Genomic DNA, 351,277 nt, shown 5'->3' with positions numbered 1-351,277 from the left:
GTCGGCCACAGGGCTGACCGTCGGGGCCACGCGAGTCGCCGCGTGAGGCGCTGACTTTCCCGGGTCTTCAAAGTTGAGCGGTGCGGAGGTGTTCGCGGCCTCGGCAGGTGGTGACGCAGTGTGTCCGTGATCTCTAGAGAGAGCGGTGACGCCGTTGGCCAGCGACGGTGGTGACATCCAACGCCGTGTGGGCGATGCTGGCAGCCGAGCGGCGCGAACCGATCGTTGGTGGTGAGTACGTGGATGTGAGTCTGGAGGGGAAGTGGCAAACCCACTGCGAGTGCCACATGGCCTGTACTACATCAATCGCAACGGCCGAGGTCCGTACGACCTGAGTGAAGATGTGAAGTCAGCCCTGGATCCAGTTGAACTGGCTATCCTACGGAAGCTCATTGAAACCGCCGGGACCAGGATCAAGATTTCGCCGAACGATCCTGACATTTCTGGCGGCCCGCTAGATGATCACTCATCACCTGGGTTCGGCTTGTATTACGTGACTACCAGTGGTGATGACGTGTATTCGCTGTCGGGCCCGGATGCTCCTGCGCTGCGCCATCCAGAGTTGGCGGTGGCGAGTGTGCTGATCACGCGGGCCCAATCTGCTGCCGAGCCTTACAAGGCACCCACACCGCCCTCCCTCATCCCCTACCGTCGCCGTGATGACCCTTCGAGAAGCAAAGGAGGGTGATCATGAAGGCGGGCCTTGACCTTTGATCCTGGACACACTACGTAGCCACTGGATCCTGAGGATATGTCCTGCCACCGGTGAAAACCGGATCCTCAAAGTTGAGCAGTGCGGAGGTGTCCGCGGCCTCGGCGTGTGGTGACGCAGTGTGTCCGTAGTCGTTGGTTGTCTGCATTGCGGAAGCCGAACGCGTTGCGGGCGACGAGCTTGATCACGCGGTTGATGCCTTCGCTCTTGGCGTTGCTGTACCCGGTGTCGATGAACGCTTCGATCTCTGGCCACCAGCGGTCGATGGTGACGGCGAGCTGCCTGACCTCGGGGGTGTCGGAGTCCGCGCACCAGGTGAGGAACTTCCAGCGAGCGTGGCCGGCTTGGTGGCGGTCGGCCCCGGTGCGGGCCAGGGCGAGGAGGTTGCGGAGGTTCTCCTTGGCGATCCATGCGGTCAGCAGGGTCTGGCCGATCCTTCCCTCACCCAGCAGTGCGTTCCACATCGTGGCGAACTGCTCTTCGGTGAGGTCCTCTCGATTCCGCAGCAGGCGCCTCCTGGCCTTCCACTCCGGGTCACTGGCGCGTCCGCGCCGGCCGCGCATCTCGGCGGTGGTGCGGCGCCGGACCATGGACAGCATCTTGTTGGCGAGCTGGACGACGTGGAAGTGATCGACCACGACGGTGGCCTGCGGGAGAGCGGTGCGGACGGCGGCACGGTAAGTGGCCGACATGTCGATGGCCACGTACTCGATGCGCTTTCTCCAGGCCAGTGGGGTGGCGGCGAGCCAGACGAGCACATCGGCGACGGTGCGGCCCTCGACCTGGCCGAGCAGGCCGCCGATGCTGAGCGCGTCGGCGAACCCCGTGTGCCACCGATCGCGCGTCAGCCTCCACTTGCCCGTGGGGTCCTGTTCCCAGCGCGGCCGTCCGCGCCGGGTCTCGTCGATGCCCAGCACCTTCACCTTGGGCAGCGGCTTCTGGGTGACCTCGTGTGCCGCGGTGCGGAAGGCGTCCATCACGGTGGGCCAGGACAGGTGCAGGTCACGGGCGGCCTGGATGACGGTGGAGGCGGCGTCGCGTATCCGCCGCCCGGCAGCATCCCGCAGCCGCATGGTGATCCGCGCGCCGGCCGGCAGCTGCGGAATCTGCTCGGTGAAGGACCGGCGCTGGCAGCCGGGCTCGCGGCACCACCAGCGGCGTTTGTGCCAGTGGAACTCCAGCCCGCTCTCGCCGTACGGCAGATCGCGGGGCCGGGTCGTCGCGGAGCCCTTCACCCGGGTGGCGAACACCCCGCACTCGGGGCAGGCCCGTGCCTGCTCATCGGCGGTGACCAGGTGCACCCGGCGGGTGCCGTTCTCCAACCGCTCCACCCGCGCGACGGCCAGGCCGTCCAGGTCGAGCAGCAACGTCGTATCGTTGTCCAAGCCCGTGGTTTCTGAGTGATCGTTCTGCGTCGAGAACAGAAATGATCACTCATGGCCACGGGCATCCTGCTGTAGGGGCAACTTCCACCACCCGTGATCCTCACGCAACGTGACAGCCAGTCAGTCCACTCGGGACAGCGCACCGCTCAAGTTCGAAGACCCACTTTCCCGCCGGGCACACCAGTGACAGCCGTCGGGCGGCTTCAAGAGCCGTCAGAAAGGCCCTAGGTCCTGTCTGGAGTTCGGATCACGACTGCGGTGCGATGCTGCGGAGCCAGAGCATCGCACCGCACAGATGCAGTCCGGCCTCGTAGCTCTCCGGGGTCTTGTCGAAGCGGAACGCGATGCCTCGCCAGTTCCGCAGCCGGTTGATGCACCGCTCCACGGTGTTGCGCTCGGTGTACAAGGCCGCGTCGTGGCTGACCGGGCGACCGCCCTTCGAACCGCGCTTCTTCCGGTTGGCGGCCTGGTCCACCTTCTCCGGGATCACCGCCCGGATTCCACGACGCCGCAGGTAGCGGCGGTTACGGCGGCTGGAGTAAGCCTTGTCCGCGGCCACTGCGTCCGGTCGGGTCCGGGGACGCCCGACCGGCCCGCGCACCTTCACCCGCTCCAGGACCGGGACGAACTGCGGGCTGTCGCCGGCCTGTCCGGGGGTGAGCACAAACGCCAGCGGACGGCAGCGCCGGTCGGCCGCCAGGTGAATCTTGCTGGTCAGCCCTCCCCGGGAACGCCCCAGTTGTGCGGCCTTCAGACGGGCCCGGTGCCGTCGGCGGGCCCGTCGCCGCTCAGCGCCCGCGTCGTCCTCGCACTGTCCGTCCTGCGGCTGTTGTCCCTCCACGGCGCCCCCTTTTCGGACTCGGCGGCCGCTTCCAGGGCCGCCAACTGCTCGGGTTCCAGTGCCATCCCGGCGGCGTGGTGGTGCGCCCGTGCTGTCGCCGAGTCCACGCTGACCAGGCCCAGGTCCGCCTGACCCCGGTCAGCGGCCTCGGCGATCACCGCCTCCATCAGGTGCTGGAAGACGCCCTGCGTCGCCCAGATCCGGAAGCGGTCGTACGCGCTCTGCCAGGGCCCGAACTCGCTGGGCAGGTCGCGCCAGGGACTGCCCGTGCGGAACCGCCACATCACCGCGTTGAAGTGTTTCCGCAGGTCGGGGATGGGCCCGACTGCGGCGATCGGAAGGTGGGGCTCGATCAGGGCCCACTGCTCGTCGGTGAGATCGCCTCGCGCCATGGCCGATGGCCTATCAAGGAGGGACCCCATGACGCAGGCGATCTACCGAACTCGTGATCCGGACTCCAGACAGGACCTAGTCCAGACGCCCGAGGTCCAGGCCGCCAAGACCTGCTTTGACTACATCGCCGAAACCGTCGACGGTGACGCCGTGTCACGGCCTGGACGGACGCCCGGCTCGGGCTCCGCGAGGAGGTCCTCAAGCGCGGGGTGAAGATCCTCGACGAGGCCCGAGGCTGGGCGGAGGGCATGTCCTGGGACACCTACACGATCCAGGGCACCTACCAACGTTTCCTGGGCGAGATCGGCGTCCGCGAGGAAGACCTAACGGCCCAGGTCGGCCGCGAGCGCAGCGAGCCCGCCTTCTACAACCTGGGACGGTTCAGCACCGCCATCGGCGACTACGAGCGCATCCACTTCCTCAGCAGCCCGCCCGACCGGTTCGCCACCTTCGCCTAGTGGCTGGAGTACCAGGCCGGCGACTGCTACGAGGAGAGTGACGCCGACGCCGGATACGCCCGGCCCGATGCCGTCACGATCGCCACCGTCCACCAGGCCAAAGGCATGCAGTGGCCAGCGGCGTTCGTACCCTGTATGCGTCGCAACCGCTTCCCCAGCAAACGGCAGGGCGGACTTGGTGTCTTCCATATTGTCCCCGAGGCCGCCGTCAACGACGCCGACCGCTACCGCGGCAGCGAGGACGACGAGCGCCGGCTCTTCTACGTGGCCGCGACCCGCGCCCAGAAGTACCTCGCCCTCTCCTTCTCCCCCGGGCCGGGCAAGCTCTACCAGCGCGAGTCCCAGTTCTTCGCCGAGGCGACCCGTAACATCTACGTCCTGACCCGGGAGGCCGCCAGGCCCGACGAGTCCACGCTGAACCGGCTGCCCTCCCCCCTCGCCGACACGCCCGACATCGTCTTCAGCTTCAGCGAGCTGAAGTACCTGTTCGAGTGTCCGTACCAGTTCAAGCTGCGGTTCCTTTACGGCTTCGACTCGCCGCTGCGCATACGGACTGGCCAATGTCCCGACGCGCGGACTCTGCGTGAGTTGTCCGGTGAGGCGAGGAACGGCTTCCCGGATCCGTTCTGCACGGCTACTGCGTCCGATTCATTTGTCCAACGGGTCGAGCGCTCCGTCAACCAGGGCGCTGGTCAGGGCCCGAACGGCTTCATGTCCTGCCTCGGCAAGCCGGGACAGCGCCGCATCCCACTCGGTAAGACGACGCAGGGTTTCGCTCCGGCGTCGTTGTTCCTCGATTGCCAGCACGGGCAGACGCAGCCGTTTCACATCGATGCGGAGGGCTCCGCTTGTTCCGGTGGACGTTCGGGCTGCCTTCGTGGCGTTCTCGGAGCGCGTGAGGGCGCCGGCCGCGAACCACGGGTCGAGGTAGTCCAGATCCACGCGCACGGCGTGCACGCCCGGCCCGAGCCGGGCTCCGATCTGCTCATCCGTCGCGACCCGGGCGACCAAGGTTTGGGCGATTGCTGGGATGAGGATGTCATGGGCCCGTACCCGGGCCGCCGGGTCGTCGTCGGGGCTGACGGGAACTGAACCGCTGGCGCGTCGGCCGGCGATGACGTCCTGGCTCGTCAGCGCTGGTTCGTGCCGATCAGGGTCGGGGGCATCGCGGTGTGCGGCGCGGGCCGCATGGCGGTGCAGGCTCAGCGCCCCGGTCCGGGAGAGTTCGCCCAGCGTCGCAGTGGGAAGGCCAGACGCCGTAGGCGCCTGGGCGGGGGCAAATTCTGGCAACGTATCCCGGAGGGAATTGAGTTGAGCCTTCACGACCGCTTGCATCTTGAGCAGGTCGTCGGGCGGGCACGGAATGGAGTCCGGGTTCGGTACGCGATGCCGGGGGGTGAAGTCAACGTCCTCGTCGAGCAGTTCGGCCAGCGGCACATCCCTGGCGAGGTCTGCATCCGTGGGCAAGGGTCCGTGTCCCTTACGGTAGCGGTCCCACAACGGAGCGATGTGGCGGCGCAGCGCCTCGAGACGGTCCTTCGGGCGCACGTTCGCATCCAGGGGCACGTCGTCGCCGTTGACGAACAGCACACCTGTAGGTGGGGGGCTGTCCTCGTCGGGACGTCGGAGAAGCCATACATGCACGCCGTTGCCGCTGCCGACGGTCGCCGTCGGGGGGAGCCCGACGACGGCCTGCAGGGCGCCGCGCCGGACCAATTCGCTGCGGATGCGGCGTCCCGCGGGACGCGCAGCCACTGCGGGCGACAGTAGCAAGGCGGCCCTCCCACCGGGCTTCAGCTGAGCCAACACGTGTTGTACCCAAGCAAGTTCGGGTTCGGTTCGCGGGGGCAGACCTCCATAGGCCCACCGGGGATCGAAGGCGAGGCGGTCGTGGCCCCAGTCGCGGGGACTGTGGGGAGGACTGCCGACGACGGCATCTACGTGGTCGACGGGGAAGGCGCCCTCAAGGAGCGGATCGCCGACGCGCAGGCACAGTTCGTCGCCGGTGCCCGAAGCGGCCCTGGCCTGCTGCCGCAAGACCAGCAGGCGCAGCAGCGCGATACGCACGTGTTCGGGGCGGGCGTCCAGCCCCAGAAGCTGTGGCGTGCCGCCTGCCGCGTTCACCCTGTCGAAGGCGGCGCGCAAGAATGTGCCGGTGCCGCAGGCGACGTCGAGGACGGAGGCGGCGGGGCCGACGAGATCCAGCATCAGGCTGACGACAGGCACGGGCGTATAGGTGAGGCCAGCCGCGCCTCGGGCTGTCACGTATTGCGCGTGAAGGTGCTCCAGAATTCCAACACGGTCCTCTTGGTCGCTCAACGAGCACGAGACCTCGAGGATCTCTCGGTGCGTTGGTGACCATGCGACCGGGAGGTCCGTCAAGAGCACGTCGGCGTGACGGGGTGAAGTCAGCAGACGCACGGCGTCGGCAAGTTGGCGAGGGGTGGGCACTTCGGCAGGCGCCGTCAGGAGTGTCAGGCCGACCAGGACGAGGGCCTCTGCGGACTGCCCGGCCGTCCCGAGCGCTTCCAGACGCTGCTGGAGTCGGTCGAGCGGGCCGACAGTGCGGAGCTTGCCCTGCTGGTCGAGCCATAGCTCAACCTCGTCCAGGTCGAAGGCGGGGCTCGCGGCTGTGCCGGCGATCGGCCGAGGGAAATCCTGGTGGCGTCGGCGCCAGTTACTCACTGCGGCCCGGCCGACACCTGCGATCCTGGCGATGCCCGTGGCCGTCACGGTGGTCGGTTCTTCTGTCACGCCATGCTCCCTGCGTCCTACCCTGTTTCTGCAGACAGAGCGTGAAGCGTACCTTCGTTCTACCGTGCGTGTATGTTCTTCACGCGTCGAGGCAGCACCGCGCTTGGAACCGCGTGCAGTGCATCGAGGCACGGATCAGTTCCACGTTCCGTCCTCCACGCATCCCTCAATGCCTTCGTCGATCTCGCGCACTTCTGGACTCTCCTCTCCGAATGCGAGGACGGCGTCGGGGCGCACGTCGACGTAAGCGGCGTGCGCCTGCTTCGACAACCCCTGTTCACACAGCAGGCCGGCGTGGTCGATGCCCAAGCGGACCACACCCTTCTCGATGCGACCGAAGTGGCCGACGGCCGATGCCAGGCACTCCTCGATGCGCTGGACGGCGCCTCGCAGATCACCATTGGCCGCCTGTGCGGCAGCGTCGGCGCGAACCTGGGCCAGGTCGTCCCGTCTCAGGTCGGTTCGCCGCGTCCGGCTGCGGGCCAAGGCATCCATCCGGGTACCGGGAGAGCGCCGCGGAGGCGGCGTTGACGGTTGCGGCGGGGGCGGTGGTGAGCACGGGGCACGCCAGAGCAGGGCCGGATCGAAGCGGCCGAGCCGGGGGCCACCCGTTCCCCTGAGGTCGTCCAGATGCGGGTGGCAAGCCCCGTACAGGGCTCGCGCGTCGGGGAAGCGCAGTTCCGGGTTCTTGTGCAGCAGTCGATCGATGATGTGGGCCAGCCATGGTGGGGTTTCGGGGCGCACGTCCCGGGTCTTGCGGGGCGCCTGATCAATGTGGGCGCGCGCCATCGCGTGAGCGGTCGGTGCGTTGAAGAGGAGTTCTCCCGTGACGAGTTCGAATACGAGGCAGCCCGTGGAGTAGAGGTCACTGCGGGGCTCGGCGAGACCGTCGGCGGCCTGCTCGGGGGCCATGTACGCCGCGGTGCCCGGCACCTGGCCGGTGGCCGTCAGTCGCGTCGCGTGGGGGTCGGAGACGGCGACGATGCCGAGGTCCACCACCTTGATGACGCCGCCTGACGCGATCATGACGTTGGTTGGCTTGAGGTCGCGGTGGACGAATTCGGCGTCGTGCAAACAGGCCAGTGCGGTGGCGAGTTGAGCCAGGATCGCCGTGATCGTGGAGAAGGACAAGGGGTGATGATTGGCCGCCAGTTCCGCCAGGGTGGGCCCCTCGATGTACTCCATGACGAGATAGGGCTCGTCGGCGTGGTATCCGAAGTCGTACACCTGGGGGAAGTGCCGACAGCGGCTAAGCCCGGTGGTCGCCTTGGCCTCACGCTCCAGGCGATCCGCGTAACGCCCCTCTTCTCGTTCGACGTTGTGCGCGTGGAGCTGCTTGACGGCGACCTGCCGATCAAGGCTCAGGTCGTACGCCAGGCTCACCTCGCCCATCGCGCCGCCACCAAGCCGGCGCACGAGGCGGTACCGCCTGGCGATGATTTCGTTCTGTGAACCCACCTGAGGTCCGTTCTCTGCAATGAATTTGACGAATCATCCGTGCGTGAACCGTAGCAGCATGTAACCTCCGGTGAATGTTGTTCACAGACACGGGTGTGAGGAGTGCGCGTGACTGAGTGGCCGCTGCCCGCAGGAACCACGGGTGACCCGGGCCTGATCAGAGTGTTCACCGGAGGCGCGAAGGAGGGGGACGAGGACTGCCCCACGCTGCGGGCCGTCAAGGCCCGGCCACGCCTTCGCCCCACGCACCGCACCCCCTACAAGCCGGCGGACTACGAACCGTTCGCCCTCGCCGCAGTAATGCGCCGGCTCGACACCGTAGAGTTCGGCCGCCCCCGGGACGATCCGGCCCGAGTGCGCCCCTCGCACCCCGGGCTCGAGCGCTATGCCGAGCATGCCGCAGCTCAGTACCTGGACGCGGTCAAATCCCTCGATCCAAGAGGGGAGTTGCTGCCCGATCCGCAGTACTGGGTCAAGCAGTCGAAGACTGCAGCCAGGGGTCAAGGCACTCCCACCGTGTACGAGTTGAGGGTCTGGGGGCGCTGCTACGCCAGCCGTGACCGTGCGGTGTGCGAGCTGCGCCTGCTCCGGTTCGGATCGGTGCAGCCCGGGCGACGCGGGCCCGCTGAGCGGGATCCGGCGGAGGTCGCGATGGCGGCATACGTCGCTGCTCACGGCGGCCGTGCACCGGAACCCGCCCGATGGGGTGACGCGCACGACGTGCACAGCGCCGTCACCCCGCAGCGGGTACGGGTCGTGGAGATCGGCTGCCTGGACGGCTCGGTCCGTCCGCCGCTGTTCGACGGGACACCCCAGGAAGCCGAAGCCGCCTATCACCAGCTCGCCGCGCCCCGCCTGCGCGCCACGGTCGATGCCGTGGACAGGCGCCCGGGCCCCGGATGCGCGACCTGCAAGCTCGCCGCTTCCTGCCCTGACCTGGCGCGCACGCCGGGCATCTTGCAGATCGCGGACGGGGCACGGCCTCGCCGCACCCTGTCCGTGACCGATCTGCGCCGCCATGCGAACTGCCCCGCGCAGGAACATCTGCGGCGCATCCATCTGCCCTACGACAAGGACGTCGAGCACGACCATCACGTGGTGCGCGGGCACGCGGTGCACGCCTGGCTGCAGCATCTGCACGCGCGAACCCCACAACGCCCCTGCACGCCGGACGACGCCCCCGCCGACCGGTCCGACTGGGCGGTCGACGACTGGCACCTGACGGGGGACGATGCCGAACTCGGTGCCCGCCTGATCGCCCGTCATGCCGCCGTGTGCCCGCTGCGCCACGCCGATCCGGATGCCGCGCTGGTCGCGGAAAGGCTCCTCACCTTCCACGACGCGCAGGCCGATGTCGTGCTCGTGGCCAAGCCGGACCTCCTGTACCGCAGTGGCGGTTCGATGGTGTGGCGTGAGGTCAAGAGCACCAAGTACCGCACCCCGCGTGGGGACAAGGACATCCTGGAGCTGTATCCCCAGGCGGCCCTGGCCGTGGTGTTGCTGGCCGACGGTGCGCTCGGCGGTGACGTGCGCCGCTCCCGCGTCGAGGTGGAGATCCTGCGGCCCACCGGACCGGACCTGGAACTTGTCTCCCCCCGTCAGGCCGACCGTGTTGCCACAGCCCGGCAGGTGCTCCATGACCTCGCCGCCCCGTGGCATGCGGACCGCACATCCGCCCCGAACCCGGGAACCCAGTGCGCCCGCTGCGAGGTGTCCCGTTGGTGCCCCGCCGCGCCCTCCTCCTCTGTTTCGTCGTCCCTCCAGTGAAACGGACCACCGTGCCCCCCGATAACTCCGCGCTTGTCCCGTACCAGGGTCTGACTCTGCTGCGCACCGTGGCCTCCGCCGTCCTCGATCTGGATGCCCTGTCCGACCTCGGTACCTTCGCCCTCCCCTACCCGGCCGAGGCGCAACGCGCCCTGGACCGCACCGTGCTGGCCTGCCTGCTGCGCGGCGCCGACCCGCCCCTGAGCGTCAGCGACCTGCTCGTGTGGTGTCGCCAGCGGCCGGTGACCGAGTGGCCGCTGGACCTCCCCGACGGTCTGGCGAGCCCGGAGGACCGCCTCATCGACGAGGGCGCCTGCGTGCCCACGGACCTGTGCTACGAGTGGGCCGTCGACCGGCCCGACTCGGCGACCGAGCAGATCGACCGGGCCCTGATCGGCCTGGCGATGGACCGCTGCCGCAGCGCCAACGCACCGGCCAGCTATGTGGCCTTCCGGCGCCTGCTCATCGAACATCCCGTGCTCACCCGGGACAAGGCCGCCGAGATCGCGCTGGAGCCAGCCTTCACCCCACTCGACGGACTGCTCCAGCAGATCTACCTGCAGGCCCCCATCGGCTGGGCCCGCGGGGGCCGGTTCACGTCGTGCCGGCGCTGCCACACCCTGCTCGCCCCCATGCGGGAGGGCGGCTGGTGGTGCGAGAACGCGCGCTGCCGGCACCAGGGGGACGCCCCCGTCGGCCCCGCGTACGATGAGCTCGAGGGCGGCGGCGTGCTGCTGCTGACCCGGCCTTTGCGCCTGTTCGTCACCTCCCCCGGCGTCGCCGAACTGCGCCTGGAGCGGGCCTTGTTGCGTCTTCGCCTCACCCCTGAGCTGTGGCCGAACTACGACGCATACGACCTGCGGATCCCGCTGCCGGACGGGCGGGTATGGGCCGTCGATGTCAAGGACTGGGCCAACCCCGCGTTGCTCGGCCGCAATGCCAAGCCGCTGCCCAAAGATCCGCCCTACGACGAGGCGTTTCTCGTCGTCCCCGACCACCGGATCGCCTTGCGCCGCAACTACGTGTCCGTGGTCCGCAGGTACCTGAGGACCGAGGTACGCAAGTCGACGACCGTGCTCAGCCACCGGCAGTTCATGGCACGGATCCGAACCACCCTGACCAACGGCCCCGGCGGGCCGTTCGCCGACGACCAGGCGGAGGACGCCGATGCGTGACCAAAAGCAGTGGCGCGACGATCTCATCGCGAGCCTTCTTCCGTACTTCGCCGACGATCCCCAGCCGGAACTCGCGGCAGCCCGGTTGTGCGAAGTCGAGCTCGGGCTCTGCCTGGTGGAACAGCTGCTGCCCGGGCATCCCGCACAGGCCGGCTGGACCCTTTTCGGCGGATACCCCTTCGCCGCCGCACTCGGACACGCCCAAACGCCCGCACAGCAGCGCATGCTGCGCATCGGCCGCCACCTGCTGTGGCCGCTGCGCCGACGCCGCATGTGGACCCAGTCCCTCGACACCTATCTGACGCTCCCGCCCGAGCTGCCCGGCTTCCATCTCGCCAGCAAGGACGACGCCCCCCGGCGGCGGAGCGTGTCCATCGCCCACCACCGGTGGGCCATCTACGCCCAGGCCCTCGCCGCGGCCCCGCCCTACCAGACCCGGTCGCTGCCACTGGCCGAGCCCGGCGCATGGCGCTTTCTGGAAAGCCGCACCTGGACCTCGGTGGAGCTGCCCAAAGAACTGCCCGCCGAGGAAACGACGCCCCACGCTCTCGGATCATCGGCCGCCCCGGACGGCAAGCCACTGGAAGCCCCCTGGGAGGAACTCCTCGCAACCGCCACGTGGATGGAGGACCAGCTGCGCGGCCCCGACGACCCCGACGGCGGCGACTGGCGGCACAGACTGGAACGGGTCGAACTGTGCGTCCGCAAGCCCGAGTCGGGCGACTTCACGCCGGAGCACGAGGTGCTGCGGATCGACCGGATGCTGCATCTGCTCGGCATGGTCGGTGCCGGAAAGAGCACCCTGCGGGACATCCTCGCAGTCTGGGCAGCCACCCACGACAAACGCGTCACCTTGGTGGTGGGCGATGTCGCCGAGGCCCTGCACCTCGTGTCCCTGTTCACCGCGCTCGGCCTCAAGGCGGCTCCCGTCCTGGGGGTGACCACACGCGAGCAGCATCTGCAGCGCACCCACCGCCGCCTCGCCGCACAGGACGGCGGCACCTCCCTGCTCACCCACGACGCGCTGAGCCTCGACTACCTCAGCACGGCCTGCCCGCTCGATGCCCTGCGCGGAGTCGAGGCAGCGGAGCCACTCGCCTACCGGGCCGCTCCCTGCACGCAGCTCTTCCCGCCCAAACGGCGGCCAGCTCAACGCCCGCTCACCGCTCTGGCCACTGACGGATCGCAGGACATGCCAGCCCCGAACCTGCGCAAACGCCACGGCTGCCCTCTATGGCACCGATGCCCGCGTCATCACGGTGCCCGCGAGCTCGTCGCCGCGGACATCTGGGTCGCCACCCCCGCTGCCCTGGTCCACAGCGCCGTACCCGCCCACCAAAACGAGGAGCGCATTCGCTTCCTCGAACTCGCCTGCCGGCGCAGCGACTTGGTCGTCATCGACGAGGCCGACCGCGTGCAGATGCAGCTGGACACCATGTTCGCCCCCGCCGCCGTGCTCACTGGGCGCACGCCCAACTCCTGGCTCGACGAGATCCACCAGCACAAGATCGACGAACTGGCGCGCGGCGGACGCATCCAACTGTCCAACTCCACCGTCATGGAGTGGACGGCGGCCCTGCACACCGTCACGGTCGCCGCTGACCGCATTTACCACATGCTGCTGGGCCACCGGAGCTTGCGCGACTGGGTCGAGGCCGACTACTTCAGCTCGTGGACCCTCCAGTTCAAACTCATCTCGGACTGGTTCGGCAAGCCCTCCGACGCCGACACCGATCCGGCCGACACCCCCGACCAGCCCGCCCCCGAATGGGACGAGGACATCGGGCAGGCCGCCGACGGAGACGAGGAGACGCAACCTCCCGAAACCCGTCAGCCGGTCACACCAGACTCCTCAGGCGACGCGCGACGCGACGCCGTCGTGGCGGTCCTTGACGCGTTCCGCGACGACCCGCTCGGCGACCGCGAACCACGCGACCCTCAGGTCGACTCGCTTGTGCGACTTACCCGTCAGCTTCTGCACGCCATCCGCCCCCGCAACGCCCGCCGCCTGGTCGAGCGAGAACTGCTCTCGCTTGCAGGGGACGCCGTGCTGGAAAGCCCCGACAGCGTGAAAGAGCAGGTGCTGCGCTTCGAATTCACCCTCCTGCTGTCCGCCCTGCACACCCGGCTCGACCTGCTGACGGAGCTATGGCCGGGGGTCGAGGCCGCCTTGAACTTCGGGGCATCGAGCAACGTGCTGTCCCGCCGCCCGCCCGAGGACTACCGGCCGTTGGTCCCCGAATCACCCATGGGCAACATCCTCGGCTTCCAGTTCCTGTCCGAGGACGCAAGCCTGGGACAGCTGCGCAGCGGCGAACTGCGCTTCTTTCGCTGCGCCGGAAATGGTCGCGAACTCCTCCTCCAACTGCCGGAGTTGACCATCGCGGACGGTCTTCCCGGACCGAACGTGCTGCTCATGTCGGGCACCAGCTGGGCCGGCCGCTCCACCCGCTACCACGTGCTCACCGAGGTAGGAGCCCTCCTCAAGCCCCCGCCGGCGGAGCGCGCCGCCATCAACGAGACCGTATTCACCACCCGCTTCCTGACCGGTCCAGACGGCCGCCCCCTCAAGCTGTCCGGCACCAAACCCCACCTGCGCCCCCTCGTCCTCGAACACATGCTGGACCGGCTGGCCCGTCGCGGCACCGACGGCAAACCCAGCGTGTTCGAACAGGAACTCGCCGCCGTGAACAACGAACGGCGCGAACGGCTCCTCGTACTGACGGGCTCCTACGACGAGGCACGTCGCGCGGCGGACATCCTCAACCGCATCCCCCGGTGGGCCGGAAAGGTGTGCCGCCTGGTCGCCGACGACGCGGACGAGGAGCCCGCGTTCTATTCCAGCCCGGCCATGGGCCCCGACGGCGGCACGGTCGTAGCCCTGCGCCGCGGCGACGTGGCCAATTTCGCCTCAACCGGCATGGAGATTCTGGTGGCTCCCCTGCTCGCCGTCGAACGCGGCCACAACATCCTCGACCGAGGAGTCGCCGCGATCGGCTCGGTGTTCTTCCTGGCCCGCCCCCACCCCCGCCCCGACGACATCGGCCTCGCCGTGCAGGCCGTCAACGACTGGGCGGCACGCCTGCAACGCGACGGCACTTTCGATGAGTTCGTCCGCGCACAACCGAGCCTGGACAAGGCCGGCGCCCAGTTCCGCACCCTTGCCCGCGCACGGTGGCGACACCTGCTCAACCATCCTCTGGCCTGGAGCCGGCTGAACGAGGACGAGAAGGTCTCCTTCACCTGGGACCAGTTGGTCGTCATCTGGCAGGTCATCGGCCGTCTCGTGCGCGGCGGCGTCCCCGCCCGCGTCGTCTTCGTCGACGCTCCATTCGCCACCCGGGCCGCCGCAGGCAAGACGGTGCCAGATACCTGGCGGACGAGTCTCCTGCTCGCCATGCGGCACGTCCTGGACCCTTACCTCGCTCCGCCCCCGGCCGACGAGACGACCCCCGGCGCTGAACCGATCACTGCTCTGGACCGGGCCCTCGTCAAAGCCCTGTACGAACCCCTACACACCGCGCTCGCCGGCATCGTCCCTTCCGCCCCGGACCCGACCGACTGAACCGCACGGCCATTCCCTTACCCCTATACACGAAGGGACCTCCACACGTGCCCTCCTACCCCACCGTCAGATTCACCGCGTTCGAGCCCGCCCGCGGCACGGACTTCATCCGCCAGACCCACGGACTCGCCTTCCCCGCCTCGTGGCGGGCCGAGGTACTGGACTTCTACCGGATCGGCAAACGCGAACCGAAAAGGATCAACCAGGTACCTATCCGCAGGCTCAACGAGGTCATCCGTGCCGTGGCACCCGACCTGCTGTGTGTCGCGCGCGGCGCCACACTCGACGACAACACCCCATGGCTATACGCAGAAACGCCGCTTCCGCTCCCTGTCATGCGGCAGCTCATCCACGCCTGGATCCGTGACCTGCACTCCCCGCGCACCCGTAAGAAGTACCCGGACATCACCGAGCGGGCCACCAAGCTCAGCGCCTCACTGGACGTGGCCGGGCTGACCTGGCAGCCACACACCGTCGACCTCTTCGCGGGCACAACATCGCCCGGCGGCACCTTCGAGCCGGACCCGCTGATCCACCAGCTCCTGCCCGACGCCCTCGCACAGAGCATCGCGAAACTGGATCCCTACCGCTTCGAGGGCGTCGAGATGACGTTCAAAATCGCCGCCGCCGAACGCGGCGCCGAGCTCGTCTCCTGGCCGCCGCGTGACCACCAGGACGACGATGGAATGTGGTGGAAGTTCTCGTTCGTCATCACGCTCACCGTGCAGACGGTGCCCTTCGCCGGCGACTTCCGTCTCCATGTCCGCACGGGAGTTCGCCGCTGGCGCACCGGTGGGCCCGTGCCCGTGCCCTATCGGCGGGCCGTGTCGGCGTACCTGCTCGCGCAAACGCCCTGGCTAGGGCAGACGACAGGAACCGGACGGCTCTCGGTGAGCCGACTGGACATCGACCGCAACACGTCCCTGCCCCGGTGGACGCGCGGAGGCTCCCAAGGCATGCTCAGCAGCCTCCGGTTCTCTCGCGAACTCCCGAACGCGGCGGCAGTGCAGGAGAACCCCGACGCCTGGATCCCCGGGAAGGACGGCATCCAGATCGGCGTCGTGCATGCCACGTCGATGGGCGGCCATGGCGTCGGCACCGGTCTCATGCCGCGCGACCGTTCCCCCCTTACCGACTGGGCAGCCGGGGCGTTGCTGCCTCACCTCACCCAGCTCGGCGACTTCACCCGCAGCCGATATCCAGTCCTCCCACGCAATCTGCCCAAGACTCCGACAGCCAAGACGAAGGAGGAACGCGCCCTCCAGAAGGCCGAGTTGGAGCGGGAAGGCCGCAACGAACGACGCGCCGCCCTGGCACGAGTACTCGACGGTCGGCCCCTCCTCGTCGAAGCTCGCTGGCAGAACGACCACACCCGTGACGCCCTGATCGAGCAACTGGCAGTCTTGTTGGGCCTGGACGGCCCGGGCGGAACGGGCAAGGCCGTACGTACCTGGACGACACCAGAGCTGACGGTACGCCTGCACCTGGAAGACGCCGGTGTCGTCGCCGCCCGACTCGATTTCCCCGACGGCCAGCCGAAACGGAAGACCCTCACCACAGCGATCAGTGCCCGCCGGCGAGAGATCGCCGAACTGTGCGAGCGCGACGAACGACCCGACGTCCAGGCCGTCGTGGTCGAGATCGGCCACCCGAAGTCCTTCCGGCCCGACATCGTGGACCCAAAGTTCGCCGTACGCCTCGGGTATGCCGATGCCGGACGGTTGACAAAGTTCATCACCTTGCCGAGCTCGCGCTGGAACACCGCCACCAAGAAGAGCATCGCCCACCGAGCCCTGCAGGCGTGGAACGACGTCCTTCGGCAACTGGGCGTCTGCACGGCACCGGAACACAGTGTGGACGAACTGCCCAAGGATCTGGAGTACGTCGCACTGTGGATGGTCAAGCGCCGCGCCGACGGACCCACCCGCAAACGCCGCACCGCCCCTGTCGCCGTCAAAATGAGCGCAGCCGACAGCTCGGTCACGGGGTGGGACCCCGACCGTGGGGACTGGATTCCGTACCCGGAACTCCTGCTCTCTCTCGCCCGCCACGCCGAGATCCCGGGCGAGTATGAGGAGTTCGACGAGGAAGACCAAGACTGCGAGGACGGCGAAGTCACAGGAGCGACCGGGGAGGAGGACGCGCCGAGGCCGGAAGCCGAGGATGGGGAGACGCAACGCACCACGACCTGGGTTCCCGATCTGGACGATCAACGGGCCGAGACGGCCCAGTTCATCCGGGCGATGCTCTACAGCCTGCGCGACCACCACGTCCTGCTGCTCTCGCACGCGCAGAACTCCCGTCTGCACTGGCCATGGCTGACCAACGGCCGACTGCGCCCCGACGCCCTCCAGTTCGGCCCCAACCCGGCCCAGCACATCACCCTGTACGGCGAGAATCTGTGCCATGTGCGGGTACGCGACCACGCATCCGACGAAACCCCCCAGTGGTTCGCCCCGGACGACGACACCACCGATCACGGCTTCGCGAGCGGCCTGTGGGCCCACCCGGGCGCCGACGACGACCACCGCGTGTACTACAGCACCGGCGAAAAGCCCCACACAGCCAAGCACGCGGTGAAGACCGCCTCGAAGATTGCCACCCGGATCCCGCTGAAGAAGAAGCGCTCGGAGGATGCAGAGGACAATGAGCCGGAGCCCGTCATCGACACGGGCACCAACGCATGGAACCCGGCCGCACTGGAGATCGCGATTGTCGCCGTGCCAGAGAAATCCAGCGTGCCGGGACCTTGGGCCGCTATCACCCACCAGTTGCGCCGCGCGCCTGACTACAACGTGACCCTAGGGCTTCCACTCCCGCTCCACATGGCGGCAAAGACCGCACAATACGTCCTGCCACACGACGGCGACTCCGACGAGTCCTCCGGAGAGGAAGGTTCCCCACCGAGTCAGTGACTTGCAGGCGCATCTCGCACGGGCATGCGTGGCGGGCCGGCGTCGTCACCTCGCGGAACTCGACTCCGACCGCCCGGCGGCTGAGGTCTTGGTATTGCCCGCCGACCCACGGGCGGATCGGCACACCGTCCGCCTCGACGTAGTCGGACCATCGGTTTACCCAGCCGGGATACTGCTGGGGGAGCTTTTCCCGCAGTTGCTTCTCGAGGGGCGACAGCGTCGGGCGGACCCATACGCTGCTAGTGCTCTGACCGCATAGGTTCGCCGGGTTGGTGGTCGTGGCGGTTGGATGTGCGGTGACGTCCGATCCGACCGCTGGAGGTGCGGTGGCCGAGCCTGTCCGTGTGCGCAGACTGACCGATCAGGAGGGGCAGAAGCTGCAGCAGATCGTGCGCCGGGGCAGCACCAGCTCGGTGCGCTACCGGCGGGCGATGATGCTGCTGGCCTCGGCAGGCGGGAACCGTGTTCCGGTGATCGCCCAGCTGGTGCAGGCCGACGAGGACACCGTCCGGGACGGTGATCCACCGGTTCAACAAGATCGGCCTGGCCTGCCTGGACCCTCGATGGGCGGGAGGCCGTCCCCGCCTGCTCAGTCGTGACGACGAGGACTTCGTCGTCCGGACGGCCACCACCCGCCCCGCCAAGCTCGGCCAGCCGTTCACCCGCTGGTCACTGCGCAAGCTCGTCGCCTACCTGCGCAAAGTCCACGGCCGGGTGATCCGCATCGGCCGTGAGGCGTTACGCGGCCTGCTCGCCCGCCGCGGCGTGACCTTCCAGCGCACCAAGACCTGGAAGGAATCCCCCGACCCGGACCGCGAGGCGAAGCTGGACCGGATCGAGGAAGTCCTTCACCGCTTCCCCGACCGGGTGTTCGCCTTCGACGAGTTCCGACCGCTCGGAATCAGGCCCACCGCGGGGTCGGGCTGGGCTGCACGGAAACACCCCGACCGGTTGCCCGCCACTTACCACCGCACGCACGGGGTGCGGTACTTCCACGGCTGCTACTCGGTCGGCGACGACCGACTGTGGGGCGTCAACCGCCGCAGAAAGGGCGGCGCCAACACGCTGGCCGCGCTCAAATCGATCCGCGCCGCCCGGCCCGACGGCGCCCCGATCTACGTGATCCTGGACAACCTGTCCGCCCACAAGGGCGCAGACATCCGCCGCTGGGCGAAGAAGCACAAGGTCGAGCTGTGCTTCACCCCGACCTACGCCTCCTGGGCGAACCCGATCGAGGCGCACTTCGGACCGCTGAGGCAGTTCACCGTCGCCAACTCCAACCACCCCAACCACACCGTGCAGACCCGGGCCCTGCACTCCTACCTGCGCTGGCGCAACGCCAACGCCCGCCACCGCGACGTCCTGGCCGCCGAACGCAAGGAACGCGCCCGCATCCGCAGCGAGAAAGACATCCGCTGGGGCGGACGCCCCCTCGCCACCGCAGCCTGAACAACCCGGCGAACCTACGCGGTCAGAGCACTAGCTGTGGCCCGTCCGTTGAGGCGCACAGACCTGACATCCTCTCAGAACGAGCGTCAAATGAGCGTCACGAGCGTCATTTCGGCGTCAAGATATCGCCCGTAACGCCCACACCGCACATAACGCGCACCGTCAAAACCGCAGGTCAGGCACCCTTCTCGACGGGTTCAAGGATCGCCACGCACTCCACATGATGCGTCATCGGGAACATGTGGTCCAGATCGAGGCTGGAGAAAGCGCAGGTCAGACTCCTCTTCGGGACTCCATCTGGGGACACGAGGCGCGCCGAGCGTCAAATGAGCGTCACGGCAGAGAGGACGCGCAGTTGCATGTCGACTCGTTCATCAAGGCCAGGGTGATGAACACGAACGCCGGGCCACCTCCGCAACAGCATCGAGTACGCGTCCCAGCCCGATCTCAGCACAGTAGAGGTGAGCAGGGGTAATGACGGGTGTGGGCCTGGCGGTCGTCGGCGTGGTCGCCCGCCGCCGAGGACAGGACGGGTCGGGGCGGCACGACCGTGGGGCCCCTATCCGTCAGACGGTATAGACGAGCTGGCGGCCGTAAATGCGCCCGTTGACGAGGTACGCCGGTGCCACGAGGAAGGAGATCGGCGCATCAGGGTCGCACGATGCCCAGGCTTCCTGTCTGCCAGGGTCCAAGGGCACTCCCACGGTGTGGGTGTAGCTCCATTCATGTGCGAGCCCGACCTTGGCGATGCGCTCCGTCAGGGTGACGCAGTCGGTCCGCAGCCGGTTGATCGCGGCCTCGGTGTCGGCGTCTTCCGCTAGACGAAGGGACTGCTGGATGGACCAGCTGGATGCTGGCCTTTTGTCCAGGAGCTGTCGGATGAGCATGGACATGAGGTGCGCGGTACGTTCCCGGCGGGATCGGTCCGTGTCGAGCTCGGTTCTGTCGCTGTACCGGCGGGCGAAGTTCTGGAACTGCTGCTCAATCAGTGTCCGGGTCTGGCGAGAGAGCTCCTGGTGCTCGCAGTGCTGTGTTCCCGCGAGATCGTCGCGGCGATCGAGTTGGGCGGCAAGGAGGGTGCCGAGTTGCCGTTCGAGGCGGCTGATGTGCGCCCACATGCGTTGATGCTCGGTGGCCCCGCGTCGCACCTCGAACTCCAGCGCGTCGATCCGCTGAAGGGCGGTCTCCAGGGCTTCTTCGGTGCGTGGTACAGGGGCCGGGGGGATGCACATATCCCTGTCGGCCTCTGTCGGCCAGCTGGCACTCTGCCGCGGGGATTGCCCGGGCTCAAGGAAGATCACGGGTCTCGGATCAGTAGTTGGAGTGGAAGCGGACCTGTGTAGCGGCTTCGCCGCCTCCTTGCACTAGTTCGGAGCGGACCTTGATCTCGGTCTCGCCGAACTTCATGAAGGTGCGTACTCCGCGCTCTTTCCGTTCGAAGCGCATGACCGGGCCAAGGTCGATGGTGACCTCTGCCAACTCGTCGCAGCCGTCGTCGGTGACGTATCGGGGCTCGGTGTCCCGGGTGGCGAAGACGCCGAACGTGATCCTCTTCTGTTCGTTGAACAAAGGGAAGATCACGTGGCAGACCTCGGCGTCCGTCGGCACTGACTGTCCGGCTGCGGTGAAGACGTTGAACCGGTCCACGCACCTGTCCCCGTCCGGTGTGCTCAACCGGGACGATTCAGGGTCGATGCCCTCTTCAAAGCGCATCGAGGTGTCGATACCGTAGGTGAACCGGCTGCGGCGGGCGCGGGTCTGAGGGTCGTAGCAGAAGTGGACGGCACCGGCCAGGACGGCGATGTCGGGGTTCGGCGGCACAACGATGGTGGCCCGAGTCGCGAAGCGTTCCCTGTTGGCCTGCTGGAGGTACGGCGAGTTGCTGAAGCCGCCAGCAAGGACGATGACGTTGGGGACGTCGGGGTCGCTCTGAGCGGATTCCATCTCGTTCAGCTGCGCCTCGACGAGGTCGAGAGTTCCCGGCACGACGGTGTCGAAGAGCGCATGCAGCTGGGCAGGGACGAGGACGATGGCGTCGTCGACCTTGTTCTGGCGGCGGGCCAGCCGGCGTCGGCCCGCCGCCCCCATCCTCCGGTCGATCCCGGTGGGGATGAGGAGGTTGACGTTCTCCTCTTGGTCGAGCCGCACCGCGACCTTGGCGCGTTCCCACTGGTCGATCATGTGCAGCAGGGCATCGGGGCACGCCTCGCGGATGTCTTCCATGACGTCCTTGCCGAAGGCGTCGAGGAGGTATTCGTTCTCGACTCGGCGGTTTAGGAAGTCGGAGCCGAGGCGGTCGCCCAGGGACCGCCCGATCTCGATCATCTTGCCGTCCTGGTCGTTCTGGTAGGCGGTGATGTCGACCGTGCCGCCCCCGCAGTCAACGACCATGAAGCGAGCGCCTGGGGCCATCAGCACGGGACCGGCGGGGCCTTGGCGTGCTCCGGATACGCGGGCGTAGTGGGCGGCGGCTTCGGGTTCCAGAGAGAGAAGGACCCGGCCGTCTTCGCCGGGCAGCCCGGCGTTCTTGATCACATCACGGTAAATGGCCTTCTGGTAGTCGGTGAAGCAGGCGGGCACCGTCAGCACCCAGCGGACGTCGTCTTCGTCGTAGCCGCTGGCGATGATCTGCTGAAGCATCGTCTGCACGACCTGACGCAGCAGCAACGTGAGCAGGTTCGCGGTCAGAAGGTCGCGGGAACTCACGCCGCAGGCGTTGTCGGTGCGTTCGGGTTCGGATGTGCCGTCGACCAGGCTTGCGCTCTCCTCCGAGCTTTTGACCTTCTCCAGAGCACCGAGGTCCATCTTGAAGCCGTGGTAGTACTTGGCCCCCACGGTGCGCAGGGCCATGCCCTGGGTGAGCCACATGCGCCGGGCTTCGTAGCCCCACGCGATCATCTCGCCGCTGGCATTCAGGAGGAGCGCCGAGAGGTTCTTCACAGTGGGGCCCGGCTGCGATTCCCAGTTGTCGAAGAAGCGAATCTTTCGCGTTTCGGGAGACTCGTTGTCTGGTGAGGCCGTGGTCCAGCCTCCGCCGATCGCGTAGGTCCCGATGTCTACAGCGGCGAAGACGCGGGCATCGAACACTGCGCGTTGCTTACTCGGATGGCGCCGCGGGATGAGTTCCCTGGGCGGGTCCGCCAGCGGCGGAGCAGTCAAGGTGTCCCAGGGAGCGGCTGCGCCTATCAACTCACAGCCCTGGCACGAGCGCGATATTTACCCGAGCAGACCAATGCGACTGTGCAATTTTGAGCACGCTGTGCATTTCTGCACAGCGTGTTGATCTGCGGTTCGCCGCCGACGGTTCTACGCTGCCGCGCATGGAACTGGATAGGCGCAACATGTCGCACACGTGCGTGCCGGGGTCCCCGGCATGGATCGCACCGCCGCCGAAACCCGCGGCCGAAGCGGTGATCCGTGCGAAGCTCACGGAATACCGGCGCATGTGCCAGGAACGGGATCGCCTGATCCTGGAAGCGAAGAAGGGGGGCTTCTCCGAGGTGGCCATTGCCGAGCTCTCAGGACACTCCCGCAACACAGTGCGGAGTGTCTTGAAGAGCCACGGGATCTCCTAGCGAGCTCGCGCATGGTTGGCCGTGGCGCATCGCAGCCGTGATCAACGATCACGGCTGGCGTGGTGGGGACCAATGCGCCTGCAGCGATCATTCGAAGCCGGCGGATCACAGGGCTGGCGCCCGAGGTGATCTCTCAACTCGTTGCGGACTGGTCTTCGTCGATCGGCTGTTGTCAGCCCTCGTGCATCTGCGGCACGGTGCCACAAACGACGTACTCGCCTGCTGGTTCGGTGTCGACCGCTCCCCTATCATCCGTGCAATCGACGATGTGCGGCCTCCGCTCGCCGAGTGCGGCTGCACCATCGCGCCGGGCCTGCGGCTGTGCACGCTGGCAGAGGTCGTCGACCGCCTCGGTGCGACTGGGCAGACCGGGATCATGACGGCAATGAGGTCCGCGTGCGCTGGCCGGCGGCCGAGGACGCAAGGGCCGGGAGAGGTTCGTCTCTGGGAAGAACAAGCAAAAGGCCGTGAAGCCATGGTCGTCACGGACACCGACGGACGCCTGCTGTTCTGCAGCCCGGCCGAGCCGGCCAGCGTCGCGGACATCACCCACGCCCGCCAACCGGGTTTGGTCAAGCTGCTGGTCGACGGGCCTGCGGTGGAGATCCTCGCTCACGCCGGATACCAGGGCATGGGCGCGCAGACCGGCGGACGCGTGGTACGCCGCTGCACCGCAAGTTCAAGAAGAGACCGCCTGAGTGGTACGAGGACATGCACGAACGATGATGGTCGGGTCGCCCGGGGGAATCGCACCCCCGGGCTCCCACAGAACCGTGCATAACAGTCTCCCGTTACACGGCTCTTGTCCTCCTGATCACCGAAACGTCGGCGTCCATGCCCACTGGGCGAAGAGCCTCGGGTACTGGCGCGTGACGCGGTTCCAGCACGCGTGGGCCTTCTTGAACGACCGCAGCCGTCGATACTTCTTGCGGACCCACCGCATCAGGTAGGTGTTGATGCGGTGGAGGAGGGGATGCAGCTCGGAGCGGTAGAACGCCCCGTAGTACTGCATCCAGCCCCGCACGATCGGGTTGATGCGTCGTGCGAGGTCAAAGAAGGTGAGGTGGATCTGCCGGTGGAGCCGCCAGGAGCGGATCTCCGTGCTGATCTTCTTCTGGGCCTCCTTGCTGATCGCGGGCAGGAAGCCGGTGAAGCTCGTACCATTCCTGTTCCGCGCCCCGCGGGCTCGACAGCGAACGCGGCGGTGTCGTGGTCGGTGCCGACGCTGACCCAGCCGGTGTTCGCGGCCAGGTCATAGACGCCGTACGGGATCGCCTTGCCCAGCTCCGCGTCGGGGAAGTCGTGGGTCGAGACCGGCACCGGCTGCCCCACCCGTAGCCACTGCTGTCCGGCGTTCTTGTAGGCGCCGACCAGCTCCTTCTTCTTGGTGTCCACGCTGACCACCGGCTCTCCGGCATCGATGTGGGCCCTGGCCTGCTCGTTGATGTAGCGGAACTGCCCGTCCCGGTCCGGGTGTCGGCTACCCTCGATGGTCTTGGCGTTGCCCTGCAGACTGAAGCCCTCCGCGCGCAGTAGGTCCCCGACCGTGTCGGCCGAGATCCGATGGCCCTGCCGGGTCAGCTCGCCGCCAGGCTCCGCGTCGACTTCGTCGTCCAGCGCAGCGGCGACATCGGGTCCCCACGCACGTCCGGCTCCACCAGCGCCAGGAGCGCATCACGCAGACCGGGATCCAGATCCACGACCCGTTTGCGGCCGCCGCCCGGCCGCCGGATGCGTCCCAGCGGCGGCTCACCGGACTCCAGCTCGCGCACCCCCAGCGAGACGGTCGCCTCCCGCACACCGGCGGCCTGCGCGACCAGCCGGATCCCGCCGTGTCCGATCGATCGCGCCTCCGCTCCGAGCAGCAGACGACGCTGACGTTCATCGAGATGCGGCAGGACCGTCCCGAACTTCGCTGCCAGCACGTCTCGTTGCTCCGACCCAATGCCCGTAGCACATCAGAGAGCCACTGAGCAGGAAGCTACGGGTTAATGATCTGCAAGCCCTAACGCAACGGCGTTGGCACGGAGTGCACCGGATCCTTTGCGGTCCCGCTGCAATGTGATCACTCCCTGCCTCGCTCCTCAGGATTGAATGCGCGGCTCTGAACCGAAGTTGCCGGTCGGACACGCGCGCGGGATCGTTTCCAGTGGAGGGTTTGCCCAAGGAAGGAGACAGCCAATGGCCCTGTCTGACACCCTCACCACGCTGGCTGAGCGGGCCAAGTCCGCCGAAGATCACGTCTCCCAGGCCGCAGCCCAGAGCCGCGAGCAGTTGCAGGCCGAGGTTGAAAGGGCGCGCGAAGACGCCCAAGCCCAAGCCGCCAAACTCCAGGAGTCGGCACGCGGCGCCGAAGCGAAGATTTCGCAGTGGTGGGCCGAGATGCAGCAGAACTGGCGCGACCACACGGCCAAGGTGAGCAGAGACATCGAGACCCGCAAGCAGGAGCACGACGCGGCTCGTGCGGCGCGCGAGGCGGACCGGGCGGAGGCGGATGCTGTCGCCGCGGTCGAATTCGCGTTGGCCGCCATCGAAGAGGCCGAGTACACGGTCCTCGATGCCCGGCTGGCCCGCATGGAGGCTGAAGAGAAGGCAACCGGATAGCGCCCCGACGGCATCGCCAAGTGGGCCGGGCCGCTCCCGATGATCACCGGAAGCGGCCCGCTTCGTATGAGGGGGACGGGACGGGGACCGGAGCAGGCCATCCGGTTGTGTTGCGCGGCACGGGGCCCTCAGTGGCGCACTGGGTGCTCCGGCGGGAGCCCTGGCCGGTCCTTCGGCAGCAGCACGCGCAGGGCGCCCGGCCGGATTCCGCACCGGACGGGGAGAGGAAGCCGCACCGCTTCGCCGTCGATGCCCGCGTCCAGGTGCCGCACGTCGCCGTGCAGCGTGATGGCGGGAGCCGACCAGACGACAGCTCCTTCGCCCGGCGGGCCGGCACCGCGCTTGTGCTGTCGCAGTTCGCCGCGCAGGTGCCGCAGAAGGTCCGGGGGCGCCTGTGCCGGGTGCTTGAGGACGATGGCGCCCAGCTCTCCCGTGGTGAGTGAGAAGCGACGTCCCAGCCAACGCGGTGTGGCCAGGTGGTAGGGGTTGTTGGAGATCAGTACGACCTGCGGGTACTCGACGGTCCCCAAGGGGGTGTCCATGCGGGCCTCGACCCACTGCTTGCCCTTGAGATAGTCGGGGGCCACCGTGGCGAACGCGCGCGGCTTGTCCTCCCGGTATCCGGGCTCCAGCAGAGCGTCCGCGTACATGCCGAAAGAGACGTTGTTGACGAAGACCCGTGAGCCGAGCACCCCCAGGTCCACCTGTGTGGGCTCACCGTCGGCCAGGGCGTCCAGCGCCAGCCCCGGATCGCGGAGGTCGAGGCCGAGGTCCCGGGCGAAGTGGTTCCGGGTGCCCGCCGGGATGACGACCAGCGGGAGGCCCTCGTCGGCGGCCACCGCGGCGACGGCCGATACGGTGCCGTCACCGCCCGCCACCCCCAACACCTGCGCCCCCTCCTCGACGGCGTTCCGGGCGAGCGACGCCGCGTCCCGTTCCGCGCTGGTCATCCGGACCTGGGCTCCCATGTCCTCGGCCCGCTGCACCAGGCTGTAACGAGCAGTCTTGCCGCCGCCCGAGCGTGGGTTCGTCACGATCACCACCCGGGCACGCGTCCGAGCGTCGGTCATCACCGCACCCACTCTCGCCCTTCAGGCCGGCCTGCGGCGGCCGACCGGTTGACGTAGGACATCGCTGCCTCCTGACGGCGTGGCGGCGGTACTGAGCAGCGCCGGTTAGCGGCGCGTCCGTGCGCTGCGGGCAGCTGAGCAGCTGCTGTCTGCCGCAGACGCCCGGTACGGCGGACGCTGCAGCAGCGGGGCGGCCGGAGTCTGTGCCGCGCTCAGTGCTGAGGGTGCGGCTGGGAGCGGAACGCAGGCCGCCGCTTGGCGGTGGTCCCGGGAGCGAGACGGCCGACTTCGATGCGCATCCTGATGGCGTGGAACACCTCGATCACGCCGAGGACGATGGCCATGATGCCCGCCGCCAAGGTGAGCGCGCCGATTGAGGTGAAGGGCGAGACGATCAGCACGATGCCCGCCAGCATGCCGATGATCCCGGTGAAGAGCATCCAGCCGCGTGCCGGCGTGTCCGGGGCGGAGGCGGCCGTGGCCGTGACCATGGTCCCGCGCAGCAGCCAGCTGAAGCCGATCCACAGGGCGAGCAGCAGGATCGACTGCAGGGTGCTGCGGAAGCAGATCAGCCCGAGCAGGACGGATAGCGCGCCCGTGAGGAAATGCAGCGCCCGAAGATGCCCGGGAATATGCGTGCCGAAGGCGGCGGCCAGCTGGAAGACACCGATGACCAGCAGATAGATGCCGAAGAGCACGCCGACGACACGCAGTGTCTCCTCCGGCCAGGCAAGGACCACGACGCCGAGGGCGATGGCAGCCAGGCCCGTGGTGAGAAGGATCTGCCAGCCCATGTTCGCCAAGGCCGCCAGGCTTCCGCCGAGGAAGGCGTCTGGTGGCTCGGTGCCGTGCTGGGGTGCAGCGCCGGTGCCCGATGGGGAATCGGAGGGAGGTGTCATACCCGCTCACCCTTCCGAGGGGACGGATCGGTTCCCCTCCATCGTCACCCCGCCCGGCCTCCTATCGCCTGGCGAGGACGGAGATGGCCGAGTGAGATCCGGTGTGCGGGTGCCGTCGCCCGGGATGCCGCATCGCGCGATCACCGTACGTTGCTCGCAGTGCGCTCGCACAGCTTCGGCAGCGTCTTCGTGACTCGGTCAGGTGCACGGTGCCGGCGAATGGAAGCGGGCGAGCACGGACACTGGATCGCTCGTAGATTGACAGGGCAGGCGGTCGCGCTCGCAAGCCAAGGGGGAGCGCGTGATGACAGCGGATATCGATTTCACGGCGTTCTTCGACGCGACACCAAGCCCGTACCTGGTGCTGGACGCGGACCTGGTGATCCGCTACGTCAACCCTGCATGTCTGAGGACCGCCGGCCGGACCAAGGACGAGTTGATCGGGAAGTACTTCTTCGACGTCCTGCCGGAAAATCCCGGCATCCGCCTCGACGCAGTACGGAACCTGAGAGCGTCCCTGCACCGGCTTCTGGACACCGGGAAGCCGGAAACCGTGGTGCTGCAGCGGTACGACCTTCCCCGCCCCGACCAGCCGGGCGGGTTCGAGGAGCGATGGTGGTCCGTGATCCACACCCCGCTCTCCGGACCGGACGGCAAAGTGAAGTGGATCATCCAGCAGGTAGAGGACGTCACGGCCTTCGTCCGCTCACCCCAGGAACGTCAGCTCAGCGAGGAGTTGACCGACCGGTCGAAGGACATGGCAGCCGAGCTGTACGCGCGGGCCAGCGAGCTGGACCGGCTGAACCTGGAATTGCGTCAGGCCCATGCCCGCGAACGGCAGGTCGCCGTCACCCTGCAGGAAGCCATGCTCTCCGTCCCTGACCTGGACCGGCACGACAACATCACCGTGCGCTACCGGCCGGCGACCGCGTCACTGAACGTGTGCGGCGACTGGTACGACGTCGTCGACCTGCCACCCGACCGCTACGCCGTGGCGGTCGGAGACGTCGTCGGCCACGGTCTGCCCGCCGCGGCCGTCATGGGCATGCTCCGCAGCGCCCTGAGCGCCGTCATCCGCGCCATCCCCAGCCCCGCCCAGGCCCTGGAGATCGTCAGCCTGTATGCCCGCTCCGTCGACGGCGCGATGGCCGCAACCGCGGTCAAAGTCCTCATCGACACACGCAGCAAGCTGATCATCTACAGCGACGCCGGGCATCCCCCGCCGATCCTGCTCCACACCGACGGGACGTGCGAACTGCTCGACAAGGCCACGGATCCGCCACTGGGCGCACGCGAGCACCACGTTCCCCGCCCCCAGGCCGGCCTCGCCTACACCCCGGGAGACACCCTCGTGATGTACACCGACGGCCTCATCGAACGCCGCGACGAGGACATCGACACCGGCCTGCAACGCCTGAGCACAGCCCTGGCCCAAGACCCGACCCTCTCCCCCGACCTCCTGGCCGACGCACTCTTGGACCGCCTCGACGTCGCTGGTGGCGCACCCGACGACATCGCCTTTGTCATCATTCGCCTTTGACCAGTGGCACGACGGAGTGCAGGTCGCTGAAGTGAATGCGTCCTCGTCGACGGCCACGGTGCACGAGGGGTAGGGGTCCTCGGTGAGGACTGTCCCCTTGGCTTCTTTCCGGAACAGCGTGCAGATCTGGCCGCTGGGCACAGAGCAGGAGAAGAACAGGTGCGGTCAGGTACCACGGAGGGAGGTCCAACGCGGCAAGGCGTTCGAGAACGGCTCGCACCTTCGCGTTACGGAGCACGGTCACGGCGAACGCCTGCTCCTGCTCGGCACGGGGTGCAGTGCTCAGCACGGGAAGGTCGGCAGCGGTGAGAGCGGCGTACGGGGAATCCGACGTGCGCGCGGTCACGGCACCAGGGCCTCCTGCACCAGGCCCCGGCCCGCCGAGCGGTCGAGCGTGACGAGGAGGCCGTGGCGGGCTGGGTGAAGGAGACCTGGCCGCAGGTGGAATGTCCATGGGGTCTTCGGTCGTGTAGGTGAGGGTGTTGGGCACCTCGATGCCCTCGCAGGCGGCGGGCACGAGGAACGTCGCCCGCCCCCTGCGGAGTGGCTGATCGAGCACGGTTTTGAACCCCGCCAACGTCGTCGCCGTGCACAGAGGCGACTGCTGGGACCCCGGCAAGCGGCACATGGGGGCGACCCGGGCCCAGGCCCTCGATGCGCTGCGTCAGCAGGTGCCAGCGTGCTCGAAATGCAGACCGGACACGTCTCTCGGCTTCCTGGAATAGGTCGCTGGGCGCGGGCCGTGGCCTGGGCCCACACTGCGCCGTGGCGTTCCCGAACCGACACCACTACGAGGAGGTTGCGGCCGACGAGGTCGCGGAACACTGACGGGACCTGGCCCCGGCGCAGTTCCACTGCGCGAAGTATTCGGGTGTGTCCACCGTCGGTCGTCGCGGGCGTGGAACCTGCCCGCCCGTACGCTGTCAACCGGTGCACGTGGGCGGCGGTCGGGAGTGGGCATGGGCGGTGTGGCGAGAGGGCCCGGTGGTCCGGGGAACACGGGGGGCCCGGCTCTGCGGATGCGGCACGAGCAGGATGTGCTCGCGCGGATACGCGGGACCGAGGACCGGATCGCGGACGCGATCACCGCCTTCGCCGGCACCATGCTGTTCGTCTACATCCACGCGGCGTGGTTCACGGTCTGGATCGTCTGCAACGAAGGCGCGTTCGGCCAGGGGGCCATCTGGGATCCCTTCCCCTTCGGGCTGCTCACGATGATCGTCAGCCTGGAGGCGATCTTCCTGTCCACCTTCGTGATGGTGAGCCAGAACCGCCAGGCCGCTCGCGAGAACGTCCGCGCCGACCTCGACTTCGAGACCAACGTGCGCTCGGAGGTGTGGTCGATCCACATGGGCCGCGCCCTGGGCGTCGACCCGGCGGAGGTCGAGCACAAGGTGCAGGAAGTCCTCGCGGAGAACCGCGCCCGGATGACCGGCTCCGGCCAGGCCACCCAGTAGCCGGTCGACCCGGGTGCGGCCGGTACGTAGGCCCGGCGCGGCAGACACGGACGGAGTACACGCTCCCGCACCGGCGGCCGGAGTCTTCCCGCACAGGGTCTGGCGCGGGCCGGGGCCAGGAATCGCTGGGGTGTACCGGCAGCCGGCGCCGCCGAGGCATCTGGCCGCTGTGACGCTCCTGCCGGATGACCCAACACCACGCCCTCGGGCTGATCTTCGGAGAATGGCTGTGGTCGATCTCGGCTTCACGGGTCCCAGCAGGCCCGCCAAGGACTACCGGTTGCTGAGTGTCACCGACGGCGACACCCCCGACATCGCCATGCCGGTGCGCATGGTCGCCTGCCCCGACCGCCGCCGCACCACCGGCTTCGACTACGTCCACTCCGCAGTCGACGACCACAGCCGCCTGGCCTACAGCGAGGTCCACGCCGACGAGAAGGCCGCCACCTGCGCGGCCTTCCTGCGGCGGGCGGCAGCCTTCTTCGCCGCCTTCGGCATCAGCCGCATCGAACGCGTCCTGACCGACAACGCCTGGGCCTACCGCAAGAGCTCCGCCTGGCGCGAGGCGCTTGCCGACCTGGGCGCGGTCGGCAAGCTCACCCGCATCTACCGGCCACAACCAACGGCAAGGTCGAACGCTTCAACCGAACCCTGCTCGAGGAGTGGGCCTACCTGCGGCCCTACACCAGCAACGACGAATGCACCGCCGCCCTGACAGACTTCTTGCACACCTACAACCACCACCGCTGCCACACCGCACTCGAAGGCCAGCCACCGATCAGCCGTGTGAACAACCCTGCGGGTCAATACACCTAGCCCCGGACAACCCAGCCCGCCTGTGGGCCGTGTCCGAGGCCCTCGTCCGCTAGGGCTGGCCGCCGACGGCTTGCGCGGCCTTGGTGATGAGGGCGGCCACGACGGCCGGGTGGGAGACGTAGACGGCGTGGCTGCCGGGGGTCTCGCTGGCGGTGGCCCCGGCCCGTTCGGACATGACGCGCTGGGCGGGCGGCGGGATCATGCGGTCGTCGGTGGCGACCAGGTACCAGGACGGCTTGATCCGCCAGGCCGGTTTGGAGACGGCCCCTTCGAGGGCTTCAACGCCCCAGGGGACCTGCGAGTCGGCCATGAACTCCGCCAGTTTCTCGGGCACGTCGGCGGCGAAGGATGCCGCGAACTGGTCCCGGTCCAGGAACAGGAACCCGTTCTGGGGTGGCAGGATGGGCGGGACCGGTGCCCCGGGCGGCGGGTCGGCGATCAGGGAGCTGACCGATTCGCCCTTGTCCGGCGCGAAGGCGGCGATGTAGGCGAGCGCCGCGACGCGGGGGTGGTGGCCGGCCTCGGTGATGACGACACCGCCGTAGGAGTGGCCGACCAGCACGGCCGGGCCGTCCAGGCCGTCGAGAACCTGGTGAGTGGCGGTGACGTCGCCGGCCAGCGACAGGGTCGGGTTCTGCACGACGGCCACCTTGTACCCGTCGGCACTCAGGTGGTCGTAGACCCCCTGCCAGCCCGATCCGTCCACGAAGCCACCGTGCACGAGGACGATGTTCCTGATGGTTGCCATGGTCACTCCTGACATAGGGGGCAGGGCACGGACGTCTGTCCCGGCGCACGCCAGTCAAACCGTGCAGACGCGCCCGGACCACGCAGATGTACCCGATCCGCATACGGGTATGCGCGTACACAGCGGTGCCCTCGGCTCTTGACACGGCATGCGGCCTCCGCCACCGCCCGGCGAGCGCAGGAGGGCGCTGCTCGCCACGGCTGCGGGCCTGGGGCCCCATGCCGTCCAGGAGGGTGACGGCCGGCCCTGGACAGCGGCCGATCGCGGGCACAGGTTAAGGGGAGGAGAAGATCCGTCCAGTTGTGGAGCCGTAAGGCATCCCGGCACGTGGGGAGGCAGTCGTGGTCACGACCAAACAGGCCGCATCGGATTTCCTGGCCAACAAACGCATCGCGGTGACCGGCGTCTCCAGGAACCCGCAAGGACACGGCTCCAACGGCATGTACCAGCGTCTGCGGGAGCGCGGCTACGAGGTGTTCGCGATCAACCCCCATGCGGACCGGGTCGAAGGCGATCCGTGCTACCCGGACCTGGCGTCGGTCCCCGGCGGTGTCGAGGCGGTGCTGATCGGCACCAGACCGGAGACCGCGGAGCAGACCATGCGGGAGTGCGCCGAACTCGGCATCAAGCACGTGTGGATGCACCGCCTGTTCGGAACCGGCAGCGTCTCCGCCGCCGCCACCGAGTACGGCCGCAAGCACGGGATCACCGTGATCGACGGCGGCTGCCCGCTGATGTTCGACCCGACCGCCGACGGCATGCACAAGGCGCTGTGCCGGGTGGCCACCTGGACACGCAAGGTTCCCAGGAAGGTGTGAGAGGCGGCGGCCCCGCCGGGGATACACGCTCCGGGGAACAGCGCCGAATCCGCAGTCCGTAAGCCGCCCTCCCCGCGGCCGACAGTGCTGCTCCTGCGGGCGAGACCCCGGCCTCGATCAGGTCGCTCTCCTGTGGGGACGTTCTCGCCCGGTCAGGCCCAGCTGGGTCGCCGCGGCCGACGCCGCGCCGTTCCCGGGTGCCGACTGGCCGAAGCAGGTGCGGCGTCGGCCTGGCCGCTGTCCGGGCGGGCGGCACTAACTACGGAGCGTAGTGTTCCTTCTCTGAGGAAGCCTCGTTGAGGAGGGCCCGGGCCTTGCGTTCGACCAGCACGGGAACGAACTCTCGTACCGGCCGGCCGTCGAAGGAGGCGTGTGCCCTGGTCACGGCTTCCTCGACCTGGGCCGCGCTGCGCGTGGTGTGGAAAGTGTCCCTCAGACGGTCCGCGACCGCGCGGACGGCTTCTTCTTCGCGTTTCTGGTCGGCCACAGTGCCACCTGCCCGGAAGAGTGCTTCTCAGTCTGTGCCGAGATGCCCATGCGGGAGTACCCCGTTGCGGCGGTCATTGCACATGGTCGGCGGGTCCTGAGCGGGAACCGGCCACGCCTGATGAGCCTGCAGAGCAAGACTGACCAGAGTCATCAGCAGATCGACGTCCGTCGCGACCTCCAGGCGCACCGTCACCCACGGCGAGCCGGAAACCGTCCGGACGGCGGTGGTCGCCTCCAGATCCTCGCGGAACCGCCTCACGCCCCGCGCCGTGAGGTGCAGGTCGAAGTGCCGGCCGGAATGGAAGTGGGCGATCTCGCCCTGGGCGCAGCCGAGCGCCCGGCCCGTGCCGCAGCTCGGCTCGACTTCGGCGAGGTCGGGCCACGTCACCAGGAGCGCGAAGGCACGCGCGGCCAACGTCAACATATGCGGTGCCGAGCAGGCCAATCGCAAGAGTGTACGAAGATGACCTGCGGTGCCCGGCCCAGTCCTCTCAGGGATCACGGTGTCTGCGGTCCCGCTGCAGCGGCACGGTCCGGCAGCGGTCCATGCTGCGGTCCGGGCTGCAGGGGGCAGGCTCCATGACAGCCGGGTCCGTGAATTTCGTGCCGGTACTCGTCGGACGGTACGCACACGCTTACGAGAGAACGTTCAGCTGCTGCGGCCCGCATGGCCGGACGGCGGGGTCCGGGCCGTGGACGGTGATCAGGAGGGACGCCTGCGCGCCGGGCGCGAGATGCCATGTGGCCGCGCACGTGTAGACGTCACCGAGGCAATCCACCTCGAACAGCGCCGGGAGTTCGCCCGCCGCTCGGGGCTCCGGGGTGATGTCGAACCCGGTCCCCTGTCCGTACGCGTGGCAGCCGGCGGGCAGCGCGAACGACACCGCCCAGCGCCGCACCGGGGCGTTCGAGGTGTTCGTGACCGTCACACGGAACTCGTCCTGATGACGGGCCGGTTCTCCCGTGTGTACGCAGTCGACCCGGCATCGCTGCCGGGCCTGTGGTCGCAGCACCTCGACAGGATTGCTCACACCAGGCAGTCCCTCGGGGCTCATGCGTTTCAGGCTGCCACACCGGTCCGGCCCCGGCCAGGCGGCTTCCGGCCGGTACCAGGGAAGCAGTCGTCCATGACGCGGACAGGGGAGCCGCAACTCGCTGCGGATCTCCGAGCTGAACTCCTCAAGGGCCGCCAGGATGCGTGGTGTCCGCTGTCATCCAATCGAGGCGTTTGACAACGAACCCAGTCGTTCCGGCTTCCCGGCCGACGAACCTAGGGCGTATCTGACGGATCGTGGGCCTGGTGTGGACTGCGAGATGATCCGGCGCTCCGGGAGTCAGGCGTCCGGGTCCGTAACCGGTCTCTGGGGTGCTGCACCCCCCGTGTGCGAGGACTCGGAATGCCGGACGAAGCGGAAAGGGCAGTCGACGGTGAGCAATTCGTTGGGTGTGGCGATGTGCGGTGCGGTTGCCCTGCTGCTGCTCGGCTTAGCGGTACGGGAGGCGGTCGTGGTGCGGCGGCTGCAGAGGGCCGGTCTTCGCACCCAGGGCGTCGTGGTCGACAACACGCGGGACGACTATTCCGACGGCCACAACTGGGTACCGGTCATCGCCTTTGTCGACCAGCAGGGACACCGCGTGGAGTTCTCGCCCGCGATGCGCGGGACCGGGATGAACCTGGAGATGGGGCTTGAGGTTCAAGTGGTGTACGAGGACGGAAACCCCCAGACGGCACGGGTGCTCATGCGGAAGCACATGATGGGGCCAGCGATGTACCTGCTGCTGAACGCAGTGGCCTTCACCGGCGCTGGCGAACTGATCGCCCTGAAGAACTGACCGCGGCCTCGGAAGGTGTCGTTCCCATCCCATCCGGGACCGGATCGTCGCCTTCTCCTTCCGGAGTCTGCCGACCCGGCGGTCCTCGACGGAGGTGAACGCCTGCTCGGCGCCGGTACAGGTGAGCACATTCAGCAGTCCCACCGGCAGGTCGACTCTGGGCAGCAGCATCGCGTTGACCGCCGCCCGACGCCGAGGCAGCGAAGGGGGGCTCGGCCTCAGGCCCCCGCGCCGCAAGGTGCAGCCGGCCTCGTCCTCGACGGTGATCGACCTCGCCGACGGTCCTCGTCAGGACGGAGCGGAGCCTGCGCATCATGACCCATCCGCCCCCGCCCCCGCCCGGCGGTCCCCGTCGCGGCGTGTGCCTGGGCTGCCGCGCCGCCATCGCCCGGAGGTGAACCGGCCGGCACCGCCGGGCGGTTCGGACCCACCCACGCGCGGTTGCTCCTGCCGCATGAGGTCGAGCGGCTGATGCGCGTGCATCGCATCACGGGTATCACCCGGCGGCGGCGCCTGGGGCCGACCCGGCAAGCGACGCGGGCGGTGTTCGCGGCCGCCCGGCCCGACGTCTACCACTCGTACGTAACCGTGATAGCCGGGCACGTGGCCCTCTGGAAAGATCACCGGACTCCGGTGACGACCTTTCACCTGTCCGGCGGCGACTCTGGACACGGTCGCGGCAGTACCTCATTTCGGTCGGGCCGTACAAGCCCGAGGGAAGTGGTCCTGTTCTCGCCTGCGGAAGTCCGAGTGACGTCCGAGGTCATCCTGCGGCAGGTTCTCCCGCAGCTACGAAAACCCGGAACGGAGTCGACGTGAAGGTGGTTCTCTTCGGGGCATCAGGCATGGTCGGCCAAGGTGTCCTACGCGCGTGCCTGGAAGAACCGGAGGTGACCGAAGTCATCGCTGTCGTACGACGACCACTCGGCAAGAACGCGCCGAAGTTTCGCGAAGTACGGCACGCCGACCTCTCCGATCTCACCCCGGTCGCGGCGGAGCTGTCAGGGGCGGACGCGTGTTTCTACTGCCTCGGAGTGTCGTCGGCGGGGCACAGCCCCGAGGAGTACGAGAGGATCACGTACGACTACACCCTCGAGGCCGCGCGAGTAGTGGCCGCCGGCAATCCGCACGTGACATTCGTGTACGTGTCAGGGGAAGGCACCGACAGCACGGAGCGGGGGCGCGTCTTCTGGGCCCGGGTGAAGGGCCGGACGGAGAATGCGCTGATGGCCATGGACATGCGCGCCTACGCCTTCCGTCCCGGGTGGATCCAGCCCGTCCATGGGGAGACCTCCGGCACACGGTGGTACCGGCTGTTCTACCGGCTCACGTCCTGGCTCTATCCGCTCCTGCGCCGCGTGGCACCTCGCTATGTGACCAGCACCGAGCACCTGGGGCGGGCGATGATCGCTGTTGCCCGGCTCGATGGTTCCGGACCACGCATCCTGCGGACGGACCAGATCACCCGGCTCGGGGCGTAGTACGTACGGACAGCAAGGCCGGCCGACGGGAATCACCGGAATCCGGTGAGGACTTTTCACCTGCCCGGCGGCAACTATGAAGGGGGGCGCCCACTGTTGGCGCCAGAAGTTGCGAAGGAGATGTCGCCGTGAGTATCCACAGGTCAGTCACCGAGGCGGAGGCCGCCGACCGGCTCGCCCTGCGCGAACTGGTCGACGCCTACGCGCACTGCGCCGACCGACGGGATGCCAAGGGGCAGATGGCACTGTTCACCGAGGACACCCACTTTGTGGTGTACATGGACGCGAGGGACCCCGGTCCCACGCAGGAACTGCACGACCGCGAGTCGCTGGCGCCGGTCTTCGACGCGCTCAACGCCTACGCCGTCACCATGCACTTCAACGGCCAGAGCACGATCGATCTGGCAGGCGATCGTGCGACCGGGGAAACCTACTGCCTGGCCCACCATCTGACGGAAACCGACGACGGGTCGCGGACGATGCTGGTCGCCTCGATCCGCTACCTCGACACGATGGTCAAACGGAAGGGAGCATGGCTGTTCGCCGAGCGCCGCCTTCTGGTCAACTGGACCGATACACGGCCCCTTCAGATCTGATCCGTACCCACGCGCATCATGCCCGAGACACTCGAACGCTGGGCGCGGCTGCGCCGCCGGCTGTGGCAGCCGCCGCGCCCGCACGGCGAGCAGGCGCTCGAACGCGCCGTCAGCCCGCTGGAACTGTTCTACGACCTGGTCGTGGTCGTACTCGTCGGCCAGACCGCCCACCGCCTGTCGGGACGGCTGACCTGGCACGGGCTCACGGAGTTCGCAGGGGTGTTCACGCTGATCTGGATCGCCTGGCTCAACGGCAGCCTCTACCACGACCTGCACGGCCGCGAGGACGCCCGGAGCCGGACGGTGCTGCTCGTGCAGATTCTCGCCATGGTCCCGCTGGGCGCGTTCATCCCGAAGGCCGGCGGCTCGGGCGGCTTCGCCTTCTCGGTCAGCGCCGCGGTGCTGTTCGCGGTCCTCGCTCTGGTGTGGCGTCTCGCCGTGCGTGGCACGAGTGCGGAGTACCGCCGCTCCAGCCAGGCGTTCGTGGCCGGGACCGCCGCCTGTGCGGTCCTGCTGGCCTCGACAGCCCCGCTGCCGGCCGACGGCCGTCTCACCGTCTGGCTCCTGCTGGACCTCGTCTACCTCGCGGGCTTCAGCATCATGATCGGGACGGCGGCCCCCAGCCTCACCGTCACGCCCGCGCTCATCGAGCGGTTCGGCCTGTTCACCATCATCGTGCTCGGCGAGACGGTGGCCGGCGTGGTCGACGGGCTGGCCCACGAGCGCGCCGACGCCCTCGTGATCGCCGTCGGCCTCGTAGCCGTCGTGATCGGTTTCGGCGCGTGGTGGACATACTTCGACTTCGTCGGCCATCGCCCGCCGCGGCCGACCCGTGCGGCGACCGTCCACTGGGTCCTTGCCCACCTGCCGCTGACGGCCGCGATCGCCGCCATGGGCGCGAGCATGCCGGGCCTGGTCGAGCACGCCCACGACGGGCGCACCCCGGCCACCATCGCGTGGCCGCTGTGTGCCGCCACGGTCGTCGCACTCGGCGCGGCGATGGCCCTGGCGGCGAGCCTGCGGGCGTGGAGAGGCGACCGCGCATACTATCGCCCCGTTGCCCGCACCTGCGTCGCCGTGGGCGTCCTCTGCCTGGCGCTCGCCGTCGTACGCCCCGCTCCGCTGCCTCTCGGGCTGGCCCTCGTGGTCCTGCTCGGCATGCCCTGGGGCGTTGCCGTCGTCCGCCATACGGCGAGCGACGCGGTCAGGAAGTAGCAGCCGTCCCTGTCCGGGATCTCAGGTTCTGCCGACAGGCAGAAGGCGCAGCTCACCGGCGCGCTGCACGGCCGCCGAGCGATCGGTGACATTCAGCTTGGTGTAGATGTTGCGGATGTGCGTGCTGACGGTGTTCAGCGAGACCGTCATCTCGTCGGCGATCTCCTGCCGGGTGAGGTTGGTCGGCAGGTGTCGCAGCACACGCAGTTCGCTCGGACTGAGCGGCTCGGCCCGGTTCCGGTCGGCATCGACGGGCCGCCTGGCCGGCCTGGCACAGCCGTGCACGGCGTCGAGGATGTCGGTGATCTGTGAACGGTGCCTGCTCCCCCGCGTCGGCAGCGTTTCCAGCAGTCTCCAAGCACCGGTCATGGCGAACGGGAGGACCAGCCGGTCCCGCTCGGCGAGGGTGAGTGCCCGCTCGACGGCAGCTCCTGCCGCATGTCCCTCGCCCAGTTCGTGATGAGCGAGGGCGTCCAGGAGGTGGGCTTCGATCAGGGTGAGATGCGCGTTGACCGGCGCGGTTCCGTCCAGCACGGGTTCGAGTGCGCTTCGGGCGGCGACGGGGTCGTGCTCGGCGAGGCGGAGCGTCGCGATCGCGTTGCAGAGCTCGCCCCTGGCCAGCAGCCGGTCCGGGAGCATCGCGAGCCCCGCCCGGGCCTGTTCGAGCAACCCGAGCCGGGCCCGCGTGGCGATCGTCCAGGACGCCACCCGGGCCGCCAACGCGTGTTCCCCGACCATGAGGGCGTTCACCCGCGTGGCGGCGTCGAACTCCTCGAGCGCCTGATCGTTGCGGCCGCGCGCGGCGTGCAGTACCCCGGTGACGAGGTGCAGGAGCAGCCGGATCCCCGGTTCGACGCCCGACCGGCCGGCCCGCGTCGCGCGCTCCAGCCAGCGTTCGCCGTCGTCGAACTCTCCCATCCAGATCTTGGCCCCGGCGAGTGTCGCCAGCGCGGGGGCGATGACGGGATGGCCGTCCCAGCCGTGCCTGCTGGCCACCGTGATCGCCTCCTCGCAGCGTCGCCGGGCCAGGCCGAAGGAGTGGATGGTGGCGGCGAAACCGAGGTGTGCGAGGCAGGCGACCTCCAGGTAGGGCCGCTCGATGGCGCGGGCGAGGGTGGCGCCCTCCGTGAGGTGACGTTCGCTGTCGGCAAGCCGCAGCAACCACGCCTCCGTGACGCCCAGATTGAGCAGCGCGTCGGCGCGCAGATCGCTGCCGAGGGCGATGTCGGCGTTGGAGGGGCCGGTCGCGGGCGACGGCAGCGAGCCCATCAGCTCGAACACACCGTCGAAATGGCCGCGCAGTCGCGCCAGCAGCAGTTCAAGGGAGGCGATCGCCATCGTGAGACGGTTGCCGCGGTCCGGCGGCATCGTCCTGATAGAGCTTCGCGCGATCTCCAGATGGGCAGACGCCTCCTTCAGACGGAGCCGGTTGAGGTCGGTGGTCGCGTATGCCAGGGCCAGCTCGTTCTCGTACGTCCTGGCGGGGAAGGAACCCAGCAGCGCCTGGATGGTGTCCGCTTGGCCGTCGAGGGTCAGGCTCAGGGCATGGTCGGTGAGCAAACGTGCCGCCTCGGACCAGTCACCCGCGGCCTGGAGATGCTCGATGGCGTCGGCGATCCGGGTTCGCCCCACCAGCCAGCGTGCGGCCAGCCTGTGCAGGTCAGGCAGCTCCTCGGGCTGTGTCCGGCGCAGTTCCAGCCGCAGGAGGCCGCCGAACAGGTGGTGGTAGCGGAACCAGGTGCGGTCGGGGTCGAGCGACACGACGAACGCGTTCGCGTCCTCCAGCTCCAGAAGGATCCGCTCCGACCCGGTCGAACCGGTGAGCAGGTCCGCGAGCTCGCCATTGACCCGGTCCAGCACAGAGGTGCGCAGGAGCAGCCGCTGGACGTGCTCGGGCTGCCGCTCAAGCATCTCGGCCGTCAGATACTCGGCCACCGTGCGGTCGCTGCCTGAGAATTCGGCGACGAAGCGCTCGGGGTCGGGGTGGCCGACAAGGGAGAGCGCAGCGAGCCGCAGGCCGGCGGCCCAGCCTTCGGTCCGCTGCTGCAGCGTCGCGATGACGTGGTCGGGCAGCTCCAGGCCGGAGGCCGCCAGCAGAGTGCGGGTCTCGGCCTCGGCAAAGCGCAGCTGTGGTCCGCGGATCTCGGCCAGATCGCCCGTGAGACGCAGCCTGTGCAGCCGCAGGGGAAGATCGCGGCGGGTGGCGAGGACCGCGTGCGCGTGGTGGGGAAGGCGGGTCACAAGCGAGGTGAGCCGTTCGAGGGCCTCCGCCGAGTCGAGCTCGTGAAGATCGTCGATGACCAGTGTGATGGGGTCGTCGGTCTCGGCGAGTTCGGACAGTACGCGGTCCACCATGGCGCAGCCGTCGAAGCCGGGCGCCGCCTGTGGCGGCTCAGCCGCCTTCTTCAGAGCGCCGCGGACCGCGCCGACCAGGTCGAGCCAGAACAGCTGGGCATCGTGCTGGCCGGGCGTTACCGAGACGCAGGCGATGGGACGCTTCTGACCCGCCTGGTCAGCCCAGGACCGCAACAAGGAGGTCTTCCCGCTGCCCGCCGGCGCCGAGATGATCGTCACTCGCTGTCGTGCGGCAAGGTCCAGGGCGACGACCAGGTCATGCCGATCGATCAACCCGACTCTGCCCGGCCCATCAGCCATCGCTCATTCTCCTCCGGGCGCGCTGCCAGCGTAATCCGACGAGATCACGCGAATCCAGTGATGACGCCTCACCTGCGCGGTGCAGACCCTGACGCCCGACAGCAGAGATGAGCGGCATGGCGATCAGCCCTCCCCGGCCACGCAACCGTCGCCTCGAACAGCCGGTCGGCCGCGACTGCCGTCGACACGGACGCACGATGGCGGTCGCGGCCGGCTGATTCTGTGGCCCTTGCGACTACTGGATCGTGCCGCCGGTGACCAGCAGGGTCTGTCCGCTGACCCACGCTGCCAGATCGGATGCGAAGTACTCGGCGGCGTCCGCGACGTCGTCGACGGTGCCCATGCGGCGGCCGATGCGCCCGGGGCGGGCGACGAACTGCCGGATCGGGTGGTCGGGGTCGAAGTCGGTGAAGACGCCCGCGGCTTCGACGGCTGTCGGGAGGATCGTGTTGGCGGTCACACCCCGGTCCGCCAGTTCCTGTGCAAGAACCCCGACGGCGTAGCACGGGGCGGCCTTGCTCGAACCGTAGAGACCCTCGCGGGCAAACGGAACGGCTGTCGAGCTCGAACCGACGTAGATGATCCTGCCGTTGTCCGCGACGCGCCGGGCGGCAGCCCGAAGCGTGAAGAAGGCGCCCTTGGTGTTGATCGAGAACAGCCGGTCGAACTGCTCCTCCGTGATGTCGACGAAGTCGATGCCGATCTGTTCGACGCCCGCGTTGGCGACGGCGATGTCTATCTTCCCGAACCGTGCGGTGGCCTCGTCGAAGAGCCGCTCGATGTCGGCGACGGAGGACACGTCCGCCCGAACTGTGAGGGACTGCCGGCCCAGTCGCTCGATCTCGGCCGCGGTGGCCTTTGCCGAGTCCTTGTCGGAGGAGTAGTTGACCACGATGTCCGCGCCGAGGCTTGCGTAGCGCAGCGCGATCGCCCGGCCGAGGCCTCGTGCGGAGCCTGTGATCAGTGCGGTCTTTCCGGTCAGATCCGTCATCGGAATCGTGCCTTTCGGTTATGCATGTTGCTGAGGTTGTGGCTGTTTCGTTGGTCTGGGAGGGTCTGCAGGCTGTTGAGGGCAGGGCCTGCGATGGGGCTGGGTGTGGCTGGTGTGTGGCTGGTGTGTGCTGGGCGTCGCCGCTCAGCCCTGTGCGCTGCGGGACACGTGCCGCCAGTCGTCCCAGGTCTTGAGCCGCTGCGCGTAGAGCGGTTCGACGATCTCGATCGGCTCCGTTCCGAAGAACACCCGCAGCGGCGGGTTCTCGGCGTCGACGATCTGCAGTAGGGCGGCTGCCGCGTCGGAGGGGTCGCCGTAGCGGGCGTCGCCGAGGCGGGCCGCGATGGCCGCGCGGACGTGGTCGTAGGCGGGCAACTGCGCAGCGTGCGCCGCGGAGGAACCGCCCCAGTCGGTGGAGAAGCCGCCGGGCTCGACGATGGTCACGTTGATGCCGAGGCCGCCGACCTCTTGGGCGAGGGCCTCGCTGAAGCCTTCGAGCGCCCACTTGGACGCGTGGTAGGCACCCAGCGACGGGAACGCGGCAACGCCGCCGACCGACGAGATCTGCACGATGTGGCCGCTGCCCTGTTCGCGCATGGCCGGCAGCACGGCCTGGGTCACCCAGAACGCGCCGAACAGATTGGTCTCCATCTGGTCGCGCAACTGCTGCTCGGTGATCTCCTCGACCATGCCGAACATGCCGTAGCCCGCGTTGTTGACCACGACGTCGAGGCGGCCGAACTTTTCGCGTGCGGCCATCACCGCGGCGGTGACGGCGGCCTTGTCGGTGACGTCCAGTGCCAGCGGCAGCACCGCGTCGTCGCCGTACTCGGCGACCAGGTCGTCCAGCGAGCTGATGTTCCTGGCCGTGGCTACGACCTTGTCGCCGCGTTCCAGCGCGGACTCGGCGAAGGCGCGGCCGAAGCCGCGGGAGGTACCGGTGATGAACCAGACCTTGCTCATGATGTCTCAGTGCTCCATGGGAATGGTCCGGGCGAGTCGTGCCGCCCGGGTCGAATCGGCGCCGTTCCCCGCGCCTGCGGGGCTGAGGAACGGCTCTTCCTGTCGAGGGCGCGGCCGGTTGGGCCGCCGGCGCGCCGAGGGGCGGTGTGCGGTGGAGGTCACCGCTCCTGGAGGAGTTGCTCGGACACCGTCCACAGGCGTGCCGCGTTGTCCGGGTCCAGCGCGTACGGCGCGACGCCTGCGATGTTGCTGCCGCGCTCCGTGACGATCTCCGCCGGCGCGCAGTCCTCGTAGTACCGGCCGGTGACCCCGGTCACGGTCGGCGAGGCGGCCATCAGCACCGAGGTCGCGGCTCCCTGTTCCACGGTCTTGCCCGGCGGCAGGGCGAGAGCCCCGGCGGCGATCAGGCCGGCCACGGCCTCCATGTCGGTGTGCCGGGCAAGGCCGGTGTCGCCGACGTTGCCCGGCATCACCGCGTTGGCGGTGATGCCGTCGCCGGCCCACCGCTCGGCGGCGCCGACCGCGAACAGCGCCACGGCGGTCTTCGACTGTCCGTAGGAGGTCCAGGGGTCATAAGGGCGGAAGCGGTAGTCGAGGTCGTCGAAGACGACCGGCGAGAACTGGTGGCCGATGGAACTCACCGCGACGACCCGCGCGTCGCCCGCGGCGGCCAGCGCCCGGTGCAGGCCGGTGGTGAGCGCGAAGTGCCCCAGGTGGTTGACCCCGAACTGCCATTCCCGGCCGTCGGGAGTGTGGGCGATCTGCGGCGGGGCCATCACGCCCGCGTTGTTGACCAGGATGTGCAACGGGCCGCTCCACGCCGCGACGAACTGCGCGATCGAGCCGCGGTCGGACAGTTCGAGCCGGCCGACGGACAGCTTCCCCGCGCCTGCGGGCAGGTCTGCCGCGATCCGGGCCGCCACCGCGGCGCCGGTGTCGGCGTCCCGCACGGCCAGGGTGACGTCGGCGCCCGCCGCGGCCAGCGCGCGCACGGTCTCCACGCCGATGCCGGAACTGGCACCGGTCACGACGGCCCGGCGGCCGTGCAGATCGACACCGTCGACGACCTCGGCGGCTGTCGTGGTGGCTCCGAACGTTTGGGGTGTGGACATGGGAGTTCTCCGGGGTCGGTCGGTAAAGCCGGTCGGTGAGGCCGGTCGGTAACTATCTGGATAGTTACTTAGAACGTAGATCACGCCGGCGCTCTTGTCAATAACCAGATAGTTACTTGGTAGGGGTAGATGACACGGGACTCCAGCCTCACCAAGGCGCGCCTGCTCGACGCCGCCTTCTCGGAATTCGCCGCCCACGGCATCGCCGGTGCCCGTGTGGACCGGATCGCCGAGAGCGCCGGAGTGAACAAGCGGCTCATCTACGTCTACTTCGGCAACAAGGAGCAGCTCTTCGACGAGGTGCTGCAGCGGGCCATGGCCGCGGGGGCCGAGTCCGTGCCGTTCGACGCCGACGACCTGCCCGGCTACGCCGGCTCGATCTTCGACCACTTGGTCAAGCGGCCGGAGCTGGTACGCCTGCGCCTGTGGAAGCAACTGGAGCGGCCGTCCGCCACCTCACTGGAACCTGAGGCTTTCCGCCAGAAGAGTGCCGATGTGGGTGCCGCGCAGCAACGCGGTGACGTGGCCCGGGAGATGGCGCCCGACGACCTGCTCACCATGGTGCTCGCGGTCGCCCAGGCATGGTTCCTGGCCGCCGAGGATGACGGCGCCGACACGAGCGGCAGCCAGGCATGGCCGGCGGAACGGCTGGCCCTGCACCGTGCGGCGGTGGTCGAGGCCGCGCGCCGCATCAGCGAGCCGAAGGACACTGCGGCGTAATCGCACACCCGCGCCCGGAACGGCATCACTGCCCTGCGCGCGACCTCCTGCAAGAGACAAGCCAGGCTGGTGAGCACGCCGAGCAGCATCCGACCGGCCGTCGCCTCTGGATTGGCCCGCTCAGGGTGTGCCGGTGTCCGGCCACGGTCTGGCTCAGCAGATGCCTGTTCCGCCCAGCGGCTTCGGAAGTCGGCGTGTCGGTCGTGGATGTCCTGTCTTCCGGTCGTGAGAACGAACTCCCGTGATACTGCTCGGTGTGACCTGTGGGCGGCACGTGCACATACGACCGCACCGAGGAGCTGGAGCCGCCCTGACACCCCCTGACCGCTCCCCGCGCGCCGGACCCCGGGCACCTTTCGGGACCCGGGGTCTCATCCTCTCGGCTGGTAGGTGACCAACCGCGGTTACGCACTCCAGACCCGTGAGTCCGGAAGCGCGCCGACCGCACCGACAGCCTGACGACAGCGGGATTCCGGTGATCTGCGCGGCAGTTGCCGGGGAGAGGCATCACGGGGCCGTGTTGGAAGGCGCTCTCCCGACACGGCCGGGCGCACACGCGTGTCGTCGCCGTCGATGCAGCGGAGTGCTGCTGAGAGCATCAGTCACCCGCCTTGGCGGGCCTTCACTTGGTCTCGAGATCCTGGGAGAGCAATGCGACGAGGGAGTCCAAGGCAGCGACGGCACCCTCGCCTTCGGCGGTGAGCTCCACCTCGTCCAAGTGCTTCGCCCCGAGGGCCATCACCATGATGATGCTGCGGGCGTCAACCGGAACGCCGCCGGCCTTGGCGATCTTGACGGGCAGGCCCGTGGCGCTGGCAGCCTGGACGAAGACCGACGCGGGACGGGCGTGCAGCCCGACGGATGAGGCGATGGCGACGGTACGGGAAGCCATGTAAATCTCCTAAAACAGTTCTGCTCAAAACAACCGGTGGCGGGGGTGGTGCAGTCGGCCTTGTGCCGTACTGTGAGGTGCGGTGGACTACTCCAGGCTGGCGTGGCGGTGTGCCATGTCGGCGTTGCTGGATCCGCTTCCGGAGGTCAGCTGCAACACGAGGGCATCGAAGACGACAAGCAGCATCTGTTCGAACAGGCTGCCGAGTGGCTGAATGCTGGCCGCGGATTCCGCATACTTGGTCGGCGATTCGATGACGAGATCCGGAAGCTGAATGGCGCCGAGCGTCGACGAGGAGACGGAGGAGATGACGGCCAGATCGGCTCCCTGTCGCAGTGCGGACTCGGCGACGCGGCAGACGCTGTCGGTCTCGCCCGACGCCGACGCGACAACCAGCAGGTCACCGCGCTGGATTGCCGGTGTCGTGGTCTCTCCGACGACATAGGAGTTCAGGCCGATCTGCATCAGGCGCATCGCGAACGCCTTGAGCATGAGCCCGGAGCGTCCCGTCCCGTACACGAATATCCGGTCGTGCGACTGCAGTTTGCCGCGCACCGCGGCCACGCCTGAAGGATCGAGCCTGGAGACGGACTGGGCCAGCTCTTCGACGATGACGTCGGATTCCACGGGGCTCACCTGCTCTCTTCCGGGTAGAGCAGGACCTTCCCGAAGCCCTGGTGGCTCTGCACGATGCTCTTGAAGATCTCGGGGCCGTCGCTCAGGTTCACTCGGTGGGTGATCATCTCCTCGATGCTCACCTTCCGCTGGCCGATCAGGTCGACCGCGTTGAACCATTCCTTGCCCGGGTAGGGTCCGGAGACGCAGCTCCAGGATCCGTACACGGTGAGTTCGTTGCGGAGGATCTTCTCGAAGTAGAACCTGGGCGAGTTCACGTCGCCGTAGGGGATGCCCAGGTACAGCACTTCGCCGGCGCGCTTCGCCAGGCCCAGCACCCGAGCGGAGGTGTACGGCGTTCCGGCCGACTCGATCGCCAGATCGACGCCGTCGCAGTGCTTGTGGATCTCCTCGTGGAAGTCCTTGTCTGCCGTATTGATGGTCACGTCCGCGCCGAACCGGCGTGCGGCCTCGAGCTGGGCGTCGTCGATGTCGAACGCGTACACCCTCTTCGCTCCGAAGAGCTTCGCCCACGCGATCGACAGCAGCCCGATGTTCCCGCAGCCGATGACCCCGACCTCGTAGCCCATCTGCAGCCGTGTGCGGTACAGGCCGTGCAGGACCACCGTCGAGGGCTCCACCAGCGTGCCCTCCTCGAAGGACATCGTGTCGCCCATCCGGACCAGGTTGGCGGAGGGAACCTTGATGTATTCGGCGAAGCCGCCCGGGACGTAGGCGCCGATCGCGGAGAGGTCGACGCACTGCGACGGCATTCCGCTCCGGCACGGCTCGCATTCGTTGCAGACCATCGCGGGGCTTCCGACGACCCGGTCACCGACCTTCACATTGGTCACGGCGTCGCCTGCCTGGATCACCTCACCGGAGAACTCGTGCCCCCATACCGTGCCGGGCACGTACGGTCCGAGCTTCCGGTACCGTGAGATGTCCGACCCGCAGATCCCCACCGCCTTGACTTTCACGATCGCCTCGGTGGGCTTTTCGATGACCGGATCCGGAACCGTCTCGTACCGGAGGTCCTGGACGTCCCAGAACGTCAGCGCACGCATTGTGGTATATGACCTTTCCTTGTTCCTGTTACGCAGCTGGTGCTGTGGCCGGCAAGGTTTGCCGGAAGGCTCGCGGCGTCCGGTGCGGTGCATCGCCCGAGTACTGGATGTACTCCGTCGATGCGAGAACGCGGCGGAGGTGCCGTACCGGGCGTCGCGAGCCCGTAAGCCTTTCCGGTCGCAGCACCAGTGCGTATTACGCTGCTAGCCTCAATACCGGTAACTTAGGGGCAATCTGGTCGTTGTTGTTGGTGTGGCAAGAGCGGGTCAACTGAAGTCATCTGGTGAGCGGTTGTCGGATCGGGTCGCGATCGGGGTGCTGACACAGGCGTTTCCTCAGTCGCTTGTGGACGAGGTGTTGGCGCAGACGGGTCGGGTCCAGCAGCGGAACCGGCTGTTGCCGGCCCGGCTGGTGGTCTACTTCGTGTTGGCGCATACCGGGGCACGGTTGCTGGCGGATCTCGCTGATGCCACCGGGCTGACGGCCGCGTACTCGACCGCTCTCAGGCCGCTTCGGCCGCGCGGGACCGGACACGATCCGGGCCGGATCGCCACCGACCTGGCGGTGATGCTCGCCGACGGCGGCGAGGCCATCGCGGACCTGGCTGTACTACGGGACCAGGGCGAAGTGTTCGGCCCGGTCGCCTCGACACCGACGGCCTGGCGGCTGCTCGCCGACACCGGCGACAAGACACTGGCTTGTCTGCGCTCGGCCCGTGCCCAGGCCCGGGAAGTCGCCTGGCTGCAGGCCGCCGAGCAGGGTGAGGGCATACCCGCAGTCCACGCTGCGGGGCGCATGCTGCCCGGTCTGGTCCTGGACCTCGACGCCACGCTGATCACCTGCCACTCCGAGAAACAGCAGGCCGCACCCACCTATAAAGGCGGCTTCGGCTTCCACCCGCTGCTGTGCTTCCTGGCCAACACCGGCGAAGGACTGTCTGGCCGACTGCGGCCCGGAAACGCCGGTGCCAACACAGCCAGCGACCACATCACGGTGCTCGACCAGGCGCTCGCCCAGATCCCGGACGCACACCGGCACGGCACCGACATCCTCGTCCGCACCGACAGCGCCGGATCCGCGAAAGCCTTCCTCGCCCACATCCGAGCCCTGCGTGAGCGCGGCCTCAACCTGCGGTTCTCGGTCGGATACGCGGTCACCGAGCCGGTCCGCCGCGCCATTCGAACCGTGCCCAACCACCTCTGGCATCCCGCCCTGGACCAGGACGGAACGCTGCGTGATGGCGCCGAGGTCGCCGAGCTGACCGGCATGCTCGACCTGACCGGCTACCCCGCCGGCACTCGCATCATCGTGCGCCGGGAGCGGCCGCACCCCGGAGCCCAGCTGTCCCTGTTCGATCAGGACGAGGGTCTGCGGCATCAAGTGTTCCTCACCGACACCCCGTACTCCGGTGGCGGCTCCGCCCAATTCCTGGAGGTCCGCCACCGCGGGCACGCCACAGTCGAAGACCACATCCGGTGCGGCAAGGCCACCGGCTTCGGCCGCTTCCCCTCCCGCGACTTCAACGTCAACGCCGCCTGGCTCGAACTCAGCCTCGCGGCGATCGACCTGCTGGCCTGGATGCGCGTCCTGCTGTTGGACGGCGAACTCGCCACTGCCGAGCCGAAGAAACTCCGCTACCGGCTGCTGCACGTCGCCGCCCGCCTCACCCGCGGCGGCCGCCGCCTGCGCCTGCGGATATCGGCTACCTGGCCCTGGCGACACGAACTCGCTACCGCCTTCCACCGCCTCGCAACACTGCCCCGTCCCGCCGGCTGACCGGCAAACCCCTGACCGCCCGCGACCTGAAGGACCTTGGAGAACCCGACCACCGCGCCGGGACTCCGCCATGCCCACGGACCGAAATCGCATCGCCACGAGACAGTCAACCCCTCAGCCACGCCTCGTCACACCAACCGAAACGGCGAGGCTAGTGCGTCGCGAAGAGCGTCGATGTTGTCGGCGACGCTTCCCTTGAAGAGGTAGCCACCGGACACGAAGGCGTTCGCCCCTGCGGCGAAGCAGGTCGCGATCGTCTTCGCGTCGATGCTGCCGTCCACCTCGATGTCGATCTCTCGGTCCCCGATCAGGTCCCGGGTCCGCCGGATCTTCTCCACCACCGAGTCGAGGAAGTGCTGACCGCCCTCACCCGGATTCACCGTCATGAGCAGGATCTTGTCGAGATCGTCGAGGACGTACCGGAGCGTCTCCTCCGATGTGGCGGGGCTCAGTGCGATTCCGGCCTTCGCGCCGCCGGCCCGGATCTTGTGCAGGCAGCTCAGGACTCGCGTCGTCGACTCCTGGTGGATCACCACGGTGTCCGCGCCGGCGGCCACCATGCTGTCCAGGCAGCACTCCGGACGCTCGACCATCAGGTGAGCCTCGATCGGCAGCTTCGTCATCGCGCGCAGTGCCGAGAGATGGTCCGCCCCGAAGGCGACCCGTTCGACGAACTGTCCGTCCATCACGTCGAAGTGGAGCAGTTCGACGCCCTTCGCCTCCAGCTCGGCCACTTGCTCACGCAGTGTCCCCAGGTCCGCCGCGAACACCGACGGCGCGAGCATTGTCTTCCTAGCCATGTCGCCTAGCCCTTCATCTCATAACTGCGTTCCAGGAAGGCGGGAACATCACCGATCTCCATGCTCTCCAGCCGTTGCATCAATTCCGGGTCCGTGATGACCCGTATGGTCCGGGAAAGGAAGTCCACATGGTCGTTGCCGTCTTTCACCGCGAGGACGAAGACGCTCCTGGTCTCGATTGCCTTTTCGTCGTCGTCCATGCGTCGGAACGTCACTGCCGACCGCAGTCTCACGTAGCAGACTGCGTCTTTGAAAATGGCATCCGACCTGCAGTGGGGAATCGCGACGGGAATACTGGTCAGGAGACCGGTGGGGTAGTCCCGCTCTCGGTCGACGCACTCCTGCGCGAAGGACTCGCCCACGTCACCCTGCCGATGCAGGAATTCGCCGCCCAGTCGGATCGCTGCGTCGCCGGACTCGGCCTCGCCGGCCACCGCGAACATATCAATCCTCTGAAAAACCGTCTTCATCAGGCACATCCCAGGCTTACGCTTGCGTTCATGTGAGTTTGCTGATCAGTGCGACGAGGATGTTGCCGGGGTTCCAGCCGAACTGGCCGTCCGTGATCTGGCCGGACACGTGGACGCTGGTCGCGTTCATCATCGCCGTTGCCTCCGGGGCGAAGATGTTGGCGCAGAACACCACCACGGCCATGCACATGATCGTGAACAGCGCGCTCCGGAAGACATTGCCCTTGCTGGCGAGCACGACCATGGGCGTCAGATAGCAGACCTGTGCCAGCAGACCCAGCGGGAAGTAGCTCATGTCCGGGATGATGAAGGCGTAGAGAATCACGAACGGAATCGTGATCGCGGTGACGGTGATGCAGGCCGGGTCGCCCAGTCCGAGGGCGATGTCCATGCCGATCCAGATCTTCGAGTCCTTGCTCACCCGCTTCTTCATGTACTCCGCGGCGGCGGTGCTCAGCGGCCGGATGCCTTCCATCATCACGCCGACCATCCTGGGCAGAAGGATCATGACGGACGCGAACCCCATGCAGATGGTGAGGGTCGAGGGCAGGGACTGGCGGGTCAGCAGGCCGAGGAAGGCGCCGACGATGATGCCGATGAACGCCGGATCGCCGAAGAAGCCGAGACGCTTCTGAAGCTTGTCCATGTTCACGTCGATGCTGCGCAGGCCCGGAATCCGGTCGACCAGCTTGTTCAGTCCGACGGCGACGGGGTAGTAGAGCGCGACGAAGGACAGCGTCGTACAGGTCGTCCCGTCAAGTTCGAAGTATTCCTCCCACTTGGGGGCGGCCCACTGGGCGGCGTAGAGGGCGACGACCGACAGCACCACGGTCACGAGGAAGCCGATCACGACGCTGTGGAACAGCGCGTACGCCATGGCGCCGGGGATCATGAAGTGGATGAAGTTCCAGATGTCCACGTTCAGGACCTTGACGAGCCTGAGCTTGATCAGTATCAGGTTCAGCCCCACGATGACCGGGATCGCCAGCACTGCGAACGGCACCGTCCACGCGGCGCCCCCGACGGCGGCGAAACCGATGTCGATGGTCGTGTACCCGCCCCCGAGGTGCTTGTAGTAATTGATGACCGGCTGGATGGTCGTCACCAGCAGCGTGACCACCAGTCCCAGGCCGGTGAAGCCGATGCCCACCAGCAGGCCCGACTTGAGCGCCCGGCCGATCTTCATCCGGAAGAAGAGGGCCAGCAGCGCGATGACGACGGGCAGGAGGACCGAGGCCCCCAGGTCCGACACGGTTCTGAAGAACTCGCTGAAGAAGTCATCGATCGAATTCCACATGAGAGGCTCCTATTCTGAGTTGTCGTCAGTTCGCCTGGATTTCGCGGCACACCCGGAGAAGCTTCTCCTCCACCGCCTCGGAGTTGACGCCGGACATGAGCCCGAAGACGCTCATGTGCGGCACCGCCAGCTCCTTCTTGTAGTTCGCCGTGGTGAGGATGAGATCCACGTCGTTCTGCCGGCTCTCCAGCTCGCCGAGCGAACACTTGTAGATCTTCGCGGGGATCCCGGCCGTGTTCAGGATCTCCTCGACGAGTCCCACCGCGACCGTCGACGTGGCGACGCCACTGCCGCAGGCCACCAGAATCTGGATTTGCTTGGCCATGACTCATTTCCCTTCTCTGTGCAGCTTCTCGGTCCGTCGAAGGCACAGCTGTATCTTCGGCCGCCGGACTTGCCCGGGGTCGTTTTCGTCTGGATGACTTTGCGGCACTCGCCGCGATTACTCGTGCAGGGTGCGCCCGGAACGCGCTTCCCGCCCGGTGATTGGACCGCTGGGCCACTCGAACTCGAGGTAACCGCCACGGCCCAGGAGTGGAACGGCTGTCCCGCGCCCGGGACCGTCCGTCTCACATGTCTCTGTATACGCGCCATGTTCTCGCAAGAACTCGAACACGGCGTTGGCTGCTTCGCCCGCTGATGGAATACGTCGGGTCAGTTGGGCGATATCCCGGATCACCGCCGTTTGCCGTTCTTCCTGCGGCAGGCCGAGCTCGGGCAGCGTCACGAACAGCAGCAGCGTCACCCGATGAGCACCCCACTGGCACTCCTCACACTCGATCGCACCTACCGCGCTTTTCAGTGCGGCGCTTCCCACAACGTGCGGTACTGCGATGCCCTTTCCGACATAGGTGCTCCCCGCGCCCTCTCGGGCGACGACAGCGGACTCCGCAACACTCACCGAAGACACCAGTCCCCAGCGGAAAAGTCGCTGCATGCTCTCCGACAGCACCGCGGCACGCCGGTCACTGTTGAATGCCGCGTTCATTCGGACTCCACCGCCCGTGCCCGCGCGGTTTCCAGTATTATTTCGACGTCACGTTCGTTGAGCAGCGGACTGACAACCACCGCGGGAACCGGCCCACTGACGTTTTCTCAGCGAAATCATCTGCGCGAAGCGGTATGAACCCACTTCCTTCGTGGGCAGGCCGGACGAACTGATCTCGACTGGAGGCAGACGTAAAGCCCCTGGTAGGACAGGTCTCACCACAAGATCATGTCCGAACAGCCAGAGGCTTCACGTTGGTCACCTATGTTGCCACGCTCGACGTCCCGCGCCACGTCGTGGACCACCTGTCCCGGCTGCTGGCCGCGCACCGCCGACGCATCGGCACCCCGCGCGGCAGCCGGGCGCTCGGCCCGTTCCGTCAGGCGGTGCTGGTGCTGCGCTGGTTCCGCGAGCGCGGCTGTGTGCACTGCCTGGCCCGCGACGCGGGCGTCTCCCAGGCCACCGGCTACCGCTACCTGCACGAAGGCATCACCGTGCTCGCCCTCCGGGCACCAGACCTGCACGAGGTGCTGGACCGCTGCCGTCGCGAGGGCATGACCCACGTGATCCTGGACGGCACACTGATCGAGTCCGACCGCCTCGCCGGAGTCCGCGACAACGGCAACGATCTGTGGTTCAGCCAGAAGCACAAGGCCTTCGGCGGGAACGTGCAGTTCCTGTCCGCCCCCGACGGCACCCCGCTGTGGGTCTCCGAGGCCGAGCCCGGCTCCACCCCCGACATCACCGCCGCGCGTATCCTCGCACTTCCCGCGCTGTACAAGGCCGCGGCCGACGGCCTGCCCACCCTGGCCGACAAGGGCTACATCGGCGCCGGCATCAGCATCCTCGTCCCGGTACGGCGCCCGAAGGGCCGGTCCGAGCAAGCCCTGCACGCCGACACGCGCACCACGAACAACCTGATCAGAGGACTCCGCGCCCTCGGCGAACGCGCCGCAGCCGAACTCAAACAACGCTGGCGCACCCTGCAACACATCACCCTCAGCGCCAGCCGGATCGGCGACATCGCCCGAGCCGCCCTCGTCCTCAACGGAATCTGGAAATGATCACCGCTGAGAAAACGTCACTGGGAATCGGTACGGTCGAGACGAACAGGTCGACTCCATCGAGACACTCCTCGGAAACCATGCGCTCCTCGAGTTCGCGTGTGCCGAGAACACCCGCGATGTCCCACTGCGGAAACTTCTCCTCCAGCCAACTCTGCAGGAAGTATGCCGTGCTCCTTCCTGTCGAGCACACCACGACGACGCGCATCTTCCTGAAATTCCTCTGGCTTTCGACCGCACATTGCAGGTACAGCACCAGATAGGCGGACTCGGACTCGCTGATATGACGAACGTTGAACTCGTTCTCGCAGGTCACCAGTGCCGTGGCGGTCGCCTCGTGGACCTCGGGAAACTGAGACTTGATCTCGGCCAGCACCGGGTTGAGAATCTGCATCCCGTGCTCCGTCCGGAACAGCATGGGGCCTAGGTGCTGGAGGAGTTTTTCGCGGAGTGATTGGTCTGCCGTCAGGTCGACGCGAAGTTCATCGGACACCAACTGAATGAGCCGCTCCCCCATGGCCTGCGCCGACTTGGCTGGTGTGTCAGCGCTGGGTGCCGTGTCATCGCCCCAGGTCCGGAACAAGAACGCGCGCAGCGGTTCCGCCTCGGATTCAGGTACTTCGAGATCAAGACTGTGTGCGATTTCGTCGATCAGCGCACGCGGCACTCCGGCAAGACCCGTCCGCAATTCAGCATCTGCTGGCCGTGCCGTCCCCATTCCGCCGGCCTCTTCACGTGATTTCGCACAGCGAATCCGTTCGACAACGATGATCAGATAGGTCAGGAGATCCTGATACTCCGGATTCTCGATACGGAATCCAAACTGGTTCTCGACGGAATATATCGCTCTCGCGACGACGGAGAACTCCTCCGCCAGCAGCAGACCCTGGTCCTGCAGGATCTCGAGCTCGAGCCGATTGCCAGCGGCGTTGGCTTCCACAGCCAGACCAGGGGACAGCAACGGAGCAGCCTGTTCCATCAGTGCATTCCTGATTGCTCGCTCTCTACCTGCTACGGCGGTCCCGGTTTGCGCCGGCCGAAGTTCCAGTTCGTAGCGCCGCACCTCTCCGGCCAGATGTTTCATGTCTCGCCGGATCGAGGACTGGGCAATATAGAAGATCTCGGAGAGCCTATTGATCGAATACCCAGTCGGAGATGCGAACAGCAACAGGAGCAGGATGACACGACGCCGCTCTTGCACCGACAGACCCCCCGGACGCGACTCTCCTCTAAGGACCTGAGCCGCCGCAAGATATGCCTTGTAGTCGAGTCGAATGCCTTTGCTGGGCGTGTTATGAATGATGGGCGCAATCTTGTTGATTGCCGCAATGTCGCGATGGACAGTTCGCACGGACACGCCGAGCTGCTTTGCAATCTCCTCAGACGCAATGTAGCCGCTATGCGCGAGCAGGCAATTCAGGAGGCCACGCTGCCTATTACTGGGTTCCATTTTTCGTCACCATATAGGGGGTGCTACCGGTGTGTTACGGAGACTACCGGGTGCCGAACCAGCAGCGCCACGCCAAGAAGTGTCCACAAGTTCCTGCCAGCCTGAGTTGCGCGACCGCCAGGGATCCACCAGGTCTGAGCGCTGGCATCGACCGACACGACTGGCACGCAAAGCCGCATCGTCGTTACCGTGCGACGCTGATTGATTGTGTGTGTCGGGGGGAACTTGACCGACGGGCATCAACTCGATGATCTTGTGGTTGCCCTATAGGACTCCGTTACTGACCTTGAACGCGTGATGTCGTGATGGGGGATGCCGGAGAAGACCGGTGCCGACGAGGCAGCCGTCGAAACGTCGTGCTGGAGCCGCGTTCGGGATCCGAACCCGAGACCCACGCATCACGAGGGCCTGCAAGATCGTGACGGGTGGTGGTCCACGATCACGATCGGCCCGGTTTCCCTGGTCGGAGACTTGTAAAGCTCGACGGCGTGATACCCGGATCCAACTGGTGCCGGACCGCCCGCTCACGCATCGCTCACGCACGCTGGGCGGCGTCACTGGCGTCCGGCCAGCGGGTTCACATCACGTGATCATCAGTGCGTGCGTCATCCTGCCCTCGGTGATCACCGGCAGTCTGTCCGATGTGGTCCGGCGGCAGAAGCTGTTCGTGGGCTTCGCCGGGGTGACGGCCGCTGTCAGCCTCGTCATGATGTCGTGGACCTACGACATGGCTGTCGTCCACGCGGCCGTGGCAGTCATGGGCCTCAGCATGAGCACGTTCCTACCCGGACGGCTGCCCGAGTCGCCGGTTCCGTTCGCCGCCCTCGGGTTCCTGGCGCTCGGCGGCCACCCCGCGCTCTTCGTCACCCTTGCCGCCACCGGTCTGCTCTGCGCAATCGCGTGCCTCCAACTGCCCGATGTCGGGCACGAACACGACACCAGCCGCTGTCCTCACCGATCACTCGCTGCTGAACCCGTCGCCGAGACGCTGCTGGACGCGGCGTCGCGATCAGCGCGCGGTCCGCAACGCCGCGTCCAGCAGCGTCTCGGCCGCTCGCCGGGCGTCCGTGAAGGCCTCCGCGTCGTCGCAGGAGGCCGCGAGCGCGTTGGCGCCCTCGAAGAGCACCGCCAGTTGCCGGCCCAGGGTCTCCGGGTCGACTGCTCCGGCCTCGGCGGCGGTGGTCACGAGGAGGTCGCGGAAGGCATGCTTGTGCCGCCGCGCGAGATGGGCGATCTCGGGCAGTTCCCCGGCCCCCTCGACGACCGCGTTGTGGAACGGACAGCCACGGATGACCGCGGCCGGACCCCCGTCGATCGGGGCGAAAATCGCCAGCAGTCGCTGAACCGGCGTCAGATCGCCGCGCTCCAGCTCTGTTTCGGCAAGGAGCGGCGTCTCCTTTTCGAACCGGCGCAGATACTCCTCCACCAGCGCGTTCTTCGTCGGGAAGTGCACATAGAAGGTCCGCGGCGAGACATGCGCGGCCTCGATCAGCGCCGCCACGCCGGTGGCGTGGATACCGCGCGCATAGAAGAGCTCCCCCGCGGCGCGCAGGATGCGCTCCCGCGCGCCGCGTCCGCCGCTGCGGGCGGTCCCGGTGGTCGTTGCCCCAGTCTCCATGCACGTAAGTATAGCGACCGCTTTACATTCGCCGAGGGAGGGAGTAGTTTCGACACCATCAAAGTAAAGCGATCACTATACATCGATCCGTTCGCATGGATGGCGTTCAGCGGCCGGCCAGCGGTTTCTGTGCGCCGGAGCATCCATCCCGGCTCCTGTGAGGGCCGTGAGGGCCGAGCTGAAGGGAGAGTCCGATGACGGAGAGCTACGCACAGGCGCCCCTCAAGACCGTGTCCGCCGGCAACGGCATCGAGTACGCGTATCGCGAGCTCGGCGAGAGCGGCAAGGGCGGGGTGCCGCTTGTTCTGCTCATGCACTTCCGGGGCAACCTCGACTACTGGGATCCGGCCCTGGTCGACGCTCTGGCCGAGGACCGGCGCGTCATCGCCTTCGACAACGCCGGAGTCGGAGGATCCAGCGGCACCACGCCCAGCACGGTCGCGCAGATGGCACAGGACGCCATCGCCTTCCTCGACGCCCTGGACCTGGCGCAGGCCGACATCCTCGGCTTCTCCCTGGGCTCCTTCGTGGCCCAGGAGATCGCGCTGATCCGGCCGGCGCTGGTGCGGCGGCTCGTGCTCGCCTCGGCGGCGCCCCAGGGCGCGCCCGGCATGCACGGATGGGCGAAGTGGGTCATCGACTCGGTGGGCGAGCCGGAAGTCGTTCCCTCCCTCGTGCTCGACGTCTTCTACACCCGCTCGGCCGAGAGCCGGTCCGCCGGCGAGAAGGCCATGCAACGCATGTTCACCCGGACCGAGTTGGACACGCCCACCACCTGGCAGACGCGCCAGGCGCAGTACGACGCGGTCGTCGCCTGGGGTATCCCCAACGTCGCGCTCATGGAACGGGTGACCGCGATCCAGGCACCGGTGTTCGTCGCCAACGGCGACAGCGACCCGATGATCCTCCCCCGCTACTCCCACCTGCTGGCCGGGCTCATCCCCGAGGCGGAGATCAAGATCTACCCGGACTCGGCGCACGGCTTCCTCTTCCAGCACCACGAGGAGTTCGCCGCTGACGTCAGGAAGTTCCTCGACCGCGCGTGAACAGCCCGACGGCAACACCGACCACCAGCCCAGATGCAGTGACCGACAGGAGAAACCATGTCCACCCACAGCAACACCAGCACCAACTCCGGCCTCGGTTACGACGTGTTCGTAGCGGATCCGCTGCCTATGGCCGGCCCTGGACCGCTCCCCAACGGTGAGCCCCGCACCTTCCAGCCCATCGCGGTCACCCTGATCCACGGCACGAAGGACGCCGTTCTCGTCGACCCGCCACTCACCCTCGACCAGGCACAAGCGGTCGGTGACTGGGTCGCGCTGAGCGGGAAGAGGCTGACGCACATCGTCGTGACCCATGGGCACGGTGACCACTGGTTCACCGCCGGGCTGCTGGCCGAGCGCTTCGGCGCCCAGGTGGTCGCCACCTCGGGCTCCATCGCGCAGATGCACAACAACGTGTACGCCCGGGAGGTCCTCTGGGACGTCCTCTGGCCGGGCCAGATCCCCCCGTCGCCCATCACGGCCGTCGCGGCGCCCGGCAACCGCCTCACCCTCGAAGACCACGACGTCAACCTCGTGGAGGTGGGGCACGCGGACAGCGACGACAGCGCGGTGGTGCATGTGCCGGACCTCGACCTCGTGGTGGCCGGCGACGTCATCTACAACGGCGTCCACGTCTACCTCGCCGAGTCCGCCGACGGCGACTTCGGCCCCTGGCGCAAGGCGATCGACACCGTCGCCGCGCTGGCACCGCGCCACATCGTGGCGAGCCACCAGAACAAGACCCTCGACGACGACGCCGCGCGCCTCTTCGCCGAGACCCGCCGGTACCTCGACGACGCCGAGGCCGCACTGGCCGAGCACGACACCCCGGACGCGTTCTTCCAGGCGATGCTCGACCGCTACCCGGACCACGTCGGCCCGACCGTTCTCTGGGTCAGCTCACGCGCCCTCTACCTCGCACGCGAAGGCGGTGACCCAGTGCAGAACCTCGTCGCGGCCTGGCAGCAGTGAGCCGGGGCCTGGGCGGCCTGTCGACAGCACACCGACAGGCCACCCCCTCACAGAACGCCCGTAACACAACTCCCCACGAATGGACGGCGTCCCATGAGCGACCTGGCAAGAGGCACAGACCATCCGCCCCAAGGGCTCCCTGGGCGGGCTGCTGTGGCCCCTGCGCGGCCAGGAGGGGATCTTCGCCAAGGCCGACATGACCGTCGACGTACAGCGACAGCATCTGGTCTACGAGGGTTTTACCGGCCCGGAGTTGCGCGGGGTGTTCACGCCCGACCGCGTCGCGATCGCGGTCCTTCGGGGTTGCCCCGACCGGGACGCGGGGCGTCGCCGTCCCCCGGCCGGCTGTGGAGGGTGACGACGCATCCGCCCGGGGTGCAGCCGGGCAGACGGCCGGCCCCCTCGGATTTCCGAGGAGGCCGTCACCCGGAAGGCGCCGAGGTCGAGAGGGCGCCTACCGGGTCGTGCCGTGGAAGGGTCAGGGGACGAGTTTCAGCAGCTTGTTCGGGGAGCCCGTGCCGATACCGGTGAGGACGCCGCTGGTGGCCCCGTTGACCAGGGCGGAGGCGACGGCCGCCGGGGAGGAGCCGGGGTGGGCCGTCAGGTAGAGAGCCGCCGCGCCGGAGACGTGCGGGGCTGCGAAGGACGTCCCGTTGCCGGTGTAGGTGGCGGTGTCGGACGAGTTCCAGGCCGCCGTGATGGCGGAGCCGGGGGCGAAGAGGTCCACGGTCGAGCCGTAGTTGGAGTAGCCAGCCCGCGCGTCCGAGCTGGTGGTCGCGCCGACGGTGATCGCGGTGGCGACCCGGGCCGGGGAGTAGGCCGACGCCAGGGCACCGGAGTTGCCCGCGGCGATGGAGTAGGTGACCCCGGAGGCGATGGAGTTCTTCACCGCGGTGTCGAGCGTGGTGCTGGCGCTGCCGCCGAGGGAAACGTTGGCGACGGAGTCGGCGACATGGTTGGCGGTGATCCAGTCGACGCCGGCGATGACCCCGGAGGTCGTGCCCGAGCCGTCGTTTCCGAGCACCCGCACCGCGACGACCTTCGCCTTCTTGGCCACGCCGTAGGTGGTGCCGGCCGCGACGGTGGCGACGAAGGTGCCGTGCCCGTAGCCGTCCTGGGCGGTGGCGTCGTTGTCGACGAAGTCCCAGCCGTAGGAGGCGCGGCCGGCGATGTCCTGGTGGGTGATGCGCACGCCGGTGTCGAGGACGTAGATGGTCGCCCCGTTGCCGGCGGTGTCCGGGTAGGTGTAGGTGCCGCTCAGCGGGAGGCTGGTCTGGTCGATGCGGTCCAAGCCCCACGGCGCGGAGTTCTGGGTGCCGAGCGTGTGGACCACCTGGTCCTGCTCGACGGAGGCGACGTCGGGGTCGGCGGCCAGCCGGCGGGCCTGACCGGCGCTGAGGCTCACGGTGTAGCCGTTGAGCGCGGAGCGGAAGGTCTGCTTCACCTTGCCGCCGTACTCGGAGATCAGGTTCTTCCCCTCGGCGGCGCCCGCCTTGAAGCCGGCGTCACTGTTGAGGGTGACGATGTAGCTTCCGGGCACGGCGGTGGCGGAGTTCGCCTCCAGCACGACGCCCTCGGCCGGCGCCGCCTGCGCGGGTATCGCGGCGAGGGTGCCGACGACGGTCGCTGTGGCGGCCGTCACCGCGAGTAACGCGGCGATCCGCCCCTTCAGTCCGCGGGTTGCTGCCATCAGGAATGGTCCTCCTCGATCAGGCGCACGCCGCGGGGTACGGCGCGCGCTGAACCGGTGGCGGCACTCGGGTCGGTGCCGTGGAGTTGACCATCCGCCGACGGCGTGCGACGCGGCAAGGGAAACCCGGAAGTGTCATGCACAAGCCATGCTGGCACATTCAGCCGTTGCCCAGCGGCAACACAACGCGCCCCGCGTTGCGGGTTCGTGAAGTCCGCCGGGGCGAGGCGGTCGGCCGGGGCAGAGTCGTCGCCGAACTCGGCGACGGTCTTCACCTGCTCGGTTCCGGCATCGCGCACCAGCGCCCGAGCCGTGACACGCTGAAACACACGGTCGCCTGGCGAGAGGTGTGCAGACGTACCCCTCCGGCTATGCGCCCCGCCGTTCGAGCACGTCGTCCGCCGGGCAGCGGCCCCGGTCGACATAGCGGTCGGAGTAGGCGGCCACGGCGGCCACGACCCCGGTGCTCGCCCCGAGCCGGGGCAAGGCGTCCAACGCTGCGGCGAAGCAGGTCATGGCGGCACGCCGCAGATCCGGGTCGGACAGACCGTGGTGCGCCGCGTCCGACCACAGCGGGTTGTACGGCGCCGGGGCTCCGGCCGTCCGCCCGGTCAGCGGCTCCACGGCCCGGTATGCCAGCGTGGCGGCGGCCGGATCGTCGAACAGGGCTGTGACCACGGCGAGCGGCACGATCCATCCGTCGTCCCCGGGCTGTGCGTCGATCATGCGCAGCTCCAGGTGACCGTGCGGCCTGACCGGCGGGAACAGTGTGGTGACGTGATATTCGAGATCCGCGTGGGTCGGCGGGCGCATGGTGGCCGAGCGGGTCCAGTCCCGGAAGGTGACGCCGTCCGGCACCTCCCAGGGGCCGTCCCGGCGTACGCACATGACCGGTGCGTCGAGGACCCGCCGGACCCACGCCCGGCGCGGGTCATGGGCCAGGGAGGGCCCGCCGGCCCGTCCCGGGTCGAGTTCCATCCACATGAGCTGCCGTGTCGACAGCCAGCCCGTGGCCCGGCCCTCGATCAGGGGCGAGTTGGCGAACGCCGCGACCAGGACCGCGCCCAGCTGATGGGCCAGCCACCAGCGGCGCGCGAACCCCATGACTCCGGGATCCTCGTATCCGGCGTCGAGACACACCTGGACGGAGGCGGAGGCGCACATCAGGGTGCGACCGGCCGGACCCGTGCGGTCGAGGGAGACCTCCATGGCGTCGTACCGCGGTTCCCGCAGGAACCGGCGCGGCTGACGCCAGGGATCGATGCCCATGCCGACCAGTTTCAGGCCGTGCCCGCCCAGCACGGCACGGACCGTCTCCAGATCGGCGGAGACCTCCGAGACGCACCGGGTGAGCGACGGGGCGGGCCGGGAACTCAACTCCAGCTGCCCGCCGGGCTCAAGGCTGAACGCCGAGGTCAGCGGCAGCGTACGCAGTTCGGCGTAGGCCGCCTCCAGCCGCTCCGGGGCCACGGAACTGTGCGGGTCCTGCTGGTCGTGGACGAGCCATTCGACCTCCACGCCGACGGTGCCGGGCGGACCGGTCTTGAAGCAGATTCCCTCGACGAACACCTCCGCCTCGCGTTCGGTGACGACTGGGCGCCCATCGACACCGCACTGCGGTGAAATCGACATCCGGGAACCTCCTGAACCACCGTAGTACCTTCGGGATCCAACATCCGGTACGTGTAACGCTGTTATGTGTCCAGACCAAGGTTCCGCCGTTCCGCCCTGTCATGACAAGGGCGCACCTTCCGTACGAGGGACGATCAGCAGCTTCCGGGCCGCCCCAGCCAGGACCGGCGGAGGCGGACAGGGAGCAGCATGAACTACTGGAACACGCGCGAGCCGCCGCGCAGGAGAGCGCCGCACAAGCCGATCGCAGCCATGAAGTACTGCAGTCCGCCGAGCAGACGCGCCAAAAGTCATTGGCCGACGTCACGTACAGAAAGCGCAGCTCGAATCCGGACTGGTGAGGGAGGGGTCGTCATCGACCGGGTGGAAGTCAACGGTGCCGAAGCGGACATCGAAGACCTGAAGGTGCTCGCGCGGGCCAACTACTCGCACTTCTCCTCGATGCAGGTGCGGGGTCGAGCGGTCCGAGGACTGGATCTGCACCTGAAGCGGCTGGACGACAGTACGCGGGAGCTGTTCGGATCGGGCCTGGACGATGATCGGGTGCGGTCCTGTGTGCGGCACGCACTCCTGGCTTCCCCGGACGCGGTGACGGTCCGCGTGACCGTCTTCAGCCGCCACCAGGATGCCGTCCTGCGCGGCGAGGAGGTGGAGCCGGACGTGGCCGTGACGACGAGTCCTCCCGTCGCGACGCGGACCTCACCTGTGCGGTTGCGGACAGTGGAGTACGAGCGGGATCTACCTCACGTCAAGCACGCCGGGACATTCGGACTCAGCCTTCGTCGGCGCCAGGCGGTGCTCGCCGGGTACGACGACGTGCTGTTCACCGATCGCAACAGCCGGATCAGCGAGGCCTCGATTTCGAACATCGGTTTCTTCGACGGCAAGCGGGTCATCTGGCCTCAGGCCGCCGTACTGACGGGAATCACGATGCAGCTGCTGCAGCGAGGACTGGCGGCCAAGGGCGTCCCGTCCGAGCGGCGTGAGATCCACCTCCGAGACCTCGGAGCCTGGGCGTCCGGCTCCCCGACCCTCGCAGCCTTCCTATCGAACTCCATCTCGCCGGCCGTCCCGGTCGCGAGCATCGATGAGGCGGTGTTGACCGTCGATCCCGACGTGACGGACCTGCTCGTGAACTGCTACGAGACCAACCCCTGGCAAACCGTGTAAGCCTTGCTGGACCGTGCTGGTCAGAGGGCGGTATGAGAGTGCATAGGAGTTTTGTCGTCACCTGAACGTGTGGCGGTGTGGCATCCCGGCCGGTCGGCGGCCATGGGCATGTTGGGCTGGGTACCGTGAGCGAGCGCAAGCCGTACAAGACCGACGTGAGCGACGAGCAGTGGGCGCTGGTCGAGCCTGTGATCGCTGCGTGGAAGGCCGCGCATCCCTCGGTCAGCGGCCATCAGGGTCGGTATGCGATGCGGGAGATCGTCAACGCGCTGCTCTACCAGGGCCGGACCGGTTGCCAGTGGGAGTTGAGGTCGCCGACCCAGGACTCCACCGAGGCGTCGAGGGCGAGCTACAGCGCCAGCGCCCGCAGGGATGCGGTCTTGCCCTGGTTGGACAGGCCGGTGCACAGGACGTGTCGCTGGTGGAGGCTGATGGTGGTGGCGTCGCCGCGCAGGCGCTGCCCCCAGGGGCCCGCCCGGTGTAGTAGTCGGCAGTGATCGTCTCGTCGAGGACGAGCGGCGACGGACCGATCGGCTCGTCGCGGGCGCCGCTGTCTGCGATCCACAGCCGGACCGTCCGGGCCGCCTTGGTGATCGTGATGGACACCTCGTGCTCGTGCTGTTCGAGATTCTCGGCCAGCTTGCAGCGGCGCTTCTGGATCTCGTCCGTGGAGACGCCCGAGGGCAGCGTGACGTCCAGCTCGACGCCGCAGCCCGCCATGACGATCGGAGAGAGCATCGCCGCGCCCATGTCGCCTATCTCCTCGATGGCGCGGCGCAGTGCGGAGATGCCGAGGTCCCGGAACGCCACGACGACGATGCTGGGCGTGATGGGTCCGCCGTCGTCCCGCTGGTGCGGCGGGAGCGCCCACCGCGGCCCCGTCGAGCTCGGTGCGGTTCTTGCCGGAGTCGTAGCCGGAGTCCAGGTGCACGGTGATGTCGGCGGGCAGCGGGCCGAGATCATCGAGTTTGTCCAGGGTGGGAGCCAACAGTGGCGAGTCGTGCCGGTTGGCGCCAGCCAGCACGCGCCCCAGCGGGATGCCGTGGCCCTCGACCATCAACGACCGTTTCATGCCCTGCTTGCGCCGGTCGACCGGGGACGGACCAGCGCACTGGCCACCGCCGGGGGCCTTGGTAATACAGCCGTCCACGGCGATCTGGTCCAGTATCAGGCCGACGATGCGGTCGTAGGCGTCCAGCGCGATCCGCTTGAGGGCGGCGAACAGCCCGGCCTTGATCCACTCGTCGCGGCGGTTGCGGATCGTGGACGCCGAGCACGTGGTGTCGGCGATCGCCTCGTAGGAGCAGCCGAACCGCAACACCTGGATGAGCTTGTCGAACACGGTCCGATCACTGATCCGCCGCCGATGACACCCCAGTGGGTGCGCGGGATCGACCACTGGTCGGGCGGCGATCAGCGCAGCGAACTGGTCCCACAGCGGGGTGGTCAGCCATGATGGCAACGCGGGCACAGGTACTCCTGATGATCACCCATGCGTGCGGCCTCTAGGCCGTCTCGAGCAGCAGCGCGGTGAGCTCGACGGGCATGGTGATCATGCAGTCGTGGCCGGTCGGCAGCTCGCGTACTCGTTCGCCTGCCGGGACGGGACACCGGGTGATGTCTGCCGGCTGGCCCTTGAGGCAGTGGATGTGTGTGCGCGGGATCGTGCGCGCGGCCGGGTCGTCCAGCAGGACTGGCTCCCGCAGGCACCGCACCGGCTGGTCCGACAGCATCGAGCGCAACCAGGCGAGGTCGTCGGGATCGGTGACGCCGAACAAGCCAAGCGGCGGCGGCTGCTCGGGCATCGGCGGAACCCGCCAGCCGTCCACGGCGAGGTCTATGAGCTGCTTGGTGACAGGGAGGACGTCGACAGCGGTGTCGCCGTCTTCGGGGACCATCGCGTCGAGGAACACCAGATGCGCGATCCGCTTCGGGACCCGGTTGGCGACTCCGGAGATGACCATCCCGGCGTAGCTGTGCCCGACGAGCACGACGTCGTCGAGGTGCTCGTCTTCGATCAGGCCGGCGACGTCGTCGATGTGGGTGCCGAGCCCGATCTTGGGGCTCAGCAGGTGTGCCTTGTCGCCGTAGCCGGTCAGCGACGGCGCGAGCGCCCGGTGCCCGGCCGCCTCCAGCAGCGGGACCACCCGGTCCCAGCTTCGCCCGTTGTGCCAGGCGCCGTGTACCAGTAGAAATGTGGCCATGGTCGTGTGGTTCCTCCTCGCGCCTCGGTACTCTTTGGTAACCGCGAACATCGTGATCCCCATGACACTCCCCGGGCAATACGGCACTTTTCGGTGCCCCGGTTCTCAGGAGGTAACCGTGCAGGACCCGTGCCAGGCCCGTGAAGTCCTCGGGATCGTCGGGGACAAGTGGGCGCTGCTGATCGTGCGCATACTCAAGGACGAGCCGTTGCGCTTCACCGAGCTCAAGCGGGCCATCGACGGCATCAGCCAGCGCATGCTCACCGTGACGCTGCGCGACCTCGAACGCGACGGGATCCTGACGCGCACGGTCCGAAACGTCATGCCGCCGCACGTCAGCTACGAACTGACCGCGATGGGCCGGAGCCTGCGCGAGGCCACCGCGCCGCTGCTCGAATGGAGCATCACGCACCTGTCACACATCGACGCCGCTCGCACGGCCTACGACAACCGCTAAACGAGTAAGAGGCCGCGCACATGGGTGGTCATCAGGGGCGGCGTGTGGGTCGGGTGCCCCACCGGTAGAGGGCCCAGGCTTTGCGGATCAGGCTACGGACGGGAATCAACGCGGCGAATTGGTCCCACAGCGGGGGTAGTCAGCCATGATGGCAGGGTGCCCCGGCCACCGCTCGCGCGCGGACCGGAGCCTGTTGGCCTCGTTTGAACAGGTCAGATAAACCTTGACGTCCTCGATCCGCGTCGTCAGCTCACCCTCCGGCACGAGGCTGAAGACCTTGCCCTGGAAGAAGTCGACGGCCCCCAGGTGGGTCTCCAGCAGGCACGCGTCCAAGAACGCCGTGCCTGCCTTGGAGCGCGGCTGGTAGCCGCCGTCCTGGAGGTGCCAGGGCGCGTCCTTCAGCCGCTTCATCGCCACCCAGACGAACAGCTGCCGCGGTCGTTGGTGAGCGCGATCACCAGCAGACCGTGGCATTTACGCTTGCCGGAGTAGTTCTTCCGGTTCGCCGTGCCGGTGCGACGCCGGGTCCGTATCAGGGAGCCGTCCAGCAGGACCACGCCGCCACCCTTTCGGGTGATCTTCTTCAGGGCCCGGTCCAGGCGCGGGGCGCGGGCGGCCAGCAGGCCGACGACCTCGCGCGTCCACCGGCTCACGGTGGTGCGGTGCACCCCGTTCCCGCCGGCCAGGTCGCCGGGCCGCTGGTCACAGCGCAGCACCGCCAGCACGATGGTGGCGATCTTCCCGGCGGGCAGCGCCCGCCACCGGGAACCGGTCTTCTTCAGGTGGCCGCGTATCAGGTCGGCGAGGTAGTTCAGGCTAGTGCTCGACAGAGGCAGGCGGGCGGTGTAGACAAGGCCGTCAGGGCCCTCGGTGAGACCGTCTCGGTGAGACCGTTGGGACCGCCCGCCCGGCCACCTGCGCCGCTACCGGAGCGACAGCCGCGGCATCGGCCTGGACCTGCCCGGCCAGGCGGTTCAACGCCCGCTCCGCGACCGCCAGTTCGTCCCGCTCGACCTGGATCTCCTGAAGCTTTTGGTCAACTGCTCTGCGAGGGTGTCCAGTTCGCTCCGGCGAGCGGTGATCCACTGCCGCTCCTGCATCCTGCAGCCTCCCGCGCTCTCGTGGCGTGCAGACCTGCTGACGGATCGTAGGCGGGGCAGATCGCGGGCGCAGCCGAACCCGGCATCCCGCCGGAACCGGACCTGCCCGATGATCTACGCCATGGTCATCGGCCGCCGACCGGCGCGAGTACCCCACTCGCCACTCACACCAGACCCGTGACCTGCGACTTCACGATGCACACCACTCAATGCAGTGGCGAGTGGCGCCATACGTCTGCTCATCCTGTGGTGGCAGACCCGGACGCGCGTCCGGCCGCGTTCTGAAGCGGCTGACGACCGGCTGACCGCCACTGCATGCCTATCGGTCACCGCGGCGGGCTGGTGTCGCCGGTGACCGGGTGCCACTCGGCCAGGACGATGGTGGCGTCGTCCTGCAACTGGCCGTGGTGGTGGTCGAGGATGGCGTGGATGAGGCGGCGCGGGGCTTCGGGGGCGGGTTCGCCTGCGGCGAGTGCGCGGGTGATGAAGTCGACGAGTTGGTCCTCGCCGAAGTGCTGGCCGGTGGCCGAGCGGGCTTCGGTGACGCCGTCGGTGTGGAGCAGGACGCGGTCGCCCGGTTGCAGCTGGACCTGGTGCACGGTCCGGGAGTGCTGGTAGCCGGGGCCGAGGCCGAGCGGCAGTTCGCTGTGGGCTTCCAGCGCCCCCGGGACGACGTGGTGGGCGCGGATCAGGAGCGGCGGAGGGTGGCCGGCGTTGACCCAGGAGAGTTGCCCGGTGTCGAGGTCCAGGTGCGCGAAGACGCCGGTGAGCAGGCCGCCGGGCTGCCACCGGTGCAGGTCTTCGTCGATCCGGTCGGTGATGTCGGTCAGGGTGCCTTTCGCGCGGCGGGCATCGGCAGCTGGCCAGGGCGACGGCGGAGGCCAGCCCCGCCGCCAGGTCGTGGCCCATCGCGTCGACCACGGTCATGTGCAGGCGTCCGTCGTCTAGGCCGTGGTCGAAGGCGTCCCCGCCGATTTCGTAGGCGGGCTCCAGCGCGGCGGTGGAGGTGACCTTGTCGGTGCCCAGGGTGCGCGGGGGAAGGAACGCCCAGACCATTTCCGCAGCGGTGGTCACTGGTGGACCCTGCATAGCGCCGGTCCGCGGGCGCTCCCGTGCGGGCTGCCGCACGGTTCATTGCGGCGGCATGGCAGTCACATTGCAGCACACGTGCAGGATGAGCAACTGGACTTGATGATTTCGCATCGCGCTTTACGCTCCACTCAATCCACCGGAACGCCAGGCCCCTCAGGAGTCCCCCTTGTCCGCTCTGCGCCCGCTCGTACTTCTCGGCTCCGCGACGCTGCTTCTGGCGGGCTGCGCCGACCCCTCCGGGCCGTCCGCCCACTCGACCGGCGCGCGGTCCGCCTCCCCGACCGCCACCGCCGCGATCGCGGCGGACCCCTCACTCGCCGCCAAGGTCCCGGCCGCGCTGAAGTCGAGCGGCATCACGGTCGCCAGCGACGTCAGCTACCCGCCCATGGACTTCTTCGACACCGACAACAAGACGGTGATCGGCGCCGAGGCCGACCTCGGCAAGGCGCTCGGCACCGTCCTCGGCGTCAAGGTCACCTTCGTCAACGTGCCCTTCGACTCGATCATCCCGGGACTGCAGGCGGGCAAGTACCAGCTCGGCATCTCCTCGTTCACGGACACCGCCGAGCGGGAGAAGGTGGTCGACTTCGTCACCTACTTCGACGCCGGCACCTCCCTGCTGGTCCCGGCGGGCAACCCCGACGCGCTCAAGCCCGTGGGCGACGCGTTGTGCGGCCGGACCGTGGCCGTCGCGAAGGGATCCACCCAGGCGCTGGTGGACCTGCCGACCCGGCAGAAGAGCTGCAGGACGCCGATCAAGGTCAGCACCTTCCCGGACGGCACCGGTGTGAACCTCGCCGTCACCAGTGGCCGTGCCGCCGCCGCCCTCGCCGACTCCCCGGTCGCCGCGTACGCCGCCAAGCAGTCCGGCGGCAAACTGGAGGTCGCCGGCTCCTCCTACGACGACGCGCCCTTCGGCATCGCGGTCCCCAAGAAGAGCGCGCTGACCGGCCTGCTGAAGTCGGCCCTGGAGCAGCTCCGGACGACCGGCGGCTACCAGCGCGTACTCGCCAAGTGGGGCCTGGAGTCCGGGGCGCTCGACACCTTCGAGATCAACGCGGCCTCGTGATGGAGGAGCTGCCGATACTCCGCCGCCGCAGACCGGGGCACTGGGTACTGACCGTCGTGGTCGTGCTCCTGGCCGCGGCCCTGGCGCGGTCCCTGCTGACCAACCCGCGCTTCGACTGGAGCACGGTCGGCGCGTGGCTGTTCAGCCGGACCGTGCTGAGCGGACTGCTGGCCACCCTCGAACTCACCGCAGCGGCCATGGCGATCGGGCTCGTGCTGGGCGTCGGGCTGGCACTCATGCGCCTGTCGGACAACACCGTGGCCCGCGCGGTCAGTTGGCTGTACATCTGGCTCTTCCGGGGCACACCGCTGCTGGTCCAGCTGCTGTTCTGGGGTTTCATCTCCGCGCTGTACCCGACGCTGTCGCTGCACCTGCCGTTCCTGCCGGCGATCGGCGACGTCCCGGCGAACTCCGTCATCACCACCTACGCGGCGGGCCTGCTCGGCCTCGGCCTCAACGAGGCCGCCTACCTCGCCGAGATCATCCGGGCCGGCATCGTCTCCGTCGACCACGGGCAGACCGAGGCCGCTCAGTCGCTGGGCCTGTCCCGGGCCAGGACGCTGCGCCGGATCATCCTGCCGCAGGCGATGCGGGTGATCATCCCGCCGGTCGGCAACGAGACCATCTCCATGCTCAAGACGACGTCACTGGTGAGCGTGCTGGCCTACGCGGAACTGCTGTACTCCGTCCAGATCGTGTACGCCCGCACCTACCAGACGATCCCGCTCCTGATCGTCGCCAGCATCTGGTACCTGGCCGTCACCACCCTCCTCAACATCGGCCAGCACTACCTCGAACGTCACTTCGCGAAGGGCAGCCGCCGATGATGGTCCAGGCCACCGGGGTCCGCAAGTCGTTCGCCGGACACGAAGTGCTACGCGGTGTCGGCCTGTCCGTGCCGCGCGCCTCGGTCACCTGCGTGATCGGCCCGTCCGGGTCCGGGAAGTCCACCTTCCTGCGGTGCGTCAACCACCTGGAGCGGCCCGACGGCGGCCGGATCCTGGTGGACGGTTCGCCGATCGGGTACGAGCCGCACGGACGCGGGCTGCGCGAGCTGCGCCGACGCGACCTCGCCCGGCAGCGCCGCCAGATCGGCATGGTCTTCCAGCGCTTCCACCTGTTCCCGCACCTGACGGCACTCGGCAACATCGTCGAGGGACCGGTCGGCGCCGGACGATCCCGGGCCGAGGCCACCGGCGAGGCGATGGCACTGCTGGACCGGGTCGGCCTCGCCGACCGGCGTGATGCCTACCCCGCCCAGTTGTCCGGCGGCCAGCAGCAGCGGGTCGCCATCGCCCGCGCCCTGGCGATGCAGCCGAAGCTGATGCTGTTCGACGAGCCGACCTCGGCGCTCGACCCGGAACTCGTCGGCGAGGTCCTGGACGTCATGCGCGCCCTCGCCGCCGACGGCATGACGATGCTCGTGGTCACCCACGAACTGGCCTTCGCCCGCGAGGTCGCCGACGAGGTCGTCTTCTTCGACGACGGCCGCGTGCTGGAAGCCGGGCCGCCGGATCGGATCCTCACCGCCCCGGACCATCCGCGAACCCGCGACTTCGTCACGAGAGTGCTGTGACCGGGAGTGCTGAGACAGGAGGCGCTGTGAAGACCTTCCGTGACGCCTTGGCCGCCGGACCGCTCGTCCTGGACGGCGGCATGTCCAACGAACTCGAGGCCCAGGGCCATGACCTCGGCGGCGCGCTGTGGTCCGCCCGCCTGCTGCGCGACGCCCCCGAGGCGATCACGGCCGTCCACCGCGCCTACTTCGAGGCGGGCGCGCAGGTCGCCATCACCGCGAGCTACCAGGCCACCTACGAGGGCTTCGCTCAACTGGGCATCTCCCGGGCCGAGACCACGACGCTGCTGCGACGCAGTGTGGCCCTGGCCCGCGAGGCCGCCGACGGGAGAGGCTGGGTGGCGGCCTCGGTGGGCCCCTACGGCGCGATGCTGGCCGACGGCTCGGAGTACCGCGGCGACTACGGCCTCACCGTGGCCGAGCTGACGCGCTTTCACCGCCCCCGGTTGGAGGCGCTGGCCGAGGCGGGCCCCGACGTCTTCGCCGTCGAGACCATCCCCGACATACGGGAGGCCGAGGCCGTGCTGACCGCCCTTGACGGCCTCGGCCTCCCGGCCTGGCTCTCCTACAGCATCCGTGGGACGACCACGAGTGCGGGTCAGCCCCTGACCGAGGCCTTCGCCCTGGCCCGGAGCAGCGCCGCGGTCGTCGCCACAGGCGTCAACTGCGCCCCGCCCGCCGAGGCCGCCCCGGCCCTCGCCCAGGTCACCGGCCTGCCCGGCGTCGCCTACCCGAACGGTGGCGGCGTCTGGGATCCGCAGGCCCGGAGCTGGCAGGGCGCGGAGGACGAGATCGCGGACCTGGCCCCCTCCTGGGCCGCCGCCGGCGCGGCGCTCGTCGGCGGCTGCTGCCGGGTGGGCCCCGCCGGGATCAAGGAACTGGCCGTACGCCTGGGCCCTTTGAACGAAGTCCGCTGAAGGCCGAGCCGAGCCACGCCCGTGCTGCCCATAGGCGCCTTGCCCACGGGACGGCGGCCCACGACCTACCGCGCGCCCTCGCTCCTCCGCCGCCGCCACGTGGGCCTGCTCCGCGTCACCACGCTGGCCTGTCGCACCAACGACCCCTGATCCGCCCACCCCCGGTACCCGCCGCGCACCAAGGAACGCCATCCATGCCGCAGCCCACCTCCCTCCCGGTGATCGACCTCTCCGCCCCCGACCACGACGCCCTCCACCGGGCCGCCCGCGACGTCGGCTTCTTCCAGCTCGTCGGCCACGGCGTCACCCCTGCTGAGCGGACCCGGCTGCTGGACACGGCGCGCGTTTTTCGCCCTGCCCGATGCCGAACGGCACGCCGTCGACAACCTCAACTCCCCGCACTTTCGCGGCTACACGCGGATCGGCAACGAACAGACCCAGGGCCGCCGCGACTGGCGCGACCAACTCGACATCAGCAACGAGCTGCCCGCCCACGTGCCCGGCCCCGGCGAGCCGCCGTACTGGTGGTTGGAGGGCCCGAACCAATGGCCTGACGCCCTGCCCGCGCTGCGCGAGGTCGCGCTCGCCTGGATGGACCGCCTCAGCGGAGCCGCTCACCGGCTGCTGCACGAACTGCTCGCCGCGATCGGCGGCCCCGCGGACTTCTACGACGACGCCTTCTCGGGCAACCCGCGCAACCACCTGAAACTCGTCCGCTACCCGGGGCGAGCCCCCGAAGGGGACGCACAAGGAGTGGGCATGCACAAGGACTACGGCTTCCTCACTCTGCTGCTCACCGACGAAGTCCCCGGCCTGCAGGTGGAGTCGCCCGACGGAGCCGGGTTCATCGACGTGCCCTACCTGGCGGGCGCGTTCGTGGTGAACCTGGGCGAACTGCTGGAGGTGGCGACCAACGGCTACCTCAGGGCGACCAACCACCGCGTGGTCTCCCCGCCCGGCGCGCGCGAACGCTTCTCCGCCCCATTCTTCTACAACCCACGGCTGGACGCCCGCATCGCCCCGCTCCCCTTCCCCCACGCGGCAGACGCGAGAGGCGTCACCCAGGACCCCGCCAACCCGTTGTTCGCAGAGTTCGGTTGGAACGAACTCAAGGGATGGGCCCGCGCCCACCCCGAGATCGTGAGGAAACACCACCCAGCCCTGAGGATCACGACAGTCGCTGCCGACCCGTCATCGAGGCGGCGGGCGAGCGGCCATCAGAAGCGGCCGTCGTAGTGCGAGCAGACACGGTCTCCCGACGCGGTGATCAAGGACTCGACACCTCATGATCATCCAAAACGCCACCGCCCGGCGGCCGGCTCGTACGGCAGGTCCAGCCCCTTGCTCGTGGCTTCGGACCGGGACCGGAAACATCCGGCGCGGCGAGTCGGCCGCTGGTGTCCCGCTCCGATTCGGGGGCGACGGCCTGCCGCGTTCTCGCTCGGCGCGACCAGAGCCACCGCCAGTTCCAGCAGCATCCCTCCGGAGAAGATGAGCTGCTTCAGGGGGCGGCCCGGCCGGACTCGTCGGCGTAGGAGAGGGGAGGTGCGGCCGGCAGGAAGAACACCGGCCAGAAGCCGTGGCCGGTGTGCAGTCGACCCTCGCCGCCGGTCGGCGCTCGCAGCTCACCAGCACACAGCTCGCTGTGAACTACGAGGCGAACCTCCGGCTGCCCGGCGCGGCCTTGTCGCCGTCCGCGAGGAACCGCCGCCCTTGGCGCTTCGCAGCCCCAGGCCACCAGGCAGACGGCACGTACCGTCATACCGGCCCGGCGCCCGATCCAGCCGCGGTGGGGCATGTAATGCGCGCGGTAGGCAGCGAGGCCCGCGAAGAGCACGACGGCGAGGCTGACCAGGGCTGTGAAGCTGGCCCAGTAGATCATCGCCGCAGCTCCGAGGAAACCGGCCGGACACCAGAGCCCGGAGCCGCGCAGGCGGAACGGGCGGGGCAAGGCGGGGGCGTGCTTGCGCGGGACTGGGAGACGGACGGCCGCCAGCAGGGCACTCAGCACCATGGCCGCGTTGATGAAGCCCGTCGGCCGGGCTCAGCTGGGAGCCGATGGGAAGAACCCACACCCACCACGAAGGAGACCGTGGCCGACACCCAGGGGATGCCGTGCTCGTCGGTCTTCTGGAAGGCACCCGGAAAGCAGCCGTGCATGCTGAGCTGCGTCTGAGCCCGCATGACAGGTCTTCATGGCCGTGTCAGAGGCCACTGGCATGATCGCCTGCATGGACATCACCACCGGGCGGTAAGGGAAATGCTGGTCGGCAAGGGCAAGAGCGGTCCCCGCGGGCCGTGGGCCGAGAACCCGATCGGCTGGTTCTGCGCCGGCTACGGGCCCTTCCGACGGCTGACCGGCGGGTCGAGCGAGGCGCAGCGCCTGATGGTGAACCAGGGGCCGAGCGGTCGTCTGGCCACGCTCTTCCACGAGGATGCGTCACTGGCCGAGGGCGTGGCGTGGCTGATTGATCTGCGGCTGCGGGCGTACGAGGAGGATTCGGGGCAGGGTGTTGCAGGTTCGCTGCTTGGGAAGGTTCTGGAGTTGTTGCGGGACGGGCTGCTGCCTGACCGGTATCAGATCCAGAGGGTGACGGCGGACGGTCTGTGGGTGGTCGAGGGCGGCCGCAGGGGGCCGGGGTTTCCTTTGAAGGAGATGAGCGACGGCTACCGGACGGTGGCGGCATTGATGCTGGACATCGTCCGGCAGCTTCATGGGGTCTACGGATATCTGCATACCAGTCCGACTGCCAGCGGGGGTATTTCGGTCATTCAGCCGGGTGTGGTGCTGATCGACGAGGTGGACGCGCACCTGCACGTGACCTGGCAGCGCAAGATAGGCGACTGGCTGCAGGAGCACTTCCCCAATATCCAGTTCATCGTCTCCAGTCACAGTCCCTACATCTGCCAGGCCGCCGACGAGGGCGGGCTGATTCGGCTTCCCGCGGTTGACGAGCAGCGGGCGGCCACCCGCCCGTACGGGGACGTCGATGACGGGCTGATGCGGCTGTGGGCCTCCGGGGACCTTGCCGTCGTGCTGCTGATCGCGACCAGACCCGCACCATCACCGTTCTGAGCATCGCCTATGCAGGACTGGAATACCCCCCAGGTGCCGGCCGGGGCCGTGAGCGGGCGGGCGTGCCCGGCCCGGGGAGCCCCGTGACCGGGAGGCGAGGCTGTTCGCGGTGCCCGGCGTTTCCGCCGGGCGGCCTGGTCCCGTCGGCATGCGTGGGCCCGGGGCGGCGCCGGTGTCACCCGGCCGGTGGTGCCGGCTCGTCGTCGCGGGCCACCAGGGCCAGGCCGTAGAGCTGGTCGGGGTCGGTGAACCAGTGGCTCACCTGAAGGCCGGCTTGCGACATTTCCTCGGCGAGCCGACGCGGCCGGAACTTCGCCGATATCTCGGTGCGCAGGTCCTCGCCGGGAGCGAAGGACACCTGCAGACCGAGGCCGTGCAGGGCGACGGTTTGTTCTCGGCGGGATCTCAGCCGCGTCTCGATCCACTCGTTGGCCGCGTCCCACAGCGCCACATGCTCGAAGGCGCTGAGGTCGAAATCGGCCTGGAGCTCCCGGTTGATCATCGTGAGGACGTTGAGGTTGAACGCGGCGGTGACCCCGGCCGCGTCGTCGTAGGCGGCGCGGATGCGGTCGGGATCCTTCACCAGGCCGACGCCGATCAGGAGATGGTCGCCGGGGTCGAGGCGGGAGCGCAGGGAACGCAGGAAGACGGCGCGTTCACCGGGCAGGAGGTTGCCGAACGTGCCGCCCAGGAAAGCCAGCAGCCGGGGACCGGGAAGGGGCGGCAGTGCCAGGCCGGTGGTGAAATCCGCGACGAGCGGCTCCAGGGCCAGGCCCGGGTAGTCGGCGCTGAGCGCCGCGACGGCCTGCGTCAGAGCGCTGGTGCTGACGTCGACGGGCGCGTAGGTGAGCCGCGTGTGGTGCTCCCCCAGCGCGTCCAGCAGGATCCGCGTCTTCTCCGAGGAGCCGGACCCGAGCTCGATGAGGGTGTGCGCGCCGGTGAGGTCGGCGACGGCCGAGCCGCACTGGGTGAGGATCGCCCGCTCGGCGCGCGTGTAGGGGTACTCCGGCAACCGCGTGATCTGCTCGAACAGTTCGCTGCCGAGAGGGTCGTACAGCCATCGGGGCGGCAGCCGTTTCGGTGACACGGTCAGTCCGCGCGTGACGTCGGCGCGCAGCTCGGCGTGGAACCGGGCGGGCAGCAGGGCGGTGTCGGCGGGTGTGGGCATGGGGCGTCATCTCCCGGCATGGTGGTGAGCGGACATCAGCGTGCCGGCGGGGCCGCCTCGGCGAGCTGCCGCCGGGCGCCGGTCTGTGCGGGCGGCCAGGAGGACCAGGCAGGCGGCGGCCGGCCCGGCGGGCAGCAGGACGGGCATCAGCGCGAACCCGGCGGCCGCGGTGCCCGCGGCGCAGCCGATGTCGAGGGCCGCGACCAGCAGGGCGGCGGCCTCCGTGGAATGGGCCGGGGCGAGGGCGGAGGTGTACTGGTAGGCCGCGCTGAGCAGGGGGGCCATGAGCAGGCCGGACAGGACGCATGCCGCCAGGGCCGTGGCCGGTGTGCGGGCGGTGAGCAGCGGCAGCCAGCCGGCCTCCGGGTCGAGCGCCGAGGTCGGCTCGTCGAACAGCATCAGCTTCGGCTGCATCGCCAGGGCGCGGGCGATGGCGACCCGCTGCTGCTGGCCGCCGGACAACTGGGCGGGGTAGGCATCACGCCGGTCGGCGAGGCCGACCCGGTCCAGCAGTGCCATCGCCTCGCCGGTGGCCTCGGCCCGGGATCGTCCGGCGCCGACCGGTCCCTCGACGATGTTGCCGAGTGCCGTCAGGTGCGGGAACAGGTGGAAGCGCTGGAAGACCATGCCGATCTGGCGGCGCTGCCGGGCGAGGTCGCGTCGGCGCAGCTCGCGCAGCCCGCGTCCGTGCGGCTCGTACCCGATCGGCGAACCGTCCACCAGGATCCGGCCGCCGTCGGGCCGCTCCAGGTGGTTGACGCACCGCAGGAAGGTGGACTTCCCGGACCCGGACGGGCCGATCACGCAGGTGACCGAGGCGCGCGGCACGGACAGGCCGACACCGCGTAGCACTTCGTGTCCGGCGAACGACTTGCGGACCCCGGTGGCCTGGACCATCATCGGCGGCTGCCCTTCGCGAAGTGACGTTCGAGGTAGTGCTGGCCGATGTTGAGGAGGGTGGTGACGGCCAGGTACGAGCGGGCGCAGAGCGGACAACGGGGACTCCTGAGGGGCCTGACGTTCCGGTGGATTGAGTGGAGCGTAAACGCGATGCGAAATCATCAAGTCCAGTTGCTCATCCTGCACGCGTGCTGCAATGTGACTGCCATGCCGCCGCAATGAACCGTGCGGCAGACCGCACGGGAGCGCCCGCGGACCGGCGCTATGCTCGGCCCGCGATGACCACCGACAGCAGCCTGAAACGCGGCCTGGCCGTACTCCGCCTCTTCGCCGAACACCCGCCGCAGGACCCGCGCGGACATACCGCCGCCGAGGTCGCCGCCCTGCTGGGCCGGGAGCGCAGTCATGTCTCCCGCGTCCTGCACAGCCTGGAAGCCGCCCGGTTCCTGCGCCGCGACCCCGCCTCGCTCCGCTATTCCGTCGCCTGGGAGCTGTACGCGCGGGCCCAGCAGGTCACGGAGGCACGGCTGCGGCGGGATGGCCGCACCGCACTGGAGGGCGTCGCCGCCGACACCGGGGAGTGCGCCTACCTGGGAGTCCTGCGGGGCGCCAGCTCCGTCACGATCCTGGAGGCGATGCCGCCGGCCCTGTCCTCGTTCGTGTCCTGGGTGGGCCGCGGCTATCCCGCCTACTGCAGTGACGCCGGGCAGGCCCTGCTGTTCGACGCCGATCGCGCCGAGATAGAGGCCGTCTTCGCCCGCACGGCCTTCGTCCGGCACGGCCCCAACACCCCGGCCGACCTGGCCGACTTCCTGGCCCGCCTCGACGCGGCCCGGCAGCGCGGGTACACGATCGTCGACCAGGAGGCCGAGCCCGGCCTGTACTCACTCGCCGCCCCGGTCAGGGACTTCCGGGGCGAAATCGTCGCCGCCGTCCAGGTCGTCGGCCCCCGCCGCCGGCTGGAACCCGCCACGACGGCCTGCGCCGAGTCGGTCGTCCGCTGGAGCGCGTGGCTGACCGCCGCTCTGCGCTCGGCGGACTCGGACGCAGGCCAGGGCTCCGGAGACTGAGACTCAGCCGAGCAGGGACGCCAACTGCGCGGCCGCGTCGCCGACCGCCGCGACGAGCTCGTCCCGGTCGTCCCTGGCCGCCGCATGCGGTACCACCGCGCTGACCGCCGCCACGACGGCTCCGCGCGGGTCCCGCACCGGCGCCGCGACCTCCAGTACGTCCTCGTCGTACTCGCTCTCGCACACCGCGACCCCGTGCGTGGCATCGGCGGTGACCCGCGCCAGCAGATCGTCCACCGACCGGGGTGCGTACGGACCGCCGGCCCCGATGAAGTCCTCGTCGCCCAGCAACTCGGCGACCCCCTCCCGGGAGTGGCCGAACAGCAGCGCCCGCCCGGCCCCGGTGCACCAGACCGGCGTCAGCCGCCCCGCCCGCGCCCAGGCGAACTCGGCCCAGGCGGCCAGCTCTGCCCGTACCGAGAGCACCATCGCCCCACAGAGCACGTCCACGTACGCGCACGCCCCGAACCGGACCACCAACTCCCGCAGCAGCGCCCTGCTTTGCACTCCCCACGGACCGCCCTGGGCCGCGACGGCCAGCATTTCCGCCCCGGCACGGAACTCGTGGTCCTCCCGGGCGAGCACACCGGAGTCGACGAGATCCCTCAGCAGTCGCGACGTCTGGCCCTTGTCCAGACCGCTCTCCTCGGCAAGGCGGACCACACCGGGCCCCCCGCGCGGGTCGAGCTCCCCGCGGACCACACGCTCCACCAGTGCGAGCCCTCGGGGCAGCGCCCCCATCACCACGTCCATCCGCCGGATGCTACCGGCCGGGGCTGACCACAGCGGGCGGCCCACACCCCGGTCCCGGCCGACCAGGATCATCGCCTCGACGGCGAACGCTTCCCGCCCGAACGGTCCGGTGCGCCCGCGGTGGTGGCATGACAGACACAGCCGCGCCCGTAGCCCGCCCAGATCCACCCCGTACCGGAAAACGCCCGGCCGGGAACCGGCATCCCGTGCGACAACGAGCACGAGCTGCACATGGCCTGCAGCAGACGGGCCGGTTCCGAACCGACGCTCCAGTACAAGGGTCGTCCGGGAGTTGGCCTTGCCACGGAGGCGCCTGGTCGGCGTCTGGAATCCGGCCGCTCGGCCCAGCCGCGCAGACCAGCAACGGGGCCGAGTCCTCATCGACCACGAGCGCGGCCGCGCCTGTGGTGGGGTCCTGACGGTGGGCGAAGCGATGGCCGCGCAGGGCCTGGCCGAGGCCGACGCGGGTGGTGGTGCCGGCGTGGCTCGCGCCCGGCGACAGCCGACACCGACGACACGGCCGGGGCAGCGTGCGGAGCAACCGCCCGGTGCTGACCGTGAAGGCCGCCGCGTCTCATGAGCTGCACCCGGCCCGGTCCGCGCCCGGCACGTCGATGACAGTCGGAGTCAACGGTAGCGACGCGCGCCGTTTTGCCGCACGCTTACGCCTTTGGGATTCGGCCGGCTCGGGCGGGGCTGCGGCGCCTTCGGCGCCGCCGTTGGTCGAGGTCCAGGGCGCGGTCAAGGAGTTCCGCCTCCCCCGCTCCGCGGGCTCGGCGCGCAGCGTGCGCGCGGTCGACGGCGTCAGTTTCGCCCTCCACCGGGGCCGCACGCTGGCTCTGGTGGGCGAGTCCGGCTCCGGGAAGTCCACCACCGCCCGTCTGGTGCTCCGCCTGACCGACCCCACCGCGGGGCGCATCCTGTTCGACGGCACCGACGTCACGACCGCTCGCGGGCCGCAGGCGAGGCAGTTGCGCCGACGGGCCCAGCTCGTCTACCAGAACCCCTACGCCTCGCTGGACCCGAGGTTCTCCATCGGCGAGGTGATCACCGAGCCGCTGCGTGCCTTCAAGGTCGGCGACCGCGCCTCCCGGCTCGCCCGGGCCCGGGAACTGCTCGAGCGGGTGGCACTGCCCACGTCGACGCTGGAGCGCCGCCCGGCGGAACTGTCCGGCGGCCAGCGGCAGCGCGTCGCGATCGCCCGCGCCCTGGCGCTCTCCCCCGACCTGGTGGTCTGCGACGAGCCGGTGTCCGCGCTCGACGTCTCCGTCCAGGCCCAGGTCCTCGACCTGCTCGCCGAACTCCAGGCCGACACCGAGGTGGCCTACCTGTTCATCTCGCACGACCTGGCCGTCGTACGCCAGATCGCGCACGAGGTCGCCGTCATGCGGGCCGGCCGCATCGTCGAGACGGGTACCACCGACAAGCGGCGAGGCCCATGCACCACCCGCCGAAGCGAGTTACCGGTTCGCCTGGCACTGCAACGAATTCCGCTTCCGAGTGCCTGAAGCACTGCGAGCGTTTCTTCATCAGCAGGCCGGGGCCAACCTCGCCGGTCACGGACAGAATGCTCGGTTCATCGCCGCCGCTCGCGAGGCCATCCCCCGCCTGGTCGCGGAGATTCGGCGGCTTCGACGGGATCTCTAAGACGCATGAGCGCGATCGGTGTCTGGCCCGACCAGGCGCGTTGTCCACGGCAGAAGGGATTCGCATCCATGCTCGAAGAACCTGATCGGCCGCTCAGCCAGCTCCGCCCTGGTGAGCGTGTTCGAGCAACGATCACCAGCCACCACCCATGGGGCTTCACTGCGAAGATCCACGGATACGAGCCGGTCGGCGCGTCACTCGACGTCATCCGCCGCGGCAGCGAACCCGGAGTACGCCAACTTGCCCAGAACCCCCCGGCGGCGGGCAGCACCATCGAGCTGGTCGTCGGCGAAGTGCGCTCATGGCACCATGCACCCTGGCTTTGGGTCGACCTCACCAGCGCTCCTCGGTGAGGGGCCATCAAGACCGAGGCGCCGCCTTCCCGTTCGGCGAGGAACTTGTCGAGCAGATCGAAGAGCACCTTGAGGACGCGCTGTTCCTGCTCCGTTGAGCACGACAGCAGTGCTGAGCTGCCGAAACTGGCGGCGGTGTTCGTATTCGTCGCGTCGGCGTCCGCGCCCGAACAACAGGGCCGACCGACAAGGGTGCGCGGCCGCTCAGCAGCCGCACACTTCTCTGCGCTCTTCTCCTCGGTGGTGACGACGCGTCGGCTAGCAGAGTCGGCAGGGACGGACTGCCGCGGCGAGGGCGGCCAGGTCTTCCTGCTGCTGCACGGTCACGGGCGGTTGTGCCACAGGCTGCGAGACCGCGGGCTGCGGCGCCGTCTCCGGCGGCGCGGGCACGGCACCGGACAGTTCCTGGCGCGGGACCCGGATGGTGGCGATCGCGATGAGCAGGCCGATCAGCCCGATCCCCGCGGCAACCGCGAACGCACGGGAAAAGCCGACCGTCAGGGCGTGGTCGTAGATGGACGCAGGCGGGGGCGTGCCCGGCTTCGGCAACGGCCGGCCCGCCTGTGCGGCGGCCGTCGCCGCGTGCGCGACCTGGGTCCGGACGCTGTTGGCGACGGTCGTCCAGGCGACTGTGCCGAGAAGGGCGAGCCCGATTGCGCCGCCGACCTGCTGAGCGGCGTTGAGCAGGCTGGAGGCGACACCGGAGTCCTGCTCGGCCACGTCGTGCAGGGCGACCAGGGCCAGCGGGACGAACACCAGGCCGAGGCCGAGCGAGCTGACGAGCATCGGGCCGAGCAGTTGGCCGGTGTAGCCGGCGTGCTCGGTCAGCAGGGAGAACCAGAACATCCCGCCCGCGACCGCGGCGGTACCGGCCACGATCAGCGGCCGTGAGCCGAACCGCGGCACCAGCTGCGAGGCCAGCGCGGAGGCGACCACGACCCCGATGGCGAACGCCAGGTACGCGATACCCGTCCGGATCGCGCTGTAACCGAGGACGTTCTGGATGAACAGGGTGAGGAAGAAGAACAAGCCGAAGAGCCCGGTGGCGACGCACAGCATGATCAGGTAGGCACCCGACCTGTTGCGGTCGGCGAGTACCCGCATCGGCAGCAGCGGGTGCGAGCTGCGCCTCTCCACCAGCACGAACGACACGAGAAGCAGCACGGACGCGACCAGCGACGCCAGCACCTGCGCGTCACCCCAATGCGATACCCCGTCGGGACCCGTGGCGGCCTTGGACAGGCCGTAGACCAGCAGCGCGATGCCGCCGGTGCCGGTGATCGCGCCGGCCACGTCGATGCGGCCCGGCCGACGGGGCGATTCGGATAGTACGCGCGGCGCCAGAGCCGCCACCAGGATCCCGATCGGGACATTGACGAACAGCACCCACCGCCACGACGCGTAGGTCGTCAGGATGCCGCCCAGCAGCAGGCCCACCGCGCTGCCGGCGCCGGCCATCGCCGCGTAGACGCCGAACGCCCTGTTGCGTTCCCCGCCTTCGGGGAAGTTGGTGGTGATCAGCGCCAGCGCGGTCGGTGCGATCACCGCGCCGCCGACTCCCTGGACCGCCCTCGCGGTGAGCAGCCAGGGCTGGCTGGTGGCGAACCCGCCGAACAGCGACGCCGCGGAGAACAGGAGCAGCCCGAAGACGAACACGCGCCGTCGGCCGAGGATGTCGCCGGCGCGGCCGCCGAGCAGGAGCAGGCCGCCGAAGGTGACCGCGTAGGCGTTCACCACCCACTCCAGGCTGCTGCCGGAAAAGCCGAGCGCGTGCTGGATGTGCGGGAGGGCAACGTTCACGATGGTCGCGTCGAGCACGACCATGAGCTGGGCGGTGGCGATGACCAGCAGCGCCAGGCCGAGGCGGTGGCCCCCTGCACCGGGCAGGGCGGAAGGTGAGGCCGCACGCCTGATCTGGGGACGTGCCGACCGGGTGGTGGGCGGGTCGGAGGCGCTGCCCGCGCCGGAGGCTGGCGAGGTCACGGTATCTCCCCTGGCTCTCGGAGCACGTCCCTGGCGGCCGTGCGTGCTTTCGCCTACGGGCCCAGCCTCGCCGCCGGTCGGGTGAGCTGCCGTCACCCGATCCCAGTGATTGCGAGGACGCGTCAGCGTGGCGTGGGCTGATCCGGGCTTCGCGCGCAGTCGTCAGTGGCGCGCTAGCCTGGTCCCGACGGGAAAGGTGCCGGGGCTGGGTGACCGGCGCCAGGGTGTCGGGCGTGGATAGCAAGGCGGGCCTTCAACGGTGCCTCCAGCAGCTCCCCGGCTGATCGACCGGGATGATCTCGTCGCTGCGCTGGATCGCGCAGCGGCGGGCAAGGTGACGGTGATCTCGGCTCCGGCCGGCAGCGGGAAGACATCGCTGCTGCGCGCCTGGGCCAACCGGCGGGGTGAGCCACGTCGGCTTGCCATCGTGCAGGTGCCGCGCAGCCAGCAGGACGCCCAGCAGTTCTGGCTGGCCCTGCTCGGCGCGGTCCGTCACGCCACCGGCGCGGACGGTGACACAGCACTGCCGGCAGCGACACCCGACTTCAACGCGTCTGCGATGGTCGACCGAATGCTGTCGGATCTCGCCGACGCCCCGGGTGGCGTCACGCTCGTCATCGACGATCTCCATGAGTTGGTCGCGCCAGAGGCCCCTGCTCAGCTCACCCGGCTGCTGACCAGCCTTCCCCCGCGGGCGCACGCGATACTGACCATGCGCCATGATGTCCGGCTGCGGCTGCACCGGCTGCGCCTGACGGGCGAGCTCTCCGAGATCCGCGCGGCGGACCTGCGTTTCTCCGAGCGCGAGACCCGCGAACTGCTCGACGCCTCGGGCATCGCGCTCTCCGACTCCGGAGCGGCGCTGCTGTACCAACGGACCGAAGGATGGGCCGCGGGCCTGCGGCTGGCGGCGATCTCCCTGGCCGGCCATCCCGACCCCGAGCGGTTCGTCGCGGAGTTCTCCGGCAGCGACCGCACGGTGGCCGAGTACCTGATCGCCGAGATGCTCGAACGCCGACCGCCCGACGTCCAGGATCTGCTGCTGCGCACCTCCCTGCTGGACCGGGTCAACGGCGAGCTGGCCGACCTGCTGACCGGCCGCGCGGGCTCGGAACAGATGCTGCTGAGTCTCGAGGACGCGAACGCGTTCGTCGAGTCGCTCGACCCCGAGCGCACCTGGTTCCGCTACCACCACCTGTTCGCGGATCTTCTGCGGCTGGAGTTGCGCCGGACGCTGCCCCAAGAGGTACCCGTGCTTCACCGGCGTGCCGCCGGATGGTTCACCTTGCGGGGCCAGGTGGCCGAGGCCGTCCGGCACACCCAGGCGGCCGGCGACTGGGCTGACGCGGCCCGGCTGCTGGCCGACCACGCTTTCAGCCTGACGCTCGACGGGCAGGCGCAGACCATGCAGGCGCTGGTGCGGGCCTTTCCGCCGGGCGAGGACCGCCCCGAGCTGGCCCTGGTGCGCGCGACGGGTGACCTGGTCCAGGGGCGCCTGGACGAGGCGGCCGCGCATCTGGCGGTCGCCGAGTCGTACGCCGCGACGACGACGCCGGAGCGCCGACGCCGCCTCGGGGTGGCGATCGCGTCGCTGCAGCTGTCGCTGGCCAGACGCCGAGGTCACCTGGCCGGAGTCGTCGAGCACGTCCGGTTCCTCGACTCCCCGTATCCGGGCAGTCCGACCAGGACATCGCCCTGGACAGCGACCTGCGCGCGGTGGCGCTGATGAATCTGGGGACGGCCGAGGCGTGGTCGCTGGGGCTGCCGGACGCCGTACGCCACCTCGAGGAGGGCGCCGTACTGGCCCGGGAGATCGGCCGGCCGTACCTGGAGGTCGGCTGCCTCGCGCAGGTCGCCTTCGCGTACATCTTCCTTGGTGCCGCCATGCCGGAGATCGATTCGTTCGCCACCACCCAGCGCCGGTGCCGCGAGGCGATAGAACTCGCCGAACGGTACGGCTGGGGCACGGAACCGGTGATCGTACCCGCGCTGATGACGCTCGCCGGCACGATGGTGTTCCTTGGTGAGTTCGACCATGGCGAGCGATGGTTGCGGCGCACCGAACGGGCTCTGCGAACAGACACCGGGCCGGACATCAGGCTGCTGCTGCACCAGACGGCCGGGATCCTGCACGCCGCTCGCGGCCGCCACCACGAGGCACTCAAGGAGTTCGGCGCGGCCGAACATCTGGCATCGCGCCTGCAGGGATCGCAGGCGCTGGCGAGCCAGATGACCGGCTGGCAGCTCGCCACGCAAGCCCGCCTCGGGCTGACCGGCGAAGCCCGCGCCCGCCTCGCGGCGCTCGACGACGAGCGCGCCGGCTCCGGTGAGATCCGTAACGCCCGCGCGGTGATCTGCCTCGCGGAAGGCGATCCGACCGGGGCCCTGGACGCGTTGCACGAGGTTCTCAATGACACGGCGCCAGTCCTCGGTTACGTCACGGTCGTCGAGGCGCACCTGCTCGCCGGGCTCGCCCATCGTGAGCTCGGTGACCAGCGCGCGGCGAACCAGGCGGCGGAACGCGCGCTGGCCCTGGCGGAGTCCGACCGGCTGGTCCTGCCATTCGCCATGACGGGCTCCCGAGAGTTGCTGGAGGAACTGCCCCGGCACCAGACAGCGCATGGCGCGCTGCTCGCCGACATCCTGGATGTCCTGCACGGCTCATCCCCGGCGGCCACCGAGCAGTCCGCGTTGCCGCCGGCTGAGGAGCTCAGCCCGGGCGAGCTCAGGGTACTGCGATATCTGCCGACGAACCTGTCCCGGCCTGAGATCGCCGGCGAACTGTCCGTCTCGCTGAACACCGTCAGCACGCACCTGCGCAGCATCTACGCCAAGCTCCAGGTCCGTGACCGGTCCTCGGCCGTGCAGCGCGCCCGGGAACTCCGACTGCTGGCCCCTCGCCATACGCGCTAGCCAGCCCCGGTGCAGGTCACCGGATCCCGGTGATGCGGGGTCACCTTCCCGCCCGTGACCATGACGTCATGGACTCGGCACCCGTCCCGTACCTGATCCGGATCAAGGGACACCTCGGCGCCACCGTGCTGTCGGCGTTCCCAGCCCTGGCGCCGCAGCAGCACGGCGGACACACCGTGCTCACCGGCCTGCTGGACCGATCGGCGCTGTACGGCGTGCTGGCCGAGATCGAGGCGCTCGGCCTGGACCTCCTCGAGATCCGAAAGCTCACCCAGAACGCACCTCATCAGAACCAGGTCACCGCGGCTCACGCTGACGGCCCTCCCGACGCAGCGCCCGGGACCGGCGCCAGCTGACCCAGGCGTGATCGGCCCGGCGCACTGCCTGCGGAAGACCGGTTCCGCGGAGCTGGCTGGCCCCTGCCCACGGCGCGGGTGCCGCGCCCCGACGTGCCAGCCGACCGTGTCCGGCAGCACCGCCGTCTCCAGTCGTCGACCCGAAATGACGTGTCGAGCGCTGCGGTCCGGGCGGTGGTGACGCTGCGTCAGCCGAGCGCACGGTCGAGGTTGAAGGCGGCGCTGATCAGCGAGAGGTGGGTGAACGCCTGGGGGAAGTTGCCGAGCCGTTCGCCGGTTGGGCCGATCTCCTCGGCGAAGAGACCGAGGTGGTTGGCGTAGGTGAGCATCTTCTCGAAGGCGAGCCGGGCCTCCTCCAGTCGGCCCGCACGGGTCAGTGCCTCCACATACCAGAAGGAGCAGATCGAGAAGGTGCCCTCCGAGCCGTGCAGGCCGTCCGGAGTGGTGGTCGGGTCGTAGCGGTAGACCAGCGAGTCGGAGACCAGGTCCGCGGTGAGCGCGTCCAGGGTGGAGAGCCACCTGGGGTCGGTGGGCGAGACGAACTTGGCCATCGGCATCATCAGCAGCGAGGAGTCCAGCTCACTGCCGTTCAGTGACTGGACGAACGCCTCCCGCTCGGTCGACCAGCCGCGGGTCATGACCTGCCGGTAGATCGCGTCGCGGGACTGCCGCCAGCGGGGCAGATCTGCGGGGAGGCCGCGCCGGTTCGCCATCCGCATCGCCCGTTCCAGCGCCACCCAGCACATCAGCCGCGAGTACACGAAGTCCCTGCGGCCCGCGCGGGTCTCCCAGATTCCCTCGTCAGGCTGGCCCCAGTGCTCGCAGAGCCAGTCCGCCACCGCGCCGACCTCCTCCCAGTCGGCGCTGCTGATCGGCTGCCCCCACTTGTCGGACAGGTAGACGGAGTCGATCATGGCGCCGTAGATGTCCAGCTGGAGCTGACCGGTGGCGGCGTTGCCAACCCGGACCGGTGCGGAGCCCAGGTGGCCCTCCAGATGGGGCAGTTCGAACTCGGGCAGCTCACTGCGCCCGTCGATGCCGTACATCATCTGCAACGGGCCGGTCGCAGCGCCGCCTCTCATGCGTTCGCAGAGGAACCCGATGAACGCCTCAGCCTCCGAAGTGAACCCAAGGCGCAGCAGGGCGTATACGCAGAAGGCGGCGTCGCGGACCCACACGTACCGGTAGTCCCAGTTGCGTTCGCCGCCGACCTGCTCGGGCAGGCTCGTGGTCGGCGCGGCCACGATCGCGCCGGTCGGCACGTAGGTGAGCAGCTTCAGCACCAGCGTCGAGCGGTGCACCATCTCCCGCCACCGCCCGTGGTAGCGCGACCCGGCCAGCCAGTGGCGCCAGAACCGCACGGTCGCCTCGGCCTGCTCCTGCGCCTCGGCGCGCGGGCACGAACGGGCCGGGACGTCGTCGCCGATCTGGTCGAGGGCGAAGACGTGGGACTCGCCCTCGAGGAGCTTTAAGTGCGACCACGCGTCCACCCCGTCGCTCTCCAGCCGTGCGGTGGCGGTCAGCGCGAGGGTCAGCGACGGAGAGCGGAACACCGCGACCGGGCCTTCCAGGTGCGCGGTGTGCTCTTCGGCGCCGTAGCCGAAGCGCGGGGCCGATGCGCGCCCGGAACGGGAGGGCTCCCCGGACGCAGACCACCCGCCGGATCAGCCGGTGCCGGGCCGCCTCGGGCGACTTGGATGAGAACGACGGGGACGACTCGTCGGCCACGGGCATGAAGTCCTGGATCTCCGCCACCCCGTCGGCGGAGAAGAACCGCGTGATCAGCACGTTCGTGTCGGGGAAGTAGAACTGCCGGGTGCGGGTCGGGACATCGGCGGCCAACTCGAACGCCCCGCCCCGGTCGGCGTCGAGGATGGCCCCGAACACACTGGGCGAATCGAAGCGCGGACAGCAGTACCAGTCGATGGTGCCGTTCGTGCCGACCAGGGCGGCGGTACGAAGATCGCCGATCAGACCGTGCTCGGAGATCGGTATGTAGCGGGAGTCGTCTGCCGGCTCGAAACCAGTCGTGTCGAACGCCATGTCGGCCTCCCCCGCCGCTGCGGCGCTGGCCCGGAAATGAAGCCTTGCTTCTCAATGCTAGATCGCCACTCAAGGACAGCCACCGGCCCTTCAACCACGGAGCTGGCCGTCGGCCGAACAGGCGGCCCAAGGCCACCACCCAGGACGCCCGTAGACCAAGGACGGCAGTGCCCGGTGGCGACCATGGTGCGGGCCCTGGAGGGCGGCGCGGCCGATGTGCGGGTCATGCCGGGTCGGGTGCTGTCCCTGGGGTATCGTCGGGCCGACCGGACGGCCGCATAGCCGGTGAGCAGGGCGCCGCCGGGGCGACCCCGACCGCGCCGGCGAGATCCTGGTCCGCCTGGTCAAGCGGCCCCGCTCTGCCCTCCCACTTCGTCATCGGCGCCGGAGCCGTCCAGATGGCCCAGGACTACTCCCGCCGCCAGCTCTCCGAGGCTGCCGCTTGGGAACCGGTGGGCCGCTGCGCCGACTTCGGTCAGGACTAGCCGATCGACTTCCCCGACTACCCCTGGGAAACCGCCGAGCGGTGATAGGCCAGGTCACCAGCAAGACCGCACTCGTCACCGGCCGCCGCCGCAAGAGGTACCTTCGCGAACCTCTGGACAGTGACCTTCGACGAGAACGCCAAGTGCGCCATGGTTCCGCATGTGCAGCCACCAGGTCGTCCCGATCGACGAGCCGCCACCGGCCAGGTCTCCCTTTCAGCTCATAGCGGGGCGTTCGCGCTCGCTTGCCGGTGGTCGGCGGCACCATCCACTCGGTCTCAGCCGCTTGGGTGGCATGTCAACGACGACGAATCACCAGGTTCCGGTGATGAGCGCTCACCTGCCTCGGCGCGAGTCTGACACCGCGGCCTCCTCCGAGCTGGACCGCCGGGGACGAACGGAGCAGACGATGAGTGATCGAGTGGCGTTGGTGGCCGGAACGGGCGGTGTCCTCGGCCGGGCGGTCGCGCTGAGGCTGGCCGACGCCTGGTTCACCGTGGTGGAGGTCGACCACAACGCGGACGGGTCTCGAGGAACTGCCGGAGGGCATCCCCAGGGTGCCCGGCGACGTCGTCGACCCCGCCGTCCCGAAGGCACTCGCCTGGGCCTCGGCGCGGGCAGTTCCCGCTCGCGAGGTCATCAACCGGTACTTCGACGAGGTGCCGAGGCTGACGGACCAGGTGGGCGTCGCGGAGGCGGAGCAGCTCACCGCGGCGGCTGCCAAGGAAGAAGGGTCACTGAGATGACGGGTCGTCTGGCAGGAAAGGTCTGCGTCGTCACCGGCACGGGCGGCAGCATGGGACGCGCCACCGCGCTGGTCTTCGCCCGGGAGGGCGCGCTCGTCGTCGGTTGCGACGTGGCGGTCGAACGGGCGCAGGAGACGGCCGAGCTGGTCCGGGCGGCGGGCGGCTCGATGGTGTCGCTGCAGCCGTGCCCTCTGTCCGATCCCGCCGAGTGCGCACGGCTCGTCGATTTCGCGGTGGGTGAGTACGGCCGGATCGACGTGCTGTTCAACCTCGCCGCCCGCAGCCGCTTCGCCTGGATCGAGGAGGTCACCGACGAGGACTGGGACAGCACCCGCCGGAACGAGGTCGACCTGGTCTTCTACCTCACCCGCGCGGCCTGGCCGCTCTTGAAGGCCAGTCGCGGCGTGGTGGTGAACATGGCCTCCCTGAACGGCTCCCTCAGCTTCAAACTACTGCCGTCGCTGTCCCACACGACGAACAAGGCCGCGGTCATCGGCATGACTCGTCAACTAGCCCTGGAGGGAAGCCAGCACGGAATCCGCGTCAACTCGATCTCGCCGGGCCTGATCGAGAGCAACGCCACCCGAGGAGACCTGGCCGACGGCGAGTGGGCCCGCCAGATGACCAGCCGCACACTCCTCGGCCGGTTCGGCCGCCCCGAGGAGGTGGCCGACGTCGCGCTGTTCCTCGCGTCCGACGAGAGCTCCTACATCACCGGCATCGACCTGGTCGTCGACGGCGGCATGAAGGTCTGGTGACCGGTGCCGTACCGAAGTCCCCGCAGCCATGAAGGATCAACCACAGGAGACCATGATGACCATCAAAGCCCCGACGCCGGGCCGGTATGACATCGACGTCCCGCGCTCGCAGATCACCTTCACCACCAAGCACATGTTCGGGCTCGGCACGGTCCGCGGCAGCTTCCAGCTACGCGGCGGCACCGTCGCCCTCGCCGAACCGCTGACCGCGACCCGCGTGGACGCCGTCGCGGACGCGGCCAGTTTCGACACCGGCAACGAGAAGCGGGACCGCCAGGTGCTGTCCAAGACGCTGCTGGACACCGCCACCTACCCGGACATCGCCTTCACCTCGACCGCTGCCGAACAGGACGCGACCGGCGCCTGGACGCTTCAGGGACACCTGACCGCGCACGGCGTCCGCGCACCGGTCACCTTCACGGTCGCGAAGGCCGAAGTCGACGGGGAGGAGATCGCGGTGGAGGCCACCGCGACCGTCGACCGCTACGCCCACGGCGTCACCAAACTCAAGGGCATGGCCGCGCGACGCCTGCGGCTGACCGCGAGCATCCGGGCCCGTCGCGTCGACGGCGGCCGCGCGTAACGGGACCGCCGCGGAAGGACTGAACCTCATGAGCACCCTCAAGATCGCCGTCATCCTCGGCTCCACCCGTCCCGGCCGCAACGGCAAGCAGGTGGCCGACTGGGTCGTCGACCGTGCGGGGGCGCGCACCGGCGCCGAGTACGAGCTGATCGACCTCGCCGACTGGCCGCTGCCCTTCATGGACGAGCCGCTGCCGCCGTCCATGGGCCAGTACCAGGGCGAGCACACCAAGGCGTGGGCTGCCAAGGTCGCCGCGTTCGACGGCTACGTCTTCGTCACCCCCGAATACAACCACTCGATCCCCGCCGTGCTGAAGAACGCCATCGACTTCGCCTACGCGGAGTGGAACAACAAAGCCGCCGCCTTCGTCTCCTACGGCACCGTCGGCGGCGTCCGCGCGGCCGAGCACCTGCGCACCATTGCCAGCGAGGTCCAGCTCGCCCACGTCCGCCAGCAGCTGTGCTTCTCGCTGTTCACCGACTTCGAGGAGTTCTCCCTGTTCAAGCCCGCCGCACACCACGACGCCGGGGCCACCAAACTGTTCGAGGAGATCGAGGCCTGGTCCACGGCCATGAAGACCTTGCGTGGCTGAGCAGACCCGCCACCGGCGCACCACGGGTCAGACCCCGCAGACACTCCGGCTGGAGCGGCCATGTCCGAACACAGGCCTCCCATCGCCTCCGCCGGGTCGTTCGCCCTCGGCCCGTGGCACGTGCGCCGCATCGGATAGCCCCCGGCCGTGCGAATCACCTCAATCCGGCGATGCTTCCTCACCTTCCTGGTGGTAACGCTCGCAGTAGCCCACCTCCCAGATAGGAGTCCGACATGACAGAGGCGCTCGACTGGAACGCGAAGACCATCGCGGAGTTCCGAGCGAACGAGGGCAGGGTCGGCGGGGTCTTCGAGGGCGCTCCGCTGGTCCTGGCGCATCACCGCGGCCGCAAGAGCGGGCGGGAGTACGTCACCCCGATGATGTACCTCCCGCACGAGACCGAGTCGGACATCATCTACGTCTTCGCAACCAAGGGCGGAGCGCCCACCAACCCGGACTGGTACCGCAACTTGATCGCCGTCGGTGTCGGTAGCGTCGAACGCGGAACTGAGACATACCAGGTGACCGTCCGCGAATTGACCGGCGCCGAACGCGACCGCATCTACGCCGAGCAAGCGCGGCGCTACCCAGGCTTTGCCGGTTACGCACACCAAACTGCTGGAGTCCGCACCATTCCTGTGCTCGAACTTCGACGAGCGTAGCCCACACCCCTAACCCCGCCCGTTCACCGAGGCCAAGGCCCCAACGAGTCGAAGGAGAGAGAACATGCCAAAGGCGGTCAGGTACGACGAGTTCGGCGGGATCGACGTCCTTCGGGTCGACGAAGTGGAACGCCCGACGCCCGGGGACGTACAGGTCCTCGTCCGTGTGAAGGCGGCCGGCATCAACATCAGTGAGGCGGTCATCCGCACGGGGGCGTTGGCGCAGATGTTCCCGTCGACGTTCCCGTCCGGGCAGGGCAGCGACCTCGCCGGGGTCATCGAGGAGGTCGGCGCCGGGGTCGCCGGATTCTCGCCCGGCGACGAGGTGATCGGGTTCAGCAACAAGCGGGCCTCCCACGCCGAGCTGGTCCTGGTCGAGGCCGGTGACCTCACGCGCAAGCCGGAGAAGATCTCCTGGGAGGTGGCAGGCGGGCTGTATGTCGTCGGCGTAACCGCGTGGGGTGCGGTACACGCCGTCGACCCCAAGGAGGGCGAGACCGTCGTCATCTCCGGTGCCGCCGGCGGGGTCGGCTCGCTCGCCGTCCAGCTCGCGCGCCGGACCGGGGCCACGGTCATTGGTCTGGCGAGCGAAAGCAACCACGAGTGGCTGAAGAGCCGCGGCGTAATCCCGGTCGCGTACGGTGACGGCGTCGCGGAGCGGATCAGGGCCGCCGCGCCCAGCGGCGTGGACGCGTTCATCGACACCTACGGCGACGGGTACGTCGAGCTGGCCCTCGGCCTCGGCGTCACGACCGAGCGGATCGACACCATCGCCGACTTCGCGGCCGCCGAGAGGTACGGGGTGAAGACTGACGGGGGGACAGCGGCCGGTGCGGGCGCGAAGGTGCTCGCCGTGCTTGCCGACCTGACCGCCGAGGGACACCTCGAGGTGCCGATCGCGAACATCTACCCCCTGTCGCAAGTCCGCGAGGCCTACAGCGAGCTCGAACGCCGCCATACCCACGGCAAGATCGTCCTCAAGCCCTAGGTGTGCTGACCGGACAGGAGGCGACGTTCCGCGAAGTACCAGTTGCCGTCGCGCTTGACGAACTGGTCGAGGTAACGGATGGCAGCGATCATGATCGTGCGCTGCGGGGGCTCGTCGCGGGAGATGTGGTGGGCGAGGCAGTAGCCTTCGCCGGTGGCCCGGTCGCCGTCGAGGGCGATGGTGCTCTGGCCGTTGAAATGGGTGGTGGCCTGGTAGGAGTTCAGGTTGTCGAACACCGGGGCAAGGGAGTCGCGGCCATGGAGTTCCTGTGTGGGCTCGGCCGCGGTGGCGTCCATGAAGACGAGGAAGCGGGTGTCTTCGGTGAACAGCGCGATCTGGCCCTTCGCGTCGCGGCGGTCGGCGCAGTGCGCGTAGGCGTCGACCAGCTCTCGGATGGCCAGGCGATCAGCGGCTTCCTGCGGTGAGATCTGCGGGTGGGCGGACATAGCGGCTCCGTTCGAAGTTCGAAATGACGGCGAGCGCGGCGGCGGGCACGACGCCACAGCTGCCCCGCCGCACCAGCAACATCACTATTCCCGGCCACGTAACCCCACTCACCGCCAGGCGGTCATGTACCGTCACATGTCGTTCGCCGGGAACCGGCCCGTTGCCTGTCCTGCACGTACTTCGACCGGCTCTCTCGGGCGCCTTCAGGAAGCCGAGAGCCTGGGGGACGGCAGCCTCGGTGGGGTCACTGCCCTTACGGGCGATGGCCCTGGGGCCATCCCTGGGCGTCGAAGACGGCGATGGGGTCCAGGTAGTCGCGCCAGTGTGTCACCTTGCGGTCCTGAATGGTCACGACGGAGACGAAGCGGTTGTCGTAGGGCCGCCCCGTCAGGACGGACGTACCGTGGACTTCGTACTCCAGGACGACCACCGAGGTCTCACGGTCCCGGTGCACGCGGATGTTGTCCGCACCGTCCAGCTGCATGTAGTCGCCGTAGTCGCGGTACAGGTCAATGATCCCTTCGCGTCCCTCGATCCGCCGGGGGTACCCGGGCACGGTGATCACGTACTCGAAGACCACGTCCTCGGTCAGCAGGTCGTAGAAGTCCTCACCGTCGACCAGGCCGTCCAGCCCTTCCTTGATGATGCGGAAGAAGGGGCTGTTCGCCCCGACCAGTGGCGTGTCGTCGCTGACGGTCTTGCTCACTTCGCCTCCGGGGTCCACGTGTGGGCGTCGCGCTCGGCGAACGCGCGGAAGGGGGTGGCCTGCTGGCCGGTGACCTTCTCGATGTCGCCGGTGGGCGTGGAGCCGTTGCCGGTGACGATGGCGTCGGTGAGCCAGCGCATCATCGCCGCGTAGTCGGCGGGGACGCCCGCGGCGACCGCGCCGTTGATCCACGTCTCCTGGTCGATGTCGCGGTAGGCGACGGGGCGGCCGCTCACAGCGGCAAGGACGTCCGCGACGTCACCGAAGGTGAGGGCCTGCGGGCCGGTGAGCGAATAGGTGGCGCCGGCGTGGGTTTCGGGGTCCAGCAGTGTTTCGGCCGCGACCGCTGCGATGTCGGCCGCGTCGACGAAGGCTTCCGTGTTGCTGGCGCTCGGGACGGTGATCACTCCGTCGATGACCGGGATGTGGCCGTCGGCGAAGTTCTGCATCACCCACGCAGGGCGCAGGACCGAGTACGTGATGGTGCTGCGGGAAGCCAGATCGGCCTCGACGGCCGCGATGTCGATCTGGGGCGGGGCCTGGTCGGCGTTGTAGACGCTGAGGTAGGTGACGTGCAGCACGCCGGCCGCCTCGGCGAGGTCCAGGAACGCGCCGACCTGGTCTGCGTAGCTCACGCGCATCGTGGGTGTGACCAGGTAGAGGCGGTCGGCGCCGGCCAGGGCCGCCGCGTGGGTGGCCGGGTCGTCCCAGTCGAACCGGACGTCCGCTCCGCTTCGCGCCGCGGTACGGGTGGCGCTTCCCCGCCGGACGAGCGCGTCGGCCAGCAGCGAACCGGTCCGGCCGGTGCCGCCCAGGATGAGCGTGGTGGAGGCTTCATTGTTCATGACTCCATGCTTGCGGCCCTGGGCGAGACAAACCATGCGTGATTCGCTCGTCTTTTTACGCGATGCTCTCGTGTCTTGACCCTGGCTGCTCGTGCTGGTCAAGCTGGTCCCGTGGACTTGCTGACCGACCACCTGGTGCGGGCGCGCGCCGTCGGCGCGGTGTTCGCACGGACGGTCGCCGAACCACCGTGGGGACTGCGGCTGGGCGGTTCGATACAGCTGTCGGTGCACACAGTGGTCCGCGGCCGGGGCTATCTCTGGCTGGACACCCCCGGCAGCACTGTGGAGCTGATACCGGGAACCGTCACGCTGGTGCGCGGCGGACCGGACCACTACATCGGGCACGAGCCGGGCACCGCATGCCTGGAGCCGGAGGAGTTCCGGGCACGCCACGCCCAGATGGCCCCCGGGGACAACCCTCAGGCCACCGTGTTCCTGTGCGGCGCCTACCAGTTCTCCGGAGATGTCGGCGCCGGGCTGCTCAACGCCCTGCCCCAGGTGATGACCCTCTCGGCAGCCGACGACGACCCGCTGCGGGACGTGATCACGTTGCTGTCCCGGGAGCTGGTCCGCAGCGAACTCGCCCAGCAGATCGTCCTGGACCGCCTCCTGGACTTGCTGCTCGTCCTGGCTATCCGCAGCGACTTCCGCCGCAGCGCGACCGCACCGCGCTGGTACCGGGCATCCGCGGACCCTCGGCTGGGCGCCGCGCTGCAAGCCATGCACGAGAACGCGGCCCACCCGTGGACAGTCCCTGAACTCGCCGCGATCAGCGGCCTGTCCCGCGCCGCATTCGCGCGGGCGTTCCGGGACGCACTCGGCCAAGCCCCCGTGCAGTATCTGACCGAATGGCGCATGACCCTCGCCCGCGACCACCTGCGCGCCGACGACCTCAGCCTGGCCCAGATCGCCGACACCATCGGCTACGGCTCGCCCTTCGCATTCGCCGCAGCCTTCCGCCGACACCACGGAGAACCACCCGGAACCTGGCGACAGAGGGAACGAACAACACACACGACTGCTGACCACCCATCCCGGCTCGTGAACGGCGATCGGCCGCGCACGCCGCCCAGCAGGACCGCGGCCTCCGACCGCAGCAGCACGATGACACAGCCGCCCCCGCGGGCTCCCCGTGCCGGACCGGCAAGGGCAAGGTGGCGATCCAGTACCACACCGCCCGCTTCCGACTCGTGCCCCAGCTCGCCAAGACGCTCAGCGTGCCGACCCCCGCCGTACGCAAGCCGGGCGCGGTGTGGACGGAGCTGCCCCGGCCGGCCAGCGCCGGCGTCGAACCGGTCGGGCACGTCCGCATCGGCTAACGCCCGCGCGTCGACCGCCCGCCAGTCCCTCGACTCCCAGCTCGACTCCCTCACGGCGGTGGGGGCAACCCGGGTCTTCTCGGAGAAGATCTCCACCCGCGCCACCCGCCGCCCCGAACTGGGGGCCGCCGTGAAGCTCGCCAGGGAGATTCGCTCCTCCGGCGTCGCCGTGACCCTCGTCGTCCACGAGCACAACCGGCTCGGCCGCGGCATCGAGCTCGCCATACTAGGAACTGAAGGCGAGCGACGTCGGCCTGGAGTTCCTGACCGGGGAGCTGAAGGGCTCGCACGACCCCTCCGGAATCGTGTTCACCGCGCCCGCGGCCATGTCCGGGATGGAGCGCGAGTACATCCGCGACCGCACCCTCGAAGGGCATGAGTCCGCCTGCAAGCGAGGCAAGACCATCGGCGGGGCGGGCGTGACCGACGAGGACATGCTGTCTATGGCCCTGCACCTACGTGACCAGCAGATGAGCCTGCGCGACATCGCCAAGCGGCTCGTCATCACCACCGGCGCGAAGAAGGGCCAGCACCCCTCGCCCGCTACCGTCATGCGGATGCTCCGCGAACACGACGGGCAGGCCGCCACGGCGGTGAGCACGTGATCCCCCGGCTACTTTGCGGCTGGTGTCTGGGCTAGCCACGGTGCGGCACCTGGAGACCTCCTGAGCCCTCGTCTCGGCCACCAGCCGGTGCTGGCCACCTCCGGCACCGTATCGTCGTCGGCGATGTCCAGGCCCGGTTACTCCCCCAGCAGCCGGTTGTCGCGTGCAGGGCGGGCAGGCTCGGCATTCCGGGGACCGGTGGATACGCCGGGCGCTCGTCGTCCGGCGCGCGCCGCATGACGTTCCATCCGGCTCCGGTCGGCCACCTGCCGTTGCTTGCGAGCGCCGACTGAGTGGGGCGGTGCTTCGGTGGATCCTGCGGGACCGGGGCTACTCCGAACGGATCTCCGTGATGATCGTGTAGAGCTCGATGATGACGCCGTCGCTGGTGCGGGCGATGTCCATGCCGCTGACCACCGGTAGCGGGCCGTCGGAGGGGCCCCACTGGAAGCCGAGGTGGCCGATGTCGTCGAGTTCCGACGCGGTGCCGGCGGGCCGAAAGACCCAGTCCGGGTTTTCGGCGAGCAACTCCGTGGCGCGGCGCACGAAGTCCGTGCGCCCGTGGTTGACGCGGTCCGGTTCGTGCCACACCACGTCTTCGGCGTAGTTCTCGGCGATGACCGCGGCCCTGCGGTCCGGGTCGGGTTCGTTGAACACCTCGAGCAGGTTGACTCGCATCAGCTCGGCGGGGGATCCGGTCATGGTGAGTCCCGTCGTGTGGATCGGTCGGTCGCTGTGCGCAGGTCTGCGGCTCCACGCGGCCGGGTGGGTCAGGGCGCGCCGACCGGAGCCGTTCGCAGCGGGGCGAGCGCCGTGGTCCAGGCGATGACCTGGTCGAGCATCGCGTCCAGCGAAGGCAGGTGGTGGCCGCCGGGCTTGAAGACGCTGAAGTTCTCGAAGTCGGTGTGCAGCGAGAGCGTGACCTGTTGGCGTACGTCGGCCATCTGGAGTTCCGCGGCGACCAGGCGCAGCTGCTCGGCGGAGCGTACGCCGCCCGCGACGCCGTAGGAGACCAGGCCGAGGACCTTGTTGTTCCACTCGGCGTAGAGGTGGTCCAGGGCGTTCTTCAGGACGCCGGGGATACCGTGGTTGTACTCGGGGGTGACGATGACGAATCCGTCGTACGCGGCGATCGTCGCGGCCCAGCGCCGGGTGGGTTCGTGCTGGTACTGGCCGAGGGACGGTGGCATCGGTTCGTCGAGGTGGGGGAGGGGGTGCTCGCGCAGGTCGAGCAGCTCGAAGCTCGCGTCGGTCCGACGCGAGGCGTGTTCCAGGACCCAGCGGGCCACCTGGTCGCCGACGCGGTTGGGCCGGGTGCTGCCGAGGATGATGCCGATGGTGGGCATGGTGGGCCTGCCTCTTCGTGGTTGCTTGTGGTGCCCGGAGCCGGTTCGGTCAGCCCGGGACGGTGGCCGAAGCGGTGACGGCGGCGGCGAAGTCGGGCTGCACGCCGAGCTGGGCGAGCATGACGCTGAGGCCGACGTAGCAGTTGAACTCCTTGATCCTGCCGTTCTCGACGTACCAGAAGTCGGCCGTGGGGATGTAGAGCGTGGCGCCGGTGGGGCGGATGGTGCCAGCGGGTGTCTCGAAGGGGCCGGTGAAGGTGCCCCGGATCGTCAGCTCGACGGCGACGACATCACCCGTGACGTGGAACCGGTGCAGTTCGCGGTGCACGTCGGGGGCGAGCGCCCCCATGAAGGCGACGAGGTCGCCGAGGTGCTCACCGCGGTAGCTCTCGCCGGCGACGATGTTGTTGAAGACGCCGTCCTCGGCGAACAGGTCCATGAAGCCCTGCACATCCAGGACGCTGCCCTCGGCTGCTCGGTACGCCGCTCGAACCACGGCTTCCGCGTCGGTGCTCATGGTGCCCTCCCGTACGAGAGAATCCATTCAAACCTTTGATTGAAATTGTAGGGCGCGACTCGGCCGTCCTGTCAAGCAGGCGACCGAATCCAGTCGCAAGTAGGGTCGGCGCGGCGCATTCGCGCACGTCAGGTGCTTATCGGGCCCCTCGGAAGGCGCCGGCGACCACCGGGATGAGCATGCGCTCGATGCGGTCAGCAGGCTCTGTGGCCAACTCGGCCCCGACGGGTGCCAGCGCGAGCCAGTTCAGCATCCCGGCCGCGCAGCGGATCCGGAAGTCGAGCTCGTGCCTGTCGATGTCGGGAAGGTTCACCGCCAGCACCCGCACCGCCTGCCGTCGGGCCAGCTCGAACTTCCCGGCCAGCCGCTCCCACCCCTCGGGCGGCTCGATCCCCACCCGCGCCACGATCCGTATCACCGCCAGATCCCGCCCACCGGCCGCGAGCGCACTCACCATCGGCCGCGCGAACGCCTCGGCCAGCTCGCTCAGCGTCGCGGCGCCGCCCAGGGCATCGAGTTCCCGGATCTGAGCGTCCAGGTACCGCTCCAACGCGTGCTCGATCGTCACCTCGCACAGAGCCTTCAGTGATCCGAAGTGGTAACTCACCGCGGCGACGTTGGCTCCGGCGTTCTGGGTGATCTCGCGGAGGGTCACGCCCTCCTGTCCGCGTTGTGCGAGTAGCTCAAGGGCGGCCGCCAGCAGATCGTCGCGCGTTCGCCGCCCGGCCTCACGGCGAAGGTCCGTCTTCTCTGGGCTCACAAGAGAACTCAAACGACTGTTTGACTTCAATGTCAAGCAGTCGGCAGCGACGGCAGTGCCGCGGGCATCAGCCGGACCCGTCCACGATGGGTGGCCATCGACCTGGTTCTCCTACTCGCGCCGGGCCTTGCGCTGAGCCGGGACCGTCGGGACGCTGGGCGCCGTCGAGCGGCTGGCAGTGGGCAAGGAGCTGGCGGTGCACCGCGGGGACGGCGGTCACACACAGGGTGTGGCCCCTGGCCGCGCCGTACGGTCACTCCCTGGTCGAGCGCGGCGCGCTCGACGGGTTCCAGCCAACCGCCGTGATGCCGATCATGTCGCCGCTCCCTCCGCCGGTCCGGCCGGCGCGGACAGGCCGGGCCTCCACCAGCTCCTTCTGCGCTGGTCTCGCCAGCTGCGCAGCCGGTTGTCCACCGAGATCGTGTACGGATGGCCGGGGCCGAACGTAGCCCGGTAGCCGGCGAGAGCACGCTCCAGCACACCGATGGTTCCAGGCGCTCCAGCCGAAACCCGGCCGCGGCGAAGGTGGCTGGGACGGGCGGGTCGGCAGGGCCAGACTGAACGGGGATCACTGCGTCTTCTCCTGAACGATGTGGGAGGCCGCGTACTGGGCCAGGTTGATCTCGAAATCGGCGAGCCACTGTCCGTCGACGAAGGCTTTGATGATCCGCTGTACCTCGAACAGCTGCTCCTGTCCGCGGGCGCGGCGCAGGAACTGCAGATCCACCGCCTTGTTGATGTGGCCGTCGATCTGGTCGACCAGGCGTGCCTCGTTACTGCCGGCCGGGAGGAACGTGCGGATCATCTCGACGATCTCGTCCCGGGTGATCATGAGGCGGGTGCCGTCGGCGCCGGCGTCGAACTCCGCGAGCCGCTTGCGCAGCAGCACGATCAGCAGGCTGACGGGGTAGGACAGTGAACGGCGCGGAATGAACCGCGGCGGCGCCATGCGCGGGTCCCGGACAGCGTCCTCGTCGTCGGGCATCGACTGCAGGAAGGCGTAGCCCTCCATTTCGTCGACCACCACGCGCAGCCCCATGACCTCGAGGTAGTCCTTCACCCGAGCACTCAGGTACCCCAGCGCGTCCCAAGCCCGCTCGTGGTGGTCACGGAAGACCGGACCCTTGAGCAGCTGGTTGACCGGCAGGGAGAGGGTGTACAGCTGGGGGGCGGGAGTGGAAGGCGTCGTCATCGCCCCTCCTCCTTCTGGTCAATGGCCCAGGCGATGCCGGGGTTGATGCGGGCGAAGGTAACGACGGGCACGGTGGCGACCTGCTGGACGTCGTCCTCGCCGATCCACGTGATCTCTTCTTGGCGGTGGTCGTCGAAGACCGTGGCGAACCCGTCGTCGGGCAGCGCGAAGTAGGCGACCAGCTCGGCGAGCCCCTGCTCCAGGGGATGCTCACGCAGCGTCTCGGCCAAGGACACCTGCGTGCGGGCGCCGAGGGCGTCGTGGACCGCGGCCGTGAGCCGGGCGGGATCGACGTAGACCGTCTCGAACAGCGCGTCGGCGGCGAACTCCTCGTCCCCCGCTTCGATGCCGGTGCTGTCGATCGGTGTCTTGACCAGTGGCGTATACAGCGGCCGTTCCATCGGCAGCGCGATGGCCGGGGCCGCTGCGCCGATCTCGGCGACCAGATCCACGGCCGGCACGTCTCGCAGCGCCAGTGCGTGGGTCTCGATCGCGCGTACCAGCTCCAGGACACGGCGGTCTTCCGAGCGCACCTGGTCATCGAGGAATCGGCGTAGCTGGTCCGGGCTTCCTCAAGAGCAAACAGAGCGCGGTCAACACACTCGGCAACTACACCGTCTCAGCCTGGGTCAAGATCAACTCAGCACTCGGCACCACCGCCGTCTGCCAGGGCACCACCCAACACCAAGCCTTCTACCTCTCCTACGACAGACCCAGCGGCGCCTGGATGTTCCAGACCAGCACCACCAACGACGAGAATTCCGACTTCCCCACCGCGGAAGGAGACGCCAACACCGGCCCGATCGGCACCTGGACCCACTTGGTCGCCACTTTCCGGGCACCGGTCGCCGGGGACTCCAGCACCGGCAGCATGGCCCTCTACCAGAACGGCACACTGGTGGGGACCGCCACCAACCTCAGCCCCCAGTACGACTCCTCCATGCCCCTGACCATCGGCGGCTGCGTCAACAGCGCCTCCGCCACAACCCCCTATCTGGCCTTCCCCGGCTCCGTCGCCGACGTCCACGTCTACCCGCGCACACTGTCGGCAACCGAGGTCAGCGCACTGCACTGACCGCGCAATGCACCTCCGGCCCCGCCGCTCCCGTGCGAGAGCGGCGGGCCCTCCCCAGGTCTCGGACGCGCCAGGCACACCAGAGCCACAGTCGCAGGCCCCACGCCTCGTGAGCCGGAAGCTTCATCAGCACCACCGTCAAAACCGTCTACCAGCTCTCCCTCCGCCCCGACCTCCGGCCTGCTCCGACTCACGACCAAGATCCGGACCATAGGCGGACCAGACTCTGCCACCCCCTGGATAACCCGCGCATTCACACAGGTCATGAGCGCGGAAATCCTGTACCACCAGCAGACGAAGAACCTGCTGGCACTTGACCGCGGAGTTACGAACGCAGCGGGGGAAGTGACCTACGGCAGTTGCCAGTCCACCGGCTGCGCGCCCTGCCGCAGCAGCAGGTCGTTAGCCCTGCTGAACGGACGGGAACCGAAGAACCCCCGGTCCGCCGACATCGGAGACGGATGAGCCGACTCGATCGCCGGAAGATCCCCCAGCAACGGCCGCAGATTGCGCGCGTCACGCCCCCACAGGATCGACACCAGCGGCTTCCCCCGCCCGGCCAGCGCCCGGATCGCCTGCTCGGTGACCTCCTCCCAGCCCTTGCCCCGATGCGCCGCCGGCTTACGAGGAGCCGTCGTCAACGCCCTGTTCAGCAACAGCACACCCTGCTGTGTCCACGGCGTCAGATCACCGTTCGACGGCCTCGGCAGCCCCAGATCGGTGTTCAGCTCCCGGAAGATGTTCTCCAGGCTCCCCGGCAGCGACCGCACCTCGGGAGACACCGCGAAACTCAGCCCGATCGCCATCCCCGGTGTCGGATAGGGATCCTGACCGACGATCAGGATACGGACGTCGTCGAAGGGCTGCTGAAACGCCCTCAGGACGTTCGCGCCGGACGGCAGATACGTACGGCCCGCCGCTATCTCCGCCCGCAGGAAGTCCCCCATCGCCGCGATACGTCCGGCCACCGGCTCAAGGGCCTTCGCCCAGCCCGGCTCAACAAGTTCATGCAAAGGTCGTGGCGCCACGCCGCGTCACTCTACTGCCACACACAGACGCCCCGAACACACGGGGACTCCCCGCACCAAGACCGTCCCACAGGCGCTACTCTTCCTCCCCATCGAGATCTTCCAACCGGTCCAGCAGATCACGCAGCCGGTCACCAAGGAGGAGGGGAGCTTGTTCCGCCCAGTGCTCAAGCCACTCCGCCACCGTCATCATCCTCGGCCCGCCCTTCGCACCCGATACACAGATCCCGAAACTCCCGCACACGCGGTAGGGCTGTCGTTCTCGGTGGCGCCGGAGGTGCGTCCGCTGCCCGGCAGTCTGATCAACATCTTCCGGGAGCTGAACACCGATCTGGGGCTGGGCCAGCCCTCGAACGGCGACCTCACGCCCTGGACCCGGCAGGGGGTGCTGCTGCTCAACAGGGCGCTGACCACCGCGCCGCGCAAGCCGGGCGCGCACCGGGGCAAGGGCTGGGAGGAGGTCACCGAGCAGGCGATACGGGCGCTGGCGGCGCGCGGGAAGCCGCTGGTGTCGATCCTGTGGGGCAATGACGCGCGCAATCTGCGTCCGCTGCTCGGCGATCTGCCGTCGGTGGAGTCCGCGCATCCGTCGCCGTACTCGGCCGACCGCGGGTTCTTCGGTTCCCGGCCGTTCAGCAGGGCCAACGACCTGCTGGTCCGGCAGGGCGGACAGCCGGTGGACTGGCGCCTGCCATGACCGCCGCGCCGGGCGACCGCAGCTTCCTCGCCGTCGACTCGGGCGGCTCGGGACTGCGGGTCGCCGTCGGCGACGGCACGGGGAGCGGGCCGCTGGGCCTGCGTGAGTCGGCGGTGCCGGTGCGCACCGGGGAGCGGGGCATCGACGCCGGGCATCTGATGCGACAACTGGTGCCCATGGTGCGGGAGTTGGCCGCCGAGAACGGGGTCACCCGGGTGGCCGCGGCCGTTGTCGGCGCCGCCGGGCTCGCGAGCCTGGGCGACGCCCTGCGAGCCGAGCTGCCCGGCGCCCTGGCGCGGGAGTTCGGGGTGCGGACGCTGGCGCTCGCTGCCGACGCCGTGACGGCGTACGCGGGCGCCCTCGGGCCGCGGCCGGGTGCCGTGGTCGCGGCGGGCACAGGGCTGATCGCGGTCGGCACCGACATGACGCGCTGGCGGCGTGCGGACGGCTGGGGTCATCTGCTGGGCGACTGCGGCGGCGGGGCGTGGATCGGCCGGGCCGGTCTCGAGGCGGCGCTGCGCGCCCACGACGGGCGGGACGGCGGCTCCGCCGTGCTGCTGGCGCGCGCCGAGGAGCGGTTCGGGCCGGTGTCGGGGCTGCCCGGGAAGCTGTATCCGCGCCCCGACCGTGCCGCCGTACTGGCGTCGTTCGCGCCCGAGGTGGCCGGGGCCGCCCCGGGCGACCCGGTCGCGGCCGGCATCCTGCGCATGGCGGCCCGTCACATCGCCGACTCGGCCGCCGCGGTGTGCCCTGACGACGGCACGCCCCGACTGGCCGTCACCGGCGGTCTGGTCAAGCTGGGCGAGGCTCTCCTCGTGCCGCTGGGGGAGGCACTGGCCCTGCGGCTGCCGCACGCGCGGCGGGTCGCGGCGGAGGGCGACGCGCTGCACGGCGCGGTGCGTATCGCGGGCGACCTGGCGTCCGGCACGCTCGCGCTGCCGATGGACGAGAACATGCTGAACGTCATCACCACGCAGGAAATCACCGTAAAGAGGGATTGACCGGGCAGTGGTGTCGCGACCCGGCAGACCGGAATCGTATGCCGATCAGTTCCTGATCCGTGCGTAACTCATCAGACAAAACAGGACGGATACCGCTCACCTGACCCCTCCCCGAACAGAGAAGCCCAGGAAACCAGTAACATGCGGCGCCATGAGCTCCCCCACTGGGCCCGCGTCCGGCCTGCCAGTACGAATGCCGCGACCCCGCCAGCCCGGACGGCACCGCCGCCCCGAACCGCTGGTGGCTCCCGAGGGCGCGCCCGCGCTCGTCCTCGCGGTGCCAGGCGCGCCCAGCGCCACCACACGTGGCCTCGCCGAGGAGGTCGTGAGCATCGCCCGCTCCGAGCTGCCCGGCCTGGACGCGCGCATCGCCTACCTCGACGGTGACGATGCGGAGTACCCCACGCTCCAGGCCATCCTGACGCACGCCGCCGAGGAGCGCACCGCCCGCTACGAGCGTGCCGTCGCCGCCGGTGTGGCCGTGAAGGAGCCCGAGGGCCCCGTCGCCGTGGTCGTGCCGCTGCTCGCCGGACCGGACAACGCGCTGCTGCGCCGGGTCCGACAGGCCGTCATGGACAGCCGTATCGCGGCCGAGCTGACCGATGTCCTCGGGCCGCACCCGCTGCTCGCCGAGGCGCTGCACGTCCGGCTGTCCGAGGCCGGTCTGGCCCGCGCCGACCGCGCCCGTCTGTTCACCGTGGCGACCGCCGCGGACGGCATCATCCTGGCGTCCGTCGGCGGCGACGAGGCGGTGCAGGCCGCCGGGATCACCGGCATGTTGCTCGCCGCGCGCCTGGCCGTGCCGGTGATGGCGGCGGCCCTGGACGAGGACGGTTCGATCTCCTCCGTCGCCGAGCAACTGCGCAACTCGGGCTCGCAGCAGCTGGCCCTGGCGCCGTACCTGATCGGCCCCGAGATCGAGCCGGGTCTGCTGGAGGCGGCGGCCGCGGAGGTGGACTGCGCCACGGCCGAGCCCCTCGGCCCGTACCCGGCGATCGGCAAGCTCGCCCTGGCCAAGTACACGTCGGCCCTGGGCATCGCCCAGCCCCAGGGCACGCCGACCCACTGACGGCGGCCACACCGGACCTGGCAGGACGACAGGACGGAACCCTGCGAAGGGCCCGCCCCCACGGTTGGGGGACGGGCCCTTCGCAGTGCCTGGCGTGCCCGACCGCACGGCCCCACGGGGACCACCGTAGGGGCGGCCGTGCGGAGGCCGCCCAGGGACCGCCCGGGGTCGGCATATGGACCCGTCCGACGCAATCCCGCAGACCGCTCCCGCGGGCCATTCAAGACGCCGACCGGCACGGAAGACTGGCACGACCGTGTGGCGAAGCGCTGGTGCACCTCGCCGACCCGTGCACCCGCTGTACCCGAGCCGCCCGCAGGCGGCGCCCGGACGGGCCGTGGGCCGCGTCAGCGCGAGCGGTGGGCCCCGCTCAGCGCGAGCCATGGCACGGGCCGTAGCGCGGAGCGCAAGGCTCCGGTGTGTTTCAGCCGAAGTTCAGCCGAAGACCACGCACGACGCCGCGGTCACGCGGACCGAACCGCCGCGGCGGGGAATCCCGGTGTGCGGGTCGACCGCGAACCAGGTCACGTCGCCGGAGCGCTCGTTGGCGGCGTACAGGAAGCCGCCCGACGCGGCGAGCGCACGCGGCCAGCGGCCCCCGCAGGGCTCCGTGGCGACCAGCCGCAGGTCCTCTCCCCGGGCCTCCCCCTCCCCCGCCACGTCGAACACCGACAGCACGTCCGCGCCGCGCGTGGCGGTCCACACGAAGCGGCCGTCGGACGAGACGACGATGCCCGACGGATAGGCGTCACCGACCGGAGCCCCCGGCAGCACCGATGTCTCGGTCAGGGGCTGCAGCGCGCCGCTCACGGCGTCCCAGCGGCACACGGTGACGGTCGGGGTCAGCTCGTTGACCACGTACGCATACCGGCCGTTCGGGTGAAAGGCCAGATGGCGGGGTCCGGAGCCGGGGCGCAGGGCGAACTCCCGGTGCAGGGCGAGGGCCCCGCTCGCCAGCGTGCACACCCGTACGGAATCGGTGCCGAGATCGACGCTGACGACCCAGCGGCCACTGGGATCGGGCTGCACGTGGTGGGCGTGCGGACCGCGCTGCCGCGGGGTGTGCAGCCCCGAGCCGGTGTGGCGCAGCCGTCCGGACGGGACGGGCGCGAGGGTGCCGTCGGCGCCGACGGGCACGGCGGTGACGCTGCCGCAGCCGTAGTTGGCGGTCAGTACGTGCCCGTCGAAGAGGCTGAGGTGGGTGGGCCCGCCGCCGACGGGCACCGGGCGCCCGGTGAGCCGGGGTGCGCCACCGGTGACGCGGTACGCGGCCACCGTGCCCTCGGACGTCTCGCTCACCGCGTAGAGCATGTCCCCGCCCGGGGCGAGGGCCAGATACGACGGATCGGGCACACCGTCCGCACTGCCCAGCAGGCGCAGCGCACCGCTGTCCGGATCGACGGCGGCCGCGACGACACCCGGGCCGCCCGCCGCCGTGAACGACCCGATGAACGCCCGCCCCGTACCGCCGCCCGCCAATGCCGTCCCCTTTCGGTCCGCAAGGGGTGCGGACAAAGCCCTCGTCGGACCGGACACGGCACGCGTCCGGTCCGGAGCCCGCACCGTCGGGGTGACGCTAGCAGCCACCCCACGGAGGTCTAGACCAAGCCGGGAAACTCGCCGACACTGCCGTCGATCTCTGTCGAACGGCCGCTCGGGCAGGGCGCCCGGCCCGACGAGAGCAGTGTTCCGGGCGCGCTGAACGGAAAGGCGCCGTAAAGTTCGCGGGCGCCATCGACCGGGCCACGACCGGGTCGCCGGGCTCAGTGGCCCAGACAGCGCCCGATTGGCGGAGCCACTGGCGTGGCAAAGTCCGGGCACAGTCCTGGGTGGCCCTGTCGGCGGCTCCCGGAGGGCATTTCGTACGGTCGGCGCGGCGCGTGGCCGTTGGTAGAGTCGGTGAAGATCATCCAGCCAGGAAGGCACCGGATCGTCATGGCCGTGGACGAGTTCGACACCCGCATTCTGCGTCTGCTGCTGGAGCAGCCGCGCACCAGCGTGCGGGAGTACGCCCGGGTCCTCGGCGTCGCCAGGGGCACCCTCCAGGCCCGGCTCGACCGTCTGGAGCGGGACGGTGTGATCACCGGCACGGCGCCGACGCTGGCCCCCGCCGCGCTCGGCCACCCGGTGCTGGCGTTCGTGCACGTCGAGGTCGCCCAGGGCCATCTGGACGACGTAGGCGACGCTCTGGCGGCCGTACCGGAGATCGTGGAGGCGCACTCGATCACGGGTGGCGGCGATCTGCTCACCCGGGTCGTGGCACGCGACAACGCGCACCTGGAGGATGTGCTCCAGAAACTGATCAACGTGCCCGGAGTGGTCCGCACCCGCACCCAGGTGGCCCTGCGCGAGCGCGTCCCGTACCGGATGCTGCCGCTGGTGAAGTCGCTGGCCCGCACGGTCCGCAACTGACCCGCGGCGGCGCCGCGCCGCCACGGGCGGAGTACACCTACGACGCCCCTTTCGACGCCTACGAACCGCGGCGTGGCCTGCCCCGCTTGGCCCCCGACGGCTTCCGCCCCCCGGACCTCGGCTGGTGCGCCTGCTTCGACTTTCCGGCGGGCTTCGCGGCAGCGGGCTTCTCACGCCCCCCGGTGGCCTGGGCGGCAGCCGCCCGCCCCCGGGTGCTGTTGACGGTGCGGCCACGGACCACGCCGATGAAGTCGTCCACCAGGTCGGTCGTCGCGGCCTCGGGCCAGGACAGGGCGACGCCCGACTGGGGGGCGTCGGTCACCGGCCGGTAGGTGAGATCGCGGCGGTGGTGGAGCCGGGCCAGCGACTGGGGAACGACCAGCAGGCCCACCCCGGCCGCGACCAGTTCGACGGCGTCGGCGGTGGTGGCGGGGCGCTCGAAGGCGGGCAGGCCGGGCGGGCGCTCCCAGTCGAACACGTCGTCCAGGGGGTGGAGGACCACGTCGTCGGCCAGGTCGGCCACGGTGACCTCGTCCGCGGCGGTCACCACATGGTCCTTGGGGACCACGACCACGGTGGTCTCGGTGTAGAGGGGGATCGCGCTGAAGACCGTACGGTCGACCGGCAGCCTCACGATCGCTGCGTCCGCCCCGCCGCCGCGCAGCACGTCGCACGCCTCGGCGGCCGGCACGGCGACCAGGTCGAGGGGGACGTCGGGGAAACGCTCGGTCCAGATCCGCACCCACTTGCCGGGGGTCGTACCGGGGACGTACGCGAGCCGGAAGAAGGGGGAGGCCGCCGAACTGGTCATCCCGCCAGGTTACCCGGCGTGTTCACGACCCCGGTCAGTTGCCCGGCCCGGGCGGGCTCACTGCCGTGGTCGGCCGGCATGCAGGCGGCCGGTGGTGCGGACGGCCCGTGGGCGACCGGTGGTGCGAAGGGCCCGGACGGCGTTGCGGATAGTCTGGACACCATGAAGTCGCACCAGACCGCCCAGACGATGAAGCCCGCCACGGCGGCGAAGAAGCTGGGCGTGTACCTCCCCGCCACCCCCGCCGAGTTCCAGGAGGGCGTGGTCTCGCGCACCGAACTGAACGGGCTCCAGACCGATCCCCCGGAGTGGCTGCGCGAACTGCGACGCACCGGACCGCACCCCCGCCCGGTCGTGGCGGCCAGGCTGGGCGTGTCCATCGCCGGTCTCGCCCGCGGCGGGATCACGGAGGCACTGACCACCGAGCAGATCGAGGCCCTCAGGAACGAGCGCCCGGAGTGGCTGGAGAAGGAGCAGGCCACACAGGCCGAGGTGCGTAAGGAGACCGCACGCGTCAAGCAGAAGAACGCAGAAGAAGCCGAGAAGGCTGCAAAGGCCGAGAGGGCTGTGAAGGCGGAGAAGGACGCGAAGGGCGGCAGGGCGCGAGCCTGACCGTTCGCCTCTGTCGTCCGCACGCGCGTGGTCATCGGCCGCACGCGCGCGCAGTGCTCGATCCGGTCGGTCCGGCCGCACGCGCGCGTGGTCGTGGCGCCGTGCGGGCCGCCGCTCCCCCGTGTCGGCGGCCCGCGCGGAACCCGACGGTCCAGGGCATGTCCGAGCACGCCCCCGGGCCTGATTGCAGTCTGGGTCAGGGACAAGGGCACGCGATATGCGTACAACTGCGTACGCGGGCGCGCTGTGGGCAGCACGAACACGGACGGGCTGTCGGCGCCCGGGCACGGCGTGTGCAGGGACGGACGGTGACAGGACGTGGGTGACCCCTACGAACGGATGCTGTCAGTGGCCGTCGCAGCGCTGCACGAACGGGACCCGGAGCACCTGTGGCCGCTGGTCGCCGAGGTCCTGCCGGGTGTGTGCGGGGGCGGCAGCCTGGTCTACAAACTGGACGACTGGGACGAGCGCCAGGGCACCGTCGGCGCGTCACCCGGCGTCGCCGCGGAGGTCGAACGGCTCGGCGGCGAGGGGATGGGGGTCCTGCGCGCGGGTTACCCCTTCGCCGGGCACTACGCGGCGCGCCGCGACCGGGCACCGGTGACAGCACGCCAGGTGGCCGGCCGCGCTTGGTCCGGCAGCCGTACCGCACGTCTGCTGGGCGAGGCCCTCGACGCCGATCACATCCTCGGCATCCCCGTGCCCGGCTCGCGCGCGCCCGTCACCGGCTGCATGGTCCACCGCTCGGGGGTTGACTTCACCGAGGACCACATCAGGATCGCCGGACGCCTTCAGCCGCTGCTCGCCGCGGTCGAGGAACAGCGGCAGTTGCTGCGGCGGCTGCGGACGGGCCGGAGCCCCGCCGGGGCGGCCCCGGAGGCGGTGGCCGCGGACTGCGCCCTGACGCCCCGGGAGACCGCCGTTCTGCTCCTGCTCACCGACGCCCTGACCGCCACCGCGATGGGCCGCCGCCTGGGGATCTCGGACCGTACTGTGCACAAGCACGTCGAGAACATCTACCGCAAGCTCGGCACCCGCGACCGCATCAGCACGGTGCTGCGTGCCCAGCAGCTCGGGCTGGTGCCCACGCCCGTCCACGCCGTAGCACTCGTAACTCCCCAGGGCGCACCGTGACGCCCGGTGGCATCCAGTGACGCCCGGTGGCACCCGGAAAAACCACATGCGTCGATCCACCCGTTGTCGGGATCATGCCGGAATGAGCAACCGCCTCGAACCGCTGATCGTCCGTCACACCCGCCGTGTTCCCGCGCCCTCCGGGCCGTCGGGGCAAGGCGATGTCGCGGCACGGCAGTTCGACGCCGCGCTGATGTCGGTGGGCTTCAAACTCTCGGCCGAACTGCTGGCCCGGCTGTCCGGGCTGTCCGAGGGCACGGTCGTCGACACCGCGGTACGCACCCTGCGCACCGTCCGTGAAATGGCCGGCGACCATGTGCGGCACAACGTGTACTTCGTCGATTTCCCCGCCAATGTGCCTGCTACGTTCGACTTCTGGACGAGCTGCCTCGCCGAGGCCCTGGCCGACGCGTCGTCCCGCGACACCGTCCTGGCCGGGCTGCGAGCCGGCGTGCTCGACCTGCTCACGCTGCCGTCCTACGGCACCTATCAGCACACGTACGACGAGCTGATCGCTGCGGCGGGCGACCGTATGACCGTGCTGCATCTCGGCGCCGACCTGGACACCGAGGTCACCGCGCTCTATCTGGCCCTCGCAGGAAGCACCACTCCGCTCGGCGAGGACGGACTGCGCGATCTGCTCTCCCTCGCCGAGCACTGCGCCGAGGGCCCGCAGCCCGAGTCGGTCCCGGTGCGGGAGAACCTCGCCGTCGTCAACCTGGCCCGGCTGTATCTGGAGAAGGACCTGCTGCTGGACACCGTCACCGACGTACTGCGGCTGGCGTGCGCGGTCTCGGGCGGCGATGTGACCCTCCAGGAGCCGACCCGGTTCGGCACACTGCCCCGCCCGGTGCGGCGCGCCCTGCTGGCGGGCCTCGACGCGGTGGTCGCCGCGGCACCGGCCAAGCTCGCCGACGTCCATGCCCACCGGGAGCCGTGGAAGCGGCTCGGGGAGCGCCTGCACCCGCACGAGTACCCGCGATGGCCGCATGCCGCCGAGGTGTTCGCCGTGGCCCGCGGCGAGAAGACCGCCCGGTCGTTGGAGAGCCGGGTGGAGGAACTGCTCGCGGCGCGCGATGTGTCCGGGGCGGCGGAACTCCTGAGGTCCGCTCCCGGCAGACTGCTGCGCGCCCTGGACCGGCTGCTGCGCACGGCGCGCACGCAGGAGGATCGGGACGCCGTGGTGGCCGCCGTCGAGGCGGTCGCCCCCTCCGTGTCCGGCCGGGTCGTGCTGTCGGTGCGCGAGCACCTCCACAACCGGGGCGGGACGGCCGTGCACGGCCACGGTGCTGCCGCCTTCCGTGGCCGGACGTCCGTCCGCCACCTGAAGCCGGCTCGCCGGGCCGGGCACCCTTCCGTGCCCCGCCGGGTGTTCGTCAATCGCCTCGGCCGCGCCTGGGTCACCCCCGACGTGCGCCCCCGGATACCGGGGGCGGAGCGGGAGCGGCTGATCGGCGCACTCGACGCCGAGGTGCTCCGCCGGCTCCCCGTCACCGGGCGCCTGCTGGTGGACCCGGACGTCCTGGACGTGGCGCTTCCGCTCTCCGGCAAGGCGGTCTCGGCCGGGCTCGGGGTGCTGCCGCGCGGCTCCGTCACCCCGGTGGACGGCGAACTGCTGCGGTTCTTCGTGTACTGGCGGCAGACGAGCGAACGGACCGACTTCGACCTGTCCGCACTGATGCTGGACGCCGGGTACCGGACGGTGTCGTGGCTGTCGTACACCAGCCTCTCCGATGTCGGCGGTGTGCACTCCGGCGACATCACCGACGCGCCGGACGGGGCTTCGGAGTTCATCGAGCTGCGGCTCGGCAAGGTGCGCGGCGCGTTCATCGTGCCGCAGGTCGACATCTACTCGGGTGAGGGCTTCGAGGAGGTCGCGGAGTCCTTCTTCGGGTTCATGCTGCGCGAGACCGAGCAGCGAGGCCGTCCGTTCGAGCCGCGTACCGTGCGCATGAAATCGGAGCTGCGCGGTCCGGGCCGGGTGGCGCTGCCGCTGGCGTTCCGGCGCGGGGCGGGCGGGCGGTGGCAGGCCGAGTGGCTGCATCTGTATCTGAAGGGGCACCCGACGGCCAATCAGGTCGAGGGGAACCGGGTGTCGGTGGCGACGCTGCTGCGGGGTATCACCGAGCGGGATCATCTGACGGTCCGCTATCTCGTCGGTCTGATGACCGGGGGCGCTGTCGAGTCCGCGCTCTGGGACGGCGCGTCGGTGCCCGAGGAGCCGGTCACGTACATCGGTCTGGAGCGTCCCGAGGGGCTGCACCCGCAGTCCAGGGTCTTCACCCCGGAAAATCTGCGCGACCTGATCCCCGCCTGACTGCTAACGTCGGATCAACAGCGAGGCCATGAGGGGGCTTCCTTCTCCAACCTCCTTGAATCTAGTCCTCACGCTCTCCTCGCCGCCGACTCGAGGCCCGGGACGCCGTACGGTGTCCCGGGCCTCTTCATGTCTCCGACCTGGGATTTCGAGAGTCCCCCGGCGCCTGTACGTCCTTGTGGGGACGACGTGTTCACCCTTCCGAGGACCCGTTGTCAGTGGGGTCCTCTACAGTTCCCGTCACTTGATCAAAGCAATGCGTCAAAGCAGTGCGGGGAGGCACAAATGGGGTGGGTGTCGGCCGGCGACTACGAGGTCGCCCTCGACGACGGCAAGGTGGTGTGCCGCAACGGCGCGGGCAGGCTGCTGAAGTCCGTACCGAAGAAACTGGCGGACGATCCCGCGGTGGTGGGACTGCGTCAGCTCACCCAGTGGCTCGAGCGGCACGAACGCGAGTGCCTGGCCGATGTGGAGCGGTGGATGGTGCGCTCGCTGCCGGTGCCGCTCGCGGTCGTCACCCGGGTGTGGCCGGACCCCGCATGGCAGTCCGCGCTGCGTGACCTGGTCGTCACCGGGGAGGACGGAGAGGTCGCCGGGTTCCTTCGGGACGCCGATCCCGAGCGCGGGCTCGGTCTCGTCGACCTGGACGGCGACACCGTACGCATCAGCCCCGGCCTGGTCCGGCTGCCGCACCCCGTGCTCCTCGACGACCTGGAGGAACTGCGGGAGTTCGCCGTGGAGCTCGGCGTCGAGCAGAACGCGCGGCAGTTGTTCCGCGAGGTGTGGCACCGGCCCGCCACGCTCGACGCGGAGGCCACCGAGGTCGCCGAGTACGCGGGCGGTTCGTTCAAGCAGCTGCGCTTCCTGCACGGCAGGGCGAGCCAGCTCGGCTACCGGGTGCGCGGCGGACACGCCGTCTGCCCGGTGGTGGAGGACGGCCGCACGGTCGAGGCCCGCGTCTGGGTCGGCGACTACGACGGCTACGAGGAGACCGAGACCGGCGCGCTGATGTGGGCGGACGTCAGGGGCCGGGCACTGACGCTCGGCACGATCGGGCCGGTGGCCTGGTCTGAGGGGATGCGCATGGCGGCCGCGCTGTACGCCGGGCGCGACATCGAGGACGAGGAGCGGGCGGCATGACCACGTACGACGACACCACGGCCGCCGCGCTGCTCGACGCGGGCGCGGTTCTGCCCCCGGGCTCGACCGACCGCGAGGACGCGGACACCGTCACCGCCCGCACGTACACGCACCCGGCCCTGGACGGCCGGCGGGTGGTCCGGCTGGTGCCGGGCACTCTCGGCGAGGCCGAGGACCTCGCCCTGGGCTACCTCGGGCTGGCCCGCGAACCGGAGGCGCCCGAGGTGGGGCAGATCCGCAAGGAGACCCTCGGATTCCCGGCCTGGGCGCTGGTCAACGACCCGGCGAACGGCCACCACGCACTGGCCCTCGTCCAGGACGTCGAACGGCTCGCCCGAATGGCCTGGTCCCGGCCGGGAGCCGCCAAGGACGGCTTCGAGGAGCTCGGCGAACGCCTGGGCCGTGCCGTGCCGCACTTCCTGCCCACCTTCTACGAGGAGGCCGCCCGGATCTTCCTCCAGCAGAAGAACACGACGTACGCGGCGGCGTTCTTCGGCAAGGCCCGTGCGGCCGAACGGGTGCACGCCCTCACCGTGGACGAGGAACGTCAGAGGGCGGTGTTCCTGGAGTTCGCCTTCGCCGGGGCGCTCACCGTCAAGGCGCTGAAGGAGTATGTGAAGGACCTGGCGCTGAGGCTCGAACCCGCCGCGGCGTGGGCGCAGTTCCGGCAGCTGACCGTGGAGCGCTGCGCGGCCGGGATGGCGCCGTACGCCTCACTGCCGCAGGACGCGCGGGCGCTGCTCAAGGCCGCCGGTCTGGACCGGGTGACCGAGGAGTGCGCACTGCTGGCCGAACTGATCGCCTCGCCCGCCGTCGTCCGGGCCCCGGGGTCGTTCTGGACGGCCTACCGTGCCACGCTCACCGTCCTCGCCGAGCGTGAACCGGCAGTCCGGGCGCGGCTGCTGGAGATCATGCCGTCCGGGCTGGGCCATCGCGTCGAGGACGACGAGTTCTGGCTGGCCCTGCTGGCGGAGACCGGCGCCGACCGGCTGCTGACCGGCGATGATCTGCCGGCCGGGCAGGAGGTCGACGCGGCGAACTGGCTGAGCTGCTGGTCCGTCCACCGCAAGTACGGCAGTGCGCTGTCCGCGCGCTCGGAGGCGACGCTCGCCCTCGTGGCGCGGATGGCCCCGAAGCTGCGGGCGGACGGCCACCCCGTGGACCTCTTCTCCGGCCGCTGGTACACGGGCGCCGAGCTCGACCTGCTGGACCTCACCGCCGCCGAGGGCGTGCCGCTCACGGTGCCGGAGGGCGGCGGCGACCTGCCCCTCGAACGGTGGCTGAACGACACCCGCCCCGGGCGGCGCGACCTGGCCGGCGTGGCCGCCGATCCCCGGCTGCGGCCCCTGCTGCACCGGGCCCTGGACGACCTGGGCCACCGCACGAATCCGAAGCTGCTGACCGCCCTGACCGCGCTGCCCGCGCTCGGTGACGTCCTGCGCGAGTGGCTGGACGAGCGGGCCGGGGATTTCACCCGAGCGGCGGGGCTCCCCGGGGCACGCACGGCGCTCTCCCGGATGAAGGCGTTCCGTGCGGTGGCGGCGCAGGTCAACCCGGCGGCGGTGGCCCGGGTCGCCGAGCACGAGCTCGCGCCGCTGCTGGGCCGTACGCTGCGCTCCGGCATCGCCGACGAGCTGGGCTGGCCCGCGCTCGACGAGGCGCTGCGGCTGCTCGACACGGAGACGAAGCCGGGCGAGGACGCCTCGGTGACCGTCACCGAGGCATGGCCCGCGCTGATCGTCTCGCGGCGGCACAAGGCGGTCGTGGTCGGTCCGGACGCTGTGCTGCTCGTGCACGACCTGCGGCTGCCCGGCGGTCCGGGTGACCACCCGCACGCACACTTCCGTTACGTCGACGGGGACCTGCTGGTGGTGTGGCGCGACGGCAGACAGCAGTCCGGTTACTGGTCCAGCCGGCCCGCGCAGGTGTTCACCGTAGGGGGCGAGCAGTTGCCGTACTGGTACGGCGGCGGTGTCACCACCCCCTCGATCCCGCTGCCCGGCGGCGGCCGTGCCACCGGCGGGCGCACCCTGCACGCCGGGGACACGGTGCTGCCGCCCAGCCGGACCGTCCTCGGTGACGGCACCGGCTACTGGCGCCAGGGCAAGCAGGGCCGGCGGCAGGTGTGGCTCGAGTACGACCCGGCCACCGGCACGCACGGCCGGGCCTCACTGCCCGCGTTCCTGGGATCGGCGGTCCGCGAGGACGCGGCCCTGGTCCAGGACCACTGCGAGGTGCTGCCCCTTCAGCCGGGTCTGGAGAACAGCCCGTTCGGCACCGACGGGACGGTCCTGGGCCGCTGGGTGCGCAGGGAGGGCGAGGAGTTCCACGGGGCGACGACCTGCGGTACCCCGGACGGCCGCACGGTCGTGCTGGCGCGGGACCGGGACCACCGGCACGGCGTTCCGCTCGGCGCGCTGCGGCTGCCCGGGGGCGCCGAGCCCGTCACCGTCCGGTTCGGCCGGCAGGTCGCGCTGTTCACGCCCGACGACACCTCCGCCGCCGGTGAACTCGGCCGGGTGACACCGGGCGAGGCGGGGGGCGGCTTCGCCGCGGGCACCCGGCTGGTGCCGCCGCTCGCCTTCTGGCACGCGCTGCGGCCGCGCGACGAGCGGATCTCCGCCGTCCTGCGCGGGCTGACGGACGAGCGGGTGACCGAGGTCCTGGAGGCCACGGCCGCCGCCCTGGCCGAACATCAGGCGAAGCTCGCCGATGCCGGTGGCGACGGCTCCGCCGAGGACACGGACGAGCCGGGCGTCCCGCCCGCGGAGGAGGTCGTCCGGCTCGCCGTGTCCGGGGCGATGCCGGAGCTCACCGACGAGCGGATCCGCGCGGGGGTCGCCGCCCTCGTGCGGGAGGCGCTGCGTCTTCTCGCGTCGGCCGCCGAGTTCGTGGCGCCGCCCGCCGGGCCCGCCGAGACGGAGCGAACCGACCGCCGCCGCACCCACGGCATGTTCGCCGACTACAGCCCCGAGCACGGTGACGACGCCACGCTGCGGCAGGCCACCACCGGTCTCGCCCACCACGCGGGCTGGTGGGGCGGCGGCCGGCAGTGGAACGCGCTGCGCCAGATCCGCGCCGTCAACCACGTGCTGTCCGGGCAGCCCGCGGATGGCAGGCCGCTGCCCGGCGCGGGGAGGCTTGCCGCGCTCGGCGACGCCTGGGTCAGCGACGAGTACACCGTCCCCGCCATCAGCATGCGGTGGCCGCCCACACTGTCCGTGCTCAGGCCGCTTGCCTACCGGGCCACCGCACCCGACGTCCCGGAAGCCGAACGGGAGGCGCTGCTCCTGCTGTTCGAGGCGATCGCCGAGGGACCGCTGGCCGCGCCGGAGGGCGCGCTGCGCGAGATCGTGCTCAGCGAGCCGCACATCAAGCAGGACCGGGCCGGTCAGGTGCTGCGCCGCGGCGGGCGCACGATGATCGTGCTGGGCCGCCAGACGTACGTCGCAGCGCAGGAGCGCATCCACTGGCTCGCTCTGGACCACGATCCGTCGGGCGGGTTCGGCGCGATAGCCCACTTCACCCTGGAGTCCGAGACCCGGCGCACGGCCGCGTTCCCTGCGGGCGGGCTCGCCGCCGTCACCCGGCTGATCCGGGACAAGGGCGCCGCCCCCTGGCGGCCCGACGCGCCCGCCGCGCTCACCGCCGCCACGAACGGCGGGGTGGGCCCGGCGCAGGCGGCGCTGCTGCTCATCGGCCGTCCGCACCAGCCGGGCGCCGCGGAACTCGCGACGATCGGGCTGAAGCCCCGTCAGCGGGAGCTGGCGGAAGGGATGCTGGCGGCGCTCGACCCTGAGGACCGGGCCGCGCTCGTCGGGGCGCTGCTGCCCGCGGACGCCGCCGACCTGTGGACGGCCGGTGCGGACACGGCGGCCGCGGGACGGGTGTGGGCCGAGCGGCTCGGCTCCCTGGTGCGGCTGCCCGAGGACATGGCCGCCTCACTCACCGGGGCGTCCGTCGCCGCCGCCGAGGCCGTGCTCAACCCGGCGCGCACCCCGTGGCTGAGCCGCACCACGGTCCAACGCCCCGACAAGGACGGCAACCTGGTCGCGGAGGACCCCGCCGCCGTGCCCTCCCGGTCCGATCTGACCGGCGCCGTCGAGGCACTGGCCGCGCTCGCCTACACCCTGCCCCACGGGCACTCCCTGCGCACCGCGCTGCCGGCCGGTCTGGAGGCGCTGCGGCGCCGCATGGCCGACCCGGAGCTGCTGCTCGATCTCGACATCGAGTGGTCCGACCGGAGCCGCTCGACGGCCTCCGAACTGCGCACGGCGTACGGGCTGCCCGCCACGGGCGGCGCCGACACGCAGGGCAACACGCACGCCGGTGACGCCCTCGTGCTGCGCCACTGGTACTCCGACATGGAGACCGTGCTGCTCCGTCCGGCCGCGCTCACCGGGCCGGACGACGCGGTGTTCGGGCTCCTCGAAGGCATCGTCGGCCCCGCCCGCAGCGGCGGACTGCGGGCGCTGCGGGCAGTCCTCGGGAAGGACCTGGAAGGCGCCCTCGCGGCCGAGGACGGCACCTTCACCGGGCACGCCCAGGACCCGGCCCTCAGTGTCCCCGGCCTGGTCACCGAGGTCGCCGCCGCTCAGGGACTGAGCGAGGACGCGGCGGCGCTCTATCTGATGCTGCTGGCGCTTCCCGACCCCACGGACCGCAACTGCGCCCAATGGACGGGCTGGAAGCCCACCCGCATGAAAAAGGCGCGCGCCGCACTCGCCGCGTCCGGACTGGTCGTCGAGGCCAAGCGGGCACGTGCCGGGCGCAGCCTCTTCCTGCCCTGCGGCTGGCTCGACCTCAAGGCGCCCGCGCTGCCGGTGGAGCTGTGGAAACAGGGGCTCTACCCGGTCCACGACCGGACGCGCACGGTGCCGCCGGTCGCGGTGCCCGACCTGTTCGCCCGCGCCTGGGACCGGGTGCGCTCGGGCGACGCGCCCGCCTACGAAGAACTCACCACCGGCGCCACCCGGAAGGGCCGCAGCAAGCGATGACCAGCACTCTCTCCAACCCCCCGGCCCGTCAGATCGTCCCGCCCGAGGAGCGGTTCGCCGCTGAACTGGCCTTTCTCGCCGCGTACGACGACGGGCCGCGGCCGCCCGCCTGGCGGCTCACTCCGCGCGCGGTCGTCACCTTCGTGATGGGCAGCGGCGGCCGCGCGCTGCGGCTGCCCGACGGCGCCGAGGTGCCCGACGGGGTGCCGCGCCGGCTGACGGTCGAGGGCAAGTTCGTCGGCGACCGCGCCCTGGTCGAGCGGTGTGTCGTCACGCTCGCCGGTGAGCGCGGCCTGCTGCTCGTCGGTGAGCCCGGCACCGCCAAGTCCATGCTCTCCGAGCTTCTGTCCGCCGCGGTGTGCGGCACCAGCGGGCTGGTCGTGCAGGGCACCGCGGGCACCACGGAGGACCAGCTCAAGTACGGCTGGAACTACGCGCTGCTGCTGGCGCAGGGCCCGAGTACCACGGCGCTGGTGCCCTCGCCGGTGCTGACCGCCATGCGGCGGGGCGGTATCGCCCGTGTCGAGGAGGTCACCCGCTGTCTGCCCGAGGTGCAGGACTCGCTGGTGTCGTTGCTGTCCGAGCGGCGTATCGCCGTGCCCGAACTGGCCGGCACCGACGACGCCCTCGCGCACTCCGCACCCGGTTTCAACCTCATCGCCACGGCCAACCTGCGCGACAAGGGCGTCTCGGAGATGTCCGCCGCGCTCAAGCGGCGCTTCAACTTCGAGACGGTCGGCCCGATCCCGGACCTGGAGGCGGAGACCGCGCTGGTGCGCAGCCAGGCGCGGGCCGCTGTGGAGCGTGCCGGGGCGGCCTTCCGGGTCGACGACGCCGTCCTGGAGGCCCTGGTCACCGCGTTCCGTGATCTGCGGGAGGGCCGGTCGGCGGAGGGCTGGGAGGTGGAGCGGCCGTCCACCGTGATGTCCACCGCGGAGGCGGTGTCGGTCGCGGGCGCGCTGGGGCTCGCCGCGGCGTACTTCCCCGGAGACCGGGATGTCCTGGGTCTTCTGCCCGGCCATCTGCTGGGTGTGGTCCGCAAGGACGACCCGGCGGACGCGGCCCGGCTGCGCGGCTACTGGGACGGTCCCGTGCGGCGCCGTGCCGAGGAGGGCTCCGCCACCTGGCGCACCTTGTGGGACCTGCGCACGGTCCTGGAGGGCTGACCACCATGACCGCTGCCAACGGCGCCGGCGTCCCGCCCGGCGCCACCCCCGCTCCGCCCGCTTCCCTGGGCACCCCCGAGGCGGCCGTCGCCGCGCTCACCGATCCGGCGGGGCCGTATCTGATCGGCGTACGGCATCACGCCCCGTCGCTGGCCGCCGCCGTACCGGCGCTGCTGGACGAGGCGAAGCCGGACGTCCTGCTCGTGGAGCTTCCCGCCGAGCTGGAGGAGTGGCTGCCGTGGCTCGCCCACGAGGAGACCCGGGCCCCGGTCGCCCTTGCGGCCGCCCCGGCCGACGCGGGCGAGGGTTCCTTCGGCCCGGCGTTCTACCCGTTCGCCGATTTCTCCCCGGAACTGGCGGCGATCCGCTGGGCGGCCGGGCACGGCGTACCGGTCCACACCTGCGATCTGCCGCTCGCCGACCGCGCCTGGAGTGGGGGTCGGCGGGGGTCGGCGGGGGCCGGGGAGGAGGGTGAGCGCGGGTCCGGGGCACGGTTGCCGGGCGCACGCGTGCCCGGTTCCGGGGCGCAGCAACCCGATGGGGGTGCATCCGGCTCCGGCCCGCACGAGCCGACTGGCCGTGCGGTCGGCGTCACGGCACAGGAATCAGCCGACACCCCGGCACAGGAGATGGACCCGCGCGAATGCGGCACCCGGCCGCAGGAGTCGGACGGCCGGGAGCACCGCTCCGAAGGGCACGAACCCGGCGAGCACGCGCCCGCCCACACGGCGCCGGGGCCGGACGGGGACGATGCCGATGCCGGTGCGCAGGAATCCGGCGGGTGTGAAGTCGGCGTCGTGGCACGGGAGTCGGGGGATGCCGCCGGGGGCGGGCCGTGGCTGGCTGCGGCGTTGCGGGAGCGGGTCACCGGGCGTCCGGGGGACGATCTGTGGGACCGGCTGGTCGAGGCCGCGGCACCGGGGTCGCCGCCCGAGGCACTGAGACGGGCCGCGCTGCTCACCGGGTGGGCGCTGCGCACGGACACGGTGGCCTCCGGCGGGGTGCCGGAGCTGGATCTGCGGCGTGAGCGGTGGATGCGGGCGCGGCTCGCCGAGGCCACCTCGAACGGCGAGCGGGCCGCTGTGGTCGTGGGGGCCTTCCATGCCCCGGCGCTGACCGGAGCGCTCGGCGACACGTACGACAGCGGGGCGGAGCCCGGAGCTGTGGAGACCCCGGGCGAGCCTGCCGTGTGGACGACGTCGCTGATCCCGTACGCCTACGCGCTTCTGGACGAGCGGTCCGGGTATCCCGCCGGTATCCGGGACCCGGAGTGGCAGCACATGGTGCTCGACGCGGCGGGCGACCCGGCCGCGCTGGAGACGGCGCTGACCCGCGCCGCGGTGCGAGTGTGCGCGGAGCTGCGGGCCCTGGGCCATCCGTCGGGACCGGCCGACGCCCGGGAGATCACCCGGCTCGCGGGAGACCTAGCGCGGCTGCGCGGGCTGCCCGCGGCGGGCCGGGGCGAACTGGTCGAGGCGGTCCAGACGGTGCTGGCGCAGGGCGAGCCGTACGGCCGCGGCCGGGCCGTGGCGCGGGCGATGGAGCGGGTGCTCGTCGGCACACGCGCCGGTCGTCCCGCGCCCGGCACCCCGCGCAGCGGTCTCGCCCCGGCCGTGGAGGCGGAGCTGGCCGAGCTGGGCCTGCCGGGTCCGGAGGCGGGCGCCCCCGGCACGGCCAGGGAGCTGCGGCTCGACCCGTTGCGCTCCCCCCTCGACCGGCGCCGCGAGCTGCTGATGCGCCGGCTGACGGTGTGCGGGGTGCCGTACGCGGAGGCCAGGGAGGTCACCGGGACGGGCGGCGCCGAGGCGCTGACCTCGCGCTGGGAGGTGCGCTGGACGCCCGCCACCGCGGCCATGCTCACCGCGGCCGGGATCCGTGGGGTCACCCCCGCCCAGGCCGCCGAGGGCGTGCTGCGGGAGCGGTGGCGCACGGAGCGGGACGAGGGCGGGCCCACCGCCGCGCAGACCCTCCAGGGCCTCGGGCAGGCGGCGCGGTGCGGTCTGCCCGCACTGGCCGACGAGCGGCTCACGGAGACCGCCGAGGTGCTGCCGTCCTGCGGCACTCTGCCGGAACTCCTCGCGTGCCTGGCCCTGCTGGACCGGGTGCGGGCCGGGCACATCGCCGGTCTCGGCGCCGACGACGGCCGTACGGCCCGGGCGGCGGCGGTGGCCGAGTTGCTGACGTCGGCGGTGGTGCGGCAGGTGGACGGGCTGACGGGCTCGGAGGAGCCGGCCGACGCCCACGCCCTGCTCGAACTCGCCCACCGGGCCGACCTGCTGGGCGGTGTCCGGCTCACGGACGCACTCGCCCGGCTGGCGTACGACGGCTCCCCGCTGATGCGCGGCGCCGCGGGAGCGGTACGGGTGCTGCTCGGGCACGAGGACGCCGAGGCGCTGGGCCGCAGGGCCGCCGCGTGGCTCGACTCGGCCACCGGACCCGAGTCCCGCATCGCGCTCACCGCCCGGCTCACCGGGCTGCTGACCGCCGCGGGCCCGCTCCTGGAGGCGGCGGCGCCCGCGCTGGAACCGCTGCTGGAGCGGGTGTCGGAGCTGCCGGACCGTGACTTCCTGGACCGGCTGCCCGCGTTGCGCGGCGGTTTCGACACGCTGAGCCCGGCGGCCCGCGACCGGCTGCTCGGCACCGTGGAGGAACGCCTCGGCGCCGACCGTGTCGGCGACACCGGAGGCCTCGACCCCGTCGCGCTCGCCGTGTGGACCGGCGCGGACCTCGCGGCCCGGGCCGCACTGGAGACACTGGGGCTGCTGCCGCCGTCGCAGGGCACTGCGCAGGAGGGCGCAGAAGCCGCCGTCGAAAAGCCGGTGCCCGGCCCGTCCGAGGACCGGCTGCTGGCGCCCGCCGACCGCTGGCGTCTGGTGCTGGGCCGCCGGACCGACCGGCTGCCCAGGTCGGCGGCCGCCCTGGCCACCGCCCTGGACGAGCTGTACGGCAGCGGCCGGGGCGAGGGCAGCAGGGGCGACCTGAGCGGTGGTGGCGCGGGGCGGGAGGCGCCGTATCCCGGGGTGCGGGAGTGGTCGCAGGAGCTGGCGGCTCTGTTCGGGCCGGGTATCCGCGAGGAGGTGCTGGCGGCCGCCGCGGCATCGGGCCGTACGGATGTCCTCGCCGAGCTGGACCCCGGCAGCGTACGGCCCTCCGTGGACCTGCTGCGGACCGTGCTCCGGCACGCGGGCGGACTGCCCGAGGCCAGGCTGACCGTGCTGCGCCCGCTGGTCCGCCGGCTGGTCGAAGCGCTCACCCGGCAGCTGGCCACCCGGCTGCGGCCCGCACTGCACGGCACGGTCCTGCCGCGCCCCAGCCGCCGTCCGGGCGGTGGTCTCGACCTGGCGCGCACCCTGCGGGCCAATCTGGCCACCGCGCGGCGCGACGCCGATGGAACGGTCCGGGTGATCCCGGAACGGCCGGTCTTCCGCAGCCGCGCCACGCGCACCGCGGAGTGGCGGCTGGTGCTGGTCACCGATGTGTCGGGGTCCATGGAAGCGTCCACCATCTGGGCGGCTCTCACAGCCTCGGTGCTGGCCGGGGTGCCGACCCTGTCGACGCACTTCCTGGCCTTCTCCACCGAGGTCATCGACCTCACGGACCAGGTCGAGGACCCGTTGTCCCTGCTGCTGGAGGTCAGAGTGGGCGGTGGCACGCACATCGCGGCGGGCCTGCGGCACGCCCGGGAGCTGGTCACCGTGCCGTCGCGCACGCTCGTCGTGGTGATCAGCGACTTCGAGGAGGGCTACCCGCTCGGCGGGCTGCTCACCGAGGTCCGCGCGCTGGTCGGGGCGGGCTGCCATGTCCTGGGCTGCGCCAGTCTCGACGACGCGGGGCGCCCCCGCTACTCCACGGGTGTGGCCGGACAGCTCGTCGCCGCGGGTATGCCGGTCGCCGCCCTCAGTCCGCTCGAACTCGCCCGCTGGGTAGGGGAGAAGATCGCATGAGCACGGATCTGCCTCCGGTCGCGCCGTCCGTCACCGCGGCCCTGGTGGCGGCGCTGTCCCCACGGCTGCGCAAGCGGCTCGACGGGGGCGTGGCCAAACTGGCGGCCCGTCCGGTCGTCCGGGACGGCGAGACCGTACGCATCGCCGTGGACGACACGACCGGCCTCGAACTGCACGCGCCCGGCGGCGTCGTGACGAGCGCGGACGCGATCCGCTGCGGCTGTCTGCTCGCCCCCGACTGTCTGCACCGGGCGGCGGCGGCCTCGGCGGCACCGGTCGCGGACGCTCTGGCCGACGCTCCCGGGGAGCCGACCCACAGTGCAGAGGACCCGGCCCCTGTGCCCGTCGAGGCGCCTCGATCGGTCACAGCCGAGCAGCGCATCGCCGCGCAGGCGGTGTACGACGCCACGGCAGCCGTGCTGGAGGCGGGTGTGGACGGCGCCGGGGCCGTGCTCCAGGCGGAGCTGCTGCGCGCCGCGCACACCGCGCGCCTCGCCAGCCTGCCCCGGGCCGCCGCGTCCGCCGTCTCGGTGGTCACCGGGCTGCGCGCGGCCCGCTCGGCCGACCCGGCGCACCGTCTGGACGACCTGGTGGCCTCGGTCGGCGACACCCTGCGCACCGCCCACCGCCTGCCACACGCCACCGGCCCGGAACTGGCCGGCCTGCGGGGCTCCGCACGGCAGCCGTACACCCCGGACGGCTCGCTGCGGCTGTACGGCCTGTTCTCCGAACCCGTCCTGACGGCCACCGGTCACGCGGGCGCCGTCACCTGGACCGCCGACGCGGAGGGCCGCCTCTATACGGTCTCCGACGTGGCTCCGGGCGGCGCCGCCCGTGCCGTGGGCGCGGTGGACCGCACCGTGCGGATGGGAGACACGGCGCTGACCCATCGTGAGCTGTCCCGGGCGGGACTGGCCGTGTCCGGTGCCACGGTGTCGCCGTCGGGACGGCTCGGTGCGGGGGCGGGCGTACGGGCGGTCCGGGCGTCCGGCACCGTCTGGAGCGCCGCGCCGCTGGAGGGTCTGTGGGCGGTGCCGGTCGCCGACCAGGTGGCCCGCGCCCTCGACGGGGAAGGACACGACCTGCTGTTCCTCACCGTCACCCTCACCGGAACGGTGCGGGAGGCGGCGGGCGAGTGTCTGCTCGCGGACTGCGGTGGTGTGGCCGTGCGGCTCGCGGCCGCGCACGACGACCCCGCGCTGCCGTTCCGCGACAACCTCCGTCTCCTCGCGGCCACCCCCGGGACCCGGCTGCGTGTCGTCGCCCGGCTCACCCGGGCGCCGCTCCCCCGGGCCCTGCTGCTGGCCACCACCCGCCCCGATGCCCCCGACACGCCGGTCGACCTGGGCTTCGACCGGCTGCTGCGCGCCGACCTGCCCGTGCCGACGGCGGCGCCTGCCGTGCCGACGGGCCCGCTGGACGAGGCCCCGCTGCATCTGCTGCGCCGCCGTGTCCGGCAGGCCGTCTCCGGAGGGCGCCGTGTGCTGGCCTTCCCGGGCGCCGGGTCAGGGGACGGCCGACGGCTGCGCGCGGTCGGGCTGGCCACCGCAGGGGACCTGCTCGACGAGCTCCTGGCCGCCGCCGCGGACCGCTCGCGGGACGTCTTCGGACGGCTCCTCGCGGCCGACACCGCCCGGTTCACGCGGGCCTGGCTGGCCGCCGCGTGCTACACCGCCGAGGTCGAACGGGCGCTGTGCGCGGCGGCGTGGGGCGGGACCGCTCCGGGTGCGATGGCCCCCGGTTCCATGGGGAGGCGGTGATAATCCGTCGACATCGGGCGGCCCGGCCGGGCAGAGTGGCCGCCCATGACGAGCAGCGACCTGTGGGACCGTGAGACCGCCGAGCGCTACGACGCCGAGGAGACCGAGCACTCCCCGCCCGCCGTGCTCGGGCCGACCCTCGATTTCCTCGCCGGACTGGCCGGGGACGGCCGGGCGCTGGAGTTAGCCATCGGCACCGGGCGGGTGGGCGTTCCGCTGCGGGAACGCGGGGTGCCCGTGGCGGGCATCGAGTTGTCGGAGCACATGGTGGCCGTCCTGCGGCGGAAGGCCGACGAGGACACCCTGCCGGTCGTCATCGGAGACATGGCGACGGCCGTCGTCCCCGGCGAGTTCGCCCTGGTCTATGTCGTCTACAACACGATCTCGAACCTGCTCACCCAGGACGAGCAGGTCGAGTGCTTCCGTAACGCGGCGCGTCATCTCGCGCCGGGCGGCAAGTTCGTGATCGAGCTGGGCGTGCCGCCCCTGCGGTTCCTGCCGCCCGGTCAGGTCGCGGTGCCGTTCGACGTGTCGGAGCGGCATCTCGGCTTCGACACCCTCGACATGGTCGGGCAACTGCTCGTCTCGCACCACTTCACCCGCGACGGCGAGGACGGCCGCTACCGCCGCGACAGTTGCCGGCAGCGGTACACGTGGCCTTCCGAACTCGACCTGATGGCGCGGATCGCGGGACTCGAACCGGAACGGCGCGTCGCGGACTGGGACGGATCACCCTTCACCCAGGACTCCACGAAACACATCTCGGTGTGGCGCAAGCCGCTCTGAACCGGCCCCGCCTTCCCCACCGCAGCGAACGGGCGGCCTTGAGCGGGCCTATCCGAGGAACGACAGGCGCACCTGGCGACGGGGGTTGTCCCTGTTGGTGTCCACCAGGCACACCGACTGCCATGTCCCCAGCTCCAGCCGCCCGCCCACGACCGGGAGTGTCGCGTGCGGCGGGACGATGGCGGGCAGGACGTGGTCGCGGCCGTGGCCGGGGCTGCCGTGGCGGTGCTGCCAGCGGTCGTCGGCGGGCAGCAGGGTGTGCAGGGCGGCGAGGAGGTCGTCGTCGCTGCCCGCGCCGGTCTCGATGACGGCGACGCCCGCGGTGGCGTGCGGGACGAAGATGTTGAGCAGTCCGTCGCGGCCCCCGGCCGCCTCACGCAGGAACGCCTCGCAGTCGTGGGTGAGGTCGACGACGGCCTCCCGCGAGCCGGAGGCGATGTTCAGGACTCGGGTGGTGAACACATCTGGCATGTCCTCATCCTCACTCATCGGCGCCCTGATCCATCGGCCCGGCCGCGCGCGGTGCGGCCGACCGGCGGCGCCCCGCGGCCACCGGGCCGTCGCGTGGCGCGGGAAGATCCCCGGCTTCGGCACGGTTGGTTGATGCGTGAACAACACTCGTGAGGTCGACGTGGCCGTCATCGGTGCCGGGCAGGCTGGACTGTCCGCCGCCTATCACCTGCGGCGCACCGGCTTCGTGCCGGACCGCGACTTCGTGGTGCTGGACCACTCCCCCGGCCCCGGCGGCGCATGGCAGTTCCGGTGGCCGTCGCTGACGTACGGCAAGGTGCACGGGATGCACTCGCTGCCGGGCATGGAACTCACCGGCCCCGACACTCGGCGGCCGTCGTCCGAGGTCGTCTCCCGGTACTTCGACGCCTACGAGCGCGCCTTCGGGCTGCGGGTACGGCGCCCCGTGGACGTGCGGGCGGTGCGGGACGGTGAGGACGGGCGGTTGTCGGTGGAGACCTCAGGGGGTACCTGGTCGGCGCGGGCGGTGATCAACGCCACCGGTACCTGGGACCGGCCGTTCTGGCCGCGCTACCCGGGCCAGGAGACCTTCCGCGGACGCCATGTGCACACCGCGCAGTACCCGGGGCCGCAGGCGTTCGCCGGGCTGCGGGTGGTCGTGGTGGGCGGGGGCGCCTCCGGGACCCAGCATCTGCTGGAGATCGCCCCGTACGCGGCCGCCACCACCTGGGTCACCCGGCGGCCACCGGTCTTCCGGGAAGGGCCCTTCGACGAGAACGTGGGGCGCGCCGCGGTGGCCCTGGTCGAGGAGCGGGTGCGCCACGGGCTGCCGCCCAGGAGCGTGGTCTCGGTCACCGGCCTGCCGCTCAACGACGCGGTCCGGCAGGGGCTGGCCGACGGGGTGCTGGACCGGCTGCCGATGTTCGACCGGATCACGCCCACCGGTGTCGAGTGGGACGACGGTCGGCGCGTCGACGCCGACGTCATCCTGTGGGCGACCGGTTTCCGCGCCGCGATCGACCATCTGAAGCCGCTGCGACTGCGCGAGCCGGGCGGCGGTATCAGGGTCGAGGGGACGCGGGCGGTGGCCGACCCGCGTATCCATCTCGTCGGCTACGGGCCGTCGGCCAGCACGATCGGCGCCAACCGCGCGGGCCGCGCGGCCGTACGGGACATCAGGAAGCTGCTGGCCGATCAGCCCGTCGCCGCCTGATGCCCCGTCCCGTCATCCGGTCGGTGTCGGACTCGTGTTGCGCTGCGCGGCGTTGAACTCGGCGACATTGCGCTGGTGCTGAGTGAAATCTGCGGTGAAGCGGGTGTCGCCCGGTCTGACCGTGACGAAGTACAGCCAGTTGCCCGGCGGCGGGTTGATCGCGGCGCGCATCGCGTCCTCGCCCGGGTTGTCGATGGGTGTGGGCGGCAGCCCCATGCGCTGGTAGGAGTTGTAGGGGCTGTCGAGCTTGGTGTCGCGTGTCGTGGTCTTCAGCGTGCTGCGGTCGAGGGCGTAGTTGAGGGTGGAGTCCATCTGGAGCGGCATCCCCCTGGCGAGCCGGTTGAAGACGACCCGGGCGACCTTCCCCATGTCGGCCTGGGTCGCGGCCTCGGCCTGCACAATGCTGGCGATGGTGACGGCCTGGTAGACGTTCAGGGCGTTGCGCTGTGCGCCCGCGGCGACCGGGGCTCCGTTGAACCTGCGGTTCGCCGTGCCGACCATGGCCGACAGCACTGCTTCCGGGGTCGTCATCCGGACGTCCTTCGGGAGGCGGTACGTCGCCGGGAAGAGGTAGCCCTCGGGGTTGCCCTCGGCATCGTCCGGCAGCTTGAGGCGGACCTTGGCGAGCGACTTCCGTGTGCTGCCCGGCGGCAGGGCGAGGGCCGTGTCGACGGCCTGGTAGATGCGGCTCGCGCGCCAGCCCTCCGGGATCACCAGAGTGGTGGGCCGGGTGTCGCCGTCGCCGCCGGACGTCAGCAGCGGCACCGCCACGGCGGTGCCGGCCATGACGGCCCCGGTCGCGACGAGGACGAGACGGCCCCGGCGCGTCAGTCGGATCGTGCTCCGTGGCGGAGTGTTCATCTGCATGCGGGCACGTTAACCCGCATATCGCCACAAACCTGGCATATCGTCAGCTTGTCGGTTCCAGTCGCGCATCCCTGCGGACCAGCGCCGCGTATCGCCCGTCGAGGTCGAGCAGATCCTCGTGGGTGCCCCGTTCGACCGTGTGCCCGGAGTCGAGGACCACGATCTGGTCGGCGCCGCGGATCGTGGACAGCCGGTGCGCGATGGTGAGTGTGGTCCGGTTGGCGGACAGTGCGTCGATGGCCTCCTGCACGGCGAGCTCGGTGCGGGTGTCCAGGGCGCTGGTCGCCTCGTCGAGGATGAGGACGGGCGGGTCGCGCAGGATGGTGCGGGCGATCGCCAGGCGCTGCTTCTCGCCGCCGGAGAAGCGGTGGCCGCGCTCACCGACGACCGTGTCGTAGCCGTCGGGCAGCGAGGCTATGTGGTCGTGGATCTGGGCTGCCTTCGCCGCCGCGTGCAGTTCGTCGTCGGTGGCGTCGGGCTTGGCGAAGCGGAGGTTGTCGGCGACGGAGGCGTGGAAGAGGTACGTCTCCTGGGAGACGACGCCCACCGCACGCGCGAGCGTGTCGAAGTCGAGGTCGCGCACATCGACTCCGTCGAGGGTGACCCGGCCGCCCGTCACGTCGTAGAGCCGGGGCACGAGATAGCCGAGGGTCGACTTCCCGGCGCCGGTCGGGCCGACGACCGCAAGGCTGCCGCCCGCCGGAACGGTGATGTCGACGCCGTCGAGAATCGGCCCGCTCTTGCCGTCGTAGCGGAAGTCGACGTTCTCGAAGCGCACCTCGCCCTTGATCCGGTCGAGGTGGACCGGGTTCTCTCGCTCGGTGATGTCGACCGGCAGGTCGAGGTACTCGAAGATGCGCTGGAAGAGCGCGAGCGAGGTCTGTATCTGGACGCCGGTCGCCAGCAGGCTGACGGTGGGCCGGAACAGGCCCTGCTGGAGCGAGACGAAGGCGACGATCGTGCCGATGGACGCCTGGGGGCCGCCGAACTGGAGGGCCATCCCGGCGGTCCAGTAGATGACGGCGGGCATGGCGGCCATGACGATCGTGATGACGGCCATGCGCCAGCGGCCGGCCATGTTCGACCTGACCTCCAGGTCGACCAGGCGCTCCGACTCGTCGGCGAAGGCCGTCGTCAGCGACTCGGCGCGGCCCATCGTGCGGCCGAGCAGGATTCCGCTGACCGAGAGGGACTCGGTGACCGTGGCGGCCATGGCGGCCATCTGCTTCTGGCGCTGGGTGGTGATCCGCTTGCGCTCGTTGCCCACGCGGCGGCTGATCCACACGAAGACGGGCAGCAGGAGCAGAGAGACCACGGTCAGCCGCCAGTCCAGAGCGATCATGGCGATGATCGTGGCGACCACACTGGTGAGGTTGGAGACCAGCGAGGTGGCGGTGGAGGTGACGGTGGCCTGCATGCCGCCGATGTCGTTGGCGATGCGGGACTGGACCTCGCCGGTGCGGGTGCGGGTGAAGAACGCGAGCGACATCCGCTGGAGGCGGCCGTAGACCGCGGTGCGCAGGTCGTGCATGACGCGCTGGCCGACGGTCGTGGAGATCAGCGTCTGCAGCACGCCGAAGATGCTGTTCAGCACGGCGCTGAGGATCATGCCGAGCGCGAGCAGGCTCAGCAGCCCGGTGCGCCGCTCGGGGATGGCGGTGTCGAGGGTGGCCTTCAGCAGGAAGGGCGTGGCGACCGAGACCAGCGAGGCGGCGCCCACGAGGACGCCGACCAGCGCGAGCCGGCCGCGGTAGGGACGGAAGAGTCTGAGGATGCGCCGCACCTGCCGGGGTTGTTCCTTGGCATCGGCGGGCGGGGTCCAGGAGAGCTGGTGGTCGGGGTGCATGGGCTCCTACGGAGGTGAGTGGGCGCCGGCCCCGGACCTGGGCCGGACCGGCTCCTGGCCGGCGTCGGCGGTCCGGCCGGCGGTGACTGGCGGTGACTGGCGGATCGTAGCTCATTGTTACCTATACTCACAATGAACGGCATCCTGTTATTGTTCCCGCATGACCTCCCCGGATCCCGACGCCCTGCTCGCGGAGCAACTGCTGCGGCTCACCCGCCGGGTGCACCGCATCCAGAAGCGCCATCTGGAACAGCGCGACCTGGGCATCACCCCGGCCCAGTCACGGCTGCTGCGCACCCTCGCGCACTACGGTTCGCCGCCCCGCATGGCAGACCTCGCCGAGCGCCTGGAGGTGGTGCCCCGGGCGGTGACCACGCTGGTCGACGGCCTGGAGGCCAACGGCAAGGTCCGCCGGGTCCCCGACCCGACCAACCGCCGGGTCATCCGGATCGAGATCACCGACGACGGCCGCAAGGCGCTGCGCGAACTGCGCGGGGCGCGCCGGTCCGCGGTGGAGGAGATCCTGGCACCGCTGACCGACGAGCAGCGCGAGGTATTGGGCGGCCTGCTCAACACGCTGATGGACGGGGACGTCGCCCGCATCTGCTGAACCGCGCACCACGCACGCGCCGGGCGCACGGGCCGTTCCGGGTCCCCGGATCGGCTCCTGCCCCGTCCTCCCGGCCCTCCGACGCGCCCGCCGCACGCCACTGTTCACCGCGCCGCCCCGGTCCGCGGCGCCCTCTCACTCCGGATGATGGGGTGATCCGGAGGTCCCGGCCCGTGCGCGGCCTGCCGGATCCGTGCGCCGCCGCGGAAAACCGTTTGATTTCGACGCCGCCACAGCGCCAACCTGTCAGCTTGCCGACGCCCGCCTGGTGGCGTCGATCCTCCGTTCCCTCCCGCCTCCTCCCCGCTCCCGCCTGCCTGCCTTCCGCCCCTGACACGACGAGCCGTTGGGACGTCATGCAGATCCAAGACCTACCGTTTCCCGACCCGGGTGTGCCGGACGCACGCTCGGGTCCCCGGTTCCTGTGGTGGCTGGGCCGGAGCCAGCTGGGCGGCCAGTTCAAGTCGCTGGCCTGGGGGCTGCTGCACTTCGTCGCCGTCTCCGGCCTCCCGTTCTGCGTGGGCCTGGCCGTCCAGGCCGTGGTGGACCGTTCGGGCACCCGGCTCGCCCTGACCGGCGGCCTCATGGTGCTGTGCGGCGCGGCGATCGCGCTGGGCGACACCTTTCTGCACCGGGCCGCGGTCACCAACTGGATCACGGCCGCCGCCCGCGTCCAGCAGTTGCTGGCCCGCAAGGCCGCCCACCTCGGCTCCACGCTGACCCGGCGGGTCGCGGCCGGTGAGGTGGTGGCCGTCTCCACCGGTGACGTCGAGAAGATCGGCTGGTTCGTGGAGGCCGTCTCCCGCTTCACCGCCGCCGCCCTGACCGTCGTGGTGGTCTGTGTCGCACTGCTCTTCTACCAGCCCGCCCTCGGCGTGGTCGTCGCCGCTGGCCTGCCCCTGATGGCCCTCGCGGTGCTGCCGCTGCTGCCCCGCGCGACCCGGCGGGCCGACTTCCAGCGCGAGAAGGCGGGCCGCGCCACCGAACTGGCCTCGGACACCGTGGCCGGGCTGCGGGTGCTGCGCGGCATCGGCGGCGAGGAACTCTTCCTCGACCGCTACCGCCGCGCCTCCCAGGAGGTCCGCCACGCCGCGGTGCGCAGCGCCCGGATGTGGTCGCTGATCTCCGCGATCCAGGTGCTGATGCCGGGACTGCTGCTGATCGCCGTCGTCTGGTACGGCGTCCGGCTGGCCCGCGAGGGCCGGATCACCGTCGGCGAACTGGTCACCGTCTACAGCTCCGTCATGGTCCTCACCTATCCGCTGAGACATTTCGAAGAGATTGCGATGGCCTATTCCTTCTCCCGCCCCTCGGCCCGGCGTGCCGCACGCGTCCTGTCGCTCGAACGCACCACGGACAACGGGGGCGCGCGGGAGACGGAGGTGCCGTCCGGCGACCTGTACGACCCCCTCACCGGTCTCCTGGCACCTGCCGGACGGCTGACCGCGGTGGTGTGCGGCGACCCGGACGCGGCGGGACGGCTCGCGGAGCGGCTGGGCGGGCATCCGGCCGAGAACGGCCCGTCGGTCATGCTGGGCGGTGTCCCGCTGGACGGGCTTCCGCTGGACATCGCCCGCACGGCGGTCCTGGTCCAGGACAAGGACCCGGTGCTGCTCTCGGGTTCGCTGCGCGAGCTCCTCGACGTGCCCGCCTCGGGCGACGTCAGCACCGGCAACGCACTGGCGGCCGCACAGTGCGAGGACGTCCTGACGGCTCTCGTCGAGGGGTCGCTGGACGCCGCGGACCCGTTGGGCACCCGGATCACCGAGCGCGGGCGGTCCCTGTCGGGCGGCCAGCGCCAGCGGCTCGCGCTGGCCCGCTCCCTGCTCACGGACCCGGAGGTCCTCGTCCTCGACGAGCCGACCTCCGCCGTGGACTCCCACACCGAGGCCCGCGTGGCCGAAGGCGTACGGCGGCTGCGGTCGGGGCGTACGACGGTGGTGTTCACCTCCTCGCCGCTCCTCCTGGACCGCGCCGACCGTGTGGTGCTGGTGCACGCGGGTGAGGTCAGGGCGGTCGGGGTGCACCGCGAGCTGATCCGCACCGAGCCCTGGTACCGGGCGGTGGTGACCCGGGAGACCGAGACCGCCGACGGGACGGCTGCGGGTGCGCTGAAGGCGCTGGACGAGTTGGAGAAGCTGGAGAAGCTCGACAGGTCGGAACAGCTGGACGAGCTCGAAGAGATCGAACGGCTCGAAGAGATCGAGGAGAGCGCATGATCGGCGTCGCGCCACCGGCGTACGACCCCGCTGCCCCGACGACCGCGACCACGCTGCCCGTCGGCGCCCCCACGACCGTGCGCGCCTATGTGGCCGAGCTGCTGCGCAGGCACCGCCGTGCCTTCCTGATCCTCATCGCGGTCAACACCGCCGCGGTGCTCGCCTCGATGGTCGGCCCGTGGCTGCTCGGCGACCTCGTCGAGCGGGTGTCGGACCACGGGCGCGAGCTGCGGCTGGGGCCGACGGTGACGCTGTTCGCGGCTGCCCTGGCCGTCCAGGCCGTGTTCGTACGGCAGATGCGGCTGCGGGGCGCGATGCTCGGCGAGCGCATGCTGGCGGACCTGCGCGAGGACTTCCTGGTGCGCTCGGTCGGGCTGCCGCCGGGTGTCCTGGAACGCGCGGGCACCGGTGACCTGCTCTCCCGCATCACCACGGACATCGACCGGCTGGCCAACGCCATGCGCGAGGCCGTGCCCCAGCTGACGATCGGCGTGATGTGGGCCGCCCTGCTGCTGGGCGGGCTGGTGGTCACGGCCCCGCCGCTGGGCGCCGCGGTACTGCTGGCGGCACCGCTGCTGGCGATCGGCTGCCGCTGGTACTTCCGGCGCGCCCCGTCCGCCTACCGCTCCGAGGCCGCCGGGTACGCGGCGGTGGCCGCCGCACTCGCCGAGACCGTGGACGCCGGGCGCACCGTCGAGGCCCACCGCCTCGGGCGCCGTCGTGTCGAGCTGTCGGAGCGGCGGGTCAAGGAGTGGACCGCCTGGGAGCGCTACACCCTGTGGCTGCGGTCGGTCCTCTTCCCCGTCGTCAATCTCACCCATACGACGGTCCTCCTGTCCGTCCTCATGCTCGGTGGGGTGTTCGTGCTTCAGGGCTGGATCGGGGTCGGCCAGCTGACGACGGGCGCGCTGATCGCGCAGATGCTTGTCGACCCGGTGAACCTGATCCTGCGCTGGTACGACGAACTGCAGGTCGCGCAGGTGTCGCTGGCCCGTCTGGTCGGTGTCCGGGACATCGAGCCGGAGCCCGGTGACGCCGGGCTGGCGCCGGAAGGACGGCGGGTGCACGCGGACAGGGTGCACTTCGGCTACCGCGAGGGCGTGGATGTGCTGCGCAGGGTGACCCTCGAGGTGGCACCCGGCACCCGGCTGGCCCTCGTCGGCCCGTCGGGCGCCGGCAAGTCCACCCTCGGGCGGCTGCTCGCCGGGATCTACGCGCCCCGGGACGGCCGGGTCACCCTCGGCGGCGCCGAGTTGTCCCGGATGCCCGCGGAACGCGTCCGCTCGCACGTCGCCCTGGTCAATCAGGAGCATCACGTCTTCGTGGGATCCCTGCGCGACAACCTGCTGCTGGCCCGCGCGGACGCCACCGACGCCGAGCTGTGGGCGGCGCTGGGCGCGGTCGACGCTGACGGCTGGGCGCGGGCGCTGGACGACGGCCTCGACACCGAGGTGGGCTCGGGCGGCCGCACACTCACGCCGGCCCAGGCCCAGCAGATCGCGCTGGCCCGCCTGGTGCTGGCGGACCCGCACACGCTGGTCCTGGACGAGGCGACCTCGCTGCTCGACCCGCGCGCGGCCCGCCATCTGGAGCGGTCCCTCGCCCGCGTCCTCGACGGCCGCACCGTGGTCGCCATCGCCCACCGTCTGCACACCGCGCACGACGCCGATGTCATCGCCGTGGTCGAGAACGGCCGTATCAGCGAACTGGGCAGCCACCAGGAACTGGTCGACGCGGACGGCGCGTACGCGGCGCTGTGGCGGTCCTGGCACGGGTGAGCGGGGGCGTCCGCCGGGTGACGGGACGGGGTGCACCGCGTCGGCCCGTCGGCCCGCCCGACCCGCCCGACCGGCAGGCGGTGGCTCGGGGCTCCGGTGGGCCGGGGTGCCGCAGCGGGTGGCCGACCGATCGCGGCGCGGTGCCGCGGGGCCGGGCGGCGGGTCCGGCGGTCACGAACCGTCGCAGGCCTTGCGCCGTGGCGTTGCGCCGGGGTGAACCGGGGTGGAAGGCTGGAGAGCGGCACCGGCTCGGGAAGTGCCTGCGGGCCGGGTGGTCCGGCGAAGCGGGCGGCCGGTGCCCCGGGAACCGGCGGGCCCGCCGCGGGCCGCGGTGACGGCGGCCCCGTCTCCACCACCTGGAGGTACCCGTGAACAGCGTCGACGGATGGGGAGACGACGTATACCAGCCCGACGGAACCGAGATCCGGGAGGACTCGGGACTGCTCGACGTGGAGGACACCCTGGAGAACGACGGGGTCGGTGATCCTCTCGACCGCGGCTGGTCCCCGCCCGAGCGCCCGTGGGCCGTGGAGCACCGCGGAGTGACGGCTGCCGAGCGGTACCGGGGCGAGAGTCTCGACCAGCGTCTCGCCGAGGAGTTGCCGGATCCGGCCGCGCCCGACGGCGACGGCATCGGCGACTGCGCGGGCACCGACGGCGAGGCCCTGGACAACGAGGTGGGCGCGGCGCGCTCCGGCCGCCTGGTGGCCCCCGACGAGGGGGCCCACGAGGACGAGGAGAGCGCGCTGATCGCGACGGACGTGGGCATCGACGGCGCGGCCGCTTCCGCCGAGGAGGCCGCGATGCACATCGTGGACGACGACTCCCTCTATGGCTGACCGCGTCCCGCCCGTACCGGGATCCGCGGCGGCGGTGGGCAGGCGGGAGGCCAGGACGGGCATGTGGCCGCCCGCACCGGGCGCCGGCACCACGGCGGATTGCGTCCGAAGGGCCCTGGCAGACCCGTCCGGGGTGCGGTTGCCCGTGTGCCGCGGAGCGTGAGCCGCCCCGGTCAGATCACGTTGAGCGCGGCCACACAGCCCAGGCCGCCGAGCACCATGAACACCGGCATCAGTACCTTGATCTCGACCCAGCTTCCGGCCCGGAACCGCATCCCCTTGGGCGGTCCGATCGGGTACCAGCGCCTGCGGCCCAGCGGTATCGGCCACAGGATCGGGCAGCCGGAGACGGTCAGCGCGTCCCCGATGCAGTGCACCAGCGCGCCCAGGCACACCGGCAGGCCCAGCCACAGGTACTCCTGGCCGGGCTGGGAGAACAGCCAGTCCGAGCCGTTCCCCGGCTTGTCCAGGACGCCCGCGAGGATCCATGCGCTGGTCGCGGCCAGCAGCCACACCAGCACGTCGCTGCTGGAGCCGCGGGCCGCCCGCCACAGCAGGCCCTCGATGGCGAGCACCATGTGCACGAAGAGGATCGCCAGCACCGCCCACCGGCCACCGGCGATCGCCGCTCCTGAGCAGATCGCTCCGGTCGCTGCCGCCCACACCCAGGTGTGTGTGAGGGTGCGGTGGCCGCCCGAGCGGCGCGGGTCGCCCGGCTTGCGGGTCGACTTGTAGACGGCGTAGGACAGTTTGTCCACGACCTCGCACATCCAGTTCGACACGGGTCCGAAAGCACGGGAGATCGTGGCGGCCTTGTGGTCGAGGTCCGGGGCGAGGGCGGCACCGGCGCATATCAGCGCGCCGACCAGGAGGACCGGCCAGGGCATCGTGTGACCGGCTGCTGCGGCCGCCGCTCCGACCCCGAGCCAGGCCGCGGCCCCCGACAGTGAGTGTGCTGGTCCCATCATGGCCGTTGCCCGCCCTATTCCTCGTGTACCGCTGTCCAGTTGACCAGGTGCGCCGATGCTGTGTCGGCGGCACAGCGTACCCGCCATGATCGTCGTACGGACATCCGATTCCCCTCCGGGGGAGGACGGCAGGCAAGATGGGGGCGTGACCCTCATCGATCAGTTGCCGCCGACCGCCGACCCCGACGCCCTCTACGAAGCCTTCGAGTCGTGGGCACAGGAGCGGGGGCTCACGCTCTACCCCCATCAGGAGGAGGCGCTGATCGAGGCGGTCTCGGGCGCGAACGTGATCGTGTCGACGCCCACCGGCTCGGGCAAGAGCCTGATCGCCGCGGGGGCACACTTCGCGGCGCTGGCCCGCGACGAGGTCACCTTCTACACGGCTCCGATCAAGGCGCTGGTGTCGGAGAAGTTCTTCGAACTGTGCAAGCTGTTCGGCACCGAGAACGTCGGCATGCTCACCGGCGACGCGTCCGTGAACGCCGACGCCCCCGTCATCTGCTGCACCGCCGAGGTGCTGGCGTCGATCGCGCTGCGTGACGGCAAGGACGCGGACGTCGGCCAGGTCGTGATGGACGAGTTCCATTTCTACGCCGAGCCCGACCGCGGCTGGGCCTGGCAGATCCCGCTGCTCGAACTGCCGCAGGCGCAGTTCGTCCTGATGTCGGCCACCCTCGGCGACGTCTCCTTCTTCGAGAAGGACCTCGCCCGCCGCACCGGCCGCCCCACCTCGGTCGTCCGCTCGGCGACCCGCCCTGTGCCGCTGTCCTACGAGTACCGGCTCACCCCGCTGACGGAGACGCTCACCGATCTGCTGGAGACGCGGCAGGCCCCCGTCTACATCGTGCACTTCACCCAGGCGCAAGCCGTGGAGCGGGCACAGGCCCTGATGAGCATCAACATGTGCTCGCGTGAGGAGAAGGACCAGATCGCCGAACTGATCGGCAACTTCCGCTTCACCACCAAGTTCGGCCGCAATCTGTCCCGTTACGTACGGCACGGCATCGGTGTGCACCACGCCGGGATGCTGCCGAAGTACCGGCGGCTGGTGGAGAAGCTCGCGCAGGCCGGTCTGCTGAAGGTGATCTGCGGGACGGACACGCTCGGCGTGGGCGTCAACGTGCCCATCCGGACGGTGCTGTTCACCGCGCTGACCAAGTACGACGGCAGCCGTGTCCGCACGCTGCGGGCCCGTGAGTTCCACCAGATCGCAGGGCGGGCCGGACGGGCCGGTTTCGACACGGCCGGCTTCGTCGTCGCGCAGGGGCCCGAGCACGTCATCGAGAACGAGAAGGCGCTCGCCAAGGCGGGCGACGACCCGAAGAAGCGCCGCAAGGTGGTCCGCAAGAAGGCCCCCGAGGGTTTCGTCGGGTGGACGGAGAACTCCTTCGAGAAGCTGATCGCCTCCGACCCGGAGCCGCTGACCTCCCGGTTCCGGGTGACACACATGATGCTCCTGTCGGTCATCGCCCGCCCCGGCAACGCCTTCGAGGCGATGCGCCGGCTGCTGGAGGACAACCACGAACCCCGGAAGCAGCAACTGCGGCACATCCGGCGGGCCATCGCGATCTACCGCTCGCTGCTGGACGGCGGCATCGTCGAGAAGCTCGACGAGCCCGACGCCGAGGGACGTATCGTCCGTCTCACCGTCGACCTCCAGCAGGACTTCGCGCTCAACCAGCCGCTCTCCACGTTCGCGCTCGCCGCCTTCGAGCTGCTGGACCCCGAATCGCCGTCGTACGCCCTGGACATGGTGTCGGTCGTGGAGTCGACGCTCGACGATCCGCGGCAGATCCTCGTCGCCCAGCAGAACAAGGCGCGCGGCGAGGCGGTGGCCGCGATGAAGGCGGACGGCGTCGAGTACGAGGAGCGCATGGCGCGTCTTCAGGACGTCACCTACCCGAAGCCGCTGGAGGAACTGCTCTTCCACGCGTACCACACCTACCGCAGGAGCCACCCGTGGGTCGGTGACCACCCGCTCTCGCCGAAGTCCGTCATCCGCGACATGTACGAACGGGCGCTGTCGTTCACGGAGCTGGTGTCGTTGTACGAGCTGGCCCGTACCGAGGGCATCGTGCTGCGCTACCTCGCCAGTGCCTACAAGGCGCTCGACCACACCGTCCCCGACGACCTCAAGTCCGAGGACCTCCAGGACCTGATCGAGTGGCTCGGTGAGACGGTGCGCCAGGTCGACTCGAGCCTGCTGGACGAATGGGAACAACTGGCCAACCCGGAGGAGATGACGGCCGAGGAGGCACAGGAGAGGGCCGACCAGGTCAAGCCGGTGACCGCCAACGCCCGCGCCTTCCGCGTCCTGGTGCGCAACGCCATGTTCCGCCGCGTCGAGCTCGCCGCTCTCGACCAGCTGGACGAACTGGGCGAGATGGATGGCGAGTCCGGCTGGGACACGGCGGCCTGGGAGGAGGCGATGGACAAGTACTGGGAGGAGTACGAGGACCTGGGTACCGGCCCCGACGCCCGCGGCCCGAAGCTGCTCGTGATCCAGGAGGAGCCGCAGAACGCTCTGTGGCGCGTCCGTCAGATCTTCGACGACCCGAACGACGATCATGACTGGGGCATCAGCGCGGAGATCGACCTCACGGCGTCCGACGCCGAGGGCCGCGCCGTCGTCCGCATCACCGATGTCGGCCAGCTGTGAGCCGAGGAGACCCCCTCCCATGACGAACCCGGCCGAGAGACTTGTCGACCTCCTCGACCTCGAGCGGATCGAGGTCGACATCTTCCGTGGCCGCAGCCCGCACGAATCTCTGCAACGGGTCTTCGGCGGGCAGGTGGCCGGACAGGCGCTGGTCGCCGCCGGGCGCACCACGGACGGCGAACGCCCGGTGCACTCCCTGCACGCGTACTTCCTGCGTCCCGGCCGCCCTGGTGTGCCGATCGTGTACCAGGTCGAACGGGTGCGGGACGGCCGGTCTTTCACGACTCGCCGGGTCGCCGCGGTGCAGCAGGGCCGCACGATCTTCAATCTCACCGCCTCCTTTCACAAGCCCGAGGAAGGGCCGTTCGAACACCAGTTGCCGCCGGCCCGTCAGGTGCCGGCCCCGGAGTCCCTGCCGACGGTCACGGAGGAGATCCGGGAGCATCTGGGCGAGCTCCCGGAGCAGTTGGAGCGCATGGCGCGCCGTCAGCCCTTCGACATCCGGTACGTGGACGGGCTGCGCTGGAGCGCTGAGGACGTCAAGGGCGCCGAGCCGCGCAGCGCGGTGTGGCTGCGCGCGGTCGGCCCGCTGGGCGACGACCCGCTCGTGCACACCTGCGCGCTGACCTACGCCAGCGACATGACCCTTCTCGACGCGGTCCGCATCCCGGTCGAACCGCTGTGGGGCCCGAGGAACTTCGACATGGCGTCGCTGGACCACGCCATGTGGTTCCACCGCCCGTTCCGCGCGGACGAGTGGCTGCTGTACGACCAGGAGTCGCCGATCGCGACGGGCGGCCGGGGGCTGGCCCGTGGCCGGATCTACGATCTGCGGGGGCGGCTGCTGGTGTCGGTGGTCCAGGAAGGCCTGTTCAGAAGGGTGTAAGGGCACCCGGCCGGGCTGGTCACACCTTGCTCCTCCTGCCCTCCGGTCCGGGTCACGGCCTCGCGTGGCGGGGGCTTCTGCGACGCAGCCGACCCAGCAGTCCCCGTGCGCACCGCGGACGCCGCTCCGACCGCTGCTGCGGCCCCTTGGCCGTCTCCTGTCGCCGTCCCGGTCCGGTCGGCGCGGGCGTGGCAGCCGGCGGCATCGACGGGACCGGCCGGAATACGGGCCGTTGTGCGAGCCGGTGCGCGCGGGCCTCGTGCAGGGCCTGGGCCAGGTCGGCCCGCAGCCATTCGATCTCGTCCGGGGCGTCCGCCGTCATGAGCCGCTCGGAGAGCTGCGCGGCGGGCGATCCGGGTGCGCCATGGGCGGGCGGTTCCGGGCGCAGCCGGTGCAACCGGGCGAGTTCACCCGGATCCTGGACGAACTCCGAGAGCTGCACCGGGTCGAGGAGGGCCGCCAGAGCACCGGCACGCTGCCAGGGACCGTCCGCCTGCCGCAGCAGAAATCCGAGGTGGCGTGCCCGCCAGTTGCGTGGCCGCAGGTCGACGCCCCCGGTCAGCTGGTCCCGCAGCCGTCCAGGCAGCCGACCAGTGAGCAGCGGTCCGGCCTCTTGACGGTCGGTGAACTGCCTCAGTTCGTCGGCGAGATACAGCCAGACCACGGCACGGTAGCGGTTCGGATAGAACGTCACCGGCGCCACCATGCCCAGGCGAGCCAGGCGGGTGAAGCGCCCCGGCGTCACCTCCATGACGGCCGCGGCCTGCGCGGTGCCCATGGCCCGGACGCTGTCACGCAGTTCCCCCGGGAAGCCGTCCGCCGAAAGCAGGCGGTCGATCTCGGCTCGGGGCACGCGGCGGCCCCCGCCTCCTTCGTCGGGCACCGTGCGGATCCGCCCGAGGTGGACCCCGAGATCGAACTCGCTGCGCTTGAGCCCGAGTTCCCGGGCCGCACGGCCCGGTGGGTACGCGTGATGAGGACGTGCTGCGACAGTCTCGCCGATCATGGTCGGTCTCCCCCGTGGAGTGAGTGGCCCGCGCTGTACGCGCCGGCCTCGGGAAAAACCGTAGCCGCATTCGCGAGATCCGTGGCGAGCCTGTGGACAACTCCGCCGTGACAGATGAACCCGCAGGTCAGTCAGAAGTCCGCTGAGGGGACGTTCTCCGGCTGGCGCGCGTCCACGTCGAGGTGTTCGCCGACGCGGTTGACGAGCAGTGTCATCTCGTAGGCGATCTGCCCGATGTCGACCTCCGCGCCGCTGAGCACACACAGGCAGCTGGCGGTGCCCGCGGCGGTGACGAACAGGACGGCGTCGTCATACTCGATCATCGTCTGGCGTACCCGGCCCGCGCCGAAGTGGCGGCCGGAGCCTTTGGCCAGGCTGTGCAGTCCCGACGCGACGGCAGCGAGGTGTTCGGCGTCGTCGCGGCGCAGCCCCGTGCTCGCACCCGTGACGAGTCCGTCGTTGGACAGCACCAGCGCATGCCGTACATGTTCGACGCGTGCGGTCAGATCGTCCAGCAGCCAGCCGAGTTTCTGGTTCTGTGCCATGGTCCGCTCTCCCCGTGAGATGTCTCCCCCCGGCACGGGGGAGCTCCTGGCCAGCCTTCCCCACCTCGGGCGCCCGGACAAGGAGGATGGGCATATGGCACAGAAGATGACCGACGACGAGTGGCGGGCTTTCGTCTCGTACGGCACCCGCACCGGCAAGCTCTCGACCGTCCGGGCCGACGGGAGCCCGCATGTGACGCCGATCTGGTTCGTGCTGGACGGCGACGAGGTCGTGTTCAACACGGCCGAAAACAGCGTGAAGGGGCGCAATCTCGCCCTGGACGGCCGGGTCGCGCTGTGCGTGGACGACGACCGGCCGCCGTACGGCTTCGTGCTGCTGGAGGGCCGGGCCCGGATCTCGGCGGACCTGGACGAACTGCGCCGCTGGGCCACCCGTATCGGGGCCCGGTACATGGGTGCGGAGCGCGCCGAGGAGTTCGGCGCCCGCAACGGCGTCCCGGGCGAACTCCTGGTCCGCGTCACCGTGGGCAAAGTGACGGCGCTGAAGAACATCTCGGACTGAGGGGCAGTCACGCCGGACACCGCGTCAGCCGATGTGTGCGGGACGTTCCGTCAGCTCACCGACGCGAGCAGCCGGGCGGTGTGCACCCGCCCGGCGTACTCGACGAGGCGGATCAGCACCTCCTTCCCCGAGGCCCGGTCACGGGCGTCGCACTGGACCACGGGGATGTCCCGGTCGAGACCGAGCGCCTGGGAGACTTCGTCCGGCGAATAGCCACGGGTCCCGGTGAAGCGGTTGACGGCCACCACGAACGGGACACACCGGTCCTCGAAGTAGTCGACCGCCGCGAAGCAGTCCTGGAGGCGGCGGGTGTCTGCGAGGACCACGGCGCCGAGGGCACCACGCGACAGTTCGTCCCACAGGAACCAGAAGCGCTCCTGGCCGGGAGTACCGAACAGGTAGAGGGAGAGCCCGGTCCGGATGGTGATGCGCCCGAAGTCGAGCGCGACGGTCGTGGTGAGCTTCTGGCCGACGCCGTCGGTGACGTCCACCGACCGGCCCGCCACGCTCAGCGCTTCCTCGGTCCGCAGCGGCCTGATCTCGCTGACCGTGCCCACCAGCGTGGTCTTGCCCACGCCGAATCCACCGGCGACCAATATCTTCAGGGCCAGCGGGGACTCGTCGCCCGCGGTGCCGGAGTGCTCGACGAAGATCATGGCCACTTCTCCCAGGTGTGCGTGCGGGCGAAGCCAGCAGCATGGCAAGGCGGGTCCGTCACCGGGGGATTCGACCGGTCTTTGCCCGGTCCGGCCGACTTGAGCCGCCCGGCTGTCCGAAGCGGTGCACAACCGGCACGATCACGTCCGTCTGGTATGCGGGACGGGAGCGTCCTCGGCCCTGGTGCGGAATCATGCGTCGTATGAGCGAGGACCACACGAAAGTGCAGGAGTTCTTCGGCGCCCGCGCGGCCCACTGGGACAGCCGTTTCCCCGACGACGGCCCGGCCTACGCCGCCGCGGTCGCAGATCTCGGGCTGCGCGAGGGCGACCGCGTGCTCGACGCGGGCTGCGGTACCGGGCGTGCTCTGCCGCCGCTGCGGGCCGCTGTGGGGAGCACGGGAGTGGTCGTCGGAGCGGATCTGACACCGGCCATGCTCGAGGCCGCCGTAGGGGCCGGGCGGGATCGCGAGGGGTGGCTGGTACTGGCCGATGTCGCCGCGCTGCCGCTGCGCTCCGGCTCGCTGGACGCCGTGTTCGCGGCGGGCCTCATCGCGCATCTGGCGCATCCCGCCGAGAACCTGGGGGAACTGTGCCGAGTGGTACGTCCCGGCGGCAGGCTGGCGCTGTTCCACCCCGTCGGCCGGGCCGCGCTCGCCGCCCGCCAGGGGCGCCGTCTCACCCCGGACGACCTCCGCGCCGAGGCGAATCTGCGTCCGCTGCTCACCGGTTCGGGGTGGCGCATGACGTCGTACACCGACGAGGACGACCGGTTTCTGGCGCTCGCCGTCCGCGAGGGCTGAGCCCGGGGGACAGCGGCGCGGGGCTCATACGGCGGCCGACCGGCCCGCCACCGCAGGGTCATTTCGCCCACGGCGGGCAAAAAGCCGAGGACCGCAGTTCCGGGTGTGCCGAGGAGTCGTGACAACCGCGTCGGCCCCGCATTAGGGTGCGCGCGGTTGGACGAAACCAGTGGGGAGGCTGGGATGGCCGGGACGGACGAGGACGCCGCCGTGGCCGCCGCCGACGACGCGCTCTATGTGCTCACGGCGGTGCTGCTGACGCCCGCGCAGTTCCCGAGCGTGCTCGGTGACGACTATCCGGAGGCATGCACGGCACTCGGGCTGGCGCCGCTGGCGGACGGGTACGGCCTGGTGATCGGCCAGGACGGCGACGGTGCGCGCTGGACGGTGGTCGTCGACGACGTGTCGCTGGTCGCCGTCGCCATCGCGTCATGGGACTGCGGCATGGAGTACGACCTGTCCCCCGGCGAACGCACGGTCGTCACCGCCCTGCCCGGCTGGCCCCTCGCCGTGGCCGTCGCGGCCCCCGGTGTCCCGGCCCCGCACGATCCCGGCCCCGAGCTCACGGACGGGCCCGTGCTGTCCCCGCCGGACACCGGCACCTGGGGCCCCGCACAGCGTCGGCTGGGTGCCGACGAGATCGCGCTCCAGTGGGCGGTGTGGCGGGAGCAGATCGACGACGACCTGTTCCGACAGCCGGAGCCCGAACCCGCGTCCACGACGCCGGAAGATCCGTCCGGGGCGCCGGACACCGGCCCGCAGGACGGTGATGGCCAAGACAGCGACACCGGTACCGACAGCGACAGCGACAGCGACAGCGACAGCCAGGGTGGTGTGCCGCACGGCCACATAGGTGTCCGACGTGTCCTGGCCGAGGCACGAGCCTATGTGGACTCCCCTCCGCCTCTGGGCAGGGTCCGCTCGTCCTTCGCCCCGGGGGACGCCCGGACGCTGCGGGCCGACGGTCCCGGCTGGTCGATGGTGGCCAGGACCGACGACATCGCGTTCGTCCTCCTCGACGACGAGCCAGGCGAGGTGCTGCCGGTGGGCCGGGGCCCGCAGCTGCCAGGGCTTCTGGAGGCTCTTGACAAGCTGGCCGTGCGCCCCAGTTGACCCCGGCACGGGCGGGCACCGCACCATGTGTCCCGTCGCCCGTGTACCGGGGCCGTGCCGGGGCCGCGTGGCTCAGCGGCCGAGTTCCTTGCGGGCGGCGCGGCGCAGCCTGCGGCGCTGGGAGGGGTCCAGGGTGAGGTACGCGACTGCCGGGACTCCCAGGACGATCAGCAGCGCGGCCCACCAGGGCAGCCAGATGAGCAGGATCAGACCGACCGCCACACCCCCTGCGGCGATCTTCGCGTTCTTCGACATGAGTGTCGCCTCCTTCGCGGCCACTGCCGCTCTCTGATGTGAGAACGGCCCCGTGCCCCCAGCGGTTCCGGGTCGCGCCCCTGATTGAACCCTGAGGTCCGTCCCCTACTGGTAGAGACGGGCCACTGTTACTGGTAGAGACGGGCCACCGGCGGACGGGACGACCCGACGAGCGGGTGACGCCAGGTGTTCACCCGACTGTCGCACGGCGTTCCGGACGGGAGCCAACTCTGGCCGCTGTCAGCGAATTTGAGCACAGGAGGCCAGATGTCCCCGCACGCCACCGGCTGGCGCCGCGTCCACCGTACCGTCGCGGCGGGCGTTCCCCTCGCAGTGCTGGCAGCCCTGGTGGCCGCCGCTCCGGCGTCCGGCGCCGGGAAGGGCAGCACCGGCGAGAGCGCTTCCGTCACCCGCCGGGCGACACTCGGCGACATCCCGCTGGGCACGTTCAGCAATGCGCTGCTCCCCGGGACCGTGGCCGACGACCGGGGGGTCGACCTCGGCGGGATCGGCAGCGACATCTACCCGGCGGGACGCAAGGGCGAGTTCTGGACGGTCACCGACCGCGGGCCCAACGGCCAGATCAAGGTGGACGGCAAGAAGCGCCGCACGTTCCCGGTGCCGGGCTTCGACCCGGCGATCGTGAAGATCCGGGTGTCCGGCGACACCGTGCGGGTGATCGACGCCATTCCGATCACCACCGCGTCCGGCAAGGCCGTCACCGGACTGCCGAACCAGGCGGGCCGCGACGAGGCGCCGTACTCCTACGACGCCAAGACGCCGCTGTCGTACGACCCGGACGGGCTGGACACCGAGGGCATCGTGCGGGCCGCGGACGGGAGCTTCTGGCTGGTCGACGAGTACGGTCCCTCGCTGATCCACGTCTCTGCGCACGGGAAGGTGCTCACGCGTTTTGTGCCCAAGGGGCTGAACCTCACCGGCACCGGCTACCCGGTGGTGGAGGCGCTGCCGTCCGTCTTCCTGCACCGGAAGATCAACCGCGGGTTCGAGGGCCTGGCTCAGCTGCCCTCCGGGGATCTGGTGATCGCGCTGCAGAGCCCGCTGTCGCTGCCGGACGGGAACGCCGGGGACGCCTCGCGCACCACCCGGCTGATGCGCTTCTCGCCGTGCAAGCAGGCCGTCACGGCCGAGTACGTCTACCGCTTCGACCCGGTGGATGTGGTCGACCCCGGCGAGGACGACACCTCCGAGCTCAAGATGTCGTCGGTGGTCGCCGTGGGCGGTGACCGGCTGCTGGTGGAGGAGCGCACGGACAAGGCGGCCCGGCTCCAGCTGGTGCGTCTGGACCGCAGGGCGAACATTCTCGGTGGTCCCTGGGACGACGACACCACGTCCCCGTCCCTGGAGCAGCTCGCCGACCCGGCGGCAGCGGGTGTGCCGGTGCTCGGCAAGCGGCTGGTCGTCGATCTGGGCACGGTCACCGGCGTGCCGGGGAAGATCGAGGGCGTCGCGCGCGTGGATCACGACACGCTCGCTGTGATCAACGACAACGACTTCGGCATGACGGACGGCGCGGGCGCGTTCGACGCGCAGGGCAGGCTGGTCGACAGCGGGATCGAGACGACGGTGACGTACGTGCGGCTGCCGCACGGCATCTGACCGCCTGCCCGCGCGGGCGCCCTTCAGGGGCGCCCTCCGCCCAGCACGAACGGGACCAGCGACTCCAGATCGCTGGGCAGTGCGCTGGGGAGCGCAGTCGGCAGCTTGCTCGGCAGCCTGGAGGGCAGTGCGGTGGGGAGCTCGGTCGGCAGCGTCGACGGCAGGCCCAGGGAGGGCGCCGACGACGAGCCGGTGCCGCCGTCGCTCTCGGCGGGCGGCTTGCGGTCCGAGGATCCGCCACCCGCCGACGCCATGAGCAACACGGCGGCGACGGCCGCCACGGCGACCAGTACCGCCAGCGCGAGGAACAGCGGACTCGGACGCCGCCTGGCACCTGGTGGCCCGGGCGGCTGAGGCGGTACGGGCGGCAGGGTCATACCGTCAAGGATCTCCGCACGGCAGCCAACACGCGACCCCCACAGGGAGGTTGATACCCGCTCGTGCCAGGGTCGGCACGGTTTCGGGGCAATCGGAGAACGCCGGGACCGGCCCCGCGCGGGGCCGGTCCGATGATGTGGTGATTCCGGGTACGCGCGCGTGACGGTCGTCGACAGCCACGCGCGCGCACGCGCATGCGTCAGCCCCGGGCGCCGAGCAGGTGGTCCATGGCCAGCTGATCGAGACGCTCGAAGGCCATACCGCGCACGGCAGCGGCCTCGATGTCGAACTCCTCGAACGCCGCGCGGTCGGCGAGCAGCGCCTCCAGGCCGTCCGCGGCCGTCGGCTGGGCCAGCTGGTCCAGGCGCGAGGCGTGCAGCGCCTCCTGGACCTCCGGGTCGGCGCGGAAGGCGGCGGCGCGCTCCTTCAGCATCAGGTAGTTGCGCATGCAGCCCGCGGCGGACGCCCAGACGCCGTCGAAGTCCTCGGTCCGCGGCGGCTTGAAGTCGAAGTGCCGCGGGCCGCTGTAGCCGGCGCTCTCCAGCAGGTCGACGAGCCAGAAGGCGGCACGCAGGTCGCCGGCGCCGAAACGCAGGTCCTGGTCGTACTTGATGCCGGACTGGCCGTTGAGGTCGATGTGGAAGAGCTTGCCCGCCCACAGCGCCTGGGCGATGCCGTGCGGGAAGTTGAGACCTGCCATCTGCTCGTGGCCGACCTCGGGGTTGACGCCGTACAGCTCGGGCCGCTCGAGGCGCTCGATGAACGCCAGGGCGTGGCCGACGGTGGGCAGCAGGATGTCGCCGCGCGGCTCGTTCGGCTTGGGCTCGATGGCGAAGCGCAGGTCGTAGCCCTGGGAGGTGACGTATTCGCCGAGAAGGTCGAAGGCCTCCTTCATACGGTCCAGCGCCACGCGCACGTCCTTGGCGGCACCGGACTCAGCGCCCTCACGGCCGCCCCAGGCGACATAGATCTTGGCGCCGAGCTCCGCGGCGAGGTCGATGTTGCGGATCGTCTTGCGCAGCGCGTAGCGGCGCACGTCGCGGTCGTTGGCGGTGAACGCGCCGTCCTTGAAGACGGGGTGGGTGAAGAGGTTGGTGGTGGCCATCGGCACGGTCATGCCGGTGGTCTCGAGGGCCTGGCGGAAGCGCTTGATGTGCGCCTCGCGCTCGGTGTCGGAGGACCCGAAGGGGATCAGATCGTCGTCGTGGAAGGTCACGCCGTAGGCGCCGAGTTCGGCCAGGCGCTGCACCGACTCGACCGGGTCGAGGGCGGGGCGGGTGGCGTCGCCGAAGGGGTCCCTTCCCTGCCAGCCGACGGTCCACAGGCCGAAGGTGAACCTGTCCTCGGGGGTGGGCTGGTAGTTCATGCCGCGGCTCCTTGCTTGCGACTATTTCGTCAGGGCGGTTTACAAATTAGTATGCCGACGCATCTCTGTGAAGGGACCCTGGTCCCGAAGAGATGAGGTGTCCGAGCCTGTGGCGTCCGGGCATCCTGGAAAACAGCAGGTAGATGCCACAGAGCCGCGGAAAAGAACGAAGAAACGAAGAAGCAGGGAGAGCCCGATGTCAGCAGCCGAGGGTCCGCTCGTCGTCGGCGTGGACACATCCACCCAGTCCACCAAGGCGCTGGTCGTCGACGCGGCCACCGGGCAGGTCGTGGCCGGCGGCCAGGCGCCGCACACCGTCACCTCCGGGGCGGGCCGCGAGAGCGATCCCCGCCAGTGGTGGGACGCCCTGTGCGAGGCACTGGGCCAGTGCGGTGACGCGGCACGCGAGGCGGCCGCCGTGTCGATCGGCGGCCAGCAGCACGGCCTGGTGACGCTGGACGAGCAGGGCGAGCCGGTCCGGCCCGCCCTGCTGTGGAACGACGTGCGCTCCGCCCCGCAGGCCCGCCGTCTGATCGAGGAACTGGGCGGGCCCAAGGCATGGGCGGACCGTACGGGCAGCGTGCCCGGCGCGTCGTTCACGGTCACGAAGTGGGCCTGGCTGGCGGAGCACGAGCCGGACGCGGTCCGGGCGACCGCGGCGGTACGGCTGCCGCACGACTACCTCACCGAGCGGCTCACCGGCCTGGGCACCACGGACCGCGGCGACGCCTCCGGCACCGGCTGGTGGGCGTCCGGGACCGAGGAGTACGCCGAGGAGATCCTGCGGCACGTCGGCCTCGACCCGGCGCTGCTGCCCCGGGTGGTGCGGCCCGGCGAGGTCGCCGGGACCGTCCGCGACAGCCACGATCTGCCGTTCGCCAAGGGCACCCTGGTCGCCCCCGGCACCGGCGACAACGCCGCTGCCGCGCTGGGCCTGGGGCTGCGCCCGGGCACCCCGGTGCTGAGCCTCGGCACCTCGGGCACGGTCTACGCGGTGACGAAGCACCGCCCCGCCGATCCGACGGGCACGGTCGCGGGCTTCGCCGACGCACACGGCGACTGGCTGCCGCTGGCCTGCACCCTGAACTGCACGCTCGCCGTCGACAGGCTCGCGGCCCTGCTCGGGCTGGACCGCGAAGCCGTCGAGCCCGGCACCTCGGTCACCCTGCTGCCCTACCTGGACGGCGAGCGCACCCCGAACCTGCCGCACGCCTCAGGACTGCTGCACGGCCTGCGCCACGACACGACGGCCGGGCAGCTCCTCCAGGCGGCCTACGACGGCGCCGTCCACTCGCTGCTCGGCGCCCTCGACCTGGTCCTGGACGAGGACGCGGACCGCTCCGAGCCGCTGCTGCTGATCGGCGGGGGCGCCCGGGGCACCGCCTGGCAGCAGACCGTACGGCGGCTGTCGGGCCGCCCGGTCCAGGTGCCCGAGGTGAAGGAACTGGTCGCCCTCGGTGCGGCGGCGCAGGCGGCAGGACTGCTGACCGGCGAGGACCCGGCGGCGGTCGCCCGCCGCTGGAACACCACCGCGGGCCCGGTCCTGGACGCCGTGGAACGGGACGACGAGACGCTGGCCCGGATCTCCGGGGTACTCTCCGACGCGGCCCCGCTCCTGGACCGCGGCCCGGAGCCCCGCTGACGAGGCAGCCGCCGGGGCGGACCGGACCGCACGAAGACCATCGACGAGGACTGACGGAGGCATGACCGCACCGCTGCACGAGACCCACCCGGCCGGGCCCGGCCGCGCGCTGCCCGACACCCAGCAGGGCATGCGCCGCCGCAATCTCGCCCGGGTGATGCACACCGTCAGCGCCGAGGGACCGCTGTCCCGGGCCGCCGTGGCCTCGCACATCGGTCTGACGCGGGCGGCGGTCTCGACGCTGGTGGACGAGCTGATCCGCTCGGGGCTGCTGGAGGAACTGGGCCCCGAGCGGCCCGGCCGGGTGGGCCGTCCGGGGTCCGCGCTCGCCGTCAGCGGGCACGGCCCGGCCGGGATCGGCGCGGAGGTCGGGGTGGACCACCTGGCGGTGTACGCGGTCGACCTGCGCGGCGAGGTACGGGCTCGGGCGGTGCGGCGCGTCGTCAACCGCGGACGCGCTCCCGAACCGGTCATCGGCGAACTCGACACGCTGATACGACGCGTCGTCGCCGACGCCGAACGCGAGGGCCTGTGGCCCGCAGGCCTCGCGGTGGCCGTGCCGGGTCTGGTGGCCGGTGACGCCCGTACGGTCGTGCGTGCCCCGAACCTCGAATGGCACCACACCGATCTGAGCGCCCTGCTGCCCGCCGAATATCCGCTCGTCGTGGACAACGAGGCCAACTTCGGCGCCCTCGCCGAACTCTGGCTGGGCGAGAGCACTCCGCACGACTTCCTGCATGTGTCGGCGGAGATCGGCATCGGCGGCGCAGTCGTGGTGGACGGCCGGCTGCTGCGCGGGACGCGCGGCTTCGCGGGCGAGCTGGGACATGTGCCCGTCTGGCCGGAGGGCCCGGTGTGCGCCTGCGGCGGGCGCGGCTGCCTGGAGCAGTACGCCGGTGAGGAGGCCGTGCTGCGCGCCGCCGGTCTCGAACCGGGCGACGACCGGGTCGGGTTGCTCGCCGGCCGTGCCACCGAGGGCGACGAGGCCGTACGGCGGGCCCTGCGCGACGCCGGTACGGCGCTCGGGATCGCGCTGACCGGGGCGGTCAACCTGCTCGACCCGGAGATCGTGGTGCTCGGTGGTGAACTGGCCGGGGTCGCACCGTGGCTGCTTCCGTCGCTGGAGGCCGAACTCGCGCGGCGGACGGCGGGACCCGCATGCCCGGTGTCGGTGTCGCGCCTGGGGCCCGAGGGACCGCTGCTGGGCGCTGCCCACTCCGTGGTGCGTGGCGTGCTGGACGATCCGGCGGTGGTGGCGGAACGAGGCTGAGGCCCCTGGGAAAGCGAGCCGACGGCGGTGGGAGCCGAGGGGATCTCAGGTTCTCACCTGGCCCACCGCGCAGCCGGGGTATCCGCGGGTGCCGAGGCACGTACCGGCCGGACCCGATGCGGGGAGCGTGAATCACGGCCGAACACGCTTGAAACATAGCCGAGTTCACTCGTTCCGGTGATGGAGTTTTCCACACATCCCCAGCCGTCCACCGGGCCACGCCATGCCCTTCTGCCCGGCCCGCGGGCGTCGTACCGTGATGCGCATGAGGCCCCGCCACATCGCGAGGTGACGGACTCACCTCCGGCCGGACGGCTCCCGCGGGTCCCAGGAAGACGGGCCAGGGCCGGTACCCGCTCCACGGATTCACCGGATCGGACGTACACCCGTTCGCAACTTCTGCCCGGGCATGAGCGTTTTCCCTATGTGCGACGACATCCCCGAACCCCCCACCCCAGAAAGGTCATCGATCGACAATGGACAGGCCACGCCCGTTGCCGAGCAGGCGACGGCTCCTGAAGGCGGCCGCCCTCGCCGCCGTCCCGTACGCGCTGCTTCCGGACGCGCGGGCCGACGCGCAGTCCCAGGCCGTCGACTATCCGCTCGCCGAGTGGCAGCCGGCGAGCACGTCCAACTACACCGAATCCAGCCGTCCCGGCTCCTATCCCCTCGACTATGTGATCATCCACGTCACCCAGGAGACCTATTCGAGCACTCTGTCGATCTTCCAGAACCCGCAGAAGCAGGTCTCCGCCCACTACCTGGTGCGGTCGGCCGACGGACATGTCGCCCAGTGCGTCCGTGAGAACGACGTGGCCTGGCACGCCGGGAACTGGGACTACAACACGCGCAGCATCGGCATCGAGCACGAGGGCTGGGTCGATCAGCCCTCCTATTTCACCGACGCGTTGTACGAGCAGTCCGCACTGCTCACCGCCACGATCTGCGACACCTACGGCATCCCGAAGGACCGGGCGCACATCCTCGGCCACTACGAGGTGCCGGGCACCGACCACACGGATCCGGGTCCCAACTGGGACTGGGTGCGCTATATAAGGCTGGTCAACTTCGCCTGAGCGGGCGCCGGCATCGGACGGGGCGGCAATCCGTCAGACGTTCTCCGAAGCACCCGAAGGAGTGCGATTCCTGAGCCGTTGGCGCGTGATTGGCGCACTGTCTTCCCTGCACGCAACCGCACCCTGGTGCACTTCCCCTGAGTCCTGTGACAGTTGACGAAATCTCAGGGAGATTCTGTGACGCGTCATCAGAAGTGCTCTGCGGCAGGCAGAACGATGCTGGCGGTCCTCACGGTGTTCGGTGTGGTGACCGGCGCGGCCCTGACTGGGGCGGCACCGGCCGGAGCCGTCACGGCGGGCACCGAGATCGCGCCGGGGGTGACGTACGAGCAGTTCGACATCCCGGCGGCCAAGGGCACGGCACACGCCCATGTGCTGAGCGTGGACCTGCGCAACCGGCATGTGCGGCTCGATCTGCTCCACCCCGGAGCGGTGGCCGCCCGCGCCACCGTCTCCGCGCTGGCCGACTCGGCGGGCGCCGTCGCGGGGATCAACGGTGACTTCTTCGACATCACCGAGACCCAGCATCCCGGTGTGGAGGCCACGGGCGCGAGCGACGGCCCAGCGATCGCGGGCGGGCGGGTGCTCAAGGCGGCAGTTCCGGACGGCCAGCGCTTCGGTCCCGCGCTGCCGCCGGGCACCGGCACCGAGGACGTGCTCGGCGTCGGCACGGACCGCCGGGGCCGGCTGGACAGCCTGTCGCTGGAGGGCTGGATCAGTGCTCCGGGGGGCCGGCTGCGCCTGGGCGGGCTCAACCAGTTCGCCCTGCCGGTCGGTTCGGTCGGAGCGTTCACCTCGCGCTGGGGCAGAGTCTCCCGGGTTCGCGCCACCTGCGGCACGGACACGAACCGGGCGGCGCCCTGCAGCACCGACACCTACGAGGTGACGGTCCGCCGGGACCGCGTGGTGTCGGCGTCGGACACCCCGGGCAGCGGCGCCATCGCATCCGGCACCACGGTCCTGGTGGGGCGTGAGGCGGGGGCGCAGTGGCTGCGGAAGCTGTCCACCGGCGAGCATGTGACGGTACGGCACCGTCTGGTGGCATCGGCGTCCAGGATCGCGTACCGCTTCGCCATCGGCGGCTACCCGGTTCTCAGGCACGGGAAGCCGTTGCCCGGCCTCGACGGTGTCTCCTCGGCGGTGCGCACGGCGGTGGGCATCGCGAACGGCGGACGACGGCTGCTGCTGCTCGCGCTGGACGGTCGGCCGGAGTACCGCGCCGGTCTGACCGTCGCCGAGGTCGCCGCCGCCCTGAAGTCGCTGGGCTCGGCCGACGGCTTCAGCCTGGACGGCGGCGGGTCGTCGACGCTGGTCGCCCGGGAGCCGGGGGCAGCGGCCGTGTCGGTGCGCAACCATCCGTCGGGCGGCGCGCAGCGGCCGGTGCCCAACGGGATCGGGGTGTTCTCCGCGCGCTGACGGCGGCCGGACCGGCGGGGCTCACGGCCGCAGGCTGCTCACCAGGTCGGCAGTCGTGGTGAGTCCCTGGCCGATGGTCGGCGCCATGCTGGATCCGGCCAGGAGAAAGCCGAGCAGCATGCAGACCAGGGCGTGGGAGGGCTTCAGCCCGCCGTTGCGCAGAAAGATCACCGCCAGGAGCAGCAGCAGGAGCACCAGAGAGATCGAAATCGCCATCGCGAACCTCCTCCGCCACGCCACGTCCGCTTCGCGGCGTTCGGCCGCAAGTGTGGCGTAGCGGAGGGTTCGTCCGGGCAGCTGACGTGTCCGCCGAACGAGTGGTGTCCTCGTCGGCCGGACCTGGCGGGTGCTATCCGGCGGCGTGGTGGAAGTCGAGGAAGGCCTCCAGGCCGTCGAGGTCGTCGGTGTTGAAGTAGTCGAGTCCGGCGGCGAGCAGTTCGCTCCACAGGGCGTCCCGGGCAGGACCCGGGATGTCCGGGGTGGCCCAGAAGCGGACCTTCTGGCTGTGGGCGTGGGCGGTGCGGATGATGCCGTGCAGCTTCTGCCGTTCGGCGTCGGGGAAGGCGCCCTCGCCCAGCCAGCTGAAGGCGAGCGTCCAGTTGTCGGAGATCAGCGGGACGAAGGAGGCGGGTGCCGCGGTGCCGAGGTCGGCGAGGCGCCCGTCGTAGAAGGCACGGCGGAAGGTCTGGGCCTCCATTGGGGCACGGGCGGCGCGGTCGCCGGAGATGACGGCGGTGACGGGACCGGGGTGCACCCGGCCGTGGGAGAGGGAGGTGAACAGGTGCGGGTAGCGGGCGAGATGACGGTCGAGTTCGAGATACGTCGAGGACCCCTCGGTCTTGATGTCGATCAGGAGTTGCAGGGGCCGGTGCCGACCGCGGTAGACGGAGCCGTGGTTGGCCTCGACCCGGGCGGCCAGCGGGTCGAGATAGAGCGACTCGAGGGTGCGGGACGGGTCCAGCTCACTCACGTCGTGCCCGATGAGGAGCTGATCGCCGACGAGGAAGATGTCGGCCTCGACGCTGCCGAAGCGGTGGTCGAGGGCGTCGAGGAGAGGACGGGGGTGCTCGTAGTCGTTGTGGGCGTGGGCGCGCCAGAGCGGTTTCCTGCCGTGGTGCATGACGCCCGCGGAGGCGCGTACCGCGGGCAGGAAGACCGTGCCCGAGAGGGCGGCGCCGAAGGCGGTGAGGGCTCTGCGACGGGTGGTGAGGGCCATGCTCTGCCTCCCTGTAGGCCGTGGGGACCGAAGGGAGTATGCGTACGATGCGGGCCCAAGTAGTCCGAGTGAGAGGGGAGTTGGCCGGACTGCCGTTCCTTGTTCACTTCATCGGAGCACGTCCTGGACCCTACGACGGTGCGAAACAGCCAAGGAGGACGAGGGGTGCGAGGGGCATGGGCGTGCGGAAGCCCGCCCCCGGTGGGGCGGGCTTCCGCGGGAGAGCTCGGCCGGCCGGGTCAGGGTGCCTGGAGGTCGACCAGGGCGGCCAGCGCCGTGCGGTGGGCGCCTGCCGTGCCGTAGGCGATCGAGTCGGCCTTGGCGCGCTTGAGATACAGATGGGCGGGGTGTTCCCAGGTCATGCCGATGCCGCCGTGGAGTTGCAGGGCCTCCTCGGCGGCGTGCACGGCGACGGGGGCCGCGTACGCCTGGGCCACGGCGACGGTCACGTCGGTGTCCTGGCCGGTGGCCAGCGCGTCGGCTGCGGCCCGGGCGGCTGCGCGGAGGTTGACGACCTCGAGCCAGAGCTGGGCGAGCCGGTGCTTGAGCGCCTGGAAGCCTCCGACGGGACGGTTGAACTGCTTGCGCTCCTTCAGATACCGGACGGTCTCGGTCAGCGACCGGTCGGCGAGGCCGAGTTGCTCGGAGGCGAGCAGGCCGGCAGCGGCGCGCAGGGCCTGCCGTACGGCGGGTCCGGCGGCGCCGAGGCGGCGGCCCGGGGCCGAGTCGAGGACCACGCGGGCCAGGGGCCGGGTCAGGTCGAGGGAGACCTGTGGGGTCACATCGGCGTCGGCTCTGTCGACGGCGTACAGCGCGCCGTCCGTGGCGGGCACCAGCAGGACGTCGGCGGCAGCCGCGTCCGCGATGCCGGACAGTTCGCCGTGCAGGCGCCCGTCCTCGACCCGTACAGCGGGGAAGGGAGCACCCGGGGCGAGGTGGAGTCCGACGGCGAGCGCGCCGATGGTGCGGCCGGAGGCGAGAGCGCCGAGCAGTTCGTCGCCACCGCAGGCCAGCAGGGCCTCGGTGGCCACGACGGCACTGGTCAGATAGGGCACCGGCGCGACGGCCCGGCCCAGTTCCTCCAGGACGACGGCGGCTTCCCGGTGTGTGGCGCCCTGGCCGCCCTTGTCCTCGGGCACCAGGAGTCCGGCGAGGCCCATGCCCTCGGTGAGGGCCTTCCAGAGGGCGGGGTCGTACGGGGTGTCCGACTCGGTGCGGGCGATGACATCGTGCGGGTCGCAGTGGTCCGTGAGGAGGTCACGGACGGCGGCGCGCAGCGCCTCTTCCTCCTCGGAGTACAGCAGATCCGTCATCGGGCGAGGTCCTTCCAGGCGACGTCCTTGTCCGTGCGCGGCTCGGCGGGCAGACCGAGGACCCGCTCGGCGACGATGTTCAGCAGGATCTCGCTGGTGCCGCCCTCGATGCTGTTGCCCTTGGAGCGGAGGTAGCGGTATCCGGCGTCGCGGCCGGTGAAGTCCACGAGTTCCGGGCGGCGCATGGTCCAGTCGTCGTACAGGAGGCCCTCGGCGCCGAGGAGTTCGACCTCCAGGCCGCTGATCTCCTGGTTGAGGCGGGCGAAGCCGAGTTTCATGGCGGAGCCCTCGTGGCCGGGCTGGCCCGCGGCGAGCTGCTGGCGCAGCCGTTCGGCAGAGAGGCGGGCGACCTCGGACTCGGCCCACAGCCGCAGGAGGCGCTGGTGGAGGTCGTGGGTGCGCAGTTCGGGGCGTTCGCGCCAGGTCTTCGTGACCGGGCCGATCATGCCGCCCTCGCGGGGCAGCCGCATACCGCCGATGGATACGCGTTCGTTCATGAGGGTGGTCTGGGCGACCCGCCAGCCGTCGCCGACATCGCCGAGGCGGCGGTCGTCGGGGATGCGGACGCCGGTGAGGAACACCTCGTTGAACTCGGCCTCGCCGGTGATCTGGCGCAGCGGCCGGACCTCGACGCCGGGGTCGGTCATGTCGCAGACGAAGTAGGTGATGCCGGCGTGCTTGGGGACGTCCGGGTCGGTGCGGGCGATGAGGATGGCCCAGCGGGCGACGTGGGCGCTGGAGGTCCACACCTTCTGTCCGTCGACCGCCCAGTCCCCCGCGTCGTCGCGGACGGCTCGGGTGCCGAGGGCGGCCAGGTCGGATCCGGCGCCGGGCTCGCTGAAGAGCTGGCACCAGACCTCCTCACCGGTCCACAGGGGCCGCAGAAAGCGGCGCTTCTGTTCCTCGGTGCCGTAGCGCAGAAGGGTCGGCGCGGCCATGCCGAGGCCGATGCCGATGCGGCGCGGGTCGTTGTCGGGGGCGCCGGCGGCGGCCAGTTCGGCGTCCACGACGGCCTGGAGGGAGCGGGGGGCGCCGAGGCCTCCGAGGCCCTCCGGGTAGTGCACCCAGGCGAGTCCGGCGTCGAAGCGTGCCCTGAGGAAGTCGAGGCGGCCGGTCGTGGCGGGCGGATGGGCGGCCAGCAGCTCGGCGGTGCGGCGGCGCAGTTCGGGGGCGTCGGTCATGCTGCGGCTCCGTTCTCCGCGGCGGGCAGGACGGCGATCCGGCCGGTGCTGGCACCGTCGGCGACGCGCTGCACGGCCGCCGCGGCCCCGGCCAGCGGCACGCGCTCGCTGACCAGCGGCTTGATCACACCTCGGGCGGCCAGGTCGGTGAGCTGTTCGTGGCAGTGCTGGACCAGCTTGGGATTCTTGGTGTTGTAGAGGCCCCAGTGCAGACCGAGGATCGAGTAGTTCTTCACCAGGGCGTGGTTGAGGGCGGGCGCGGGGATGGTGCCACTGGCGAAGCCGACGACCACGATGCGGCCCTCGAACGCGACGGCCTTGGCGGACTGGGTGTAGGCCTCGCCGCCGACCGGGTCGTAGACCACGTCGGCGCCCCGGCCGCCGGTGGCCTGCTTCACGGCGGCGACGACGTCCTCGGTGCGCCGGTCGATCACCACGTCGCAGCCCAGTTCCCGGGCCGCGGCCGCCTTGTCGGCGCCGCCGACCACGCCGATGACATTGGCTCCGGCCTCCTTGCCGAGCTGCACGGCGGCGCTGCCGACCCCGCCCGCGGCGGCGTGAACGAGGAGGGTCTCGCCGGCCTCCAGCCCGGCCCGGCGGTGCAGGCCGAACCAGCCCGTCTGGTAGCCGATGTGAAGGGCGGCAGCCTCGGCGTCGTCCAGTGCGTCGGGCGCGGACAGCAGGGCGGCGGCGTCCGCGACGGCGTACTCGGCGAGACCGCCGTACGGCAGGGCCGGGGTGGCGATGACACGGCGGCCGTCCTCGGTCTCGCCGCAGATCTCCACGCCCGGGGTGAAGGGCAGCGGCGGGCGCACCTGGTACTGGCCGCGGCACATCAGCACATCGGGGAAGTTGATGTTCGCGGCGCGCACCTTCAGCAGGACCTGGCCGTCGCCGGGCGTGGGCACCGGCGTGGCCTCAAGCCGCATCACCTCGCTCGGCTCACCGTTCTCGTGCACTTGCCATGCCTGCATGCGGTGCCTCCACGGGACTGCTTCGTCTGACCGGGTTCCCTCGCATACTAAGCGGTCGCTTGCTAGCAGGGAACAGCCTACCGGGGAAGAGTCCACCGGGTCCTGGGCAGCGGGCGACGGTCCCGCGGCCGGTCGGAGGTCATGAGCGGCCCGGCGGAGGTCATGAGCGGCCCGTCGGAGGTTATGACCGGCTGGGCCGCGCCCGTACATGCATCCGCTCCCCCTGCGGCCCGAACAGGCTCAGGAACTCCACCGGCCCCTCCCCCGTCGACCCGAACCAGTGCGGCACCCGGGTGTCGAACTCGGCCGCCTCCCCCGGCATCAGCACCACGTCGTGCTCGCCGAGGACCAGCCGCAGCCGCCCGGCGAGGACGTACAGCCATTCGTAGCCCTCGTGGGCACGCGGGTCGGGGTCGGTCTGGCCGCGCGGTACAAGGATCTTGAACGCTTGGAGGCCGCCGGGCTGCCGGGTCAGCGGCACATAGGTGCGCCCGTGCCGCACGACCGGCTTGGCCCGCACCCGCGGGTCGCCGACCGGGGGCGCGCCGACCAGTTCGTCGAGCGGCACCTGATGGGCCTGGGCGATCGGCAGCAGCAGCTCCAGGCTGGGCCTGCGCAGCCCGGACTCCAGGCGCGAGAGGGTGCTGACGGAGATACCGGTCGCCTCAGACAGCGCGGCCAGGGTCACCTCACGCTCCTTGCGGATACGGCGCAGCCGGGGACCCACGTCGGCGAGGACATCTTCGGTGGTACTCATCCTCGTATTGCAGGATCGGCAAACCCATTTGTCAATCCGGCAGCACCTGGGCGACCGGCACCCCGACCACCGGACCGGACCCGCACGCCCCCGCGCGGGTGTGCTCCGGCCGCCGCCGTTGCACCATGGCTGCATGCTGCTGGCCCGGCTCGCCCGCGTCTCCCAGGAGGTCGCCGCCACCTCGGCGCGGTCCCGCAAGACCGCCCTGCTCGCGGAGCTGTTCCGGGACGCGGAGCCGGACGACGTGCCGATCGTCATCCCCTATCTGGCCGGACGGCTGCCGCAGGGACGGCTCGGCATCGGCTGGAAGGTGCTCGCCCGGCGCGTCGCGCCCGCGGCCGACGCGACCCTGACCGTGCGCGAGACGGACGCCCGGCTCACCGCGCTCGGCAAGGTCTCCGGACCCGGTTCGCAAGCAGAACGGGCCCGGCTGGTCGGTGAGTTGATGGGCGCCGCCACCGAAGGGGAGCAGCGGTTCCTGTTCGGGCTGATCACCGGCGAGGTGCGGCAGGGCGCGCTGGACGCGGTCGCCGTGGAGGGCCTGGCCGAGGCCACCGGAGCGCCGTCCGCGGACGTACGGCGGGCGGTGATGCTGGCCGGGTCGCCGGCGCCGGTGGCGCAGGCCCTGCTGGCGGAGGGCCCCGCGACGCTGGCCCGTTTCCGGCTGACCGTGGGCCGCCCGGTCCTGCCGATGCTGGCGCACACCGCCTCCTCGGTGGCCGAGGCGGTGGAGAAACTGGGCGCGTGCGCGGTCGAGGAGAAGCTGGACGGCATCCGCGTCCAACTGCACCGGGACGGCGACACGGTCCGCGTCTACACCCGCACACTCGACGACATCACCGGCCGGCTGCCCGAACTGACCTCCGTCGCGCTGGAGTTGCCGGGTGAGCGGTTCGTGCTGGACGGCGAGGTGCTGTCCTTCGGGCCGGACGGGCGGCCCCGGTCCTTCCAGGAGACGGCGGCGCGGGTCGGCTCCCGGGTGGACGTGGCGACGGCCGCCGAGGCGGTCCCGGTCGCCCCGGTGTTCTTCGACGCCCTGTCCGTCGGCGACCGCGATCTGCTCGACCTGCCGCTGACCGAGCGGCACGCGCGGCTGGCCCTGCTGGTGCCCGAGCCGATGCGGGTGCGTCGGGCGCTGGTGGCGGGGCCGCAGGACATCGCGGCGGCGGAGGCGTTCCTCGCCGAGACACTGGAGCGAGGGCACGAGGGCGTCGTGGTCAAGGCGCTCGACGCGGCCTACAGCGCGGGCCGGCGCGGCGCCTCCTGGCTGAAGGTCAAACCCGTGCACACCCTCGACCTGGTCGTCCTGGCCGCCGAATGGGGCCACGGCCGCCGCACCGGCAGGCTCTCCAACCTGCACCTCGGCGCGCGCGGACCGGACGGCTCCTTCGCGATGCTCGGCAAGACCTTCAAGGGGCTGACCGACGCGACACTGGCCTGGCAGACCGAGCGGCTGCTGGCGCTGGCCGTCGAGGACGACGGCCATGTGGTCACCGTACGGCCCGAACTCGTCGTGGAGATCGCCTACGACGGTCTCCAGCGCTCCACGCGCTATCCGGCGGGCGTCACGCTGCGCTTCGCGCGTGTGGTCCGCTACCGCGAGGACAAACGCCCCGAGGAGGCGGACACCGTGCAGACCCTGCTGGCCGCGCACCCGGAGGTACGGCCGTGACGGAACCGGAACAGCCGGGTGCCGCGTCCGGCCCGACCCCGCCCCGGGAGCCGCACAAGCGCAGCGCCGGGCTGCTCCTGTTCCGGCGCACACGCGACGGACGCACCCGCGATGGACAGACCGGCGACGGACACACCGGCCCCGAGGTCCTCCTCGGCCATATGGGCGGCCCCTACTTCGCGAAGAAGGACGCCGGGGCGTGGAGCGTCCCGAAGGGCGAGTACGAGCACGGTGAGACCGCCTGGGACGCCGCCCGCCGTGAGTTCCGCGAGGAACTCGGCCTGCCGCCGCCCGACGGGGACGCCGTACCGCTGGGCGAGGTCAGGCAGACGGGCGGCAAGGTCGTCACGGTGTGGGCGGTCGAGGCGGACCTGGACCCCGCGTCGGCCGTGCCCGGCACCTTCAGCATGGAGTGGCCGCCGCGATCGGGGCGGATCCAGGAGTTCCCCGAGCTGGACCGGGTGGCGTGGTTCGGTCTCGACGACGCCCGTGAGGTGATCGTGAAGGCCCAGACCGCGTTTCTGGACCGCCTGGCGGAACACATGGGGAAGCAGACATAGCCGAGACGAAGCCGAGACACAGCCCAGTGGGACGGTTCGTGCCGTTGCGGTCGTCACGTCCGCGCGGGAAGGTCGGATCAGGTCCGCTCTCAGGGAGGTCGGTCATGCCCATCGCAACGGTGAACCCGGCGAACGGCGAGACGCTGAAGACGTACGAGCCCATGGGCGAGGAGGAGATCGAGCGCAGGCTCCAGCTCGCCGAGGCCACGTTCCGTACATACCGGACGTCGTCATTCGCCGAGCGCGCACGTCTCCTCGGCAGGGCCGCCGACCTGCTGGACGAGGACGGGGAGGACATCGGGCGGACCATGACCACCGAAATGGGCAAGCCCGTGAAGCAGGCCCGGGCGGAGGCGGCGAAGTGCGCGAAGGCGATGCGCTGGTACGCCGCCCACTCCGAGGAACTGCTGGCCGACGAGGAGCCCGCCGAGTCCGATGTGCGGGACTCGGGCGCCTCCAGGGTCCGGGTGCGCTACCGGCCGCTCGGCCCGGTGCTCGCGGTGATGCCGTGGAACTTCCCGCTGTGGCAGGTGATCCGTTTCGCCGCCCCGGCGCTGATGGCGGGCAATGTCGGTCTGCTCAAGCACGCGTCCAACGTCCCGCAGACCGCGCTGTATCTGGAGGACCTGTTCCACCGCGCGGGCTTCACGGAGGGCTGTTTCCAGACGCTGCTGATCGATGCGGGCGCCGTCGACGGCATTCTGCGCGACGAGCGTGTCAGGGCGGCGACCCTGACGGGCAGCGAGCCCGCAGGCCGTGCGGTGGCGGCCACCGCCGGGGCGATGGTCAAGAAGACGGTGCTGGAACTGGGCGGCAGCGACCCGTTCGTCGTGATGCCGTCCGCCGATCTCGACCGGGCCGCCGCGACCGCGGTGACCGCGCGGGTGCAGAACAACGGTCAGTCGTGCATCGCCGCCAAGCGGTTCATCGTGCACACCGACGTCTACGACGCCTTCGCCGAGCGGTTCACCGCGAGGATGCGGGAGCTGAGGACCGGTGACCCGATGGCCGAGGACACCGAGGTCGGGCCGCTCTCCACCGAGCAGGGGCGGGCCGATCTGGAGGAGCTGGTCGACGACGCGAGGCGCAGCGGCGCGAAGGTGCTGTGCGGCGGTGAACGGCCGGACGGACAGGGCTGGTTCTATCCGCCGACTGTCCTCGCCGGCATCACCCGCGAGATGCGCATCCACCGCGAGGAGGCGTTCGGTCCGGTGGCCACGCTGTACCGGGCGGGCGATCTCGACGAGGCGGTGCTGATCGCCAACGACTCGCCGTTCGGGCTGAGTTCGAACGTCTGGACCCGGGACGAGGCCGAAGTGGACCGGTTCGTACGCGACCTGGAGGCGGGCGGGGTGTTCGTCAACGGGATGACCGCGTCGCATCCGGCGTTCCCGTTCGGCGGGGTCAAGCGGTCCGGGTACGGGCGTGAGCTGTCCGGGCACGGAATCCGCGAGTTCTGCAACATCACGACGGTTTGGCACGGTGCGTAGGGGTTGCGCGGCTACGATCCCCTTCGTGAACCGCGAAGTGACTCTGCCTCTGATCGTCGACGACCGCGGTGCCCTGCGGGTGGCCGCCGCCGATGTGAGCAAGCTGCTCCGCACGGTCGGCGGACGCTGGCTGCGGCTGGTGGAGGACGGCGAGCGGGGGCTCGACGAGGACACGGTGGCCGCGCTCACCATCGAGCTCGCCAAGCTGGCCGACCGGATCGACGTGGCGTGCATCGCGCACAGCAGCGGGGCGCCCTGAGCCGCAGCCCTGTTCAGGCAGCAGCCCGGTTCAAGCAGCAGCCCTGCTCGGGCTGCCCGGCCTCGCTCAGGCACCCTGGGCCAACGCCGCCCAGAAACCGGCCTCGTAGCTCTGGAGCAGCCGGCCGTACGTCGTCGCGAGGCGTTCGTCCAGGACTCCGGTGTCCAGTCCCTCCCGGACGGCGGCCTCGGCGCGGCGGTCCAGTTCCGGGGCGGGCTCGGCGAAGAAGTCGAAGAAGGCGCACGCCTCGTCGGGGAAGCCGTAGCGGGCGCGCAGCGCTTCGGCGATCGTCGCGCAGTAGCCGCCCCATGCCGAGAAGTTGGCCGTCAGGGCGAGTACGGCGTCGGCGGGAGCGGCGTTGAGGGCGAGCCAGGCGACACCGCCGGGGTACGCCTGGCAGCCGGGCCGGGGTTCGTAAGCGGCGGCCTGCCGTTCGTCGGCGCCGCAGGCCGCCGCGTAGGCCGCGAGCCGGTCCAGGGCCAGCGCCTCGCCCTCGGCCAGCAGTGTGAAGAACCCGGCGGCTTCCGGCAGGGCGGCGGCACGCTGGGCCAGGTGGAGGAAGGCGCGGCGGTCGGCCGGGATCACCCAGCCCTGTTCGAGGCCGAGCGCGGCGAGTGTCGCGCGGTCCGCCTCGCCCCGTGCGATCAGCGGGACGAGGGGGTTGGCGTGCGGGTCGGGGGCGAGGCCGCGCGTGAAGCCGTCGAGCAGTTCCCTGGCCGTGCGCGCCATGGGGTCCTCCGTGGGTGTGCGCGGGTCGCTGCCCGGGTCGCACTGACGTGTCGTACGGCCCCGGCGCGTCCTTCGCCAGCCGTGCACGGGGCCTGCTCCGACCCTCGCACGAGCCCCGGGGACCCGCACGGCGACGGACCGGCGCAGTGAGGCCCGGGGCAGCCGGATGGCGACGGACCGGCGCGCTGCTGCCTCCGTCCTACGGTGCTCCCCCAGCCCGGAGGGCATGCAAGGGCCCGGCGCCGGACACCGCGCAGCGGTCCGGCACCGATCACCGGGCCCACCCCTACCGGATAGGCATCCCCGACAGGGTGCGGGCGATGACCAGGCGCTGGATCTCGCTGGTGCCCTCGAAGATGGTGTAGATGGCCGAGTCGCGGTGCATCCGCTCCACCGGGTACTCGCGGGTGTAGCCGTTGCCGCCGAGGATCTGGACGGCCTGCGCGGTGACCTCCTTGGCGGTCTCGCTGGCGAACAGCTTGGACATCGAGCCCTCGGCCGCGGTGAACGGCCTGCCGTTGACGGCCATCCAGGAGGCGCGCCACACCAGGAGGCGGGCGGCGTCGATCCGGGTGCGCATGTCGGCGAGCTGGAAGGCGACGCCCTGGTTGTCGATGATCGGGCGGCCGAACTGCTCGCGTGTCATTGCGTAGTCGAGGGCGACCTCGTACGCGGCGCGCGCGGTGCCGACGGCCATGGCGCCGACGGCCGGACGGGACGCCTCGAAGGTGGCCATCGCCGCGTTCTTCACGCGGTCACCACCGGACTTGGCCCGTTCGCGGGCCCGGGCCAGCCGCTCGTCCAGCTTCGCCTTGCCGCCGAGCAGGCAGGAGCCGGGCACGCGGACGCCGTCGAGGACCACCTCGGCGGTGTGCGAGGCGCGGATGCCGTGCTTCTTGAACTTCTGGCCCTGGGTCAGGCCCGGGGTGCCGGGCGGGACGATGAAGGAGGCGTGGCCTTTGGAGCCGAGCTCCGGGTCGACGACGGCGACGACCACATGGACGCCTGCGATGCCGCCGTTGGTCGCCCAGGTCTTGGTGCCGTTGATCACCCACTCGTCCTTGGCCTCGTCGTAGACGGCACGGGTGCGCATGGCGGCCACGTCGGAGCCGGCGTCGGGCTCGGAGGAGCAGAACGCGGCGACCTTGACGTCGTCGGCGTCGCCGTACATCTGCGGGATCCAGGTGCCGATCTGCTCCTCGGTGCCGTTGGCGAGGACGCCGACCGCGGCGAGGCCCGTGCCGACGATGGACAGGGCGATGCCGGCGTCGCCCCAGAACAGCTCCTCCATGGCCATGGGGATGCCGAGGCCGGTGGGGTCGAAGTACTGCTGGGCGTAGAAGTCGAGGGAGTAGATGCCGACCTTCGCGGCTTCCTGGATGACCGGCCAGGGAGTCTCCTCACGCTCGTCCCATTCGGCGGCCGCGGGACGGATGACATCGGCGGCGAAGCCGTGCAGCCAGTCCCGGACCTCCTTCTGTTCGTCGTTGAGCTCCATGGTGAACTCGGCCATGTCCCCTCCAGCGGCGGCAGCGCCTGTTACTTGCGGTAACACGAGTCTGTTACCGGTCGGTAGGAAAAGTCAACTCCTGACGTCGCATCGGCATCCAGTTCGATGCGGGACCCCCGGTCAGTGTTAGTTTTCGCAGGCGTCACCGAATCAGCACGGGTGGGGAGAGAACATGGACACCACGCAGCGGACCGAGCAACAGCGGTCCGCCGACCGCCGACGGCGCGAACTGCTGGAGGCCGCCGACAGAGTGGTGCTGCGCGAGGGTCCGCAGGCGTCGATGAACGCCATCGCCGCGGAGGCGGGCATCACCAAGCCGATCCTCTACCGGCACTTCGGCGACAAGGGCGGGCTCTACGCCGCGCTCGCCAAGCGGCACACGGACGCACTCCTCGATTCGCTGAGGGAGGCGCTGGACGCCCCGGCGGAACGGCGTGAGCGCGTGGAGGCCACCCTCGACGCCTACCTGTCCGCGATCGAGGCCCGGCCCCAGGTCTACCGCTTCCTGATGCATCCGGCGGAGGGCTCCCAGAACGACCAGGGCTTCGACGTCGGCAAACACAGCGCGCCCCTGCTGCGCAGGATGGGCGAGGACCTGGCGCAGGTGATCGAGGAGCGGGTGGACCTCGGACCGGACAGCGAGCGGGTGGCACGGGTGTGGGGGCACGGGATCGTCGGCATGATGCAGGCGGCCGGTGACTGGTGGCTCGGCGAACGCCCCTGCTCCCGCGCGGAGCTGGTGAGGAGCCTCGCGGACCTGCTGTGGGGCCGTCTCGCGGCGGCCGGTGACCGGATCGGCGGCCCGGGATTCTGACACAGCCGCAGCTCAGCGCCCGTGGCGCGGACTCACCGGTGCCAGGAGGCGCGCGCCGCCTGGCGCATCAGGCGGTGCCGCCGCCAGCCCGTGACACGGTCGGCGTAGACCCGGCCCTCCAGATGGTCGCACTCGTGCTGGAGACAGCGGGCGAAGAAGCCCGTGCCGTGCACGGTGACCGGCTCGCCGGTCGCCCTGAATCCTTCGACGAGGGCGTGGTCGTAGCGCTCCGTCCCCGCTTCCAGGCCCGGCAGGGACAGACAGCCCTCCGGCCCCCTGATGACCACGCCGTCGGCCTCGACGAACCGCGGGTTGACCAGGTGGCCGAGGTGACGCACGTCATCGTCGTCCGGGCAGTCGAACACGAACACCCTGAGCGGGACACCGATCTGGTTCGCGGCCAGGCCCACGCCCTCCGAGGCGTACATCGTGGCGAACAGGTCCTCCACAAGGGCCGCGAGGTCGGGACCGAAGTCCGTGACGTCCTCGCAGGGGGCGCGCAGGGCGTCGTCGCCGAGCAGGGTGAGGGGCCGTACGCGCCCGCGGGCGCCCGGGATCGAGCCGTGTCGCATGGCGCAAGGGTACGGTCCTGTATGACACGCACATGTCGCACGGGCGTCGCGGCCCTGCGCGTTTCGGGCGTGCGAATGTATCTCGATAGGCTGACCACCAACGTTGCCGTCAGGCAGAGGCACGGCGCGTACGCAAGGAGGATCGAGAACTGATGTCAGGCAACTCGGACCCGCTCACGCCGCGGGCCAAGCTGGCAGTGACCGCGGGCAAGGCGGTCGCAGCGGCGTCGCGTGCCGCCGGACGCGGCAGCGGATCGGTGATCGGCGGCCGGGTGGCACTGAAACTCGACCCCGATCTCCTCGGACGGCTCGCCCAGCACCTGGACTGTGTGCTGGTCTCCGCCACCAACGGCAAGACCACCACCACCCGGCTGATCGCGGAGGCGCTGCGCGCCGCGGGCCAGGTCGTGTCCAACGCCCTCGGCGCCAACATGCCGGCCGGCATCACCTCGGCCCTGGCGGGCGGTTCGGACGCCAAGTTCGCCGTCATCGAGGTCGACGAGAAGTACCTCGCCGGAGTCGCCCGGGACACCGACCCCAAGTGCATCGCGCTGCTCAACCTCTCGCGCGACCAGCTCGACCGGGCCGCCGAGACCCGCATGCTCGCCGAGAACTGGCGCGAGGGCCTGGCCGGCACCAAGGCCGTCGTCGTCGCCAACTGCGACGACCCGCTGGTGGTGTGGGCCGCCTCGTCCTCGCCGAGCGTGGTCTGGGTGGCCGCCGGGCAGATGTGGAAGGACGACGCCTGGTCCTGCCCGTCCTGCGGCGGTGTGATGCAGCGTCCGGGCGACGACTGGTTCTGCGGCGAGTGCGGCTTCCGCCGCCCCACGCCGAGCTGGGCGCTCTCCGGCGACCATGTCCTCGATCCGCACGGCTCGGCCTGGCCGATCCACCTCCAGCTGCCCGGCCGCGCCAACAAGGCCAACGCAGCCAGCTCCGCGGCCGTCGCCGCCGTCTTCGGTGTGCCGCCGCAGGTCGCCCTGGAGCGGATGTACCAGGTGCAGGCCGTCGCCGGACGCTACGACGTCGTCCGCTTCATGGACCGCGATCTGCGGCTGCTGCTGGCGAAGAACCCGGCGGGCTGGCTGGAGACGTTCTCCCTGATCGACCCGCCGCCCACCCCGGTGATCCTCTCGGTCAACGCCCGCGGCGCGGACGGCACCGACACCTCCTGGCTCTGGGACGTCGACTACACGCGTCTGACCGGCCACCCGATCTTCGTGGTCGGCGACCGCAGGCTGGACCTCGCGGTCCGGCTGGAGGTGGCGAACCAGCACTTCCAGGTCTGCGACACCCTCGACCAGGCGGTGCAGCAGGCCCCGCCGGGCCGGATCGAGGTCATCGCCAACTACACCGCGTTCCAGGACCTGCGCCGTCGCGTCGGCAACTGACCCCGAAGGAACATCACTTGATGAGCGACAATCAACTTCGGCTGGTGTGGATCTACCCTGATCTGCTCAGCACCTACGGCGATCAGGGCAATGCCCTCGTCGTGGAACGCCGTGCGCGGCAGCGAGGTCTGGACGTGGCGCGGCTCGACGTGCGCAGCGACCAGCCGATCCCGACGTCCGGAGACATCTACCTGATCGGCGGCGGCGAGGACCGGCCGCAGCGGCTCGCGGCGGAGCGGCTGCGCCGTGACGGGCATCTGTACCGGGCCGTGGAGAACGGCGCGATCGTGTTCTCCGTCTGCGCGGGCTACCAGATCCTCGGCCACGAGTTCATCAACGACCTCGGACAGCGCGAGCCCGGCCTCGGGCTGCTCGACGTCAAGACGGTGCGCGGCGAGGGCGAGCGGTGCGTCGGCGACGTCCTCGGGGACATCGACCCGCGCCTCGGGCTGCCCCAGCTCACCGGCTTCGAGAACCACCAGGGCGTCACCCAGCTCGGCCCCACGGCCCGCCCCCTCGCCACGGTCAAGCTGGGCCGCGGCAACGGCACGGGGGACGGTACGGAGGGCGCGTACAACGAGACCGTGTTCGGCACCTACATGCACGGTCCCGTCCTCGCCCGCAACCCGCTGATCGCCGACCTGCTGCTGAAGCTGGCACTCGATGTGAACGCGCTGCCGCCGATCGACGACCGCTGGTACGAGGCGCTGCGCAACGAGCGCATCACGGCCGCCCAGCAGCCTGCCTGAGCCTGAGCGCTCCGCTGGGAGTGCCGCGATGTTCCTGTCTGTCGTCTGTTTTCTGCGGCTCGATCGTGGCTGGTCGCTCCCCCAAGCTCTCAACTTCGTTCGAGCAGGGAGGTACCCCCGTCGCGGCGGAGCCGCATATCGATACAGGCCCCGCGCCCCTTCGGGCGCTGCCGGACCGCAGCGGACTTCGCCCGGCCTGCTCAGCCGCGCCCGAGGGGGTGACGTCCGTCCGCTGCCCGCCTGGGCGCGGACAGGCTCGAGAACCCCTGCAGGAACCTTCTGGCAGCCTGCGGCACCGTCCTCCCCGGGCCCGTCTGATGGTCCGTCCGCTCACCTGAGTGGGCGCGTCCAACAGGCGGACGCCCGGTGTGGAGGGCCCCCCGCCCGCCGCTAGGCTAGCCGGGACAGAACCGGACGAAGCGGTCCGGTTCCCGGCCCACGTCGAGAAGGTGTTTCGGGCTATGCGCATCGGTGTCCTCACCTCCGGCGGCGACTGCCCCGGCCTCAACGCCGTCATCCGGTCTGTGGTACATCGTGCCGTCGTGGACCACGGCGACGAAGTCATCGGCTTCCGGGACGGCTGGAAGGGCCTCCTGGAGTGCGACTATCTCAAGCTCGACCTCGACGCGGTCAGCGGCATCCTCGCCCGCGGCGGCACCGTCCTCGGCTCGTCCCGGGTCCAGCCCTCCCATCTGCGGGACGGTGTGGAGCGGGCCCGGGGGCATGTCGAGGAACTCGGACTGGACGCGATCATCCCCATCGGCGGCGAGGGCACGCTCAAGGCGGCCCGGCTGATGTCCGACAGCGGGCTGCCCGTCGTGGGCGTACCCAAGACCATCGACAACGACATCGCGGTCACCGACGTGACCTTCGGCTTCGACACCGCCGTCGGGGTCGCCACGGAAGCGCTGGACCGGCTGAAGACCACCGCCGAGTCGCATCAGCGGGTGCTGGTCGTGGAGGTCATGGGCCGCCACACCGGCTGGATCGCGCTGCACTCCGGCATGGCGGCCGGCGCCCACGCCGTCGTCGTACCGGAACGCCCCTTCGACATCGAGGAGCTGACCCGCAGGGTCGGCGAGCGGTTCGAGGCGGGCAAGCGGTTCGCCATCGTCGTCGCCGCCGAGGGTGCCAAGCCGCGGCCCGGCACCATGGCCTTCGAGGAGGGCGGCACGGACATCTACGGCCATGAGCGCTTCGCCGGGATAGCGCGCCAGCTCTCCGTCGAGCTGGAGACGCGCCTGGGCAAGGAGGCACGGCCGGTCATCCTCGGGCATGTCCAGCGGGGCGGCACCCCGACCGCGTACGACCGGGTGCTCGCCACCCGCTTCGGCTGGCACGCCGTCCAGGCGGTGCACCGCCGCGAGTTCGGCAAGATGACGGCGCTGCAGGCCAACCGCATCGTGATGGTGCCGCTCGCGCAGGCCGTGGAGACACTGAAGACCGTTCCGATGGAGCGCTACGAGGAGGCGGAGTGGGTGCTGTGACGGCCCGCTGAGCCTCGCACCGCCCCCGGTCACGATGCCGACCGGGGGCGGTTCTAGTCTGGTGCGGACCGAACACGTACGACCCCATGGAGCAGGAGCCGGTGGATGGACCACAGCGGGCACGGGATGACCATGGATCTGCCGCCGTTCACGCTGGGGCGCGGGCTCCAGTGGTCGGCGGACCCGTTCTTCCTGGTGGCCTGTGTGCTGGCACTCGTCCTGTACGGCTGGGGCGTGGTGCGGCTGCGGCGCCGCGGTGACACGTGGTCGGCGGCCCGTACGGTGTCCTTCTTCACCGGGGTGCTGACCGTCGGGCTGATGATGTGCACCGCGCTGAACGACTACGGGATGGTCATGTTCAGCGTGCACATGGTGCAGCACATGATCATCAGCATGCTGTCGCCGATCCTGGTGCTGCTCGGCGCCCCGATGACCCTGGCGCTGCGTGCGCTGCCGGTCGCCCCCAGGGGCCGCAAGGGGCCGCGCGAGCTGCTGCTGATGCTGCTGCACAGCCACTACATGCGGTTCATCACGCATCCGCTGTTCACGATCCCGATGTTCATCGCGAGCCTGTACGCGCTGTACTTCACCCCGCTGTTCGACTTCCTGATGGGGTCGCGGGCCGGGCACATCGCGATGATGGTGCACTTCTTCGCGGTGGGCACGGTCTTCTTCTGGCCGATCATCGGCGTCGACCCGGGACCGAACCGGCCCGGGTATCTGATGCGGATGCTGGAGCTGTTCGCGGGGATGCCGTTCCACGCGTTCTTCGGGATCGCGCTGATGATGGCGACGACCCCGATGGTCGAGACGTTCCAGCACCCGGCCGCCTCGCTCGGTGTCGACGCGCTCTCCGACCAGACCTCGGCCGGCGGTATCGCGTGGGCGTTCAGCGAGATCCCGACGGTGGTGGTGCTGATCGCGCTGCTGTTCCAGTGGCACGGCTCCGAGCAGCGCCAGGCCAAGCGCAAGGACCGGGCCGCGGACCGGGACGGCGACAAGGAACTCGAGGCGTACAACGCCTACTTGGCGTCGCTGAACGCGCAGGGCCGCTGAGCGGTTTCCGGCCGTCCTCAGCCGTCACTGGCCGGGACAGCACGATACGAAGGGCTCTGTTCCGGGGCACCATGGAAGGGAACCGACCAGGAGGAGGGTGTCGCGATGCCCGGTTCCACGGACAGTTCCACAAAGACCATGGGGGTGCTCACCGTCGGCGGACTCGTCGTGGTGACGGCCTACACGGTGGCGCTCGGCAGCAACGGCTGGCTGTGGTTCGGCTGGGTCGTGCTGGGTCTGATCACCCTCGGTATGATCGCCATGCGCTCCCTGTGAGGGCCGGGCCGGGGGCCAGCACTACCGGTCCGGGACCCCCTCACTGCCCGGCTCACCGGCTCACTGTCCGGCGATCCGGCCCGCGGAGTGCACCCCGGGCTGGTATTTCGGCAGCCTGATGGTGATCTTCATCCCGGCCCCGAGCGCGGTCTCGATGACGAGGCCGTGGCCGTCGCCGTAGACCTGCCGCAACCGGTCGTCGACATTGGAGAGGCCGATGCCGCCGGAGGGGCTGCCGCCGCCCGCGAGGATACGGCGCAGCAGCTCGGGGTCCATGCCCGCACCGTCGTCCTCGATCACGACGAGGGCCTCGGCACCGGCGTCCTGGGCGGTGATGGTGATGTGGCACTTGTCGGACTTGCCCTCCAGGCCGTGCTTGACGGCGTTCTCGACGAGCGGCTGGAGACACAGGAACGGCAGCGCGACGGGGAGCACCTCGGGTGCTATCTGGAGGATGACGGAGAGGCGGTCGCCGAAGCGTGCCCGCACGAGGGCCAGATAGTGGTCGATGGCGTGGAGTTCGTCGGCGAGGGTGGTGAAGTCGCCGTGCCTGCGGAACGAGTAGCGGGTGAAGTCGGCGAACTCCAGGAGCAGTTCGCGGGCACGCTCGGGATCGGTGCGCACGAACGAGGCGATCACGGCGAGCGAGTTGAAGATGAAGTGCGGGGAGATCTGCGCGCGCAGCGCCCTGATCTCGGCCTCGATGAGCCGGGTGCGGGAGCGGTCGAGGTCGGCGAGTTCCAGCTGTACCGAGACCCAGCGGGCCACCTCGCCCGCCGCCCGTACCAGGACGGCGGACTCGCGCGGCGCGCAGGCGACGAGGGCGCCGTGCACCCGCTCGTCGACGGTGAGCGGGGCCACGACGGCCCAGCGGACGGGGCAGTCCGGGAGGTCGCAGTGCAGCCGGAACGCCTCGCCGCGGCCGCTCTCCAGGGGTCCGGCGAGCCGTTGCATGATCTCGGCGCGGTGATGGCCGCCGACGCCGTCCCAGGCCAGGACCTCCCTGTCGTCGGTCAGGCACAGCGCGTCGGTGCCCAGCAGGGTGCGCAGCCGGCGGGCCGATTTGCGGGCGGTCTCCTCGGTGAGCCCGGCCCGCAGCGCGGGCGCGGCGAGGGAGGCGGTGTGCAGGGTCTGGAAGGTGGCGTGCTCGACGGGTGTCCCGAGCCCGCCGAGACTCTCCGGCCGCGCGGTGTGCCGCCCCAGCCAGAACCCGGCGGCGAGCAACGGCAGCACGGCCACGAGCAGCCCCGCCAGAAACCCGCTCACGTCGTCATCACCTCCGCCCGCAACTGCGTCCGGGCCCGAACGGCCGCAGCCACCGGCCCGCTCACACTCTCACCTCCGCCCGCTGTTCCTCCCCCAGCAGCTCCTCCGGCAGATGGAACCGCGCCAGGATCGCAGCCGTGCCCGCGGGGACGCGGCCCGGGGTGGAGAGGGAGACGAGGATCATGGTGAGGAAGGCCAGCGGGACGGACCAGAGGGCGGGCCAGGCCAGCAGGGCGTGCAGGGTGCCGGTGCCCGGGAAGCCCGCCATGGTGGCGGTGACGGCGGCGAACGCGGAGCCGCCGCCCACCAGCATCCCGGCGGCCGCGCCGGGCGGGGTGAGCCGACGCCACCAGATGCCGAGGACGAGCAGCGGGCAGAAGGAGGACGCCGAGACGGCGAACGCGAGCCCGACGGAGTCCGCGACGGGCAGGGCGCCCACCAGGACCGCGGCGGCGAGCGGGACGGCCATGGCGAGGACGGTGCCGAGCCGGAAGTGCCGTACGCCGCGGGACGGGAGGACGTCCTGGGTGAGGACCCCGGCGACCGCCATGGTCAACCCGGAGGCGGTGGAGAGGAACGCGGCGAAGGCTCCTCCGGCGATCAGCGCGCCCAGCAGATCGCCGCCCACCCCGCCGATCATCCGGTCGGGCAGCAGCAGTACGGCGGCGTCCGCGTCGCCGGTGAGGGTCAGTTCGGGGGTGTAGAGCCTGCCGAGGGCGCCGTAGACCGGGGGCAGCAGATAGAAGCCGCCGATCAGGGCGAGCACGGCGACGGTGGTGCGGCGCGCGGCGACGCCGTGCGGGCTGGTGTAGAAGCGGACGACGACGTGCGGCAGGCCCATGGTGCCGAGGAAGGTGGCGAGGATCAGCCCGTACGTCGCGTACAGCGGGCGTTCCTGGCGGCTCTCGGCGAGCGAGGGCGACATGCCGCCGCTGCCGCCGCGGTCGGCGGCGGGGACGGGGTCGCCCGCGGCAAAGGTCAGCCGGGTCCCGGCGGCGATGCGGTGGGTGCCGACGGGGAGGCGGACCGGGGCTGCGGTGCGCGGGCGGCCGTCGACGGTGCCGCTCACGGTGACCGTCAGCGGGCGGTCGAGCCGCAGGTCGAGGGTGTCGGCGACCCGGACGGTGCGCGGCTCGCGGAAGGCGGCCGGTTCCTCGAAGACGTGGCGGGGGGCTGAGTCGCTCTGCCAGGCGAGGACGAGGAAGAGGGCGGGCACGAGGAGCGCGGTGAGCTTGAGCCAGTACTGGAAGGCCTGCACGAAGGTGATGCTGCGCATACCGCCCGCGGCCACCGTGGCGACCACCACGACGGCGACGATGACCCCGCCGAGCCAGTCGGGGGCGCCGGTGAGCACGGTGAGGGTCAGCCCGGCGCCCTGGAGCTGGGGCAGCAGATAGAGCCAGCCGATGCCGACGACGAGGGCACCGGCGAGCCGCCGCACCGTCTGCGAGGCGAGCCGGGCCTCGGCGAAGTCGGGCAGGGTGTAGGCGCCGGAGCGGCGCAGCGGGGCGGCGACGAACAGGAGCAGTACCAGATAGCCGGCGGTGTAGCCGACCGGGTACCAGAGCATGTCGGGGCCCTGGACCAGGACGAGTCCCGCTATGCCGAGGAAGGACGCCGCGGAGAGGTACTCGCCGCTGATGGCGGCGGCGTTGAGGCGGGGGCCGACCGTGCGGGAGGCGACGTAGAAGTCGGAGGTGGTACGGGATATGCGCAGCCCGAAGGCGCCGACGAGCACGGTGGCGACGACGACGAGGGCGACGGCGGGGACGGCGTAGCTGGAGTTCACGGGCGTCAGCGGTCTTCCACGAGCCGCACGAAGTCCCGCTCGTTGCGTTCGGCGCGGCGTACGTACCAGCGGGCGAGCAGCACCATCGGCGCGTACAGGGCGAAGCCCAGGACGGCCCATTCGAGGCGGGCGGAGTGCGGGGTGACCGCGAACACCAGCGGGAGCGGGCCGACGAGCAGCGCGAGGACCGCGACACCGGTGAGGGCGGCGCGCAGCTGGCTGCGCATGAGGGAGCGGACGTAGGTGTGGCCGAGGGTGGTCTGCTCGTCGATCTCGGTGCGCGGCCGGTAGCCGGAGGCCCGGCGGGCTCGGCGGGGCGGTCCGGTGACGACGACGCGGCGCTCCGTGGGGTCCACTGGGGCCTCCTCCCTATCCGGTGGTCCGGCGCATCAGCAGGTCCCTGAGGTGGCGTGCGTGGCGGCGGCTGACCTGGAGTTCCTCGGTGCCGACGACGACGCTGACAGTGCCCGCGTCGAGGCGGAGCTCGCCGATGTGGCGCAGGGCGACCAGATGGCGGCGGTGGATGCGGACGAAGCCGCGGGGGCGCCAGCGCTCCTCCAGGGCGGAGAGCGGGATGCGGACGAGATGGCTGCCCTTGTCGGTGTGGAGGCGGGCGTAGTCGCCGCGGGCCTCGACATGGGTGATGTCGTCGACGGCGACGAAGCGGGTGACGCCGCCGAGCTCGACCGGTATGTGGTCGGGGTCGGGTTCGTGGACGGGTATCCGCGGTGCGGCGCCGCGCAGTTCGTCGGCGCGGCGGACGGCTTCGGCGAGGCGTTCCTTGCGGACCGGTTTGAGGACGTAGTCGACGGCCTCCAGGTCGAAAGCGCGTACGGCGAAGTCCTCGTGGGCGGTGACGAAGACGACCAGCGGCGGGCGGGCGAAGCCGGTGAGCAGCCGGGCCATCTCCAGGCCGTCCAGGCCGGGCATCTGGACGTCGAGGAAGACCACGTCGATGGCCTCGGGTCCGTCGGGTCCCGACTCCAGGGCGCGGGTGATGCGGCGCAGCGCCTCCGTGGCGTCGCTCGCGCCCTCGGCGCTGCTGACGCGCGGGTCCGCGTTCAGCAGGAACAGCAGCTCCTCCAGGGAGGGGCATTCGTCGTCGACGGCGAGGGCGCGCAGCATGAACGTGGAGTCTAGGGGCGATCCGGACGGCTGCACATGTATCCGGCGTGACCATTCCGGCCGGACGGCATGTACGGCGCGGCGCACTGCGCGGCGGACCGCACGGTTGACCGCGCGCACTGCGCGGCGGACCGCTGGGTTGGCCGCGCGCTTGACCGTGCTGGATAAAGTGCGCCCATGAACAGCAGGAACACCCCGTTCGACGAGCTCGACAGAAAGATCGTCACCGCGCTGATGGCGAATGCGAGGAGCAGTTTCGCCGAGATCGGCACGGAGATCGGGCTGTCGGCGACCGCGGTCAAGCGGCGGGTGGACCGGCTGCGCGAGACCGGCGTGATCACCGGGTTCACGGCGACGGTGCGGCCGTCCGCGCTGGGCTGGCGGACCGAGGCGTACGTCGAGGTGTACTGCGAGGGCGCGGCCCCGCCGCGGCGGCTGGCGGAGGTGGTCCGCAACCATCCGGAGATCACCGCCGCGATGACGGTGACCGGCGGCGCGGACGCGCTGCTGCATGTACGGGCGCGGGACGTGGAGCATTTCGAGGAGGTGCTGGAGCGGATCCGCAGAGAACCGTTCATCCGGAAGACGATCAGCGTGATGGTCCTGTCCCATCTGCTCCCGGAGAGTCTGGAGGCCGGCACCAGCCAGCCCGCACCAGACGTGCGTCAAATGGGCTGAACAAGCAGCGTTCCTGCGTCGGTGCGCATGATTCTTTGCTTGTCGCGCGGCTAGGTCATTTCCTACCTTGGTGTCAACCCTCGCCCGACATCCGCAGGAAAGCGGAGGAATCCCTCTGTGCCCGACACCCGTGTGCCGCGCCCCAGGCGCTTCCTCGTCTGTGAACCCAGACACTTCGCCGTCCACTATGCGATCAATCCCTGGATGCATCCCGACGTGCGCGTCGACGTCGATCTGGCCCAGGAGCAGTGGCAGTCGCTGATCCGCGCCTACCGCACCCACGGCCACAGCGTCGACGCCGTCGAGCCGGTCCCGGGGCTGCCGGACATGGTCTTCGCCGCGAACTCCGCGGTCGTCGTCGGCGGCCGGGTCTTCGGCTCCCTCTTCCACGCGCCCGAGCGGCGCGCCGAGTCCGACCACTACGACTCCTGGTTCCGCGGCGCCGGCTACGACGTGCACCGGCCGGGGGCGGTGTCCGAGGGCGAGGGCGACCTCGTCTGGACGGGCCGCTATCTGCTGGGGGGCCACGGCTTCCGTACGACCCGTGAGGCCCACCGCGAGGCGCAGGAGTTCTTCGGGCACCCGGTGATCAGCCTGACGCTGGTCGACCCGTACTTCTACCATCTCGACACGGCGCTGTTCGTCCTCGACGACGGCGAGGAGACTGGTCACGACAACAACATCGTGTACTACCCCGAGGCGTTCTCGTCCGGCAGCCGTGACGTGTTACGGCGGCTGTACCCGGACGCCGTGGAGGCCACCCGCGACGACGCGCTGGCGTGGGGCCTGAACTCCGTCTCCGACGGCCGCCACGTGTTCATCGCGCCGCAGGCCGAGGCGCTCGCCGCCCGTCTCACCGACCACGGCTACGTCCCAGTCCCCGTCGACCTGTCCGAATTCCACAAGGCAGGCGGCGGTATCAAGTGCTGCACCCAGGAGATCCGCTGATGACCGCACCCGCCGTTACCCGTACGTCCGCCGAGCTGATCCGTGCCGAGGAGCCGGTCCTCGCGCACAACTACCATCCGCTCCCGGTGGTCGTCGCCCGTGCCGAGGGCGCCTGGGTGGAGGACGTCGAGGGCCGCCGCTACCTCGACATGCTGGCCGGTTACTCGGCCCTCAACTTCGGTCACCGCCACCCGGCGCTGATCGACGCCGCGCACCGCCAGCTCGACCGGCTCACCCTCACCTCGCGGGCCTTCTACAACGACCAGCTGGCCGTCTTCGCGGAGCGCCTGGTGGCGCTGACCGGCCAGGACGTGATGCTGCCGATGAACACCGGCGCTGAGGCGGTGGAGAGCGGCATCAAGATCGCCCGCAAGTGGGCCTACGAGGTGAAGGGCGTCCCCGCCGACCGGGCCACCATCGTGGTCGCGGCGGACAACTTCCACGGCCGTACGACGACGATCGTCAGCTTCTCCACCGACGAGACCGCCCGTACCGGCTTCGGGCCCTTCACTCCCGGCTTCAAGGTCGTCCCCTACAACGACCTGGCCGCGATGGAGGCCGCCGTCGACGAGACGACGGCGGCGGTGCTGATCGAGCCCATCCAGGGCGAGGCCGGCGTGATCGTCCCGGACGAGGGCTATCTGGCCGGGGTGCGCGAGCTGACCCGGCGGGCCGGGTGCCTGTTCGTCGCCGACGAGATCCAGTCGGGGCTCGGGCGGACCGGGCGCACGCTCGCCGTGGAGCACGAGGACGTGGTGCCGGATCTGGTGCTGCTCGGCAAGGCGCTGGGCGGCGGCATCGTGCCGGTGTCGGCGGTTGTCGGGCGCCGGGACGTCATGGGTGTGCTGCGGCCGGGCGAGCACGGCTCGACGTTCGGCGGCAACCCGCTGGCGGCGGCGGTCGGCACGGCGGTCGTCGAGCTGCTGGAGACCGGCGAGTTCCAGCACCGGGCGGCCGAGCTGGGCACGGTCCTGCGGGACGGGCTGACCGAGCTGGCCGGCAAGGGCGTCGGCGTCATCGGATTCCGCTCGCGGGGCCTGTGGGCGGGCGTGGACATCGACCCGGCGATCGGCACCGGGCGTGAGATCAGCGAGCGGCTGATGGCGGCGGGCGTCCTGGTCAAGGACACCCATGGCTCGACGATCCGGCTGGCCCCGCCGCTGACCGTCACCGCCGAGGAACTGCAGTCCGCGCTGGGAACGCTGGAGGGGGTGCTCACACAGGGGGCGTGAGCGACACTCTGGACGGGCCGCCGACGGAAGTCGGCGGCCCGTTTCATGTTGAGGCCTCGGCACAGCCCGAGCCGGTCGACGTGAGGGCGCCCGGGGTTCGCGGCCCGTTCGCGGGGATGGCCAGCTCAGGCCCGTTCGCGAGGGCCCGGGCCGGCTCGCGGGCGAGGATGGCTCGGACCCGCGCATGCACCGCGAACGAACGTTCACTCGCATGAAGATTCGCTCGGCCTGTGTCAGCATCTGCCTGATGGGACCGGCAGCCCGAGCAGCGCACGCCACCGGCCCTCGACCGGCACCTCCACCGGTTCCGGCGGCTCGCACCTGCGCCTACACTGCACCCCACCGCGCGCCGGGTGACCTGCTAGAACGCGGCGGTTGAGCCGATCCGGCCAGAGTGAGGAGCGACCCCTTGTTCTACTACGTACTCAAATATGTGCTCTTGGGGCCCCTGTTGAGGCTGCTGTTCCGCCCCCGGATCGAGGGCCTGGAGCATGTGCCGTCGGACGGTCCGGCCATCATCGCCGGCAACCATCTGTCCTTCTCGGACCACTTCCTGATGCCCGCGATCCTCAAACGGCGCATCACGTTCCTCGCGAAGGCCGAGTACTTCACGGGCCGGGGCGTCAAGGGGCGCCTCACGGCGGCCTTCTTCCGCAGCGTGGGGCAGATACCGGTCGACCGCTCCGGCAAGGAGGCGGGCCAGGCGGCGATCTGGGAGGGGCTCGGGGTACTGCGCAAGGGTGAACTGCTCGGCATCTACCCCGAGGGCACCCGTTCGCACGACGGCCGGCTCTACAAGGGCAAGGTCGGCGTCGCCGTCATGGCGCTGAGGGCCCAGGTGCCGGTCATTCCGTGCGCGATGATCGGCACCTTCGAGGCACAGCCGCCCGGCCAGGTCGTCCCGAGCCTGCGTCCGGTGCTGATCCGCTTCGGCAAGCCGCTCGACTTCTCCCGTTACGCGGGCATGGAGCACGAGAAGGCGGTGCTGCGCGCCATCGTCGACGAGATCATGTACGCGATCCTCACGCTCTCGGACCAGGAGTACGTCGACCGGTACGCGGCCGTCGTCAAGGCCGAGGAGACGGCGTCGAAGGGCGAGAAGGAGCGCAGGTTCCCGCGGGCGCCGCTCAGTTGACGCCGGCCCCGGAGGGAAAGTCGACCCCGGCGGGAAGTCGACCCCGGCGGGAAAGGGGTGGCCGGAGAATCCCCCGGCCACCCCTCGCCGTGCACCGGTGCCGCGCAGGGCCGCACCGGTCACCGTGAAGACGGCGGTTACGGCTTCGGCGTGGCGTGCGGCGTGCAGGTCACGTCGGCGGAGTCGAGCTGCCCGGTGAGCAGGTAGCTGTCGACACGGCTGTTGATGCAGGGGTTGACCAGCCCGGTCACACCGTGGGAACCGGCGTCCTTCTCGGTGATGAGGCGCGAGCCCTTGAACCGCTTGTGCAGTTCGACGGCGCCGTCGTACGGGGTGGCGGCGTCACGGGTGGACTGGACGATCAGGACGGGCGGCAGGCCCTTGCCTGTCTTGACCTCCACCGGCGTCTGCTGCTTGACCGGCCAGGTGGCGCACGGCAGGTTGAGCCATGCGTTGGCCCATGTCATGAACGGGTAGTCCTTGTTGAGCCGCGTGTTGTCGCGGTCCCACTTCCGCCAGTTGGTGGGCCACTTGGCGTCGGTGCACTCGACGGCCGTGTAGACCGCGTTGCCGTTCTCCGTGGTGATGTTGCCCGCGGTGTCCGACAGATCGGGACCGGCCGCGTCCACCAGGGCCTGGGTGTTCCCGGCGAAGTACTGGCCGAACACCGTGGCGACCGGCACCCACGAGGAGTCGTAGTACGGGGCGCTCTGGAAGAAGCCGATCAGCTCGTTCGGGCCGACGACCCCGCCGATGGGGTTCTTCTTGGCCGTGGCACGCAGCTCGAGCCACTTGGCCTGCACGGCGGCGCGGGTGGTGCCGAGGTGGAAGGCGGCGTCGTTGGCGGCGACCCAGTCCTCCCAGTCCTTCCAGCGGCCCTCGAAGGCGACGTCCTGGTCCAGGTTGGCCTGGTACCAGATCTTCTCCCGGGACGGGTTGACGACGCTGTCCACGATCATCCGGCGCAGATGGCCGGGGAACATCGTGCCGTAGACGGCGCCGATGTAGGTGCCGTAGGAGACGCCGAGGTAGTTGAGCTTCTTCTCACCGAGCGCGGCACGGATGACGTCGAGGTCGCGCACCGTGTTCGGCGTGGTCATCTGCGCCAGCACCGCCTTGCCGCTGCGCTCGGCGCAGCCCTTGGCGTACTCGCGGGCGAGCTTGCGCTGGGCGAGCTTGTCGGCCTCGGTGTCGGGCACCGGGTCCGCCTTGGGCGCCTTCACGAACTCCTGCGGGTCGATGCAGGAGATGGCGGCCGAGTGGCCGACACCGCGCGGGTCGAAGCCCACGAAGTCGTACGCCTTCGAGGTATTGACCCACAGCGGGTTCTTGGTGGTGACACGGCGCGGGAAACGCAGGCCCGAACCGCCGGGGCCGCCGGGGTTGTAGACGAGCGCGCCCTGGCGCTCCTCCTTGGTGCCCGTGCTGGCGATGTGGTCGACGGCGAGCTTGATCTGCTTGCCGTCCGGCTTGGCGTAGTCGAGCGGGACGGTGACCCAGCCGCACTGGATCGGCTTCTCGAGCCCCCAGTCGGCGGGGCAGTCCTGCCAGTCGATCCCGGCCTTCTCGGCGCGGGTGGCGGCGACGGCGGCGCCGCGGGCCTCGCGGTCCTGTCCGTGTCCGGCGCTCGCGCTCGCGGTGGGCGCCGCGACGGCGCCGGCGATCAGGGTCGCGGTCACCAGTGTTCCGGCCGAACCGAGCGCGAATATCCGGCTCTTCGGTCTGTAGTCCCTCAAGTGGGTTCCTCCCCCAACATGGTGACGAATGGTCACGGGGGATCCTCGCTGTTGCAAGGCGCCCGAGAACAGGGGCAGTTGACCTTCTTTACCAATCCGATAACCGGAATTCACGGTCCCGCTGAGCGGTGGCTCAGCCGAGCAGTGCCAGTGCCTCGTCCAGCACCCTGCGCAGCCGCAGCCCGTCCGGTGCGACGGCACCGACCAGCGCGGCGGGCCCGGCGAGCGGCATGACCGCGGCCCGGTCCCCGAGCACCCGCGCCTCCACCGGCGTGTTTCCGAACTCCGGTCGTACGACGACAAGTTGCCCGACGGCGCGGCATCCGCCGAGTACGGCGGGCCCAGCCCAGCCGCCCGGCGCGCCGGTCCCGCAGTCCAGCTCTTGATCCAGCACCGTACGACTTCCCACCCGCACCGTGACCCGGCTGCTGAGCCGCCCCGGTTCCTCCCCCACCCGCCCGAGCACCTGCTCCTCCCGCAGCACCAGCCGCGCCGAGGCGCCGAGTTCGACCCGCATCCGCACCCGCAGCTCGCTCCCGCCCGCGGAGATCAACGGCTCGGGCAGCCAGCGCAGTTCGCAGCCGTCGGCGACCCGGAGCCGTACGTCGTACTCGGCCGCGTCCTTGTCCTGGCCGGGCAGCGCGATGGTGGCGGCGGCCGACCCGACCCGCAGCCGCCCGCCACCGTCGACCTCGGCGGCCACGCTGAACCGGTCGCCGCCGTGCGGCCCGCTCATCGCGCCGACGAGCATGACCCGGGCCTCGTCACCGCTCCCCCGCGTCCGCCGCACCGCGAGCGGCCCCCCGCCCTCCAGCACGGGCAGCACGGTCCGGCCCCGCCCGTCCCCCCGGGCGACGATCCGTGCCACACCCAGGACCCCGCCGCGTCCCGCCCCTCCCGTCATACGGTCGTCCACGCGGCCACCCGTGCCCGCACCCACTCGGCGACGTCCGCCACCCCCGCCTCACTCCTGAGCGACTGGAAGACGACGGGCAGTTCACCCCGCGCCGTCCTGGCGTCGGCCGCCATCCGCCCGAGATCGGAGCCGACGTACGGCGCGAGGTCGGTCTTGTTGACCACGAGCAGATCGGCGGTGGTGACCCCGGGCCCGCCCTTGCGCGGGATGTCGTCCCCGCCGGCCACGTCGATCACAAAGATCTGCGCGTCGACGAGCCCCTTGGAGAAGGTCGCGGTGAGATTGTCCCCACCGGACTCGACCAGCACGAGGTCCAGCGGGCCGACCTCGTCCTCCAACTCCTCCACAGCTTCGAGGTTGGCGGAGATGTCGTCCCGGATCGCGGTGTGCGGACAGGCCCCGGTCTCGACGGCGACGATCCGCTCCGGCGGCAACACGGCCTCCCGCAGCAGGAATTCGGCGTCCTCACGCGTGTAGATGTCATTGGTGACGACACCGAGGGACAACTCGTCCCGCAACACCCGGCACAGCGCAGCCACGGTAGCGGTCTTCCCGGACCCCACAGGCCCCCCGACCCCCACCCGCAACCCCCGCAACCCCCCACCGGGCCGCCGAGCATCAGCACCGACCGCAGCCCCGGAAGGAGCCGAATGAGAATGCCCAAGATGCATGAACAACTCCTGACGACTTGACGGGATATAGGGGCGAAGCCCCTGGGGACGGGAACGGGTAGGGGCGGAGCCCCTCGGGGCCCACGGAAGAGGCCCCCACTTCTCAACCCCCCGGGGTCCCGGGGCAGAGCCCCTGGTGGGGTCGAAGGGGCGAGGCCCCTGGGGACGGGAACGGGTGGGGGCGGCGGGGGCGAAATCCCCCTAGGGCGTGTTTCGAAAGTCCCGCCTGCCCTGCGACGCCTGGCACGCACGCTCGCTGTGTTGTCGGGATCGCCCACGTACGCCCAGTACGAGGGCGACCCTCCGCCTTGCGATCGCACGCACCAGACGCCGCAGGGCCCGCCCTTCGGGCGGCCGGCGCTACTTTCGAAACACGCCCTAGGACGCAAACAACCGCACCTCCCACCCCGCATGCACCTCCGCCCCGATCTCCAGCAGCGGCGCCCCCAGAGCCGGAAGCACATCCACCCCCTCCCCCACCACGGCCCCCGCCACCCCAACGGCCTGATCCACCACCCGGTCCACCTCCACCGCCAGCCGAGCCAACACCCCCGTCCCCTCGAACGGATCAAGACTCAGCAGCCGCACAACCGCCGACACAGCCCCGCTCACACACTCGTACGCAGCGCAGTACGCCGCATCTCCCGCCCCCAACCCCGCCGCCCGGGCGACGAGCCCCCACACCACACACTGGTGCGCCCCCTTGGGAAACTCCCGCGCCACGGCATCGAGTTCACCCGACGGCCACGTCGCCCTACCAGCCCGCATCAACTGCCGCCCCAGCCGCCGCGAAACCCCCCGCAGCACCGGAGACGGCGTCCGTGCATCCACCGCCGCATCCAGCTCCCGCACGGACACCTCAAGCGCAGCCCCCGCGGCCACCGCCGCAGCAACAAGCCCCGCCGTATGCAACCGCCCCCGGCAGAAGTCCTCCAGACTCGCCGCCCCCGTGATCCGCCCGGCGCGCACAGCGGCCTCCGCCCCGCAGGAGTGCGCATGCCCTCCGGCGGGGAAACGACCGTCCGCGAGGACGAGCAACGCCGCCCGAGTCATCGCGCCATCACCCGAACCCCTGCCCTATCGCTGCCATACCGCTGCCCCCACCGCCCGCTCAGAAGAGGAAGTACCGCTGAGCCATGGGCAGTTCCACCGCAGGCGTGGCCTCCACCAGCTCCCCGTCGATATGCACGGCAAAACTGTCGGGATCCACCCGCACCGACGGCCGCGCGTCGTTCTCCCGCATGTCCGCCTTGGTCACGCCCCGTGTCGACTCGATGGCCACGAACCGTTTCCCGAGCTCCAGCCGCTCCGGCAGCCCGTCCTCGATTGCGAGCGGGGCGACGAAGTTGACTGAATTGTCGGCGGGCGCACGCCCGATCGCGCCGTACATCGGACGCGGCAGGATCGGCTGCGGCGTCGGGATCGAGGCGTTGGCGTCGCCCATCTGGGCGTACGCGATCTGCCCGCCTTTGATGACAAGGTGCGGTCTGACGCCGAAGAACGCCGGTTCCCACAGCACGAGGTCGGCGAGTTTGCCGGTCTCCACGGAGCCGACCTCGTGGGCAAGGCCCTGCGCGAGCGCCGGGTTGATCGTGTACTTGGCGACGTAGCGCCGCACCCGGTGATTGTCCGCGGGGCCGTCGCCCGGCAGGGCACCGCGGCGGAGCTTCATCACATGGGCCGACTGCCAGGTCCGCAGGACGACCTCGCCGACCCTGCCCATGGCCTGGGAGTCGGACGAGATGATCGAGATGGCGCCGAGGTCGTGGAGGATGTCCTCCGCGCCGATGGTGGACGGCCGGATACGGGACTCGGCGAACGCCAGATCCTCCGGGACGGCCGGGTTGAGGTGGTGGCACACCATCAGCATGTCGAGGTGTTCCTCGGCGGTGTTGACGGTGAACGGCCTGGTCGGGTTGGTCGAACTGGGCAGCACATACGGCTCGGAGACGACGGTCATGATGTCCGGCGCGTGCCCGCCGCCCGCCCCCTCGGTGTGGTAGGCGTGGATTCCGCGCCCGGCGATCGCGGCGAGCGTGTCGCCCACGAACCCCGCCTCGTTGAGGGTGTCCGTGTGGATGGCGACCTGGATGCCGGTGCGGTCGGCGACGGTCAGCGAGGCATCGATCACGGCGGGGGTGGAGCCCCAGTCCTCGTGCAGCTTGAGGCCGACGGCGCCGCCACGGATCTGGGAGAGCATCGCCTGGTGGGAGACGGTGTTGCCCTTGCCGAGGAACCCGACATTCAGCGGGTACTGCTCCATCGCCGCCAGCATCCGGGCCAGATGCCAGGGGCCGGGGGTGACGGTGGTGGCCTTGGAACCCTCGGCCGGTCCGGTGCCGCCGCCGACGAGGGTCGTGATGCCCGCCGACAGGGCCTCGTCGGCGATCTGCGGGCAGATGAAGTGGACGTGCGCGTCGATCGCGCCCGCCGTGAGGATGCGCCCGTTGCCCGCGATGACCTCGGTCTCCGGGCCGATCACCAGGTCGGGGTGGACACCGTCCATGGTGTCGGGGTTGCCGGCCTTGCCGATACCGGTGATCCGGCCGTCGCGGATGCCGACATCGGCCTTGACGACGCCCCAGTGGTCGACGATCACCGCACCGGTGACAACGGTGTCCGGGGTGCCTTCAGCACGTGTGGCGCGCGCCTGGCCCATGGACTCGCGGATGACCTTGCCGCCGCCGAACACCGCCTCGTCACCGGCGAGTCCGGGGCCGCCGCAGCGGTCCTCCTCGATCTCGATCAGCAGATCGGTGTCGGCGAGCCGGATCCGGTCCCCGGTGGTGGGGCCGAACAGATCGGCGTACGCGGCACGCGAGATCTCAGCCATCGAGAGCACCTCCGGTCTCCCCGCGCAGCCCCGGCACCACACGGGCGCCGCCGAGCGGTACGAGTTCCACCTCGACGGGGATACCGGGCTCGAAGCGCACGGCGGTGCCCGCGGCGACGTTCAGCCGCTTGCCGCGCGCCGCGGCGCGGTCGAACTCCAGGCCGGGGTTGGCCTCGGCGAAGTGGTAGTGGGAGCCGACCTGGACCGGCCGGTCGGCGGCGTTGAGCACGGTGAGCCGGGTGACCTCGCGGCCCTCGTTGTAGACGATCGGGCCGTCGGCGAAAAGAACCTCTCCGGGAATCATGGCGGCCTCCCGTCAGACGATCGGGTCGTGGACGGTGACGAGCTTGGTGCCGTCCGGGAAGGTCGCCTCGACCTGGACATCGTGGATCATCTCGGGCACACCCGCCATGACGTCGTCACGGGTCAGCAGTTTGCGCCCGGAGGCCATGAGTTCCGCGACGCTGCGGCCGTCCCGGGCGCCTTCGAGGATGTGCGAGGTGATCAGCGCGACCGCCTCGGGATGGTTCAGCCTCAGTCCGCGGGCCCTGCGCCTCTCGGCCACGTCGGCCGCGACGTGGATCAGCAGCCGCTCCTGCTCGTGCGGGGTCAGTTGCACGTCCCACCTCACCGTCCTCGCCCGGACCGTGCGGGGTCCGGTTCCGCAGCCCCGGGGCGACGTCCCTGATGGCGTGGATCGGCAGGCTAGTTGGACCGGATTTCCGGCGCGTTAAGGCAGCGATCACGCCTCGGCGGAGTCAGGAACTCGGGTCCCGCATGCTCATCAGCGCCCGCAGCCCGTTCACCAGCGTCTCGTCGGACATGTCCGCCAGCACGGCACTCTGCGCCACGTACCCCTGGGCCAGCGCGATCATCACCCGCGCCATGGCGTCGGCGTCGGCCGTCCGGGGGATCAGACCGGCCGCTTTGTAGCTCATCACAACGCGCTCCCAGGAGGCCCGCACCGCGTCGTAGCCGACGTGCACCTGCGCGGCCAGATCCGCGTTGCGCTGCACCTCGGTCCACACCTGGATGACCAGCCGGGGGAAAGCCCACGTCCCGCCGTCCAGCACCCCCGGCCTGACCTCCCGCATAGTGGCCAGGGCGCGGGAGAGCAGGACGTCGGGCAGCGGCGGCGGAGTCTCCACGGCCGCCTCCCCGTAGACCTTCCGCAGCACTTCCAGCACCTCGTCGACGATCGCCCTGATCAGCTCGTCCTTGCCGCTGAAGTAGCGGTAGACGGCCCCGGCGGAGAGGTCGACCTCCTTGAGCACGTCCTGCATGGACGAGGCGTGGAAGCCGTTGCGGGCGAAGCAGAGGGCGGCGCCGTCGAGGATCTGACGGCGGCGGGCGTCCAGGTGTGCCTGGGATACACGGGCCATGCCCTGAAACGTAAAACGAACATTCCTTCTTGACAAGCCGCCGCGCCGAGGCGCACGGTGGCGAGCGGCAAACAAAAACGAACGATCCTTCTTTTATGGGCGCACCCTTCACCGTATGCAGCACGACGCACCGCACCAAGGGGGAACCATGTCCACCACATCCACCCCGAGCACCGGCCCCGGCAGCGGCACCGACATCAGCCCCGGTCCCGACGCCGCCACTGGCCATGGCCCCGCAGCCACCGCCCCCACCCCGGCGGCCGGCCCTCCCACGGCTCCCGCCACCCCGACCGTCACACCCACCCGGGCCACCGCCCGGGGCACCACCCGCCGTCTGCTTGCCGTCGTGGTCCTCGTCCCGGTGCTCGCGGCCGTCGCCCTCTGGGCCTTCGCCTGGCCCGCCGCCCGCACCGCACCCCGCGATCTGCCGCTCGGCGTGGCCGGTCCCGCCGCCGCGACGGCCCAGCTGGAGAAGCGACTGGCGCACAACCCGGGTGCCTTCGAGATCCACCGTTACACCGACGAGGCAGCCGCCCGGAGCGCCATCGAGGACCGGACCGTGTACGGCGCGCTGGTCGTCACCCCGCAGGGTCCGAAGCTGCTGACCGCGTCCGCCGCGAGCCCCGTGGTCGCCCAGTTGCTGCGGCAGGCCGTGGCCGAGCCGACCACGGCATCGACATCGGCGAGCGCCGCCCCGGTCACCACCGTCACCACCGTCGATGTGGTCGCCGCCCCCGCGGCCGACCCCCGGGGTGCCGCGCTCACGGCGAGCGTGCTGCCACTGGCCCTGGCCGGTATCGCGACGGGCTCGGCCGTGACCCTGCTCGGTCTGCGCGGTGTCCGTGCCACGGCGGCGCTGCTCGGCGCGTCCGCCCTGGTCGGCGTGGCGGCGGCGACGCTCGCGGACAGCTGGCTCGGTGTCGTCACGGGCGGCTGGTGGGCCGAGGCCGGGGTGTTCGCCCTCGCCACACTGGCGGTGGGAGCGGCCGTCGCCGGTCTCGCGGCGCTGCTGGGCCGGGCCGGGATGGGGATCGTCGCGGGCCTGGTGATGCTGGTGGGCAACCCGTTCTCCGGGGCGTCCTCGGCGCCGGAGATGCTGCCGAAGCCCGCCGGTGTGATCGGCCAGTGGCTGCCGCCGGGCGCGGGGGCGAGCTTGCTGCGCTCGGTGTCCTACTTCGACGGCGCCGCGGCCACCGGCCCGCTGCTGACCCTCATCTGGTGGGCGGCGCTCGGTCTGGGCGCGGTCCTGCTCGGGCCCGCGCTGCGGACGCAGCGGCAGACGGGCGACCCGGTGACCGAAGGCGAGCTCGGCACGGCGGCGGCCTGACCCACCGACGAGCTCGGCACGGCGGCCTGACCCACCGGCGACCTCGGAACCGGCCGTGCGCCCCCGCTGTAGGGACGGGAGCGCACGGCCTTACGCTGTCCGCGCGCACGCCCGTCCGCGCGCGTCCGAGCCGCCGCCTACGACGACGCGGAACCCCGATGCTCCGCGGTGATCCCGAACCGGTGCTGTTCACGGGGAGCGGAGGCGACCTCGCGGACCCGGGAGACCGAGCTGATCACCTGCTCCTCCGCCCGCTCCCGCGCCTCGTCGATCCCCTCGATCTCCTCGATCTCCTCAAGCTGCTCGAGCCGCTCCAGGTCGGCGGCGGAGACGAGGGCGACGAGGGGCTTGCCGTGCCGTGTCACGACGACGCGCTCGCCGCCGTACACCACCCGGTTGATCAGGTCGGCGAGCTCAGCCCTGGCTTGCGTCACCGGAATCTCGTAGGCCATGGCTCCAGCTTACGGAGGCCGTGTCGCCGCCGTCCTGGCCGAACGTCGCCAAAACCCCTCCCTCCAATCCGTACGTCCTGTACATTTTTTACCGAGACCACCCCAGGAGGGGCCATGCTCGTACCGTCCGCGCGCCATGTACTGCCCGAGTTCACCGAACACACGGGTTTCGGCCGCAGAACGCTGGATCCGTACGCCAAACTGCTGGAGGAGCGGATCGTCCTCCTCGGGGCACCCGTCGACGACACGTCGGCGAACGATGTGATGGCACAGCTCATCCACCTCGAGTACCAGAACCCCGACCGGGAGATCGAGCTCTACATCAACTCCCCCGGAGGCTCGTTCAGCGCGATGGCTGCGATCTACGACACCATGCGGTACCTCGGCTGCGACGTGGCGACCACCTGCCTGGGACAGGCCGGTTCGGCCGCCGCGGTACTGCTGGCCGCCGGCACACCGGGCAAGCGTGCCGTGCTGCCGGGGGCGCGTGTGGTGCTCCGTCAGCCGGAGCTGCCCGAGCCCGTGGAGGGGCGGACGAGTGATCTCCTGGTCCGGGCCGAGGAGCTGATGCGCACCCGCGAACTCCTGGAGGAGATGCTCGTACGGCACACCGGGCGTGGCCGGGAACAGGTGAGCGAGGACATCGAACGCGACAGGATCCTGGACGCCCGCGCCGCGGTGGAGTACGGCTTGGTGGACCGGATCGTCTCCGGCCGCGGCACGGCACGGACCGCCCCCGGCATCACAGGTGGCTCCGGCGGTTCCGGCGGTTCCGGCACGCCCGGCGCTCCCGGGGCGAGGTGAGGTGCCGGTGCTGCCTCCCGAGCTGCCGCCGCTGCCCGCGCTGACACGCGCCGAGGGCGAGCTGATCGACCGTTATCTGGAGGTGGTCGACCTGCTGGGCCGGATCAACCCGGCTCACCACGGAGACACCTACCGGGGGCTGCGCGCCGCCCAGGCTCTGGTGGCGAAGGCGGCCGCGCTGCGGGACGCGCTGGAGCTGATGCACCGTCGCGGCGAGACGGAGCTGCACGCGCCGACCCTGGCGCGGGCGCTGCGGGTACTGGACGGCGAGCGACGCGCCATGCGCGTCACGGTGCCGCCCGACTGCGCGAGTTGACGTACCGCCGGGAGGACGGACGGGCGGCCGGATCACTCACCTCCGCCGGGAGCGTCCGGGCGAGGGCGGCAACGGACCAGATGAGTTACCGCTGATCGGTGTAGCTTCATCCCCCTTTCCGGGCCCACTCCGGTTGCGCAACGCGCGTGGACCAAAGCCGGAATGGCGCCTTCCGGCGCAGGTCCGGGACTCGTCACACCCCCTCGATGTCTACTCGAACACCCCGCTGTCCACCCGAACGGGTGAGTGGTGAGTAACAACACAAATCCCCGATTCCATTGGGATTTTCAGACATCCGTGGGTGAAGATCCCTGTCTGACGACAAGCCCCCGCCACAGCGGCGGGGCGGTCCGGGCGGACGCCGAGTCCTGCCGCCGCCTGGATGACCGGTCGACAGGAGTGGATCGGCAGGAGTGGAGGACCCGAGCAAGCCGGGTCGCCGGGACGGTCACGCCATGACCGGTCCGAGCAGCCCTTGGGGTGAAGCCGCGGCAACGCGGCCGGGCAACTTCGCCAGCCCGAATCCGACAGGTCATCCTTCACAGGCGGCTGACGAAGGGTTGCGCATGACTGCGCTCAATCGTGTCCCGTCGCTCATGGCCAGGGCCGGTACGGCCTCGGCCTTCGCCATTGCCGCCGTGGGCGGTTCGGTCGTGGTCCCGGGGGTCGCCCCGGACGCCTCGGCCGCGACGCTCGCGTCGAAGGCACTCCAGATCGCGGCCTCCAAGAAGGGCTCCCCGTACCAGTGGGGCGCCACGGGGCCGAGGCGGTTCGACTGCTCCGGGCTGACGCTGTACTCGTTCAAGAAGGCGGGCAAGAAACTGCCCCGTACGGCGGCCGCGCAGTACAACAAGTCGCATCACATCTCCGCCAGGAGCCGCAAGGCCGGGGACCTGGTGTTCTTCCACTCCGGCTCCAGCGTGTACCACGTCGGCATCTACGCCGGGAAGGGGAAGATCTGGCACGCCCCGAAGACCGGGGACGTGGTGAAGCTCCAGAAGATCTGGACGAAGAGCGTCTGGTACGGCCGGATCAGCTGACCCGGCGCCGGGGCGGTGCCGGCGTCCTGACCCGCCGTCACCGCCCCGGGAACCCGGCTGCGCCCTCCTGGCGCCTCACGCGACGTCCTGGGGCTTCCATCGAGCCCCCGGGCCCTTTCCGCTGCCCCTGGGCCGTCCCACGGGCTCCTACGGCTCTCAGCGCCCGCTCGCGCGGCCACCCCGTCACCGGGCCACCCGGCCGCCAGCCGGCTGCTACGACTCCTGCCGTCCTGCCCGCCCCGCCCCGCCCCGCCGCGCCGCTACGGCTCCTGGCGCCCCGCCCACGCCCCGCTACGGCTCCTGCTGCCCCGCCGCCGACACAGGACGGCCCGGAACCGCACGTCCCTCGGCAGGCCGCGTCGGCCCCGTCCAGGGCAGCTCGACGAACACCGTCTTCCCGCCCTCCCCGGTCGGCCGGAAGCGCAGTCTGCCGCCGCACTCGGCGGTCAGCCAGCGGATGATGACCATGCCGCGGCCGTTGTCCTGCTGGACGGCGGCCGGCAGCCGTTTCGGAAAGCGCGGGTGACTGTCAGTGACGCCGACCCGCAGCGTTTCGTCCCGGTCGAGCTCGATCTCCACCGTGAAGGTGGGCGACTGCCCGAAAGTGTGCTGCACGGCGTTGGTGGCGAGTTCGGAGACGATGAGACGGATGGTGTCCGCGTCGTCCGTGTCCGCGGGCATACCCCATTCGGCGAGGGTACTGAGCACAAAGGTGCGGGCCGCGGAGACCGAGGCGGGATCGCTCGGCAGAGTGACGGATGCTTCCTGATGGTCTGCCATGGCGACGCCGTCCCTTTCCCACGGGACCGCAGTCCGACATCCGGCAAGGCGCGGACGGTTCGAGTACGGTCCCGGACTGGTGCTTCATCGCCAGACTGCCATTTCCGCGTCTCTCGCGGGTGGCGATCCACCAAGATCTGCATATATCTGTCGCTCGATGCGGTGAACTCTGCGACGGCAGAGCGTATTCGGGCGGCTCGTAAGGAGTAGGGAGTAGCCCATGCAGCACGGTCCCGCGGTGCGCCGCCGGAAACTGGGCGCGGAACTGCGCGCACTGCGCAGCGACGCGCGTCTCACGAGCGGTGAGGCGGCCCGGCTGGTGGGCTGGCACCAGTCGAAAGTGAGCCGTATCGAGACCGGCGCGAGCGGCGTGAAACCGGACGATGTGAGATTACTGCTGGACGCCTACCGGGTGGAGGATCCGCAACTGCGGGAGCTGCTGCTGGTGCTGGCGGGCTCCGACCACATAGGCGAGAGACACCGCTGGTGGCACGCCTACCGGGAGGTGCTGCCGCCCGCGTACCGGGATTTCATCAGCCTGGAGTCGCAGGCGAGCCGGATGCGGACGCTGGAGACCTCGGTCGTGCCCGGTCTGCTCCAGACTCCGGAGTACGCGCGTGAGGTGACCCGGGCCTCCGTGGGCGGCGGGCCCGACGAACTCGACGAACGGCTGGAGACCCTGGTCCAGGTGCGGCTGGCCAGGCAGGACGTGCTGCGGTCGCAGCCGCCGCTGGAGCTGAGCGCGGTCCTGGACGAGGCGGTGCTGCACCGGGAGGTCGGCGCTCCCGGGGTGATGGAACGTCAGCTGGAAAGGCTGCTCGCGGCGGCCCGGCTGCCCCAAGTCCGGCTCCAGGTACTGCCGTTCGCGGCGGGGGCGCATATCGGCATCACCGGGCCTTTCGTTATTTTCTCATTTCCGAGCACATCCGATCTGGACGTGGTTGTTCTCGACCATTTGACGAGTAGCCTCTATCTCGAGGGGAAGGAAGACCTCCGGGCCTACTCAGAGGCCTTCAACACCCTCCAGATCCACGCCCTTTCCCCCGAGGACTCGTTGGATTACATCGCCGCGATCCATGACGGCGCGTAGGGAGGCACCATGACCGCACTGCCTCGGAACGTACCCTCCAGCACCACCCTGACCGGCGTGCGATGGCTGCGCAGCAGTCACAGCACGGGAGCGAACAACTGCGTCGAGACGGCCGCACCGCGCTCCGGCCCACGGGCCGGGCTGCTCGCCGTCCGTGACTCCAAGGACCCGGCCGGACCCGCCCTGCTCTTCTCCCCCGAGAGCTGGACGGGCTTCCTCACCGCGATCCGCTAGTTCACAGGGTCAGCAGCCAGTCGCAGGTCAGTAGCCAGTTCACTGCTCAGCAGCCAGTTCGCAGGTCAGCACCCGCTCGGACACCGCACGGCCGTGTCACGCCGACTCATGGTCGTGTTCCGGCCGTGCGGCCACGATCACCCGTACGGCGTGATCGAGCTGAGCCTCGGAAAGGTCCGCGCGGGCGGTCAGCCTGAGCCGTGAGATGCCGTCGGGAACGGAAGGAGGCCGGAAGCACCCCACGCTCAGGCCCGCCGTACGGCATGCGGCCGCCCATCGCACGGCCCCCTCCGGGGACGGCGCGCGCACGGAGACCACCGCGGCGTCGGGACGTACCGCTTCCAGGCCCGCGGCGGTCAGCCGTGCGTGCAGCCCACCCGCCACGGCGCGGACGCGTGCCGCGCGCTCCGGTTCACGGCCGAGCAGCCGCAGGGCGGCGAGGGCGGCACCGGCCGCCGCGGGGGCGAGTCCGGTGTCGAAGATGAACGTTCGTGCGGCATTGACCAGATGGTCGACCACCCGGGCCGGGCCGAGCACGGCACCGCCCTGGCTGCCGAGCGACTTGGACAGCGTCACCGTGGTGACGACGTCGTCGGCGCCCGCGAGCCCCGCCGCGTGCGGCGCGCCCCGTCCGCCGTCGCCCAGGACTCCCAGGCCGTGCGCGTCGTCGACGACCAAACCGGCGCCGTACGCCCGGCAGGCCGCGGCATAGGCGGCGAGCGGGGCGGCGTCCCCGTCGACGGAGAACACCGTGTCGGACACCACGACCGCGTCGCCGTCGTGCCCGGCCAGCGCCTTGCGTACGGCCTGCGCGTCGCCGTGCGGGACGACCTGGGTGGTGCCCCTGGCCAGCCGGCAGCCGTCGATCAGCGAGGCGTGGTTGCCCGCGTCGGAGACGATGAGCGAGCCGTGCGGGGCGAGCGTGGCGACGGCGGCGAGGTTGGCCGCGTATCCGGAGGAGAACACCAGGGCCGCCTCGAAGCCGCAGAAGCCGGCCAGTTCGCGTTCCAGCTCGGTGTGCAGCTCGGTCGTCCCGGTGACCAGCCGGGACCCGGTGGAGCCGCCGCCCCAGGTGCGGGCCGCCGCCGCGGCCCCCTCGGCGACCTCCGGATGGTGCGCCAGGCCCAGATAGTCGTTGCCCGCGAGATCGAGCAGCGGGGAGTCGGCGGGGCGGGGCTGCAGGGTCCGTACCAGCCCGGCGCGACGGCGCAGCAGCGCCTGCTCGTCGATCCAGCCGAACGCCATGGGTGCCTCCGGGGATTTTGTAGGTAGCGGACAGACACTAGCCGGACGACCCGCCGCCCAGGATGTGGCAATACCCACACGTCGAACGCCGACTGTTGTCCGAACTCTCCTTGGCCCGGGGCGGTCGGGTAGGACAGGATCGGACCTCATGGACCTGCTGAACACGCTGGTGGACAAGGGGCTTCGGCGCGAGCCGCCGACCCGCGGGGAAGCACTTGCCGTCCTCGCCACTTCCGACGACGACCTGCTCGATGTGGTGACCGCGGCGGGCAAGGTGCGCCGTCACTGGTTCGGCCGACGGGTGAAACTCAACTACCTCGTCAACCTCAAGTCCGGCCTGTGCCCGGAGGACTGCTCCTACTGCTCGCAGCGGCTCGGTTCCACCGCGGGCATCCTGAAGTACGGCTGGCTCAAGCCCGGGGAGGCGTCCGAGGCCGCCGCCGCGGGGCTCGCCGGGGGCGCCAAGCGGGTGTGCCTGGTGGCGAGCGGACGGGGTCCGACGGACCGGGACGTGGACCGGGTCTCCGAGACCATCAGGGCGATCAAGGACCAGAACGAGGGCGTCGAGGTCTGCGCCTGTCTGGGTCTGCTGTCCGACGGCCAGGCCGAGCGGCTGCGCGAGGCCGGTGCGGACGCCTACAACCACAACCTCAACACGTCCGAGGCGACGTACGGCGACATCACCACGACGCACACCTACGCCGACCGGGTGGACACCGTGCGCAAGGCGCACTCCGCGGGTCTCTCCGCCTGCTCGGGGCTGATCGCGGGGATGGGCGAGAGCGACGAGGACCTGGTCGACGTGGTCCTCGCGCTGCGCGAGCTGGATCCGGACTCGGTGCCGGTGAACTTCCTGATCCCGTTCGAGGGCACCCCGCTGGCGAAGGAGTGGAGCCTCACCCCGCAGCGCTGTCTGCGGATCCTGGCGATGGTGCGGTTCGTGTGCCCGGACATCGAGGTGCGCATCGCGGGCGGCCGTGAGGTCCATCTGCGCACCCTGCAGCCGCTGGCGCTGCATCTGGCGAACTCGATCTTCCTGGGCGACTACCTCACCAGCGAGGGCCAGGCGGGCCTCGCCGACCTGGAGATGATCGCGGACGCCGGGTTCGAGGTGGAGGGCGCCGACCAGGTGACACTGCCTCAGCACCGGGCCGGTGGCGGGAGCGGCGGCTGCGGGGCCCATGAGGGCGAGGGGGCCGGGTGCGGGTCGCACGAGGGCGAGGAGGCCGGGTGCGGGTCCCATGACAGCGGTGGCTGCGGGTCTCACGAGGGCGGCGGGTGCGGGTCGCACGAGGGTGGCGGGGTGTGCGGTACGGCCGCCGCTACGGGCGTGCCCGCACCGGCACACGCGGCGGACGAGCCGCGCCCCGACCTGGTCGCCGTACGCCGCCGCGGTGCCGGAACGGATCTCGCGCCCAATGCCTGACCTGGGCGTACTGGGCGTTCCCGAACTGCTCTCGCTCGACCGACGGCATGTGTGGCATCCGTACGGCCCGATGCCTGGCCGGGTGGAGCCGCTGGTCGTCGAGTCGGCGAGCGGGGTGCGGCTGAGGCTCGCGGACGGCTCGGGCGAGCTGGTCGACGGCATGTCGTCGTGGTGGTCGGCGATCCACGGCTACAACCACCCCGTACTGAACGACGCCGTCCGCGAGCAGTTGGGGCGGATGAGCCATGTGATGTTCGGCGGGCTCACCCATGAGCCCGCCGTCCGGCTGGCGAAACTCCTTGTCGATATGTCACCCGAGGGGCTGGAGCATGTGTTCCTGGCCGACTCGGGTTCGGTGTCGGTCGAGGTCGCCGTCAAGATGTGTCTCCAGTACTGGCGTTCGCTGGGCCGCCCGGCCAAGCGGCGGCTGCTGACCTGGCGCGGCGGGTATCACGGCGACACCTGGCATCCGATGTCGGTGTGCGATCCCGAGGGCGGGATGCACGAGCTGTGGAGCGGGCTACTGCCGCGTCAGCTGTTCGCCGACGCACCGCCCGCCGATTACCAGGAGTCGTACGCCGACCAGCTGCGCGAGCTGATCGCGCGGCACGCCGGCGAGCTGGCCGCGGTGATCGTGGAGCCGGTGGTGCAGGGCGCGGGCGGGATGCGGTTCCACTCCCCGGAGTATCTGCGGGTGCTGCGGGAGGCGTGCGACGCGCACGACGTGCTGCTGGTGTTCGACGAGATCGCGACCGGGTTCGGCCGCACGGGCGCGCTGTTCGCGGCCGACCACGCGGCGGTGACACCGGATGTGATGTGTGTCGGCAAGGCGCTGACCGGCGGCTATCTGACCATGGCGGCGGCGCTGTGCACCGCGCGGGTGGCCGACGGGATCTCCCGCGGCGAGGTGCCCGTACTGGCGCACGGGCCGACGTTCATGGGCAATCCGCTGGCGGCGGCCGTGGCCTGCGCCTCGGTCGGGCTGCTGCTCGGCCAGGACTGGCGGGCCGAGGTCCGGCGCGTGGAGGCGGGGCTGCGGGCGGGGCTGGCCGGGGCGGACGCGCTCGACGGGGTGAAGGACGTACGGGTTCTCGGTGCGATCGGGGTGGTCCAGCTGGACCATGACGTCGACGTGGCGGCGGCGACGCGGGCCGCGGTGCGCGAGGGTGTGTGGCTGCGGCCGTTCCGCGATCTGGTCTACACGATGCCGCCGTACGTCACGGGTGACGAGGACGTGGCGCGGATCGCCCGCGCGGTGTGCGCGGCGGCGCGGGAGGGATGACATGCCGGTCCTGGTGATCACGGGTACGGGCACGGAGATCGGCAAGACGGTCACCACGGCCGCGGTCGCCGCCGTGGCCCTGGCGGCGGGCCGTTCCGTGGCCGTGCTGAAGGCGGCCCAGACGGGGGTACGGCCCGGGGAGCGCGGGGACGCCGAGGAGGTCGCCCGGCTCGCGGGAGCCGTGACACCGGCCGAACTGGCCCGCTATCCGGAGCCGTTGGCGCCCGGTACGGCAGCGCGCCGGGCGGGGCTGGCACCGGTGCGGCCTTACCAGGTGGCCGAGGCGGCGCAGAAGCTGGCGGCCGAGCACGATCTGGTCCTGGTGGAGGGCGCGGGCGGACTGCTGGTGCGGTTCGACGCGGCGGGCGGCACGCTGGCCGACGCGGCCCGGCTGCTGGGTGCTCCGGTGCTGGTGGTGGCCCCGGCAGGGCTGGGCACGCTGAACACGACGGAGCTGACGGCGCGGGAGCTGCGGTCCCGGGAGATCGAGCTGCTGGGCGTCGTGATCGGGAGCTGGCCGACCGCCCCCGACCTGGCGGCCCGCTGCAACGTCCTGGACCTCCCGGAGGTGGCGGGAGCCCCCCTCCTCGGCGCTCTCCCCGCCTCCGCCGGCACCCTCCCCCCGGCGGCGTTCCGCACGGCGGCACCGACCTGGCTGGCCCCCCGCCTGCACGGCTCGTGGGACGCGGAGAGGTTCCGCGCCCGGGAGGCGCCGTCGGCGTTCGGGTGACGGACGCCGACACGCGTCGCAGGGCATCGGCCGACAGGATCCCGGCGGGCGCCTCTTCCGCGGAACCGGCCGCCGTGCGCAGGCTCCCGTCGCGACGCAGACGTTCCACCCCCGGACGCGCCGCCGACGTTCGGGGGGCAGGCGCCCGCACGCGTCGCAGGACATCGGCTGGCCGGATGCGGGCGCGTGTCCGTTCCGCGGAACCGGTCGCGCCGTGCAGGCTCCCGTCGCCGTGCGCAGGCTCGCGTCGCCGGGCGACGGGCCCATGCCGTCCTTGGGACAATCTCGGTAGCAGTCAGCGCTCAGGAGGTCCGTCATGCCGTCGCCAGTGCACCAAGACGCCGTCCATCATCCTGTCTTCGCCCGTTTCTACGCCCGGTTCAGTGTGGCCGGGGAGCCGAAGGTCGCACCGTATCGCCGACGGCTGCTGGCGGGGCTCTCCGGGCGGGTCGTCGAGATCGGTGCGGGGAACGGGCTGAACTTCGCGCACTTCCCGGGCACCGTGTCCGAGGTGGTGGCCATCGAACCCGAGCGCACACTGCGGCAGTTGGCGATGGACGCGGCCGCTCGGGCCGGGGTTCCGGTGGACGTGGTGCCGGGGGTGGCGGAGGCACTGCCGGTCAAGAGCGAGGCCTTCGACGCGGCGGTGCTGTCGTTGGTGCTGTGCAGCGTGCGGGACGTGGAACGGGCGCTCCGTGAGGTACGGCGGGTACTGCGGCCGGGTGGTGAGCTGCGGTTCCTGGAGCACGGGCTCGGTGGCGGGCCGGTGATGCGGCGGACCCAGCGGACGCTGGACCTGGCGGGGTGGCCGCTGCTGTTCGGCGGCTGCCATGTCAGCCGGGACACCGTGGCCGCGGTCCGTGACGCCGGTTTCGAGCTGGGCCCGTACCGGCGGTTGCTGCTGCCGGAGCGGGGGCCCCGGCTGCCCTCGTCGTACTGCGTGCAGGGCACGGCGTGGCGGCCCGCGGACCGGAAGCCCGCCGACGGCGGCTGATCATCCCTGGCCCGTCACGGCGCCCAGTGGCGCAGCCGTCCCGCGATGTCGTGCACCGATGCCTCACCGCTCTTGACCAGCCGGGCGAGATCGCGCACCTGCTCGGGCGAGGCGGCGACCTTGATGCCGCTGGCCACCAGGTAGGCGTGGGCGACGGCGCAGGCGAACAGGGCGTTGGACCGCTCGAGCGCCGGGACATGGATGAGCAGTTGGAGCAGCGAGGCGGCCCGGGCGTACGGGGTGTCGTAGACGGGGACGTCGAATATCTCGGCGCGGTGGCGGGCGACGGCGGCGACGAGCGCGCCCCAGTCGGTGACCTGCGGGTCGCCGGGGGTGCGCTGCTCGGCGAGCATCAGGAGCCAGGCGAGGTCGATGCTGAGGTCGTTCAAGGGATCAGCGGTGGCCTTCTCGGTCGTCCCGGGCGGCACCGGGGGCCGGGTCCGTCCCGAACTCCTCGGCGAACACGGACTCGTACCGCTTCATGAAGTCGGCGGCCGCCTCCACGAAGGTGTGGCCCGCCTCGCCGGTGTCCTGTCTGACGAGTTCCTCGATATAGCGGTTGACGCTCATGCCGCGGGCCAGGGCGCGTTCGCGGGCCGCGCGGGCGGTGTCCTCGTCCACGCGCACGTTCAGCTGGGTCTTCGCCATGACTCGAAGCTAGCGCCGAAGCGCTAGCACCGGCAAGGTCCGGCATCGCTCCGTACCCCGGCTCCGCCCCGGCCTCCACCCCTGGATGGAGCATGCCCCTTACACCGGCGTCAGGGGCCCGACCTGCGGGTGGAGACGATCTCGACCACAGGGGGGATACCGGCCGAGGACCGGGTCACACTAGGCTCGGCCGGGACAAAGGAGTCATGACGCCGGTAACTGCCGTGGCTCCCGGGATAGCGCTAGGAGGCGGTCTTGTCCACAACTGCTGCGGAGCACGTCCCCGGCCGGTCCGCGGCCGACGGGACGGCAGCCCGCGCCCGCAGTCTGACCAAGGCGTACGGCACGGGCGAGACGACGGTGCTCGCCCTGGACTCGGTGGACGTGGACATCGTGCGCGGCCGCTTCACCGCCGTGATGGGGCCGTCGGGTTCGGGGAAGTCCACGCTGATGCACTGCCTGGCGGGACTCGACACGGTGTCCGCCGGTCAGGTGTGGCTCGGCGACACCGAGATCACCGGCCTCAAGGACCGTGAGCTGACCCGGCTGCGCCGGGACCGTATCGGTTTCGTCTTCCAGTCGTTCAATCTGATCCCGACCCTCAACGCGCTCGAGAACATCACCCTTCCGATGGACATCGCGGGCCAGAAGCCCGACGAGAAGTGGCTCGACCAGGTCATCGACACCCTGGGGCTTCGCGACCGGCTCAAGCACCGTCCCGCGCAGCTGTCCGGCGGCCAGCAGCAGCGTGTCGCGTGCGCGCGGGCACTGGCCTCCCGGCCCGAGCTGATCTTCGCCGACGAGCCGACCGGCAACCTCGACTCGCGCGCCGGTCTGGAGGTGCTGAGCTTCCTGCGCGAGTCGGTCGACAGCCTCGGGCAGACCGTCGTCATGGTGACGCACGACCCGGGCGCGGCGGCCCACTCCGATCTGGTGCTGTTCCTCGCGGACGGACGGATCGTGGACGAGATGGAGCACCCCACGGCCGACGCCGTCCTGGAGCGCCTGAAGCGGTTCGACGCGATCCGCGGCGACCGCCAGTCCGAGACCGGCCGTCCGGCATGGACCGTGCCACAGGGCGAGCGTGCCGTGCCGTCCTCGCCCGACAGCGACGGTGACGGCGACGGCGGCACGAGGACCGGGCGGGACGGCGAGGCCGCCGCCGAGGTCTCCGAGCCAGTCGCCGCCCCGGAAGGGGAGTGACCCTGTGCTCAGGGCGACGCTGCGCAGCTTCCTGGCACACAAGGGGCGGCTGCTGCTGTCCGCGCTGGCCGTCGTCCTGTCCGTGGCGTTCGTCGCGGGCAGTCTGATCTTCTCCGACACGGTCACCCGCACCTTCGACCGGCTCTTCGCCTCCACCTCGGCCGATGTGACGATCGAGCCGAAGCAGGACCTCAAGTCGTCCGTGCCGACCGGCGCGACCCCGACCATTCCCGCCTCCCTCGCCGCGAAGGTGCGGAACATCGACGGCGTCGCCGCGGCACACATCGACGCGGCCACCCAGCAGATCGCGGTCGTCGACAGCGACCACCAGCCGGTCGGCCCGACCACCGGCGCCCCCACCATCGTCACCAACTGGTACGTCACCGATCGCAGCCCGGTGAAGCTGACCTCCGGGCACGCCCCGCACGGCCCCGCCGAGGCGCTCCTCGACTCGGAAACCGCCGACCGCAAGCATCTGAAGATCGGTGACAACCTGTCGGTGCAGGCACAGCCCGGCACCTTCGACGTGAAGATCGTCGGCATCGCCACCTTCACCACCACCAACCCCGGCGCCGCCCTGATCTTCCTGGACACCCCGACCGCGCAGACCGGACTGCTCGGCTCGGCGGCCAAGGCCACCGGCATCTCGGTGGACGCCGCGAAGGGTGTGGACGACACCGTCCTCAAGCGCCGTGTCACCGACGTGATCGGCACGAACACCTACGACGTCAAGACCGCGCACGAGCAGGCCAAGTCCTCGGCGGCACAGCTCGGCGGCTTCCTCGACGTCATCAAGTACGTGATGCTCGGCTTCGCCGGGATCGCGGTCCTGGTCGGCATCTTCCTGATCGTCAACACGTTCTCCATGCTGATCGCGCAGCGCACCCGCGAACTGGGGCTGCTGCGCGCCCTGGGCGCCGACCGGCGGCAGGTGCGCCGCTCCGTGCTCACCGAGGCGATCCTGCTGGGCCTGGTCGGCTCGACGCTGGGCCTCGCGGCCGGGATCGGGCTGGCGGCCGGGCTGATCAGGCTGATGAGCGCGTTCGGCATGAACCTGAAGACCACCGAGATGGTGGTCGGCTGGGGGACGCCCGTCGTGGCGTACGTCGTCGGTGTGGGCGTCACCTTCGTCGCGGCCTATCTCCCCGCGCGCCGCGCGGCCGTAGTGTCCCCGATGGCAGCCCTCGCGGACGCCGATGTGGCCGGTGTGGGGCGGCCGCTGCGGGTGCGCGCGATCGCCGGAGGGATCGTCGGGGCGCTCGGCGTCGCCGCGCTCGCCGGGTGCGCCGCCTCCTCGAAGGCCGCCTCCTCGGCGTCTCTGCTGGGCCTGGGCGTGGTCCTGACCCTGATCGCGACCGTCATCGCGGGACCGCTGCTGGTGCGCCCGGTGATCCGGGTACTGGGCGGTGCCTTCCCCGCCCTGTTCGGCTCGGTCGGCCGGATGAGCCAGCGCAACGCCCTGCGCAATCCGCGCCGTACGGGCGCCACCGCGTCGGCGCTGATGGTCGGACTCGCCCTGGTCGGCGGGATGTCGGTGGCCAGCGCCTCCATGACACGGTCGTTCGACGAGCAGATCGACAAGACGCTCGGCGCGGACTTCGTCGTGCAGAACGGCAACTTCCTGCCGTTCTCGCCGGAGGTCACCGGCAAGGTGAGGGCCACGCCGGGCGTCGGTCTCGTCGTACGGCAGCGGTTCGCGCCGCTCGCGGTCCGGCTGCCGGACGGCAAGCGGGTGGAGACCACGACGTCCGGATACGGCAACGGGGTGGACGACGTCGCCCATGTGAAGTACGCGGCGGGCAACACCGCGGCCGCGCTGACGCCCGGGAACCTCGCCATGGACGTCGGCTTCGCGAAGAGGCACGACGTGCGGATCGGCAGCGTGCTCCCCGTCGAGTTCCAGGGCAACCGCACCACGACGCTGAAGGTCGGCGCACTCACCGACCAGGGCAACTCCGACGGATTCGGCATGCAGGGCGGGCTGTTCTTCGGCATCGCCACGGTCGAGAAGTACGTCCCCGGCGGCCAGGACTCCGCGCTGTACGTCAACCGCTCCCCCGGCACCAGTGCCGACCAGTTGCGCGGCCGGCTGAAGCACACACTGGACGCGTATCCGCAGGTCCAGGTGCGTGACCAGGCCGACTACAAGAAGCTGGTGCACGACCAGATCGCGGTGCTGCTGTATCTGGTGTACGCGCTGCTCGGCCTGGCGATCGTCATCGCGGTGCTCGGTGTCGTCAACACCCTGGCGCTGTCGGTGGTGGAGCGCACCCGGGAGATCGGGCTGCTGCGCGCCATCGGGCTCGCCCGGCGGCAGCTGCGGCGGATGATCCGGCTGGAGTCGGTGGTGATCGCGGTGTTCGGCGCGGTGCTGGGGCTCGGGCTCGGTCTGGTGTGGGGGGTGTGCATCCAGCAGGTGCTGGCCCTCAAGGGCATGAAGGCCCTGGCGATCCCGTGGGGCACGATCGTGGCTGTCGTGGTCGGCTCGGCGGTCGTGGGCGTGGTCGCGGCCCTGCTGCCCGCGCTGCGGGCGTCCCGGATGAACGTGCTGGCGGCGATCGCGCACGAGTGAGGCGGTCCGACGGGGGCTGTACGGCCTGGGCTGCGACCCGGCGGTACAGCCCGCCCGGCCGCCCGTCGGCTAGTGCCGCGACAGGCAACGTTCGCCCCGTCGCGACGCCCGGCACGCTCCCCCAAGCTCTTCGAGCAGGGGGGACCCCCGCTCGCCGCACCGGCCGAAGACCCAAGTACGTCCAGTACGAGGGCCTCCGGCCGGCACGCCGAGAGCACGCACCGGACGCCGCTCCTTCACGGGCAAACGCTGCCTGCCACGGCACTAGCGGTGTCCGTCTGGTGAAATCCGCTGGCCCGGTGGGGTGTTCCGCTGGTTGCCTCGTCCCATGGCCGAACTGCGCATCCGCCCTGCCGCCCCCTCCGACATCGACGCCGTGCTGAAGTTCTGGCGTGAAGCCGCGGAAGGAACGAGCATCAGCGACGACCACGACGGAGTCGCCCGGCTCATCGCACGAGACCCCGAAGCCCTGCTCCTCGCAGAGCGCGACGGCCTCCTCACCGGAACCGTCATAGCCGGCTTCGACGGATGGCGATGCTCCGCCTACCGACTGGCCGTACACCCCGACCACCGACGGCAGGGCATCGCCACCGCCCTGCTCGGAGCCGCGGAACAACGCTTCGCCGCCCTGGGCGGACGACGGGTCGACGCCATGGTCCTGGAAGCAAACGAACGAGCCCACCAGGCCTGGGCCGCCACCGGCTACCACCGCGAGGGCCACTGGCGACGCTGGATCAAACCGCTGTAGGCGATGTTTGTGAGCAGCCGGGATTCGACGGGTCGGTCCGTTTCTTGGCCAGGGGCGCGGTCATCGGGGCTGCGGTTCGAATGTCGAACTTCCCCCTCATGCCGCCCGGGCATACGTTCGGATCAAGCTGGGGGTGTCGTCGGCGAACACACACCTGCCGACGCCTCCGCCGCCGTGTGAGGCCCCGTCGAGGAAGGAGAAAGCGATGACATGGCATCTTGAAGGCAGGTACTTCGAGGCGTGCCCGTGCGATGTGGTGTGCCCGTGCACCGTCTCGGCAATGGCGCTTCCGGCCGACACGGAGCGCTGCCAGGTGACGCTGGTGTTCCACGTCGACCGCGGAGAGGTGGAAGGCGTCGACGTGAACGGTCTCACCGTGGCGTTGGTGGCCGACGCGCCGGGGCAGATGTCGCTGGGCAACTGGCGGGCCGGCTTGATCGTCGATCAGGCCGCGTCGGCGCAGCAGGCCGAGAAGCTGCAAGCGGTATTCGGTGGGTCGCTCGGCGGGCCGCCGTCGGCGCTGGCCCCTTTGGTGGGAGAGATCGTCGGAGTGGAGAGCGCCCCGATCACATTCTCGTCGGAGGACCGCGTCCACCGCGTGACGATCGGCGACTCGGTGGAGATCGAGGTGGAGGACTTCCTGCTGGACGGCGCGAGCGAAGTGGCCACGCTGCACGGGATGACGATCACACCTGATCCGGTGGTCACGATCGCGAAGTCCAATGTGGCCCGCATCCGTGCGTTCGGCCTCGATCTCGACCTGGCCGGGCACAACGGGCACGCGGCGGCGTTCACGTGGGCGGCATGAGCAGCGCACCCGCTGTGCGGGCCGGTTTCGCCCGCCTGACGTGGGCCGCCGTTCTCGGCGTTGACGGCGATTCCTGAAAACTCCGAACAGCCCCATGCTCGGTGCTGACGACCGTCGCTCACACATGAGCCCCGGCGTGCGGTCGTCCTCCGGTGTCGGGTGCCCGCACCGCGGAAGCAAACCTCGACCAGGCGAACCAGTTCGGGAACGCCCGTAGCAGCGGCCGCGTGCCGGCGAGCTGCAGATCGTCTGCGCGCATCGCCGCGCCGAGCGAGATCTTGCCGAGGTAGATCCGGTACAGCACCTCGGTGCTGCACGTGACCCGCACGTCGACATCGAAGCCGGGCTCCTCCAAGCAGATCGACGGGGCCTGCGGTTCCAGCACCAGCCAAAAGCGGCACTGCCGCGGAGCTGTGAAGTCGAACTGGATCACGACGCGGGATGCCGGCAGCGCCTCCGCGTTGAGGTGCCGGCTGATCCACCGCATGAGCAGGTCCGCGTCCGGTTCCTCCGGACGCGGATCGGCGGACGCGTACGCCGCCGCCCACTCCCCGATCGCATGGACCACCGGCCGCAGTGCCCACCCCGCCGCAGTGAGCCGGTACTCGACCGACCGCCCCGATGCGCCGACGTGTCGCGTCAGGAGCCCGGCACGTTCCAGGTGGCGAAGCCGCTGCGCGAGCACCGAGCGGGAAATACCGGGCAGGCAACGTTCCAGGTCATTGAACCGGCAGACATCGAACAGCATCTCCCGCACGATGAGCAGGGTCCACCGATCCCCGAGGATCTCCACACCCTTCGCGACAGGGCAATACCGCCCATAGCTGTGCACAACCCCCAGTGTCGGCCACTGCAGTGCACCGGACCAGCTCGACGCCGGGTCGAACCGCCGGCCGGCCGAGGCCCACGACGCGCCAAGCGGAGGCCCACCACAGCCCCCTGCAGGCGACTTTGCTCACCCTTTACCATTGGGGGGTCCCCGGCCTCTTGATGAAAGGTGTGAACGTCCACCCATGGGCGAACCTCCGAATACCCGACATCGCGCGCTGCGTCCCGCCCTGCCCGACCATGGGACAGGGGTGAACCCATGACCGAGGTGCTCCTGCTCTTCGTGGCGGTGCTGCTGTCCCTGGCCTGCGGCGCCTTCGTCGCCGCGGAGTTCTCGCTGACGACGGTCGAGCGCGGCGCGCTCGAACGGGCCGTGGAGCGGGGTGAACGCGGCGCGGCCGGCGCTCTGAAGGCCGTTCGGAACCTCACGTTCCAGCTGTCCGGGGCGCAGCTCGGCATCACGGTCACCAACCTGGTCGTCGGTATGCTCGCCGAGCCGTCGATCGCGGCGCTGCTCGCCGGACCCCTGGAGTCGCTCGGCATATCCGGATCGGCCGCGACCTCGGTCGGTCTGGTCGTGGGGACGGCACTGTCCACGGTGTTCCTGATGGTGGTCGGCGAGCTGGTGCCCAAGAACTGGGCGATCTCCTCCCCGCTGGCGGTGGCCAGGACGGTCGGCAACGCCCAGCGCTGGTTCACCGCCGCGTTCCGGCCCTTCATCAGCCATCTCAACAGGTCGGCCAACCGTGTCGTACGGCGCTTCGGCGTGGAGCCCTCCGAGGAGCTGGCGTCCGCGCGCGGGCCGCAGGAACTGGCGGCGCTGGCCCGGCACTCAGCGTTGGCGGGCGCCCTGGAGGCCGACACCGCCGAGCGGTTCGTGCGGACGCTGAACCTGGCCGATCTGACAGCGGAGAACGTGATGACACCGCGTGTCCAGGTCATCGCCCTCGACGCCCAGGCCACCTGCGAGGACGTGGCGAACGTGACCCGGGCGACCGGTCTGTCACGGTTCCCGGTCTACCGGGGCAACCTGGACTCGGTCGTCGGCACCGCGCACATCAAGGACGTCCTCGCGGTACCCGCGTCGCGGCGCGCCCGGGTACCGGTCGCCGAGCTGATGCGTGAGCCGCTGCTGGTCCCGGAGTCGCTCACCGTCGACCGGCTGCTCGACCGGCTCTCCGGCAAGCGCACCATGGCTGTCGTCATCGACGAGTACGGCGGCACCGCGGGGGTCGCCACCCTGGAGGACATCGTCGAGGAGGTCGTCGGCGAGGTGCACGACGAGCACGACCCGCACGAGACACCCGACCTGGTGCTCGCCGGGGTCGACGACGAAGGGCGCGCGCTCTACTCGGCCGACGGCGCCGCCCGCACCGACCAGCTCGCCCGCGTCGGGCTCAGGGCGCCGCACGGGCCGTACGAGACGCTCGCCGGGCTCGTCGCGACCCTGCTCGGACGCATACCCGTGGTCGGCGACAGCGTCGAGGTCACCGGGTGGCATCTCGACGTCATGGACGCCACAGGGCGCCGGGCCGCCCGCGTCCTGATGCACGCGCCGCTCACCGCGGACACCGGGCCGGAGGAGAAGCGATGACTCTCGTCCAGCTCCTGATCGGTCTTGCTTCGCTGGTCGTCAACGCCTTCTTCGTGGGCGCCGAGTTCGCCCTGATCTCCGTACGGCGCGCGCAGATCGAGCAGTACGCCGAGGACGCGCCGGACGGCGGACGCCGGGCGCGCAGCGTGCTGTGGGGCCTGGAGCACGTGTCCGCGCTGCTGGCCGCCGCCCAGCTCGGCATCACCCTGTGCACACTGGTCCTCGGCGTGGTCGCGGAACCGGCGATCGAGCATCTGCTGGAGCCGGTGTTCCACGCGGCCGGTGTGTCCACGGGCGCCGGGCACGCGGTGTCCTTCGTGATCGCGCTGACCCTGGCGACGTATCTGCACATGCTGCTGGGCGAGATGGTGCCGAAGAACGTCGTGCTCGCCGAACCGGTGCGCAGCGCCCTGCTGGTCGGCCCGCCGCTGGTCACCCTGGCCCGTGCGCTGCGCCCGGTGATCTTCACGGTGAACGCCTTCGCGAACGCCCTGCTCAGGATGGTGCGTGTCGAGGTCAAGGGCGAGGTCACGGCGACGTTCTCGGACGACGAGCTGGCCCGGCTGGTGAGGGACTCCGGGGAGGCGGGGCTGATCGACGAGCGGGCCCGGGAGCGGCTGCACGACGCCCTGGAACTGGGGCGGCGGCCCGTGCGCGAGGTGATGCTGCCACGGGAGCGTGTCTCGAGCGTGGACATCGGCATCACGCCGGAGCAGTTGGAGGCATTGTCGGCCGAGACCGGTTTCTCCCGCTTCCCCGTGGTCGACGCGGAGCGGCGCATCGTCGGGTATCTGCACGTCAAGGACGCGCTGGACCAGGTGCTGCGGGACACGCCGTTCCCGATGAGCGACATACGGCCCATCGCTCGGGTGCGCGAGTCCGCGCCGCTCGACGATGTGCTCACCGCGATGCGCGGCTCCCGCACGCATCTGGCGGCCGTGCAGAACGAGGACGGACGGCTGGCGGGTCTGGTGACCATGGCCGATGTGCTGCGGGAGCTGTTCGGGCAGCCGGTGTGAGGGCGGGGTGGGCTTGCGGGGCGTACGGCGTGCGGCGCGTACGGGGCGTACGGCGTGGGCGGCCGCCGGGCCCTGCCCTGCCCTGCCCGGGCCGGGGGCGGAGCCGGGGACGGGAGACAGACCGACCGGCGGGTATGGAATCGGGATACCATCGCTGACGCCATGCAGACGAATTCCATGCACTCCAGCCTCGTCGCGGTCGGCGACTCCTTCACCGAGGGCATGTCGGACCGGTTGCCGGACGGTTCCTACCGCGGCTGGGCCGATCTCCTCGCGGCGCGGATGGCCGCCCGCACACCCGGTTTCCGCTACGCCAACCTGGCGGTGCGCGGCAAGCTGATCAGGCAGATCGTCGACGAGCAGGTCGAGGTCGCGGCGGCCATGCGGCCCGATGTGATCACGCTGGTCGGCGGTCTCAACGACACGCTGCGTCCCAAGTGCGACATGGGGCAGGTCAAGGGCCTGCTCACCGAGGCGGTGGAGCGGCTGGCCCCGGCCTGCGGTCAGCTGGTGCTGATGCGCAGCCCCGGGCGCCAGGGGCCGGTCCTGGAACGGTTCCGGCCGCGTATGGAGGAACTGTTCGACTGCGTCGACGAGCTGGCCGGGCGGCACGGGGCGGTCGTGGTCGATCTGTACGGGGCGCCGTCGCTGGCCGACCCGCGCATGTGGGACGTGGACCGGCTGCACCTCACGGCGGACGGGCACCGGAGGGTGGCGGAGGCAGTGTGGCAGGCCCTGGGCCACGAGCCGGAGGACCCCGACTGGCGGACCCCTGTGCCGGCGACGGCGCCTCCCGGCTGGGTCGCGCGTCGTCTGGCCGATGCCAGCTTCACGCGGCAGTATCTGCTGCCGTGGATCGGCCGCCGTCTCACCGGCCGCTCGTCGGGGGACGGGCGCCCGGCGAAGCGGCCGGAGTTGGTGCCGTACGAGGCGCCGGCGGGGTAGGGAGGGGGGCGGCGGCTGTACATGGCTGGCCTTGCCCGTTCGCGTGGGGGCGGTTTGTTCGCGTTCCGGGGTGGCCGCCCCGGGGAGGATTTCGCCCCCGCCACCCCTACCCTTTCCCGTCCCCAGGGGCTCCGCCCCTGGACCCCGGCGAACCGGGGCTGGGGGTGTGGCTGGATCTCCTGCTCGGCGGCATCGATCGATGCGGGCTGGACGGGGGGCTGGAGGTGTGGTGTGGGTCTCGTAGGATTTGATGAGACTTCCCGGCGCGTTGGGCTGCAGGAATCGCCAGTAGAATCCGTACACGTGACTTCTGCGCCCGCCAAGCCCCGTATTCCGAACGTCCTCGCCGGACGCTACGCCTCGACCGAGCTGGCCGTGCTCTGGTCGCCCGAGCACAAGGTGCGGCTGGAGCGGCAGCTCTGGCTCGCTGTGCTGCGGGCCCAGAAGGACCTCGGGATCGAGGTGCCGGACGCGGCGATCGCCGATTACGAGCGCGTCCTCGACACCGTCGACCTGGCCTCCATCGCCGAGCGCGAGAAGGTCACCCGGCACGATGTGAAGGCCCGTATCGAGGAGTTCAACGACCTCGCGGGGCACGAGCACGTGCACAAGGGGATGACCTCGCGCGATCTGACCGAGAACGTGGAGCAGCTCCAGATCCGGCTGTCGCTGGAGCTGATGCGCGACCGGACGGTGGCGGTGCTCGCCCGGCTCGGGAAGCTGGCCGGGGAGTACGCCGAGCTGGTGATGGCCGGCCGGTCGCACAACGTGGCCGCGCAGGCCACCACCCTCGGCAAGCGCTTCGCGACCGCCGCCGACGAACTGCTCGTGGGCTTCGGCCGGGTCGAGGAGCTGCTGGGCCGCTATCCGCTGCGCGGCATCAAGGGCCCGGTCGGCACGGCGCAGGACATGCTGGACCTGCTCGGTGGTGACGCGGTCCGGCTGGCCGAGCTGGAGCAGCGCATCGCCAGGCATCTGGGCTTCTCGCAGGCGTTCACCTCGGTCGGGCAGGTGTACCCGCGTTCGCTGGACTACGAGGTCGTCACCGCGCTGGTGCAGCTGGCGGCGGCGCCGTCCTCGCTGGCGAAGACGATCCGGCTGATGGCGGGGCACGAGCTGGTGACGGAAGGATTCAAGCCCGGTCAGGTCGGCTCGTCCGCGATGCCGCACAAGATGAACACCCGCTCCTGCGAGCGCGTCAACGGGCTCATGGTGATCCTGCGCGGCTACGCCTCCATGACCGGCGAGCTGGCGGGCGACCAGTGGAACGAGGGCGACGTGTCCTGCTCCGTGGTGCGCCGGGTGGCCCTGCCCGACGCGTTCTTCGCGCTGGACGGCCTGCTGGAGACGTTCCTGACGGTGCTCGACGAGTTCGGCGCGTTCCCGGCGGTCGTCGCCCGTGAGCTGGACCGCTATCTGCCGTTCCTCGCCACCACCAAGGTGCTGATGGGCGCCGTACGGGCCGGGGTCGGCCGGGAGGTGGCCCACGAGGCCATCAAGGAGAACGCCGTCGCCACCGCCCTGGCCATGCGCGAGCAGGGCGCCGAGCGCAACGACCTGCTCGACAAGCTGGCCGCCGACGAGCGCCTCCCGCTCGACCGCGGCAACCTCGACGCGCTGATGGCCGACAAGCTGTCCTTCACCGGCGCCGCGGCCGGCCAGGTCGGTGCCGTCGTCGCCCGCGTCGAGGAGATCGTGAAGCACCACCCGGCCGCCGCCGGCTACACACCAGGGGCGATCCTCTGAGTCTGGTCCGGCGTTTCACCCCTGCCGAACTGGAGGCCGCCCGGGACCTGCTCGTCCCGGACCTGGTCGCGGACGGTTTCGATGTGCTGTTCAGCGGCATCAACCCCGGCCTGATGACCGCCGCGACGGGCCACCACTTCGCCCGCCCCGGCAACCGCTTCTGGCCGGTGCTGCACCTGTCCGGTTTCACTCCCCGGCTGCTGAAGCCCGCCGAGCAGCGGGAGTTGCTGTCGTACGGGCTCGGCATCACCAATGTCGTGGCGCGGGCGACGGCCAGGGCGGCGAGCTGACCGCCGAGGAGTACCGGGAGGGCGGGCGCCTGCTGGCGCTGAAGACGGCCCGGCTCAGGCCGCGCTGGCTGGCGGTGGTGGGTGTCACCGCCTACCGGGCCGCCTTCGGTGAGCGGTTGGCCCAGGTGGGGCCGCAGGAGCGGATGTTCGGGGACACGCGGGTGTGGGTGCTGCCGAATCCGAGCGGGCTGAACGCCCACTGGACGGCCGCGACCATGGCGGAGGAGTTCGGTCGGCTGCGGACGGTCGCGAGGGGGACGGAGAGCGGTTCCGTCTGAGTCTGACCCGTCACGGACCAGTCGGCCGGTCTGTGACGGGTCAGACCGGCGCCGTCTCCGTGATCACGGCGAGGAGCTGGAAGGGCAGCTCGCGGTCCCACTGGGATATGCCCAGGGCGATCCAGCGGTCCGTGCCCGTCAGGTGCCAGACGTGGACGTCCCGTACGTGCGCGCTGAGCGAGGCCCAGGGCTCGTCGACGCCCTCGCTGAGCGTGGTCCGTTCGAACGCGCTGTACAAGCTGATCACATGGGGCGGCCCCCAGCGTGCCGCGAGACGCTCGCTGAGGCCGTCCCGTTCCGCCTCGAACTGTGCCTCCGCCTCCTCCCGTGCGCTCCCGCCGTCCTCCCGAAAGTCGCCGCTCGTCGTCAACTCTGCTATCAGATAGCCGGGTCCTCCCCTGCCCGTCTCCGTCCTGCCCGGCTCCGCCGGAAAGTGCCGCCCGCACAGCAGGTCGATGGTGGCGAGCTGCTTCGCGATGTCCATGTGATCCAGTAAAGCGGCCACCACTGACAATTGGTGAGGCGTCAGCCCCGCCCGCCCGCACCCCCCGTGGCGTCCGGCCCGCGCCGCCCCCGTGCCACGGCTGTGTGCGCCCTGCACTCGCCGGTGCCCCACCGCGCCGAGTACGATCCGGCCAACACGCGCACGAGCTGGGAGGACGGACCTTGGGGCGGCTGACCGGCGGGGATCCCTCGCTGCTGCGAAGGATCAATTCCGCGGTGGTGCTGCACGCGCTGCGTGCCGCGGACCGCGCGACGCTGACGGAGATCACCAGGGTGACCGGGCTGTCCCGGCCGACCGTCGAGGGAGTGGTCGAGGGACTGATCGAGGCCGGCCTGGTGGTCGAGCAGGCGGCCGACGAGAGCGCCGTACGGCGGCAGGGGCGGCCCGCGCGGCGGTTCCGGTTCCGTGCCGAGGCAGGTCATCTGCTGGGCCTGGAGATCGGCCCGCACCGGGTCGCCGCGCTCCTCGCCGACCTCGACGGGCGGGTGCTCGGCTCCCAGGCGAGGGAGGTCGACGAGACGGCCGAGGCCGACGAGCGGCTGGAGCGGCTGCGCGGCGCCGTCGCCGAGCTGCTGCGGCGGGCGGGGGTCGCGCGCGGATCGCTGCGCGCGGTGGGCGTCGGCACGCCCGGGATCATCGAGGCGGACGGGACCGTACGCCTGAGCACCGCGCTGCCGCAGTGGACCGGGCTGCACCTCGGCGAGCGGCTGAGCCGTTCCTTCCGCTGCCCGGTGCTGGTCGAGAACGACGCCAACGCGGCCGCCCTCGCCGAGCACTGGAAGGGCTCCGCCACCGACTCCGACGACGTGGTGATGGTGCTGGCCGGGCTGAGCCCGGGCGCCGGTTCGCTGATCGGCGGACGGCTGCACCGCGGCTTCGGCGGGGCCGCCGGCGAGATCGGGGCTCTGCATCTGCTGGGCCGGGAGGTCACACCGGAGACGCTGCTGTCCACCACCGACGAGCCGCTGCACCCGCTGGACGAGCAGGCGGTCGCCGAGGTGTTCGCCCTGGCGAAGAAGGGCGACCAGCGGGCCCGGGCGGCCGTCGACCGGTTCATCCTGCGGCTCGTGCACGACGTGGCCGCGCTGGTGCTCGCCCTCGACCCCGAACTGGTCGTCATCGGCGGCTGGGCGGCGGGCCTGGACGGTGTCCTGGAGCCGCTGCGCCGCGAACTCGCGCGCTACTGCCTGCGCCCGCCGAAGGTCACCCTCTCCCTGCTGGGCGAGGCGGCAGTGGCGACCGGCGCGCTGCGGCTCGCCCTCGACCATGTGGAGGAGCAGCTGTTCGCGGTGGAGGGCACGGCGGTGACGGCCCGCCAGTGAGGCGCGCGGCCCTGCGTCTGTCATGAGAACGCGCCGCGCCCCGGAGGAGTTCCGGGGCGCGGTACGCGGGCGCGATCGATGCGCGACGAGCCGGACCCGTCAGGACGCCTGACGCTCCGGGCTCTCGTGGATCTCCACGCCGCCCGAAGCGCCGAAGGTGAGCCGGCAGGTGTCCGCGCGGTAGGTCGCGAGCGAGAGCGCGGCGGTGCGGCCCCGGGCGAAGAACCGGGTCGTGACGACGAGGACGGGCGACCCGGGGAGCCGGTCGAGCTCCCTGGCGTCGTCCGCGCGGGCCGAGCCCAGTTCCACGGCGCGGTCCTGGCCCTCCAGCGGCAGGTGCTGGAGTTCGCGCAGCACGGCACGCGCGCGGGCCGCCCCGGACGGCGCGTCGATCCCGGAGAGGTCGGGGACGGACGCCGCGGGGATGTACAGCAGTTCGGCGGCGACCGGCTGACCGTGCGTCGTACGGGAGCGGCGCACCGTGTGAACGGCCTCGTCCGCGGCCGTTTCCAGCGCGGCGGTCACGGCGGCGGGCGGTACGGCGGTGACGCAGTCCACGGGCTGCCAGGCGTCGCCCGCGGCGCCGGGCCAGGCATGCAGATCGGTGCCGACCGCCACGCCGACGCGCGGCGGGGCGACGGTCGTGCCGACGCCTCTGCGGCGCTGGAGCCGGCCCTCCAGTTCCAACTGCTCGAGCGCCTGGCGGAGCGTGGCCCGGGCGACGCCGAAACGGGCGGCCAGGTCGCGCTCGTTGGGCAGGATCTCGCCCACGGCGAACTCGGTCTCCAGTGCCTGGCTGAGCACGGTCTTCAGATGCCAGTATTTCGGCTCCGGCACCGGTTCCAGTTGCGTGGTCCCCACCCTGTCCTCCGCAATAGCCGTGTTCCGGCGGCGTTTAAGCGCCCTTGTTTATTAAAGGTTGTTGCACTTCTCTGCGACCATAAGACGGCGCCCAAACTTGGTCAATACCAATCCTCGTTCCCACAGGGGGCCCACAGGCGCCGGGCAACAGAGCGTTCATGAGGCGTTCGTAACAGCACGTCCTGGACAGCAGGTACCGGACAGTGCGCTCGTCGGCGTGTCACGGCATGTCGTACGGCGTGTCACGGCATGCCACGGTGCGTCGGCGGCGTGTCGGGCGGCCGGGGCGCACGGCGTCGGGCACCATCAGGGGGCTACCCGTCGGTAGTAATTGCTGACAAGCTGTCTATCCGGCGTGCGCACCGCGCCGCTGTCCGTCGCCGCGTCGGCGCCCGTCCGCGAGTCCCAGACGAGGAGCAGCCCCCATGTCCTTGGCCACCGTGTCCTCCGCCACCGTGTCCTACGAGGTCCCCTCCCCGCTCGGCCCGCAGCCCGTGACGATGTCGTACACGCGCGTGGGCCGCGGCGAGCCGCTGCTCCTGCTGCACGGGATCGGTCATCACCGGCAGGCGTGGGACCCGGTGGTCGACATCCTCGCCACCGAGCGCGACGTGATCGCCGTGGACCTGCCGGGCTTCGGCGACTCCCCCGCGCTGCCGGAGGCACTGGCCCACGATCTGCCGACGGTGAACGCCGCGCTGGCGGGGCTGTGCGGGGAACTGGGTGTCGCGCGGCCCCATGTGGCGGGCAACTCGCTCGGCGGGCTGCTGGCCCTGGAGCTCGGCCGCGAGAAGCTCGTACGGTCCGTCACGGCGCTGTCGCCCGCCGGGTTCTGGTCCGAGGCCGAGCGGCGCTACGCCTTCGGTGTGCTGCTCGCGATGCGCCACATCTCGCGGCGGCTGCCACTGCCGCTGGTGGAACAGCTCTCGCGCTCGGCGGCCGGCCGTACGCTGCTCACCAGCACCATCTACGCCCGCCCGGGCCGCCGCGCACCGGAGGCGGTGGTCGCCGAGACGCTGGCGCTGGCGAACGCCACCGGGTTCGAGCGGACGCTGCGCGCGGGCGCGACCGTGCAGTGGACCGACGACATCCCCGGCATCCCCGTCACCGTGGCCTGGGGGACCCGGGATCTGCTGCTGGTGCGCCGCCAGGGTGTGCGCGCCAAGCACATCATCCCGCGGGCCCGTCTGGTGCGGCTGCCCGGCTGCGGCCACTGCCCGATGAACGACGACCCCGCGCTCGTCGCCCGCGTCATCCTCGACGGCAGCCGCTGAACCGGCGGCGCGCTCCTGCCGACCGCGACGCCCGCCGACCGGCGCGGGGCGGTCCGAACGCCGTACGCCCCGCACGCCGCGGGCACGGCATGCCGTAAGCCCTGCACGCGTAGGCACGACACGCCGTAGGTCCTGCGCGCCATCGAGCACGGCGCACCGTACGACGCCACGGACCGCACGGCCGCAGCCGTACCCCGGCAGCCCCTTGTTCCGGAACCCCGACTCCCACTCCGTGCGCCGAGTTGTTCACTCCGGGTTTCCGTGTGCGCTGCGGCGCCCCAGTAGGTGTGGCTGTGCACACCGGCCGGAACCCGTTCCTGGAGGCGCATCCATGACTCACCGTCCGTTCCCAGGGCGTCGCGGCGTCCTGCGTGGCTCCCTCGCCGCCTCTGCGGCCCTGACCCTGCCCGGCGCGCTCGGCGCGGCACCGGCGTTCGCCCGTTCCGGGCGCCCCTCGGCCGACTGGGGTGTGCAGGCGGGCGACATCACCGCCGGCTCCGGTCTGGTGTGGGTGCGTTCGGACCGCCCGGCGCGGATGATCGTGGAGACCGCGGCCACGGAGTCGTTCCGAGGTGCCCGCAGATGGCACGGCCCGCTGCTCGGCGCGGGCACGGACTTCACCGGCACCACCCGGCTGCACGGTCTGCCGTCCGGCGAGCAGATCCACTACCGGGTGCTGCTCGCCGACCCGGACGACCCGCGCCGTACCGGCGAGCCGGTCACCGGCACCTTCCGCACCGTCCCCGCCCAGCGCCGCAAGGGTGTGCGCTTCCTGTGGTCGGGTGATCTGGCCGGCCAGGGCTGGGGCATCAACCCGGACTTCGGCGGCTACACCATCTACCGGGCGATGGAGAAGCTGGACCCGGACTTCTTCCTGTGCAGCGGCGACAACATCTACGCCGACGGCCCGATCTCGGCCACCCAGGCGCTGCCCGACGGCAGCCTCTGGCGCAACATCACCACCGAGGAGAAGTCCAAGGTGGCCGAGACCATGGCCGAATTCCGCGGCGCCTTCCGCTACAACCTGCTCGACGCCAACCTGCGCCGGTTCAACGCCCAGGTCCCGTCGGTGATCCAGTGGGACGACCACGAGGTGCGCAACAACTGGTACCCCGGTGAGGTGATCGCGAGCACCGACACCAGGTACACGGAGAAGAGCGTCGACGTGCTGGCGGCCCGGGCACGGCGGGCGTTCGGCGAGTATGTCCCCCTCTCCACGCTGCGGCCGGGCGCCAAGGAGGGGCGGGTGCAGCGGGTGCTGCGGCACGGGCCGCTGCTCGACCTGTTCGTCCTGGACATGCGCACCTACCGCAACGCCAACTCCCCAGACGACCAGACCACCGACCCGCAGGGCATCCTGGGTGCCGAGCAACTGGAGTGGCTCAAGCGTGAGCTGTCTCGCTCGCGAGCGGTGTGGAAGGTGATCGCCGCCGACATGCCGCTCGGTCTCGTGGTGCCCGACACGACCGAGGGCAAGCCCGACTTCGAGGCCGTGTCGCAGGGCGACCCGGGTGCGCCGCTCGGCCGTGAGCTCCAGATCGCCGAGCTGCTGCGGTACATCAAGCACGGGCGGATCACCGGCACCGTGTGGCTGACGGCCGATGTGCATCACACCTCGGCACAGCACTACCAGCCCTCACACGCGGCGTTCACGGACTTCGAGCCGTTCTGGGAGTTCGTCTCGGGTCCGCTGAACGCCGGGGCCTTCCCCGCCAACGCCCTGGACGGCACGTTCGGTCCTGAACGGGTGTTCGTGAAGGCGCCGACCGCCTCCAACGTCTCGCCGGCCGGGGGCTATCAGTTCTTCGGCGAGGTCGACATCGACGGCGACAGCGGCGAACTGACGGTACGGCTGCGGGAGCAGGACGGCACGGTGCTGTTCACCAAGGTGCTCCAGCCCGGTCTGATCGGGCAGTAAACCGCCAAACAAGTGCAGGAAAGAACAACAAATCAGCCATAAGCATGCTTAACCCATCAGTCACAATGCGTTTGTGATCACGCAACACCCTTCGTTCACAGTGGCTGCATGAATCGAGACATGTCTGATGTGACACACGCGGACAACGGCCGCCGCGAGCCCGGCCACCGGACCGGACCGGCCGGGCTCGCCGGCCTCTTCACAGGCCTGCGCACACGGTGGACACGGCGCCACGGTCATGCGCCGCCCATGAACGACACCCGCACCACCGGCGCAGGCACGGGCACTGCCGACACCACTCCCGGTCCGGCGACGCTCTGGCGGATGCGGACCACGGTCGAGGACCGGCCGGGCTCGCTGGCCGCCCTGTGCGCCGCGCTCGCCGACCGCGAGGTCGACATCCTGAGCCTCCAGACGCATCCGCTGACCGTCGGCACCGTCGACGAGTTCCTGCTGCGGGCCCCCGCCGTACTCGACACGGCGGAGATCACCCGCACGGTATCCTCGGCCGGTGGCGCGGACACCTGGATCGAGCGGGCCGACGCCCACGATCTGGTGGACGCCCCTACCCGGATCCTCGGTCTCGCCACCCGCACCGCCCTCGACGCCGCGGAACTGCCGCTCGCGTTGCGGCAGTTGCTGGGACGCTGCACCATCCGTTCGCTGCCCGCGCGACCGGTGTCCGGTGTCCCGGGTGCCGCCGAGGCACCCCCCGAGGGCGTGCTCGAAGACACCGTGATGCGACTGCGGGCACCGGAAGGCGGAGTGATCACCGTGGAGCGGCCTCATCTGCCGTTCACCCCGGCCGAGTTCGCGCGCGCCCGCGCGCTGGTGGAACTGGACGCCAGGCTCGGCATGCGTATCCCGCGCGGCCAGGACGTGCTGACGTTGCCGCAGGGCGACGACATCACCGTGCGCCGCGCCGGCCTGGACGACCTGGCCGCGGCGAAGGCCATGCACGAGCGGTGCTCGGCGCGCACGCTCGGCCTGCGCTACCACGGCCCGGTCGCCGACGCGGACCGCTATCTCAACCACCTGCTCAGCCCCCGCTTCGGCCGTACCCTCGCCGCGCGAACGGCCTCAGGGCGCATCGTCGGCCTCGGCCATCTGCTGTGGGACGGCGACGAGACGGAGGCCGCTCTCCTCGTCGAGGACGAGTGGCAGCGGCGCGGCATCGGCGGCGAACTGCTGGACCGTCTGGTGGCCATGGCGGTCGAGGCGGACTGCGAGAGCGTGTACGCCGTGACCCAGGCGTCGAACACCGGCATGGTCGCCGCGATGCGCGGCCTGGGGCTCCCGCTCGACTACCAGGTCGAGGAGGGCACCCTGGTCGTCACCGCCCGGCTCGACGCGATTCCGGTCGCGGCGCGGGCGGAGCGGTTCGGCCGGTACGCCCTGCGGGACTGACGCCCTGCGAGAGTGGCGCCCTCGGACTGACGACGTACAAGGATCGGACTGACGACCTACAGGGACATAGGGACCGGACGGTCCGACGGTGGCCTGGCGGACCGCCCGGTCGTCTCAGACCCTGGGCATCGGCAGCACCGCGGCACGGGCCGGTTCGGCGACCAGCGCCGTGTCCAGGTCCGCCCACAGGTCGTCCACGTCCTCCAGCCCCACCGACAGCCGCAGCAGCCGGTCGTCGACGCCCGCGCCGCGGCGGTCCGCCGCGTCGACGATGCGATGGCTGATGGACGCCGGGTGCTGGATGAGGGTGTCGACGCTGCCCAGGCTGACCGCCGGGGTGATCAGCCGGACCCGGGAGATCACCTCATGGGGATCACCGTGTACCTCGAAGGCGATCATCGCGCCGCCGATGCGCGGATAGCGGACACGGGCGACGCGCGGGTCGGAGGCGAGACGGCGGGCGAGTTCCGCGGCGGTCGCGGACGCGCCGCGCACCCGGACGGGGAGCGTGGCCAGGCCGCGCAGCAGCAGATAGCCGGCCAGCGGGTGCAGCACAGCGCCGGTGGCGAAGCGGATCCGCCGCAGGGCGCGGGCGGACTGCTCGTCACAGGCCACCACGCCCGCCATCACGTCGCCGTGCCCGCCGAGGTACTTGGTGGCGCTGTGCAGCACCAGCCGCGCCCCCTGCTCCGCCGGGCGTTGCAGCACCGGTGTGGCGAAGGTGTTGTCGGCGAGCAGCGGCACCGAGCCGCAGTCGTGGGCGATCGCCCGCAGGTCGACCTCGGCGAGGGTCGGATTGGCCGGTGTCTCGACGATCACCAGACCGGTGCCCGGGCGCAGCACATCCGCGATCCCGGCCGGGTCGGTCCAGGTCACCTCGGTGCCGAGCAGTCCGGCGGTCAGCAGATGGTTGCTGCACCCGTACAGCGGCCGTACGGCGACCACGTGCCGCAGCCCGGCCGCGCCGCGGGCCAGGAGGACGGCGGTCAGGGCGGCCATTCCGCTGGCGAAGGCGACGGCGGCCTCGGTGCCCTCCAGCCGGGCAAGGGCGGTCTCGAAGCGGGCGACGGTGGGATTGCCGAGCCGCCCGTAGACCGGCGGGCCCTCGGGTTCGGCGCCGTCGGCCGCGAAGGCGTCGATCCGGGCGGCCTCGTGGCGGCTGTCGTAGGAGGGGTAGGTCGTGGACAGGTCGATCGGCGGGGCGTGCAGGCCCTGCCGTGCGAGGTCGTCACGGCCGGCGTGGACGGCCTCGGTCTCCAGTGCCCTGTGCACGGCATGCTGCGCTGTGTCCATGCACGGAAGGGTGAACAGACGTCGGGCTGTTGTACGAGAACACCGTGCTACGTTCGGCTCATGACCGAGTCTGTCGTACTGGATCCGGTGGATCTGCATCTGCTGCGGCTGCTGCAGAACGACGCCCGGACCACCTACCGCGATCTCGCGGCGCAGGTCGGGGTGGCACCGTCGACCTGTCTGGACCGGGTGGCCCGGCTGCGCCGGTCGGGGGTGATCCTCGGTCATCAGCTGCGCCTCGATCCGGCGAAGCTGGGCCGGGGACTTCAGGCACTGCTGTCGGTGCAGGTCAGGCCGCACCGGCGGGAGTTGGTGGGGCCGTTCGTGGAGCGGATCCGGGCGCTGCCGGAGTCGCGGACGGTGTTCCATCTGACCGGCCCCGACGACCATCTCGTCCATGTGGCCGTGGCCGACATGGCGGATCTCCAGCGGCTGGTGCTGGACGAGTTCACGGCGCGGCGCGAGGTGGCACGGGTCGAGACCCGGCTGATCTTCCAGCAGTGGGACTGCGGGCCGCTCCTCCCGCCGGGCGCGAACGCCGGCGGCGGCCCGGGCACGCCCACAGCGGAATCCGGGTGACGCGGGCATCACGGCCGTACGAGGATGGCCGCATGTCTGATGCCACGAGCCCGATGCCCCGTCAGGTCGCCGACGCCTACGTCGACGCGCTCATCGCCCTCGATCCGGTCACCGGTACGTTTCTGGGCGTGCCGGAGAGTTCCAGCCGACTGCCCGACACCTCGCCCGCGGGTCAGGAGGCCGTGGCGGAACTGGCGCGCACCACACTCGCACGGCTCGACGAGGCGGAGCGGCTGCCCGGCGCGGACAGCGGCATCGAACGGCGCTGCGGCCGTCTGCTGCGCGAGCGGCTGACCGCCAAACTGGCGGTGCACGACGCGGACGAGGGTCTGCGCTCGGTCGGCAATCTGGACACCCCGCCCCACCATGTGCGCGACGTGTTCACGTTGACGCCGAACCGGACCGAGGAGGACTGGGCGGCGATCGCCGAACGGCTGCGCGCCGTGCCCGCCACGTTCGCCGGGTACCGGGAGTCGCTGAGCCTGGGACTCGACCGCAAGCTGTACGCCGGTCCGCGCCCGACCGCCACGTTCGTCGGCCAGCTCACCGAGTGGTCGGACACGGACGGCAACGGGCGCGGCTGGTTCGAGGACTTCGCGTCGGCGTGCCCGGACGCGCTGCGCGGCGAGCTCGACGAGGCGTCCCGGGCAGCCACGGCATCCGTGGTGGAGCTGCGGGACTGGATGCGCGACGTGTACGCGCCGGCGATCGAGGGCGCCCCGGACACGGTGGGCCGGGAGCGGTACGCGCGCTGGTCGCGCTACTACAACGGCACCGATCTCGACCTGGACGAGGCGTACGCGTACGGCTGGGACGAGTATCACCGTCTCCTCGGCGAGATGAAGCGGGAGGCCGAGAAGATCCTGCCGGGCGCCGCCACGCCGTGGGTGGCGCTGGCTCATCTCGACGAGTACGGGCGGCACATCGAGGGCGTCGACGAGGTCCGCGACTGGCTCCAGGGCCTGATGGACAGGGCGATCGAGGAACTGGACGGCACGCACTTCGAACTCGCCGAGCGGGTGCGGCGCGTGGAGTCCCGCATCGCTCCGCCCGGCGGCGCGGCGGCGCCGTACTACACCGCGCCGTCGGAGGACTTCTCCCGTCCCGGCCGTACGTGGCTGCCGACGATGGGCCTGACCCGGTTCCCGGTGTACGACCTGGTGTCGACCTGGTACCACGAGGGTGTCCCCGGCCACCATCTCCAGCTGGCCCAGTGGACGCATGTCGCGCAGGACCTGTCCCGTTACCAGGCCACAGTCGGCGAGGTGAGCGCCAACGCGGAGGGCTGGGCGCTGTACGCGGAGCGGCTGATGGACGAGTTGGGCTTCCTCACGGACCCGGAGCAGCGGCTCGGCTATCTCGACGCGCAGATGATGCGGGCGGCACGGGTCATCGTGGACATCGGCATGCATCTGGAGCTGGAGATCCCGGCGCACTCGCCGTTCCACCCCGGTGAGCGCTGGACGCCGGGGCTGGCGCAGGAGTTCTTCGGCGCGCACAGCAGCCGTCCGGCGGACTTCGTGGAGAGCGAGCTGACCCGCTATCTGACGATCCCGGGCCAGGCCATCGGCTACAAGCTGGGCGAGCGGGCCTGGCTGCTGGGCCGTGAGAAGGCCCGCGCGCGGCACGGCGACGCCTTCGACCTCAAGGCGTGGCACATGGCGGCGCTGTCCCAGGGCTCCCTCGGACTCGACGACCTCGTGGACGAGCTGTCCCGGTTGTAGGGCCTGACTCTGTCGGGGATCTTGGCGGTCTGCTCAGTCTCTGGCGGACCGCCAAGACCTCGGCCGGGGGATCCCGTGCTGGTCCAGGTAGTTCTGGAAGGCGGTCGGCCGTCGGGACGGAGGCGCTTCTCCGGTCGGCGGCCGTCGGCTGAGGCGCTCGATGTTTGCAGCGATGGCTGTGAACACGTGCTGTAAGTGGGCTTTGTGCTGTCCCCGGTAGCGGCAGTGGCGCATGCCGTGTCCGTGGGCGAGCTCGTTGATGGTGCCTTCCACTCCGGAGCGGACCGCGTAGCGAGCCTGCCATTCGGGTGTCTGCTGCTCGGCACGGACTCGGAGTTGCAGGTCACGGAGTTCTCGCGGGGGGAAGCCCACGCTCCGGGCGCTGTCGGCGGTGGTCGTGCAGCGGGTGCGGACCGGGCAGGGCCGGCACTGGCTCTTGGTGAACCGGGCCACGATCAGAGGTGCCGCCGTGGGCGAGGAAGTCGGGTAGGGGCCGTGCCAGCCCGCGCTGGTCTCGCCCTGCGGGCAGGTGACCTGCCGACGGTCGAAGTCGATGTGGAAGTCGTCGCGGCCGAACCCGTTGTTCCTGCGGTTCTGGCGGGTGGTGTTGACCGGCAGTGGTCCGGTGACCGTGACCTGGTGTTCGCGGGCTGCCTGTTCCAGATGGACCAGGGAGGTGTAGCCGCCGTCGACCAGATGCTCGGCGGGCAGCAGCCCGCGGCGCTTGAGCCGGGTGTGGATGCCGGGCAGAGCCTTCGCGTCGTAGCCGGTGGCATCGGTGGTGGCCACATCCGTGATCACGTTGACGCCGTCGGGATCGCAGGTCTCGGTGAGATGCGCGACGAACCCCTTCCAACGGGTGACGTGTCCGCGGCGCGCGTAGCGGGCCGTCGGATCGTAGGGCGAGACGACCGCGACGGACGAGGGCGGCAGCCCGCCGTCCTCCACGGTGCGCCAGCGCAGGCGCCCGGCCCCGTCACGGTAGTAGTTCTGCACCATGATCTGCCGCAGGGCCTGGACGCGGGGCCCTGACAGGCGTTCCGGCCCGTGCTGCCCGAGGTGCTCGATCAGCCGGACGGCGTCGCCTCCGGTGGCGAGGATTCTGGTCTTGGGGCGGGTGGGGTTCTTGCCCAGACGGACCGGACGGCCGTAGCGGCGCCCCCACTCCTCGTCCACCAGGCCGGCCAGCAGGTGATCAGCGGTGCCGGCCAGCTCTTCCAGCGCGGCGCGGACGGCCTCGGTGACCAGTTCCAGCCGGGTCAGGTCGCGCACCGCGGCCAGGACGTGGGTGGAGTCCGTGCGCTGGGTGGTGCGTTCGCGAACGAGACCGGCCTCCTTCAGGCGTTCGAGCGCGAGGTCGAGGAGACGGTCGGCTCGGCCGTCCTCGGTGAGACGGTCGCGGAAGTCGGCCAGCACGCTGTGGTGGAAGCCGGGATCGTCCAGTTCCATGGCCAGCGCGTATTTGAAATCGATGCGGCAGCGAACCGCTTCGGCCGCCTGCCGGTCCGACAGACCGAGCAGGAACTGGAGCACACAGACGGTGGCCAGCTGGGCGGGCGAGAGCCCTGGGCGGCCGTCGCGGGGGTACCAGTCGGCGAAGTCCTCGTCACGCCACAGCCCGCCCAGGCGGTCTCTCACCCACATCGCCGTTGTACCGCTCGGGTTGCTCGCCCGCGCCATCTGCATGGTCAGAGAAGGGACTTGCTCACCAGAACGGGCGTGAAGCGACAACGGGCACCTCGACAACTGCATCGGTCCTTGAACAGAGCCGAGCATGCCCGTTGATCATGCTGCCCCGCCGGGGATCCTCAAGATCCCCGACAGAGTCAGGCCCTAGCCGCCGCGCCCGGCCGCGGCACCGGTCACTGGCCGGTGCCGCGCCGGCGCAGTGTCGAGCCGGATCTGCCCTTGACCACCTCCAGCTGGGCGTGGATACGGCGCCGCAGGTCCGGCACATGGCTGACGATGCCGACGCTGCGGTCGCGCTCCCGCAGGGAGTCGAGGACGTCCAGGACCTCGTCCAGGGTCTCGTCGTCGAGGCTGCCGAAGCCCTCGTCGATGAAGAGGGTGTCGAGCCGGACCCCGCCCGCCTCGTCGGTGACCACGTCCGCGAGGCCGAGGGCGAGGGCGAGGGAGGCGAAGAAGGTCTCGCCGCCGGAGAGGGTCGCGGTGTCGCGCTCGCGGCCCGTCCAGGCGTCCACGACATGCAGTCCCAGCCCGCTGCGGCCACGTCCTGAGCGGCCGTCGGAGTGCACGAGGGTGTAGCGGCCGGACGACATACGGCTCAGCCGCGCGGTGGCGGCGGCGGCCACCTGTTCCAGACGGGCGGCCAGCACATACGACTCCAGGCGCATCTTGCGCTCGTTGTCGGCGGCGGTGCCCGCGGTGAGCGCCGCGAGGCGGGCCACCCGGTCGTACTCGGCGCGCAGCGGTGCCAGGGTCCGTACGCCGGCGGCGGCGCGCGCGGCGAGCCGGTCGAGTTCGGTGCAGCGGCGGGCGGCGGCGTCGCGCGCGGAGGCGGCGTCCCGCAGCCGTCGGACCGCGGCAGCGGCCACCGCCTCGGCTCCGGTGAGGTCGGCGGGCGGCTGCCGGGCGGCGGTGGCCGTGCCGTCCTCGGCGAGTACGGCGCGTACGGCGGCCTCCTCGTCCTGCCAGGCGTCCAGGCGCCGTTGGAGGTCGCGGTGGGCGGTGTCGTCGAGGAGGGCGGCGGCCGCGGCCTGCGGGGTGTCGAACCCGGCGCGGAACGCGGCGTCCGCGAGCCGGGCGTCGGCGTCCTTGAGGTGCTGGGCGGTGTCGTCGGCGGCGCGGGCGGCGTCGGCCGCCTCGATGAGCAACGCCGCCTGGCGCTCCAGCTCGACGGCTCGGGCGGCCACGCTGTCGGCGGTGCCCCGGGCCTGCGCCAGTTCCTCCTCCAGCTCGGTCTTCTCGCGGTCGAGTCCGTCGCGGCGGGCCAGGCGGGAGGCGGCCCGGACGGCCGCCTGCTGACGGTCGGCGAGGCGCTGCTCACGCTCCTGTTCGGCGCGGCGCAGGTCCTCGTGGGCGGCGTGCAGGACGGAGGCGTCGCGTCGGGCTCGCGCGTACTGCCGTTCCAGGTCTTCGGCCTCGGCGGCGAGCCGGTCGGTGGGGGTGTCGCCCGCCTCGGCGGTGGCGGCGGCCAGGGCCTCGCGTACGTCGCTGAGGCGGCGTTCGTCCTCCGCCCGCCGTTCCTCGAAGCGCCGGTGGGCGGCGAGGGCCTGTTCCTCGGCCTCGCGGTCGACGTGTCCGTCGACCTTGCGGGCGGGCGCGGGGTGTTCGGTGCCACCGCACACCGCGCAGGGTTCACCCGGGACAAGGCCTGCGGCGAGTTCGGCGGCGATGCCGCCCAGGCGCTGTTCCCTGAGGTCCAGCCAGTGGGCGTGCGCGCGCAGGGCCCGGTCTGCGGAGGCGCGGGCGCAGTCCTGCGCGGCCTCGGTGTCCCTGCCGAGCTGGTCGCGCAGCCGGGCGGCGGCGAGCCGCTGCCGTACCGGGTCGCGGCGCACTGCGAGTTGTTCGGCGCGGGTGGCGGCCTCCTGGGCGGAGTCCACGCGGGCCTGGAGGGCCGTACGGGCCGTGTCCCACCCGGCGAGCCAGGCGTCGGCCTCCTGGAGGACGTCCTCGTCGGCGCGTTCCTGCCGGTCGAGTCCGGCGCGCTCGGCGAGCAGCGCGGTCAGCCGCTGCTCTGCGCGGCGGGCGGATTCCAGGCCGCCGAGTTCCTTGGCGACCCGTCCTGCGGCGGTGGCCAGGCCCGCGGCGCCGGAGTCGGCGGCCGACGGCGGGAGTTGGGCACGCGCGCGTGTGTCGGCGTCGGCGGCGTGCCGGTGCCGGGCTTCCGCGTCCAGGCGCAGCTCCAGGGCGGGGGCCACCGCCTCGGCCTTGCGCGCCCGCTCCATCCGGGCGCGGTCCTGCAGGTGGGCGTCGGCCCGGTCCTCCAGCCGGGCGGCCCGCTCCCGGGCCTCGGCGAACCGGGCCTGGAGGCGCGCCAGTTCGCGTACGTCGTGCAGGGCATGGTCGGCGGCGGCCTGGGCGGACTCGGCCGCGGCGAGACGGCAGTGGGCGACCGTCAGCTGTTCACGGGCGGTGCTGCGGGCGACGGCGGCCGCGGTCAGGACGGCTTCGGTGAGGCCGGGGTCGCCGGGCGCGAGGTCCGGCAGGACCATGGAGTCGCCCGCCTCCTGCTGCATGCGGTGCGCGTCGGCGAGCAGGGCGGCGTCCCCGTCACGCACCTTGGCCTCGGCGGTGCGGCGCCGTTCGGCGAGGCGCTTCTCGACGTCGGCGAAGCGCTGGGTGTCGAAGAGGCGGCCGAGCAGTCTGCCGCGGGCCTCGGCGTCGGCGCGCAGGAAGCGCGCGAAGTCGCCCTGGGGCAGCAGCACGACCTGGCAGAACTGCTCGCGGCTCATGCCGAGCAGCTGGGTGATCTCCTCGCCGATCTCCTGGTGGGAGCGGCTGCGGTCCTTCCAGGTGCCGGATCCGGCGTCGTACTCGCGCAGCCCGCTCTGCGCCTTCTCGACGATGGTGCCGGGACGGCCCCTCTTCCTGGGGCGCTCCCAGGGCGGCTGCCGGGTCACCTCCAGGCGTCGTCCGGCGACGGTGAACTCCAGACGGGCCTCGGTGCGGGTGGTGCCGTCGGCGTGGTCGCTGCGCAGGTTGACGCCCTGGCCGCTCTGCCGGGCGCCGGGCACGGCGCCGTAGAGCGCGTAGCACACGGCGTCCAGCACGGAGGTCTTTCCGGCGCCGGTCGGGCCGTGCAGCAGGAACAGGCCCTCGGCGGCGAGTGCGTCGAAGTCGACCGACTGGGAGCCGCCGAACGGGCCGAAGGCCGTGAGGTCGAGACGGTGCAGCCTCACCGGGCGACCTCCCGTACCGCATCGTCGGCGCGCACGGCGTCGAACGCGTCGCGCAGGACGCCCCGTTCGGCGCCGTCCGGGCCCGCGCCGCGGACATGGGCGACGAAGTCCTCGGCGATCTCCTGGTCGCTGCGTCCCGAGAGGCGGCGCGCGTACGACATGCCCGGCTCGTCGTCGGCGCGCTCGGGGGCGAAGACCAGGCTGAGGGCGTGCGGGAACCGCTCGGTGAGGCGGGCCATGGGCTCGCTGGGCCGGACCGGGTCGGTGAGCGTGGCCTCCACCCAGGACTCCCGGTGCCGGGCCAGCGCCGGGTCGGCCAGCAGGTCCTCCAGCATGCCGCGGATCCTGGCGAGCGGCCTCGGCACGGGGCAGTCGACGCGCTCGGCGCCGACCTGCCCGTCCGCGCCGAGGTCGACCAGCCACATGCTCTTGCGGTGCCCGGCCTCCGAGAAGGAGTACGGCAGCGGTGAACCCGAGTAGCGCACCCGCTCGGTGATGGTCTGGCAGCCGTGCAGATGCCCCAGCGCCGCGTAGTCCACTCCGTCGAACACGCCCGCCGGTACGGCGGCCACCCCGCCGACGGTGATGTCCCGCTCGCTGTCGCTGGGTTCGCCACCGGTGACGAAGGCGTGCGCCAGCACCACGGAACGTGTCCCGCGCGCGCGTGCCGCGAGGTCCGCGCGGACCCGTTCCATCGCGGCCGCCAGCACCGCCTCGTGGCCCGGCTTGTCCACGCCGAACCCGTCCCTCACGAGCGCCGGTTCGAGATAGGGCAGGCCGTACAGGGCGACGTCCCCGAACGTGTCGCGGAGCACGACGGGCGTCCCGCAGGCGGCCGGGTCGGTGCGCAGATGGATGCCCGCGCGCCCCATGAGTCCGGCGCCGACACCGAGACGGCGGGCCGAGTCGTGGTTGCCGGAGATCATCACCGTGGGCACACCGAGCGCGGCGAGCCGGTGCAGGGCGTCGTCGAACAGCTCGACCGCGGCGAGCGAGGGCACTGCGCGGTCGTACACGTCTCCCGACACGAGCACCGCGTCCACCTCACGCTCGCGCACGATGCGCACGAGATGGCCGATGAACTCGGCCTGGGCGCCGAGCATGTCCACCCTGTGGAACGCCCGGCCCAGATGCCAGTCGGAAGTGTGCAGCAATTTCATGAAACCGCCCTGAACTGCACATACACCCCAACTGCGCCTCGAGAATCACCGCGAACCATCACGAACCAGCACGGGGCCCGCTGTCAACATCCGCCACGCTAACGCATATCACCCCCTGATCCGCCCATCTCCTCGGATCACCCCTGGCGGTGGCATGGCGATGGCCTGACGAGGCCTGACGGTGGCCTGTCGATGGAAGGTCCTCTCTCCCGCTGCCCCCTCCCTCCCACCACCCGGCCTCATGGCGGGCGGCCGACGCGCGACGGCCATCGCCCGGTGCCACGCTGGATGGGTACGGGATCCGCAGAAGGGAATCATCGCCATGATCACCACGGACTTCGTCACCGGCTCCCCCTGTTGGCTCGACCTCGGCGCTCCCGACGTCCCCGCCGCCGCGTCCTTCTACAGCGCGGTGCTCGGATGGGACTACGAGCCCATGGGTGCGGGAGAGGGCGGGGAGGACATGGAAGGCGGGATGTTCCGGAAGGACGGCAAGGTCGTCGCCGGGCTCGGGAAGCTCACCGAGGAGGGCGCACGCTCGGCCTGGATGATCTATTACAGCGTCGCCGACGCGGACGCCACCACCCAGGCGGTGGAGCGCGCGGGCGGCACCGTGCGGGTGGCACCGATGGACCTCGACGAGTGGGGCCGGATGGCGCAGTACAGCGACCCGCTGGGCGGCCAGTTCGCGGTCTGGCAGCCGGGCACGAACAAGGGCGTCGACCTGGTGGACCAGCCGGGCTCACTGTCCTGGACCGAGCTGTACACCAGCGACGCCACGGCCGCGAAGGAGTTCTACGGCGGAGTCCTCGGCTGGCAGTTCAGCGACATGCCGATGCCCGGCGGCGGCACCTACTCCCTCATCACCCCCGCCGGGCTTCCCGAGGAACGCATGCACGGCGGTCTCATGGAGCTCCCCGCGGAGAACCTCGCCCTGACGAACGGACGGCCGTACTGGCACCCGGTCTTCAATGTCACCGACTGCGACGCCGCGGTCGCCAAGGTCACCGAGACCGGCGGCAGCGTGCAGATGGGACCGCAGGACATGGAGGGGGTCGGCCGACTCGCCGTCTGTCTCGACCCGTCGAACGCCGACTTCGTGGTACTCGCCCCGGCCGAGAGCTGAGCTTCCTTCGTCGACGACGTCGACGAACGGCTCAGCCACCGCCCTGCATGGACTGCATGGCCTCCTTGGCCCGCTTCTCCATTTCCTCCGGCGGGACGTCCTCCACATGTGTGGCGACGTTCCACCGGTGGCCGAAGGGGTCCTCGAACCGTCCGGTCCGGTCGCCGTAGAACTGGGTCTTGACCGCCTCCAGCTCTGCGGCGCCCTTGGCGAGGGCCTCGGTGAAGACCGCGTCCGCATCGTGCACGTACACGTACAGAGTCACCGGTGTACCGCCCACCGACTTCGGCCCACGGAATCCCATGTCCGGGAACTCGTCCGACAGCATGACAACCGAATCGCCCAGTTCCAGCTCGGCGTGGCCGATCTTGCCGCCGGGCGCCTCCATCCTCATCCGCTCGCGTGCGCCGAGCACGGAGACATAGAAGTCGATCGCGGCCGCCGCTCCGTCCACACAGATGTACGGCGTGACACGCGGATAACCCTCGGGAACAGGCTTGACGCTCATCGTGCACCGCCCTTCCGATCATTGACGGCGTTCGCCTCGGCGACGGTCATGGCCGATGAGCAGACAAGCCGCCACCTCGGACAACGACAACAGGGACTTACAGCACAAGCCTGACACGCATCACCACACCGGGCAGCAGGACCCACCGGGCCGCGCGGATGCTCGGCCACGCCCTGTCAGGCGTCCCCGTATGCCTCTCCGCCCAGCTCGAACCCCGCCGTGCCCGCGGTCGCGTCGGCCAGCCAGGCGCGGAAGGCGTCCACCTCCGCGTCCGGCAGCCCGATCTCGATGGTGACGGCCTCCCCGTACCGCACGTCGCGCACCGTGCGCCCGGTGGCGCGCAGGTCGTTCTGCACCTTGCCCGCACGCATGTGGTCGACGGTGACGGTGGCCAGCCGGAACCGCTGGCGGGTGAGAGTGCCAAGATGGTCTACGGCCTCGCCGACCGCGCCGCCGTAGGCCCTGATGAGACCGCCCGCGCCGAGCTTGACACCGCCGAAGTAGCGGGTGACGACGGCGACGGTGTAGCGCATGTTCCGGCGCAGCAGCATCTGGAGCATCGGAACACCGGCCGTGCCGCCGGGTTCGCCGTCGTCGCTCGCCTTCTGGACTCCGGCGTCGGCACCGATGACGTAGGCCCAGCAGTTGTGCGTGGCGTCGGCGTGCTCCTTGCGGACGGCTGCGATGAAGTCCTGGGCCTCACGTTCGGTGGCCGCGGGGGCGAGCGCGCACAGGAAGCGGGAGCGGTTCACCTCGGTCTCGTGGACACCGGCCCGGGCGACGGTGCGGTACTCGTCCTGCATCGGGCCAGACTAGTCCGTGGTCGGGGGCGTCCCGGCGGTGATGGCCCGGCGGTGATGGCCCGGTCCTGGGCAGGGGCCACAGCTGGCGGGCGGGGGGTACGAAAGCACCTGGTCACGGGTACGAGGGGACGATGTGAGGGATACTCGCTCTTTGTGCCCGGACGCCGGGCTCGTTCTTTCGAAGGCAGAAGTGTCCGCGAGGCACAGGAAATACAGGGAGAAAGCGGCATGACCGGCACTCAGGTCGACGGGAAAGACACCGGCGGACCCGGTGATCCGGAGCCCTCCGGCACCCCGCCCCGCTGGCGGGCATGGCTGCTGGAGGGCCTCAGCGAGCAGTCGGCGCACCACCCCGGTCCGCACGGCACGCCGAAGACCGAGCACGAGGGCCACTCGTGGTGGCGTGTGATGTGTCTCACCGGTGTCGACTACTTCTCGACCCTCGGCTACCAGCCGGGCATCGCGGCGCTCGCGGCCGGGCTGCTGTCCCCGCTCGCAACCCTGGTGCTGATCGCGCTCACCCTGCTCGGCGCACTGCCGGTCTACCGCCGTGTGGCGCACGAGAGCCCGCACGGCGAGGGCTCGATCGCCATGCTGGAGCGGCTGCTGCCGTGGTGGGCGGGGAAGATCCTGGTCCTGGTGCTGCTGGGCTTCGCGGCCACCGACTTCATGATCACGATCACCCTGTCGGCGGCGGACGCGGCCGCGCACGTCGTGGAGAATCCATTCGCCCCGCACTGGCTGCACGGCGAGAACCTCTGGATCACCCTGGTGCTGGTCGCCCTGCTCGGCGCGGTCTTCCTCAAGGGTTTCCGGGAGGCCATGGGCATCGCGGTGGCACTCGTAGGCGCCTACCTCACCCTCAACCTGGTCGTGCTGGCCGTGTCCCTGTGGGACGTGCTGGGTCACCCGGTGAAGATCGGCGACTGGACGGATGCGCTGACCGCCGAGCACTCCTCACCGCTCGCGATGATCGCGGTCGCTCTGCTGGTGTTCCCGAAGCTGGCGCTCGGCATGTCCGGATTCGAGACGGGCGTGGCGGTGATGCCGCAGGTCAAGGGCGATCCGTCGGACACGTACGGCAATCCGGCGGGCCGTGTCCGCGAGACCCGCAGACTGCTGACCACCGCCGCCGTGATCATGAGCGGCTTCCTGCTGCTGTCCAGCCTGGCGACGACGATCCTGATCCCGCAGGACGCGTTCAAGAGCGGCGGCCCCGCCAACGGCCGCGCCCTCGCCTATCTGGCACACCAGCATCTGGGCGAGGTGTTCGGCACGGTCTACGACATCTCGACCATCGCGATCCTCTGGTTCGCGGGCGCCTCCGCGCTCGCCGGTCTGCTCAACCTAGTCCCGCGCTATCTGCCCCGCTACGGAATGGCCCCGGAGTGGACACGGGCGGTACGGCCGCTGGTACTCGTCTTCATGGTGGCCGCCGTGTTCATCACCGTGTGGTTCGACGCGAACGTCGACGCGCAGAGCGGCGCCTATGCGACCGGGGTGCTGGTGCTGATGCTGTCCGCGGCGTTCGCCTCCGCGGTCGCCGTGCACCGGCGCGGACGGCGGGGCGCGGCGATCGGCTTCGGTGTCATCACGGCCGTGTTCGCCTACACGCTCGTCGCCAACGTCGTGGAGCGGCCCGACGGCATCAAGATCGCGACGATCTTCATCGTGGCGATCATGGCCACGTCGCTCGGTTCACGGGTGCGCCGCGCGTTCGAACTGCGGGCGGGGCAGGTGGTCTTCGACGAGGCGGCGACGGGGTATGTGGCGGAGGCCGCCGCTCACGGCCCGCTGCGGCTGATCGCGAACGAGCCCCAGGAGCACAGCACCGTGGAGTACCGCGCCAAGGAGTACAGCCAGCGCGAGCACACCCACATCCCCGACGGCGGGCCCGTGCTGTTCCTCGAGGTGTTCGTGCGGGACTCCTCCGACTTCACCGCCGATGTCACCGTGCACGGCGACGAGAAGCACGGCGTGCGGCGGCTGCGGGTGGAGGGGCCGACCGTGCCGAACACCATCGCGGCGGTGCTGCTCGCCCTGCGCGAGCGCACCGGCGAGGTGCCGCACGCCTACTTCAACTGGACGGAGGGCGCCCCCGTCAGCCATCTGATCCGCTTCCTGGTGTTCGGGGACGGCGAGGTCGCCCCGGTCACCCGGGAGGTGCTGCGCCGCGCGGAGCCGGATGTGGAACGGCGGCCTCGGGTGCACGTGGGGTGAGCCGGGCGGCGCGGCCGGCGCGGGCGGCGCGGTCCGGCAGGCACAGGGGGACGGGGTGCGGCCGTGTGGTCGCGGGCGGGAGCAGTCGAGCCGGAGGGGGTCGGCCCCAGGGTTCGGCCACACGGGTTCGGCCGGAAGCGGCTCAGCCGCGCTTCTTCCTCCCCCGCGGCACCGCCACATCCGTGAGCAGGGCGGTGCCAGTGGCAAGGGCCCGCCAGCCGGAGGCGCGCGGCCGGGAGCAGTCGAACCCGAGGGGTTCGGCCGGGAGAGGTTAGGCCGGAGAGGTCCGGCCCCAGGGATTCGGCTGGGCGGATCCAGCCGCACGGGTTCGGCTGGAAGCGGCTCAGCCGCGCTTCTTCCTCCCCCGCGGCACCGCCACATCCGTGAGCAGGGCGGTGCCCGGGGCAAGGGCCCGCCAGCCGGTGCCGTGCCAGGCCAGGACGGCGATCGCCGAGGTCGGGAACTTCGTGTGCACCTGGTCCAGGGCGTCGTCGAGACCGTCCCCGGCCAGTTCGAGGATCAGTTCCTCCAGCCCGGGGTTGTGCCCGACCAGCAGCAGGGTCTCCACCTCCGGTGGTGTCTCCCGCACCACCGCCAGCAGTTCCTGGACCCCGGCGGCGTAGAGCCGCGGGTCGTGGCGCACCGGGGGCGGGGTGCCCCACTGGGCGGACACCAGTTGCCAGGTCTCGCGGGCCCGTTCGGCCGTGGAGCACAGGACGAGGTCGGGCAGGCAGTCGCCCTCGGCCAGGACGCGGCCCGCGGCGGGCGCGTCCCGTCGGCCGCGCGGCGCGAGCGGGCGGCGGTGGTCGGGGACGCCCACCGGCCAGGCCGACTTGGCGTGCCGCAGGACGACCAGACGGCGCAGCGGTCCCGCTCCGGCGCGCGCGGTCATGCCGGGGATCCCAGGTCACGGGTGAGGTCGAGACCGAGGAGCCGGTCGGCGTAGGCGTACGTCTCGAAACGGGCGCCGTCCGCCAGATCGGGCCGGTCCGCCACGGCTCGCAGGACCTCCAGGACGGCCGGGATGTCCAGGTCGTCCTCCCAGGCCCGTCTCAGCTGGGCGCGCACCTCCTCGGGGACCGGCCGCGAGGGCCGCCGCGCCCAGTCGGCGACCGCACGGCGCCGGTGGGCGAGGGCGTCACGGGCCGCGTCGAGGGCCGCCTTGCCGACGTGCAGGGAGTCGGCGTGGCGCCGGGAGAGCAGGGCGAGGCGGAGTACGGCGGGGTCGGCGTCGCCCGCCGGGTTCACGGGCGCCGGACCGGCGGGCGTGACCGGGGCCACGGCGATCACCACGCCGTCCGCGTCCGGAAGGCGTCCGGTGTCATCGGCGGCGGTCACATGGACGACCTGTGCCTCGCCGAGGCCCGCGCCGAGGTCACGGCTGTCCTCCAGGGGGCGGATGCCCAGGGCGGCGCCCGCGGCACGCAGCTCGGCCTGGTTCCGGTCGCCGCTGAGCAGCGCCCAGACGGGGGTACCGCCGATCTCCAGGGCACGCAGCAGGAGGTCGGCGACGAGGAACACTCGCAGGGCCGTGGTGGTGAAGTCCTCGGTGTGGACCTCGATCCGCGTGAGACCGCGGCGGGCCGGGACGGGATCGACGGTGTCGCCCGTGCGGGCGTCGGTGATGCGCAGCACGGGGCGAGCGTAGGCGCGCGGCGGGCCGGACGCAGGCAACTCGCGACGATTCGGGACACCATGTCCTGGATCACGCCGAAGAGCCTCGGACCCGGGCATCGGACACCCCTTTCCCGCACCGGGGAATCACCGTATACCCTGCGCTGTTGCCCCCACGAGGAGCCCCTGCGCGAATCCTTGCGGGAACTTCTCCGAGAACTCTTTTCCAGGCCAAGGAGGCCGGCGGTGCACGGCGAAGCAGCGACGATCCGCAAGATCCTTACCGAGCTCGGTGACACCTGGGCGGTCGTGGGTCTGTCGAACAACGAGCGGCGTGCGGCGCACGGCGTCGCCGACGTCCTCCAGCGCTACGGCAAGCGCATCGTGCCCGTGCACCCCAAGGCGGAGACGGTGCACGGCGAGCAGGGGTACGCCTCGCTCGCGGACATCCCCTTCGACGTCGACGTGGTCGATGTGTTCGTCAACAGCGACCTGGCCGGTGCGATCGCCGACGAGGCCGTCGCCAAGGGCGCGAAAGCAGTGTGGTTCCAGCTCGGGGTCGTCGACGAGGCGGCGTACGAGCGCACCCGAGCGGCGGGGCTGGACATGGTCATGGACCGCTGCCCGGCGATCGAGATTCCCCGCCTGGGCTGAGCCCACCCGCCGTCCGCGGTCCCTGGAGGGGCGCCGTCCGCGATCTTGGAGGGGCTCAGGCCACCCCGAGGCCCTCCAGGACGACCGCGCCCGGCAGTTCGGCGAACGCCTTGCCGGGGACGAGGAGCTTGCCGGTGCGGCGGCCGCTGCCCACGAGGACCCAGGGCAGATCCACGACGGCGGAGTCCACCAGCAGGGGCCAGTGGGCGGGCAGTCCGACCGGTGTGATGCCGCCGTACTCCATGCCGGTCTCCCCCGTCGCCGTGTCCATCGGGGCGAACGACGCCTTGCGGACCCCCAGTTGGCGACGCACCGTGCCGTTGACGTCGACCCGGGTGGTGGACAGCACGACGCACGCCGCGAGGGTGATCTCGCCGCCCCGCTTGCCCGCGACAACCACACAGTTGGCCGACTGCTCCAGCAGCTCGCGGCCGTAGTGACCCACGAAGACGGCGGTGTCGGCCCAGCGCGGGTCGGTCTCGACATAGATGATCTGGTCGGCTGCCACGCTGCCGGACCAACCGCGCACGGCGTCGGCGACCGGCGCGACGAGCTCGTCGAGGCAGTCGGGGGCGGGGCGGACGATGTCGAAGTCTCCGATGGGTGCGCGCATGACCGCACGCTAACAGCCGTGCGCCGCCGCCCGGTCGGGCATCTCGGCGACCGGACAGGCCTGCGGGGAGGGAGGCCGGCTCAGCGGATCGGCGGCACCGAGACGGCCATGACCATCTCCATCGGCTCGTCACCGCCGTTGGCGTAGGTGTGCGGCGTGTCGGCTTCGAAGGAGGCGCTGGCACCCGTCGGGACGCGGTACTCGATGCCGTCGACCGTGAGGGTCAGCTCCCCCGCCGTGACATGCACCATCTCGACCGTCCCGGTGGGGTGCGGGTCGGAGGGGCTGCGGTCGCCCGGCATCAGCCGCCAGTCCCACATCTCCAGCGGGCCGGGGGCCTCGGTGCCGGCGAGCAGGCGGTTGTAGCTGCCCGCGTCGGTGTGCCACAGCCGCACGGCCTGGTCGGCGGGGACCACGCGGACCGACGGGCCCTGTTCGTAGTCCAGCAGGGTGGTGATGCTGACGCCGAGCGCGTCACCGATCTTGACGACGGTGCCGATGCTGGGGTTGGTGCGGGCCTGCTCGATCTGGATGAGCATGCCGCGGCTGACCCCGGCGCGTCCGGCGAGCGCGTCGAGCGTGAAGCCCCGTTCGGCGCGCCAGCGTTTCACGTTGCGCGCCAGGGACTGGGTCAGCAGATCGAGGTCCGACACGTTCCGTCCGTGGTCTCGGTGGGCCAGGCGGTGGGCCTGATGGTCTTGGCGGGGGAGCTTGGCGGGGGGGCTTGGTGGGTGTCTTGGCTGGACAGACGGTCCCAGCGGTTCTGGAGTTCCCGGAGGGGACGTCGCCCATCCCGGTAGTGCAATATTCTGGATGACAGAGTCCACTTCATCGCACTACGGTGGGGTGGACCCGATCGTTCACCAAACTGTACTGCGAGGCGAGCCGTGACCGTGTTCTTCGCCCTGGCCACCAGTCTCCTCTGGGGCCTGGCCGACTTCGGCGGCGGGCTGCTGACCCGTCGTGTCCCGGCGCTGACGGTGGTCGTCGTCTCCCAGACGATCGCCATGGCCGTCCTGGGCGCGATCGTGGTAGCAACCGGCGGCTGGAGCGAGGCGGGCCCGCGGCTGTGGTTCGCGGTGGCGGCCGGGCTGATCGGGCCGCTGGCGATGATCTGCTTCTACGAGGCACTGGCACTCGGCCCGATGGGCGTGGTCTCGCCGCTGGCCACCCTCAGCGTCGCCGTTCCGATCGGTGTGGGCCTGCTGATGGGCGAGCGGCCGGGGCCCTGGCAGGTCGCGGGTATCACGGTCGCCGTCACCGGGGTGGTGCTGGCGGGCGGCCCGCAACTGAGGGGCGCCCCGGTGCAGCGCCGGGCCATCGCCCTGACGCTGGTCGCGGCGCTGTGTTTCGGCTCGGTGTTCCTGCTGATCGCGTCGGCGTCGACGAACGTCACGGGCCTGTTCCTGGCGTTGTTCGTACAGCGCGTGGTGAACGTGCTGGCGGGCGGCGCCGCCCTCGGCGTCTCCGCCGCGCGCGGCGGGGCGGCACTTCCGGCGGACGGCTTCCCGTGGGGCTCACTCCCGGCGCTGGCGTTCGTGGGACTGGCCGATGTAGCGGCGAACGGCACCTACGCCCTCGCGGCGCAGCACGGCCCGGTCACCGTGGCGGCGGTGCTGGCCTCGCTGTACCCGGTGGTGACGGCGCTGGCGGCCCGGGGCTTCCTCAGCGAACGGCTGCGCATGATCCAGGCGGCGGGCGCGGGGCTGGCGCTGGTGGGGACGGTGCTGCTCGCGACGGGGTGAGGCCCCGGGTGACGGGCGGCGGAAGCCCTGTTCGACGGGCGGGGGTCAGCGGCGTGCGACGGGCGGGGTCAGCGGCGTGCGACGGGCGGGGTCAGCGGCGTGCGACGGGCGGGGTCAGCCGTCGGTGAGACTCTGGGCGTCCAGTCCGTCCAGTCCGTCCAGTCCGTCCAGTCCGTTCAGTTCGTCCAGACGCGCGACCGCGGCCTCGTCCAGTTCGTCCAAACGGGCGACCGCCGCCTCGTCCAGGCCGTCCAGACGGGCAACCGCCGCCTCGTCCAGGCCAGCGAGAGCCCTCAGCTGACCGGGAGTGGTGCCCTCGGGGATGGGCACCGGCGCGGGGGTGCGCAGCGGGGGCTGCCAGCCCTCGACGGGCGTCCAGCGGCGTACGATGCGGGCGGGCGCCCCGGCCACCACCGCATGGTCGGGGACCGTGCCCCGGACCACGGCGCCGGCGGCCACCACCACGTTCCGGCCGATCCGCGCCCCCGGCAGGATCACCGCTCCGGTGCCGATCCAGCAGCCCGGGCCGATGACCACCGGCTCCATCCGCGGCCACTGCTTGCCGATGGGCTGGTCGGGGTCGTCGTAGGAGTGGTTGGTGGAGGTGACGTAGACGTACGGCCCGAAGTAGCAGTCGTTGCCGATGGTGACGGTCGTGTCCGCGATGACATGGCTGCCGCGGCCGAGGACCACGCCGTCGCCGATGCGCAGGATGGGGTCGGGGCCCAGGTCGAGGTCGGGCATCAGGCCCGCGGTGAGGGTGACCTGCTCGCCGATGATGCAGTGCGAGCCGACATGGATCCACGGCTCGCCGAAGACCGTGCCCAGCGGAAAGGCCAGCCGGGTGGCGGGGCCGAGCGCGCCGAAGCGGAACCGCCCGGGGTGCTCGGCGGTGACGGAGCCGGTGCGCTGCGCCCAGGCCCAGCCCGCGTGGACGACGCGCTGCGCGAGGCGGCGCCGCCACGACGAGAACGTGTTCCTGCTTCTGGGCACCCGCACACCGTACTCAGCGGGCGGCGGGAGCCAGGAGGCCGGACACCTGTGATCTTCGCCCCACCGGACGGGTACGGTGCGGGAGTGGCCGGAGCCGGCCACCGACGGCCGACGGTAGGGAGACGTAGATGACGACGCACCGCGCGCTGATCACGGGGGTCGGCGGCCGAGAGCCGCGCATCGACGGCACGGCCTTCGTGGCGCCGACCGCCTCGGTGATCGGCGAGGTGACCCTCGGGGCAGGGGCGAGCGTCTGGTACGGCGCGGTGCTGCGCGGCGACGTCGAGCGGATAGCCGTCGGGGCGGACAGCAACATCCAGGACAACTGCACTCTGCACGCCGACCCCGGTTTCCCGGTGACGATCGGCGAGCGGGTCTCGGTGGGCCACAACGCGGTGGTGCACGGCGCGACCGTCGAGGACGACTGCCTGGTCGGCATGGGCGCGACGGTGCTCAACGGGGCGGTGATCGGAGCGGGTTCCCTGGTCGCCGCCCAGGCGCTGGTCCCGCAGGGGATGACGGTGCCGCCGGGGTCGCTGGTCGCGGGGGTCCCCGCGAAGGTGAAGCGGCAACTGACGCCGGAGGAGCGCGAGGGCATCACGCTGAACGGCACGATGTACGCGCACCTGGGCAAGGCGCACCGGGAGGTGCACGAACAGCGGCGGTAGCAGCCGCGGGCCGCCGGACCGGTGGGCCCGCGCCACGGCCTCCGGAATCACTCCGCGGCCGTCGCCTGCGGAGTCATTTCACGGCCATCGCCTGCGGAATCACTTCACGGCCATCGCCTGCGGAATCACTCCGCGGCGGTCACCGGCTCGGGCTCGGCGTCCAGGACGCCCGGCTGCGCCGCCTGCTCCTTCTGCGTCTTCTTCGCCTTGCGCCGTACGACCAAGAAGGACCCGAGCCCGAACAGCACCGCCGCCACCAGGCCCAGCCACGAGAAGCGCTTGAGCCAGGACTCGGCGACGACACCGACGTAGTAGATGACGGCCGTGGTGCCGCCCGCCCAGATGACACCGCCGAGGACGTTGGCGATCAGGAACTTCCAGTACGGCATGCGCAGCACGCCCGCGAGCGGACCGGCGAAGATGCGCAGCAGGGCGATGAAGCGGCCGAAGAAGACGGCCCACATGCCCCACTTCTCGAAGGACCGCTCGGCGGTGGCGACATGCGCCTCTCCGAAGTGGCGCGGGAATTTAGCGCCGAGCCAGGCGAGCAGAGGTCTGCCGCCCTTGCGGCCGATCGCGTAGCCGATGGAGTCGCCGACCACGGCGCCGAGGGTGGCGCAAGCGCCGAGCACGATGGGGTTGATGCCCGCGTGCTGCGAGGACATCAGGGCCGCCGAGACGAGGATGATCTCACCGGGCAGCGGAATGCCGAGGCTCTCCATGCCGATGACCAGGGCCACGACGGCGTAGACGGCGGCCGGGGGCACAGTGTCGAGCCACTCCTGGACGTGCAACGCCGGTTCCTCCCGTTCGCGACCCAGCTTTCCGGGTGTGCGCCGCACAGGGCACCGGACGGTGCGACGAGGCGGCAGGGCGCACACAGGAAGGGTACCTGTTCGCTCACCGGCTTCCCGGCTCCCCGAGCCCGGCGAACGGCCCGCGGGCCCTTCCCGACACGGCCCGATCCCGATCCGACGCTGACCGCGACCTCGACCTCAGCTTCGACCTCGACCCCGACCTCAACCTCGGCCTCGGTCTCGCCCCCCGACCCCGCCCCCGACCCACAGGAACCTGACACGTTCTCCTCGGCCCGCTCCAAGCCGGGAGCACGATCATGTCCCGCATGAACGCCCCCCACTCTTCCCCCACAGGCCCCACCGCGCACCGGTCGGTCCGCAAGGCGGTCATCCCCGCCGCGGGCCTGGGCACCCGGTTCCTGCCCGCGACGAAGGCGACCCCGAAGGAGATGCTGCCGGTGGTCGACAAACCGGCGATCCAGTACGTCGTGGAGGAGGCGGCCGCCGCCGGACTCGACGATGTGCTGATGGTCACCGGGCGCCACAAGCGGGCGATCGAGGATCACTTCGACCACGCGCTGGAACTGGAGCAGGTGCTGGCGGCCAAGGGCGACACGGTACGGCTGGACGCGGTGCGCGACCCGGCCCGGCTGGCCGACATCCACCACATAAGGCAGGGCGATCCGCTGGGCCTGGGACACGCGGTGCTGTGCGCCCGCCACCACGTCGGCGACCAGCCCTTCGCGGTGCTGCTGGGCGACGATCTGATCGACCCGCGCGAGAGCCTGCTCACCGAGATGCTGGACGTGCGGGACCGGTACGCGGGCAGCGTGATCGCGTTGATGGAGGTGGACCCGGACCAGATCCACCTCTACGGCTGCGCGGCGGTGGAACCGACGGACGAGGACGGTCTGCTCCGGGTGACGGGCCTGGTGGAGAAGCCCTCGCGGGAGACGGCCCCCAGCCGTTACGCCGTGATCGGCCGCTATGTCCTCGACCCGGCCGTCTTCGACGTCCTGGAGCGCACCCCACCCGGCCGCGGCGGCGAGATCCAGCTGACCGACGCCCTCCAGCAACTGGCCGCGTCCGGCACCGTCCACGGGGTGGTCTTCCGGGGCCGCCGCTACGACACCGGCGACAAGGCCGAATACCTCCGCACGGTGGTCCGCCTCGCCTGCGAACGCCCGGACCTGGGCCCGGAGTTCGTGACGTGGCTGAAGCAGTTCGTGGCGGGTCTGGACGACGCCGGTACGGGCGGACGGTGGCTGGTGGCCTAGGGTCTGTCGTTTGGATCAAGTCGCAGGATGCCGACGGTGGCTGTCCAGTCCCGGGCAGCGGGGTCTGGTGCGTACGGCTGCAAGGCGGAGGAGGGAGTCGACGCGACGGGGGTCCCCCCTGTTCGAGCGCAGCCGAGAACTCGGGGGAGTCGGCGACCGACGACAACGCCGCAGACGTGCGTGCCAGACCCCGCGTCTGCGGCATGATCCAAACGACAGGCCCTAGGAGGGCGCGGGCGCCGGGTCCGCCGCACCGGGGCCGACTGCTGTCAGCTGTTGGGGCGCAGGGTCCAGACCACCGTCATCTCGCCCGTGACCGCGCCGTCCTCGCGCTGGATGGCGACCGTGACCGGGAACTCGGGCCGCCGGCCCGCGTCGAGTTCGGCGACGACCTCGGGGGCCGGGCGGCCCAGGGTCGCCGTCGCCGTGACCGGGCCGAGGGCGATCTTCTTGAACGCGATCTCGGCGGTGACGGGCAGCGGGACGGCGCGGGAGAGCTGGTCTCCGAAGGCCGCGAGCACGATGGCGCCGCTCGCCGACTCGCCCAGCGTGAACATGGCCCCGGCGTGCGGTCCGCCGACGTGGTTGCGGTACTCGCTCTGGTCCGGCAGGGCCAGTACGGCCTTCTCCGGAGTGGTCTCCAGGTACGCGAGGTTCAGGGTGCGGACCATCGGCACCGTGGCGGCGAGAAGCTCGCCGATCGACATCTGATCTGCGCTCATGGACGGTGATGTTACTAGCGAGTAGCCACATCTGACCAGAGCTGCCCCGCCATCGGACTCGGTACGTCCCTGACAAGGGACGGTGACCCAACCGTGTCACAGCGGGCACTAGGGTTACTGGCCATGTGGCCAGGACAGCAGCCGCCCGGGGGCGAGCAGAACCCGCAGAACAATCCGCAGCAGAACCCGTATCAGCAGCCGGGTTACCAGCAGCCGAATCCCTATCAGCAGCCCGGCTACCAGCAGCCCAACCCCTATGCGCAGCAGCCTCAGCAGCCGCAGTGGGGTGCTCCGACGCCGGTCGGAACGCCTGCGGCGGGCGGTCCGCCGCAGAGCGGTGGGGGCGGTGGCCGTACCAAGTGGATCGCGATCGGGGCGGCCTTGGCCGTGGTCGTGGCGGCGGGCGTGACCGGCTTCCTGGTGCTGGGCGGCAAGGGCGACGACAAGGCCGACGGCAGCAGTTCCGGCAACGCGAGCGGGTCGTCCACGGCGTCGTCGTCCGCGAACCCCACTGTGTCCGCTTCCGGACCGTCCGGTTCGGACGACAATCCGCGCGGGACCGAGACCCTGAAGCCGACGGTCGCGGGCTGGAAGGTCGCCGTCAACCCGAAGTGGGGCATCGCCTTCGACGTGCCTGCCGAGTGGGAGGTGCTGTCCCCCGGCACATCCATCGGTTTCGAGGACGAGAAGTCGGACGACCTGAAGCCCCTGGTCATCATGTCGGGCGCGGCGCAGTACCAGTCCAAGTGGTGCACCTCCGACGACGACAAGGACGGCCGCTCGGAGAACACGGCACTGGCCGCGGCCGGTTCCAAGGGTGCCAACGGCGCCAAGAACACCGACGAGGTCGCGGTGAACACGGTGGCCTGGTGGGTCTACGGCGGTTACACCCAGCCGGACAAGAAGAGCATCACGGTCGACAAGAAGGCCCAGCCCTACACCACCGCGTCGGGCATCAAGGGCAGCATCGCGTGGGCCGAGTCCAAGGGCACGCCCGCCAAGGGCAAGTGCGCGAGCGACGGCAAGGCCGTCACGTTCGGCTTCAAGAACTCGGCCGACGACTTCGTGTCGTGGAACTTCTACGGCGCCAAGGGTGTCTCCAAGGAGGTCCCGAGGGCGACCATCATGAAGATTCTCAGCACGGTGCGCCTCAACGGCGAGCCCACGGGCGGGTGACAGACGTCCGCCCCCGGTGGGTCAGCCGATGCCGAAGGCTCCCTCCGGGGGCTCCGGCGACGGTACGGCGTCCTCGTCCGTGACCGGTCGCGCCCCGGCGATGAACTCCTGCAGCCGGTCGCCGTGTTCGACCCGCGCGGGGAAGGCGTCGGCGGCGGTGCGCCGGGCCAGGACACCGAGGTCCAGCGGACGGTGGGCGGCGACGAGCACCGCGTTGCCGAACCGCCGCCCGCGCAGCACCCCCGGCTCGGCTATCAGCGCCAACTCCCCGAACACGGCGCCGAACGTGGCGAGTTGGGAACGCAGAAAGGCGAACGGCGCGCCGTCCGCCAGATTGGCGAGATAGACGCCGTCGGCCCGCAGGACGCGTTCGGCCTCGCGGGCGTAGGAGAGCGTCGTGAGGTGGGCGGGAACCCGGGAGCCGCCGAAGACGTCGGCGACGACCACGTCGGCGCAGTCGTCCGGAGCGGCCTCCAGCCAGGCGCGGGCATCGGCAGGGTGCAGGGCGATCCCGGCGCCGTCGGGCAGCGGCAGATGCTCGGCCACCAGTTCCAGCAGCCCCCGGTCGGCGTCGACGACGTCCTGCCGGGAACCGGGCCGGGTCACCGCGACATAGCGCGGCAGAGTGAGCGCACCCCCGCCGAGATGCAGCACGTCCAGCGCCCGCCCCGGCTCCGCCAGTCCGTCCAGCACATGCCCGAGCCGCCGCGCGTACTCGAACTCCAGATGCTCGGGCGCGTCCAGATCGACATACGACTGCGGCGCCCCGTCGACAGTGAGCAACCAGGCCCGCTCCCGATCGATGTCGGGCATCAACTTCACAACCCCGAACTCGGTGTCCCGGACAACAGGCAAGGCATCACTCACACCACCATTGTGCCGGTGCGAGCGGACGCAGGGTGCGGCGAACAGACAGCAACGGCGCCTTGCGAACGCCGAGCAGGCCAACTCCCCAGGGAGCGCGGGGCCGTATCGACATGCGGCTCCGCGCCGAGGGCGCGACCACCAGAGGCCCGCGCCTCCCAGCACCGGACCGGACACCCCCAGGGGCGCGGGGAACTGCGCGACCAGCCCCGGACGGCAGCAAGCCGCCGCACAACACCAGCCACGCAGTTCCCCCGGCGAACCCAGCCCAGCCGTCAGCCGTCAGCCGTCAGCACACGGTGGTGACCGTTCCCGCACCCACCGTCCGTCCCCCCTCCCGAATGGCAAACCCGAGCCCCGGCTCCAACGGCACCGCCCGCCCGAGCTCCACGCTCATACTCACCGTCTCCCCCGGCCGGGCCACGGCCACCTCACCGAGGTCGACATCCCCGACGACATCCGCCGTACGGATGTAGAACTGCGGCCGGTACCCGCTCGACAGCGGCGTCGTACGCCCGCCCTCGCGCCCGGACAGCACATACACCCTGGCCGTGAACCGACTGCTGGGCACCACGCTCCCCGGCGCGGCCACGACATGCCCGCGGCGCACCGCGTCGCGCGGGACACCGCGCAGCAGCAGCGCGACGTTGTCCCCCGCCTGGGCCTCGTCCATCGGCTTGCCGAAGGTCTCGAGACCGGTGACGACGGTGTCGATGTCGGCGCCGAGCACCTCCACCCGGTCCCCGACCCGCACGGTGCCCCGCTCGACGGCGCCCGTGACGACCGTGCCGCGGCCGGTGATGGTGAGCACGTTCTCCACCGGCAGCAGGAACGGCGCGTCCACGTACCGCTCGGGCAGGGGCACATAGGTGTCAACGGCGTCGAGGAGCGCCTCGACGGACGCCGTCCAACGCGGGTCCCCTTCGAGGGCCTTGAGCCCGGACACCCGTACGACGGGCGCGGCGTCGCCGCCGTAGCCGTTCGCGGTGAGCAGTTCGCGGACCTCCAGCTCGACGAGGTCGGTCAGCTCCTCGTCACCGGCGTCGGCCTTGTTGAGGGCGACGACGATGTGGTCCACGCCCACCTGCCGGGCGAGCAGGACGTGCTCGGCGGTCTGCGGCATGATCCCGTCGAGCGCGGAGACGACGAGGATCGCCCCGTCGAGCTGCGCGGCGCCGGTGACCATGTTCTTGATGTAGTCGGCGTGGCCCGGCATGTCCACGTGCGCGTAGTGCCGGGTGTCTGTCTCGTACTCGACGTGCGCGATGTTGATGGTGATGCCGCGCGCCGCCTCCTCCGGGGCGCGGTCGATGCGGTCGAACGGGACGTAGCGGGTGCTCGCGCCGCTGCCGCGCTCGGCGAGGACCTTCGTGATGGCGGCGGTGAGCGTGGTCTTGCCGTGGTCGACGTGGCCCATGGTGCCGATGTTCAGATGCGGCTTGGTGCGCACGTAGGCGGTCTTGGGCATGGCTGTACCTCGAAGCCTCTTCGATGGTGCTCGGTGACGGCCCCGGCGGCGTCACAGTCGCGGCCGGGACGGGGACCCCAAGGACTTGCCGACCCTCCCCTTGCGGGGTCCGCCGGACGATCCGGGGAGGGTCAGCTTCGGACGCCGTCGACTGCGGCGAGGTTCAAGAGAGCGGCAGCCTTCGGGGCATCCGCGGTGAGCGCGGATGCTGCGAGGAGGAAGGCGAGCCGGAACATGCCCCGATCATGACGGACGGCCGGAGAACCGTCGAATGGTTTTCCGCCCGCGGGGCCTTGGGCCGACGTCCCGTCAACTCCCGATGTTCTTCAGCGCCTCCCGCACCGTCAGCGGGGCGAACCGCCCGCGCTCCCGGTTGAGAAAGGCGCGTACCGAGTCCGGGTCGGTCTTGGCGTACTCCCGCAGGCACCACCCGATCGCCTTGCGGATGAAGAAGTCGGTGTGCCCCGACTGCCGTACGCAGTAAGTGAACAGGCGCTCGGAGTCGGTCTGTTCCTTGTACCGGAGCTGATGCAGCAGCGCCGCACGGGCCAGCCACAGATCGTCGTCGACGATCCACCGGTCCATGTCCGCGACCAGCCGCGGATCGGCGGCGACCAGCGGCCCGACCACATGCGCGGCAAGCGGATCGACCGTGTCCCACCAGGGCACGGTGGTGACGAGACGCCGTACGACCGGCAGGAACGCGGAGGAGCAGCGCGCGGCGTGGCGGCGCAGCAGATCGACGGCGAAGTACTGGTACTCGCGCTCGGGCAGCGCCCAGCAGCGCAGGGCGAGTGCTGTGCAATCCGTCTCACCGGGCCGCGGCATTCCGGCCAGCACGGTACGGGACAGCATCCGCCGCACCGGAGTGGTGAGCCCGAGAAAGGGCGCCACGTCCTTCATGTACGACCGCATGGCCACGGCCCTGCCGGGATCGGCGGCCGCCTCGAACACCGCCACCAGCCGTTCCATCACCTCGTCGGCGAGCCCGCTGACCGGCACATCGGTCCCGCTCCCCGGCCCTGCAACCGTCATGGCACGAACCTTACGGCGATCTCCGCGGGCTCCCGCACACCCGCGCAGCCGCTCCGCCGGCCGCCGGGACCGCCGGGGCCGCAGGCCCGTGTCTGTGACGCCGATGAGACGTACCGTACGGCGATCACACACATCCGTGGGCTACTGTCGCGGAATGCTCGATGCACCCACCCGCTCTGGGGGCACCGGCACGGCCTCTCCCCATGCCGTCGCCACGGAACTCTTCGTCGCTTCGCCTGTGCCCGTACCGTCCGTCGTTCCGGCAGGTCTCGCGGCCCGGTGGGCGAGAGCGCTGCTCTCGCCGTGGGCCCGGTTGTCACTGCTCGTCGTGCTGCTCGGCGCGGCCGCCTCGCTCGTAGTGCTGTTCCAGCCGCAGAGAATGCTGGCCGAGGGGTGGCCACCGCAGCTCGGCGGGTTCGCCGCGGCGCTGGTGTTCGCGGGGGCGTACGGGCTGTGCACCGTGGCGTTCGTGCCGCGTCCGCTGCTGAACCTCGCCGCCGGTGCCCTGTTCGGCTCCCAGCTCGGGCTCGGTACGGCGCTGGCGGGCACGGTCCTCGGCGCCGGGCTGGCCTTCGGGCTGGGGCGGATACTCGGGCAGGACGCGCTGCGGCCGCTGCTGCGCGGGCGGTGGCTGAAGGCGGCCGACGGGCAGCTCAGCCGGCACGGCTTCCGGTCCATGCTGGCCGCCCGGCTGTTTCCCGGGGTGCCGTTCTGGGCCGCCAACTACTGCGCCGCCGTCTCCCGGATGGGCTGGGTCCCCTTCGTACTGGCCACCGCGCTCGGGTCGGTGCCCAACACCGCCGCCTACGCCGTCGCCGGTGCCCGCGCCTCCGCGCCCACGTCTCCGGCGTTCCTGATCGCCATGGCCTGCATCGCCCTGCCGGCCCTCGCGGGGGTTCTGGTGGCCTGGCGCAAGCGGCATCATCTGCGGGCGGCCGTCCGGTAGGGGGCGGTGTGGCGGCAGGCGGCGCCGACGGGAGTGAGCTGGAGATTCGCACAGTGACCACAGCAACCACCCATGCATTGGAAAATCAAACCCTGTTTACACTGAGCCCATGGCCGCCCGCAAAGACGCACGCCCCTGTTCGATCGCCGATGCCCTGGCGCTCGTCGGTGAGAAGTACTCGCTGCTGATCCTGCGGGAGGTGTGCCTGGGCAACGGCCGTTTCGATCAGCTGGTGCGCAACACCGGCGCCCCCCGCGACATCCTCGCCACCCGGCTGCGCCGGCTGGTCGACGCCGGGATCCTGGCCAAGCGGGCCTACAGCGAGCGCCCGCAGCGCTTCGAGTACGGGCCGACACAGGCCGGGCTCGAACTGGAGCCGGTGCTGATGACCTTGATGGAGTGGGGCGACCGGCATCTGCGCGAGGACGGCGACCGTCCCATGGTGGTCGTGCACACCTGCGGGAACGAGCTGGTCCCGGTCGTCACCTGCACCGCCTGCGGTGCGGCGGTGCGGCACGACGACCTCACCGCCCACCCGCAGACCCCGGGCTGGACGGTCGCGGGGCCCACGGCCGCGTGACGCGTGCGCCGGCCCGAACGCACGAGCGGGCGGTGCCAGCCCGGCCCCGTCCGGCCCGTTCGGATGAGCGTCCCGGTCAGGTGAGTGCTTCCTGCCACTCCACCACACGCCAGGACTTCACCACTCCGTGCGCCACGAACGGGTCGCCCGCCACGAACGCCTCGGCGGCCTCCCGGGTGGTGAACACCGACATCGCGCCGTCCTTCTGCGCGTCGGTGAACGGGCCGATGAGAAGCAGTTCGCCCCGCTCGGCGAAGCCCCGGTAGTAGGCCTGGTGGGCCGCGAAGTGGGCGGCCGCCTTCTCGGACACGCCCTCGGCCGACTCGTAGAACACGACGTACTTCATCGGACGGCCTCCAGCGGAGCGCGCGGAGCAGGCAGAGCGGGCGGGTGAGCCCTGACTCAGGCTAACCGCCGGCCTCTCCCCCGCCACCCGTACGCGCCCCCGGACGCACCCTCGGATACACGTCGAGCCACCCGCACATCCCGAATCGGCCGTGCTCCAGCGGCTGTTCGGCGTGTACGGCGGCGTCGGCGAGATGGGAGACGTCGTCCCACGCCAGATGGGCGAGTTGGTCGCCGGTCGCCTCGGCGGCGGCCACCACGCCGGTCCGCCAGCGCTCGCGCCAGTCGGCCAGCCTCGGCCGGACCAGTGCGGCGGCGGCCCGGTGGAAGGCGGCCAGCGGTTCCGGGCCGTCCGCGTCGCACAGGGCGCGGTAGCCCTCCAGCGCCAGATCGCGCCGGGCGCGGGCGGCGCGTTCCTGTTCCGCCTCGGGCGCGTCGGGCGGGATCGTGGTGGCCGCGGCGTAGGTCGCCGGGTCGGTCAGATGCTCCGGCGGCAGGGTGAGTACGGCGTCCCCGGCCTCCGGGAGTCCGCCGTTCTGCATCAGCACGGTGATGCGCAGGCCACCCTGGTTGACGAGCCGGTGGATCGTGCCCGGCGTGAACCAGGCGACCGTACCGGGTTCGAGAGTCGTCACGCCGTACCCGGACGCGGTGAGGGTCTGTACCGCGCCCCGGCCGCCCGTGACGACGTACGCCTCCGAGCACACCAGATGCACATGGGGCGTTCCGCCGCGCAGGCCGTCGGCGGCGGGCCAGTCGTAGACCCGCAGATGGGAGACGGCCACCGCGCCCGGCAGCCCGTACGGTGGTCTGGGTCTGATCACCATGGGTGTTCCTCCAGATACTTGGTGATCTCCTCGCGCCCCCATGCCCCGTCCGCCACCGCCACCCGGTAGCGGCGGGTGAGGGTGGCGCCGGGGGCGAGGGCCAGTTCGGTGTGGAAGGACCAGGACGGGGCCACCCCCGCGAACGGGTCGCTGCGCACGAACCAGTGCGCGGGATGGGTGCCGTCCGCGCCGGAATGGTCGTTCTCGGGGGCGTGCGCGAAGATCAGCGTCGCATGGCCGTCGGTGCCGTCGTGCTCGCCGCAGTAGGCGAGCCACGGGGCCTGGGTGCCCATCATGCCGGGGCCCTCGCTGTCGGGGCCGATGACGCGGCCGTCCCGGAAGGCGCGCGGGCCGCGCCAGAACAGGCCGGTGTAGCCGGCCAGTTCACGCCCCGCGGTGGTCGGGCTGCCGAACCGCAGGGGAACGTCACGGAGGTTGGTGACGGCGCTCGTCCAGGTCAGCGCCCAGGAACCGGCGTCCGGGTCGACGTCGTGCACCTCGATGCGCCGCAGCTCGTCGGCCCACAGGTCCCCGTCGTGCGGGTGCCAGGTCAACCGCTCGGCGATCAGCGCCCGTTCCCCGTCGGAGCCGACCTCGTCGAAGGAGACGTGTGCCATGCAGCCGACCCGCTCGGGAAGTGCGAGGTACCCCTTGCCGTGCACATAGGTGTTGCCGCCCCACAGGTTCGCCCCCGACAGATGCGAGGCGGTGAGCGACAGGCCCTTGTGCCAGCGGTGGTCGTTGGGCCGGTAGCCGGTGACGATGCCGCCGGACAGGGTGCGCATCGGGTGGATGTACGGCTTCGGCGCCTCCCACGCTGCCTCGGGGGCGTAGACGTAGCTGAGCAGTTCGATGCCGGAGGCCCGGTCGATCAGCGTGACCCGGTCGCCGTGGGCGTGGACGATGCGCGGACCGGTCATGCGGAGACCTCCCGTGCGGCGTCCCACTCGGTACCGGCCTGGCCGGTCCGCTCGGTACCGGCCCGGCCGGCCCGGCCGGCGGGATCCGGCTCCGCCCCGCCGGGCGCCCAGCCCGGCGCCCCACCGTGCAGCGCCGTGTGGTACGGGTCCCCGGGACCGATCTCGCCCGCCCGCACCGTGGTGTCCGTGAACGCCGACTTGTAGAGCGCGCTGATCAGTTCCAGGCTGGTGCGCCCGTCGGCGCCGCTGGCACGGGGCCGCCGTCCCGCGCGCATGCTCGCGACCAGCTCACGCAGCTGCGCCAGATGAGAGCTGGGCACGTCCGGCCCGAAGTGCACCCACTCCGCGGCGTGTTCGCCGGGCACGTCGGGCGCCGGGGTGATGCGCCAGTCGGCGTTGGCATGGCCGTACAGGTGCGTGAGTTCCACGGTGGCCTGCTCGCAGTCGATGCGGATGCGACTGACCTCGGCGGGGCTGAGCACGCTGTTGACCACCGTCGCGAGCGCGCCGTTCTCGAAGCGCACCAGGGCGGTGGAGACGTCCTCGGTCTCCACGTCGTGGACCAGCCGCCCGGCCATGGCGCGCACCTCGTGCCACGGGCCGAGCAGATCCAGCAGCAGATCCATCTGGTGGATGCCGTGGCCCATGGCGGGCCCCCCGCCCTCGGTGTCCCAGCGGCCCCGCCAGGGCACGGCGTAATACGCGCTGTCCCGGTACCAGGTGGTCTGGCAGTGCGCGACCAGCGGCCGTCCCATGGCCCGCTCGGCGAGCAGCCGCCGGATGTGCCGGGCGCCCGAGCCGAAGCGGTGCTGGAAGACGATCGAGGCGTAGGGGCCGCCGTCGGTGCCCTCGGCGGCCTCCACGGCGGCGTAGTCGGCGAGCGAGGGCACCGGTGGTTTCTCGCACCACACCCACGCCCCGGCGTGCAGCGCGGCGAGGGTCTGTTCGCGGTGCAGGGTGGGCGGGGTGCAGATGGTGACCAGGTCGGGCCGCTGTTCGCGGAGCATCCGGTCGAGGTCGGTATAGCCGTGCGGAACGCCGCCCTCCGCGCAGAACGCCTCGACGGAGCCGGCGTCCACGTCGACGGCGGCGACCACCTCGGCCTCGCCCTCCTCGGCCAGCCGGGCGAACGCGGGCAGATGGGAGCCGCGCGCGATGGCGCCGGTGCCGACGACGGCCGCCCGGATGCGGCGGCCGGCGAACGGAGCCGACGGGGGCCGGGAGTTGCCCGGCGGGACGGTGGACGGCGACATGAGGTGATCAACCCCCCAGCGGGTTAGCAAGCGCTTTCTCCTGCGCCGCAACGTACGAGCCGGTACGACGGCCGGTCAACACCCAATCACCCCCGCTCCCGACCGGCCAGAGCCAGGTGGCCCAGATGGTCAAGGAACGGTCAATGAGCGGCCAAGAAAGGCCCGTGACACGCATGTCACAGCGGGGCGCTAGGCTGGCGCTTCGCACACCTGATCACCGCGAACCGCGGTGCGGGTGTGCCCGTTTGGCCTTGCCCTCCCACCATCAGCGCTTGGACGCCGCCACTCCATGTCTTGGTTCGAATCCCTCATCCTCGGGCTGGTCCAGGGGCTGACCGAGTTCCTGCCTGTCTCCTCCAGTGCCCATCTGCGGCTGACCGCCGCGTTCTCCGGCTGGAAGGACCCGGGCGCGGCCTTCACGGCGATCACCCAGATCGGCACGGAGACCGCCACACTGATCTACTTCCGCAAGGACATCGGCCGGATCGTGTCAGCCTGGGCCCGTTCCCTGGTGAACAAGACGATGCGGGGCGACCACGACGCCCGGATGGGCTGGCTGGTGATCGCAGGCTCGATACCCATCGGCCTGCTCGGCGTGACCCTCAAGGACCAGATCGAGGGGCCGTTCCGCGATCTGCGGGTCACCGCGACCACGCTGATCGTGATCGGCGTGGTGATCGGCGTCGCCGACCGGCTGGCGGCGCGGGACGAGAAGGGCGGCCGGCACCGCGCGCCCAAGCAGCGCAAATCGCTGGAGGACATGAGCGTCAAGGAGGGCCTGATCTACGGCCTCTGCCAGGCCTGCGCCCTCGTCCCGGGCGTCTCCCGTTCCGGCGCCACCATCAGCGGCGGTCTGTTCATGGGCTACCGGCGCGAGGCCGCGGCCCGCTACTCCTTCCTCCTGGCCATCCCGGCGGTGCTGGGCTCCGGGGTGTTCGAGGTCAAGGACGCGCTGGAGACCGACCACGTGGACTGGGGGCCGACACTGTTCGCGACGGGGATCGCGTTCGCGTCGGGATTCGCGGTGATCACCTGGTTCATGAAGTGGATCTCCAGCAAGAGTTTCATGCCGTTCGTCTGGTACCGCGTCGCCCTCGGCATCGCGATCATCGGACTGGTGGCGACGGGCGTGCTCAGCCCGCACGCGGCCGAGTCGGCGGGCTGACCCGGCACCGCGTCCGACACTCCGCCAAATCGGCTGTTCGGCACGGCAGTTGCGCCCGTGTCCAGCCGTACCCGTGACCAACTCCATACGGGTTGCGTAGCTGCCCGGTAGCGCAGCGTCAGTGCCCTCGCCTACGCTTGGCGGCATGTCCCCCGATTCCGTGGCCCCTGGTTCCGTGCGCTCTGCTGCCGAGTTGAACGAGCAGATCCGCGCGCTGTGGCTGCGCGCGGGCGGCAGGCTGTCCGCGCAGGAGCGCGCCGAGTACGAGCTGCTGGTCGTGAGGTGGGCCGCGGCCATTCGCGGCGAGATCATCGAGGCGGCCTGACGCGGCGCGCGGCGACAACCCGTCGGCGACGACGTACCGGGGTCCGCCCGTCCCGCCGTGCCCCGCATGACGTCTCGTTCGTCCTGCTGTCTCGGTCGTCCGGCCGCCCTGTCGTCTTCTTCCAGCCGTCAGGTCGTCGCACGGCTCTTGGCTCCGCGCGCCCCGTGCCCAACACTGACCCGATGACACAGCGTGTGGAACTCGCCACCGTGCTGGACCGGCTGGCCGTGGACGGGCTGATCACCGAGTACGCGGTGGCGGTGGACGACGGCGACTGGACGGCGTACCGCGCGCTGTTCGCCCCGGACGGCCGGGCCGACTACCGCTCGGCGGGCGGTATCGAGGGGGACGCCGGCCGGGTCGCCGACTGGCTCGCCGAGAGCCTGCGGATCTTCCCCATGCGGCAGCATCTGATCGTCAACCGGCGGCTGCGGTTCGGGGTCCTGGCACAGGACACCGGCGACATGGCTCAGGTGCAGGCCGACTACCTCAACCCCATGCGTTTCAGCAGCGGCGGCCGGGAGACGCCCGGCGCCTCCACCGCCCCGGACTTCGTCTGCGGCGGGCGCTACTCGTTCGGGCTGGTGCGGACCGCGGAGGGCTGGCGGCTGACGGACGTCGTCGTCCAGGAGAAGTGGCGGCAGTTGCCCGGCCCGTCCACCGGCGGGTGAGCACGGGCGGGGATGATCACCGGGGCCGATGGCCCCCTGTCGGAGATCGGCTCCGGGCGCGCACACTGGAGCCACCCGCTGGGTAGGGAGCCGCCGTATGAAGACCTTGGATCACTGGCTCACCTCCCCCTGGCGCCGCTGCGTCGTCGCCGCGCTCGCCGGTGCGCTGCCCGTGCTCGCCTTCCCGGCGCCGTCCCTGTGGTGGTTCGCCTATGTCGCCCTGGTGCCGTGGATGCTGCTCGCGCGCTCCGCGCCGACCGGGAAGCGGGCGGCCTACGACGGCTGGTGCGGAGGGCTCGGCTACATGGTGGCCGTGCACCACTGGCTGCTGCCGAGCCTGCATGTGTTCATCTTCCTGATCGCCGGAATCCTCGGTGCGCTGTGGGTGCCCTGGGGCTGGCTGGTGCGGCGGCTGCTGAGCGGAGTGCCGTCCCGGGCCCGGGCCGCGGCCGCGTTCCTGGTGCTGCCGTCGGGCTGGCTGGCGGTCGAGCTGGTGCGGTCCTGGCAGGGGCTCGGCGGGCCGTGGGGCATGCTCGGCGCCAGTCAGTGGCAGGTGGAACCGGCGCTGCGGCTCGCGTCGATCGGCGGAGTGTGGCTGCTGAGCTTCCTGGTGGTCGCCGTCAATGTGGCCGTCACCCTGCTGATATCGGTGCGGGCGGCCCGTGTGCCCGCCCTGGCCTCACTGCTCGCCACGGCCGCCGCGACCTCGGTGGCCTGGGTGTGGGCACCGCGCCCCGACGTGGACGGCAGGGTCCGCATAGCCGTCGTCCAGCCCGGCCTGATCGGAGGCACCGACGGCCCCGACCGGCGTTTCGACCGCGAGGAGCAGCTCACCCGGCAACTCGTCGGGCAGCACATCGACCTGATCGTCTGGGGCGAGAGCAGCGTCGGCTTCGACCTGGGCCAGCGACCCGACCTGGCCAGGCGGATCACCGCGCTGTCGCGCGACACGAAGGCAGACATCCTGGTCAACGTGGACGCCCGGCGCTCCGACCGGCCCGGCATCTACAAGAGCGCGATCCTGGTCGGCCCCCACGGGCTGACCGGCGACCGGTACGACAAGATGCGGCTCGTCCCGTTCGGCGAGTACATACCGGCGCGCTCCCTGCTCGGCTGGGCGACCTCGGTGGGCAAGGCGGCGGGCGAGAACCGGCAGCGCGGCACCGAGCAGGTGGTGATGAACGTCGGGCACGGGCTGCGCATCGGTCCGCTGATCTGCTTCGAGACCGCGTTCCCCGACATGAGCCGCCACCTCGCCGCGGACGGCGCCGATGTACTGGTCGGCCAGTCCGCGACATCGACCTTCCAGCACAGCTGGGCCCCCGAGCAGCACGCCTCGCTCGGCGCGCTGCGGGCCGCGGAGACCGGCCGCCCGATGGTGCACGCCACTCTGACCGGCGTCTCCGCCGTCTACGGCCCGCGCGGCGAGCGCATCGGCCCCTGGCTCGGCACCGGCGCGAGCACGGCCCAGGTGTACGAGGTGCCGCTCGCGCACGGGATCACACCGTACGTCCGCTTCGGCGACTGGCCGGTGCACGGCGCGCTGCTGGTGCTGCTGGCGATGTGCGCCACGGAGGGCTTCCGGGCGGTCAGGCCGCGCCGGACCGCTCCTGAACCGCACGTACCACCCGCTCGCACAGTTCGTGAGTCGCCAGCGCATCCCGGGCGCTGAGCACCTTCCCGTCCCGTACGGCGCCGAGGAAGGCGAGGACCGCCTGCTCGATGCCGCGCTGCCGGGCCACCGGCACCCAGTCGCCGCGCCGCCGCACGGTGGGCTGGCCCTTGTGGTCGATCACCTCGGCGAGGTTGAGGACCTGGCGCTTGGTGTCCTGCCCGGAGACCTCCAGGATCTCCTCGGTCGAGCCGTTGAGCCGGTTCATCACGCCGAGCGCGGTGAAGCCGTCGCCGGCGAGCTGGAGGACGACATGGTGCAGCAGGCCGTCCTGGACGCGGGCGCGCACGGTGACGTCGTCGACCGGGCCGGGCACCAGGAAGCGCAGGGTGTCCACGACATGGATGAAGTCGTCGAGGATCATCAGGCGGGGCTCCTCGGGCAGCCCGACGCGGTTCTTCTGCATGAGGATCAGCTCACGCGGATGGTCGGCGCACTGTGCGTACCCGGGGGCGTAGCGCCGGTTGAAGCCGACCGCGAGGGACACGCCCTGCTGTTCGGCGAGGGCGACGAGCCGTTCGGACTCGTCGAGGCGGTAGGCGAGCGGCTTGTCGACGTAGGTGGGGACACCCGCCTCCAGCAGCCTGGCGACGATCTCGGGGTGCACCGGCGTGGGCGCGTGCACGAAGGCGGCGTCCAGGTCCTGGGCGATCAGGTGGTCGAGGTCGGCGTGCCGCTGCCCGGACGGGAGGTGCAGACCGTCGGCGACCCGGGTGAGGGTCGCCGCGGTGCGGGTCTGCACATGGAGTTCGACGCCGGGCTGGACTGCCAGAACCGGCAGATATGCCTTCTGCGCGATGTCGCCGAGTCCGATGCAGCCGACCTTCACGGGCGCTCCTTGCGGTTGCCTGACATTGCCTTCCGGCAGCATACGGGGGCCGGCGGACCCGCCCCCTGGCGGATGTCGGCACCCCGGGAGAGGATTCCGGGCATGACAACCGACCGCAACGAACCCGCCCAGGACGCCGGCGAGCGCGCCATGCTGGAGGGCTGGCTGGAGTACCACCGCCGGACGCTGGCCTGGAAATGCGAGGGGCTGACCGACGAACAGCTCAGGACCGCCTCCGTCCCGCCGTCCGAACTGTCGCTGTTGGGACTGGTGCGGCACATGGCGGACGTGGAGAGGAACTGGTTCCGCAAGGTGCTCGTGGCCGACGACCCCGGCCCGATCTACTGGAGCAAGGAGGACCCGGACGGTGAGTTCCACCTCACCGAGGCCGACACCTGGGCGGAGGCGAACGCCACGTGGCAGGCGGAGATACAGGTCGCCCGGAGCAACGCGGCCGGCTTAGCGCTCGACGAGCTCTCCAAGGGCCGCAGCAGGTTCTCCGACGAGCCGTTCAGCCTGCGCTGGATCCTCACCCACATGATCGAGGAGTACGCCCGCCACAACGGGCACGCCGATCTGCTCCGTGAGCGGATCGACGGGTCCACCGGGGACTGACGCGGCGTCAACCCTGGGCCGCCTCTTCGCTCGAAGAGGTTACGACGTCCCCGGCATGGAGCACGTCGGAGCGGCCGGGTGTTCCCTGCCGGGCCGCCGAACCAGCAGAGTGACGCGGGTGCATCGAACGACGACCACCGCAGCGCTCCTGGTCACCGTGGCCGCAGCGGCTCTCTCCGGCTGTATGACCGTCCAGCGCCCTGCCGTGCCCGGGCCGTCGGCGGCCCCCTCCCCGCTCTCGGCGCCGGGGCCGGACGGCTCCACCCGGCCCCGGGCCGTGCAGGCCCCGGCCCGGGAGGCTCTGGAGGTGACCGGACCCTCACGGCGGGCCAGCCCCGGCGAAGGGCACCCGGACGGGGCCACCGCGGCTCCCGCACCCGTCCACCGCCACACACTCCCGGACTCACGGCCACACCCTGCGCCGCGGCCCCCGGTGGACGTCCCCACGGTTCCCGACGCGTCCGGGATCTCCCGCACCGTGCGCAGGAACACCGATGTGTGCGCGCTGGGCAGGAAGTACGGCGGATGGCGCCCGGACAGCCCCGAGTCGACCGTCTGCGAGCGGGCGTACAAGCCGTGAGGACGCCGTGCCGTGAACCGGCACCTCGCCGGTCCGGTGCCTCCTCGGTCCGTTGCTACGGCCCCTCCCCCAGCGTCAGCTCCAGTCGGCTGATCTCCGCCCGGACCCCGTCGCCGTAGCCGTAGCCGTCGTGGGCGAGGGCGTCGGCGGCGCGGCGGGCCCTGCGCAGATGGCTGCGCGCTGCCTCGGGGCGGCCCAGCCTCGCATAGTCCGCCGCGAGGTCGAGGTGGAGGGCCGGGGTGAGGGCGCGCACGGCGCGCACGGCGAGCAGGGCCGGGAGGTCGGCGGCGGAGGCCTCGGTGAGTTCCTCCGCCGCCGACAACGCCCGCAGGTCCCACGCCAGTTCGTCGGCCGGGTCGTCGTGGGTGTCGGCCAGGTAGTGGGCCAGGGTGCACCGGTGCAGGGCGTCCCCGTGCTCGCCGAGTTCGCCCCACAGGGCCAGCAGCCGGTCCCGTGCCTCCTCGCGGTCCCCGGCGTGGTGCAGCATGACGACCTGCCCGATCCGCGTGAGCACGGCGTCCGGCGCCGCATGCCCCTGTCGCTCCGCCACCGCACCCTCCGCGCCCTCGTCCGCTGTGCCCTCCGACAGTAGGGCGTGTCCGACACTTCGCGTCGGATCAGCGCGCGGCGTCCGGTGCGGTGCAGGAAGTACTCCCGGCCGCATTGCCGCCGGCGCCGGTCAGCCCAGGTCGGGGATGGTCCAGTCGATCGGGTCGTGACCCTGCTCGGCCACCGCCGCGCTGATCTGGGTGAAGGGGCGGGAGCCGAAGAACTTCTTGGCGGACAGCGGCGAAGGGTGGGCGCCCTTCACCACGACGTGCCGGGTCTCGTCGATCAGCGGGAGCTTCTTCTGGGCGTAGTTGCCCCACAGCACGAACACCGCGGGGTCGGGGCGGCCTGCCACCGCGCGGATCACCGCGTCGGTGAACTTCTCCCAGCCGCGGCCCTTGTGCGAGTTGGCCTCGCCGGAGCGGACCGTGAGCACCGCGTTGAGCAGCAGGACGCCCTGCTCGGCCCACGGCATCAGATAGCCGTTGTCCGGGATCGGCGTGCCCAGTTCCTCCTTCATCTCCTTGTAGATGTTGCGCAGCGACGGCGGGACCTTGACGCCGGGGCGGACCGAGAAGCACAGGCCGTGACCCTGGCCCTCGCCGTGATAGGGGTCCTGGCCGAGGACCAGGACCTTCACCTTGTCGTACGGCGTGGCCTCCAGCGCGGCGAAGACCTCCTCGCGCGGCGGATAGACGGGGCCGTTCGCCCGCTCCTCCTCGACGAACTCGGTGAGCTCCTTGAAGTAGGGCTGCTGCAGTTCGTCGCCCAGCACGGAGCGCCAGGACTCGGGCAGCATGGCGAGGTCGGTCACGTCAACGTCCTTACGATGTTCGGTCACTTCGAAGGTCCGGCGCAGGTCCGGTCCGGGGTCCGTCGCGGCGAGGTCCCCATGGATCCAGAACCTACAGGCGCCCACTGACAATCGGCCCCCGGACGGGTGAAGCCGTGCGCTGCCGACGGCCTCGGCCTACCAGCTCGTCTTGCGGTGCAGGACCCACATCATCATGATCGTCGACGGGTCGAGAGCCTGTTCGCCGCCCGAGATGTCGTCGCTGGCGCCGACGTACTGTCTGCCCTGCCACAGCGGCAGCAGCCGCACGTCGTCGGCCAGGATCTGCTGGGCCCGCTGGAACTGCTTGACCACGGCGGCCCGGTCGCCCTCCCGCCGGGACTTCGGCAGCAGCACGTCGGTGATCTCCCGCGCCGGGTACGGCGTACCGAGGGCGTTGCGCGCGCCGACGAACGGGGCGATGAAGTTGTCCGCGTCGGGGAAGTCGGGGGACCAGCCGCGCCCGAACACCGGATACTCGCCCTTCTCGTACCCGGCCACGTACGTCTTCCAGGGACGGCTCCGGAGGGTGACGGTGAACAGCCCGGAGCCGTCGAGCTGCCGTTTGAGCTCGGCGAACTCCGCCGCGGTCGCGGAGCCGTAGCGGTCGGTGGTGAACCAGAGGGTGAGCGGGACCCGCTTGTGGATGCCCGCCGCGGCGAGGAGGGTGCGGGCCTTATCGGTGCTGGGGTCGCCGAAGGCGTCGCCGAACACGGCGGTGTGGCCGGTGAGGCCCGAGGGGACCATGGAGTACAGGGGGTCCACGGTGTCCTTGTAGACCTTGTGGGCGATCGCCGAACGGTCCACGATCTGGGCGACGGCCTTGCGGACGGCGGGCTTCGCGGCCCAGGGGTCCTTGGGGTTGAACACCAGGTAGCTGATGTCGGTGCCGCTGCCCTCGACGAGTTGGAGCCCGGAGCCGGGGCCCTCGTCCTGGAGGGCGACGATGCCGTCGGCGGCGAGGCCGCGGTAGGTGACGTCGATGTGCCCGTCGCGCAGGGCCTTGACCATGGCGGCCGAGTCCTGGAAGTAGCGGATGGTGACGGCGTCGTTCTGTCTGCGGGCGAACCCCTTGTAGTGCTCGTTGCGGATGAGCCGGGCCTGCTTGCCCTCCTCGTACGACTGAAGCTTGTAGGGCCCGGAGCCGCGCGCGCCGCCGTCCTTGCGGAGGGAGTGCGCCGGGTAGTCGTCGGGGTCGACGATCGACATGGCCGGGGTGGCGAGCACGAACGGGAAGGTGGCGTCGGGCCTGCCGAGACGGAAGACCACCTCGCGCTCGCCCAGGGCCTGCACCCGGTCGAGGCTGCCGAGCAGCCCGGCGGGTCCGGTGGGGGCGTTGACGGCGCGTATGCGCTCGATCGATCGCTTGACGGCCTGCGCGTCGAGCGGGTCGCCGTCGGAGAAGGTCAGGCCGACGCGCAGTACACAGCGGTACGTGGTGTCGGAGCTGTCGGTGAACCTGCAGCTGTCGGCGGCGTCGGGCCGGGGCGTGGTCGCACCGACGGGATAGGCGAGCAGCGTCTGGTAGATGTTGCGGAACAGCTCCCAGGAGCCGTCCCAGGAGGCGGCGGGGTCCAGTGTGCTGGGCGCGCTGGTGGTGCCCACCACGATGGGCCCGGAGCTGCCGGACCTCTGCGTGGAGAACACCCCGCATCCGGCCACCAGGAGCGACATGGACGCGATGAGCGCCGCTCGCCGGAGGCCTCGGTTCCGTCTGTACACGCGCACGCTCCTCGATCCGCCGTCACCAAGGGTCGGCAGACCCTACCGCAGCGTGACGGATGGTGAACCTGGTTCGCGAGGGTTTGTGAACCGGCCTTGATCAGGTGGTTCATGACGACGTTGTCATCCGGCCGTGTGTCTCGTGGACCCCTCCCGTACGACGACGAGGGCGCCGTCCCCGTCAGGGGAGCGGCACCCTCGTGAACCCGTAGGTCACGTTCGCAATGTCCGGAACTCCGGGTCGGACAGGGTCCGGAATCAGCCCACGCCGGCGTTGAGGAAGATGCCGCCGTCGACGACCAGCGTCTGCCCGGTGATCCAGTCGGACTGCGTGGAGGTGAGGAACGCGGCGGCGCCGCCGATGTCGGCGGGCACCCCGAGCCTGCCCAGCGGGTAGGAGGCGGCCGCCTCCTCCTCGCGCCCTTCGTACAGGGCCTGGGCGAACTTCGTCTTGACGACGGCCGGGGCGATCGCGTTGACCCGCACCCGGGGCGCGAACTCGTGCGCCAGCTGCTGGGTCAGGTTGATCATCGCGGCCTTGCTGACGCCGTAGGCGCCGATGAAGGGCGAGGGCGAGAGACCGGCGATGGAGGCTATGTTGACGATGGCGCCGCCGTTGTCCTTCTGCCAGGCGTGCCAGGTCTTCTGGGCGAAGCCGAGCGCGGAGATCACATTGGTCTCGAACACCTTGCGGGCCACGTTCAGGTCGAGGTCGGCCATCGGCCCGAACACCGGGTTGGTCCCGGCGTTGTTGACCAGGAAGTCGACGCGCCCGAACGCCTCCATGGCGCGCCCGACGGCCTCAGTCTGGTGCTCCAGATCGTGCGCCTTGCCGGCGACGCCGATGACCCGCTCGGAGCCCAGCCTTTCGACGGCCTCCTTGAGAGCCTCCTCGTTGCGCCCGGTGATGCACACCCGGTCACCCCGGGCCACCAGCGCCTCGGCGACGCCGTAGCCGATACCGCGACTGGCGCCGGTGACCAGAGCGGCCTTGCCGGAGAGCTCGGGGAGTTGCGAAGTCATGTTCCGGTTTCCTTGATCGGTCTGTGGGACGGTGTGTGGATCGGTGGCAGGTGCCGGCCGATACGGCCAGCCGATCCGAACGGTCGACCGGCAGTCCGACCGGATCGGCCGGATCGGCCGCACGTCGCCTGGCCGGTCGGCAGTCAGCCCGGCCGGTCGGCAGCCGGCCCGGCCGGTCGGCAGTCAGCCCGGCCGGCCGGGCCGCCCGCCGGCCCGATCGACCGGCGGTCCGGCCGTCTGCGGCATGATCCGCCGGACAGGCCCTAGTTGAGGGGCCCGCCCGCAACGTACAGCACCTGGCCGGAGACGAATCCGGCGCTCTCGCCGGTGAAGAAGGCGATCGCGTCGGCGATGTCGTCGGGCTCGCCCACGCGCTGCACCGGGATCTGGGTGGCGGCCGCGGCCTTGAACTCCTCGAAGCCCATGCCGACGCGCGCGGCGGTCGCGGCGGTCATGTCGGTGGCGATGAAGCCGGGGGCGACGGCGTTGGCGGTGATGCCGAACTTGCCCAGCTCGATGGCGAGGGTCTTGGTGAAGCCCTGGAGGCCGGACTTGGCGGCCGAGTAGTTGGCCTGGCCGCGGTTGCCGAGCGCCGAGGACGACGAGAGGTTCACGATCCGGCCGAAGCCCGCGTCGACCATGTGCTTCTGGACGGCCTTGGTCATCAGGAACGAGCCGCGCAGATGCACGTTCAGGACCGTGTCCCAGTCCGCGGCGCTCATCTTGAACAGCAGGTTGTCGCGCAGCACGCCCGCGTTGTTGACGAGGATCGTCGGCGCGCCGAGTTCCTCGGCGACCCGGGCGATCGCCGCCTCCACCTGCGCCTCGTCGGAGACGTCGGCACCGATCGCGAGGGCCCGGCCACCGGCCGCGGTGATCTTCTCCACCGTGTCCTTGCAGGCGGCCTCGTCGAGATCGATCACCGCGACCGCCCTGCCCTCGGCGGCCAGTCGTACGGCGGTGGCTGCACCGATACCGCGCGCAGCGCCGGTGACTACGGCGACCCGCTGCTCAGTGGTGGTCATCGCTGAATTCTCCTCGCCCTCGAGAAAGCCTTGTCGGCAGATCTGGTCCGCGGCTCCCACGGTACGCCCGACAGTGAGCGACCGCTTAGTACCTTCGGCACACGAGACGCTAGAAGTCCTGGCACTCGGTGTCAACGGGGTGCACGGCGGGTGTGATTCATCACCTGACGAGGAGAGCGAGCAGCCGTTCGGTCTCGGCGGCCGGGTCGGTGGTGAGCCCGGTGTGCACGGGACCCGGCTGCACGATCGTGGAGCGGGGCGCGATCAGCCAGCGGAACCGCCGCCCGGCGTCGTCGAGTCCGGCCTGGCCCGCCATGTCGCCGCCGGTGCACACGCTCTCCACACCGGCCAGGGCGGCCCGGACGCCCGCGGTGTCCGCGTCCGGGTCGAGGGCCAGCAGCCTGGCCTCGTCGAGATGGGTGCGGGCGCCGAGGTAGGAGCGGGCACGGCAGTAGACCAGCACTCCGGCGTTGATGCACTCCCCGCGCTCCACACGGGGCACGACGCGCAGCAGGGCGTACTCGAACACGTCCCGGTCGCCGCCCTGGCCCGCCCGGGTGATGTGGCGCTCGGCCACATGTCCGGCGATGTGGAGGTGGTGCTCGGTCATGTCTTCCCTCCGGTGGTGGACCGGTGACCTGCGTCCGCGGTGGATGCGATGCCGGTGATGCGTTCGTGGACGAGGGCGGCGCGGGCGAGCAGGGGCCGGGCGTAGGCATGCCGGAGCTCGTCGGGGGTGTCGAACCCGGGCTCGCCGTGCAGCCAGACGTCGGGGATCTCCGCCGTGACCTCCGCCAGGAGCTGCGCTGTGACCAGGGGCGCGAGGTCCGCGGCGGCGGAGGCGACATCCGGGGCGAAGCGGGCGAGGGCGTGGTCGGAGGCGTCGTAGGGGCGGGCGGCGGAGGTCTCGGCGCCGGGCCAGTTGTGGTGCCAGATCATGGTGGCGCCGTGGTCGATGAGCCAGAGTTCACCGCGCCGCACCAGCAGGTTGGGATTGCGCCAGGACCGGTCGACGTTGTTGATCAGCGCGTCGAACCAGACGATCCGCCCGGCCTCCGCGCGGCTCACCGGGAAGGCGAGGGGGTCGAAGCCGAGGGCTCCGGAGAGGAAGTCCATGCCGAGATTGGTGCCGCCGCTGGAGCGCAGCAGTTCCTGCACCTCCGGGTCGGGCTCACCGAGTCCCAGCACCGGATCGAGGCCCACGGTCACCAGGCGCGGCACCCGGAACCCGAGCCGTCTGGCCAGCTCCCCGCACAGCACTTCGGCGACCAGTGTCTTGCGGCCCTGTCCCGCACCGGTGAACTTCATGACGTAGACACCGAGGTCGTCCGCCTCGACGAGCCCCGGCAGCGAACCGCCCTCACGCAGCGGCGTGATGTAGCGGGTCGCGATCACCTCTTTCAACATCTTCCAAGGCTAACGAAGGGTGATCGCGGGCGAGGAACGCCCGAGCCGACGTGCCGATGTCACCACGCACTTTCCTGAGTCCGGAACGGGACGTCGCCGCCGACACCCTGCCGCCCAGGGCATCGGCCGCAGGCGGTCTCGCTCTGCGTCCCGGTCTCACGCGGCGGTGCCGTCGGCCTCCATGGTCATGCGGGCCACGTGGAGCGCGAGGTAAGAGACCTCGTCCTCGGTCAGATGCTCTCCCAGACGCAGCTCGATAACTGTCGCCAGCTGCTGCGCGGTGTGGGTCGCCTCCGGGTAGTGGTCGCGGATGCCCTTGCCGAGCGTGGACTCCTGGCCCTTGAGCTGCTGATGCTGCTGGACCCGTACGAAGAGGTAGCGCACGTGGGTGATGAACCTCGCCGCGCTCATGGACTCGTGGGAGACGTCCAGCCCGTACCGCTCCCGTACGACGGCGAGCATCTGCTGGATGACCCCGGTCATCGTGTAGGTGAACGACAGGTCGCCCGAGACGAAGCCTGCGTTGACCAGGTGCAACGCGAGCGCGGTCGCCTCGGAGGGGTCCAGTTTCGGGTTCACGCGTTCGTTGATCGCCTGCAGCAGGAGCTGCGCCTGGGCGTACTCGGTGGCGTAGAGGGTCTGTACCTCGGCGCGCAGCGGATACTCGATGGTGATGCCTCGCGCGGCCCGGTCCAGCGCGCCGGCGACGTGGTCGGCGACGGCGATGGCGAGGGTGGGGCGAGTGGAGTCGCGTCGCTCGATGCCGACCTCGCTGAGGGCGATCACGACGGCCCGCAGGACCTCCTCGCTGATGAGGGCGAGGGCCTCGGCCAGATGGTCGGGGTCGCGGCCGTCGGCCGGGACGAAGACGCGCTCGATCAGCGCGTCGTCGACGCGCTTGCCCTGGCGAGCGCCGAAGCCGATGCCGAGCCCGGTGAGGATGACCTCTTGGCCCTTCTCGTCGCGCGCGAGGACCACGTTGTTGTTGAGGACGCGCAGCGCCTTCACTGCCGGCCCTCCTTTCTGTCCATGTCCCATCCTCTCTTGAACCGACACGGCGCGCGCACGCCTCCCTCAAGGGGCCGCGTGCGCGCGCCGCGTCAATGGCGGGTCATCACCGCCGCACGGTCACCACCGGGGCGCCGACGGCGACGTCCTGCCCCGCGTGCGGCTCGACCGAGGCGACGTTCGCGGTGTTGAGGACGGTCATGAGCGTGACGGTCGGGTGCCCCGCGGCGCGCACGGCGTCGAGGTCGACCTCGGCGAGGTGGTCGCCGACAGCGACCTGCTGGCCGACCGCGACGCGCACCTCGAAGCCGTCGCCCTTCATCTGCACCGTGTCGATACCGATGTGGATGAGCACCTCGATACCGTCCGCGGTGCGGATTCCGAAGGCGTGGCCGGTGTTGGCGACGGTGATCAGCTCACCGGCGACCGGGGCGACGACGTGGCCGTCGGCGGGCTCGATGCCGACGCCCTCACCGAGCGCACGGGAGGAGAAGACCGGGTCCTCGATCTCGCCGAGGCCGACCACACGACCCGCGACCGGCGCCGCGAGCTCAGTGCTCTTCCCGGCACCGGCGGACACACCGGCCGCGCCGGCGGACACCGCGGCGGAGCCGACGGTGGCAGCGGCAGCCGCGGTGGCGCCGACTGCGACGAGCTCGCGCTCAGCGACCTCGGCGCGGGCGGCGGGCACTGCCGCCTCGCCGCGGGCCGCGGCCTCGGCGGCGTCGCGCTCGGCGTTGGCCTCGGCGCGCTCCTCCTTGGTGCGGTAGTCGGAGAAGACCACGAGCGCCATCGAGGTGATGAAGGCCGCCGAGATCGCGATGATGTACTTGATCATCGGGTTGAAGACCGGGATGGTCAGCACGGAGGTGAAGGCGAAGGCATTGGTGTTCACGCCGCCCAGGAGGCCGATGACCACACCACCGACGAGGCAGCCCACGAGCATGCGCGGGTAGATCCGCTTGAAGCGCAGGTGGATGCCGTACAGCGACGGCTCGGAGATACCGCCGAGCAGACCCGCGGCGAGAGCACCGGTGGCGGTCTGGCGCATGTCCTTCTCACGGTGCCGGATCGACAGCAGCAGGACACCGGCGGTCGCGCCGAAGCAGGCGAAGTTCCACGTGCCCATGGGGCCCTGGATGAAGTCGTACCCGAGGGTGTTGATGTTCACGAGCATGAGCGCGTTCAGCGGCCAGTGCAGACCCAGCGGCACCAGGAACGGGTACAGCATCGGGATGACGATCGCGAAGACGATCGGGGCGTTGCTGTTCAGCCAGGACAGACCCGTGCCGAGGCCGTTGCCGGCCCAGATGCCCAGCGGGCCGATGAGGAAGGCGGTGAGCGGGATCATGATCAGCATGCTGAAGAACGGCACGAAGACCATCTGCACGTTCTCGGGGAAGATCCGCTTCAGGCCCTTGTAGACCACGGCGAGCAGGGCGACCATCAGCAGCGGCACGAACACCTGGCCGCCGTAGTCGTTGAGCTGCATCGGCAGCCCGAAGACGTGCGCCACGGACTCCGTGGTGCCCAGCGTGTGGTTGATGTGGGTCTCGACGCCGGGGGTCTTGGACCCGATCATGCCGCTGAAGTTCGGGGTCATGATCGCGGCCATCACCGTGGCGCCGAGCCACGGGTCGACCTTCAGCTTCTTGGCTGCGTTGTACGCGACCATGATCGGCAGGAAGTACAGCACCGAGCGCCACATCGCGTCGACGAACACCCAGGTGGCGGACTTGTTCGCGGCACGGAAGTCGACCAGGCCGAAGGCGTCGAGCATCGAGGCGATCGCGATGATCAGCGAGGCCCCGAGCAGCACGCCCAGGAGCGGGCGGAACGAGTCGGAGAGGTACTCGAAGAAGTTGTCGAGCCAGGCGAAGCGACCGCGGCCCTTGGCCCGGATCGCGGCCTTGACGTCGGCGTCGGACTGCGGGCGGGGCGTGCCGCCGCCGCGCATCGACGGCAGATTCATGATGTCGGAGTAGACGCCCGCAACGGCTCCGCCGATCACGATCTGGAAGCGGTCGCCGGACTGCGGCACGGTGCCCATGACGCCGCTGAGGGCGTCGAGGGCGGCCTGGTCGACCTTCTTCCCGTCATGGAGCTGGAAGCGCAGCCGCGTCGCGCAGTGCGTGAGGCTCTCGATGTTCTCGGGTCCGCCTACGCCGCGGAGGATCTGCTCCGCCAGCGCCTCGGGCCCCTGTGCCGGTGTGTTCATGATGCGTCCCTGCATCCCTGTTCTGCCGTCTTGCATCGGTCTGCGATCTCTCACGCCCGGATCCGGGCAACAAAAAAGGCCCGGGTCGCGCCAACGGGCGCTTCCCAGGCCTTGCCTCCCCTCAAACGGACGCCGCCGTGGCATCGCATGCAGCGATGACGGTGACGTCCTCGGAGAGTAACAATCCTGCGATCGAGATCGATCAGGTGTCACCTTAGCACCGGGCACGGCGGGTGCAGGTCGCTACGGAGGTGCGACATAGGACACATCTTCCGCATGATCACAGGGCTGATCGGCATGGTCCCCGCAATTTAAGTCAGTCGGTTGAATTAATAGAGGGGATGCGGTTCAGTAGCGAGTGAGCCGAGGAGGCGGGATGAGGGCACGCAGTACCGCGACGCGGGCCGCGATCATGGCCGCTGCGGAACGGCTCTACGCCGAACACGGGCTGGCCATGGTCTCCAACCGGCAGATCGGCGAGGCAGCCGGGCAGGGCAACACCACGGTGGTCAGCTATCACTTCGGCAGCAGAACGGCGCTGATGCGCGCCATCATGGCCCAGCACGGACAGCGGATCGACAAGATCCGCCGGCGCCACGTCGAGGCCGTCGGGCACAGTGACGACGTGCGGGACTGGGTGCGCTGTCTGGTCCGGCCCGTGACCGAACATCTCGGCTCACTCGACCAGCCCTCCTGGCAGGCACGATTCGCCGTCCAGGTACTGACAGATCCACTCATGCGGGCTCTGGTCACCGACGAGTCCCTCACCCGCGAGAGCTTGCGGCACACGCTGCAGGAACTGGGGAGGTGCCTGGAGGAGACCACCCCCGCGCACGTACGCCGCGTGCGGGGCGACATGGCACGGGATCTGATCACGCATACCTGTGCGGAGCGGGAGCGCACGCTGGCAGCCGGAACTGCCGAGCCGAACACGTCATGGCAGAGCACGGCGCAGGCCCTGGAGGATGCGCTGGTGGGGCTGCTGACCGCTCCCACCACACCGGAGAAATGAGCTCTGCCGCCCTCACCGGCAAGGCCGCGGCACCGGCACCGGCACCGGCAGCACCCGCAGCACCCACAACGCTCCTGGCACAGTCCGGCCTTTACGACCCGAGCGCACGCTGACCGAGCTCCGTCCCGCGCGTACCCGCACCCGTCCGGCGGGACCGCGAGCACACCCCTGCCCGTGTCCGGCAACCGCGCCCCACCTCCTCACCTCCTCACCTCCTCACCTCCTCACCTCCTCACCTCCTCACCTCCTCACCGTCCCTCTGCCCATCCCCCACTCAGCAGGAGAACGCCATGAAGATCACAGTCGAGGAAGACAAATGCTGCGGCGCGGGGCAGTGCGTCCTGATCGCGCCGGAGGTCTTCGACCAGCGCGACGATGACGGCATCGTCATCCTGCTCGACGAGGACCCTGCCGCCGACCGGCACGAGCAGGTCCGCGAAGCGGCCGCCGTATGCCCGGCGTCCTGCATTCACCTGGACGAGTCGTGAGCGAGGTCAGCAGCGTGCTCGTCGTCGGAGCTTCGGCCGGCGGTCTGGCCACCGCGGAAGCTCTCCGCCGCAAGGGCTACACCGGAGCCATCACCCTCCTGGGCGCCGAACCCGAACTCCCCTACGACCGGCCTCCGCTGTCGAAGCAGGTGCTGAGCGGCGCCTGGGAGCCCGAGCGTGCACAGTTGCGTTCCGCAGAACAACTCACGTCTCTCCACGCCCGGTTCGACCTCGGCGATCCGGCCGTCGCCCTCGACTGCGAGCCGCGTCAGGTGACCACGGCGGCCGGCCGCACCCTCACCGCGGACGCGATCGTCATCGCGACGGGCGCCGACGCAGGCGAGTTGCCCATCCAGCAGGGTGTGGGCGGCACCCACGTCTTACGCGACCTGGGCGATGCCCTCGCCCTGCGCGCGGAACTGCTCCGCGCGCGCCGCGTGGCCGTGATCGGAGACGGGGTCCTGGGAGCGGAGACCGCGGCAACCGCGCGAGCGATGAGCCTCCACGTGACCCTGGTCGGCCCCCAGCCCGCGCCCCTCACCGGGCAACTCGGCCCTCTGGTGGCCTCACACCTTGCCCGACTGCACGCCCGCAACGGTGTCGAGCTGCGCAGCAACGTGACACCGGACAGCCTCTGTACCCGGGCGGGCAGGGTGACCGGAGTGCGGTTGAGCGACGGATCGGAGCTGGAAGCGGACGTCGTGGTGACCGCGGTCGGCTGCCGGCCGGCCACCCGCTGGCTCGAGGACAGCACCCTGGACCTGGACGACGGAGTGGTGTGCGACGCCTGCTGCCGTGCGGCTCCGGGAGTCTGGGCCGTGGGAGATGTGGCGCGCTGGTACCACGAAGGGCTGGGGCGCCATATCCGGCTGGAGAACAGGACCAACGCCTCCGAGCAGGCGCTCGCCGTCGCCGCGGACATTCTCGGCACCGGCCGCCCGTACAGGCCGGTGCCGTACTTCTGGACCGACCAGTTCGATGCCAAGCTCCAGGTCTACGGCCTCATCACGGCCGACGCCCGGGCCGAGATCGTCGAGGGCGATGCGGACAACGGGCGGTTCGTCGCCCGCTACAGCACCAGCACCGGGCCGCAAGGCGTGGTCGGCTGGAACATGCCGAAGCAGACCCGCCTCCACCGTGCATCGGTGGCAGCCCGATACACGCATGCTCCCCAGCCCGTCACCCCGTAGCCACCCCACCCCCCACCCCAGGAGTTCTCGGTGACCATCTCCGACGAAGCAGGCCAGAGCATTCCCGACTTCCCCCCGGTACGGTCCGCGGACTGCCCCTTCGCTCCCTCACCGCAACTGCGGGCGCTGGCCGGCCACGGGCCCCTCACGAAGGTGCGTTCCTGGGGAGGCTCGACGCCCTGGGCCGTGACCGGGCACGCCGAGCAGAAGGCGCTGCTGGCGGATCCGCGGCTGAGCGTGAATTTCGCCGCACCGAACTTCCCCAGCCCCATCGACCCGCAGCACAGCCATGGCGGCAGCCTCGACCTCAGCTTCGTCGGCATGGACGATCCCGAACACCTCCGGCTGCGCCGCATGATCAGCGGCACCTTCACCATCAAGCGCGTCGAGGCCATGCGGCCTGCCGTCCAGCAGATGACCGACGAATTCATCGACCGGATACTGACCGGCCCCAAGCCCGCTGACCTCGTCCAGGCACTCGCCCTGCCCCTGCCGTCCCTGGTGATCTCCCAGATGCTCGGAGTCCCTTATGCAGACCACGAGTTCTTCCAGACCAACAGCAAGGTCCTGGTCTCCGCCACGGCCACCGGAGCCGAGCGCGGAGCAGCACACACGGCTCTGACGGAGTATCTGGATGACCTGGTGTCCCAGAAGATCGCCCAGCCGTCCGAGGACCTGATCTCCCGTCTCGGTGAGCAGGTCACCAACGGCGAGCTCACGGCCCGGGAGGCCGCGACGATGGGAGTGCTGCTTCTGCTCGGCGGACACGAGACGACCGCCAACATGATCAGCCTCGGCACACTGACGCTGCTTCAGCACCCCGTGCAGCTTGCGGCGATCCGGGATGCCGAAGACCCGCAGGTCGTCGTCGACGCGGTGGAGGAACTGCTGCGATACCTCTCGATCGTGCACCTGGGACGCCGCCGCACGGCGCTGGAGGACATCGAGGTCGCCGGACAGACCATCTCGGCCGGTGAAGGCGTCATCCTGCTGGGCGAGTTGGCCAACCGCGACCCCAAGGTGTTCCCCGACCCCGGGCGGCTCGACATCACCCGCAACGCACGCCGGCACCAGGCATTCGGCGGCGGCACCCACCACTGCGTGGGCCAGCCACTGGCCCGCATGGAACTGCAGGTGATCTATCCGACTCTCTTCCGCCGCATCCCCACGCTTCGAGCAGCCGTCCCGGTGCAGGACGCCAAGTTCAAATACGACGCCGTGATCTACGGCCTGCACGAGTTGCCCGTCACCTGGTAGCGACGGCAGCGCGAGTGCATTCTGCTCATGGCGGAGCATGCTGGTGGACACACGGACGGGCCGGGAGGTACGGCTATGCGGTGGTGGGCCGAAGCATGCGCGATCACCGCGGTACTTGTCCTGTCCGCGTGCAGCACCTCAGGCGGAGGCGGATCGGCGGCGAACCGTCCGTCGTCCGAGTCGGCGGTCACCCCCTCCCCCTCGGCAGGCCGCTGTGCCGCGGGGCGGACGGAGGTCACCGTCGCACCGGGTGACCCTGTCCGGCGGCAGCTGTGCATACGACCGGGGACGGTGGTCTCCCTCACCTTGAAGCCGCGGGCCGACGACAAACGATGGACGGCCGTGCGGAGTTCCGCGCCGGTCTTCGTCCTGGTGTCCGGCCGGCGACTGGACGCGGACGGCACCGCCCACGCCACGCTGCGCTCCGCGGGCACCCGGGGCGGCAGCGCCTACGTCACCGCACTGGCGAAGGCGCCGGATGTGGCGGGTGCGGCGCGGGTCGCATTCACGCTGGACGTCAAAGTGACCTGGTACACGCAGGAGGGGTGACCCCGGAGAGCGGGGGCCACCCCTCTGGCCGACACGCGGTGCGGGTCAGCCCCAGTCGCGCACCTTGATGGTTCAACCGCAGTCGCGCACCTTGATGGTGTAGATGCCACGGCCGTGGGTCGCCGCGTACAGGGTGCTGCCGTCGGGGCTCAGCTTCAGCTGGAGCACGGCGACGGCCGGGAGGTCCCCGACGCGCCGCCAGTCGGTGTGGCCCGGGGCGCGGTAGACGACACCCAGGTCGGTGGCGACGGCGAGGCCGCCGTTCGGCGTGACGACCGCGGAGTCGGTCGGCACGTCGGGCAGGTTCGCCGAGATGTCCTTCCAGGTCGTGCCGCTGTCGGTGGACTCGAAGACGTGGCCGACGCCGGCGCCGGGGCCCTCGGTCCAGTGCCGTGAGAAGCCGTTGACCTGGAGGAAGACGTGGTCGGCGTTCTTCGGGTCGACGGCGAAGCCGCTGAGGTACCGGTTGGGCACCGTCCCGTCGACAGGCAGGGAGATGTCGTGCCAGCCGGTGCCGTCCGCGTTGCCGACCGAGATGCCGCGGGTGAAGCCCTGGTTGTTGCAGGGGCCGCACCAGCCGACGTAGACCTTCCCGCCCGAGGCCGCGACAGCGGTCGCCGTGTGGCCGGTGCCGAGGTCGTACACGCTCTTCCACTCGTCGCCGCTGCGGATGGCGTAGCCGTGGGTCTGCACCCACACGTGCCGGCCGCCCGCGATCCATGTCGACGCGCTCTTCATGTCGGCCGCGAGCGGCGCGATGAAGCGTGCCTCGCCGGTGGCGTTGTCGGCCGGGGCGACGTTGTACGACGTGGCCTTGGTGGCGTCGGTGACCCAACTGCCGTCGTTCACAGCGCAGTTCTGGGTCACCTGGATCGCAAGGTAGACGTACTCCTCCGCGATGTTGCAGCCGTTGGCGGGGTCGGTGAGGGTATCGCCGCCGTCACCGCCGAAGTTGGAGCCCATCACGGTGTCGTTGCCGCGCCGGACGGACTGGCCGTTGTCCTGCAGGCCGCCGGTGACCGAGACACCGCCGTAGGTCAGGTCCTTGCCGATGCCCACCGAGTAGTACTGGAGGGTATCGATGGTGCCGTCATTGAGGGAGGTCCAGTCGGTGGCATGGCCGGAGGCGTCCTGGGAGCCGGCGACCGGGCGCTTGTAGACGCCGCCGTCGTTGCCGATGTACACGAAGCTCTTGCCGTGGTAGCGGCCGATCGCCACGCCGTGCTGGTCGGAGTGGGTGGTCTGGTTGCAGTCACCGGTCTGCTTGGCCGGGTCGATGGACCAGCAGGAGAAGCCGAAGTTCCAGTACGGCCCGACGGTCGACCAGGTGGAGCCGGAGTCCTTGGTCTCGAAGACCTCCTCAAGCCCGGCGTACACATGCTTCGGGTCGCTCGGGTCCACGGTCAGGAACTGGTTGTACCAGGCCTGCACGCCGGGCATGTAGCCGCTGGAGGTCAGTGCCGAGCCGTCGGCGGCCAGTTGCTTGTAGTCGGCGGTCTTCGTCCAGGGGCCGAACGGCGACGTGGCGCTGTAGATGCCTTCCAGGCCGCTGTCCGGATTGGTGTTCAGCTGCTCCGGCGACTGGTCGATGGCGTAGTAGCGCGAACCGTCGGTGGAGCGGGCGAAGGTGACGTTGCCGACGTTGTCCGCGTCGGTCGGCAGGTCGCCGAAGCCGCTGCTGATCCGGGTCCAGGCGCCGCCGGCGTCCTTGGTGTAGAAGCCGTTGTAGTCGTCACCGCTGCGCCAGCCGACCGCCAGGATCACCTTGGACGGGTCTTTCGGGTCGATCGCGATGTCGTTGGCGATGTTCTTGTACGCGGCCGACGGGTCGCTCGCGAGTGAACCCCCCGGCAGATAGTCCGGGTTGGGCGCGAACTCCAGCTTCCAGGCGCCCTTCAGCGTCTTCGTGGCGTGACTCCACACGCCCTCGCTGGTCGCCGCCCACACCTTGCCGCCGCCGAAGCGCAGCTGGTGGACGGTGGTGGACTCCAGCTCGGCGCCGCCGACCCGGCTGCGGGAGGAGAAGGTGCCGTGGTGCGGGTGGGACAGGACGTAGATGCCGCTGCCGAGATACGCGTCCGCGTTGGTGGTCGCCTCGCCGGTGCCGAGCCACAGCCGCCCGCCGGCGTCCAGCGCGAGCGCGCCGGTGGACTGCGAGGGCAGCTTGTCGCTGATCGGCTGCCAGTGCCCGCCCCCTCGCCCGGACCGCCATACGCCGCCGCCCGCGCTGCCCGCGTACACATAACCGTCGTCGTCGGCGGCGATCGCGGCCATGCGACCGGTGACATTGCCGGAGCCGCCGCTGGAGTTGGAGTCGATGTCCCGGTAGCGGGAGTCGTCGGAGTTGTACGGCAGGTCGGTGACCTTGCGCCAACTTCCCTTGGTCCTAGGCAGGTCGGTCAGGCTCGTCCAGGCGGCGCCGTACGCGCCGGGGGCGACGATGCCGGGCGAGGTGCGCGCCTCGGCGTACTGGTCCGCGCCCTCGGCGATCTCGTCCGCCTCATTGCCGTCGTCCTCGCCCTGCCCGTTCAGGCTGGGGCTCATGGCCCCCACGGACCGCGTGCGTTCGGCGGCGAGTTGCGCGAGGGTGCGCGCTCCGAAAGGGCTCTTCGTCTTGCCGGACGCGGCGCCCGCGGGCATCGCGACGAGTGCGGCCGAGGCGGTGATGGCGCAGATCGTGAACCATCGTCTCTTACGGGTTGGTGCTGACACCGTACCTCCGATAACGGGTGGTCATACAGCCGTCGCAGGAGACCCGATCATGAGCAGGCGAGGACGTCCAGCATTTGGACAAGTCTTTGACCAGAACCTGTCACAGACACGCCAGCCACTGCGCGTAGGCGATCACGGCCAGGCGTGCCGAGAAGGCGTTGTCACGTGCCGTGGCGGTGGTGACGGCGGTGGCGCCGGCGGCCAGGTGATGCCGTTGGTGGTCGTCGCCATCACGAGGTCGTCGGAGGTGCAGGAGCCCCCGCTCGCGCGGAAGCGGCAGTCCCGCCAGACGACGTACACCTTCCCGGACGGCATCGATCTCGGCGGAGGGCCAACGTGCGTGAGAACGCCGACAGCCTCCTGTCCCCGCATAGCCATGTCAACGGTTTCCGGTGCAACACCGCTCGAACCATAGGGAATTGACGCCCTCTTGACCCGAAGTCGTCGGCCTCGACGAGCCCGGCAGCGAGCCGCCCTCACGCAGCGGCGCGAGCCGGCGGGTCGCGGCGGCTTCCTTGGCCATCACCCCAGGTCACCGGGGACGATCACAGGCGAGCGGGACGGCCTGCGCGACGGGGCGGGTCCAGCCCGGATGGGCCCTGCCCTGCCGGTCGGGGGCGGCGACAGGGAAACGACAGCGTGGTTTTACGCCTGCCTGAACAAGAAGCCGTCAAGCTCTCGACATTGTCCGGACTGCGACCGGCCGGTGAACAGGTGAAGCCCACCGGCCGTATCTCCTGGCAGAACCACGAGCCATGCCATCCGAAGGGAACGTCAGCATGACCAGCGAATCGCTCAGCCCCGCGGGAGCACCGACCCGCCGCACCGTCGTGGCGGCGGTCGGCGCGGCGGGAGTCGCCGTCGCGCTGACCGCGTGCTCCTCCAACGACGACAGCTCCTCCAGCAGCTCGGACACCCAGGCCGGGTCCGACGCGAGCAGCGGCGGCTCGGGCGACACGGGCAGCGCCGCGGCGGGCGGTGGCACCGCCCTGGCGAAGACCGCCGACATTCCCCAAGGGGGCGGCAAGATCTTCAAGGACCAGGGGGTGGTGGTCACCCAGCCGACCGCGGGCACGTTCAAGGCGTTCTCCTCCAAGTGCCCGCACCGGGGCTGCGCGGTGGGCAGCGTCGCCGACGGCGTGATCGTCTGCCCGTGCCACAACAGCCAGTTCTCAGCGACCGACGGCAGCGTCAAGAAGGGTCCGGCCACTCAGGGGCTGGCCGAGGAGAAGATCACGGTGAGCGGGGACTCGATCACCCTCGCCTGATCCGACGTACCGTCAGGAAGGCGCTCCACGCGCCTTGCCGAGGCAGGCCAGCACCTCGTCGGTGGTCGCGACCGTGGCGACCAGGGCGAGGGTGTGGCTGATCACCGCGGGGGTGTACTCCGAGGGCACTCCCGCGATGGCGTCCCGGGGGACCACGGCGGTGTAGCCGAGGTTCACGGCGTCGAACACGGCGTTGGGGACGGCCACGTTGGCCGAGACGCCGGTGACGATCAGGGTCCGGCAGCCGAGGTTGCGCAGCAGGGCATCGACGTCGGTGCCGTGCAGCGGCGACAGCCCGTGCAGCCGTCGTACGACGATGTCCTCGCCGGCGACCTCGATCGGGGCCGCGACCCGCACCGCCGCCGTCCCGGTCAACTGGCGTACGGGCAGGCGTTCGGCTGCGCGGAACAGGCGCGCGTTGCGGCTCGCGCCCCGGCCGTCCGGGCGGCGTTCGGCAACCGCATGGATCACCTGGACCCCGCCCGTGTGCGCGGCGGCGACCAGCCGGGCCACGTTGCCGAGCGCCCCGGACCTGCGGGCTTCCTCGGCGAGTTCGGGCAGCGCGCTGTCCTGGCCGACGACTCCTTCCTGGCACTCCACGGTGAGCAGGACGGTGCTCACGGGGTCGAGCAGTTCCCCCAGCTGATCGCGCGACGTCACAGGCGCCCCTTCCGCCGACGGTGCGGGGCGGTGAGACTAGCCACCATTGCGTAGAGACGGAAGACGCTCCATTCTTTTCTGACGTGATGTCAGAGGATCACGAGGATCACACGGACGGGCGGGAGGCCGCACCGCCGGTGTCGCCTCTGGCACGACGTGGGAGAAGAAGGGGGCCGTATGACCGTCACTCAGCGCCGGGGCCGGAAGATCATGATGACGCCCGGTGAGCTGGACGAGTTCCTCACCGCACAGCGCACCTGCCGTGTCGCCACCGTGTCCGCGAGCGGCGCTCCGCATGTGAGCGCGCTGTGGTTCGCCTGGGACGGCACGTCGCTGTGGCTGTACTCGGTGGTGCGCAGCAAGCGGTGGGCGGACCTGTGCCGGGACCCGCGGGTCGCGGTCGTGGTGGACTCGGGCGAGGAGTACGACCAGCTGCGCGGCGTGGAGCTGTCGGGCGCCGTCGAGTTCGTGGGCGAGAGTCCGCGCACCGGGGAGCTGTGCGCCGAACTCGACGTCCCGGAGACGCTGTTCGCCCGCAAGAACTTCGGCCTCGAGGAGATGCCGCACGACGGCAGGCACGCCTGGGTGCGGCTGAAGCCGGAGAAGACCGTCTCCTGGGACTTCCGCAAGCTGGGCGCGCTGTAGGGCGGTTCACCGGTCCGGCCGGTCAGCCGACGGCGGCCACCGCCTTGCCCAGTGCCTCGACCGCCGCGCGGATGGACGGGCGGCGGTCGGCGTCGGCACGCCAGACGGCGTAGATCCTGCGGTGGGCCCGGTGCCGTACGGGTACCGCGCGTACCCCCGCCGGCATCGGGTCCCGGCCCAGCCGTGGCGCCACGCAGACGCCCAGTCCGTGGGCGACGAAGGCGAGCTGGGTGTGGTGCTCGCCCGCGCAGTGGGAGATGCGGGGCGCTATGCCCTTGGCGCGCAGCGTGTAGAGCAGCCACTCGTGGCAGAACTCGCCCTCCGGCCAGGCGATCCACTCGTCGCCCGCGAAGTCCTCCAGGTCCACCTCGCTCCGGTCGGCGAGCGGATGTCCTTCGGGCATCGCGACATCCACGGGATCTTCGAGCAGCGCGGCGTGGGCGAGCCCGCCCGGCACGGGCAGCGGTTTGTTGTACCAGTCCATGACGACGGCCAGATCGATGTCGCCCCGCACCACCGCGTCCACGCCGGACGACGGTTCCAGCTCCCGCGACCGCACCCGCAGCGCGGGATGCGCGGCCCGCAGCGCGCCGAGCGCCACCGGCAGCAGCCCGCGCGCGGCCGTGGGGAACGCCGCGAGACGCAGCTCGCCCGCGACCCGTCCCTGCTGCGCCTCCAGATCGGCCTGGGCCACCTCCACCTGGGACAGGATCCGCGCCGCGTGCTCAGCGAGCAGCCGCCCGGCGTCGGTGAGCCGCACTCCGCGGCCGTTCCTGGCGAGCAGCTGCTGCCCGACCTCGCGCTCCAGCTTGGCCATCTGCTGGGACACGGCCGACGTGGTGACATGCAGTCCTTCGGCGGCCCCGCTGACCGAGCCGTGCCGGGCGAGGGCGTCGAGGGTGCGCAGGCGCTCCAGGTTCAACATGTAAGCGATACTACGAGATATCCGGTGGGAATTCTCGATTGTGCTACGAGGTCGTGTACCGCATGGTTGCTCTCATGACCACCGTCGCCGACAACCGCTCCTCCGCGCCGCCCGCCCGCCGGAACCGCTCCCGTCCTCCGCTCCGCGCCCGTCTGGGCTGGCGTCTCCGTTTCGGCGCACTGTCGCTGATCTGGGGCTTCAGCTTCCTCCTCATCAAGGTCGGCACGACGGGCTACGCACCCTTCCAGATCACCCTCGGGCGGCTGGCGTTCGGTACGGCGGTGCTGGCGGGCGTGATGGCGGTGAAGCGGGAACGGCTGCCGCGCGGCGCCCGCACCTGGGGGCATCTGACGGTCGCCGCGTTCCTGCTCAACGCGCTCCCCTTCTCGCTGTTCGCCTACGCGGAGCTGACGGTCCCCTCGACCCTGGCCGGGATCTGCAACGCGACCTCGCCTCTGTGGGGCATGGCACTGTCCCTGGTCGCGCTCTCCGAGGACCGGCCGACCCGGGTCCGGGTGGCCGGTCTGGGCCTGGGCTTCCTCGGCGTCCTGACGGTCCTGGGCGCCTGGCAGGGCTTCAGCGGGCTGGATGCCAGGGGCACCGCGATGGCCCTGACCGCCTCGCTCAGCTACCCGGTCGGCTGGATCTACGTCCGCCGCACCCTGGCCGGCTCGTCCGACTCCCATGTCTCCCTCACCGGCGCCCAGTTGCTGCTGGCCACACTCCAGCTCGCCGTCGTGACACCGCTGTTCACCACGCTCCCGGCCCACTTCGCCGTGCTGCCCCTGCTGGCGATCGCCACCCTGGGCGCGCTCGGTACGGGCCTGGCGTTCCTCCTCCAGTACGGTCTGGTCGCCGAGGTCGGCCCGACGACCGCGCAGATGGTCACCTACTTCGTCCCGGTCATCGCCACGGCCGCGGGCGTCGTGGTCCTCGGCGAGTCCCTGACCTGGTCGACTCCGGTCGGCGCGCTGATCATCCTCGCGGGGGCGGCTCTGACCCAGGCGCGCCCGAGGACGTCGTGAGGACGTCGTGAGGACGTCGTAGGGACGTGCTGAGGACGTCCTGAGAGCGTCGGTGGCGCGCCCGATGAGGGGTTTCACACGTAACTCCGTGCCGGGGCCGGGCCCAGGGCGGCGGCGACCGCGTCCGCCAGGGGTCCGGCCTCCTCCGCACCCAGCGTGGAGACGGTGATCCGGATGCCGGGCGGCGCGCTCATCCGGAAACAGGCGCCGGGAGCGACGGCCCAGCCCGCGTGCAGCAGCCGTGCGACGACGCCGGTCTCGTCGGGGACGGGCACCCATACGTTCATGCCGCTGACGCCGTGCGCCTCGATGCCGTGCCCGGCGAGCGCGCCGATCATCAGTTCGCGCCGCGCCCGGTAGGCGGCGGCGACCTGCGCCCCGTCCACCGTGCCGTCCGCCCACAGCCGGACGACGGCCCGCTGGAGCAGCAGGCTCACCCAGCCGGGCCCGAGCCGATGCCGTCCGCGCACCCGGTCGACGGTGACGGTGTCACCGGTGAGCAGGGCCAGCCGGAGATCGGGGCCGTACGCCTTGGCCACCGAGCGGACGAACGCCCAGTGCCGGGTGACGCCGGCCAGCGGATGCAGCGGCAGATCGACGATCCCGTGGCCGTGGTCGTCCTCGATCAGCACGGTCTGCGGATGTTCCCGGAGCACGGCGCGCAGGGCTTGCGCGCGCTCGGCGCTCACCGACGCGCCGACCGGGTTCTGCGCCCTGTCCGTGACGATCAGTGCGCGCGCCCCGGCGGCCAGGACCCGGCGTACGTCGTCGGCGAGCGGTCCCGCGTCGTCGACGCCGACGGGCGTGGTGCGCAGTCCGAGCGCGGGCATGAGGTCCAGGGTCCGGCCCCAGCCGGGGTCCTCGACGGCGACCGTGTCACCCTGCTTGAGATGGGCGGCGAGAACACGCTCCACGGCGTCCAGCGCGCCGGAGACCACGGTGACGGGGCCGTCCGGCACACCGTCGGCATCGAACCCGGCCCGTGCGAGGCGGGCCAGCTCGGGCTCCACCGGCTCATCGCCGTAGAGCACCTTGCGCCGGTCGCCCTGTCCGGCCGCCGCGGCCAGGGCGGGTGCGAGGTCCGGCAGCAGCTCGGGGTCGGGATTGCCGTCGGAGAGATCGCGCACCCCGGGCGGCACATCGAGATGCGCCTGCTCACGGCCCGTCGTCGCCGGTCTGGGCCGTACCCGGCTGCCGCGACGCCCCGCGGTCTCGATGACCCCGCGCTCACGAAGGGTGCGATAGGCGGCGGCAACGGTGTTGGGATTCACCCCGAGCTGTTCGGCCAACTCTCGCATCGGGGGCAGCAGTTGCCCGGGCGACAGCTCCCCGTCCCCCACGGCGCGCTCGATACCGGCCGCAATGTCTGCTGCGCGACGGCCTTGGATCCGATACTCTCCTAGCACAAAACACATTATGCACTAGTACAATGATCCTCGCCACCGGAGATACCAGATGCCGCCTGCCTCGCAGCCGCCCTCCTACGCCCCGACCGACCGCACCGTCCCCACCCGCTCCGCGGACCGGGCGTCGTACGACAGGGAGTTGGTGCACTCGATACTCGACGAGGGCTATGTCTGCCACCTCGGCTTCGTCCGCGACGGCGCGCCGGTGGTGCTGCCGACGCTGTACACCCGGGTCGGCGAGCGGCTCTACCTCCACGGTTCGACCGGCTCACGCCCGCTGCGGATGACCGGCCGGACCGACCCGGGGCTCCCGGTGTGCCTGACGGTGACCCATGTGGACGGCCTGGTACTGGCCCGCTCCGCCTTCCACCACTCGATCAACTACCGCTCCGTGGTGGTCCACGGCACCGCCCGCCAGGTCACCGACCCGGAGGAGAAGCGGCTGGCCCTGGACGCCCTGGTCGACCAAGTCGTCCCGGGCCGCGCGGCGGACTCCCGCCCCGCCGACAAGAAGGAACTGGCGGCCACCGCGGTCATCACCCTGGACCTCACCGAGGTCTCCGCCAAACTCCGCACAGGTGGCGCCAACGACGACCCCGAGGACCTCGCCCTGCCGCACTGGGCCGGCGTGATCCCTGTGACACGGACCTACGGCACCCCGCTTGCGGAGGCGAACCTGAAGCCGGGTACGGAAGTGCCGGGCTACTTGTCAGCGCTGTGACGCCGAGCCGTCTCGGAACGGAGGGTGGCTGAGACGCCCTGAAGGGGCGCGAGGCTCTGTCGATATGCGGCTCCGCCGCGTGGGCGCGACCGGCCCAAACGCACCCGCACCCGCACTACTACCCCAACTCCCCCAGGGGCGCTGGGCTCTGTCAATATGCGGCTCCGCCGCGTGGGCGCGACCGGCCCAAACGCACCCGCACCCGCACTACTACCCCAACTCCCCCAGGGGCGCTGGGCTCTGTCAATATGCGGCTCCGCCGCGTGGGCGCGAACAACCACGACGGACCCGCACCCGGCACCGGCCCCGCACCCCGCACCCCGCAGGGAGACGCGGGGCTCTGCCGATATGCGGCTCCGCCGCGTGGGCGCGACACCCCCTCAAACCACCCCCGGCCGACTGAGCTCCCGCTCCACCTCACCGCCGGCCAAGACCTCCCCCGCTCCCCTCCCCGGTGTAGCCGACTGGGCGATGAACGCCCCCAGAAGAACCACCGCACCCCCGACCACCTGCGGAGCAGAAAGATGCTCCCCCAGCAGCACCCACGCCAGCACCGTGGCGACCACGGCCTCCAGACACGCCACCACCCCCGCCACCGGCGGCGAGAGCCGCCGTACGGACACCACCCCGGTGACATACGCCAGCACGGTGGCGACCAGCACGATCCACCCCAGCAGCACCACCGCCGGCACCGGGCTCCCGTTCATCCGCACCGTCCCCCCGAGCACCGCCCAGTCCATCTCCCAGGGCCGGGCCACGGCGGTGAGCACGACGGCGCCGACCAGCAGGCCGTAGGCGATCACACCGAGCGGGTCCGGGGCCTCGGCTCCGGCCTCGCTGCCCTGGTCGGACAGGACGAAGTAGCCGACCTGGCAGCAGGCCGCGCAGAGCGCGAACAGCAGCCCGAGCGCGTCGAAGCCGAGGCCGGACCACACCTCGACAACACAGGCCAGACCGCCCGCGGCCAGGACGACACCGAGCGCCGCGGCCCGCGAGACCGGCCGCCGCTGCACGAACCGCACCCAGCCCAGCACCAGGGCCGGAGCAAGGTACTCCACCAGCAGCGCGACGCCCACCGGCACCCGGGATATCGCGGCGAAGTAGCAGGCCTGGACGCCCGCGACCGCGAGCAGTCCGAAGCCGGCGATCAGTGCGGGACGCCGCCGCGGAAGCGCACGGTGCCGCACGGCCACCGGCAGCATCACCAGCGCGGCACCCGCGACCCGCAGCCACACCACGTGCAGCGGATCGAGACCCGCCTCGATCAGCGGCTTGGCCGCGACGCCCGACCCGCCGAAGGCGAGGGCGGATCCCAACGCGAGCCCGAGCCCGACACCCTTGCCGCGCCCGCCGTGACCGCTCCCTGACGTGCTCCCTGTCGTATGCACCGGCTCATGATGGCAGGCGACGACAGGAGCGTCACCCCCAATGACACCTGTCTCAGCGGCTGGACCCCTCCACCCGTCCCCCGATGCCACCGAGTCGATCACCGTCGCCCCATGCACCCAGGCTCTCGTCCTGCCCGTCCGGACTCCCGACGCGCACCTCCGCGCGCAGGCGTACGACGAGCTCGCCCGCGTCGATCCCGGCCCGCGCCAGCACCTCCACGGCACGCGCCAGCGGATCCGCGACGATCGCCGCGAGCAGATCGGTGCCGCGGACCAGATCGCCGCCCCGGCGCGCAGCGAGCGCACAGGCGTGTTCCAGCGCCCCCGAGGCCAGCGGCGAGAGCCCGTCCAGCTCCTTGCCGAGGCTCACACCGCCCCTTCCGACCATGCCCGGGACGTCCCCCGGCGCCGGTTCGGGCAGCGGACCGGAGTCCTCGACGACTCCCTGCCACCGCAGGCCGTAGCCGATGGAGCGCTGGACCAGATATCCGAGGAGCCGGACGGTCCGCGGACCGTCGCCGAACACGGCGCGCACCTCGGGGTCGGACTCCAGCAAGGTGTGCAGCAGATGGGCCGTGTCGATGTGCCGGTCCCCGTCCCGCAAAGCTCTGCGACGCGCACCGGCCACCACCGCCGCCAGCCCGGCGCTGAGCCTGGCATCGTCTTCCGGACGTCGTACGGCCGGGACGTCGGCCGACTGCCGGGGATTACGGGGTTGCACGCCACTCACCTCATCAGCTTCTCCGGCCCGCGTCATCCACGGGGGGAAGCATCTTCGCGTCCCACGGAGAGTGGACTCCGTCGGCCGAAATCTCCTCCTTGCGGAGGACATCAGACCCTGTTACCCCCGGACACATGCACCGCCTCGCAGCACCGCCCGACACCGTGCCCATATCTGACAGTTCATCAGTATTGAACATTGCAGGCCCTGCAGCTACTTTCCGCAACACGTCAGCCCGACACGAAGAGGTGGTCGCATGGCCGAAGTCAGTGCGGAGTCACGTCTGGCGGCTCCGCCGGAGAAGGTCTGGGCGAAGCTCACGGACTGGTCCGTGTACGGGGAGTGGAACGCCACGCACACCAGCTTCCCCAAGGGCGCCCCGGAGACCCTCGAAGTGGGCGGGACGTTCCAGGAGAACATGAAGCTCATGGGCTTCCCGGCGGAGGTCGACTGGACCGTCGAGGAACTGGAGCCCGCCCGCGTGCTGGCGATCCGCGGCAAGGGCCCAATGGCCGTGAATGTGGCCACGCGTTACACCCTCACACCCGACGGTGACGCGGCCACGACCGTCCGCATCGACGGCGAGTTCACGGGCGCGGCCGTGTCGCTGATGGCGGGCAAGCTCAAGGACTCCGCGACGGCCGCACTGAACGAGTCACTCCGCAAACTGGCCGGCTTGGTGACCTGAAGCCGGCACCGGGAGCGAGTGAGAAAGACGGAGGCGCCCCGCGGAAACCTCCGCAGGGGCGCCCCACACGCCGCAGAACAGTCAAAACGCCGAAACCCTGGGCCTCGTCGGCCTCTCGGCCGTCAGTCCTCCGGCTCCTCGTCCGCCACATCGTCGTCCGCGAGGATCAGGTACAGCTTCTTGCGGGCCTCGTTGATCACAGCGACCGCCTTCGCGCGCTGCTCCTTGCTGCCGGTCTTCCAGACCTGCCCGAAGGCCTCCATCAGACCGAAACCGGCCTGGCGGATGTCGTTCAGCGCCTCCCAGTCGACCCCGCGCGAGGCCTCTTCCCAGGGCGCCTCGGGACCCTCGTCGGCCACGGCGCGGCCCGCCTCGGTGAGCGCGAACAGCTTCTTGCCGCCATCCGTCTCACTGGCGATCAGGCCCTCGTCCTCCAGCAGTTGGAGCGTCGGGTAGACCGAGCCGGGGCTCGGCTTCCACGCGCCGCCGCTGCGTTCGGCGATCTCCTGAATCATCTCGTAGCCGTGCATCGGCCGGTCCTTCAGGAGGGCCAGGATCGATGCCCGTACGTCACCGCGCCGGGCCCTGCCCCTGGGGCCGCCACGGCCCCGGGGACCCCAGGGGCCCGGTCCGCCGCCGAAACCCGGTCCACCGAAGCCGGGACCGCCCGGTCCGAAGGGACCGAAGGCCGCGCGCCGTCCCTCGAAGCCGCCCTGGTCACGCCCGCAGGGGCCCTCGTGCCGATGCCCGTGCTCGAATCCGTGGTTGTGCATCGCCATCACTCCATTCCATCGTTGATCTGTCGCGATGCGTCAACGATATATCGGAAACCTTTCGATGACAACCCCCTTCCGACATGCCGCTCTGTCCTGTCTCATCGGACCCGGACGGGTCCGATACGGGTCTCACCGAAGCTTGGCGAGATCCTGTTCGTCTCGTCGAAGTCCGGGTCACCGCCAGGGACTTGTGGATGAGACCGCGTACCCTCGACTCCGTGCCCCGCCATCCCAAGAAGCCCCGTCGGCTGATCGCCGACGGGCGCGCATATCTGTGGACGCTCCGTCACAGCCACAGCGTGGCGGACAGCGGCAACCGGTCATGCCGCGAGACCCTCACGCTGCACCCGCAGCCGGCCGGCACCGGCGGCCCCCTGCGCATCGTCTTCACCGCGGGCCCGGGCCGGTACGTCCCGGGCGGGGCTCCCCTGGGCTCTGGAGACGTGGGGTACGTCCGGGGTGCCTCCCTGAACCTGCACGAACCAGGCGCCGTCCGAGCCCTGCTCGATGCGGCGTCGACCCGCGGGTGGCAGCCGGAGGGGCGGCGGGTGGTGGAGATCGACGGCTGGTCCCTGCTGGAGGCGGCAGCCGCCGCGCAGGCCGGGGCCACCGGCCCCGGGTGTCCGAAAGAGTGACTCCGTCGACACAGGACGCTCGTTCCGCGTGCGTTCTTCCGCACCAGGGGCCCGACCGCCGCCCCACCAGCCCGCCCGCCCGGGCGAATTGATGCCAACACCCCCCGATTGGCCTTGGTCGGCCCCTCCGCGGCCCCGCTAGCGTCTCCGGCATGCGGATTCGAATCGTCGACGCCTTCACCGACCGCCCGTTCAGCGGCAACCCGGCGGGAGTGCTGCTCCTGGACGCCTTCCCTGCCGACTCATGGCTCCAGGACGTGGCCCGCGAGGTCAACCACGCCGAGACGGCGTTCGCGCACCCGCTGCCGGAGGGCGGCGAGGCCGATTGGGCGCTGCGCTGGTTCACCCCGGTCGAGGAGGTCAGGATGTGCGGCCACGCCACACTGGCCACGGCGCACGTCCTGCGGACCACCGAAGCTCACCAGGGCCCGGTGCGGTTCGCCACGCTCAGCGGAGTGCTCGGTGCCGTGCCGGGCGAGGACGGGTCGATCACCCTGGACTTCCCCACCGCCCGGCTGACCCCGGTGGAGGTCCCGGCCGGGGTCGCCGACGCACTCGGCGCCGAGCCGGTCGCGGCCTTCGACACCGGCCCCGATGTGGGCGACCTGCTGCTGGAGCTCGCCGACGAGACGGCCGTGCTCGCGCTCGCCCCGGACCACAGGGCGCTCGGCGCCTACTCCTCGCGCGGACTCATCACCACCGCCCGCGCCGCACACCCGGAGCGCGGCCACGACTTCGTCTCCCGGTGCTTCTTCCCGAACGTCGGCATCGACGAGGACCCGGTCACCGGCAGCGCGCACACCGCGCTCGCCCCGTACTGGTCCGAGCGCCTCGGCTGCCCCGATCTCACCGGCCTTCAGGCGTCCGCGCGCGGCGGCCTGGTGCGCACCGGGCTGCGCGGCGAACGCACCCTGCTCACCGGCAGCGCGGTCACCGTCATCGACGGCGAGTTGCTCACGCCGTAGGCAGCCAGCCCACCCTGCCCGCGAGCAGCGCATATCCGACGAACGCCCCGATGTCGAGCAGGGAGTGCGCCACCACCAGCGGGCCGACCCGGCCCCAGCGCCGGTAGAGATACACGAACACCACGCCCATCGCCATATTGCCGAGGAAGCCGCCGATGCCCTGGTAGAGGTGGTACGAGCCGCGCAGCACGGCACTGGCCACGAGCGCGGTGCCCGGTGTCCACCCCAGTTGGTTCAGCCGGCGCAGCAGATAGCCGACCACGATGACCTCTTCGAGGATCGCGTTCTGCATCGCAGACATGATCAGCACCGGGTACTTCCACCAGACGGAGGGCAGCGCCTCGGGGACCACCGTGAGGTTGAAGCCGAGGCCGCGGGCGGCCAGGTAGAAGGCGATTCCGGTGCTGCCGATCACGGCCGCGACAGCGGCTCCGCGGCCGAGGTCGGACCAGGGCCGGGTGCGGTCGAAGCCCAGGGTGCGCAGGCTCTTCCCCTCGCGCAGCAGAAAGTGCGCGACGAGCGCGACGGGGACCAGCGCCGTGGTGATCCCGAACAACTGCCAGGCGAGGTCCAGCCAGGGGCGGCCAGGAGCCGCAGAGGCATTGAGGGTGGCCGCCTGCTCCTTGAGCCCGCCCGGTTTGGTGACGGAACCGATAAAGCTGATCAGGGCCGATACTCCGCTGGCCCCGAGGGAGACCCCCAGGACCAGGAGTGTCTCGTCGCGGAAGATCCGCCGAGAGGGCCGCTCCAGCGGAGAGTGATCGGCCACCGGCCCCGGCTCCACCTGCACACCTGCCTCCAGTTGACTAGTCCCGCCCGCACCCCCATCTTCACCCCGGAAGGTCTCCCGGAAGCAGTCACGGAGATCATGGGCGGGGCCGCCGGGAGGCGGGCGCCGGTGGCTCAGCCGAGCGGCACGGGCTCCGGCAGGCCCACCGGCCAGGTGTGCACCGGTTCCCCGAGGTGCATCAGCTCACTGTAGCGGCGGGTGGTGGCAGCCAGGGCGGTGGGGCGGTCGAGGCCCTGTTCCAGGGCGCGGTGGAAGGTCGCAACCTGCCAGCTCGCGCCGTTTGAGCGGCGGCGGCAGCGCTCCTCGATCACGCCCAGATACAGGTCCCGGTCGGTGGGTTCGACGCCCCAGGCGTCCAGGCCCGCCTCGGCGAGCGGCAGCAGTTCGTCCCGCACCAGGGTCACGGCCTCCACCTCGGCCGTACCGCCGTAGCGGCCGCGGCGCGGCCACTGGAAACGGGCGTCGATGCCGTACCGGCACGCCGCGTCGAAGTTGTCGGCGGCCGTCTCGAAGGGCATCCGGGTCCACACCGGCCGTGACTCCTCGGCGAGGGAGCGGACCAGACCGTAGTAGAAGGCCGCGTTGGCGATCACGTCGGTGACCGTGGGGCCGGCCGGCAGGACACGGTTCTCCACCCGCAGGTGGGGGACACCGTCGGCGATGCCGTAGACCGGGCGGTTCCAGCGGTACACCGTGCCGTTGTGCAGGACCAGTTCGGCGAGCTTGGGGACACCGCCCGACTCCAGTACCTTCAGCGGGTCCTCGTCGTCGCAGATCGGCAGCAGGGCCGGGAAGAAGCGCAGGTTCTCCTCGAACAATTCGTACGCCGAGGAGATCCACCGCTCGCCGAACCAGGTGCGCGGCCGCACGCCCTGGGCCTGGAGCTCGGGCGGGCGGGTGTCCGTGGACTGCTGGAACAGCGGCGGGCGGGACTCGCGCCACAGCTCACGGCCGAACAGGAACGGCGAGTTGGCGCCGACGGCGATCTGTGCCGCGGCGGCCACCTGCGCGGCGTTCCACACATCGGCGAAACGGGCCGGGGTGACCTGGAGGTGGAGCTGCACAGAGGTGCAGGCGGCCTCCGGGACGATGGACTTCGAGGTGCAGCTCAGCCGTTCCACCCCGTCGATGTCGAGGGTGAAGTCCTCGCCGCGGGCCGCCACGATCTGGTTGTTGAGAAGGGTGTAGCGGTCCACGTCGGAGAGGTTCGACGACACCAGATCGTCCGGGCCGAGGGTGGGCAGAATGCCGATCATCACGATTCCGGCATCCACTTCCCCCGCTTTGCGGTGCGCATATGCCAGGGACGTACGGAGTTCTTCGGCAAGCCGGTCGAATACCCTGCCACCCAATCGGTGTGGAGCTATGTTCACTTCGAGATTGAACATGGCGAGTTCTGTTTGGAAATCGCGGCTGGCGATTCGCTTGAGAACTTCCCCATTCAGCATCTTCGGCATGCCGTCGGAGCCCGCGAGATTGAGTTCGATCTCCAGGCCCATGAAGTTCTTGGGGCGGTCGAACCGCTGCTGCTCCAGCAGCCGCTCCAGTCCCGTCAGGCACCGCCGCAGTTTGACGCGGTAGCGCTGGCGGTCGGAAAGGTCGAACTGCCCCGCCACGACCTTCTCCCCCATCGAAGCTTCCCTCCTCGGATGGGCGGGCCGACGCTTCGGCCGCCGGTGTCCCGGGTCAGATGTGATGATGCCCCGCTGGGCCGATGCATAACGCCTCCAACCGGGCCCGCGCACCGCTACTCTGGTCGGTGTGGCCCGCGGCACATTCATACGGCATGGGGCGCGGGCGTCTTCGGATGCCGGTGGGAACTCGTGAAAAACACCGACGAGAACGGGCCGACCGACGCAGCGGCGTAATCCGAGGTCAGCGCGACGGGGCGGGCGCGAAATCGGGATGAATACCCGCGATTGAACGGCCGAATGGATCCTTGTTCTTCACATGGAAAACAGCTAGCCGAAACACTGTCTGAGCAACGCTCATATAAACTTCCGAACAAGGCAGAAGGTTGGCGCCCAAGGTCCTGGACCTGCCGTCGAGATGATGTGCGGCAGGTCTGTCGTGTACCCACGTTCCTTGCCCCCGTTCACCGGCCCCTGGCCCACCTTGCCGACCCCCCATGAGCTGACAGCGCCGTCCGCCCCCGCCCTCGCGCCACCGCGCCTGTCTCCTGAGAGGCGACCACCATGCCGCTGCATGTCCCTCCGGCTCCCGCACCCGCCCTGCGCACCGTCCTCACGGCCCTCGGTTCCCCCACCGCCGTCCATGAGGCCCGTACCCCCGCCCTGCGCACCGCGCAGGACACTGCCACTCCCGAACTCCCGCTGCCCGTCCATGTGCTGGACCAGATCACCCCGGCGGGAGTGTCCGCCACGCGGCTGGCCGGGTGGCGCTTCGTGATCCGCTCCGGCGACCGCGCGGTGGCCGCGGCGGAAACCCGGCTGACCCCCGACGGATGGGCCTTCTCCCATTTCTTCGAGGGTCCCTACATCGCCTCCACCGAGCGTGCGCTGAGCCAGGCCGAGACCATGCAGCAGTCCTACCAGCCCCGCCTGCTGTCCGTGCCCGGCCTCTACATGCTCACGCTGTGGCTGCACGGCGACTTCACCGCCGACGGCGCCGAGGGTCACCCCGCCGCCACCGACCTTCTCGTCCCTCTTGCCCCGGCACCGCCCGGTATCGCGGCGCACCGTCCACACCGGGTCGCCGAGTTGCTTCCCGTTCTCACCCTTCGGGTGACCCCCGCGCCGCTCCTCGGTTCACCGGCCTGACGTACTCTTTCCTGTGCCCCGTCGTCCCGTTTTTCGGGCGGCGGGGCACAACGGCATTTTCCGGAAGCATTCCGCTCGTCCGAGCAATTGACCGCTCCTCCGAGCCCCGAAGACACGACCGCCCGCAAGGACTAGCCCCATCCGACCACGGTGAACCACCCGAAGTGACAGCGTGGTTGTGATGAACCGACCGCACGGGTGACGCGTCCTCAACCTGTGAGAAGCGGTGCCGCGAAATCGCTGCGGAATACCGCTCGGAGGGCAACACTGGATTGCGACCGACTTATCGCAACGGGGGGACTGAGATGACCACAACAGAGCGAGAGATCCCGCCAATGTGCCAGCACCAGCCACCGTGTCCGACAGCAGACTCCGCCGACCGGGAAGGCGCCCGTCTCGTGGCGCACCACCCGGAGCAGGGCTGGAGCCTGCTGTGCAACGGCGTCGTGCTCTTCGAGGACACCGGTGAGCTTCTGCCCGACGGCCAGATCATCGCCCCGCACCGCCCGCTCGGTGCGGGACAGGTGATGACAGCCGCCTGAGCACCACCCGGGCGGGTGCACCGGACCGCCCGGCGACCATCTGGGGCCGGACCGCGCCGCCGCGCGAACCGGCCCCGACAGGTGTCCGGGGGCGGCTACTCCTCGTAGCCGGACGAGAACTCGATCACTCCGCGCGGATATGTCACGACGGAATGCGCGCGGCACGACCGGAGCCTGTCCGGCGGATCAAGTGGGAGGAAACCGACGGCACCTGTCAACCCGGTGAGCGGGGGCGGGCAGGTCAGGCGGAGTCCGCTGCGGTTCGGCAGCGCCCTGAGGGGGCGCGGGGAACTGCGCGACCAGCCACACTTGTGCCGCAGACCACAGACGGCACATCGCGGCACTTCCAGCGGAGCGCTTCGCGCCCAGGATTACGACTCCGCAGCCATCCACCCCTTCTCGCTCCTTCCTCACCCCTCTTCTCGCTGATCTCCTCGCTGCTCCGAAAGTTTCGGCTCATAGGCGTACCAGTCGAACGCCGCGCTGCCCTCGGTGACGTACATGCCGATCACCCGCCCGGTGAAGCCCCCTGCGACCTGGGTGGACAGATACCGCCCGTCCAGCTCGGCCAGCGGCACCTGTCCTTCCGGGCCCCCGACCGAGAACGCGAGCGTGTCGGGGCCGCCCGCCCTGATACCAGGCGCCTGCTGCCCGCCCGCGGTCACCGTGGGCGGGACCACGCCGTCGGTGCGGATGTCCACGGCGAGGGTCAGGGGGCCGGGTGGCACGAGGTGCTCCGCGACGCGCTGCCGCAGCGGGCCGATCCGTGCCACGACGCTCACCGTGCCGCCGCCGACCTCCAGGTCGTAGTGATGGGCCTCGTCGAGACGGACGGACAGCCCCGCCCGGCCGGCACCGGGTTCCAGCAGGGCCGTGATCCGGCAGTCGGCGTGCTGCTGCCGACGGCCGACGAAGGTGTGACCGGGGCGGTCCAGACTGTCCCCGGTCGCCCGCAGGGTCAGCCGCCCCGGCCGTTCCGCCAGTGACCAGGAACCGTTCGGCCGGGAACGCGGCGATATCCAGTGCGGCGCGAGGAGGGGGGCGTCGAAGTCGTCCCGGGCCGGTTCGGGCGCGAAGGGGTGCCATACCGCCGGCGCCGGGTGCCGCAGCTCGACCGGCCCCGCGACCGGCCAGCCGTCCACCCACTCCACCGGGACCAGGAACGTCTCCCGGCCCAGCACGTGGTACTCGGGGAAGTAGCCGCCCGGACGCGTCCCGAGCAGCACCATCCACCAGCTGCCGTCGGCCGCCTGGACCAGGTCCGCGTGGCCGGTGCACTGGACGGGCCGGGATGTGCCGCCATGGGTGAGAATCGGGTTGGCCGGAGCCGGCTCATAGGGCCCGCGCGGCGAACGAGCCCGGGCGATCGACACGCCGTGGCCAAGAGCCGTGCCGCCCTCGGCCACCACCAGGTACCACCACTCACCGATCCGGTAGAGGTGCGGCGCCTCGGGATCCCGCAGCCCGCTCCCCGACCACACAGGCAACGGTCCCTCCAGCACCTTCCCGGTCCCGGGATCGATGCGCGCCAGACCCACCCCGGCCATGGCACACCAGCAGGTGCCGTCCTCGTCCCAGGCGAGGTCGGGGTCGATTCCGGGCAGGTCGATCAGGATCGGGTCCGACCAGGGGCCCTCGGGACGTTCCGCCGTGACCAGGAAGGTGCCCATCCCGCCCACATCGGTCGTGATCACATGGAAGCGGCCGTCGTGATGACGGATCGTCGGCGCGTAGATCCCGCCGGAGGCCGGGACGTCGTCACCGATCTCCAGTTGCCCGGACCGGTCGAGCACATGGCCGAGCTGCCGCCAGTGCACCAGGTCACGGCTGTGGAACAGGGGCACACCGGGGACGTACTCGAAGCTCGAACAGACCAAGTAGTAGTCCTCCCCGACCCGGCACACACTGGGATCTGGGTGGAAACCCGGGATCACCGGGTTGTCATAGGTCCTCATACGCAGCAGCCACCCTCCAAACCGAAAGTTTCGCCAGTCATGGCGAATATTACGGAACAGCCACCATGCACCGTTCACAATCTGATGCTTTGGCAGTCGTTGGCGGCCGCCCGCCAGAGCCCACGCGTCACCGACCGCCCCGGCGGGCACGGTGCAGACGGCGGTCCGGCATACCGACATCGCAGGCCAGGCGAGTCTTAACGGAAGATTGACGCCCACCACCCCCCACATCCATGGGCCCATGCGTCACTCTCTGCATACGCTGAGTTCGCCGTCCGGTGATGGCCGAATCCCCACGCTCAGCCGCACTTCAGGAGCACATCCATGGCCACGTCCGAACTCCCCCACAGTCGTCTGAGGGACTGGCTGCTGGAGGGCCTGTCCGACATGGGCAAGGGAGTGCAGCAGGCGCCGGAGGCCGAGCCGGAGCCCCCGCACCGGGGCCAGCGGTGGTGGCGGGTGATGTGCCTGACCGGCGTCGACTACTTCTCCACCCTCGGCTATCAGCCCGGTATCGCCGCCCTGGCGGCCGGTCTGCTCTCCCCCATCGCGACCGTCGTCCTGGTCGTCGTCACACTCGCAGGTGCCCTGCCCGTGTACCGGCGCGTGGCCGAGGAGAGCCCGCACGGCGAGGGCTCGATCGCGATGCTGGAGCGGCTGCTCTCCTTCTGGAAGGGCAAGCTGTTCGTCCTGACCCTGCTGGGCTTCGCCGCCACCGACTTCCTCATCACCATCACCCTCTCCGCCGCCGACGCCTCCACCCACCTCGTGGAGAACCCTCATCTGACCAGTACGCTGCACGGCCATCAGCTGATCATCACGCTGTTCCTGATCGCGCTGCTCGGGGCCGTGTTCCTCAAGGGTTTCCTGGAGGCGATCGGCGTCGCGGTCGTTCTGGTCGGCGTCTATCTGGCCCTGAACGCCGTGGTCGTGGTCACCGGTCTGTGGCATGTGCTCACCGCAGGCCATCTGGTCACCGACTGGACCAGCGCCCTCACCGCGGAGCACGGCAACATTTTCGTCATGATCGGACTGTCCCTGCTCGTCTTCCCGAAGCTGGCCCTGGGCCTGTCCGGTTTCGAGACGGGCGTAGCGGTGATGCCGCACGTCCAGGGGGACCCGGCCGACACCGAGGAGCAGCCGAAGGGCCGTATCCGGGACACCAGGAAGCTGCTGACGACCGCCGCGCTGATCATGAGCGTGTTCCTGATCGCGACGAGCTTCATCACCACCGTGCTGATCCCGGAGAACGAGTTCAAGGCCGGCGGTCGGGCCAACGGCCGTGCGCTGGCGTATCTCGCGCACGAGTACCTCGGCAACGCCTTCGGCACGGTCTACGACGCGTCGACCATCGCCATCCTGTGGTTCGCCGGCGCCTCCGCCATGGCCGGACTGCTCAACCTCATGCCGCGCTACCTGCCCCGCTACGGCATGGCCCCCCACTGGGCCCGCGCCGTACGCCCGATGGTCATCGTCTTCACCCTGGTCGCCTTCCTGGTCACCTGGATCTTCGACGCCAGCGTGGACGCCCAGGGCGGCGCCTACGCCACCGGCGTCCTGGTCCTGATGTCCTCCGCGGCCATCGCCGTGACCATCGCCGCCCGCAAGTCCCGCCAGCACCACGCGGTCATCGGCTTCTCGGTGATCTCTGTGATCCTCCTCTATGTCACCGTCGCGAACGTCATCGAGCGCCCCGACGGTGTGAAGATCGGCGCCTGTTTCATCGCCGGCATCATCCTGCTCTCCCTGATGTCCAGGCTGGCCCGGTCCTTCGAACTGCGCGTGACCAGTGTGACCCTGGACGAGCTGGCGGAGCGGTACGTCCGGGACATCGCCAGCCGCAAGATCCGTTTCATCGCCAACGAGCCCGACAAACGGAACATGGCCGAATATCGCGACAAGATCGAGCAGATCCGGGCCGACAACGAGTTCACGGCATACGACGACTTCATCTTTGTCGAGGTGACGGTCGCAGACCCGTCCGAGTTCGAAGCGGGCCTGAATGTGCACGGCAAGGTGCTGCACGACCGCTACCGGGTACTGACGATGGAGTCGTCCTCGATCCCCAACGCCCTCGCCGCCTTGCTGCTGCACGTGCGTGAGCTGACCGGCGGCACCCCGCACATCTACTTCGAGTGGACCGAGGGCAACCCCTTCGCCAACTTCCTGCGCTTCTTCCTCTTCGGCCAGGGCGAGGTCGCCCCGGTCACCCGCGAGGTCCTGCGCGAAGCCGAACGCAACCGGCGCCTCCGCCCGCGCGTGCACGTCGGCTGACCGGAGGCCCGGGGCACGGCGCCCGCGGGAACAGCAGCCGACCGTGCCCGCCGCCCGCGCTCAGCTCCGCCTGGACCGCCCGAGGAACCCGCGCCGCGCGGGACGCGTCACCACTCTGCCGAAACGGATCTCACCGGATATCCGCACCCGGAGGTCCACGGGTGTCCCGTGATCACCAACCGGACGTGCCTTGACCTTGGCATAGCCGAGCTCCAGATCGTCGGTGTCGAACACGATCCCCGGCCGGGTGACCAGTGTCAGGGTGCCGCCCCGCATGTCCAGGTCGACGACCAGCGCATCGTGACTGATCATCGCCCGGGTGAAGTCGAGCGTGACATCGCCCCACTCCGACTCGATCTCCAGCCGCCTCGGCACCACCCAGCCGTCACCGCGCAGCACCGAGGCGCCCTGCTGGCAGATGCGCACCACATCCTTGGCCTCCGCCGCGCCCTCGGCCGACGGCAGATCAGCCGTGAGAACGGCCAGATCCCCGAGCGTCCGCGCGGTCATGGCGGCCTCCAGGCGCTCGTCCAGTTCGTCCGCCGTCAGCCGGCCATCACCCGCGGCGACGCGCAGCACCTCCACCACACCGTCCCGATCCGCGTGCGAGGCCCGCACCCCCTCAGCCTCGGCCGTGCCCACCAGGTCACCCGACATGCCGTCACCCCCGACTCGCTCCACGGGATAAAGCTATATCGCGATACACCCGGCAGCCAATCCCCCGTTCGGGTTGCACGCTCTTTTGCGCCTATGGTGACCGGCATGCACTCCTACACGATCGGTCAGGCGGCACGGCTGCTCGGCGTCAGCCCCGACACCGCGCGCCGCTGGGCGGACGCCGGCCGGGTCGAGACCCATCGCGACGAGTCGGGGCGTCGCCTGATCGAAGGGCGCGACCTCGCCTCGTTCTCCGTGGAGCTGGCCCGGTCGGGAACCGGCGAGGAGGAGACCTCGTACACCTCGGTCCGCAACGCCTTTCCCGGGATCGTCACCGCGATCAAGCTGGGCGATGTCGCAGCGCAGGTCGAGATCCAGGCGGGCCCGCACCGTCTCGTCTCCCTGCTGACCCGCGAGGCGGTGGAGGAGCTGGGCCTGGAGGTGGGCATGGAGGCCACGGCCCGGGTGAAGTCGACCAACGTGCACATCGACCGGATCTGAAGCCGGGCTTCCCTGCGGCAGACGGCAACCGGCCCACGCACTGCCGTCACTCCCGGCACTCCCGGCACTCCCGGCACTCCCGGCACTCCCGGCACTCCCGGCACTCTCGGCACCCCCACACCCGCTCCCGCGTCCGCGGCGGCAGAGGCTCACACCGGGACGCCGTACCCGCCGTCGACCCGGATCGCATTGACCCTGCTGACGTACCGCGCCCCGCAGCGGTCCTGCGGCAGCACCAGCTGAGGTCCGTCCTGGTCGAGCGGTGTGTCGTCGATGCCGACGGCGAGCAGCACCGGTGCATGGGCGAAATCGGGGTCGATCTCGGCCCATGACAGCAGGGCGCGATGCCCGTCGGCACCTGTCACGGCGATCAGGAAGCGGGCCCGGTCCTTGCGGCGGGCGGGGTCGAAACCGGGTCCGGCGTCGCACAGCACATCGTGCAGCAGGGGTCCGGCGAAGCCGTGGTGCTGCACACCGCTGGTCAGACAGTCGAAGGCGACCTTCACCCGCTGCTGGGGCCAGGCCAGCAGATCGGAGACCACCAGCCGGACCGGACGGGCGACGTCCCCGGTCAGGGCGAACTCGACCTGCGTCACGTGCCACCACCTCCCGCGGCTCTCCTTACCCGGGCGCTGCACTCACCCAAACGCACATGCGAACCTTTGACGCCAAGATCCACCGCGAATGCGACCCCCCGGGGGGATCACAGCTGGTAGATGCGTGAGTATCATCAGCGCACGGCTGCCATTCGGCCGTAGATGGGCTTGACAGCCTTCATTCGAAGACTTAGAGGAGTACATCCCGTGATCACCCGCTCCGCGCGTCGCCCCCGCCGGTCCCTCCACGTGGCCGGCGTGAGCGCCGTAGCGCTCCTGGCTCTCACCGCCTGCTCCTCGTCCAACTCCGACTCCTCCTCCGAAACCAAGTCCGACTCCTCCTCGTCCGCCTTCCCGAAGCTGTCCGGCACGGTGACCGTCTTCGCCGCGGCCTCCCTCAAGGAGAGCTTCACCACGCTGGGCAAGGAGTTCGAGAACGCGCATCCCGGCACCAAGGTCACCTTCAGCTTCGGCGGCAGCGACACCCTTGCCGCGAGCATCACCGGAGGCGCCCCGGCGGACGTGTTCGCCGCCGCCAGCCCCAAGACGATGGCGATCGTGACGGACAAGAAGGACACGGCCACCACCCCCGCCACGTTCGTCCGCAACCAGCTGGAGATCGCCACCCTGCCGGGCAACCCCGACAAGGTGAGCTCCCTGAAGGACCTCACCAAGTCCGGCCTGAAGGTCGTCCTGTGCGACAAGACGGTGCCGTGCGGCGCCGCCGCCCAGAAGGCCCTCGACGCCAGCGGTCTCAAGCTGACCCCGGCGTCGTACGAACAGGACGTCAAGAGCGCCCTGACCAAGGTGGAGCTGAAGGAAGCAGACGCCGCGATCGTCTACAAGACCGATGTGAAGGCGGCGGGTGACAAGGTGGAGGGCGTGGAGTTCCCCGAATCGGCCAAGGCCGTCAACGCCTACCCCATCGCCCTGCTCAAGAACGCCCCCAACGCCGCGGCGGCCAAGGCGTTCATCGCCCTCGTCCAGTCCGCCGAGGGCCAGAAGGTGCTCGTCGACGCCGGGTTCCTCAAGCCGTGACCCGGCTCGACACCTCCGCCGCCGCAGCCGACACCCTCGATGGTGGGCCGCGGCGGCGGCGCGGCGGCGCGGGCCGACGGGGGGTGCCGGTGGCGCTGCTGCTTCCCGCGCTGGCGGGTCTCGCATTCCTCCTGCTGCCGCTGGTCGCTCTGCTGGTGCGGGCCCCGTGGAGCACGTTGCCCGGTCAGTTGAGCAGCACCGAGGTGTGGCAGGCGCTGCGGCTGTCCCTGGTCAGCGCCACCGCAGCGACCGCCGTCAGCCTGGTGCTCGGTGTGCCGCTGGCCTGGCTGCTGGCCAGGGTCGACTTCCCGGGGCGCGGTCTCGTCCGGGCCCTGGTGACGCTGCCGCTCGTGCTGCCCCCGGTGGTGGGCGGTGTGGCGCTGCTGATGGCGCTCGGCCGCAACGGGGTCGTCGGACGGTGGCTGGACACCTGGTTCGGGATCACGCTGCCGTTCACCACGGCGGGCGTGGTGGTCGCGGAGGCGTTCGTGGCGATGCCGTTCCTCGTCATCAGCGTCGAGGGCACCCTGCGCGCCTCCGACCCCCGCTACGAGGAGGCGGCCACGACGCTGGGCGCCTCCCGCTTCACCGCGTTCCGCCGGGTCACCCTGCCGCTGATCGCGCCGGGCGTGGCGGCGGGCGCGGTGCTGGCCTGGGCGCGGGCGCTGGGCGAGTTCGGCGCGACGATCACCTTCGCCGGGAACTTCCCCGGCCGTACGCAGACGATGCCGCTGGCCGTCTATCTGGCACTCCAGAACGATCCGGAGGCCGCGATCTCGCTCAGCCTGGTCCTGCTGGCCGTGTCGATCACTGTGCTGGCGGGGCTGAGGGACCGCTGGATCACGGCGTCATGACGGCCGCGTACCGGCCGGCCCGGACAACGACGGACGCGGTCCGTTACGGTCGTAGGACCGCCGGATCGATATGACGTCACGCCCAGGGCCACGCCCGGGCCAGTCCCCTCCAGTTGGACCGGCGTGTACCGCGTCGGCCCCCGCGATCAACACTTCGACGATGCTGGACGATGCCTTCATGACCGAACTCGACGACACCATGTCCGCCAAGGCACCCCACGGTGCCAGTGCCGCGGGCTCCGCCGGTACGGCGCACGGCGAGGGACTGGACGCCCGCCTCGTCGTCGACCGCGGTTCCTTCCGTCTCGACGTCGCGCTGACCGCGGCGCCCGGCGATGTCGTAGCCCTGCTGGGCCCGAACGGCGCGGGCAAGACCACCGCGCTGCGCGCCCTGGCCGGTCTGGTCCCGCTCACCGGAGGCCACCTGCGCCTGGACGGCGCCGGGCTGGAGCGGACGCCGCCCGAGTTCCGCCCGGTCGGTGTGGTCTTCCAGGACTATCTGCTCTTCCCGCATCTCTCGGCCCTCGACAACGTGGCGTTCGGACCGCGCTGCCACGGCGCGACCAGGGCCGAGGCGCGTGCCGTGGCCGCCGAGTGGCTGGAGCGCATGGGTCTCGCCGACCACGCGGCTGCCAAGCCGCGCGGGCTGTCCGGTGGCCAGGCCCAGCGGGTCGCCCTGGCCCGGGCGCTGGCCGTACAGCCCCGGCTGCTGCTCCTGGACGAGCCCCTCGCCGCCCTGGACGCCCGGACCCGGCTGGAGGTCCGCTCGCAGCTGCGGCATCATCTCGCCGAGTTCGAGGCCGTGGCCGTGCTGGTCACCCACGATCCGCTCGACGCCATGGTGCTGGCCGACCGGCTCGTGGTGATCGAGAACGGCCAGGTGGTGCAGGAGGGCTCCCCCACCCATATCGCGCGCCATCCGCGTACGGACTACGTCGCCCAGTTGGTCGGGCTGAACCTGTACCGGGGCCGGGCCGAGAGCGGCCACTCGGTCCGGCTCGACGCGGGTCCTGCGATCACCACCACCGAGGAACTCTCCGGCGAGGTCTTCGTGGCGTTCCCGCCGGGCGCCGTCACCCTCTACCGGGACCGGCCCTCCGGCTCCAGCGCCCGCAATCTGTGGCGCTGCGAGGTGACGACCCTGGAGAAGCACGGCGACCAGATCCGCGCCAACCTGACCGGTGAACTCCCGCTCGCCGCCGACCTCACCACCGTCGCCACCGCCGAGCTCGGTCTTCACCCGGGGGTGGCCCTCTGGGCGACGGTCAAGGCGACCCAGACGCACGCATACCCGGCATGACGCCCTGTCCGGGCTACGGTGGGCATTCCCCCCACCGACTCACCCAGTGAGGCACCGCATGAGCCTGAGCATCCGCAACCAGCTGCCCGGCACCGTCACCGCCGTCACCCCCGGCGAGGCCATGGCCACAGTCAGCGTCCGGCTGGACAGCGGCCGGGATCTCACCGCGGCGATCACGCTGGACGCAGCGGAGGACCTGGGTCTCGGCGCGGGCTCGGCCGTGCGCGCTCTGGTGAAGTCGACAGAGGTGTCTCTCGCGACCGCGCCGGTCCAGGGTCTGTCGATCCGCAACCAGTTGCCCGGCAGGATCACCGGCGTCGCCGCCGGTTCCGCCATGGCCGCCGTCAAGGTGGATGTCGGCGGCGCGGAACTCACCGCCGCGATCACCAAGGAGGCCGCCGACGAACTCGGCCTCGCTGCCGGGATGCCCGTCGTAGCCCTGATCAAGTCGACCGAGGTGGCACTGGCGACGGCGTGACACACAGCACGGGAGGACCCTCGCCCGGCCCTCAGGCCGGCAGAGGGCCCTCCCGTTTCGTAGCCCGGCTCAGTCCTGGTACGCCTCCGGGGGCGGGCACGAGCAGACCAGGTTCCGGTCGCCGAACGCCTGGTCTATGCGGCGCACCGGCGGCCAGTACTTGTCCGCGGCCGAGACGCCGGCCGGGAAGACTGCCTCCCCACGGCTGTAGGCATGCTCCCACTCCCCGCTCAGGGCGGCCGCGGTGTGCGGGGCGCCGCGCAGCGGGTTGTCGTCGGCGGGCCACGCGCCGGAGGCGGTCTTCTCGATCTCCCGTCGAATGGCGATCATCGCCTCGCAGAACCGGTCGAGCTCGCCAAGGTCCTCGGACTCGGTCGGCTCGATCATCAGCGTGCCGGCCACCGGGAACGACATCGTCGGCGCGTGGAAGCCGTAGTCGATCAGGCGCTTGGCCACGTCGTCCACGGTCACCCCGGTCGCCTTGGTGAGCGGCCGCAGGTCGATGATGCACTCGTGGGCGACCAGGCCGCCGGGGCCGGTGTAGAGCACCGGGTAGTGCGGTTCGAGGCGCTTGGCGATGTAGTTGGCGGAGAGCACCGCCATCTGGGTGGCACGCCTGAGGCCCTCGCCCCCCATGAGACGGATGTACGCCCAGGAGATCGGCAGGATGCCCGCGGAGCCCCACGGGGCCGCCGAGACCGGTCCGACACCCGTCTCCGGGCCCGCGGCGGGCTGCAGCGGGTGGTTGGGCAGGTACGGCGCGAGGTGTGCGCGCACACCGATCGGGCCGACGCCGGGACCGCCGCCGCCGTGCGGGATGCAGAAGGTCTTGTGCAGGTTGAGGTGGGAGACGTCGCCGCCGAAGTGGCCGGGCCTGGCCAGGCCCACCAGGGCGTTGAGGTTGGCGCCGTCGACGTACACCTGGCCGCCCGCCTCGTGGACCTGCGCGCAGATGTCGGCGACGTGTTCCTCGAACACACCGTGCGTCGACGGATAGGTGATCATGAGTACGGCGAGTTCGTCGCGGTGCTGCTCGATCTTGGCGCGGAGGTCCGCGACGTCGATCCCGCCGTCCTCGGCGGTCTTCACCACGACGACCTTCATGCCCGCCATCACGGCGCTGGCGGCGTTGGTGCCGTGCGCGGAGGACGGGATGAGGCAGACGGTGCGCCGCTCGTCGCCGTTGGCGCGGTGGTAGCCGCGTACGGCGAGCAGGCCGGACAGCTCGCCCTGCGACCCTGCGTTGGGCTGAAGGGACACCTTGTCGTAGCCCGTGACCTCGGCGAGGCGTTCCTCCAGCTCCTGGATGAGCGTGAGGTAACCGCCGGCCTGCTCGGCTGGGGCGAACGGATGCAGAGCGCCGAACTCGGGCCAGGTGACGGGCTCCATCTCGGTGGTCGCGTTGAGCTTCATGGTGCAGGAGCCGAGCGGGATCATGCCGCGGTCGAGCGCGTAGTCGCGGTCGGCGAGCCTGCGCAGGTAGCGCAGCATGGCGGTCTCGGACCGGTACTGATGGAAGACGGGGTGGGAGAGGAAGGCGTCGGTGCGCAGCAGCGCCTGCGGAAGCGTGTCCTGCGCGGTCGTGTCCAGTGCCTCGATGTCGTCCGTGACGCCGAACGCCGCCCATACGGCGCCCAGCTGGGCGCGGGTGGTGGTCTCGTCGCAGGACAGGGAGACGTGGTCGGCGTCGACGAGGTGCAGGTTGACCCCGCGTTCCCGTGCGGCGGCGACGATCTCGGCCGCGCGGCCCTCGGTCCGGGCGGTGAGGGTGTCGAAGTAGGCGCCGTGGACGATCTCGATCCCGGCCGCCTCGAGTCCGGCCGCGAGGATCGTGGCGTAGCGATGAGTGCGCCGGGCGATGCCCGTCAGTCCTTCCGGCCCGTGGTAGACGGCGTACATGCCGGCCATCACGGCGAGCAGCACCTGGGCGGTGCAGATGTTGCTGGTCGCCTTCTCGCGGCGGATGTGCTGCTCGCGGGTCTGGAGGGCGAGTCGGTAGGCCTTGTGACCGTCGGCGTCCACGGAGACGCCGACCAGGCGGCCGGGCAGGCTGCGTGCGTAGGTCTCACGCACCGCCATGTAGCCGGCATGCGGCCCGCCGAAGCCCATCGGCACGCCGAAACGCTGGGTCGTGCCGACGGCGATGTCCGCGCCGAGTTCGCCGGGCGGCTTCAGCAGCGTCAGGGCGAGCAGGTCGGCGGCGACCGTCACCACGGCGCCCAGCTCGTGCGCCTGCTCGACGACGGGCCTGATGTCGCGTACGGCCCCGGAGGCGCCGGGGTACTGGATCAGCACGCCGTTGATCTCACGTCCGGCGACGGCGGCCGGGATGCCGTCGGTGAGGTCCGCGACGACGACGTCGACGCCCGTCGGCTCCGCGCGCGTCTCGATCACGGCGATGGTCTGCGGAAGGGCGTCCGCGTCGACCAGGAAGAGGCCCTTCTTGTTCTTGCCCATGCGGCGCGACAGCGCCATGGCCTCGGCGGCGGCGGTGCCCTCGTCGAGGAGGGAGGCACCGGAGGTCGGCAGTCCGGTGAGATCGGCGACCATGGTCTGGAAGTTCAGCAGCGCCTCCAGGCGGCCCTGCGAGATCTCCGGCTGGTAGGGCGTGTACGCGGTGTACCAGGCCGGGTTTTCCATGACGTTGCGCAGGATCACCGGCGGGGTGAATGTGCCGTAGTACCCGAGTCCGATCATCGAGTCGAGGACCTGGTTGCGGTCGGCCAGCGCGCGCAGCTCGGCCAGCACCTCGGCCTCGGTGCGGGCGGACGGCAGATCGAGCACGGCGGTGCTCTTGATCACGTCGGGTACGGCGGCGGCGGTGAGCTCGTCCAGCGAGGCGTAGCCGACCTGCGCGAGCATCTTGGCCCGTGCCTCGTGGCCGGGACCGATGTGGCGCTGTTCGAAGGGGATGCCCTGTTCGAGCTCGGAGAGCGGGATGCGGTGGGCGGTCATTGCGGAGGCCTCCTGGTCTGACGCGACCTTCGGGGGGTACCACAGGCATGGGTCCCCGGACGGCCTCCCCCTCTGTCATCTCAACCTGAGAGCTTCACCGGGCCGCCCGAGCGCTCCCGGTTTTCACCGTCGGTGAGAGCGGAGGCCCGTCGGCACCCGCCCTGCTTTCCAGAGTGACCTCGTCCGCACGGTACGTGGGCCTGAGAGATTCCGGGGAGGATTTGCTCCTTCGGCGCCCCCGGTGACTCCGGAGGACTCTCCCGCACGGGGTCAGCAGCCGCTGTCAGCGTACCAGCGGGGCCCGCGGAGGGTACTTCGAGTGGCCGCCGCCCCGGATGTGGCCTTTTGTAGTGATGTAGTGACCGCGAATGAGTTGCTGCCCATGCGACCCATGCGACCAAGTGGAGGGACCGTGCGAACCGACATCGATCCGCGCAGCCTGATCGGCCGCAGGGCGTTCGACCGCAGCGGCACCAAGATCGGCACTGTGGACGAGGTGTACCTCGACGACGCGACGGGCGTGCCGGAATGGGCCGCCATACGCACCGGCCTGTTCTCCCGGGACGCTTTCGTCCCTCTGGAGCCCAGCGAACTGGTCGAAGGCACCCTCCACGTCCCCTTCGACCGCAGCCTGATCAAGGACGCGCCCGATTTCGGCGTCGGCCGTCATCTCTCCCCGGAACAGGAACTCCAGCTCTACCACCACTACGGCCTCGATGTGACCCCTGCTCCACCGGTCCCCGACCACGACTTCGGCAGACTCGCGGGGCAGGAGGACGCGTAGGGCCTGTCCGGCGGATCATGCCGGAGACACGGGGGGCGATGGGTACCGTCGGTTTCTTCCGACTCGATCCGCCGGACAGGCCCTACTAGGGCGTGTTTCGAAAGTAGCGCCGGCCGCCCGAAGGGCGGGCCCTGCGGCGTCTGGTGCGTGCGATCGCAAGGCGGAGGGTCGCCCTCGTACTGGGCGTACGTGGGCGATCCCGACAACACAGCGAGCGTGCGTGCCAGGCGTCGCAGGGCAGGCGGGACTTTCGAAACACGCCCTAGGGCGTGTCTGACCATTCCCGCCGGGCGCGCGACGCCTGGCACGGCACCTCGCCGCGTTGTCGGATCACCCGAGTACGTCCAGTACGCGGGCGATCCTCCTCCTTGCGATGCACCGCACCAGACGCCACGCGCTGATCCGACGCGAATTGTCAGACACACCCTAGGAGCGGGAGCCTGTGGCCGGGTGTGCCGTACCGGAGCCGTTCCCTCGATGAGCGGTGGGCCTCGCTCCCGAAAGTGCATGGGTTTCCCCGGAATCGGCGGGGCTGTCGTCCGCCGCGGCAGGACCCCGCACCGATGCCGTGGGGTCCTGCCCGGGTCTTCGTGTCACCAGCGGCAGCGGATCCGCCGGCTCCAGGTCCGGGTCCTCGACCCGGAAAGTCCGTACCCTGCCGGGTTCCGAGGCGGGGGTCTCGAACCGTACGGTGACCCGTCCGAGGCCGCTGCCCTGTACCCATCCGTGCCCGTACTCGGTGTGGCGCACGTCGTGTCCCGCGGGCCAGCGCCGCTCCCCCGGCTCTGGCGAGGGCCGTGCCTCCGCCGCCCGGTCGGTGGTCTCCTCCTCCGCAGCGGTGTCCTCCGCCGCCTCGGCGGCCTGGGCGAAGAGGTCCTCCTGGGTGTAGTCGGCGAGCCCGCTGACGCCCACCCCGAGCAGCCGGACCCCGCCCGTCGTGTCCACGGAGTCCAGCAGCCGTGCGGCGGCCTCGCGCACGACCGCCGGGTCGTCGGTGGGCCCGCGCAGTGTCTCGGAGCGGGTCAGGGTGGAAAAGTCGTATCGCCTCACCTTCAGTACGATCGTGCGCCCGGACAGGCCGGAGGCGCGCAGTCTCCGAACACAGCGGTCGGCCAGCCTCCGCACCTCCGTGCCGACCCGTACGCGGTCGTGGATGTCCACGTCGTACGTGTCCTCCACCGACACCGACTTGGTCTCCCGCTCGGCCACCACGGGCCGCTCGTCGTGCGCCAGCGCCATGGCATGCAGTGCGTGCCCGTGGGCCTTGCCCAGCAGCCGTACCAGCTCGTCCTCGCCCGCCTCGGCGATCTCCTCGACGGTGGTGATCCCGGCCCGCCGCAGGTGGTCGCCCGTGGCCGGGCCGACCCCCGGCAGGGTCCGCACCGGCATGGGACCGAGCAGGGCGCGCTCGGTGCCCGGCTCGATCAGTACGAGGCCGTCGGGCTTGGCCTGCTCGGAGGCGATCTTGGCGAGCATCTTGGAGGCGGCGAGGCCGACCGACCCCGTCAGGCCCGTGACCGCCCGGATGTCGGCGCGCAGCCTCGCCCCGGTCAGGTGGGCCGACTCGGCGTCCCAGGCCACTCCCCCGGCCTCCAGGTCCACGAACGCCTCGTCCAGGCTCAGCGGCTCCACCAGCGGCGACAGGGAGTGCAGCAGCTCCATCACCTGGCCGCTGATGGCCCGGTAGAGGCCGAAGCGGGGCACCAGATAGGCGGCGTTCGGGGCGAGCCGGCGCGCCTGGGCCATGGGCATCGCCGAGTGCACCCCGAAGACCCGTGCCTCGTACGAGGCTGTGGCGACCACGCCACGGGGCCCGAGCCCGCCCACGACGACGGCCTTCCCGCGCAGGCTCGGCTTGGACGCCTGCTCCGCGGAGGCGAAGAAGGCATCCATGTCGAGATGCAGGATGGTGGGCGCGGCTCTCACATCTCCGATGCTGCCCTACGCCACTGACAATGCCCCGCCGAGCCCCTCCCGTCGGCCACGAGAACGCCGTCAGCCGGGTCAGTGACCGGGCCGGACGCTCCTGTCGGCGACGCGCTGAGGGCCGTGTGACGACCGCTGCCGCGTGCTCAGACCGCCCGGTTGCGGCGCCGCGCCAGTTCGTCCGCCGGGTTCGGCCCGATCAGGGTCTCGCCCGTGTCGATGCGCTCGCCGTGCAGCTGAGAGAGAGCGTTCTCCACGTCCCGCCACACCACTCCGACGGCGATCCCGAAAATGCCCTGGCCGCCCTGGAGCAGGGCGTGCACCTCGTCGGGCGAGGTGCACTCGTACACGGTGGCACCGTCGCACATCAGCGTCATGCACTCCAGGTCACGCGCATCGCATTCTCTGAGGTGCCGCACGGCCGCACGGATGTTCTGCAACGAGACGCCCGTGTCCAGAAAACGCTTCACGATCTTCAGGACGACGACGTCCCGGAAGCTGTACAGGCGCTGGGTGCCCGAGCCGTAGGCGGGACGCACGCTCGGCTCGACGAGCCCGGTGCGCGCCCAGTAGTCCAGTTGCCGGTAGGTGATCCCCGCGGCGGCGCACGCCGTAGGACCGCGGTAGCCGATCTGCTCGGACGCCATGGCCGTCGCCCCTCCGCCGTTCGGCACGGCTGCCGGCCGCTGCTGGACGTGACCGGCCGCGCCGCCCGGCTGGGCGTATCCCACGCCCGGTCGGAGCTGCGAGCTGGGGGAAGGGCACGGACCGCTCCCCCCGTAACTGGCTCCGGGGACGCCCCCAGCCGCACCGCCGCCGCTGCTTCTCACGCCGACCTCCGTCCTCGACCTGCCTTCTCGACGGTAGGCAGTCACCAGGGGTGCGTCAACGATCGCCACACTCGGCACGCCGAGTGATAATCACCCTACGAGTGGTTTCCCGCACCCCGCCGCGGGGAAAGGCTAGCCGAATGTGCTCGCGGTCAGTCGCACGAGTATCTCATCCGACATCGGCACAGGCCGCAAACCCCGTGGTGACCAAGCGTCTGCCGAGCCGACACGGACCGCAAGTCAGGCCGGGTACCGGTGGCTCACTGGCTGCTGGTGCCGAAGTCCTCAGGCGAGATCTGGTCGAGGAACTCGCGGAACTTCTCGACCTCGTCCTCCTGCTCGTCGGGAATCGCGATCCCGGCGTCGTCGAGCACCGTGTCGCTGCCGTAGATCGGCGTCCCGGTGCGCAGGGCCAGCGCTATGGCGTCCGACGGACGCGCGCTCACCTCCACCCCGCTCGCGAAAACCAGCTCGGCGTAGAAGACGCCCTCACGCAGGTCGGTGATGCGAACCTCGGTGAGCTCCTGGCCCACGGCCTCCAGCACGTCCTTGAACAGGTCGTGGGTCAGCGGCCGGGCGGGCGCCATGCCCTGCTGGGCGAAGGCGATCGCGGTCGCCTCCCCCGGACCGATCCAGATGGGGAGGTAGCGGTCGCCTCCCACTTCGCGCAGGAGCACGATCGGTTGGTTGGAGGGCATTTCGACCCGGACACCTACGACATCGAGCTCGTTCACACAGCAACCCTAGGCCGTGCCCGGGACGTTTGGGTAGTCGGGCCGGGAACAGGTGGCCGATCCGCTCCCCTCCCGGGTGACGGCCCGCCTCAGGGCAGCCGGACGCCCAGCGCGGTCTGCACCAGGGCCGTATGCAGCTTCACGGTGAGCGAGGCCAGTTCCTTCGCACGGGCCTCGGCATGGGCCCTGGTCTGGGGATTGCGGTGGCGCCTGAGCGGGGCCACCACCTGGTCGACCAGGCCCGCCTCACGGTCGGCGGCCGCCTTCATCACCCTCAGATGACGCGGCTCGATCCCGAACCGGCCCAGCTCGGCCACCAGCGAGGCGACGGTGACCGCCTCGGCGTCGTACACCCCGTCCGGCAGCGGGGCGATGAGGCCGTACGACTCCCACTCCTTCAGGACGTGCTCGTCGATCCCGGCGGCGGCGAGCAGTGCGTCCCGCCCGATCCGCACCGCCGTCGGCTCCTCCACGGTCGGCGGGCCGGACCCGCCGTCGCGCTGTCTGCCCACCAACGGCAGCTGTACGGCCTCGCCGCGCTCCATGGCGTCCAGGTGCTCGCGGATCACCTTGAGCGGGAGATAGTGGTCCCGCTGCATCCTCAGCACATGCCCGAGCCGTTCGACGTCCTGTGCGCTGAACTTGCGGTAGCCGGACGGAGTACGGCGCGGCTCGATGAGCCCTTCGGACTCCAGGAACCGGATCTTGGAGATGGTGACTTCGGGAAACTCGGCGCGCAGCGCGGTCAGCACCGCGCCGATGCTCATCAGCCCATTGTCCGTGGCGGCGGTACCGTGCCCGGCACCGCCGCTCGGTGTTTGAAGCATGGACCTTCCCTGGGGGTACTCCGGAGGGCGTCCGGAGGAGGTCAGAAGCCCGGCCGGCTCGCGTAGAAGACCAGCCGGTACTTGCCGATCTGCACCTCGTCACCGTTCGACAGAGCGACCTCGTCGATCCGCTCGCGGTTGACGTAGGTGCCGTTGAGACTGCCCACGTCGGCCACCGAGAACGCGCCGTCGGGACTGCGCCGGAACTCCACATGCCGACGCGAGACCGTCACGTCGTCCAGGAAGATGTCGCTCTGCGGGTGACGCCCCGCCGTGGTCAGCTCGCCATCCAGCAGGAAGCGGCTGCCCGAGTTGGGGCCGCGGCGCACCACCAGCAGGGCCGAGCCGAACGGCAGCGCGTCGACGGCCGCCTGGGCCTCGGGCGACAGCGTCGGCATCTGCGTCTGACCGGTGGTCTCGGCGTCGTACGCCTCGATGCCGGAGATGGAGATCGTCGAGGTCGTCTCGGACGCGCGCTCCGCCACTGCGCCGGGGCGCAGCGGGGCACCGCAGTTGGAGCAGAAGCGGGCATGGTCCGCATTGCGGTTGCCGCACCTCGTACACACCAACGACATGGACGGATCCTCCTGCCCCGCCGGGGCATTGGACGCGTACGGGCCGGCTGCAAACCCTCCACCCGTACTTGAGGTTGACGGTTGCCCGAAACCTATGCCGCCGGACTGGGCAGGGTCAACAGACGACGCGCCCTGACCTCGGGAAATGTCATCACCCGGACCAGCCACCTGGTCCCGGAACAGCGGACGCTGGCCCTCCGCCTGGGGCTGGGCACGATGACGAGCAGTCGCGTTGTCGCTGCCTTCTCGCGCGCTCTTGCCGAACAACTTCGCAAACAACTTCACGGGCGATTCCCCTTGACCGAAACAGACCCGCCCGTGGGGCAGGACGAACCCTGATTGCATACACCGGCCGACCCGGACACTCTTACAACGTCCATGTCCACCAGACAGTTTCCACCACGCGGCCCCTCTTCGGTGCGCCGACCCCGGGCAACCTCATGCCCCGGCACGACGCCCCTCATGCACCCCCGGTTCACCGGGAGGACGACCGAGCGTAGTCAGGCTGCTTCGCAGCCCGCAAGGCATCAACGACGATCTTGCCCGACCTCTCGACGGTCACGGTGGCCTGCTCCTTCTCAAGAGTCTGCACCACGCCTCCGGGGATGTTGAGCGCCGGCTCCAGGTCCTGCGGCTTGCCGATGACCTTGAAACGATAGGGCGCGTTGATCTTGTTCCCGTCGACGTCGACACTCTTGCCGGAATCCGTGACATAGGTGTTCGCGACGACGCGGACGCCGTTCACTTGGATCGCCTCCGCGCCGGCCGCGCGCAACTCCTGGATCGCGTCGAGCAACATGTCCGCCTCGACCGTCCCCTTCGTGTCGTCGATGGTCATCGTGATGCCGGGCCCCTGCGCGGCCACGGTGCCCGCGAGGATGCCGAGTTGTCTCTCTTTCTCAACCGTCTGTCTGCGGGCCTCCTCGGCCTGGTCCGAGCTGTTCGCCAGCTCGTCCCGCTGCTTCTCGAGACCCTGCTTCTCGTCCTCAAGACGCTGAGTGCGGTCGTCGAGTTCATCGAGGATGCGAACAAGATCCTCCTGGCGTGCGCCGCGCAGGGCGCTGTCGCTGTCGCTGTTCGAGGCGACCTGGACGGCCAGGCCGAAGCCGAGGCCGAACAGCAGGAGGGCGACGATGAGTTGGGCCCGGGTGACCCGGGGCGGCCACAGCCCCTGCACCAGCCGCTGACGGCCGGTCAGCGCCGGGGCGGCGGCAGGTATGAACGACTCTCCGGCCGCGGGCCGGTCGGCCGGCTGCGGCCCGGGTGCCGTCACGGGCACCTCTTCGGGCAGTTCCTTGCTCAGCCTGTTCTCAGGCATCTCCTGGCGTTCAGTCATCGTCTCACGCCCGGAACACGTGCCGCCGGATCGCCGCGGCATTGGAGAAGATCCGTATACCGAGCACGACCACGACTCCGGTGGACAACTGGGCGCCGACCCCCAGCTTGTCGCCCAGGAACACGATCAGCGCTGCCACCACCACGTTCGACAGGAACGACACCACGAAGACCTTGTCGTCGAAGATGCCGTCGAGCATGGCCCGCAGACCTCCGAAGACGGCGTCCAGCGCCGCCACGACGGCGATCGGCAGATAAGGCTCGACCACCGCCGGAATTTCGGGCCGGACCAAGAGGCCGGCCACGACTCCCACGACGAGGCCCAGTACGGCGATCACGTTGTGCCCTTCTCAGTGCTCGGCTGTGCGGTACGTACGATCACACTCGGTGCGGCGGGCAGCCGGAGGGCGCTCTCGGTGGAGATGGTGGCCCGGATGCCGTAGGTCTGTTCCAGCGTGTGCAGATACACCCCGTCGCTGCTGTTCTGGAAGCCGGTGCTCAGCTTGTCCCCGTCCCCCACCGCCAGGACCGTGTAGGGCGGCACCAGCGGCTTGTTGTCGACGAGTATCGCGTCGCCGGCGGCTCTGATCGCGGACAGGGCGGTCAGCCGCTGCCCGTTGATGGAGACGGCCTCGGCCCCCGACTGCCACAGCCCGTTGACGACGCGCTGCATGTCACGGTCGCGCACCCGCCCCGTGTCGGAGAAGTCGGAGGTCTCGCGCGGATCGCCGTTGCCCCCCGAGGAGGCTTCCTTGGCGTCGTCGACGACCAGCTTCACACCCGGCCCGTGCACGGCTGTGGCGCCCGACAGGACGCCCACGAGATCGGCCCGGTCGCTGCCCCCGGTCTGCCGCAGCGCGGCCCGCTGGCGGGCGCTCACGTCGTCGCGCAGGTCGTCCACGCCGGACTCCAGCTTGTCCGCGGCCTTGGTCTCCCGGTCGATGCGGTCGATGAGCTCCTGGCGCTCCTTGGCGACGACCGGTGCCGCCACCCGCGCCTGCGCCGCCCCCACGGTGACCACCATCGCCGCGAGGACCAGGCCTCCGGCGAGGCCGAGTTTCGCCCTGAGCGTCTTCGGCATACCGCTCGTGCCCGCCATACGCCTGCGGGCGGCAGCCTCGGCGTACCCCTCGTCGAGGCTGTGGTCCATGACGTTGGTGAGCAACGACATGGAGGCGTCCGGACGCGACGGCCGCCGCGGGACTGTGCTCCGAACGGGCGGTTGCTGCGGCATGCCGCACATCGTCGCACGTCGCGAGCAATACCTCCGAATGGCCCTGCCCGCATGCCGGACAGGCCCCCTTGGGGAGACTTGTCCGGCACGCGCGTGTGGTACCCGTTTCAGCGCCCGGCGCTGTCCACGATCGCCGCCCACTCGTCCAGCAGGGCCTGCGCGGAGGCGTCGTCGGGCCCCTCCGCCCACAGATGCGTGACCGCCTCGGCCGGGTCGGGCAGCACCATGATCCAGCGCCCGTCGCTCTCCACGACCCGTACCCCGTCCGTGGTGTCCACGAAGCGGTCTCCGGCCTCTTCGACGACGCGCCGCATCACCAGGCCCTTGACCGCCCACGGGGTCGCGAGATCGCGTTTCAGGACGTGTGCGCGCGGGATGCGGGCATCGATCTGGCTCAGCGTCAGCTGTGTGCGCGCCACCAGGCCGATGAGGCGTACGAACGCCGCCGTGCCGTCGTAGACGCTGCTGAACTCGGGGACGATGAAACCGCCCTTGCCGTCGCCCCCGAAGATGGTCCCTTCCTCACCGCCGACCCGGGTGAGGTCGTCCGGCGACGTGGTCGTCCATTCGACCTGGGTCCCGTGATAGGCGGCCACCTGCTCGGCGATACGCGTCGTGGTGACCGGCAGCGCCACACGCCCGCTGCGCCGCTCCGCCGCGACGAGGTCGAGCATCACGAGCAGCGCCCGGTCGTCCTCGATGATGCGGCCCTTCTCGTCCACCAGGGACAGCCGCTCGCCCACCGGGTCGAACCGCACACCGAACGCGGCACCGGAGGACGCCACGATCTCGCCGAGCCGCACCAGCCCGGAGCGCCGCATGTCGACCGTCTCCGTGGGCCGGGACTCGTCGAGACCGGGGTTGATGGTCAGCGAGTCCACACCCAGCTTGCCCAGCAGGCTGGGCAGTACGAGTCCCGCCGAACCGTTGGAGGCGTCCACGACCACTTTGAGGCCGGATTCCGCGATCCCGGTCGTGTCGACGTTCCGCAGCAGCGAGCCGGTGTACGAGTCGAAGACACTGGCCGGGAAGTGCAGGTCGCCTATCTCACCGGGGAACGCGCGCCGGTACTCCTGACGGGCGAACACACGGTCCAGCTTGCGCTGGCTGCCCTGCGAGAGATCGGCGCCCTGTCCGTCGAAGAACATGATGTCCACGGAGTCCGGCACACCGGGAGTGGTCCGGATCATGATGCCGCCGGCGCTGCCCCGCGCGGTCTGCTGCCGTGCCACGGGCAGCGGTACGTTCTCCAGGTCGCGTACGTCGATGGCGCTGGCCTGGAGCGCGGAGATGACGGCCCGCTTGAGCGCACGGGCACCACGGGAGTGGTCACGGGCCGTGGTGACCGTCGTGCCCTTCTTCAAGGTGGTCGCATAGGCGCCTGCGAGGCGCACGGCGAGTTCGGGCGTGATCTCCACATTCAGGATTCCGGACACGCCCCGGGCGCCGAACAGATGCGCCTGACCCCGTGATTCCCAGATGACCGAGGTGTTGACGAAGGCACCGGCCTCGATCGTCTTGAAGGGATACACCCGGACATTTCCCTGAACGATCGATTCTTCACCGATGAGGCACTCGTCGCCGATGACCGCGCCGTCCTCGATACGCGCCGCCCGCATGATGTCGGTGTTCTTCCCCACCACGCAGCCGCGCAGATTGCTGTGCTGCCCGACATATACGTTGTCGTGCACGACGGCCCGGTGCAGGAAGGCGCCGCTCTTCACGACGACGTTGGAGCCGACCACAGTGTGCTCACGGATTTCGGCGCCGGCTTCCACCTTGGCGTAGTCGCCGATATAGAGCGGTCCGCGCAGAACGGCGTCGGGATGTACCTCGGCACCCTCCGCGACCCAGACCCCGGGGGAGATCTCGAATCCGTCGAGTTCGACGTCGACCTTTCCCTCGAGTACGTCGGCCTGGGCCTTCACATAGCTCTCGTGCGTGCCGACGTCCTCCCAGTAGCCTTCGGCGATGTAGCCGTAGATGGGCTTGCCTTCCTTCATCAGCTGCGGGAAGACGTCGCCGGACCAGTCGACGGGCACATCGGCCTCGACGTAGTCGAAGACCTCGGGCTCCATGACATAGATGCCCGTGTTCACCGTGTCGGAGAAGACCTGACCCCATGTGGGTTTCTCGAGGAACCGCTCGACACGGCCCTCTTCGTCCACGATGGTGATGCCGAATTCCAGCGGATTGGGCACCCGGGTCAGACAGACCGTGACCAGCGCGCCCTTCTCCTTGTGGAAATTGATCAGCTCGGTGAGGTCGAAGTCGGTCAGAGCATCACCGGAAATGACGAGGAAGGCATCGTCCTTCAACGCCTCTTCCGCGTTCTTGACGCTACCGGCGGTACCGAGTGGCTTCTCCTCGTTGGCATAGGTGAGCTCCATACCGAGCTCCTCGCCGTCACCGAAGTAGTTCTTCACCAGTGAGGCGAGGAACTGGACGGTGACGACCGTCTCGTTGAGCCCATGCCTTTTGAGCAGCCTCAGCACATGCTCCATGATCGGCCGGTTGGCAACCGGTAGGAGTGGCTTGGGCATGCTCGAGGTCATAGGGCGAAGGCGTGTGCCTTCGCCACCGGCCATCACGACGGCCTTCATGTCGGAAGCGTCCTCCTCTAAGAGACGACGGTCTAGCCGACTTCACCCGTCCAGATTGTCCCGCACTTTTCCGCGGCGGGCCATCGAGCCACTACGCCCGGACAATCAGCGAGCTCAATCGGCCATGGCGTCCGCACGGACCAGGCGGCGGACCTGCACTACATAGAGGACTCCTGCCCACCAGTAGAGCGTTGTACCCCAACCTGCGAACGCCCATCCGAAAATCGCAGCGAGTGACGCGATCCAGCGGCTGCCGTCACTGAGCAGAAGCAGCGGGAAGGCGTACATCAGGTTGAACGTAGCCGCCTTCCCGAGGAAGTTCACCTGCGGCGGGGGATACCCATGGCGTCTGAGGATGCCCACCATCACCAGCAGGACCAGTTCGCGCGCCAGCAGTACAGCGGTCAACCACAGCGGCAGAATCCCCCGCCAGGTCAGGCCGAGCAGAGTCGAGAGAACATAGAGCCGGTCTGCCGCGGGGTCCAAGAGCCTGCCGAGGCTGCTGATCTGGTTCCAGCGACGCGCGAGCTTGCCGTCCAGGTAGTCGCTGACTCCGCTCAGGGCCAGCACCAGCAGCGCCCAGCCGTCGCTCTGCGGGCCCCCGAACTCCGGCCTCAGGATCAGCCACAGGAAGAGCGGCACGCCGGCCAGGCGAGCCATGCTGAGGATATTCGGGATGGTGAGGACCCGGTCCGTCTGGACACGGGTCTCCTGGACCTCCACCCGGGGGCCTCCTGAGGGAAACGAACCAACGATGCTCCCCGACCCTACCTCAACACAAAAAAGCTCTGGCTCCCGGGCGAGGCGCCCGAGAGCCAGAGCTGTAAAAGGAGTTCGGCGGTGTCCTACTCTCCCACAGGGTCCCCCCTGCAGTACCATCGGCGCTGTGAGGCTTAGCTTCCGGGTTCGGAATGTAACCGGGCGTTTCCCTCACGCTATGACCACCGAAACACTATGAAACTGTCCAGCCGCACCACGCAATAAAGCACGTGGGGCTGTTCGTGGTTTCAGAACCAACACAGTGGACGCGAGCAACTGAGGACAAGCCCTCGGCCTATTAGTACCGGTCACCTCCACCAGTTACCTGGCTTCCAGATCCGGCCTATCAACCCAGTCGTCTACTGGGAGCCTTACCCCATCAAGTGGGTGGGAGTCCTCATCTCGAAGCAGGCTTCCCGCTTAGATGCTTTCAGCGGTTATCCCTCCCGAACGTAGCCAACCAGCCATGCCCTTGGCAGAACAACTGGCACACCAGAGGTTCGTCCGTCCCGGTCCTCTCGTACTAGGGACAGCCCTTCTCAAGACTCCTGCGCGCGCAGCGGATAGGGACCGAACTGTCTCACGACGTTCTAAACCCAGCTCGCGTACCGCTTTAATGGGCGAACAGCCCAACCCTTGGGACCGACTCCAGCCCCAGGATGCGACGAGCCGACATCGAGGTGCCAAACCATCCCGTCGATATGGACTCTTGGGGAAGATCAGCCTGTTATCCCCGGGGTACCTTTTATCCGTTGAGCGACGGCGCTTCCACAAGCCACCGCCGGATCACTAGTCCCGACTTTCGTCCCTGCTCGACCCGTCGGTCTCACAGTCAAGCTCCCTTGTGCACTTACACTCAACACCTGATTGCCAACCAGGCTGAGGGAACCTTTGGGCGCCTCCGTTACTCTTTAGGAGGCAACCGCCCCAGTTAAACTACCCATCAGACACTGTCCCTGATCCGGATCACGGACCCAGGTTAGACATCCAGCACGACCAGACTGGTATTTCAACGACGACTCCACCACCACTGGCGTGGCAGTTTCACAGTCTCCCAGCTATCCTACACAAGCCGAACCGAACACCAATATCAAACTGTAGTAAAGGTCCCGGGGTCTTTCCGTCCTGCTGCGCGAAACGAGCATCTTTACTCGTAGTGCAATTTCACCGGGCCTATGGTTGAGACAGTCGAGAAGTCGTTACGCCATTCGTGCAGGTCGGAACTTACCCGACAAGGAATTTCGCTACCTTAGGATGGTTATAGTTACCACCGCCGTTTACTGGCGCTTAAGTTCTCAGCTTCGCCCCACCGAAATGGAGCTAACCGGTCCCCTTAACGTTCCAGCACCGGGCAGGCGTCAGTCCGTATACATCGCCTTACGGCTTCGCACGGACCTGTGTTTTTAGTAAACAGTCGCTTCTCGCTGGTCTCTGCGGCCACCCCCAGCTCAGGGAGAAAATCCCCTCACCAGGCGTGGCCCCCCTTCTCCCGAAGTTACGGGGGCATTTTGCCGAGTTCCTTAACCATAGTTCACCCGAACGCCTCGGTATTCTCTACCAGACCACCTGAGTCGGTTTAGGGTACGGGCCGCCATGAAACTCGCTAGAGGCTTTTCTCGACAGCATAGGATCATCCACTTCACCACAATCGGCTCGGCATCAGGTCTCAGACACATGAGCGGCGGATTTACCTACCACTCGTCCTACACCCTTACCCCGGGACAACCACCGCCCGGGATGGACTACCTTCCTGCGTCACCCCATCGCTCACCTACTACCAGCTCGGATCACCGGCTCCACCACTTTCCCCAACGGTAAACCGAAAGGGAACGGCTTCACGGGCTTAGCATCACCGGATTCGATGCTTTTCGCGTCACAGCGGGTACCGGAATATCAACCGGTTATCCATCGACTACGCCTGTCGGCCTCGCCTTAGGTCCCGACTTACCCTGGGCAGATCAGCTTGACCCAGGAACCCTTGGTCAATCGGCGCACACGTTTCTCACGTGTGAATCGCTACTCATGCCTGCATTCTCACTCGTCAACCGTCCACAACTCGCTTCCGCGGCTGCTTCACCCGGCAGACGACGCTCCCCTACCCATCACAGTCTCCGTTGGGAGTATGTACTGCAATGACACGACTTCGGCGGTACGCTTGAGCCCCGCTACATTGTCGGCGCGGAATCACTAGACCAGTGAGCTATTACGCACTCTTTCAAGGGTGGCTGCTTCTAAGCCAACCTCCTGGTTGTCTCTGCGACTCCACATCCTTTCCCACTTAGCGTACGCTTAGGGGCCTTAGTCGATGCTCTGGGCTGTTTCCCTCTCGACCATGGAGCTTATCCCCCACAGTCTCACTGCCGTGCTCTCACTTACCGGCATTCGGAGTTTGGCTAAGGTCAGTAACCCGGTAGGGCCCATCGCCTATCCAGTGCTCTACCTCCGGCAAGAAACACACGACGCTGCACCTAAATGCATTTCGGGGAGAACCAGCTATCACGGAGTTTGATTGGCCTTTCACCCCTAACCACAGGTCATCCCCCAGGTTTTCAACCCTGGTGGGTTCGGTCCTCCACGAAGTCTTACCTCCGCTTCAACCTGCCCATGGCTAGATCACTCCGCTTCGGGTCTTGAGCATGCTACTGAACGCCCTGTTCGGACTCGCTTTCGCTACGGCTACCCCACCCGGGTTAACCTCGCAACACACCGCAAACTCGCAGGCTCATTCTTCAAAAGGCACGCAGTCACGAGAGTGTGCAAGCACACTCCGACGCTCCCACGGCTTGTAGGCACACGGTTTCAGGTACTATTTCACTCCCCTCCCGGGGTACTTTTCACCATTCCCTCACGGTACTATCCGCTATCGGTCACCAGGGAATATTTAGGCTTAGCGGGTGGTCCCGCCAGATTCACACGGGATTTCTCGGGCCCCGTGCTACTTGGGTGTCTCTCAAACGAGCCGCTGACGTTTCAGCTACGGGGGTCTTACCCTCTACGCCGGACCTTTCGCATGTCCTTCGCCTACATCAACGGTTTCTGACTCGTCCTGCTGCCGGCAGGCAGCAGAAGAGAGATCCCACAACCCCGCATGCGCAACCCCTGCCGGGTCTCACACGCATACGGTTTGGCCTCATCCGGTTTCGCTCGCCACTACTCCCGGAATCACGGTTGTTTTCTCTTCCTGAGGGTACTGAGATGTTTCACTTCCCCTCGTTCCCTCCACACTGCCTATGTGTTCAGCAGCGGGTGACAGCCCATGACGACTGCCGGGTTTCCCCATTCGGAAACCCCCGGATCAAAGCCTGGTTGACGACTCCCCGGGGACTATCGTGGCCTCCCACGTCCTTCATCGGTTCCTGGTGCCAAGGCATCCACCGTGCGCCCTTAAAAACTTGGCCACAGATGCTCGCGTCCACTGTGCAGTTCTCAAACAACGACCAGCCACCCATCACCCCGCACCGAAGCACGAGTTCACTGGGGCCGGCATCGAGGGAGTTCATTCCCTCAGACACCCAACAGCGTGCCCGACACCCCCGCCCTCTCATCGTTCCGTTCCACGCCGAAGCAGTACTGGGAAGACACTGAGGTCCAGGTGTGCCGAGTAGTCAACGTTCCACCCATGAGCTGACCACCGCCGGACATTCGCCGGCGTAGTGGCTCTGGCTGCCTTGCGGCAGCTAGATGCTCCTTAGAAAGGAGGTGATCCAGCCGCACCTTCCGGTACGGCTACCTTGTTACGACTTCGTCCCAATCGCCAGTCCCACCTTCGACAGCTCCCTCCCACAAGGGGTTGGGCCACCGGCTTCGGGTGTTACCGACTTTCGTGACGTGACGGGCGGTGTGTACAAGGCCCGGGAACGTATTCACCGCAGCAATGCTGATCTGCGATTACTAGCAACTCCGACTTCATGGGGTCGAGTTGCAGACCCCAATCCGAACTGAGACAGGCTTTTTGAGATTCGCTCAGCCTCACGGCATCGCAGCTCATTGTACCTGCCATTGTAGCACGTGTGCAGCCCAAGACATAAGGGGCATGATGACTTGACGTCGTCCCCACCTTCCTCCGAGTTGACCCCGGCAGTCTCCTGTGAGTCCCCATCACCCCGAAGGGCATGCTGGCAACACAGAACAAGGGTTGCGCTCGTTGCGGGACTTAACCCAACATCTCACGACACGAGCTGACGACAGCCATGCACCACCTGTACACCGACCACAAGGGGGACCCTGTCTCCAGGGTTTTCCGGCGTATGTCAAGCCTTGGTAAGGTTCTTCGCGTTGCGTCGAATTAAGCCACATGCTCCGCTGCTTGTGCGGGCCCCCGTCAATTCCTTTGAGTTTTAGCCTTGCGGCCGTACTCCCCAGGCGGGGAACTTAATGCGTTAGCTGCGGCACCGACGACGTGGAATGTCGCCAACACCTAGTTCCCACCGTTTACGGCGTGGACTACCAGGGTATCTAATCCTGTTCGCTCCCCACGCTTTCGCTCCTCAGCGTCAGTAATGGCCCAGAGATCCGCCTTCGCCACCGGTGTTCCTCCTGATATCTGCGCATTTCACCGCTACACCAGGAATTCCGATCTCCCCTACCACACTCTAGCCTGCCCGTATCGACTGCAGACCCGGGGTTGAGCCCCGGGCTTTCACAACCGACGCGACAAGCCGCCTACGAGCTCTTTACGCCCAATAATTCCGGACAACGCTTGCGCCCTACGTATTACCGCGGCTGCTGGCACGTAGTTAGCCGGCGCTTCTTCTGCAGGTACCGTCACTTTCGCTTCTTCCCTGCTGAAAGAGGTTTACAACCCGAAGGCCGTCATCCCTCACGCGGCGTCGCTGCATCAGGCTTTCGCCCATTGTGCAATATTCCCCACTGCTGCCTCCCGTAGGAGTCTGGGCCGTGTCTCAGTCCCAGTGTGGCCGGTCGCCCTCTCAGGCCGGCTACCCGTCGTCGCCTTGGTGAGCCACTACCTCACCAACAAGCTGATAGGCCGCGGGCTCATCCTGCACCGCCGGAGCTTTCCACCCGCCGAGATGCCTCGGCAGGTCGTATCCGGTATTAGACCCCGTTTCCAGGGCTTGTCCCAGAGTGCAGGGCAGATTGCCCACGTGTTACTCACCCGTTCGCCACTAATCCCCACCGAAGTGGTTCATCGTTCGACTTGCATGTGTTAAGCACGCCGCCAGCGTTCGTCCTGAGCCAGGATCAAACTCTCCGTGAATGCTTTTCACGGGAGCGGTACGAGAGGAGGAATAGTCCCCTCGTACACAGCGTCCTCGCTGTATTTTTCTTCAAAGGAACCACGTCCCGACCGGAGATCCGGCCGGAGACGGGGTATCAACATATCTGGCGTTGACTTTTGGCACGCTGTTGAGTTCTCAAGGAACGGACGCTTCCTTTGTACTCACCCTCTCGGGCTTTCCTCCGGGCTTCCCTTCGGTGTTTCCAACACTATCAGTGTTTTTCCGGCCCTCCGACCACCGTTCTGCGGACACGCAGAAGGCGATATGGAGATTAGGATCTGACAAGTTGGATGCCGCTCGATTGAACACGCTGATCGCGCTGCCCACCCCCGAGCGGAGGTACGACTCTACACGTGGCGCCAGAGCCCTTGCAAATCGATTAGGCTAGTGGTCTAGACCACGGATGGGGCTCTGTGTGCTCGTATGACTTACGCTGCTGCACAGCGCGCCGTCCGGGACAAGCAGTGATGGCCCAAGATTCAACCCCATACCGGGAGGCTTCCCATGACCACCGTGACGTCCCCGCTCGCAGGTCGCGCCGTCGGACTGGCCGGCGTGCCGGACCCCGTGTTCTCCGGCGCCATGGTCGGCCCGGGCACGGCGATCGACCCCGTGCGTGAGCCCTCCGAGGCTGTCGCACCCGTGGACGGCATCATCGTCTCCCTTCACCCGCACGCCTTCGTCGTCGTCGACTCCGAAGGCCACGGCGTGCTCACCCACCTCGGCATCGACACCGTGCAGCTGAATGGCGAGGGTTTCGAACTACTGGTGAGCAAGGGCGACACCGTCACCCGCGGACAGAGCGTGGTGCGCTGGAACCCGGCCGCCGTCGAGGCCGCCGGCAAGTCCCCGGTGTGCCCGGTCGTGGCGCTCGAGGCAACCGCCGACTCGCTCGGCGAACTCCGTGAGGAGGGCGACGTGAAGGCGGGCGACTCCCTCTTCACCTGGCAGTGACCGCAGCCTGCTGATCTTTACCTGCATTGATCTGGCTCACAGGCCAACGCCGTCTCATCGACGGCCAGTAAGAGAACCACCGCGGCGGCGGGACCCGCCGCACCTATTCGGAGACAGGTGAGATGGACACAACGCTGCGAGGCGTCGGCGTGAGCCACGGTGTGGCGATCGGCGAGGTTCGCCACATGGGAACTGCGGTGCTGGAACCGCCCACCACGCAGATCCCTACGGAGGAAGCGGAGCGTGAGCAGGGGCGCGCCCGTCAGGCCGTGGAGGCTGTGGCCGCCGACCTGATGGCGCGCGGCAACCTGGCGGGCGGCGAGGCCCAGGCAGTGCTCGAGGCGCAGGCCATGATGGCCCAGGACCCCGAGCTGATCGCGGACGTGGACCGGCGGATCGCCGTCGGCAGCACGGCCGAGCGCGCCGTCTACGACGCGTTCGCCGCATACCGGGACCTGCTGGCGAGCGCCGGTGAGTATCTCGCCGGTCGGGTCGCCGACCTCGACGATGTGCGCAACCGCATCGTCGCGCGGCTGCTCGGTGTGCCGATGCCCGGTGTGCCGGACAGCGACGAGCCGTACGTGCTGGTCGCACGTGACCTCGCGCCCGCCGACACCGCGCTGCTGGACCCGACGCTCGTCCTCGGTTTTGTCACCGAGGAGGGCGGGCCCACGAGCCACAGCGCCATCCTGGCGCGGGCGCTCGGCGTGCCGGCCGTGGTCGCGCTGCCGGGCGTCGGTGAGCTCGCCGAGGGTACGGTGATTGCTGTGGACGGCAGCACCGGCGAGATCTTCGTGGAGCCCAGCGAGGAGAAGAAGGCCGCGCTGGAGGCCGCCGCTGCCGAGCGCAAGGCGGCGCTCGCCTCGTCGACGGGCCCTGGTGTCACGTCCGACGGTCACAAGATCCCGCTGCTGGCCAACATCGGCGGTCCTTCGGATGTGCCGGCCGCGGTCGAGGCCGGTGCCGAGGGCGTCGGCCTGTTCCGGACCGAGTTCCTCTTCCTGGACGACAGCAAGAACGCGCCGTCCGAGGAGAAGCAGGTCGAGTCCTATCGTCAGGTGCTCGAGGCATTCCCCGAGGGCCGTGTCGTGGTGCGTGTGCTCGACGCGGGTGCGGACAAGCCGCTGGACTTCCTGACCCCCGCGGACGAGCCGAACCCGGCGCTCGGCGTGCGCGGTCTGCGGACGCTGCTCGACCACCCCGAGGTGCTGCGCACCCAGCTGACCGCGCTCGCCAAGGCCGCCGAGGGTCTGCCGGTGCACCTCGAGGTCATGGCGCCGATGGTCGCGGACCGCGCCGACGCCAAGGCATTCGCCGACGCGTGCCGCGAGGCCGGACTGCATGCGAAGTTCGGCGCGATGGTGGAGATCCCGTCGGCCGCTCTCCGTGCGCGCTCGATCCTCCAGGAGGTCGAGTTCGTGTCCCTGGGCACGAACGACCTTGCGCAGTACACCTTCGCCGCCGACCGTCAGGTGGGTGCGGTGTCCCGCCTCCAGGACCCGTGGCAGCCCGCGCTGCTCGACCTGGTGGCGCTCTCCGCCGAGGCGGCGAAGGCCGAGGGCAAGAGCTGCGGTGTCTGCGGCGAGGCCGCGTCCGACCCGCTGCTGGCGTGTGTGCTGACCGGTCTGGGGGTCACCTCCCTCTCCATGGGTGCCGCGTCGCTTCCCTACGTCCGCGCCGCTCTCGCCCAGCACACCCTGGCGCAGTGCGAACGTGCCGCGGCCGCAGCACGGGCCGCGGACAGCGCCGCGGATGCGCGTCAGGCGGCTCAGTCGGTGCTGTCCGGCGAGTAGCGCGTAGAGCCGGTCCGGCCCCGCGCCGGTCGGCTCGTGCGGTTCGTTCTCCAGGGGCGCTCCACCGTTCGGTGGGGCGCCCCTGGTGCGTCAGTGGACGTGTCCGGGCGGCTCGTCGTCCGTCCAGAGGCCGGGGGGTACGCAGTAGTCGACGCCGGACTCGGGGGCGATGAGGTCGCCGGAGTCGCCGTCGGTGCAGTAGGCGTCGAAGACCTCGCCCGCGGTCAGGGGTTCCAGGCCGCCGTCGCGTAGCCGCCAGCCGTAGACCAGGTCGGTGGCGCCGGGCGTGGTGATGCGCATGACGAGGCCGCCGGGGTTGTCCACGGCGATGCCCAGGGCCAGCACGGTGGTGAATTCCAGGGCTTCTGTCTCGTCCAGCTCCGTGGTACCCGCCGGGTCCGTATCGGCGTGGAGCACGGAGATGAGCGTCTCCGGTGTGCCCGAGACGCTGCACACCAGATGCCGGTGGCCGGGCCTGGCCGTGTTGAGGACGCGGACGAGCAGCTCCGAGGCGTACCGGAAGGCCTCGTGGCCGATGTCCTCGCCGCAGCCGGCGCAGGGGCCGAGGCGCGTCAGCAGGATGCTCGCGTGCTCCCAGGTGGTCCGGCGGATGGAGCGGTCGACCAGGTCCGGGACGAGTTCGGCGAGGGGGCGGCCGTCGTAGGGGATGGCGGGGCCGGTGGTGGCGAGTTCGGCCGTGAAGCGGCTGCGGCTCGCGGCGATGTCGGGGTTCAGGCCGGACTCGGCGCAGTACGCGGCGTACGCCCCGGGGTCGAACAGTGTGAGTGTGGTGTGGCTGCCTTGTGCGGCTCGGGCCTTGAGCAGGTCCTCCAGTTGTTTGAGGTAGGTGATGTGGTCGTCGAAGACGAAGCTGCGGTAGTGCCGCATGGCGCGGAAGTCGTGCTCGTCCGTGAGCACTCCGATGGTGCCGGCGATCTCGCGGCGCAGGACTCGTCGCAGATGCTCGTGCTCGGTGTAGGCCATGTGTTCCCCCTGTGCGCAGTCGATCAATGCTCACTCACAGTAACCGGCAGCACTGACAACGGGAGTCGGCCGGGCTTCTTTGCACCTGTTCGTGCAGGTCAGAGGCTTTCCGGGGCTTGTCAGGCGCGTTTGCGGGCCAGCTCCTCGTAGAAGCGCAGCACGTCGAGGTTGTCGATGGACCCAGGGTTGACCGCCTTCTCGATCGCGGTGCCCTGCAACAGGCGCTTGACCGGGACCTCGATGCGCTTGCCGGTGAGGGTGTGCGGAATACCGGGCACTTCGATGATCTCGTCGGGTACATGGCGCGGAGAGAGCTGTTCGCGGATGGTCTGCCTGATGCGGCCGAGGAGCGCGTCGTCGAGGACGGCTCCGGGGGCGAGGTGGACGAACAGGGGCATCCAGTAGCCGCCGTCGGGCTGTTCAATGCCGATGACGAGGGACTCCCTGATCTCGGGGAGCCGTTCGACCGCCTCGTAGATGTCGGCGGACCCCATGCGGACGCCCTGGCGGTTCAGGGTGGAGTCGGAGCGTCCGTGGATGACGACCGAGCCGCGGGAGGTGACCGTGATCCAGTCGCCGTGGCGCCAGACGCCGGGGTAGGTGTCGAAGTAGCTGTCGTGATAGCGGCTGCCGTCGGGGTCGTTCCAGAAGTAGATCGGCATGGACGGCATGGGGTTGGTGACCACGAGCTCACCGACCTCGTCGACGAGGGGGCGGCCGTCCGGGTCCCACGACTGGAGGTCGGTGCCGAGGCAGGTCGTCTGGAGCTCGCCGATGTGGACGGGGAGTGTCGGCACGCCTCCGGCGAAGCAGGAGCAGACATCGGTGCCTCCGCTGACGGAGGCGATCCACAGATCGTCGCGGACCTCGTCGTGCAGCCAGCGGAACCCGTCGGGCGGCAGGGGCGAGCCTGTGGTGGCGACGCATTTCACCCGCGAGAGGTCGAAGTCGTGCGAGGGGCGCACACCGGCCTTGCGGCAGGCCATGACGTACGCGGCCGAGGTTCCGTAGAGGGTGGCGCCGGTGCGCTCCGCGACCCGCCACTGGGCGCCGGTGTCCGGATGGCCGGGGCTGCCGTCGTAGAGGACGACCGTGGTGCCGGTGAGCAGGCCGGAGACGAGGAAGTTCCACATCATCCAGCCGGTCGAGGTGTACCAGAAGAAGCGGTCCCGGGGGCCGAGGTCGCAGTGGAGTCCGAGCTGTTTGAGGTGTTCGACGAGGATGCCGCCCTGCGACTGCACGATGGCCTTGGGGAGGCCGGTCGTACCCGAGGAGTAGAGCACCCACAAAGGGTGGTCGAAGGTGACCGGTTCGAAGACGGGTGCCGTGTCGGCGGCGGTCAGCGCGGACCATTCCAGAGCACCGTCGGGCGTCTCGGTGCCGAGGAGGGGGATGTGGACGACGGCGCGCAGAGTGGGCAGTTCACGGCGCAGTTCCGTGACCGTCTCCCGCCGGTCGTGCTCCTTGCCGCCGTAGCGGTATCCGTCGACGGTGAACAGGACGACGGGTTCGACCTGCTGGAAACGGTCCAGGACGCTGCGGGCGCCGAAATCGGGTGCGCAGGAGGTCCACACGCCGCCCACGGCGGCCGTGGCCAGGAGGGCGACGACGGCCTGCGGGATGTTGGGGAGGTAGCCGCTGACGCGGTCGCCTGGGCGTACTCCGAGGGCGCGGAGTTCTGCGGCCAGGGAGCCTACCTGGCGGGTCAGTTCGGACCAGGTCACGGGCCGTGGCTCGTGGGTCTCGTCCACGCACAGCAATGCGGGTTCGTCCGCGCGGGTCTGTGCCGCCCGCAGGGCGTGCTCGGCGTAGTTCAGGGTCGCGCCGGGAAACCACTCGGCGCCGGGCATGGTGCGGTTGCCCAGCACGCGCTCGTAGGGCGTCGAGAACCGTACGTCGAAGTACTGCGTGACGGCCTTCCAGAAGGTGTCCAACTGGTCGACGGACCAGCGGTGCAGCGCGGCGTAACCGCCTTCGGCGGGCGCGCCGTGGTGCTCGGCCGCCCATGCCTGGAAGCCGGTGATCCGTGCCTGGGCGATCCGTTCGGGATCGGGCTGCCACAGGGGCTGGGGGTTCACGGTCGGCATGCGGCGACTCCCGGGCTGTGAGCGTGACACGGTGACAGGGACGATGCCATGTGATCGCCGACCGCACCAGGGCGCGGTCGGCTTGGTCCGTGTCATGAATATGTGCTCCCAGTGCAGGTGAACGGCAGTTGAACGACAAGCGCGCGTGGGCCGATCGGTGGCAGGGTGATCAACATGGACGGTCATGACCTGGTGCGATCGGTGAGGACGGTTGGTTCGGCGGGGGCCGCGCTGGGGTTGCGCGCCGTGCGGGCGGCGTGGCGCAGGCGGCGTGCCGACGCGGCCGGGCTGCCGCCGAGGGGTGCCGAGCGTGCGCGGGTGCCGGGACCCGTCCGTGAGGCGGTGCCCGGGCCGGGGGGCGGTGTCATCCGTTTCAGCCGCTCCGAGCTGCGCATCCTGGTGGCCGTCAACGGGGCCGTGTTCTGGGGCTGGGACGGGGCGGAGCCGGAGCCGTCGTACGCGCTCGCGGGGCGCTGCCCGGAGCCGGATCCCCGAGCGGTCCTGGAGCCGGACAAGGACGGCGGCTGGCGGGTGGTGGCTGAGCGGGCGACGGTGACGGTCTCCCGGCTCGGCGCGGTGGAGGTCGCCACGCCGGGCGGGGTGAGTCTGCGGCGCGATCTGCCGCCGCGCTGGTGGGAGCCGGAGGGCGGGGGCGACGCACGCTGGATGCAGCGTTCACAGGTCGCGGCCGACGCCCGCTTCTTCGGTCTGGGCGGGCGCGCCTCGGGGCCGCGGCTGCGTGACGGCACATACCGGCTGTGGAACACGGATCCGGGGCATCCGTTCGGGCCCGGGGACGATCCGCTGTACATCACCATGCCTGTGCAGCTGGTGGTGGCCGACGCTGCGACACATCTGGCGTTCCACGACACGTCCTGGGACGGCACTCTGACGCTCCGGGAGGGCGAGGAGGGCGCCGGTTCCGGGCACGACCGGGCAGGGGCGTGCGAGCTGAGGATGGACGGCGGTCCGCTGCGCTGCTGGGTGATCGTGGGCACTCCCGCACGCGTGCTGCTCGCCTGGGCATCACTCACCGGCGCGCCGGCGCTGCCGCCCGCGTGGGCGCTGGGTCACCATCACGCGCGCTGGGGTTTCGGCAGCCGGCAGGAGGTGCGCCGGATCGTCGCCGGGTACCGGGAGCACGGGCTGCCCCTGGACGCCGTTCATCTGGACATCGATCACTACGACGAGCACCAGGTGTTCACGGTCGACCAGGAGCACTTCGCCAAGCTGCCTGTGCTGGCCGAGGAATTGCGCCGCGAGGGGATCCGGCTGGTGTCGATCGTCGATCCGGCGGTGAAGGCGGCGCCGGGCAATGCCGTGTACGACAGCGGCGCGGATGCGGACGCCTTCGTGCGGGACAGGTCGGGGAGGCTGGTGCGGGGCGTGGTGTGGGCCGGGGAGTCGGTCTTCCCGGACTTCACGCACGCGCGCGTGCGGGCATGGTGGGGCGGGCTGTACCAGGAACGGCTGGGCCAGGGATTCGCCGGGTTCTGGCACGATATGAACGAGCCGACGTCCTTCACGGCGTTCGGCGAGTCGACCTTGCCGCGTTCGGCCCGGCACGCCTTGGAGGGGGTCGGCGGCGACCATCGCGAGGCGCACAACGTGTACGCCCTGTGCATGGCCAGGGCCGCCTACGAGGGGCTGCGGGAGCTGGCTCCCGGTGAGCGGCCGTTTCTGTTCTCACGGTCCGGCTGGGCCGGGATGCAGCGCTACGGGGGTACGTGGTCCGGTGATGTGGCGACCGGCTGGCGGGGGCTGCGGGCCTCGTTGTCGCTGGTGATGGGGCTGGGATTGTGCGGGGTGCCGTATTCGGGGCCGGATGTCGGGGGTTTCGACGGCAGTCCGTCGCCGGAGCTCTTCCTGCGGTGGTTCCAGCTCGGTGCGTGGCTGCCGCTGTTCCGCACGCACGCGAGTCTGCGGGCGGGACGCCGGGAGCCCTGGGAGTTCGGCCCGGAGGTGCTCGCGCACGCGCGCGTGGCGCTCGTCGAGCGTCGCAGACTGCTGCCGTACTTCATGACGCTGGCGCATCTCGCGCGGCGCACCGGGGCGCCCTATGTGCGGCCGTTGTGGTGGGGTGCGCCGGAGGACCGCGTGCTGCGTGACTGCGAGGACACGTTCCTGCTGGGCGACTGCCTGCTGGTGGCGCCGGTGCTCACCCCGGGCACCGATCGGCGCGCGGTGCAGCTGCCGCCAGGGCGCTGGTACGACACGGTGACGGAGCGGGTGTACGAGGGGCCGGGCCAGGTCCTGGTCGACGCGCCGTTGGCGCGGATCCCGGTGCTGGCCCGCGCGGGTGCTGTCATACCTGTGCGGGGCAGCGACGGCGGACTGGAGCTGGAGGTCTGGGCGCCGGTCCGGGGGCGCACCGGAGGCGGGCTGGTCGTGCCGGACCCGGCCGAGGGGTGGGAGGAGCCGGAGATCGAGCGGTATGCCGTCCGCTGGCAGGGGCAGCGGGTGGTGGTCACGCGGGAGCAGGAGGAGCGCGCCGGTGAGCCACCGTACCCGGTACGCATACGGGGGCTGGGCGAGCGGCCGGCTCAGACGTAGCGGCCGCCGAACCAGGCCCGCACGGCGAGAGTGTGCAGTGGGAAGGCCAGTTCCTCCGGTCTGCGCAGCAGGTGCCAGCCTTCTGTCTCGTCCGTGACAGCGGATTCCGGCAGCCCGGCGGCGGGGCGTTCGGGAAGCAGGCCGAAGAGCAGCAGATGGCCGTCGGGCGAGCTCATGGCGTCGACGAGACGTACGTCGTGGCTCGGCGCGTCGATGCCCGTCTCCTCCCTGAGTTCGCGGACGACGGCATGCCGCCAGTCCTCGCGGTCGTCGATGTAGCCGCCGGGCAGTGCGGTGCGCCCGCGCGCGGGGGCGATGGTCCGGGTGATGACGACCAGGGCGGTGCCTTTGGTGTCGTACACGGGCTGGAGAGCGATCGCGACCGGCAGCGGGTTGCGGTAGGCCGCGGTGCCGCAGGCGGGGCAGGTACGCGGCCAGCCGGAGACGCCCTCTCCGTAGGGCGATCCGCAGCTCGAACAGTGCGAGCCGGGCGCGGAGTTGACGGTGGAAGGCTGAATTTCGGACACGTCGCGGACTGTATCCGATCACGGGCGCGGCGTCTTGCGGGGTGGCCCGAAACCGTGGTGGAACGGCCTGGGCAGGCGGCGGAACCGTGTGGTGGGGCGTGTGGTCCGGGGCGCGGGAGCGGGTCCGGCGGGTGGCCGGAATTGTTTGCAGGGACGGCCGGAGCCACCCCCGTCGGCCCCGGCCGTCCCTTCCGTTGTCACGACGCCGTGGGGGCTCAGTCGGTTCGCCCCGCGCCCTGCCCAATTCCGGTCGCCCATGCCAGACTTTCTGACGAATCGTCAGATGGACTGCCGTGGAGGGATGTTGTCACGTACACGCAGACCGGCCGTGGCCGGCTGGTTCACCGGGGAGGGCGACGCCTTCCGGCTTCTGGGCACCCGCTGTTCGGCGTGCGCCTCGGTCTTCTTCCCGCGCGAGGACGTGCACTGCCGCAATCCGCGGTGCCCGGGCGGCGACCTCGAGGAGATCCCGCTCTCCCGCGGCGGCCGCGTCTGGTCCTACACGGACGCACGGTACCGGCCGCCGTCACCCTATGTGAGCAATCCGGAACTTCCGTGGGAGCCGTTCGCGTTGATCGCGGTGGAGCTGGAGTCCGAGCGGATGGTGGTGCTGGGGCAGGCCGCTCCCGGCGTCACCGTCGCCGACCTGGCGGTGGGTATGGAGGTGGAGGCCGTTCCCGGGGTGCTCTGCGAGGACGGCGAGACGGTCTGGACAACATGGCACTGGCGGCCCAAGGGGGTGACGGCATGACGGCCGACGTGGCGGTGCTCGGCGTGGGGCTGCACCCGTGGGGCAAGTGGGGGCGCGGCTTCGCCGAGTACGGGGCGGCGGCGGCCCGAGCGGCCCTCGCGGACGCCGGCGTCCGGTGGCGGGACGTCGGCTCGGTCGTGGGCGCGGACACGGTGCGCGGCGGCTATCCCGGGTATGTGGCGGGGGCGACATTCGCGAAGGCCCTGGGGTGGCAGGGGGCCCGGGTGACCAGTGTGTACGCGGCTTGCGCGTCGGGGGCCCAGGCCATCGGCACGGCTCGGGCGCAGATCCTCGCGGGGCTGGCTGACGTGGTGCTCGTGGTGGGGGCCGACGCGGCGCCCAAGGGTTTCTTCCGGCCGGCGGGTGGGGAGCGGCCCGACGATCCGGATTGGCTCCGCTTCCGGCTGCTGGGCGCCACGAATCCGGCGTACTTCGGGTTGTACGCCCGGCGGCGGATGGCAGCACACGGGGACACGCCGGAGGACTTCGCCCAGGTCAAGGTGAAGAACGCCGCTATGGGGGCGCTCAATCCGAACGCGCGCTACCGCAAACGGGTCAGCAGCGAGGAGGTCGCCGCCTCCGCAGTGGTCGCCGATCCGCTGCGGCTGCTGGACATCTGCGCGACCTCGGACGGAGGCGCCGCCCTGGTGCTGTCCGGCATGGAGTTCGCCCGGCGGCACGGCGCGGCGCATCCGGTGCGGATCCGCGCGGTCTCCACGGTGACCCCGCGTTTCCCCGGCACGGTGCTGGACCTGCCGGACATCGCCACGGATTCCGCGGCGGCGGTGGAGCCTCCGGGTGAGACGTTCCGCGCCTCGATAGCCCGGGCGGCCTACGAGGAGGCGGGCATCGGGCCGGAGGACCTGTCGCTGGCCGAGGTGTATGACCTGTCCACCGCGCTGGAGCTGCAGTGGTACGAGGATCTGGGGCTGTGCGCCGAGGGCGAGGGCGCCAAGCTGCTGCGACAGGGCGACACGGCCCTCGGGGGCCGTATACCCGTCAATGTGAGCGGAGGACTCGCCTCGTTCGGGGAAGCGGTTCCCGCCCAGGCGATAGCCCAGGTCTGCGAGCTGACCTGGCAGCTGAGGCAGCAGTCGGGCGACCGTCAGGTCGACGGCGCGCGTGTGGGGATCACGGCGAACCAGGGCCTGTTCGGGCACGGCTCCTCGGTGATAGCGGTGCGGTGACGCGGCGGAGACGGCTTGGCCGTGGCGTGCGGCGCGGTTCCCAGCCGGGCCGAGGTCGTGTCCGGGGTCAGGTGGTGACGCTCTGACGGTTGGCGCCGTACGACATCGCGTGCTGGACCACCCCGACGAGAACCTCCTTGACGGACTCGCGGTCGCGCGCGTCGCAAAGGATCACAGGCACATCGGGGTCGAGGTCGAGGGCTTGGCGCACGTCCTCGACGGGGTAGCGGGCCGCGCCCTCGAAGCAGTTGACGCCGACGAGGAAGGGGATGGAGCGGCGTTCGAAGTAGTCGACCGCGGCGAAGCACTCCGCAAGGCGGCGGGTGTCGGCGAGCACGACCGCGCCGAGGGCCCCCTCGGACAGTTCGTCCCACATGAACCAGAACCGCTCCTGCCCGGGCGTGCCGAACAGATACAGGACCAGGTCCTCGCGCAGGGTGATACGGCCGAAGTCCATGGCCACGGTGGTGGTGTTCTTGCGCTCCACGCCGCGGACGTCGTCGAACGGACGTCCCGCCTCGGTGAGCAGCTCCTCGGTGCGCAGCGGCCTGATCTCACTGACCGCGCCGACGAGCGTGGTCTTGCCCACGCCGAAGCCGCCCGCCACGAGGATCTTGAGCGTGACGGGCTCGACCGGGGGCTTGCCGCGCTCAGAACGGCCGAAGATCATCGGTCTCTTCTCCTGCTGGATGGGGGTCGGTCGGGGCCGGTCCGTAGCCTCCGCCGCCTGGGGTCTCGATGACGAGTACGTCGCCGGGACCGACGTGTGCCGAGTCGCTGCCGGCAAGCTGCTCGACCGAACCGTCGGCGTGTTCCACCCGGTTGGCGCCCAGCGCTCCGGGGGCGCCGCCCATCATGCCGTAGGGCGGGACGCGGCGGTGCTGGGAGAGTGTGGAAACAGTCATCGGCTCGCGGAAGCGGATGCGGCGCACCGCTCCGTCCCCGCCGCGCCATCGTCCGGCCCCGCCACTGCCCGCGCGGACCGCGAACTCGTCGAGCAGCACGGGAAGGCGCCACTCCAGGACTTCGGGGTCGGTGAGCCGGGAGTTGGTCATGTGGGTCTGGACGACGCTGGCACCGGGAAAGCCGTCGCCCGCGCCCGAACCGGATGCGACGGTCTCATAGTATTGGTGCCGTTCGTTGCCGAAGGTCACGTTGTTCATGGTCCCGGAGCCCTCGGCCTGGACGCGGAGCGCCGCGTAGAGGGCGCCGGTGATGGCCTGGGAGGTCTCCACGTTACCGGCGACGACGGCGGCCGGGGGCTCGGGCGCCAGCATCGAGCCCTGCGGCACGATGATCTCCAGGGGGCGCAGACATCCGTCGTTGAGCGGGATGTCGTCGGCGACCAGGGTGCGGAAGACGTACAGGACGGCCGCGTTGACCACCGAGAAGGGGGCGTTGAAGTTGGTGGCCGATTGGGCGGAGGTGCCGGTGAAGTCGATGGTGGCGGACCGCGCCTCGCGGTCCACACCCACACGGACGCGGATGACGGCGCCGGAGTCCGTCTCGTAGGCGTACTCGCCGTCGTCGAGGGCTTCGACAACGCGTCGTACGGCTTCCTCGGCGTTGTCCTGGACGTGCCGCATATAGGCCTGGACGACATCGAGGCCGAAGTCCTCGATCATGCGGCCGACCTCGTCGACACCCTTCTGGTTGGCGGCGATCTGGGCGCGCAGGTCGGCGAGGTTGGTGCGCGGGTTGCGGGAGGGGTGGTGCGCCTCGGTGAGCAGGCGCAGGGTCTCCTCCTCGCGGAAGCGGCCGTGCTGGGCGAGCAGCCAGTTGTCGAAGAGGACGCCCTCCTCGTCGATGGTCCGGCTGTCGGCGGGCATGGAACCGGGAGCGATGCCGCCGATCTCGGCGTGGTGGCCGCGGGAGGCGACGTAGAAGAGGATCCGCTCACCCTGTGTGTCGAAGACGGGGGTGATGACGGTGACGTCGGGGAGGTGTGTGCCTCCGTGGTAGGGGTCGTTGACGGCGTAGGTGTCGCCCGGTCGCATGGAGTCGCCGCGCCGTCTGATGACCTCTTTCACACTGGTGCCCATCGAGCCCAGGTGGACGGGGATGTGGGGGGCGTTGGCCACCAGGTTTCCATCCGGATCGAAGAGGGCGCAGGAGAAGTCCAGGCGTTCCTTGATGTTGACGGACTGGGCCGTGGACTCCAGGCGGGCGCCCATCTGTTCGGCGATGGACATGAAGAGGTTGTTGAAGACCTCGAGCAGGACCGGATCGGATTCTGTGTCCAGATCGGAACTCTGCGTGACCATCGCGCGTTCCATGACCAGATGCCCGCCGTCGGTCGTCGCGGCCCGCCAACCGTCGTCGACCACGGTGGTGGCACCGGACTCCGTGATGATCGCGGGGCCGGTGACGGTCTCGCCGGGCGTCAGGTCCGCTCGACGGTGCAGGGGTACGTCGCGCCAGGCACCGCCGGTGTGCAGCCGGACGGTGGCCGGGGCGGCGGCTTCGGCGGTGCGGTCGGCGTGCGCGGCGAGGGCCGAGAGATCGGGGGGTTCCGTGATGCCTGTGGCCTCGACGGAGAGGGCTTCGACGACGACCGGGCGGTCGAGGACGAAGGAGTAGGTGACGCGATGGCGTTCTTCGAACGCGCGGCGCATGGCGTCGGGTTCGGTGAGGTCGACGGTGAGCGTGGTGTCTGTGCCGTCGTACCGCAGCTGGGCGCGGCGGGCGACCGTGATGCGGTCTTCCCGGACATCCTCGGCGAGGAGTTCGGCGCGGGCGGCGCCCTCGAGGTCGTCGGCGGTCTTGAGGACGGCAGGCATGGCGGCCGGTTCCAGCGGGGTCTCGACGGACTGTTCCCGCATGGCGGTGGTGTCGGCGAGACCGATGCCGAGCGCAGACAGGACTCCGGCCATGGGCGGCACGAGCACGGTGCGGATACCGAGCGAGTCGGCGACCATGCAGGCGTGCTGGCCGCCCGCGCCACCGAAGGTGGTGAGAGCGTAGCGGGTGACGTCGTGGCCCTTCTGGACCGAGATGCGTTTGACCGCGTTGGCGATATTGGCCACGGCGATCTGCAGGTAACCCTCGGCGACCTGTTCGGGGGTGCGGTCGTCTCCGGTCCGCTCGCTGATCTCGTGTGCGAGGGTGGTGAACCGGTCGCGGACGAGCACGTCGTCGAGGGGCTGGTCGCCGTCGGGGCCGAACACCTTGGGGAAGTGGGCGGGCTGGATCCGCCCGAGCATGACGTTGGCGTCGGTGACGGCGAGGGGACCGCCGCCTCGGTAGCAGGCGGGTCCGGGGTCGGCGCCCGCGGAGTCGGGGCCCACGCGGTAGCGGGATCCGTCGAAGTGGAGGACGGAGCCGCCACCGGCCGCGACGGTGTGGATGTCCAGCATGGGCGCGCGCAGCCGGACGCCCGCGATCTGTGTGGTGAAGACGCGTTCGTACTCACCCGCGAAGTGGGAGACATCGGTGGAGGTGCCGCCCATGTCGAAGCCGATGACGCGCTGGAAGCCGGCGAGTTGCGACATGCGGGCCATGCCGACGATGCCGCCGGCCGGCCCGGACAGCACGGCGTCCTTGCCGCGGAACTGCCCGGCCTCGGCGAGCCCGCCGTTGGACTGCATGAACATCAGCCGCACGCCGCGGAGTTCGTCGGCGACGTGCTGGACGTAGCGGCGCAGCACGGGCGAGAGGTAGGCGTCGACGACGGCGGTGTCCCCGCGCGGGACGAGTTTCATCAGCGGGCTGACCTCGCTGGACAGCGAGACCTGCGGGAAGCCGACACGCGCGGCGAGTTCGCCGACGGCTCGCTCGTGGGCGGGGTGGAGGTGGCTGTGCATGCAGACGACGGCGACAGCCCGGATCCCGGCGTCGAAGGCCTCCTGGAGGCGGCCGGTGAGGGCGTCGAGGTCGGGGGCGGTGAGGACCGTGCCGTCCGCGGTGATCCGTTCGTCGACCTCGACGACGCGTTCGTAGAGCAGCCCGGGCAGTTCGATGCGCCGGGCGAAGATACCGGGGCGGTTCTGGTAGGCGATGCGCAGCGCGTCGCGGAAGCCTCGGGTGACGACGAGGAGAGTGCGTTCGCCCTTGCGTTCCAGCAGGGCGTTGGTGGCGACGGTGGTGCCCATGCGGACTGCTTCGACGGGGTCCGCCGAGCCGTCCAGAAGTTCCCGGACGCCCGCGACGGCCGCGTCGGCGTAGCGCGCGGGGTTGTCCGACAGCAGCTTGTGCGTCAGCAGGCGGCCGTCAGGACGTCGCGCCACGATGTCGGTGAAGGTGCCGCCTCGGTCGACCCAGAACTGCCAGCCTGTCACGTTCCACTCCGCATCCGCGCCGCTCACAGGGCCCGGAGGCCGTTGATCACGTCGCGCAGAATACTCTCGTCGGGCAGCTCGGCCGGCGGTACCGGTCGGTTCACATGGACGAGTTCACCGTCCACGAGGTCTCCGACGAGCACGCGGACCACACCGACCGGCAGGTCGAGTTCCGCGGAGAGCTCTGCGACCGACTGGGGCGTGTCGCGGCAGAGCTCGACGATGTCCACGTGCTCCGGGGACAGGGTGGGGTCCCAGCCGCCGTCGTCGGCTTCCGGCTCCATGACGACCAGCGCGATCAGATCGAGGCGGTGCTGGGCCGCATGACTGGTGCGGCCCCGTGTCATGGCGTACGGACGGACCACCGGTCCGGCCTCGTCGTCGAACCAATGGCTTCTTCCCTGACCGTCTCCGCTCATGCCATCCCACTACCCGCCCGAGGGCAGATCGGTGCGCGGAGCGGCGCCCAGATGTACGCCGACCCGCTTGACCAGCAGTGTCATCTCGTAAGCGACCTGGCCGACGTCGGATTCGGAGTCGGAGAGGACGGCAAGGCAGCTGCCGTCGCCGGCGGAGGTCACGAACAGGAAGGCGTCGTCGAGCTCGACGATGGTCTGCCGTACGTTGCCGGCCTCGAAGTGCCGGCCCACCCCCTTGGCGAGGCTGTGGAACCCGGAGGCGACGGCGGCGAGGTGTTCGCTGTCCTCTCTGGTCAGGTCCTTGGAAACCCCGGTGGCCAGGCCGTCGCCGGAGAGCACGAGGGCCTTGCGGATGCTGGCGACGCGGTCCACCAGGTCGTCGAGAAGCCAGTTCAGGCCGCCCTTGTCAGCCTCGGTGTGGCCGGTCGTCTTCGGTGCGGTCATCGACCGTCCCCCTTTGTCGTTCCTTGTGCTGTGCCGCCCCGGGCGTCGTCACCCGCGGCGTTCTCCTCGCGGCCGCGCTGCCAGCCGCGCTGGAGCGAGCCCATACGCCGGCGTACCTCGTCGGCGTCACGCTCGACGGGTTCCTCCGGGTTCTCGGCTCGCCATCTGCTGTCCTGCTTCAGTTGCGGGGCCAGGTTGGCCTGGCGTACGCGCTTGGGCAGGGCCGCCGAGCCGGTCTCCGAGGCTGCCGGGCCGGTGGCGGGGGTGTCGTCCGGGCCACCGGGTGCGGTGGCGGCCTGCCGGGTGCGCCGGGGCAGTGCAGGGGCCTCGGACACATCGGCGGCACCGTCGGCCGACGGCCCGGCCGGTTCGCCGGGGTGGTGGGCCGGTGCGGTGGCGCGGCGCCTGGGCAGCACATCCGAAGCCGGTTCCGGGCCGGACTTCCGGGCACCTCCCGTGGCGTGTCCCTCGGGCTCGGCGTGCCGGGAGCGCTGCTGCTCCCCCACGGGCCGCCCGTGCGAGCTGACCAGCTTGGGCGTACGGCGCCGGGGCAGCGGCACGGGTGCAGCGCTGTGATCGGCGGCGTTCCCCTCCGTGCCGACGTCGCCCGGCCGGTTCTGCTCGACGGCGCGGAGGGTGACGTCGTCGTCGGTACGGGCGAGGGAGCGGCGCTGGCGGAACAGTCCGCCGCGGTCACCCCCGTCGTCGTCGAGCACGCCCGGGAAACCGTCGAGGCGGTCCAGACCGACGGGGGCCTCGAGTTCGACGGGGCCGCCCAGCAGCGCGGCGGGAACCCCGGGCAGCCTCGCGGGCATGTGGTGGGAGAGGCTCCGGCGGCCGTCGTCCCGCTGACCGTCCGTGGCAGGCCGGGTCCGGTCGATACGGAAGCCGGTGCCGTCGGTGTCGGGCACGTCGTCCGTGAGCAGCACATCGGGGATGAAGACCACGGCGGTGGTACCGCCGTACGGGGAGGGCTGGAGGGAGACGCGGACGTTCTGGCGCTGCGCGAGCCGGCTGACCACGAACAGGCCGAGCCGGTCGGTGTCGGAGAGCTCGAACTCGGGTGTCTCGGCGAGCCGGAGGTTGGCGTCGAGCAGTGCCTCGACCGCCATGCCGAGGCCCCGGTCGTGGATCTCCAGGGTGAACCCGTTGGCGACGCGTTCGCCCAGGACCTGGACGGCGGTGTGGGGCGGGGAGAACACGGTGGCGTTCTCGAGGAGTTCGGCCACGAGATGGGTGAGGTCGGCGACGGCCGGACCGGTGACGGCGACGCGCGGCAGCCTGCGGACCTCGATGCGCTCGTAGTCCTCGACCTCGGCGACGGCGGCGCGCACCACGTCCATGAGCTGGATGGGTTTGCGCCACTGCCGGGAGGGCGCGGCTCCGGAGAGGATGACCAGGCCCTCGGCATGGCGGCGCATACGGGTGGTGAGGTGGTCGAGCCTGAACAGGTCGGCGAGCTCGTCGGTGTCCTCGGTCCTGCGCTCCATGGTGTCGAGGAGAGTGAGCTGCTTGTGCAGCAGCACCTGGCTGCGGCGGGCGAGGTTGACGAAGACCTCGGAGACACCGGCGCGGAGTTCGGCCTGTTTGACGGCGGCCTCGACAGCGGCGCGCTGAAGGGTGTTGAGTGCCTGGCCGACCTCGCCGATCTCGGTCTTGTCGTAGGGCAGGCGCGGGACCTCGGTCTCCACGTCGACCTGTTCGCCCGCGGACAGCCGGCGCATCACGCCGGGCAGCCGTACGCCGGACGCCTCGTGGGCGTCCAGGCGCAGCTGCCGCAGGTCGCGGATGAGTGCACGTCCGACGCGCACCGACAGGACGACCGAGGCGAGCAGCGCGACGAGCCCGAGGGCGCCGGCGACGGCCGCCTCGACGATGTAGCCGACGGCAACGGGGCGGACACGGTCCTGGTAGCGGTCACCCACCTGGTCGTCGAGAGTGCGCAGTTCGCCGAGGACGGTGCCCGCGGCGTCGTCCCAGCTCTTGGCGGTAACCCCTTCGGGAGTACCGGAGGCGATGGTGACGGCCTTCTGCTCGGCGGCCCGCAGGGGCGCGGTCGTCGCGCTCTTCCAGAAGCGCTCGTAGCGTTCGCGCTCCGCGGCGGGCAGCAGCGGCAGGCTGATGTCGTACATCAGGGTGCGCTGGGCGACCAGGTCGGAGATCTCACGGGTCTCGGCACGGGTGAGGGTGCCGACCACCAGGGACGAGCCGAGCAGGGCGTCCTCGCGCGAGAGCAGTTCGCGGGCGCGGGTGACGTTGACGAGGGCGCGGGCCTGTTCGTCCATCGCGATGTCGTCGATGCCGTCGAGGGTGGCGAGCAGGGCGTAGCAGGGGTCGACGAGGTGGTTGTAGAGGTCGAAGGCCTGGGTCCGGTTGACCGTGCCCTGCTCGATGCTGCGGCGCAGGGAGCCGACATCGTCGAAGGCGTCGAGGACGGCGGTGAGCTGTTCGCCGTCCTCCGTGCCGAGTCCCTCGCGGACGTCCGGGTCCTTGGCGTTCTTCCGCGTCTTCGCGATCGCCTCGTCGGTGGCGGTCCGGGTGCGGCGCAGCGCGGTGAGCGCGTCGGCCGCCCTCGGGTCGGCCAGGTAGACGAGGGTCTGACGGCGTTCCTGCTGGAGGGCGCGGACGGCGTCCTCGGTGGGGTAACCGATCTTCTCCGTGTGGGTGGACACGTCGAAGAGCCGGGCCACCTGCCGGCCTGTGAGCACCGTGGCGAAGCCCCAGATCACGGTGAGAGACACCAGCGGCACGAGAAGCAGCGCCACGATCTTCCGGCGGATCGACTTCCCGCGAAAGCGCATGGCCTCCCCCAGCTCGTCCCCCGTCCCGAAGGGGGTACACATGTGCGTCAACAAACGGCGCGAGCCTACTACCGACTCAGGCGTAACTCGAAGGCCGGTCCGCGCACGCAACCTCGTCCGTCTCTCCCGTATATGAGGAGTTGTCAGGGCATCGCGGCAGATTCCCGCCCGCATTCCTGGGGGACTTCAGGAGGTGTCCGGCCGGGCTCGTCCCATGTCTTGGCCGGATTTTTTCCTCAAGTGGGAATCATCGGACGGTGCCGATCGTCCTTCTCTTCGGGAAATGGGGGCGGAATCGGCCACAGGAGCCGCATCCCGCATCCGGGTGGCGTAAATCAGCGCAAGCCGGGCAGCCACTGGGGAGCCGGAGCCTTCGGGCCCCGGGGCGAGGAGTCTGCCGGCGGTGGGGAGTGACACGGTGATGGGCACAGCGGAGCGGCACGAAGCGCTCGAGGACGGTGCGGAGGCACGCTCGACGGCGCTGCGGCGCGACACGGCTCCGGAGCACGACGTTCCGGTGGCGACACGCGTCACCTGGGACGGCCAGGGGCAGGAGCAGCTGCGCTACCGGCCGTTGTGGGTCGAGGAACCCGCGCGGCGGCGCAGGCTGCCCGATCCGGTGCGGACGGCGGCGGTGCGGGCCGTGCTCATCATCTCCGTGACGCTGATCCAGGCGTTGATCGCCTTCCTGTGCACCATGGCGGAGTCCTGGCTGGCGTTCCCGATGGTGATCAGCAGTGTGGCCAGCACCGTGGTGGCCACCTGGGGCGCGGTGGACGTATGGGTGACACGCCAGGTGTGGAACCAGCGCTACGGCGTGGTGTCGGAACCCAGCAGCACCGCGCGGGCGCTGCGGCGCGAGCGGCGCGCGGCCCGGCGGCAGGCTCGGGCCGCCGGGCGGGCCCAGAAGCGAATACGGAGCCGGAGCGGCACCGGCCAGCTCTCGCACTCCTGACGGGCCGTCGCGGGACGACCCGGGACCGCACGGTCGGGTCGGCGCTACGGCCCCGGCCCACCGGTCGGTCCGGCGGTTGGCCGGACGGTCGGTCAAGCGGTTGGTCCGGCGGTCCCGGTGGGGCCGACCGGACCACCGGCCCCACCAGTCGGCCCGGTGGTCCGGCCCGACCGCGCTGTTCGGCTGGGCACCGACCACCTGAAGGCGGGTCAACCGCTCGTCGATGTGGGCCGCTTGAACATCCGGGTCGCCGTGATCTCGCTGTGCACAGCTTCCCCGGCCTGGGTCTGCTGGGGCAGTCCCGGCCGCAGATGCTCCTCCACGCTGATGTACTTCAGACCGGCGCGCAGGTCGGCGTCGTTGCGCAGCCGGATGACCAGCGGGAACTCGGCCAGTGCGGTGGTGTCGAACAGACCGGTCGTGTACAGGAGTTGCACCCCGAGAGCATCGGACACGGCCCGCTGGAGCTCCAGCAGGTAGGTGGCGTTGGCGCGGCCGATCGGGTTGTCGAGGAAGAGCGTGCCGGCGTGCCGGTGCCTTTCACGGCCCCGGTCGTTCGAGCGGAGCGCGGCCATCGTGCAGTAGAGGGCGATGGCGGCGGTGAGCAGCTGACCGCCGGAGAAGACGTCGCCCATCTGACCGACGGGCACGCGCTCGGCACGCAGGACGGCGTCGGGCTTGAGGATCTCGACGGCGATGCCCTTGGGCTGGAGCGCGGCGGCCACGCCGCGCAGCAGCAGGGACATGCCGTCGCGGCGCAGGTCGGAGTTCTTCTTCACGGCGGCTCGGGTGGCCTCGTCGATGACTTCGCCGAGCCGTTCGGTGAGGGTGGCCTGGTCGGGTTCCTCGAAGCGGATGCGCAGGAATTCCTGCCCTGACCACTCCCCGAGCCCTTCGGGCAGACGGGAGAGCCGCTGGGCCGAGCGCAGGGTGGCCAGGGCCGACTCGACCAGTCCGCGCAGCCGGTCGACGATCGAGTCGCGGTTGCGCTCCAGCTGGGCCAGCTCGTCGGTGAGGACGCGCAGCCGCGGTGCGAAGGCGTCGGCCCATTTCCGGGCGTGCTCGGGCAGCGCGGAGGCCGGCAGCTCACGGATCTGCTGGCGGGCGGGGGTGCGGACCTGCTCGTAGCGGCTGGAGTTGGCGTGCCGCACGAGTACGTCGCCGGCCTCGCGTACGGCGGACTCGGCGGCGGAGAGGTCGGCGGCGCAGCCGCGCAGCGAGCGGCGGGCCTCGGCGGCCGAGTGCCTGGCCTCCTCGATGCTGCCGGGGTAAGGCTCGGGTTCCTCCTGCTCGTCGTCCGCGAGGTGTTCGCGCAGCAGGTCGCGGAGCATGGCGGCGGTCTCGTCGAAGCCGCCCGCCGCGTCCTCGGCGCCGCGGTGGGCGTCGAGGAGTCCGGCGTGGGCCTCGCGGGCCTGGGCGAGGGCCTCGGTACGGGAGGCGAGTTCGGAGGTCGCGGTGCGCAGCAGGGCCTGGGCGTGCTCGGCGTGGCGCGGGAGCAGTTCCTCGGGCAGTTCGGTGTGCGCCTCGCCGTCCGCGGGGGCGTGCCGCTCGGCCTCGCCGCGCAGTCGGCCGAGCTGCTCGCTCGCGGTCGACATGCGGGTCTCCAGGAGCTGTACGAGTTCCTCGGCGCGGGCGGCGGCGGCCTGCCGGGAGGGTCCGTCGGCGCCGTCGGGTGATGCGAGGAGGTGCTCGGCGCGGGTGCGGACCTTGTTGCTGAGGCGGTCGAGTTCGGCGCGGGCGGCGCTCTCGTCGCTCTCGGCGCGGGCCTGTTCGGCGCGCAGGTCGGCGCCGACGCCGACCTTCTCGTACACCTGGGAGGCGGCCCGGTATGCCTCGCGCAGGGCGGGCAGGGACGCCTTGGCGGCGTCCGGGCCGGTGTCCGGTACGTCGTCGGGGGCGCCCGCGATCTCGGAGCGCTCGGCGCGCAGCGCGCGGGCGGTGCGGCGGGCGTCGTCTGCGGCGCGCTGGGCGGCGCGGCGGTCCTCGTCGGCGGCGCGGGCGCGTTCCAGGCAGCTCTGGGCTCGGGCCTCCGACTCGGCGGCCTCGTCGGCGAGTTCGCGGAGTCTGGCCTGCCAGGCGGAGCGTTCGCGCAGTCGGAAGGCGAGTCCGGCGAGGGCATCGGCGGAGCGGCGGGCCCGCTGGGCGGCCTCCTGCCGTTCGTCGCGGACCTGGAGCGCCTCGGCGGCGGCCTCGGCGGCCTCGGCGTGTGCGGTGCGGGCCTCGGCGAGGTCGGCCTCGGACTCGTCGGCGAAGGCGCGGGCCTCCGCGGCGGCGCGGGCGAGTTCGGTGAGGCGTCCGGCGGGGCAGCCGGTGCGCCAGGAGGCGAGACGTGCGGCGATGTCGCGGTCCTTGGCGAGCCGGGCCGCCAGGGCGCGGATCTCCTCGTCGCGTTCGGTCGCCCGGACGCGCAGGGCCTGGCGTTCCTCGTCGGCGGCGTGCTCGTCGTGCATGGCCGGGTTGGGCGGTACGAGGAAGACGTCGCCGGGGGTCGCGTTGTCGGCCGGTGTGGGGGCGAGCAGGGCGGCGGCGGTGCCGACGGCGACGGCGGAGCGGGGCAGCAGCGCGGCGTCGGCGAGGGCCTCGCGGGCGCGTGCGTGGCTGCCGGGGTCGGTGATGATCACGCCGTCGACGAGCTCGGGGCGTGCGGCCAGCACGCGCGCGTGGTCGACGGGGTCGACGGCCTGGGCGAGGTAGCGCCAGCCGGGGAGGGCGGGGATGCCGAGTTCGCCGAGGTACTCGACGGTGGCCAGCACGTCGGGGCCGGGCGGCAGCAGCCCGCCGTCGCCGAGGGCGCCGAGGATGCGGGCGTCGTCGGCGGCGGCGGTGCGCAGTTCGAAGAGGTGGCGTTCGGCGGCGGACACGGCGTTGTCGAGCAGTTCGCGTAGTTCGTCCGCGTAGCGGTCGAGGTCCTCCGGGGTGAGCGCGGCGCCGGGCGCGGGGTCCGCCGGGCCGGTGCCGTTCTCGTGGCGGGGCTGTGGCACGAGGCGGGCGGGGCCGTCGGTCAGGCTCAGCAGTTCGGCGAGCCGTTCCTCGGCCGCGAGGGTCTCGGCGAGCCGGCGTTCGGCGTCGTGGGTCCGCCGGGCGGCGGTCGCGGCGTCGGCGGCGCGGGCCGCGGTGAGTTCGGCGCGGGACTCGGCGGAGGCGGCCTCCCGCGCGTGCTCCGTGGCCCGGCGGGCCGCCTCGCGCGCGGTGTCCCAGGCGGCGACGGCGGTCTTCTCGGCGTCGCTCGCGGCGAGGGCGGCGCGGGCGGGGTCGGCGTCGGGCGCGCTGTCGTCGAGCCAGCCCGCGCGGACCGCCTCGGCGGTCTCCTGCTCGACCTCGGTGAGGCGCTGGCGCAGATGGCCGGCCTCGCTGCGGGCTCGCTGGGCCTCGGTGGCGGCGGCGGTGGAGTCCCGGTGGGCGGCCTCGCCGGCCTCCTGGAGCGCGGCGGACCGTTCCTCGCCCTCGTTGGCGAGGGCTTCGGCGCTCCGGGCGGCCGTGTGCAGGGCCCGTACGAGGTCGGCGGCGGCCTTGGCGCGGGCGGCGAGCGCGGGTGCGGCGTCCCGTTCGGCCTCCTGGATGGCGGCGGACACGCGGGCGACGCGGTCGGCGGCGGCGCGGTGGCGCAGCACGGTCTCGGCGGCCTGCCAGGCGGAGTGCAGGGTACGGGCGTCGGCGAGTTCGCGTTTCTGGGCGGTGGCGGACTTCTCGGCCGCGGCGAGTGCCAGGGAGGCGTGGCGGTAGGCGAGTTCGGCGGCGATCAGGGCGCTGCGCTCGCGGGCGCCCTCGGAGTGGGTGACGGCGTATGCGGCGGCGGTGACACGCTGGGCGAGGTCGGTGGCGCGCATCCGTTCCCGCACGGCGCGTGCGGACAGGCGGCGGGCCTGGGTGCGGGTGCGGCGTTCCGCCCCGGCGTGGATGTCGCGGGCGCGGGCGCGGGCCTCGGCGGCGTCGACGATGCGCCCGAGGAGGTCGACCGAGCCGGCGGTGAAGTCGCGTTCGGCGATGAGTTCGGAGCGTCGTCCCAGCTTGTTGCCGAAGCCGCCGACGAGGTCCGCGAGGCCGTCGGTGTCGCGGGTGTCGGTGACGGCGCGCAGCAGCAGGTCGGTGAAGTCGGAGTCCTTCTTGACCGCGAACAGGCCGGCGGCCTCGCCCTCGTCGGCATTCATCTCCCGCTGGTAGCGGAAGAGTTCGGGGTCGAGTCCGAGGTCGCCGAGGTGCTCGATCCAGCGGTCGTGGATCTCCTCCCAGTGCACTTCGAGGTGCGGGTATGCCTTGCCCGCCTCGGTGAGGGAGTCCCGGAAGCCCTTCATGGTGCGGCGGCGGCCCTGCGCGCCGGACTGGCCCTCGGCGGGCGGCCGTACGGCGGTGGACTCGGCTACGGGCAGGTTGTCGAGGCTGAGCCCGGGGCCGGGCCGGAAGGAGTACCAGGCCTCGGCGAACTTGCGCGGGTCGTTGGAGACCTGGCGGCCGCGCCATTCGCTGACCTTGCCGACGACGACGCATTCGCCGGTGAGGGTGTGCTGCCATTCGAGGGCCACGTGCCCGCAGTCGTCGGCGAGCAGGAATTTGCGCAGTACGCCGGAGCTGGCGCCGCCGAGGGTGTTGCGGTGGCCCGGCAGCATCACGGAGAAGATCAGCTTGAGGAGGACGGACTTGCCGCCGCCGTTCTCCAGGAAGAGCACACCGGCCGGTGCGGGGCGACGCCGCGGGCCGACGGGCTCCTCCTCGAAGAACTCCGCCTGGATGGGCGCGGGATCGGGCACGGGCGCGCCCACACCGCGCAGGTCGAGCACGGTGTCGGCATAGCGTGCGCCGGCGGGCCCGATGGAGTAGAGGCGGACCCGGGACAGCTCGTACATGGCGGACTCTCGTCGTAAGTCTCTGTGAGGGGAACAGTGCGGTGGTTCGGGAGCCGGGGGCTCCCGTGGGGGCCGGCGGGCCTCAGGAGTGGAAGGGGAGCCCGGCGTCGGCCACCAGGTCCAGATCGTCCGTGTGCTCGGCGGGCAGCAGCGTGGGGGTGCCGTCGGTGACCGGGACGACGCCCAGCTCCAGCAGTTCGGCCATGGCGGCGCCGCCCGCCATGTCGCGCACCTGGAGCTGGTAGCGGGCCGTGGTGCGGTAGGTGCCGCCGTGGTCGTCGCCGGTGCGCTGGAGGAAGCCGGAGTCGGTGAGGAACGCGACGGCCTTGCCGACGATGCCGGTCGTGGAGCCGGCGAGTCTGCGGGCGTCCTTGGTGGCGCCGGCCGCGCTGCGTCTGGCCCACACCCGCCAGGCTGCTTCCAGTCCGGGTGTCTCGGTGGCCGGGTCGGTGTTCTCGCCCTGCTCGGCAGCCCTCTCCTCCAGCCGGCGGCAGGCCTGCCGTACGAAGGTGTCGACGCCGTTGACGCTGATCCGGCCGATGTAGCCGTCGTCGGCCAGGTCCTCGGGTCTGGGGAAGGCGAGGGTGGCGACGGCCAGGTGGGCGAGGCCGTGCAGGAAGCGGTCCGAGCCGTCGGCGGAGGTGCGGCGCGCGTAGTCGCCCATGCGGACGGCGAACACCGAGTCCTCGGCGGCGGTGACGGCCATGCCCGCGCGCGGGGACACCTCCAGGACGACCAGGCCGAGACCGGTGGCCACGGCGTCGGCCAGCCGGGCGAACGGCGGGTCCTCCCGGTAGCGGCGCAGCAGTTCCGCGTACTCCTGGTCGCGCGCGGGCTGGAGCTTGGGCTGGAGCCCGAAAGAGACGAGGCGGGCCGCGTCGGCCGCGTCGGCGGGCGTGACGGCGGCTGTCGCGGCGGCGACGGCGTCGTGCTCGGTCCTGTCGACGTGCTCGGTCACGGTGGGTGCTCCTCGGTGCGGTGTTGCTCGTCGGGTCTCATGCCGCTTCGGTGCGGTCCGCCGCCATTCCCGCGGCGTCCAGCAGGGCCGTTCCCACTATGAGGTCGGCCCCGCCGAACTCGGGATCGTCGAGTTCCGTCCCGTCGTCCACGGCGAACAGCAGCTTCTCCTCGCCCTGCCGGTAGGCGGTGCCCACGGCGGGGCTGGCCGCGTGGACGGCCAGGAGGGCCACCAGATAGGGCAGGTCGGGGTCGCGGCGGCGGGCCTCGGCGAGCAGTCCCGACAACCGGCGCGGGGCGTCGGGCGGCAGGTCGAGCAGTTCGGTGGCGGCGGCGAGCTGCTCCTCGCTGAAGCGGCTGTCGTCGGGTGTGGCGATGAGGTCGGGCTCGGGCATCTCGGCGCCCAGGTGCTCCCGCTCCAGCGGCGGCGTCAGCAGGATGTCGACGAGATCGCCGACCCGCACGGACACTGGTGTGCGCAGTCCTGTGCCGTGGGCGAAGAACGCGTCGGTGGCCCGGACCGCCTGCTCCAGGGACAGCGGCATGACGGGGGCGAAGAGATGTCCGTAGACGTCGGTACCCGAGGTGGCCGTCGGGGTGGCGAAGGCCTGCCGGTCCTGCTCGGCGCGGAACAGGGGGCCCGCCTCCAGCAGACGCGACTGGAGCTGGGTGTGGCGCCGGATGCAGTCCTTGACGATGTCGACGAGTTCGGCGGCGCGCCGCTTGTGCTCGGGGTCCTCGGTCTCGTCGCGTGCTTTGCGGATGTTGGTGAGGATCGCGTTCTCGTGGCGGTAGCGGTCTGCGACGTGGTCGAGGGCCTCGGTGATCATGTCGGGCACGGCGTTCAGCCAGTCCACGGCCCGCACATTGCGCCGGGTCGCGTCCAGGGCGCGGCGCAGGGTCTCCGAGTACTGCACGGTCCGGTACCGGGCCTGTTCCGCGGCCAGCTGTGCGTCGGCGAGCCTGCCCCGGCTGATCAGCACCTCGAGCTTGACCTCGGCGGCGATCTGCGCGCTGGTGACGTCGGTGTCGAGGGCGCCGACGAGGACGTTGACCGCCTCGTCCGTCGTACGGAGGTAGACGGTGCCGCCCGGTCCCGGGACCTCCTCGACCAGCTTGAAGTCGTAGTCGCGGCGCACATAGGTGCCGTCCGGCGCGAAGGTGCCGTACACGGCGCGGAAGCCGCGGTCGACGCTGCCGACGTTGATCAGGTTCTCCAGCACCCAGCGCGCCACCCGCTCGTGCTCGGTGACGGGCCGCCGCGGGGCCTGTGCGGCGATGCGCGGGATGAGCCTGGCCACTATCTGGTCGTGGTCGGCGCCGGTGTCGAAGTCCATGTTCAGTGTGACGAGGTCGATGGCCGCGAGGGCGACCTCGGCCATGCCGTAGACCGAGTACTCGCCTGCGAGGTTGGCCTTGCGGGCGTCGAGGTCGTGCAGCGGTGCGGTGCAGGCGAGCGCGCGCAGGCGCCGCGCCAGTCCCTCGTCGGCGGCCGGGCCCGGTGCCGGGCGCGGCCCCGCGCTGAGCTGGGGCGGAACACGGTCCGTCGTCGCAGGCGAAGTCACGGTGCACAGACTAGGTCCTCGGTCTGACAACGTCCCAAACGGCACAGACGGCCCCCGTCCGGCCCGGCCGCCGCCTTACCGGGGGTCCCGCCGCCTTGCCGGGCCGTGGCTCGCCGCCTTGTCGGGCGTGTCCTACCCGTCGTCGCCCACGCGCCGCCGGTACACCTCGACCACCCGGCGCAGAGAGTCCGCGAGGTAGACCGACAGCTGCTTTTCGGCCTCGTTCCGGTCGCCCGCCTGGAGGGCGTAGAGGATCTGGCGATTACGGTCCAGGTACGGCTCGTGCAGCCGCCGCGGGTCGTCGACGACGTGGAAGGCAAGGCGCAGTTCGGCGAAGACGCTGCGCATCAGCTCGTCGGTGCGAGCGCTGCCTGCGAGGGCGACCAGCTCCCGGTGGAAGTGGATGTTGGCGGTGCCCAGTCCTTTCCAGTCATTCTCGACGGTCGCCAGCTGCCCCGCCGTGACGGCCGCGGCGAGGCCGTCCAGCGCGTACGGGGGCTCGCCGAGGCCGCGTACGACGGCGCACTCGACCAGGGCGCGGGTGCGGTAGATGTCCTCGACGTCCTCCACGGTCAGGACGCGCACGAACACGCCCCTGTTGAGCTCGTGGACGAGCAGACGCTCATGGGTGAGCAGGCGGAACGCCTCGCGGAGCGTGTTGCGGGAGACACCGAGCGCGCCGCCGATGCTGTCCTCCGACAGTCGTGTGCCCGGCGGGAAATACCCCTCGGCGATACGGCTTCTGAGGATGTCCGAGACCCGTTCGGCGGTGCTCGTACGGCCCAGGAGGGCACGGTCGTCGGCCAGTTCCGTCAGCTGCTCTGCCATGCCCGGAATTGAACCGCAGTCACAAGGACGAGACAACATGGGCATTGAAGGATCGTTGAACGATCCCCTACGGTGCTCCTCACGGCACGCACCCGCACCGCATCACCCCGCACAGCCCCGCAGGCTCAGCACCACCCGCACGGCACGGCTCAGCACCGCACTCTCCGTCCTCCCACTGCGAGGTGCCCATGAGCTCGACCCCTCCACCGCAGGCCCTGCCCTCCCGCACCCGGCCGGGCCCGGGTGAACGCGCCGCCGACGACCGCGCGTTCGGCTGGCTGCACGCCCTCGGTCCGCGCGGCCGCCGCGCCTTCGCCGGCGCATTCGGCGGCTACGCCCTGGACTCCTACGACTACTTCACGCTGCCGCTGAGCATGGTCGCGCTGGCGGCGTACTTCGGCCTGGACAGCGGCCAGACCGGTCTGTTCACCACCGTCACGCTGGTGGTCTCCGCGATCGGCGGGGCCGCGGCCGGGGTGATCGCGGACCGGGTCGGCCGCGTCAGGGCACTGATGATCACGGTGAGCACGTACGCCGTCTTCACCGTGGCCTGCGGCTTCGCGCCGAACTACGAGATGCTGCTGGTGTTCCGCGCCCTCCAGGGCCTCGGCTTCGGGGGCGAGTGGGCGGTCGGCGCGATCCTGGTCGCCGAGTACGCGAGCGCCCGGCACCGGGGCCGTACCCTCGGCGCGGTCCAGAGCTCGTGGGCGGTGGGCTGGGCGCTCGCCGCGGTCGTCTACACGCTGGTCTTCTCCTTCGTCCGCGACGACTTCGCATGGCGTGTGATGTTCTGGACGGGCGCCCTGCCCGCGCTGCTGGTGGTGTGGCTGCGGCGCCGGGTGCACGACGCCCCGCAGGCGGTCGCCACCCGGGAGCACCACCCCGGCAAGGGCTCGTTCGCGGCCATCTTCCGGCCCGGCACCGACGGCGCCCCCGGCCTGCTGCGCACCACGGTCTTCGCGGGCCTGCTGTCGACCGGTGTCCAGGGCGGCTACTACACCCTGGCGACCTGGGTGCCGACATACCTCAGGACCGAGCGGGGCCTGTCGGTCGTCGGCACCGGCGGCTATCTGACCTTCCTGATCTCCGGCGCCTTCCTCGGCTATCTGACCGGCGGTCATCTCACCGACCGGCTCGGCCGCCGCCGCAACATCTGGCTGTTCGCGCTGCTCTCGGCGGTCTGCGTGGTGGCATACGCCAACATCCCGTCAGGCGCCGACACCCTGCTGCTGGTGCTCGGTTTCCCGCTGGGCTTCTGCATGTCGGCGATCTTCAGCGGCTTCGGCTCGTACCTGAGCGAGCTCTACCCGACGGCGGTGCGCGGCACCGGGCAGGGCTTCACCTACAACACCGGCCGGGCGGTGGGCGCGGTCTTCCCCACGGCGGTCGGCTTCCTCGCCGACAGCTGGGGCGTGGGCGGCGCACTGGTCTTCGGCGCGGTCGGCTACGGGCTCGCGGCGCTGGCGCTGCTGGGGCTGCCGGAGACGCGCGGGAAGGAGCTGCGGTGAGCCGGACGCACAGCCGCCCGTCGTCTCTGGCGCAGGACGCTCCCGTGGTCCTCGTGGACGAGCACGCGCCCGCGTGGCACCCGAGAACCGCGCGGGCACTCTTCCGCCAGGGGCTGACGGGCCCCACGGCCGGGGTGGCCGCGGGCCACACCCAGGTCAACCTGATCGCGGTCCCCGCCGACTGGGCGTACGACATGCTGCTGTTCTGCCAGCGCAACCCCAAGCCGTGTCCCGTCCTCGACGTGACCGACGCCGGGTCCTGGACCAGCGTCCTCGCCGACGGCGCCGATCTGCGCACCGATCTGCCGCGCTACCGGGTGTGGCAGGACGGCGAGTTGGTCGAGCAGCCGACCGATGTGCGCGCGCACTGGCGGGGCGACCTGGTGTCGTTCCTCCTCGGGTGCAGCTTCACCTTCGAGCGGGCGCTGGCGGAGGCCGGTGTACCGATCCGCCACGTCGAGCAGGGACGCAACGTCCCGATGTACGTGACCGACCGCCCGTGCCGCCCGGCCGGACGGCTGCACGGTCCCCTGGTGGTGTCGATGCGGCCGGTGCCTCCGGAGCGTCTGGCGGCCGCGATCCGGGAGAGCAGCCTGCTCCCGGCGGTGCACGGCGGGCCCGTGCACTGCGGGGACCCCTCGGGCCTCGGCATCGCGGACCTCGCCCGCCCCGACTTCGGTGACCCGGTGGCCGCCGAGCCGGACGACATACCGGTGTTCTGGGCCTGCGGGGTCACCCCGCAGGCCGTGGTGACGGCCTCCCGGCCGCCCTTCGCCATCACCCACGCACCGGGCCAGATGTTCCTGACCGACGCCCGCGACGAGCAGTACCGCGTGATCTGACAGACAGCGCGGTCCGACGATCCGTCAGTCGATCCGTCAGTCGATCCGTCGGGCGACCTGCCGGACAATCTGACGACCGATCAGAAAGACACGGAGATCCATGACCTCGATCGACCTCAACGCCGACCTCGGCGAGGGCTTCGGCCGCTGGCGGCTGACCGACGACGAACAGCTGCTGTCCGTCGTCACCAGCGCCAACGTGGCCTGCGGCTTCCACGCCGGGGACGCGGCCACCATGCGGCAGGTGTGCGAGCTGGCGGCCGAGCGGGGCGTACGGATCGGCGCCCAGGTCTCCTACCGGGACCTGGCGGGGTTCGGGCGGCGCGCCATGGACGTGCCGCCCGCCGAGCTGGCGGCCGAGGTCGCCTACCAGATCGGCGCTCTGG

General features: G+C 70.6%; 309 protein-coding genes, 3 rRNA genes, 14 pseudogenes and 1 riboswitch (1 of these 327 only partly in view). Of the genes and pseudogenes, 162 read left to right on the top strand and 164 right to left on the bottom strand.

Annotated features, from left to right (window positions below):
- The first annotated feature begins 262 nt into the window (after positions 1-262).
- Positions 263-688 (top strand): hypothetical protein, encoded by a 426-nt coding sequence (locus ACSYGN_RS35710; protein ID WP_460403109.1) that lies wholly within the window; start codon positions 263-265, stop codon positions 686-688.
- Between the two features lie 92 nt (positions 689-780).
- Here ACSYGN_RS35710 and ACSYGN_RS35705 read toward each other — a convergent pair whose 3' ends face one another.
- Both ACSYGN_RS35705 and ACSYGN_RS35700 read right to left on the bottom strand, forming a co-directional pair.
- Entirely contained in the window at positions 781-2,097 is a 1,317-nt protein-coding gene (locus tag ACSYGN_RS35705) for an ISL3 family transposase (protein WP_460403107.1), read from the bottom strand.
- A gap of 247 nt (positions 2,098-2,344) precedes the next feature.
- A pseudogene (locus tag ACSYGN_RS35700) lies at positions 2,345-3,330 on the bottom strand (IS5 family transposase).
- Between the two features lie 210 nt (positions 3,331-3,540).
- Here ACSYGN_RS35700 and ACSYGN_RS35695 point away from each other — a divergent pair.
- Together ACSYGN_RS35695 and ACSYGN_RS35690 are read left to right on the top strand one after the other, a co-directional pair.
- A complete protein-coding gene (locus ACSYGN_RS35695) occupies positions 3,541-3,789 on the top strand; it encodes a hypothetical protein (protein ID WP_460403105.1) in 249 nt (82 codons plus the stop codon).
- 3 nt (positions 3,790-3,792) lie between these two features.
- Positions 3,793-4,086, top strand: a pseudogene (locus ACSYGN_RS35690) (3'-5' exonuclease); the annotation flags it as partial.
- Between the two features lie 74 nt (positions 4,087-4,160).
- On the opposite strand, the gene ACSYGN_RS35685 reads toward ACSYGN_RS35690, so the two are convergent.
- The 3 genes from ACSYGN_RS35685 to ACSYGN_RS35675 all read right to left on the bottom strand — a co-directional run bounded on the left by ACSYGN_RS35685 (position 4,161) and on the right by ACSYGN_RS35675 (position 8,001).
- Entirely contained in the window at positions 4,161-4,298 is a 138-nt protein-coding gene (locus ACSYGN_RS35685) for a hypothetical protein (protein ID WP_460403103.1), read from the bottom strand.
- Positions 4,299-4,437: 139 nt separating this feature from the next.
- Entirely contained in the window at positions 4,438-6,543 is a 2,106-nt protein-coding gene (locus ACSYGN_RS35680; protein ID WP_460403101.1) for an N-6 DNA methylase, read from the bottom strand.
- Positions 6,544-6,678: 135 nt separating this feature from the next.
- Positions 6,679-8,001 carry a serine/threonine-protein kinase gene (locus tag ACSYGN_RS35675; RefSeq protein WP_460403100.1) on the bottom strand — a complete coding sequence of 441 codons (1,323 nt, stop codon included), beginning with the start codon at positions 7,999-8,001 and terminating at the stop codon, positions 6,679-6,681.
- A 108-nt stretch (positions 8,002-8,109) separates the two neighbouring features.
- Here ACSYGN_RS35675 and ACSYGN_RS35670 point away from each other — a divergent pair, with 108 nt between their 5' ends.
- The 5 genes and pseudogenes from ACSYGN_RS35670 to ACSYGN_RS35650 all read left to right on the top strand — a co-directional run bounded on the left by ACSYGN_RS35670 (position 8,110) and on the right by ACSYGN_RS35650 (position 18,872).
- Positions 8,110-9,768 (top strand): PD-(D/E)XK nuclease family protein, encoded by a 1,659-nt coding sequence (locus ACSYGN_RS35670; RefSeq protein WP_460403098.1) that lies wholly within the window; start codon positions 8,110-8,112, stop codon positions 9,766-9,768.
- Positions 9,769-9,779: 11 nt separating this feature from the next.
- Positions 9,780-10,943: a pPIWI_RE_Y domain-containing protein gene (locus ACSYGN_RS35665; protein WP_460403096.1), complete on the top strand. Its 1,164-nt coding sequence runs from the start codon at positions 9,780-9,782 to the stop codon at positions 10,941-10,943.
- Positions 10,936-14,508, top strand: a complete 3,573-nt coding sequence (locus tag ACSYGN_RS35660) for a pPIWI_RE_Z domain-containing protein (protein ID WP_460403094.1) — start codon at positions 10,936-10,938, stop codon at positions 14,506-14,508. The genes ACSYGN_RS35665 and ACSYGN_RS35660 overlap by 8 nt, the downstream gene beginning before the upstream one ends.
- A gap of 47 nt (positions 14,509-14,555) precedes the next feature.
- On the top strand, positions 14,556-17,423 hold the full coding sequence (locus ACSYGN_RS35655; RefSeq protein WP_460403092.1) for a pPIWI_RE module domain-containing protein: 2,868 nt from the start codon (positions 14,556-14,558) through the stop codon (positions 17,421-17,423).
- Between the two features lie 326 nt (positions 17,424-17,749).
- Positions 17,750-18,872, top strand: a pseudogene (locus tag ACSYGN_RS35650) (IS630 family transposase).
- 566 nt (positions 18,873-19,438) lie between these two features.
- Here the strand turns inward: ACSYGN_RS35650 and ACSYGN_RS35645 are convergent.
- Positions 19,439-20,173 carry a hypothetical protein gene (locus tag ACSYGN_RS35645; RefSeq protein ID WP_460403090.1) on the bottom strand — a complete coding sequence of 245 codons (735 nt, stop codon included), beginning with the start codon at positions 20,171-20,173 and terminating at the stop codon, positions 19,439-19,441.
- A 10-nt stretch (positions 20,174-20,183) separates the two neighbouring features.
- On the bottom strand, positions 20,184-21,959 hold the full coding sequence (locus ACSYGN_RS35640; RefSeq protein WP_460403088.1) for an Hsp70 family protein: 1,776 nt from the start codon (positions 21,957-21,959) through the stop codon (positions 20,184-20,186).
- A gap of 161 nt (positions 21,960-22,120) precedes the next feature.
- On the opposite strand from ACSYGN_RS35640, the gene ACSYGN_RS35635 reads away from it, so the two are divergent.
- Together ACSYGN_RS35635 and ACSYGN_RS35630 are read left to right on the top strand one after the other, a co-directional pair.
- On the top strand, positions 22,121-22,447 hold the full coding sequence (locus ACSYGN_RS35635) for a hypothetical protein (protein ID WP_460403086.1): 327 nt from the start codon (positions 22,121-22,123) through the stop codon (positions 22,445-22,447).
- A 37-nt stretch (positions 22,448-22,484) separates the two neighbouring features.
- Complete coding sequence (locus ACSYGN_RS35630; protein WP_460403084.1) at positions 22,485-23,228, top strand: helix-turn-helix domain-containing protein; 744 nt, start codon at positions 22,485-22,487, stop codon at positions 23,226-23,228.
- Between the two features lie 33 nt (positions 23,229-23,261).
- On the opposite strand, the gene ACSYGN_RS35625 is transcribed toward ACSYGN_RS35630, so the two are convergent.
- Together ACSYGN_RS35625 and ACSYGN_RS35620 are read right to left on the bottom strand one after the other, a co-directional pair.
- Entirely contained in the window at positions 23,262-23,516 is a 255-nt protein-coding gene (locus ACSYGN_RS35625) for a group II intron maturase-specific domain-containing protein (protein ID WP_460403943.1), read from the bottom strand.
- A gap of 116 nt (positions 23,517-23,632) precedes the next feature.
- Positions 23,633-24,372: pseudogene (locus ACSYGN_RS35620) on the bottom strand (ISAzo13 family transposase); the annotation flags it as partial.
- Between the two features lie 256 nt (positions 24,373-24,628).
- Between ACSYGN_RS35620 and ACSYGN_RS35615 the strand changes: the two are divergent.
- Positions 24,629-25,051: a hypothetical protein gene (locus ACSYGN_RS35615; RefSeq protein ID WP_460403082.1), complete on the top strand. Its 423-nt coding sequence runs from the start codon at positions 24,629-24,631 to the stop codon at positions 25,049-25,051.
- Between the two features lie 128 nt (positions 25,052-25,179).
- Here ACSYGN_RS35615 and ACSYGN_RS35610 read toward each other — a convergent pair whose 3' ends face one another.
- Both ACSYGN_RS35610 and ACSYGN_RS35605 read right to left on the bottom strand, forming a co-directional pair.
- The gene (locus tag ACSYGN_RS35610; RefSeq protein ID WP_460403080.1) at positions 25,180-26,085 is read right to left on the bottom strand and encodes a diacylglycerol/lipid kinase family protein; all 906 of its coding nucleotides are present in this window, start codon (positions 26,083-26,085) and stop codon (positions 25,180-25,182) included.
- Positions 26,086-26,333: 248 nt separating this feature from the next.
- Entirely contained in the window at positions 26,334-27,020 is a 687-nt protein-coding gene (locus ACSYGN_RS35605; protein WP_460403078.1) for an HdeD family acid-resistance protein, read from the bottom strand.
- A gap of 304 nt (positions 27,021-27,324) precedes the next feature.
- On the opposite strand from ACSYGN_RS35605, the gene ACSYGN_RS35600 reads away from it, so the two are divergent.
- The 5 genes and pseudogenes from ACSYGN_RS35600 to ACSYGN_RS35580 all read left to right on the top strand — a co-directional run.
- A complete protein-coding gene (locus ACSYGN_RS35600; protein ID WP_460403076.1) occupies positions 27,325-28,560 on the top strand; it encodes a PP2C family protein-serine/threonine phosphatase in 1,236 nt (411 codons plus the stop codon).
- A gap of 345 nt (positions 28,561-28,905) precedes the next feature.
- Positions 28,906-29,013 (top strand): annotated as a pseudogene (locus tag ACSYGN_RS35595) (winged helix-turn-helix domain-containing protein); the annotation flags it as partial.
- Positions 29,014-29,186: 173 nt separating this feature from the next.
- Positions 29,187-29,285 carry a DUF6233 domain-containing protein gene (locus tag ACSYGN_RS35590; protein WP_460403941.1) on the top strand — a complete coding sequence of 33 codons (99 nt, stop codon included), beginning with the start codon at positions 29,187-29,189 and terminating at the stop codon, positions 29,283-29,285.
- 294 nt (positions 29,286-29,579) lie between these two features.
- Positions 29,580-30,017 carry a DUF1003 domain-containing protein gene (locus tag ACSYGN_RS35585; protein WP_460403074.1) on the top strand — a complete coding sequence of 146 codons (438 nt, stop codon included), beginning with the start codon at positions 29,580-29,582 and terminating at the stop codon, positions 30,015-30,017.
- Positions 30,018-30,294: 277 nt separating this feature from the next.
- Positions 30,295-30,833 (top strand): annotated as a pseudogene (locus ACSYGN_RS35580) (integrase core domain-containing protein); the annotation flags it as partial.
- Positions 30,834-30,882: 49 nt separating this feature from the next.
- Here ACSYGN_RS35580 and ACSYGN_RS35575 read toward each other — a convergent pair.
- The gene (locus ACSYGN_RS35575; RefSeq protein ID WP_460403072.1) at positions 30,883-31,581 is read right to left on the bottom strand and encodes an alpha/beta fold hydrolase; all 699 of its coding nucleotides are present in this window, start codon (positions 31,579-31,581) and stop codon (positions 30,883-30,885) included.
- Positions 31,582-31,922: 341 nt separating this feature from the next.
- Between ACSYGN_RS35575 and ACSYGN_RS35570 the strand changes: the two genes are divergently transcribed.
- Entirely contained in the window at positions 31,923-32,399 is a 477-nt protein-coding gene (locus tag ACSYGN_RS35570; protein WP_460403070.1) for a CoA-binding protein, read from the top strand.
- Positions 32,400-32,658: 259 nt separating this feature from the next.
- Here ACSYGN_RS35570 and ACSYGN_RS35565 read toward each other — a convergent pair whose 3' ends face one another.
- From ACSYGN_RS35565 to ACSYGN_RS35555, 3 genes are all read right to left on the bottom strand, one after another.
- A complete protein-coding gene (locus ACSYGN_RS35565; RefSeq protein ID WP_460403068.1) occupies positions 32,659-32,886 on the bottom strand; it encodes a three-helix bundle dimerization domain-containing protein in 228 nt (75 codons plus the stop codon).
- Positions 32,887-32,913: 27 nt separating this feature from the next.
- Positions 32,914-33,312 carry a luciferase domain-containing protein gene (locus ACSYGN_RS35560; RefSeq protein ID WP_460403066.1) on the bottom strand — a complete coding sequence of 133 codons (399 nt, stop codon included), beginning with the start codon at positions 33,310-33,312 and terminating at the stop codon, positions 32,914-32,916.
- 211 nt (positions 33,313-33,523) lie between these two features.
- Positions 33,524-33,817 carry a hypothetical protein gene (locus tag ACSYGN_RS35555; RefSeq protein WP_460403064.1) on the bottom strand — a complete coding sequence of 98 codons (294 nt, stop codon included), beginning with the start codon at positions 33,815-33,817 and terminating at the stop codon, positions 33,524-33,526.
- A 499-nt stretch (positions 33,818-34,316) separates the two neighbouring features.
- On the opposite strand from ACSYGN_RS35555, the gene ACSYGN_RS35550 reads away from it, so the two are divergent.
- The 4 genes from ACSYGN_RS35550 to ACSYGN_RS35535 all read left to right on the top strand — a co-directional run bounded on the left by ACSYGN_RS35550 (position 34,317) and on the right by ACSYGN_RS35535 (position 38,013).
- On the top strand, positions 34,317-34,721 hold the full coding sequence (locus ACSYGN_RS35550; RefSeq protein ID WP_460403971.1) for a DUF3592 domain-containing protein: 405 nt from the start codon (positions 34,317-34,319) through the stop codon (positions 34,719-34,721).
- An 815-nt stretch (positions 34,722-35,536) separates the two neighbouring features.
- Positions 35,537-36,202 (top strand): NAD(P)H-binding protein, encoded by a 666-nt coding sequence (locus ACSYGN_RS35545; protein ID WP_460403062.1) that lies wholly within the window; start codon positions 35,537-35,539, stop codon positions 36,200-36,202.
- Between the two features lie 128 nt (positions 36,203-36,330).
- Positions 36,331-36,798, top strand: a complete 468-nt coding sequence (locus ACSYGN_RS35540; protein WP_460403060.1) for a nuclear transport factor 2 family protein — start codon at positions 36,331-36,333, stop codon at positions 36,796-36,798.
- A gap of 18 nt (positions 36,799-36,816) precedes the next feature.
- On the top strand, positions 36,817-38,013 hold the full coding sequence (locus tag ACSYGN_RS35535; protein ID WP_460403058.1) for a low temperature requirement protein A: 1,197 nt from the start codon (positions 36,817-36,819) through the stop codon (positions 38,011-38,013).
- 21 nt (positions 38,014-38,034) lie between these two features.
- On the opposite strand, the gene ACSYGN_RS35530 is transcribed toward ACSYGN_RS35535, so the two are convergent.
- From ACSYGN_RS35530 to ACSYGN_RS35515, 4 genes are all read right to left on the bottom strand, one after another.
- Positions 38,035-40,668 (bottom strand): LuxR C-terminal-related transcriptional regulator, encoded by a 2,634-nt coding sequence (locus ACSYGN_RS35530; protein ID WP_460403056.1) that lies wholly within the window; start codon positions 40,666-40,668, stop codon positions 38,035-38,037.
- 235 nt (positions 40,669-40,903) lie between these two features.
- A complete protein-coding gene (locus tag ACSYGN_RS35525) occupies positions 40,904-41,659 on the bottom strand; it encodes an SDR family oxidoreductase (RefSeq protein ID WP_460403054.1) in 756 nt (251 codons plus the stop codon).
- Positions 41,660-41,803: 144 nt separating this feature from the next.
- The gene (locus tag ACSYGN_RS35520; protein WP_460403052.1) at positions 41,804-42,622 is read right to left on the bottom strand and encodes an SDR family oxidoreductase; all 819 of its coding nucleotides are present in this window, start codon (positions 42,620-42,622) and stop codon (positions 41,804-41,806) included.
- 158 nt (positions 42,623-42,780) lie between these two features.
- Positions 42,781-43,734: an SDR family NAD(P)-dependent oxidoreductase gene (locus ACSYGN_RS35515; protein WP_460403050.1), complete on the bottom strand. Its 954-nt coding sequence runs from the start codon at positions 43,732-43,734 to the stop codon at positions 42,781-42,783.
- A 129-nt stretch (positions 43,735-43,863) separates the two neighbouring features.
- On the opposite strand from ACSYGN_RS35515, the gene ACSYGN_RS35510 reads away from it, so the two are divergent.
- On the top strand, positions 43,864-44,454 hold the full coding sequence (locus ACSYGN_RS35510) for a TetR family transcriptional regulator (RefSeq protein ID WP_460403048.1): 591 nt from the start codon (positions 43,864-43,866) through the stop codon (positions 44,452-44,454).
- 622 nt (positions 44,455-45,076) lie between these two features.
- On the opposite strand, the gene ACSYGN_RS35505 is transcribed toward ACSYGN_RS35510, so the two are convergent.
- The 3 genes from ACSYGN_RS35505 to ACSYGN_RS35495 all read right to left on the bottom strand — a co-directional run bounded on the left by ACSYGN_RS35505 (position 45,077) and on the right by ACSYGN_RS35495 (position 47,028).
- Complete coding sequence (locus ACSYGN_RS35505) at positions 45,077-45,346, bottom strand: HPr family phosphocarrier protein (protein WP_460403046.1); 270 nt, start codon at positions 45,344-45,346, stop codon at positions 45,077-45,079.
- An 87-nt stretch (positions 45,347-45,433) separates the two neighbouring features.
- On the bottom strand, positions 45,434-45,973 hold the full coding sequence (gene hxlB / locus ACSYGN_RS35500; protein WP_460403044.1) for a 6-phospho-3-hexuloisomerase: 540 nt from the start codon (positions 45,971-45,973) through the stop codon (positions 45,434-45,436).
- Positions 45,974-45,978: 5 nt separating this feature from the next.
- Positions 45,979-47,028, bottom strand: a complete 1,050-nt coding sequence (locus tag ACSYGN_RS35495; RefSeq protein WP_460403042.1) for a galactitol-1-phosphate 5-dehydrogenase — start codon at positions 47,026-47,028, stop codon at positions 45,979-45,981.
- A gap of 253 nt (positions 47,029-47,281) precedes the next feature.
- Between ACSYGN_RS35495 and ACSYGN_RS35490 the strand changes: the two genes are divergently transcribed.
- Positions 47,282-48,805 (top strand): IS1380 family transposase, encoded by a 1,524-nt coding sequence (locus ACSYGN_RS35490; RefSeq protein ID WP_460403040.1) that lies wholly within the window; start codon positions 47,282-47,284, stop codon positions 48,803-48,805.
- 128 nt (positions 48,806-48,933) lie between these two features.
- Here the strand turns inward: ACSYGN_RS35490 and rpe are convergent, their stop codons facing one another.
- From rpe to ACSYGN_RS35465, 5 genes are all read right to left on the bottom strand, one after another.
- A complete protein-coding gene (gene rpe / locus ACSYGN_RS35485; protein WP_460403038.1) occupies positions 48,934-49,605 on the bottom strand; it encodes a ribulose-phosphate 3-epimerase in 672 nt (223 codons plus the stop codon).
- Between the two features lie 5 nt (positions 49,606-49,610).
- Positions 49,611-50,075, bottom strand: a complete 465-nt coding sequence (locus ACSYGN_RS35480; RefSeq protein ID WP_460403036.1) for a PTS sugar transporter subunit IIA — start codon at positions 50,073-50,075, stop codon at positions 49,611-49,613.
- Between the two features lie 28 nt (positions 50,076-50,103).
- Positions 50,104-51,372: a PTS transporter subunit IIC gene (locus ACSYGN_RS35475; RefSeq protein ID WP_460403034.1), complete on the bottom strand. Its 1,269-nt coding sequence runs from the start codon at positions 51,370-51,372 to the stop codon at positions 50,104-50,106.
- 25 nt (positions 51,373-51,397) lie between these two features.
- A complete protein-coding gene (locus ACSYGN_RS35470) occupies positions 51,398-51,697 on the bottom strand; it encodes a PTS sugar transporter subunit IIB (RefSeq protein WP_460403032.1) in 300 nt (99 codons plus the stop codon).
- Between the two features lie 117 nt (positions 51,698-51,814).
- Entirely contained in the window at positions 51,815-52,360 is a 546-nt protein-coding gene (locus tag ACSYGN_RS35465) for a PTS sugar transporter subunit IIA (protein ID WP_460403030.1), read from the bottom strand.
- Between the two features lie 254 nt (positions 52,361-52,614).
- Here ACSYGN_RS35465 and ACSYGN_RS35460 point away from each other — a divergent pair, with 254 nt between their 5' ends.
- Positions 52,615-53,424: a transposase family protein gene (locus ACSYGN_RS35460; RefSeq protein WP_460403028.1), complete on the top strand. Its 810-nt coding sequence runs from the start codon at positions 52,615-52,617 to the stop codon at positions 53,422-53,424.
- Here ACSYGN_RS35460 and ACSYGN_RS35455 read toward each other — a convergent pair.
- The 4 genes from ACSYGN_RS35455 to ACSYGN_RS35440 form a co-directional block, all read right to left on the bottom strand.
- Positions 53,405-54,874 carry a BglG family transcription antiterminator gene (locus ACSYGN_RS35455; RefSeq protein ID WP_460403026.1) on the bottom strand — a complete coding sequence of 490 codons (1,470 nt, stop codon included), beginning with the start codon at positions 54,872-54,874 and terminating at the stop codon, positions 53,405-53,407. The two genes, ACSYGN_RS35460 and ACSYGN_RS35455, sit on opposite strands and share 20 nt — an antisense overlap.
- A gap of 582 nt (positions 54,875-55,456) precedes the next feature.
- Positions 55,457-55,582, bottom strand: coding sequence for a hypothetical protein (locus ACSYGN_RS35450; RefSeq protein ID WP_460403024.1), 126 nt, complete (start codon positions 55,580-55,582; stop codon positions 55,457-55,459).
- A gap of 73 nt (positions 55,583-55,655) precedes the next feature.
- A complete protein-coding gene (locus ACSYGN_RS35445) occupies positions 55,656-55,829 on the bottom strand; it encodes a hypothetical protein (RefSeq protein ID WP_460403022.1) in 174 nt (57 codons plus the stop codon).
- 54 nt (positions 55,830-55,883) lie between these two features.
- Entirely contained in the window at positions 55,884-56,492 is a 609-nt protein-coding gene (locus tag ACSYGN_RS35440) for a TetR/AcrR family transcriptional regulator (protein ID WP_460403020.1), read from the bottom strand.
- A gap of 194 nt (positions 56,493-56,686) precedes the next feature.
- Here ACSYGN_RS35440 and ACSYGN_RS35435 point away from each other — a divergent pair, with 194 nt between their 5' ends.
- Together ACSYGN_RS35435 and ACSYGN_RS35430 are read left to right on the top strand one after the other, a co-directional pair.
- Positions 56,687-57,538: an alpha/beta fold hydrolase gene (locus ACSYGN_RS35435; protein ID WP_460403018.1), complete on the top strand. Its 852-nt coding sequence runs from the start codon at positions 56,687-56,689 to the stop codon at positions 57,536-57,538.
- Positions 57,539-57,595: 57 nt separating this feature from the next.
- Positions 57,596-58,510, top strand: a complete 915-nt coding sequence (locus ACSYGN_RS35430; protein ID WP_460403016.1) for an MBL fold metallo-hydrolase — start codon at positions 57,596-57,598, stop codon at positions 58,508-58,510.
- Between the two features lie 478 nt (positions 58,511-58,988).
- Here the strand turns inward: ACSYGN_RS35430 and ACSYGN_RS35425 are convergent, their stop codons facing one another.
- From ACSYGN_RS35425 to egtA, 3 genes are read right to left on the bottom strand one after another with little or no spacing between them, the layout of a single operon-like run.
- Positions 58,989-60,200 (bottom strand): S8 family peptidase, encoded by a 1,212-nt coding sequence (locus ACSYGN_RS35425; RefSeq protein WP_460403014.1) that lies wholly within the window; start codon positions 60,198-60,200, stop codon positions 58,989-58,991.
- The gene (locus tag ACSYGN_RS35420) at positions 60,200-60,529 is read right to left on the bottom strand and encodes a hypothetical protein (RefSeq protein WP_460403012.1); all 330 of its coding nucleotides are present in this window, start codon (positions 60,527-60,529) and stop codon (positions 60,200-60,202) included. Before ACSYGN_RS35420 ends, ACSYGN_RS35425 begins: the two co-directional genes overlap by 1 nt.
- 40 nt (positions 60,530-60,569) lie before the next feature.
- Positions 60,570-61,832: an ergothioneine biosynthesis glutamate--cysteine ligase EgtA gene (egtA, locus tag ACSYGN_RS35415; protein WP_460403010.1), complete on the bottom strand. Its 1,263-nt coding sequence runs from the start codon at positions 61,830-61,832 to the stop codon at positions 60,570-60,572.
- 189 nt (positions 61,833-62,021) lie between these two features.
- Between egtA and ACSYGN_RS35410 the strand changes: the two genes are divergently transcribed.
- Both ACSYGN_RS35410 and ACSYGN_RS35405 read left to right on the top strand, forming a co-directional pair.
- The gene (locus ACSYGN_RS35410; protein ID WP_460403008.1) at positions 62,022-63,002 is read left to right on the top strand and encodes an aminotransferase class IV family protein; all 981 of its coding nucleotides are present in this window, start codon (positions 62,022-62,024) and stop codon (positions 63,000-63,002) included.
- A gap of 125 nt (positions 63,003-63,127) precedes the next feature.
- Positions 63,128-63,310, top strand: a pseudogene (locus ACSYGN_RS35405) (transposase); the annotation flags it as partial.
- A 41-nt stretch (positions 63,311-63,351) separates the two neighbouring features.
- Here the strand turns inward: ACSYGN_RS35405 and ACSYGN_RS35400 are convergent.
- The gene (locus ACSYGN_RS35400) at positions 63,352-64,473 is read right to left on the bottom strand and encodes an IS5 family transposase (protein WP_460403006.1); all 1,122 of its coding nucleotides are present in this window, start codon (positions 64,471-64,473) and stop codon (positions 63,352-63,354) included.
- 34 nt (positions 64,474-64,507) lie between these two features.
- A complete protein-coding gene (locus ACSYGN_RS35395) occupies positions 64,508-65,206 on the bottom strand; it encodes an alpha/beta fold hydrolase (RefSeq protein ID WP_460403004.1) in 699 nt (232 codons plus the stop codon).
- A gap of 61 nt (positions 65,207-65,267) precedes the next feature.
- Here ACSYGN_RS35395 and ACSYGN_RS35390 point away from each other — a divergent pair, with 61 nt between their 5' ends.
- A complete protein-coding gene (locus tag ACSYGN_RS35390; RefSeq protein WP_460403939.1) occupies positions 65,268-65,663 on the top strand; it encodes a winged helix-turn-helix transcriptional regulator in 396 nt (131 codons plus the stop codon).
- A 105-nt stretch (positions 65,664-65,768) separates the two neighbouring features.
- On the opposite strand, the gene ACSYGN_RS35385 is transcribed toward ACSYGN_RS35390, so the two are convergent.
- From ACSYGN_RS35385 to ACSYGN_RS35375, 3 genes and pseudogenes are all read right to left on the bottom strand, one after another.
- A complete protein-coding gene (locus tag ACSYGN_RS35385; protein ID WP_460403002.1) occupies positions 65,769-66,074 on the bottom strand; it encodes a hypothetical protein in 306 nt (101 codons plus the stop codon).
- 20 nt (positions 66,075-66,094) lie between these two features.
- A pseudogene (locus ACSYGN_RS35380) lies at positions 66,095-66,499 on the bottom strand (helix-turn-helix domain-containing protein); the annotation flags it as partial.
- 590 nt (positions 66,500-67,089) lie between these two features.
- Complete coding sequence (locus tag ACSYGN_RS35375; RefSeq protein ID WP_460403937.1) at positions 67,090-67,560, bottom strand: PP2C family protein-serine/threonine phosphatase; 471 nt, start codon at positions 67,558-67,560, stop codon at positions 67,090-67,092.
- A gap of 461 nt (positions 67,561-68,021) precedes the next feature.
- Between ACSYGN_RS35375 and ACSYGN_RS35370 the strand changes: the two genes are divergently transcribed.
- From ACSYGN_RS35370 to ACSYGN_RS35350, 5 genes and pseudogenes are all read left to right on the top strand, one after another.
- Complete coding sequence (locus ACSYGN_RS35370) at positions 68,022-68,924, top strand: ABC transporter substrate-binding protein (protein ID WP_460403000.1); 903 nt, start codon at positions 68,022-68,024, stop codon at positions 68,922-68,924.
- Positions 68,924-69,751, top strand: a complete 828-nt coding sequence (locus ACSYGN_RS35365; RefSeq protein WP_460402998.1) for an amino acid ABC transporter permease — start codon at positions 68,924-68,926, stop codon at positions 69,749-69,751. The genes ACSYGN_RS35370 and ACSYGN_RS35365 overlap by 1 nt, the downstream gene beginning before the upstream one ends.
- Positions 69,751-70,500, top strand: coding sequence for an amino acid ABC transporter ATP-binding protein (locus ACSYGN_RS35360; protein WP_460403935.1), 750 nt, complete (start codon positions 69,751-69,753; stop codon positions 70,498-70,500). Before ACSYGN_RS35365 ends, ACSYGN_RS35360 begins: the two co-directional genes overlap by 1 nt.
- A 26-nt stretch (positions 70,501-70,526) precedes the next feature.
- Entirely contained in the window at positions 70,527-71,417 is an 891-nt protein-coding gene (gene mmuM / locus ACSYGN_RS35355; RefSeq protein ID WP_460402996.1) for a homocysteine S-methyltransferase, read from the top strand.
- 194 nt (positions 71,418-71,611) lie between these two features.
- A pseudogene (locus tag ACSYGN_RS35350) lies at positions 71,612-72,653 on the top strand (isopenicillin N synthase family dioxygenase).
- Positions 72,654-72,918: 265 nt separating this feature from the next.
- On the opposite strand, the gene ACSYGN_RS35345 reads toward ACSYGN_RS35350, so the two are convergent.
- Complete coding sequence (locus tag ACSYGN_RS35345) at positions 72,919-73,431, bottom strand: hypothetical protein (protein ID WP_460402994.1); 513 nt, start codon at positions 73,429-73,431, stop codon at positions 72,919-72,921.
- 246 nt (positions 73,432-73,677) lie between these two features.
- Between ACSYGN_RS35345 and ACSYGN_RS35340 the strand changes: the two genes are divergently transcribed.
- On the top strand, positions 73,678-74,493 hold the full coding sequence (locus ACSYGN_RS35340; protein ID WP_460402992.1) for an AAA family ATPase: 816 nt from the start codon (positions 73,678-73,680) through the stop codon (positions 74,491-74,493).
- 175 nt (positions 74,494-74,668) lie between these two features.
- On the opposite strand, the gene egtD is transcribed toward ACSYGN_RS35340, so the two are convergent.
- Both egtD and ACSYGN_RS35330 read right to left on the bottom strand, forming a co-directional pair.
- A complete protein-coding gene (gene egtD / locus ACSYGN_RS35335; protein ID WP_460402990.1) occupies positions 74,669-75,661 on the bottom strand; it encodes an L-histidine N(alpha)-methyltransferase in 993 nt (330 codons plus the stop codon).
- A gap of 6 nt (positions 75,662-75,667) precedes the next feature.
- Complete coding sequence (locus ACSYGN_RS35330) at positions 75,668-76,558, bottom strand: amino acid ABC transporter ATP-binding protein (RefSeq protein WP_460403933.1); 891 nt, start codon at positions 76,556-76,558, stop codon at positions 75,668-75,670.
- 281 nt (positions 76,559-76,839) lie between these two features.
- Between ACSYGN_RS35330 and ACSYGN_RS35325 the strand changes: the two genes are divergently transcribed.
- Positions 76,840-77,631: an IclR family transcriptional regulator gene (locus ACSYGN_RS35325; RefSeq protein WP_460402988.1), complete on the top strand. Its 792-nt coding sequence runs from the start codon at positions 76,840-76,842 to the stop codon at positions 77,629-77,631.
- A gap of 3 nt (positions 77,632-77,634) precedes the next feature.
- On the opposite strand, the gene ACSYGN_RS35320 is transcribed toward ACSYGN_RS35325, so the two are convergent.
- Complete coding sequence (locus ACSYGN_RS35320) at positions 77,635-78,606, bottom strand: IclR family transcriptional regulator domain-containing protein (RefSeq protein WP_460402986.1); 972 nt, start codon at positions 78,604-78,606, stop codon at positions 77,635-77,637.
- A gap of 482 nt (positions 78,607-79,088) precedes the next feature.
- Here ACSYGN_RS35320 and ACSYGN_RS35315 point away from each other — a divergent pair.
- Positions 79,089-79,892: pseudogene (locus ACSYGN_RS35315) on the top strand (ATP-binding cassette domain-containing protein); the annotation flags it as partial.
- Between the two features lie 144 nt (positions 79,893-80,036).
- On the top strand, positions 80,037-80,384 hold the full coding sequence (locus ACSYGN_RS35310) for a hypothetical protein (RefSeq protein WP_460402984.1): 348 nt from the start codon (positions 80,037-80,039) through the stop codon (positions 80,382-80,384).
- 258 nt (positions 80,385-80,642) lie between these two features.
- Here ACSYGN_RS35310 and ACSYGN_RS35305 read toward each other — a convergent pair whose 3' ends face one another.
- Complete coding sequence (locus ACSYGN_RS35305) at positions 80,643-82,367, bottom strand: MFS transporter (protein WP_460402982.1); 1,725 nt, start codon at positions 82,365-82,367, stop codon at positions 80,643-80,645.
- Between the two features lie 259 nt (positions 82,368-82,626).
- Between ACSYGN_RS35305 and ACSYGN_RS35300 the strand changes: the two genes are divergently transcribed.
- From ACSYGN_RS35300 to ACSYGN_RS35290, 3 genes are all read left to right on the top strand, one after another.
- On the top strand, positions 82,627-84,093 hold the full coding sequence (locus tag ACSYGN_RS35300) for an AAA family ATPase (protein ID WP_460402980.1): 1,467 nt from the start codon (positions 82,627-82,629) through the stop codon (positions 84,091-84,093).
- Positions 84,093-85,280, top strand: a complete 1,188-nt coding sequence (locus ACSYGN_RS35295) for a helix-turn-helix transcriptional regulator (RefSeq protein ID WP_460402978.1) — start codon at positions 84,093-84,095, stop codon at positions 85,278-85,280. The genes ACSYGN_RS35300 and ACSYGN_RS35295 overlap by 1 nt, the downstream gene beginning before the upstream one ends.
- 68 nt (positions 85,281-85,348) lie before the next feature.
- On the top strand, positions 85,349-85,636 hold the full coding sequence (locus tag ACSYGN_RS35290) for a hypothetical protein (protein ID WP_460402976.1): 288 nt from the start codon (positions 85,349-85,351) through the stop codon (positions 85,634-85,636).
- Between the two features lie 188 nt (positions 85,637-85,824).
- Here ACSYGN_RS35290 and ACSYGN_RS35285 read toward each other — a convergent pair.
- Positions 85,825-87,679: pseudogene (locus ACSYGN_RS35285) on the bottom strand (glycoside hydrolase family 15 protein).
- Positions 87,680-88,721: 1,042 nt separating this feature from the next.
- On the opposite strand from ACSYGN_RS35285, the gene ACSYGN_RS35280 reads away from it, so the two are divergent.
- From ACSYGN_RS35280 to ACSYGN_RS35255, 6 genes are all read left to right on the top strand, one after another.
- Positions 88,722-88,910, top strand: a complete 189-nt coding sequence (locus ACSYGN_RS35280) for a hypothetical protein (protein WP_460402974.1) — start codon at positions 88,722-88,724, stop codon at positions 88,908-88,910.
- Positions 88,907-89,668 (top strand): SDR family NAD(P)-dependent oxidoreductase, encoded by a 762-nt coding sequence (locus tag ACSYGN_RS35275; RefSeq protein ID WP_460402972.1) that lies wholly within the window; start codon positions 88,907-88,909, stop codon positions 89,666-89,668. Before ACSYGN_RS35280 ends, ACSYGN_RS35275 begins: the two co-directional genes overlap by 4 nt.
- A gap of 55 nt (positions 89,669-89,723) precedes the next feature.
- Positions 89,724-90,251: a YceI family protein gene (locus ACSYGN_RS35270; RefSeq protein WP_460402970.1), complete on the top strand. Its 528-nt coding sequence runs from the start codon at positions 89,724-89,726 to the stop codon at positions 90,249-90,251.
- Positions 90,252-90,279: 28 nt separating this feature from the next.
- Entirely contained in the window at positions 90,280-90,843 is a 564-nt protein-coding gene (locus ACSYGN_RS35265) for an NADPH-dependent FMN reductase (protein ID WP_460402968.1), read from the top strand.
- 233 nt (positions 90,844-91,076) lie between these two features.
- Positions 91,077-91,505 carry a nitroreductase family deazaflavin-dependent oxidoreductase gene (locus ACSYGN_RS35260; protein ID WP_460402966.1) on the top strand — a complete coding sequence of 143 codons (429 nt, stop codon included), beginning with the start codon at positions 91,077-91,079 and terminating at the stop codon, positions 91,503-91,505.
- 64 nt (positions 91,506-91,569) lie between these two features.
- On the top strand, positions 91,570-92,493 hold the full coding sequence (locus ACSYGN_RS35255) for an NADP-dependent oxidoreductase (protein WP_460402964.1): 924 nt from the start codon (positions 91,570-91,572) through the stop codon (positions 92,491-92,493).
- Here the strand turns inward: ACSYGN_RS35255 and ACSYGN_RS35250 are convergent.
- From ACSYGN_RS35250 to ACSYGN_RS35240, 3 genes are all read right to left on the bottom strand, one after another.
- Positions 92,490-92,939 carry a nuclear transport factor 2 family protein gene (locus ACSYGN_RS35250; protein ID WP_460402962.1) on the bottom strand — a complete coding sequence of 150 codons (450 nt, stop codon included), beginning with the start codon at positions 92,937-92,939 and terminating at the stop codon, positions 92,490-92,492. The genes ACSYGN_RS35255 and ACSYGN_RS35250 overlap by 4 nt on opposite strands.
- Positions 92,940-93,193: 254 nt before the next feature.
- Entirely contained in the window at positions 93,194-93,646 is a 453-nt protein-coding gene (locus tag ACSYGN_RS35245; RefSeq protein WP_460402960.1) for a nuclear transport factor 2 family protein, read from the bottom strand.
- On the bottom strand, positions 93,643-94,491 hold the full coding sequence (locus ACSYGN_RS35240; protein WP_460402958.1) for an NmrA family NAD(P)-binding protein: 849 nt from the start codon (positions 94,489-94,491) through the stop codon (positions 93,643-93,645). The genes ACSYGN_RS35245 and ACSYGN_RS35240 overlap by 4 nt, the downstream gene beginning before the upstream one ends.
- Before the next feature lie 111 nt (positions 94,492-94,602).
- Here ACSYGN_RS35240 and ACSYGN_RS35235 point away from each other — a divergent pair, with 111 nt between their 5' ends.
- Positions 94,603-96,189 (top strand): cupin domain-containing protein, encoded by a 1,587-nt coding sequence (locus ACSYGN_RS35235; RefSeq protein ID WP_460402956.1) that lies wholly within the window; start codon positions 94,603-94,605, stop codon positions 96,187-96,189.
- Entirely contained in the window at positions 96,146-96,415 is a 270-nt protein-coding gene (locus ACSYGN_RS35230) for a hypothetical protein (RefSeq protein ID WP_460402954.1), read from the top strand. The genes ACSYGN_RS35235 and ACSYGN_RS35230 overlap by 44 nt, the downstream gene beginning before the upstream one ends.
- 330 nt (positions 96,416-96,745) lie before the next feature.
- On the opposite strand, the gene ACSYGN_RS35225 is transcribed toward ACSYGN_RS35230, so the two are convergent.
- From ACSYGN_RS35225 to ACSYGN_RS35200, 6 genes and pseudogenes are all read right to left on the bottom strand, one after another.
- The gene (locus ACSYGN_RS35225) at positions 96,746-97,117 is read right to left on the bottom strand and encodes a nuclear transport factor 2 family protein (protein WP_460402952.1); all 372 of its coding nucleotides are present in this window, start codon (positions 97,115-97,117) and stop codon (positions 96,746-96,748) included.
- A gap of 68 nt (positions 97,118-97,185) precedes the next feature.
- On the bottom strand, positions 97,186-97,761 hold the full coding sequence (locus ACSYGN_RS35220) for an NADPH-dependent FMN reductase (protein ID WP_460402950.1): 576 nt from the start codon (positions 97,759-97,761) through the stop codon (positions 97,186-97,188).
- A gap of 49 nt (positions 97,762-97,810) precedes the next feature.
- Positions 97,811-98,278, bottom strand: a complete 468-nt coding sequence (locus ACSYGN_RS35215) for an ester cyclase (protein ID WP_460402948.1) — start codon at positions 98,276-98,278, stop codon at positions 97,811-97,813.
- Between the two features lie 136 nt (positions 98,279-98,414).
- Entirely contained in the window at positions 98,415-99,038 is a 624-nt protein-coding gene (locus ACSYGN_RS35210; RefSeq protein WP_460402946.1) for a TetR family transcriptional regulator, read from the bottom strand.
- A gap of 568 nt (positions 99,039-99,606) precedes the next feature.
- Positions 99,607-100,230 carry a DUF4194 domain-containing protein gene (locus ACSYGN_RS35205; protein ID WP_460402944.1) on the bottom strand — a complete coding sequence of 208 codons (624 nt, stop codon included), beginning with the start codon at positions 100,228-100,230 and terminating at the stop codon, positions 99,607-99,609.
- A pseudogene (locus tag ACSYGN_RS35200) lies at positions 100,227-100,778 on the bottom strand (DUF3375 family protein); the annotation flags it as partial. The pseudogene ACSYGN_RS35200 and the gene ACSYGN_RS35205, both read right to left, overlap by 4 nt.
- Here ACSYGN_RS35200 and ACSYGN_RS35195 point away from each other — a divergent pair.
- Positions 100,706-101,305 (top strand): LamG domain-containing protein, encoded by a 600-nt coding sequence (locus ACSYGN_RS35195; RefSeq protein WP_460402942.1) that lies wholly within the window; start codon positions 100,706-100,708, stop codon positions 101,303-101,305. The pseudogene ACSYGN_RS35200 and the gene ACSYGN_RS35195 overlap by 73 nt on opposite strands.
- Before the next feature lie 350 nt (positions 101,306-101,655).
- Here ACSYGN_RS35195 and ACSYGN_RS35190 read toward each other — a convergent pair whose 3' ends face one another.
- On the bottom strand, positions 101,656-102,333 hold the full coding sequence (locus tag ACSYGN_RS35190; protein ID WP_460402939.1) for a uracil-DNA glycosylase: 678 nt from the start codon (positions 102,331-102,333) through the stop codon (positions 101,656-101,658).
- Positions 102,334-102,565: 232 nt separating this feature from the next.
- Here ACSYGN_RS35190 and ACSYGN_RS35185 point away from each other — a divergent pair.
- The 3 genes and pseudogenes from ACSYGN_RS35185 to ACSYGN_RS35175 all read left to right on the top strand — a co-directional run.
- Positions 102,566-103,030: pseudogene (locus tag ACSYGN_RS35185) on the top strand (uracil-DNA glycosylase); the annotation flags it as partial.
- Positions 103,027-104,031, top strand: a complete 1,005-nt coding sequence (locus ACSYGN_RS35180; RefSeq protein WP_460402937.1) for an N-acetylglucosamine kinase — start codon at positions 103,027-103,029, stop codon at positions 104,029-104,031. The pseudogene ACSYGN_RS35185 and the gene ACSYGN_RS35180, both read left to right, overlap by 4 nt.
- Positions 104,032-104,182: 151 nt before the next feature.
- Entirely contained in the window at positions 104,183-105,100 is a 918-nt protein-coding gene (locus ACSYGN_RS35175; RefSeq protein ID WP_460402935.1) for a sirohydrochlorin chelatase, read from the top strand.
- 435 nt (positions 105,101-105,535) lie between these two features.
- Here ACSYGN_RS35175 and ACSYGN_RS35170 read toward each other — a convergent pair whose 3' ends face one another.
- Positions 105,536-106,579, bottom strand: a complete 1,044-nt coding sequence (locus ACSYGN_RS35170) for a lactonase family protein (protein ID WP_460402933.1) — start codon at positions 106,577-106,579, stop codon at positions 105,536-105,538.
- Between the two features lie 456 nt (positions 106,580-107,035).
- Here ACSYGN_RS35170 and ACSYGN_RS35165 point away from each other — a divergent pair, with 456 nt between their 5' ends.
- The gene (locus tag ACSYGN_RS35165) at positions 107,036-107,512 is read left to right on the top strand and encodes an Lrp/AsnC family transcriptional regulator (protein WP_460402931.1); all 477 of its coding nucleotides are present in this window, start codon (positions 107,036-107,038) and stop codon (positions 107,510-107,512) included.
- A gap of 58 nt (positions 107,513-107,570) precedes the next feature.
- Here ACSYGN_RS35165 and ACSYGN_RS35160 read toward each other — a convergent pair whose 3' ends face one another.
- Entirely contained in the window at positions 107,571-108,323 is a 753-nt protein-coding gene (locus ACSYGN_RS35160; protein ID WP_460402929.1) for a LysR substrate-binding domain-containing protein, read from the bottom strand.
- 162 nt (positions 108,324-108,485) lie between these two features.
- Here ACSYGN_RS35160 and ACSYGN_RS35155 point away from each other — a divergent pair, with 162 nt between their 5' ends.
- The 9 genes from ACSYGN_RS35155 (at position 108,486) to ACSYGN_RS35115 (ending at position 126,179) form a co-directional block, all read left to right on the top strand.
- Positions 108,486-108,935, top strand: a complete 450-nt coding sequence (locus ACSYGN_RS35155; protein ID WP_460402927.1) for a DUF5997 family protein — start codon at positions 108,486-108,488, stop codon at positions 108,933-108,935.
- 339 nt (positions 108,936-109,274) lie between these two features.
- A complete protein-coding gene (locus ACSYGN_RS35150) occupies positions 109,275-110,069 on the top strand; it encodes a helix-turn-helix transcriptional regulator (protein WP_460403931.1) in 795 nt (264 codons plus the stop codon).
- Between the two features lie 82 nt (positions 110,070-110,151).
- Positions 110,152-112,386: a TerD family protein gene (locus ACSYGN_RS35145; RefSeq protein ID WP_460402925.1), complete on the top strand. Its 2,235-nt coding sequence runs from the start codon at positions 110,152-110,154 to the stop codon at positions 112,384-112,386.
- Positions 112,387-112,671: 285 nt separating this feature from the next.
- A complete protein-coding gene (locus tag ACSYGN_RS35140; protein WP_460402923.1) occupies positions 112,672-113,526 on the top strand; it encodes a DUF4132 domain-containing protein in 855 nt (284 codons plus the stop codon).
- Positions 113,523-118,523, top strand: coding sequence for a hypothetical protein (locus tag ACSYGN_RS35135; RefSeq protein WP_460402921.1), 5,001 nt, complete (start codon positions 113,523-113,525; stop codon positions 118,521-118,523). The genes ACSYGN_RS35140 and ACSYGN_RS35135 overlap by 4 nt, the downstream gene beginning before the upstream one ends.
- Positions 118,520-119,689 (top strand): ATP-binding protein, encoded by a 1,170-nt coding sequence (locus tag ACSYGN_RS35130; protein ID WP_460402919.1) that lies wholly within the window; start codon positions 118,520-118,522, stop codon positions 119,687-119,689. The genes ACSYGN_RS35135 and ACSYGN_RS35130 overlap by 4 nt, the downstream gene beginning before the upstream one ends.
- A 5-nt stretch (positions 119,690-119,694) precedes the next feature.
- Positions 119,695-123,633 (top strand): vWA domain-containing protein, encoded by a 3,939-nt coding sequence (locus tag ACSYGN_RS35125; RefSeq protein ID WP_460402917.1) that lies wholly within the window; start codon positions 119,695-119,697, stop codon positions 123,631-123,633.
- Complete coding sequence (locus tag ACSYGN_RS35120; RefSeq protein ID WP_460402915.1) at positions 123,630-125,393, top strand: hypothetical protein; 1,764 nt, start codon at positions 123,630-123,632, stop codon at positions 125,391-125,393. Before ACSYGN_RS35125 ends, ACSYGN_RS35120 begins: the two co-directional genes overlap by 4 nt.
- A gap of 45 nt (positions 125,394-125,438) precedes the next feature.
- A complete protein-coding gene (locus ACSYGN_RS35115; RefSeq protein ID WP_460402913.1) occupies positions 125,439-126,179 on the top strand; it encodes a class I SAM-dependent DNA methyltransferase in 741 nt (246 codons plus the stop codon).
- Positions 126,180-126,227: 48 nt separating this feature from the next.
- Here ACSYGN_RS35115 and ACSYGN_RS35110 read toward each other — a convergent pair whose 3' ends face one another.
- Positions 126,228-126,650 (bottom strand): secondary thiamine-phosphate synthase enzyme YjbQ, encoded by a 423-nt coding sequence (locus ACSYGN_RS35110; RefSeq protein WP_460402911.1) that lies wholly within the window; start codon positions 126,648-126,650, stop codon positions 126,228-126,230.
- A gap of 136 nt (positions 126,651-126,786) precedes the next feature.
- Here ACSYGN_RS35110 and ACSYGN_RS35105 point away from each other — a divergent pair, with 136 nt between their 5' ends.
- Positions 126,787-127,863, top strand: a complete 1,077-nt coding sequence (locus ACSYGN_RS35105; RefSeq protein ID WP_460402909.1) for an NAD(P)-binding domain-containing protein — start codon at positions 126,787-126,789, stop codon at positions 127,861-127,863.
- Positions 127,864-127,875: 12 nt separating this feature from the next.
- Here ACSYGN_RS35105 and mltG read toward each other — a convergent pair whose 3' ends face one another.
- Positions 127,876-128,730 carry an endolytic transglycosylase MltG gene (gene mltG / locus ACSYGN_RS35100; RefSeq protein WP_460402907.1) on the bottom strand — a complete coding sequence of 285 codons (855 nt, stop codon included), beginning with the start codon at positions 128,728-128,730 and terminating at the stop codon, positions 127,876-127,878.
- 43 nt (positions 128,731-128,773) lie between these two features.
- Positions 128,774-130,576, bottom strand: coding sequence for an ABC transporter ATP-binding protein (locus ACSYGN_RS35095; protein ID WP_460402905.1), 1,803 nt, complete (start codon positions 130,574-130,576; stop codon positions 128,774-128,776).
- A gap of 160 nt (positions 130,577-130,736) precedes the next feature.
- On the opposite strand from ACSYGN_RS35095, the gene ACSYGN_RS35090 reads away from it, so the two are divergent.
- The 4 genes from ACSYGN_RS35090 to ACSYGN_RS35075 all read left to right on the top strand — a co-directional run bounded on the left by ACSYGN_RS35090 (position 130,737) and on the right by ACSYGN_RS35075 (position 136,022).
- Positions 130,737-131,186: a MarR family winged helix-turn-helix transcriptional regulator gene (locus tag ACSYGN_RS35090; RefSeq protein ID WP_460402903.1), complete on the top strand. Its 450-nt coding sequence runs from the start codon at positions 130,737-130,739 to the stop codon at positions 131,184-131,186.
- Positions 131,187-131,542: 356 nt separating this feature from the next.
- Entirely contained in the window at positions 131,543-133,405 is a 1,863-nt protein-coding gene (locus tag ACSYGN_RS35085; RefSeq protein WP_460402901.1) for an ABC transporter ATP-binding protein, read from the top strand.
- Positions 133,402-135,183 carry an ABC transporter ATP-binding protein gene (locus ACSYGN_RS35080; RefSeq protein ID WP_460402899.1) on the top strand — a complete coding sequence of 594 codons (1,782 nt, stop codon included), beginning with the start codon at positions 133,402-133,404 and terminating at the stop codon, positions 135,181-135,183. The genes ACSYGN_RS35085 and ACSYGN_RS35080 overlap by 4 nt, the downstream gene beginning before the upstream one ends.
- A 368-nt stretch (positions 135,184-135,551) precedes the next feature.
- Positions 135,552-136,022 carry a DUF5709 domain-containing protein gene (locus ACSYGN_RS35075; RefSeq protein ID WP_460402897.1) on the top strand — a complete coding sequence of 157 codons (471 nt, stop codon included), beginning with the start codon at positions 135,552-135,554 and terminating at the stop codon, positions 136,020-136,022.
- A gap of 173 nt (positions 136,023-136,195) precedes the next feature.
- Here the strand turns inward: ACSYGN_RS35075 and ACSYGN_RS35070 are convergent, their stop codons facing one another.
- Positions 136,196-136,990, bottom strand: a complete 795-nt coding sequence (locus ACSYGN_RS35070) for a metal-dependent hydrolase (RefSeq protein WP_460402895.1) — start codon at positions 136,988-136,990, stop codon at positions 136,196-136,198.
- A 145-nt stretch (positions 136,991-137,135) separates the two neighbouring features.
- On the opposite strand from ACSYGN_RS35070, the gene ACSYGN_RS35065 reads away from it, so the two are divergent.
- Together ACSYGN_RS35065 and ACSYGN_RS35060 are read left to right on the top strand one after the other, a co-directional pair.
- Complete coding sequence (locus tag ACSYGN_RS35065; RefSeq protein WP_460402893.1) at positions 137,136-139,649, top strand: DEAD/DEAH box helicase; 2,514 nt, start codon at positions 137,136-137,138, stop codon at positions 139,647-139,649.
- 19 nt (positions 139,650-139,668) lie between these two features.
- The gene (locus ACSYGN_RS35060) at positions 139,669-140,535 is read left to right on the top strand and encodes an acyl-CoA thioesterase (RefSeq protein ID WP_460402891.1); all 867 of its coding nucleotides are present in this window, start codon (positions 139,669-139,671) and stop codon (positions 140,533-140,535) included.
- 52 nt (positions 140,536-140,587) lie between these two features.
- Here the strand turns inward: ACSYGN_RS35060 and ACSYGN_RS35055 are convergent, their stop codons facing one another.
- Both ACSYGN_RS35055 and ACSYGN_RS35050 read right to left on the bottom strand, forming a co-directional pair.
- Positions 140,588-141,541 (bottom strand): DUF6397 family protein, encoded by a 954-nt coding sequence (locus ACSYGN_RS35055; protein WP_460402889.1) that lies wholly within the window; start codon positions 141,539-141,541, stop codon positions 140,588-140,590.
- 131 nt (positions 141,542-141,672) lie between these two features.
- Positions 141,673-142,086: a roadblock/LC7 domain-containing protein gene (locus tag ACSYGN_RS35050; RefSeq protein ID WP_460402887.1), complete on the bottom strand. Its 414-nt coding sequence runs from the start codon at positions 142,084-142,086 to the stop codon at positions 141,673-141,675.
- A 94-nt stretch (positions 142,087-142,180) separates the two neighbouring features.
- Here ACSYGN_RS35050 and ACSYGN_RS35045 point away from each other — a divergent pair, with 94 nt between their 5' ends.
- A complete protein-coding gene (locus tag ACSYGN_RS35045) occupies positions 142,181-142,609 on the top strand; it encodes a PPOX class F420-dependent oxidoreductase (protein ID WP_460402885.1) in 429 nt (142 codons plus the stop codon).
- A gap of 50 nt (positions 142,610-142,659) precedes the next feature.
- On the opposite strand, the gene ACSYGN_RS35040 is transcribed toward ACSYGN_RS35045, so the two are convergent.
- On the bottom strand, positions 142,660-143,262 hold the full coding sequence (locus ACSYGN_RS35040) for a GTP-binding protein (protein ID WP_460403929.1): 603 nt from the start codon (positions 143,260-143,262) through the stop codon (positions 142,660-142,662).
- A gap of 206 nt (positions 143,263-143,468) precedes the next feature.
- Between ACSYGN_RS35040 and ACSYGN_RS35035 the strand changes: the two genes are divergently transcribed.
- Both ACSYGN_RS35035 and ACSYGN_RS35030 read left to right on the top strand, forming a co-directional pair.
- The gene (locus tag ACSYGN_RS35035) at positions 143,469-144,068 is read left to right on the top strand and encodes a class I SAM-dependent methyltransferase (protein ID WP_460402883.1); all 600 of its coding nucleotides are present in this window, start codon (positions 143,469-143,471) and stop codon (positions 144,066-144,068) included.
- Positions 144,069-144,251: 183 nt separating this feature from the next.
- Positions 144,252-145,181 carry a hypothetical protein gene (locus ACSYGN_RS35030; protein WP_460402881.1) on the top strand — a complete coding sequence of 310 codons (930 nt, stop codon included), beginning with the start codon at positions 144,252-144,254 and terminating at the stop codon, positions 145,179-145,181.
- Positions 145,182-145,253: 72 nt separating this feature from the next.
- On the opposite strand, the gene ACSYGN_RS35025 is transcribed toward ACSYGN_RS35030, so the two are convergent.
- Positions 145,254-145,436 (bottom strand): hypothetical protein, encoded by a 183-nt coding sequence (locus ACSYGN_RS35025; protein WP_460402879.1) that lies wholly within the window; start codon positions 145,434-145,436, stop codon positions 145,254-145,256.
- A gap of 267 nt (positions 145,437-145,703) precedes the next feature.
- On the opposite strand from ACSYGN_RS35025, the gene ACSYGN_RS35020 reads away from it, so the two are divergent.
- Positions 145,704-147,056 carry an esterase-like activity of phytase family protein gene (locus tag ACSYGN_RS35020; protein WP_460402877.1) on the top strand — a complete coding sequence of 451 codons (1,353 nt, stop codon included), beginning with the start codon at positions 145,704-145,706 and terminating at the stop codon, positions 147,054-147,056.
- Between the two features lie 23 nt (positions 147,057-147,079).
- On the opposite strand, the gene ACSYGN_RS35015 is transcribed toward ACSYGN_RS35020, so the two are convergent.
- Together ACSYGN_RS35015 and xylA are read right to left on the bottom strand one after the other, a co-directional pair.
- A complete protein-coding gene (locus ACSYGN_RS35015; protein ID WP_460402875.1) occupies positions 147,080-147,433 on the bottom strand; it encodes a hypothetical protein in 354 nt (117 codons plus the stop codon).
- A 200-nt stretch (positions 147,434-147,633) separates the two neighbouring features.
- Complete coding sequence (gene xylA, locus ACSYGN_RS35010; protein WP_460402873.1) at positions 147,634-148,800, bottom strand: xylose isomerase; 1,167 nt, start codon at positions 148,798-148,800, stop codon at positions 147,634-147,636.
- 196 nt (positions 148,801-148,996) lie between these two features.
- Between xylA and xylB the strand changes: the two genes are divergently transcribed.
- From xylB to ACSYGN_RS34990, 4 genes are all read left to right on the top strand, one after another.
- A complete protein-coding gene (xylB, locus tag ACSYGN_RS35005) occupies positions 148,997-150,442 on the top strand; it encodes a xylulokinase (protein WP_460402871.1) in 1,446 nt (481 codons plus the stop codon).
- A gap of 61 nt (positions 150,443-150,503) precedes the next feature.
- On the top strand, positions 150,504-151,712 hold the full coding sequence (locus tag ACSYGN_RS35000; RefSeq protein WP_460402869.1) for an ROK family protein: 1,209 nt from the start codon (positions 150,504-150,506) through the stop codon (positions 151,710-151,712).
- 476 nt (positions 151,713-152,188) lie between these two features.
- Positions 152,189-152,788, top strand: a complete 600-nt coding sequence (locus tag ACSYGN_RS34995) for an N-acetylmuramoyl-L-alanine amidase (RefSeq protein ID WP_460402867.1) — start codon at positions 152,189-152,191, stop codon at positions 152,786-152,788.
- Between the two features lie 216 nt (positions 152,789-153,004).
- Positions 153,005-154,204, top strand: a complete 1,200-nt coding sequence (locus tag ACSYGN_RS34990; protein ID WP_460403927.1) for a phosphodiester glycosidase family protein — start codon at positions 153,005-153,007, stop codon at positions 154,202-154,204.
- A 21-nt stretch (positions 154,205-154,225) separates the two neighbouring features.
- Here the strand turns inward: ACSYGN_RS34990 and ACSYGN_RS34985 are convergent, their stop codons facing one another.
- From ACSYGN_RS34985 to ACSYGN_RS34960, 6 genes are all read right to left on the bottom strand, one after another.
- Complete coding sequence (locus tag ACSYGN_RS34985) at positions 154,226-154,420, bottom strand: hypothetical protein (protein WP_460402865.1); 195 nt, start codon at positions 154,418-154,420, stop codon at positions 154,226-154,228.
- Between the two features lie 133 nt (positions 154,421-154,553).
- The gene (locus ACSYGN_RS34980; protein ID WP_460402863.1) at positions 154,554-155,420 is read right to left on the bottom strand and encodes a phosphatidylinositol-specific phospholipase C/glycerophosphodiester phosphodiesterase family protein; all 867 of its coding nucleotides are present in this window, start codon (positions 155,418-155,420) and stop codon (positions 154,554-154,556) included.
- A gap of 239 nt (positions 155,421-155,659) precedes the next feature.
- Entirely contained in the window at positions 155,660-156,733 is a 1,074-nt protein-coding gene (locus tag ACSYGN_RS34975) for an acyl-CoA dehydrogenase family protein (RefSeq protein WP_460402861.1), read from the bottom strand.
- Positions 156,730-157,914 (bottom strand): acyl-CoA dehydrogenase family protein, encoded by a 1,185-nt coding sequence (locus ACSYGN_RS34970; RefSeq protein WP_460402859.1) that lies wholly within the window; start codon positions 157,912-157,914, stop codon positions 156,730-156,732. Before ACSYGN_RS34970 ends, ACSYGN_RS34975 begins: the two co-directional genes overlap by 4 nt.
- Complete coding sequence (locus tag ACSYGN_RS34965; RefSeq protein ID WP_460402857.1) at positions 157,911-158,888, bottom strand: NADPH:quinone oxidoreductase family protein; 978 nt, start codon at positions 158,886-158,888, stop codon at positions 157,911-157,913. Before ACSYGN_RS34965 ends, ACSYGN_RS34970 begins: the two co-directional genes overlap by 4 nt.
- A gap of 181 nt (positions 158,889-159,069) precedes the next feature.
- Entirely contained in the window at positions 159,070-159,645 is a 576-nt protein-coding gene (locus tag ACSYGN_RS34960; RefSeq protein WP_460402855.1) for a helix-turn-helix domain-containing protein, read from the bottom strand.
- A 133-nt stretch (positions 159,646-159,778) separates the two neighbouring features.
- Between ACSYGN_RS34960 and ACSYGN_RS34955 the strand changes: the two genes are divergently transcribed.
- From ACSYGN_RS34955 to ACSYGN_RS34940, 4 genes are all read left to right on the top strand, one after another.
- Positions 159,779-161,317 (top strand): ATP-dependent DNA ligase, encoded by a 1,539-nt coding sequence (locus tag ACSYGN_RS34955; protein ID WP_460402853.1) that lies wholly within the window; start codon positions 159,779-159,781, stop codon positions 161,315-161,317.
- Between the two features lie 71 nt (positions 161,318-161,388).
- Entirely contained in the window at positions 161,389-161,877 is a 489-nt protein-coding gene (locus ACSYGN_RS34950) for an NUDIX domain-containing protein (protein WP_460403925.1), read from the top strand.
- Between the two features lie 104 nt (positions 161,878-161,981).
- Entirely contained in the window at positions 161,982-163,367 is a 1,386-nt protein-coding gene (locus tag ACSYGN_RS34945; protein WP_460402851.1) for an NADP-dependent succinic semialdehyde dehydrogenase, read from the top strand.
- A 25-nt stretch (positions 163,368-163,392) separates the two neighbouring features.
- Positions 163,393-163,626, top strand: coding sequence for a DUF6213 family protein (locus ACSYGN_RS34940; protein ID WP_360957716.1), 234 nt, complete (start codon positions 163,393-163,395; stop codon positions 163,624-163,626).
- A 66-nt stretch (positions 163,627-163,692) separates the two neighbouring features.
- Here ACSYGN_RS34940 and ACSYGN_RS34935 read toward each other — a convergent pair whose 3' ends face one another.
- Together ACSYGN_RS34935 and ACSYGN_RS34930 are read right to left on the bottom strand one after the other, a co-directional pair.
- A complete protein-coding gene (locus tag ACSYGN_RS34935) occupies positions 163,693-164,355 on the bottom strand; it encodes a transcriptional regulator (RefSeq protein ID WP_460402849.1) in 663 nt (220 codons plus the stop codon).
- Between the two features lie 286 nt (positions 164,356-164,641).
- Positions 164,642-165,868: an acyl-CoA dehydrogenase family protein gene (locus ACSYGN_RS34930; RefSeq protein WP_460402847.1), complete on the bottom strand. Its 1,227-nt coding sequence runs from the start codon at positions 165,866-165,868 to the stop codon at positions 164,642-164,644.
- Positions 165,869-166,037: 169 nt separating this feature from the next.
- On the opposite strand from ACSYGN_RS34930, the gene ACSYGN_RS34925 reads away from it, so the two are divergent.
- On the top strand, positions 166,038-166,679 hold the full coding sequence (locus ACSYGN_RS34925) for a TetR family transcriptional regulator (RefSeq protein WP_460402845.1): 642 nt from the start codon (positions 166,038-166,040) through the stop codon (positions 166,677-166,679).
- A gap of 32 nt (positions 166,680-166,711) precedes the next feature.
- Here the strand turns inward: ACSYGN_RS34925 and def are convergent, their stop codons facing one another.
- Positions 166,712-167,251 (bottom strand): peptide deformylase, encoded by a 540-nt coding sequence (gene def, locus ACSYGN_RS34920; protein WP_460402843.1) that lies wholly within the window; start codon positions 167,249-167,251, stop codon positions 166,712-166,714.
- 152 nt (positions 167,252-167,403) lie between these two features.
- On the opposite strand from def, the gene ACSYGN_RS34915 reads away from it, so the two are divergent.
- The 5 genes from ACSYGN_RS34915 (at position 167,404) to ACSYGN_RS34895 (ending at position 172,210) form a co-directional block, all read left to right on the top strand.
- Positions 167,404-168,642, top strand: coding sequence for a MurT ligase domain-containing protein (locus ACSYGN_RS34915; protein ID WP_460402841.1), 1,239 nt, complete (start codon positions 167,404-167,406; stop codon positions 168,640-168,642).
- A 20-nt stretch (positions 168,643-168,662) separates the two neighbouring features.
- The gene (locus tag ACSYGN_RS34910) at positions 168,663-169,391 is read left to right on the top strand and encodes a type 1 glutamine amidotransferase (RefSeq protein ID WP_460402839.1); all 729 of its coding nucleotides are present in this window, start codon (positions 168,663-168,665) and stop codon (positions 169,389-169,391) included.
- A gap of 461 nt (positions 169,392-169,852) precedes the next feature.
- Entirely contained in the window at positions 169,853-170,878 is a 1,026-nt protein-coding gene (locus ACSYGN_RS34905; RefSeq protein WP_460402837.1) for a 6-phosphofructokinase, read from the top strand.
- A gap of 105 nt (positions 170,879-170,983) precedes the next feature.
- Positions 170,984-171,934 carry a cytochrome c oxidase assembly protein gene (locus tag ACSYGN_RS34900; protein WP_460402835.1) on the top strand — a complete coding sequence of 317 codons (951 nt, stop codon included), beginning with the start codon at positions 170,984-170,986 and terminating at the stop codon, positions 171,932-171,934.
- 105 nt (positions 171,935-172,039) lie between these two features.
- Complete coding sequence (locus ACSYGN_RS34895; protein WP_460402833.1) at positions 172,040-172,210, top strand: hypothetical protein; 171 nt, start codon at positions 172,040-172,042, stop codon at positions 172,208-172,210.
- 60 nt (positions 172,211-172,270) lie between these two features.
- On the opposite strand, the gene ACSYGN_RS34890 is transcribed toward ACSYGN_RS34895, so the two are convergent.
- The 4 genes from ACSYGN_RS34890 to ACSYGN_RS34875 form a co-directional block, all read right to left on the bottom strand.
- Positions 172,271-173,476 carry a sensor histidine kinase gene (locus tag ACSYGN_RS34890; RefSeq protein ID WP_460402831.1) on the bottom strand — a complete coding sequence of 402 codons (1,206 nt, stop codon included), beginning with the start codon at positions 173,474-173,476 and terminating at the stop codon, positions 172,271-172,273.
- A gap of 61 nt (positions 173,477-173,537) precedes the next feature.
- Positions 173,538-175,265, bottom strand: a complete 1,728-nt coding sequence (locus ACSYGN_RS34885) for a sodium/solute symporter (protein WP_460402829.1) — start codon at positions 175,263-175,265, stop codon at positions 173,538-173,540.
- 5 nt (positions 175,266-175,270) lie between these two features.
- Entirely contained in the window at positions 175,271-175,621 is a 351-nt protein-coding gene (locus ACSYGN_RS34880) for a hypothetical protein (RefSeq protein WP_460402827.1), read from the bottom strand.
- 13 nt (positions 175,622-175,634) lie between these two features.
- Complete coding sequence (locus ACSYGN_RS34875; RefSeq protein WP_460402825.1) at positions 175,635-176,390, bottom strand: LytR/AlgR family response regulator transcription factor; 756 nt, start codon at positions 176,388-176,390, stop codon at positions 175,635-175,637.
- Positions 176,391-176,567: 177 nt separating this feature from the next.
- Here ACSYGN_RS34875 and ACSYGN_RS34870 point away from each other — a divergent pair, with 177 nt between their 5' ends.
- The 4 genes from ACSYGN_RS34870 to ACSYGN_RS34855 all read left to right on the top strand — a co-directional run bounded on the left by ACSYGN_RS34870 (position 176,568) and on the right by ACSYGN_RS34855 (position 180,383).
- On the top strand, positions 176,568-177,068 hold the full coding sequence (locus tag ACSYGN_RS34870) for an Lrp/AsnC family transcriptional regulator (protein ID WP_460402823.1): 501 nt from the start codon (positions 176,568-176,570) through the stop codon (positions 177,066-177,068).
- A 117-nt stretch (positions 177,069-177,185) separates the two neighbouring features.
- The gene (ddaH, locus tag ACSYGN_RS34865; RefSeq protein WP_460402821.1) at positions 177,186-178,016 is read left to right on the top strand and encodes a dimethylargininase; all 831 of its coding nucleotides are present in this window, start codon (positions 177,186-177,188) and stop codon (positions 178,014-178,016) included.
- Positions 178,016-179,248 carry an ornithine--oxo-acid transaminase gene (rocD, locus tag ACSYGN_RS34860; protein WP_460402819.1) on the top strand — a complete coding sequence of 411 codons (1,233 nt, stop codon included), beginning with the start codon at positions 178,016-178,018 and terminating at the stop codon, positions 179,246-179,248. The genes ddaH and rocD overlap by 1 nt, the downstream gene beginning before the upstream one ends.
- A gap of 409 nt (positions 179,249-179,657) precedes the next feature.
- Positions 179,658-180,383, top strand: a complete 726-nt coding sequence (locus tag ACSYGN_RS34855; protein ID WP_460402817.1) for a lysophospholipid acyltransferase family protein — start codon at positions 179,658-179,660, stop codon at positions 180,381-180,383.
- A 137-nt stretch (positions 180,384-180,520) separates the two neighbouring features.
- On the opposite strand, the gene ACSYGN_RS34850 is transcribed toward ACSYGN_RS34855, so the two are convergent.
- From ACSYGN_RS34850 to ACSYGN_RS34815, 8 genes are all read right to left on the bottom strand, one after another.
- Positions 180,521-182,119 (bottom strand): alpha/beta hydrolase, encoded by a 1,599-nt coding sequence (locus tag ACSYGN_RS34850; protein ID WP_460402815.1) that lies wholly within the window; start codon positions 182,117-182,119, stop codon positions 180,521-180,523.
- Positions 182,120-182,252: 133 nt separating this feature from the next.
- Complete coding sequence (locus ACSYGN_RS34845) at positions 182,253-183,023, bottom strand: urease accessory protein UreD (RefSeq protein ID WP_460403923.1); 771 nt, start codon at positions 183,021-183,023, stop codon at positions 182,253-182,255.
- On the bottom strand, positions 183,020-183,706 hold the full coding sequence (gene ureG, locus ACSYGN_RS34840; protein ID WP_460402813.1) for an urease accessory protein UreG: 687 nt from the start codon (positions 183,704-183,706) through the stop codon (positions 183,020-183,022). Before ureG ends, ACSYGN_RS34845 begins: the two co-directional genes overlap by 4 nt.
- 378 nt (positions 183,707-184,084) lie before the next feature.
- Complete coding sequence (locus ACSYGN_RS34835; RefSeq protein WP_460402811.1) at positions 184,085-184,759, bottom strand: urease accessory protein UreF; 675 nt, start codon at positions 184,757-184,759, stop codon at positions 184,085-184,087.
- A 58-nt stretch (positions 184,760-184,817) separates the two neighbouring features.
- Positions 184,818-186,539 (bottom strand): urease subunit alpha, encoded by a 1,722-nt coding sequence (locus ACSYGN_RS34830; RefSeq protein ID WP_460402809.1) that lies wholly within the window; start codon positions 186,537-186,539, stop codon positions 184,818-184,820.
- Positions 186,532-186,843 (bottom strand): urease subunit beta, encoded by a 312-nt coding sequence (locus tag ACSYGN_RS34825; protein WP_460402807.1) that lies wholly within the window; start codon positions 186,841-186,843, stop codon positions 186,532-186,534. Before ACSYGN_RS34825 ends, ACSYGN_RS34830 begins: the two co-directional genes overlap by 8 nt.
- A gap of 12 nt (positions 186,844-186,855) precedes the next feature.
- The gene (locus ACSYGN_RS34820) at positions 186,856-187,158 is read right to left on the bottom strand and encodes an urease subunit gamma (RefSeq protein WP_460402805.1); all 303 of its coding nucleotides are present in this window, start codon (positions 187,156-187,158) and stop codon (positions 186,856-186,858) included.
- A 139-nt stretch (positions 187,159-187,297) separates the two neighbouring features.
- Entirely contained in the window at positions 187,298-187,921 is a 624-nt protein-coding gene (locus ACSYGN_RS34815; protein ID WP_460402803.1) for a TetR/AcrR family transcriptional regulator, read from the bottom strand.
- Between the two features lie 148 nt (positions 187,922-188,069).
- Between ACSYGN_RS34815 and ACSYGN_RS34810 the strand changes: the two genes are divergently transcribed.
- Positions 188,070-189,248 (top strand): ABC transporter permease, encoded by a 1,179-nt coding sequence (locus ACSYGN_RS34810; RefSeq protein WP_460402801.1) that lies wholly within the window; start codon positions 188,070-188,072, stop codon positions 189,246-189,248.
- A gap of 137 nt (positions 189,249-189,385) precedes the next feature.
- Here ACSYGN_RS34810 and ACSYGN_RS34805 read toward each other — a convergent pair whose 3' ends face one another.
- The gene (locus tag ACSYGN_RS34805) at positions 189,386-189,700 is read right to left on the bottom strand and encodes a type II toxin-antitoxin system Phd/YefM family antitoxin (RefSeq protein ID WP_460402799.1); all 315 of its coding nucleotides are present in this window, start codon (positions 189,698-189,700) and stop codon (positions 189,386-189,388) included.
- A 114-nt stretch (positions 189,701-189,814) separates the two neighbouring features.
- Between ACSYGN_RS34805 and ACSYGN_RS34800 the strand changes: the two genes are divergently transcribed.
- The 3 genes from ACSYGN_RS34800 (at position 189,815) to ACSYGN_RS34790 (ending at position 191,860) form a co-directional block, all read left to right on the top strand.
- A complete protein-coding gene (locus tag ACSYGN_RS34800; protein ID WP_460402797.1) occupies positions 189,815-190,504 on the top strand; it encodes an ATP-dependent Clp protease proteolytic subunit in 690 nt (229 codons plus the stop codon).
- A gap of 7 nt (positions 190,505-190,511) precedes the next feature.
- Positions 190,512-190,820, top strand: a complete 309-nt coding sequence (locus ACSYGN_RS34795) for a hypothetical protein (RefSeq protein WP_460402795.1) — start codon at positions 190,512-190,514, stop codon at positions 190,818-190,820.
- Positions 190,821-191,386: 566 nt separating this feature from the next.
- Positions 191,387-191,860 carry a C40 family peptidase gene (locus ACSYGN_RS34790; protein ID WP_460402793.1) on the top strand — a complete coding sequence of 158 codons (474 nt, stop codon included), beginning with the start codon at positions 191,387-191,389 and terminating at the stop codon, positions 191,858-191,860.
- 291 nt (positions 191,861-192,151) lie between these two features.
- On the opposite strand, the gene ACSYGN_RS34785 is transcribed toward ACSYGN_RS34790, so the two are convergent.
- Entirely contained in the window at positions 192,152-192,640 is a 489-nt protein-coding gene (locus ACSYGN_RS34785) for an ATP-binding protein (protein ID WP_460402791.1), read from the bottom strand.
- A 220-nt stretch (positions 192,641-192,860) separates the two neighbouring features.
- Here ACSYGN_RS34785 and ACSYGN_RS34780 point away from each other — a divergent pair, with 220 nt between their 5' ends.
- Together ACSYGN_RS34780 and ACSYGN_RS34775 are read left to right on the top strand one after the other, a co-directional pair.
- Positions 192,861-193,730 carry a helix-turn-helix domain-containing protein gene (locus ACSYGN_RS34780; RefSeq protein WP_460402789.1) on the top strand — a complete coding sequence of 290 codons (870 nt, stop codon included), beginning with the start codon at positions 192,861-192,863 and terminating at the stop codon, positions 193,728-193,730.
- A 9-nt stretch (positions 193,731-193,739) separates the two neighbouring features.
- Positions 193,740-193,964, top strand: coding sequence for a DUF397 domain-containing protein (locus ACSYGN_RS34775; RefSeq protein ID WP_460402787.1), 225 nt, complete (start codon positions 193,740-193,742; stop codon positions 193,962-193,964).
- 96 nt (positions 193,965-194,060) lie between these two features.
- Here the strand turns inward: ACSYGN_RS34775 and ACSYGN_RS34770 are convergent, their stop codons facing one another.
- Positions 194,061-195,209, bottom strand: a complete 1,149-nt coding sequence (locus ACSYGN_RS34770; protein ID WP_460402785.1) for an 8-amino-7-oxononanoate synthase — start codon at positions 195,207-195,209, stop codon at positions 194,061-194,063.
- A 148-nt stretch (positions 195,210-195,357) separates the two neighbouring features.
- Here ACSYGN_RS34770 and bioB point away from each other — a divergent pair, with 148 nt between their 5' ends.
- The 4 genes from bioB to ACSYGN_RS34750 all read left to right on the top strand — a co-directional run bounded on the left by bioB (position 195,358) and on the right by ACSYGN_RS34750 (position 199,641).
- Positions 195,358-196,635, top strand: a complete 1,278-nt coding sequence (gene bioB, locus ACSYGN_RS34765; RefSeq protein WP_460402783.1) for a biotin synthase BioB — start codon at positions 195,358-195,360, stop codon at positions 196,633-196,635.
- Positions 196,628-197,917: an adenosylmethionine--8-amino-7-oxononanoate transaminase gene (locus ACSYGN_RS34760; RefSeq protein ID WP_460402781.1), complete on the top strand. Its 1,290-nt coding sequence runs from the start codon at positions 196,628-196,630 to the stop codon at positions 197,915-197,917. The genes bioB and ACSYGN_RS34760 overlap by 8 nt, the downstream gene beginning before the upstream one ends.
- Before the next feature lies 1 nt (position 197,918).
- The gene (gene bioD, locus ACSYGN_RS34755) at positions 197,919-198,647 is read left to right on the top strand and encodes a dethiobiotin synthase (protein ID WP_460402779.1); all 729 of its coding nucleotides are present in this window, start codon (positions 197,919-197,921) and stop codon (positions 198,645-198,647) included.
- A gap of 316 nt (positions 198,648-198,963) precedes the next feature.
- Complete coding sequence (locus ACSYGN_RS34750; protein WP_460402777.1) at positions 198,964-199,641, top strand: class I SAM-dependent methyltransferase; 678 nt, start codon at positions 198,964-198,966, stop codon at positions 199,639-199,641.
- 14 nt (positions 199,642-199,655) lie between these two features.
- Here ACSYGN_RS34750 and ACSYGN_RS34745 read toward each other — a convergent pair whose 3' ends face one another.
- Together ACSYGN_RS34745 and ACSYGN_RS34740 are read right to left on the bottom strand one after the other, a co-directional pair.
- A complete protein-coding gene (locus ACSYGN_RS34745) occupies positions 199,656-200,030 on the bottom strand; it encodes a fic family toxin-antitoxin system, toxin component (RefSeq protein ID WP_460402775.1) in 375 nt (124 codons plus the stop codon).
- Positions 200,031-200,034: 4 nt separating this feature from the next.
- Positions 200,035-200,289, bottom strand: a complete 255-nt coding sequence (locus tag ACSYGN_RS34740; RefSeq protein WP_460402773.1) for a toxin-antitoxin system HicB family antitoxin — start codon at positions 200,287-200,289, stop codon at positions 200,035-200,037.
- 255 nt (positions 200,290-200,544) lie between these two features.
- On the opposite strand from ACSYGN_RS34740, the gene ACSYGN_RS34735 reads away from it, so the two are divergent.
- From ACSYGN_RS34735 to ACSYGN_RS34720, 4 genes are all read left to right on the top strand, one after another.
- Complete coding sequence (locus ACSYGN_RS34735; protein ID WP_460402771.1) at positions 200,545-201,492, top strand: ABC transporter ATP-binding protein; 948 nt, start codon at positions 200,545-200,547, stop codon at positions 201,490-201,492.
- A 4-nt stretch (positions 201,493-201,496) separates the two neighbouring features.
- Positions 201,497-204,064 (top strand): ABC transporter permease, encoded by a 2,568-nt coding sequence (locus tag ACSYGN_RS34730; protein ID WP_460402769.1) that lies wholly within the window; start codon positions 201,497-201,499, stop codon positions 204,062-204,064.
- 328 nt (positions 204,065-204,392) lie between these two features.
- Positions 204,393-204,812 (top strand): GNAT family N-acetyltransferase, encoded by a 420-nt coding sequence (locus tag ACSYGN_RS34725; protein ID WP_460402767.1) that lies wholly within the window; start codon positions 204,393-204,395, stop codon positions 204,810-204,812.
- A 205-nt stretch (positions 204,813-205,017) separates the two neighbouring features.
- Positions 205,018-205,620, top strand: coding sequence for a DUF1326 domain-containing protein (locus ACSYGN_RS34720; RefSeq protein WP_460403921.1), 603 nt, complete (start codon positions 205,018-205,020; stop codon positions 205,618-205,620).
- 118 nt (positions 205,621-205,738) lie between these two features.
- On the opposite strand, the gene ACSYGN_RS34715 is transcribed toward ACSYGN_RS34720, so the two are convergent.
- On the bottom strand, positions 205,739-206,413 hold the full coding sequence (locus tag ACSYGN_RS34715; protein WP_460402765.1) for a winged helix-turn-helix transcriptional regulator: 675 nt from the start codon (positions 206,411-206,413) through the stop codon (positions 205,739-205,741).
- Between the two features lie 294 nt (positions 206,414-206,707).
- Here ACSYGN_RS34715 and ACSYGN_RS34710 point away from each other — a divergent pair, with 294 nt between their 5' ends.
- The 5 genes and pseudogenes from ACSYGN_RS34710 to mug all read left to right on the top strand — a co-directional run bounded on the left by ACSYGN_RS34710 (position 206,708) and on the right by mug (position 212,320).
- Positions 206,708-208,042, top strand: a complete 1,335-nt coding sequence (locus ACSYGN_RS34710) for a hemolysin family protein (protein WP_460402763.1) — start codon at positions 206,708-206,710, stop codon at positions 208,040-208,042.
- The gene (locus ACSYGN_RS34705) at positions 208,039-209,061 is read left to right on the top strand and encodes a hemolysin family protein (RefSeq protein ID WP_460402761.1); all 1,023 of its coding nucleotides are present in this window, start codon (positions 208,039-208,041) and stop codon (positions 209,059-209,061) included. Before ACSYGN_RS34710 ends, ACSYGN_RS34705 begins: the two co-directional genes overlap by 4 nt.
- 162 nt (positions 209,062-209,223) lie before the next feature.
- On the top strand, positions 209,224-210,006 hold the full coding sequence (locus tag ACSYGN_RS34700; protein WP_460402759.1) for an SGNH/GDSL hydrolase family protein: 783 nt from the start codon (positions 209,224-209,226) through the stop codon (positions 210,004-210,006).
- Between the two features lie 303 nt (positions 210,007-210,309).
- Entirely contained in the window at positions 210,310-211,752 is a 1,443-nt protein-coding gene (gene purB / locus ACSYGN_RS34695; protein ID WP_460402757.1) for an adenylosuccinate lyase, read from the top strand.
- 83 nt (positions 211,753-211,835) lie between these two features.
- Positions 211,836-212,320, top strand: a pseudogene (mug, locus tag ACSYGN_RS34690) (G/U mismatch-specific DNA glycosylase).
- Positions 212,321-212,360: 40 nt separating this feature from the next.
- Here the strand turns inward: mug and ACSYGN_RS34685 are convergent.
- The gene (locus tag ACSYGN_RS34685) at positions 212,361-212,804 is read right to left on the bottom strand and encodes a hypothetical protein (protein WP_460402755.1); all 444 of its coding nucleotides are present in this window, start codon (positions 212,802-212,804) and stop codon (positions 212,361-212,363) included.
- Positions 212,805-212,986: 182 nt separating this feature from the next.
- Here ACSYGN_RS34685 and ACSYGN_RS34680 point away from each other — a divergent pair, with 182 nt between their 5' ends.
- The gene (locus ACSYGN_RS34680) at positions 212,987-214,147 is read left to right on the top strand and encodes an ROK family transcriptional regulator (RefSeq protein ID WP_460402753.1); all 1,161 of its coding nucleotides are present in this window, start codon (positions 212,987-212,989) and stop codon (positions 214,145-214,147) included.
- A 99-nt stretch (positions 214,148-214,246) separates the two neighbouring features.
- On the opposite strand, the gene ACSYGN_RS34675 is transcribed toward ACSYGN_RS34680, so the two are convergent.
- Complete coding sequence (locus ACSYGN_RS34675; protein ID WP_460402751.1) at positions 214,247-215,008, bottom strand: GntR family transcriptional regulator; 762 nt, start codon at positions 215,006-215,008, stop codon at positions 214,247-214,249.
- A gap of 425 nt (positions 215,009-215,433) precedes the next feature.
- Here ACSYGN_RS34675 and ACSYGN_RS34670 point away from each other — a divergent pair, with 425 nt between their 5' ends.
- From ACSYGN_RS34670 to ACSYGN_RS34660, 3 genes are all read left to right on the top strand, one after another.
- Positions 215,434-216,282: an alpha/beta fold hydrolase gene (locus tag ACSYGN_RS34670; RefSeq protein WP_460402749.1), complete on the top strand. Its 849-nt coding sequence runs from the start codon at positions 215,434-215,436 to the stop codon at positions 216,280-216,282.
- A gap of 331 nt (positions 216,283-216,613) precedes the next feature.
- On the top strand, positions 216,614-218,200 hold the full coding sequence (locus ACSYGN_RS34665) for an alkaline phosphatase D family protein (protein WP_460402747.1): 1,587 nt from the start codon (positions 216,614-216,616) through the stop codon (positions 218,198-218,200).
- A gap of 120 nt (positions 218,201-218,320) precedes the next feature.
- The gene (locus tag ACSYGN_RS34660; RefSeq protein WP_460402745.1) at positions 218,321-219,607 is read left to right on the top strand and encodes a GNAT family N-acetyltransferase; all 1,287 of its coding nucleotides are present in this window, start codon (positions 218,321-218,323) and stop codon (positions 219,605-219,607) included.
- A 114-nt stretch (positions 219,608-219,721) separates the two neighbouring features.
- Here ACSYGN_RS34660 and ACSYGN_RS34655 read toward each other — a convergent pair whose 3' ends face one another.
- Positions 219,722-220,900, bottom strand: a complete 1,179-nt coding sequence (locus ACSYGN_RS34655; protein WP_460402743.1) for a trans-sulfuration enzyme family protein — start codon at positions 220,898-220,900, stop codon at positions 219,722-219,724.
- Between the two features lie 60 nt (positions 220,901-220,960).
- On the opposite strand from ACSYGN_RS34655, the gene ACSYGN_RS34650 reads away from it, so the two are divergent.
- Positions 220,961-221,479 (top strand): Lrp/AsnC family transcriptional regulator, encoded by a 519-nt coding sequence (locus tag ACSYGN_RS34650; protein ID WP_460402741.1) that lies wholly within the window; start codon positions 220,961-220,963, stop codon positions 221,477-221,479.
- Positions 221,480-221,511: 32 nt separating this feature from the next.
- Entirely contained in the window at positions 221,512-223,203 is a 1,692-nt protein-coding gene (locus ACSYGN_RS34645; protein ID WP_460402739.1) for a DUF885 domain-containing protein, read from the top strand.
- A 33-nt stretch (positions 223,204-223,236) separates the two neighbouring features.
- Here ACSYGN_RS34645 and ACSYGN_RS34640 read toward each other — a convergent pair whose 3' ends face one another.
- From ACSYGN_RS34640 to ACSYGN_RS34630, 3 genes are all read right to left on the bottom strand, one after another.
- Positions 223,237-224,889: an IS1182 family transposase gene (locus ACSYGN_RS34640; RefSeq protein WP_460391610.1), complete on the bottom strand. Its 1,653-nt coding sequence runs from the start codon at positions 224,887-224,889 to the stop codon at positions 223,237-223,239.
- 176 nt (positions 224,890-225,065) lie between these two features.
- Positions 225,066-228,065, bottom strand: a complete 3,000-nt coding sequence (locus ACSYGN_RS34635; RefSeq protein WP_460402737.1) for an AAA family ATPase — start codon at positions 228,063-228,065, stop codon at positions 225,066-225,068.
- On the bottom strand, positions 228,062-229,225 hold the full coding sequence (locus tag ACSYGN_RS34630; RefSeq protein WP_460402735.1) for an exonuclease SbcCD subunit D: 1,164 nt from the start codon (positions 229,223-229,225) through the stop codon (positions 228,062-228,064). Before ACSYGN_RS34630 ends, ACSYGN_RS34635 begins: the two co-directional genes overlap by 4 nt.
- Positions 229,226-229,547: 322 nt before the next feature.
- Here ACSYGN_RS34630 and ACSYGN_RS34625 point away from each other — a divergent pair, with 322 nt between their 5' ends.
- The gene (locus tag ACSYGN_RS34625; protein WP_460402733.1) at positions 229,548-230,351 is read left to right on the top strand and encodes a VOC family protein; all 804 of its coding nucleotides are present in this window, start codon (positions 229,548-229,550) and stop codon (positions 230,349-230,351) included.
- A 31-nt stretch (positions 230,352-230,382) separates the two neighbouring features.
- On the opposite strand, the gene ACSYGN_RS34620 is transcribed toward ACSYGN_RS34625, so the two are convergent.
- Positions 230,383-230,859 (bottom strand): VOC family protein, encoded by a 477-nt coding sequence (locus ACSYGN_RS34620; RefSeq protein WP_460402731.1) that lies wholly within the window; start codon positions 230,857-230,859, stop codon positions 230,383-230,385.
- A 176-nt stretch (positions 230,860-231,035) separates the two neighbouring features.
- Positions 231,036-231,662: a YigZ family protein gene (locus ACSYGN_RS34615; RefSeq protein WP_460402729.1), complete on the bottom strand. Its 627-nt coding sequence runs from the start codon at positions 231,660-231,662 to the stop codon at positions 231,036-231,038.
- A 228-nt stretch (positions 231,663-231,890) separates the two neighbouring features.
- Between ACSYGN_RS34615 and ACSYGN_RS34610 the strand changes: the two genes are divergently transcribed.
- Complete coding sequence (locus ACSYGN_RS34610) at positions 231,891-233,882, top strand: APC family permease (protein WP_460402727.1); 1,992 nt, start codon at positions 231,891-231,893, stop codon at positions 233,880-233,882.
- 343 nt (positions 233,883-234,225) lie between these two features.
- Here ACSYGN_RS34610 and ACSYGN_RS34605 read toward each other — a convergent pair whose 3' ends face one another.
- Complete coding sequence (locus tag ACSYGN_RS34605; protein ID WP_460402724.1) at positions 234,226-234,774, bottom strand: SixA phosphatase family protein; 549 nt, start codon at positions 234,772-234,774, stop codon at positions 234,226-234,228.
- Positions 234,771-235,517: a hypothetical protein gene (locus tag ACSYGN_RS34600; RefSeq protein WP_460402722.1), complete on the bottom strand. Its 747-nt coding sequence runs from the start codon at positions 235,515-235,517 to the stop codon at positions 234,771-234,773. Before ACSYGN_RS34600 ends, ACSYGN_RS34605 begins: the two co-directional genes overlap by 4 nt.
- Positions 235,518-235,742: 225 nt before the next feature.
- Between ACSYGN_RS34600 and ACSYGN_RS34595 the strand changes: the two genes are divergently transcribed.
- Complete coding sequence (locus tag ACSYGN_RS34595) at positions 235,743-236,150, top strand: CoA-binding protein (RefSeq protein ID WP_460402720.1); 408 nt, start codon at positions 235,743-235,745, stop codon at positions 236,148-236,150.
- A gap of 55 nt (positions 236,151-236,205) precedes the next feature.
- On the opposite strand, the gene ACSYGN_RS34590 is transcribed toward ACSYGN_RS34595, so the two are convergent.
- Together ACSYGN_RS34590 and ACSYGN_RS34585 are read right to left on the bottom strand one after the other, a co-directional pair.
- Positions 236,206-236,763 (bottom strand): YbaK/EbsC family protein, encoded by a 558-nt coding sequence (locus tag ACSYGN_RS34590; RefSeq protein ID WP_460402718.1) that lies wholly within the window; start codon positions 236,761-236,763, stop codon positions 236,206-236,208.
- Positions 236,764-236,843: 80 nt separating this feature from the next.
- Complete coding sequence (locus ACSYGN_RS34585; protein ID WP_460402716.1) at positions 236,844-237,416, bottom strand: helix-turn-helix domain-containing protein; 573 nt, start codon at positions 237,414-237,416, stop codon at positions 236,844-236,846.
- A gap of 234 nt (positions 237,417-237,650) precedes the next feature.
- Here ACSYGN_RS34585 and ACSYGN_RS34580 point away from each other — a divergent pair, with 234 nt between their 5' ends.
- Positions 237,651-238,508 carry a DMT family transporter gene (locus ACSYGN_RS34580; protein WP_460402714.1) on the top strand — a complete coding sequence of 286 codons (858 nt, stop codon included), beginning with the start codon at positions 237,651-237,653 and terminating at the stop codon, positions 238,506-238,508.
- 114 nt (positions 238,509-238,622) lie between these two features.
- On the opposite strand, the gene ACSYGN_RS34575 is transcribed toward ACSYGN_RS34580, so the two are convergent.
- Positions 238,623-239,501, bottom strand: a complete 879-nt coding sequence (locus ACSYGN_RS34575; protein WP_460402712.1) for an acyltransferase — start codon at positions 239,499-239,501, stop codon at positions 238,623-238,625.
- A gap of 128 nt (positions 239,502-239,629) precedes the next feature.
- Here ACSYGN_RS34575 and ACSYGN_RS34570 point away from each other — a divergent pair, with 128 nt between their 5' ends.
- Positions 239,630-240,169, top strand: a complete 540-nt coding sequence (locus ACSYGN_RS34570) for a gamma carbonic anhydrase family protein (RefSeq protein ID WP_460402710.1) — start codon at positions 239,630-239,632, stop codon at positions 240,167-240,169.
- Positions 240,170-240,294: 125 nt separating this feature from the next.
- Here ACSYGN_RS34570 and ACSYGN_RS34565 read toward each other — a convergent pair whose 3' ends face one another.
- Complete coding sequence (locus ACSYGN_RS34565) at positions 240,295-240,963, bottom strand: DedA family protein (protein WP_460402708.1); 669 nt, start codon at positions 240,961-240,963, stop codon at positions 240,295-240,297.
- Positions 240,964-241,283: 320 nt separating this feature from the next.
- Here ACSYGN_RS34565 and galU point away from each other — a divergent pair, with 320 nt between their 5' ends.
- Positions 241,284-242,243, top strand: coding sequence for a UTP--glucose-1-phosphate uridylyltransferase GalU (gene galU / locus ACSYGN_RS34560; protein ID WP_460402706.1), 960 nt, complete (start codon positions 241,284-241,286; stop codon positions 242,241-242,243).
- A 269-nt stretch (positions 242,244-242,512) separates the two neighbouring features.
- Here galU and ACSYGN_RS34555 read toward each other — a convergent pair whose 3' ends face one another.
- Positions 242,513-242,950 carry a DUF4442 domain-containing protein gene (locus tag ACSYGN_RS34555; protein ID WP_460403919.1) on the bottom strand — a complete coding sequence of 146 codons (438 nt, stop codon included), beginning with the start codon at positions 242,948-242,950 and terminating at the stop codon, positions 242,513-242,515.
- A gap of 138 nt (positions 242,951-243,088) precedes the next feature.
- On the opposite strand from ACSYGN_RS34555, the gene ACSYGN_RS34550 reads away from it, so the two are divergent.
- Positions 243,089-244,141 (top strand): hypothetical protein, encoded by a 1,053-nt coding sequence (locus ACSYGN_RS34550; RefSeq protein ID WP_460402704.1) that lies wholly within the window; start codon positions 243,089-243,091, stop codon positions 244,139-244,141.
- Positions 244,142-244,162: 21 nt separating this feature from the next.
- On the opposite strand, the gene ACSYGN_RS34545 is transcribed toward ACSYGN_RS34550, so the two are convergent.
- The 3 genes from ACSYGN_RS34545 to ACSYGN_RS34535 form a co-directional block, all read right to left on the bottom strand.
- On the bottom strand, positions 244,163-245,008 hold the full coding sequence (locus ACSYGN_RS34545; RefSeq protein ID WP_460402702.1) for a spermidine synthase: 846 nt from the start codon (positions 245,006-245,008) through the stop codon (positions 244,163-244,165).
- A 286-nt stretch (positions 245,009-245,294) separates the two neighbouring features.
- A complete protein-coding gene (gene tuf / locus ACSYGN_RS34540; protein ID WP_460402700.1) occupies positions 245,295-246,473 on the bottom strand; it encodes an elongation factor Tu in 1,179 nt (392 codons plus the stop codon).
- Between the two features lie 309 nt (positions 246,474-246,782).
- Positions 246,783-247,508 (bottom strand): DNA alkylation repair protein, encoded by a 726-nt coding sequence (locus ACSYGN_RS34535; protein ID WP_460402698.1) that lies wholly within the window; start codon positions 247,506-247,508, stop codon positions 246,783-246,785.
- A 154-nt stretch (positions 247,509-247,662) separates the two neighbouring features.
- Here ACSYGN_RS34535 and ACSYGN_RS34530 point away from each other — a divergent pair, with 154 nt between their 5' ends.
- Both ACSYGN_RS34530 and ACSYGN_RS34525 read left to right on the top strand, forming a co-directional pair.
- Positions 247,663-248,454 carry a TVP38/TMEM64 family protein gene (locus ACSYGN_RS34530; protein ID WP_460402696.1) on the top strand — a complete coding sequence of 264 codons (792 nt, stop codon included), beginning with the start codon at positions 247,663-247,665 and terminating at the stop codon, positions 248,452-248,454.
- Positions 248,455-248,563: 109 nt separating this feature from the next.
- On the top strand, positions 248,564-249,034 hold the full coding sequence (locus ACSYGN_RS34525; protein ID WP_460402694.1) for a winged helix-turn-helix transcriptional regulator: 471 nt from the start codon (positions 248,564-248,566) through the stop codon (positions 249,032-249,034).
- Between the two features lie 76 nt (positions 249,035-249,110).
- On the opposite strand, the gene ACSYGN_RS34520 is transcribed toward ACSYGN_RS34525, so the two are convergent.
- The 4 genes from ACSYGN_RS34520 to ACSYGN_RS34505 form a co-directional block, all read right to left on the bottom strand.
- Positions 249,111-249,380 carry a YciI family protein gene (locus tag ACSYGN_RS34520; protein ID WP_460402692.1) on the bottom strand — a complete coding sequence of 90 codons (270 nt, stop codon included), beginning with the start codon at positions 249,378-249,380 and terminating at the stop codon, positions 249,111-249,113.
- 61 nt (positions 249,381-249,441) lie between these two features.
- Positions 249,442-250,206, bottom strand: coding sequence for a cupin domain-containing protein (locus ACSYGN_RS34515; protein ID WP_460402690.1), 765 nt, complete (start codon positions 250,204-250,206; stop codon positions 249,442-249,444).
- Positions 250,200-251,126 (bottom strand): DUF6807 domain-containing protein, encoded by a 927-nt coding sequence (locus tag ACSYGN_RS34510; RefSeq protein WP_460402688.1) that lies wholly within the window; start codon positions 251,124-251,126, stop codon positions 250,200-250,202. The genes ACSYGN_RS34515 and ACSYGN_RS34510 overlap by 7 nt, the downstream gene beginning before the upstream one ends.
- The gene (locus ACSYGN_RS34505) at positions 251,123-252,379 is read right to left on the bottom strand and encodes a Gfo/Idh/MocA family protein (RefSeq protein ID WP_460402686.1); all 1,257 of its coding nucleotides are present in this window, start codon (positions 252,377-252,379) and stop codon (positions 251,123-251,125) included. Before ACSYGN_RS34505 ends, ACSYGN_RS34510 begins: the two co-directional genes overlap by 4 nt.
- A 289-nt stretch (positions 252,380-252,668) precedes the next feature.
- Between ACSYGN_RS34505 and ACSYGN_RS34500 the strand changes: the two genes are divergently transcribed.
- The 4 genes from ACSYGN_RS34500 to lnt all read left to right on the top strand — a co-directional run bounded on the left by ACSYGN_RS34500 (position 252,669) and on the right by lnt (position 256,212).
- The gene (locus ACSYGN_RS34500; protein ID WP_460402684.1) at positions 252,669-253,544 is read left to right on the top strand and encodes an undecaprenyl-diphosphate phosphatase; all 876 of its coding nucleotides are present in this window, start codon (positions 252,669-252,671) and stop codon (positions 253,542-253,544) included.
- Between the two features lie 145 nt (positions 253,545-253,689).
- A complete protein-coding gene (locus ACSYGN_RS34495) occupies positions 253,690-253,869 on the top strand; it encodes a hypothetical protein (protein ID WP_460402682.1) in 180 nt (59 codons plus the stop codon).
- A gap of 182 nt (positions 253,870-254,051) precedes the next feature.
- Complete coding sequence (locus tag ACSYGN_RS34490) at positions 254,052-254,540, top strand: nuclear transport factor 2 family protein (RefSeq protein WP_460402680.1); 489 nt, start codon at positions 254,052-254,054, stop codon at positions 254,538-254,540.
- A gap of 97 nt (positions 254,541-254,637) precedes the next feature.
- On the top strand, positions 254,638-256,212 hold the full coding sequence (gene lnt, locus ACSYGN_RS34485; protein ID WP_460402678.1) for an apolipoprotein N-acyltransferase: 1,575 nt from the start codon (positions 254,638-254,640) through the stop codon (positions 256,210-256,212).
- Here the strand turns inward: lnt and ACSYGN_RS34480 are convergent.
- Positions 256,130-257,041 carry a Gfo/Idh/MocA family protein gene (locus ACSYGN_RS34480; protein WP_460402676.1) on the bottom strand — a complete coding sequence of 304 codons (912 nt, stop codon included), beginning with the start codon at positions 257,039-257,041 and terminating at the stop codon, positions 256,130-256,132. The genes lnt and ACSYGN_RS34480 overlap by 83 nt on opposite strands.
- 102 nt (positions 257,042-257,143) lie before the next feature.
- On the opposite strand from ACSYGN_RS34480, the gene ACSYGN_RS34475 reads away from it, so the two are divergent.
- Both ACSYGN_RS34475 and ACSYGN_RS34470 read left to right on the top strand, forming a co-directional pair.
- On the top strand, positions 257,144-257,656 hold the full coding sequence (locus ACSYGN_RS34475; RefSeq protein ID WP_460402674.1) for a DinB family protein: 513 nt from the start codon (positions 257,144-257,146) through the stop codon (positions 257,654-257,656).
- A 118-nt stretch (positions 257,657-257,774) separates the two neighbouring features.
- Positions 257,775-258,236, top strand: a complete 462-nt coding sequence (locus ACSYGN_RS34470) for a hypothetical protein (RefSeq protein WP_460402672.1) — start codon at positions 257,775-257,777, stop codon at positions 258,234-258,236.
- 55 nt (positions 258,237-258,291) lie between these two features.
- Here ACSYGN_RS34470 and ACSYGN_RS34465 read toward each other — a convergent pair whose 3' ends face one another.
- The 9 genes from ACSYGN_RS34465 to ACSYGN_RS34425 all read right to left on the bottom strand — a co-directional run bounded on the left by ACSYGN_RS34465 (position 258,292) and on the right by ACSYGN_RS34425 (position 268,020).
- On the bottom strand, positions 258,292-258,786 hold the full coding sequence (locus ACSYGN_RS34465; protein WP_460402670.1) for a hypothetical protein: 495 nt from the start codon (positions 258,784-258,786) through the stop codon (positions 258,292-258,294).
- Between the two features lie 129 nt (positions 258,787-258,915).
- Positions 258,916-259,599, bottom strand: a complete 684-nt coding sequence (ung, locus tag ACSYGN_RS34460) for a uracil-DNA glycosylase (protein ID WP_460402668.1) — start codon at positions 259,597-259,599, stop codon at positions 258,916-258,918.
- A 156-nt stretch (positions 259,600-259,755) separates the two neighbouring features.
- Positions 259,756-261,339: an ABC transporter substrate-binding protein gene (locus ACSYGN_RS34455; protein ID WP_460402666.1), complete on the bottom strand. Its 1,584-nt coding sequence runs from the start codon at positions 261,337-261,339 to the stop codon at positions 259,756-259,758.
- A gap of 258 nt (positions 261,340-261,597) precedes the next feature.
- Positions 261,598-262,362, bottom strand: a complete 765-nt coding sequence (locus ACSYGN_RS34450) for an SDR family oxidoreductase (protein ID WP_460402664.1) — start codon at positions 262,360-262,362, stop codon at positions 261,598-261,600.
- Between the two features lie 263 nt (positions 262,363-262,625).
- Positions 262,626-263,387 (bottom strand): 3-oxoacyl-ACP reductase FabG, encoded by a 762-nt coding sequence (gene fabG, locus ACSYGN_RS34445; protein ID WP_460402662.1) that lies wholly within the window; start codon positions 263,385-263,387, stop codon positions 262,626-262,628.
- A 160-nt stretch (positions 263,388-263,547) separates the two neighbouring features.
- Positions 263,548-263,997 (bottom strand): DUF3037 domain-containing protein, encoded by a 450-nt coding sequence (locus tag ACSYGN_RS34440; protein ID WP_460402660.1) that lies wholly within the window; start codon positions 263,995-263,997, stop codon positions 263,548-263,550.
- Positions 263,994-264,794 (bottom strand): HipA family kinase, encoded by an 801-nt coding sequence (locus ACSYGN_RS34435; RefSeq protein ID WP_460402658.1) that lies wholly within the window; start codon positions 264,792-264,794, stop codon positions 263,994-263,996. The genes ACSYGN_RS34440 and ACSYGN_RS34435 overlap by 4 nt, the downstream gene beginning before the upstream one ends.
- A 156-nt stretch (positions 264,795-264,950) precedes the next feature.
- Positions 264,951-265,802, bottom strand: a complete 852-nt coding sequence (locus ACSYGN_RS34430; protein WP_460402656.1) for a PRD domain-containing protein — start codon at positions 265,800-265,802, stop codon at positions 264,951-264,953.
- Positions 265,803-265,908: 106 nt separating this feature from the next.
- Complete coding sequence (locus ACSYGN_RS34425) at positions 265,909-268,020, bottom strand: glucose PTS transporter subunit IIA (RefSeq protein ID WP_460402654.1); 2,112 nt, start codon at positions 268,018-268,020, stop codon at positions 265,909-265,911.
- Between the two features lie 376 nt (positions 268,021-268,396).
- Between ACSYGN_RS34425 and ACSYGN_RS34420 the strand changes: the two genes are divergently transcribed.
- The 5 genes from ACSYGN_RS34420 to ACSYGN_RS34400 all read left to right on the top strand — a co-directional run bounded on the left by ACSYGN_RS34420 (position 268,397) and on the right by ACSYGN_RS34400 (position 272,516).
- Positions 268,397-269,032 (top strand): TetR family transcriptional regulator, encoded by a 636-nt coding sequence (locus ACSYGN_RS34420; protein WP_460402652.1) that lies wholly within the window; start codon positions 268,397-268,399, stop codon positions 269,030-269,032.
- A 290-nt stretch (positions 269,033-269,322) separates the two neighbouring features.
- Complete coding sequence (locus ACSYGN_RS34415; RefSeq protein WP_460402650.1) at positions 269,323-269,520, top strand: ferredoxin; 198 nt, start codon at positions 269,323-269,325, stop codon at positions 269,518-269,520.
- Positions 269,517-270,710: an NAD(P)/FAD-dependent oxidoreductase gene (locus ACSYGN_RS34410; protein ID WP_460402648.1), complete on the top strand. Its 1,194-nt coding sequence runs from the start codon at positions 269,517-269,519 to the stop codon at positions 270,708-270,710. Before ACSYGN_RS34415 ends, ACSYGN_RS34410 begins: the two co-directional genes overlap by 4 nt.
- 30 nt (positions 270,711-270,740) lie before the next feature.
- A complete protein-coding gene (locus ACSYGN_RS34405; protein WP_460402646.1) occupies positions 270,741-271,967 on the top strand; it encodes a cytochrome P450 in 1,227 nt (408 codons plus the stop codon).
- Positions 271,968-272,309: 342 nt separating this feature from the next.
- Positions 272,310-272,516, top strand: coding sequence for an acetyl-CoA synthetase (locus tag ACSYGN_RS34400; RefSeq protein ID WP_460402644.1), 207 nt, complete (start codon positions 272,310-272,312; stop codon positions 272,514-272,516).
- 72 nt (positions 272,517-272,588) lie between these two features.
- Here the strand turns inward: ACSYGN_RS34400 and ACSYGN_RS34395 are convergent, their stop codons facing one another.
- A complete protein-coding gene (locus tag ACSYGN_RS34395) occupies positions 272,589-275,228 on the bottom strand; it encodes a beta propeller repeat protein (RefSeq protein WP_460402642.1) in 2,640 nt (879 codons plus the stop codon).
- A gap of 779 nt (positions 275,229-276,007) precedes the next feature.
- Between ACSYGN_RS34395 and ACSYGN_RS34390 the strand changes: the two genes are divergently transcribed.
- Positions 276,008-276,496, top strand: coding sequence for a Rieske (2Fe-2S) protein (locus ACSYGN_RS34390; protein WP_460402640.1), 489 nt, complete (start codon positions 276,008-276,010; stop codon positions 276,494-276,496).
- Positions 276,497-276,508: 12 nt separating this feature from the next.
- On the opposite strand, the gene ACSYGN_RS34385 is transcribed toward ACSYGN_RS34390, so the two are convergent.
- Positions 276,509-277,156 carry a cysteine hydrolase family protein gene (locus ACSYGN_RS34385; protein ID WP_460402638.1) on the bottom strand — a complete coding sequence of 216 codons (648 nt, stop codon included), beginning with the start codon at positions 277,154-277,156 and terminating at the stop codon, positions 276,509-276,511.
- Positions 277,157-277,333: 177 nt separating this feature from the next.
- On the opposite strand from ACSYGN_RS34385, the gene ACSYGN_RS34380 reads away from it, so the two are divergent.
- Positions 277,334-277,801 (top strand): pyridoxamine 5'-phosphate oxidase family protein, encoded by a 468-nt coding sequence (locus ACSYGN_RS34380; protein WP_460402636.1) that lies wholly within the window; start codon positions 277,334-277,336, stop codon positions 277,799-277,801.
- 22 nt (positions 277,802-277,823) lie between these two features.
- Here ACSYGN_RS34380 and ACSYGN_RS34375 read toward each other — a convergent pair whose 3' ends face one another.
- The gene (locus ACSYGN_RS34375; RefSeq protein ID WP_460402634.1) at positions 277,824-278,726 is read right to left on the bottom strand and encodes a LysR family transcriptional regulator; all 903 of its coding nucleotides are present in this window, start codon (positions 278,724-278,726) and stop codon (positions 277,824-277,826) included.
- Between the two features lie 74 nt (positions 278,727-278,800).
- Between ACSYGN_RS34375 and ACSYGN_RS34370 the strand changes: the two genes are divergently transcribed.
- Positions 278,801-279,751, top strand: a complete 951-nt coding sequence (locus tag ACSYGN_RS34370; RefSeq protein ID WP_460402632.1) for a DMT family transporter — start codon at positions 278,801-278,803, stop codon at positions 279,749-279,751.
- A gap of 74 nt (positions 279,752-279,825) precedes the next feature.
- On the opposite strand, the gene ACSYGN_RS34365 is transcribed toward ACSYGN_RS34370, so the two are convergent.
- Entirely contained in the window at positions 279,826-281,157 is a 1,332-nt protein-coding gene (locus tag ACSYGN_RS34365) for an aminotransferase class I/II-fold pyridoxal phosphate-dependent enzyme (RefSeq protein ID WP_460402630.1), read from the bottom strand.
- A gap of 49 nt (positions 281,158-281,206) precedes the next feature.
- Here ACSYGN_RS34365 and ACSYGN_RS34360 point away from each other — a divergent pair, with 49 nt between their 5' ends.
- Positions 281,207-281,878 carry a pyridoxamine 5'-phosphate oxidase family protein gene (locus ACSYGN_RS34360; RefSeq protein WP_460402628.1) on the top strand — a complete coding sequence of 224 codons (672 nt, stop codon included), beginning with the start codon at positions 281,207-281,209 and terminating at the stop codon, positions 281,876-281,878.
- Between the two features lie 380 nt (positions 281,879-282,258).
- Here ACSYGN_RS34360 and ACSYGN_RS34355 read toward each other — a convergent pair whose 3' ends face one another.
- Both ACSYGN_RS34355 and ACSYGN_RS34350 read right to left on the bottom strand, forming a co-directional pair.
- On the bottom strand, positions 282,259-283,266 hold the full coding sequence (locus ACSYGN_RS34355; RefSeq protein ID WP_460402626.1) for an EamA family transporter: 1,008 nt from the start codon (positions 283,264-283,266) through the stop codon (positions 282,259-282,261).
- Between the two features lie 52 nt (positions 283,267-283,318).
- Complete coding sequence (locus ACSYGN_RS34350; RefSeq protein ID WP_460402624.1) at positions 283,319-283,987, bottom strand: Clp protease N-terminal domain-containing protein; 669 nt, start codon at positions 283,985-283,987, stop codon at positions 283,319-283,321.
- A 256-nt stretch (positions 283,988-284,243) separates the two neighbouring features.
- Here ACSYGN_RS34350 and ACSYGN_RS34345 point away from each other — a divergent pair, with 256 nt between their 5' ends.
- Positions 284,244-284,675 carry a type II toxin-antitoxin system Rv0910 family toxin gene (locus ACSYGN_RS34345; RefSeq protein ID WP_460402622.1) on the top strand — a complete coding sequence of 144 codons (432 nt, stop codon included), beginning with the start codon at positions 284,244-284,246 and terminating at the stop codon, positions 284,673-284,675.
- Positions 284,676-284,797: 122 nt separating this feature from the next.
- Here ACSYGN_RS34345 and ACSYGN_RS34340 read toward each other — a convergent pair whose 3' ends face one another.
- The gene (locus ACSYGN_RS34340) at positions 284,798-285,448 is read right to left on the bottom strand and encodes a PadR family transcriptional regulator (protein ID WP_460402620.1); all 651 of its coding nucleotides are present in this window, start codon (positions 285,446-285,448) and stop codon (positions 284,798-284,800) included.
- Between the two features lie 197 nt (positions 285,449-285,645).
- On the opposite strand from ACSYGN_RS34340, the gene ACSYGN_RS34335 reads away from it, so the two are divergent.
- Both ACSYGN_RS34335 and ACSYGN_RS34330 read left to right on the top strand, forming a co-directional pair.
- Entirely contained in the window at positions 285,646-286,086 is a 441-nt protein-coding gene (locus tag ACSYGN_RS34335) for a hypothetical protein (RefSeq protein WP_460402618.1), read from the top strand.
- Positions 286,087-286,238: 152 nt separating this feature from the next.
- On the top strand, positions 286,239-287,051 hold the full coding sequence (locus ACSYGN_RS34330; protein ID WP_460402616.1) for a PhzF family phenazine biosynthesis protein: 813 nt from the start codon (positions 286,239-286,241) through the stop codon (positions 287,049-287,051).
- Here the strand turns inward: ACSYGN_RS34330 and ACSYGN_RS34325 are convergent.
- Both ACSYGN_RS34325 and ACSYGN_RS34320 read right to left on the bottom strand, forming a co-directional pair.
- Positions 287,041-287,841, bottom strand: a complete 801-nt coding sequence (locus tag ACSYGN_RS34325) for a CPBP family intramembrane glutamic endopeptidase (RefSeq protein WP_460402614.1) — start codon at positions 287,839-287,841, stop codon at positions 287,041-287,043. The genes ACSYGN_RS34330 and ACSYGN_RS34325 overlap by 11 nt on opposite strands.
- A gap of 113 nt (positions 287,842-287,954) precedes the next feature.
- A complete protein-coding gene (locus ACSYGN_RS34320) occupies positions 287,955-289,472 on the bottom strand; it encodes a glutamate--cysteine ligase (protein WP_460402612.1) in 1,518 nt (505 codons plus the stop codon).
- Between the two features lie 564 nt (positions 289,473-290,036).
- Here ACSYGN_RS34320 and ACSYGN_RS34315 point away from each other — a divergent pair.
- Complete coding sequence (locus ACSYGN_RS34315) at positions 290,037-290,621, top strand: hypothetical protein (protein WP_460402610.1); 585 nt, start codon at positions 290,037-290,039, stop codon at positions 290,619-290,621.
- Between the two features lie 335 nt (positions 290,622-290,956).
- The gene (locus ACSYGN_RS34310; RefSeq protein WP_460403917.1) at positions 290,957-291,163 is read left to right on the top strand and encodes a DUF5999 family protein; all 207 of its coding nucleotides are present in this window, start codon (positions 290,957-290,959) and stop codon (positions 291,161-291,163) included.
- A gap of 410 nt (positions 291,164-291,573) precedes the next feature.
- On the opposite strand, the gene ACSYGN_RS34305 is transcribed toward ACSYGN_RS34310, so the two are convergent.
- A complete protein-coding gene (locus ACSYGN_RS34305; RefSeq protein ID WP_460402608.1) occupies positions 291,574-293,118 on the bottom strand; it encodes a glycoside hydrolase family 43 protein in 1,545 nt (514 codons plus the stop codon).
- 324 nt (positions 293,119-293,442) lie between these two features.
- Here ACSYGN_RS34305 and ACSYGN_RS34300 point away from each other — a divergent pair, with 324 nt between their 5' ends.
- Positions 293,443-295,392, top strand: coding sequence for an APC family permease (locus ACSYGN_RS34300; protein WP_460402606.1), 1,950 nt, complete (start codon positions 293,443-293,445; stop codon positions 295,390-295,392).
- A gap of 60 nt (positions 295,393-295,452) precedes the next feature.
- Here ACSYGN_RS34300 and ACSYGN_RS34295 read toward each other — a convergent pair whose 3' ends face one another.
- Positions 295,453-296,049: a DUF1707 SHOCT-like domain-containing protein gene (locus ACSYGN_RS34295; protein ID WP_460403915.1), complete on the bottom strand. Its 597-nt coding sequence runs from the start codon at positions 296,047-296,049 to the stop codon at positions 295,453-295,455.
- A 105-nt stretch (positions 296,050-296,154) separates the two neighbouring features.
- Here ACSYGN_RS34295 and ACSYGN_RS34290 point away from each other — a divergent pair, with 105 nt between their 5' ends.
- Complete coding sequence (locus tag ACSYGN_RS34290; protein WP_460402604.1) at positions 296,155-296,550, top strand: TOBE domain-containing protein; 396 nt, start codon at positions 296,155-296,157, stop codon at positions 296,548-296,550.
- 149 nt (positions 296,551-296,699) lie between these two features.
- On the opposite strand, the gene ACSYGN_RS34285 is transcribed toward ACSYGN_RS34290, so the two are convergent.
- Positions 296,700-297,146 (bottom strand): molybdopterin-dependent oxidoreductase, encoded by a 447-nt coding sequence (locus ACSYGN_RS34285; RefSeq protein WP_460402602.1) that lies wholly within the window; start codon positions 297,144-297,146, stop codon positions 296,700-296,702.
- A gap of 210 nt (positions 297,147-297,356) precedes the next feature.
- Between ACSYGN_RS34285 and modA the strand changes: the two genes are divergently transcribed.
- The 4 genes from modA (at position 297,357) to ACSYGN_RS34265 (ending at position 300,816) form a co-directional block, all read left to right on the top strand.
- Positions 297,357-298,184 carry a molybdate ABC transporter substrate-binding protein gene (gene modA, locus ACSYGN_RS34280; RefSeq protein WP_460403913.1) on the top strand — a complete coding sequence of 276 codons (828 nt, stop codon included), beginning with the start codon at positions 297,357-297,359 and terminating at the stop codon, positions 298,182-298,184.
- Entirely contained in the window at positions 298,181-299,038 is an 858-nt protein-coding gene (gene modB / locus ACSYGN_RS34275) for a molybdate ABC transporter permease subunit (RefSeq protein ID WP_460402600.1), read from the top strand. The genes modA and modB overlap by 4 nt, the downstream gene beginning before the upstream one ends.
- Before the next feature lie 199 nt (positions 299,039-299,237).
- Positions 299,238-300,338 carry an ABC transporter ATP-binding protein gene (locus tag ACSYGN_RS34270; protein ID WP_460403911.1) on the top strand — a complete coding sequence of 367 codons (1,101 nt, stop codon included), beginning with the start codon at positions 299,238-299,240 and terminating at the stop codon, positions 300,336-300,338.
- A 58-nt stretch (positions 300,339-300,396) separates the two neighbouring features.
- Positions 300,397-300,816 (top strand): TOBE domain-containing protein, encoded by a 420-nt coding sequence (locus ACSYGN_RS34265; protein ID WP_460402598.1) that lies wholly within the window; start codon positions 300,397-300,399, stop codon positions 300,814-300,816.
- Positions 300,817-300,885: 69 nt separating this feature from the next.
- Here the strand turns inward: ACSYGN_RS34265 and gcvP are convergent, their stop codons facing one another.
- Positions 300,886-303,771 carry an aminomethyl-transferring glycine dehydrogenase gene (gene gcvP / locus ACSYGN_RS34260; RefSeq protein ID WP_460402596.1) on the bottom strand — a complete coding sequence of 962 codons (2,886 nt, stop codon included), beginning with the start codon at positions 303,769-303,771 and terminating at the stop codon, positions 300,886-300,888.
- Between the two features lie 178 nt (positions 303,772-303,949).
- Positions 303,950-304,044, bottom strand: a riboswitch (glycine riboswitch).
- Positions 304,045-304,183: 139 nt separating this feature from the next.
- Here gcvP and ACSYGN_RS34255 point away from each other — a divergent pair.
- Entirely contained in the window at positions 304,184-304,555 is a 372-nt protein-coding gene (locus ACSYGN_RS34255) for a PRC-barrel domain-containing protein (protein ID WP_460402594.1), read from the top strand.
- Positions 304,556-304,981: 426 nt separating this feature from the next.
- On the opposite strand, the gene ACSYGN_RS34250 is transcribed toward ACSYGN_RS34255, so the two are convergent.
- The 13 genes from ACSYGN_RS34250 to ACSYGN_RS34190 form a co-directional block, all read right to left on the bottom strand.
- Positions 304,982-306,481, bottom strand: a complete 1,500-nt coding sequence (locus tag ACSYGN_RS34250; protein WP_460402592.1) for a DNA polymerase IV — start codon at positions 306,479-306,481, stop codon at positions 304,982-304,984.
- Between the two features lie 146 nt (positions 306,482-306,627).
- Complete coding sequence (locus tag ACSYGN_RS34245; RefSeq protein WP_460402590.1) at positions 306,628-307,311, bottom strand: MerR family transcriptional regulator; 684 nt, start codon at positions 307,309-307,311, stop codon at positions 306,628-306,630.
- A gap of 260 nt (positions 307,312-307,571) precedes the next feature.
- Positions 307,572-308,045, bottom strand: coding sequence for a bifunctional nuclease family protein (locus ACSYGN_RS34240; protein ID WP_026253112.1), 474 nt, complete (start codon positions 308,043-308,045; stop codon positions 307,572-307,574).
- 89 nt (positions 308,046-308,134) lie between these two features.
- Positions 308,135-308,872: a transcriptional regulator FtsR gene (gene ftsR, locus ACSYGN_RS34235; RefSeq protein WP_460402588.1), complete on the bottom strand. Its 738-nt coding sequence runs from the start codon at positions 308,870-308,872 to the stop codon at positions 308,135-308,137.
- A 41-nt stretch (positions 308,873-308,913) separates the two neighbouring features.
- The gene (locus ACSYGN_RS34230) at positions 308,914-309,792 is read right to left on the bottom strand and encodes an FHA domain-containing protein (protein WP_460402586.1); all 879 of its coding nucleotides are present in this window, start codon (positions 309,790-309,792) and stop codon (positions 308,914-308,916) included.
- 130 nt (positions 309,793-309,922) lie between these two features.
- The gene (locus tag ACSYGN_RS34225) at positions 309,923-310,783 is read right to left on the bottom strand and encodes a DUF881 domain-containing protein (protein ID WP_460402584.1); all 861 of its coding nucleotides are present in this window, start codon (positions 310,781-310,783) and stop codon (positions 309,923-309,925) included.
- A gap of 4 nt (positions 310,784-310,787) precedes the next feature.
- Positions 310,788-311,120 carry a small basic family protein gene (locus ACSYGN_RS34220; RefSeq protein ID WP_116152339.1) on the bottom strand — a complete coding sequence of 111 codons (333 nt, stop codon included), beginning with the start codon at positions 311,118-311,120 and terminating at the stop codon, positions 310,788-310,790.
- Entirely contained in the window at positions 311,117-311,953 is an 837-nt protein-coding gene (locus tag ACSYGN_RS34215) for a DUF881 domain-containing protein (protein WP_460402582.1), read from the bottom strand. Before ACSYGN_RS34215 ends, ACSYGN_RS34220 begins: the two co-directional genes overlap by 4 nt.
- A gap of 170 nt (positions 311,954-312,123) precedes the next feature.
- Positions 312,124-314,619: a sugar phosphate nucleotidyltransferase gene (locus tag ACSYGN_RS34210; protein ID WP_460402580.1), complete on the bottom strand. Its 2,496-nt coding sequence runs from the start codon at positions 314,617-314,619 to the stop codon at positions 312,124-312,126.
- A 114-nt stretch (positions 314,620-314,733) separates the two neighbouring features.
- Positions 314,734-315,342 (bottom strand): CDP-alcohol phosphatidyltransferase family protein, encoded by a 609-nt coding sequence (locus ACSYGN_RS34205; RefSeq protein ID WP_460402578.1) that lies wholly within the window; start codon positions 315,340-315,342, stop codon positions 314,734-314,736.
- A 109-nt stretch (positions 315,343-315,451) separates the two neighbouring features.
- A 5S ribosomal RNA gene (gene rrf, locus ACSYGN_RS34200) occupies positions 315,452-315,568 on the bottom strand.
- Positions 315,569-315,656: 88 nt separating this feature from the next.
- A 23S ribosomal RNA gene (locus ACSYGN_RS34195) occupies positions 315,657-318,776 on the bottom strand.
- A gap of 294 nt (positions 318,777-319,070) precedes the next feature.
- Positions 319,071-320,596: ribosomal RNA gene (locus tag ACSYGN_RS34190) — 16S ribosomal RNA — on the bottom strand.
- The 16S, 23S and 5S rRNA genes sit together here, the layout of an rRNA operon.
- A gap of 526 nt (positions 320,597-321,122) precedes the next feature.
- On the opposite strand from ACSYGN_RS34190, the gene ACSYGN_RS34185 reads away from it, so the two are divergent.
- The gene (locus ACSYGN_RS34185; RefSeq protein ID WP_460402576.1) at positions 321,123-321,572 is read left to right on the top strand and encodes a PTS sugar transporter subunit IIA; all 450 of its coding nucleotides are present in this window, start codon (positions 321,123-321,125) and stop codon (positions 321,570-321,572) included.
- Between the two features lie 122 nt (positions 321,573-321,694).
- The gene (gene ptsP / locus ACSYGN_RS34180; protein ID WP_460402574.1) at positions 321,695-323,365 is read left to right on the top strand and encodes a phosphoenolpyruvate--protein phosphotransferase; all 1,671 of its coding nucleotides are present in this window, start codon (positions 321,695-321,697) and stop codon (positions 323,363-323,365) included.
- A 90-nt stretch (positions 323,366-323,455) separates the two neighbouring features.
- Here ptsP and ACSYGN_RS34175 read toward each other — a convergent pair whose 3' ends face one another.
- Positions 323,456-324,349 (bottom strand): hypothetical protein, encoded by an 894-nt coding sequence (locus ACSYGN_RS34175; RefSeq protein ID WP_460402572.1) that lies wholly within the window; start codon positions 324,347-324,349, stop codon positions 323,456-323,458.
- 119 nt (positions 324,350-324,468) lie between these two features.
- A complete protein-coding gene (locus ACSYGN_RS34170; protein WP_460402570.1) occupies positions 324,469-326,436 on the bottom strand; it encodes an acetoacetate--CoA ligase in 1,968 nt (655 codons plus the stop codon).
- A 174-nt stretch (positions 326,437-326,610) separates the two neighbouring features.
- Here ACSYGN_RS34170 and ACSYGN_RS34165 point away from each other — a divergent pair, with 174 nt between their 5' ends.
- A complete protein-coding gene (locus ACSYGN_RS34165; RefSeq protein WP_460402568.1) occupies positions 326,611-328,989 on the top strand; it encodes a glycoside hydrolase family 31 protein in 2,379 nt (792 codons plus the stop codon).
- Here the strand turns inward: ACSYGN_RS34165 and ACSYGN_RS34160 are convergent.
- On the bottom strand, positions 328,980-329,516 hold the full coding sequence (locus ACSYGN_RS34160) for an NUDIX domain-containing protein (protein ID WP_460402566.1): 537 nt from the start codon (positions 329,514-329,516) through the stop codon (positions 328,980-328,982). The genes ACSYGN_RS34165 and ACSYGN_RS34160 overlap by 10 nt on opposite strands.
- A 301-nt stretch (positions 329,517-329,817) precedes the next feature.
- Here ACSYGN_RS34160 and ACSYGN_RS34155 point away from each other — a divergent pair, with 301 nt between their 5' ends.
- Together ACSYGN_RS34155 and ACSYGN_RS34150 are read left to right on the top strand one after the other, a co-directional pair.
- The gene (locus ACSYGN_RS34155) at positions 329,818-330,267 is read left to right on the top strand and encodes a Zn-ribbon domain-containing OB-fold protein (protein WP_460402564.1); all 450 of its coding nucleotides are present in this window, start codon (positions 329,818-329,820) and stop codon (positions 330,265-330,267) included.
- On the top strand, positions 330,264-331,454 hold the full coding sequence (locus tag ACSYGN_RS34150) for a lipid-transfer protein (protein WP_460402562.1): 1,191 nt from the start codon (positions 330,264-330,266) through the stop codon (positions 331,452-331,454). Before ACSYGN_RS34155 ends, ACSYGN_RS34150 begins: the two co-directional genes overlap by 4 nt.
- A 67-nt stretch (positions 331,455-331,521) precedes the next feature.
- Here the strand turns inward: ACSYGN_RS34150 and ACSYGN_RS34145 are convergent, their stop codons facing one another.
- The 5 genes from ACSYGN_RS34145 to ACSYGN_RS34125 are packed head-to-tail and all read right to left on the bottom strand — an operon-like array spanning position 331,522 to position 339,395.
- Positions 331,522-332,124: a GTP-binding protein gene (locus ACSYGN_RS34145; RefSeq protein WP_460402560.1), complete on the bottom strand. Its 603-nt coding sequence runs from the start codon at positions 332,122-332,124 to the stop codon at positions 331,522-331,524.
- Complete coding sequence (locus ACSYGN_RS34140) at positions 332,105-335,731, bottom strand: hydantoinase B/oxoprolinase family protein (protein WP_460402558.1); 3,627 nt, start codon at positions 335,729-335,731, stop codon at positions 332,105-332,107. The genes ACSYGN_RS34145 and ACSYGN_RS34140 overlap by 20 nt, the downstream gene beginning before the upstream one ends.
- 23 nt (positions 335,732-335,754) lie before the next feature.
- The gene (locus ACSYGN_RS34135; RefSeq protein ID WP_460402556.1) at positions 335,755-336,150 is read right to left on the bottom strand and encodes a DUF742 domain-containing protein; all 396 of its coding nucleotides are present in this window, start codon (positions 336,148-336,150) and stop codon (positions 335,755-335,757) included.
- 9 nt (positions 336,151-336,159) lie between these two features.
- Complete coding sequence (locus tag ACSYGN_RS34130; protein WP_460402554.1) at positions 336,160-336,594, bottom strand: roadblock/LC7 domain-containing protein; 435 nt, start codon at positions 336,592-336,594, stop codon at positions 336,160-336,162.
- Positions 336,591-339,395, bottom strand: coding sequence for a nitrate- and nitrite sensing domain-containing protein (locus ACSYGN_RS34125; RefSeq protein WP_460402552.1), 2,805 nt, complete (start codon positions 339,393-339,395; stop codon positions 336,591-336,593). The genes ACSYGN_RS34130 and ACSYGN_RS34125 overlap by 4 nt, the downstream gene beginning before the upstream one ends.
- A gap of 421 nt (positions 339,396-339,816) precedes the next feature.
- On the opposite strand from ACSYGN_RS34125, the gene ACSYGN_RS34120 reads away from it, so the two are divergent.
- Positions 339,817-340,350, top strand: a complete 534-nt coding sequence (locus ACSYGN_RS34120) for a hypothetical protein (protein ID WP_460403909.1) — start codon at positions 339,817-339,819, stop codon at positions 340,348-340,350.
- A gap of 209 nt (positions 340,351-340,559) precedes the next feature.
- Here ACSYGN_RS34120 and ACSYGN_RS34115 read toward each other — a convergent pair whose 3' ends face one another.
- The 4 genes from ACSYGN_RS34115 to ACSYGN_RS34100 form a co-directional block, all read right to left on the bottom strand.
- Complete coding sequence (locus ACSYGN_RS34115) at positions 340,560-345,191, bottom strand: coiled-coil domain-containing protein (protein ID WP_460402550.1); 4,632 nt, start codon at positions 345,189-345,191, stop codon at positions 340,560-340,562.
- 82 nt (positions 345,192-345,273) lie between these two features.
- Positions 345,274-346,149 carry a hypothetical protein gene (locus ACSYGN_RS34110; RefSeq protein ID WP_460402548.1) on the bottom strand — a complete coding sequence of 292 codons (876 nt, stop codon included), beginning with the start codon at positions 346,147-346,149 and terminating at the stop codon, positions 345,274-345,276.
- Positions 346,150-346,186: 37 nt separating this feature from the next.
- The gene (locus tag ACSYGN_RS34105; RefSeq protein ID WP_460402546.1) at positions 346,187-347,713 is read right to left on the bottom strand and encodes a hypothetical protein; all 1,527 of its coding nucleotides are present in this window, start codon (positions 347,711-347,713) and stop codon (positions 346,187-346,189) included.
- Between the two features lie 132 nt (positions 347,714-347,845).
- Positions 347,846-348,541: a GntR family transcriptional regulator gene (locus ACSYGN_RS34100; RefSeq protein ID WP_460402544.1), complete on the bottom strand. Its 696-nt coding sequence runs from the start codon at positions 348,539-348,541 to the stop codon at positions 347,846-347,848.
- Positions 348,542-348,729: 188 nt separating this feature from the next.
- Between ACSYGN_RS34100 and ACSYGN_RS34095 the strand changes: the two genes are divergently transcribed.
- The 3 genes from ACSYGN_RS34095 to ACSYGN_RS34085 form a co-directional block, all read left to right on the top strand.
- Positions 348,730-350,049: an MFS transporter gene (locus tag ACSYGN_RS34095; protein WP_460402542.1), complete on the top strand. Its 1,320-nt coding sequence runs from the start codon at positions 348,730-348,732 to the stop codon at positions 350,047-350,049.
- Complete coding sequence (locus ACSYGN_RS34090; protein WP_460402540.1) at positions 350,046-350,891, top strand: putative hydro-lyase; 846 nt, start codon at positions 350,046-350,048, stop codon at positions 350,889-350,891. Before ACSYGN_RS34095 ends, ACSYGN_RS34090 begins: the two co-directional genes overlap by 4 nt.
- A 100-nt stretch (positions 350,892-350,991) precedes the next feature.
- Positions 350,992-351,277: the beginning of a LamB/YcsF family protein gene (locus ACSYGN_RS34085; RefSeq protein ID WP_460402538.1), read on the top strand. It continues 473 nt past the right edge of the window; 286 of the gene's 759 nt are visible here — the first part of the coding sequence; the start codon lies at positions 350,992-350,994; its stop codon lies beyond the right edge, outside the window.

It is taken from the genome of Streptomyces sp. YIM S03343 (assembly GCF_054729195.1).
This window is presented reverse-complemented; position numbering and strand designations above follow the sequence as displayed.

Coding starts and splice junctions, on each gene's coding strand:
- ACSYGN_RS35600 (WP_460403076.1), top strand. CDS start 27,325: ATGACAGCGGATATCGATTTCACGGCGTTCTTCGACGCGACACCAAGC.
- ACSYGN_RS34095 (WP_460402542.1), top strand. CDS start 348,730: ATGAGCTCGACCCCTCCACCGCAGGCCCTGCCCTCCCGCACCCGGCCG.
- ACSYGN_RS34495 (WP_460402682.1), top strand. CDS start 253,690: ATGTCCCCCGATTCCGTGGCCCCTGGTTCCGTGCGCTCTGCTGCCGAG.
- ACSYGN_RS34640 (WP_460391610.1), bottom strand. CDS start 224,889: ATGCAGATGGCGCGGGCGAGCAACCCGAGCGGTACAACGGCGATGTGG.
- ACSYGN_RS35215 (WP_460402948.1), bottom strand. CDS start 98,278: ATGAGCACCGACGCGGAAGCCGTGGTTCGAGCGGCGTACCGAGCAGCC.
- ACSYGN_RS35230 (WP_460402954.1), top strand. CDS start 96,146: ATGGAGCGCGAGTACATCCGCGACCGCACCCTCGAAGGGCATGAGTCC.
- ACSYGN_RS35030 (WP_460402881.1), top strand. CDS start 144,252: ATGGCCGGGACGGACGAGGACGCCGCCGTGGCCGCCGCCGACGACGCG.
- ACSYGN_RS35560 (WP_460403066.1), bottom strand. CDS start 33,312: ATGTTGACGTTGGCCGCGCGTGCCTTCGCGCTCCTGGTGACGTGGCCC.
- ACSYGN_RS34475 (WP_460402674.1), top strand. CDS start 257,144: ATGACAACCGACCGCAACGAACCCGCCCAGGACGCCGGCGAGCGCGCC.
- ACSYGN_RS35155 (WP_460402927.1), top strand. CDS start 108,486: ATGAAGTCGCACCAGACCGCCCAGACGATGAAGCCCGCCACGGCGGCG.
- ACSYGN_RS34705 (WP_460402761.1), top strand. CDS start 208,039: ATGACTCTCGTCCAGCTCCTGATCGGTCTTGCTTCGCTGGTCGTCAAC.
- ACSYGN_RS34500 (WP_460402684.1), top strand. CDS start 252,669: ATGTCTTGGTTCGAATCCCTCATCCTCGGGCTGGTCCAGGGGCTGACC.
- ACSYGN_RS34910 (WP_460402839.1), top strand. CDS start 168,663: ATGAGCGACAATCAACTTCGGCTGGTGTGGATCTACCCTGATCTGCTC.
- ACSYGN_RS34665 (WP_460402747.1), top strand. CDS start 216,614: ATGACTCACCGTCCGTTCCCAGGGCGTCGCGGCGTCCTGCGTGGCTCC.
- ACSYGN_RS35070 (WP_460402895.1), bottom strand. CDS start 136,990: ATGATGGGACCAGCACACTCACTGTCGGGGGCCGCGGCCTGGCTCGGG.
- ACSYGN_RS34845 (WP_460403923.1), bottom strand. CDS start 183,023: ATGACGGGAGGGGCGGGACGCGGCGGGGTCCTGGGTGTGGCACGGATC.
- ACSYGN_RS34115 (WP_460402550.1), bottom strand. CDS start 345,191: ATGTACGAGCTGTCCCGGGTCCGCCTCTACTCCATCGGGCCCGCCGGC.
- ptsP (WP_460402574.1), top strand. CDS start 321,695: ATGGACACAACGCTGCGAGGCGTCGGCGTGAGCCACGGTGTGGCGATC.
- ACSYGN_RS34630 (WP_460402735.1), bottom strand. CDS start 229,225: ATGAAATTGCTGCACACTTCCGACTGGCATCTGGGCCGGGCGTTCCAC.
- ACSYGN_RS34490 (WP_460402680.1), top strand. CDS start 254,052: ATGACACAGCGTGTGGAACTCGCCACCGTGCTGGACCGGCTGGCCGTG.
- ACSYGN_RS34380 (WP_460402636.1), top strand. CDS start 277,334: ATGACCGTCACTCAGCGCCGGGGCCGGAAGATCATGATGACGCCCGGT.
- ACSYGN_RS34550 (WP_460402704.1), top strand. CDS start 243,089: ATGTGGCCAGGACAGCAGCCGCCCGGGGGCGAGCAGAACCCGCAGAAC.
- ACSYGN_RS34215 (WP_460402582.1), bottom strand. CDS start 311,953: ATGTCGTTGCTCACCAACGTCATGGACCACAGCCTCGACGAGGGGTAC.
- ACSYGN_RS35165 (WP_460402931.1), top strand. CDS start 107,036: ATGGCCGTGGACGAGTTCGACACCCGCATTCTGCGTCTGCTGCTGGAG.
- ACSYGN_RS34520 (WP_460402692.1), bottom strand. CDS start 249,380: ATGAAGTACGTCGTGTTCTACGAGTCGGCCGAGGGCGTGTCCGAGAAG.
- ACSYGN_RS34725 (WP_460402767.1), top strand. CDS start 204,393: ATGGCCGAACTGCGCATCCGCCCTGCCGCCCCCTCCGACATCGACGCC.
- ACSYGN_RS35085 (WP_460402901.1), top strand. CDS start 131,543: ATGCAGATCCAAGACCTACCGTTTCCCGACCCGGGTGTGCCGGACGCA.
- ACSYGN_RS35435 (WP_460403018.1), top strand. CDS start 56,687: ATGACGGAGAGCTACGCACAGGCGCCCCTCAAGACCGTGTCCGCCGGC.
- ACSYGN_RS34615 (WP_460402729.1), bottom strand. CDS start 231,662: ATGCAGGACGAGTACCGCACCGTCGCCCGGGCCGGTGTCCACGAGACC.
- ACSYGN_RS34155 (WP_460402564.1), top strand. CDS start 329,818: ATGTTGTCACGTACACGCAGACCGGCCGTGGCCGGCTGGTTCACCGGG.
- ACSYGN_RS34590 (WP_460402718.1), bottom strand. CDS start 236,763: ATGCGCGCACCCATCGGAGACTTCGACATCGTCCGCCCCGCCCCCGAC.
- ACSYGN_RS34375 (WP_460402634.1), bottom strand. CDS start 278,726: ATGTTGAACCTGGAGCGCCTGCGCACCCTCGACGCCCTCGCCCGGCAC.
- ACSYGN_RS34990 (WP_460403927.1), top strand. CDS start 153,005: ATGCTGGCGGTCCTCACGGTGTTCGGTGTGGTGACCGGCGCGGCCCTG.
- ACSYGN_RS34210 (WP_460402580.1), bottom strand. CDS start 314,619: ATGAAGGCCGTCGTGATGGCCGGTGGCGAAGGCACACGCCTTCGCCCT.
- ureG (WP_460402813.1), bottom strand. CDS start 183,706: ATGCATCTTGGGCATTCTCATTCGGCTCCTTCCGGGGCTGCGGTCGGT.
- ACSYGN_RS34230 (WP_460402586.1), bottom strand. CDS start 309,792: ATGCAATCAGGGTTCGTCCTGCCCCACGGGCGGGTCTGTTTCGGTCAA.
- ACSYGN_RS34760 (WP_460402781.1), top strand. CDS start 196,628: ATGCCTGACCTGGGCGTACTGGGCGTTCCCGAACTGCTCTCGCTCGAC.
- ACSYGN_RS34670 (WP_460402749.1), top strand. CDS start 215,434: ATGTCCTTGGCCACCGTGTCCTCCGCCACCGTGTCCTACGAGGTCCCC.
- ACSYGN_RS34650 (WP_460402741.1), top strand. CDS start 220,961: ATGACCGAGTCTGTCGTACTGGATCCGGTGGATCTGCATCTGCTGCGG.
- ACSYGN_RS35410 (WP_460403008.1), top strand. CDS start 62,022: ATGAACTACTGGAACACGCGCGAGCCGCCGCGCAGGAGAGCGCCGCAC.
- ACSYGN_RS34945 (WP_460402851.1), top strand. CDS start 161,982: ATGCCCATCGCAACGGTGAACCCGGCGAACGGCGAGACGCTGAAGACG.
- ACSYGN_RS35090 (WP_460402903.1), top strand. CDS start 130,737: ATGACCTCCCCGGATCCCGACGCCCTGCTCGCGGAGCAACTGCTGCGG.
- ACSYGN_RS34425 (WP_460402654.1), bottom strand. CDS start 268,020: ATGAACACACCGGCACAGGGGCCCGAGGCGCTGGCGGAGCAGATCCTC.
- ACSYGN_RS34305 (WP_460402608.1), bottom strand. CDS start 293,118: ATGAGGACCTATGACAACCCGGTGATCCCGGGTTTCCACCCAGATCCC.
- ACSYGN_RS34995 (WP_460402867.1), top strand. CDS start 152,189: ATGGACAGGCCACGCCCGTTGCCGAGCAGGCGACGGCTCCTGAAGGCG.
- ACSYGN_RS35505 (WP_460403046.1), bottom strand. CDS start 45,346: ATGGCTTCCCGTACCGTCGCCATCGCCTCATCCGTCGGGCTGCACGCC.
- ACSYGN_RS34570 (WP_460402710.1), top strand. CDS start 239,630: ATGACGACGCACCGCGCGCTGATCACGGGGGTCGGCGGCCGAGAGCCG.
- ACSYGN_RS34905 (WP_460402837.1), top strand. CDS start 169,853: ATGCGCATCGGTGTCCTCACCTCCGGCGGCGACTGCCCCGGCCTCAAC.
- ACSYGN_RS34685 (WP_460402755.1), bottom strand. CDS start 212,804: ATGGACATCGCGAAGCAGCTCGCCACCATCGACCTGCTGTGCGGGCGG.
- ACSYGN_RS34710 (WP_460402763.1), top strand. CDS start 206,708: ATGACCGAGGTGCTCCTGCTCTTCGTGGCGGTGCTGCTGTCCCTGGCC.
- ACSYGN_RS34515 (WP_460402690.1), bottom strand. CDS start 250,206: ATGGTGATCAGACCCAGACCACCGTACGGGCTGCCGGGCGCGGTGGCC.
- ACSYGN_RS35455 (WP_460403026.1), bottom strand. CDS start 54,874: ATGGAACCCAGTAATAGGCAGCGTGGCCTCCTGAATTGCCTGCTCGCG.
- ACSYGN_RS35135 (WP_460402921.1), top strand. CDS start 113,523: ATGACCACGTACGACGACACCACGGCCGCCGCGCTGCTCGACGCGGGC.
- ACSYGN_RS35080 (WP_460402899.1), top strand. CDS start 133,402: ATGATCGGCGTCGCGCCACCGGCGTACGACCCCGCTGCCCCGACGACC.
- ACSYGN_RS34150 (WP_460402562.1), top strand. CDS start 330,264: ATGACGGCCGACGTGGCGGTGCTCGGCGTGGGGCTGCACCCGTGGGGC.
- ACSYGN_RS35340 (WP_460402992.1), top strand. CDS start 73,678: ATGCTGGTCGGCAAGGGCAAGAGCGGTCCCCGCGGGCCGTGGGCCGAG.
- ACSYGN_RS34505 (WP_460402686.1), bottom strand. CDS start 252,379: ATGTCGCCGTCCACCGTCCCGCCGGGCAACTCCCGGCCCCCGTCGGCT.
- ACSYGN_RS35035 (WP_460402883.1), top strand. CDS start 143,469: ATGAGCGAGGACCACACGAAAGTGCAGGAGTTCTTCGGCGCCCGCGCG.
- ACSYGN_RS35515 (WP_460403050.1), bottom strand. CDS start 43,734: ATGTCCACACCCCAAACGTTCGGAGCCACCACGACAGCCGCCGAGGTC.
- ACSYGN_RS35265 (WP_460402968.1), top strand. CDS start 90,280: ATGAGCACCCTCAAGATCGCCGTCATCCTCGGCTCCACCCGTCCCGGC.
- ACSYGN_RS34930 (WP_460402847.1), bottom strand. CDS start 165,868: ATGGCCGAGTTCACCATGGAGCTCAACGACGAACAGAAGGAGGTCCGG.
- ACSYGN_RS35605 (WP_460403078.1), bottom strand. CDS start 27,020: ATGACACCTCCCTCCGATTCCCCATCGGGCACCGGCGCTGCACCCCAG.
- ACSYGN_RS34295 (WP_460403915.1), bottom strand. CDS start 296,049: ATGTCGGGTGACCTGGTGGGCACGGCCGAGGCTGAGGGGGTGCGGGCC.
- ACSYGN_RS35055 (WP_460402889.1), bottom strand. CDS start 141,541: ATGATCGGCGAGACTGTCGCAGCACGTCCTCATCACGCGTACCCACCG.
- ACSYGN_RS35160 (WP_460402929.1), bottom strand. CDS start 108,323: ATGACCAGTTCGGCGGCCTCCCCCTTCTTCCGGCTCGCGTACGTCCCC.
- egtA (WP_460403010.1), bottom strand. CDS start 61,832: ATGTCGATTTCACCGCAGTGCGGTGTCGATGGGCGCCCAGTCGTCACC.
- ACSYGN_RS35115 (WP_460402913.1), top strand. CDS start 125,439: ATGACGAGCAGCGACCTGTGGGACCGTGAGACCGCCGAGCGCTACGAC.
- ACSYGN_RS35045 (WP_460402885.1), top strand. CDS start 142,181: ATGGCACAGAAGATGACCGACGACGAGTGGCGGGCTTTCGTCTCGTAC.
- ACSYGN_RS35450 (WP_460403024.1), bottom strand. CDS start 55,582: ATGACGAGGCTGACAGCGGCCGTCACCCCGGCGAAGCCCACGAACAGC.
- ACSYGN_RS34345 (WP_460402622.1), top strand. CDS start 284,244: ATGGCCGAAGTCAGTGCGGAGTCACGTCTGGCGGCTCCGCCGGAGAAG.
- ACSYGN_RS35020 (WP_460402877.1), top strand. CDS start 145,704: ATGTCCCCGCACGCCACCGGCTGGCGCCGCGTCCACCGTACCGTCGCG.
- ACSYGN_RS34330 (WP_460402616.1), top strand. CDS start 286,239: ATGCGGATTCGAATCGTCGACGCCTTCACCGACCGCCCGTTCAGCGGC.
- ACSYGN_RS34785 (WP_460402791.1), bottom strand. CDS start 192,640: ATGGCAGACCATCAGGAAGCATCCGTCACTCTGCCGAGCGATCCCGCC.
- ACSYGN_RS35510 (WP_460403048.1), top strand. CDS start 43,864: ATGACACGGGACTCCAGCCTCACCAAGGCGCGCCTGCTCGACGCCGCC.
- ACSYGN_RS34530 (WP_460402696.1), top strand. CDS start 247,663: ATGCTCGATGCACCCACCCGCTCTGGGGGCACCGGCACGGCCTCTCCC.
- ACSYGN_RS34740 (WP_460402773.1), bottom strand. CDS start 200,289: ATGGCGAAGACCCAGCTGAACGTGCGCGTGGACGAGGACACCGCCCGC.
- ACSYGN_RS34415 (WP_460402650.1), top strand. CDS start 269,323: ATGAAGATCACAGTCGAGGAAGACAAATGCTGCGGCGCGGGGCAGTGC.
- ACSYGN_RS34335 (WP_460402618.1), top strand. CDS start 285,646: ATGAGACCGCGTACCCTCGACTCCGTGCCCCGCCATCCCAAGAAGCCC.
- ACSYGN_RS34985 (WP_460402865.1), bottom strand. CDS start 154,420: ATGGCGATTTCGATCTCTCTGGTGCTCCTGCTGCTGCTCCTGGCGGTG.
- def (WP_460402843.1), bottom strand. CDS start 167,251: ATGCGACACGGCTCGATCCCGGGCGCCCGCGGGCGCGTACGGCCCCTC.
- ACSYGN_RS35495 (WP_460403042.1), bottom strand. CDS start 47,028: ATGCGTGCGCTGACGTTCTGGGACGTCCAGGACCTCCGGTACGAGACG.
- ACSYGN_RS34420 (WP_460402652.1), top strand. CDS start 268,397: ATGAGGGCACGCAGTACCGCGACGCGGGCCGCGATCATGGCCGCTGCG.
- ACSYGN_RS34980 (WP_460402863.1), bottom strand. CDS start 155,420: ATGGCCCTCACCACCCGTCGCAGAGCCCTCACCGCCTTCGGCGCCGCC.
- ACSYGN_RS35175 (WP_460402935.1), top strand. CDS start 104,183: ATGAGCTCCCCCACTGGGCCCGCGTCCGGCCTGCCAGTACGAATGCCG.
- ACSYGN_RS34450 (WP_460402664.1), bottom strand. CDS start 262,362: ATGACTTCGCAACTCCCCGAGCTCTCCGGCAAGGCCGCTCTGGTCACC.
- ACSYGN_RS35025 (WP_460402879.1), bottom strand. CDS start 145,436: ATGTCGAAGAACGCGAAGATCGCCGCAGGGGGTGTGGCGGTCGGTCTG.
- ACSYGN_RS35480 (WP_460403036.1), bottom strand. CDS start 50,075: ATGAAGACGGTTTTTCAGAGGATTGATATGTTCGCGGTGGCCGGCGAG.
- mltG (WP_460402907.1), bottom strand. CDS start 128,730: ATGCAGATGAACACTCCGCCACGGAGCACGATCCGACTGACGCGCCGG.
- ACSYGN_RS35395 (WP_460403004.1), bottom strand. CDS start 65,206: ATGGCCACATTTCTACTGGTACACGGCGCCTGGCACAACGGGCGAAGC.
- ACSYGN_RS34525 (WP_460402694.1), top strand. CDS start 248,564: ATGGCCGCCCGCAAAGACGCACGCCCCTGTTCGATCGCCGATGCCCTG.
- ACSYGN_RS34185 (WP_460402576.1), top strand. CDS start 321,123: ATGACCACCGTGACGTCCCCGCTCGCAGGTCGCGCCGTCGGACTGGCC.
- ACSYGN_RS35470 (WP_460403032.1), bottom strand. CDS start 51,697: ATGGCCAAGCAAATCCAGATTCTGGTGGCCTGCGGCAGTGGCGTCGCC.
- ACSYGN_RS34300 (WP_460402606.1), top strand. CDS start 293,443: ATGGCCACGTCCGAACTCCCCCACAGTCGTCTGAGGGACTGGCTGCTG.
- ACSYGN_RS35050 (WP_460402887.1), bottom strand. CDS start 142,086: ATGGCACAGAACCAGAAACTCGGCTGGCTGCTGGACGATCTGACCGCA.
- ACSYGN_RS34720 (WP_460403921.1), top strand. CDS start 205,018: ATGACATGGCATCTTGAAGGCAGGTACTTCGAGGCGTGCCCGTGCGAT.
- ACSYGN_RS35110 (WP_460402911.1), bottom strand. CDS start 126,650: ATGCCAGATGTGTTCACCACCCGAGTCCTGAACATCGCCTCCGGCTCG.
- ACSYGN_RS34225 (WP_460402584.1), bottom strand. CDS start 310,783: ATGACTGAACGCCAGGAGATGCCTGAGAACAGGCTGAGCAAGGAACTG.
- ACSYGN_RS34130 (WP_460402554.1), bottom strand. CDS start 336,594: ATGACCGCACCGAAGACGACCGGCCACACCGAGGCTGACAAGGGCGGC.
- ACSYGN_RS35465 (WP_460403030.1), bottom strand. CDS start 52,360: ATGAACGCGGCATTCAACAGTGACCGGCGTGCCGCGGTGCTGTCGGAG.
- ACSYGN_RS34605 (WP_460402724.1), bottom strand. CDS start 234,774: ATGACCGCGCGCGCCGGAGCGGGACCGCTGCGCCGTCTGGTCGTCCTG.
- ACSYGN_RS34625 (WP_460402733.1), top strand. CDS start 229,548: ATGATCACCACGGACTTCGTCACCGGCTCCCCCTGTTGGCTCGACCTC.
- egtD (WP_460402990.1), bottom strand. CDS start 75,661: ATGCCCACACCCGCCGACACCGCCCTGCTGCCCGCCCGGTTCCACGCC.
- ACSYGN_RS34700 (WP_460402759.1), top strand. CDS start 209,224: ATGCAGACGAATTCCATGCACTCCAGCCTCGTCGCGGTCGGCGACTCC.
- ACSYGN_RS35530 (WP_460403056.1), bottom strand. CDS start 40,668: ATGGCTGATGGGCCGGGCAGAGTCGGGTTGATCGATCGGCATGACCTG.
- bioD (WP_460402779.1), top strand. CDS start 197,919: ATGCCGGTCCTGGTGATCACGGGTACGGGCACGGAGATCGGCAAGACG.
- ACSYGN_RS35260 (WP_460402966.1), top strand. CDS start 91,077: ATGACAGAGGCGCTCGACTGGAACGCGAAGACCATCGCGGAGTTCCGA.
- ACSYGN_RS34925 (WP_460402845.1), top strand. CDS start 166,038: ATGGACACCACGCAGCGGACCGAGCAACAGCGGTCCGCCGACCGCCGA.
- ACSYGN_RS35535 (WP_460403058.1), top strand. CDS start 36,817: ATGCCCGAGACACTCGAACGCTGGGCGCGGCTGCGCCGCCGGCTGTGG.
- ACSYGN_RS35225 (WP_460402952.1), bottom strand. CDS start 97,117: ATGACCGGATCCCCCGCCGAGCTGATGCGAGTCAACCTGCTCGAGGTG.
- ACSYGN_RS35270 (WP_460402970.1), top strand. CDS start 89,724: ATGACCATCAAAGCCCCGACGCCGGGCCGGTATGACATCGACGTCCCG.
- xylA (WP_460402873.1), bottom strand. CDS start 148,800: ATGAACTACCAGCCCACCCCCGAGGACAGGTTCACCTTCGGCCTGTGG.
- ACSYGN_RS34315 (WP_460402610.1), top strand. CDS start 290,037: ATGCCGCTGCATGTCCCTCCGGCTCCCGCACCCGCCCTGCGCACCGTC.
- ACSYGN_RS35295 (WP_460402978.1), top strand. CDS start 84,093: ATGAATCTGGGGACGGCCGAGGCGTGGTCGCTGGGGCTGCCGGACGCC.
- ACSYGN_RS35250 (WP_460402962.1), bottom strand. CDS start 92,939: ATGTCCGCCCACCCGCAGATCTCACCGCAGGAAGCCGCTGATCGCCTG.
- ACSYGN_RS34535 (WP_460402698.1), bottom strand. CDS start 247,508: ATGACGGTTGCAGGGCCGGGGAGCGGGACCGATGTGCCGGTCAGCGGG.
- ACSYGN_RS34265 (WP_460402598.1), top strand. CDS start 300,397: ATGAGCCTGAGCATCCGCAACCAGCTGCCCGGCACCGTCACCGCCGTC.
- rocD (WP_460402819.1), top strand. CDS start 178,016: ATGACCGCACCCGCCGTTACCCGTACGTCCGCCGAGCTGATCCGTGCC.
- ACSYGN_RS34145 (WP_460402560.1), bottom strand. CDS start 332,124: ATGATCTTCGGCCGTTCTGAGCGCGGCAAGCCCCCGGTCGAGCCCGTC.
- ACSYGN_RS34750 (WP_460402777.1), top strand. CDS start 198,964: ATGCCGTCGCCAGTGCACCAAGACGCCGTCCATCATCCTGTCTTCGCC.
- ACSYGN_RS34835 (WP_460402811.1), bottom strand. CDS start 184,759: ATGACTCGGGCGGCGTTGCTCGTCCTCGCGGACGGTCGTTTCCCCGCC.
- ACSYGN_RS34800 (WP_460402797.1), top strand. CDS start 189,815: ATGCTCGTACCGTCCGCGCGCCATGTACTGCCCGAGTTCACCGAACAC.
- ACSYGN_RS35310 (WP_460402984.1), top strand. CDS start 80,037: ATGAGCGCGATCGGTGTCTGGCCCGACCAGGCGCGTTGTCCACGGCAG.
- ACSYGN_RS35325 (WP_460402988.1), top strand. CDS start 76,840: ATGACCACCGACAGCAGCCTGAAACGCGGCCTGGCCGTACTCCGCCTC.
- ACSYGN_RS35275 (WP_460402972.1), top strand. CDS start 88,907: ATGACGGGTCGTCTGGCAGGAAAGGTCTGCGTCGTCACCGGCACGGGC.
- ACSYGN_RS34175 (WP_460402572.1), bottom strand. CDS start 324,349: ATGGCCTACACCGAGCACGAGCATCTGCGACGAGTCCTGCGCCGCGAG.
- ACSYGN_RS35145 (WP_460402925.1), top strand. CDS start 110,152: ATGAGCAACCGCCTCGAACCGCTGATCGTCCGTCACACCCGCCGTGTT.
- ACSYGN_RS34135 (WP_460402556.1), bottom strand. CDS start 336,150: ATGAGCGGAGACGGTCAGGGAAGAAGCCATTGGTTCGACGACGAGGCC.
- fabG (WP_460402662.1), bottom strand. CDS start 263,387: ATGACCACCACTGAGCAGCGGGTCGCCGTAGTCACCGGCGCTGCGCGC.
- ACSYGN_RS34320 (WP_460402612.1), bottom strand. CDS start 289,472: ATGGGGGAGAAGGTCGTGGCGGGGCAGTTCGACCTTTCCGACCGCCAG.
- ACSYGN_RS35425 (WP_460403014.1), bottom strand. CDS start 60,200: ATGGCAGCAACCCGCGGACTGAAGGGGCGGATCGCCGCGTTACTCGCG.
- ACSYGN_RS34270 (WP_460403911.1), top strand. CDS start 299,238: ATGTCCGCCAAGGCACCCCACGGTGCCAGTGCCGCGGGCTCCGCCGGT.
- ACSYGN_RS35660 (WP_460403094.1), top strand. CDS start 10,936: ATGCGTGACCAAAAGCAGTGGCGCGACGATCTCATCGCGAGCCTTCTT.
- ACSYGN_RS34435 (WP_460402658.1), bottom strand. CDS start 264,794: ATGTTGAAAGAGGTGATCGCGACCCGCTACATCACGCCGCTGCGTGAG.
- ACSYGN_RS34555 (WP_460403919.1), bottom strand. CDS start 242,950: ATGTCGATCGGCGAGCTTCTCGCCGCCACGGTGCCGATGGTCCGCACC.
- ACSYGN_RS35330 (WP_460403933.1), bottom strand. CDS start 76,558: ATGGTCCAGGCCACCGGGGTCCGCAAGTCGTTCGCCGGACACGAAGTG.
- ACSYGN_RS34610 (WP_460402727.1), top strand. CDS start 231,891: ATGACCGGCACTCAGGTCGACGGGAAAGACACCGGCGGACCCGGTGAT.
- ACSYGN_RS34875 (WP_460402825.1), bottom strand. CDS start 176,390: ATGCTGCGCGCCCTCGCCGTCGACGACGAATGCCCCTCCCTGGAGGAG.
- ACSYGN_RS34825 (WP_460402807.1), bottom strand. CDS start 186,843: ATGATTCCCGGAGAGGTTCTTTTCGCCGACGGCCCGATCGTCTACAAC.
- ACSYGN_RS34780 (WP_460402789.1), top strand. CDS start 192,861: ATGCAGCACGGTCCCGCGGTGCGCCGCCGGAAACTGGGCGCGGAACTG.
- ACSYGN_RS34775 (WP_460402787.1), top strand. CDS start 193,740: ATGACCGCACTGCCTCGGAACGTACCCTCCAGCACCACCCTGACCGGC.
- ACSYGN_RS34830 (WP_460402809.1), bottom strand. CDS start 186,539: ATGGCTGAGATCTCGCGTGCCGCGTACGCCGATCTGTTCGGCCCCACC.
- xylB (WP_460402871.1), top strand. CDS start 148,997: ATGTCAGCAGCCGAGGGTCCGCTCGTCGTCGGCGTGGACACATCCACC.
- ACSYGN_RS35130 (WP_460402919.1), top strand. CDS start 118,520: ATGACCAGCACTCTCTCCAACCCCCCGGCCCGTCAGATCGTCCCGCCC.
- ACSYGN_RS35575 (WP_460403072.1), bottom strand. CDS start 31,581: ATGGCAACCATCAGGAACATCGTCCTCGTGCACGGTGGCTTCGTGGAC.
- ACSYGN_RS34915 (WP_460402841.1), top strand. CDS start 167,404: ATGTCAGGCAACTCGGACCCGCTCACGCCGCGGGCCAAGCTGGCAGTG.
- ACSYGN_RS35255 (WP_460402964.1), top strand. CDS start 91,570: ATGCCAAAGGCGGTCAGGTACGACGAGTTCGGCGGGATCGACGTCCTT.
- ACSYGN_RS35385 (WP_460403002.1), bottom strand. CDS start 66,074: ATGAAGCGGCTGAAGGACGCGCCCTGGCACCTCCAGGACGGCGGCTAC.
- ACSYGN_RS35345 (WP_460402994.1), bottom strand. CDS start 73,431: ATGGTGCTGAGTGCCCTGCTGGCGGCCGTCCGTCTCCCAGTCCCGCGC.
- ACSYGN_RS35095 (WP_460402905.1), bottom strand. CDS start 130,576: ATGCACCCCGACCACCAGCTCTCCTGGACCCCGCCCGCCGATGCCAAG.
- ACSYGN_RS34870 (WP_460402823.1), top strand. CDS start 176,568: ATGAACAGCAGGAACACCCCGTTCGACGAGCTCGACAGAAAGATCGTC.
- ACSYGN_RS35430 (WP_460403016.1), top strand. CDS start 57,596: ATGTCCACCCACAGCAACACCAGCACCAACTCCGGCCTCGGTTACGAC.
- ACSYGN_RS34510 (WP_460402688.1), bottom strand. CDS start 251,126: ATGACCGGTCCGCGCATCGTCCACGCCCACGGCGACCGGGTCACGCTG.
- ACSYGN_RS35590 (WP_460403941.1), top strand. CDS start 29,187: ATGGGGGCGACCCGGGCCCAGGCCCTCGATGCGCTGCGTCAGCAGGTG.
- ACSYGN_RS34660 (WP_460402745.1), top strand. CDS start 218,321: ATGTCTGATGTGACACACGCGGACAACGGCCGCCGCGAGCCCGGCCAC.
- ACSYGN_RS34770 (WP_460402785.1), bottom strand. CDS start 195,209: ATGGCGTTCGGCTGGATCGACGAGCAGGCGCTGCTGCGCCGTCGCGCC.
- ACSYGN_RS34655 (WP_460402743.1), bottom strand. CDS start 220,900: ATGGACACAGCGCAGCATGCCGTGCACAGGGCACTGGAGACCGAGGCC.
- ACSYGN_RS35205 (WP_460402944.1), bottom strand. CDS start 100,230: ATGACGACGCCTTCCACTCCCGCCCCCCAGCTGTACACCCTCTCCCTG.
- ACSYGN_RS34310 (WP_460403917.1), top strand. CDS start 290,957: ATGTGCCAGCACCAGCCACCGTGTCCGACAGCAGACTCCGCCGACCGG.
- ACSYGN_RS35140 (WP_460402923.1), top strand. CDS start 112,672: ATGGGGTGGGTGTCGGCCGGCGACTACGAGGTCGCCCTCGACGACGGC.
- ACSYGN_RS35015 (WP_460402875.1), bottom strand. CDS start 147,433: ATGACCCTGCCGCCCGTACCGCCTCAGCCGCCCGGGCCACCAGGTGCC.
- ACSYGN_RS34900 (WP_460402835.1), top strand. CDS start 170,984: ATGGACCACAGCGGGCACGGGATGACCATGGATCTGCCGCCGTTCACG.
- ACSYGN_RS35125 (WP_460402917.1), top strand. CDS start 119,695: ATGACCGCTGCCAACGGCGCCGGCGTCCCGCCCGGCGCCACCCCCGCT.
- ACSYGN_RS34290 (WP_460402604.1), top strand. CDS start 296,155: ATGCACTCCTACACGATCGGTCAGGCGGCACGGCTGCTCGGCGTCAGC.
- rpe (WP_460403038.1), bottom strand. CDS start 49,605: ATGGCTAGGAAGACAATGCTCGCGCCGTCGGTGTTCGCGGCGGACCTG.
- ACSYGN_RS35585 (WP_460403074.1), top strand. CDS start 29,580: ATGCGGCACGAGCAGGATGTGCTCGCGCGGATACGCGGGACCGAGGAC.
- ACSYGN_RS35240 (WP_460402958.1), bottom strand. CDS start 94,491: ATGAACAATGAAGCCTCCACCACGCTCATCCTGGGCGGCACCGGCCGG.
- ACSYGN_RS35120 (WP_460402915.1), top strand. CDS start 123,630: ATGAGCACGGATCTGCCTCCGGTCGCGCCGTCCGTCACCGCGGCCCTG.
- ACSYGN_RS35360 (WP_460403935.1), top strand. CDS start 69,751: ATGGTCCAGGCCACCGGGGTCCGCAAGTCGTTCGCCGGACACGAAGTG.
- ACSYGN_RS34975 (WP_460402861.1), bottom strand. CDS start 156,733: ATGACGGATCTGCTGTACTCCGAGGAGGAAGAGGCGCTGCGCGCCGCC.
- ACSYGN_RS34165 (WP_460402568.1), top strand. CDS start 326,611: ATGGACGGTCATGACCTGGTGCGATCGGTGAGGACGGTTGGTTCGGCG.
- ACSYGN_RS34815 (WP_460402803.1), bottom strand. CDS start 187,921: ATGGCCCGTGTATCCCAGGCACACCTGGACGCCCGCCGCCGTCAGATC.
- ACSYGN_RS35390 (WP_460403939.1), top strand. CDS start 65,268: ATGACACTCCCCGGGCAATACGGCACTTTTCGGTGCCCCGGTTCTCAG.
- ACSYGN_RS35000 (WP_460402869.1), top strand. CDS start 150,504: ATGACCGCACCGCTGCACGAGACCCACCCGGCCGGGCCCGGCCGCGCG.
- ACSYGN_RS34340 (WP_460402620.1), bottom strand. CDS start 285,448: ATGCACAACCACGGATTCGAGCACGGGCATCGGCACGAGGGCCCCTGC.
- ACSYGN_RS34120 (WP_460403909.1), top strand. CDS start 339,817: ATGGGCACAGCGGAGCGGCACGAAGCGCTCGAGGACGGTGCGGAGGCA.
- ACSYGN_RS35365 (WP_460402998.1), top strand. CDS start 68,924: ATGGAGGAGCTGCCGATACTCCGCCGCCGCAGACCGGGGCACTGGGTA.
- ACSYGN_RS34620 (WP_460402731.1), bottom strand. CDS start 230,859: ATGAGCGTCAAGCCTGTTCCCGAGGGTTATCCGCGTGTCACGCCGTAC.
- ACSYGN_RS35180 (WP_460402937.1), top strand. CDS start 103,027: ATGACCGCCGCGCCGGGCGACCGCAGCTTCCTCGCCGTCGACTCGGGC.
- ftsR (WP_460402588.1), bottom strand. CDS start 308,872: ATGCTTCAAACACCGAGCGGCGGTGCCGGGCACGGTACCGCCGCCACG.
- gcvP (WP_460402596.1), bottom strand. CDS start 303,771: ATGACCGCCCACCGCATCCCGCTCTCCGAGCTCGAACAGGGCATCCCC.
- ACSYGN_RS35520 (WP_460403052.1), bottom strand. CDS start 42,622: ATGAGCAAGGTCTGGTTCATCACCGGTACCTCCCGCGGCTTCGGCCGC.
- ACSYGN_RS34100 (WP_460402544.1), bottom strand. CDS start 348,541: ATGGCAGAGCAGCTGACGGAACTGGCCGACGACCGTGCCCTCCTGGGC.
- ACSYGN_RS35060 (WP_460402891.1), top strand. CDS start 139,669: ATGACGAACCCGGCCGAGAGACTTGTCGACCTCCTCGACCTCGAGCGG.
- ACSYGN_RS34645 (WP_460402739.1), top strand. CDS start 221,512: ATGTCTGATGCCACGAGCCCGATGCCCCGTCAGGTCGCCGACGCCTAC.
- bioB (WP_460402783.1), top strand. CDS start 195,358: ATGGACCTGCTGAACACGCTGGTGGACAAGGGGCTTCGGCGCGAGCCG.
- ACSYGN_RS35525 (WP_460403054.1), bottom strand. CDS start 41,659: ATGACGGATCTGACCGGAAAGACCGCACTGATCACAGGCTCCGCACGA.
- ACSYGN_RS34895 (WP_460402833.1), top strand. CDS start 172,040: ATGCCCGGTTCCACGGACAGTTCCACAAAGACCATGGGGGTGCTCACC.
- ACSYGN_RS34965 (WP_460402857.1), bottom strand. CDS start 158,888: ATGCAGGCATGGCAAGTGCACGAGAACGGTGAGCCGAGCGAGGTGATG.
- galU (WP_460402706.1), top strand. CDS start 241,284: ATGTCCCGCATGAACGCCCCCCACTCTTCCCCCACAGGCCCCACCGCG.
- lnt (WP_460402678.1), top strand. CDS start 254,638: ATGAAGACCTTGGATCACTGGCTCACCTCCCCCTGGCGCCGCTGCGTC.
- ACSYGN_RS34960 (WP_460402855.1), bottom strand. CDS start 159,645: ATGAGTACCACCGAAGATGTCCTCGCCGACGTGGGTCCCCGGCTGCGC.
- ACSYGN_RS34390 (WP_460402640.1), top strand. CDS start 276,008: ATGACCAGCGAATCGCTCAGCCCCGCGGGAGCACCGACCCGCCGCACC.
- ACSYGN_RS34790 (WP_460402793.1), top strand. CDS start 191,387: ATGACTGCGCTCAATCGTGTCCCGTCGCTCATGGCCAGGGCCGGTACG.
- ACSYGN_RS34955 (WP_460402853.1), top strand. CDS start 159,779: ATGCTGCTGGCCCGGCTCGCCCGCGTCTCCCAGGAGGTCGCCGCCACC.
- ACSYGN_RS34935 (WP_460402849.1), bottom strand. CDS start 164,355: ATGGCGCGCACGGCCAGGGAACTGCTCGACGGCTTCACGCGCGGCCTC.
- ACSYGN_RS35440 (WP_460403020.1), bottom strand. CDS start 56,492: ATGGAGACTGGGGCAACGACCACCGGGACCGCCCGCAGCGGCGGACGC.
- tuf (WP_460402700.1), bottom strand. CDS start 246,473: ATGCCCAAGACCGCCTACGTGCGCACCAAGCCGCATCTGAACATCGGC.
- ACSYGN_RS34970 (WP_460402859.1), bottom strand. CDS start 157,914: ATGACCGACGCCCCCGAACTGCGCCGCCGCACCGCCGAGCTGCTGGCC.
- ACSYGN_RS35615 (WP_460403082.1), top strand. CDS start 24,629: ATGGCCCTGTCTGACACCCTCACCACGCTGGCTGAGCGGGCCAAGTCC.
- ACSYGN_RS35150 (WP_460403931.1), top strand. CDS start 109,275: ATGCTGTCAGTGGCCGTCGCAGCGCTGCACGAACGGGACCCGGAGCAC.
- ACSYGN_RS34360 (WP_460402628.1), top strand. CDS start 281,207: ATGCCGCCTGCCTCGCAGCCGCCCTCCTACGCCCCGACCGACCGCACC.
- ACSYGN_RS35475 (WP_460403034.1), bottom strand. CDS start 51,372: ATGTGGAATTCGATCGATGACTTCTTCAGCGAGTTCTTCAGAACCGTG.
- ACSYGN_RS34170 (WP_460402570.1), bottom strand. CDS start 326,436: ATGCCGACCGTGAACCCCCAGCCCCTGTGGCAGCCCGATCCCGAACGG.
- ACSYGN_RS34805 (WP_460402799.1), bottom strand. CDS start 189,700: ATGGCCTACGAGATTCCGGTGACGCAAGCCAGGGCTGAGCTCGCCGAC.
- ACSYGN_RS34810 (WP_460402801.1), top strand. CDS start 188,070: ATGTCCACCACATCCACCCCGAGCACCGGCCCCGGCAGCGGCACCGAC.
- ACSYGN_RS35220 (WP_460402950.1), bottom strand. CDS start 97,761: ATGCCCACCATCGGCATCATCCTCGGCAGCACCCGGCCCAACCGCGTC.
- ACSYGN_RS34370 (WP_460402632.1), top strand. CDS start 278,801: ATGACCACCGTCGCCGACAACCGCTCCTCCGCGCCGCCCGCCCGCCGG.
- ACSYGN_RS35290 (WP_460402976.1), top strand. CDS start 85,349: ATGGACTCGGCACCCGTCCCGTACCTGATCCGGATCAAGGGACACCTC.
- ACSYGN_RS34440 (WP_460402660.1), bottom strand. CDS start 263,997: ATGACCGAGCACCACCTCCACATCGCCGGACATGTGGCCGAGCGCCAC.
- ACSYGN_RS34125 (WP_460402552.1), bottom strand. CDS start 339,395: ATGCGCTTTCGCGGGAAGTCGATCCGCCGGAAGATCGTGGCGCTGCTT.